Origin of the sequence: Bacillus atrophaeus, assembly GCF_039519175.1 — a bacterium.
GTDB classification, from domain to species: Bacteria; Bacillota; Bacilli; order Bacillales; family Bacillaceae; genus Bacillus; species Bacillus atrophaeus.
Window position 1 is genome coordinate 2,990,969 of sequence record NZ_CP154443.1, and the last position, 461,373, is coordinate 3,452,341.

Below are 461,373 nucleotides of genomic sequence, written 5' to 3' on the forward strand. Positions count from 1 at the left end.
CGACTGAGTTCTTCGCCTTTTGATACTTTGTAAAGTACGCCTGCGCGTTTTCGGAAGGCGTTTTGTTCGGATTCAGAGGAATGGTGATGAGCGGGCTTTCCTCTTCATAATAATTTGTGACATCGGCCTCTTTATCGCCTTTTTTCAGCCTGAACAAATTGGCTGTCAGCAGTTCTCCATAGAGCTGATATTCTTTTGCGTTCTCGGAATGCTGAAGTGTTCTTTCCAGTTTCTTGATTTTATTTGCGTTCTTTTTCCGTTCGTTCGCCACAAAACGTTCAAGATCCTGAGCCTGCTGTTTCACCCGGTCACGCTCTGCTTTTCCAAAATAAAAACGGTCTAACAGTTCACTGAGCGAATCGAAACGGCGTCCGTCCCCTTTGAGGTGGGTCAGCTTAAGAAGATAGAAATATTCCTTCCCGTTTGCCGTTGTAAGTTCTGGCGCGAACTTACACTCTTTCATTGTGCCAAAGAGATCCAAAAGCGCTTTGGGCAATGTAACTTTGTTTGCGAGTCCGGCCCTGAAAACAGCTTCTTTTGCAAAAAGCGGGGAGACGCCGGAAAACGTATCAACGATCTGTTTGTCAAGCTTGCCTTCCTGAAAGCTGAGATGCCGCAGAATATCATCCTCAGTTGCCTCCAAAGGAGACATCTTATTTTGCGCGGGCGGCACTTTATAATCATAACCCGGCAGCACGGTCCGGTAGCTGTTAACAGACGGTGATAAATGTTTAAGCCCGTCTATGATGGTATTTTCAAGCCCGTCCGTAAGAATAATATTGCTGTGGCGGCCCATAATTTCAACATAAAGCTTACGGACGGTTTCATCCCCGATTTCATTCCGGCTTTTAATATGGAATATCATAATTCTGTCCATACCTGATTGTTCAATGCTTTCAATAAAGCCTCCCTCGATGTGCTTTCTCAGCAACATACAAAACATAGGCGGCTCGCTCGGATTTTCATACGTCTGATTTGTCAGGTGCACCCGTGAATAGCTTGGGTGGGCTGATAATAATAATTTTTGGTTTTTTCCGTTAGCCCGGATATGAAAAATTACATCATGTTTAAAAGGCTGATGGATTTTTGTAATCCGTCCTCCTGTAATCCGTTCATTTAATTCGTGTGTCATTCCGTATGTAAACATGCCATCAAACGACATATGCAAAACACCCTCTTCTTATTAAATCCTGCATTCGATAATTATAGCATGAAATGGGACGAGTCAGAATAAGCTTGCTTATAGAGTGATATCTCTAAAGAAAGCAGGGGAGTGGACGAGTCGAATGAAGTTTCATGAAATGGAACAAACCGATTTGGTAGAAGCAACAAACACGTCCATGAAACAGGGTTTAACAGAGAAAGAGGTGAAAAAGCGCCTCGAAACGCACGGGCCGAACGAGCTGCAAGAAGGCAAAAAAACATCAGCGCTTGTTTTGTTTTTCTCACAGTTTAAGGATTTTATGGTGCTTGTGCTGCTTGCGGCGACTCTCATTTCCGGTTTTCTGGGCGAATATGTAGACGCAATCGCCATTATTGCGATTGTATTTGTCAATGGTATACTTGGATTTTTTCAAGAAAGGCGCGCTGAACAATCGCTGCAAGCTTTAAAAGAGTTATCGACACCGCATGTCATGGCGCTCAGAGAGGGAAGCTGGGCGAAAATCCCTTCAAAAGAGCTTGTGCCCGGTGATATTGTGAAATTTGCAAGCGGCGACCGAATTGGCGCAGATGTCCGGATTGTCGAGGCGAAGAGCCTTGAAATTGAAGAGTCCGCACTAACCGGAGAATCCCTGCCGGTTGTCAAACATGCGGATAAGTTGAAAAAGCCCGATGTCTCGCTGGGTGATATTACAAATATGGCCTTTATGGGGACGATTGTCACGCGAGGAAGCGGTGTCGGCATTGTTGTTGGCACAGGAATGAAGACGGCTATGGGAAAAATCGCTGACATGCTTGAATCAGCGGGAACTTTTTCTACACCGCTGCAAAGAAGGCTGGAGCAGCTGGGGAAAATCTTAATTGTCGTTGCTTTGCTGCTGACCGTTCTTGTCGTAGCTGTCGGCGTCATTCAAGGACATGACCTGTACAGTATGTTTTTAGCCGGTGTGTCATTGGCAGTAGCCGCCATTCCGGAGGGGCTGCCGGCAATCGTCACAGTGGCTTTGTCACTCGGCGTACAGCGGATGATTAAACAAAAATCGATTGTCAGAAAACTGCCTGCCGTTGAAACGCTCGGGTGCGCGTCTATTATTTGTTCAGACAAAACGGGCACCATGACCCAAAACAAAATGACAGTCACACACGTTTGGTCAGGCGGGAAGACATGGAACGTATCAGGAGTCGGTTACGAGCCGAAAGGGGCTTTTACACTTAACGGAAAAGAAACAAGCGCAGACCATCATAAACCGCTTCAGCAGATGCTATTATATGGCGCGCTGTGTAACACATCGATTATTGAGAAAAAAGACGGCGAATATATTCTTGACGGCGATCCGACAGAAGGGGCACTTCTGACGGCAGCAAGAAAAGCTGGATTTTCTAATGACTTTGTACAATCTCATTACCGGGTGATAGAAGAGTTTCCGTTCGATTCCGACCGCAAGATGATGACTGTCATCGTGGAGGACAGGGACAAAAAACAATACGTGATCACCAAAGGCGCACCCGATGTACTGATGCAGCGTTCCGCCAACATTTTTTACGACGGATCGGCTGAGCTTTTTACTAAAGGGAGAAAGTCAGAAGCGGATGCCGTATTGAAACATTTGGCTTCGCAGGCGCTCAGAACAATCGCTGTTGCCTTTAAACCTCTGAAAGCCGGGGGAAAACCGACGATGGAGCAGGCTGAAAAAGACCTGACCTTGCTTGGGCTTTCCGGCATCATTGATCCGCCGCGGCCGGAAGTCAGACAGGCAATTAAAGAATGCCGGGAAGCGGGAATTAAAACGGTCATGATAACAGGAGATCATGTTGAAACCGCCAAAGCAATCGCGAAAGATTTGCGCCTGCTTCCGAAACGCGGAAAAATCATGGACGGACAGATGCTCAATGAGCTTTCATCCGAAGAGCTTGCAGGTGTTGTCGATGACGTGTATGTATTTGCCCGTGTATCGCCTGAACATAAGTTGAAAATTGTAAAAGCGTATCAAGAAAACGGCCACATCGTCGCCATGACAGGTGACGGAGTAAATGACGCCCCTGCCATCAAACAGGCTGACATCGGCGTGGCCATGGGTATTACAGGAACAGATGTAGCGAAAGAAGCCTCATCGCTCGTTCTCGTCGATGATAATTTCGCAACCATCAAATCAGCGATTAAAGAAGGCCGGAATATCTATGAAAATATTAGAAAGTTTGTCCGGTACCTGCTGGCATCAAATGTCGGAGAAATTTTAGTCATGCTCTTTGCCATGCTCTTGGCACTGCCGCTGCCGCTGGTGCCGATTCAAATTTTGTGGGTGAACCTGGTGACGGACGGACTGCCGGCCATGGCGCTCGGGATGGACCAGCCGGAAGGCGACGTGATGAAACGGAAGCCTCGGCAGCCGAAAGAAGGGGTTTTTGCCAGGAAGCTTGGATGGAAGGTTATATCAAGAGGGTTCTTAATAGGTATCGCAACACTGCTGGCTTTCATTATCGTGTATCACCGCAATCCTGAAAATTTGGCATATGCCCAGACGGTTGCGTTTGCGACATTGGTGCTTGCCCAGCTGATTCATGTTTTTGACTGTAGAAGCGAAACGTCCATTTTTGATAGAAATCCGTTTGAAAATCTATATTTAATAGGAGCGGTTCTGTCATCCATTTTGCTCATGGTTATCGTCATCTACTATCCTGCGCTCCAGCCGATTTTCCACACCGTTCCGATAAAACCGGGAGACTGGCTTTTAGTGATCGGTATGTCGGCCATTCCTACTTTTTTGCTGGCTGGGTCACTTTTGACAAGAAAAAAATAAATTCGTATGATATAATCTTAGGGGTAATAGCATGTCTATTGCCTTTTTATTTTGAGAACAGGGAAGAATTGGGTGTTTGATATGATACGAAGTATGACAGGCTTCGGCACAGCAAGCAAAACACAAGATGATCTCTCTGTAACCGTTGAGTTGAAATCTGTGAACTATCGGTTCAAAGAAGTCAATGCTCGTTTGCCCAGGCCTTTGCTATATTTAGAAGATAAACTGAAACAGATTATTTTACAGAATATACAGCGCGGCAGAATTGAGCTTTTTGTATCCGTTGACAGCGAGTCGCTCGTACAGAGAAGCGTAAAGGTTGATTGGGCGCTGCTGGATGAGTTTGTCACCGCTGCCGGTGAAATGAAAAAACGCTACAGCTTAACCGCTGAACCTGGTGTTATGGAATTGTTACAGTTAGAGCAAGCGGTGCAAATCCGTGAAAAACAAACACAGCACGACAAGCTTGAGGAATTTTTAACGGAGGCCGTTGAGGAAGCGGTGAAAGGCCTTTGTGAGATGCGGACTAAAGAAGGGCTGCTTCTAAAGGAAGACTGCCTCGCACATCTCGACCGGCTTGAAACGCTTGCCGCACAGGTGAAAGCGCATGCTCCCGCGGTTGTGAAACAATATCAAGAGCGGCTGTACTCCAGGATGAAGGAATGGACGGAAGATGCGCTGGACGAGAGCAGGCTGATAACGGAATGCGCCATCTTTGCGGATCGGTCTGACATTACGGAGGAGATTACCAGGCTGAAGAGCCATTTCGCACAATTCCGTGATATATTGGCTGAAGGAGGAATTGTCGGACGAAAACTCGACTTCCTCGTACAGGAGCTTAACCGCGAAGTAAACACCATCGGCTCAAAAGCAAATGATCATCAGATCACAAAGCTTGTCGTCGAAATGAAAAGTTCTATTGAAAAAATAAAAGAACAAGTGCAAAATATAGAATAGCGACTGTGCGTATTGTTTACAGACGGTCTCTCTAGGCTAGACTAGAGACGTCTATTTTACAGGGGGAACGTAGAAGATGACGATTAAACTGATTAATATCGGATTTGGGAATATCATCTCCGCCAATCGGATGATTTCGATTGTCAGCCCGGAGTCTGCGCCAATAAAACGGATGATTCAGGATGCAAGAGACCGCGGAATGCTAATTGACGCTACATACGGACGAAGAACCCGTGCAGTTGTCGTCATGGATAGTGATCACATTATCTTATCTGCCGTCCAGCCTGAGACAGTTGCACACAGACTTTCAGTTAAAGAAGAAATTATGGATGAAGGGCAGGGATAATTGCCGCATGAAAGAAAGAGGGTTATTAATCGTTCTCTCAGGTCCCTCAGGAGTTGGTAAAGGAACGGTAAGGCAAGCAATATTTTCACAAGAGGATACAAAATTTGAATATTCGATTTCAGTGACGACGAGAAGCCCGAGAGCGGGAGAGACAGACGGAGTCGATTATTTCTTCAAAACAAGGGATGAGTTCGAGCAGATGATTGCAAACAACAAGCTGCTTGAATGGGCTGAGTATGTCGGAAATTATTACGGCACGCCCGTCGATTATGTCGAACAAACGCTCCAAGAGGGAAAAGACGTCTTTTTGGAGATCGAAGTCCAGGGTGCGCTTCAAGTAAGAAACGCTTTCCCGGAAGGTCTGTTTATTTTCCTGGCGCCTCCGAGCCTTTCTGAACTGAAAAACAGAATTGTCACAAGAGGAACCGAGACAGACGCCCTGATTGAAAATCGGATGAAAGCTGCTAAGGCTGAGATCGAAATGATGGACGCTTACGATTATGTCGTTGAAAATGACAACATTGAGACAGCTTGCGAGAAAATTAAAGCAATTGTCCTCGCCGAGCATTTAAAGCGTGAACGCATTGCTCCGAGATATAAGAAAATGCTGGAGGTAGAATAACTTATGTTAGATCCGTCAATCGATTCATTAATGAATAAATTAGATTCAAAATACACGCTGGTGACTGTTTCTGCAAGACGCGCGCGTGAAATGCAAATCAAAAAGGACCAGCAGATTGAGCATACCATTTCACACAAATATGTAGGCAAAGCATTGGAAGAAATTGATGCCGGCCTGCTTTTGATTGAAAAGGAAGACCGCGAATAGCAGCACACAAGTAGCAACCTATGACAAGTATAGGTTGTTATTTTTTTCCGTAGGTTTTGTGTAAACGATGTAAAAAAGGGGGAGAAATTATTGCTTAATAATCGAAATATATTACTTTGTGTGAGCGGAGGAATTGCCGTTTATAAAGCGTGTGCGTTAACGAGCAAGCTCGTGCAGGCCGGAGCAAACGTAAAAGTCATTATGACGGAATCGGCATGTCAATTCGTCTCTCCGCTGACTTTTCAGGCGTTAAGTCGCCATGAAGTATATACAGACACATTTAAAGAACAAAATCCAAGCGTCATATCCCATATTGATGCGGCTGACTGGGCAGATCTTATCATCGTTGCCCCTGCAACAGCCAATGTTATTGGCAAATTAGCCAACGGGCTGGCAGATGACATGCTGACGACAACGCTTTTAGCGTCGGAGGCACCCGTTTGGATTGCGCCGGCCATGAATGTGCATATGTATGACCACCCGGCGGTCAAGCGCAATATTTCAGTCCTATACCAAGACGGCTTTCGTTTTATTGAGCCAAGTGAAGGTTATTTAGCATGCGGGTACGTCGGAAAAGGAAGATTGGAAGAACCAGAGAATATCGTGAAGCTCGCTGAAAGCCATTTTTCAGAAGAGACAAACGCTCCGCTCGAGGGAAAGCATGTTGTCATCACAGCCGGTCCGACACGTGAACCTGTTGATCCGGTTCGATTCTTTACAAACAAATCGACCGGGAAAATGGGCTATGCCGCAGCAGAGGCCGCAATTAGCCTCGGAGCGCGCGTGACCCTGATCTCAGGCCCGGTATCCATTGATCCGCCAAAAGGGCTGCATAAATTAATCAGCGTTCAGACTGCCGCGGATATGCGTGAGGCCGTGCTCTCTGTGTTCGACTCAAGCGACATCGTCATTAAAACGGCTGCGGTTGCCGATTTTACGCCAACATCAGTATCAGACCATAAAATGAAAAAGAAAGACGGCTCGCTTGTTATTGAACTGAAACGGACCGGGGATATTTTAAAAGAGCTTGGCGGGAAAAAACAGCGGCAAATATTAGTCGGGTTCGCAGCAGAAACACAAGACGTCGAGCATTATGCACGAAAAAAACTCGACACGAAAAATCTTGATATGATCGTAGCCAATAATGTGAAAACAGCAGGTGCCGGCTTTGGCGCAGATACAAACCTTGTCACGTTCTTTTTCAAAGACGGGCGCAGACGCGAGCTGCCGATACTTTCTAAGTTTGACGTCTCTCTGGAAATTTTCAGAGAAATTGTTGCGTTCTCAGAACAGAGCGTGGAGCGGTCATGAATTTTGCAGAAGTCATCGTGGATGTCAGCACAAAAAACATCGACAGGCCCTTTGATTACAAAATTCCGGAAAATCTAAAAGGGATGATCAAAACAGGCATGCGTGTTATTGTCCCGTTTGGTCCCCGTAAAATTCAAGGCTTTGTGACTGCCGTCAAAGAAACTTCTGATCTCGCAGGAAAGTCTGTCAAGGAAGTAGAGGATTTATTAGACCTGACGCCCGTTCTGACAAAAGAGCTTATGGATCTGTCCTCGTGGCTGTCAGACAAAACACTCTCATTTAAAATAACAGCGCTTCAGGCTATGCTGCCGGCGGCACTAAAGGCAAAATATGAAAAGGAATTGAAAATATCGGGTGATGACCCCCTTCCGCCGCAAATTGAGCGGCTGTTTTCCGAGCGTAAGAGCCTGTTATATTCGGATATTCCCGACCGCGAGACGCTAAAGCTCATCCAAAAATGTGTTCAAAAGGGCAATATAGATGTCACATATCAAGTAAAGCAAAAAACGAATAAAAAGATGATCAGAATGATACAGGCAAAAGTGCCGAAAGAGGAGCTTGCCAAGCAGGCTGCCCGGCTGAGTCAAAACGCCTCCAAACAGCAGGCGGTTCTTCATTTTTTCATCTCCGGCCAGGAAGGATTAAAGCTTTCTGCGGCGGATCTTTGCAAAAAGACAAATACAAGCGCGGCCACACTGAAAACGCTCATCCAAAAGGGATTGCTTCAGGAAAGCCATGAAGAGGTTTACAGAGATCCATATCAGGACAGAATGTTCAAAAAAACGAAGCCCCTTGCGCTGACTGATGAGCAAAGTGCAGCATACGAGTCGATACGGGAAACGCTTGATCAAGACGAGCATAAAGTATTTCTGCTTCATGGCGTTACAGGAAGCGGTAAAACAGAGATTTATTTGCAATCGATTGAAAAAGTGCTTGCGAAAGGAAAAGAGGCGATCGTGCTCGTCCCGGAAATTTCGCTGACGCCGCAAATGGTCAACCGGTTTAAAGGCCGTTTCGGTTCTCAGGTCGCCGTTATGCACAGCGGGCTGTCCACCGGGGAAAAATATGATGAATGGCGAAAAATCCACCGAAACGAAGTCCGTCTTGTAGTAGGCGCCAGGTCAGCGATTTTCGCTCCGTTTGAAAATCTCGGCATGATCATTATCGATGAAGAACATGAATCATCCTATAAGCAGGAAGAAATGCCGCGTTATCATGCGAAAGAGGTGGCCATCAAACGGGCTGAGCACCATAGCTGTCCGGTCGTTTTGGGAAGCGCCACACCGACACTGGAATCATTTGCCCGTGCGAAAAAAGGAGTTTATGAGCTTTTGTCATTAAAGAGCCGTGTCAATCAGCAGGTGATGCCTGAAGTTTCTCTTGTTGACATGAGGGAAGAGCTCAGAGGCGGCAACCGCTCTATGTTTTCCTTAGAACTGATGGAACTGCTTGAGGAAACGATCGCAAAGGGTGAGCAGGCGGTGCTGTTTTTAAATAAACGCGGCTATTCTTCATTTGTCATGTGCCGGGACTGCGGTTATGTTCCGCAATGTCCGCACTGTGATATTTCCATGACCTATCATCGTTACGGCCAGAGACTCAAATGCCATTATTGCGGTCATGAAGAACCGGTTCCGAATACTTGTCCGGAATGCGGGAGCGAGCATATCCGTTTTTTTGGAACGGGAACGCAGAGAGTGGAAGAAGAGCTGACAAAGGTGCTGCCGAATGCGAGAGTGATACGGATGGACGTGGACACGACGTCGAGGAAAGGATCTCATGAAAAGCTATTATCAGCTTTCGGGGAAGGAAAAGCGGACATTCTTCTCGGTACGCAGATGATTGCAAAGGGGCTTGATTTTCCCAATGTGACCCTTGTCGGCGTTCTCAGCGCTGACACAACACTTCATATCCCTGATTTCAGATCAGCCGAAAAAACCTTCCAGCTATTAACGCAAGTAAGCGGGAGGGCCGGCCGGCATGAAAAACTGGGCCGGGTGATCATTCAGACATATACCCCGTCCCATTACAGCATTCAGCTGACAAAAACACATGACTATGAATCTTTCTTTCAGCAGGAAATGGGGCACAGGAGAGAACAGTCCTACCCGCCGTATTATTATTTGGCCCTTGTGACTGTTTCCCATGAGGAAGTGGCAAAAACGGCAATCATAGCCGATAAAATCGCCCATTATTTAAAAGCGAACTGCGGCGCTGACGCGAAAATCCTCGGACCCGCCGCGTCGCCGATTGCCAGGATCAAAGATAGATATCGCTATCAATGCGTGATAAAATACAAACAGGAAAACCAGTTGTCAGAAGTATTAAAGAAGATACTGGAACATTATAAACGCGATATTGAACAAAAGCATGTAACGATTTCAATTGATATGAATCCTTATATGATGATGTAACATCTGCGTGTTGGAGGGCTTTATTTTGGCGGTAAAACCAATTGTCACACATCCTGCGGAGGTTCTTGAAACACCGGCGGAGGCTGTGACTGTTTTTGATAAAAAATTAAAAAAGCTGCTTGACGATATGTACGATACGATGCTTGAAATGGACGGTGTCGGATTGGCAGCGCCGCAAATTGGCATTTTGAAAAGAGCTGCTGTTGTGGATATCGGCGAAGAAAGCGGCAGAATCGACTTGATTAACCCGGAAATTCTTGAAAGCGGCGGCAAACAAACGGGAATTGAAGGCTGCTTGAGTTTCCCTGATTTATATGGAGAGGTTACCCGTCCCGATTATGTGAAAGTACAGGCCTATAATCGGCAGGGTAAACCGTTTGTTTTTGAAGCGACAGGCTTTTTAGCAAGAGCTGTACAGCATGAAATGGATCACTTGGACGGTGTGCTGTTCACTTCAAAAGTAAGCAAGTATTATACAGAAGACGAACTAGCGGATATGGAAGGATGATTGGATGACGAGAATCGTTTTTATGGGAACGCCTGATTTTTCTGTTCCTGTTTTAAGAACGCTTATAGATGAAGGATATGAAGTTGTGGGGGTCGTCACTCAGCCTGACCGGCCGAAAGGAAGGAAAAAGGTTATGACGCCTCCGCCTGTTAAGGAAGAGGCCCTGCGCCATGGAATAACGGTGCTTCAGCCTGAAAAAGTGAGACAGGATGAAGAAATTGAAAAAGTGCTCGCATTGAAACCCGATTTGATTGTAACAGCGGCATTCGGACAAATCTTGCCTAAAAAGCTGCTCGACAGCCCGAAATATGGCTGTATTAACGTGCACGCGTCACTTTTGCCGGAATTAAGGGGCGGGGCTCCGATTCATTATTCGATTTTGCAAGGCAAGAAAAAAACCGGGGTTACCATCATGTACATGGTGGAGAAACTGGATGCAGGCGACATGCTTTCTAAAATTGAAGTGGACATAGAAGAGAAAGATAACGTCGGAACGCTTCATGACAAATTAAGCAAAGCCGGAGCAGAACTTTTATCTCAAACCGTTCCTGACGTCATTAAAGGGAACGTAACACCGATTCAGCAAGACGAAGGGAAAGCGACCTACGCCCCGAACATTAAACGGGAGCAGGAGCTGATCGACTGGTCGAGAAGCGGCGAAGATCTATATAACCAAGTGCGCGGACTGAATCCTTGGCCTGTCGCCTATACGACGCTTAACGGCCAAAACCTGAAGATATGGTCGGCGAAAAAAACACCCGCTCAAAAGAAAGCTGAACCGGGAACCGTTATTGCTGTTGAGGAGAATGGAATCGTAGTCGCGACAGGCAATGAAACAGCGTTGTTAGTAACCGAACTGCAGCCGGCAGGTAAAAAGCGCATGGAAGGCGAGGATTTCGTCAGAGGCGCAAATGTGCAAACTGGAGAAGTATTAGGAGTAAAGCATGAAGAATAATAATGTTCGCGACATTGCGCTTGAAGCGCTGATGAAACTGGATCAAAATCAGGCTTACAGTAATCTGCTGCTCAAGTCTGTCATTAAATCGAATGAGCTCAGCGATCAGGATAGAGGTCTGTTGACTGAGCTGGTATACGGGACACTGCAAAACAAAACAGCCCTGGATTATATGCTTAAGCCGTTCATCAACAAACCGGCTAAGGTGAAGCCATGGGTCATTCAGCTCCTTCGGCTTTCCCTGTATCAAATGGAATATTTAGAAAAGATTCCGCACAGGGCAGCCATTCATGAAGCGGTAGAAATCGCCAAAAAAAGGGGCCATAAAGGAATTGCTTCTTTTGTCAACGGCGTTCTTCGCTCTGTACAGCGTGAAGGCGTTCCGTCATTTGCAGCCATTAATGACCCTGTCACCCGGCTTGCGACAGAGACAAGCCATCCGGAATGGCTTGTCAAAGAATGGGCGGAAACATATGGGTTTGACGCAGCTGAAAAAATCTGCCGTATTCACCTTGTACCGCCTAAGCAAACCCTTCGTGTCAATCAAATGAAAAAAGACAGAGATGAGTTGCTCGAATCTCTGGCAGCCGAAGGAATAGAAGCTGAAAAAGGCGACCTGTCCCCTGATGCAGTAAAGCTTCTAAAAGGAAGCATAGCGGGAAGCCGTTTCTTTAAAAATGGTGACGTGTCCATTCAGGATGAAAGCTCGATGCTTGTCGCACGAGCGCTTGGCCCCGAAGCAGGAGAAACCATTTTGGATGCCTGCGCGGCTCCGGGAGGGAAATCAACACATATCGCTGAACGAATGGGAAATGAAGGGTCGGTCTTGTCACTAGACCTTCACGAGCATAAAGTGAAGCTGATTAAAGAAGCGGCAAATAGACTCGGACTGACGATCATCAAGCCTGAGGCAATGGATGCCCGCAAAGCATCGGAAGCCTTTCAAGCTGAAGAGTTTGACCGCATTCTCGTCGATGCTCCGTGCTCAGGTTTCGGGGTTATCCGCAGAAAGCCCGACATGAAATACAGCAAAACCCCTGAAGACAGCGCACGCCTTGCCAAGATTCAGCTGTCAATTTTAAGGGAAATCGCTCCATTAGTAAAAAAAGGTGGCACACTCGTGTACAGTACGTGTACAATGGACCGGACAGAAAATGAAGAAGTAATCCATGCGTTTATACAAGAACATCCTGAATTTGAACCCGATTTGTCTCTTGAAAAGCGGCTGCCTGAAAAGGCGAGACCTTTTGTTCGGGGTGGAAGCCTTCAAATCCTTCCTCACTATTTCGGAACAGATGGTTTCTTTATTTGCAGCATGAGAAAGAAGGGATAAGCAATGACACAATCAAAACAAACAAAAGTCAGAAAAGAATTGCGGACAGAAAACCCGTCCATTTATTCTTTTGAATTAGATGAACTTCAAACATGGCTCACTGAAAACGGAGAGAAACCGTTTCGCGCCGCACAAATTTTTGAATGGCTTTATGAAAAACGAGTGTCTTCTTTTGAAGACATGACAAACCTTTCAAAAAGCCTGCGTGAGAAATTAAGCAGCCATTTCGTGCTCACAACGCTGAAAACTGCGGTGAAGCAAACATCTCAGGATGGAACGATGAAATTTTTATTCGAACTCCATGACGGTTACACAATCGAAACCGTTTTAATGAGACACGAATATGGCAATTCTGTATGTGTAACGACACAAGTCGGCTGCCGCATCGGCTGTACGTTTTGCGCATCGACACTCGGCGGACTGAAACGTAATCTTGAAGCAGGCGAAATCGTTGCTCAAGTAGTGAAAGTCCAAAAAGCGCTTGATGAAACAGATGAGCGCGTCAGTTCTGTGGTTATTATGGGAATCGGCGAGCCATTTGATAATTTTAATGAAATGCTTGCTTTCTTAAAAATCATTAATCATGATAAAGGATTAAATATCGGTGCCCGCCACATTACGGTGTCAACAAGCGGAATCATCCCGAAAATTTACGATTTCGCAGACCAGCAAATGCAAATTAACTTCGCGATTTCTCTGCACGCGCCAAATACGGAGATCAGAAGCCGGCTGATGCCGATTAACAAGGCGTATAAGCTGCCTGACTTAATGGAGGCAGTCAAATACTATATTGAAAAAACCGGCAGACGCATCAGCTTTGAGTACGGCCTGTTCGGCGGTGTAAATGACCAGGTCGAACATGCTGAAGAGCTTGCAGAGTTATTAAAAGGCGTGAAATGCCACGTCAACTTAATACCTGTCAACTATGTGCCTGAACGTGATTATGTCCGCACGCCGAAGGACCAGATCTTTGCTTTTGAAAAAACGTTGAAATCCCACGGAGTAAATGTCACGATCAGAAGAGAGCAAGGCCATGACATTGACGCGGCCTGCGGTCAGCTTCGCGCGAAGGAGCGTCAAGACGAGACGAGGTGATGAGGTTGTTAACAGCCTTAAAAACAGATACAGGGAAAATCCGCCAGCACAATGAAGACGATGCGGGCATATTTAAGGGGAAAGACGAATTTATATTAGCGGTTGTCGCTGATGGCATGGGCGGCCATCTTGCCGGAGATGTTGCGAGCAAGATGGCTGTAAAAGCCATTGGAGAGAAGTGGAATCAGGCGGAAACCATTCCTTCTGCACCTTCGGAATGCGAGACGTGGATAAAGGAACAAATACACGCTGTAAACAGCCAGATTTACGGTCACGCACAAGCCCATGAAGAATGCCAAGGCATGGGAACAACGATTGTGTGCGCCCTTTTTACTGGGAAATCGGTTACGGTAGCCCACATAGGCGACAGCAGATGCTATTTGCTTCAAGAAGACGATTTCATTCAATTGACCGAAGATCATTCTCTTGTGAATGAGCTTGTGAAGACTGGAGAAATTTCTAAAGAAGACGCCGAGCATCACCCGAGAAAAAATGTACTCACAAAAGCTCTTGGAACAGACAGGTCGATCAGCATTGACGCCCGATCATTTGAATTAGAGCCAGGCGATAAGCTGCTTCTATGCTCAGACGGACTGACGAATAAGGTGGAAGACCGGGAATTAAAAGAAATTTTGCAAGATACATCAGCTCCTCAGGAAAAAGTAAATCTGCTCGTAGACAAAGCCAATGAAAACGGCGGAGAAGACAATATAACTGCGGTATTGCTTGAGCTTGCTTTACATGTTGAAGAGGGTGAAGAAAAGTGCTAATCGGCAAGCGGATCAGCGGGCGCTACCAAATTCTCCGGGTTATTGGCGGAGGAGGCATGGCAAACGTTTATTTAGCTGAGGACATCATTCTTGAACGTGAAGTCGCAATCAAAGTACTGCGGTTTGACTTTGCGAATGACAATGAGTTTATCAGACGTTTCCGAAGAGAAGCTCAGTCGGCATCGAGCCTTGACCACCCGAATATTGTCAGCATTTACGATGTGGGCGAAGAAGAAGATATCTATTATATTGTGATGGAATATGTGGAAGGCATGACGCTGAAGGAATACATAACCGCAAACGGGCCTCTTCACCCTAAAGAAGCGCTCCGCATCATGGAGCAGATTGTCTCAGCCATAGCACATGCCCATCACAATCACATTGTGCACAGGGATATTAAGCCTCACAATATTTTGATCGACCATATGGGGAATATAAAGGTCACTGATTTTGGCATTGCCACTGCCCTTAGTTCCACAACGATCACACATACAAATTCTGTTCTCGGCTCGGTTCATTACCTGTCTCCCGAGCAGGCGCGGGGCGGCTTGGCCACGAAGAAATCAGACATCTATGCGCTCGGCATCGTACTGTTTGAGCTTGTAACCGGGCGTATCCCGTTTGAAGGAGAATCAGCAGTCAGCATTGCTTTAAAGCATCTCCAAACGGAGACTCCTTCTGCAAAAAGATGGAATCCCGCGGTCCCCCAAAGCGTTGAAAACGTTATTTTAAAGGCCACAGCTAAAGATCCGTTTCACCGATATGAGTCCGCTGAGGACATGGGAGAAGACATCAAAACAGCTTTTGATGCCCGTCGGCTCAACGAAAAGAAGTTTTCCGTACTGGAAGATGAAGAAATGACTAAAGCGATTCCCATTATAAAGGATGCCGATCAAGCCTCTCCCTCTGACAAAGAGAATGCTGATGAAGCTCCTCACGGAAAGAAGACGAAAAAGGGCAAGAAGAAAAAATGGCCATGGGTTTTATTGGCCGTATGCTTTATTTTAATTACGGCCGGCGTACTCGCCGTAACCGTATTTCCATCTCTTTTTATGCCGAAAGATGTCAAGATCCCCGATGTTCAGGGGATGGAATATGAAGAAGCGGCTGATCTGCTTGAAAAAGACGGCTTACAGGTCGACTCGGATGTCTTGGAAATTTCAGACGAAAAAATTGAAGAAGGCTTAATGGTGAAGACAGATCCTAAAGCGGATTCAACCGTAAAAGAAGGGGCATCCGTTAAACTGTATAAAAGCACGGGAAAAGCAAAAACACAGCTGAATGATGTGACGGGTCAAACCGTTGAACGGGCAAAAGAAGCTTTGAAGAAAAAGGGCTTTGAAAACATAACAGTCAATGAGGTTCACGATGAAGAAGAGTCCGGCACGGTCATTGACCAGGAGCCTTCAGCAGGGACCGATCTTGTGCCAAGTGACGATCAAGTAAAGCTGACGGTCAGCATAGGCCCTGAAGACATCACGCTCAGAGACTTAACGACATACAGCAAACAGGCGGCCTCTGGTTATCTTGAGGATAACGGGCTGACATTGGTCGAAAAAGAAGTTCACTCAGACGATATTCCTGAAGGGCAGGTAGTCAAACAAAACCCGAAAGCCGGCACGGCATTAAAGCCCGGAAACGAAGTCGAAGTCACCTTTTCACTCGGACCTGAAAAAAAACCTGTGAAGACCGTGAAAGAAAAAATTCAAATCCCTTATGAACCGGAAAATGAAGGGGACGAGCTAGAGGTCCAAATTTCAATTGATGACGCAGACCACAGCATTTCTGACTCTTATGAAAACTTCAAAATAAAAGAGCCGACCGAACGTGCGATTGAATTGAAGATTGAACCGGGACAAAAAGGGTATTATCAAGTGACAGTAGATAACAAAGTCGTCAGCTACAAAACAATTGAGTATCCCAAAGATGAATAACAAGGAGGGACAATATGCCTGAAGGCAAGATTATTAAAGCGTTAAGCGGGTTTTATTACGTACTGGACGAATCAGACGATACAAAAGAAGGAAAAGTGATCCAATGCAGGGGAAGAGGCATTTTCAGAAAAAATAAAATAACGCCTCTCGTCGGTGACTATGTTGTGTATCAAGCTGAGCATGAAAAGGAAGGCTACCTTTTAGAAATAAAAGATAGAACCAATGAGCTAGTCAGGCCGCCGATCTCAAACGTTGATCAGGCAGTGCTCGTTTTTTCTGCGGTTCAGCCCACTTTCAGCACATCTTTATTAGACCGTTTTTTAGTTCTTGTTGAAGCAAACGATATTCTTCCCATCATCTGTATCACCAAAATGGATCTTGTCAAAGACCAAAAAACAAAAGAAGCCATTCAGGCTTATGCAAAAGACTACCGTAAAATCGGTTATGAGGTTTATCTCACCTCATCCAAGGAACAAAACGGGTTACCGGACATCATTCCTCATTTTCGGAATAAAACGACTGTCTTTGCAGGCCAGTCCGGTGTCGGGAAATCTTCACTTTTAAATGCGATAAGTCCTGAGCTTGAACTGAGAACGGATGAAATTTCGGAGCACTTAGGCCGCGGGAAACATACCACCCGGCATGTCGAACTCATCCACACATCAGGCGGATTAGTTGCGGACACGCCAGGATTCAGTTCACTGGAATTTACCGGCATTGAGGCGGAAGAGCTGGGATATACATTTCCCGAAATCAGAGAAAAAAGCGCTGAATGCAAATTCAGAGGCTGCCTTCATCTGAAAGAGCCGAAATGTGCCGTAAAACAAGCCGCGGAGAATGAAGAAATAACAAAATACCGTTATGACCATTATGTTGAATTTATGATGGAGATTAAAGACAGAAAGCCGAGGTATTAACATGATTAAGGTTGCACCATCTATCCTTTCCGCAGATTTTGCCTCTTTGGGAAAGGAAATAAAAGACGTGGAGCAGGGCGGAGCCGATTATATTCATATTGATGTGATGGACGGCCATTTTGTCCCAAATATTACGATCGGTCCGCTTATTGTGGAAGCCGTTCGTCCGGTGACAGAACTTCCGCTTGATGTTCATTTAATGATAGAAGAGCCGGACCGTTACATACCGGCATTCGCAAAGGCGGGAGCGGATGTGATATCCGTCCATGCCGAAGCATGTCCGCACCTTCACCGAACCATTCAATTAATAAAAGAACATGGCGTAAAGGCGGGAGTTGTGCTTAATCCCCACACCACCGTTGATATGATTAAGCATGTGATAGACGAGCTTGATCTCGTTCTCTTAATGACTGTGAACCCGGGCTTTGGAGGGCAGAAGTTTATTCATTCCGTCCTGCCGAAAATAAGCGAAGTCCGCCGGCTTGCAGACGTAAAAGGGAAAAATGAGATACTGATTGAAGTAGACGGCGGCGTCAACAAAGAGACAGCCCCGCTATGCATTGAAGCAGGCGCCAACTTACTTGTCGCGGGGTCTGCGATTTATGGCCAAAATGACCGCAAGAAAGCCATTTCTGACATTAGAGGCAATTTATAAATAAGCACTCCGAAAGAGCCAAGCGCTGATTGACCAGCTTGAGCTCTTTTTCCTGTATGCAGATAAAGAGAGGAAACAATATGAGCCAGATAAATATAGTCGCCGGCGGACCGATTGACTTAATACCGGAACTTTCCCAGTATGCCGCTGATCAAATGCTGTGGGTCGGTGTTGATAAAGGCACGGTCACATTGTTAGACGCCGGCATCATTCCGGATGAAGCGTTCGGGGATTTTGACAGTATCACAGACCGAGAGCGCCGGAAAATTGAAAAGGCGGCGCCGGGTTTGCATGTGTACCAGGCTGAAAAAGACCAAACAGACTTAGAGCTTGCACTCGTCTGGGCTTTAGAGCAAAAGCCGGATATGATCCAAGTATTCGGTATCACGGGCGGGAGAGCTGATCATTTTTTAGGGAATATCCAGCTTTTGCACAAAGGCATTGAATCAAACACAGCGATTCAGCTGATCGACAAACAGAACATCATTCAAATGTTTACACCGGGAACACATACAATTGAGAAGGACTTCGGCAAAAGATATATTTCATTCATCCCGTTTTCTGAAGAGGTAGAAGAACTTACCCTCACCGGTTTTAAATATCCGCTAAAAAACTGTCATATTACATTCGGTTCAACACTATGTATTAGTAACGAACTCATTTATTCACGAGGTACTTTTTCGTTTGCTGAAGGCATAGTAATAATGGTAAGGAGCACTGATTAGCTACGTGCTTTCACTCAAATGCAGAAACAATAAACCTTTAGAACGATGAACAGGCGGTTACCGGACTTATAGGAGGGGGACAAAAATGAAATTTTACACCATTAAATTGCCGAAGTTTTTAGGAGGAATTGTCCGGGCAATGCTGGGCTCATTTAAAAAAGATTAAGCCTGACAGCGAAGCCCTCTTACACCACATAAAAACGCCTGCCACACATATCGGGGCAGGCGTTCATTTTGTTATACACGCTCAACTTTACCGGATTTCAAAGCTCGAGCAGATACATATACTTTTTTAGGTTTGCCGTTCACAAGGATACGAACCTTTTGAAGATTCGCGCCCCAAGTGCGCTTAGAAGCGTTCATTGCGTGAGAACGGTTATTCCCAGCTGTTGTTTTTTTACCTGTGATAACGCATTTACGTGCCATTTGTTTCCCTCCTAACTGCGCAAAACATCTACTTTTCAACATGCATTTTTCTTAGATGCTTTTGATACTTTAATAATTTACCACAGCTAAAAACCGTTTGCAACTATTGTTTCCCCTCCTTTCAAGAAAAATCACTTGACAACTTGAAAAAAATTGAACGCTGTAGTATAAGTAGGGTTGGACAGTCAGTGTTGCTGACTTTTCTTTTCATAACGGAGTACATATAGTAGAATAGCTGTAACTCTATGCACTCGAAGGAGGAACTTGCGTGTCCATTGAATTAAGAACAAAATACGGACAGATTGATATATCGAATGAAGTCATCGCGATGGTTGCCGGAGGCGCGGCCATTGACTGTTACGGGATTGTAGGCATGGCATCTAAAAGCCAAATTAAAGACGGACTGACTGAGATCCTCCGCAAAGAGAATTTCAGCCGAGGGGTTCTTGTCCGCCAGGAAGCAGACCGGATACATATTGACATGTACATTATTGTGAGCTATGGCACCAAAATATCCGAAGTCGCACACAATGTTCAAACAAAAGTAAAATACACAGTAGACCAAACAGTCGGACTTGCAGTGGATTCTGTAAATATTTATGTCCAAGGCGTACGAGTGACGAACCCGTAGTTAGGAGGAAAAGTATTGTCTAAACGAAAATTGGATGGGAGAGCCTTTGCGGAAATGATTCTTTCAGGGGCTCAAAACCTGTCTCAGAACGCAGGAGTTGTTGATGCGTTAAATGTGTTTCCGGTCCCGGACGGCGATACAGGAACAAATATGAACCTGTCGATGACCTCCGGAGCGAGAGAAGTGGAACATCTTGAGACATCTGATATCGGCAAGGTGGGAATTGCGCTGTCTAAGGGATTGCTTATGGGAGCGAGAGGGAACTCAGGTGTCATATTGTCGCAATTATTCCGGGGTTTCAGCAAAAGCATTGAGCAAAAAAAAGAAATAAACGCCAATGAGTTTGCCGCAGCGCTTCAAGCCGGTGTAGACATGGCTTATAAGGCAGTGATGAAGCCTGTTGAGGGGACGATTTTAACAGTAGCAAAAGATGCGGCGAAAGAAGCAGTCGCTGCGGCCCAAAAAGAAACCGATATCATAAAGCTGATGGAGGCTGTCACTGAAGAAGCAGAGGCATCGCTGAACAGAACGCCCGATTTGCTTCCTGTACTGAAGGAAGTCGGCGTGGTGGACAGCGGCGGAAAAGGGCTGCTTTGCGTATATGAAGGATTTCTGGCTTCATTAAAAGGAGAAACCGTTTCAGCAAAAACAGCTCTTCCTTCACTTGACGACATGGTCAGCGCTGAGCATCATAAGAGCGCACAAAGCATGATGAGCACGGAAGATATAGAATATGGTTTCTGCACCGAGGTTATGGTAAGGCTGGATCAGGACAAAAGAGCGTTTAATGAAGAAACATTCAGAAACGATCTGAGCCGATTCGGCGATTCGCTTCTAGTGATTGCAGATGATACACTGGCGAAGGTCCATGTCCATGCCGAAGAGCCCGGAAACGTATTAAACTACGCGCAAAACTACGGCGAATTGATTAAAATCAAAATCGAAAATATGAGAGAGCAGCACACGTCTATCATCAGTCAGGATCTGATGCCTGCGGACAGCGGGGCGCCTGTCGCGCAATCAACTAAAAAGCAACCGTACGGTATTGTCACGGTCGCGATGGGAGAAGGCATTTCAGAGCTGTTTAAAAGCATCGGCGCTTCTTCCGTTATTGAAGGCGGACAAACAATGAATCCGAGCACTGAAGATATCGCAGAAGCCGTCAAGTCAGTGAATGCTGAAGTTGTATTCATTTTGCCGAACAACTCTAACATTATAATGGCTGCCAATCAAGCGGCAAGCGTTTTAGAACAGCAGGTCTTTGTCATTCCTGCAAAAACCGTGCCTCAAGGGATGTCTGCTCTATTAGCGTTTAATCCGCAGCAAGAACCAGAGGTCAATGAAGCGAATATGCTTGACGCCATTCAGCAAGTGAAAAGCGGACAGGTGACCTATTCAGTCAGAGATACTCATATAGACGGCCATGACATTAAAAAAGGCGATTTTATGGGAATTCTGAACGGAACGATTATCGGCAGCGCTGAAAATCAGCTTGCAGCCGCAAAAATGCTGCTTTCCGAAATGATTGGGGAAGAAGATGAAATTGTGACGGTTCTGTATGGAGAGAATGCTTCTTCGGAGGAAGCGGCACAGCTTGAAGAGTTTCTAGGCGATAAGTTTGAAGATGTGGAAGTTGAAATCCATAACGGAAAACAGCCGCTGTATTCTTATATATTTGCGGTAGAGTAGAAGGGCTTACGGCCCTTCTATTCTTATGCCTTCTTTTAAGTGCGGCAGCGCGGTAATACGTCCGCTTGCCATTTCATATCTGATCAATTAGTCTAGAAGAAAAGCGCTAAAAAGGTTTGTTGATTGATAGATAAGAGGGGGAAAAACATGAAATACAGGAGCGTTTTTGATATCATCGGACCGGTTATGATTGGTCCGTCCAGCTCACATACTGCGGGCGCGGCGCGAATCGGAAGAGTGGCCAGAAGTCTATTTGGCAGAGAGCCAGAGCGCATCATAGTTTCTTTTTATGGCTCTTTTGCGGAAACTTATAAAGGCCATGGCACCGATGTCGCCATTATCGGAGGCCTGCTCGATTTTGATACATTTGACGAACGGATAAAAACGGCGATCCAAATTGCTGAAGATAAAGGAATAACGATAGAGTTTAGGGTGGAAGACGCTGTCCCTGTTCATCCGAACACAGCGAAGATCAGGATATCGGATGATCAAGGAGAGCTCGAATTGACCGGGATTTCAATAGGGGGAGGTAAAATCGAAATAACCGAATTAAACGGGTTCGAACTCCGCCTTTCAGGGAACCATCCTGCCATTTTAGTGGTCCATAATGATAAGTTCGGCACCATTGCGGGAGTGGCGAATGTCCTTGCGAAATTCTCCATTAATGTAGGACATATGGAGGTAGCGCGGAAGGACATCGGCCAGCTTGCGCTGATGACGATAGAAGTGGATCAAAATATTGATGATGACGTGCTCGATGAGCTTAAGAAATTGCCAAATATTATTCAAGTCACTAAAATTGCTGACTAGTGAAGTCAGGAGGACATAAGCTATGTTTCGTAATGTAAAGGAATTAATTGCGATTACAAAAGAAAAACAAATTCCCATTTCAGAGGTGATGATCGCTCAGGAAATGGAAGTATCGGAAAAGACGAGAGCCGAAATTTTCGAACAGATGGAGCACAACCTGACCGTGATGGAAGCGGCAGTTGAAAGAGGCATTAAAGGCGTAACAAGCCAAACAGGCTTGACTGGGGGAGACGCGGTTAAGCTGCAAGCCTATATTGAATCAGGCAAAAGCCTGTCGGGCTCTCTCATTTTAGATGCGGTATCAAAAGCAGTCGCGACGAATGAAGTCAACGCCGCGATGGGCACGATCTGCGCTACGCCCACCGCCGGATCAGCGGGTGTCGTTCCGGGAACTTTATTTGCGGTAAAGGGAAAACTGAATCCGACAAAAGAACAGATGGTGCGCTTTTTGTTTACATCAGGAGCGTTCGGCTTTGTCGTTGCCAATAATGCGAGTATATCAGGCGCAGCCGGCGGGTGTCAGGCTGAGGTCGGATCAGCTTCAGGGATGGCCGCAGCGGCAATTGTGGAAATGGCCGGAGGAACACCGGAACAATGTGCGGAAGCCATGGCCATTACGCTGAAGAACATGCTTGGGCTAGTGTGTGATCCGGTGGCGGGCCTTGTGGAAGTGCCATGTGTGAAGCGGAATGCAATGGGCGCCTCAAATGCAATGATTGCTGCTGATATGGCGCTTGCCGGTATCACGAGCCGCATCCCGTGTGACGAGGTCATTGACGCCATGTACAAAATTGGCCAAACGATGCCGACTTCGCTAAGAGAAACTGGGCAGGGCGGATTAGCGGCAACACCGACCGGAAGAGAATTAGAGAAAAAAATATTCGGAGGAGCGCTCAGTTCAAGTGAAACGTCTGCAAACTAGTATTTCTCATATCAAAGGTATCGGATCAGAAACAGAAAAAACACTTCATGAACTTGGTATCTATGATGTGTCTGATCTGCTGAACTATTTTCCCTACCGTTATGATGACTACGAGCTGAGAGATTTAGAAGACGTCAAGCATGATGAAAGAGTCACCGTCGAAGGGAAGGTTCACTCAGAGCCTTCTCTCACTTATTACGGCAAAAAGCGAAACAGGCTGACATTCCGGCTTTTGGTCGGCCATTATTTAATTACGGCCGTTTGCTTTAACCGCCCTTATTTGAAAAAAAAGCTCTCGCTCGGTTCAGTGGTCACCATATCTGGAAAATGGGACAAGCACCGCCAGACTATCATGGTGCAGGAACTGAAAAACGGCCCGCATCAAGAGGATAAAAGTATAGAGCCGGTTTACTCAGTAAAAGAAAATGTCACCGTGAAAATGATGAGAAGATTCATTCAGCAGGCACTTTCCCAATATCTTGACACAATGTCTGATCCGTTGCCTGAAAAACTCAGGCTCCATTATAAACTGCCGGATTATCATCAAGCATTAAAAACGATGCATCAGCCAGAAACGAGAGAATCTTTAAAGCAGGCTAGGCGCCGTTTCGTCTATGAAGAATTCCTGCTGTTTCAGCTGAAAATGCAGGCGTTCCGGAAAGCTGAGCGAGAACAATCACAAGGCATCAAGCATCATTTTTCCAACGAAGAACTGATGAGCTTTGTAGAAAGCCTTCCGTTTCCCCTTACGAATGCACAGTCCCGCGTGCTACGCGACATTACGGCGGATATGTCTTCGCCGTACAGAATGAACCGGCTGCTTCAAGGGGACGTAGGGTCTGGGAAAACGGCCGTGGCAGCTATCGCGCTGTACGCAGCCATTCTATCAGGCTACCAAGGTGCGCTTATGGTGCCGACAGAAATACTTGCCGAGCAGCACGCGGATTCTCTCGTTGCCCTATTTGAGAATTGGAATGTGAATATCGCTCTGCTCACAAGCTCAGTCAAAGGCAAACGGCGCAGGGAACTGCTTGAAAGACTGCAAGCGGGAGATATCGATATACTCGTAGGAACCCACGCCCTGATACAGGACGAGGTCGAGTTTAAAGCTTTGGGCCTTGTAATTACAGATGAACAGCATAGGTTTGGAGTGGAGCAGCGCAAAAAGCTCAGGAACAAGGGGCAGGATCCTGATGTGTTATTTATGACCGCTACCCCGATTCCCCGGACACTCGCAATTACCGTTTTTGGAGAAATGGATGTATCGGTTATTGATGAAATGCCGGCAGGGCGTAAACAAATCGAAACCTATTGGGTGAAGCACGACATGCTTGACCGCATTTTGTCATTCATTGAAAAAGAAGTAAGACAGGGCAGGCAGGCGTATATCATTTGTCCGCTGATTGAAGAGTCTGACAAACTGGATGTGCAAAATGCCATTGATGTATACAACATGCTTTCAGAAGTTTATCGGGGCAAATGGAATGTGGGACTGATGCATGGAAAGCTGCACTCTGATGAAAAAGATCAGGTGATGAGGGAATTCAGCGCAAATGAGTGTCAGATATTAGTTTCAACAACAGTAGTTGAAGTAGGCGTGAATGTCCCGAATGCCACGATTATGGTTATATATGATGCTGACCGTTTCGGCTTATCCCAGCTTCATCAGCTCCGGGGACGGGTCGGACGCGGAGAATATCAATCCTTCTGTATTTTGATGGCTGATCCGAAATCCGAAACCGGGAAAGAGCGGATGAGAATAATGTCTGAGACCAATGACGGTTTTGAATTGTCTGAGAAGGATTTGGAATTGCGCGGTCCTGGTGACTTTTTCGGAAAAAAACAAAGCGGTATGCCTGAGTTCAAGGTGGCAGACATGGTCCATGATTACAGAGCCCTGGAAACGGCAAGGCAGGATGCGGCTGATCTGGTATCTTCAGAGGCTTTCTGGAACGAGCCGGAATACCAGGCGCTGAGAGAGCAGCTGTTGAAAAGCGGGGTAATGGACGGCGAAAAATTAAGCTGAGTTCAGAAATTTTTGGTTTTCTCTATAAACAATCGTTGCATTCCAATCTATGAGATTATATACTACTATTAGTACCTAGTCTTAATTGTCCGGATGGTGTTTATATATGAGGAGAAATAAGAAAGAACGCCAGGAATTGCTACAGCAGACGATAATAGCGACCCCTTTTATCACCGATGAAGAACTAGCGGGAAAATTCGGGGTGAGCATTCAGACTATCCGTCTGGATCGCTTAGAGCTCTCTATACCGGAGCTTCGAGAAAGAATAAAAAACGTTGCAGAGAAAACACTTGAAGATGAAGTGAAATCGCTGTCGTTAGATGAGGTCATTGGGGAGGTTATTGATCTCGAGCTTGATGAACAGGCGATTTCTATATTGGAAATTAAAAATGAGCATGTCTTCAGCCGTAATCAGATTGCGAGAGGGCATCATTTGTTTGCGCAGGCGAACTCACTTGCCGTTGCGGTCATTGATGATGAGCTGGCATTAACAGCGAGTGCAAATATCCGCTTTACAAGACAGGTGAAGCAGGGTGAGCGTGTCGTTGCTAAAGCAAAGGTGACTGCGGTCGAAAAAGATAAAGGCAGAACGGTTGTTGAGGTCAACAGCTATGTTGCGGAAGAGATTGTTTTTTCTGGAGACTTTGACATGTACCGTTCAAAACATTCATAAAGGTGGAGCATGCATGAGAATAGCTGTAGATGCTATGGGAGGAGACCACGCTCCCAAAGCTGTTATTGACGGAGTTATGAAGGCGATTGAAGCGTTTGATGATCTTCAAATTACGCTAGTCGGTGACAAAACAACAATAGAATCACACTTACCAACAACTTCAGAACGCATCACGGTGCTGCACGCCGATGAAGTGATTGAAGCGACAGATGAACCTGTACGCGCCGTACGCAGAAAAAAGAATTCTTCTATGGTGCTGATGGCTCAGGAAGTGGCAGAACAACGTGCTGATGCCTGCATTTCAGCAGGAAATACAGGCGCTTTAATGACAGCGGGGCTGTTTATCGTCGGAAGAATAAAAGGGATTGAACGCCCTGCGCTTGCGCCGACGTTGCCGACTGTTTCAGGTGAAGGCTTTCTCCTTCTCGATGTCGGAGCCAATGTGGATGCTAAACCAGAACACCTTGTTCAATACGCCATCATGGGTTCGGTTTATGCCAAACAAGTGCTTGGCATATCTGCTCCGAGAATCGGCCTTTTAAATGTCGGAACCGAGGATAAAAAAGGAAACGATCTGACAAAGCAGACATTTCAGCTGTTAAAGGAAACAAACGTCCAATTTATCGGAAACGTTGAAGCGAGAGATATTTTAGAGGGCGTTGCCGATGTAGTCGTAACAGACGGCTTCACGGGAAATGTTACGCTTAAAACCCTGGAAGGCTCTGCGATGTCTATTTTTAAAATGATGAAAGAAGCAATGACATCCAATTTCACTTCAAAGCTTGCAGCAGCAGTGCTTAAGCCGAAATTAAAAGAAATGAAATTGAAAATGGACTATTCCGAGTATGGAGGGGCCAGCCTTTTCGGATTGAAGGCGCCGGTGATTAAAGCGCACGGTTCTTCAGACGCCCGTGCGGTCTACCATGCCATTCGCCAGGCCAGAGACATGGTCAGCCAAAATGTCGCTGCTTTTATCGAAGAAGAAATAAAAGAAGAAAAAACGGATGCTTAATCTGGAGGTTTTATCATCATGAGCAAGGTTGCATTTTTATTCCCTGGACAGGGATCACAATTTATTGGAATGGGAAAAGAACTATATGAACGGGAATCCGTTTCAAAACGAATATTTGATGAAGCGGATGAAGCCTTGGAAACAAAGCTCAGCTCCCTCATTTTTGAAGGCGATGCCGAAGAATTAACTCTTACATATAATGCGCAGCCAGCACTGCTGACGACAAGCATCGCGATTCTTGAAAAATTTAAAGAGGCAGGCATTACACCGGATTTTACCGCCGGACACAGCCTCGGCGAATACTCAGCGCTTGTCGCAGCAGGAGCGATCTCTTTTAAAGATGCTGTTTATGCTGTCAGAAAACGCGGCGAATTTATGAATGAAGCGGTGCCTGCCGGAGAAGGTGCGATGGCGGCTATTCTAGGCATGGATGCCGAAGCTTTACAGCAGGTGACCGACAAAGTCACTGAAGAAGGAAATCTTGTCCAGCTTGCAAACTTGAACTGCCCGGGACAAATTGTCATCTCGGGAACCGCTAAAGGTGTTGAGCTTGCTTCAGAGCAAGCAAAAGAAAACGGTGCAAAACGGGCCATTCCGCTGGAGGTAAGCGGTCCTTTCCATTCGGAATTGATGAAACCGGCTGCAGAAAAGCTGGCAGAAGTACTGGACGCTTGTGAACTGAAAGATACGAATGTTCCTGTCATTTCAAATGTTTCTGCTGATGTAATGACAGAGAAAGAAGACATCAAAGCCAAGCTGATTGAGCAGCTTTACTCACCGGTCCGTTTTGAGGAAACAATTAACAAGCTGATTGACGAAGGTGTCACCGTTTTTATCGAAATCGGCCCCGGGAAAGTGCTGTCCGGACTTGTCAAAAAAGTAAACCGCCGTTTGAAAACCATTGCAGTTTCTGATCCGGAAACTATCGAGCTTGCAATTCAAACGTTAAAGGAGGAGTACGGAAATGCTGAATGATAAAACGGCTATCGTAACTGGAGCGTCACGCGGAATCGGCCGTGCGATTGCATTGGATTTGGCCAAAAACGGAGCTGACGTTGTCGTTAACTATTCGGGCAATGAAGCGAAAGCAAATGAAGTGGTTGATGAAATTAAATCACTCGGTCGAAAAGCAATTGCTGTAAAATGCGATGTATCAAATGCCGAAGATGTACAAAACATGATAAAAGAGACAATCGCGACTTTCTCTTCTATTGACATCCTGGTGAACAACGCCGGCATTACAAAAGACAACCTGCTGATGAGAATGAAAGAAAATGAGTGGGATGATGTTATCAACATTAACTTAAAAGGTGTCTTCAATTGCACCAAAGCTGTGACAAGACAAATGATGAAACAGCGTTCGGGCCGGATTATTAACGTGTCATCTATTGTAGGTGTCAGCGGAAACCCGGGACAAGCCAACTATGTCGCGGCAAAAGCCGGAGTCATCGGTTTAACTAAATCGTCAGCGAAAGAACTTGCAAGCCGCAATATTACCGTCAATGCAATTGCACCGGGATTTATTTCTACGGATATGACGGATAAACTGACCAAAGAAGTACAAGATGAAATGCTGAAACAAATTCCGCTCGCGCGTTTTGGCGATCCTCGTGACGTCAGCAGCGTTGTCACGTTCCTTGCTTCCGAAGGAGCACGTTACATGACAGGCCAGACGCTTCATATTGACGGCGGAATGGTGATGTAATATATTTTCTCGAAAATTTCATCATAGTTACTCTAGTTTTTTAAAAACGAATCAACTATAATACTTGAGGGGAGGTGAATTGCTATGGCAGATGCATTAGAGCGTGTAACAAAAATCATCGTAGACCGCCTTGGCGTAGATGAAGCAGACGTCAAACTTGAAGCTTCTTTCAAGGAAGACTTAGGTGCTGATTCCCTAGATGTAGTTGAACTTGTTATGGAACTTGAAGACGAGTTTGACATGGAGATTTCTGACGAAGATGCTGAAAAGATTGCAACAGTCGGCGACGCTGTGAACTACATACAAAACCAGCAATAAGCTAAAGCTAAAAGTCCCGTCTGAAAGCGGGGCTTTAGCCCTTTATTCGTGCAGTTATTACAGCATGCCGCTTTTACGTGCGCTGTATCCGGTTTAGTCAGAGAAGCGCGGTGAACCTGATGTGCCTATGGAGGTTACTATGTCAAAACACTCACATTATAAAGATAGAAAAACGTTCTATAAAAAAATTGAGCAATTTAAAGAGTTCCAAGAACGGATTTCAGTTCATTTTCAAAACGAAAAACTTTTGTATCAAGCATTTACACATTCATCGTATGTGAATGAGCATCGGAAAAAGCCATATGAAGATAATGAAAGGCTTGAATTTTTAGGTGACGCTGTTTTGGAATTGACGATCTCCCAATTCTTATTTGCCAAATATCCGGCTATGAGTGAAGGAGATTTGACGAAGCTGAGAGCCGCAATTGTATGCGAGCCGTCTCTCGTTTCTCTGGCTCATGAATTGTCATTCGGCGATCTTGTCCTACTAGGAAAAGGTGAAGAAATGACAGGCGGAAGGAAGCGTCCTGCACTTTTGGCTGATGTCTTCGAGGCGTTTATCGGAGCCTTATACCTTGACCAAGGATTAGAGCCGGTCGAAAGTTTCTTAAAAGTCTATGTGTTCCCTAAAATAAACGATGGTGCTTTTTCTCATGTGATGGATTTCAAAAGCCAGCTGCAAGAATTTGTACAGCGGGATGGTAAAGGCACGCTTGAGTATAAAATACAGAATGAAAAAGGGCCCGCGCACAATCGGGAATTCGAAGCGCTCGTATCCCTTAAAGGTGAAGCGCTCGGAATCGGAAACGGCCGTTCGAAGAAAGAAGCCGAACAGCACGCGGCGCAGGAAGCTCTTGCTAAATTGCAAAAACACCATACGAAACAATAAAATCCCCCTGCATCTCCAAGGGGGATTTCAGTATGTTCCGGACAAGTTTATGATAAAATTGAAATACTTAATTCATACATAAGGAGGATCGCTATGTTCCTCAAACGTTTAGACGTTATAGGATTTAAATCATTTGCAGAACGGATCTCCGTTGATTTTGTAAAAGGCGTCACCGCCGTTGTCGGTCCGAACGGCAGCGGAAAAAGCAATATAACAGACGCCATTCGCTGGGTTCTTGGAGAACAATCAGCGCGGTCTCTTCGCGGGGGAAAAATGGAAGATATTATTTTCGCCGGAAGCGATTCGCGAAAGAGATTAAATCTTGCTGAGGTCACATTGACACTCGACAATGACGATCATTTTTTGCCGATTGATTTCCACGAAGTCAGCGTGACAAGAAGAGTTTACAGATCAGGCGAGAGTGAATTTCTTATCAATAATCAGCCATGCCGTTTAAAGGATATCATTGATTTATTTATGGACTCCGGGCTTGGAAAAGAAGCATTTTCCATCATCAGCCAAGGGAAAGTCGAAGAAATCCTGAGCAGCAAGGCGGAAGAGCGGCGAAGCATCTTTGAAGAAGCTGCCGGGGTGCTCAAATATAAAACAAGAAAGAAAAAAGCGGAAAACAAACTGTTTGAAACACAGGATAATTTAAACAGAGTGGAAGATATATTACATGAGCTTGAAGGTCAGGTAGAACCGCTGAAAATCCAGGCATCCATAGCAAAAGACTATCTGGATAAAAAGAAAGAGCTGGAACATGTGGAGATCGCTCTGACCGCTTATGATATTGAAGAGCTGCACGGCAAGTGGACGAGCCTTCAGAAAAAAGTTCAAATCGCAAAAGAGGAAGAGGTCGCTGAATCTTCTGCTATTTCTGCAAAGGAAGCAAAAATCGAAGACACACGCGATAAAATCCAAGCGCTTGACGAATCGGTTGATGAGCTTCAACAGGTCCTTTTAGTCACAAGTGAAGAGCTTGAAAAACTGGAAGGGCGCAAAGAAGTACTGAAAGAGCGTAAGAAAAACGCCACTCAAAACCGAGAACAACTTGAAGAAGCAATTATTCTCTATCAGCAAAAAGAAACCGAGCTGAAAGAGAATATCACAAAGCAGACGGCGGTATTTGAAAAGCTGAGGGCAGAAGTGAAGCAACTTCAGGCCCAGGCCAAAGAAAAGCAGCAGGCACTGAATCTGCACAGTGAAAATGTTGAAGAGAAAATCGAACAGCTGAAAAGCGATTACTTTGAGTTATTAAACAGCCAGGCCTCCTTCCGCAATGAGCTGCAGCTTTTAGATGACCAAATGTCCCAGTCTGCTGTGCAGCAGCAAAGAATGACAGCCAATAACGAAAAATACATTCAAGAACGAAAAGAAATTTCTGAAAAAAAGGCCGCGTGTGAAACCGAATTTGCGCGCATTGAGCATGACATGCACCGCCAAGTGGCACAGTACCGTGAAGCCCAGTCGAAATATGAACAGAAAAAACGCCAATATGAAAAAAATGAATCTGCGCTTTATCAGGCGTATCAATTCGTACAGCAGGCAAAGTCAAAAAAAGACATGCTGGAAACGATGCAGGGAGATTTCTCCGGATTTTATCAAGGCGTAAAGGAAGTGCTGAAAGCAAAAAACAAGCTTGACGGCATTCATGGGGCGGTACTTGAACTCATCACAACGGAACAAACGTATGAAACGGCAATTGAAATCGCTCTTGGCGCTTCTGCCCAGCACGTCATAACAGAAAACGAGCAATCTGCCCGCCAGGCCATTCAATATTTAAAGCAGCATTCATTCGGCCGGGCGACATTTCTGCCTCTTTCTGTTGTGAAAGATCGTCAGCTCCAAAGCCGTGATGCAGAAACAGCGGAAAAACATCCGGCATTTATCGGTGTGGCAAGCGATCTCGTCACATTTGAGCCGGCATACCGCCGCGTCATTCAAAACCTGCTTGGAACAGTCCTGATAACCGAGCACTTAAAGGGAGCAAACGAGCTCGCCAAGCAGCTGGGACACAGATACCGCATCGTCACGCTTGAAGGAGATGTGGTGAATCCGGGCGGCTCCATGACCGGGGGAGCAGTCAAGAAGAAAAACAATTCGCTTCTCGGAAGAAGCCGGGAGCTTGAAACCATCACTAAACGGCTTGTGGAAATGGAAGAAAAAACAGCTCTCTTGGAAAGTGAAGTCAAATCCGTCAAGCAATCCATTCAGGAATCTGAGAACAAGCTTGCTGAATTGAGGGAAGCCGGAGAAAATTTAAGGCTGAAGCAGCAGGACATCAAAGGCCAGCTATACGAGCTGCAAATTGCCGAGAAGAATATCAATACTCATTTAGAGCTCTACGATCAGGAAAAATCGGCTCTTCTGGAAAACGATCAAGAAAAGAATGCACGCAAGCGTCAGCTTGAAAAAGAGCTTGCAGAAGTGTCTGATCAAATAAAAGAGCTTGAAGAGGAAATGGAAAGGCTCACACAGCAAAAGCAAATGCAAACTTCAACGAAAGAATCATTATCAAATGAGCTGACAGAACACAAAATCGCCGCGGCGAAAAAGGAACAAGTCTGTACGAATGAAGAGGAAAATCTCAACAGACTGAAGAAAGAGCTGGAAGAAACGCAGCTCGCCTTAAAAGAAACCGCCGAGGATTTAAGCTTCTTAACGACAGAGATGTCATCCAGCACAAGCGGGGAAGTGAAGCTTGAAGAAGCTGCAAAAGCCAAATTAAATGATAAAACTAGAACGGCTGAACTGATTTCTGTAAGACGGAACCAGCGCATGAAACTCCAGCAGGGCCTAGATACATACGAACTCGAACTGAAAGAAATGAAGCGGCTGTATAAACAAAAGACAACGCTCTTAAAAGACGAGGAAGTAAAACTCGGCCGGATGGAAGTCGAGCTGGATAATTTATTGCAGTACTTACGTGAAGAGTACAGTCTGTCCTTTGAAGGGGCGAAAGAAAAGTACCAGCTTGAAACAGACCCGGAAGAAGCCAGAAAAAGAGTCAAATTGATTAAGCTGGCAATAGAGGAGCTTGGCACCGTCAACCTCGGAAGCATAGATGAATTCGAGCGGGTCAATGAACGGTACGAATTTTTGAGTGAGCAGAAAAATGACCTGACAGAAGCGAAGAATACGCTGTTCCAAGTCATTGAGGAAATGGATGAGGAAATGACGAAGCGTTTCAATGATACGTTCGTACAGATCCGTTCTCACTTCGATCACGTCTTTCGTTCCTTGTTCGGAGGCGGCCGTGCGGAGCTAAAGCTTACTGATCCGAACGATCTGCTTCATTCGGGAGTTGATATCATCGCGCAGCCTCCGGGGAAAAAATTGCAGAATCTGAGCCTTTTATCAGGCGGGGAACGAGCCCTTACGGCTATAGCCCTTCTCTTCTCGATTCTAAAGGTAAGGCCTGTGCCGTTTTGTGTATTGGATGAGGTAGAGGCGGCACTTGACGAGGCAAATGTTTTCCGTTTTGCGCAATACTTGAAAAAATACAGCGGCGAAACACAGTTTATCGTGATCACCCACAGAAAAGGGACAATGGAAGAAGCAGACGTGCTCTACGGCGTTACAATGCAGGAATCTGGGGTTTCAAAGCTGGTCTCGGTCAAGCTGGAGGAAACAAAAGAATTAGTTCAGTAACGAGGAAAGAGGTTGAAAGATGAGCTTTTTTAAAAAATTAAAAGAGAAAATCACAAAACAGACAGACTCCGTATCTGAAAAATTTAAAGAGGGATTGGAGAAAACTAGGAGTTCCTTTCAAGATAAAGTAAATGATCTTGTGTCACGCTACCGCAAAGTGGATGAAGATTTCTTTGAAGAGCTTGAAGAAGTGCTGATCGGAGCGGATGTAGGCTTTACGACAGTCATGGAACTGATTGATGAGCTGAAAAAAGAAGTCAAACTGAGAAATATCCAAGATCCTCAGGAAGTACAATCTGTTATTTCGGAGAAATTGGTTGAGATTTATAACAGCGGAGATGAGCAGGTTTCTGACTTGAATATTCAAGCAGGACGTTTGAATGTCATTCTTTTAGTTGGTGTAAACGGAGTGGGAAAAACGACAACGATCGGCAAGCTTGCGCATAAGCTGAAAGAGGAAGGCAAATCTGTCGTTCTTGCAGCTGGAGATACGTTCAGAGCTGGGGCTATCGAACAGCTGGAAGTATGGGGAGAACGGACAGGAGTGCCTGTTATTAAGCAGGCTGCCGGGAGCGACCCTGCGGCTGTTATATATGACGCTGTTCACGCTGCGAAAGCGCGGGAAGCCGATGTGCTCATTTGTGATACAGCCGGCCGTCTTCAAAATAAAGTGAACTTGATGAAGGAGCTTGAAAAGGTAAAACGCGTGATTGAAAGGGAGGTACCCCAAGCGCCTCACGAGGTGCTGCTGGCCCTTGACGCAACAACCGGACAAAATGCGATGGCTCAGGCGAAAGAATTCTCAAAAGCAACCAATGTAACAGGAATTGCCTTAACCAAACTCGACGGAACGGCAAAAGGCGGAATTGTTCTTGCGATCCGCAACGAGCTTCATATCCCTGTAAAACTGGTGGGCCTTGGAGAAAAAGTTGATGATCTCCAGCAATTCGATCCGGAATCATACGTATACGGACTCTTTTCAGACTTAGTTGAAAATGCAGATGAATAATCGGAAAAACCGGGGGCTTCCCCGGTTTTTTTATTTTTCACTATAAACTTTAAAGGGAACCATCTCGCAGGAGTAAAAGGATTTCCCGCAGTCTGATTGTGTGATTTTACTCATGTTAACCTCTATAATTTTGCCTTCCTTTACATATATCAGCATCAAGTTCTTTTTTTTGAATATGATCAAATCAATTTGTGAAAATAGGCATTTTTCTTTGACAAGATAAAAACTTGACAGTTGATATAAAACCATGTAAACTAAGTTTTCGTAAAGGGATTTGACTTAACAAAGGGGAGAGCTCATGATGTCGCTCGAAAAAACAACGAGAATGAACTATCTGTTTGATTTTTATCAGTCGTTGTTAACGTCCAAACAGAAGAGCTATATGTCGCTTTATTACTTGGACGATTTCTCCCTTGGCGAAATAGCCGAAGAATATGACGTGTCCAGACAAGCCGTTTATGACAATATTAAACGTACAGAAGCAATGCTTGAACAATATGAAGAAAAGCTGCTCCTGCTGAAAAAGTTTCAGGAGCGTAAAGAGATCTTTCATAAGCTGAAGGAGCTCACGTCCGACGTTAAAGAGAAGGAAGACGTTGAAGCTCTTATCGAAGCGCTTGAGAAATTAGATTAGGAGGCGGCAAACAATGGCATTTGAAGGATTAGCCGACCGACTGCAGCAGACGATTTCCAAAATCCGCGGAAAAGGTAAAGTCACCGAACAAGATGTAAAAGAAATGATGCGTGAAGTTCGGCTTGCGCTTCTTGAGGCCGACGTAAACTTTAAAGTGGTTAAGGACTTTGTGAAAAAAGTGAGTGAAAGAGCCGTCGGCCAAGACGTCATGCAAAGCCTGACGCCCGGCCAGCAGGTTATTAAGGTTGTAAAAGAGGAATTAACCGAGCTGATGGGCGGAGAAGAAAGCAAAATCGCCGTAGCGAAGCGGCCGCCTACCGTCATTATGATGGTGGGTCTTCAAGGGGCGGGTAAAACGACAACCACCGGGAAGCTTGCGAATCTGCTCCGTAAAAAGCATAACCGTAAACCGCTTCTGGTTGCCGCTGATATTTACCGTCCCGCTGCGATCAAGCAGCTGGAGACACTCGGTAAACAGCTTGATATGCCTGTTTTTTCTCTTGGCGACCAGGTAAGCCCGGTTGAAATTGCCAAGCAGGCCATTGAAAAAGCCAAGGAAGAACATCATGATTATGTCATTTTGGATACCGCCGGCCGTTTGCACATTGACCATGAACTCATGGATGAATTGGCAAATGTAAAAGAAATCGCGAACCCGGAGGAAATCTTCCTTGTCGTCGACTCAATGACTGGTCAAGACGCCGTAAATGTGGCCAAAAGCTTTAACGAACAGCTCGGTTTAACGGGTGTTGTTTTAACGAAACTTGACGGTGACACGCGCGGAGGGGCAGCCCTTTCCATTCGGGCGGTTACGAATACGCCGATTAAATTTGCCGGCTTAGGAGAAAAGCTTGACGCGCTTGAAGCTTTCCACCCTGAGCGAATGGCATCCCGAATTCTCGGAATGGGCGACGTTCTGACATTAATTGAAAAAGCTCAGGCAAGTGTCGATGAAGACAAAGCAAAAGAGCTGGAACAAAAAATGAGGACGATGAGTTTCACACTTGATGATTTTCTGGAGCAGCTCGGACAGGTTCGCAACATGGGGCCTCTTGATGAGCTTCTGCAAATGATGCCCGGCGCGGGGAAAATGAAGGGCTTAAAGAACATTCAGGTGGATGAAAAGCAGCTGAATCACGTTGAAGCCATCATTAAATCAATGACTGTTCTTGAAAAAGAACAGCCGGATCTCATCAATGCAAGCCGGCGTAAGCGGATTGCAAAAGGAAGCGGGACATCCGTACAGGAAGTCAATCGTCTGCTGAAGCAGTTTGAAGAAATGAAAAAAATGATGAAGCAGATGACCAACATGTCAAAAGGAAAGAAAAAGGGATTTAAATTACCTTTTATGTAATCGGTTATACATGATAAAACCATTGTTAAGAAAAAACACTTTACAAACACTTTTATCATTGTTAATATACTATCTTGTTGAAATATTTTCGGAGGTGCTAGTAAAATGGCAGTAAAAATTCGTTTAAAACGTATGGGATCAAAAAGATCTCCTTTCTATCGTATTGTTGTAGCAGATTCTCGTTCACCACGTGACGGCCGTTTCATCGAAACAGTCGGAACTTACAACCCGGTTGTAAAACCAGCAGAAGTGAAAATTGATGAAGAGCTTGCTCTTAAATGGCTTCAAACTGGAGCTAAACCTTCTGACACAGTTCGTAACTTGTTCTCTAACCAAGGAATCATGGAAAAATTCCACAACGCTAAACAAGGCAAGTAATGACTGATCAACACTTGGAAGATTTGATTGTGACGATTGTGGCTCCGCTTGTTGACCATCCGGAAGACATTCGGGTCATAAGAGAAGAAACTGATCAAAAGATTGCGCTTCGCTTATCTGTTAATAAATCAGATACCGGTAAAATTATCGGAAAGCAAGGCCGGACTGCAAAAGCGATTCGAACAGTTGTGTTTGCGGCTGGCGCTCGGTCTTCTAAGAAAGTTCAACTTGAGATATTTGACTAAAGGGAGAGGGCCGGCACCTCCCCTTTTTTTACACGAAAAAATGGGTAAACAGTTAAAAGAGAGACATGATAAATAGGTCAAACCGCTTTTCGTCAGGAAAAATGTTTTGAAAGTAGGGAGCCTGGTGCCATGCAGATTATTCACCGTGTAACCGTCATGCAAGTCTTAACCGAGCACAGTAAAGAGAAGCTTGTGGCCTCTTTTGAAGAAAAAAAACAATCGCTTGAGCGAGAATGCAACCAGCTCTATTTCCAGCTTAGAAAACATGAAAAAGATCATCTTAACCCTGATGTCACAGAACAATTTAAAAAAGCGATAGAAAAAAGACAAGACAAAATCAAAATGATCGATTTCCAAATCAACCAAGCGCACACATTGCCGCTTGGAAGCGAAGTGAAAGAAAAGGAAATCGACGCGCTGTTATCCATTGATGTCGGCGATAACTGGCACGAGAAAACAGCAGCAAATACCATCGTCATTAAAGACGGAGTGGTAATCGAAATTCGCCCGAGGTGATGATATGGCAAAGCGATGGTTTAACGTGGGCAAGATAGTAAATACTCACGGAATTAAAGGCGAAGTGCGGGTCATTTCCAAAACCGATTTTGCCGAAGAGCGGTACAAGCCCGGCAAGACCCTCTATTTGTTTATAAGCGGCAGCAAAGAGCCTGTGCAAGTCACAGTTCAAACGCACCGGCTTCATAAACAATTTCACCTTCTTCAGTTTAAAGAAAGACCTTCCCTGAATGATGTGGAAGAATTAAAGAACGCGGTCATCAAAGTTCCGGAAGAAGACTTAGGGGAGCTTGATGCAGGTGAATATTACTTCCATGAAATTATCGGCTGTGAAGTGTACACAGAAGACGGCGAGAGAATCGGAGTCATCAGGGAGATATTAACTCCCGGAGCAAATGATGTGTGGGTTGTCGAGCGAAAAGGCCAAAAAGATGCACTGATTCCTTACATTGAATCAATTGTAAAGGATATTGACGTGACGGAAAAGAAAATTCAGATTCATTTGATGGAAGGATTAATAGACGAATGAAAATTGATTTTTTAACCCTTTTCCCCGACATGTTTGAAGGAGTGCTGGGTTCCTCTATTTTGCAAAAAGCACAGGAGAAAAACGCCGTTGAATTTGATGTCGTCAATTTCCGCGCCTTTTCTGATAACAAGCATAAAACAGTGGATGACTATCCTTACGGCGGAGGGGCGGGCATGGTTCTGAAGCCTCAGCCCGTGTTTGACGCAGTAGAGGAGCTTACCGCGAAATCAAAAGCTTCTCCCCGCATTATCCTCGTCTGCCCTCAAGGCGAACGCTTTAATCAGAAAAAAGCAGAGGAGCTGGCGGAAGAAGAACATCTGATGTTCATTTGCGGCCATTATGAAGGCTATGATGAGAGAATCAGAGAACATCTTGTGACAGACGAAATATCAATCGGCGATTTCGTGCTGACAGGCGGAGAGCTGCCGGCCATGATGATTGCAGACAGTGTCGTGAGACTGCTGCCGGGAGTGCTTGGGAAAGAAGAATCCCATCTTGAGGATTCCTTCAGCACGGGACTCTTAGAGCACCCTCATTACACAAGGCCCGCAGACTATAATGGCCTTAAGGTCCCTGAGACGCTTCTGTCAGGAAACCATGCGAAGATTAAAGAATGGCGAAAAAAAGAATCGGTGAAAAGAACCTTTTTGCGGCGTCCTGATCTGCTCGAACACTATCCGCTCACAGAGCAAGAAAGAAAATGGATTTCTGAGTGGGAAAAAGAATAGATAGTATTGCACAGAAAGTTGAGTTGTGGTAAGATACTACTTGTGGCTTAAGCGGACTTATCTGCCTAAGCTTGAAAACGATGTTCCGCTGTGCCGGTTTTATGGTCAAGAGCATCTGTTGGAAGGAGTTGAAAACGATGCAACAATTAATTCAAGATATCACAAAAGAACAATTGCGCACAGATCTTCCTGCGTTCCGTCCTGGTGACACTTTACGTGTACACGTAAAAGTTGTTGAGGGTAACCGTGAGCGTATCCAGATCTTCGAAGGTGTTGTGATTAAGCGTCGTGGTGGTGGAATCAGCGAAACTTTCACAGTTCGTAAGATTTCTTACGGTGTTGGCGTTGAACGTACATTCCCTGTACACACCCCAAAAATCGCTAAAATCGAAGTTGTACGCTACGGTAAAGTACGTCGTGCTAAGCTTTATTACCTACGTGAACTTCGCGGAAAAGCGGCTCGTATTAAAGAAATCAGACGATAATGATAACGAACGAAAAGAGCTTGTTACTGCTAACAAGCTCTTTTTTTATGACTGCATTTGAAAAAGCCGTACAGGCATCGTAAAATACATAAGAGACAGCCAGAAATGACCCAGAAGAAGAGAGTGTCTTCTTACTAGATAAGGCAGGTGTTAGTGTCACATGACCATTCAGTGGTTTCCAGGCCATATGGCAAAAGCAAGACGGGAAGTAACCGAAAAATTAAAACTGATTGATATTGTATATGAGCTGGTGGACGCCAGAATCCCGATGTCATCAAGAAATCCGATGATTGAAGAAATCTTAAAAAATAAACCGCGCATTATGCTGTTAAATAAAGCCGATAAAGCCGATGCAGCCGTCACAAAGCAATGGAAAGAGCATTTTGAAAAGCAAGGCATTCCGTCACTGTCAATTAATTCAGTGAATGGACAAGGCTTAAACCAAATCGTGCCTTCCTCGAAGGAATTATTGCAGGAGAAAATCGATAAGAGAAAAGCGAAAGGCGTTAAGCCGAGAGCCATCCGGGCTTTAATTATCGGCATCCCAAACGTTGGGAAATCAACGCTCATTAACAGGCTGGCGAAGAAAAATATTGCAAAAACAGGAGATAGGCCGGGTATCACGACATCCCAGCAATGGGTAAAGGTCGGCAAAGAACTGGAGCTGTTAGATACACCGGGGATTTTGTGGCCAAAATTCGAAGACGAACTTGTAGGTCTCAGACTGGCTATAACCGGGGCGATTAAGGACTCTATCATCAACCTGCAGGACGTCGCCGTATTTGGACTGCGTTTCTTGGAAGAACATTATCCGGACCGTCTGAAAGAGCGTTACGGGCTTGAAGAGATACCCGAGGATATTGCGGAGCTGTTTGACGCAATCGGAGAAAAACGCGGCTGCCTGATGAGCGGCGGGCTTATTAACTATGATAAAACCACAGAAGTCATCATCCGGGACATTCGTACAGAGAAGTTCGGCAGGCTGTCTTTCGAACAGCCATCATAAAGGCGCGCAGAGATGCGGGTCTTTATTTTTTCATTGCCGCACCGATACATATAGTAAGGGAGAAGAGAAAGTGAATACATTGACAGTAAAGGACATTAAAGACCGGCTGCAAGAGGTGAAAGACGAACGGGACCCATTTCTTGCCGAGTGTGAAAAAGACCAGAGGAAGAGCGTACAAACGCTCGTAGAACAATGGCTGAAAAAGAATGCGAAGGAAAAAGCATTAAAAGAACAATGGGAGAGTATGACTTACTGTGAACGCCTGGCAAGAAACAAAGGCTTCCGTATAATTGCCGGAATTGACGAAGTAGGCAGAGGGCCGCTGGCGGGGCCGGTTGTGGCAAGCGCCGTTATCCTGCCTGCGGAAAGTGAAATACTTGGATTGACAGATTCGAAAAAGCTTTCAGAAAAAAAACGCGAAGAATATTATGAACGTATTATGAACGAAGCGCTTGGCGTCGGAATAGGCATTATCGAAGCTTCTGTCATAGATGAAATGAATATATACGAAGCGTCAAAGCTGGCAATGGTCAAAGCAGTACGTGAACTGTCCGAAGCACCCGATTATCTGCTTGTGGACGCGATGACGCTGCCCCTTGACATACCTCAGTCTTCCATTATAAAAGGGGACGCAAAAAGCGTTTCCATCGCAGCCGGGGCTTGTGTAGCTAAAGTAACCAGAGACAGAATGATGAGCGAGTATGCCAAAACCTACCCGATGTACGGGTTTGAAAAGCACAAAGGCTACGGGACAAAAGAGCATCTGGAAGCACTCGCTGCATATGGGCCGACGGATATTCACCGAAGAACTTTCGCTCCTGTTCAAACTTACTGTTAAGCAAGGGGGGCGCTTTTTAAATGAACATGCGCAACGATATACATACAGCGCTGAGAAGCCTGTTTGCGGGCACAGCCGTTTCGCTGCAGGAGTCAAATCCAACTGAAGAGTCAAGCGGCATTCAGAGGCTTCTTTTAGGGAAGGTGCTCCGTCTCACGGGGGATGAGCATGCGCTGATCCAGGTAGGGGACCAAACCATACAGGGAAAGCTAGAGACAAAGCTTCGCCCTCAAGCGTATTATTGGTTTTCTTATGAAAAAAAACCAGCAGAACAAATGGGCCGGCTCCAAGTCGTCCAACGTTTTGAACAAAATCCGGCAACAGTTCAGGAAGCGGCAGGAAAGCTCTTAAGCGCCATTTCAATTAAACCGTCCAATACATCTCTGTTAATGACCAGCGCTATGCTGAAAAGCAATCAGCCGATAACAGAAAACGATATCAAAACAGCTGTTCAATGGATGGAAACTCTGTCGCCCGCAGATACAAAAAAAGCGATTGAAACCATTTTATTTACCCTCAAGCGTGATCTCCCTGTCCATGAGGGCGTGCTGAACGCCCTTCATGCAGTCAAATCACCAGTTTCAATGAATCAGCAGCTGTCACGGTTACTTCACGCAATCAATCAAGATTCTCAGCCGACAGAAGCGCTGATGAAGTTAAAACAGGCTGTCACGGCGCTTTTTGACGCGGAAAGCGACATACATGCAGAACGTCTGATCCGAATGCTCGGCTCACAAGCGGAAAATGAGGGATTCGGCGGTAAGAAAGCGATGACATCCGTTAATGATACTGAAGGGCATATCAGCGGCCGGCGGTCAGCGCCGGAACAAATACAAGGCACGATAAAGCCCAATACCGTTTCTGAAAGCATGCCGCAGCAAAAGGGCATGCAAAGTGCCGGGGGAAAAGAGGATATACCTGAAATCCCGCGGCTGCTCCTTGAAAAAATGTCTGTTCAAGCTGAAAAAAACGGCAGCCATGTGCTAAAAGAAGCGGCGGCTTGGATTAAGGCGGTGCTTTCACAGGAAAATACGAAAACAGGAACCGTGCCGTCTGTTATGCAAGCGGCGCAAGTCACAGATCAAGAAGCCGACGTTTTCGTTGAGGCGGTGAAACAAGCGGAACCAAGCTTGTCCAGCAAAACAGATGTTCTTTCCTTCTTGTTAAAAATCAGACAGGGACTGGGCGCGCGTGACGAATTGGCTTTTATTAAAGCATTTGAACAAGGGGCAGACATCCAGCGTGATGAACTCCAATCTTTAAAACTGACGCTCCATGCCGCACGAACGTCCAATGAGCTTTCTGATCCTGTCAAGAGGGAGGCTGATCAGCTTTTTCATAAATTAAACGGACAGCTCTTCATCCAGCAGGATCACCCGTCCTACAGCCAGGTTGTCATGTCATTTCCAATGTTTTCAAAAAACAGTGTTCAGGATATGACCGTTCTTTTTAAAGGACAGAAAGAACCCGACGGAAAGCTAGATCCTTCTCATTGCCGGCTTCTTTTTTTACTGAATCTTGAATCATTAAAAGAGACTGTTGTTGATTGCTTTGTTCAGCAAAATGTTATGACAATTTCGATAGAAACCGAATTTGATCTGCAGTCTGCGATTGATCCGATGGTGCCAGCTTTGAAACAATCCCTGAAAGAAATGGGATACAGCCTGTCAGGTGTTGTGGCGAAAAAAAGGGTTCATTCAGCAGCAGACATTCACATCGAACGATATATAACGAACAGCAGCGAACAAGAACTGGATGTGAGAATATGAAAGAACAGACGCCGTTAAGAAAAGCCGTAGCTCTGCATTATGACGAGCGGAAGGATAAAGCGCCGAAGGTCATAGCGACAGGCAGAGGACACATTGCGGAAAACATTATAGCAGAAGCGAAAAAAGCAGGGGTACCGATTCAGGAAGATCGGACCCTTGTCGAATTAATGCGACATTTGACAGTGGATGATCAGATTCCGGAAGCGCTTTATGAAACTGTAGCCGAAATATTTTCTTTTGTTTACAAGCTGGATGAAAGTGTAAAAAATAAAAAGTAACCAGAAATATTCCCCATACTCCATTTAAATTTATATTTTCAGTAAAATAAAAGTTTGAATGTTTAGAAGGATTTTACGATTTTTCATCGAACTCTAGACAATCCTTCCAGTATTATATAGAATGAAAGCGCAGTCTATTTTTAGTTTTGTTACATAAGTTAGGAGGATGGGAAATGAATATCCATGAATACCAGGGAAAAGAAGTCCTCAGAAAATACGGAGTGTCTGTTCCTGAAGGTAAAGTGGCTTTTACAGCAGAAGAAGCAGTTGAAAGAGCGGAGGGCTTATCAAGCTCGGTTTATGTCGTAAAGGCGCAAATTCATGCTGGCGGTCGAGGCAAAGCTGGCGGGGTAAAGATTGCGAAATCAAAAGAAGAAGTAAAAGCGTATGCCGAGGAGCTGTTAGGGAAGACGCTCGTTACGCATCAAACAGGTCCGGACGGCCAAGTAATAAAACGCTTACTTATTGAAGAAGGATGCGACATTAAGAAGGAATACTATGTCGGTCTCGTGCTTGACCGCGCTACTTCAAGAATCGTACTGATGGCGTCTGAAGAAGGCGGAACGGAGATTGAAGAAGTAGCAGAGAAAACACCGGAAAAAATCAAGAAAGTCGTTATTGATCCGGCTGTGGGACTGCAAGGCTATCAAGCGAGAGAAATCGCATTTTCTATTAATATACCAAAGGAGCTTGTCGGACAAGCTGCTAAATTTATGCTGGGATTATATAAAGCATTTGTAGAGAAAGACTGTTCAATTGCTGAAATTAATCCGCTTGTTGTGACAGGCGACGGAAAAGTAATGGCGCTTGATGCGAAATTAAACTTTGACAGCAATGCACTATACAGACAAAAAGATATTATGGAATATAGAGATTTGGACGAAGAGGATCCAAAGGAAATTGAAGCTTCTAAATACGATTTAAGCTACATTTCTCTGGATGGAAATATCGGCTGCATGGTAAACGGAGCCGGCCTTGCGATGTCCACAATGGATATCATTAAACATTACGGCGGAGATCCTGCCAACTTCCTTGACGTGGGAGGCGGCGCAACTGCTGAAAAAGTAACGGAGGCATTCAAAATTATTCTTTCCGACCAAAATGTAAAAGGAATTTTTGTCAACATTTTCGGAGGCATTATGAAATGTGACGTCATTGCGGAAGGGGTAGTTGAAGCGACGAAACAAGTCGGTTTAACATTGCCGCTTGTCGTCCGTCTTGAAGGCACAAACGTAGATCTAGGGAAGAAAATCCTTAGTGAATCAGGTTTGAATATTACATCTGCGGAGTCTATGGCTGACGGGGCGCAGAAAATCGTATCTTTAGTATAGGAAAGCATGAAAGGCAGGGGACCAAATAATGAGTGTATTTGTAAATAAAGATACAAGAGTTATTGTACAAGGGATTACAGGTTCTACCGCTTTGTTTCATACGAAGCAAATGCTTGAATACGGAACAAACATTGTAGGCGGCGTAACACCTGGAAAAGGCGGAACTGAAGCAGAAGGCGTGCCTGTGTTCAATACAGTGGCTGATGCTGTCCACACGACCGGTGCCAACGCATCTGTTATTTATGTGCCTGCGGCGTTCGCTGCTGATGCAATCATGGAAGCCGTTGATGCTGAGCTTGATCTTGTCATTTGTATTACCGAGCATATTCCGGTATTAGATATGGTGAAAGTGAAACGCTTTATGGAAGGAAAGAAAACAAGATTAATAGGACCAAACTGTCCGGGCGTCATTACACCTGAAGAATGTAAAATCGGCATCATGCCTGGATATATCCATAAAAAAGGCCATGTAGGCGTTGTCTCTCGCTCTGGAACATTAACATATGAAGCGGTTCATCAGCTTTCAGAAGCGGGTGTAGGACAGTCTACAGCTGTCGGAATCGGGGGCGACCCGGTTAATGGAACGAATTTCATTGATGTCTTAAAAGCGTTTAACGAAGACCCTGAGACCCACGCTGTGATTATGATCGGCGAAATCGGCGGAACAGCTGAAGAGGAAGCGGCAGAATGGGTAAAAGCTAATATGACTAAACCTGTTGTCGGATTTATCGGCGGAAAAACCGCACCTCCGGGAAAACGCATGGGACATGCCGGCGCGATCATTTCCGGCGGAAAAGGAACAGCGGATGAAAAGATTAAAACGCTGAATGCCTGCGGAATCGAAGTTGCGGAAACACCTTCCGTGATGGGAGAAACGCTCATCAAAGTTCTAAAAGAAAAAGGTTTATTTGAAACTTGTAAAACTCACTAATAACAAAAGGGACAGCTGTTAAGGCTGTTCCTGCTTTTTATGCCAAAAGGAGGTTGTTGGTTTGGATCAGGCGTCTGCCTGTTTACTCATTTGCAGCATTAACCGTTTATTATCCCCGTCTCTTCTATTAAAATGGTGGAAGGCTGATCCGTCTCTTTCTTTTAAGACTGAACCGCACCCAATACACACCATCACTTCCGGTAAAATAAAAGCCGCCGCGCTTAAAACTCAAATAGAGAAAGAATATGATAAGCTTCAAGAACAGCTGTCTGACTATCAACGGCGAGGTATCAAAGTCATTCCGATCACTTCACATCAATATCCGACATGGCTGAAAACGATCTATGATCCGCCTCCCGTTTTGTTTGCCAAAGGGAATGAGAACCTGCTTATAAAAGGCCGGAAAATTGGAGTGGTAGGTACGCGAAATCCTACCGCATATGGCAAAAAAGCAGTTTTTCATCTTACAAAAGAACTTGCAGGCAACCAGTGGATCATTGTAAGCGGACTCGCGGCCGGAATAGACGGTTTGTCCCATAGAGCCTGCATCAAGGCAAAAGGGTATACAATCGGTGTCATAGCAGGCGGTTTTCATCATATATATCCCCGAGAAAATCAGCAGTTAGCAGAATACATGGCGAAGTATCATCTGCTGCTGTCAGAACATCCACCGGAAACAAAACCCCAAAAATGGCATTTCCCCATGAGAAACCGTTTAATAAGCGGGTTGTCCGAAGGCATAGTGGTAGTGCAAGGCAAAGAAAAAAGCGGTTCGTTAATCACTGCCTATCAAGCGCTTGACCAGGGCAGGGAGGTGTTTGCCGTGCCTGGTTCTATATTTGATCCATACTCCGGAGGACCTATAAAACTCATTCAAGAAGGGGCAAAATCTGTACAGTCCGCTGAGGATATTTACAGTGAGTTATCGGAGGAAAACGTTCAATATACGGAACCCTTTTAGAAATATCGTTTGACAAACCGTATTGTAATATTTAATAATAGTGAGGATTTAAAGTTGCATATTGTTTTTCATGTTTAAAATGACGTTCACGATAAAGAATTAAATATTGAAAGCCATATAAAGGCAGCTTCAAAAATGAAATGAAATATACTTGAAAAGAGAGAGAACACCTCTTGAGGGGGATGAAAATGTCTGATTATCTAGTCATCGTAGAATCGCCCGCTAAGGCGAAAACGATTGAACGTTATTTAGGTAAGAAATACAAAGTCAAAGCTTCAATGGGACATGTCCGGGATCTGCCTAAAAGCCAAATGGGCGTTGACATAGAACAAAACTTTGAACCCAAATATATAACGATACGAGGAAAAGGGCCTGTTTTAAAAGAATTAAAAACGGCTGCCAAAAAAGCTAAGAAAGTCTATCTCGCGGCTGACCCCGACAGAGAAGGGGAAGCGATTGCATGGCATCTCGCCCACAGTCTTGATCTGGACCTCAACTCCGACTGCCGGGTAGTTTTTAACGAGATCACCAAGGACGCGATTAAGGAGTCATTTAAGCATCCCCGGATGATTAATATGGACCTTGTTGATGCTCAGCAGGCGAGAAGAATTCTAGACAGGCTGGTCGGATACAAAATCAGCCCGATTTTATGGAAAAAAGTCAAAAAAGGACTCAGTGCGGGCCGGGTGCAATCCGTTGCACTTCGTTTAATCATTGACCGTGAAAAAGAAATCAATGAATTTAAGCCGGAAGAGTATTGGACGATTGACGGCTCTTTCTTAAAGGGGCAAGAAACATTTGAAGCAAGCTTCTTCGGTAAAGGCGGCAAAAAGCATCCTCTGAAAAGCGAAGCCGACGTGAAAGAAATTCTTTCTCAGCTTAAAGGCAACAAATATACAGTTGAGAAAGTGACCAAAAAGGAACGGAAGCGCAATCCTGCCCTGCCTTTTACTACTTCCACCCTACAGCAGGAAGCAGCGCGCAAACTCAATTTCAGAGCTAAGAAAACGATGATGATTGCACAGCAATTATATGAAGGAATTGATCTTGGCAAAGAAGGAACGGTCGGGCTGATTACGTATATGAGAACGGATTCAACCCGTATCTCTAACACAGCCGTGGAAGAAGCGGCAGCCTTTATTGACCAGACGTACGGAAAAGAGTTTTTAGGCGGAAAGCGCAAACCGGCGAAAAAGAATGAAAATGCGCAGGATGCCCACGAAGCAATCCGGCCCACTTCTATTCTCCGTAAGCCGAATGAATTAAAAACGGTTCTCGGCAGAGATCAGCTCAGACTGTATAAATTAATCTGGGAACGATTTGTCGCCAGTCAAATGGCATCTGCTGTATTAGATACAATGAGCGTTGATCTTGAAAACAACGGATTGACATTTCGGGCAACCGGAAGTAAAGTCAAGTTTTCCGGGTTTATGAAGGTCTATGTAGAAGGAAAAGACGACCAGCTTGAAGAAAAAGACCGCATGCTGCCTGACTTACAGGAAGGGGACACGGTCTTATCTAAAGATATCGAACCCGAACAGCATTTTACTCAGCCGCCTCCTCGGTACACTGAGGCCCGCTTAGTCAAAACGCTTGAAGAATTAGGCATCGGCCGGCCGTCTACCTACGCTCCGACGCTTGACACAATCCAGCGGCGCGGTTATGTCGGATTGGATAACAAACGGTTTGTGCCGACTGAACTTGGGCAGATTGTTCTTGAGCTCATCATGGAATTTTTCCCTGAAATCATAAACGTAGAGTTTACGGCGAGAATGGAACAAGACCTCGATAATGTTGAAGACGGCAACACCGAGTGGGTGCAAATCATTGACCGCTTCTATACCGACTTTGAAAAACGGGTTAAAAAAGCAGAAGCTGAAATGAAAGAAGTTGAGATTGAGCCCGAATATGCCGGCGAAGATTGTGAACTATGCTCTTCACCTATGGTATATAAAATGGGTCGCTACGGTAAATTTTTAGCCTGCTCAAACTTCCCAGACTGCCGAAACACAAAACCGATTGTTAAACAAATCGGAGTGAAGTGTCCTAAGTGCGAAGAAGGAAATATTGTTGAACGAAAATCGAAAAAGAAACGGGTTTTTTACGGCTGTGACCGTTATCCACAATGCGACTTTGTATCATGGGATAAACCAATTGAACGAAAATGTCCGAAATGCGGAAAAATGCTTGTTGAGAAAAAACTCAAAAAGGGCATACAAGTTCAATGCGTGGAATGCGATTATAAGGAAGAACCACAAAAGTAGCGGTGAGCAGGTCTTGCTCACCTTCTTTGTGTGTTAAAAGAAGAACTTGAATAATAAACTAGGAGATGTGATAAGATGAACCAACATACAGTAAACGTCATAGGGGCGGGGCTTGCCGGAAGTGAAGCGGCATGGCAGCTGGCTAAGCGCGGCATCCAGGTGAAACTATATGAAATGCGTCCGGTGAAACAAACGGCTGCACACCATACAGATAAATTTGCAGAGCTGGTGTGCAGCAACTCTTTACGCTCCAATACGCTGGCTAATGCTGTCGGTGTGTTAAAAGAAGAAATGCGGGCGCTCGATTCAGCGATTATCGCTGCGGCCGATGAGTGTTCTGTACCAGCCGGCGGCGCTCTAGCAGTGGACCGTCATGAATTCGCGGCAAGCGTAACAAATCGGGTGAAAAACCATCCGAACGTGACGGTAATGAATGAAGAAGTGACTGAAATACCTGCAGGACCTACTATTATTGCCACAGGGCCGTTAACTTCTGAAGCACTGTCCGCACAATTGAAAGAGCTTACGGGCGAGGAGTATTTATACTTTTACGATGCGGCTGCGCCTATTCTTGAAAAAGACAGCCTTGATATGGATAAGGTATATCTTAAATCCCGTTATGACAAAGGGGAAGCGGCCTATTTAAACTGCCCGATGACAGAGGAAGAGTTTGACCGTTTCTATGAAGCATTGACGACGGCAGAGACCGTTCCATTGAAAGAGTTTGAAAAAGAGATTTTCTTTGAAGGATGTATGCCGATAGAAGTAATGGCCAAAAGAGGCAAAAAAACGATGCTGTTCGGACCGATGAAACCGGTCGGGCTGGAGCACCCGGAAACAGGAAAACGCCCTTACGCAGTCGTTCAGCTCAGACAGGATGATGCAGCAGGCACTCTTTACAATATTGTAGGATTTCAGACACATTTAAAATGGGGCGACCAAAAGGAAGTGCTGAAATTAATCCCGGGACTTGAAAATGTGGAAATCGTCAGATACGGCGTGATGCACAGAAATACATTCATTAACTCACCGAGCCTCCTAGAGCCTACCTATCAGTTTAAGAACCGCAGCGATTTATTCTTCGCGGGCCAGATGACTGGTGTAGAAGGCTATGTCGAATCAGCGGCATCAGGTCTTGTGGCCGGCATTAATGCTGCAAAACTCGTTTTGGAACAGGAACTTGTCACATTCCCGCAGGAAACAGCGATCGGCAGTATGGCACACTATATTACAACGACCAACCAGAAGAACTTCCAGCCGATGAATGCAAATTTTGGGCTTTTAAAAGAATTGCCTGTTAGAATTAAAAATAAGAAAGAACGCAATGAAGAGTATGCAAAACGGGCAATCGAGACTATTCAAACTATTTCGAAAACGATATAGGTATTCGTTGCAACTTGAACGCGTTATGTGATACCATTTAAAAGCCCTTCCTGGGGAGGTATTATCATGGAAAATGTTAAGAATTTTTTAAAGTTATTCGTTGAATATTTACAAATCGAAAAAAATTATTCACAATATACTATTGTGAATTATGTTGATTCAATTGAAGAATTTGAGACATTCTTGCGTGTTCAAAGAATAAATGGATTTGAAGAAGCTGCTTATCATGATACAAGGATTTTTTTGACAGAAGCCTATGAAAAAGGATTATCAAGAAGAACGATCAGCAAAAAAATCTCGGCTCTGAGAAGCTTTTACAAATTTTTAATGAGAGAAAAGCTTGTTGAGGAAAATCCGTTTCAGCTTGTCCATCTGCCGAAACAAGAGAAACGGATACCGAAATTTCTTTATCAAAAAGAGCTTGAAGAGCTATTTGCGGTTTCAGACACAAGCCTGCCGACCGGCCAGCGGGACCAGGCATTATTAGAGCTCCTCTATGCAACTGGTATGAGGGTCAGTGAATGCAGCTCCTTAACTGTGGACGGGGTTGATTTATTTATGGACACAGTTCTCGTTCACGGAAAAGGGAAAAAGCAGCGTTATATTCCCTTTGGGTCTTATGCCCATGAAGCGCTGGAGCTATATGTAAACAGCGGAAGGCAGCGCTTGCTTGAAAAGGCGAAGGAATCTCATGATGTTTTATTTGTGAATCAAAGAGGCGGGCCGCTTACAGTCCGCGGTGTCAGATATATTTTAAGCGGGCTTGTGAAAAAGGCGTCCGGCACTTTACATATACATCCGCATATGCTTCGTCATACATTTGCCACTCATCTGTTAAATGAAGGCGCAGATTTAAGAAGCGTCCAAGAGTTACTCGGGCACTCCAACCTGTCGTCAACACAGATATATACGCATGTATCGAAGGAAATGTTGAGAAACACATATATGTCTCACCACCCAAGAGCTTTTAAGGAAAAATAAAGGAGGCCCTCTAATGTCATCTTTTCATGCGACTACGATATTTGCCGTACAGCACAATGGAAAAAGCGCAATGTCCGGTGACGGACAGGTTACATTTGGTCAGGCCGTTGTCATGAAACATACGGCGAGAAAAGTAAGGAAGCTGTTCAACGGCAAGGTTCTTGCAGGTTTTGCGGGATCTGTTGCAGACGCTTTCACCCTCTTTGAAATGTTTGAGGCAAAGCTTGAGGAATACAATGGGAATCTGAAACGCGCTTCCGTGGAGCTTGCAAAAGAATGGCGCAGTGATAAAGTTCTTCGCAAACTGGAGGCCATGCTGATTGTGATGAATCAAGATACCCTGCTTCTTGTATCTGGAACGGGTGAAGTGATTGAGCCGGATGACGGTATTTTGGCGATCGGTTCCGGCGGTAATTACGCTCTTGCCGCGGGAAGAGCATTGAAAAAGCATGCGGGCGAAAGCCTGTCTGCAAGAGAGATTGCTCAGGCAGCATTAGAAACTGCGGGCGAGATTTGTGTGTATACGAACGATCAAATCATACTGGAAGAACTTGAATAGAAAGGACTTGAAGCGCATGGAAAAAAAACCGTTAACACCAAGACAAATTGTAGATCGGTTAGATCAGTACATTGTCGGACAGCATGATGCAAAAAAAGCTGTCGCCGTGGCATTAAGAAACCGCTATAGACGAAGTCTTCTGGATGAAAAGCTGAAAGATGAGATCGTACCCAAGAACATTTTAATGATGGGGCCTACCGGAGTGGGGAAAACAGAGATCGCCAGACGAATCGCAAAGCTCGTTGGTGCGCCATTTATAAAAATTGAAGCAACAAAATTTACTGAAGTCGGCTATGTAGGCAGAGATGTAGAGTCAATGGTCAGAGACCTTGTTGAAACGTCCGTCCGGCTTATAAAAGAAGAAAAAATCAACGACGTGAAAGACCAGGCTGAAGAAAATGCCAATAAGCGCATCGTCAGTCTGCTGGTTCCCGGAAAGAAAAAGCAATCCGGCGTGAAAAATCCGTTTGAGATGCTCTTTGGCGGCAATCAGCCAAATGGGGACGAGGAGAGCGACAGCCAGGAAGAAGCAAGCATTGAAGAAAAGAGAAAACGTATGGCGCATCAGCTGGCAATGGGAGAGCTTGAAGACCACTACATCACTGTAGAAGTCGAAGAGCAGCAGCCATCCATGTTTGATATGCTGCAAGGCTCGGGTATGGAGCAAATGGGCATGAATATGCAGGATGCCCTTAGCAGCATGATGCCGAAGAAAAAGAAACGCCGCAAAATGACAGTCAGAGAAGCAAGAAAAGTCCTGACAAATGAAGAAGCAAGCAAACTGATTGATATGGATGAGGTAGGCCAGGAAGCAGTGCTGAGAGCTGAACAGGGCGGAATCATCTTTATTGATGAAATTGATAAAATTGCGAAAAACGGAGGAGCTTCATCTTCTGCTGATGTATCAAGAGAAGGCGTTCAGCGGGATATCCTTCCAATTGTCGAAGGCTCTACAGTTGTCACAAAGTACGGTTCAGTGAAAACCGATCATGTCTTGTTTATTGCAGCGGGGGCGTTCCATATGGCGAAACCGTCTGACTTGATCCCTGAGCTGCAGGGGCGTTTTCCGATTCGTGTAGAATTGAGCAAGCTTACTGTAGACGATTTTGTGAAAATTTTGGTTGAACCTGATAACGCCCTTCTGAAACAATATCAAGCTTTATTGCAAACAGAAGGTATATCTCTTGAATTTTCTGACGAAGCTATTCGTAAGATTGCCGAGGTAGCTTATCATGTTAACCAGGACACGGATAATATCGGTGCAAGGAGGCTTCACACGATACTTGAGCGTCTTTTGGAAGAGCTCTCGTTTGAAGCGCCTGATGTAACGATGGAAAAGATTACAATCACCCCGCAATATGTTGAAGATAAGCTCGGCACCATTGCAAATAACAAAGACTTAAGTCAATTTATATTGTGAAAATTTAATAAGAGGAATTTTAGGAGGATCATTTATTATGGCTTTATTACAAAAAACAAGAATTATTAATTCCATGCTTCAAGCTGCGGCAGGGAAACCGGTAAACTTTAAAGAAATGGCGGAAACACTTCGGGATGTTATTGATTCAAATATTTTCGTCGTCAGCCGCAGAGGAAAGCTGTTAGGCTATTCTATTAATCAGCAAATCGAGAACGACCGTATGAAAAAAATGCTTGAAGACCGTCAGTTCCCGGAAGAATACACAAAAAACCTATTTAATATTCCGGAGACTTCTTCTAATCTGGATATTAACAGTGAGTACACAGCGTTTCCGGTCGAAAACAGAGATCTGTTCCAAGCTGGTTTAACAACAATTGTACCTATTATCGGAGGCGGAGAAAGACTTGGAACGCTTATTCTTTCACGCTTGCAGGATCAATTTGAGGACGATGATCTAATTCTTGCTGAATACGGGGCGACCGTTGTAGGAATGGAAATCCTCAGAGAAAAAGCAGAAGAAATTGAAGAAGAAGCACGCAGCAAAGCTGTAGTTCAAATGGCGATCAGTTCTCTTTCTTACAGTGAGCTTGAAGCGATTGAGCACATCTTTGAAGAACTTGACGGAAACGAAGGCCTGCTTGTGGCGAGTAAAATTGCAGACCGCGTCGGCATTACCCGTTCCGTGATTGTCAATGCACTCAGAAAGCTTGAAAGTGCCGGTGTCATCGAATCGAGATCACTCGGAATGAAGGGCACTTATATTAAAGTCCTTAACAACAAGTTCTTGATCGAATTAGAAAACCTAAAATCTCATTAATTTTTTTAAAAAAAGAGGCAGAATCCTATGAAAAAGGGTTCTGCTTCTTTTTTTGCAGGCAGTAAATCTTTAAGCTGAATGTCCTGGGCGAAAAGTCATTCTGCCAAAAGTTGCAGTTTGAAGTTGATTTTTCCTTTTTTATCTGAGATAATCCATCTCGGTTTGAATTTTGTGAAAAAGCCCGAAAACATAAGGAGAGATCACTGAAAAGCATCTATTTTCTGGCTTATATCAGAGGAAAAAACCTAGTTCGAATATTCTAGGACTAAATACCTAGTTATAAAATAGATATATATGAGGACTTTTTTTTACCCTAACTTCATAGACTTTAAGCCTGTTATTTCTTACAATAAGCATATGGTTTTACAAATCTCGACAAGAATATTTAGTGAAAAAACAACTGAATTGGAGGTAAGTGGATTTGGACTTATTTTCTGGAACTATACAAAATCTTGAAAATGCCTTGGGGAGAGCGAATATTAAGCAAAAAGTCATAACTAACAATATCGCTAATATAGATACACCGAACTATAAGGCAAAAAAAGTCTCTTTCCAAAATTTGTTGAATCAAGAATCTTCTCGTCTCGAATCGGTAAAAACAGACTATCGACATGTTGACTTTTCAGACGCGGGGTCGAAGGGTTCAATTGTTACAAACTCGAACACTGCTTATCAGCAAAACGGAAACAATGTAGACGTTGATAAAGAGATGACTGATTTAGCAGAAAATCAAATTAACTATCAAGCATTGGTTGAAAGAATGAGCGGAAAGTTCAATTCTCTGAAAACGGTGTTAACAGGAGGAAAATAATGACTGCATTTCAAAGTTTAAATGTTTCTGGCTCTGCTTTAACCGCTCAGCGTGTCCGTATGGATGTCGTATCATCCAACTTGGCAAATATGGATACAACAAGAGCCGAACAGGTTGATGGTGAATGGGTGCCTTACAGGCGGAAGCTGGTTTCTCTTCAGTCAAACGGTGAGTCGTTTTCATCTATACTACATTCTAGAATGAGCAGCGGGGATGCGGGAAACGGCGTCAAGGTAACCAAGATTACAGAAGACGACTCAGACTTTAATCTGGTATATGATCCGACAAACCCAGATGCAAATGAGGAAGGTTACGTGCAAAAGCCAAATGTCGACCCTTTAAAGGAAATGGTTGACCTCGTAAGCAGTACAAGATCGTATGAAGCAAACGTTACTGCAATGAATGCATCAAAGGGCATGCTGCTAAAAGCTTTAGAAATCGGAAAGTAAGGTGATAAATGTGGTTAATACAATTTCTCCGTTCCAAGTTCAAAATACACAAAGCACTCAACCTGTAACTAGTCAAATAAATAATAGCCAAAAAACAGACTCTTCAAACCAAACAAGCTTCTCGGAGCTTTTAAAAAACTCTATTAGTTCGTTAAATGAGTCCCAAGTACAATCTGACAATTTCACAAACGCACTGGCCGCGGGAAAGGATGTTAATCTTGACGAGGTCATGATCGCTGCTCAAAAAGCAAGCATCTCCCTGACTGCCGCGACAGAATTCCGCAATAAAGCGGTGGAAGCCTACCAGGAGATCATGAGAATGCAAATGTAGGGGGTCTGATTGAATAGAATGAGTGGAATGACCGGGGGTTAACATGAATCGTACTCTAATGCAATTAAAAAACAAAACGAATGAGTTTTGGAACAATAGATCAAAAACACAGAAAGTATTAATGATCAGCAGTTTTGCCGCAATTATCATTCTTATAACTGTCATCAGCATATTTTCTTCTTCAGAGAAGATGGTGCCTCTTTACAAGGATTTGTCAGCAGAAGAAGCCGGCCAAATTAAAGAAGAACTGGATGCGAAAAAAGTTCCATCAGAGCTGTCGGATGGAGGAACAGTAATTAAGGTTCCCGAAGAGCAGGTGGACACGCTGAAAGTGCAGCTTGCTGCAGAGGGACTTCCTAAAACCGGTTCAATAGATTATTCTTTTTTCGGACAGAATGCCGGGTTTGGATTAACTGACAACGAGTTTGATATGTTAAAAGTTGAAGCGACACAAACGGAATTATCAAACCTGATCAACGAAATGAAAGGCATCAAAAACTCAAAAGTAATGATAAATCTGCCAAAAGACGCTGTCTTTGTAGGAGAGGAGCAATCAACAGCTTCCGCTTCAATTGTCTTGCAGATGAATCCTGGCTATACGCTTGACCAAAGCCAAGTCAACGGCTTGTATCATTTGGTTTCAAAGAGTGTACCGAACTTAAAAGAGGATAACATCGTCATCATGGACCAGAATTCTACATACTACGACAAAAGCAACGGCGATGCCGGGTCCTATGCCGATAGCTATTCTTCACAGCAGGGAATTAAAACACAAGTTGAAAAAGATATCCAAAAGCATGTTCAAACGCTTTTAGGAACAATGATGGGACAGGATAAAGTCGTTGTGTCTGTTACAACGGATATCGACTTTACAAAAGAAAACCGCACAGAGGATTTGGTAGAGCCTGTCGATAAGGAAAACATGGAAGGTATAGCGGTCAGCGCGGAAAAAGTAGCTGAAACCTATCAGGGTGACAACGCGGCTAACGGAGGAACAGCCGGAACGGGTGATGAAGATACGACCGGTTATGCTCAAACTGATGAAAATTCCGAAAACGGAAATTATGACAAAAGCAGTAATAAAATCAATTACGAAGTCAATCGGATTCACAAAGAGATTGCAGAAAGCCCGTACAAAGTCAGAGATTTAGGGATTCAGGTCATGGTAGAACCGCCTGATGCAAAAAATACAGCATCCCTTTCAGCTGAAAGACAGGATGATATTCAAAAGATACTTGCAACGGTAGTGAGAACTTCTATTGACAAAGATTCACAAGATCAAGAGCTTACCGATGAAGAAATCAATAATAAAATCGTGCTGTCCGTTCAGCCGTTTGATGGAAAAATGAACTTGGATACGGCTTCTGAAAAATCGTCAGGTCTGCCGATTTGGGTATACATCGCAGGAGGCGTTCTGCTTGCGGCGATTATTGTCCTTATCATTATGCTTGTGAGGAAGAAACGGTCAAATGAGGATGAATATGAAGAATGGACGTATGAAACGCCTCAGGAGCCAATCAATTTACCTGATATCAATGAAGAGGAAAGTGAAACAGAAGAAACAGTCAGACGGAAACAGCTTGAAAAAATGGCGAAGGATAAGCCGGAAGATTTTGCGAAACTGCTGCGCAGCTGGCTGACAGAGGATTAGGAGGGATTAGAAATGGCGAGACGTGATCAAGACAGGCTTACAGGAAAACAAAAAGCGGCCATTCTTATGATTTCCTTAGGATTAGATGTGTCAGCTTCGGTGTACAAGCATTTATCTGAAGAAGAAATAGAGAGACTGACTTTGGAAATTTCAGGGGTCAGAAGTGTGGATCATTCAAAAAAAGATGAGATTATTGAAGAATTTCATAATATCGCAATCGCTCAGGATTACATTTCTCAGGGCGGTTTAAGCTATGCAAGGCAAGTTCTTGAAAAAGCGCTTGGAGAAGATAAAGCGGAAAATATCTTAAACAGACTGACATCTTCTTTGCAAGTTAAACCGTTTGATTTTGCCAGAAAAGCAGAGCCGGAGCAAATTTTGAATTTTATTCAGCAAGAGCATCCGCAAACCATGGCGCTGATTTTATCCTATCTGGACCCTGTGCAGGCCGGACAAATTTTATCCGAGCTTAATCCGGAGGTGCAGGCGGAAGTAGCGAGAAGGATTGCGGTGATGGACAGAACTTCACCTGAAATCATTAATGAGGTAGAACGTGTGCTCGAACAAAAATTATCCTCTGCCTTTACGCAAGATTATACACAAACCGGCGGAATTGAAGCCGTAGTCGAAGTGCTTAACGGAGTGGACCGTGGAACAGAGAAGACGATCTTGGATTCGTTAGAGATACAGGATCCGGATCTGGCAGACGAGATCAAAAAACGGATGTTTGTGTTCGAGGATATTGTTACGCTTGATAACCGTGCAATTCAGCGAGTCATTCGCGATGTGGAAAATGACGATCTTCTGCTTTCCTTGAAAGTTGCAAGCGAAGAAGTCAAGGATATTGTATTCAGCAATATGTCACAGCGTATGGTTGAAACGTTTAAAGAAGAAATGGAATTTATGGGTCCTGTACGTTTACGCGATGTCGAAGAAGCTCAATCAAGAATTGTAGGCATCGTCAGGAAGCTTGAAGAAGCAGGTGAAATTGTAATAGCGAGAGGCGGAGGGGACGATATTATTGTCTAATGTCATTAAACAAGAATCATCTATTTCCCCAGAAAAGGAAAGAAGAAAACTCTCTTTGCAAGAAGTTCGTCTGAAAAAAATCGATCTTGAACCGCATGCAGAGGTAAAGCCGGAAGCCCTTATAGCGCGGGCCAAAGCAGAAGCTGACCGAATGTCAGAACAGGCAGCCAGCCAAGTGGAAAATATCCGCCGCCAAATTGAACAGGAAAAAAACAATTGGGCAAACGAAAGGCAGCTTCTGGTTGAGGAAGCGAAACAAGACGGCTTCGAACAAGGCGTGGAGCTTGGGAAAGAAGAAGCTTTACAGCAATACGCAGGGCTGATTAATCAGGCGAATGATATTGCCAAAATGTCTAGAAAAGATCTGGAGGATAAGCTGGAAAGTGCATCTGAAGAGATTGTAGAGCTCGCTGTTGCTCTGGCTAAAAAAGTCTGGCAGCAAAAAGCTGATGACAAAGAGGCGTTCGTTGTGCTTGTCAAACAAGTTATCAATGAAGTGAAGGATTATGATGACATTTCGATATATGTTGACCCTCATTATTACGAGACAGTGTATCAGCATAAAGACGAAATTCAGCAGCTTCTTCATAAAGAGTGCAGATTGGGCTTATATGCAGATGATAAAGCGGCTGAGGGCTCCTGTTATATAGAAACGCCATTTGGCCGGGTGGACGCAAGCGTTGATACCCAGCTGATGCAATTAAAGCATAAACTTTTGACGGCGCTGGAAGCGGGTGCAGATGAATGAAGACACAGCATCTGATAGATTGTGTCGAAATGTCAGATTCATATAAGCGATACGGAAAGGTCAAACGGGTCATCGGGCTGATGATTGAATCAAAAGGACCTGAGAGTTCGATAGGTGACGTGTGCCTCATTCATCCGAAGGGCTCGTCAGGTAAAGTGATCAAAGCCGAGGTCGTCGGCTTTCAGGATGAGAATATTCTCTTAATGCCTTATCTGGAGGCAGCAAGCATTTCGCCCGGCAGCATTGTCGAAGCTACCGGAGAATCGCTCAGGATAAAAGTAGGTGCAGGTCTCATCGGACAGGTTATTGACGCATTTGGCGAACCGCTGGACGGGAAGCTGCTGCCGAAAGGGCTTTCGCCGGTATCGACGGATCAGGCGCCGCCCAATCCGATGAAGCGGCCGCCGATTCGGGAGAAAATGGCTGTCGGAGTCAGGTCGATTGACAGTTTATTGACGGTAGGCAAAGGCCAAAGGATCGGCATTTTTGCAGGAAGCGGCGTCGGAAAAAGCACGCTGATGGGAATGATCGCAAAGCAAACGGAAGCTGACCTGAACGTCATCGCCCTTGTCGGTGAACGCGGGAGAGAAGTCCGTGAATTTATTGAGAAGGACCTTGGCCCAGAAGGACTGAAACGTTCAATTGTTGTGGTTGCTACCTCAGATCAGCCTGCGTTAATGAGGCTCAAGGCCGCTTATACAGCAACGGCGATAGCTGAATATTTCCGCGATAAAGGACAAAATGTCATGTTCATGATGGATTCAGTCACGAGGGTGGCAATGGCGCAGCGGGAGATTGGGCTGGCGGCAGGAGAGCCGCCGACGACAAAAGGATATACACCTTCCGTGTTCGCTATTTTACCCCGTCTTCTAGAGAGAACCGGCGCAAATGAACAAGGAACGATCACAGCTTTTTATACCGTTTTAGTTGATGGTGACGATATGAATGAACCTATAGCTGACACAGTCCGCGGGATTTTAGACGGACATATCGTATTAGACAGGGCTCTTGCAAATAAAGGGCAGTTTCCGGCGGTAAACGTACTAAAAAGCATCAGCCGCGTCATGTCGAATATATCAGCACCGCACCATTTAGACGCAGCCAACAAATTCCGAGAGCTTCTGTCAACCTATCAAAACTCAGAGGATCTGATAAACATCGGAGCATATAAAAGAGGATCTTCCAGAGAAATTGATGAAGCCATACAGTTTTACCCGCAGCTCATCCAATTTCTAAAACAAGGAACAGAAGAATCCTCAACTTTAGAAGAAAGTGTTGCTGAATTAACCAGCCTGACAGGAAAAGGGGAATAACCGTGGCTTATCAATTTAGGTTCCAAAAGCTGCTGGAATTAAAAGAAAATGAAAAAGATCAATCATTGTCAGAGTATCAAAAATCGGTTTCTGAATTTGAAACAGTTGCAGAGAAGCTATATGAGAATATGAGCAAAAAAGAGCAGCTGGAGAAAAATAAAGAAACCAAGCTGAAAAGCGGTATGAGTGTCCAAGAAATGAGACATTACCAGCAATTCGTCACTAATCTAGAGAACACCATATATCATTATCAAAAACTTGTGATGATTAAAAGAAACCAAATGAATGAGAAACAAAACGTTCTGACAGAAAAAAATATAGAAGTAAAGAAATTCGAAAAAATGCGTGAAAAACAGTTTAAAATGTTTGCTCTTGAAGACAAAGCTGCCGAGATGAAAGAAATGGACGATATCTCGATTAAGCAGTTTATGATTCAAGGCCATTAGGAGCGAATGTCATGTCGGACAAACAAAAAGAATCCGGTAAGTTTCGGTCGATTCTGTTTATTGTCATCATTCCGCTGATATTTTTGATTATAGCGGGGGCGGTTGTGCTGTGGGCAGCTGGCGTGGATATGATAAAGCCGATTCAGGAGGCAGCCGCCAAAACACCGATTCTCAAAGAATTGGTTCCCGAAACAGAAAACAGTAAAGAAACAGCTGCAAAGCAAGAAGAAAGTAAAACAGCTGCTCTTGAAAAGACCATCAAAGATCAAAAAAGCGAAATCAGTATATTAAACAAGGATTTAGACACAAGTAAAGCTGAAATAGACAGGCTTAACCAGAAAATTCGCTCCCTCGAAAAAACAGCGGAAAGCCAAAGTAAGGATGAGAAAAAAACATCCACAGCTGCTTCTGCAGAGAGTGATAAGGTCATCAGCATTTACAAGAGCATGGACAGCGGAAAGGCTGCGAAAATCATTGCACAATTAAAAGAGCAGGAAGCGCTGAAAATCTTGAATGGTTTAAGCAAAAAGCAGCTTGCAGATATTTTGACAAAAATGACTCCTGAGCAAGCGGCAAATTATACAGAAAAAATTGCCGCCGGTAAAGAGTAGGGGGAATAAAGGTGAAGCTGCTTGAATTAGCCGGAACACGTATGCAGACTCCAACAGGTGCTGCAGCGAAGAATAACAAAAGTGAAGCGGGGTTTTTCCAAAACTGGCTTTTGTCTGAAATCGGTTCAGTGAAACAGACAGGCCAAGTCAAGGATACTTCGACAAGCGATCAACAGCTCTTAGAAAATGCCTTGAAAAAGATCGGTGACTGGCTGAAAGCAAGTCCGGAAGATCAGGAAAAACAAACAGCAGAGCTTTTACAAACGTTGAATACATTAAAAGGAAAACAGGCGGAGGAAGCAATTGTGCCGATGCTGGAAAATCTGGTGAAGATGATTAAAGCCATCCTGCCTGAGCAGACGGAAATGCAGGTTGACTCTCAAAATCCTGTATCAGCTGAGTATGCCGCTGTAACAGAAGCCGATGAGATGACTGCCGATGGATCATCTGATGAAAAGGAAAATGAGACAGAGCAGTCCACTGACGGCGTGCTTATTTTCATCCAAACAGCCCTTTACCAGTTATTGAAGGAAAGCGACCTATCAGAAAATAAACAGCAAGCTCAGGCCATTTACAAAAACGGCGATAGCTTTCTGGCAGCTCTAAAAGAAAAGGGTGCGTCAGATCAGCTTATCGAGGAACTCAAACAGCAGGTGTTCACCAAACAGGAATCAGCCTCTAAGCTTTATACGATGTCCAATGCGGAGCTGAAGAGTTTTCGAAGCTTAATGGAACAACTAACGGCACTGCCGCAAAAAGGGACTAAAGATTGGAACATGGCTGAAAGTGAATTGAAAGCCTTCCTGTTGTCAAAATCATCTGACTCGTCCCAAGAGGGTAAACGTGTATCACTATCAACTCAGTCCTCAGCGATTGAGAGAGAAAACCGCTCACCAAAAAGCATTCAGGCAGCTGACAGCAAGCAAGGAATACATATGCTGTTTTCAGGACATCGGAGCAGCGGGATTCAGAGTATGGCGGCGCAGCTGTCTTCGGAGCCACTGGCAACGGAAAGCAAACCTCTTACAGATCAAGTGATCAGCGCGTGGAAACAGATGAAATATACGCCTTTCGGGAGATCAACCGGCAGTTTTACGATTCGGCTGAATCCTGAACATTTGGGCTTTGTCACGATTAAACTGACAAATGAAAACGGAATGTTTCAAAGTAAAATTATCGCATCCAGCCAATCGGCCAAAGAACTGCTGGAACAGCACCTTCCGCAGCTCAAGCAATCTTTGCCGAATATGGCAGTGCAGGTTGACCGTTTCACTCTTCCGATTCAATCAGGAGATCAGCCAGTTTACGGCCAGCTTTCCGATGAGCAAAGACAGCAGCATGACGGACAGAAGCAGCAGAAACAAAAGCAGCAAACAAATGAATTCGGCGACCTTTTGGATGAGATTTCCCATGTTGAATTGGAGGAAGAGGAATGACGACAATTGATTCAGATTACTTACTGTCAAACATCAATAAAAAGAGCTCGTCCAGTACAAATAACACCAGTTTGGGGAAAGATGAATTTTTGAAAATCTTAATGAAACAAGTCCAAAACCAGGATCCGCTCAATCCGGTTGATGATAAAGAATTCATCAGCCAGATGGCCACCTTCTCAAGCTTGGAACAAATGATGAATCTTAACACGACGATGACAAAGTTTGTAGATTACCAAGATCCGTTTACAACCTATGTGAACTGGATCGGCAAAGATGTGTCATGGAGTGAAGGTCAAGACGGCAAGGAACAGACAGGTAAGGTCAGTTCTGTCAAGCACTCAAAAGGTGAATACTTTCTTGTTCTTGAAGATGGTAAAGAGATCAGTCCGTGGAATGTTACATCTGTCGGACAAACATCCAAATAAAAATAGAAAAAATCAGGGGGAATTGACATGTTACGTTCACTATATTCTGGAATCAGCGGCATGAAAAACTTTCAAACAAAGCTTGATGTTATCGGGAATAACATCGCTAACGTAAATACAGTAGGATTTAAAAAAAGCCGGGTTACATTTAAAGACATGGTCAGCCAGACGATTGCAGGCGGTTCAGCAGCCGGCGCGCAGGTCGGCGGTACAAATTCGAAACAGATCGGTTTAGGATCATCAACAGGCACGATTGACACCATTCATTCTACAAGTGCAACTCAAAGTACCGGAAGAACACTTGATTTAGCGATAGATGGTGATGGATATTTTCAAATTGATAACGGTGAGGGAACAGTTTATACAAGAGCTGGTAACTTCTATTTGGATAATGAAGGTAAATTGGTAACTGGCGACGGATACTACGTGCAAAAACTCGGCGGAGGCGAAATTACAATTCCTAAGGATGCCCAAAACTTTACCATTGGGCCTGATGGAAGTGTGTCAATTGTAGGGGCAGGAGGAGAAAAGCTAGATGGCGGTCAAATCGGTATTGTCACATTCGCAAACAGTGATGGTTTAGATAAAATCGGAAACAGCTTGTATCGTGAATCCTCAAATTCAGGAACTCCAAGCGCTGCTAATATACCGGGCGATGGAGGAACAGGAGAGCTTAAATCAGGTTTCCTTGAAATGTCCAACGTTGATTTGACAGATGAATTCACCGAAATGATTGTCGCGCAGCGCGGTTTCCAATCTAACTCGAAAATTATTACAACGTCTGATGAAATCCTTCAAGAGCTGGTTAACCTTAAACGGTAAGGAGGGAGGAGAGGCGAAGGTTATCGCTTCTCCGCTGTTTTATGATTAAAGTAACCCGTCTGAACGGCCAGCCATTTACGCTTAACGCTCTTTTTATTGAACAAATAGAATGCTTTCCGGACACCACTATCACACTGTCAAACGGAAAAAAATTTGTAGTAAAAGAGAATGAAGAAGCCGTTTTGAAAAAGATCTTATCTTTCTATCAAAAAATACAAGTATTTTCAATGGATCAGGGAGTAGAGGAAACAGAATGAACAAAAAATTAATCATTATTATGCTGATTATTCTTATCGCAATCAGCGCTTTAGGGACGGCTGCTTATTTTATGGTAAGCGGGAAGCTCGGTAAAAGTGATAAGGAACCGACCATTGACGAAATTGTCGAGTCTTCAGTAGACATAGAAGAAATAACAACGAATTTAAAATCTGATCACATCATCAGGATTGCAATAAAACTTGAGACCGATTCAAAAAAAGCCAAGGAAGAACTGGAAAAACGGGACTTTCAGGTGAAGGATGCCATTATTACACTGCTGGCCGATACGAACGCCGATGAGATTGAGGGAGACAAGGGAAAAGAAGCCTTTAAAAGGGAATTAAAAGATAAAGTGAACAGCTATCTCCAAGAAGGAAAAGTAGAGAAAGTATATATTACCTCCTTTAATCTGCAATAAAAACGATTTTGACAGAATACGGAGGTGAGGAAAATGTCAGGAGAAGTTCTTTCCCAAAACGAAATAGATGCATTGCTTTCTGCAATCTCAACAGGTGAAATGGACGCAGAAGAACTGAAAAAGGAAGACAGCGAGAAAAAAGTGAAGGTCTATGATTTCAAACGTGCTTTGCGGTTTTCTAAAGATCAGATCCGCAGTTTAACGAGAATTCATGATAATTTTGCAAGGCTTCTTACCACTCACTTTTCTGCGCAGCTCAGAACCTATATTCATATTTCTGTCAGTTCAGTCGATCAGGTTCCATATGAAGAATTTATTCGCTCTATACCGAACATGACCATATTAAACTTGTTTGATGTTCATCCGATGGAAGGCAGAATTATGATGGAAGTCAACCCGACTGTGGCCTACGCGATGATGGACAGGGTGATGGGCGGCATTGGAATCAGTCATAATAAGGTTGACAGTCTGACTGAAATTGAAACGAAAATTATTTCTAATTTATTTGAAAATGCACTGGGCAATTACAAAGAGGCTTGGCAATCTATTGCTGATATTGAACCCGAAATGACGGAATTTGAAGTGAATCCTCAATTTGTTCAAATGGTCTCGCCTAATGAAACAGTCGTGGTTATTTCACTAAACACGCAAATCGGCGAAATCAGCGGCGTCATTAATCTTTGTATTCCGCATGTCGTACTCGAGCCGATTATACCTAAGCTTTCCGTCCATTATTGGATGCAATCCGAAAGAAATGAACCGAAGCCGGAAGAAACCAAGTCGCTTGAAAAACGTATCATGACAGCACAGATTCCTGTCGTGGCAGAGCTCGGCACATCTGAACTGACGATAGAAGAGTTTTTAAGTTTGGAAGTCGGGGACTGTATCACTTTGGACAAATCAGTAACTGACCCTCTTACTGTATTGGTCGGAGACAAACCGAAATTTTTAGGACAGGCCGGCCGGGTGAATCGAAAACAGGCAGTGCAAATTTTAGATCACGACATAAGAGGTGAAAAAGATGGAGAATAATAGATTATCCCAAGATGAAATCGACGCGCTTCTTAATGGCAGCGGCAGCACTTCGGAGGAGCCGGCACCGGCGAAGCCTGAACTGGATTTATCAGAGATGGAGCGAGATGCGATCGGGGAAATTGGGAATATTTCATTTGGCAGTTCGGCAACAGCTCTTTCCACGCTTTTAAATCAAAAAGTGGACATTACGACGCCGAGTGTAACCGTTATATCAAAAAGTAAAATCAGCGATGAATTTCCGCATCCGTATGTCGCTATTGAAGTGAATTATACTGAAGGCTTCAGCGGGAGCAATCTTCTTGTCGTAGAACAAAGTGACGCGGCTATTATTGCTGATCTGATGATCGGAGGAGACGGAAAGGGAGCAGATCCTTCGCTTGGTGAAATTCACTTGAGCGCCGTTCAGGAAGCAATGAACCAAATGATGGGTTCGGCTGCAACCTCAATGTCAACTGTATTCAGTAAAAAGATCGACATTTCGCCGCCTCGTGTGGAATTGCTCGATGTCAATGAAGAAAAGGGAACAGATCGTATCCCTGCTGACGAAATGCTTGTCAAAGTTTCTTTCCGCTTAAAAGTCGGGGAGTTAATTGACTCAAATATTATGCAGCTTTATCCCATTACATTTGCAAAAGATCTTATTTCAGATTTGATGAATACAGGAAGTTCAAATGAGGATATTCAGCAAGAGGAGCCGAAAGAAACCTACGAGGGCCCAGAAGAGGCCGTCATGCCGGAGCCGCGGGTGGAATCACAGCCGCAGCAAACGCCTAAGAGACAGGGGAAACCAAAAAAAGCAGCACCTGTACAAGTAGCGCCGGTGGAATTTTCGGCATTTGATCCGAATGAGGCGCCTCAAGCCCATTTGAATAATCTTGATATGCTGATGGATATTCCGCTTTCCATTACTGTGGAACTCGGAAGAACAAAAAGAAGCGTAAAGGAAATTCTTGAGCTTTCAGCCGGAAGCATTATTGAGCTTGATAAATTGGCCGGAGAGCCTGTTGATATTTTAGTCAACCAGCGCATCGTCGCGAAGGGCGAGGTCGTGGTCATTGAGGAAAACTTCGGTGTAAGAGTCACTGACATTTTGAGTCAGGCAGAACGAATTAACAACTTAAAATAACCAACCACAAGGAGAGAGACAAACTTATGGCACACAGAATTTTGATTGTAGACGATGCAGCATTTATGAGAATGATGATTAAAGATATTTTGGTGAAAAACGGTTTTGATGTAGTAGCTGAAGCCCAGGACGGAGCGCAGGCGGTAGAAAAATTTAAAGAGCATTCGCCTGATCTAGTTACAATGGATATTACGATGCCTGAAATGGACGGGATTACAGCTTTAAAAGAAATTAAGCAAATTGATCCTCAAGCGAAAATTATTATGTGTTCTGCAATGGGGCAGCAATCGATGGTCATTGATGCCATTCAAGCAGGCGCAAAAGATTTTATCGTTAAACCTTTCCAAGCAGACCGTGTACTTGAAGCGATTAATAAAACATTAAGTTAAAGGGTGTACGACTGTTGAATAAAAAGCACTATGTAATAGCTTTCATAAGTTTTTTCATTTTGTTCAGTATGCATCCGCTTTCTGCATTTGCGGCAGATTCCGGTGATTCAACCGTAAACGAATGGTTTCAAAATAAAGATGGGAAAACAACCGGCAAATCAGAGCAAAAGGCTGAAAAAACGAAACAAACTGCTGATGATGGGATAGAAGAGGCTTCAGCTTCTTCTGTCTCAGCTTTTGATTTTGTAAAGTTGATTTTCGCTTTGCTGTTTGTCATCCTGCTGATTTATGGATTGGTTAAGCTTATGAACAAAAGGAATCGCCTGTTAAAGCCATTTCAATATGTTGAAAACATCGGCGGCACATCTGTCGGACAAAACCGTTCAGTACAACTGATCAAAGTAGGGAAAAGAGTTTTGGTTGTCGGTGTGGGAGATACGATCCAGCTGCTGAAAGAAATCGACAATGAAGAAGAACGAGAGGCGATTCTCGCCCAGCACGAAGAGGCAATGAGCAGCAAAGTGGAGTGGCCGAAACTAATGAATCCATTAAAGGGTTCTGAGAAGAAGCCGCAGCAGATGCTTCCGTCATTCTCAAAAGCATTAAAAGAGCAGCTTGAAGAGCTGAAACAAAACCGTTCTGAAGGAAAGAAGAAAGGCCCACATCACCATGAATGAGTTCATTAATATTTTCAATTCAAGCGATCCGGATAACGTCAGTTCAACTGTGAAATTATTGTTATTGTTAACTGTATTTTCAGTTGCGCCTGGAATATTAATTCTGATGACATGCTTTACACGCATTGTCATTGTCCTGTCCTTTGTCAGAACCTCGCTGGCTACTCAGTCTATGCCGCCCAACCAGGTTCTCATCGGGCTTGCACTGTTTTTGACTTTTTTTATCATGGCTCCGACGTTTTCAGACATTAATAAGGAAGCGCTGACGCCATTGATGGATAACAAAATCAGCCTTGATGAAGCTTATACAAAAGCAGAGGAACCGATTAAAGAATTTATGAGTAAGCATACACGGCAAAAGGATTTGGCATTGTTTATGAATTACGCCAAAATGGATAAACCCGAATCGCTAAAAGACATTCCTCTTACGACAATGGTTCCGGCGTTTGCCATATCGGAACTGAAAACAGCGTTTCAAATCGGTTTTATGATTTTTATTCCTTTTTTAATTATTGATATGGTAGTGGCGAGCGTCTTAATGTCTATGGGAATGATGATGCTTCCGCCGGTTATGATTTCTCTGCCCTTTAAAATTTTACTGTTTGTTTTAGTGGACGGCTGGTATTTAATTGTGAAATCTTTGCTGCAGAGCTTTTAGGGTAGGTGTTAAACGTGAGTTCAGAATTTGTAATTTCCATGGCGGAAAAAGCCGTGTATGTAACGCTGCTGATCAGCGGACCTCTGCTTGCGATCGCTTTATTGGTCGGTTTGGTCGTCAGTATCTTTCAAGCAACAACACAAATCCAGGAGCAGACTCTTGCGTTCATTCCGAAAATTGTGGCGGTTCTCTTAGGACTGATCTTTTTCGGTCCGTGGATGCTGTCGACCATTCTTTCGTTTACAACAGAGCTGTTTTCTAATTTAAACCGATTTGCAGGGTAATGGATCCATGAATTCAATAATTGATTTATTTCCCGCTTTTTTATTGGTTTTTATTCGGATTTCCGCTTTCTTTGTGACGATTCCGCTCTTCGGCCATCGAAATGTGCCTGCTGTGCATCGGATCGGGTTTGCTTTTTTTCTCGCTGTGATTTGCTTCAGCACGCTCGATCAAGCACCTTCAATCGAAATAGACGAACATTACATGCTTCTTGCGGTTAAAGAGACTGTAGTCGGACTTAGTCTTGGTTTGATTGCCTTTATAATGATCGCCGCTGTTCAGATTGCCGGCTCATTTATTGATTTTCAGATGGGATTTGCAATTGCAAACGTTATTGATCCTCAAACGGGCGCACAGAGTCCGTTAATCGGACAATTTATATATACAATGGCGCTTTTGTTCATGCTGAGTGTCAATGCCCATCATCTGCTGCTAGACGGCATTTATTACAGCTTTCAATATATTTCCATAGACCAGGCGTTCCCTGCCTTTGGAAATGAAGAGTTTGCTTATTTCATAGCAAAAAGCTTCAATGCTATGTTTATTATCGCCTTTCAAATGTCGGCGCCGGTCGTTGCCAGTCTTTTTTTGGTTGATCTTGCTTTAGGTATTGTGGCCCGGACGGTTCCTCAGCTGAATGTGTTTGTTGTGGGGCTGCCTTTAAAAATCGCCGTCAGTTTCATCATGCTGATTGTTTGTATGTCCGTTATCTTCGGTGTCATTCAAAACATCTTCAGCCTGACAATAGAAACGATGCGGAATCTATTAGCATTGGTCGGTGTTTCATAATGAAGCTAAGATTGGACCTGCAATTTTTTGCCGGAGAAAAGACGGAGAAAGCAACACCGAAAAAAAGACAGGACACGAGAAAGAAAGGCCAGGTTGCCAAAAGTGCCGATGTAAATACCGCGGTTTCACTGCTGGTGGTATTTCTTTCTTTCATTGCTATCGGACCGTACATGCGAGACAGGCTGCTGTCATTCCTTGAAACGTTTTATACAGAATCGCTGACGATGAAACTCTCGATGTCGAATGTCCACACGCTGTTTATTGATTTATTAAAGGATACAGGTATCATTCTCGCTCCTATCATGCTTGTCGCGCTTATAGCAGGCGTCATAAGCAATTACATGCAGGTTGGAATCTTATTTTCTGCAGAAGTGATCAAGCCTGATCTGAAAAAACTAAGCCCTTTAAAAGGGTTTAAACGAATATACAGCATGAGAGCGATTGTAGAACTGCTGAAGTCTATTTTAAAAATTGCGGTTGTAGGTTTTGCCGCCTTTCTTGTGCTTTGGACGCACTACGGAGAAATCCTCCGTCTGCCGCTCTTGACGCCGGAAGAGGTCCTCTCCTTTGTTTCTAAACTAACTCTGTGGATGGGGCTGAGCGGCGCCGGGGCTTTAATGGTTCTGGCCGGGCTCGACTATTTATATCAAAAATTTGATTATGAGAAAAACATCCGAATGTCAAAACAGGATATAAAAGACGAGTATAAGAAATCAGAGGGAGATCCGATTATTAAATCAAAGATTAAGCAAAGGCAGCGTGAAATGGCAATGAGGCGCATGATGCAGGAAGTGCCGAAAGCTGATGTCATTATTACAAACCCGACCCACTATGCGATCGCATTAAAATATGACGAGCACAAGATGGATGCCCCATATATCATTGCAAAAGGCGTTGACCATCTTGCATTAAAAATAAAACAGATTGCAAAAGAGCATGATGTGATGACGGTGGAAAACAGACCGCTTGCCCGTGCGTTATATGATCAGGTTGAGATTGATCAGGCAGTGCCGGAAGAGTTTTTTAAAGTCATTGCAGAAATTTTAGCTTATGTCTATAAAACGAAACAAAAAGTACATTGAATTTTCAGATTCAGAAGGAGAGAAAAAACAGCATGTCAACAAGAGATTTATCCGTTTTAATTAGTGTTGTCCTCATTGTGGCAATGCTGGTCATCCCATTTCCTCCATGGTTGTTAAGTATTTTGATCATTATTAATATCTCTCTTGCTTTGATCGTGCTTCTCACCACAATGAATATGCAAGAACCGCTGCAATTTTCAATTTTCCCGTCATTGCTGCTGCTATTGACGCTATTTCGGCTCGGGCTGAATGTATCGACAACCCGTTCGATTCTGTCAAAGGGCGAAGGGGGAAAAGTCGTTGAGACATTCGGCAATTTCGTTGTCGGCGGAAATGTTTTAGTCGGACTTGTTGTATTTATTATTTTGATTATCATTCAGTTTATCGTGATTACAAAAGGTGCAGAGCGTGTTTCCGAAGTGGCTGCAAGATTTACCCTTGACGCGATGCCCGGAAAGCAGATGAGTATTGACGCTGATCTGAACGCGGGCATGGTCACGGAGCAGGAAGCGAAACACCGTCGTGAAAAGGTAGCCAGAGAGGCTGACTTTTACGGAGCGATGGACGGAGCAAGCAAATTCGTAAAAGGGGACGCAATTGCCGGAATTATCATCGTGATGATTAATATTATTTTCGGCATTATCATCGGAATGCTTCAGCAAGGCATGAGCATTCAAGAGTCGGCCTCCCACTTTACGATGCTGACGGTAGGCGACGGGATCGTTTCGCAAATTCCGGCGCTTTTAATCTCAACGGCCACGGGAATCGTGGTGACGCGGGCAGCTTCGGAAGGAAATCTCGGACATGACATTACAGGCCAGCTTTTCGCATACCCGAAGCTTCTCTATGTCACGGCGGTAACGATTTTATTACTTGGTTTATTTACACCAATCGGGATTCTGCTTACAGGCCCTCTTGCTGGCATGCTGGCTTTTGGAGCCTATTCGCTTTCTAAGGCCGGAAAGCAAAAAGAAGAAGTGGATGAAGTTCTTGAGGAAGAAGCAGAAGTGGATGAGCTGAAGAGCCCTGAAAGCGTTGTACATCTGCTGCATATCGATCCAATAGAATTTGAGTTCGGATATGGTCTTATCCCGCTTGCGGATGCTAATCAGGGCGGCGATCTTTTAGACCGCATCGTGATGATCAGACGGCAGCTCGCAATTGAACTGGGCCTTGTGATTCCCGTAGTTCGCATTCGGGATAATATTGCACTGCAGCCGAATGAGTACCGCTTAAAAATTAAAGGGAATGAAGTGGCAAAAGGTGAGCTTTTGCTTGATCACTATTTAGCAATGTCCCCGTCATCTGAAGATGATCTGATTGAAGGAATAGAAACGATAGAGCCTTCATTCGGGCTCCCAGCCAAATGGATCGGGGAAGCCGCAAAAGACGAAGCGGATATGCTCGGCTATACGGTTGTTGATCCGGCTTCGGTCGTCTCCACCCATATTACGGAAAAGATAAAACAATATGCACACGAACTGATCGGAAGGCAGGAGACGAAACAGCTGATCGACCACTTGAAGGAAACGTATCCTGTTCTTGTGGACGAAGTGACGCCTAATCCCTTGTCTGTCGGTGAAATCCAAAAGGTTCTCTCTAAGCTTTTAAAAGAAAAAGTGTCCATCAGGAATTTAGTTACGATATTTGAAACGCTTGCGGATTACGGAAAACTAACCACAGACTCTGACCTTTTGACAGAATATACGAGACAGGCGCTGGCTAAACAAATTACAGCACAATTTGCTAAAGAAGATGAGACGTTAAAGGTGATTACTTGTTCAGGCCGGGTAGAAAAAGCAATTGCTGATGGTGTGCAGCAGACAGAGCACGGCAATTATTTGTCGCTTGAGCCTGATGTGTCCGAAAGTATTGTGCGCTCTGTCGCCAAAGAGGCAGAACAACTGTCCATCAGGCAAGAGTCAGCGATCCTGCTGTGTTCACCGCCTGTCAGAATGTATGTGAAGCAGCTGCTTGAACGATATTTCCCGGAACTGCCTGTGCTCTCATATAACGAGCTTGAGGCAAATGTTGAAGTACAAAGCATTGGAGTGGTGGATATTTAATGAAAATAAAAAAATTTAAAGCCGCTTCAATGCAGGAAGCAGCGATTCAAATAAAAAAAGAGCTGGGCAAAGATGCAGTGATATTAAATTCAAAGCAAATCCAAAAGCGGAAATGGTTTGGACTTTCAAAAAAATCAGCTGTTGAGGTTATAGCTGTAATGGACCAGGATTTTTCGGAGCAGCGAAAACCTGATCCGAAAATTGATACTGTGCCGAAAAAGTCTCTTGAAGCGTCCTCCAGTGCTCCGCGTGTTCAAGAGCAGGAACAGCGGGTACATGAGACAGTTCAGGTCGTTCTCAATGAAATGTCTGATTATCAGTCAATGCTGCCTGAACCGCTTCGAAAGGCCGAACAGCTTCTGCAGGATGCGGGAATCAAAGATTCCATTAAAACCAGTGTGATGAGCCGCTTACTTCATGACTCAATTTCAGCAGGCGATCTGACTGAAGAGAACGTGGTTCGTAAATTACAGGATGTTTTATGCGAGGCGCTTCCGCCGAAAGATAGGTGGCAGGAAGCGATCTCTTCCCAATATATCGTGTTATTTGGCTCTACAGGCGCCGGAAAGACGACAACGCTGGCAAAGCTCGCAGCGTCTTCTATGCTGGACAAACATAAAAAAATCGCATTTATCACAACAGACACATACCGGATAGCGGCAGTAGAGCAGCTGAAAACTTATGCGGAGCTGCTGCAGGCGCCTATGGAAGTCTGTTATACAAAAGAAGAGTTTTTGCAGGCGAAAGAAACATTCTCTGAATATGATCATGTATTTATTGATACGGCCGGCAGAAATTTTAAAGAACAACAATACATTGAAGAGTTAAAAGAAACGATTCCATTTGAAAACAGCATACAGTCATTTCTTGTATTGTCGGCAACTTCTAAGTACGAAGACATGAAAGACATCGTCAAACGATTTTCAAGCGTGCCGGTCAATCAATTCATTTTTACGAAGGCTGATGAGACAGCTTCATTAGGCTCTGTATTTCATATTTTGGCAGAATCCAAAATCGGAGCAGGGTTTATCACAAACGGCCAAAATGTGCCGGAGGATATACAATCAGTTTCTCCTCAGGATTTTGTAAGGATGCTTATGAAATGACCAGACCGGATCAAGCCGAAACATTAAGAAAAAAAATGGAGTCACGAATGAGAAATGTGCCCGTACTTTATCCGGGAAAAGCGAAAACGCTGGCTGTAATGAGCGGCAAAGGCGGCGTCGGAAAATCGAATATCACTTTGAATCTGGCCCTCGCGCTACAGGAAAAAGGCAAAAAGGTGCTGCTGATTGATCTGGATATCGGGATGGGCAATATTGATGTGTTAATCGGTACTTCATCTTCCCGAACGATTATTGACGTATTAACAGATCGAAAACCTTTAACCCATTCGTTATCCGCGGGGCCAATGGGTCTTCGGTATATATCTGGAGGGACCGGCCTTGATGCGATGTTTGAGCTGGATCAGGAGAGATGGTCATTTTTTATGAATGAGCTTGCCGGTTCCTTAACTGAGTTTGATTACGTACTGTTCGATATGGGAGCGGGATTATCAAAAGACCAGCTGCCGTTTATCTTGGCGGCAGATGATATTTTGATCGTTACCACTCCTGAACCCACTGCCATTATGGATGCATACAGCGCAGTTAAACACTTGGTGCAGACAGGAAACAAACTGTCAATGAAGGTCGCGGTTAATCGTTCCCGTGATCAAAAGGATGGGCTGTACACGTTTTCCCGCCTTTCTCATACGGTTAAAACATTTTTGGATGAAGCTGTTCAATTTGCCGGCACCATTCCGGACGATCCGTTAGTGAGTAAGGCTGTTATTGAACAGGTGCCTTTTATGATAAAAAGTCCTCAATCAAGAGTAAGCAGGTCTGTCCGGCTCTTGGCGGATGTCCTGTTTCAAATAGAAGAAAACCAACCGGCAGAAGAGAAACAGACATTTATTGAGAAATTATCTTCTTTTTTAATGAGGAGGACATAATGTGATTCGTGTTCTTGTAGTTGATGATTCAGCATTTATGAGAAAACTTATAAGCGATTTTCTAACCGCCGAAAGTCAGATAGAAGTAATCGGAACAGCGAGAAACGGAGAAGAGGCGCTGCAAAAAATTAATGCGCTTCAGCCAGACGTTGTGACGCTTGATATTGAGATGCCTGTAATGAATGGAACAGATACGCTGCAAAAAATTCTCGATACCTATCAATTGCCGGTCATTATGGTATCTAGCCAAACGCAGCAAGGAAAAGAAGTTACAATTGACTGTTTGGAGATGGGGGCGTTTGATTTTATCACAAAGCCCTCCGGCTCTATTTCTCTGGATTTATATAAAATAAAAGAACAATTGGTGGAAAGAGTAATTGCAGCAGGGCTCTCAACGGAACAAAAGACTGAAGCTGCACCAATTACTCCCCCTCCGCCAAGGCGCGCCGCCAAAATTGAGTTAGTAAAACCGATATCTGCCGCCGCAAAGCACATTGTTTGTCTCGGCACGTCAACGGGCGGCCCCCGGGCATTGCAGAAGGTAATTCCGAAACTGCCGAAGGAACTGAAAGCGCCGGTTCTCATAGTCCAGCATATGCCTGAAGGATTTACGGCATCTTTAGCCGACAGATTAAATCATTTGTCAGATATACAAGTAAAAGAAGCAAAAGATGGCGAAATGGCGTCAGAAGGCTGTGTTTACATTGCGCCGGGCGGTAAAAACATGTCGGTTGTAAAAACGGGCGCCGGACTTCAGATTAGTCTTGACAGCAAAGTGACGCCAAGCCGCCATAAACCGTCAGTCGATTATTTGTTTCAATCTGTTAGCCGGCTTTCTGACTATGCAAAGGTTGCGGTGATTATGACCGGCATGGGAAGCGACGGCACAGAAGGCATCAAAGAAATTCTTTCGGCGGGAAATGTGAAAACAATAGCTGAATCTGAAGAATCCTGTGTTGTATTTGGAATGCCGAAATCGGCAATTAAAGCAGGCCTCATACATGAAACCAAGCATGTAGAAGATATCGCAGCAGCCATCACAAGCAGTGTGAAAAAAGAGAGGGTGTGAGTCAATTGGATATGAATCAATATTTAGATGTCTTTATTGATGAAAGTAAAGAACATTTACAAACATGTAATGAAAAGCTTCTGCTTTTAGAAAAAGACCCGTCAGACCTTCAGATTGTTCATGATATTTTCAGAGCTGCCCATACGTTAAAAGGAATGAGCGCAACGATGGGTTACACGGATCTGGCCCATCTAACCCATCAGCTTGAAAATGTGTTGGATGCTATTCGGAATGGAGATATAGCAATCACTTCAAGCAGGCTTGACGTAATGTTTGAAGCGCTGGACCATCTTGAAGCGATGGTTCAGTCCATTATAGACGGCGGAGACGGGAAACGGGATATTACTGAAGTGAGCGCAAGGCTTGATGTAAACGGCGCTCACGCCGAAACAGCGGCTGCTGCAGAAATAGCTGAGACGGAGAGTTCAAAAGAAGACTGGGAATACGATGAGTTTGAGCGGACGGTTATAGAAGAAGCTGAGGAACAGGGATTTGAGCGATACGAAATAACCGTTTCTCTTAACGAAAATTGTATGTTAAAAGCAGTCAGAGTGTATATGATTTTTGAAAAACTTAATGAAATAGGCGAAGTCGCTAAAACAATGCCGAGTGCGGAAGTGCTTGAAACAGAGGACTTCGGATCTTCGTTTCAGGTTTGCCTGTTAACCAAGCAGTCGGCCGAAGACGTTGAGCAAATCATCAACGGCATTTCAGAAGTTGAGAATGTGGAAATCAAACACGGGACTCCGTTAAAAACGGTTGAAAAACAGCCTGAACCAAAGGCTGACATTCAACCAGCCCTCCCTGAAAAGAAGCAGCAGGAAAAACAAAAACAGCCCGTGAAAAACGAAGAACAGGCGAAACATCATTCAGGAGGATCAAAAACGATCCGGGTCAATATTGACAGGCTGGACTCTTTGATGAATCTATTTGAAGAGCTTGTGATCGACCGTGGCCGACTTGAGCAGATTGCCAAGGAGCTTGAGCATAACGAATTGACCGAAACGGTAGAACGAATGACAAGAATATCCGGAGACTTACAATCCATTATTCTTAACATGAGAATGGTTCCGGTAGAAACTGTATTTAACCGTTTCCCGAGAATGATTCGTCAGCTTCAAAAAGAACTGAACAAAAAAATTGAGCTGTCAATAATCGGAGCGGAAACCGAATTAGACCGAACTGTTATTGATGAAATCGGCGATCCGCTCGTTCACTTGATCAGAAACAGTATTGACCATGGTGTTGAATCACCAGAAGTTCGTTTGAAAAAAGGAAAACCTGAATCCGGCAAAGTCGTTCTTAAAGCGTATCACAGCGGTAATCACGTCTTTATTGAAGTGGAGGATGACGGGGCCGGTCTGAACCGCAAAAAAATTCTTGAAAAGGCGCTCGAGCGCAACGTAATAACAGATCGGGAAGCTGAGAGTCTCGAAGACAACGAGATTTATGAATTAATATTTGCGCCCGGCTTCTCTACCGCCGATCAAATCTCTGATATTTCAGGCCGCGGCGTCGGGCTGGATGTAGTCAAGAATAAACTGGAATCTCTCGGCGGATCAGTCAGTGTAAGATCTGTTGAAGGCGAAGGTTCGCTCTTCAGTATTCAGCTTCCGCTGACTTTGTCGATTATCTCAGTTCTTCTTATTAAACTGGAAGAAGAAACGTTTGCCATACCGATTTCTTCTATTATTGAAACGGCTGTTATTGATAAAAACGATATTTTGCAGACGCATGATCGCGAAGTCATTGATTTCAGAGGACACATTGTGCCTGTCGTCTATTTAAAAGAAGAGTTTAAGATAAACGATACCAAGCAAGATGCACAACAGCTTCATATCATTATTGTCAAAAAAGGCGACAAGCCTACTGCGTTTGTCGTAGACTCCTTTATCGGCCAGCAGGAGGTCGTCCTGAAATCACTCGGAGACTACTTAACGAACGTCTTTGCGATTTCCGGGGCCACCATTTTAGGAGACGGACAGGTAGCGCTGATTATTGATTGTAACGCACTGATTATTTAACGATACGAGGAGGTGTCTCACGTGACTGCAGAAATTAAAACAGGCGAAAAAATGATTGTGTTTATGGTGAACGGCAAGGAATACGCCATTTCCGTCACTCAAGTGAAGTCAATTGAAAAGTGGCAAAAGCCAACGAGAGTCCCCGGCGTGGAGCCTTACATTTGCGGAGTTATCAATTTGCGAGGTGTCGTCACACCGGTGCTGGATTTAAGGATGCGGCTGAACTTGCCCGAGCATACGATTACTGACGAAACGCGCATTATTATCATTGCTTATCGTGACATTGAGGTCGGCTGGATTGTCGATGAAGCGAATGACGTCATTACTGTGCATGAAAATGAGATTGAATCTGCGCCTGAAAGTCTTCAAAAAGACGCTGATGTATGGATCAAACAGATCGTGAAGCAAGAGAACAGACTGTTGAATATCATTGATGCAAATGCGGTTTTAGATAAAGAAACGCCCCAGTCTGCCGTGCCCGATCAACCTTATTCTTAAAGGGGTTATGACATGAGTATTTTTAACGGAATCAAAGAAGAGCAGATGGACATTTTGCGGGAAGTCGGAAATATTGGTGCAGGTCACTCAGCTTCTGCAATGGCACAGCTGTTAAACAGAAAGATTGATATGGAAGTGCCATTTGCGAAACTGTTGTCATTTGATGAGCTCGCTGATTTTTTTGGCGGGGCCGATATGCCCGTTGCCAGTATCTTTTTAAGAATGGAAGGCGACCTGACCGGCTCAATGTTCTTTATTATGCCTTTTCACCAGGCTGAACAGTTTATCAGAGAGCTGATCGGGAATCCAGAATTTGATATTGACAACCTGAGTGAGGATGATTTGAGTTCATCCGCTTTGCATGAGCTGGGCAATATTTTAGCAGGATCATATTTAACAGCGCTGGCTGACTTGACCAAGCTTGAACTTTATCCGAGCGTGCCTGAAGTCTCGCTCGATATGTTCGGTGCAGTCATAAGTGAAGGGCTGATGGAGTTCAGCCAAATTGGAGAGCAGGCGATCGTCGTCGATACTTCTATTTTTGACCAAAGCCATCAGCAGGAGCTTAAAGCTCATATGTTTTTGCTTCCGGATTATGATTCATTTGAAAAGCTCTTTGTTTCCTTGGGTGCATCGCGATGAGCACTAGAGAAGCCGTTATTGTAAAGGTGGGGATTGCCGACGTTCAGATTGTTCGTTTTCCGGATAAAATCCGAACGTCTGGCCTCGGATCGTGTGTCGGTCTGGTTCTTTATGATAAAGAAGCACAAACGGCCGGTCTGGTTCATGTCATGCTGCCGGATTCATCTTTATCAAAAACAGCGGAGCTCAACCGGGCAAAATATGCCGATACAGCGGTGAAGGCTACGATTGATATGCTGGTGGAAGCGGGCTGCCGAAAATTCGCCTTAAAAGCAAAGCTTGCCGGCGGCTCGGAAATGTTTAAATTTAAAATGACGAATGATTTGATGAAAATCGGACCGAGAAATGTGTCAGCGATAAAAAAACAGCTGTCCTTATATAAAATACCGGTCATCAGTGAAGATACGGGCGGCTCCAGCGGCCGGACGATAGAGTTTGAACCGAAGTCCTGTGAGCTGCACATTCGAACTGTTAAACAAGGTGAAAAAACGATTTAATAAGGTATTAGGGGGATAAAGATGCAATCCTTAAACTATGAAGATCAGGTGCTTTGGTCGCGCTGGAAAGAGTGGAAAGATCCAAAAGCCGGTGATGATTTAATGCGCCGCTACATGCCGCTTGTTACATATCATGTAGGCAGAATTTCTGTCGGGCTGCCTAAATCGGTGCATAAAGACGATCTTATGAGCCTTGGTATGCTTGGTTTATATGATGCCCTTGAAAAATTTGATCCCAGCAGGGACTTGAAATTTGATACCTACGCCTCGTTTAGGATTCGCGGTGCGATTATTGACGGGCTTCGGAAAGAAGACTGGCTGCCCAGAACATCACGGGAAAAAACGAAGAAGGTAGAAGCTGCGATTGAAAAGCTTGAACAGCGTTATCTTCGAAATGTATCGCCTGCAGAAATTGCAGAGGAGCTTGGAATGACAGAACAGGATGTTGTATCAACGATGAACGAAGGCTTTTTTGCCAATCTGCTGTCAATTGATGAAAAGCTCCATGATCAGGACGACGGGGAAAATATCCAGGTGATGATCAGAGATGACAAAAATGTGCCCCCGGAAGAAAAAATCATGAAAGACGAACTGATTGCCCAGCTCGCCGAGAAAATTCATGAACTTTCTGAGAAGGAGCAGCTTGTGGTCAGTTTATTTTATAAGGAAGAATTGACCTTGACGGAAATCGGACAAGTACTGAGTCTGTCAACATCACGAATTTCACAAATTCATTCAAAGGCTCTTTTTAAATTAAAACATCTGCTTGATAAAGTAATTCAATAAGGAATTTCATGGTTAGCGAGTGAAAAACATGTCAACACTATTATGGCTTTTAAGCTTTATGCTTCACGGCGTTCTCCTGTATGCCGTCATTATTCTGTATACGAAGCTGGCAGCTCTCAAAGAAACGGAGAGGCAGCAAAAGAAAATTCTTGAAGAGACCGAGAACACCCTGGTTGCATTTCTGCTTGAACTAAAAGAAGAAAATGAGAAATTGATAGAACATCCTGTAGACCTCAACGCCGGCAAAGACCGAGCGGGGCAGGAAAAAAAGACTCCGCAGTCATCCGGCGAAAAAGCGGAGACGGCGCCTGAGCCGGAGGAAACGCCGATTCCCGCACATATTCAAGGTCTCATCAGTGAAGTGGAACAGGCGGAAGACAGCATGAACAGCGGAGGACGATCATTTGAAGATCAAGTGATTGAATTATACGATCAAGGCTTTTCAGCCGGAGAAATTGCGAGGAAATTAAAGAGCGGAAAGACAGAAATTGAGCTGTTTTTAAAATTTCGCGCTAAAGCTGTAAAGGATTCTTGATTGTCGCCTAAAGCTGTGTTATATTATTTTGTGGTGTTAAATACACACGCTTAACGATTTATGCAGAGGGTGCTGCACGGCAGTTCTGCACAAAAATGACCTAAGCGGAGGAAAAAAACCATTATATTAGGAGGAAATAACATGTCAGTCATTTCTATGAAGCAATTGCTTGAAGCTGGTGTTCACTTCGGTCACCAAACACGCCGCTGGAACCCAAAAATGAAGCGTTATATCTTTACGGAGCGTAACGGAATCTACATCATCGATCTTCAAAAAACGGTGAAAAAAGTAGAGGAAGCTTATAACTTCACGAAAAATCTTGCAGCAGACGGAGGAAAAATCCTTTTTGTCGGCACGAAAAAACAAGCTCAAGATTCTGTTAAAGAAGAAGCAGGCCGTTCTGGCATGTACTATGTCAACCAACGCTGGTTGGGCGGTACACTAACAAACTTCGAAACAATCCAAAAACGTATTAAACGTCTTAAAGACATCGAAAAAATGCAAGAAAACGGTACGTTTGAAGTACTTCCTAAAAAAGAAGTTGTTCAATTGAAAAAAGAATTAGAACGTCTTGAAAAATTCCTAGGCGGAATTAAAGACATGAAGGGTCTTCCTGATGCATTGTTCATCATCGATCCTCGCAAAGAGCGTATCGCTGTTGCGGAAGCTCGCAAATTGAACATCCCTATCATCGGAATCGTTGATACAAACTGTGATCCTGATGAGATTGATGTTGTAATCCCTGCAAACGATGACGCAATCCGCGCTGTAAAACTCCTTACTTCAAAAATGGCAGATGCGATTTTAGAAGCTAAGCAAGGTGAAGAAGAAGCGGAAGAAGCTGCACCGGAAACAGAAACTACAACTGCGTAACCTATTCAAAAAGGTGATAAGAGGGACTGCCTTTTATCACCTTTTTTTCAAGAAAACTGTATCTATACATATCTTGTTAACATATAAGGAGGAAATATAAATGGCTATTACTGCACAGCAAGTAAAAGAATTGCGTCAAAAAACAGGCGCAGGCATGATGGATTGTAAAAAAGCATTAACTGAAACTGATGGTGATATGGACAAAGCAATCGACCTTCTTAGAGAAAAAGGAATTGCAAAAGCAGCGAAAAAAGCTGACCGTATCGCAGCTGAAGGTTCAACTCTTATTAAAACTGACGGCAACAAAGCTGTTATTTTAGAAGTAAACTCTGAAACAGATTTCGTTGCGAAAAACGAAGGTTTCAAAGAGCTTCTTGACACATTGGCTGACCACCTTCTTGCTAACGCTCCTGAAAGCGTTGAAGAAGCACTTGGACAAAAAATGGACAATGGCTCTACTGTAGAAGAGTACATTACAACTGCAGTTGCTAAAATCGGTGAAAAAATCACGCTTCGCCGTTTCACAGTGCTTACAAAAGACGACAGTGCTGCATTTGGTGCTTACCTGCACATGGGCGGCCGCATCGGTGTGTTAACGGTTCTTACCGGCACTACTGAAGAAGAAATTGCAAGAGATATCGCAATGCACGTTGCTGCGGTAAATCCTCGTTACATTTCTCGCGACCAAGTGTCTGAAGAAGAAACAAATCACGAGCGTCAAATTTTGACTCAGCAAGCTCTTCAAGAAGGTAAACCAGAAAATATCGTAGCAAAAATGGTTGAAGGCCGTTTGAACAAATTCTTCGAAGAAATCTGCCTTTTAGATCAGCCGTTTGTTAAAAACCCTGACGAAAGAGTAAAACAGGTTATCGCTGCTAAAAACGCAACTGTTCAAACTTACGTCCGCTATGAAGTTGGAGAAGGCATTGAAAAACGCCAAGAAAACTTTGCTGAAGAAGTTATGAACCAAGTGAAAAAATAATGGTGAAAAGCTTCTGCGAGTCATTCGCGGCTTTTCAGGCAGTATAGGGGACACAACTTGTGTTCCCTATTTTTAAAACAATATTTACAAACCTTTTTTTCTCTTGCATAATAGTAAACGGCAATGTTTACACTTGGAGGTTATCATGGAAAAACCAAAATACAATCGTATCGTACTAAAGCTTAGCGGAGAAGCATTGGCGGGAGAACAGGGAAACGGAATTAATCCGACTGTCATTCAATCCATAGCGAAGCAAGTGAAAGAAATCGCTGAGCTTGAAGTCGAAGTAGCAGTTGTCGTAGGCGGAGGCAACTTATGGCGCGGCAAAACAGGCAGTGATTTAGGTATGGACCGCGCAACTGCGGACTATATGGGAATGCTTGCAACTGTTATGAACTCACTTGCGCTTCAAGACAGCTTAGAAACTCTCGGAATCCAATCCAGAGTGCAGACATCTATTGAAATGCGGCAAGTTGCAGAACCGTATATTAGAAGAAAAGCCATTCGCCATTTGGAGAAAAAACGTGTCGTTATTTTTGCTGCGGGTACTGGAAATCCGTATTTCTCTACAGATACGACAGCCGCACTGCGGGCCGCTGAAATTGAAGCGGATGTTATTTTAATGGCTAAAAATAATGTAGACGGTGTGTATAATGCTGATCCTAGGAAAGATGAGTCTGCTGTGAAGTATGAATCACTCTCTTATCTTGACGTCTTAAAAGACGGACTGGAAGTCATGGATTCCACAGCTTCTTCTTTATGTATGGATAATGACATTCCGCTTATCGTCTTTTCTATTATGGAAGAAGGAAATATAAAGCGTGCCGTCACAGGCGAATCTATCGGAACGATCGTGAGGGGGAAATAACGTGTCAAACGAAGTATTAACAGAAACAAAAGAGCGGATGGAAAAGGCAGTTGCCGCTTACCAGCGTGAATTGGCGACTGTTCGTGCGGGCCGCGCAAATCCATCTTTATTAGACAAAGTAACAGTTGAATATTACGGAGCACAGACACCTTTAAACCAGCTGTCTTCTATTAATGTACCGGAAGCGCGTATGCTTGTTATCACACCATACGACAAGACGGCGATCGGTGATATCGAGAAAGCCATTCTTAAAGCGGATTTAGGCGTAACGCCGACAAGCGACGGGAATATTATCCGAATCGCCATCCCTGCGTTAACAGAAGAAAGACGTAAAGAATTGGTCAAGCTCGTCAAAAAATATGCTGAAGAAGCTAAGGTCGCTGTCCGAAACGTTCGCCGAGATGCAAATGATGATCTGAAAAAGCTTGAGAAAAATGGTGACATTACTGAGGATGAATTGCGGACTTCTAATGAAGATGTTCAAAAATTGACAGATGAATATGTGTCAAAAATTGACAGTGTCACAAAAGACAAAGAAAAAGAAATCATGGAAGTTTAATGAAAAACTATGTACAATAGATAATAGTGAAAAGACCCTCTCATGTTTACAGGGGGTTTTTTTGTTAATACTGTTGATTATCATTGGTCATCAGCAGGAATGCAACCTTTTTGGGTGACGGAGGAATCTCATGCTCAACATACTCAAAAATTGGAAGAATCAGCAAACAGCTGCTTCCAACTTAGAACGGTATACAAAAGAAGACATACTGAAGGGAGAAATCCCCGCGCATATTGCCATTATTATGGACGGAAACGGCCGTTGGGCTAAAAAGCGCGCACTTCCCCGGATTGCCGGCCACCACGAAGGGATGAAAGTGGTTAAAAGAACGACGAAGCTTGCAAATGAGCTGGGTGTTAAAGTACTGTCTTTATATGCTTTTTCAACGGAAAACTGGAAACGTCCCAAGCCGGAAGTCGATTTCTTAATGAAGCTCCCGGAAGAATTTTTGAATACGTATCTTCCAGAGCTTGTAGAAGAGAATGTGCGGGTCCAAATTATAGGCGATCAGTCTACTCTGCCTGACCACACGTTTCGGGCAATGGAGAAGGCTGTGCGGGATACTGAGCAGAATGACGGGCTCATCCTTAATTTTGCGCTGAATTACGGCGGCCGTACAGAAATAGTGTGTGCAGCAAAATCACTCGCAGAAAAAGTGAAGGACGGGTCTTTGAATGTTGAAGACATTGATGAATCTCTTTTTTCGGACTATTTAATGACTGAATCTTTACAGGATCCTGAACTTTTGATTCGAACAAGCGGAGAAATCAGACTGAGTAACTTTATGCTTTGGCAGGTAGCTTACAGTGAATTTGTCTTTACGGACGTTCTTTGGCCTGATTTTAAAGAAAATGATTTCTTAAAAGCGTTAGGAGAATTTCAGCAGCGCGGCCGGAGGTTTGGCGGAATTTAGAGGATGGTGGAAATGAAACAAAGAATCTTGACAGGTGTTCTGGCAGCCGTTTTATTTTTGGCTTTTGTTATTTACGGAGAACTGCCGTTCGCCATATTAGTTTATGCGATGGGCAGTGTGGCGCTGTTTGAGCTTTTACGGATGAAAAAGCTCAAGCTTTTTTCACTTCCCGGATTGATCAGTCTGATCTTATTATGGCTGTTATTATTGCCAAGCCGGTATCATTTATTTGAAGACATCGGCATCTCGAAAATGGAGACGGCGCTTTTTGCGGTGCTGCTTTTGCTGATCTACACAGTGCTGGTGAAAAACAATTTTACCTTTGATGACGCAGGATTTATCACACTTGCGACAATCTATATCGGAATGTGCTTTTATTATTTTATAGAAATCAGAAATATTGACCAAGGCGGACTCAGGTATATTTTTTATGCTTGCGTTGTCATTTGGTCAACGGATTCAGGCGCGTACTTTGTCGGAAAATCGCTAGGGAAGCGGAAGCTGTGGCCGGAAATCAGTCCGAATAAAACAGTTGAAGGTTTTGTCGGCGGCATCGTGATCGCCCTTATAGGCGCGACGATCTTTCAATTTTTCGCTGAAGTTCCGATACCTTATATTTCACTGCTTTTCATTACGCTGTTTTTGTCTGTATTCGGCCAGATGGGGGATTTAGTAGAATCTGCACTGAAAAGACATTACGATGTGAAAGATTCGGGGAAGATTCTGCCTGGGCATGGCGGTATTTTAGACCGTTTTGACAGCTTTTTGTTTGTCATGCCGTTCTTGTACTTCCTGCTTGCCCTTTTTTCATAAAAAAGGCTAATATGAAGATGCAGAATGATCTGATAGCAAAAAGGATAGGAGTGGCATTTTGAAGAATATTTGTCTTTTAGGAGCAACAGGATCGATTGGGGAACAGACGATTGATGTATTGCGGGCGCACCCAGACCAATTTCAGCTTGTGTCTATGACATTCGGCCGCAATGCGGAAAAGGCTGTCCCTATGATAGAAGCCTTTAAACCGAAATTTGTCGCAGTCGGTGATCAGGATACATATAACAAATTAAAACAAGTCTCTTTCTCTTATAATGTTCATATCGGCATCGGTGAAGAAGGCCTGATTGAAGCGGCGGTAATGGAAGAAGTCGATATCGTCGTGAATGCGCTGCTTGGCAGCGTAGGCTTAATTCCCACTTTAAAGGCGATTGAACAGAAAAAAACAATTGCGCTTGCAAATAAGGAAACTCTTGTCACGGCCGGGCATATAGTAAAAGAACACGCTAAAATCTACGGTGTCCCTCTATTGCCTGTTGACAGTGAGCATTCAGCAATTTTCCAAGCGTTGCAGGGAGAACAAAGTAAAAACATAGAACGCCTTATTATCACAGCTTCTGGGGGGAGTTTCAGAGACCGCACCCGAAAAGAGCTGGAATCGGTTACGATAGAGGATGCATTAAAGCACCCGAATTGGTCAATGGGTGCAAAAATCACCATTGATTCGGCTACAATGATGAATAAGGGGCTAGAGGTGATCGAAGCACATTGGCTTTTCGATATTCCGTATGAACAGATTGATGTCGTGTTACATAAGGAAAGCATTATCCATTCAATGGTAGAATTTCACGACAGAAGCGTGATCGCGCAGCTTGGCACTCCGGATATGAGAGTTCCGATTCAATACGCGCTCACCTATCCGGACCGGCTGCCGCTGCCGGAAGCAAAAAGGCTTGAGCTATGGGAAATAGGCAGCCTCCATTTTGAAAAAGCGGATTTCGAAAGGTTCCGCTGCTTACAATTTGCTTTTGATTCAGGTAAAATAGGGGGAACGATGCCTACGGTGCTAAACGCAGCGAACGAAACGGCAGTCGCCGCTTTTTTAGCCGGAGAGATTTCGTTTCTGTCTATTGAAGACCGCATTGAAAGGGCATTAAGCCGACATCAAGTCATTCATCAGCCAAGCTTGTCGGACATTCAAGAAGTGGACAAAGATACACGGGGATACGTCAATTCAATACTCACATAAGGTGGTATGTTCGTGAATACAGTAATAGCGTTTATTATTATTTTCGGAACGCTCGTTTTCTTCCATGAACTGGGCCATTTATTGCTTGCCCAAAGAGCGGGAATCCTCTGCCGTGAATTTGCGATCGGCTTTGGTCCTAAAATTTTTTCTTTTAAGAAAAATGAAACGGTGTATACAATCAGGCTGCTTCCGGTCGGCGGGTTTGTCCGCATGGCCGGTGAAGATCCTGAGATGATTGAAGTTAAGCCGGGGTACACGGTCGGCCTTCTTTTTAATAAAGAGGACCAGGTTGAGAAGGTTATTATCAATCAGAAAGAAAAATACCCTGACGCTTTGGTCATCGAAGTGGAAACCGCTGACTTAGAACATGACATGAAAATCACCGGTTACGAACAGGGGAAAGAAGAGGAACTGTCAAGCTTCACTGTCAGCCAAACCTCTTTCTTTATCGTAGACGGAGAAGAGGTGCAGATTGCGCCATATAACCGTCAGTTCGGTTCAAAACCCGTATGGCAGCGGATCAAGGCCATTGCCGCGGGTCCGATCATGAACTTTATATTGGCCTATGTCATCCTTGTTATGCTCGGTCTGATGCAAGGAGTGCCGTCAAATGAGCCGGTTCTCGGAAAACTGACTGACGATGGACGGGCTGCTGTCTCCGGATTAAAAGAAGGAGACTATATTCAAAGCATTAACGGAGAAAAAATGCGTTCTTGGACTGATATCGTCTCGGCCGTTAAAAAAAATCCGGATAAAGAAATGGACGTCGCTGTAAAGCGGGATAACAAAACGCTCCATATTTCTGTTACACCGGAAGCTGTAAAAGATGAGAACAAAAAAACGGTCGGCCGTTTTGGCTCATATTCACCGACGGAAAAAGGGGTGCTTGCCTCTATCGTGTACGGTGCTACATCAACTGTCGATGTTACAAAAGCGATTTTAACCAATCTGGGTAAATTAGTGACTGGCCAATTTAAAATTGATATGCTTGCTGGCCCGGTTGGCATTTATGATATGACAGATCAAGTGGCAAAAACCGGTTTAATTAATTTATTTCGATTTGCCGCATTTTTAAGCATTAACCTTGGTATTGTCAATTTGCTTCCGATTCCTGCGCTTGACGGGGGAAGACTGTTGTTCCTGTTTGTCGAAGCCGTTCGCGGGAAACCGATTAATCGTGATAAAGAGGCATTTGTTGTATTTATCGGGGTTGCTTTTCTAATGCTTCTCATGCTTGTTGTGACATGGAATGATATCCAGCGATTATTTTTATAAATTGAATAGTAAATGAATCAGAGGTGCGAAGAAATGAGACAAAGTTTGACGCTTATTCCTACCCTCCGCGAAGTTCCAGCTGATGCCGACGCGAAAAGTCATCAGCTTCTTCTGAGAGCGGGATTTATCAGACAGAATACAAGCGGGGTATACAGCTATATGCCTCTTGCGTATAAAGTCATTAAAAATATTCAAACCATAGTGCGTGAAGAATTGGAAAAAATCAATGCCGTCGAAATGCTGATGCCTGCGCTTCAGCAGGCTGAGACATGGCAGGAATCAGGCAGGTGGTACACTTACGGGCCTGAACTGATGAGGCTGAAAGACCGCCATGGCCGTGAATTTGCTTTGGGGGCTACGCATGAAGAAGTGGTCACGTCACTTGTTCGTGATGAGGTTAAATCATATAAGCGCCTGCCTTTGACTCTTTATCAAATTCAATCTAAATTCAGAGATGAAAAACGTCCTCGTTTTGGCTTATTAAGGGGCCGTGAATTTATTATGAAGGATGCTTATTCATTTCATGCTTCCGAGGAAAGTTTGGATGAAACATACCAAAACATGTACGGCGCATACACAAATATTTTTGCACGCTGTGAATTGAATGTCAGACCCGTTATTGCTGATTCAGGCGCAATGGGCGGAAAAGACACGCATGAATTCATGGCGCTTTCCGAAATAGGGGAGGATACCATCGCATATTCAGATGAATCGACTTATGCGGCGAATATTGAAATGGCTGAAGTCATCAACAGGGACGCTTCCTCTTCAGAAGAGCCTAAAGCTTTAGAAAAGGTTCACACACCTGATGTGAAAACGATCGAGGAGCTTTCTGGGTTTTTGGATATTTCCCCTGAGGCTTGCATTAAATCTGTGTTATGTAAAGCGGATGACCGCTTTGTCCTTGTATTGGTAAGAGGAGATCATGAGGTTAATGATATAAAAGTTAAAAATCTTCTTCAAGCAGAAGTTGTCGAGCTTGCATCACGTGAAGATGTCGTGCAGCAGCTCGGGACTGAACCTGGCTTCGTCGGACCTGTTGAGGTCAGCAAAGAAGTTGAGGTTTATGCTGATTTAGCTGTAAAAGCAATGGTAAACGCTGTTGCCGGAGCAAATGAACAAGATTATCATTATAATAATGTTAATGTTGGCCGGGACGCTGCGATTAAGGAATACGCTGACCTTCGCTTTATTCAAGAAGGCGACCCGTCACCGGACGGCAAAGGAACAATCCGTTTTGCAGAAGGAATTGAAGTCGGACAAGTCTTTAAGCTTGGAACCCGTTATTCTGAAGCAATGAATGCGACATATCTTGATGAAAATGGGCGCTCCCAGCCGATGCTCATGGGCTGCTACGGAATTGGCATTTCCAGAACGCTTTCCGCGATTGCCGAGCAGCATCATGATGAAAAAGGGCTGATCTGGCCGAAAAGCGTCGCACCATACGATCTTCACATTTTGGCGCTGAATATGAAAAATGATGCCCAGAAGGAACTGGCTGAAAAGCTGTATGAAACATTCAAGACGGAAGGTTATGATGTCTTGTTTGATGACCGCGCTGAGCGTGCGGGCGTTAAATTCGCTGATTCCGATCTGATTGGCCTTCCAATCAGAATTACAGTCGGCAAGCGGGCTGATGAAGGAATCGTTGAAGTGAAAATCCGTAAAACAGGTGAATCTTCAGAAGTATCAATTGAGGAATTATCTGACTTTATCAATAAGCAATAAACGTACTGATTTTAAGAAAAAACATGTTAAAATAGATAGAAAAGAAGGTACCTCATTGACAGAGGTACCTTCACTTATGAAGTTTTCTAGGGAGGGATACTGTCTTAATGGAACAGTTACCAGTAAACAGAAGACAGTTTCATATTCTTCTGCAGCAAATTAATATGACAGACGACACCTTCATGGCCTACTTTGAAGATGGCGAAATTGATAAGCTGACAATCCATAAAGCAGCTAAATCCTGGCATTTTCATTTTAAATTTAAAGCCCTGCTGCCATATAAAGTGTACGACGCGTTTATCATGAGATTAACTCAGGCATTTTCCCATATTGCGAAAGTAACGTGTTCAATTGAAGCGAGCGACACAGCAATTGATGAAGGGCTGATTCAGGATTACTGGACGCGCTGCATAGAGGAACTGCAAGGGATTTCACCGCCTATATTAACGTTATTAAATCAGCAAAAACCAAAGCTGAAGGGCAATAAACTGATCGTTAAGACAAAAACGGACACAGAAGCTTCCGCCCTTAAAAACAAATACAGCTCCTTAATTCAGACGAGCTATCGACAGTTCGGCTTTCCGGATCTTCAGCTTGATGCTGAGATATTTGTATCTGATCAGGAAGTTCAAAAATTCCGGGAACAAAAACTTGCGGAAGACCAAGAACGGGCGATGCAGGCGCTTATTGAAATGGAGAAGAAAGAGAAAGAAAGTGATGACGACCAAGTGCCGTCAGGGCCGCTTGTGATCGGCTATCAAATTAAAGACAGCGAAGAAATACGAACACTCGACAGCATTATGGACGAAGAACGGAGAATTACGGTCCAAGGCTATGTGTTTGATGCGGAGACCAGAGAACTTAAGAGCGGGCGCACTCTGTGCATCTTCAAAATCACAGACTATACAAACAGCATTTTAATCAAAATGTTTGCCAGAGAAAAAGAAGATGCCGCCGTGATGAAATCATTGAAAAAAGGAATGTGGGTCAAAGCGAGAGGCAGCATTCAAAACGATACCTTTGTCAGAGATTTGGTAATGATCGCAAATGATGTCAACGAAATTAAAGCAAAAACACGAGAAGACACGGCACCAGAAGGAGAAAAAAGGGTCGAACTGCATTTGCATTCTCCAATGAGCCAGATGGACGCGGTTACGGGAGTCGGAAAGCTTGTTGAACAAGCGAAAAAATGGGGGCATGAAGCCATTGCCCTTACAGACCATGCTGTTGTCCAGTCGTTCCCTGACGCTTATGCGGCTGCTAAAAAGAACGGGATCAAAATGATTTACGGTATGGAAGCGAATATTGTCGATGACGGAGTTCCGATTGCATACAACCCGGCTCATCGTTTGCTTGAGGAAGACACATACATTGTGTTTGACGTAGAGACAACGGGCCTTTCAGCGGTATACGATACGATTATCGAGCTTGCGGCTGTCAAAATAAGAGGCGGGGAAATTATCGACAAATTTGAACGCTTTGCAAACCCGCACCATCCGCTGTCAGCAACAACAATTGAACTGACCGGAATTACCGATGATATGGTCAGGGATGCCCCTGATGTTATTGATGTGGTCAGGGATTTTAGGGAATGGATTGACGATGATATTCTTGTTGCCCATAACGCAAGCTTTGACATGGGATTCCTGAATGTGGCCTATAAACGCTTATTAAAAGTGGAGAAAGCGCAAAACCCGGTAATTGATACATTGGAGCTTGGCCGTTTTCTTTATCCTGAATTTAAAAATCACCGTCTTAATACGCTTTGTAAAAAGTTTGATATTGAGCTGACACAGCATCACCGTGCGATTTACGATGCCGAGGCAACGGGATATCTGCTTTTGAAAATGCTAAAAGACGCAGCCGAAAAAGACATTCAGTATCATGATCAGCTCAATGAAAATATGGGCCAGTCGAACGCTTACCAGAGATCAAGACCTTATCATGCGACACTGCTCGCCGTAAATGATACCGGCCTGAAAAATCTCTTTAAGCTTGTGTCGATGTCACATATTCATTATTTTTACAGAGTTCCGCGGATTCCAAGATCCCAGCTGGAAAAGTATCGTGAAGGTCTTTTAATCGGTTCAGCCTGCGACAGGGGCGAGGTGTTTGAAGGAATGATGCAAAAATCCCCTGAAGAAGTTGAAGATATTGCATCTTTCTACGATTATCTCGAAGTCCAGCCTCCTGAGGTATATCGGCACCTTCTGCAGCTCGAGCTTGTCCGTGATGAAAAAGCGTTAAAAGAAATCATTACTAATATCACGAAACTCGGAGAAAAACTGGATAAACCTGTCGTTGCTACAGGGAATGTCCACTATTTAAATGACGAGGACAAAATTTACCGGAAAATCTTAATTTCCTCCCAAGGCGGAGCCAACCCGCTTAACAGACATGAATTGCCGAAGGTTCATTTCAGAACGACAGATGAAATGCTCGAAGCTTTTTCATTTTTAGGCGCGGAAAAAGCGAAGGAAATCGTTGTGGCCAATACGCAAAAGGTGGCATCTATGATAGAGGAAATCAAGCCGATTAAGGATGATTTATACACGCCGAAAATTGAAGGTGCCGACCAGGAAATCCGGGATATGAGCTACCAGCGTGCAAGAAGTATTTACGGTGAGGAACTTCCTGAAATCGTAGAAGCGCGAATAGAAAAAGAACTAAAAAGTATTATTGGCCATGGGTTTGCGGTTATTTATCTGATTTCTCATAAACTGGTTAAGCGATCGCTTGATGACGGCTATCTTGTCGGTTCCCGGGGATCAGTAGGTTCATCGCTTGTCGCAACCCTGACAGAAATCACAGAGGTGAATCCTCTTGCGCCGCACTATGTATGTCCAGAGTGCCGGCATTCCGAATTTTTTAATGACGGTTCTGTCGGCTCGGGTTTTGACCTGCCAGACAAAATGTGTCCGAATTGCAATACGCCTTTGAAAAAAGATGGACATGATATCCCGTTTGAAACATTTTTGGGATTTAAAGGAGATAAAGTTCCTGATATCGATTTGAACTTCTCTGGGGAATATCAGCCGCATGCCCACAACTATACAAAGGTTTTGTTTGGAGAAGATAATGTGTATCGTGCGGGTACAATCGGTACAGTTGCTGAAAAAACCGCCTATGGCTATGTAAAAGGCTATGCTGGAGACCATAACCTTCATATGAGGGGTGCGGAAATAGACCGCCTTGTGCAAGGCTGTACTGGTGTCAAAAGAACAACAGGGCAGCATCCGGGGGGGATCATCGTTGTTCCCGATTATATGGATATTTATGACTTTTCACCGATCCAGTTCCCGGCAGATGCGACAGGTTCTGAATGGAAAACGACTCATTTTGACTTTCACTCCATCCATGATAACTTGCTGAAGCTGGATATACTGGGGCACGATGACCCGACGGTGATACGGATGCTGCAGGATTTGAGCGGGATTGATCCAAAAACCATTCCGACTGATGATCCTGAAGTGATGAAAATTTTTCAGGGTACAGAATCTCTCGGAGTTACAGAAGAACAGATTGGCTGTAAAACCGGAACACTCGGTATTCCGGAGTTCGGAACCCGATTTGTCCGTCAAATGCTTGAAGATACAAAACCGACAACATTTTCTGAGCTTGTTCAAATATCCGGCCTATCACATGGGACCGATGTTTGGCTTGGCAATGCGCAAGAGCTGATTCACAATAATATTTGTGAGCTGAGTGAAGTTATCGGATGTCGTGATGACATTATGGTCTATTTAATCTATCAGGGGCTTGAACCGTCACTGGCTTTTAAAATTATGGAATTTGTCCGTAAGGGTAAAGGCCTGACTCCTGAATGGGAAGAGGAAATGAAAAATAATAAAGTGCCTGATTGGTATATTGATTCCTGTAAAAAGATTAAATATATGTTCCCGAAAGCCCACGCCGCGGCTTATGTCTTAATGGCAGTCCGGATTGCTTACTTTAAAGTCCATCATGCATTGCTTTATTACGCTGCCTATTTTACAGTTCGGGCAGATGACTTTGACATAGACACGATGATCAAAGGATCTACAGCAATCAAAGCCGTCATGGATGACATTAACTCGAAAGGGCTCGATGCTTCGCCGAAAGAAAAAAACCTTCTGACTGTGCTGGAATTGGCGCGTGAAATGTGTGAAAGAGGCTATTCGTTCCAAAAAGTCGATTTATACCGTTCAAGCGCTTCTGAATTTATTATTGACGGCAACAGTCTCATCCCGCCGTTTAATTCCATTCCGGGATTAGGGACAAACGCCGCGCTTAACATTGTTAAGGCACGCGGAGAAGGCGAATTCCTTTCTAAAGAAGACTTGCAAAAAAGAGGGAAAGTCTCCAAAACGATATTAGAGTACTTGGATCGCCATGGCTGTTTAGAAGCTTTGCCGGATCAAAACCAGCTGTCGTTATTTTAATCACCGGACGCTGCTTTTTGTACTCTGTAAAAGAAGGGGCTTCTAGAGCTGAAAAACGGGAATGATTTCCTTCATTACCGATACGCAAGCCCGAGTATAAGTGCATATTCATTTGCATAAAAAATATGGTTATGGTATAGTTTTATTGGAAATGCTAACGATTACCGAGGCAAAGAGTGGGGAAACCCGCTCTTTTGTATTGAACAGGCAATTTTGTCTCGACATGTTCATCGTTTTTTTCTTAGCCCCTGCTCTCTTGAAGCAGGGTTTTTATGCAGAGAAGATGAGATGAACGTGATATCGCAAGCACAAGGAGGAAAAGAATGAGCAAAAAAGTGATTGATACCGCTCGAGAAATGGCTCAGCCAATAGCAGACAATCTTCAGCTTGAACTCGTTGACATCGAATTTGTCAAAGAGGGTCAAAACTGGTTCCTTCGCGTGTTTATTGATTCCGATAACGGGGTTGATATTGAGGAATGTGCCAAAGTAAGCGAATTATTGAGCGAAAAGCTTGATGAGGCCGATCCAATCAGCCAAAATTACTTTCTTGAAGTATCTTCTCCTGGAGCCGAGCGTCCGTTAAAGAAAAAAGCTGACTTCGACAGATCACTTGGAAAAAATGTTTATATTAAAACGTATGAGCCGATTGACGGCGTAAAAGTGTTTGAAGGCGAACTGGCCGAATTTGATGGACAAACTGTGACAGTAGAAATGACAATCAAAACAAGAAAGAAACGGATCAATATTCCGTACGAGAAAATAGCTAATGCAAGATTAGCTGTTTCATTCCAATAATATAGGTGTTTTAAGGGGGGAGACCGTTAACATGAGCAGTGAATTATTAGATGCCCTCACCATTCTTGAAAAAGAAAAAGGCATCAGTAAAGACATTATCATTGAAGCAATTGAAGCTGCGTTAATTTCTGCTTATAAGCGGAATTTTAACCAGGCGCAAAACGTACGGGTGGACTTGAACCGTGAAACTGGAACCATCCGTGTATTTGCAAGAAAAGACGTCGTCGACGAAGTATATGATCCAAGATTGGAAATCTCGATTGACGATGCGCACGCGATTGACCCGAACTATGTTGTCGGCGATGTCGTTGAGATTGAAGTAACGCCTAAAGACTTTGGCCGAATCGCTGCTCAAACGGCGAAACAAGTCGTGACACAGCGTGTTCGCGAAGCTGAGCGCGGCGTGATTTATACTGAATTTATCGACCGTGAAGAAGACATTATGACAGGGATCGTACAGCGCCTTGACAACAAGTTTATCTACGTATCTTTAGGCAAGATTGAAGCACTTCTGCCGGTTAATGAGCAAATGCCGAATGAAAGCTACAAACCGCATGACCGCATTAAGGTATTCATCACAAAAGTAGAAAAAACGACGAAAGGGCCGCAAATTTATGTGTCAAGAACACATCCCGGGCTTTTGAAGCGTCTTTTTGAAATTGAAGTGCCTGAGATTTATGATGGAACTGTCGAACTGAAATCTGTTGCCAGAGAAGCCGGCGACCGTTCGAAAATTTCCGTGCGCACAGATGATCCTGATGTCGATCCGGTCGGTTCTTGCGTCGGTCCCAAAGGCCAGCGCGTCCAGGCGATTGTCAACGAGCTGAAAGGCGAGAAAATTGACATTGTCAACTGGTCAAATGATCCTGTAGAATTTGTGGCGAACGCGCTCAGCCCGTCAAAAGTGCTGGATGTAATCGTTAATGAAGAGGAAAAAGCGACTACTGTCATTGTTCCTGATTATCAGCTTTCACTGGCGATCGGCAAAAGAGGGCAGAACGCCCGCTTAGCTGCTAAACTGACAAGCTGGAAGATTGATATTAAAAGCGAAACAGACGCAAGAGAGCTTGGGATTTATCCAAGAGAACTTGAAGAAGACTTAGACGAACCGCTCTTTACGGAGCCTGAATCTGCAGAATCGGATGAATAAGAGGTGACTTTAGGTGAATAACCGCAAAAAGATCCCGTTGCGTAAATGTGTAGTGACTGGTGAAATGAAGCCTAAAAAGGAACTGATCCGAGTCGTACGTTCGAAAGAAGGGGAGATCGCAGTAGATCCGACCGGAAAAAAGAACGGGCGGGGTGCTTATTTAACTTTGGAAAAAGAATGCATCTTAGCTGCAAAAAAGAAAAACACTCTGCAAAACCAATTTCAATCACAAATCGATGACCAGATTTTCGAAGAATTGCTGGAACTGGCGGAAAAGGTGAAAAAATAACATGTCTGGAATGGAATGGTTTCCCTTGCTGGGTCTGGCCAATCGAGCTCGTAAGGTCGTGTCAGGCGAGGACTTGGTTATTAAAGAAATCAGGAATGCGCGTGCAAAGCTTGTCCTGCTGACAGAGGATGCATCTTTTAACACAGCAAAAAAAGTATCCGACAAGTGCAATTATTATAAAGTCCCTTATAAAAAAGTAGCGGATCGCGCGGTTCTAGGACGCTCTATCGGTAAAGAATCCCGTGTCGTTGTCGCCGTCACTGACCAAGGTTTTGCGAATAAGCTGATCAGCTTGCTCGATTAATATTTTTGGGGGTGAACGAATGGCTAAAATGAGAGTATATGAATATGCAAAAGCCATAAATGTTTCAAGTAAGGAAATTTTAACCGCGCTTAAAAACATGAACATGGAAGTCAATAATCACATGGCGATGATTGAAGAAAATGCCATTAAACAGCTTGATGCTAAATTTAAAAAAGGCGGCGCTCCCGCTAAATCTCAAAAGCCTGCGGAAACGAACAAAGAGAAACAGCCGCAAGGAGGAAACCAGCAGCAATCTGCTGGGAATCAGCCAAACAAAATTCGAGACGGAAAGAAGAATGACGTGCAGAATAATCAATTTAACAAAAACAAGAAGAACAACAACAACAAAAAAAATAAACGCAATAACAACAACAAAAATCAAAATCATAACCAGCAAAAACCGATGAAGCCGAAAAAAGAGCTTCCTGAGAAAATTACATTCTCAGGCACTTTAACAGTCGGTGCTTTGGCGGAAGAGCTTGGCAAAGAACCGTCTGAACTCATCAAAAAGCTGATGCTGCTTGGTGTTATGGCTACCATTAACCAAGAGCTTGATAAAGACACGATTGAACTGATTGCCTCAGAATACGGTGTGGAAACTGAAGAAGTCATCGTGCTTGAAGAAACAGAACTTGAAAAGTACGAAGAGGCCGATAAAGAAGAAGATCTTCAAATCCGCCCTCCCGTTGTAACAATCATGGGTCACGTTGACCACGGGAAAACAACGCTTCTTGACAGCATCCGTAAAACAAAGGTTGTTGAAGGGGAAGCAGGCGGTATCACACAGCATATCGGCGCTTATCAAATCGAAGAAAACGGCAAAAAAATTACGTTCTTGGATACACCAGGTCACGCAGCGTTTACGACAATGCGTGCCCGTGGAGCGGAAGTAACCGATATTACGATTTTAGTCGTTGCAGCGGATGACGGTGTTATGCCTCAAACGGTTGAAGCGATTAACCATGCGAAAGCGGCTGAGGTTCCGATTATTGTCGCGGTGAATAAAATTGATAAAGAAAGTGCCAATCCTGACCGTGTGATGCAGGAGCTTACAGAATACGGACTTGTTCCTGAAGCATGGGGCGGAGAAACGATTTTCGTACCTCTTTCTGCACTTTCAGGAAAAGGCATTGATGAATTGGTTGAAATGATTTTGCTTGTCAGTGAAGTAGAAGAACTGAAAGCAAACCCGAACCGCCAGGCGAAAGGAACTGTTATTGAAGCAGAGCTTGATAAAGGCAGAGGTTCTGTTGCAACATTGCTCGTTCAGACAGGAACTCTTCATGTCGGCGATCCGATCGTTGTCGGCAACACGTTTGGCCGCGTGCGTGCGATGGTGAATGATCTGGGAAGACGTGTGAAAACGGCAGGTCCGTCAACACCTGTAGAAATCACAGGCCTAAACGAAGTGCCGCACGCCGGAGATCAATTCCTTGTCTTTAAAGACGAAAAAACAGCCCGCTCTGTTGGTGAAGCACGTGCGTCTAAACAGGTTGAAGAACAGCGCAGCGACAAAGCTAAGCTAAGTCTTGATGATCTGTTTGAGCAAATCAAACAAGGTGATGTGAAAGATATTAACTTGATTGTAAAAGCTGACGTTCAAGGTTCTGCTGAAGCATTAACAGCCGCTCTTCAAAAAATTGAAGTAGAAGGCGTTAAGGTCAAAATCATTCATACCGGAGTCGGCGCAATTACAGAATCCGATATTATTTTAGCTTCCGCTTCTAATGCAATAGTTATTGGGTTTAATGTGAGACCTGACGGAAATGCTAAGAGTACGGCTGAAGCTGAAAACGTTGATATTCGTCTTCACCGTATTATTTACAAAGTCATCGACGAGATTGAAGCGGCGATGAAAGGCATGTTAGATCCTGAATACGAAGAAAAAGTAATCGGTCAGGTTGAAGTCCGTCAAACCTTTAAAGTGTCTAAGATCGGTACGATCGCAGGCGGTTACGTGACTGAAGGAACCATTACCCGTGACAGCGGCCTTCGTTTAATCCGTGACGGCATTGTTATCTTTGAAGGTGAAGTAGATGTACTAAAACGCTTTAAAGACGACGTGAAAGAAGTTTCACAAGGATACGAATGTGGTATTACTATTAAGAAATACAATGACATTCGCGAAGGTGACATTATGGAAGCTTATGTCATGCAGGAAATTGAAAGAAAGTGATCGGATTTGCGGAATGTGAATGTATCATTTATGATGCAGGATCACTAAAAGAAAAGCGCGCTGTTCTGAAGCGGATTATCACTAGGGTCCGGAATAAGTTCAATGTATCTGTTTCAGAGATTGACTATCAGGACACCTGGCAAAGAACCAGCTTTGGGATCGCCGCTGTTTCTTCCTCTCGCGTTCAGGCAGAAAAGGAATTGCAGCGCGTACTCGCGTTTATTGATTCCTTTCCTGAAATTGAACGGACGATCACTAGAACAGAGTGGTTTTAACTTTTGAGGTGATTGAATTGAGTATGAGAGCAAACCGTGTCGGTGAGCAGATGAAAAAAGAGCTTGGTGACATTATCAGCCGGAAACTGAAAGATCCGAGAATCGGTTTTTTGACGGTAACGGACGTGCGTGTCACAGGTGATTTGCAAATCGCAAAGGTGTATATCTCCGTTTTGGGAGATGAGAAAAAGCGTGAAGAAGCGCTGAAAGGGCTGGAAAAAGCAAAAGGCTTTATCCGTTCTGAAATCGGCAGCCGAATCAGACTTCGAAAAACGCCTGAGATTGAGTTCGAGTTCGATGAATCGATTGATTACGGCAATCGCATCGAAACTTTAATTCATCAATTGCATTCAGATAAAGACTCTGAATAAACAATAGGAAGAGGATAGGCGGATGCCCCGTCTGTCCTCTTTTCTGCGTCTGAAGTCAGACGAGAAATGAAAAGAAGGAGCGGAGGCATATGGTCAACGGAGTTCTGCTTTTACATAAGCCTGTCGGAATGACGTCTCACGATTGTGTGATGAAAATCCGCAAGCTGTTAAGAACAAAAAAGGTCGGACATACGGGAACACTTGATCCGGAAGTATCGGGCGTGCTTCCTATCTGTGTCGGACGAGCCACTAAAATTGTCGAATATTTAACGGAGAAATCAAAGACATACGATGCGGAAGTTACTCTCGGCGTCTCCACAACAACAGAGGATCAAACAGGAGAAACAGTGGCGGCTAAAGCGGTGGACAAAAGCATAACTGAAGCTGAGGTTGCGCGGGTGTTAGACAGCTTAAAGGGCCGGCAAGAGCAAGTCCCTCCTATGTATTCTGCAGTAAAAATAAATGGCAAAAAATTATACGAGTACGCAAGAGCCGGAATCGAAGTGGAAAGGCCGAAGCGAAGCATCACGATTGAAAATATCGCGCTTACATCAGCTGTTAAGCATGAAGGAGAAACAGCGCGCTTCCGATTCACCGTCACATGCTCAAAAGGGACGTATGTCCGCACATTGGCGGTGGCGATAGGTGAAAAGCTTGGCTTCCCGGCTCATATGTCCCACCTGATCCGCACGGCATCCGGTGCTTTTTCGCTTGATGAGTGCTTTACATTTGAAGAGCTTGAAGTACAAGCGGAAGCCGGCACCATAGCCGAGCACACGGTTCCGATTGAACGGGCGCTTAATCATTTGCCGAAATGGGTCATAAGTGATACATTAGCTAAGAAAGTAGAAAATGGGGCTTTACTTGATATACCAGAGCAATTCTCTCAATTGACCTGTGAGGACCGAATAGCTGTCTTTACTGAATCCGGGAATTGTTTGGCCATTTATTTTCCTCATCCTACAAAACAAGGGCTGTTAAAGCCGGCAAAAGTATTAGTGCAAAAAAGCGAACAATAAGAAAAAAGGTGACCGTTCTGTGAAGACGATACATATTACTCATCCCCACAATTTAAAAAAGGAAGAGCAGGCAAAGTCTGTAATGGCATTAGGCTATTTCGACGGCGTGCATCTCGGGCATCAAAAGGTGATAGGTACAGCAAAGGCTATAGCCGATGAAAAAGGTCTTGCATTAGCTGTCATGACATTTCACCCGCACCCTTCCCACGTATTGGGCAGGGAGAGGGAGCCAAAGGATCTGATTACGCCTTTGGAAGACAAAATCAGCCAGATTGAACAATTAGGCACTGATGTTTTGTATGTCGTCAAGTTTAACGAAGCCTTTGCGTCTCTGACTCCTGAACAATTTGCGGACCAATACATTGTAGGTCTTAATGTGCAGCATGCGGTAGCGGGTTTTGACTTTACCTACGGAAAATACGGTAAAGGCACGATGGCGAGCATGCCGCTTGATCTGAACGGTCAGGCTGATTGTACGACGGTGGAAAAATTAACGGAGCAGGATAAAAAAATAAGCTCCAGCTTCATCCGGACGGCTCTTCAAAATGGAGACGTCGAACTAGCGGGCGTGCTGCTCGGACAGCCTTATTTTATTAAAGGCATCATTATTCACGGTGACAAAAGAGGCCGGACCATCGGCTTTCCGACAGCAAATGTCGGGCTGAACAACACCTATATTGTTCCGCCTACAGGGGTATACGCCGTTCAGGCTGAAATAAACGGAAATGTATATCAGGGCGTCTGCAATATCGGGTATAAACCGACATTTTATGAAAAGCGCCCGGAACAGCCCTCCATCGAAGTTCATTTATTTGATTTTGATCAAGAGGTGTACGGCGAGTCCATCAAAATCAAATGGTATAAGCGAATCAGAAGCGAACGCAAGTTCAGCGGCATAGCAGAATTAACGGAGCAAATTGAAAAAGATAAGCAAGACGCAATCCGTTTTTTCAGCAAATGCGGAAATAAAATGTAAAACGCGCAAATTTTTATTCTAAAAAATTTGCATCTGAGCGTAATTTTTAGTATGATATGTTTCGTAGTCTTATAACCATTGCTTGGCAATCCGAAGTCACCGACGGTTGCTAGGTAACTGGGGCTAAAAATGATTTGGAGGTGAAACAGGATGGCAATTACTCAAGAACGTAAAAATCAACTCATCAGCGAGTTTAAAACGCACGAATCTGATACTGGATCTCCAGAAGTTCAGATCGCTATCCTAACTGATTCAATTAACAACTTGAACGAGCATTTGCGTACTCACAAGAAAGACCACCACTCACGTCGCGGTCTTCTTAAAATGGTAGGTAAGCGTCGTAATCTTCTTACGTATCTACGTAATAAAGACGTAACTCGTTACCGTGAGTTAATTAACAAACTAGGCTTACGTCGATAATCGTAAAAAGCGGGAGGATTCCCGCTTTTTTATCGTATAAAAGCGAAAAATTCTTGATAAAAATCATTGAAATCCTTTTACATACTACTTTGACATTGATATGTTCAATTCATTTCGTTCATAATAGGAGTAATTGATTATTTCACACACAAAGAGAGGAGTTCGTAATCGAATGGGACAAGAGAAACATGTCTTTACCATAGATTGGGCCGGCAGAAAACTGACTGTCGAAACCGGCCAGCTTGCAAAACAGGCAAACGGAGCTGTCATGATCCGCTACGGCGATACCGCAGTTCTCAGCTCAGCAACCGCTTCTAAAGAACCGAAACCGCTTGATTTTTTCCCGCTTACAGTGAACTACGAAGAAAGATTATATGCTGTAGGTAAAATTCCGGGCGGATTTATTAAAAGAGAAGGACGTCCAAGCGAAAAAGCGATTTTGGCAAGCCGCTTGATTGATCGTCCGATCCGACCTCTGTTTGCTGATGGATTCCGTAACGAAGTTCAGGTCATCAGCATTGTCATGAGCGTTGATCAAGACTGTTCATCAGAAATGGCGGCTATGTTTGGTTCATCCCTTGCGCTTTGTGTATCGGATATCCCGTTTGAAGGGCCGATTGCGGGTGTAACAGTAGGACGCGTCGATAATCAGTTTATCATTAATCCGACTGTTGATCAGCTTGAAAAAAGTGACATTCATCTTGTAGTAGCCGGAACAAAGGACGCCATCAACATGGTGGAAGCGGGAGCGGATGAAGTTCCTGAAGAAACAATGCTTGAAGCGATCATGTTCGGCCATGAGGAAATCAAACGCTTAATTGCTTTCCAAGAAGAGATTGTTGCAGCTGTCGGCAAAGAAAAATCAGAAATTAAGCTTTATGAAATTGATGCGGAGCTAAGTGATAAGGTCAAAGCTTTAGCGGAGGAAGATCTTCTAAAAGCAATCCAGGTTCACGAAAAACATGCCCGTGAAGATGCCATTAACGAAGTGAAAAATACAGTCGTGGCAAAATTTGAAGAAGAAGAGCACGATGACGATATCATCAAGCAGGTTAAGCAGACATTGTCTAAGCTTGTGAAAAATGAAGTGCGCCGCCTGATCACAGAAGAAAAAGTGCGTCCGGACGGCCGCGGAGTGGATCAAATCCGCCCGTTATCTTCAGAAGTCGGCATTCTGTCCAGAACGCATGGCTCCGGCTTGTTTACAAGAGGGCAGACGCAGGCTCTCAGCATTTGTACGTTAGGAGCACTTGGAGACGTTCAAATTCTTGACGGCTTAGGCGTTGAAGAATCAAAACGCTTCATGCACCACTACAACTTCCCGCAATTCAGCGTAGGAGAAACAGGACCTATGCGCGGTCCGGGCCGACGCGAAATCGGACACGGAGCTCTTGGAGAGCGCGCGCTTGAGCCGGTTATCCCTTCTGAAAAGGATTTCCCGTATACGATCCGCCTTGTATCAGAAGTGCTTGAATCAAACGGTTCTACTTCTCAGGCAAGTATTTGCGCAAGCACGCTTGCAATGATGGATGCCGGGGTTCCGATCAAAGCGCCTGTTGCAGGAATCGCTATGGGTCTGGTCAAATCAGGCGAGTATTACACTGTGCTGACTGATATTCAAGGCATGGAAGACGCGCTTGGAGACATGGACTTCAAGGTGGCGGGAACAGCAAAAGGTGTTACCGCATTGCAAATGGATATTAAAATTGACGGCCTTTCCAGAGAGATTCTCGAAGAAGCGCTTCAGCAAGCGAAAAAGGGAAGAATGGAAATTCTCAGCAGCATGCTGAACACATTGGGTGAAGCAAGAAAAGAACTTTCCCAATATGCGCCTAAGATCCTTACAATGGCAATCAATCCTGATAAAATCCGTGACGTCATTGGACCGAGCGGAAAACAAATCAATAAAATCATCGAAGATACCGGTGTGAAAATTGATATTGAACAAGACGGCACAATCTTTATTTCTTCAACAGATGAAAGCAACAACCAAAAAGCTAAAAAAATCATCGAAGACCTTGTCAGAGAGGTTGAAGTCGGCCAGCTTTACTTAGGTAAAGTAAAACGAATTGAAAAATTCGGGGCTTTCGTAGAAATCTTCAGCGGAAAAGACGGTTTGGTGCACATTTCAGAGCTTGCGCTTGAACGTGTAGGCAAAGTTGAAGATGTCGTGAAAATCGGCGACGAGCTCCTTGTGAAAGTCACTGAAATCGATAAACAAGGACGAGTCAATTTGTCCCGCAAAGCAGTGCTTCGCGAGGAAAAAGAAAAAGAAGAACAGAAATCTTAAATGAAAACATAAAAAGGAGCCTGGGAGACCCGGCTTCTTTATTTTGAAGCTGAAAAAAAGCTGCGGGTTCTACCTTGTCCTTCTCCCACATAATGTGAGGTGAGGGGGGATAGAACATGTACAAAAAGTTCGTGCCGTTTGCTGTTTTTCTATTTCTTTTTTTTGTTTCATTTCAAATGATGGAAAATCCGTACACACTTGATTATATAGGAGCCATGAAAAAGGACGCAGTAACCGTCACAGCTTCTAGAGACCCATTATATGAAGAATTGCTGCAAAAAGCGCCGCAATATGAAGTGAAAGCCCAGAACGCCAGAATCGATAAGATATGGAAAAGTATTCCCGGGTACAATGGCTTGAAGGTTGATATAAAAAAATCATATGAACAAATGAAAAAGAATGGAGAATTTCGGGAAAATGACCTTGTGTATGAGCAGGTAAAGCCTAAAATTCATCTTGATTCTCTTCAGCCAGAGCCGATTTATAAAGGGCATCCAGATAAACCGATGGTGGCATTTCTGATAAATGTAGCGTGGGGAAATGAATATCTGGAGAAAATGCTTCCGGTTCTTCAGCAGCATCATGTGAAGGCTACGTTCTTTTTAGAAGGCAATTGGGTGAAAAATAATCCTGAGCTTGCCAAAAAAATAGCGAATGAAGGACACGAAATCGGAAATCATTCATACAATCATCCGGATATGAGCAAACTGACTACAGGAAGAATATCTGAGCAGCTCGACAAGACGAATGAGCAGATTGAAAAAACGCTCGACATCAAGCCGAAATGGTTTGCCCCGCCAAGCGGAAGCTTCAGAAAAGCAGTTGTAGACATTGCAGCAGAAAAAGGAATGGGAACAGTGATGTGGACGGTGGATACCATCGACTGGCAAAAACCGGAGCCGTCAGTTTTACAGACAAGAGTCATCAGCAAGATACATAATGGAGCCATGGTATTAATGCATCCGACAGACCCGACATCGCAAAGCCTTGAAGCATTAATCACAAAGATCAAAGAGAAGGGCTATTCGCTCGGAACAGTCACTGAACTAATGGACGAAACGAGGCTGGTGAAGTAACAGCGTCTCAGATAAGTTTGTCTTGGAATAGGAGGAACAAAATTTGATTAAACGTTATACGTGTCAAAATGGTGTAAGAGTAGTGCTTGAAAATAACCCGACAGTACGCTCGGTTGCGATCGGTGTATGGATCGGAACGGGGTCGAGGCATGAAACGCCGGAGATTAACGGGATATCCCACTTTTTAGAGCACATGTTCTTTAAAGGAACGAGCACGAGGTCTGCACGTGATATAGCTGAATCCTTTGATCGCATCGGCGGTCAGGTCAATGCATTTACATCAAAGGAATATACATGCTATTACGCGAAAGTCCTTGATGAGCATGCGAATTATGCTTTGGACGTCTTGGCTGATATGTTCTTCCATTCCTCATTTGATGAAAATGAGCTGAAAAAAGAAAAAAACGTTGTGTATGAAGAAATTAAAATGTATGAAGATGCGCCCGACGACATCGTTCATGATCTGTTAAGCAAAGCAACCTACGGAAACCATTCTTTAGGGTACCCGATTCTAGGGACGGAAGAAACGCTTGACTCGTTCAACGGAGACTCACTCAGACAATACATGGATGACTTTTATACGCCTGACCGCGTGGTGATTTCAATCGCCGGAAACGTGACAGACAGCTTCATTAAGGACGTGGAAAAGTGGTTCGGGACTTATGAGGCTAAAGGTGCCGCATCCGGCATGAAACAGCCTGAGTTCCATTACGAAAAGCTTACCAGAAAAAAAGAAACAGAACAGGCTCATCTCTGTCTCGGTTTTAACGGGCTTGAAGTCGGACACTCGGATATTTATAATCTGATCGTGCTGAACAATGTGCTCGGAGGCAGCATGAGCAGCCGTCTCTTTCAGGATGTGCGGGAGGATAAGGGGCTCGCTTATTCAGTATTCAGCTATCACAGCTCTTATGAAGACAGCGGAATGCTGACGATCTATGGCGGAACAGGCGCAAAACAGCTGCAGCTGCTCTCAGAAACCATCCAAGAAACACTTGGAACGCTAAAACGTGATGGTATTACACCGAAGGAACTGGAAAACAGCAAAGAGCAAATGAAGGGAAATCTCATGCTCAGCTTGGAAAGCACAAACAGCAAAATGAGCCGGAACGGGAAAAACGAACTTCTGCTCGGCAAACATAAAACGTTAGATGAAATCATTAATGAATTGAATGAAGTCAATTTAGAAAGCGTCAACGGCCTTGCCCGAAGAATTTTTACTGATGACTATGCGTTAGCGCTCATCAGTCCTTCCGGTGACATGCCAACATCATAATCCGCGCTGAAGACCTGCCTCTAATAGGAGGCAGGTCTTTTTTATATCTTTTACACATACATAGTACAAGGGGGTGACAGTGATGCGGCTAAGTGAACTTTCCGGAAAGGAAATCGTTGACATCAAAAGAGCTGAACGTCTCGGAGTGCTAGGGCAGACCGATTTAGAGATCAATGAACAGGACGGACAAATTACAGCGCTTCTTATTCCGACAGTCAAGTGGTTTGGCTTAAGAAAACATGGAAATGATATTCGTGTCCCCTGGAACCACATCCAAAAAATCGGGGCAGATATGATCATTTTAGATGTCCCTGAGGAGATGTCTCCGTCCCAAGAGTAGCATCGGCTTCCAAGCCGGTGTTTTTTTATTTTCAAAATCAGTTTTTATATTAAAAAAGCTCATCTTTTAATTCACCGCTATTTCCTTTTGATCATAAGATGGAGGGGAGCTTAACAACAAGAGACCCAGTATATATAAAGAAGGTGAACGTTTAGTATGTTAACCGGATTAACGATTGCGATTATTGGCGGTGACGCAAGACAGCTTGAAATTATAAGAAAGCTGACAGAACAGCAAGCCAACATATATCTCGTCGGATTTGACCAGTTAGATCATGGTTTTACGGGAGCCGTAAAATGTAAAATTGATGAAATTGCATTTCAGCAAATAGACAGCATCATCCTGCCCGTTTCTGCTACAACAGGGGAAGGGGTGGTGGCAACGGTATTTTCAAATGAAGAAGTGGTATTGAAGCAGGAGCATTTAGAGCAAACGCCGGCACACTGTGTCATTTATTCAGGTATCTCCAACACCTATTTAGAAAAAATTGCAACAGAAGCGAACCGTAAGCTTGTCAAGCTGTTTGAGCGGGATGATATCGCGATATTCAACTCTATTCCAACAGTTGAAGGCACCATCATGATGGCCATTCAGCACACTGATTACACAATACACGGTTCAAGGGTTGCAGTTCTAGGACTTGGCCGCACCGGTATGACGATCGCCCGAACGTTTGCGGCGCTTGGAGCTAAAGTGAAAGTGGGAGCAAGAAGCTCGGCGCATCTGGCCCGCATCTCAGAAATGGGGCTGGCTCCTTTTCAAATAGATGAGCTGACAGAGAATGTGAAAGATATCGACATCTGTATTAATACTGTGCCGAGTATGATTCTTAATCAGGCTGTGCTCTCCCGTATGACACCAAAAACATTGATTCTTGATTTAGCGTCGCGTCCTGGCGGAACAGATTTTAAATATGCCGAAAAACAGGGGATTAAAGCATTGCTTGCTCCCGGGCTTCCCGGAATCGTGGCGCCCAAAACAGCCGGACAGATCCTCGCGAATGTCCTGAGTAAGCTTCTATCATTACAAGTGGGGGAGGAGAAATAGCCATGTCTCTTAAAGGGAAACGGATCGGTTTTGGATTAACTGGGTCTCATTGCACATATGAAGCGGTATTTCCGCAAATTGAGGCGCTTGTCAAGGAAGGCGCTGAAGTCCGGCCGGTCGTTACTTTTACAGTGAAATCGACGGATACCCGATTTGGCGAAGGCGCTGAGTGGATCAAAAAGATTGAAGAGCTGACAGGATATGAGGCGATTGATTCAATCGTAAAAGCAGAACCACTCGGACCGAAGCTGCCGCTTGACTGCATGATCATTGCCCCTTTAACGGGAAATTCAATGAGCAAACTGGCAAACGCAATGACCGACAGTCCCGTTTTAATGGCGGCCAAAGCAACGATCAGAAACAACAGGCCGGTGGTTCTGGGCATCTCAACAAATGATGCTCTGGGGCTGAACGGCACAAATTTAATGAGACTGATGTCCACTAAAAATATCTTCTTTATCCCCTTTGGCCAAGATGATCCTTACAAAAAACCGAATTCAATGGTCGCTAAAATGGAGCTGCTTCCGCAAACCGTAGAAAAGGCTCTTTCACATCAGCAGCTTCAGCCAATTCTTGTCGAGAATTATCAGGGAAATGACTAAATTTACAGAAAATCTTGCCGAAACTAAAAAATTAGGTCATTCCGTGACTATTCTATGGTAAAATAAAACGTAAAATGCAAAGTCAAATCAATTGTTGATGCTGATTGGCGGAAGGAGTTTTACAGATGGGAAGAGGATTGCACGTAGCTGTTGTCGGAGCGACCGGAGCCGTAGGACAACAAATGCTGAAAACATTAGAAGACAGAAACTTTGAAATGGACACACTTACACTATTATCCTCAAAACGCTCTGCGGGTACAAAAGTAACGTTTAAAGGCGAAGAATATACCGTACAGGAAGCGGTTCCAGAGAGCTTTGAAGGAGTCAATATCGCTTTGTTCAGCGCCGGCGGCAGCGTATCACAGGCATTGGCGCCAGAAGCTGTAAAACGCGGCGCGATTGTGATTGATAACACGAGTGCGTTCCGTATGGATGAAAATACACCGCTTGTCGTGCCGGAAGTAAACGAGGCGGACTTGCATGAACACAATGGAATTATTGCCAACCCTAACTGTTCGACTATCCAAATGGTGGCTGCCTTAGAACCGATCCGCAAAGTATACGGGCTAAATAAAGTCATTGTGTCAACTTATCAGGCGGTTTCAGGAGCAGGCAATGAAGCGGCGAAAGAATTATACAGCCAAACACAGGCGATTTTGAACAAAGAAGAGATTGAACCTGCAATCATGCCTGTCAAAGGCGATCAAAAACATTACCAAATCGCATTTAATGCTATTCCTCAAATAGATAAATTCCAGGATAACGGGTATACATTTGAGGAAATGAAAATGATAAATGAAACAAAAAAAATCATGCACATGCCAAAGCTTGAAGTGGCGGCTACCTGCGTGAGGCTTCCGATAGAAACCGGCCATTCCGAATCAGTTTATATTGAAGTGGATCGTGACGATGCAACGGTTGAAGAGATTAAAAATCTTCTAAAAGAAGCACCGGGAATTACCCTTCAAGATGATCCTAATGAACAGCTTTATCCGATGCCTGCTGAGGCCGTGGGCAAACGTGATGTGTTCGTCGGGCGCATCCGTAAAGATTTGGACAGAGCAAACGGTTTTCATTTTTGGGTTGTTTCTGATAACCTATTAAAAGGTGCCGCATGGAATTCTGTTCAAATTGCGGAAAGCCTTAAAAAACTAAACCTTGTATAAATATAAGAAAGTATTACCTAAAGACGAATAGAAGAGAGTAAGGCACTAACAGCCTGCTCTCTTCTGTTACGTCCGAATAATTTGGAGTGAAAATAGTGAAAATCATTGTTCAAAAGTTCGGCGGAACATCTGTAAAGGATGACAAAGGCCGTAAATTAGCTTTAGGGCATATAAAACAAGCAATTAGTGAAGGATATAAAGTCGTCGTTGTCGTGTCCGCGATGGGCAGAAAAGGAGATCCGTATGCAACGGATTCTTTACTCGGTCTTCTTTACGGAGACCAGTCAGCGATTTCTCCAAGAGAGCAGGATTTATTGCTGTCTTGCGGAGAAACGATTTCTTCGGTCGTTTTTACCAGCATGCTGCTTGAAAACGGTGTAAAAGCTGCTGCGTTAACAGGTGCTCAGGCGGGTTTCTTAACGAATGGCCAGCACACCGATGCGAAAATTCTTGAAATGAAACCAGAGCGGTTATTCAGCGTACTGGCAAATCATGAGGCAGTGGTAGTCGCTGGTTTCCAAGGAGCTACGGAAAAAGGAGATACCACCACGATCGGCAGAGGAGGCAGCGATACATCGGCGGCCGCACTCGGTGCCGCGGCAGATGCGGAATACATTGATATCTTTACAGATGTCGAAGGCGTGATGACGGCTGATCCGAGAATTGTGGAGAATGCAAAGCCGCTTCCGGTTATAACGTATACCGAAATCTGCAATCTCGCATACCAAGGCGCTAAAGTTATTCATCCGAGGGCTGTCGAGATTGCGATGCAGGCCAAAGTTCCGATGCGGGTCCGTTCCACATATTCTAAAGATAAGGGGACGCTGGTCACATCCCATCACTCTGCCAATATCGGAAGTGACAGGTTTGAGCGTCTGATTACGGGCATCGCCCATGTCAAAGATGTGACACAGTTTAAAGTGCCGGCCAAGGCGGGCCAATATAATGTCCAGACCGAAGTATTTAAAGCCATGGCTAACGCGGGCATCAGTGTAGACTTCTTTAACATTACGCCTAGTGAGATCGTGTATACGGTGTCTGGAAACAAGACCGAGACGGCGCGCGGCATTCTGCAGGAATTGGGCTATGAACCGACGGTTACCCGGAACTGTGCGAAGGTGTCAGCCGTCGGAGCGGGCATTATGGGTGTGCCGGGCGTCACGTCAAAAATTGTTTCAGCCCTTTCTGACAAAGGAATTCCTATCCTGCAATCGGCTGACAGTCACACTACGATATGGGTGCTTGTCCACGAAAAGGATATGGTGACTGCTGTAAACGCACTGCATGAAGTGTTTGAACTTTCCAAGTAAATGTGATTGAATCATGATGAGGTGAAAAAAATGAATTTCGGAAACATTGCTACAGCTATGATTACACCCTTTGACAATAAAGGGAATGTGGACTTCCAAAAGCTGTCTACACTAATTGATTATCTATTGAAAAATGGCACAGATTCATTGGTGGTAGCGGGTACGACAGGAGAGTCGCCTACACTATCAACAGAAGAAAAAATTGCGCTTTTTGAATATACGGTAAAAGAAGTTAACGGCCGGGTTCCTGTTATTGCGGGAACGGGAAGTAACAACACGAAAGACTCCATTAAACTGACGAAAAAAGCGGAGGAAACGGGCGTAGATGCCATAATGCTCGTTGCTCCTTATTATAATAAACCTTCCCAAGAAGGCATGTATGAGCATTTTAAAGCCATTGCTGAAGAAACATCTCTTCCGGTCATGCTGTACAATGTGCCGGGCCGGACAGTTGCTTCAATTTCTCCTGAAACAACAATTCGTTTAGCGGAAATTCCGAATGTTGTCGCCATTAAAGAAGCGAGCGGAGATCTTGACGCGATTACGAAAATCGTTGCGGAAACACCTGAAGATTTTTCGGTTTATTCAGGTGACGACGGCTTGACTCTTCCGGTTCTGTCAGTCGGCGGAAGAGGGATCGTTTCAGTAGCCAGCCATATTATCGGCTCTGATATGCAGCAGATGATCAAAAATTATACAAACGGGCAAACAGCAAACGCGGCGCTTATACACCAGAAATTGCTGCCAATCATGAAAGAGCTGTTTAAAGCGCCTAATCCGGCTCCTGTCAAAACAGCTCTTCAGCTAAAGGGCCTTGATGTCGGGTCTGTGCGTCTTCCTCTTATCCCGCTGAATGAAGATGAGCGCCTCAGTTTAAGCAGCGCCATCAGCGAACTGTAAGAAAAATTTCATACAGTGAACTTATGCGGTCATTCTCATAATTACTTGAGTTTGACCGTTTCTTATACATATTGGTTTTCCCTAAACCTTCTGCTTCATCTTGTTTTCTAAATTTAAATTCAGGTATAATAGGAACAAGTGATGATGGACGGGTATGAGACTAGGAGGATATAGATTTTGAAAAAGAAAAATACAGAAAACGTTAGAATTATCGCCCTTGGAGGCGTCGGAGAAATTGGGAAGAACCTTTATGTCATTGAAATAGACTCAGACATATTTGTCGTAGATGCGGGGCTTATGCATCCTGAAAATGAAATGCTCGGGATCGATGTCGTGATTCCTGACATTTCTTATTTGATTGAGCGCGCAGACCGCGTTAAGGCTATCTTTTTAACTCACGGCCATGATGAGAACATCGGAGGCGTCTTTTATTTACTAAACAAGTTATCGGTTCCTGTTTACGGAACGAAACTGACTCTTGCACTGCTGCGTGAAAAATTAAAGCAGTACGGACACAACCGCAAGTCGGATTTAAGAGAAATTCACTCAAAATCTGTCATTACATTTGAATCAACAAAAGTTTCGTTCTTTAAAACAAATCACAGCATTCCTGATTCTGTCGGAGTCAGCTTAAAAACATCACTTGGATCTATTGTATGCACTGGCGACTTTAAATTTGACCAAACACCCGCACTTAATCAATCTTGTGACATCGGCGAAATCGCCAAAATCGGAAACAACGGCGTGCTAGCTTTGCTTTCTGACAGCGCAAATGCTGAACGCCCCGGTTATACACCATCCGAGGCTTCTGTCAGCGGAGAGATTTCCGATGCAATGTATAATTCGGAAAACCGCGTCATTATCGCCGTATTCGCATCCAATATCAACCGAATCCAGCAGGTGATTCAAGCCGCAGCGCAAAATGGCAGAAAGCTTGCCGTAGCCGGAAAAAATCTTCAATCTGTTCTTCAACTGGCCAGAAAACTCGGTTATGTTGAAGCAGATGATGAACTATTTATTCCTGTGCAGGATGTAAAAAAATATTCAAAGCGCGAAGTGGCGATTGTAACAGCAGGCAGCCACGGTGAACCGCTAGCCGCCCTTACAAGAATGGCAAAGCAGGCGCACAAGCAGCTGAATATTGAAGAGGGAGACACAGTTGTTATAGCCTCTACTCCGATTCCGGGGCACGAATTAATTTATTCAAAAACCGTTGACCTTCTTGCCAGATCAGGAGCACAGGTTATCTTTGCCCAAAAGCGCGTGCATGTATCAGGACACGGGTCACAGGAAGAATTAAAGCTTATGATTAACCTGTTAAAGCCGAAGTATTTAATTCCTGTAAACGGTGAATTCAGAATGCAAAAGGCACATTCAAAAATCGCGGAAGAAATCGGTATGAAGCGAAGTGATATTTTCTTGATTGAAAAAGGAGATGTCGTTGAGTTCCGCGGTCAAAATGTTAAAATAGGGGACAAGGTTCCTTACGGGAATATTTTAATCGACGGACTTGGCGTCGGTGATATCGGCAATATCGTCTTAAGAGACCGCCGCTTGCTTTCTCAAGACGGAATCTTAATCGTGGTGATTACGCTGGATAAACAAAAGAAACATCTTGTATCCGGTCCGGAAATCATCACAAGAGGTTTTGTCTATGTAAGAGAGTCTGAAGGGCTGATTATACAGGCGACTGAACTTGTGCGCTCAATTGTAACAGAGGCGACTGAAACATCCGTCGTTGAATGGTCGACGCTTAAGCAAGCCATGCGTGACGCATTGAATCAATTCCTTTATGAAAAAACAAAACGTAAACCGATGATTATTCCTATTATTATGGAAGTGTAAGATCATACGGTAAAAGGCTGGAGCTCTCCAAAAGAGCTTCAGCCTTTTCTTTATGTGAAGGAGTTTTCATCAGAAAAGCCGGGATTGAAATAAGACTCTTTGTTCATAATACAAAGAGAAACTCGGAAAGGGTGAAAGCGAAATGGACGAACGTATGGAAAAAAATGAAGAACAGCAGCCCGAAAAAACAGACGGGAAAGACAGTATCATGAGTAAGATTCAGCAGCTGGGGGAAACCGCTCTCCCTCAAATGCCGCAAGATACAAATATTCATTGTCTGACGATTATCGGACAAATAGAAGGCCACGTTCAGCTGCCTCCGCAAAACAAAACAACAAAATACGAGCATGTCATCCCGCAAATCGTTGCAATCGAGCAAAACCCAAAGATAGAAGGATTGCTGATTATCTTAAATACAGTCGGCGGTGATGTGGAAGCGGGGCTTGCGATAGCTGAAATGCTGGCATCCTTGTCAAAACCGACTGTTTCCATCGTACTTGGCGGCGGCCATTCCATCGGTGTGCCGATTGCAGTTTCATGCGATTACAGTTATATTGCGGAAACAGCGACGATGACGATCCATCCGGTGCGGTTGACAGGGCTTGTAATCGGCGTGCCGCAAACCTTTGAATACTTGGATAAGATGCAGGATAGAGTCGTCAAATTTGTCACGAGCCATTCCAATGTGACAGAAGAGAAGTTTAAAGAGCTAATGTTCTCAAAAGGTAATCTGACAAGGGATATCGGAACCAATGTGGTCGGAAAAGATGCAGCTGATTACGGATTGATTGATGATGTCGGCGGAGTCGGCCAAGCCATCAGGAAACTAAACCAGCTCATTGAAGAAGCGAAAGGCGAGGAAGGAAGGATTATTCAATGATTCTTTACACAGTCATGCCGCAGGAAATTGTCTATGCGGATCAAAACCAGCAAGCAGGGGCCCATGAACAGGTCGAATATGCAGGCGTGCCGATCCTTGTTGAGATGAAAGGCCAGGAAGCGGAAGTCGTACAAATTTTAAGCACCAACCCGATGCATTTTTTAAATCAGGATATTGCCCCGGGCCAAAAGCTTAAGTTGAACTTAAACGGCAATCCTCCCGTTTCTTAAGGGCAAAATATGCTATAATAGGGGAATCCTACAGAAAAGACGCAGCCAGCAAAAGGCTGCTTTCTTCATTATGTATGGTCTTACATTTTTTAACGCAGTAAGGTGATGAGTGTGGCAAAGAAAAAACGAAAATCGAGAAAAAAACAGGCAAAGCAGTTCAATCTAAAATACGAACTCAACGGCTTACTATGTATAGCGATTTCCATCATCGCCATTTTACAGCTTGGCGTTGTCGGTCAGACATTTATCTATCTATTTCGCTTTTTTGCAGGCGAATGGTTTATATTATGCTTGCTGGCCTTATTTACGTTAGGAGTCTCATTATTTTGGAAGAAAAAAACGCCGAGCCTTTTAACACGCAGAAAAGCCGGATTATACTGCATTATTGCGAGTATTTTGCTGCTTTCCCACGTTCAGCTGTTTAAAAACCTCTCTCACAAGGGGTCTATCCAATCAGCAAGCGTCATTCGGAATACATGGGAATTATTTTTAATGGACATGAACGGAAACTCAGCCTCCCCGGATTTAGGCGGGGGAATGATAGGCGCACTGCTGTTTGCGGCATCGCACTTTTTGTTTGCTTCAACAGGCTCGCAGATCATGGCGATCGTGATCATTTTGATGGGAATGATTTTGATTACAGGACGCTCGCTGCAAGAAACACTGAAAAAGTGGATCGGCCCAATCGGGCGATTTATCAGAGAACAGTGGGCAGCGTTTATTGACGATATGAAATCAGTGAAAACGAATATGAAATCATCAAAGGCAAAAACAAAATCGGGCAAAAAGCAAAAGCCGGTCCAAAAGAAACGCCGGGAAGAGCCTGAGATTGACGAAGAGGAAGACGATGAGGTGATATCGCCGCTCATACACTCCGAGCCAATTATCTCAAGTTTTTCTGATCGCGATGAAAACGACAATCCTTCCGTGATGCAGAAGAAACAAAGTGAAACGGTTCAGGAGCCGGCTGAAGAGCAAACCGGAACGGAAGCCGGCGAAACGGTATCTGCTCCGCCGATGACGTTTACAGAGCTTGAAAATAAAGACTACCAAATGCCGTCACTAGACTTATTGGCTGATCCGATGCATACCGGCCAGCAGACGGACAAGAAAAACATTTACGAAAATGCGAGAAAACTGGAGCGCACGTTCCAAAGCTTCGGCGTCAAAGCAAAAGTAACGCAGGTGCATCTCGGACCTGCCGTGACAAAATATGAAGTGTACCCTGATGTGGGCGTTAAGGTAAGTAAAATTGTCAATCTCAGTGATGATTTAGCACTGGCGCTCGCCGCGAAAGATATTCGGATCGAAGCGCCGATTCCGGGCAAATCAGCAATTGGCATTGAAGTTCCTAACGCGGAAGTCGCCATGGTTTCGTTAAAAGAAGTGCTTGAATCCAAACTGAATGACAGACCGGATGCCAAGCTGTTGATTGGATTAGGCCGCAACATTTCAGGTGAAGCTGTGCTTGCGGAATTGAACAAAATGCCCCATTTGCTTGTAGCGGGAGCAACCGGAAGCGGTAAAAGTGTTTGTGTAAACGGAATTATCACAAGCATCCTTATGAGGGCAAAGCCGCATGAAGTGAAGATGATGATGATTGATCCGAAGATGGTCGAACTGAATGTATATAACGGCATTCCTCATTTGCTCGCGCCGGTCGTGACTGATCCGAAAAAAGCGTCCCAAGCTTTAAAGAAAGTTGTGAACGAAATGGAACGGCGGTATGAGCTCTTTTCTCATACAGGCACAAGGAATATTGAAGGTTATAACGATCATATTAAACGATCCAACGCAGAAGAAGAGGTTAAACAGCCGGAATTGCCTTATATCGTGGTCATTGTGGACGAGCTTGCAGACTTAATGATGGTTGCTTCTTCTGACGTTGAGGATTCGATTACGAGACTGTCACAAATGGCGCGGGCTGCAGGGATTCACTTGATTATCGCCACCCAGCGCCCGTCCGTTGATGTCATCACAGGTGTTATTAAAGCAAATATTCCGTCGCGTATTGCTTTCAGCGTGTCCTCTCAAACAGATTCAAGGACAATTCTTGACATGGGAGGAGCGGAAAAATTGCTGGGTCGCGGAGACATGCTGTTTTTGCCTGTCGGCGCCAATAAACCTGTCCGGGTGCAGGGAGCGTTTTTATCAGATGATGAAGTAGAACATATTGTCGATCACGTCATCACTCAACAAAAAGCCCAATATCAAGAAGAAATGATTCCTGAGGAAACAACGGAAACACATAGTGAAGTATCAGATGATCTGTATGATGAAGCCGTTGAATTAATTGTCGGTATGCAGACTGCTTCTGTGTCAATGCTGCAAAGACGGTTCAGAATCGGCTATACGAGAGCGGCAAGGCTGATTGACGCAATGGAAGACCGCGGCGTAGTCGGGCCTTATGAAGGCAGTAAGCCGAGAGTAGTCCTTTTGTCAAAAGAAAAACATGACGAGCTCTCTTCTTAACGGGAGAGGCTCTGGTTTTTAGTAATGTTATTATGTAAACTAATTGCAAATGTTTATTTTTTCGGCAAAACATGATATAGTTGTCCCAATTGTTCAATAATTTTAGCGAAAGTGGTTTAACGGAGGGGAAACATGTCTACAAAAGCTGACAATCGGCACTTATATTTAAGAGTGATTGAGCGAATAAAAGAAGATATTAGAAATGGAATTTACACCGAAAAAGAAAAGCTCCCTTCTGAATTCGAGCTTTCAAAGATCCTGGGTGTCAGCCGGGCAACTCTGCGTGAAGCTTTACGCATATTAGAAGAAGAACATGTGATTATCAGAAGACACGGGGTAGGGACTTTTGTCCATACCAAGCCGCTCTTTCTTACGGGAATAGAACAGCTGAACAGTGTAACCAAAATGATTAAACAGGCTAATATGATTCCGGGCACGATTTTTCTCTCTTCCCAGGTGATTATGCCTTCTGAAGAAGATATAAATCGGTTTCGACTTGAACATGACCAAGAACTTTTTTACCTCGAAAGAGTCAGAACTGCAAGCGGTCAGCCTATTGTCTACTGTTTGGATAAAATACCTATGGACATTTTGCCGGATTCCTTTTCACATCAGCAAGAATCTTTGTTTGATTTACTTGAAAAGCATACCGGCTCCGTTATCAGCTACGCGGCGACCGATATTGAGCCGATCGGCTATCACGATACCATATCACCTGTGCTGGAATGTGAACCGGAAACGGCACTCCTCTTATTAAAGCAAACGCACTATGATCAAAATGACAAACCGGTGCTGCATTCATTAAATTACTTCAGAGCGGATAAGTTCAGCTTTCATGTGTTAAGAAAACGATTTTAAAAACAGACGCCTTACTAAAAAGCGTCTGTTTTTTTATTTTCGTTTACCCAGTTTTCTGTGTACATACTTTCACCGTCATTAAGGCAACATATAAAGGATGACAAGAAAGATTAGTGAATGGGTGAAAAACGTTGAAAGAAAAAAATGGAATGAAGAATATCATTGCTTTATCGTCCGTGCCGCTGGTCATGACGCTTGGGAACTCAATGCTGATTCCAGTGCTTCCCATGATTGAGAAAAAGCTGTCTATCACGTCTTTTCAAGTGTCACTGATTATCACTGTTTATTCTATAGTAGCCATTATTTGTATCCCGTTTGCAGGATATTTGTCAGATCGGTTTGGCAGGAAGAAAGTTTTGCTGCCGTGCCTGCTCATAGCGGGAGCGGGAGGGGCGGTAGCCGCCTTTGCCTCTACAAGCTTTAAGGACCCTTATCTCATGATATTAGCGGGCCGTGTGCTCCAAGGAATAGGGTCGGCCGGCGCTGCTCCTGTAGTCATGCCGTTTATTGGAGATTTATTTAAGGGCGATGATGAAAAGGTCAGTGCCGGTCTCGGGGACATTGAAACATCAAACACGGCGGGCAAGGTGCTGAGTCCGATCCTTGGTGCTCTGCTGGCGTCATGGTATTGGTTTATGCCGTTTTGGTTCATTCCGTTTTTTTGTTTAATCAGCTTTTTTCTTGTGTTGTTTCTGGTTGATAAACCAAAAGACGATGAAGAAGATGCACCTACAATTTCTGAATTTGTAAAAAACGTAAAAAAAATCTTTAAAGAAGACGGACGCTGGCTTTATACTGTTTTTGTGATTGGCTGTGTCATTATGTTTTTATTGTTTGGTGTTCTTTTTTACCTATCTGAAACACTCGAAAGCAAATATTCGATTGACGGCGTGATGAAAGGTTTATTATTGGCCATACCACTTTTATTTCTTTCTCTTAGTTCCTTTGTCGCAGGTAAAAAAATAGGCAAACACCAAAATAGAATGAAATTTTGTGTGGTGGCAGGCATGGGCTTGATGACCCTTTCGTTTATCGGCTTGTGGTGGAACCACAGTTTTTATTTACTGTTTATTTTTCTGAGCGTAGGGGGAATTGGAACGGGAATGTCGCTTCCTGCCCTTGATGCACTGATTACAGAAGGCATAGAGAACGAAGAGTGCGGGACAATCAGCTCATTTTACAATAGTATGCGTTTTATCGGCGTGGCGCTTGGACCGCCTATATTCGCTGCTCTCATGTCAAACGCAGCCTGGCTCATCTTTATTCTATCTGCTTTCTTCAGCCTTGTTTCCCTGTTTCTTGTGGTGTTTAATATTGATTCTAAAGAAAGCGAAGAGGAAGATTCTCTGCGGACGGTGTAACACACCGCCGCTTTTTTTGCGTGCTGATTTTTAAATATTTACACTTTTTTATTGATAGTTATGCTGTTTAATAGTCCGGTGTTATTCAGATGTGTTATGAAAAATATAGGCTCTGTGATTATGTCAGCAGCCATTATATGAGCGGGAACTTTTGCTGTAATGCTTTCATCAGGTGTGCTTTCGTTCTTGCCAGATCGCAACACTTGTATTAACAGGCCTTCTTCTGTACGCGCTCGTTGTCTTTCCGCTGTTTGTGCCGGTTATGAAACGGATTTTCGGCAGGGCGGACTGCACACAAAATAAGATGACAATCAGCCTCTGCTGTCGCAGGCAGAGGTTATTGTTTCCTTATAAATCCTACAGTTGATATAATTACAATCAAACAGCGTTTCTGAGGATGCTGAAATTTGGTCATAATACATAATAATAAGAAGGAACGAAGGAGGTTTCACATGACATATGTAAATGAAGTAACATCGAAGCACGCCGGTTTAACGGCTCACATCGTTAAGACTGAAAAATTCAAAACCGTCTCGCTTGTTTTCAAAATGCTGGCGCCTTTATCAAAAGAACTTGTCACAAAAAGGGCACTGTTTCCGCATGTGCTTCTTCGGGGCACCCAAAGACATCCGAAAACGGCGGATTTACGCGCTTATTTGGATGAACTGTACGGCACGTCTGTTTCATGCGATCTTTCTAAAAAAGGTGAACAGCATGTCATCACATTCAGACTAGAGATTCCTAATGAAAAATATTTAAAGGATCAAACGCCGCTGCTTGAAAAGGGTCTTCAGCTCTTGGCTGAACTTGTTTTTTCGCCGGCTCTTGAAGGGGATGCTTTTCAATCGCAGTATGTCAATCAAGAAAAACGCACGCTGAAACAAAGAATTCAAGCCGTGTATGATGATAAAATGCGCTATTCTAACTTAAGGCTCGTTCAGGAAATGTGCAAAAACGAACCATACGCACTTCATGTCAATGGAGAGATTGATGCTGTGGATGCGATTACAGCGGAAAGCTTATATGAAACATACAAGGCAGCTCTAAAACAGGACCAGCTTGATCTGTATGTCATCGGCGATGTTGACCATAAACAAGTGCAAAAGGGCATAGAAACGTATTTTAAAACTGAAGACCGGCCCCTTAGAACCACTGAAAAAGCAGCAGGCGGGCAAAAACCGGAGCCGAAAGAAGTCATTGATGAAGAGGACGTAAAACAAGGCAAGCTGAACATCGGATTTCGGACGAATATCATTTATACCGATCCGGACTATCCGGCTTTACAAGTTTTCAACGGCTTGTTCGGAGGGTTTTCCCACTCCAAGCTGTTTATCAACGTTCGTGAAAAAGCAAGCCTTGCCTACTATGCCGCCTCGCGGGTGGAAAGCTTTAAAGGGCTTTTAATGGTTATGTCGGGCATTGAAGTGAAAAATTATAAACAGGCCGTGACTATTATTGAAGAGCAATTCCAAGCAATGAAAAACGGGGAATTCAGTGAAGAAGATATTGAACAGACAAAAGCCGTTATTAAAAATCAGGTGCTTGAGACAATTGATACAGCATACGGTTTATCAGAATTTCTTTATCAGCAGGCTGCGGTCCAAGTTCAGATTCCGGTTGAGGACTTCCTCTCTAATATTGAGCGGGTGACAAAAGAGGATATCATCAACGCCGGCAAAAAAATCGAACTGGATACCACTTATTTCTTAACAGGGACGGAGGGAGCATCTTGACAAAACCAATTGAATTCGAACAGCTTCAAGAAACACTGTACCATGAAAAAATGTCAAACGGCCTTGAAGTGTATGTTCTGCCGAAGAAAGGCTTTAACAAAACATATGCTGTATTTACGACTAAGTACGGCTCGATTGACAACCAGTTTGTCCCTCTGGGAAAAGAAGAGATGGTTCATGTGCCCGACGGTATCGCTCATTTTCTTGAGCACAAGCTGTTTGAAAAAGAAGACGGAGATGTGTTCCAAGGCTTTAGTAAACAAGGGGCTTCCGCCAACGCATTTACATCATTTACAAGGACGGCTTACCTTTTTTCAAGCACATCGAATGTCGAGAAAAATCTCGAAACGCTCGTTGATTTTGTCCAAGATCCCTATTTTACGGAGAAAACTGTAGAAAAGGAAAAAGGCATTATCGGGCAAGAAATCAATATGTATGATGATAATCCTGACTGGCGCTTGTTTTTCGGCCTCATTGAAAATATGTACAAAGATCATCCGGTCAGAATAGACATTGCCGGCACAGTAGAAAGCATTTCTCATATTACAAAAGATCTTCTGTATGAATGCTATGAGACCTTTTATCATCCGAGCAATATGCTTCTGTTTGTCGTCGGTCCCGTTGATCCGGAGGCAATCATCACCCAGGTTAGAGAAAATCAGGAGAAAAAACCTTATACAGACCAGCCTGACATTAAACGGAATGAAGTGAAGGAGCAAGAAGCGGTCTTCCAAAAAGAACGAGAAATTAAAATGAACGTTCAAGGACCGAAATGTCTCGTCGGCTTAAAGGAGAAAAATCCGTACAGATCAGGGAAAGAATTGCTAAAGCATGAGCTTGTTATGAATCTGATGCTCGAAACTCTCTTTGGCAAAAGCTCAGCCAATTATGGGTCTTTATACGAAAAGGGATACATTGATGAAACTTTCAGCTTTGATTATACGGCGGAACATGGTTTCGGGTTTGCTTCAATTGGCGGAGACACGAAAGAGCCGGATAAACTGGCGGAAGAAATCTCCGGCATCCTTCTGCATGCGGCTGATTCGGTAACCGCCGAAAAAATTGAGCTGGCGAGAAAGAAAAAAATCGGTTCATTTTTAAAAGCGATGAATTCGCCTGAATACATCGCCAACCAATTTACACGTTATGCATTTTTAGATATGAGTTTATTTGATGTCGTGACTGTCCTTGAGCAAATTACGCTTGAGGATGTGAAACAGGTGATTCAAGAGGAGATAGACGCAGACCGAATCACGGTTTGCAAGGTTGTACCTAAATCATAAAAACAAACATCCCTCCGAGTGTGAGGGGTGTTTTTTGCGGGAAAGAAGGAAGACATATGAATCAAACCGCGCTTGTAACAGGTGCGAGCGGAGGCATCGGGGAAAAAATAAGCGAAACGCTTGCAGCCAAGGGGTACGATCTCTTGCTGCATTATAACCGCAATGAACAAGCGGCCGGACGCCTTGCCAATAGACTTACAGAAACATACGGAATTCATGCCGAGGTTTTGCAAAGTGATTTATCAGAACCAAGCGGCGCGGCAGCTTTGACCGATTCTATCCAACAGCCAATTGACGCGATCGTGCTGAACAGCGGAAAAAGCCATTTTGGACTTATTACAGACGTGGATAACAGCACAGTTCAGGACATGGTGCAGCTGCATATAGCGAGCCCGTTCATCCTGACAAGAAACCTTCTGCCCGGCATGATCAAAAAGAAAACCGGTGCCATTGTGGCTGTCAGTTCTATCTGGGGGGAAACAGGTGCTTCTTGCGAAGTGCTGTACAGCATGGCGAAGGGCGCGCAAAATTCTTTTGTCAAAGGGCTTGCAAAGGAACTGGCGCCTAGCGGGATCCGCGTAAATGCAGTGGCGCCGGGCGCGGTGGATACGGGCATGATGAACCAATTCAGCCCGGAAGAAAAAGAAGCAATAGCTGAAGATATTCCGATGGGCCGGCTTGCAGGCGCCCAAGAAATTGCCGATGCGGTTGCTTTTCTTCTCTCTGACAAAGCTTCCTATATCACCGGTCAAATTTTGTCCGTCAATGGCGGCTGGCACTGCTGAGCGAAAATAAAATATGTATAGTTTACGGCGGGAAGGACACAATAATTTTGTAACTTCAAGAAGAAATGGAGGAAGCCTAAATGTCAGTACTAGATAACTGGGATAACTGGAAGAATTTCTTAGGTGACCGTCTGAACTATGCGCAGGATAAAGGGATGAGTGAAGAAACCATCACAGATCTTGCTTATGAGATCGGCGGCTACTTGGCTAACGAAGTTGATTCTAAGAACCATCAGGAAAAAGTGCTTGCGGATCTTTGGAGCGTTGCATCGAAAGATGAACAGCACGCCATTGCGAATGTAATGGTTAAGCTTGTCGAAAATAACAGCACTCACTAGTGAGAGAGAGGATTTTTCCTCTCTTTTTTATGTTTTCCTGTTCAGAGCAACATTCTTCTTTCTAAATAGGGAAAAATGCTTTATGATAAAGGAAGGTAAAAATTTGCCACAATGAAGGGGGTATATCATTTGGCAAAGCTCGAATGGTATTTTGAATATGAAATTCAAGTCAACCGCCCCGGACTGCTCGGGGATATTTCATCTCTGCTCGGGATGCTTTCAATTAACATTGTCACGATTAACGGCGTCGATCTTTCCAGAAGGGGAATGCTGCTCAGGTGCCGCCATATAGATCAAATTAAACGTTTAGAATCAATATTAAAAACGATGGAAACAATTAAGGTGACGAAGCTTAGAGAACCGAGGCTTCGCGACCGTCTAGCTGTTCGCCACGGGCGATATATCCAAAGAGATGCTGATGATAAAAAAACATTCCGTTTTGAAAGGGACGAGCTGGGCCTTCTCGTCGATTTTATGGCTGAACTGTTCAAAAAAGAAGGTCATAAGCTAGTAGGAATCCGGGGTATGCCGCGCGTGGGAAAAACCGAATCAATCGTGGCGTCCAGCGTGTGCGCGAGCAAAAGGTGGCTGTTTGTGTCATCCACACTTCTGAAACAGACGATCAGAAGCCAGCTGATTGCCGACGAGTACAGCACTGAAAATGTGTTTATCATAGATGGCATCGTGTCAACGAGAAGAGGATCTGAGCGCCATCTTCAGCTTGTCAGTGAAATCATGAGGCTGCCTGCGACAAAGGTAGTGGAACATCCGGATATATTCGTCCAAAATACTGAATACACACTTGATGACTTTGATTACATCATTGAACTCAGGAATGAACCTGACGAGGTTATTACATATGAACATGCAGAAGAACCCCAAATGTTTGATCAATCCGGGTTTTCAAGCTTTGATTTTTAATATTGGAAGGTGTTTGTTGTGACTGAACTAGGAATCCGGCTGAAAGAAGCCAGAGAGGAAAAAGCAATGTCATTGGATGATCTCCAAGCGGCGACTAAAATTCAGAAAAGATATTTAACCGCTCTGGAGGAAGGAAACTATGACATTATTCCGGGAAGTTTTTATGTAAGAGCTTTTATCAAGCAATATGCCGAAGCCGTCGGGCTCGATTCAGATCAATTGTTTGAAGAGTTTAAAAAAGACATTCCGAACACGTATCATGATGATGTTTCTGAAAAGCTTTCCGGCATGAAATCGCAGAGAGAGCTGCCAAAGCCCGCCTCTAAAGCGCTGGAAGTCTTGCCGACAATCCTTGTAATCGCAGGAGTCCTTGTTGTTATTGCGATTATTTATGTGGTTGTCCAGCTTACGATGAACAAAAGTAATGACCAAAGTGATGCTGCATCTAAAAAAGCGGTCACGCAAAGCGAAAGCAAATATGAAATTCCAAAGGATTCAACGCTGAAAGATAACAAAAAAAGCAGCAGTGAAACAGACAGTAAAAAAGATACGAAAACATCAAGCGCTAAAAAAGACGACGAAAAGAAAAGTGACAGCGGCAAGCTCAGCATAAAAGCCACCGGCACTGAAGGTTCAGCAACAACATACGAAGTCTCCGGCGCAGATAAGATCGAGCTTGAGCTGGATGCTTCAGACAGCGCATGGATCCGTGTGCGTGATGAAAACAGCAGTTCTCTGAAAGAGGGAACATTGAAAAAAGGCGAGACCTATAAAAAAGACATAACTGATCAAAAACAAGTGGATATTCGTACCGGGTATGCACCTAACCTGAAAATCAAAATCAACGGAGAGGTTCTTTCATATGAACTTGATCCTAAAGACGTGATGGCGCAAACGATTACGATTGTAAATAAAAAGGAAGAAAAGTCATCTTAATCAGCAGATGACTTTTCTTCGCGTCCGAGTATATAAATTGGAGGGGCAATATGTTTAACTTACCGAATAAAATTACACTTTCAAGAATCGCTTTAATCCCCATTTTCATGATTATCATGCTGGCGCCGTTTGAGTGGGGGCATCTTGATCTCGGAGATGAGTCGATTCCGGTCGCACATCTGGTCGGAGCTATTTTATTTATTATTGCATCTACGACAGACTGGGTGGACGGATATTACGCCCGTAAATTAAACCTTGTAACGAACTTTGGAAAATTTCTTGATCCGCTGGCTGATAAGCTGCTCGTATCGGCTGCTTTAATTATTCTCGTTCAGCTTGAGCTTGCTCCTGCGTGGATGGTAATCGTCATTATCAGCCGGGAGTTTGCCGTGACGGGTTTACGGCTCGTCTTGGCGGGAACAGGGGAAGTTGTAGCCGCCAACATGCTGGGGAAGGTCAAAACATGGGCTCAGATCATTGCTGTTTCTGCACTGCTTCTTCATAATCTGCCGTTTGAGCTTGTGTCATTTCCGTTTGGCGACCTTGCGTTATGGGTAGCTGTATTCTTTACGGTCGTATCCGGATGGGAATATTTCGCGAAAAACTGGGAAGCGTTAAAAACATCTAACTAAGAAAGAAGGACAAACATGATGGAGTTAGGAAAAAAAGCAGAAATTATTGCAGTCGGTTCAGAGCTTTTACTCGGCCAGATCACCAATACAAATGCTCAATTTATCAGTAAAGGACTTGCCGAGATCGGCATTAATGTGTTTTATCATACAGCTGTCGGAGACAACCCTGAGCGGCTGAAGCAAGTCATCCGCATTGCTGAAGAACGTTCTGATTTTATCATTTTTTCAGGGGGGCTCGGACCGACGAAGGATGATTTAACAAAAGAAACAATCGCAAATGTGCTGGGCCGGCCGCTCGTTCTTGATGATGAGGCTTTTCAATCAATTGAAGATTATTTCAAGAAAACAAAGCGTACGATGTCACCGAATAACCGTAAACAGGCGCTTGTGATTGAAGGCTCAGACGTATTGGCCAATAAATTCGGCATGGCGCCGGGGATGCTGACAGAGCACGAAGCCCGTCTTTATATGCTGCTTCCCGGGCCGCCGAGCGAACTGCACCCTATGTTTGAAAACGAGGCCAAGCCGCTTCTTCTAGAAAAACTCGGATCAAATGAAAAAATCGTTTCAACCGTTCTCCGTTTTTTTGGAATCGGCGAGTCCCAGCTGGAAGCTGATTTAGAAGATATTATTGATGCACAGACCAATCCGACAATTGCTCCTTTGGCTGCGGACGGAGAAGTGACGCTGCGCCTCACTGCAAAGCATGCGGATGAATCGGAAACCGAGCGGCTGCTAAAAGAGACTGAAGCCGTGATTTTAGACCGTGTCGGAGAGTTTTTCTACGGCTATGATGATACATCTCTTGTTAAAGAGCTTTCAAAAGCGTGCAAGGAAAAAGGAATGACTCTTTCTTCAGCAGAGAGCTTTACAGGCGGTCTGTTCGCTGAATGGCTGACTGATTTAAGCGGTGCTTCGCAATTGTTTGCCGGCGGCGTTGTTTGCTATTCAAATGAGATGAAGCAGCACACCTTGGGGGTAAAGCCTGACACCCTGCAGCAGTTCGGAGCAGTCAGCAAAGAATGCGCGGGAGAGCTTGCCTCGGGGATTAAACGGCTGACGGGCAGTGACATTGGAATCAGTTTTACCGGCGTGGCCGGTCCTGAAGGGCAAGAGGGCCATGCCCCGGGACATGTCTTTATCGGCATTTTCGCGGACGGAAAAGAAGAGGTTCATGAATTTAACTTTGCAGGCTCCAGAACAGGCGTCAGAAAGCGTGCTGCCAAATACGGATGTCATTTAATCCTGAAACTCTTAGAACAAAAATAATGTTTTAGCACATTATCCTCCATGAAAAACCTGTTTTCTTCCGGCCATTATGATATTTTTATAGACAACAGGTTAAGAAAAAATCCGAATATGCGTTCGCTTTTTTCTTGGCAAATGTCTGCAAACAAGGTATAGTATATGTAGTGGCAAGTTAAAGGAGGAAAAAATAGAATGAGTGATCGTCAGGCAGCCTTAGATATGGCTCTTAAACAAATAGAAAAACAGTTTGGCAAAGGTTCTATTATGAAATTGGGGGAAAAGACAGATACAAGAATTTCAACCGTACCAAGCGGCTCTCTTGCGCTTGATACAGCGCTTGGAATAGGCGGGTATCCGCGCGGACGGATTATCGAAGTATACGGACCGGAAAGCTCCGGTAAAACAACTGTTGCGCTTCATGCCATTGCAGAAGTTCAGCAGCAGGGCGGACAAGCAGCGTTTATTGATGCTGAGCATGCATTGGACCCTGTATACGCGCAAAAGCTTGGCGTTAATATTGAAGAGCTTTTACTTTCTCAGCCTGATACGGGCGAGCAGGCGCTTGAAATTGCTGAAGCGCTTGTCAGAAGCGGCGCTGTTGACATTGTTGTCATTGACTCGGTGGCAGCTCTCGTTCCGAAAGCTGAAATTGAAGGAGACATGGGGGACTCACACGTAGGACTTCAGGCCCGCTTGATGTCTCAGGCGCTTCGTAAGCTTTCCGGAGCAATCAATAAGTCTAAAACGATTGCTATTTTCATTAACCAGATTCGTGAAAAGGTCGGCGTCATGTTCGGAAATCCGGAGACAACTCCCGGAGGCCGTGCGCTGAAATTTTATTCCTCTGTACGGTTAGAAGTGCGCCGTGCCGAACAGCTGAAGCAAGGCAACGACGTAATGGGGAACAAAACACGAATCAAAGTTGTGAAGAACAAGGTGGCTCCGCCGTTCCGTACGGCTGAGGTTGATATTATGTACGGAGAAGGGATCTCAAAAGAAGGAGAGATCATTGATCTTGGAACTGAGCTCGATATTGTGCAAAAAAGCGGCTCTTGGTACTCTTACGAAGAAGAGCGCCTTGGTCAAGGCCGTGAAAATGCAAAGCAGTTCTTAAAAGAAAACAAAGATATCATGCTGATGATTCAAGAGCAAATTCGCGAACATTACGGCTTGGATAACAATGGAGTTGCACAAAAGCCTGAGGAAACCCAAGAAGAGCTAGAATTTGAAGGATAAAAACCAATGTAAAAAAGGGCGGAGCGGCGAACTCCTGCCCTTTTTTTGTTTGTCAAATGTAAGCATACAGACGGAAGGCTGGCTGTTCAAATGATGCGAACAAGATGAACTATTTATTGGTGTGGCGTTTGATTAAACAAAGGGTTTATAAACCAATCCTGTCGCCTAAAATATCAAATGATAAAAGAGCATATTTATTTTTAGTTTTTACAACCTTTTTGAAGCTTACTTCGTCTAAAAATATGGTGCCTGCAAATTGAATTTATATTAGGGGGAAAAAACGAATGACGAGCTCGAGAAGCCGCACCAGAGATTCGAAACGAAGACGGAGAAAGCTGAACAAAAGGGGTAAGCTGGCTCTTTTTATATTGCTGATCGCTGTCTGCTGTATCATAATCTGGATAGGAAAAAATCACCAAAACGAGGAACCGGCAAAATCAGCTCCAGCGGCCGAGGACGGTTCTGATAAAAATAAAAAAAATCAGGTTCAAAAGAAAAAAGAAATGAAGAAGAAAAACCAAGATCAGCTTGCAACAGCCGATGATAATAAAAATATCAGCAACTATTTGCAAAGCATTGGATTCAGCGGAACAGCAATGATTGTAAAAGATGGAAAAATCGTGACGAATAAAGGCTTCGGCTATGCAGACCGTGAACACAAAATAACAAACAACCCTGAAACCACTTATTTTGTCGGATCGTCGCAAAAAGCATTAATTGCGACCGCCGTTTTGCAGCTTGAGGAAAAAGGCTTGCTTCGAACGAGCGATCCTGTCGCAGCTTATATAGAGGGTTTTCCGAATGGAAAGCAGATTACTTTAAAAAATCTGTTAACACATACTTCAGGAATCAGGGGGCATATCGAAGCGGAAGGCGCGATTACCCCGGACGACTTGATAAAAGATATTGAAAATCAAGGAATTAAACGGCAGCCAGGCATATGGGATTATCAGGACTCAAATTATTCAGTGCTCGCCTATATTGTTGCCAAGGTGAGCGGGGAGTCGTATGAACATTACATAACAAACCATATTTTCAAACCGGCGGGCATGACGTACGCAGGCTTTTACAAAACGTTTCAAAAACAGCCTTATCCTGCCGTCGGCTACAAATTGGATAAAGGCGGAAATTTAGTGACGCCGCACATACTTGATTTATCCCAGCTGTACGGCGCGGGCGATATATATATGAGTGCATACGATATGTATAAATTTGATCAGGCTCTTGTGGATGGCACTCTTTACTCAAAAGCCAGTTTTGAAAAAATGTTCACCTCCGGAAGCAGTTCGACCTACGGCATGGGGTTTTATGTTGATCCGGGAAGCTACTCCAATCATGGTGTAATGCCCGGCTACAACATTTTAAACAGTTTCAGCCGCTCAGGAAACAAATTTGTTATTTTATTTTCAAATATCCAAAATAATATGAAATTGGGACAGGTAAACAATAAAATGTATCAATTTCTCAATCAAGAAGAGGCTCCTGATTCCCAAGCGGCAAAAACAAATGGATAGTGCGATGCACTTTTATATAGACGGAATAGATATGCCGTTCAATCGTTAAGATGGCAAGCTTGACAAGTATTTCCGACACAATTACAATGAAGTTGTAGTATTTGTTTTTTTAACATGATTGTTAAACCATTTAAACTTGACAAGGGCAGTGAGAAACTCATTCCCTGTGAAGGTTCTGTATGTTGAGAAAACTAGACAATGTACATGCCGACACTTATTTTAGCAACAACCAAGTTCATAGCAAGAGGAGGTGAAAGTATGACCCCAATTATGATGGTTCTCATCTCCATTTTGCTGATTCTACTCGGTTTAGTTGTTGGCTACTATGTTCGTAAAACCATTGCCGAAGCGAAAATTGCGGGCGCACGAGGTGCTGCCGAGCAAATTCTTGAAGATGCAAAGCGCGATGCTGAAGCACTGAAAAAAGAAGCTCTGCTTGAAGCAAAGGATGAAATCCACACACTTCGAATAGATGCTGAACAGGAAGTTCGTGAAAGACGAAATGAGCTTCAAAAACAAGAAAACCGTTTACTCCAAAAGGAGGAAAACCTTGATCGGAAACATGAGGGGATTGATAAACGGGAAGCGATGTTGGAGAAGAAAGATCATTCTCTGAATGAACGACAACAACATATTGAAGAGATGGAAAGCAAAGTGGATGAGATGATTCGTATGCAACAGTCAGAGTTGGAGCGGATTTCAAGCCTCACTCGTGACGAAGCGAAGCAAATCATTCTTGACCGGGTTGAAAACGAGCTTTCACATGACATCGCCATCATGACAAAAGAAACTGAAAACCGTGCAAAAGAAGAGGCTGATAAGAAAGCGAAAAACATTCTTTCGCTCGCCTTACAGCGCTGCGCAGCAGATCACGTTGCCGAAACGACGGTTTCAGTTGTCAATCTTCCAAATGATGAGATGAAAGGGCGTATTATCGGACGTGAAGGGCGTAACATCCGTACCCTTGAAACGCTGACAGGAATTGACCTGATCATTGATGATACCCCAGAAGCTGTCATTCTTTCCGGATTTGATCCGATCAGACGTGAGACAGCGAGGATCGCTCTAGATAAACTCGTTCAGGATGGCCGTATTCATCCGGCACGGATTGAAGAAATGGTTGAAAAATCTCGCCGCGAGGTCGATGACTACATTCGTGAAATGGGTGAACAAACCACATTTGAGGTTGGCGTTCACGGTCTTCACCCAGATCTGATCAAGATTCTCGGCCGCTTAAAGTTCCGTACAAGCTACGGTCAGAATGTGCTGAAGCATTCCATGGAGGTTGCATTCTTAGCCGGTTTAATGGCTTCGGAGCTTGGAGAAGACGCAAAGCTTGCCAAACGGGCCGGACTGCTTCATGACATCGGGAAAGCAATTGATCATGAAGTCGAAGGAAGCCACGTTGAAATCGGCGTGGAGCTTGCGACCAAATATAAAGAGCATCCAGTCGTCATTAACAGTATTGCGTCACACCACGGGGACGAAGAGCCGACTTCTATCATCGCAGTTCTAGTAGCCGCAGCGGATGCACTTTCAGCTGCAAGACCTGGCGCGAGAAGTGAAACGCTTGAGAATTATATTCGCAGACTTGAAAAGCTCGAAGAAATTTCTGAGTCCTACGAGGGTGTTGAAAAATCGTTCGCAATTCAGGCTGGACGTGAAGTGCGCATTATGGTGAAGCCGGATTCGATTAACGATCTTGAAGCCCATCGCCTGGCACGGGATATCCGTAAACGAATTGAGGACGAGCTTGACTATCCTGGCCACATTAAAGTGACAGTGATAAGAGAAACACGAGCCGTAGAGTATGCAAAATAAAGTGATGCGCTAAGCATCACTTTATTTTTTTGACCGGCAAGGAAATGAAAAACAGAAAGGGTTCGAAGAATGAGAATTTTATTTATTGGAGATGTTGTCGGCTCACCGGGCCGCGACATGGTAAAAGAGTATGTCCCGAAACTAAAAACGAAGTATAAGCCAAATTTCACGATTATTAACGGGGAAAATGCCGCTCACGGCAAGGGCCTGACAGAAAAAATTTATCACAGCTTAATGCAGGCAGGCGCAGACGCTATTACTATGGGTAACCATACATGGGACAAAAAAGAAATATTTGACTTTATAGATGACGTACCGCACCTTGTCCGTCCGGCCAATTTTCCGGAGGGTACGCCGGGAAAAGGAATCACGTATGTAAAAGCGAACGGTAAAGAGCTTGCCGTCATTAATTTGCAGGGACGCACATTTTTGCCGCCGCTCGATGATCCGTTTCAAAAGGCGGATGAATTAATCGCAGAGGCGGCTAAACGAACGCCTTATATCTTCATTGATTTTCATGCCGAGGCAACAAGTGAAAAGCTGGCGATCGGCTGGTACACAGATGGCAGAGCGTCTGCAGTAGTGGGTACGCACACACATGTGCAAACAGCAGATAACCGCATTTTGCCTAAGGGGACGGCATATATTACTGATGTAGGAATGACCGGCCCATATGACGGCATTCTCGGCATGGACCGAGAGACCATCATTAAACGCTTTAAAACAAACCTCCCTGTCCGTTTCTCTGTCGCAGAAGGCAAAACCACATTAAGCGGAGTCGTTATTGATATTGACGACCAAACGAAAAAAGCGGTTAAAATTGAGCGTATTTTGATAAATGATGATCACATGTTCTTTGAATAACTGAGCATATGTTTATTTTATAAAAATATTAAAAAGAAAAGCAGGAATATAGCAACTTCTTAGTGAATATAGTAAAAATGGAAGGTAGCCAGCTATTTTTGAAAAGCATTGTGGGGATGGCTTTTTGGATAGCAACATCTAATAATGATTGTTCTAATGAACACTCACTTATCCATTGTAAAACTAAGGGGGAGCAGAAATGGAAATCTTAAAAGTTTCAGCAAAATCAAGTCCGAACTCAGTAGCAGGTGCGCTGGCAGGCGTGTTAAGAGAGCGCGGCGCAGCGGAGATTCAAGCGATAGGAGCGGGCGCTTTAAACCAAGCCGTCAAAGCTGTAGCGATCGCCAGGGGATTTGTGGCGCCGAGCGGAGTCGACTTGATTTGTATTCCGGCATTTACCGATATTTTGATTGATGGCGAAGAAAGAACAGCGATCAAATTGATCGTTGAGCCCCGTTAAAACAACTAAAAATGATGTCTCAACCTGCTTGCTTATTTGCGAGCAGGTTGTTTTTAGGTTGTGATATTTTCTCCCAATACTATATTAATAATATAAATAAATCATGTAATTGTTGTCATATAACAATTGAATAGATACACGCTTTCAGTATGAATGAAAATCAGCGTACCTGATTGAAAAATAAAAAATATTGAGCCCATTTTTTAAGGGGGATGCATTTGTCCACTGTGTAAGGACAGTGGTGTTTACGTCTATTATTCATCATGATACAATCCAGATATAATAAGATTTCAAAAGGGGGATTGTACATGGTGAGTGGAAAAATGAAAGCTGTCGTTAAAAATGACAGCGCTTTCGGTGCGGTTTTGGCTGAGGTGCCCATTCCTCACATAGAAAAACATGAAGTTCTCGTGAAAGTAAAGGCAGCCTCGATATGCGGTACAGACGTGCATATCTATAATTGGGATCAGTGGGCCCGGCAAAGGATCAAGCCGCCTTATGTGTTTGGACATGAATTTAGCGGCATTGTAAAGGCGGTGGGTGAGCATGTCAGCAATGTGAAAGTCGGTGATTATGTATCGGCAGAAACACATATTGTGTGCGGCAAATGTATCCCTTGTGTCACCGGCAAACAACATGTCTGCACCCAAACTGCCATCATTGGCGTTGATACAGCAGGATGCTTTGCTGAATATGTAAAGGTGCCGTCGCAAAATATTTGGCAAAACCCGGCCGACATGGAGCCGGCAATAGCTTCAATCCAAGAGCCGCTGGGAAATGCGGTGCATACCGTGCTGGATAGTCAGCCCGCCGGCGCATCCGCTGCCGTCATCGGATGCGGGCCGATCGGACTTATGGCTGTAGCGGTGGCAAAAGCAGCCGGAGCAGCCCACATCGTTGCCATAGATAAAAACGAGTACAGACTCAGCCTTGCTAAACAAATGGGGGCCACGCTTACGATATCAATCGAAAAAGAAGATCCGCTACAAATTGTAAGCGCTTTAACAAAGGGGGAGGGCATAGATCTTGTCTGTGAAATGTCAGGCCATCCGTCTGCTATTGAACAAGGCTTAAAGATGGCAGCCAATGGAGGAAGATTTCACATCCTCAGTCTGCCGGAACACCCGGTGACAATCGATCTAACAAATGAAGTGGTGTTTAAAGGCCTCACCGTCCAAGGAATCACAGGAAGAAAAATGTTCAGCACATGGAGACAGGTGTCCAATTTACTGCAATCAAAGCTTTTAGACATTTCACCTGTTATTACGCATCAGTTTCCATTGGAAGAGTTTGAGAAAGGCTTTGAGCTGATGAGAGAAGGACAGTGCGGAAAGGTTATTCTGATACCATAAAAGGGGGATAAACATGAAGGAGTTTGAATTTTTGAAAAGTGAGCTTGAAGATATGAAAGAAAACCATACGTGGCAGGAAATAAAACAGGTTGAATCCAAGCAGGGGGCTTACGTCACTGTAAACGGCAAACAAGTGATTCAGCTTTCGTCAAATAATTACCTCGGATTGACGTCACATCCAAGATTGATCAAAGCCGCCCAGGCTGCCGCTGAACAGTTCGGAGCCGGTACTGGGTCAGTTCGGACGATCGCCGGTACATTTACGATGCATCACGAGCTTGAGAAAACATTAGCCGCCTTTAAAAAAACAGAGGCCGCTCTAGTATTTCAGTCCGGTTTCACAACAAACCAAGGGGTTCTTTCAAGCATTCTCACAAAAGAGGATATTGTCATTTCCGATGAACTGAACCACGCCTCTATTATTGACGGAATCAGGCTGACAAAAGCGGATAAAAAGGTATATCGCCATGTTGATATGGATGATTTAGAGAGAGTGCTGAAAAAATCAATGAATTACAGGATGCGCCTCATTGTCACTGACGGGGTGTTTTCAATGGATGGCAATATTGCGCCTTTGCCGGAGATTGTTAAGCTGGCTGAGGCTTATGACGCTTTTGTCATGGTGGATGACGCGCATGCATCCGGAGTGCTTGGAGAAAACGGAAGAGGAACCGTTAATCACTTTGGACTGGACGGCAGAGTGCATATTCAGGTCGGCACGTTAAGCAAGGCAATTGGGGTGTTGGGCGGATACGTTGCCGGTTCACATGTTTTAATTGATTACTTGCGGCATAAGGGCCGTCCGTTTTTATTCAGCACCTCGCACCCGCCTGCCGTAACCGCAGCCTGTATAGAAGCGATTAACGTGCTTTTGGAAGAACCTGAACATATGGAGCAACTTTGGGATAATACGAATTACTTTAAGTCTATGCTCGTAAAGATGGGACTTACCCTTACAAAAAGTGAAACTCCGATTCTTCCTATTATAGTTGGTGAAGAAGCCTTAGCCCAGCAATTCTCCGAACGGTTGCTTTCCGAGGGAATATTTGCCCAAAGTATTGTTTTCCCGACGGTTGCTAAAGGGAAGGCGAGAATTCGTACGATGATTACTGCGGAGCATACAAAGAAGGAACTCGATCAAGCGCTCGCCGTCATACAATCTGCAGCAAAAGAGCTTCATTTGCTATAGAGGGAGAAATCCCTCTTTTTCATTGATGGACCCTTCAGCATAGTTGAATAAGGAAATAGTTAACGTTACACTGAAGTAAATGAAATAAAGGGGCACACGGGGTGAGGATTGTGGTGAAATCAGTGAAATTAACCTCCTAAAATAAAAAGTTAAATATTTTAGGAGGTTATATAATATGAATTTTCATCAAATTGATATAGATCGCTGGAATAGAAAACCTTATTTCGAACATTATATAAAAGAAGGTAAATGTTCTTATAGCGTTACGGCAAACCTGAATGTGACCGCATTGCTGAATGGGCTGAGAAAAAAGAATATGAAACTTTACCCTGCTTTTATTTACATGATTTCTAGAGTTGTTAATTCACATATTGAGTTTCGAACGGCTTTTAACGATAAAGGGCAATTAGGGTATTGGGAACAGATGGCGCCAGCGTATACCATCTTTCATAAAGAGGATAAAACCTTTTCTGCAATGTGGACAGAATACTCGAGCGATTTTTCACTTTTTTATAAGAACTATCTACAAGATATTGACCGATATGGTGATAAAAAGGGACTATGGGTAAAAGAAAACGTACCTGCCCATACGTTTTCAATTTCTGCTCTTCCTTGGGTCAGTTTTACCGGTTTTCAACTCAATCTTTATAATGGAGAATATCTGCGTCCTATTATTACGCTTGGGAAGTACTTTTCAGATGGGGAAGCGGTATGTTTACCTATTTCATTGCAAGTTCACCACGCTGTATGTGACGGTTATCATGTAAGCATGTTTATAAATGAGTTACAGAAACTAGCCGATTCTTTCGAAGAGTGGTTATGAGTATTTGTTTTTCTTTCGGACGAATATAGTCTATACTGTAGGGTGGAAGTTTGGGTTGAAAGGAGAAATCATTTAATGAATGAAAAACAAAAACAAGAGAGCGGACAAGTCAATCCACCGGACAAAAAATCCGAGAAGGATTACAGCAAGTACTTTGAAGCTGTGTATATTCCGCCTTCTTTAAAAGATGCGAAAAAACGCGGGAAAGAAAGCGTCAGCTATCATCATGATTTTAAAATCTCAGAACAGTTTAAAGGTATGGGTGAGGGCAGAAAATTTTATATTCGCACATACGGCTGTCAAATGAACGAACATGACACTGAAGTAATGGCCGGAATTTTTATGGCTTTAGGATATGAAGCGACAAACTCTGTTGACGATGCCAATGTCATCCTGTTGAATACATGCGCGATCCGCGAAAATGCCGAAAACAAGGTTTTTGGCGAGCTTGGGCATTTAAAAACGCTTAAAAAAGAAAATCCGGACCTGATTTTAGGCGTTTGCGGCTGTATGTCACAAGAGGAATCAGTGGTCAATCGTATTTTGAAAAAGCATCCCTTCGTCGATATGATCTTCGGAACGCACAATATTCACCGTTTGCCTGAACTGCTGTCAGAAGCTTATCTGTCAAAAGAAATGGTAATTGAAGTTTGGTCGAAGGAAGGCGATGTCATTGAAAACCTTCCGAAAGTGCGCCGCGGGAAAATTAAAGGATGGGTCAATATTATGTACGGCTGCGATAAATTCTGTACGTACTGCATTGTGCCTTACACACGCGGCAAAGAAAGAAGCCGGCGCCCCGAGGAAATCATTCAGGAAGTCAGAAGGCTTGCGAGCGAAGGGTATAAAGAAATTACTCTTCTAGGGCAAAACGTAAATGCGTACGGAAAAGATTTCGACGACCTCACGTACGGCCTCGGAGATTTAATGGATGAACTGCGCAAAATTGATATTCCAAGAATCCGTTTTACAACAAGCCATCCTCGTGATTTCGACGACCATCTTGTTGAAGTGCTCGGTAAAGGCGGCAACCTGCTTGACCATATTCATTTGCCTGTTCAATCAGGAAGTTCGGAAGTATTGAAGCTGATGGCGCGCAAATATGACAGAGCGCGCTACATGGAGCTCGTCGGCAAAATTAAAGCGGCGATGCCAAATGCTTCACTAACAACAGACATTATCGTCGGTTTCCCGAACGAGACGGACGAACAGTTTGAAGAAACCCTTTCATTATACAGGGAAGTTGAATTTGACAGCGCCTATACGTTCATTTATTCTCCGCGTGAGGGTACACCGGCAGCGAAAATGAAGGATAATGTCCCGATGAGGGTGAAAAAAGAACGTCTTCAGCGGCTGAACGATCTCGTGAAAGAAATTTCTGCAAAAAAAATGAAGGAATATGAGGGTGAAGTCGTCGAAGTATTAGTCGAGGGAGAAAGCAAAAACAACCCTGAAATTCTTGCCGGATATACACGGAAAAGCAAGCTTGTGAATTTCAAAGGCCCTAAAGAAGCCATCGGCAAGCTGGTGCACGTGAAAATCCATCAAGCGAAAACATGGTCGCTTGACGGAGAAATGGTAGGAGAAGCAATCGAGGTGAAATAAGATGACGCTTTACACAAAAAAAGATATTGTGCAGCAAGCCCGTGACCTTGCGAAAATGATCTCAGAGACAGAAGAAGTGGATCTTTTCAAACGGGCAGAAGCGCAAATCAATGAAAATGCTAAAGTATCTGGGATTATCAATCAGATCAAAGCCCTGCAAAAGCAAGCCGTCAACTTGAAGCATTATGAGAAGCATGAAGCGTTAAAGCAGACAGAAGCTAAAATTGACGCCTTGCAGGAAGAGCTTGAGGCAATTCCTGTCATTCAGGAGTTCAGGGACTCCCAGATTGAGGTCAACGATCTTTTGCAGCTCGTTGCACACACCATATCCAATCAAGTCACAAATGAAATCATTTCATCAACCGGCGGCGACCTGCTGACAGGAGAAACCGGTTCAAAGGTGAAACATTCAAATAACAGCTGTTCACTCTGACACGGATGCCTTTTTAAAGGCTCCGTGTTTTTTTGTCCAGCTTTAAAGTGAACTAAAGAAACTGCGAACTAAATATTCATCATATGTTCTTTCTCCCTGTCCGTATAAACTTTATAAAACATAAAAGTAAAGTTTCTAGGCGGTCCTGCATACAATGAAACAGAAACTTTGTATTTTTATATTTTATTTATAAAAATGCACACTAGACGAATGCCCAGCATAACATAACACGAAGAAGAACAAGGAGGCATGCCGGAATGTCTGAATACAGGGAAATTATTACGAAGGCAGTTGTAGCGAAAGGCAGAAAATTTACCCAATGCACCAATACCATCTCTCCTTCGCAAAAACCGACCAGCATATTGGGCGGTTGGATCATTAACCACAAGTATGATGCTGAAAAGATCGGAAAAACAGTAGAAATTGAAGGGTATTATGATATAAATGTCTGGTACTCTTACGCGGACAATACGAAAACAGAGGTTGTGACAGAACGGGTTAAATATGTTGATGTCATTAAGCTGAGATACAGAGATAATAACTACTTAGATGATGAGCATGAAGTAATCGCAAAAGTCCTTCAGCAGCCTAATTGTCTTGAGGTGACCATTTCGCCAAATGGAAATAAAATCGTGGTTCAGGCCGAGAGAGAATTTTTGGCAGAGGTCGTCGGGGAGACGAAAGTAGTTGTTGAAGTGAACCCGGATTGGGAAGAGGATGACGAGGAAGATTGGGAAGATGAGCTTGATGAAGAGTTAGAGGATATTAATCCGGAGTTTTTAGTCGGAGATCCGGAAGAATAAAAAAGAGACTAGGGGAGGCAACACCCCAAGTCTCTTTTTTTATATGAGGATATCATTCTTTTTGGCTTTTTGTTTATGTTATAATGAAGTTTGGACAAAATAGAAACGTTGATACATAGTGAGGGATAAATGATGGCAAGTTACACGCCTATGATACAGCAATATTTAAAAATTAAGGCAGAGCACAAGGATGCCTTTTTATTTTTTCGCCTTGGCGATTTTTATGAAATGTTTTTTGATGACGCAAAAAAAGCTTCACAAGAGCTTGAAATTACATTAACAAGCAGGGACGGAGGAGCAGCCGATAAGATACCAATGTGCGGCGTACCTTATCATTCAGCTGCTGCTTACATCGAACAGCTGATCAAAAAAGGATATAAAGTAGCGATTTGTGAACAAACGGAAGATCCAAAAGCAGCAAAGGGAGTCGTAAAACGAGAGGTTGTCCAGCTGATTACGCCGGGAACCGTAATGGACGGCAAAGGCATTCATGAAACTGAAAATAACTTTATCGCCTCTGTTACAGCATTTCCACACGGCTACGGCCTTGCGCTGTCTGATTTAACGACAGGGGAAAATTTAACCGTATTCATCAAACGGATTGAAGATGTGATCTCGGAGATTTATTCAGTCGGAGCAAGAGAAGTAGTCGTCAGCAGCAGCTTGGAGGAGCAGACGGTTGTCCAGCTGAAAGAACGATGCGGCGCGACGATTTCAATCGAAGACGGAGAAACAGATGAGCGCATTGAAATTGCAGAGCAGCTGAAAAGCCAAGAATTGATGAAAACGTTTATGCGTTTGTATACGTATCTCAAGAGAACCCAAAAACGGAGCCTTGATCATCTTCAGTCTGTCCAGGTATATGAGCTTGAAGAAGCAATGAAAATTGATTTGTATTCTAAACGCAATCTGGAACTGACGGAAACCATTCGTTCGAAAAACAAGAAAGGCTCGCTGCTTTGGCTGTTAGATGAGACAAAAACAGCAATGGGCGGAAGGCTGTTAAAGCAGTGGATCGACCGTCCTCTGATCAGAGCCGGCCAGATCGAAGAGCGCCAAGAAATGGTGGAAACACTTATTGCCCATTTATTCGAGCGGGAAGATCTGCGCGAAAGATTAAAGGAAGTGTACGATTTGGAGCGCCTTGCCGGCCGTGTCGCATTTGGCAATGTGAACGCTCGGGACCTAATTCAGCTGAAGGAATCATTAAAACAAGTACCGGCCATCAAAGATCTCGTTGCTTCACTCAACCATAAAATGGCGAAAGAGCGGGCTGAGCGGATTGATCCGTGCGAAGATGTCTTACAGCTGCTTGAAGAAGCGCTGCATGAAAAACCGCCTTTATCGTTAAAAGAAGGCAACCTGATGAAGGACGGCTATAACCAAAAGCTTGATGAATACCGGGATGCCAGCAAAAACGGGAAAGATTGGATCGCCCGGCTGGAACGGCAAGAACGTGAATACACGGGGATTCGTTCTCTGAAGGTCGGTTTCAATAAAGTATTCGGCTATTATATAGAAGTGACAAAAGCGAATTTGCATTTGCTGGAGGACGGGCGCTACGAACGGAAGCAGACATTGACAAACGCCGAGCGCTATATTACGCCGGAGTTAAAAGAAAAAGAAGCACTCATTTTAGAAGCGGAAAACAATATATGCGAGCTTGAGTACGAACTGTTTGCTGAACTTCGTGAAAAAATAAAGATGTACATTCCGCGTTTACAAAAGCTTGCCAAACAGATGAGTGAGCTTGATGCCCTGCAATGCTTTGCCACAATCAGTGAAAACCGCCATTACATAAAACCGGTTTTTTCTGAGGATCATGTGGAAGTCATTGACGGAAGGCATCCGGTCGTTGAAAAAGTAATGGACAGCCAGGAATACGTTCCTAATAACTGCGAGATGGGCGAAAGCAGCCAAATGCTTCTGATTACAGGGCCAAACATGTCCGGGAAAAGCACCTACATGAGACAAATAGCGCTTATCTCTATTTTGGCGCAAATCGGCTGCTTTGTACCTGCGAAAAAAGCGGTCCTTCCGATTTTTGACCAGATTTTCACCCGTATTGGCGCAGCGGATGATTTAATCTCCGGACAAAGCACATTTATGGTGGAAATGCTCGAAGCGAAAAACGCCATTGTTAATGCTACTAAAAATAGCTTGATCCTGTTTGATGAAATCGGCCGGGGCACGTCAACTTATGACGGAATGGCCCTTGCTCAAGCGATTATTGAGTATGTTCATGACCATATCGGCGCAAAAACGCTCTTCAGTACACATTACCATGAGCTGACCGTCCTTGAAGAGAAGCTGTCTCAGCTGAAAAACGTCCATGTCCGTGCAGAGGAATATAATGGAACGGTTGTGTTTCTCCATCAAATTAAAGAGGGCGCCGCTGACAAAAGCTACGGCATTCATGTAGCGCAGCTAGCTGAACTTCCTGATGATTTAATCGCGCGAGCTCAAGATATACTGAAGGAACTCGAAAATACGGGAACCAAACCAGAGCTTCCGGCACAGGAGCCAAAGTCTGCCGTGAAGGAAAAACCTGCACAGCTGTCCTTTTTTGACGAAGGAGAAAAGCCGGCTGAAAAAACAAAGCTGTCCAAAAAAGAAAAACAGGTACTGGATACCTTTAAATCTATAAATTTGCTTGATATGACACCGCTTGAAGCGATGAACGAAATGTACAAGCTGCAAAAGAAATTACAATAGAAAGAGGTGATGTAACTTGGCAAAAGTCATCCAGCTTTCAGATGAGCTCTCAAATAAAATAGCGGCCGGTGAAGTAGTCGAACGGCCTGCTTCAGTCGTGAAGGAGCTTGTAGAAAACGCGATCGACGCTAACAGCACGGTCATTGAAATAGATATAGAGGAAGCGGGCCTTGCTTCCATTCGGGTCCTCGATAACGGAGAAGGAATGGAAAATGAAGATTGCAAGCGGGCCTTCCGCCGCCACGCAACTAGTAAAATCAAAGATGAAAATGACCTGTTCCGCGTGAGAACGCTTGGCTTTCGCGGAGAAGCTTTGCCAAGTATCGCGTCAGTCTCACACCTTGAGATAAAAACGAGCACCGGAGAAGGAGCGGGAACCCAACTTATGCTCCAAGGGGGAAACATCATATCCGAAACCCGGTCCTCAGGTCGAAAAGGAACGGAAATCACGGTTACGAATCTGTTTTTTAACACACCCGCCCGCCTGAAGTATATGAAAACCGTCCATACCGAGCTTGGCAACATAACAGATGTGGTCAACCGAATCGCTTTGGCACATCCGGAGGTCTCCATCCGGCTCCGGCACCAAGGGAAAAACCTGCTGCAAACGAATGGCAACGGTGATGTCCGTCATGTTTTGGCCGCTATTTACGGTATGGCGACAGCTAAAAAAATGGTTCCTCTCCATGTCAGTTCACTGGATTTTGACGTGAAGGGGTATATTGCTCTTCCGGAAATTACCCGGGCATCAAGGAACTACATGTCTTCTGTCGTAAACGGTCGTTACATTAAAAATTTTCCGCTTGTTAAAGCGGTGCATGAAGGTTATCACACTCTCCTGCCGATCGGACGCCATCCGATTACGTTTATCGAGATCACGATGGATCCGATTTTGGTGGATGTGAACGTACATCCATCCAAGCTTGAGGTGCGGCTGAGCAAGGAGACGGAGCTGCATGAACTGATTCGTGATGGAATCAAAGACGTATTTAAACAGCAGCAGCTGATTCCTAGCGCGCAGCTGCCCAAAAAATCAGCACCGGTTATTAAAAACGAGCAGCAATTCATGAATTTTGACACAAGACCTGCCGAGCAGAAGCCGGAAAAAACGTCTGAGCCGTCATACTCACCTATGAAGTTGAGTTCAGTTGTAAAGGAACCTGCAGAAACGGAAGAGGAAATACGCACGGACATTCTGGTGCCTGATCCCCTTATAGAAACAGACCAGGGCGATCACACTGCTTTTGTAGAGCACCAGCCTGAAGCCGCCGAATCCGAACCAGAACTTGTTCAGGAACATTCGCAGTCAGAGCGGGTGCCGATCATGTATCCGATCGGACAAATGCACGGAACGTATATTTTAGCGCAAAACGAAAACGGCTTGTACATCATTGATCAGCATGCGGCGCAAGAGCGCATTAAGTATGAATATTTTCGTGAAAAAGTGGGCGAGGTCGAGCCGGAAGTCCAAGATATGATCGTCCCGCTGACCTTTCACTACTCAACAAACGAAGCACTCATCATTGAACAGCATCAATATGAGCTCGAAAACGTAGGCGTCTTTTTAGAACCATTTGGCTCAAACAGCTATATCGTACGCTGTCATCCGGCCTGGTTTCCCAAGGGAGAGGAAGCCTTGCTGATAGAAGAAATCATCCAGCAGGTGCTTGACTCCAAAAACATCGACATCAAAAAACTGCGGGAAGAAGCGGCCATCATGATGAGCTGTAAAGGCTCTATCAAAGCAAACCGCCACCTGCGCAATGATGAAATCAAAGCTCTGCTGGACGAGCTGCGCGGCACCTCAGACCCATTTACATGCCCGCACGGCCGCCCGATTATCATTCACCATAGCACATATGAGATGGAGAAGATGTTTAAGCGGGTGATGTAGCCGGGGTCTGAGGGGGAGCGGCAAGCCCATTTGGCCACTAAATTTACAACACGCATAAAAAATGCCCACCAGATTTGCGGTGGGCATTTTGTTTTTTAAATTGAGATTTTTGAAGAGTGTCTTCATTCTCTTTCAACCATTCTCTATGGAGTTTTATTCATCCAAGCAGATCTTTAGTTGGTATGTTACTAAAGGCGGGTTTTTGGTAAATCTGTCCTCGCATCAAGCAGGCATTTATTCATGGTTCTTTACATGTTAGTCCGGAGGGATAATAGAATGTAGTCGCCCGTTTTTAATTCCTTTTTCATATTGTATTTTTAAGTTAAAGTGGTTTTAAGTAAGTTATTTCCTGTTTTTTACATATACATATTAACTATTTACTATTGAGCAATTGCTGCAGCCTGTTTAAAATGAGAGCCTTTCTGAAGCTCACATTCATCAACAATTCCGCCTATCGCATGATATTTCTTCGCTTTATCTCCCTTGCTATTTCTATAATTTCCTAAATTCTAAATCGACATTTATGTCGTGCCTTCTCATGATCATAATCTAATCCCAGAACTATATGCTCTCCAAAGATTCGCCCGGTACCTTACGCATTTATAAAGGCTTTATGACATATCAATATTATTGAAAGTTGATGGTTTTCTCGACGGTAAAATCAGTATAGGTAATTTTTGGATTAAATGATAATGCTTTTTAAATAGATACAAAGGAGGCACAAATTTGTCTAGTGATTTGACTGCTGGTGTTTGGATTTATCGAAGCTTTTTAAATCTTACTCAAGAGGTTGATGATTTTAATGAACTTAAGTTCGGGCAAGGGGAGTTGATTTTCGAATATGTCAGTGAACCTGGAACATTGCGGGGACAGTTAGCTTTTCGTTCCTTTCCTCCTAAAGCAGATGATCCTCGACTTGTTTTGTCAGGTTTCAAATATGATGGAAATCCTTATAGTTTAAGGTTTCAAGGTACTGGAGTTAAGGAAACATCAGCTGAAGGATGGGTTTATCAGTATGTTGGTTATTTTATACCTAAATGGCCCGATGGGAAAAGACAAAGGTCAGTTATAGTTGGATCAGTTATTCGTTCAGTTCCACACGATGGCTGTTCGGATGGAATTGTAGGTTCATTTATTGCAGTTCAAAAAGACTTTATTGAACCCAGAAATGTTATACCGCTTCCGAACAACGTTAGGTATCTGCTTGCTTCACGCCATCATAGACTCCACCACGCAGTTTGGCACAGTGTTCGTAACAGATGGTTATCTCTAACTGAAAGCCAAAGACAACAAATTCGCGCCCTTGAATGGCAGCCTGGAGGAATGGAATTTGAACGGCCGTCATTAAGTGAAAAAGGTGATCCTATATTAAACAATAGTTCGGGAGAGGATTTCCTATTTATGCATCGTGAAATGATAAGAGAGGTTCATTCGATGATGACTCACCCCATTAAAGGATGGACTGCTATTCCTGCCCCAGGTTCTTTTATCATTGAGCAGGAGTTTGCTTCATCTCATCCAACTTTTCATCATTCTGGCAACCCAGATGGATTTGCTGTTCCAAAGGCATGGATAAACAATTTAGATGAGGAAACTAATAGGCGGATTAAATATATTAAGACCGATGGATTCTATTGGTCACGCATGAGATGGTGGGATAGAGAATTCAAAAATTCACAATATCTGAGCACCCTTACTCTCGGTGAACTGGGGGCCCTTATTGAATGGTCTGTTCATAATGATATGCATATGCGATGGGCATCAGTTCCGCGTGATCCTTCTACAGGAGAAACGTTGCCTGAGGGGCGTAAAGATAATGATATAGATAAGGTATGGGATACTCCTGACTATGATTTTCTGGGTGATTTTTATTCCTCGCACGTTAATCCGATATTTTGGAGATTACATGGTTGGATTGATGATCGAATAGGAGATTGGTTTCAAGCCCACGAAAAAGCTCATCCTGGAGAAGTCAAACAATCACGTATTAAAGGAGTGCCTTGGTTTAAAAAGGGGAAGTGGGTGCACTCAGAACACCCATGGTCAGGTCCTGCTATGTCAAAACGCGGGCATCATGATATTGAAAAGATGGAAAAAGTCATCTATATTTTATTTGGTGAGCCGACTTATATGCAAGAAGTTCCAAATGGGAAAGTGCGTTTTACATGGTTTTAATTTTTTTGATTCTGGATTCACTAAACATTCAGAACAAGTGCAAGACCAAAATATTTCAATACAAACTTAACATCTGTAAAATCTTTTATGCGTTGTTGAAGGCAATATAATAATACTTAGTAGCAAGTCATTCCTAGCTCAAATATTAAAGATAGGGCAGAAAGGAGAAAGTTGTTACATTCAAACAAAATTATTGAGAAAAATAAGAAATAACTTGTGTGTTTTATATCTTATTTGATTGTGAACTAAGAAACCTAAAAGACATCGGCCGAGGCTTTTGTCAAAAAAACAATCGGACTGACGACAGGTCTCAGGCTTTTCCTTTTTTCGGCCAAATAAAATAGCTGATTGTAATAATGGCATCAATGCCTAAAACAATTGTCCACAACTTTAAGATTCCGCTTAATGCCTCAGTTCGAGAAGGGTCATTTATAAAATAAATCATTCCGACTAACAGCCCGGCGCCAATCAGATAAGCGAGTGCGTGTCTTACGAGGCTTTTGGCATAATGTTTTGCAAAATCCATTCCGAACCGCTTAACCGGTTTTGTGCCTTGTTTGTTCACGTAATACTGAAAACGTTCATCAGCCCATTGGATCATACTTTTTCCGAACGCAACCGATATGCCGATGTACACCGCTGCTATGGCATGCGCTTGAGTTGCTGCAGCCCCGCGATATAAATCAACACTTGTCGTTACTAACAAAATGAGATCTATTACCGGGGTTAAAGCTAAAAGAAGAAACCCCAGCTTATCTCGCTTGAACACATATCGTGTCACTAACCCTAATGCAATGACAACCCAAAATGCAATTTCACAGCCGATAATCATCCATACTACAATATTCAACGTGTTTTCTCCCTCATTTCAATACTTCTGTATGATGTAAAAATATTTTAGCATTCGCATTTAAATAATACAACTGTATTATAAAATTGCGTTGTGATTTTTCTTTTGATAAAATGGAATCATGCCAAAACGAATTGATCACGAGAAAAGAAGAAAACAAATTGCAGAGGCGGCTTGGCGAGTTATTTTAGAACGGGGTATGGAAGGAGCGACAGTGAGAAATATTGCGGAGGAAGCAGAACTTTCATTAGGTGCATTGCGCCATTATTTTTCAACACAAGATGAACTGCTCGTTTATGCGATGAAACTCGTTAAAGAAAAAGCGGCAGCCAGAATAAATGAAATCGCTCTGCAAGACTTGCCTCCGAAAGAAAAAATATTAAACATATTGCTTGAAATTGTGCCGACGGATGATGAAACGAGGGCAGAAATGGAAGTCTGGTTTGCCTTTACAGCCTATTTCAGGCATAAGGAAACGGTGTATGACGCCCAGCATGACGGAATTTTTATCGCCATGCGAAAGCTCATTGACTATTTAGATCAGTTTCATCTGCTGCAGAACCATCTTGATAAAGAAATCGAAACAGAAAAGCTGTACGCTTTAATTGATGGGTTGGCATTACATGCGATGCTTGAGCCTGAGCGTGTTAATAAAAAACGAATCGAACGCGTATTAATTCAGCATCTGCATTCTATTTGTGCTGATGAATGAAACGGGCGGTTTTGAAATCCCGTTCGGCGTCGATAAAAGTGAAAAGAAAAGCTATTCTTTCTGAACATGCTGCTGAAAGGATAGCTTTTTTTATTTGTTTTTTGATCTTTGTATTGGAATTATGTCTATGAATGCTTCTGATACGATATGAGAATAAATGATTGAAAAATGGAAAAACAACATTTCATTTGGTAAAGTGGGGATGGAAAGCATCCAGCGTCAGACGGAGATCTGCTCTGGTCCATAAGAGAGAATCGCCATCTGAAACGAAAACATAATATTGATAGGAATGATGACAATGAAGCTTACTTATGAAGTACACCAAATCAAAACATCTCATCACATGTGGACCAACTATTGTTACATTATTGCAGATCATGTCAGCGGATCTGCAATAGTTGTTGACCCTTCATGGGAACTGAGTAAAATAACAAATAAATTGGATGAATTGGAAGTAGATTTGTCAGCTATCCTGTTAACTCACTCCCATTATGACCACGTAAACTTGGTGGAACCGTTATTGAAGCTGTTTAATCCCGATGTTTATATGTCAAAAAAAGAGATAGACTTCTATCAATTCAATTGCAGAAATTTAATTGCGCTGAATGATAATCAAACCATCAGCATAGGGAATACAGAAGGGCGGTGCTTGCTTACGCCAGGCCATACAGCGGGAGGGATGTGTTATCTGTTTCCGGAAAGTATATTTACCGGGGATACGGTGTTTACAGAAGGCTGCGGTATATGTGAGGATCATGGCAGTTCTGCCTCAGATATGTTCGAAAGCATTCAAAGGATCAAATCTGAAGTATCACCTGATGTACACGTTTACCCGGGTCACTCATTTGGTAAAGAACCGGGTCACATCATAAAAGAACTTTTTAAGCATAATATCTATTTTCAAATTGACAAAAAAGAATACTTTGTGAAATTTCGTACCAGAAAAAATCAAAAAGGCATATTTGATTTCAAATAAGCGGCTCTTCATGACTGATTATAAATGAAACAAATAGCCTATTTTTCTTCTTTCGGTCAAATGATAGTTGGATTCAAAAAATGATTACATAGCCGTATAGGGTTTGCGGGTCCGTTCACCGTGATAAGATGAAGCGCTTTGTGATGATATTTTGCTGTAAAAACAAAATGGGTCATTTCGCCTGCATTCACTATGTTTCATGAGCCATTATACCGTCCTGGGAAAATGTAGGGGTTAAGTTGTGTAAGCTGTAGGAAAAATTAACTTGACGGAGAATATTTACAGGGTTACCATCAACTTGGACATGCTTCTTTTTATTCGGGTAATATACAAATTTTAATATCGTAAGCCAGTATTTAAATCATCGGTAAGTGGAAAGGGTGGCTTTAGAAGATGATCACATATGTTTTTCCTGGACAGGGTTCACAGCAGCAGGGAATGGGCAGTGAGCTGTTTGATGAATTTAAAGAACTGACGGCACAGGCAGATGAGATGTTAGGATATTCGATTAAACGGCTTTGCGTAGAAAACCCTTATTCTAATTTGAACAAGACCCAATTCACACAGCCTGCATTATATGTTGTGAACGCATTAAGCTACCTGAAAAAAACTCAACATTCAGATAAAAAACCCGATTTTGTTGCAGGCCACAGTTTAGGAGAATACAATGCTCTGTTTGCAGCGGAAGTATTTGATTTTGAGACCGGTTTAAAGCTTGTCAGAAAAAGAGGCGAGTTGATGAGCATGGTGAGCAACGGCGGCATGGCAGCTATTATGGGACTGAATGAAGAACAGGTATCACAAGCTTTAAAAGAAAATCATTTACATACGATTGACATTGCTAATGTAAACGCCCCTTATCAGATTGTGATTTCAGGGAAAAAAGAAGATATAGAAAAAGCCGCACCCGTTTTTGAAGCAATCAAAGATGTGACAAGGTTTCTCCCTTTAAACGTCAGTGGTGCGTTTCATTCCAGGTACATGAGTAAAGCGAAACAAGAGTTTGAACAGTTTCTAGATACATTTCATTTTTCTTCATTGTCCATTCCGGTCATTTCCAATGTTTTTGCCCGGCCTTACAAACAAGAACAGATCAAACTTACATTGGCAGACCAAATAGACCATTCAGTTAAATGGACGGAAAGTGTACATTATTTAATTGGAAAAGGCCAAATGGAGTTTGAGGAAATAGGACCGGGACATGTATTAACCGGATTAATCCACCGCATTAAGAAAGACGGGGAACCTTTGTCACGTTAATAGGGATTTTAGCTGAGGGATTTAGTCATTTTTTTATTCGTAAACAGGAAAAAAAGGTCCTTTCTTTACATTTGGAGTCAAAAGTATGATGAATTCATGGTTCGATTGACACTATTAAAAAAGGACAATCTTATATAATGTTACACATAATGAGGCTGATAAAACGGCCCGTTCTTTAATGGACATTTGCACTACATTCGATGAGGCTATTATATTTGCTCAAAAGCAAACCATCGTTACCATCCAAACACACTCCCATTCATTTAACCGACCTACTTACACTATCGAAACGATGTCTTTGCTTATGCCATTGACAATGTACAACAATTTTGAGATTTCATTCATTTTTACACTTCATGATCACTTCATAATACGCTGCAAAGAATAATAAGGATACATCCTGATGAAGACAATTATGGGATTTTTAAGTTCTTCTTTCATTTTATATTCAAATTTTTTAATCAGCTGGGCCAATAAAATAAACAAGTATGACGCAGGAACTTCTGCGTACATCATAAAAAAGAAGGTTAGGCCAATGAGTGAACCAATTGTTTTTATGTTTTCTGGACAAGGCTCACAGTATTATCATATGGGGCAGAAATTGTTCAGTGAAAACACTGCATTTCGAAATTGCTTGCTTAACATGGATGCAATCGTTACCCGGCGAATCGGCAAGTCAATCTTAAGTGAAATGTACAATCCGGCTAAACGGATGTCAGATCCTTTTGATCGCACCCTCTATACACATCCCGCTATCTTTATGGTTGAGTATGCCTTATATCAGGTTTTATTCGAAAAAGGAATCCAGCCTGATTATGTATTGGGGACAAGCTTAGGAGAATTCACTTCTGCTGCTGTTTCCGGCGTCTTAGATGCAGAAGATGCAATGGAATGCATACTGGAACAGGCGATAATAATGGAAGAGCATTGCCGTGAAGGGAGTATGTTGGCTATACTCGATCATCCGCAATTATATAATGAATTTCCGCAGATTTTTGATCAGAGTGAACTCACTTCCGTTAATTATCATTCACACTTTGTCGTTTCAGGAGAAAATGAAAAGATAAAGATGATCATCAATTTTCTAAAGGAGAAACATATCACCCACCAGCTGCTGCCGGTATCATATGGATTTCATTCTTCACTTATGGATCCGGCAGAAAGAACATATAAAGAATTTCTAAGATCGAAATCTTTTAAGAGCCCTTCAATACCCTACATATCTAGCTTATCAGGAGACAGAGTTACTGAAATTGATCACTATTTTTTCTGGGATACGGTAAGAAAACCTATCCAATTTCCTCAAGCCATTCATTATTTGGAAAGTCGGCATACATGCCGGTTCATAGATTTAGGACCTTCCGGGACGCTGGCTGCGTTTGCAAAACAGCTGATTTCTGAAGATTCAGGGAGCCGCTGCAGCTCTATCATCACACCATTTCAACAGGAGCTGAAAAATCTGGAGACGGTTGAGAATTTACTGAAACTAGAAAGGAAGTAAAACTGGATGACTACATATGTTTTTCCTGGTCAGGGCTCCCAGCAAAAAGGCATGGGTCAGGGGCTCTTTGAGCATTATCAGCATTTGACGGACCAAGCTGATCACATATTGGGGTATTCAATAAAAAAACTTTGCACGGAAAAAGGCTATTTAGATATAAACCAGACTCAATTCACTCAACCTGCTTTATACGTTGTAAATGCGTTCAGCTACCTTCAAAGAGTCGAAGAAACCGGCAAGAAACCGGATTTTGCGGCCGGGCATAGCTTAGGGGAGTACAATGCGTTATTCGCCGCGGGAGCATTTGATTTTGGCACTGGATTAAAGCTGGTTAAAAAAAGAGGAGATCTGATGGGCCGAATTACCGGAGGCGGAATGGCAGCGGTGATCGGTCTGCATAAGGAACAAGTAGCAGAAGTTTTGCGTGAACACCATTTACATACGATTGATGTGGCAAACATGAATACTTCTCATCAAATCGTTATTTCAGGACAAAAACAAGATATCGAAAAAGCGGGTTCTGTTTTTGAATCAATCAAAGACGTTAAGCTGTTTCACCCCTTAAACGTAAGCGGAGCTTTTCATTCCAGATATATGGATGAAGCCAAGCGTGAATTTGACCAATTTGTTGATACATTCCATTTCAATCCTTTGTCTTTCCCTGTAATTTCCAACGTCTATGCACAGCCCTATATAGAGGAAAAGTTAAAAGAGACATTATCCCAGCAAATGAACAGCACGGTTAAATGGAATGAAAGTATTCGTTTTTTAATGGGACGGGGAGAAACGGAATTCGAAGAAATCGGGCCTGGAAAGGTATTAACCGGTTTAATTCAGCGTATTCAAAAGGAAGAGGCGCCGATAACAGATAGGAACGAAAATGTCCGCTCGGCAGAACATAAAGGTCATCCGGATACATTGAAGGGGAACGCGCCAGGCCGCTCGCCGTCCGACCGGCAGCACGGGTTATTGAACAATCAAAGTGAGGCTGATTTACATTCGTCAAGTACAACAGAGAAGATTACCGCATTTTCCCTCGGAAGTGCAGAGTTTAAAGAAGATTATAACCTGACATACGCTTACCTGGCTGGCGGAATGTACCGCGGAATCGCTTCAGAAAAAATGGTAGTGAATTTGGCAAGAGCGGGAATGATGGGCTTCTTTGGTACAGGCGGTTTGAAACTGAGTCAGATTGAGGAAGCCATTGTGTCTATCCAAAGTGAATTAACGCAAGAACAAGCTTACGGCATAAATGTGGTGCACAATATGAAACATCCTGAAACAGAAGATAAAATAATTGACCTGTTAATAAAGCGTGGCGTCAGAAATTTGGAAGCTTCTGCATTTTTAAGTGTCACTCCCGCTTTAGTGAGGTTTCGTGCAAAAGGACTGATGCGCGGTCCAAACGGCAAAGTGATATCGGTGAATCGTATCATAGCAAAATTATCAAGGCCTGAGGTTGCGGAATCCTTTCTAAGTCCTGCACCGGAGAGTATTCTTCAAAAACTTTTGGCAGAAAACAAAATTACGCCTGAGGAAGCTGTCCTATTGAAAGAAATCCCTGCGGCAAACGACATTTGTGTGGAAGCAGACTCCGGCGGCCATACCGATGGCGGCGTTGCTTACAGTTTAATGCCCGCGATGACATTATTAAGGAAAGAAATGATGGAAAAGTACCGCTATCATAAGAAAATACGAGTTGGAGCGGCAGGGGGGATCGGAACGCCTGAAGCGGCGATGGCTGCTTTTATGCTGGGTGCTGACTTTATTTTGACCGGCTCGATTAATCAATGTACGGCGGAGGCTTCAACAAGTGACAGGGTGAAAGATTTATTGCAGCAAATCAATGTGCAGGATACGGTATATGCACCGGCAGGGGATATGTTCGAATCGGGCAGCAAAGTGCAAGTGTTGAAGAAAGGTGTGTTTTTTCCGGCACGAGCCAACAAATTACATGACTTATATCAGCGATATGACTCATTAAGCGATATTGACCAAAAGACCTTAACTCAAATTGAGGAAAAATATTTTAAACGCAGTATAGATCAAGTCTATGAAGATATTAAATCATACCAGCCGCTGAAAGAGATTGAGAAGGCTGAACGGAACCCAAAACATAAGATGGCTTTGGTATTCAGATGGTATTTTAGGTACAGCTCTGACCTTGCTATCAGAGGAAGCAGAGAGTCTAAGGTAGATTATCAGATTCACTGCGGCCCGGCATTAGGAGCCTTTAATCAATGGGTAAAAGGAACAGAACTAGAAAACTGGCGAAACCGCCATGCCGGTGAAATAGGGGAAAAGTTGATGACGGAGACGGCACAATTACTTAATGCCAAAATTCAATCGCTTTTTCAATCGGCACTTTAAATGGCCTGATGTTTCCAAGAATAAAAGTTTGAATTTTTGTAAAAATACTCTTGACAAACTGTCTGATTATGTATGTTCCGCAATAAAATAGCAGAATTTGCATGTAGATCACATGCAAGGAGAAAGGACAAATACGTGATGAATAAACAGAGAATTTTTGAAGTGCTGGTAACGAATATTTGCGAGGTTCTTCCTGAGTTAGACGGGCATCGTTTTGAGCCTGATGATCGTTTAGTTGAGTTAGGAGCAGATTCAGTTGACCGGGCTGAAATCATAACCATGGTGTTGGAAGAATTATCATTAAAAATACCTCGTGTAGAGCTGTCGGGTGTGAAAAACATCGGCGAATTAACTGAGGTGCTTTATGAAAAACTACAATCCGTCTGAGGTGGTTGTGACAGGTGTCGGTATAACCGCATCGATCGGCCAGGGAAAAGAGGCATTTTCCTCTTCTTTAATGTCCGCCAGGCATGCCTTTGGTGTCATGAAGCGCCCCGGCAGACAAAAAGACAGCCAATTTATAGGAGCTGAAATACCTTTATTATCTTACCCGGAGCGCCTTTCGAAAAAGCTGCTCAGAAAAGCATCCTTTTCTAGCCAGGCGGCCTTGGTTACTCTCTCAGAAGCTTGGGAGGAGGCAAAATTGGATGATGCCGATCCTGCGCGTATTGGATTGGTAGCAGGAGGATCAAACTTTCAGCAGAGAGAGATTTTGCAAGTTTATGAGAAGTATAAAGACCGTGTCGGTTTTATTCCGCCGACCTATGGGTTGTCTTTCATGGATAGTGACCTCTGCGGATTATGTACAGATCAGTTCGGGATAGAAGGGTTAGCATATACGGCAGGGGGAGCTTCTGCGAGCGGTCAGTTAGCGGTTATTCAAGCCATTCAACAAGTCCTGTCTGGTCAGGTTGATGTTTGTATTGCGCTGGGGGCATTAATGGATATTTCTTATATGGAATGTCAGGCATTCAGGGCTTTGGGCGCTATGGGAACGGATCGCTATGCTGATGAGCCGGAAAAGGCGTGCCGTCCTTTTGATCAAAACAGAGATGGATTTATTTATGGAGAATCCTGCGGCGCATTGGTGATCGAACGCAAGGATACGGCTGTCCGCCGTGGTGCAAAACCCTATGCCGCATTGTCAGGCTGGTCCATCAAAATAGACGGAAACCGGAATCCGAATCCTTCATTAGAAGGAGAGGTGCATGTCATTCAGGAAGCATTGGAGCAGGCGAAGCTGTCACCGGAAGAAATTGATTATATTAATCCCCATGGCACGGGGTCTTTAATTGGAGATGAGATTGAACTGAAGGCGCTCCATGCTTGTCAGCTCACTCATGCCTACATAAATGCAACCAAATCGATCATTGGGCATGGGCTCAGTGCGGCAGGCATTGTTGAAATCATTTCTGTTTTGCTGCAAATGAAAGAATCCTGTCTTCACCCAAGCCGAAATTTAGATCATCCTATAGATCAATCCTTACATTGGGTAAAAGATAAATCAATTTCACATGACATAAGAAATGCTTTGAGCTTAAGCATGGGCTTTGGGGGAATAAACACAGCTGTTTGTATCCAAAACAATGAGAAATGTGGAGGCGAATCATAATGGTTTCAGCCGGAATAGAAGCGATGAATGTCTTTGGCGGAACGGCATACTTAGATGTGATGCAATTAGCCAAATACCGAGATTTAGATACTGCCAGATTTGAAAACTTATTAATGAAGGAAAAAGCTGTAGCGCTGCCTTATGAGGACCCTGTTACTTTTGGTGTGAATGCGGCGAAACCGATTATTGATTCATTGACGGAAGCAGAGAAAGATCGGATTGAATTGCTGATCACCTGTTCAGAATCCGGCATCGACTTTGGCAAATCGTTAAGCACCTATATGCATCAATATTTAGGGCTGAATCGCAATTGCCGTTTGTTTGAAATTAAACAAGCCTGTTATTCAGGGACTGCCGGTTTTCAGATGGCGGTTAATTTTATTTTATCCCAGACCTCCCCGGGAGCAAAAGCGCTGGTCATTGCCAGTGATATTTCCCGTTTTTTAATCGCTGAAGGCGGAGACGCATTAAGTGAAGATTGGTCGTACGCTGAACCGAGTGCAGGAGCGGGAGCGGTGGCTGTTTTAGTAGGAGAGAACCCCGCCGTATTTCAAGCAGATGCAGGGGCAAACGGATATTATGGCTATGAAGTAATGGATACGTGCCGTCCCATTCCTGACAGTGAGGCGGGGGATGCCGATTTGTCATTAATGTCGTATTTGGATTGCTGTGAACAAACATTCTTAGAATATCAAAACCGTGTGCCCGGTGCCGATTATCAAAACACTTTCCAATATCTCGCCTATCACACTCCTTTTGGCGGAATGGTTAAAGGAGCGCATCGCACCATGATGCGTAAAATGGCAAAAGCAAAGAGTGCGGAGATTGAATCAGATTTTCTGCAACGGGTAAAGCCTGGCTTGGACTACTGTCAAAGGGTCGGGAACATCATGGGGGCTGCCGTGCTTCTGGCATTGGCGAGCACCATTGATCAAGGGCAATTTGATTCGCCAAAACGAATTGGCTGTTTTTCCTACGGATCCGGCTGCTGTTCTGAATTTTTCAGCGGAATTATAACGCCGCAAGGCCAAGAACGCCAGCGGCTGTTTGAAATCGAAAAGCATTTAAACAGTCGGTATCAGTTATCTATGGAGGAATATGAGGTGTTATTTAAGGGAAGCGGACTGGTCCGATTCGGGACGCGTAATGTAAAGCTGGATTTTGAGATGATTCCCGGAGTGCTAGATTCTAATAAAGGGACACCGCGATTGTATTTGGAGGAGATTTCTGAATTTCATCGCAAATACAGGTGGATTTCGTGACATATCAAACGATAAAGGTCCGGTTTCATGAGTCAATTTGTTACATAACATTTTATCGTCCGGAAGCAAATAACACGATAAATGACAGGTTAATAGAAGAATGTTTACATGCGCTTGAGCAATGTGAAACGACGGTTACAGTTGTCGTATTAGAAGGACTTCCAGAGGTATTCTGTTTCGGGGCGGATTTTCAAGAGATTTACCAGGAGATAAAACGCGGCAGAAAAGATGCACATTCACCAGAGCCTCTATACGATTTGTGGCTGAAACTGCAGACGGGTCCCTTTATCACAGTTTCTCATGTTCGAGGAAAAGTGAATGCCGGAGGTCTCGGGTTTGTGGCTGCCAGTGATATTGTCATAGCGGATGAAACAGCGACATTCAGCTTGTCAGAACTGTTATTTGGGCTCTTTCCCGCTTGTGTTTTACCGTTTCTGATTCGCCGGGTCGGCTGCCAAAAAGCACATTATATGACATTGATGACAAAGCCGATTCTTGTTCACCAGGCCCGTGAATGGGGATTGGTAGATGACTGTGACCAGCAAAGCGAAATTTTGCTGAGAAAGCATTTATTGCGTCTGCGGCGGTTGAATAAAGCGGGAATCACCCGTTATAAACATTATATGAACTCACTGAATGACCTTGTTTATCGTTCAAAATCGCTGGCATTGGCGGAGAATCAAGACATGTTTTCAAATCCTCAAAACCAAATGGGGATTTTAAGGTACGCAGAAACGGGACAATTTCCATGGGAGGGCCAATAGTCTGCTTGATACGTGATGTGAAAACCAGAAACAGTCAGGAGGAAACAATGCTGCATTCTGTAGTAGAGTTACTTGAAATCGAGCCAAATATTATTCAGGTGAAGATGCAGGACCGTGTTCATAAAAACGCGTTTTCACAAGAGCTGACAGACGGATTGATAAAGGCGTTTGATATTATAGGTCAATCGACCTGCAAAGCAGTCATTTTAACCGGCTATGACAATTATTTTGCATCAGGCGGAACGCAAGAAGGGCTGTTGAGAATCCAGCAGGGAATCACCAAGTTCACTGATGATAATCTTTATTCTCTCGCACTTGATTGTAAGGTTCCTGTCATCGCGGCGATGCAGGGCCATGGAATTGGCGGCGGCTTTGTCATGGGGCTGTTTGCTGACTTTATTGTTCTAAGCAGGGAGAGTGTCTATACAACGAATTTTATGAAATATGGTTTTACTCCGGGAATGGGTGCGACCTTCATCGTTCCTCAAAAATTGGGGTTCAGTTTGTCGCAGGAATTATTGATGAACGCCGGTAATTACCGCGGCGCAGACCTTGAAAAAAGAGGAGTTCCCTTTAAAGTTCTTCCTCGCCAAGAAGTGTTGCACCATGCATTGGAATTGGCGCGCGAGCTGGCGGAAAAGCCGAGAAACTCGTTGATAACATTAAAAGATCATTTGGTTGCGCCGCTTCGTGCACAGCTTCCCCGTGTAATTGAACAGGAGCTCGTGATGCATGAGAAAACATTCCATCAGGAAGAAGTAAAAGCGAGAATCACCGGGTTGTATGGATATTAACTGAGATTAAACGATAGGTGCGTGTTTTATATAAAAATTGCAGGTAAAATGGAGGTAGCTCTATGAATAATGATGTGAATACCAGCGGCTTAGTCAATCCATCTATCAGCTATGGGGAGCCGTTACAAATATCCGAAGATCAGCCGGCTGCTATTCCCGAAGTCTTACACAAAACGGCTGCGGAACTTGGGGAAACGAAAGGAATCATTTATTTGCAGCCGGACGGTTCAGAGGTTCATCAATCATATGGCCGTTTATGGAAGGATGCACTTCGTATCGTAAGAGGGCTCCGTCAATCAGGACTGAAAGCGAAAGATCAAGTAATCTTGCAGCTTGGCGACAATTCGCAATTTATCCCCGCCTTCTGGGGATGTGTTTCTGCTGGGATTGTCCCCGCTCCTCTTGCTGTTGCTCCGACATATACAGAGGCGAATAGCGGCACGCAAAAGCTGAAAGACGCATGGACGCTTCTTGACAAGCCGCCGGTTATTACGAATCGAGACATGCTGCCGGAACTGGCCGCTTGGGCAAAAGACCAAGGATTTGATGAATTTCGCGCTCTGGCAATCGAAGATCTTCTTAGCGCTGAGATGGAAACTGATTGGCATCGGGCCCGTTCTGAAGATTTGGCGCTTTTACTTTTGACCTCAGGGAGCACCGGCACCCCAAAAGCAGTGATGCTCAATCATGAAAACATTTTGAGTATGGTTAAAGGAATTATTCAGATGCAGGGCTTTACAAGTGAGGATATCACATTTAACTGGATGCCGTTTGATCATGTCGGAGGTATCGGAATGCTGCATTTGCGTGATGTATATCTCGGCTGTCAGGAAATCAACGTCGCAAGTGAGACAATCTTGATGGATCCTCTGAAATGGCTCGATTGGATTGATCATTACCGTGCTTCTGTGACATGGGCGCCGAATTTCGCCTTCGGTCTGATCACTGATTTTAGTGATGAAATCGAAAATCGAAATTGGGATCTGTCTTCAATGCGTTACATGCTCAATGGCGGTGAAGCGATGGTGGCCAAGGTTGGGCGCAGGATGTTGGAGCTCTTAGAGCCTCATGGATTGCCCGCTGATGCGATTCGCCCTGCCTGGGGAATGTCCGAAACTTCCTCCGGTGTGATTTTCTCACAAGATTTCACACGTGCGTCGACAAATGATGAGGATGGTTTTGTGGAGATCGGTTCTCCGATTCCCGGATTTTCGATGAGAATTGTTGATGATCATAATGAATTGGTCGAGGAAGGCGAAATCGGCCGTTTTCAGGTTTCTGGGCTTTCTGTTACCCACGGTTATTATCAGCGGCCGGAATTAAACCAAAGTGTCTTTACAGAGGATGGCTGGTTTGAAACCGGAGATCTCGGTTTTCTGCGCAAGGGGCGCCTTACCATTACCGGCCGTACGAAGGATGCCATTATTATTAACGGCGTCAATTATTACAGCCATGCGATCGAATCCGCTGTCGAAGAATTGCCGGAAATCGAAACTTCCTATACTGCTGCTTGTGCTGTCCGTGTGAATCACAATACAACGGATCAACTGGCTATCTTCTTTGTTGCTTCTATCCAGCTTGATGATTCTCAAACCGCCCAACTTCTAAGAAACATACACTATCATGTCACAAAGACGATCGGTGTTACGCCTGAATATTTGCTGCCGGTCCGTAAAGAAGACATCCCGAAAACAGCCATAGGGAAGATCCAGCGCGCCCAGCTGAAGAGCTCATTTGAAAATGGAGAATTTGACCACATACATAACAAACTGAATTTGATGAGCAGTGAAGCTCAGGGCAGTCATACGCAAAAAACAGATTCCGCTCAATTAGAAGATATAAAGAAACATTTGACCAAATTCTTCACAGAGGATTTAAATATTGACCGTGATTGGATTAAACCTGACACAAATATCCAAAGTCTCGGCGTTAATTCAATTAAGATGATGAAACTTATTCGATCCGTAGAGAAAGAATACCGCGTAAGACTCACAGCGAGAGAGCTGTATAAATATTCTGCCATTCAATTACTGGCTGCTTATATAGCTGAAAAAGAAGAAATGAACAAAAGCCGCTCTGCTGATAGGAATATCAGTATAGATGCAAGAGACAAACAAGTTTCCTTGCATTCTCTTTCTGAGGTTCAAAAAGGACTATGGACATTGCAAAAAATGTCGCCTGAGAAGAGTGCTTATCATGTTCCTCTCTGTTTTCGATTCTCGTCAAAGCTTGATAAAGAGAAAGTAAAACAAGCCTTTCACCTTGTATTAGACCAGCACCCGATTTTAAAGCATGTCATCCAAGAAAAAGACGGAGTGCCTTATATCAAACATGAATCTGGACTCCCCATCACGATAAAAGCCGAAGATATTTCAGGCTTAAAAGAGGCTGACATAACTCCTTATTTCAGAAAAAAAGTAAAGGAACCGTTTGTGAAAGAATCCAGCCCTTTATTGCGCGCCCACTTATTTTCAAGGTCTGAAGAGGAGCATTTTTTACTTGTCGTGATTCACCATATCATTTTTGACGGTGTTTCTTCCGTTACTTTTATTCACAGTCTTTTAGATAACTATAAGCATCTCTTAGAAGGGCAACATCCAAATGTGCCCGCTGCTCCGGCGGCTTACAATGATTTTGTCACATGGGAACAGCAGTTTCTTGCCGGTGAGGAGGGCGAGAAGCATCGTTCGTACTGGCAGCAGCAGTTAGCGGGAAGCTTGCCGAATCTTCAGCTGCCGTCCATGCGCATCAGCCCGTCTATTTCCGAATTTGAGGAGGACACATATACCCGGCGGATTTCAGACGGTTTAATAAACAGCATCAAATCTTTTGCAAAAGATCATTCTACGAATGTGTCAACGGTATTGCTGAGCTGTTATATGGTGCTGTTAAGCCGTTACTCTGATCAAGAGGATATGATTGTCGGCATGCCTGCGATGGTGCGGCCGGAAGAACGATTTGATTCATTAATCGGACATTTTCTCAATATGCTTCCCATACGGAGTGAGGTGAAGGGAACAAAAACATTTTCGGAGTTCGTTCATACATTACAGTTGACGCTTCTTGATGGACTGGATCACGCATCTTATCCTTTTCCGAAAATGGTTCGGGATTTGAATATTCCTCGTCATCAAGCGGGTTCACCAGTTTTCCAAACGGCATTTTTCTATCAGAATTTCCAATCTGCAAGCTATCAGAACATGTACCGTCAATATGAAGAGTCCTTTTCTGTCGATGCAGTTGAGGGGATTCATCAAGAAGGTGAATACGAGTTAGTATTTGAACTATGGGAAGAAGAAGAAAAGATGGAATTGAACATCAAATACAATACCGGGTTGTTTGATGATACGTCTATTTCGACTATGTTTGATCATTTTATTTATTTAGCAGAACAGATGGTTCATAACCCTTCTCAACCTTTACAACAGTATTCTTTATTACCGAAAGAAGAGGAACATACCATTCTTCGTACGTGGAATGCTACTGAAAAGGATTATCCGGATGCATGTTTTCATGAGTTGTTTGAACAGCAGGCTAAAAAGACGCCTGATGCAATAGCTGTCAGCTATGAGAAGAAATCCCTGACGTATCAGGAGCTTGATGAGAAAAGCACACTGCTGGCCCTTTATTTGCAGAAGAACGGTGTGAGCCCGGACCGATTGGTAGGAATCTATGTCGAGCGATCGCTGGAAATGGCTGTAGGCTTGCTCGCAATCCTTAAAGCAGGAGGAGCATACGTGCCGCTAGACCCGTCCTACCCGGCTGAACGGTTGGAATATATGCTGGAGGACAGTGAGGTTTCCATTACGCTGACAACCTCTGAACTCATAGATACCTTGAACTGGAACCATGTAAAAGTGATTGCTTTAGATCAAGACTGGGACGAAATCGCTCAAAACCCTTCAGGAGGCACAAGCCTTATGCGCACCGTGAAAACGGAGAATTTGGCTTATGTGATTTATACCTCCGGCAGCACAGGCAAGCCAAAGGGTGTCATGATTTCGCATAAAGCACTGGCAAACTTTCTTGTTTCCATGGGAGAAAAGCCTGGTCTTTCATCAGAGGATATCATGCTTGCAGTGACAACCTACTGCTTTGATATAGCAGCTTTAGAGCTGTATCTGCCTTTAATGAAGGGCGCCCAATGCCATATTTGCAATACTGAGCATACAAAAGATGTGGAAAAGCTGAAACGAGACATTCAAGATATCAAACCGACGATTATGCAAGCCACGCCTGCTACATGGAAAATGCTATTTTATTCAGGCTGGAAAAATGAAGAGGGAATTAAAATTCTATGCGGCGGAGAAGCGTTACCCGAGAAATTAAAGCAGCACTTTTTAAGTACAGGCAGTGAAGCTTGGAATATGTTCGGACCTACAGAAACAACGGTCTGGTCAGCGATTCAGCGCATTAATGAAGAGACCGCTGCGTCCGTGATCGGCCAGCCTATTGCGAATACACGCGTTTATATTGTTGACTCGCACCTTCTGCCTGTCCCTGCCGGCATTCCCGGAGAGCTTTGTATTGCAGGGGACGGATTGGCAAAGGGTTATTACAACCAGCCTGAGCTGACGGATGAAAGATTCATAGATTGTCCGTTTGAACCGACATCCAAGCTTTACAAAACAGGCGACATGGCACGGTGGCTTCCAGAGGGCAAGATTGAATATATCGGGCGTATCGATAATCAGGTGAAAATCCGCGGATTCCGTATCGAGCTGGGGGATATTGAGATTCGCCTTGGAGAACATCCGGATGTTCAGGAAAGCGTCGTCGTTGTGAACGAACAGAACGGAAATGAAAAATTGGCCGCTTATTATATAGCAAAAAACGCACATTCACCTGTTACGCCGAGAGAGTTGCGGAATGAGTTGAAAAAGAGTTTACCGGCTTATATGGTTCCTTCTTATTTTATTCAGCTTGATCAAATGCCGCTCACACCGAACGGAAAAGTAGACCGAAAGATACTAAAGAATCGAAAAGTAACAGCGGAGCAGCCTCAACATGGAAATATGTCTCCTTCAAAGATTCAAGAAACGATACGATCCATTTGGCAGGATGTGCTTCAAACTGCTGACATTTACCTGGAAGACGGATTTTTCGATGTAGGCGGGGATTCGCTTCTTGCGGTTACTGTTGCTGAACGAATCAAAAATGATCTAGCCTGCGAGTTTAGTGTTACTGAACTGTTTGAATACTCAACTGTGAAAGACATCAGTAAATACATTGCCGAACAGAAAGCAGCAGATCCATTTGTCTCTTTGCCGGCAGACGTAAAAGACAAGCCTGGCAAGCCGAACCGTACACAGCATGTTCCGGAGGATCTTCCTGATTATTATGAGGACAGTGTAGCGATTATCGGGATATCGTGCGAATTTCCAGGGGCAAAAAATCATGTCGAATTTTGGAATAACATCAGAGACGGAAAGGAAAGCATCAAGTTTTTCACTAAAGAAGAACTTCGCAGCTTAGGCGTTCCGGACACACTCGCGGAGAATCCTGGCTATGTGCCTGCTAAGTCTGCGATTGAAGGGAAAGATCGTTTCGACCCAAGTTTCTTTAACATATCTCGAAAAGATGCCGAGTTCATGGATCCCCAGATGCGGATGTTGATGACTCATTCCTGGAAAGCGATTGAGGATGCGGGATATGTCGCCAAACAGATTCCTGAAACCAGTGTGTATATGTCGGCAAGCAACAATTCTTACCGTGCGTTATTGCCCGAGGAAACAACAGAAAGCTTAGAAACGCCGGATGGTTATGTGTCATGGGTGCTTGCGCAGAGCGGGACGATTCCGACGATGATTTCTCATAAGCTGGGGCTGAAAGGGCCAAGCTATTTCGTCCATGCAAATTGTTCGTCTTCTTTGGTTGGGTTACATTCCGCCTTTAAAAGCCTGCAATCAGGTGAATCTGCATATGCGCTGGTCGGCGGAGCGACGCTGCACACCGAGACAAATATCGGATATGTGCATCAGCCGGGTTTGAATTTTTCAGGTGACGGGCATATCAAGGCTTTTGACGCTTCAGCCGACGGAATGGCAGGCGGTGAAGGTGTTGCGGTTGTCTTACTGAAAAAAGCGGCGGATGCCGTAAAAGACGGAGATCATATTTATGCTCTGATGAGAGGCATCGGTGTAAATAACGATGGGGCTGATAAGGTCGGTTTTTATGCCCCGAGTGTGAAAGGGCAGGCTGATGTGGTCCAAAAGGTGATCGGCCAGACGGGTATTCATCCCGAATCGATCAGCTATATTGAAGCGCACGGAACAGGGACAAAGCTGGGTGACCCAATCGAACTGTCGGCTTTAAATACAGTGTACAAGCAATATACAAACAAAAAACAGTTTTGCGGCATCGGATCGGTGAAAAGCAATATTGGACATTTGGATACAGCTGCCGGCCTGGCTGGCTGCATCAAGGTTGCGATGAGCTTATACCATAACGAGCTTGCTCCAACCATCAACTATAAAGAACCGAATCCGAATATGGATTTAGCCGACTCTCCTTTTTACGTGGTGGATCAAAAGAAAGTACTGGATCATGATATCAACACACATAGGGCGGCGCTAAGTTCATTCGGCCTCGGCGGAACAAACACCCATGCGATATTTGAACAATATGCGATCGCTTCTGAAACGAGGAAGGAGAGCGGGACCTGCATCATACCGATATCGGCGAAAAACAAAGAGCGGCTCGACGAATATGCGCAGGAACTCCTGTCCCATTTGGAAACGAGAGGACTTGAGAATGGTGATTTGGCTGATTTCGCTTATACATTGCAGGTCGGGCGAGAAGCGATGGAGCATCGCGTTGTCTTTATTGCGGATGAAGTGAATCAGCTGAAACGGCAGCTGGAGGATTTCATCAATGGAAAAACACCAATCAAAGGATGTTTTCAAGGAGAAAAGCAGCACGCCAAGGAAGCTGCATGGCTGACTGAAGATGAAGATAGCGCAGAACTGATACGTAAGTGGGCAACTAAAGGGAAAGTGAACAAGCTTGCGGAGATATGGAGCAAAGGAGTGTATGTCGATTGGTCGCAGCTTTATATGGATGTGCAGCCTCGACGAATGAGTTTGCCTACGTATCCATTTGCAAAAGAACGGTATTGGGCATCACAGGACGTTCCGCAAGATTCCGGGCAGACACCTTCAATTCAGGCTGCGGCGGCTACATTGCACCCGCTGCTCCATCAAAATACGTCTGATTTGTCTGAGCAGCGATTCAGTTCAGTCTTTACGGGCGAGGAATTTTTCCTGGCAGATCATGTCGTTAGAGGGAAGCCGGTGCTCCCTGGGGTGGCCTATCTCGAAATGGCCCGAACAGCTGTAAGCCGGGCAACCGGAAGCGGGAAGGATCAGGATATCAGAATCAGATTACATCATACAGTCTGGGTTCAGCCAATCGTTTTGAATGATCATCCGGTTCATGTGCATGTCGGTCTCTTTCCGAAAGAAGACGGAAAAATCGCATATGAAATCTATAGTGTTGGTGAAGATGACTCTGATTCACTTATTCACAGCCAAGGCAGTGCGGAATTGATTTCTGCAATCGAAAAGCCGGTCCTGAATATTGCAGAAGTACAAGATCGCTGTAATCAGAGAAATCTTACGCCTGACCAGTTCTATGAGGAAGGCAGAAGCAGAGGGATGTTCCATGGTCCGGCATTCCAAGGGATTGAAAAAGCCTGTATAGGCAAAAGAGAGGTCTTGGCCAAATTGCAGCTTCCTGTTTCTGTATCTGAGACGAAGGAAAGCTATGTGCTTCATCCGAGTATGATGGATTCGGCTGTTCAGACGGCTACAATCTGCATCATGCAGGAATTTGCCGAGCAAAAACTGATTCTGCCTTTTGCGCTTGAAGAGCTTGAGGTCATCGGTAAATGTACATCCGTGATGTGGGCCTATGCCCGTTTAAGTGAGAGCTATAGGGACGGGGATACTGTGCTGAAAGCGGATATTGACCTGTGCGATGAGGCTGGAGCGGTTTGCGTCAGGATAAAAGGATTCTCCACGAGAGTGTTGGACGGAGAAGTGCAATCGTCGAAGCCCGCAGTCCATTCTGAACGCTTAATGCTTGAACCGGTTTGGAATATACAGGAATCTGTTTTAGGGAAGCAAGTGCCGACATATGCAGAACATCTTGTTGTGTTCTGTGAAGCTGCCCGTCATGTCAGTGACAGCATCGTCTCCCATATGAAGGATGTTCGCGTCATCACATTAAATGAAGCTGAAGGAACCATTGCTGAGCGTTTTCAAATCTATGCACAGCAGGTTTTCGAACTGATTCAAGGAAAGATCCGCACGAAACCTGTAGGCAAAATCATGATTCAGGTCATCGTTTGCGGGAAAGGCGAGCAGCAATTGTTTGCCGGTTTGTCCGGGCTGTTGAAAACAGCTGAATTGGAGCATGGCAAACTTATCGGCCAGCTGATTGAGATTCCAAGTACTGAGGAATTACATGATTTGCATGAAAAGCTGAAAAACGACAGTCTGAGACCTGAAGATAAACAGATCCGCTACGAGGCGGGAACCCGATATGTCAAAGGGTGGCGTGAAATGACACCTTCGCCTGTTGATGAACTTAGTATGCCGTGGAAAGACGACGGTGTTTATCTCATCACCGGAGGAGCAGGCAGCTTAGGCCTGCTGTTTGCAAAGGAAATTGCACAACGAACCGACCGCGCCACATTGATCCTCACCGGACGTTCAGTTTTGGAAGAGAGCAAGGAGCGAGAGTTAGAGGCGCTTCGCGATTTAGGGGCAGAGGTTAGCTATAAACAGACAGATGTGGCTGATCAAGAGGCGATTTCTCAGCTCATGAAGGAAATCAAAGAAAGGTACGGCCGTCTTAATGGAATCATTCACGGCGCAGGAGTTATTAAAGATCATTTCATCGTCCAAAAAACGAGTGAAGAGTTTCAAGAAGTGATACATCCAAAGGTAAACGGCTTAGTGCAGTTAGATGAGGCCGCCAAGGAATGGAAAATGGACTTTTTTATCCTGTTTTCTTCCGTTTCCGGAAGCTTAGGAAACGCCGGCCAATCAGACTATGCAACTGCCAATACGTTCATGGATGCATACGCTGTATACCGAAATTCGCTGGTTGCATCCCAAAAACGGCACGGCACAACCATTTCCTTCAATTGGCCGTTGTGGAAAGAGGGCGGAATGCATGTCGACGCCGAGATTGAAAAGATGATGATGAAAACCTATGGAATGGCCCCGCTGCAAAGTGAAAGCGGCATAGAAGCATTTTATCAGGGAGCGGTCTCAGGTAAGCCGCAAGTATTTGTGATCGAAGGGAACCTTGCAAGAATGAAGCAAAAACTGCTTCCTTCCGCCGGTTCTGCAGTTGAGCGGCCAGTTGTAAATAGGAACCGGGCTGAAGCGGATGGCTTATTCAGCAAGGTGGAGCAATCGTTGAGTCAAATGGTAAGCGCCATTTTGAAAGTGGACATGGAAGAGATTGATATCAATACAGAGCTGAGTGAGTACGGCTTTGATTCAGTTTCATTCACTGTATTTACAAATCGAATCAATGAAGCGCATCAATTGGAATTGACGCCGACTATTTTCTTTGAATATGGAACCATACAAAGTCTGGCTGAGCATTTAGTTGAAGAGTATCAGGATGAATGGCTGACTCAATTCCCATTAGCGGATGCTTCCAGACAAACTGAGAACAAAAAAACAAACCCTCTTCCAGATGCGAATAGCTTGATTGTCAAAGCGCAGGAATCGTTGAGTCAAATGGTAAGCGGCATTTTGAAAGTGAACGTACAAGAGATTGAAATGGATACAGAGCTGAGTGAGTACGGCTTTGATTCAGTTTCATTCACTGTATTTACAAATCGAATCAATGAAGCGCATCAATTGGAATTGGCGCCGACAATTTTCTTTGAACATGGAACCATACAAAGTCTGGCTGAATGTCTAGTTGAAGAATACCCGGATGCATTTATTAAGGAATCTTCTGTACCGGAGAAGTCTGTCGTTTCTAAAGTTTCCGCTCCTGTTGTGCCAAGCATAACGAAAAGGAAAAGAAACCGCTTTGCGCCTGTATCAATCACAAAAGAGGAAAAAAGCAATAACAAGGCAGCCGATTTTGAACCGATCGCAATCGTCGGGATCAGCGGCCAATTCCCTGGGGCACAAGATATTGATGAATTCTGGAGAAACCTGAAAGAAGGAAAAGACAGTATAACGGAAGTCCCCGAAGACCGTTGGGATTGGCGGGAACATTATGGGGATCCTGAGACACAAGAAAATAAGACCGACATCAAATGGGGCGGATTTATTGATGGGGTGGCTGAGTTTGATCCGTTATTTTTTGGTATTTCGCCAAGAGAAGCTCAGTATTTAGATCCTCAGCAGCGGCTGTTAATGACCCATGCATGGAAGGCGATAGAAGATGCCGGATGCTCGCCTCAGAACCTTTCAGGAACTATGACGGGTGTTTTTATCGGTACAGGCAATACAGGGTATAAAGATTTATTTTATAAAGCAAATGTACCGCTTGAAGGCCATGCGGCAACAGGAAATATGATTCCTTCCGTCGGTCCGAATAGGCTGAGCTACTTTTTAAATCTCCACGGGCCGAGCGAACCTATAGAAACAGCCTGTTCAAGCTCTCTTGTAGCCATTCACCGCGCGGTTTCCGCTATCCAGGATGGAAATTGCGATATGGCGATCGCAGGAGGTGTCAACACGATATTGACCGAAGAGGCACATATCAGCTACAGCAAAGCCGGCATGCTCAGCAAAGACGGAAGGTGCAAAACCTTCTCTGCTAATGCGAATGGTTATGTCAGAGGTGAAGGTGTCGGGATGGTCTTGCTGAAAAAGCTGACAGATGCCGAACGGGATATGAATCACATCTACGGCGTCATTCGGGGAACGGCAGAAAACCATGGAGGAAGAGCCAATACCTTGACATCGCCTAATCCGAAAGCGCAAGCCGATTTATTGGTGCGCGCATATCGGAAAGCAGGCGTTGATCCGCGCACGGTAACCTATATCGAAGCTCACGGTACCGGCACTGAATTGGGAGATCCTATTGAAATGAACGGATTGAAGGCTGCGTTTAAGGAACTGTCTGAATTGGGAGAACACAATGGGACAGAGGTGCTTGATCATCAATGCGGAATCGGTTCAGTCAAGAGCAATATCGGTCACTTAGAGCTTGCGGCCGGTATTTCGGGTCTCATTAAAGTGCTTTTGCAAATGAAACATAAAACCTTAGTCAAAAGCCTGCATTGCGATACGCTTAATCCTTACATTCAGCTGAAAGACAGTCCGTTTTATATTGTTCAAGAAGAAGATGAATGGAAGGCTGTACGAGATCGTAACGGAAATGAACTGCCGCGCCGCGCTGGTATCAGTTCGTTCGGAATTGGCGGGGTAAACGCTCATGTGGTGCTTGAAGAATATATACCGAAAGAAGATTTCAATTCTCAACAACAAATAGCTTCCGGCCAACCTAGCATCATCCTGCTGTCTGCCAAAAATAAAAAAAGGCTTCAGGACCGGGCAGTTCAATTGCTTTCTGCCATCCGCGAGAAAAAGTACACCAATAACGACCTGCACCGCATTGCCTATACGCTTCAAGTCGGGCGAGAGGGAATGGACGAACGTCTGGCATTCACCGCGGGTAAAATAACAGAGCTTGAAGAAAAACTGCAGGCGTTTGTGGAAGGCAAGGAAGGTACTGAGGGACTCGCACGTGGCCAGTCAAATCGAAACAAAGATACTTTCGCAATTTTTGCGGCAGATGAAGACATGGCAATGGCTATGGATGCTTGGATCAGAAAAAGAAAATACGACAAGCTGGCAGATTTATGGGTGAAAGGCGTGAATATCGACTGGACCAAATTGTATGGTGATGCCAAACCGCGCCTTATCAGTCTTCCTTCATATCCATTTGCAAAGGATCACTGCTGGCTTCCCGAAAAAATGGATCAAGTGAAGGTGAATGATCTTGAAACGGGCCATATTCAACCTCTAGACAATAGTAAAAAGCGAACGGCCTGTTTTTTGACAAAGCAATGGATGTTAAGCCCGGTTATCCCAAAAGAGCCGGGGACCCGAGCCGTTGCGATTCTGACCAGTGCAGAGACGGCAGACTTGGCTGCTGAAGTGTCTAAGTATTTTCCGAATCACTACTTATTAGATGTGAGTCGGGTTGAAAGTCAATCATTAAAGGATGATTGGAAAACCTTTGACGGTTTTGTGGATCTGATTGGATGCGGAGAGTACGACAAGGAGACGTTGAGTTGGATTGAATGGATTCAAAAGCTGATTGAGCATGGACATAAAGAAGGGCTGATGCTGCTTTGCGTTACGAAAGGGCTGGAATCTTATCAAAATGATTCCGTTCAGCTGGCAGGAGCCTCCCGCGCCGGTCTGTACCGCATGCTTCAAAACGAGTACAGCCATCTCAAATCAAGGCATATGGATGCGGAGGCATCCGCAGATCATCTGACTCTTGCGAAGCAGATAGCAGATGAGTTTTATTCCGATAGCGAGGATGCTGAGGTTTGCTATAGAGACGGTTTGCGTTATCATGCTTTTCTACAACCGGAACATAGAAAAGACGCCGATCAAAAACGAAGGGCTTTCCCAAAAGATCATGTGCTTTTAATTACAGGCGGCACACGAGGGATCGGACTATTATGCGCCCGGCATTTTGCAGAGCATTACGGAGTGAAAAAACTGGTGTTGACAGGGCGTGAGTCACTGCCTCCGCGAGAAGAGTGGGCACGTTTTAAGAGCTTAAACACATCCGCCGCACAGAAAATACAAGCGGTGCAGGAACTGGAAGCACAAGGCGTACAAGTACAAGTGCTGTCGCTCCCTTTATCTGATGAGTCTCTCGTGCAGCAAAACTTACAGAATATGAAACAGACTTTGGGACCGATCGGGGGAGTCATTCATTGCGCTGGCATGACGGATATGAATACCTTGGCATTTATCCGGAAAACGGCCGATAATATTCAACAAGTTCTCGAGCCGAAGGTGGATGGGCTTACAACGCTGTATCGCCATGTATGTGATGAACCGTTGCAGTTTTTTGTATTGTTTTCATCAGTTTCAGCCATCATTCCGGCCCTTTCTGCGGGACAAGGCGATTACGCCATGGCTAATAGCTATATGGATTATTTTGCGGAGGCAAATAAGGAAAAAGCTCCGATCATCAGCATTCAGTGGCCGAATTGGAAAGAGACCGGGATGGGTGAAGTGACAAATAGCACTTATAGAGAAAGCGGCTTGCTTAGCATCACGAATTCAGAAGGCCTCAGCTTTCTGGATCAAATGTTATCCGAAACATTCCGCGCAGTTGTGCTGCCTGCGGTGACGGACCCAGCGGAATGGAAACCGGAGGAATTGATGAAGAGACGCGCCCGGCATGAGTCGGGTTCTGATGAATTGGCTTCGCAGCCATCACGAAAAACAGAAATGGACGGGCCGGCAAAAAATGAGCTTCTTTTAAATGAAACAGAAGCATGGCTTGTTGGTTTGTTCTCCGAAGAACTGAGAATTGATCAAGAGGACTTGGAGATTGATGAATTATTCCAGGAGTATGGAGTGGATTCTATCATTCTAGCTCAGCTGTTACAGCGCATTAACCGAAAGATCGGAGCGGCACTCGACCCTTCTATTCTTTATGAATATCCAACGATCCAGCGTTTTGCAGCTTGGCTCATCGGTTCTTACTCTGGATCGCTGTCTGATATGTTCATAGACAACATATCGGCAGCTGCTTCGGAAGGCAGAAAAGCATCAGCTTATCAAAAGCCGATTCAGCCGGCGACTCGTGCGGCTGCTCTGGAAGTACAAGAAGAAGAGTCCCTTGCATCTGGCTCCCATACAGAAGATATCGCGGTTGTCGGATTGTCCTGCCGCTTTCCGGGAGCGGAGACACTGGATAAATATTGGACACTATTATCTGAGGGGCGGTCGTCAATTCGCCCGGTTCCGCCAGAACGCTGGGGCTATCCGGCACCTTATTATGCCGGAGTCATTGATCATGTCAATCATTTCGATCCTGCGTTCTTCCTGCTTCCAGAAGAAGATGTAAGCGCAATGGACCCGCAAGCATTAGCTGTTTTAGAAGAGAGTCTTAAGCTCTGGTATCACGCCGGCTATACACCTGAAGAAATAAAGGGAGAAGCAATCGGTATTTATCTCGGCGGACGCAGCCGTCATAATCCGGGTCAAGACAGCCTTCTTCATGCAAAGAATCCTATCGTGGCAGTCGGCCAGAATTATTTAGCGGCCAATATTTCACAATTTTTTGATGTGCGCGGCCCGAGTGTTGTATTAGATACGGCATGTTCTTCGGCTTTGGTCGGCATGAATATGGCGATTCAGGCTCTGCACAGCGGTGATATTAAAGCTGCCGTTGTGGGAGGAGTCAGCTTGTTTGACTCAGATGCCACCCACCGGCTGTTCGAGCAGCGTGGTATTTTAAGCGCAGAGTCATCCTTCCATGTGTTTGATGAACGTGCTGATGGAGTTGTTTTAGGAGAAGGCGTTGGAATGGTCTTGTTAAAGACAGTAAAACAGGCTCTGAAAGACGGCGATTCCATTTACGCTGTGGTCAAGGCCGCTTCTGTTAATAACGACGGAAGAACGGCCGGACCTGCAACACCGAATCTGGAAGCGCAGAAGGAAGTCATGAAGGCGGCGCTTGCTAAAAGCGGCAAAAAACCAGAAGACATCAGCTATCTCGAAGCGAACGGCTCAGGCTCAATGGTAACTGATCTGCTTGAGCTTAAAGCGATTCAATCTATCTATCGTCCTGACAATTCAATTCCGCTGGGTCTTGGATCAATCAAACCAAATATCGGACATCCGCTTTGTGCTGAAGGGATTGCAAGCTTTATCAAGGTTGTGATGATGCTGAAGCATCGCAGTTTTGTTCCATTTTTGTCAGGTGAAAAGGAAATGACGCATTTTGATAGGAAGAAAGCGAACATCACTTTCAGCCGAACGCTGGCAGAATGGACGGCATCCCTTCCTGCTGCGGCAATTAACTGCTTTGCCGACGGAGGCACAAATGCCCATGTCATTATAGAAGCGTGGGATAAAGACGAAAACCGTGAAATAAGGCGGCGCCCTTTATCCCCGCCGGAATTAAAGAAACGGCCGTTCCCGTCTGATGATTCAAAGCCGGAAACGGAGACCTTAAAAATGGATAAGACAAACATATGGGATACTTATGAAGTGGAGGTCTAACGTGAAAACCATAACGAAGCAAATCACCTTATCGCTGAAAAATCCGTTTATTCGTCACCATGTGGTATACGGACAAGAAGTGCTTCCAGGATTGGCTTATATTGATATGATCTATCAAATATTCAGAGAACGGGATTATTCCTTTACCGACCTTCAATTGCGTAATTTATCTATCTATCAGCCGTTAGCTGCTGGACAGGATACAGTGATTATGCTCAATCTCGAATGTAAGGAGAAAAAGGAAGGGCTTTGGCAGATAACGATAAAAGGTTATGAAAAACGTAACGGCAAAACGGACTCTGAAGAGAAACTCTATATCAAAGCAGAAATGCACATCGGTGCTATACCGGCTTTTGAAGAGACACTTGATCTTATTGACATCAAAGAATCTGCCAAAGCCATCGTTCCGCTGCATGATGTTTATGCACAATGCAGACGCCAGGAATTGGTGCACAGCGGATATATGAAGGCGGAAGGTCAAATTTACGAAGGGGAAGACGGCGTTCTCATTGATTTGTCTCTTGGCTCACAAGCCATGCTTCATGCCGAGGGGTTCATGTTCCACCCCACTCTCATTGACGGGAGCGGGGTAGGCTCAAACCACATGCTGTCGTCTTTACTGAAAGGGGAACAGAGGCTGTACTTGCCTCTGTTCTATGAATCTTTTTCCGCTTCAGAACTTTTGCAAACACAATGCACGACGAGAATTAAGCGCTCTTCGATCCGTCGGGAAAAAGAACTCATTTATTTAACGATGGAATTTTTCAACGCTTCCGGAGAAAAAGTGGCTGAATTAAAAAACTTTACAAGTAAACTTGTGCGCGAAGCCGAGCTTATCAATGGGGAACGCAAGACTATACAGCCGAATCAAGAAACAAAGGCAGATATACCTGCTGAATCTGTTACTGCCGGAATGGAAGAAGTGTCTGCGTCAGTCGATCATGCGGGACCATACGGCGAAGCGGAACAATTTGTCAGCCGGTTAATAGCAGACAAAATAAATATCCCGATAGAACAGATCGAAAAGCAGGTCGGTTATTATCAAATGGGTCTGAATTCCTCCGGTTTGCTGGATGTGGTAGAAACCATTAGTGACAAAATCGGCGAGAGTCTTTCCCCGACGCTGCTGTTTGAATATACGACTATCGCGGAACTATCTGCGTTTCTTGCCAAGGAGCACGCCGAACATTTTGCTGCCTCTCATTCCTCTCATCAGATTGATCGGAAAGCTAGCGCAACTGGTCAAGGGGCTTCCGAGAAAGGGGAGGAAAATGTCAGTTCTGCCTCCTCTCACGCTCCTGCACGCATGCCGGCTGTGGAAGGAGACATTGCGATTATCGGCATGGCCGGCCGGTATCCGAAGGCAAACAATATTCATGAATTTTGGAACAATTTGAAAGAGGGGAAAGATTGTATCAGTGAAATCCCTGAATCGCGTTGGGATTGGCATCGCTTTGAAGGCTTAACCTCTCCTTCAGGAAAGAAAATTTCTAAATGGGGAGGTTTTATAGAAGATCCGGATTGTTTCGATCCCCAATTTTTCCGAATAACACCAAGGGAAGCAGAAACAATGGATCCCCAGGAGCGTCTGTTTTTGGAAACATGCTGGGAAACAATTGAGGATGCGGGCTATACGCCGAAGACACTGGCAAAACCCCGAGGCCGGAATAACAGACAGCATGTAGGTGTTTTTGCGGGTGTCATGCATAAGGATTATACGTTAGTCGGAGCTGAGGCTGCATCAAAAGAAAATGTGTTTCCTCTCTCTTTGAACTATGCGCAAATCGCCAACAGGGTTTCGTATTTTTGCAATTTTCACGGCCCAAGTATGGCGGTCGACACGGTATGTTCTTCCTCTCTGACTGCCGTACATCTGGCGCTGGAAAGCATCCGCCACGGCGAGTGCGAAGTCGCATTGGCAGGAGGAGTTAACTTATCACTGCATCCGAATAAATATATGACATACGGGGTTTGGGATATGTTTTCCAGCGATGGCTATTGCCGCACTTTCGGTAAAGACGGGGATGGTTATGTGCCGGCTGAAGGAATCGGTGCGGTCTTATTAAAACCTTTACGCCAGGCGGTGGAAGACGGAGACCGAATTTATGCTGTGATTAAAGGAAGTGCTGTTAACCACGTGGGAACAGTAAGCGGGATTTCTGTGCCGAGTCCTGTTTCGCAGGCTGATCTCATTGAGACATGCCTGGACAAAACAGGGATTGACCCGCGGACCGTCAGTTATGTGGAAGCACACGGAACCGGCACGTCCCTAGGAGACCCGATTGAGGTACAGGGACTGGTGAAAGCCTTCCGGCAATATACACAAGATCAGCAGTTTTGTTCAATCGGTTCAGTGAAATCGAATATCGGGCATGCGGAATCTGCCGCAGGTATCAGCGGATTGAGCAAGGTTGCCCTGCAGCTTCATCATCAGACGCTTGTGCCTTCTCTACATTCAGAGGAACTGAATCCGTATGTAGATTTCAGGAAATCGCCATTTTATGTGCAGCATGAAACAGAAACATGGAAACAGCCTGTTATCAAGGAGAATGGCGAGGAAATCAGCTGCCCGCGCCGGGCGGGGATCAGCTCGTTTGGCGCAACAGGCTCAAATGCGCATATTCTCTTGGAAGAATATATTCCTGAAATAGCGGAGCAGCACGTTTCTTTGCCTGACGTCAAGCCCGTGATCATTCCGCTGTCTGCCCGCAATAAGGAACGGCTTCATGAGTATGCGGAACGGCTGTTGGACTTCCTTCATGATGGCATTCACATTTCAGATTTGGCCTACACATTGCAGGTGGGCCGCGAACCGATGGAAGAACGGGTTGCTTTTGTAGCAAGCGGCATTCCGGAGTTGATCGGACAATTGGAAGCCTTCTGTCAAGGGAAAGAATCGATCCGCAATTGTTGGAACGGCCGCATGAACAGAGGGAACGGCGATCATTCGGACTCTCCCGCAATGGTACATAAATGGTTGGAAGAAGGCAGTTTCGAGATTATCGCCAAACGGTGGGTTGATGGAGTTACTGTAGATTGGAAGCTCTTGTACGGAGAAAACAAACCAAAACGCATCAGCTTACCGACATATCCTTTCGAAAAGGTTCGTTATTGGGTGCCGGAAGCAGAAATCGGAACTGATATGGCGGCAACGAATTCGATAGAAGATCATGTCATTCACCCTCTGCTTCATCAAAACGTATCCGATATGTCGGGCGTGCGTTTTCGGTCGGAGTTTACGGGAAGTGAATTTTTCCTTAAAGATCATGTTATTAAAGGCCAGCGCATTTTGCCTGGAGCCGCTTTTTTAGAAATGGTTCGGGCGGCAGTGGAACAAGCGGTCAGGGAGCAATCGCAAGCCAGCATCCGGCTTCAAAATATTGTCTGGATACGCCCTTTTGCTGTAACAGATCTGCAATCAGACATACACATTCGCCTATATCCGGAAGACAATGGAGAAATCGCGTATGAACTGTATAAGGAGCCTGACAGTTTAGAAAAGGAGCCTATCATTTACGGACAAGGAAGCGCAGTGCTTTATCAGGCTGAAGAACCTCCTGTATTGGACATTCAACAGTTGAAAAACAATTGCAGCCAGCGTATTCTTTCACCCGATGAATGCTACGAAGCTTATAAAAATATGGGGATTGAGTACGGTGCCGGCCACAGGGCGATTGACAAGATTTATGTAGGGGAAAACGAAGCTCTCGCTAAGCTGTCCATGCCGTCTGCCGTTTCCTTTACACAAGACCGTTATATTCTGCATCCAAGCATGCTGGATTCGGCATTCCAGGCATCTATAGGCTTGAAGCTTGGGAACAGAGATTCAAGCCCGACAGAAAGTAAAGCAATGCTGCCTTTCGCATTACAGGATATTCAAATATTCAGAGGCTGCGCGTCCGCGATGTGGGTGCACGTTAGATACAGCCAGGGAAGTACGGCGCAGGACCGTGTCCAGAAGCTTGACATTGATTTGTGTAATGAAGAGGGACTGGTATGCGTGAGAATGAAAGGCTATTCTTCCAGAGTTTTAGAAAACGAAACAGATGGGGCAGACACCGCGCCGGCAATCGGAACGCTATTGTTCGAGCATGTCTGGGAAGAAAAAGCCATTTCAGAAAAGGATAGATCAATTGAATATAAAGAACATAAAGTGATTGTTTGTGATATAGAAGAAAAACTAAGCGAAAGAATTCAAGCACAACTTGACTGTGTGATACTGCATTCTAATCGTCAAGCGATACATGAACGGTTTGAAACGTATGCCGTACAGGCATTTGAAGAAATACAACAGACGCTAAACGCAAAATCGGGCGGAAAGATGTTAATCCAGATCGCCGTCCCTGCACAGAGCAACCCGCAGCTTCTCAGCGGCCTGACAGGACTGCTTAAAACGGCACAGCTGGAGAATCCAAAACTGACAGGCCAGCTGATTGAAATCGATTCCGGTATGAATGCAGACGATATGGCCGGAACAATAAAAGAAAACAGGCTATGCCCGAGTGACAAACACATCCGTTATTGGAACGAAAAACGTTATGTCGGCGAATGGAGAGAAACAGACGCAGAACAACTGGGCGTAAAAGTGCCGTGGAGAGATCAAGGGGTTTATCTTATCACAGGCGGAGCTGGCGGTCTTGGTTTGATATTTGCCAACGAAATTGCACATCAAACAAAAGAGGCTGTATTGATTCTTACAGGACGATCTCCGCTAGATGACAGGAAGATGTCCCAGCTCCAGGAATTACAACATTCGGGAGCGCGCGTGGTCTATAAGCAAGCCGATATCACAGAAAAAGAAACTGTTCATGCTTTAACCGAAGAGATTCAAAAGGAGTATGGCAGTCTGAACGGGATCATTCATAGCGCAGGCATCATCAGAGACAATTTCATCATTAAGAAAAAGAAAGAAGAAATCCAAGAAGTGCTGGCTCCAAAGGTAACCGGTCTGGTCAACCTTGACGAGGCAACGAAAGATATACCGCTCGACTTCTTCATTCTGTTTTCTTCAGGAGCCGGAACAGTGGGAAGCGCAGGACAGGCGGATTATGCAATGGCAAATGCATTTATGAATACATTCAGCGAATACCGGAATAGCCAAGCGGCGTTACACAATCGTTATGGAAAAACACTCTCCATAAGCTGGCCGTTGTGGAAAGACGGGGGCATGCATGTTGATGCTGAAACCGAACAGATGCTGACACGGGATACCGGCATGGTAGCCATGGAAACTGAAAGCGGCATTCAGGCATTATATCGCGGATGGGCTTCAGGAAAAGCGCAGCTGATGGTGGCACAAGGCGTAGTGAAGAAAATCCATTCGTTTTTACAGCAAACGGCAAACAATTCTGCTCAAAATACAAGCGGCAGCAGCGGGCAGCCGTCGTATGCAGAGAACGAAAATGCCGTGCTGAAAGTCCAAGAGGAGTTGCTGAGAGAAAAAGGGGAGAATTATTTCAAAAAAGTGCTTTCTGCTGTTATCAAACTCCCGGTAAACCGTATAGATGCCGCGGCTCCTATGGAAGATTACGGAATAGATTCTATTATGATCATGCACTTGACGGGTCAGTTAGAAAAGGTATTCGGTTCATTGTCCAAAACATTGTTCTTTGAATATCAGAACATTACATCCTTAACAGAATATTTTATTGAATCACACAAGGAAACGATGTTAGACATTTTGGGAATTGAAACAGAAGAAGCGCCTCCTTCTGAAAAGGTTGACATCTCAGTTGCAGAGACCAAGCATGTAAAACCGGTCACTTATGGCCGAAAGAAACCCGGGTTTGCTCCTTTACGAATGAAAGTGCAAGAGCAGCCAAGTAAAAATGATAGTGAAGATATTGCGATTATCGGTATTTCCGGACGCTATCCTCAAGCGGACAACATCCACGAATTTTGGAAAAACTTGAAGGAGGGCCATGACTGCATTACTGAGGTTCCGGAAGACCGCTGGGATCACAGCCTTTATTATGATGAAGATAAGGACAAAGCGGGAAAAACCTACAGCAAATGGGGAGGCTTCATCAATGATGTAGATAAGTTTGATCCGCAATTTTTCCACATCTCTCCTCGTGAAGCAAAAATGATGGACCCGCAGGAACGTTTATTTTTACAGTGTGTTTATGAAACGATGGAAGACGCGGGATATACAAGAGAGCATCTTGGCCGTGAAAAAGATGCTGAACTGGGCGGGAACGTCGGAGTTTACGTCGGGGCCATGTACGAAGAATACCAATTATACGGAGCGCAAGAACAGGTGCGGGGCAGACCGCTGGCTCTGACTGGAAACCCATCCTCCATAGCGAATCGGGTATCCTATTTCTTCAATTTCCATGGACCGAGCATCGCGTTGGATACAATGTGCTCTTCTTCATTAACTGCGATTCATCTGGCTTGCCAAAGTTTACAGCGCGGAGAATGTGAGGCGGCATTTGCGGGCGGGGTCAATGTTTCGATCCATCCAAATAAATATTTGATGCTGGGTCAGAACAAATTTATGTCAAGCAAAGGCCGATGTGAAAGCTTTGGACAGGGAGGCGACGGCTATGTGCCGGGTGAAGGCGTCGGAGCCGCGCTTCTAAAGCCATTGTCTAAAGCTATTAAAGATGGTGACCACATTTATGGAACCATTAAGGGAACAGCCATTAATCACGGAGGAAAAACAAACGGATACTCAGTCCCTAATCCGAATGCTCAGGCAGCTGTAATTAAAAAGGCGCTTACGGAAGCGAAAGTTGATCCGCGGGCAATCAGCTATATCGAAGCGCACGGCACCGGGACATCCCTCGGAGATCCGATTGAAATAACCGGACTGGCAAAAGTGTTTAGAGAACAAACAAAAGACAAACAGTTTTGCGCCATCGGATCAGCCAAATCCAATATCGGCCATTGTGAGAGTGCAGCAGGTATCGCCGGGCTGACAAAGGTATTGCTGCAAATGAAGCACAGGCAGCTGGCACCTTCACTGCACTCAAAAGTACTGAATCCGAATATCGATTTTCTCAATTCTCCATTCAAAGTGCAGCAAGAGCTTGAAGAATGGGAGCAGCCGGTCATTCAAGTGAATGGACAACAAATTGAATATCCAAGAATCGCAGGCATCTCTTCGTTTGGCGCTGGAGGAGTAAATGCTCATGTGCTGATAGAAGAGTATATTCCGAAATCTGAGCCGACGATGTCAGCTCCGAATCAACAGCCGGCCATCATCGTACTGTCAGCAAAGAATGAAGAGAGGCTTCAAAAGCGTGCTGAAAGTCTGCTGGGTGCCATTCGTGACAAAAGGTATTCTGAAAAGGATCTGATCCGTATGGCATACACGCTTCAAGTCGGACGTGAAGCGATGGACGAGCGTTTGGCGCTTGTGGCTGAAAATATGCAAGGACTCGAAGAAAAGCTGAATGAATTTATTGCCGGGAAGGAAAATACCGAACACCTATACCGCGGACAAGTCAAACGCAACAAAGAAACCATGGCCGTGTTTGCGGCTGATGAAGACATGGCAAAGACAATCGAAGCTTGGATACGCAAAGGAAAATATACGAAGTTTTTAGACCTTTGGGTAAAAGGTTTGAACATCGATTGGGACATGCTCTATCAAGATGACAAACCGCAGCGCATCAGCTTGCCTAGTTATCCTTTTGCAAGAGACCGCTATTGGATAGAAGAAAATGAGCGGCAGACCGTCGAAAAAAAATCAGTCAGACCGGTTGAACCGATTAAACCAATTAAACCAATCAAACCAATTAAACCAATTAAACCAGTTGAAACGGTCAAACCTGTCGTTACAGCACAGCCTGTCAGTCAAGAGCCATTGATTTCTCGCAGAGTCAGCGGCAAGCCTGCCAATATCTCTTTGCAGCCCTTAGCAGATCAGGCGATAACACCAAGTAATGGAACTGAAAACTTGCAAAATGTCGCTTCGGAGCCACCACGATCCCTTTCTGTCGAAGTGCTGTGTGATGAACTGACGGCAAGCTTAGCAGAAGTGTTATACATGGACCAGCATGAAGTCGATCCGGATGAAACATTCATTGATATCGGGATGGACTCTATTACAGGGCTTGAATGGATTAAAGCGATTAACAAGCAATATGGTACGTCACTCGTTGTTACAAAGGTGTATGATTATCCGACGATCAGTGATTTTGCGGAATTTTTAAAAAGTGAATTAAGTAAACAAGCTGAAGGTGAAAAAACGGCAGGAGTTTTCGCGGTGAAAGCGCCAGATACACATATGCCGAAAAACCGGACAGAAACAGTCTCAGCTAAACCGGTCAATATTTCTTTACAGCCATTAAGCAATCAGCAGCTCGCTCATAATGAACCCATAGAAGACATTCAGTATGCAGCCGCGGAGATATCGGCGACAAGCCAGTATCCTGAAACAGTTGAAACGCTCCATGAAGAATTGAAGGAAAGTATAGCCGATGTTCTTTACATGGATCAGCACGAGGTGGATATCGACGACACATTCATTGATATCGGAATGGACTCTATTACGGGGCTTGAATGGGTAAAGGCGGTTAATAAGCAGTACAACACGTCATTGACCGTAACCAAAGTTTATGATTATCCGACGATTCGTGATTTTGCGGAATTTCTAAAAACTGAGCTGGTCAAACGAGGCAAAGGAAAAAAGGAAGTCAAGACAAAGAATCTCAATTCGCCTTCAGAAGTGTCTGTAAAGCCTATAGCATCACTTGAGGCGAAGCCGGCAGACATACCGATTCAGCCTGTTCAATTAAAGCCGGTAAAGGAACCCGAAAAGAAAACAGCCCGATTTGAACAAGATTACCCAGCCAATGCGATAGCCATTGTCGGGATGTCAGGAAGATACCCCGGCGCAAGTGACGTAAGCACGTATTGGGATAACTTGGTCCATGCCAGAAATTCAATCAAGGACATTCCGAAGTCTCGGTGGGATGTGAACCAATATTATGACCCGGCTCTGAATCAAAAAGGGAAAATATACTGTAAATCACTAGGAATGTTAGATGATATCGAGCATTTTGACCCGTTATTTTTTAATATACCGCCGTCAGAAGCTGAACTGATGGATCCGCAGCATCGAATATTTTTACAGGAGGGCTATAAAGCATTTGAGGATGCCGGATATAACGCCCAAACATTAAATGATAAAAAGTGCGGAGTCTATCTGGGTATCATGAGCAATGAATACGGGATGATGCTGAATAAGCATCAGGCAAGAGCAAGCGCCACGGGGAACAGTTTTGCTATAGCGGCAGCACGTATTCCGTATTATCTTAATTTAAAAGGCCCTGCCATTCCTATCGATACGGCTTGTTCTTCCTCATTAGTCGGGACCCATTTGGCCCGCCAAGCTCTATTAAATAAAGAAATTGATATGGCGTTGGTTGGCGGCGTGAGCTTATATCTCACTCCGGAATCATACATCAGCATGTGTGAAGCCGGGATGTTATCGCCGGATGGACAATGCAAAGCGTTTGATAATAGCGCAAATGGTTTCGTACCCGGCGAAGGTGCAGGAGCGTTAGTCTTAAAGCGACTCAAAGACGCAGAAGCAGCTAATGATCATATATATGGAGTCATTATCGGTTCCGGAATTAATCAGGACGGAAAAACGAATGGAATTACAGCGCCGAGTGCAAAAAGCCAAATGGACTTAGAACGTGACATATATGAAAAATATGATATACACCCTGAGAGCATCAGTTATGTAGAAATGCACGGCACGGGAACAAAACAAGGGGATCCGATTGAATTAGAAGCCCTATCGACCGTATTTAAAGAGAAAACAGACCGAAAGAAATATTGTGCGATCGGTTCAGTGAAAAGCAACATCGGTCATACATCGGCGGCGGCAGGGGTAGCAAGCGTCCAAAAAGTGTTAATGTGCATGAAACACAAAACACTGGTGCCTACTTTACATTTCACAACGCCTAATGAGCATTTTCAATTTGAGGATTCGCCTTTATATGTAAATACCGAGCTTAAGCACTGGGAAACGAGTAAAGGACAGCCGCGGCGGGCCTGTGTGAGTTCCTTTGGATACAGCGGGACGAACGCCCACCTTGTGATTGAAGAATATCAGCCTAAAAGGCGCAATGACAGGCCATCAGACCAGGATAGCCAAAAGTTATTTGTGTTATCTGCGAAAAAGACAGAGCAATTAAAAGGTTATGCCCGATTGATGAAAGACTTTGCGGAATCCCATGAAGATATAAATCTGGCTGATATGGCATACACCCTTCAGGTTGGCCGGGAGCCGATGGATTATCGGATGGCGTTTTTGGCAGATTCAAGAGAATCGCTTATCAAAACATTAGAGGATTATATCGCCGATGTTCAGCATGCTGAGATTTATTCTGCCCATGTGAAAACGAAAAAAAGTGACATTAAAGCTTTTGAAACAGATGGTGATGCCAAAACATTGCTGCAAACATGGATAGAGAAGAGAAAGATTAAAGAAATAGCAGATTTATGGGTGAAAGGGCTTCGTATAGATTGGAACGAGCTTTATGAAGATCAAAAACCTTATCGAATCAGTCTCCCCGCTTATCCATTTGCAAAAGAGTATTATTGGCTGCCCAAAGAAACAGCTGCAGCAAGCAGCAGTTCTGCAAGTCCTGAAACTGGGGGACAGCATTGCTTTTTACAAAAACAATGGGAGCTTTGCCCGATTGCTGCGAAGGAAAAAGGTAACCGGACGGTGGCCATATTGGCCAGTCCGAAGACAATGACGTTGGCTGAAGAGCTTTCTAAGTATTTCTCAAAATATTATATTTTTGATATTGAAGGACACACCGATTTCTCAGATGCGGACTGGGAGAGTTTCGATGGCGCAGTGGATTTGGCCGGGTGTGAAATGAGCGATAACCAATCCATGAAATGGATCAGCCCGCTGCAAAAGCTGATTGAGCATGGACGTAAACACAAACAAGGTTTAACCGTCATGTGTGTTACAAAAGGGCTGGAATCGTTTCAAAATAGAAATGTCAATTTATTAGGTGCCTCTCGAAGCGGTTTATATCGTATGCTTCAAAGCGAATACAGTTATCTCAAATCGAGACACATGGATGCAGATGAAGCGGCAAAAGAGAGAGATTTGGTGAGGCTGATCGCAGATGAGTTTAGTGCTGACAGTACAGAGACCGAAGTTTGTTATCGGGACGGACAGCGCTATCGAGCATTTTTGGAAGAAAGATCTGCCCATGAGGATAGCGAGCATCAAGCAATATCGTTTCCGGCAGACAAGGTGCTGCTGATTACAGGCGGGACAAGAGGTCTCGGATTACTATGCGCTCGGCATTTTGTGCAAACATACGGGGTTAAACGATTAGTGCTGACTGGCCGTGAGCCGCTGCCACCTCGTGCACAGTGGGAATCATTCAGTCGGCAAAACACGCCGCTTGCACAAAAAATTCAAGCGGTCCAAGAGTTGGAAGCTTTGGGCGCACACGTGCAAGTGCTGTCTCTTTCCCTGTCCGATCCGCATGCTGTGAAAGAGAGCCTTGAAGCAATCCAGCACACCATGGGGGGAATTGGCGGAGTCATTCATTGTGCCGGTATGGTGAATACGAAAAATCCGGCATTTATAAGAAAGTCCGCAGAAGACATTCAACAGGTGTTGGAGCCTAAAGTCGAAGGCCTTCAAACATTATTTGACATTCTCAAAGAAGAGCCGCTGCAATTTTTCGTTCTGTTTTCATCAGTATCAGGGATTATTCCGGTTCTTGCATCAGGCCAAGCTGATTATGCCATGGCGAATGCTTACATGGACTATTTTGCAGAGGCACATTCTGATGATTGTCCGATTGTCAGCATCCAGTGGCCCAACTGGAAGGAAACCGGTTTAGGTGAGGTTCGAAGCAAAGCTTTGGAACAGACCGGGCTGTTAAGCTTGAAAAATGAAGAAGGATTGCACCTTTTAGATCAGATTCTGTCTGAAAAACGACATGCCGTGATCCTACCGGCAGTGCCCGATCTAGATGTATGGCAGCCGCATCAGCTGATGCAGCAGTCGATTCAGCGAGATTCTGTGATAAGTACGCCGTTTCCGAGTTCTGAGGCAAGCGGCGATCAAGCTGTTCAAAACCTGCTGCATGAAACGACAGCCTGGCTTGTAAAGATCTTTTCTGATGAGTTAAAGATAGACCCCAAGGATCTTGAAACCGATGAACCATTTCAAGAGTATGGCGTGGATTCGATCATTTTGGCTCAGTTATTACAGCAGATCAATCAGAAGATAGAAGGGGACATTGATCCGTCCATTTTATTTGAATATTCAACGATAGAGTCTTTTGCAAAGTGGCTGGTGTCTGCTTATGAATCTTCCCTATCAAATGCAGTATGCCGCTCCACCTCAAAAGAGCATGAGTCTGCCATATCTCCGCCTTCACTGAATGCGGTATCTCTTGGCGAAGCGGAACCGGAAAAGAGCCGTGAGATGAAACCGGTGAATCATACAGAAGACATCGCGATTATCGGTCTTACTTGCCGGTTTCCCGGAGCTGACACTCTTGAGTCATATTGGGATTTAATAGCTGAAGGACGATTAGCCATCAGACCTGTTCCGCCTGAACGCTGGGGTTATTCCAGTCCGTATTATGCCGGCGTAATTGATGACCTGGAGCGATTTGATTCTGAATTCTTCCTTATGTCGGAAGACGATGTCAGGGCAATGGATCCTCAGGCTTTAGCTGTATTGGAAGAAAGCTTGAAATTGTGGCATCATGCCGGGTATACACAAAAGGAAATTAAAGGAATGCAGGCGGGTGTTTATATAGGAGGGCGCAGTCAGCACAAGCCTGATCCATCCAGTCTTTCAAAAGCACGTAACCCGATTGTGGCCGGAGGGCAAAACTATTTAGCGGCTAATATTTCTCAATTTTTCGATTTGCGCGGTCCGAGTATCGTGATGGACACAGCTTGTTCCTCTGCTTTGGTCGGTTTAAATATGGCCATTCAAGCTTTACGGAGCGGTGATATTGACGCTGCAGTAGTCGGCGGTGTCAGTTTGCTTGATACAGATGCTGCGCATCACATGTTCCAAGAGCGGGGCCTTTTATGTGAAAAGCCGTCTTTCCATGTATTTGACAAGCGTGCAGACGGTGTGGTGTTGGGAGAAGGCGTAGGCATGGTGTTAGTCAAAACGGTGAGGCAAGCGCTCAAAGACGGAGATTCTATCTACGCCGTCATTAAAGCCGCGGCTGTTAATAATGACGGAAGGACCGCGGGACCCTCTACTCCGAATCTGCAGGCACAGAAGGACGTGATGCAGACGGCGCTCGAAAAAAGCGGCAAAAAACCTGAAGACATCAGCTATATCGAAGCGAACGGTTCTGGCTCGGTGGTGACGGATTTACTTGAGCTTAAGGCGGTCCAGTCCGTTTACCGTTCCAGCGGCAGGGCTCCTTTAGGATTAGGATCGGTTAAGCCTAATATCGGACACCCTTTATGTGCAGAAGGAATCGCCAGTCTCATAAAGGTCGCATTGATGCTGCAGCATCGCCGATTGGTCCCGTTTATGTCGGGTGACCAAAAAATGCCGCATTTTGATATAGAAGAAACTGATTTGTATTTTTGTAAAACACAAGTTGAATGGGCGGCGGCAGAAGTGCCGACTGCAGCGATTAATTGTTTTGCGGATGGAGGAACGAATGCCCATCTGATTGTAGAAGCTTGGCAGGAATCGGTTCAGCGTCCGATTCGAAGAAAGCCTCTGCCGCTTCCGGCATTAAATCGGCAGCCTATTTTAAAACAGAAAGCCGCCGCATCAGCTCGTACCGTGCAAAAGCAAGAGCTTCCGGCCAAGGGTGCTCCTAAAGAAATGTTTTGGAAAACATTCAAATAAGAGAGGAGTGGGGAAGAAATGATAACTGAACAATTAAGCCTATCGTTACAGCATCCTATTATGCAAAATCACAAGGTATATGGACAAGCGTTATTACCCGGCCTTGCTTATATAGATCTCATTTATCAAGTATTTCAAGAACACGGTTACGCTTATCAAGAACTTGAACTTAAACATGTAACCATTTTTCACCCGCTGATCGCGGAAGAGACATATGACATCATTCTTTCTATTCATGTGTCTGAAAGCAACGAAGGAAAATGGGTTATTCAAATTGACGGACAAAAACAGCAAGGAGACTTGTTAACAGACAAAAAACAATATGTAACTGCAGAAATGCATCAAAGAGAATCTGTTGTTTTCAGCGAGACCATTGATATGACTCATTGGGAAAAGACGGCTGACAGAGTTGTGGATTTGCACGATATCTATGACCAGTGCCGCCGCCATGAATTGGTGCATACAGGGATGATGAAGGCAAAAGGACAGATATATGAAACGGGTGAAGGCGCTCTTATTGATATTTCTGTCGGCCAAGAAGCTCTGGTTCATTCCGAGTCGTTTATGTTCCACCCGACTCTCATAGACGGCAGCGGATTAGGGTCAAGCGTCCTGCTCTCGAATACGAATCAAGACAGACAGACTCTTTATCTGCCTTTGTTTTATGAGTCCTTTTCCGCTTCGGATTTATTACAGAAAGAATGTGCGGCTCGCATTCAATCTTCTTCAGTGCGTCAGGAGAAAGAACTTACTTATATGACGATTGAATATTTCAATCAACAAGGAAAAAAGGTAGCCGAGCTTAAAAACTTTGCAAGTAAATCTGTGCGCGAAGCGGAAGCCATCCATCCGGAAAGAAAGGAAACGAATAGGTCTCAAGCAATGATGCAGCGGAACGAATCTGTTCAGACGGCAAGTGCAGACAACAGCCGGGAATATGCTGCAATTGAAGAGTTTTTACGTCAGCTTCTGGCTGAACAGCTTGGAAAACCGGCAGAACTGATTGAAACACATGCCGGGTACTATGAGCTTGGTTTGGATTCGCCTTCCTTGCTTGAAACCGTTCAGGCGATTGGTTCCAAGATGGGGGCGGATCTCTCTCCGACCCTGCTGTTTGAATACACAACCATTGCAGAATTGTCAGCTTATCTTGCTGAAAACTTTTCATTTGGAGATGCGGACAACGTTGTCCGCCAGTCTCCTTTACCTATGCCGGAAGATCCGGAGCCGGAATCATTAAAGGCTGATGAAGCTGTATCGAAAGCCTGCGGAGACATTGCGATCATTGGGATGGCAGGCCGTTATCCCAAGGCTGAAAATATACAAGCATTTTGGAAGAATCTAAAGGCGGGCATGGATTGCATCACTGAAATTCCGCCATCGCGCTGGGACTGGCAGGAATTCAGCCATTTGAAATCGCCTGCCGGGAAGCCTGTGTCCAAATGGGGCGGCTTTATCGAGGATGCAGATTGCTTTGATCCTCAATTTTTCAGAATATCTCCCAGAGAAGCAGAAAACATGGATCCCCAAGAACGTTTGTTTTTAGAGGCTTGCTGGGAAGCGATTGAAGATGCGGGATATACACCAAACACGCTTGCAGCACCGCAAGGCAGACATAAAAGACAGCATGTCGGCGTATTTGCCGGCGTTATGCATAAAGATTACTCCCTGATTGGAGCGGAGGCTTTATCTGAAGACAACCCATTTCCTTTGTCACTGAATTATGCTCAAATCGCCAATCGGGTTTCTTACTACTGTAACTTCCACGGACCGAGTATGGCGGTGGATACTGTATGCTCTTCTTCTTTGACCGCCGTTCATTTGGCAATAGAGAGCATCCGAAATGGAGAATGCGAGGCGGCACTTGCGGGCGGAGTTAATTTGTCGCTGCATCCGGCTAAATATATAAGCTATGGCAGTGTGGGGATGCATTCCAGCGACGGATATTGCCATACGTTCGGTCTGGACGGCGACGGCTATGTATCGGGAGAAGGCGTCGGAACGGTTCTGCTGAAGCCTCTGAAAAAAGCAGAGCAGGATGGGGACCGGATCTATGCCGTCATTAAAGGAAGTGCCATTAATCATGTAGGAAAGGTAAGCGGAATTACCGTTCCAAGTCCTGTGGCGCAAGCTGACGTCATCGAAGCCTGCTTAGAGAAAACAGGAATCAATCCTAGGACCGTCAGCTATGTAGAAGCTCATGGCACAGGCACCTCCTTAGGAGACCCGATTGAAATTCAAGGGCTGATGAAAGCTTTCAGCCGGGATACGCAGGATAAGCAGTTCTGTTCCATCGGTTCCGTGAAATCAAATATTGGGCATGCCGAGTCTGCAGCCGGAATCAGCGGCTTGTGCAAGGTCGCCCTTCAGCTGCACTATAAAACGCTGGTGCCGTCTTTGCATTCACAAGAGCTGAATCCATATCTTAAACTGGATCAATCTCCTTTTTATGTCCAGCATGAAACAAAGGAATGGGAGCCGCCGACATTGACAGAAAACGGGGCTAGCATCACCTATCCCCGCCGTGCCGGATTAAGTTCATTCGGAGCTTCGGGGTCAAATGCGCACCTAATTCTGGAAGAATACATCCCGGCAGCTTCTGTGTCTCCTGCAGCGGAAGCCTCACCGGCTATCATTCCGCTGTCTGCCAGAAACAAAGACAGACTGCAAGCCTATGTGAAGAAACTGCTCGATTATCTTCATGAGGACATCAATCTTTCTGAGCTTGCTTTTACATTACAGTCAGGACGCGTAGCAATGGAAGAGCGGGCAGCTTTTCTGGTGACAGACATAAAGGATTTAATCGTTAAATTAAAAGCATTTGCGGCAGGCAATGAGAAGATCAATGATTGCTGGATCGGACAGGTCAAAGATGTGAATGAGCTTTTTATGTCCAGCGTGAATCAAGCCGCAATGGAATCGGTGCAGAAGCCGATTACTGAAGGCGGTTTGAAGAAATTGGCGGAAGCATGGGTTCAAGGAAAGCAGGCGAATTGGGAAGAATTGTACGGGAATAAGAAGCCGCTCAAAATCAGTGTTCCGACCTATCCGTTTGCAAAAGAACGTTATTGGATCCCGGCACCTGAAACGAAAAACAGCAGCAACGATGCCCAATTACATCCGCTGCTGCACCGAAACACATCAGACTTCACTGAGCAGCGTTTTAGTTCTACCTTTACAGGCGAGGAGTTTTTTCTCTCAGATCATGTAGTTAATGGTCAGAAAATTTTGCCGGGCGTAGCCTATTTGGAAATGGCCCGTGAGGCAGCGGAAAAAGCAGCCGGTGTTCAGGAAGATGAACAAAGAGTGGTGTCACTCAAAGATATCGTGTGGATACGGCCTATCGTGATTGAGAGCGAACCGAAAGAGATACATATCGGCCTTTATCCGGAAGATAGCGGAGAGATTGCCTATGAGATTTATAGTGAACCGGAAGATATGGATGAAAATCCGATCATACACAGTCAGGGCAGTGCAAGGATAGGCGACGTAACGGACATCCCGGCTTTAGACATTAAAACATTGCAGGCGCAATGCAGCCTGGAGACCGTAGCGTCAGACCAATGCTATGAGGCGTTCCGGAAGATAGGGCTTGACTATGGCGAGGGCTATCAAGGAATTGAAAAGGTGCTCGTGGGACAAGACCAATTGCTTGCAAAAATCTCCTTACCCGCTTTCTTGAAAGGCGGCCAGCAGCAATTCATGCTTCATCCTAGTGTAATGGATTCCGCTTTTCATGCTTCGATCGGTTTAATTGTAAGTTCAGTCAACGCAGATACTCACACACACAAACTGTCACTGCCGTTTGCAATGCAGGAACTTGACATCCTTCGCCCTTGCCCTTCTGACATATGGTCCTTTATTCGATACAGTCAGGACAGCAAAGCGGATGACAAAGTGAGGAAGTATGATATTGATTTATGCGATGAGAACGGCAATATTTGTGTGCGGATGAAAGGGGCTTCCATCAGAGCATTGGAAGGAGAACATTCATCTGCATCGAAAACGAATGCGGCAGAAAATGCGGCGCATCTGCCAGTCGGGCATACGATGATGATTCCCGTCTGGGAACCTATTTCTGCAGATGCAGAGGATGATCTTCCAGCTTTTGAAGAGCGGGCAGTTTTAATTGGAGGGTCTGAGGATGACCGGAGATTAATCAAACAACATGATTCGAAGATTACAGTTTTAGATGTTCAGTCAACAGATGATATCTCAGCGATATCGAACAAGCTGCAAGCATGCGGCAGCATTGATCACGTGATATGGATCGCTCCGTCCCGCCAGCTGAACATAATGTCAGAGGATATGTTTATTGAAGATCAGGAAAAAAACGTTCTTCACGTTTTTAAGATTGTCAAAGCACTTCTTCAATCAGGATACGGTGACAAAGCTGTAACATGGAGCCTTGTTACTGTCCAAGCGCAGCCGGTTGTTCAACATGAATCAATAAACCCTTCTCATGCCAGTATTCACGGGCTTGCCGGCACAATGGCTAAGGAATACCCGAACTGGAAAATCCGGCTTCTTGATCTTGAGGAAGACTGCGCTTGGCCAATCAAGCAGATGTTTACACTTCCAGCTGACCGTCATGGGCATGCTTGGGCTTATCGTAATCAGCAGTGGCATCAGCAGGAATTGATCCCGTTTCAACACTCACCGTCAAACAGCACTCTGTATAAAACAGGGGGAGTGTATGTGGTTATCGGCGGTGCGGGATACATTGGTGAAGCGTGGAGTGAATATATGATCCGCAGCTATCAGGCGCAGATTATTTGGATTGGGCGCAGTCCATTAAATGACGCCATCCAGGCTAAATTAGACCGTCTTGCAAACGTCGGACCTATGCCTCACTACATTGCTGCCGATGCAGCTGATGTAAACTCCTTGCAGCAAGCTTACGAAAAAGTGAAAGAGCGTTATGCCCACATTCACGGCGTCGTTCATTCAGCGATGAACTTATCTGAGCAAAGTCTGGAAAATATGAGACTTGAAGAATTCAGATCGGGGCTGGCGGCCAAGGTAGATGTGAGTGTGTGTATGGCTCAAGTATTTGAGCGGGAAGATTTGGATTTTGTCCTATTTTTCTCCTCGCTTGTGGCTTATATCAAAAATGTGAAGCAAAGCCATTATGCTTCCGGCTGCGCTTTTGCAGATGCTTTTGCTTACCGGCTTTCCCAAAACTGGACGTGTCCGGTAAAAGTAATGAATTGGGGATATTGGGGAAACAGCGAAGCGGCTGGTGATGAGAATTTTGTCCAGCTCATGGATCAAATAGGCCTAGGCTTGATTGAACCGGAGGCAGGCATGAACGCATTACAAGCACTGCTTTCGGGGCCTGTCAGCCAAGCGGCTTTCATTCATACAACCAAACCGGTTGCTGTAGAAGGCATGAATCAGAAGGAGGCCATAACCGTTTACCCGCACCAGCCTCAGGTTGACGTCAAAAGCTTGAAAGGGCGTTTGTCAGAAAAAGGGTCAAATGCAGACCATATAAAAGGAGTAAAGCATGAGGAACTGGATGATTTCCTTTACAGGCTTCTTTTAGGTCAATTGCAAACGGCCGGGTTGTTTAAAGGTGACAGATTATCTGCGGAACATTTTAAACGAAACAATAAAACCCGTGATTTTTATGAAAAATGGCTTCAGCAAAGCATAGCGTTCCTTCTGGAGCATCACGATCTTAAGCAAGATGGAGAGTCATTGGTGACAAAAGACAGAGCAAACCAAAATATAGATGAGCTTTGGAAAGAATGGGGCGAGAAAAAGGCAGAGTGGCTGAAAGACAGCAATACGAAAGCAATGGTTGTGTTGGCAGAGTCCATGCTTAAAGCATTGCCGGATATTCTGACCGGAAAAGTGCCAGCGACGGATGTTATGTTCCCTCATTCCTCTATGGAATTGGTGGAAGGAATCTATAAACACAATCAAGTTGCAGACTACTTCAATCAAGTGCTTTCTGATACATTAATGGCTTACTTAGAAGAGCGGCTGAAAGAAGACCCGCAAGCATCCATTCGGATCTTGGAAATAGGCGCGGGCACCGGCGGTACAAGTGCGGGCATTTTTCAAAAGCTGAAGAGCTATCAACAAAACATTGAAGAATATTGCTATACAGATCTATCCAAAGCATTTTTGATGCATGCGGAAAAAGAGTATGGCCCAGAAAATCCTTATCTGACATATAAAATCTTTAACGTGGAAGCACCAATTGTAAATCAGGAAATTGATGCAGGCGGCTATGACATTGTGATTGCGGCTAATGTCCTGCACGCTACGAAAAATATCCGCCAAACCTTGCGTCATGCGAAAGCGGTTCTAAAACATAACGGATTACTCTTATTAAATGAAATGGCCGGTAACAGCCTGTTCCCTCATATTACATTCGGACTTTTGGAAGGCTGGTGGCTGTATGAAGACCCTGAGCTTCGTATACCTGGCTGTCCCGGTTTATATCCTGATGCGTGGGAAAAGGCTTTAGAAAGTGAAGGCTATCAATCGGTGTTCTTCCCGGCGGAAAAAGCTCATGACTTAAGCCACCAAATCATTGCGGCACAAAGCAACGGGGTCATTCGCAATGTGACCGTGCCGAAGGAAAACGCGCTTCCGGCAGTAAGGGATTTCCGTTCAAGCCCGTTGAAAGACCCGGCGACTGAACAAATGAACGTGGCGGAGGAAGCCGGACAAACAAAAGATTCCGCACTCCAAGAGAAAAGCACGGAGTATATGAAAAAATTAATCGGAGAAACGCTGAAAATCCCAGCCGGCAAGATTGACTCTTCTGAACCGCTGGAAAAGTACGGTATCGATTCTATTGTCGTCGTCCAGCTGACCAATACGTTACGTAAGGTATTAGATCATGTCAGCAGCACGTTATTTTTTGAGTACCAAACCATTGATGCATTAGTAGCGCACTTAATCAAAACAAAAAAAGAAGCGCTCATAAAGCTGACGGGGTTAGATCATCAAATGCAGAATGACAAGCGAGTGGCAAAGCCGCTTCAGGATGGGCCATCGCAAGAATCGCCGCAGACCTTCAGAAAATCCCGGCGCTATCGCAAGCTTGGAAGCCAAAAGGAGCAAGAAAAGCCATCCCAAGCCATGACCAGCCGAGATGTAGCCATTATCGGCATTTCCGGACGTTACCCTCAGGCGGAAACGGTTGCTGATTTTTGGAACAATCTAAAAGAAGGAAAAAACTGCATTGAAGAAATACCTAAAGAACGCTGGGATTGGAAAACATATTACGATGAAGAAAAAGGAAAAGAAGGGTCGATTTATACGAAATGGGGCGGCTTCATAAAGGATATGGATAAGTTTGATCCTTTGTTCTTTCAAATTTCTCCGTTAGAAGCAGAAAGAATGGACCCTCAAGAGCGATTATTTTTACAAACCGCATATGCAAGTATTGAGGATGCCGGATACACGCCGGAAACGCTGTGTTCAAGCAGAAAGATCGGCGTATTTGCAGGAGTGATGAACAAAAATTACCCTACTGGCTACGGCTACTGGTCCATTGCCAACAGGGTGTCCTATCTTTTGAATTTTCAAGGGCCGAGCATAGCTGTTGATACGGCCTGTTCTTCTTCCCTGACAGCCATTCATTTAGCGCTGGAAAGCATATACAGCGGGTCAAGTGAATGCGCCATCGCCGGAGGAGTCAATTTGATTGTCGACCCGATCCATTACCAGAACTTATCTGTCATGAATATGCTCTCGTCAGGTGATAAATGCAAATCGTTCGGGGACGATGCGGATGGATTTGTTGATGGAGAAGGTGTAGGGGCCGTCATCTTAAAGCCTCTAAAAAAAGCGATTGAAGACGGTGACCATATTTACGGTGTCGTTAAGGGCAGCATGGTGAATAGCGGAGGAAAAACCAACGGCTATACTGTGCCAAACCCGAACGCGCAATGCCAGTTAATGAAGGAAGCCTTTCAAAATGCGAATATTTCGGCTCGGACCATCAGTTATCTGGAGGCTCACGGCACGGGCACGGCATTAGGTGATCCCATTGAAATCGCAGGATTAACAAGAGCTTTTGAGGAAGACACAACAGACAGGCAGTTCTGTGCGATCGGTTCTGCCAAATCCAATATCGGACATTGTGAAAGCGCGGCAGGCATCGCAGGGCTGACAAAAATACTGCTTCAGCTTAAATACGGCCAAATCGCCCCTTCATTGCACTCTGAACGGTTAAATCCAAATATTGAATTCGGCCATACTCCTTTTATCGTCCAGCAAGAGCTCGGAGAATGGAAACGACCGATCATCGACGGGCAGGAGGTGCCGAGACGCGCAGGATTAAGCAGTTTTGGTGCGGGAGGGTCAAATGCTCATATTGTCATAGAAGAATATATTCCGAAAACGGAGACGCCAACGCTATATGCTCAACCGCCGGCTTTAATCGTGCTGTCAGCAAAAAATAGCGAACGGCTTCGGGATAGAGCAGAACAGCTGCTTGCGGCCATCAGTGAAAAGAGATATAGCGAAACAGATCTTGTCAGGGTGGCCTATACCCTTCAAACAGGTCGTGAAGCGATGGAGGAAAGGCTCGGCTTTATAGCAGATTCTATTGAAGACCTTGAGACCAAGCTGAACGATTATATAGAAGGTAAAGAAGATACAGATACTCTGTACCGGGACCGTACTGATCATAACAAAAGAGCATTGGCTGTCTTTTCAGCTGATGAAGATATGGAAAAGATCATAGATGCCTGGATAAGCAAAGGAAAATATACAAAATTACTGGATCTTTGGGTGAAGGGCTTGTCCTTTGATTGGCACAAGCTTTATGGAACCAAGGCGCCGATCCGGATCAGCCTGCCGACATATCCTTTTGCAAAGGAACGTTACTGGGCCTCAGTGAATGAAGAGAAACCAGCTGTAAGGAGAGCGGCATCAGAGGACCATATGGAACAGCAGCAGGAGACGGCAGAAGACTTTCAGATGATGACGTTTAAAGAGGTTTGGAAAGAGATGCGCGCACCTGAAGCAGCCCGTAAGAATATAAAAACGTTGGTTTGTTTTCTCTCTGACCCTGAAAAACAACAAGCATTTGTTTCAGCTGTCCAAACCTTTGACAAAGAGACGCGGATCATTTTTATTTCACAAGGAGCGGCATTTGAAAAACAATCTCAATATCACTATTGTATTTTACGACATGAGCCCGGCACATATAAGGAAGCCTTCCGGCGCATTCAAGAAGAACACGGTGAATTAGATGCGATTCTCTATTTATGGGCGTTAGAGGATCAAAGTTGTATTCAAGATTACTCATGCATTGTATATCTGATACAAGCCATGGCATCTGCAAAGCTTCAGCCTTCCCGGCTGTTATTGGCGGGAGGTTTTGAAAATGGCCTGGACCGCTGCTATGTAGAATCATGGATCGGTTTTGAACGTTCGCTCGGACTGGTCCTTCCGAATACAAAAGTCACAGGCGTTTTTCAAACAACTGACAGCCAGAATCGGATATCAATGGAGGATTGGGCGCGTAAGATCTGGACGGAATTACAGGCTGCAAGCGAACAAACCGTCCTGTATCAGGATGAACAACGTTATGTATCTATCATTGAACCGACAGCCATACAAGCAGGAAACAGCTTATTGAAGCATGGAGGGACTTACCTGATTACAGGAGGATTAGGAGGGCTAGGTTATTTATTCGCCAAGCATTTGGCTGCAAAATATGCGGCAAACATCATTCTTACCGGCCGTTCGCCTGTCAATGAGGAAAAACAAAACCAAATACAAAAATTAAAGAATTTAGGAAGCAGCGTCATCTACGCAGAGGCGGATGTTTGTGATCCGATTGCGATGGGAGACTGCGTGAAACGCGGCATCGAACAGTTCGGAGCTATCAATGGCGTCATTCATGCTGCAGGTTTAGAAAGCGAGTCTGCTATTTTTGAAAAAGAGATGGAAAGTTTCCGTCACATTATTGAACCGAAAATCAATGGAACCATAGCGCTTGATGAATGGCTTAAAAAAGAAACGCTTGATTTTATCTGTTATTTTTCATCATCATCCGCTATTTTAGGAGACTTTGGTTTTTGCGATTATGCGATAGGGAATCGATTTCAAATGGCTTACGCACATTATAGAAATGATCATCTCAATCAAGGCAAAACATTTGTCATCAACTGGCCTGTGTGGAAAGACGGAGGTATGGCAATCGGTGATGCCGAGACAACCGATATGTATCTGAAATCAAGCGGCCAGCGTCTATTAGAGGCAGATGAAGGTATCGGCATATTTGAACGAATCTTATCTCAACAAGATACGCAGCATCTCATTATAGCAGGTCAGCCTAGCCGCGCCCGGCGCTTTTTGGGACTCAATGAACATATACAGCCTGAACCGGCCCTTTCAACTCATCCCGTAATAGAAAGACAAGATGAGAACAAGTCATTAAGTGTGGAAAAACGTCTTGAAATGGATTTGAAAGAGCATATCCATACTTTGCTCAAAATCTCAAAGGACAAGTTAGAGATGAATAAAAATTGGGCCGACTTCGGATTCGATTCGATCTATTTGGCCAAATTCTCAAACCTATTGTCCGACCATTACAAAATTGAAGTAACACCGGCTTTATTTTTCGGCTATTCCACTCTAAAAGAACTGATCCGATACTTTTTAACGGATCATAAAGAGATGATTGAAGAATTTTACCGGGAAGACGTTCGGAAACAGCCTGTCTTGCTAAAGTCTCCAGCTGCAACGGGTGATGCGCCAGCAGCTAAAGGCGAAGAATCCCGAAAAAGTGTTCAGCAAAATCATGCAGAGCCGATCGCCATTATCGGAATGAGCGGCAGATTTCCTCAGGCAGATACGGTTCAGGAATTTTGGGACAATCTGAAGAACGGAAAAAATTGCATTTCGGAAATTCCAAAAGAACGATGGGATTGGCGTGATGGTAACGGGGATTCAGAAAAAGCAGTGCCAAGATGGGGTGCATTTTTGAATGACATAGACCGATTTGATCCGCTGTTTTTTCAAATATCACCTAAAGAAGCGGAAAGCATGGACCCGCGCCAGCGCATTTTCTTAGAGGAAGCATGGCATACATTTGAAGACGCAGGATATATGGGAAAACGGATTAAAGGAAAGTCTTGCGGCGTTTATGTGGGTGTGGAAGAAGGGGAATATGCGCATTTAACCGGTGATACGGATTACATTAATGGCACCCAAAACGCCACATTATCTGCCCGAATCGCATACGCTTTGGATTTGAAAGGGCCTAATATGTCGTTAACAGCGGCGTGTTCCTCAGGGCTCGTCGCCATTCATCAGGCATGTTCGGCATTACGCCAGGGAGACTGTGAAATGGCTTTAGCCGGCGGTGTCAGCCTGAATATGACTCAGATGTCATATGCGGCGCTGACTAGGGCTGAAATGCTTTCTCCAAACGGGCAATGTAAAGTATTTGATCAGGATGCAAATGGGCTCGTGCCTGGCGAAGCGGCAGCAGCTGTGCTGTTGAAACCATTATCAAAGGCGATTGAAGACAAAGATCACATTTATGGATGTATAAAGGCAAGCGGGGTCAATTATGACGGGAAAACAAACGGTATCACAGCCCCTAACCCTTTCAGCCAGACGGAATTGATAGAAAGCATTTATGATAAATTTCAAATCAATCCGTTGGATATCCAATATGTGATGGCGCACAGCACCGGATCAAATATAGGAGATCCGCTCGAAGTCCAAGCGTTAACGAGGGCATTCAATAAATATACAAAACAGAAGCAATTCTGTGCAATCGGTTCTATTAAATCGTTAATCGGACACACATTTGCCGCTTCAGGTGTCGTTAGTTTAATCAGCATGCTGATGGCTATGAATGACCAAACCATTCCGGCGACACATCATTGTGAAACAAGCAATTCATATATTCAGTTTAATGAAAGTCCCTTTGTGCTCCATAAAGAAAATCAGGCATGGAAAAAGAAAAACGGCATGCCGAGGGTGGGAACGATCAGCACGACGGGCATAAGCGGAACCAATGCACATGCAGTAGTGGAGGAATATGACATAACGCGTTCACACTCAACTGAGTGCCCGCAAGTCATCGTACTTTCTGCTCAAAACGAGGAACGGCTGCAAGCTGTTGCCCGAAAAATGCTTGAGTATGCCGAGCATAATGAATTTTCTTTACCTGACTTTGCCTATACGCTGCAGGTCGGAAGAGAAGCAATGGAAGCCCGTTTGGCAATGGTTGTGAACAATAAAGAAGAACTGGTGCGAAAATTGAAGGAATATGACGAAGCGGTGAAGAATGGTGAATCATTCGAAACTTTTGCATCTCTATTTACGGGGAATGCGGAAGAGAATCAAGAACTCCAAGACGAAGCGGTTTTACAAGTTTTCGTCAAAGAAAACAATTTGCAAAAAATCGCACAGTATTGGACCAAAGGAAACGACATGTCATGGGAATTACTCCATAACGGCAATGAAGTTCGCACTATCCCTTTACCCGGCTATCCATTTGAAAGGGAACGCTATTGGGTGTCAACAGGCAAAAAGGAACAAAACGGGCCAAAAGCCATAAAGCAGTCTATAGAAGAAAATGAAACGGTTCAAGTCTTAGAAGACCAATCAATCCAGGAAAAAATGCAGGAATGCATTGTGCAATTTTTATCGCGGGAGCTCAACCTAACGCGGCATCAAATCAGCTTCAAAAGAAAATTTCTAGATTACGGACTGGATTCCATTCTTGGCCGAAAACTGATGCGTCATATAGAAAAAAATGTTCATATCAGAATCACCGGACGCGACATTCTCGAGTTTCAGACGGTCCAGTCATTAGCAGCTCATTTGGCGTTAAAAGCTGACGGACAAAATCAGCCTATAAAAGTCCCGTCAGCAAAGAAAACGAGTTCATACACTGATGAGCAAATCATCGGCATGATGAAAGAGGTGGCGCAAGGGAAATTGGATTTTAAGAGTGTGCAAACCATCATAGAAGGGAGTAAATAGCATGAATCATAAAGACATTCTTGACGCCTACAGATCGGGAGAATTAACCATCACTGAGGTAGAAGAACAGCTTCAAAGCATAAAGCGGCAATCGTCTAAAGGTCCGCTTTCAGAAGGTCAAAAAGGGTTATGGATGCTTCAAAAAATGTCTCCTGATATGGGCGCTTATAATATTCCTTTATGCTTTCGTATCAGTAAGAAATTAGATATAGAGAAATTCAAGAAAGCCCTTCTGTTTGTGCAGAAACAATATCCTGTTTTAACCAGTGTGATCAAAGAGGAGAATGGGGTTCCTTTTCAAACGGCTGAGTCATCAAAGACTCTTCATTTTGAGGAAGCGGATATGTCAGATATGAATCCATCTGACATTCTGCCTTTTATCAGAGAGAAAGCAAAAGAACCTTTTGAGCTGGATAAAGGCCCGTTAATGCGCACTCATCTTTTTCATCTATCAAAGGATGAATGCATGGCGCTTATTACGATTCACCACGTGATTTTTGACGGTGTTTCGATGTTGACGTTTATTTCAACGCTTTTAGATGCGTATTCAGAATTTATTCAAGACAGAGAGCCGGCTTTACAGGTTTTATCAGCAAGCTATCATGATTTTGTTGATTGGGAGAAAAACATGCTGGATACAAGAGAAGGGGCAGAGCATCTTGCTTACTGGAAAGAACAGCTTTCCGGGACACTGCCTGTTCTTGAGCTTCCGGCCGACCGTCCCCGGTCTTCAGCTCAGAAAGGGAAGGGGCAGGCTTATAAAAGCTTGCTCCCTCATGAACTTGGCAAACAAATCAAATCATTCGCACGTTCCCATCACGTGAATGAATCTGTTGTGTTTCTCGCGTTTTATAAAGTGTTGCTGCATCACTATACGAATCAAAAGGACATCATTGTCGGAATGCCGACGATGGGGCGGCCTGAAGACAGTTTTGAATCTATCATCGGCTATTTTATCAATATGATTGCGGTGCGGAGTAAGGAAATAGGCACACAGACATTCACAGACTTCATTCGTGATTTGCAGCTCACAGTAGCTGATGGCTTGGACCATGCTGCATATCCGTTTCCCGCGCTGGTAAGAGAATTACATGTAGACCGCGCGGCAGCGGAGTCTCCTGTTTTTCAAGCGGCCTTTCTCTACCAGAATTTCTTTCAAACAGCAGGTTTAAACAACATGCTGGAACAATATCAAACTCTCGGCATCGAATTTGTTGAAGAACTTCGCCAAGAGGGGGAGTTTGAACTGGCATTGGAAGTTTACGAACAGGGCGATGAAACAGCGCTTAATCTGCTGTATAATCCTGATTTATTTGAATTATCCTCCATTGAGAGGATGATGGGACACTATATAAAGCTTGCGGAAGAGATCATACACGATCCGTCTGCGTCACTTGAGACGTACTCTAACCTATTACATCAAGAGCAAACCAATTTGCTGAACCAGTGGAATGCGACAGAGACAGGTGATCCAAAAGACAAATGCATCCATGAAATTTTCGAAGAAAAAGCGAAAAAAACCCCTGATGCGATTGCCGTTATTTTTGAAGAAGAAACTCTTACATATCAGGAATTAGAGGAACAAAGCACATCGGTGGCAGTGTACCTTCAAGAACAAGGAGCAGGCCCGGAAAGTGCGGTCGGAATTTGTACGGAACGTTCGTTGGATATGCTCGTCGGAATTTTGGGTATTCTCAAAGCCGGCGGTGCGTATGTGCCGTTCGATCCGAATTTCCCGAAAGAGCGATTAGAATTCATGCTCAAGGATAGTGAAGTATCAATTGTCCTCACGCAATCAAAAGTATATGACAAAATAGAGCAAGTGAATGTGAAAAACATAAACATCATAACTATTGACTCTGCCTGCGAGAACACTAACCTGACTCAACAAAACAGAATCCTGAAACGGGAGGTAAAACCGCATCATCTCGCTTATATCCTTTATACCTCCGGCAGTACGGGGAAACCTAAAGGGGTCATGGTCGAACACAGAAGCATTATGAATACCCTGAATTTTCTTGAAGCTCATTATCCCGTCACCGCTGAAGATGCGTATTTATTGAAAACAAACTATGTTTTTGATGTATCAATATCGGAATTATTCGGGTGGTTTATAGGAAATGGCCGCCTCATTATTCTTCCGCCTGGCGGGGAAAAATCACCCCAGCTATGCATGGACTATACTGAGAAATACCAAGTGACCCACATCAATTTCGCCCCCGCCATGCTGAGTGTTTTTTTAGAAATGGCGGCAGAGCATAAGGGTTTTACAGAGAATGGCCCGATCAAATATATGATGGTTGCGGGAGAGGCATTCCCTAAAGAATTGGTGAAAAAGGCGGTCGCTATTTTTAAAAACAGCAGTATTGAAAACATTTACGGACCTACGGAAGCCTCTATTTACGCTGCGTATTTCGGATGCACGAAAGAGGAGATTTCCAGTCATCATACGCCGATCGGAAAGCCAGTTTCCAATACGCGGATTTATATTGTGGATCAGCACCTACAACCTGTTCCGATCGGAAAGCCCGGTGAGCTCTGTATCACAGGAGACGGATTGGCAAGAGGATACTACAACCAGCCTGAGCTGACAGCGGAAACATTCGTAGACAATCCGTTTGAGCCGGGAACAAAGCTCTACAAAACAGGTGATTCAGCCAGGTGGCTGTCTGACGGTAATATCGAATATTTGGGACGCATTGACAGCCAAGTGAAGATCCGCGGCTTCCGCATTGAGTTAGGCGCAATTGAATCGAAACTCAGTGAATATCCGGGAATTCTGGATCAAGCGGTAGTCGTCAATCAACTGGAGGGCCATAAAAGGCTGGCAGCCTTTTATACCGAGCAAAAGTCGGCTGTTGATCCGAAAGAGCTGCGCCGCCATTTGAAATCCAGCCTGCCTGAATATATGATTCCTTCGCACTTTATCCGCTTGGATGAGATGCCGTTAACGCCGAGCGGGAAAGTGAACCGGAAAGATCTGGAGCATCGGAAGATAGTTTTGGAGAGAAAGAAAACAAATCTTCTGCCGTTATCGGAAGTAGAGGATAAAGTGCACCGTATCTGGGAGGACATTCTCAAGGTCAGCGGGTTTGGAGCAGAAGACGGATTTTTCGATGTGGGAGGCGATTCTCTTCTTGCCGTGACTGCGGCTGAACGGATCAAAAAAGAATTGGATTGCGAGTTTAGTGTAACGGAACTATTTGAGTACTCCAACATCAGAGCAATCAGTCAATACATTATTGAATCCAAAAAGACGGATGCGGTCCATTCCTCATTTGACAAACAGCAGGAGATGAAGAGGGATGAAAAACAGCCGGAACAGCAAACGCTCCCGCCATATGCTGAAGACAGCGTGGCGATTGTGGGTATTTCATGTCAATTTCCGGGTGCGAAAAACCATCATGATTTTTGGACGAACCTAAAAGAGGGCAAGGAAAGCATTCAGTTCTTCTCAAAAGAGGAGCTGCGCACTTGCGGCGTGCCGGAAGAACTGATTCAACATCCTGACTATGTTCCTGCGCAATCCGCAATAGAAGGAAAAGACTTGTTCGACCCTGGTTTCTTTCAAATGTCTCCTAAAGATGCTGAATTTATGGACCCGCAGCTTCGGCTCTTATTGCAGCATTCTTGGAAAGCCATAGAGGATGCAGGCTATGTGTCTAAAGAGATTCCGGGTACAAGTGTGTATATGTCGGCAAGCAATAACTCGTACAGATCGTTATTGCCAGCGGAGTCAACAGAAGGGCACGAATCTCCTGACGGCTATGTGTCATGGGTGCTGGCCCAAAGCGGAACCATTCCAACGATGATTTCACATAAGCTCGGGTTAAAGGGACCCAGCTACTTTGTCCATGCCAACTGCTCTTCATCGTTAGTGGGGCTGTATCAAGCGTACAAAAGTATAACTTCAGGTGAAGCGAAATATGCTTTAGTCGGAGGAGCGACATTGCACGCGCAGTCAGGCATCGGTTATGTCCATCAAACCGGATTGAACTTTTCAAGTGACGGACATGTAAAGGCATTTGATGCGTCTGCCGACGGAATGGCCGGAGGCGAAGGAGTGGCGGTCGTCCTGCTTAAAAAAGCCGCGGATGCTGTGAAAGACGGAGACCATATTTATGCCCTCATGAGGGGAATTGGTCTGAATAATGACGGAGCAGATAAAGTCGGTTTTTATGCACCGAGCGTAAAGGGGCAAACAGAAGTCATTCAGAACGTATTGGATGCAGCAAATATTCATCCCGAAACGGTCAGCTATATTGAAGCACACGGGACAGGAACCAAATTAGGAGACCCGATAGAATTTTCCGCTTTGAATCAGGTTTATAAACAGTACACAGACAAAAAACAATTTTGCGGAATCGGTTCGGTGAAAACCAATATTGGACATTTGGACACAGCCGCAGGTCTAGCCGGCTGCATCAAGGTCGCCATGAGCCTATACCACAATGAGCTTGCGCCATCCATCAACTACCGCGAGCCGAATCCGAACATCAATTTGGACGACTCTCCCTTTTATGTGGTCAAGGAAGGGAAGTCATTAGAAAAAAAGGAGACGGTACATCGTGCGGCTCTAAGTTCGTTTGGGCTGGGGGGAACTAACGCCCATGCCATTTTCGAACAATATGCCTCTTTCTCAGATGTCAGGGAGGAAAGTAAGGGAAATTCACCGTACCTCATTCCTGTATCGGCCAAAAACAAAGAGCGCCTGCAAGCATACGCAAGAGAACTGCTGGCATTTATCAATCGGAAAGATCAAGTGCACATTTGTTTAGCAGATGTGGCGCACACATTCCAGATCGGCCGGGAGGCAATGGACAGCAGAGTCGTCTTTATGGCGAGTGATGTTGAAGAATGGAAACGGCAGCTGGAGAAGTTTATCGATGGAAAGCCGCTGACAAAAGGCTGTTTTCAAGGAGAGAAGTCACGAATCAAAGATGCTGCGCCATGGCTGGATGACGATGAAACACAAGAATTGATTTCATCATGGCTTTCCAAAGGCAAGCAGAAAAAGCTGGCCGAGATGTGGGCAAAGGGCCTTCATGTTGAATGGCGGAAGCTTTACCCGCATGCGAAGCCGCAGCGCATGAGTTTACCGACATATCCTTTTGCTGAAGAACGCTATTGGCCTGAAATCAGCGCCGCAGATGATAAACGATCGGCAGGATCATCTCTTTTGCATCCATTGGTGCACCATAATACTTCTGTTTTATCAGAGCAGCGGTTCAGTTCCATCTTTACCGGGCAAGAGTATTTTATTGCCGAGCATATCATTAAGGGAATGGCGATCGTGCCGGCGGCCGTCACGCTTGAAATGGCCAGAGCCGCTGTCGAACAAGGGCTGGATGATGTAAAAGAACAGCGGACCATCCGTCTTAAAAATGTGGTATGGGTTCGTCCGGTTGTAGCGGGGCATCAGCCGGTCAAAGTCAATATTGGACTTTATGATGAGGATGACGGGCAGATTCTCTATAGAATGTACGGCGAACCGGAAAATTTTGACGCAGATCCTATATTATACAGCCAGGGCATTGCGGAATTATGCCAGACAGATCATGTGACTGCGTTAGATCTTGCCGCTATAAAAAATCAATGTGATCAAGGCAGCATGGATACCGCGTTATTCTATGCGGGAATGATCGGAGCTGATTACGGGCCGGGATACAAAGCTGTAGAGACTGTTTATATGGGAGATGGCCAATTACTCGCCAAGTTATCTCTTCCGGACTCCGTCTCTCATACGCAAGACCAATATGTCCTTCATCCGAGTGTAATAGATGGAGCGTTACAGGCCGCTGAATATTTGCAAAATATCACCAGAGCCGGGCTTTCTGGCAGTGAGGAGGACTTCAAAGCAGCATTGCCTTTTGCGTTAGAGGAACTTGAAGTCATTCATCATTGCGTTCCTGATATGTGGGTTTATGTTCAATTCAATGAGAAAAATAAACCGGGGGACTTGATACAGAAAGTGGATATTCATCTATGTGATGAGCATGGAACAGTTTGCGTACGTATAAAAGGATTTTCGACAAGAGTTATGGATGGGGATGCACCATCTGAAGACGGTTCAGAAACCTTAATGCTTGAACCTGTTTGGAAAGAGCAAAACGCAGCCCCCGGCGCACAGGCTCATGAATATGCGGAGCATCTTGTGTTCTTCTGCGAATATGACCAAGAAATCCGGGATCGCGTTGAAGCGGAAATGGGGCATGTACGTGTTTTCAATTTAGATGGAAGACCTGGTTCACTGGAGGAACGCTTCCATTCTTATACCGAACAAGTTTTTAAGAAGGTACAAGCTATTTTTCACAGTAAACCGCCAGGCAGCATTCTGGTTCAAATTGTCACCTCCTCAGAAGGCGAACAGCAATTGTTCTCCGGGATGACAGGACTGCTGAAAACAGCCGAGCTGGAACATGCCAGACTGACAGGCCAAATGATTGAAATCAGCGATAAAGAAGGCTGGGAAAGCATTTCTGACAAACTGAAAGAAAATCAAACAAACCGCGGCGCACATATCAGATACAAAAACGGTAAGCGATATATCGCCGATTGGAATGAATTAGAACCTGCAAATCATGAAGCCGGACATCCGTGGAAGGACGATGGTGTTTATCTCATCACAGGCGGTGCGGGAGGCCTGGGTCTTATTTTCGCAAGAGAAATTGCCGAAAAGACGCAACATGCGTCATTCATTCTTACAGGCCGTTCACCGCTTGGAGAGTACAAAAAGAGAAAGCTTGAAGAGATTCGCAATATGGGAGCAAACATTTCCTATAAACAAACGGATGTTACCGATAAAATCGGAGTCTATCAATTAATTAACGACATTCAGCAAGAGTACGGCCGTCTTAATGGCATTCTTCATAGCGCTGGAATCATTAAAGACAACTATATGATCAAGAAATCAGCAGAGGAACTGCATGCAGTGCTGTCACCTAAGGTAAAAGGACTTGTTTACTTAGATGAGACGAGTAAGGATATGGCTTTAGATGTCTTCATTCTCTTTTCATCTCTTTCTGGAAGCATAGGCAGCATCGGGCAGTCGGATTATGCGGCGGCTAATGTATTTATGGATGCGTATGCCGGATATCGCAGGACGCTGGCTGATCTTGGGCAGCGGCACGGAAAGACCATAGCTGTGAACTGGCCATTATGGAAAGAGGGCGGCATGAAGGTCGATAGAGAAACAGAAGAAAGACTTGTGCAAATGGCCGGAGTCGTTCCTTTGGAAGCAGAAAAAGGCATAGGGGCGTTATATCAAGCGCTGAATTCCGAGATGAACCGGGTCATGGTCATTCAAGGCGATTTGCAGAAAATCAAGCAAAAACTTCTGCAAAAACAGGCTCCGGCTTCTGCTGAACAGAAGGTAACGGAAACTGTAACTGAACCAATAAGAAGAATTGATACCGGCAGCTTGCTGGATAAAGTGAAAGCTGTTTTAAAACAAGAGGTAGCCAAATTACTAAAGGTGAAGATTGGAGATATTGAAGACTATGCCGAGATGACGAAATATGGCTTCGATTCCATATCCATGACGGAATTCACCAATCACTTAAACCGGAATTTTAAACTTGAACTGACGCCTACCATCTTCTTTGACCATCCGACGATTCATGAGTTTGGCAAACATTTGGCACAAGAATATGAAGCTGTATTTGCGGAAAAATTTACGGTGCGCGCCAAAACACAGTCTCGTATTCCGGCTGCAGATAAAAAAGAAGAACACATTCAAGTTACAGCCAAAAAGCGACGTACACGGCAAGTGATCCTGCCGGAAACAATGCAGAGGGAATCTGCTCCTGAGCCAATCGCCATAGTAGGGATAAGCGGCATTTTCCCAATGGCGAAAGATGTTGATGCGTACTGGCATAACCTGAAAGAAGGCAAGGACTGCATGACGGAAATACCGAAAGACCGCTGGGATTGGCGCGAGTACCAAGGAGATCCCGCCAAAGAGGCGAATAAAACGAACGTCAAATGGGGCGGTTTTATTGATGGAATCGGGGAATTTGATCCTTTATTCTTCGGTATTTCCCCGCGCGAAGCCGAGCAAATGGAGCCTCAGCAACGTCTGTTATTGACGTATGCATGGAAGGCGATTGAAGATGCGGGGTATTCGGCGAAAAGTCTGTCAGGCACAAAAACAGGCGTATTCATCGGGACGGGCAATACAGGCTATGGTTCGCTTCTTTCAAAAGCAAACTCGGCAATAGACGGTTCTGCAGCGGCAAACACGAGTCCGTCAGTCGGTCCGAACCGGGTCAGCTATTTCTTTAATCTGCATGGTCCGAGTGAACCTATAGACACAGCGTGTTCGAGCTCATTAGTCGCCATTCACCATGCGATCTCTTCTATCGAAGAGGGCACCTGTGACATGGCGTTAGCCGGCGGCGTAAATACCATTATCCTGCCGGAGGTTTATATCAGCTTTGATAAAGCGGGAGCATTAAGCAAAGAAGGCAGATGCAAAACATTCTCAGATCAAGCTGATGGTTTTGCACACGGTGAAGGGGCCGGCATCCTGTTTCTGAAAAAATTAAAAGCAGCTGAAAAAGCGGGAGATCATATTTACGGAGTCATCAAAGGAAGCGCAGTGAATCACGGCGGCCGTGCTGCTTCTTTGACAACGCCTAATCCGAAGGCACAGGCAGAAGTCATTCAGGCAGCATACAAAAAGGCGGGAATTGATCCGAAAACGGTAACTTACATTGAAGCGCACGGAACCGGAACGGAACTGGGTGATCCGGTTGAAATTAACGGATTAAAGGCCGCTTTTAAAGCATTGGATATAAACAAAGGAGATTCGGCTGCCAATAGCAATTATTGCGGATTGGGTTCGGCGAAGACCAACATCGGGCACTTATCGCTTGCAGCCGGCGCAGCGGGCATTATCAAAATTTTGTTGCAGCTTAAGCACAAAACACTAGTGAAAAGTCTGCACTGCGAGTCTATCAATCCATACATTCAGTTGCAGGACAGCCCGTTTTATATCGTGCAGGAAACACGAGAGTGGAAAACGATACAAAACGAACAAGGTCAAGAGCAGCCGCGGCGTGCAGGCGTAAGCTCATTTGGCATCGGCGGTGTCAATGCCCATGTGGTCATCGAAGAATATGTTCCGAATTTCGCAAGATCATCTGTTGAAACGCCGTACATCACTTCTCAAAATCCGGGAATCTTTGTGTTATCCGCGAAAAATGAAGTGCGGCTGAAAGAACATGCGAGGCAATTGGCAGATGCGATCGGTAAATCATATAAAGACGAAGATCTCATCAATATCGCTTACACTCTGCAAGCCGGGCGCGATGCAATGGAAGAACGGTTAGGAATTATTGCCGGATCGGTTCAAGAATTGCAAGAAAAATTAAAAGAGTTTGCAGAAGGTCAAAGCAATGTAGAAGATTTGTATAGAGGCAAGATTGATAAAGGTACATTACAAACGCTGACAGCGGATGAAGAAATTCAAGAGGCCATTGAAAAATGGATGGAGCGCAGCAAGTTTGCCAAGCTGCTTGAGTTATGGGTGAAGGGACTGGATGTCGACTGGACCAAGCTGTATGCCGATGATCAGCCGCAACGCATCAGTTTGCCGACCTATCCGTTTGCAAAAGATCGCTACTGGATTTCTGACAATAGTGAAAAGAATAGAACCCTTGACTCAAACAAAAGAGCTTCTCATTCAGTCACTTCTGCTGTGTTACATCCATTAATGCATCAGAATACGTCGAATCTTATGGAACAGCGGTTTAGTTCCATCTATACGGGAGAAGAATTTTTCCTTGCGGATCATGTGGTAAAAGGGCAGCGGATTTTACCGGGAGTGGCGCATCTTGAAATGGCGCGGGCTGGCATCGAACAGGCGGCAGAATTACAAGAAGGCCAGAACAGCATCAAGCTGAAAAATGCGGTTTGGGTGCGGCCGATCGTTGTAGAAGATCAGCCGCTCAAGGTTCACATTGGGCTTAGTCCTGAAGATCATGGTGAGATCGCGTATGAAATTTACAGCAATCCAGAAGCCCCCGATGAAAAACCAGTCGTTTACAGTCAGGGCAGTGCTGTCTTGAACTCTGGTGCAGATGTGCCTGTCATTGATTTGCGTTCTCTGCAGGCGCAGTGCAATCAAAGTCAATTCACTGTCAGCGAAGTATATGACACTTATAGAATGATAGGGTTTGACTATGGCCCGGCTTTTCGAGGGGTAGAGAGGGTTTACACAGGAGAAAATCTGGTATTGGCAAGACTATCGTTACACCCGGCTGTTTTGGATACGGTGAATCAATACGCAATGCATCCGGGTCTGATGGACTCCGCATTGCAGGCATCAAGCATTCTGACAGGAGCCGGCGATAATCGGCTGATGCTGCCTTTTGCAGTCCAAGAACTTGAAGTCTTTGGGGCATGTTCTTCTGTTATGTGGGCATACGCCAGATACAGCAAAGACAGCAAAGCAACTGATAAGGTGCAGAAGCGGGATATCGATATTTGCGATGAAAACGGCAATGTTTGCGTGCGGATGAAAGGATTGTCTTTCAGAGCAGCAGAAGGAGAAGCCGATGCAGCGGGGAATACGCAAACGATGGAAACATTAATGCTGGAGCCCGGGTGGACACATCAGGATGCAGGAAAAGATGGCGACCCTGAATATGATCGGCATATCGTGATGGTTTGTGAAATGAACGGTATCTCAAAAGAAAGCATCGAAATGAGAATCAAAGGAGCGGAATGCATCGTACTGGAGTCCATTCACGAGGGATTGGCAGAGCGCTTCCAAGAATATGCGGAGCAGGCATTTGAAACCATACAGAGCATTCTCAAAAGTAAGCCGAAAGGACATGTATTGATTCAAACGCTTGCCGCTGCGCAAAGCAAACAGCAATTGTTCTCAGGCTTGACGGGACTGCTTAAAACCGCCGGTCTGGAAAACTCAAAACTGAAAGGCCAAATGATCGAAATAGAGCCAAATGAAGAGATTGAAAGTATTGCAGAGAAAGTAAAAGAGAATAAAAGAAACGTAGAAGACCGGCATATCAAGTATGAAAAGGGCAAGCGTTATATTGCTGATTTAAGCGAAGTTAACGAAACCGATCGTGAAATAACAATGCCGTGGAAGGACAATGGCGTGTATCTCATCACGGGCGGCGCAGGAGGACTTGGATTTATTTTTGCTAAAGAAATTGTGAGCCAAGTCAACCAGCCCGTGCTTATTCTCACAGGGCGGTCTGAGCTGAGTGCGGATAAGCACTCCCAGCTTAAAGAACTTCAACGCTTGGGTGCCCGGGCAGAGTACAGACAGATAGATGTGACGCAAAAGCTTGCTGTGGCAGATTTAATCACAAGCATAACAGCGGATTATGGCGACCTGAATGGCATTATTCATAGCGCGGGTCTCATTAAAGATAATTATCTGATCACGAAAAACAAGGAAGAACTGCAGCAAGTACTGGCACCAAAGGTAAAAGGGCTTGTCAACGTGGATGAGGCAAGCGAGCATTTGGCGTTAGATTTCTTTATCCTCTTTTCCTCTATATCAGGTGTCGTCGGCAGCGCGGGCCAGGCGGATTATGCGATGGCTAATGCTTTTATGGACAGCTACGCCGCTTATCGCAACGCGCTTGTGACGTCCATGTACCGGCACGGAAAAACCTTGTCGATCAATTGGCCGTTATGGAAAGAGGGCGGCATGCATGTAGATGAAGAAACAGAAAAGATGACATTGAAAAACACGGGTGTCACTGCCATGCGGACTGAAACCGGTATTCAGGCGCTATATAAAGGCTTGGCCTATGGCACAAATAACGTCATTGTCATGGAAGGTATCAGAGACATCATGAAGGATAAGTTGTTTCAAAAGACGCCTTCTGCGGCCGCGCCGAAGGAAACAGTGCAGGAACCAGTGAATCCGGCAGCAGCAATCGAGGATGGAGCCTTGTCGAATCAGATTGAGGAAGTTTTAAAGCAAGAGATATCTCAATTGCTTAAAATCAAACCTGAAGAAATTGATGCGGATGTTGAGTTTAATCAATATGGGTTTGATTCCATCACGCTGACTGAATTTGCCAACAAGCTTAATGATGAGTACAAGCTGGATCTGACGCCTACGATTTTCTTTGAATATGCAACAGTCAATACCTTTGCAGCGTATTTGTCAGAAGAGTATCTGGATAAGTTTACAGCACAATTTGCAGCGGATGTGAAAGTTGAAAAACCTGTACAGTCTGTTGAAAAAAACATAGAAGGCAACAGATTCTCACACAAACAGCGGTTTGCAAAACAAACAGTTCCTCCTGTGCAAACAGTGGCTGACCAGGCACCTGAGCCTATTGCCATTGTAGGGATGAGCGGGGTTTTTCCGAAAGCAGAGGACGTTAAGGAATACTGGGCCAACCTGAAAGAAGGCGTAGATTGTATTACCGAGGTCCCGAAAGACCGCTGGGATTGGCGGGAGTTTTACGGAGATCCTTTAAAAGAAGCAAATAAAACGAATGTCAAATGGGGCGGATTTATTGACGGAGTCGCCGATTTTGATCCATTGTTCTTTGGCATTTCTCCATTGGAGGCTGAGCAGATGGAGCCTCAGCAGCGTCTATTACTGACCTATGCATGGAAAGCGATCGAAGAAGCGGGATATTCAGCTCAAAGCATCTCAGGATCAAAAACGGGCATTTTCATCGGTACAGGAAATACGGGATACAGCTCACTGCTGTCCAATGTAGAAATAGAAGGCTCATCTGCCGCTAACATGAGTCCTTCAGCAGGCCCGAACCGGGTCAGTTATTTATTAAATATTCATGGGCCGAGCGAACCCATTGATACGGCATGTTCAAGTTCCTTAGTCGCTATCCATCACGCAGTATGTGCGATTGAAGCCGGAAACTGCGAAATGGCGATCGCAGGGGGCGTCAATACAGTTGTAACGCCTCAAGGCCATATCGCCTATGATAAAGCCGGAGCGCTTAGCAAAGAAGGAAGATGCAAAACATTCTCAGATAAAGCAGATGGTTTTGCAGTCAGCGAAGGAGCAGGAATCCTATTTTTGAAAAAACTGAAAGCGGCTGAGCAGGCGGGGGACCATATTTACGGAGTCATTAAGGGAAGTGCGGTAAATCACGGCGGCCGCGCCAATTCTCTGACAACTCCTAATCCGAAGGCACAGGCAGAAGTCGTAAAAACCGCATATACGAAGGCTGGCATTGACCCGAGAACCGTCACGTATATTGAAGCGCACGGAACAGGCACAGAGCTCGGGGATCCGGTGGAAATTAACGGATTGAAGGCCGCCTTTAAAGCGCTGTATGAGAAAACGGGAGACCCTTCTGTTCAAACGAGCCATTGCGGACTGGGGTCAGCAAAGACAAACATCGGGCATTTGTCGCTTGCGGCCGGTGTAGCGGGCGTCATCAAAATCTTGTTGCAGCTAAAGCACAAAACGCTTGTGAAGAGTCTCTACAGCGAGTCGGTCAATCCATATATTAAGCTTGAAGACAGTCCGTTTTATATCGTACAGGAATCAAGGGAATGGAAGGCGCTCAAAGATGCAGCAGGCCGGGAATTGCCTCGCCGAGCAGGAGTAAGTTCATTTGGCATCGGAGGCGTAAATGCCCATGTGGTCATCGAGGAATATATTCCAAAAGACTCCTCTTCGGCTGCTGAAGCGCCAGCTGTGTCATCTCAAAATCCAGGCATCTTTGTCTTGTCGGCAAAGGAAGAAGAACGTCTGAAAGAACAAGCGCAGCAATTATCAGAAGCTATCAGCAAGCAATCCTTTACAAACAGTGATCTCATTGATGTTGCGTACACGCTTCAAGCGGGACGTGATGAAATGGAGGAAAGGTTGGGGATCATCGCCGTCTCGGTTCAAGACTTGCAGGAAAAACTGAAAAAATTTATAACAGGCCAAACAAATGCGGAGGGCTTGTACAGAGGCAGAGTTGACAAAAGAGCATTACAGACGCTGATGGCGGACGAAGAAACGCAGAAAGCCATGAAAAATGGATGGGAGCACAGGACTTACGCAAAGCTGCTTGAATTATGGGTGAAAGGAATGAAGATGGATTGGAACAGCCTGTATGGAGAGGATCAGCCGAAACGTCTCAGTCTCCCGACCTATCCATTTGCGAAAGAACGTTACTGGGTAACGGATATGAAAGAAAAAGCTCAAACACATCAAATATCAGTAAAAAGCGCCGGTGCAGCAGTCATCCACCCATTATTACAGGAGAACATATCCGACTTGTCAGAGCAGCGCTTCAGCTCAGTCTTTACCGGTCAGGAATATTTCTTAAAGGATCATATGGTGCAGGGCAGTCCGGTAATGCCGGGCGTGGCTTATCTGGAAATGGTGCACGCTGCCGTCACGCAGGCGGTCAGAGGGCTGAAAGATAAACAGTCTGTCATCCAGATAAAAAATGTCGTATGGGTTCAGCCGATTGTATCAGACGGCCAGCCCGTTCAAGTCGACATCAGTCTCAACCCTCATCAGGACGGTGAGATCGCATTTGAAATCTATACTGATGGTGAAAAGAACGAACGACATATTCACAGCCAAGGCAGCGCAGTTATCTGCAGCGCTCAAGAAATGCCAAAGCTTGATATCGGCACTTTGCAGGCACAATGCAATCAAAACACGATTTCAGCGGAACAGTGCTATGAGTTATTTAAGGCGATCGGCATAGATTATGGCCCGGGCCTTCAAGGAATCAAAAACTTATATATCGGCCGCAATCAAGCATTGGCGGAGCTTTCCTTGCCTTCTTCGGTCTCTGGCACAACAGATCAATTCGTTCTTCATCCGAGCATGGCGGATTCTGCTTTACAAGCGTCGATCGGATTAAAGCTGAATTCAGGTGACGATCAGCTTTCCTTGCCTTTCGCACTGCAAGAACTTGAAGTCTTTAGTAAATGTACGGACCGAATGTGGGCGTCTGTCACATCTCGTACAAACGAGGAGAGAATCCAAAGGCTGGATATAGACTTGTGTGATGAACAAGGGCAGGTATGCGTGAGAATCAAGGGCATCTCATCTCGGGTGCTTGAAGAAGACGGCCAAAGCCCCCGTGACCGGAAGACGCCCGAAGTGACGGAATCACTTAATGGAGCACTTCTGATGGCGCCGTTATGGGATCAAGTTCTTGTGGAAAAGAGCAGAGTCGTTCCATCAGCTTCTGAGCGTGTGGTCATTATCGGAGGAGATGAGAAGAGCAGCAAGGCTGTTCAAAGTCAGTACCCGCACGTGCAATCTCTGACTATAGATCAGCATGATCGTATTGATGAAATTGAATACAAGCTGAAAGCATGCGGTGCGTTTGACCATATTGTCTGGATTGCTTCGGCCCATTCTGCCGGGAAGAAAGCGGACAATGAAATGATTGAAGCTCAGAACCAAGGAGTTATCAAGATGTACAAAGTCATAAAGGCTATGCTCGCTTTAGGCTGCGGAGACAGGGATATAAAGTGGACGGTGGTGACTGAGAACACCCAATTTGTCGATCAGCATGACATTGTAAATCCTGTACACGCAGGGATTCACGGTCTGATCGGTTCCATGGCAAAAGAATACACCAATTGGCAGACAACACTGATTGATTTAGGCGCTGCTGATGATTGGTCGCCAGAGATATGGTCCTTACCGGGCGATCGGGATGGGAATACATGGGCCTGCCGGAATAAGATTTGGCACAAACAGCGCCTTGTCCCCGTGCACAAGACCCAATCTGTTCAGTCCAAGTATAAGCATGGAGGCGTATATGTTGTGATAGGAGGCGCGGGCGGTATAGGAGAAGCCTGGAGCGAATACGTCATTAAAACATACCAAGCCCATGTGGTGTGGATTGGCAGAAGGAAAAAGGATGAAGCCATCCAAGCCAAGCTGGACAAGCTTGCGGACTTGGGGCCGGCCCCGTTTTATATCGAAGCTGATGCGGCAAACCAAGTAGATTTAGAAAACGCATATGAAAAAATCAAACTAATGCATCAAGAGATTAATGGAATCGTTCATTCTGCCATCGTTTTACAGGACCAGAGCCTTGCAAATATGACCGAGGAACGCTTCAGAAATGTTCTTTCGGCAAAAGTGGATGTAAGTGTGCGAATGGCCCAAGTCTTCCTTAATGAGCCTTTGGACTTCGCGTTGTTTTTCTCGTCAGTACAATCATTTGCGAGGGCTTCGGGACAAAGTAATTACGCAGCAGGCTGCAGTTTCAAAGATGCTTTTGCTCATTGGCTTTCGCAAGTATGGCCTTGTGCAGTGGCCGTGATGAATTGGAGTTATTGGGGCAGCGTCGGCGTTGTTTCCTCACCCGATTATCAGCAGAGAATGGCTCAGGCGGGCATAGGCTCAATTGAAGCCCCGGAAGCCATGGAAGCATTGGAATTACTGCTTGGCGGACCGTTACATCAGCTTGTGCTGATGAAAATGGCAAACGAAGCTGCCAGTGAAGCGGAACAGTTAAAAGAAACCATTGAAGTGTATCCGGAAGAACATAGCTCTACCATTCAAAAACTGCGAAGCTATCATCCGGGAGACAGCACAAAGATCCAACAACTGATATAAGGAGGGGCTTCGCCAATGCGGAATACAGAAGACATTCTTTGCAAAATGCTATTAGCGCAATTACAGTCCATAGGATTTTTCTCAGAAACAAAATCCCAGCCGATCTTGCGGGATTTCTATGGCAGATGGTTTGAGGAGAGCTTATCAATTTTGGTGCGAAACCATCTTCTTCAGCAAACTGGTGATGCATATGTACCAACGCAATCAATAGAGAATTTGAATGAACTGTGGAAGGAATGGGATGAAAATAAAGCCGCTTTGCTTCAAGACAGCAATATGAAAGCCATGGTGGTGTTAGTGGAGACTGCGCTCAGAGCTTTGCCGGATATTCTTACCGGCAAAGTATCTGCCACCGACATACTGTTTCCCGATTCCTCCATGGATTTGGTCGAAGGAGTGTATAAAAACAATCAAGTCGCAGACTATTTTAATGATGTGCTTGCGGACACCGTTATAGCCTTTATGCAAGAGCGGCTGAAACAAGAGCCCGGCGCAAAGGTTCGAATGTTAGAAATCGGGGCGGGAACAGGCGGTACAAGCGCTTCTGTGTTTGAAAAATTAAAAGTGTATCAGAGCCATGTAAAAGAGTATTGCTATACGGATCTCTCTAAAGCATTTTTAATGCATGCGGAAAAAGAGTACGGGCCGGAGAATCCTTATTTGACATATAAAGTATTTAATGTGGAAGAGAATGTTGCTGAACAAGGCATAGAAGCGGGCAAATATGACGTGGTCATAGCGGCGAATGTCCTGCATGCGACGAAAAATATCCGCCAAACCTTGCGAAATGCTAAAGCGGTTTTGAAAAAGAACGGGCTGCTTTTGCTGAATGAAATAAACAGCCATAATTTATACTCGCACTTAACGTTTGGTCTTTTGGAGGGCTGGTGGCTGTATGAAGATCCCGAACTGCGTATCCCGGGCTGCCCTGGTTTATATCCAGAGATGTGGCAAAAAGTATTAGAGGGTGAGGGCTTCCGTTATGTCTCGTTTATGGCTGAAGAATCGCACCAGTTGGGCCAGCAGATCGTTGCGGCCGAAAGTGACGGAGTGGTCCGGCAAAAGCAGCCAATAGAACATGAAAAACAAGAGGTGCAACAACAAAAAGCAGACCATCCGCAAGAAAAAACGGAAGACCGCGAAGAAGAGTCTATCACGGCACAAACGATACAATTTGTAAAGGAAACGTTAGCGAAATCGATTAAGCTGTCTCCGGAACGAATAACGACAGATACAACGTTCGAGAAGTATGGAATCGATTCAATTCTGCAAGTGAACTTTATTCGAGAGTTAGAAAAACTGACAGGTGATCTTCCTAAAACGATTTTATTTGAGCACACGAACATCCAAGAACTAGTCGATTATCTTTTAACGCAGCATGCTGAGAAGCTTAAAAAGTCATTGACGATAGAAAAGAAAGAACCTGCAAGGAAGGAGGCTCCGATTCAAACGGAGTCTTCAAATCCTGCACCGCCGTTTGCTCATAAAACGCGCCGTTTCGCAAATGAGCGGGAGATCATTCGCACCCCTCAAGCAGCCAAGACAAATACTGCTCCTTTCGAAACAGCGGGTAAGGACCAGGCCGGCGGTTCAAAAGAGGAGATGTCTGCGCATTCTAGCTCAGAGGATATTGCGATTATCGGCATAAGCGGCCGTTATCCTATGTCCGATAATCTGGAAGAGCTTTGGGAGCATTTAAAAGCCGGTGACAATTGTATTACAGAATCTCCTGAATCAAGGTGGCGGACATCACTCATTAAGACTTTATCGAAAGACCCGTTACGAAAAAGTGATAAAAAGCTTTATGGCGGATTTTTAAAAGACATCGACAAATTCGACCATCATCTATTTGAAGTAAATGAGAAGCAAGTGATGGAAATGACGCCGGAACTTCGGTTATTCCTGGAAACCGTTTGGGAAACATTTGAAAGCGGAGGCTATTCTCAATCCAAAGTAAGTGAGCTGTACGACACAGAAACCGGAGTAGGCGTCTTTATTGGAAACATGTACAATCAGTATTTTTGGAATATCCCGTCGTTAGAACAAGCGGTGCTGAGTTCTAATGGAGGAGACTGGCATATCGCAAATCGTGTGTCTCACTTTTTCAACCTGACCGGGCCGAGTATGGCCATTAGTTCTGCTTGCTCCAGTTCGTTAAGCGCTATTCATCTTGCCTGTGAAAGTCTGAAACAGAAAAGCTGCTCAATGGCCATAGCAGGAGGGGTTAATTTAACGCTGGATCTCTCCAAGTACGATTCATTGGAGCGTGCGAATCTTTTAGAAAACGGAAATCAAAGTAAGAGTTTTGGCGCAGGAACCGGCTTAATACCGGGAGAAGGCGCCGGCGCCGTGCTGTTAAAACCTCTTTCCAAGGCGATTGAAGATCAGGACCATATTTACGGGGTCATCAAAAGCAGCTTTGCCAACCATAGCGGCGGCCGACAGATGTATACGGCTCCCGATCCGAAGCAGCAGGCCAAATTAATTACGAAGTCCATTCAGCAATCCGGAATTGACCCGGAGACGATCGGGTATATTGAATCAGCGGCAAACGGATCAGCGTTAGGAGATCCGATTGAAGTCATCGCGCTTACCAACGCTTTTAGTCAATATACAGATAAGAAACAGTTTTGCGCAATGGGTTCCGTTAAATCCAACCTGGGACATTTGGAAGCGGCTTCCGGCGTTTCCCAACTGACGAAAGTTCTTTTACAGATGAAGAAAGAAACGCTGGTGCCGACGATAAACGCAAGTCCAGTAAATCCGAATATTCATTTGGAAAAGACAGCATTTTATCTTCAGAAAGAAGCGGAGCCGTGGCATCGGTTGAAGGATCCCGAAACAGGAAAAACACTGCCTCGAAGAAGCATGATTAATTCCTTCGGCGCGGGCGGGGCCTATGCGAATCTCATTGTGGAAGAATATATCGGCGCTGTTCCTGAGAAGAAAGCAACTTCTCACCAGCAGGAATATCTCGCCGTTTTTTCAGCGAAAACGAAATGGAGTTTGCTCAGCTATCTAGAAAAAATGCGCGTATATTTAGAAAAAAATGTTTCAGCTGATATTGGACCGGTTGTAAGGTCATTACACAGGATCAATCATCATTTAGAACATAGAACTGCATTTACGGTTTCATCGGTGCAAGAACTTATCGAAAAACTAAAGATCTTCCAAAAATCAAAAGAGAGTTCAATTTATGAGGGGATTTATACATCTTTCGATTTACAGCCTGGTGCTGTTCTGCCAGATGTTGAAACAAAAGATACAAGAAAGCTGGCACAAGAATGGGCAGCAGGGGCGGCGATTCAATTTGATCAAATGAATCAAGGCAGCGGTTCAGACTGGATCGACCTGCCGCATTATGCGTTCGACCATCAGGCAGCATTTTATTTTGATGAACCGATACAATACGGGCGGAATCCGGATGTTGCATGTAAGGAAAAATATCACGCGGTTCATGATTCGTACGTATATGATGAGCCTTACGTGAAAGGGCATGTGTTTAATAAAGAACACGTACTCATAGGAGCAACGTATGGAAGTCTTGCCATTGATGCTTTTTTTGAAATGTTCCCTGAAGCAAACAGCGGCCGCATCAGTAAATTAAATTATGTAACTCCTGTAGCAGTGAAAGAAGGTCAAACAATTGATCTCAAAGCGGAGGCGTTCCAAAAAGAAAACGCAACAGATGTACAAATGTTGTTTCGTGACCAAACATCTGATTCCTGGAAGCTTGCCGCATCAGGGCAATGTCAAAAAGGCCTTTTTCAAACAAAGAAAATTAACATTGAGAGCATCAAACACTCGTTTACCGAACTTCATCACATCGATCAGATGTATTCAAGCGGCAAGGGAGTTGTGGAATGGGGAGAGGTATTCAAGACCATTACCCGCCTGTATAAAGGAAATGACGCCATACTTGCAAAAGTGCGTTTAGATCAAAACGCAGAAAAAATACATCGTTATGCTGTAAGCCCGTTGATCACCAACAGCGCTTACTTGGCAATGCTCAGTTTATTAGAACAATTAGATATAGAAGGCAGTTTTTTACCATTCGGAATCAATGAAATTGAATTTAACAGAAATACTAGAATGGAAGAATGCTGGCTGCTGATTACCTTAGTTAAAAATTCCGGCGAAATGCTGATGTTTGATGTTGATGTGATCAATGAAGCATCTGAGACGGTCCTGCACTACTCAGGTTACTCTTTAAAGCGATTCCGTTTGACTGATCAAGAAAGCAAGAAGAAAGAACATGCCGTCTCATATGAAAAGTCGGCAGATAATCCGAATCATCTGACGGACCGCATATGTAACTACGTAACAGATAAACTGGCTGTGATCATAGACGATCCTTCGAAACTGTCTCTTGCAAAGGTAAATGTAATGGATTTAGGAATAACTTCTTCCCAATTGATTGCGTTGACAAGAGAGATCGAATCCGAGACAAAGATCGAATTACAACCCACGCTGTTTTTTGAGCATCCGACTGTTCAAGAGCTTACCGTTTTTTTTGCGAAAGAACATGAAAGGTCCTTTATTCAATTGTTTGGCGATACCAAACAGCAGAAAAAATCCTTTGATATGAACGAAAATAAAGTGAAACATATTCAAGCACATGACAGACAGACGAAAGAAACAACCGCACCTGCGGCTGAGGGCATAGCCATCATCGGCATGTCGGGGCAATTCCCGAAAGCAAACAATGTGACGGAGTTTTGGGATAACTTGGCCCGCGGAAGACATTGTGTTTCGGAAATACCGGAAGAACGCTGGGATTGGCGCGAATACGGCGGAAATTCTAAAGAAGAACAGACAAGTCTTCAATGGGGCGGATTTATAGAAGGTATTGGTGAATTTGACCCGCTGTTCTTTGGCATTTCACCCAAAGAGGCAGCGAGTATGGATCCCCAGGAGTTTCTGTTACTGACACATACATGGAAGGCGATGGAAGACGCCGGCATTACAGGTCAAACATTATCTGACCGGCCGACAGGCGTTTTTATTGCAGCCGGCAGCGATAATACAAATGCAGCCATGATTCCTTCGTTAATACCAAATCGTATTTCTTATGCACTGAATTTGAGAGGCCCAAGTGAATATTATGAAGCTGCCTGTTCATCAGCACTTGTTGCCTTACACAGAGCCATTCAATCTATTCGGAATGACGAATGTGAGCAAGCCATTGTGGGTGCCGTGAATTTGCTGCTTTCCCCAAAAGGCTTTATTGGTTTTGATTCAATGGGATACTTGAGTGAGGACGGGAAAGCCAAGTCTTTTCAAGCAGAAGCAAATGGTTTTGTCAGAAGTGAAGGAGCAGGGGTGCTCTTGATCAAACCTTTACGAAAAGCCATTGAAGATTCCGACCATATATATACGGTCATTAAAGGGACGGGTGTATCGCATGGCGGCAGAGGGATGTCGCTGCATGCGCCAAATCCGAACGGAATGAAGGATGCTATGCTGAAGGCTTATCAAGGATCAAAAGTAGATCCCAAAACAGTGACTTATATAGAAGCGCACGGGATTGCCTCGCCTTTAGCGGACGCCATTGAAATCAATGCGCTGAAATCAGGCTACAAACAGCTGGAAACAGAGCATATACAGGAAATACAAGAGGAAACACCATGTTATATCAGCAGCTTAAAGCCTTGTATTGGACACGGTGAACTTGTCTCAGGCATGGCTGCTCTCATGAAGGTCAGCATGGCGATGCAGCATGCAACCATACCGGGAATTCCCGGATTTACCTCTCCAAACGATCAGGTATCAACTGATGGGAGCAGATTCCTGCTGACAGAGGAGAACCATAAATGGGAAGAACGAAAGGATCATGCAGGCAGAATAATCCCGCGCAGAGCGAGTATTAACAGCTACGGATTCGGAGGTGTAAATGCGCATGTGGTCTTAGAAGAATATATCCCGTCTCATAAAGAATCACCAGCAGATGAGACCGTAAATGCACCTCAAATCGTGGTCCTTTCTGCTAAGAATCAAGACCGGCTTCAAGCGGTTGTTCAACAAATGCTTGGCTACGTAAAACAGCAAAATGAGCTTTCATTAAAGAATTACGCCTATACACTGCAAGTCGGGCGTGAGGCGATGAATGATCGGCTGGCATTGGTGATCAGCAGTAGAGATGAATTGATTGCAGGATTACAAGATTGCTTGAAGGCTATGAAAGAAGAACGAAAGCCGCAGAGCGCTATCCCTGTTTTTACGGGGAATTCCAAAGAGGGCTTCTCAGATATCGGCACCTTGCTTGAAGGGACATTGGGAGAAGTTGTGATGCAGACTCTTTTGGCAGAAAATAATCTTGAAAAAATCGCTTTCTGCTGGACAAAAGGAGCGGAAATCCCATGGGAAAAACTCCAGCAAGGAAAAGATGCACACAGAATTTCCTTGCCCGCTTACCCTTTTGAAAAACGAAAATGCTGGAACGGATTTAATAAAAAAGAGGAAAGTGCACGTGCTTTTTCAGATGAGGATGTACATGATCGTCAAGAAGGCAGCTTCATCCAAATTTTATCCGATCTATTAGGAATGACACCGGGGGAAATAAGCCCTCATACGCCTTTACAAGAATACGGGTTTGATTCTATCCTTTGCATTCAATTATTACAGCAATTGCAAACGGATATTGATCCTTCAGTCACTCTGGCTGAGCTGCAAGCATGTGAAACCGTCCAGGATATGATGAATCTGATATCGGAAAAACAGGATCAATCATCGTCGGACCATCCGGACAAGACTATCCGCCGACAGTTTCCGGAATTGATCCAATTAAATGATAGTCAGCAGGGGCGTCCTGTATTTTGGTTTCACGGAGGAGTAGGCGGAGTCGAGATTTATCAACAATTTGCGGGGAAAAGCCAGCGTCCTTTTTACGGAATTCAAGCCAGGGGGTTTATGACAAACCGTGATCCTTTACATGGAATCGAAGACATGGCTTCCTATTATATAGAGATCATCCGAGCCGTACAGCCGGAGGGCCCTTATGACGTAGGCGGTTATTCCTTAGGCGGAGTGCTGGCTTATGAAATCACACGCCAGCTGCAAAAAACAGGACAAACGGTGAAAAGCATTGTCATGGTCGATTCTCCATACAGCACAGAATATAAAGAAGATAAACCGGCTTTGAAAACATCAATGCTTCAAACAATAAATACGATGCTGGCATCGGTTGCTCAGCCGGAAAAGCTAACTCGCGTTCTCATCAGCCGTGAAGAAGTAAATGTAAACGCAGAAGATGAAGACTTTTTAAAAGAACTGATTGGTTTGGCAAGACAACGGGGATTGAACAAATCGGAAAAACAAATACGCACGCAGATTAAGCAAATTGTTAAAACTCAGCTCGCTTATGAAGTCGAGGAGTACACAGTGAAGCCGCTGCCTGATCCTGAAGCGTTAAAATGTTATTATTTTCGTAACAAAAGCAGGTCATTTCTTGGTGAATTAGACGTTTATTTCACCCTCTCTAATGAAGAAATACCATTAGACCATACAGGGTACTGGGAGGAGTGGGAGCGGCAGATTGCCCAATTCCATCTATTAGACGTCAATTCCTCCAATCATTTAATGATGTTATCTGAACCCAAACCATCTAAAGCTATTCTAGAGTTTTGTGAAAAGCTATACTCAAACAGAGGTGTAGTAAACGCGAATTTTCTTAAGGCCTTCAGAAAAAAACTCGAAAACGCCAATAAAGAAAAAGCAGATGAACTGGTGAAGCGTTGAGGAAGGAATGACTATATAAAAAACCCCCTTTTAAAGGGGGTTTTTTCAATGGCTTATCCCATGAAAAATGGACAAGACGGATGTTTGCAATCCGCCATGTTCATCTTGCAATAATTAGCTGTGGCGGGAAAGCGAGTTTTTCTTTGCAAGTGAAACCGGCAAACTTTCTAGCCCTCTTAAAAAGGCATTTTTTCTCCATTTCATTTCATCAGATGCAACTGCAAGCTCGATATACGGAAACCGTTTAAGAAGCGCATTAAAGGCAATTTGGCCTTCTAATCTGGCAAGCGGGGCCCCTAAACAGAAATGAATGCCAAAGCCGAAAGAGATATGCCGATTCGGAGACCTTGAAATATCGAATTTTTCTGGATTTTCAAAACGCTCAGGATCGCGATTGGCAGAGCCAATGCCTATAAAAATCATATCTCCTCTTTTTATAGAATGGCCTTGGTATGTGAAGTCCTCGAGTGCCCACCGATTCGCCATCATGACTACCGGAGCGGTATATCGCAGCAGCTCTTCTACCGCCGTGTCTATCATGTCGGGATGCTGTTTTAACTTCTCCAATTCCTCTCTGTGCTGGAGCAAGGCGAGGGTGCCCGATCCAAGCAGGTTGACGGTCGTTTCAAGGCCGGCCACAATCAACAAGAACAGCATCGAGTAAAGCTCTTTTTCGCTTAACTTGTGCCCATCCTCTTCAGCATGCACCAGTTTGCTGATCATATCGTCTTTCGGGTGTATCCTTCTTTCTTGTATCAGCTTGCCGATATAGTCCTTAAATTCTCTGAGTGATTGGTTAGTCTTCTCCTGGTTACCCTCTGAAGTGTCTACCATGGCGTTGGTCCATACCTGAAATTGCGAACGATCCTCTTCCGGTATTCCCATCATTTCAGAAATCACGATAAAAGGTAATGGAGACGCAAATGATTTCATAATATCCGGTTCATTCTCTTTTTCCATGTCATCTAATAAACGTTCAGTTATTTGTTCGATGCTGGTACGTAAATTTTCGATGATGCGGGGGGTAAAAGCTTGGTGAACCAATGACCTTAAACGAGTATGATCAGGCGTATCCTTTGCCAGCATATGATCTGATACAAAGTCGATATCATCGCTTACATTAAGCTTCTTAATCTGTTCTTTGCTCATCACATTTTTTACGTCTCTGGTAATTCGATTGTCCTTTAGAAATGCCATACAATCATCGTAACGAGTAATTAACCACGCCCGATATGTAACGCCGAAACGGTGTAATTCGAAGTGATGAATAGGATCGTGCTCTCTAAAATGGCCCAAAACTGTAAAAGGATTTTCGTGAAACTCTGAAGAATGCGCATTAAAAACCAATTTTTCCATCTGAATTCTCCTCGCCTTTCATTTTAAAAGAAACTCTAAACAAAATGATATCATTCGGCATCAGACCAAATATCCCATGTGAGCCTTACGCATGTCCCGCATCGACACGGACAGGTATAGGCATATGACCCCCTTACTAAAGTCACATATCGTTCAGGCTGTTGAAAACCTTGGACAGCCCGTTATGTTTAAAACTATATATCTATTTAAGAGGGCATTCAATAGTTTGTTTCAAAAAAATGACTGCACATCCATTTTAATATAACACCATAAAAAGAAGCGCCTTTGAAAGTAATCAAAGGCGCCAATAAGGCAGGGGAAAGATGTCAGTTCTGTTGAATATCAATGGTATAGACTGCGCGATCTGTCAAAACCTTCAGTCCTCCGTTTTCCTGATGAATGTGAATACTACCCGATAAAGGGATCTCATAAGCATTTTCTGGGAGCGGCACATTGCCTTCTTCAGTAAAAGTAGTTCCTTTTCCTTCGAGGACCAGTTCATCATTTGCTACGTAGTCATCAGGATGCTTAGTGCTGCGTATGGCCACTTCATTAAGGTGAAGAACAATCTGATCCAAATCTGAAATCTCGTCTTGGTTATTGGTCAGCTCGCCTTTTCTAATATCAAGCGTCTGTCCAATCTGCGCTTTCAGCCATTCGGAAAGCTCAGTGCTAGTGAGTGTCATCAGCGATTCCTCCTTTTTATCTATACGATACTATTCCCATTTATTTTGCGTTTTACACGAAATAGATGCTTGATGAGGCTCAGAATAACCGCTCTAATAGAACCTAAATATGTAATGTTTACGGACAGCTCCTTTGAAAAAATAAAAAACACTGCTAAATCTGTCTTTTTAGATTCAGCAGTGTGTAATTATGATGAAAGGTTATTCGCCGGGAACGGAATTCTCCGCATTTACAGCACCGGCACCGTAAATATTCGGATCATTGTCCGACCATTTATCTGCGCCGTTTTTGAGAAGTTCTTTTACTTCATTAGGGGTAAGTTCGGGATTGTGTTCGAGGATTAAAGCGGCAATTCCCGCGCAAATCGGTGTTGCCATAGAAGTCCCTGACATTGTAAAATACTGCGTCCCCACACGGCTCGACTTTTGCAGCTTATCGATATATGACCGCGGGGAGCGGAGGGAGACAATATTGACACCGGGCGCCAAAATATCGGGCTTTTCTTTTCCATAGACCGTCGGTCCGCGGCTTGAGAAGGAAGCGACAATATCATCTTCACGGCTCACCGTATCATTATCGTCCAATGCGCCGACTGTAATGACTTTTTCGCTTACACCCGGACTTGAAATGGTCTGTGGATCAGGTCCTGAGTTTCCGGCGGCGACACAGACAACAATGCCTGCGTTCCATGCTTCTTCCACTGCTTTGACTAAAGGATCATCAAGCTCATTATCGTAGCGGAGCGCTTCACCGCCAAGGGACATACTGATGATACGAATCGGTTCATCAGGGTTGTCTTCATTATATTGGATACACCATTCCACACCCTCAATGATTGCCGCTAACGTACCTGACCCTTGCTTATTTAACACTTTAACGCCAATAAGGTTGGCCTCAGGAGCCGGGCCGCGGTACTGACCTGAAGAAGATGCGCCGCTGCTTGCAACATCACCCGCGCAATGGGTGCCGTGGCCATTATCATCATATGGCTCGGTCTTTTGATTGACAAAATCGGCAAATCCTTTTATTCTGCCCTCTAAATCAGGATGCTCATAAATTCCGGTATCCACTATAGCAACGGTGACGCCTTTTCCGGTCAATGCTTGATTGTTTCTGATGACTTCTTTCGCATGGCTGGCTTCAGTTGCTGTGTCAAGAAGCGCTTTAACCTCACGATTTAAATAAACTTTGCGGATATCATTGCATTGAGAGAGAAGAGCATGTAGAGCTGAAGGCGTTACCTCTGCACTGCAGCAATTGATCTTGTGAAAGCGATGCTTTAATGTACAGCGTTTTTCATTTTGTAAAATGTCTCCTGTCGCTTGATAACCCGTTTCATGACAGCCTTCCTCAAATTCTATGATCACTGACATCTTTTTTCGATTTCTCAATTTCGTCTCAAAAAATTGATGTAAAAAACACGGCGTCCATTTAAAAGGTTTGTATAGCTGCAAAACGTTCTCACGCAACGGCCAATCTAGCTTATGGGCGTTTGCCCTCACCATTTGTACCATAGAGTAACCAAACATCATATGATTCCTCCTAATATGAGTTTCTCTGTATACTCTATGAATGGAGGGTCTCTTTTGTAAGTTTGTTTGTCCTTCTTGTAAGCGGACAAGAGCGGTTTTTAATGGCTGATTTTCATGTCACAAGGAAAGAGTAAGCTGCCTGGCCGGAAGATAATGGTTCTAGTTTGAGGGTTGAATAAGAACGTTTGTTCCTGTATGGTAAGAGAAAAAAGAAGGAGCTAAAAAGCGCATGAACATCCTGATAAAACGCTCTTTAGAAGAGCAGGTTCCGATTGATATAATATATATGAAAAAAGACGGTTCAATTTGTAAAAGAACCATTATTGTGAAACATCGAAACAGCCATGATATAAAAGCCTTCTGTTGCATCAAAAAACAGATGAGAACGTTTCTTTTAGATTCCATCCTTTCTTGCGCACCTGTTCAAAAAAAGAAGCAATTTCTTCGTTTTGCCAATTAATATAGGCTGTCGGTTATAAATAGACAGCCTATTTATAAAAATAGTTCCCATATATTTTTTAAAAACAGCCTGCTTTTCACCAAGAACCTAGGGAGTGTGGGTATTTATTCCTTTTCTTCATTTTTTATCCCAACTTTTTTCACTGTTATAAGCTGATAGACACCCCCAACTGTGACAATCAATTGATTTTTAGAAACCGGGAAATTTTTCACTGATGATAACGGGTATACAATGGTAAGATAAAACCTATTGACTAAACCTCATATAATGAACCGTGCCATTCTTTTAGGAAGGAGACGAACATGAGAAGAATCTTACTTAATGTCATAATCATTGTAGCAATGGTCCTGTTAATAAGATGTGTTCATTATGCATCAGAACCGGAACCCTCGAATCAGCCCGATAAATATGCGGACTTTAGCAGCTTAGAGGCCAATGAAAGCCCTGAGGACTATAACATCGAATATAACGGGAAAAAAGGAAGCCGTGTATTAATTATGTCACCGCATGGAGGCAGAATTGAAGGCGGGGTAAGCGAGCTTGTCCGTTTTTTTGATATGGAATATTCTACATATCTTTTTGAAGGTTTAAAGTCACACGATAACCAGACGCTGCACATTACCAGCACTAACTTTGATGAGCCGACAGCCGAGGAGAAAATCAAACAGCACCAATACATTATCGCCTTTCACGGATATAAAGGAGAAGATAAGAACACACTTGTAGGCGGTAGTGACCGCAAGCGCGCGAAAATGATTGTAAAAGCCCTTGAAAAAAGCGGTTTTTCTGCAGAATTGGCCTCCTCAAAGAGCGGTCTGGCAGGACTGGATGCAAACAATATTAACAATCAAGGTAAAACGGGGCTGAGCATCCAGCTGGAGATCAGCAGGGAACAGAGAGAAGCATTTTTTGATGATTTTAACTATAAGGAAAGAAAATATACCAAAACGACGGAATTTTATCGTTATGCCAGAGCGATCAGAAGAGTGATTGACGAGGAATATTCTTAAGTATCGTCATTTTAGATGAAATAAATGGAACTTGTCCTCGGTGCGTACCTTATCAAGCAAAACAGAGGACAAATTTCAAAATCATCAGTAGACTGAAAAAAGAAACAAAAAGGAGGATACAGCATGGCAGATCATCATTTTTATTTAAAAGCACAATGGCCGGGGAAGCGTAATGATGTCGGCACGATAGAAAGCGGAAATCTCATGACATCTATTTCGATTCCAAAGGAAATGGACGGACCGGGGCAGGGTACCAATCCTGATGAAATGCTTCTTGGCGCAGCCGCTACCTGCTATATTATTACGCTCGCAGCCATGATGGAAAGAAGCGGACTTGAAAAAGAAGATCTGCATATGGAGTCAGAGGGTATTGTTGAAGTCAAAAACGGAATTTTTACGTATAAAACAATTATTCACCGCCCTGTTATTTTGTTGAAGCCTGATGCTTCGCAAGCTGATTTGGCGCTCGCGCATAAACTGGCGGAAAAGGCGGAGTCTTCTTGTATGATTTCGCGTGCAGTTCAGGGGAACGTGGAATTGAAGCTTGAAGCTTCAGTAAGAGCTTCGGGGGAATAATGGGTTCAAACGGTCAGTGTAAGACCGTTTGTTCTTTTTTTGCCGATTTTGACTTGTTAAGCAGAACAACCCCGGCTATCACAAGGGTAAGGCCAAATATCCCTTTCATGCTGATGGTTTCGCCAAAAAGCAAATAACCGATGATAGCGGTCAGCGCTGTACCGATGCCTGACCATGTGGCGTATGCCGAAGATAAGTCAATCGTTTTAAGTGACATGCTTAAAAAAGTGAAGGCGGATGCAAATCCTGCTATTACTCCGATGCTGGGTCCGATTTGCGTAAAGCCTTCAGACAGTTTCAGCATTGTGCTGCCAAATACCTCTGTGATAATTGCCGCAGCTAAAAAAATCATTCCTTTCATAAAAACACCGCCTTTTTTACCAATTTAATAACACAACTCCCGATATTAATAACAGAATCCCGGCAATTCCTTGTTTATTCAGCTTCTCTTCAAACCACTTTGCTCCGATAACCGCTGTCAGCACCGTGCCTGCTCCGCTCCAAGTGGCATATGATAAGCCGAGAGGTATATGGTTTAATGTCAGTGACAGCATATAAAAGGCAAGTGAATAACCGATGATGACGAACATGATCGGCTTCCAGCGGGTGAAGCCATGAGAGACTTTCAGCATGGCAGCGCCCATTGATTCTGATAATATAGCAATTGCGAGGAAGGTGTAACCTAATATCATATAAAATCCTCCTCTATTACATTCATTAAGCGTTTGAGCAAAAGCGCTTTTTCTTTTTGTTGCAACGGTTCCAGCTGAAACATTTCTGAAAACCAGATTCCGTCACAGACAAGCCGGATCAGGTGTGACGTCGCAGGATCAGAAATTTCTTCATCTGCCCTTTTTTTAAATTCTGTATAAAATGTTCTCCATGGCTTCAGCAGCTCTTCGTTGAAAGACATGGTCGCAAGCATACTTGTGCACAGTTGAACTGTATTTTGGAGTTCAAGATCGTCAAGCGTCGCCAAAACAAACGATTTGACGAAAACGGCTTTATCAGACTGCAAATTTTCTTGATGATGATCCAGTAAGTTCTGAAAGTTTGATATGGCGTATTCATTCATTTCGTTAATAAGCTCTTCTTTACTTGAAAAATGATAAAGGAGCCCGGCTTTTGTCATGTTTGCTTCTTTCGCCACACGGCTCAAGGTTAAATGCTTTAATCCTTTTTCAGTAATTGTCTTAGCGGCTGCTTCAAAAATTTCTTCTTTTTTTGACATAAAAAAAACACCTACTTTACTTACCGGTTAGTAAAGTACATGATATATGATGTTATTTTATGAGTCAAGAGATTCATCTTACCTCAAATTCGGACGTTAAAAAAGACCCCTTTTTAAGGAGTCTGCTTTTTTTTAATAGTAATATGGATATGGGGGATACGGATAATAAGGATATCCTCCGTAACCATACGGATTAAGCAAAGCGCTTCCCACTAGGCCGCCAACAAGCCCTCCGATAAACGGGCCGCCATAAAACCCAAAACCGGGACGTCCGAAGCCATAACCGAAACCAGGTCTGCCAAACCCAAATCCAGGTCTTCCGAAACCAAAACCTGGTCTTCCAAAAGGCCTCATATCACTTTCAGGTGAATAATGGTGTACTTCATTCATAATTAAGGCACCTCCGATAATAAAATAAACTTTAGCTGATACCAGAGTATTCAGCCTATACCGATTTGATTGGGCGTTTTCACCAAAAGGGAAATTAAAGAAAGGAGTGAGCCGCTTTGGGGCTGTACCAATCTGACTGGTCAAAAGCTACCCCGCACGTTCATGCTTATCAAGCAAAAACGAACGTGGTGGAAGGGCACTATCACCTGATTGAAGGATTCTCACAGCCGGAGAACGGAAGCAATACGGATAGGCATACGCATTATTATACGGGGATTACGTCTTTTGAAAACGGTCATTTTCACCGCTACTATGGCATTTCCGGACCCGCTATCCCGAGATCGGACGGGACGCATTATCATGAAATAAAAGAAACCACTTATCTCGCCTACAATGAACCGATAGAAATACAGTACGGCGGTGTTGTGTATGATCCGAGAAACAACGGGAGAAAGACGCATAGACATGACATGAAGGGGCGAACGCGGGAAATAGTAGGCAATGAGCCGCTCGGCTGGTAAAAGACGTTTACCGCGTCAGAAAAAGGGCAAAATGAATAGGTGGTTGAATATATGAGTAGTGTTATAATAGGGGGAGATTTGTAAAAGAGAGTGATGTGCAGTGAAAAAGACAAAACAGCCCGTTGTCATTCTGGTCGGACCGACGGCAGTGGGAAAAACAAATATAAGTATCCAGCTTGCTAAAGCGTTAAATGCCGAAATTATCAGCGGAGATTCAATGCAGATATATAGAGGCATGGATATCGGCACGGCAAAGATTTCTGAGCGGGAGATGGAGGGCATACCTCACCATTTGATTGATATTCTTGACCCATCTGAGCCTTTTTCAACCGCTGATTACCAAAGATTGGTGAGATCTAAGATCAAAGAGATCAGCGAAAGAGGAAAGCTTCCCATGATTGTCGGAGGGACGGGTCTGTATATTCAATCTGTTCTGTATGATTATACATTTACAGAAGAAGCGAACGATCCCGCTTTCCGCAAAAAAATGGAGGAAGCGGCTGTTCAGGAGGGCGCCGAAGCCCTTCACGCCAGATTGGCCGCGGCCGATTCTGAAGCTGCAGCTTCGATTCATCCGAACAATATCAGAAGAGTGATCCGCGCCTTAGAAATTTTACATACGTCAGGCAAAACGATGTCACAGCATTTAAAAGAGCAGAAACGCGAACAGCTGTATCATTCAGTTATGATCGGCCTTACAATGGACAGAGAAGCGCTTTACGAGAGAATTAATGAGCGGGTGGATATGATGATGGCAGAGGGTCTCGCTGATGAAGTCAAACGGCTTTACAATCAAAATCTGAGAGACTGCCAATCCATTCAGGCAATCGGCTATAAGGAACTGTACGCATATTTTGACGGAATTGTGACACTTCCGGAAGCTGTCGAGCAATTAAAACAAAACTCCAGACGGTATGCTAAACGCCAACTGACATGGTTTCGCAACAAAATGCACGTCTCTTGGTTTGATATGACGCCGCCTGTCGATGCCGTGCTGAAGGAAAAGGAAATTTTCACACATATAGCAGGAAAACTTGAACTTTGATCGAAACAGTATGATATAGAGAATCAAGGAGGACAAAACATGAAACCGATTAATATTCAGGATCAGTTTTTGAATCAAATCCGAAAAGAAAATACGTTTGTTACTGTTTTTTTACTAAACGGCTTTCAGTTGCGCGGCCAAGTGAAAGGCTTTGATAACTTTACGGTATTGCTTGAAACCGAAGGAAAGCAGCAGCTTATATATAAACATGCCATCTCTACCTTCGCCCCGCAAAAAAACGTCCAGCTTGAACTCGAATAGAATCATGAAAAAGGCCATTTTTCAGGGCCTTTTTTTTATGCCCGGCGGAACATTTTTTATATTCATACGTATAGGTATGCCATAATGGAAAATCGTAAAGACAGGGGATGGGAGAATGTTGACGGAAAGTGAAACAGAACTGAGAAGAATCAGAATTGCGCTTGTGTTTATTGCTGTATTTTTATTTTTCGGAAGCTGCGGAAATCAAGAAACTGTGGTCGATACCGACCATAGTGATTATGAAATCCCGCAGACAAGCTCATTTCCGCTGGACCATAATCATTTTGGCGTTTACGAGGACGGAACGGTCAAAATATATAAGTATGATGAATCAAAGAACGAGGTAACACTAAAAAAAGAATGGCTATCCGATGAGCTTGAATAATTTTCACAAGCATTCGAATTTACAAAGCGGACCGATGCCGCTAAACTAAGTACTGACATAGATCATGCAGAGGGTGAGAATATGAAACACAAGGTTATTATCAATCATTGGGAAGAAACCTGTGAGGATGATTCCTGTTATGAATATGGCACAAGCATCATTGTAAACGGCAAAGAACTGATCAGAGAAGCATCCATTGCGAGCGCCCTGAAAGCAGTCTTAGAAGAAATCGGCGCTGATGCAGAAATTGAAGAAACCGTTGAAAGCGAATGTTGTGATTCTTACAAAAAATAAGAAAAAAAATCTAGACTACTAAGCAGTTTTTTTTCGTGTTATGATATACATCGGCTTAAAAATGACCCTTTCGAGTAGGACGAGAGACGATTCTCGTTCTGCTCTCTTTTTTGGGCGCATAAGGAGCCGGGCAAAGGTCCTGAATAGAGAAAATATGAACTTTTTATAAAAGCGAATCTATATATTGTGTTTTTCGGATGTGATAGTATACTATATATAGTGTTAGGAGATAAGAGATTCATAATTTGTAATAGGTCGTGATAAAGCATGGTTCAAATCATATTCGATTCGAAAACAGGGAATGTTCAGCGTTTTGTGAATAAGACAGGGTTTCAGCTGATACGTAAAGTGAATGAAGCTGACTATCTGGACACTCCGTTTGTTTTAGTAACCTACACGACAGACTTTGGACAAGTGCCGGCTTCGACACAGTCATTTCTCGAAAAAAATGCCCATCTCCTATTAGGAGTCGCAGCAAGCGGCAATAAAGTGTGGGGCGATAACTTTGCAAAAAGTGCCGACACCATTTCAAAACAATATCAGGTGCCGATTTTGCACAAATTTGAACTCAGCGGCACATCGAAAGACGTTGAATTGTTTACTCAGGAGGTAGAAAGAGTTGTCACAAAACCAAGTGCCAAAATGGATTCAGTTAAATAATGAAATCATGATCCAAAAGGACGGAAAATTTCAGTTCGATAAGGATAAAGAGGCTGTACATAGTTATTTTGTGGATTATATCAACCAAAATACAGTGTTCTTTCACGATTTAAAAGAGAAGCTAGATTATCTGGTTGAAAACCAATACTACGAAGAAGAGTTCCTAAGCCTCTATTCATTTGCAGATATTAAAGAAGTGTTTAAGACAGCTTACGCGAAGAAGTTCCGTTTTCCTTCCTTCATGAGTGCGTTTAAATTTTATAATGACTATGCGTTGAAAACGAACGACAAGAAAAAAATCCTTGAACGCTATGAGGACAGAATATCAATCGTTGCGCTGTTCTTCGCCAACGGTGACACAGAAAAAGCGAAAGATTATGTGCGTTTAATGATTAACCAAGAATATCAGCCGAGCACACCGACATTTTTAAATGCCGGAAGAAAGCGCCGCGGAGAACTTGTGAGCTGCTTCCTATTAGAAGTCAATGACTCACTAAATGATATCTCGAGAGCGATTGACATTTCCATGCAGCTTTCTAAACTGGGCGGAGGCGTGTCTCTCAATCTGTCGAAGCTGCGTGCCAAAGGCGAAGCGATTAAAGATGTTGAGAACGCGACAAAAGGTGTTGTCGGCGTCATGAAGCTCCTCGATAACGCGTTCCGTTATGCAGATCAAATGGGACAAAGACAAGGATCTGGAGCCGCATACCTAAACATTTTCCACCGGGATATCAATGACTTCCTTGATACGAAAAAAATCTCGGCTGATGAAGATGTGCGTGTAAAAACACTCTCTATCGGCGTTGTCATCCCAGATAAGTTCGTTGAGCTTGCGAGAGAAGATAAAGCGGCCTATGTGTTCTATCCGCATACGATCTACAAAGAATACGGACAGCACATGGATGAAATGGACATGAATGAAATGTACGACAAGTTTGTCGACAATCCGCGTGTGAAAAAAGAAAAAATCAACGCGCGCAAATTGCTCGAAAAACTTGCGGTGCTGCGCTCAGAATCAGGCTACCCGTACATTATGTTCCAGGATAACGTCAACAAGGAGCATGCGTTGAACCACGTATCCAAGGTGAAGTTTTCCAATCTGTGTTCTGAAGTTCTTCAAGCGTCACAGGTTTCATCTTACACAGATTACGATGAAGAAGATGAAATCGGTTTGGATATTTCCTGCAACCTGGGATCGCTTAATATTTTGAATGTAATGGAACACAAATCAATTGAGCATACGGTGAAGCTTGCAACTGATTCTTTAACCCATGTGTCTGAAACGACAGACATCCGCAACGCGCCTGCTGTAAGACGCGCAAACAAAGCCATGAAATCAATCGGGCTCGGCGCCATGAACCTCCACGGCTATCTCGCTCAAAACGGCATTGCTTATGAAAGCCCTGAGGCCAGAGATTTTGCGAACACGTTCTTTATGATGGTCAATTTCTATTCCATCCAGCGTTCTGCGGAGCTTGCGAAAGAAAAAGGCGCAACGTTTGAGCAATATGAAGGTTCATCCTATGCAACGGGGGAATACTTCGACAAATATGTCTCAAACGATTTCTCACCGGCGTATGAAAAAATTGCAGCCCTGTTTGAAGGCATGCATATTCCTACAATTGAAGATTGGAAGCAGCTGAAAGCGTTCGTCGCTGAGCATGGCATGTATCACAGCTACAGATTGTGCATAGCGCCGACCGGTTCAATTTCTTACGTGCAGTCAAGCACAGCGTCCGTGATGCCTATCATGGAACGGATAGAAGAAAGAACATACGGAAATTCGAAAACGTACTATCCAATGCCGGGCCTTGCATCAAACAACTGGTTCTTCTATAAAGAAGCGTATGACATGGACATGTTCAAAGTGGTGGATATGATTGCGACGATCCAGCAGCATATTGACCAGGGAATCAGCTTTACACTGTTCTTGAAAGATACGATGACAACCCGTGATCTAAACCGGATTGATCTGTATGCCCACCATAGAGGCATTAAAACCATTTACTATGCAAGAACGAAAGATACTGGGCAAGACAGCTGCCTTTCTTGTGTTGTTTGATTAAAGGAGAGTTTATAGTGACGAAAATTTATGACGCAGCAAACTGGTCAAAGCATGAAGATGATTTTACCCAAATGTTCTATAATCAAAATGTAAAGCAGTTCTGGCTTCCGGAAGAGATTGCTTTAAACGGCGATCTACTCACTTGGAAGTACCTTGGGAAAAACGAACAAGATACTTATATGAAGGTGCTCGCCGGGCTTACTCTTCTTGATACCGAGCAGGGAAATACGGGAATGCCGATCGTGGCTGACCACGTAGAGGGCCATCAGCGCAAAGCGGTGCTGAACTTTATGGCCATGATGGAGAATGCGGTGCACGCAAAATCGTATTCCAATATTTTTATGACACTTGCACCTACTGAAACCATCAACGAAGTGTTCGAATGGGTTAAACAAAATAAATTTTTGCAGAAAAAAGCTCAAATCATTGTCGGCCTTTATCAAAGCATTAAAAAAGATGATGAGATTTCATTATTCAAAGCCATGGTAGCGTCGGTTTATCTGGAAAGCTTTTTGTTCTACAGCGGGTTCTATTATCCGCTATACTTCTACGGACAAGGAAAACTGATGCAGAGCGGAGAAATCATCAACCTGATTCTGCGCGATGAAGCCATTCACGGCGTATACATCGGGCTCCTTGCACAAGAAATATACAATAAGCAGCCCGAAGAGAAAAAAGCTGAGCTGCGCGAGTTCTCAATTGAACTATTGGAACAGCTTTATGAAAATGAACTTGAATATACAGAGGATCTGTATGACCAAGTCGGGCTGTCACACGATGTGAAGAAGTTTATCCGCTATAACGCGAATAAAGCACTTATGAACCTCGGCTTTGATTCTTACTTTGAAGAAGAAGAAATTAATCCGATCGTCTTAAACGGATTAAACACAAAAACAAAATCACATGACTTCTTCTCGATGAAGGGGAATGGCTATAAGAAAGCTACGGTGGAGCCGATTAAAGACGACGACTTTTATTTTGATGAAAAAGAGCAGATATAATATCTGCTCTTTTCGGCTTGATGATGTGAACAGGAGGAAAACGAAAAATGGGAAAAATGGATGAAGTTATTTTAGTTGCTCCGCGGGATGAAGTGTTTAAGAAAGAAAGCTTAACCTTCCAAGGCGTAAACAGTGAAGACGAACGTATCACTGAAATCATGGCGCAGATTGAGGCGCATTATCGTGAAATGAGAAGGGGAGATGCTGAAGAAGATCCGCTCTTCAAGCAGCCGATTCCTTACGTAGTCATTACACGCGAAGATGAAGTGTTTGTTTATGAACGGCTTGTAGGCGGAGGAGAGGCGCGTCTGCACAATAAACTTTCGCTTGGCTTTGGCGGCCATATGAATCACATTGAAGGGGCAGCAGCATTTTCGGAAGTGTTAAAACTAAACACTGACCGCGAGCTGGATGAGGAACTTCAAATCAATGAGGAAGATAAACTGAAGATCGTCACACTCGGTTTAATCAATGATGACGAAAACAGTGTCGGTAAAGTGCATATCGGCATCCTTTCAGCGCTTCAATTGAAATCAGGAGCACATGTGGAAGTCAAAGAAAAGGAACAAATTGCAGGCAAGTGGATGAGCATTTCTGAGTTAAAACAAGAAAGTGTTTACAGCCGGCTGGAAACGTGGTCGCAGTTTGTCGTGGATATTTTAGAATAGAAAAACCCGGTTCCTCCATTAGAGAGAGGGACCGGGTTTTTTGCTTATTCTTGTACGATAAACGCATCGAAGCCGGCATTTTTTGCTTTAGTGACAAGAGCATCAGCGTTGTTTTGTGAAGAAAAAGCGCCAATTTGCACCTTGAATAGGCTGTCCTTTAAAAGCACGATCGCATTGAAACCTTTAGCCTTTGCGCTGGAAGCGAGCGAATCTGCATTTGCTTTTACTTTGAAGGCTCCGATTTGGACTTTGTATAAACTGTCGCTAGGCTTTTTTTTTAGATTAAAGGCTTGTGCCAACCCATTGGCATGTCCCCTTGCCAGGCTTTGAATAAAACTGGCTGTTTTTAATTTGTTGGCATCTGCCGCTGTGTCAATAAAACCGTTTTCTGTAAGCAATGCAGGCATCGCAGTCTCTCTTAACACAAGGAAATTTGCTGATTTTTTCCCTCTGTCGGCAAAGTCCGCCGCTTTCAAAACCTCTCCATGGATATGTGACTGGTAAGTTGTCGTCGGCGATCCGACTCCCGGATAAACATAGCTCTCAAAGCCAGTCCCGCCTCCGGCATTAATATGAATGGATAAGAAATAATCTGCTCCCCAGCTATTAGCCGCATCCGCCCGGTCATCTAAGCTGACAAATTGGTCGCTTGTCCTGCTCATTCGCAAAGAAACATCCTCATACTCGTTGGTTAAAATCGTGCGTAACGCTAAAGCGATTTGCAAAGTCAGCGCCTTTTCTTGCAAACCATTGCCTGTTGCACCAGGATCAGTTCCCCCGTGGCCCGGATCAATAAAAATTTTAACCATTCCCATCACCTCATTACAGCATATGAACAAAACCGATTGGTGCTTGTACTGATGTCTTTACCGAAAAAAATAAGAAAAGCGCCTCCTATTTCCCGGAAAATAAAAAAATATATGGTTTGTCCCCGCTCCCGTCATGAATACAATAAGAAATAAAGTATTTCTCGGGAAAGCGCAGGATTCAACATCGTTCCCGAAAAGAACTGTTGTTTTGACAGGCGGATGTCAAAAACATGCCCCCTCATGATAGGCGCGTGTCACAAACGCTTCATTCATGAATAACATAAAGAGAAAACAGAGAGGTGAAAATGTTGGAGCGCGCTGTAACCTATAAAAATAACGGACAGATCAACATTATTCTTAACGGACAAAAGCAGGTGCTGACAAATGCTGAAGCAGAGGCGGAATATCAGACCGCTGTCCAAAAAAATGAAGCCAAGCACGGCATTCTGAAAGAAATAGAAAAAGAAATGAATACATTGGTCGGCATGGAGGAAATGAAACGGAATATCAAAGAAATTTACGCTTGGATCTTTGTGAACCAAAAACGGGCGGAACAAGGTTTAAAAGCGGGAAAACAAGCATTGCATATGATGTTTAAAGGCAATCCCGGCACAGGAAAAACAACTGTCGCCAGGCTTATCGGAAGACTTTTTTTTGAAATGAATGTTCTTTCGAAAGGTCACCTCATTGAGGCTGAACGAGCGGATCTTGTCGGGGAATACATCGGCCACACGGCACAAAAAACAAGAGATTTAATCAAAAAGTCACTGGGCGGAATTTTATTTATTGATGAAGCCTATTCTCTGGCAAGAGGCGGAGAAAAAGACTTTGGAAAAGAAGCAATAGACACGCTCGTAAAGCATATGGAAGACAAACAGCATGAATTTATTTTAATTCTTGCCGGATATTCAAGAGAAATGGACCATTTTTTATCATTAAATCCCGGGCTTCAATCACGATTTCCCATTAGTATTGATTTTCCGGATTACTCCGTATCCCAGCTGATGGATATTGCGAAACGAATGATCGCAGATAGGGAATATCAATTCAGTCAGGAAGCGGAATGGAAATTAAAAGATTACTTAATGACGGTCAAAAGCACAACAAGCCCCGTCAAATTCAGCAACGGGCGATTTGTGAGAAATGTCATTGAAAAATCAATACGCACCCAAGCTATGAGGCTCTTAATGGGAGATCAATACTTAAAAAGCGACTTGATGACAATAAAAAGCCAGGATCTCACAATAAAAGAAGAGGTACCGGGCACAGGATAGACCTCTCGCCACAGGGAGGTCTGTTTGTTTGCTCTTTTTTAGCTGCCTATGTGTCATATAAAGCCGAAATATCAAGGGATTTGTGGTATACGCCTGATCGGTTTGGTATGATAATACTACTGCCCATTACGTAAAGAAAGGAACATCCATTTGAATGAACAAGAACTGATACAAGAAAAGGCAATATTGGTTGGATGCCAGCTGCCTCATATCTCAGACGAGCATTTTGACAATTCTCTTGCGGAGCTTGCTTCCCTTACGAAAACAGCAGACGGGACGGTATTGACCACTGTGACGCAAAAAAGAAACAGGGCTGACGCAGCCACTTATATAGGAAAGGGGAAAGTAGAAGAACTCAAAGCGTTGTGCGAAGAGCTCTCAGCAGATCTTTTGATTTTTAATGACGAGCTATCGCCAAGCCAGTTAAAATCGCTGGCTACCGCCATTGAAGTGAAAATCATTGACCGCACCCAATTAATATTGGATATTTTCGCAAAAAGGGCCAAAACAAGAGAAGGAAAACTTCAAATAGAATTAGCCCAGCTGCAATACGCGCTTCCAAGACTGAGCGGACAAGGTATTAATCTCTCCAGACAAGGTGGAGGCATCGGGGCAAGAGGGCCGGGTGAAACAAAGCTAGAAACAGACCGCCGCCATATTAGAAATCGCATTCACGAAATAAACACCCAATTAACTGCGGTTACCCGACACAGAAGCCGATACCGGGATAGAAGAAAGAAAAACGGAGTCCTTCAGCTTGCTTTAGTCGGATATACCAACGCCGGAAAATCCACTTGGTTCAATCGTCTGACCAGCGCTGACAGCTATGAAGAGGATCTTTTGTTTGCGACGCTTGATCCGATGACGAGAAAACTGGTGCTGCCGAGCGGCTACAGTGTGCTGTTGTCGGATACGGTAGGGTTTATACAAGATCTGCCGACGACATTAATTGCTGCATTCAGATCGACGCTTGAGGAAGTGAAGGAAGCAGATGTCATTCTGCATGTCATTGATTCCTCAAACGAGGATTACACAGGCCATGAAAAAACCGTTATTCGGCTATTGGAGGAGCTCAAAGCAGACGATATTCCGATTCTGACAGCTTACAACAAACGAGACCAAAAACTGCCCGACTTCATCCCGTCAACCGGAAAACATCATATTATGCTCAGTGCCAGAATCGAAGATGATGCTGCGAGATTTAAAGAAAACATAGAAAAATATTTACGGGAAGAGCTTTTAACGCCGTATACGGCTAGAGTTCCGGCGGATGAAGGAAAGCTGATTGCCAGAATTAAATCAGAAACAATGGTTGAACGCATTTATTTTAATGAAGAAAATGAATGGTATGACATCTCAGGATATGTACAAGCCCAACAAAATATATCAGGCGAACTGAAGAAGTACATGTAAGAAAGGAATACAGAAAATGTTTGAAACACTAACGCACGGCGAATTATTAAAAAAGACCGCTCAAGAAGTAGAAGCAGAGATTTCTGACGTTCATAAAAGAATTGAGGAGATCAGTGAGCGCAATGAATGGAGAGTGCTTCAAAGCTATAGAAAACATAAAGTGAGCGATACCCACTTTACGCCGTCTACCGGCTATGGCTACGATGACATGGGAAGAGACACGCTGGAAAACATATACGCAGATGTTTTCGGCGGAGAAGCGGGGTTGGTAAGACCGCAGATCATCTCAGGCACCCATGCCATTTCAATTGCGTTATTCGGAGTGCTGAGACCCGGAGATGAATTGCTTTATATCACAGGCAAGCCTTATGACACGCTTGAAGAAATCGTCGGTGTCAGAGGGGGAGAAAATTCCGGCTCACTGAAGGATTTTCATATAGGATACAATGCAGTTGATCTGACCCAGGAGGGAAAAGTCGACTACGAAGGGGTAGCCGCAGCAATTAATGAAAATACGAAAGTGATTGGCATTCAGCGTTCAAAAGGCTATGCGAACCGGCCGTCTTTCCTCATTAAAGAGATTCAGGAAATGATCCGCTTTGTCAAAGAGATAAACGAAAATCTCATTGTGTTTGTGGACAACTGCTACGGCGAATTTGCAGAGGAGCTTGAGCCTTGCCATGTGGGAGCCGATCTCATGGCAGGCTCGCTTATCAAAAATCCAGGCGGTGGACTTGCCAAGACCGGAGGATACCTTGTCGGTAAAGCCAAATGGATAGAGGCCTGTTCGTATCGGATGACATCTCCGGGCATCGGCAGGGAAGCGGGCGCATCACTTTATTCACTGCAGGAAATGTATCAGGGCTTTTTTCTTGCTCCGCATGTTGTCTCTCAAAGCTTAAAAGGCGCCGTATTTACCGCCCGTTTTCTTGAAAAGCTCGGTTTTACATCTAATCCGCGCTGGGATGCGGGAAGAACGGACCTGATTCAATCCGTTGAATTTTCGGATCGGGATAAAATGATTGCTTTTTGTCAGGCGATCCAATACGCGTCACCTATCAATGCCCACGTCACCCCGTACCCGAGCTATATGCCGGGGTACGAAGATGATGTCATCATGGCTGCCGGCACTTTTGTGCAAGGAGCGAGTATTGAATTATCAGCTGATGGACCCATCAGGCCGCCATATGTCGCATACGTCCAGGGAGGATTAACCTACTCCCACGTGAAAAACGCCATTTGCAGCGCGGTGAATGCATTGATGGAAAAGCAATTAATTTAAATAGTTTAAAATTTTCAATGAATTCGATGTTAAGAATCCTTACATCGTGTTGACACATTATATTACATGACCTATAATAAAACTAAGTTAAGAAAAGGAGGAAATTGAGATGAGTGATAACATTCGCCGCTCAATGCCTTTATTTCCAATAGGAATTGTCATGCAGTTAACAGAGTTATCTGCACGCCAAATTCGATATTATGAGGAAAATGGACTGATATTTCCGGCACGAAGCGAAGGGAATAGACGATTATTTTCTTTCCATGATGTAGATAAACTGTTAGAGATTAAGCACCTGATTGAACAAGGTGTGAATATGGCAGGGATCAAACAAATTCTGGCAAAGGCATCGGCTGAACCAGAAGAGAAGCAAGATGAGAAAACGAAAAAACCGATGAAGCACGATCTGTCTGACGACGAGTTGAGAAAGCTTCTGAAAAATGAGCTCTTACAGGCAGGGCGTTTCCAGCGGGGGAATACATTCCGTCAGGGTGATATGTCCCGATTCTTTCATTAATCCGTTAGCAACTGTTTTGCTATATACATTTACCTTTTAGAGGAGGAGTTTTACGAAATGGCAAAGTACACAAGAGAAGATATCGTAAAATTAGTAAATGAGGAAAACGTTAAGTATATCCGTCTTCAATTTACAGACATTCTTGGAACAATCAAAAACGTTGAAATTCCTGTGAGCCAGCTTGAAAAAGCACTGGATAATAAATGCATGTTTGACGGTTCTTCAATTGAAGGTTTTGTTCGTATCGAAGAATCTGACATGTATTTGTATCCTGATCTAAATACATTTGTTATCTTCCCATGGACAGCTGAAAAAGGTAAAGTAGCACGTTTCATCTGTGACATTTACAATCCGGATGGAACGCCATTCGACGGTGATCCTCGAAACAATTTAAAACGGATTTTGAAAGAAATGAAAGATCTTGGATTCAGTGATTTCAATCTCGGACCAGAGCCTGAATTTTTCTTATTTAAATTAGATGAAAAAGGCGAACCTACTTTGGAATTAAACGATAAAGGCGGATACTTCGACTTGGCGCCGACAGACCTTGGCGAAAACTGCCGCCGCGATATCGTTCTTGAACTTGAAGAAATGGGCTTTGAAATCGAAGCATCCCACCACGAAGTTGCTCCGGGGCAGCACGAAATTGATTTCAAATATGCTGGAGCGATCCGTTCTTGCGACGACATTCAGACTTTTAAACTAGTTGTAAAAACAATCGCCCGTAAGCACGGTCTGCATGCGACATTCATGCCGAAACCACTGTTCGGCGTAAACGGTTCTGGTATGCACTGTAATCTATCACTCTTCAAAGATGGTGTTAACTCATTCTATGACAAAAATGCTGACCTTGAATTGAGCGAAACAGCGAAACACTTTATTGCAGGAATTGTGAAGCACGCAACAAGTTTCACTGCGGTCACAAACCCGACAGTAAACTCTTACAAACGTCTTGTGCCTGGTTATGAAGCCCCTTGCTACGTTGCATGGAGCGCACAAAACAGAAGCCCGTTAATCCGCATCCCGGCTTCCCGCGGCATCAGCACACGTGTTGAAGTGCGAAGCGTTGATCCGGCTGCGAACCCATACCTTGCACTAAGCGTATTGCTTGCTGCAGGTCTTGACGGAATCAAAAACAAACTTGAAGCACCAGAGCCGATTGACCGCAACATCTATGTCATGAGTAAAGAAGAACGCCTGGAAAACGGAATCGTAGACCTTCCGGCAACTCTTGCAGAAGCTCTAGATGAATTCAAATCAAACGAAGTCATGGTAAAAGCTCTCGGAGAGCATTTATTCGAACACTTCATCGAAGCAAAAGAAATCGAGTGGGATATGTTCCGCACGCAAGTTCACCCTTGGGAGCGCGAACAGTATATGTCTCAGTATTAATCTTTCAATCCCTTGGCACTATTGGTGTCAGGGGATTTTTGATTTTGGTCAATAGAATGGGCTTGAACAAACCATTTCAGGAACAAACCTGGAACATATTACATTATTTTACAATGACAATGAAAGCGTACGAAGTTTTCGGAGGACAAAACTTCCAAATATGAAATCACTTAAATTTGTAATTTTGGGTGCTCTCTTTAGAAATGGTTTACTAGAAAACGAAAAAGAGGAAGCGTTTGATTTCTATATAAAGAATATAAATGCAAAGCGAATCACGCTTTAAAAAACTTGTGTTTACAGATAGACGCATTAATAGATTTGAATGAGGAAATGATGAAGGGCGTTATACTATAGCTGAATATTTAAATATTATAGGTCTCGACTAAGAAATAGTTAGTTCATTAAATAACACTTTTAATTCTTCACCTTATCTATTCAACATGCGGGATGAATTAAGAAGTAAATTTTGCTGATCCAATAAAAAATTAAGAATATCAAATTGTTTCGCTTAAAATTCGTTAATATGATATTAGTTCAAAATCATAAGCGACTTCCACTATTGGTGGTCGTTTTTATATTCTCTGTAAACTGCTTTCGGTAAATCTCAGGATAGACAATTGGCGGTTAATGCTGCTTGAGTGCGATGCCAGTTTAGAAAGAATATGTGATTTAATTGGAATCGTTCGACAAATTTTGCGAATTGTTTCATTTCTAGACCTCTTGTCTGATAATAAAGCAAGAGGTGAAAGTTTATGAAAATTGTAGTTGATTTTTGGTTTGACAATGAAAATGTAAGAACAGCTAAAGTAATTGCAGAATCTGAGAAAGCACTTATAAAAGAATTGCAAGAATGTGAACATTGGTATGAGTTTGAAGATGGTAAGCGTATAGCAAATGTTAATATGCGACTTGTAACGCAATTTGATGTGAAAAGAAAATAAAATTCATAAAAAAGCATCCGGGACTGGTCCCATAAGATGAAACAAATTAAAAACACCTTCAAGTTTGAAAACGGATGGTTGTTATCCGAAATTAGACTTGGAGGTGTTTTTCTATGGGGACAAGAGAAGTTATCCGATGGAAGTCAAACAGAAGGCTGTAGACATGATCATGTAGGAACTGAATATCAAGAATAAGACGCAGGTTCAGACATGGATCAGCTGGTATAAGGCTGGGGATACACACCGACAGCCAGTTGGAAAGCAATACACTTACGGAAAAGGTCCGGAGTATTCTTCCGAATTAGAGAAACAGCAGGCAGAGAATCGTTATATGAGAAAACAAAATAAAGTTTTAAAAAAGTACAAACGAATTGGAAAGGAAGTTGATAGGGAAACGTCAATCAAACTGGTAGAAGAATTGAGGGAAACAATGACGGTACAGGCCATCTGTGTCCATTTAGGTATCTCACGCGCTTCATATTATAGATGGAAAAAGGAACTGACTAAGAGTAATTCTAAGTAACGACTAGAGAAACAAATCGGTGCGTTGTGCCGAGAGCATAAGTATCGATATGGATATCGAAAATCACAACCATAGAGAATGCGTATTAACCATAAAGCTGTTTCAACGTATGATGCAAAAAAATCAGTGGCAGTGCCAGGTTAAGGTGAAGAAGCGTAAGAAGAATGGGCAGCCACATGCCGTGGTCGATAATATATTGGATCGGAACTTTCAGTCTGATCGTCCTATTGCCTTATGGACAGAAGCAATTGTATCTTTCCAGTATATTGGATGTATACAATGGAGAAGTGATTACTTTTACGATTGGAGATAAACAGGACACAGACTTTGTCTTACACACACTTGATCAGCTGCCAACACTGCCTGAGAACTGCGTGTTACATAGTGACCAAGGTTCTGTATATAATCTTATGAGTACCAGAAAGCAGTTAAGACAAAAGGCATTACCATGAGTATGTACCGCAAAGGGACGCCCGCTGATAATGCCTCCATCGAATCGTTTCATTCCTCACTAAAGTCTGAAACGTTCTATCTTAACTGCATTGATCGAACTACGACCGCCATCGTAGAACGCACTGTCAAAGAATACATTTATTATTATAACAACATTCGTATTCAAACGAAACTAAACAACCAATCACCGGTAAACTATCGGCAATTGGCTGTATAAAGGTGTTTTGATCCCTGTCTCAAAAACAGGGGTCAGTCCCAGAGGCACTCTTTTCGATTTTTACGAAACAATTCAACCTTAAATTCACTTTATAAATAAAATTCCATCTTGAACAAACATTGTAAAATATGATACATTATTTAATAGAATTAACAAAAAATACTTTTTTATAAAAGGAGCATTTATGGATAACAAACACAACTTTATTACTCTCATACATCATTTCATATTTTCTCCTAAGGACTTTCTTTTAATCAAGTATTCTAGTGATAAGAATTATCGTCATTCTTGGTTTGTCTTCCTAGCTGTATTGAGTCTGTTTTTAGGCTTTTATTTAGCTATCTTCCCAACACTCTCTACCTTGATTAATAATTCATTTCGAGTCAATGGAATTGATTATACAACTGATATGAATACACTCATTATGATTATTACATTAGTATTAGGTATTATTCAATTTACCTCGATGGTTCTTGTAAGCTTTTTTATTATACATATTATTGGGATATTAATTGGCGGGACCGCTACAGCCAAAGAATTTTTCCCGAGTTTTATTTATTCAATCATACCCATAGGCATCAAATTTACAATACTCATTATTTTTTCTTTCTTTTTAGGTAGTGATTTCGCCTTTTCAGTTATTTACCCAAATTCTCAACAGCCACTAGGTATTATCTTGAATATTATTATCGACCCTTTCTTTTGGTGGTCTACCATTTTAGGGTGTATTGCCTTAAAAATAATACATCAAATCTCTTATAAAAAAACCATTATTATCATTAGTATTACAATGTCTTTAGGTATTATTTCTCTTTTTTCAACCAGTTTATTTTTATAAACTGAAAGGAGGTGAAATTTCAAGATGAAAAATAGCAATCTTTTTAAAATTGTAAGTGTTACAAGTGTAGTTTCTTTCTTTGCCATTGCTACTTTCCTTATGGGCTCTTCAGAAGGTATTGCAGGTTTAGCTTCTATTGACTTTAGTTCAGGTAATCAGTTCGCTTTAGACCTTTCAACAAACCTAGGAATTAGTAGAAAAACAGCCTATGTAGCAATCGGTGTTATTATGACAACAGGTGATATATTAACAATTCTCAGCCTATTGGCTGTTGTTTTGGGCGGAACTGGTCTAATTACAGCTGCAATGGTAGCTACAGCGAAAAAGCTAGCTAAAAAATACGGCAAGAAATATGCTGCTGAATGGTAAAATGATCAAATGGAAAATAAGGAGGAGTATAATTTACTCCTCCTTATTTTCGTTCTAGGAGGAATATACACATGCTCAACAAAAGGGTTCTCATTGCAAACTTTAAACTAACCTATAGACGAACTTTAAATCGCTTGATTTATTTTTTTCCATCAAGCGAAAATTTACTTAAATCAAATAAAATTCTATTTGTCTTTGCGCCCTTTTTCTTAGTGTATCTATTTATTCTCTATAAAGCCTCACAGACTCTTTTAACTGGAGTTCCAGAGCATATTCTAACTCTAGGTACTAACTTTATCATTCTCTTTTTTGTTTTGAATATATTAAAATCATCGACTGATATCATACATCGATATGTATATCCTGAAGATTTTCTTCTTCTCCATACTTTAAAAACGGATCCAAAAAAAATTTTATTATCAAGGTTCTTCACAACAATTTTTCTAAACATCCTGTTTAAATTAACAGTAGTGTTATTCCCTATACTCTTTTTTATAAATTTTTCTACACATGATCGTATATATCTTTTGTTATCATTTCCATCATTGCTAATATTTATTGTTGGACTAACAAGTCTTTATTCATCGCTTACATACATCGTTTATTCTAAATTTCTACATAACATTTTAAATTCACGATCAAAAAGCTTGTTATCCCTTTTAGGAATTGCCTGTTTATCTGCCATTTCAACTACTTTTCTTGGTTGGATTGGACTTAATTATTTTTATCAAAATGATCTCCTTGAAGCTATTGGCAATTTCATACATCTATTTAAATTAGATACGATACTGACCACCAATTGGCTTCCTACAAATTGGTTTTTACTTTCAACAAGTGATGTACATTTATTTTTTATATGTTCTATAGGTTATATTGCTTTAGGTTGCCTTTTCGTCTTTATTACCTTTAATTTAATTTTGAAAGTATTGATTATAAAAGAAGCAGTACCTAATAATCTTTTGCCAAAATTAAAACCAATCAAGTTGCCTTTTTTAAGTTTCTTACAAAAGGCCTTACCACGGCAAAATATTGCTATTCTAAAGAAAGACCTTACTGCATTATTAAGAGCTAATTTTACAATAAAAAAACGACTGGTACTTTCCATTAATATGATTGCAATAGAACTAGGTGTATTGATAGGTCTTAGTTTAAATCAAATGTGGTTTGATTTCTCAGATATCTTTGTTATCTACCCAATTTTATTTGCTGTGACTTATAACACATCTTTATTAGGAGAGGGATTACTTGGCGTAACTTCAGCAGATGCAGAGCGTGAGAACCTTTATGTTTATAAGAGTTCGGGTGCTTCTATTTTTAAATTGATCGCAGGAAAATCTTTATTGCACTTATCTGTGATTCTTATTTTAATGAATACGTTATATCTATTTATCTTATTGTTATTCAACTTAGATATTATGACGCAATTTATATTATTCATCATGATTAACTCCATCAGTCTTATCATAGGTGCTGGGCAAATTATTGGAACATTTCTCTATCCTCGTTTAGATTGGGAGAACTTTGAAGACATTGGTTCATCTGTTAAAGCATCATTTTTTGAACATACTATTCTTGGAGTGTTACTGGCATTTTACCTTCAGTTGTATGGTATCACAGGCGTTCTCGTTACATTTGATATTATTAATAGGGGAATATTCTTTTCAATCATTGTGACAGGTACCATTTTATTTGTTATAGGTATTGGATTCTTTTATTACTTTTGGATTAAAAGAATAGGAACGAAAAATTGGGAGATGAAAACATGAACATTGAAAATGTGTCTTTCAAATATAAAGATAAACTGATCCTTGAATCTATTAATTTAAAGATAGAGAAAGGCAAAGTGTACGGCTTACTTGGACCAAATGGAGCTGGTAAATCAACTCTTTTAAAATGTATCCTTGGTATAGTGAAACCTTACGAAGGTAAAATCACTATCAAAGGAGAAACCTTAGAATCTGAAAGATCCTCTTACCTTAAATATATAGGATACGTTCCAGACGCACCTTTTATCTATCATTATTTAACACCTAGAGAGTACCTTGAGTTTGTTGCTGATTTACAAGATGTCCCTTATGAGATTAAAAATGATAGAATAGATCTTTTGTTAAGTCAATTTAACTTGAAAGATAATGAAAATGACATGATATCTACATTTTCTTTTGGTATGAAACATAAGTTATCTGTTGCAGGAGCCATACTTCATGAACCAGAAATATTAATATTAGATGAACCATTAGGTGCATTTGATCCTCCCACTACAAAGATGATGAAAAGTTTTCTCAAACGTTATGCTGAACAGGGGAATACTGTCATCATGTCTACACACCTTGTAAACATAGCACAACAATTATGTGATAAGGTTGGAATACTGATTAATGGTACTTTAGTTAAAGAATATAATCACCTTACAGACATAAAGGATTTTGAAGATTTGATTATAAGGGATATGGATACGATACTAAAATGAAGGAATTAATAAAAAGAAATAAGCGTATACTCTATATAGCAAGCTCCTTTTACATAGTGGGTTTAGTTCTTGGTGTGATTTTTAACAATATTATACCTAGCCTTAGTCAAGATAATGTTCAAAATATCACAGTATTAGGTTATTTTACACATAATTTTGCAGCGAATTTATTTCTCATTTTTTCAATGTTTACATTTGGAATTTTAACATCTATCTTATTACTATTGAATGGCTTCTTAGTCGGTCTATCTTCTTTACATAGTATCACCGACCATGGAAACGATGTCTTATTTATATTAACTGCTGTGGTTCCTCACGGTATTTTTGAGATTCCTGCAATGATTTTGTCGGGAGCACTTGGTTTCAAATTGTTAGATTTCGTATATATGAAGATAAGGGGTATTTATTTTTCAAAAAAACAGTTTTTACTAGATTTTTTGTACTTTGTTATTATACTATTTTTATTGACATTACTTGCTGCTGTTACAGAAGCATTAATAACGCCTTATTTACTTAACAAATTAACATTAGGAGGCTCTTATGTTTATTAATAAAAAGCAGATAGATAAATTACTGGATGATCATACAGAAGAAGAACAAAAAGAAACGAAAAGTAAAGTTAATACTTCATTTATAATAGTATTTTATTTTTCAATACTACTATCAATCTGTACTTTCTTTTTTAATTATAGGTACTTTTTGATTACTTTGTTTGGCCCGACCATTTTAGTAACTTTTATATCCCCGCCTTTACAATTCAAAAAAGGTATTTATAGAATTTTTTCGGCACTATATTTAATACTTTTAATTACAGTTACTTTCTTTTGGTTAAAGTAAGTGATTAATTCTCAATCAAAAAACGTCCTTAATTGATGTTTTTTCATTTTATATCGTTTTAAATAAATAATTTGAATTATTTTTTGACATGTTCCATCCCGCACTATGAATGGGTTCTCCATCCTTTTTTATCATTGTATAGGTATGTAAACGGTTTATTGTAGGGGGAGGGGCTTATGTTAACGCTTATTGGTTTGCTGATTATTTTAACGATTGTCGTATTGCTGATTTTGGAAAAAACAAGTCCGATTGTTGCCATGGTCATGGTGCCTTTGATAGGGGCGCTCATTGACGGATTTGGTATCAATGATATTCAAACCTTTTTTGAAGAAGGGATTATCAAAGTACTGCCAGTGGCGACCATGTTTATCTTCGCTATTTTATTTTTTGGCATTTTACAAGATACAGGGTTCTTTGAACCTGTAATCATAGCATTAATCAAGCTGACAAAGGGGAATGTTGTCACCGTTTCCATGGGTACAGCTGCAATTGGGATGATCTCACACTTAGACGGTGCAGGAGCTACAACCTTTTTATTAACTGTACCCGCACTGCTTCCGCACATATGAGTCCTTACTTACTGTTGTTGTTAATTGGGACTAGTGCCGGCTTAACCAATATGGTTCCGTGGGGTGGACCAACTGGACGGGCAGTAAGTGTACTAAATGTGAGTCCGTCAGAATTATGGTACCGCTCATACCGATTCAGCTCATTGCTGTAGTGTTTGTGTTAGGGATGGCCTTTATTTTAGGAAAAAGAGAACAAAAGCGAATACAAGTGAAAATAGCTGCAAAAAAGGTCACAGCCGTTCAACTTGAAGGTGCGGATTGGGATTGCGCCTTCAACTCCACCAGTGAAACAGGAACTTCATTTTATTTGCCGCTGTGGTGTCCATTCTTGTATTAAATATCATCCCTGCGAGTTATACATTTATGATTGGGCTATCACTCGCACTTTTAATTAACTACCCTAATGTGAAAATGCAAATGGAGCGTATCAAGGTACATGCACCCAGTGCCCTTGTAATGGCAACTGTTATTTTTTCTGCAGGATCATTTTTAGGAATCCTTGAAGGACTGGTATGCTGAAAGCAATTGCGGTGGATAGTGTTTATATTCTGCCAGCATTTCTTCTGCCATTTCTACATATCATTGTTGGTTTTCTTGGAGTGCCTCTTGATATGTTAACAAGCACAGATGCTTATTATTATGCACTTTTGCCTATTGTGAAATCAGCTTTCTTGTTTGAATTATTCCAGAAGTATTGGGCCGGTTCGGTTTCGCCGATGGGAACAGTGAATTTTTAGGTTCTGCCATTACAAGCTTGTTTTACATGTGCGGGTTAATACCGGCTATTTATTTAGTCGAAAAAATTGGAAGGAGACATGTATTAATTTGGCCATTTTTAGTGTCTGCGATTATTTTAGCCATCCTCGGATTTACTTCAAGTTTGCAAATGTCCTTCGCTTTCACAATAACTTTATTTGTTATTTACGGAATTTTCAATACAGGTATGACGATCCATCAATGGATTTATCCAAATGAATTATTTCCGACAAAAATCAGGGGAACGGCATTGGGTTTTTGGTACAGGAGTAAGCAGAATAGGTTCATCTATCAGTACATTTTTATTTCCTATATTTCTTAGCAAATACGGATTGGGAGTAACTCAGGATTTATCGTTTCTTTAATTATGGCACCTGAAACGAAGAATATGAGTTTAGCTGAAACAAGCAGCTTGAACAAGAAAAATAATAGGCTAAACAGTAAAGCAACATCTGAACAAAAAACAACTTATTAAAATTGAATTATATGGAGGATTTTACATGTGGGTTATTACTGTTTACTAGGAGACACGATATTCCCATTTGTCTCCTCTTTTTTCTGAATGTAGCCATTAGTTCACCTAACCTCAGATTTTAAAATGGAATTTCATCGATTAGTTGTTGAGTATTATTCTCTTCCCAATTTTCTAATATATCATTTAAGTATTATGTAGATGCTAAACCACAATTATGACAAAAACGAGCATTTCCTTCCAGAAGAGTTTCACAACCTTCCGATTTGTGCCGCGAGGTTTGTGGATCATATTCATCCTCAACTGAAATCCCAGTGCATTTGTTAATTCAATATGTACCACAAATATGACAAGTTGGACAATTTAGTGCTCTACTGTTATCGTCTAAAAGAAAACTAGCATATTCCATCTGTTTTTTCTCTCCTTGAATTTAATTAATACTTCCCCATACTTTACAGTGGTTGATCGAGTCCGCAAGCATCAAGATTGGAATGACAAGTATTGTCCGCACCGAATCTTATCAGAGGGACGATGGAATAAGGTTAAGGCTTCCATTGAAAAAGAATTAAAGGCATTGGGCGGAAAGACTCCTAGTTCTTCAGGGGATTCGTCAGGTTCAACTTATACAGTCAAAAAAGGGAGATACTCTTTCAGGAATTGCTAAGGCTAAAGGAGTAAGCGTGGCAAACCTTCAGAGCTGGAATAACATTAAGGATCCGAATAAAATCAAAGTTGGCCAAAAGTTGAAACTTAAAGGCCCCAGTTCTTCCAGCACTAAATCAAATAGAAAAAAAATCAGCCTTCTCCTTGACTTCGGGTGTCTTTAAAGTAACAAGCCGATGACAAAAGGGGATAAAGTAAAACAAATTCAGAAAGCGCTGGCGATGCTATACTTCTGCCCGGATAAAGGTACAAAGAATAATTACGGTATTGACGGAGTATATGGGCCGAAAACAGCAAAGGCAGTCGAACGGTTCCAGTCAGTAAATAGTTGAAAGCTGACGGTATTTATGGACCTAAGACGAAAGCGAAAATTGAATCTCTCTTGAAATAATTAAGAGGAAGAATAGAGCGGCACCTCATTATATACCTGTCTCTTTTTTCTTTATATGTCACTAAAGTAGGTGATTGTTTTTGTTTATATCTCCAATGCTATTACACTCCATAAAAGCACCTTTTGACAATGAGAACTACATTACCTAAACCTAGGTATCTCTGTAAACTTGTGTGTATATTAATAATAAAATAATCCTCATCCTTATGTACGGATGAGTTATTATATAAAAATCATTTGTACATAAATATCCTAATGTATTAAATTGCCTAAGTGAGCAGTTATTTTGTACAGTTTTCTTAAAATAAGAATCCAATCTTATTAGACCCAAGTCACACGAACTACGAGTTACAGCTTTGTTTGCTGCCGTAGACTCTTTTGTTGTTCAACTAACAGAGCATGTTTATGCAAGAAGCTTAGGATGGAAAAGATCGCACAAATAGTACATAATCTGGCCTGCTTTCTACTCTGAAACCTCACTCCAGATAATAGCTAACAAAACTAATAAAATGCGTATTAAATGATCTTTTGTAACCGTATTTAAAAGGACAACAAGTACAGTTTTTAAAATTTGATTGTCTTTACTTTGGATGATCACTAGAATGTCTAACAACGAAATAACAGTACCAATAATATAATCCTTATATTGATTATCGTTCATGATTTTTCCTCCATTTTTTTATAAAGTATTACTTTACTATAAAAATGGTGTGTGGATTTGAACAAAAAAATCTTTTTGCACAGTTTGAAACAAAAGCATTTAGGTGAAATGATTGTTGATTAAACGGCATACAGGAGACGGCACAAATGGCACCGGGAACCGTAAGTCATTCATCGTTAAAATCTGCACACAGATTCAGAAAGCGCTGGCGGCTCTTTATTTCTACCTGAATAAAAGCGCTAAAAACTTTAGAATTGATGGCTATTGCGGAGCAAAGACAGCAAATGCAGTCAAACGGTTCCAGTCAATGTACGGGCTGACGGCTGATGGGGTTTACGGACAGAAAACAAAAGTAAAATTAGAATCGTTACTGAAATAATAAAATGCCCTATCTTTTTCCAGGGAGAAGGCTTTTCAAAATTGGTTGTAATAAAAAATAAAAAAAAGAAAATGTTAAAATGAAAGGAGATGATTACTGTGAAAAAAATAATTGTAATGGTGGTCTTATGTTTTTCGTTAAGTTCTATTACAGTAGAAGCTGTCAAACAAGAACAACACCAAAACGCAGAAGTTTCACAGGAACTATTTGGTGTTTTTATGCATGAACTTTTCTGTAAAGATATATTAGACAGTGTCAGGGAATTCTATAAAGATGACTCAATCTCTGTTACCATTAAAGGAGGCGTTGAATTATCGAAAGACAAAGAAGGAAGGTATATAATGAAGTTTATTGTGCTGCCTCATTCAAAGCTTCAAGGGAAAAAGGACAAGAATTCAGGAACCGATACTTTGACTTTTAGAGTAAACCCGTTCCTTTTGGGCCCTGATTCTTTAGATAGAAAATCAGCAGTCACATTTCTAAATCTAGAACATAAAGATCCAACAAAACAAAATTGATAAAACAGGGCACTCTACATAGTTTGTCCTCTTTTCGAAAAAAGATTCCAGTCTATCGCAGGATAAACAGCTGACGGCATTTACGGACCGAAAACGAAAGCGAAACTGGAAGCATTATTGAAATAAAAAAGGTCCTCCAACATGGGGGGCATTTTTAACCTTTTAAGATCTGTGATCAAATCTATAACAGTAACAGTCAAAGGATCAAAAATGCACAAGTGAAATCCGGTCTGTATATTACGGCTGCTGATAAGTAAGTGCAGGTTAAAACCAAGTAAACACAAAAAGGCCTTCTCATAACGAGAGGGCTTTTTTTCGTTATGAATTTTCATTGTTTCTTTTTTTAGTAATGTATTCATTGATTTTCAGGACAAGGCAAACAGCAATAAACATGATTATAACAAGCAGCAGAAAACTTAAGGATTTTCCAAAATAGAAGATGATTCCGGCAGTTAAAGCTATTAGAAAAGTAATGATCACTGTGTTTTTTCTTCATTAATAGGTTTTAAGAAAAGTGTTATCGATAATCCCGATAAGCAAATTAAAAGATAACCAATGAGGGCTGTGTAAATCATTACACTATTGAGAAGGTATAATGATGAGATATAGGAAATGATCAACAGAGAGACAGCAAGTCCAATTAATAAACAAAGTGTTTTTAATTTAGATAGCCTTAAATGTTTTGACTCTGTCATTTTTTTAAATACGAAAGGGATGCCTATGTAGAAACCTACAAAAAAGGCGAATATTAAAGACCATATCAATCCTAATATCGAAATGTTACCTTCTTGAAAAATTCCGTCAAATGACCACCTGCTAAGTATAATGAATCCAAAAATATAAACAAAGGACAATATAATCTTGATCAAGTGATCTTCCTCCTTTAATAATAATATACACTATGAGAAGATTGATTTGGGAAATGGTTTTACAGTGGAGATGGGTGTAAGCACAGATTTTGGAATTGATAAAATTAAGACTCAAGCAACACAGTCTAAAACTGCCACTGGGTACTATGCAATAAAAGATGCAGGCATTAAGCTTTATGATATCCGGGTAAGTAACAACTACACTTACCAATATGGGAAAGCTATTTTCAAATAGCAAAATCCACCTAGTGCTTCAGCTTCTGGATTTGCTGGTTGGTCAGGCGAAATAACTTATAAAAAAACAGTTAATTTAGATCCAGCAGCAAAAGACTCAATATAATTGGAAAAAGACGAAGAGAAAATAACGATATAATACAAGCTGTATACATATAATTTCGTTTGGAAGGAGATTGATATGATAATTAAAATGACTCAATTTAATATGAAGGATTTTAATAAACCAAACGAATGTTTCATTGTGTCGGGAAGAATTATCCCAACATTTGAAAACAATGTGTGGAAATATACAGAGGAGGTATTTTCTAAACCTTATATCAAGAAATATGAAGATGATGAAATTGATAACAGTTATATTCAAGAAGAGGGGAAAGTTGTATTTTTTTATTACGTTGAAAACAACTGCGTTGGTCGGATTAAGATTCGTTCTAATTGGAATGGATATGCACTAATTGAAGACATTGCTGTTGCAAAAGATTATAGAAAAAATGGTGTTGGGACAGCATTATTAAATAAAGCTATTGAGTGGGCAAAGGAGAATCACTTTAGTGGTCTTATGCTTGAAACACAAGATATTAATGTTTCAGCTTGTCATTTTTATGCCAAAAATAACTTTGTAATAGGTGCAGTCGATACTATGCTTTATTCAAACTTTTCAACATCAAATGAGTATGCGATTTTTTGGTACTATAAATTTTAATAAATTAAATTCCCTGATGAACAAGTCTATCTATATATTTAGGGGTAGAGAATAGCCGAATTTTCTTCTTGACGGCAACTGGATACTAAAGCACTTTAAAATTCTTTGGGAACAAATAAACAGCAGCGATTTATGGATTATTGGCCATCAATTGAAATACGGTGTTCTAGTGTCTCGTTATGGGGGATATTTAGATCATGCTCCTAACCTTAATGCAGTTACAAAGTGGGGGATTTAAGTTTGACTCAAACAAAAAGAAAGCCACAAAGGCCCTTCTATTATCGTTCACAAGCATAGTTGACATGTTCCCTGTCCTTTTAGATAGGTAAGCAGGTGTGAGCTGGGTACTCCATTCGGATACTTCTTTCTTAACTCAGTACAATTTGCAAACGTTTCTGTTCCGCCAGGTTGAGCTGAAGAGGAAGAAGCTTCGTTTTCTTTTGTAGTGGAAATGTCACTTGATGCCTTTGGTGTTGTAGGCTGTGAAATTGCTGGTTTAGATGTTGTTCCTTTTTTAACCAACCGCAGTGTTTTTCTGTTTAACACAACCATTAAATCCTCCACCTTTATCAAACTCCAGTTGCAGCTTGCCATTGCTAGCCAATTTTTTATTCCGTTTAGATGCATCCTCGCCATATGGCTGAACACAAGCAAAGTGAATGCAGCAAAGCATAATATTACTTTCTTTAATTTCATTTCCCCCTTTTAAAATGTTTGTTCTCTATCTATATCGGTAGACTACCAACAATTATAATCCTGTATCCAACTATTGTGAATTTAATTTTTCCTTAACATGTTATTATTTCAGTCTAATATTTTCTAGTATATGTTAAAATATTACTGAAGACATTGCCAAAAGGGGAATATGATCATGCTTGGCATAAAAGTTGATAAATCTCAATGAAAGTCTTAAAATCAGTTGGCAACTATCCCAAATTGAAATTCCAACCAAAGAAATAAAAGATGTCTCTCTATCTGACTTATGGGGGAGAGGAGAAAAATGAATAAAGAATAGGAACTCCTTATGGCACTACAGATAGAGTAGTGATTAAAACAACAAATAACACTTATATTTTTTTCACCATAAGATTGTTACTGATTAACCAACTGATACTCGTACTACTTATATTCATGAATCATTGTGACGATAATTATTCTGATAAATATAGGGGTGATGTATTTGACTAACTTTGTTCATAAGACTGTAAATGGTTTGAAAAGTCTCTTAGATGAAAAAGGAGCCATTACATTGTTTTGTTCTGAAGGATATATCATGGAGTGCCTTGTTACATTTTCACAGGACAAAGCAACCCTTGATGACCTTCAAAGCTTTGAGGCTAAACACCAGCTTACCCTTCCAGATGATTATCAGAAGTTTATTACATTACATAATGGTGCGAAAATTTTTCAGATACTTGCTGATGGGGAGAATATAGGTGGAGGACTTTATTTATTTAGCCTTGAAGAGATTGAAGAAGAATTAAAATATGAGGAATTGTTTGAAGGCATCAATGGCATCCCAATTGGTCACTTATTAGAAGGTTGCCATTTGATGATCGACAAAGATAAATTGGATAAAGGTGATCCCAACTATCTCTTTATATTTCAAATGGGTGAGTATACACCATTAAATTTAAACTTTGAGATATTTCTAGACCGGTATATACTCTCCAACGGGGAACCTTTTTGGGAATGGCGCTACTATACCGCAGAAAATTATTATAGAACAAGATAGCACTATGTATAAGGCAGTCAACTTTTGGCTGTCTTTTTCTGTTATTGAAATAGATAATTGTGGTAAAATTTACATAGAATGAGCTAGGAAGGAGAATGATATGAAGGTATTTGAGGCCGATTCATTGCTCTCTGAAGCGGATAAAAGAACCAAAGAGTATAGGGAACTAAGGTCACAAATGGTTAAGCTCAGAAAATCATTTAAAGCTGTAGTTGACCTAGATGACAGCGAGTTTTCCGGTATGGGTGCTGACAACATTAAAGCATTTTATCATGATCATGTCGGTGTCACAGATCAATGGATTGATCTGATTGACATGAAAATTGCTTTTTTAAGCAGCGTATCTGCAAAACTTGAAGAGGCAAAGTTGTCAGGTGCTTACATAGAAGAATCTTTTTTAGAACATGAACTTGTAAATGCATACACAAAATCAAAATCCATTATGTCTGAACAGAAGAAAGCGATTAAGGACATATTAAACGACATCAATGACATCCTTCCCCTTGAAATATTCTCAACAGAAGACTTTAAAGACGAACTTTCTTCTTCAGATGACAAACGTGAAAAAACTGTTGATAAGTTTAACAAGCTTGATGGGGTATTAAAAACAGAATACGCCGAGACTGAGCCAAACGAACAATTCATTCAGCAAGACTTTAAAAAGCTGCAGGGATCAACAGGCAAAGGGAAAAATGCTACTCCGATTTACTATAACGCCAAAGCGTACAGAGAAAGTGACATACATAAGAAAAAAGGCGATATCAAGAAGCATTCTGAAGCTTACTTAAGCGTGAAAAAAGAAGAAGCTAAAGAACGTGAAATTAAAGAATTGAAAAAGAAACTTAATGACGGTGTGTCTGACCCTGATGAGTATTTAGAGATTGCTAAGAAAGTAGGCTACGAGAATCTTGAGCCGGCTCAAGTTCAGCTTGCTGTGCAAATTGAACAAGCAAAGCAGCTAGAAGGAGCAGGAGAAATCACTTGGGATATCGTAAAAGGTGTAGGAGTAGGTATATATGATGTTGGAAAAGACACTGTAACCGGTATATGGGATTTCATCACTAACCCAGGAGAAACATTGTCAGCAATGGGGAATGCAGTTATTCATCCAGTTAAAACATATGATGCCATTTCAGCAGCAATAGAAGAATCGTATCAGAAAGATATGGTGAATGGAGATGCCTATTCTAGATCCAGATGGGTGACGTATGCAATTGGTTCAGTGGCTGCAGCTGTTGTTGGAACCAAAGGTGCAGGAGCCATTAACAAAGCAGATGCAGCTGGAAAGGTAATAAACAAAGCGAGTCAAGCAGGGAAGAAAATGAAGGATGTTAAAATTCCAGATTTGTTGCCTTACAACCCTAAGTATAAGCTTGCTCTAGCTGATAACGTACCATACAATGTGGTTGATAGCCAAAACCTTAAGAATGAACTTTTGACTAATGCGAAGAAATTACCAGATGGAACAAGAAAGCCGTTTACTGGACAAAAGATTAATCCCCCATGGTTAAATAAAGAAAAGTATGAAGCGTATGAAATAAAGGGGAAGGTAAAGGCGAAGGGGAAAGTTAAAGATGTAAGCCGAAGAGTGTATACTATGAAAGATATAGATATTAATCAAAAAACAGAATTCGGCGTTACAAATCTTCAGCTAATGAAAAACGGGAATGCCCCTTATGCAAAAGATGGCACACAGATTAATTTACATCACTTGATTCAAGAAGAACCTGGACCAATGCTTGAAATCCCAAACAGTTTACATACAAAATATAGTGATATCATTCATAAGCTTAAGTCTGATGGTGAAAGTTTTAGAAATGATAAGGTTTTAAAAGCACAATACGAAAGCTTTAGAAAGAGATATTGGAAGTGGAGAGCGAAACAATTTGAGAATGGGAATTGAGGTGTTTAAATGATTTATTCGAAGGTTGAAAATTTTATTAATGAAAATAAACAAAATGCAATATTTACAGGTGGCGCAAGTCACGAAAACATTGATCGCATTGAAGAAATCCTCCAATGCGATCTGCCCAATAGTTATAAATGGTTTTTAGAAAAATACGGTGCTGGTGGTTTATTCGGTGTTTTAGTTTTAGGCTACAACTTTGATCATGCATCAGTTGTAAATAGAACTAAGGAATATAGAGAACACTACGGCCTTCCTGATGGACTTGTGATTATTGAAGATGTTGATTACTTTGCTTACTGTCTAGATACGAATGAAATGAAAGACGGAGAATGCCCTGTAGTTGAATGGGATAGGGTAATTGGTTATCAAGATACTGCTGCAAAAAGCTTTATTGAATTTTTTTATAATAAGATTCAGGAAGCGAAAGATGACTGGGAAGAGGATGAAGACTGGGACGATTAAAACTGTAAAGAAGGTCTTTAACTCGTTTTCCATACAAATGGGGGAGTATAATGAGAGCTTCAATAATATCAAACAAAAGTTGAAAGAGTTTTCAATTGATGTAAAAACAGATCCCAGCATTAATACAAACGAAAAACTCAAAGAAATTGAAATGACTATAGGAAAACAATTACCTTCTGATTATAAGGACTTTTTGAAGGAATTTGGCGGCTGTTATCTAGATAGTAAAAAAACAACAGATGAAATTGAGTATGACGTTGTTATAAACCCTTAGAGAAAGACCCTTGGATGGGCAAGGACAATGACACACAATTGCTAGAGGGTTTTTATGGTTTAGCAAACGATCATAACAGTCTTTAGATAGCGATTGATACCTATTCTGATCGATTTTCTAAAAAAATTATTCCTATCGCAAGCTCTGCAGGCGGTTAATGAAAAGATATTGTTTTGGGATCATGAATTAAGTCATCTCGGCCAATTCGTTTGAGGAGTTTATCTTAAGTTTAGTTGATGAACCCATTGAAACTGATAAAGAAGATATGGACTCGCTCCATTTTCCTCGTTCAGCTAATAAAATGAGAGAATGGATAGAAGAACAATTGGAAAAAGATGATTTCCGTTTTATTGCAGTTGATAGAGATAATAATATCGTTGGTATGATTGAAACCTTTGATTGTGACAGGAAAAATGGTACCTTCGATTATTATTTGGCTGTATTTGAGCCATATAGGGATAAAGGATATGCCAAAGAAGGTTCTTCGCTTCTTCTTTTTAGAGCTCGCCTATCAAAAAGTAAATACACTGTATATTCTTTTAATAATCCATCCATGCGTTTGCATGAAAAATTAGGTTTCAAGAAAGAGGGACAACTAAGAAATATCATTTTCACTAAAGGAGCCTATTATGATTGTATTTGCTTTGGGATGACAAGAGAAGAATTTGAACTGAATCATGGATAATATCACTTGGTCATCGATAAAGTCATGTGAGCAATAGTAGAAGTTGGCGCGCACCTCGACTCTGGTTACAGTAGCATACCAGAAGGTTGACACCTGTTTAAATCAAAACGGACTAATTACCGGAATGATATATGTTAAAATTAGAGAAAATCGAATCATAAATTAAGGAGGCATTAAATATGTCTACAGATATTATGTCCATAGTATCTATAGTTATATGGAGTGCGGTATCTCGAGAGCTTGTAAAATCTTCAAAAGAGAATGGTAAAGTGAAAAACGGACGAAAAATAATAACTTTAATGTCTGCAGGTACCCTATCAACACTACTTCTGACCATCTCACTTTTTCAAAATATACAGTTTTAAAAAATACGGTTTAGAGCAGACAATGATAAATAAATTCAAAAAAGAAATGACAGCAAGTGATACATAAAAAACAGCTGCACCAATTAGGTGCAGCTGTTTTAATCTATATCGATTTCATCTAATAACTGTTGATTTTATTGTTTTCTGTCGTCCTCGGTCAGTTCTCTTTTTTTCTATAAGTATGTATTCCTTTTTGAACCCAGTATACATCATAGACGTATTTCAGTCGGATCAATTACCTTTCATAATTCTTGTCCAATTCACAAATAGTTTCATAGATTCCTTAAACAGGACAAAATAAACAATTAGTTGCTTTTCTTTAAACGACTTGTAAAATGCTTCAAACACTTGTTCATTCATCAAGTAAATCATTGTGTCTTTGGCCGAGTATTACTCAATCTCTGAAACTTTTTTTGTAGTCGTGAACTTTACGAACATCAACTTGCGTAATGGTAGGGTCTTCGGTTGCTTGTTGTCGTAGCTCAAGCCAACGGTTACGATTTATGTATTTCTTGTTATCGGTAAAATAGCTTCTGTTCACTGCCATGAAATTGAGGATGGTCATCCCGAAAACCTGCCCATCAAAGGGCTTGCTCGGTGTTTAATCTAAGTAGACCTAACCTATTTTTATATGGAACTTTCCAAATAATCTGTTTGATGAGGTGTTTTTTCCTCTCCTTGAAAAATCCTTCTATCTTTTCTGTTATTAATTTAATAATTACTATACTATTTTTCCGCTTGACTTTTTTACTGTAGCCTTTTAAAGTATGGAATGTTGCTTAGACTATGTTTAACGACTTGGATACTGAAAATAGAGGTGGCTACTTAGATGAAACAAAATGGAAATCCTTGGGCGCTATTGCCGCTAGTTTTATTTGTAGGGCTTTTTGTCGGCTCTGGTGTATTGACTGGAGATTTCTACAAATTGCCAATATTAATTGCGGCAATTATAGCATCAGCTTTCGCGCTTTCAGTTAACCAGAAGCAATCGCTCAATCAGAAAATAGAATGGTTTGCTTCCGGTGCGGGACATCCTGATATTATTATTATGGTTATCATTTTTATATTAGCAGGTGCTTTTGCTTCTGCAGCTGAGGCGATGGGAGCGGTACACTCAACCGTCAACCTTGCATTGAGCATTATTCCGCAGCAGTTTATACTGCCAGGGCTTTTTATCATTGCTTGTTTTATTTCTGTTTCGATGGGAACATCAATGGGGACGATTGCAGCAGTTACTCCAATTAGCGCCGGTTTGAGCGGTGAACTTGGCTTGTCCACTGCAATCGCTATTGCAGCTGTTGTCGGGGGAGCTATGTTTGGAGATAATCTTTCTTTTATTTCGGACACAACCATCGCGGCAGTACGGTCACAAAAAACACAAATGATGGATAAATTTAAAACGAATTTTTTGATCGTTTTGCCTGCTGCTATCATAACTGTCATTTTATTATTTTTTATACCGACAGGACATGTAGGACATATCGGAGCTGAATCTTACAGCTGGTTTAAAGTACTTCCTTATGTTGCCGTGTTAGTCTTTGCGTTAATTGGTTTTAATGTGGTGGCTGTCATTTTTGGCGGATTGATCTTAACAGGAATTATAGGGTTTGCAAGCGGCAGCTTGACGCTTGAATCTTATTTTAAAGCAATTACGGATGGAATTGCCGGAATGTCTGATCTTATCATCCTTTCAATGTTAATTGGCGGAATGGTCGGCGTCATGAAACAAAACGGAGGGATTGACTTTTTACTGGGATTCATTTCTAAAAGAATCCATTCGAAAAAAGGTGCTGAAGCCGGTATTGCCGGATTGGTCAGCGTTACGAACCTAGCTACTGCCAATAATACGATTGCTATTATTGCAGCCGGGCCGATTGCCAAAAATATATCAGATGAATTTAAAATCGACAATAGAAAGTCGGCAAGTATCTTAGATATCTTTTCCTGCGTGATACAAGGCTTAATTCCTTATGGCGCGCAGATGTTATCGGCCGGGAAGTTTGGAAATATTTCACCTGTCAGCATCTTGCCTTACTCTTTCTACCCTGTTTTAATCGGGATCTGCGGTATTATAGCCATTATATTCGGACTACCAAAATTCACAAGAAATACGAAATAAAGATAAAAAAAGGTACCAAACGGTTCCTTTTTCTTTTTTTACTGGGTGATGGCCTATCTTAAAAAACATACCAAACAATGTTGGTATGTTTTTTATTTCAGTTTGTTTTTTTCATTTCTCAAGAGTTCCACTGAAGTTAATCTGACATAAAGTAAAGTTTTCTTAAGAGACGCATTTTCCTATCCGAATTCCAGAAAGATGTTCAGATGATGGAAAGGTTTAAACAGAAAATGTGAATAGTCCGCTCCCTTCAAAACTTTATGCATAACTCCCTAACCATGCTTTAAAGATTATCTCGCCTAATTTTCTTGCGGAAATAACATGTAACCACTTCTCTCCATTTATTGAGACTATAACAAATTCAAGTGCATCGGTCCACCCTAAGGCATTGTATCGAACTTTATGATCAAAGCTTCCGAGAAGATCTCCTGGTTCTCCATTGTTGTTAGACCAAACAGTTATACAATAGTTTGCTTGATTACCAAATTTCACTTTTGATGACTCTGCAAAGGGAGTTTCCCCATGATTTACTTGTGTAGGTCCCCAATTTGCATCACATTTAGCTTCAATATGAATATCTATTCCAGTATGGTTGGAAAATGTAAGTTGTGTTTTCTTTTTTGGAATTTCAGGAGGCCATTCGTAGTTATAGCCTGTGTAGGAGTTATGTGAATTAATATAAGGATCAATGATCTCGACTTGTCGGGTAACCATATTTACTATGGCAACAAATGACGGTTTAATGAAACAAAAGATATTAGGTGGACAGTCGAAGTCAAAGTAAACATATACCTTTTTCCAACTAGTTCGTTTTAAACATTTTTGCCCCCTATATATATACCCATTCCTGATTTTTTCCAGCAACAATGATTTAACATCTGAATCCGATAACGCTATTAGTGTTGCTTTAATACATGGATCTGTTGAGTTTTTGGCTACCCTTACATAAGTTTTAATTTGATCGTCTAAATAGTTGTCAATATTCATTAAAAAATCACACCTTTTTGATATTAGGTCCAACTAATGAAGCCTAAGGATAATGTATGTGCTGCGATTTATAATGAATAGGCAAGGGCCTAGTTAACAAGTTTAATTTCCAAAATATTCAATAATACCCTGGGGAAAACTCGGAAAAGTGATGATTAAAGGTCGAAATGGGTAATCTATGCAGGTAGCTTAACACGTTTAATCAATGACAAATTTGTTTAGAGCTATCCATCCAACAGTGTAAAAAGAGTGATTGTTTTAATAAGGAAAGCACTCCGCATCAAGACCAGGGGAGAAGCAAAGTTAATATTTAAAATTTCTCCCCCAATTCATCCTAATTCTGCAGATTTTTTTATTCCTGACATAATCAACATAGGAGCTAAACCAAAAATCAATTAATCACTTTTTCATTCAACATCACCCTTTTCAATTAATGTGTTCCTCACTTAGTTAATACTACGAAGATCTATGTTGACCTCCATAAAATTGCAGTAAAAGACACCATTTCATACTTTATTATCGACATTTACATCGAACGATTGTTCTGATTTATATTGAATGAGGAACTTTTGTTCCGTTAATATTAGATCATAAAGGAGTGAATCAAATTGCTTAGAGATCGAGGGACAATCAAATGGACACCAATGATGCTCCCAGACCACTTACCACAGCTTAAACAAGACTTACTTGATGTATCAAAAATTGAAAAGCCATCACTAGATAATCAACAAATTGAGGAGATGGATATTCTCGTCTCTGAAGCAATGTCACTGAACAAAGAGCTAAAATTTCAACTGTATGAAGATGGGTATGTTAAGGAATTAATCGGAAGAGTTCAGTACCTAAACTACGAACAATAAAAGCTGCATGTGAAAGATCAGAACGACCTTAAAATTTACATTACCATGAATGACATCATAGGAGTTGCGTACAATGATTGATTACTCACAATTTCCACGTGAAAATATACTTTGTGTTGATATGAAATCCTTTTATGCTTCGGTTTCAGCAGTCACTATGGGATTGAATCCAATGACTTGTTATCTGGCTGTGGTCGGAAACACGGATAGACAGGGAAGTGTAGTTTTAGCTGCATCTCCTGCGCTTAAAAAAGATTTGGAATAAAAACTGGATCTAGATTGTTCGAGATCCCAGATGATCCAAGAATACATGTAGTAAATCCACAAACGAAACTTTTCATCAGAGTTTCATCTGAAATTACTAAGCTGTAGCTGTTTACAGGTTTGTTCCTGAGAAGTGCGTACATACCTACAGTGTAGATGAATCTTTTTTAGACGCAGGAAAACAAAATCCAGAGGAAATGGCGAAAGCAATTCAAGGTAGTATGATGAGAGAATTTGGCTTATTTTGCACAGTGGGCATTGGAGACAAATGTTGCTAAGTAAGTTAGCTCTTGATCTAGAGAGTAAGAAAGCAAAGAATGGGATTGCACGATGGAGATATGAAGACGTTCCAAATAAGCTGTGGAAGGTTCATCCGGTATCTGAAATGTGGGGAATAGGAGGGAGGATGGAGAGGAATCTAAATCGAATGGGAATATCTACTGTTGGCCAATTGGCTAAATTCCCTTTAGAGCTACTTGAAAAGAAATTCGGAATTATAGGAAATCAGCTTTTTTATCATGCTCATGGAATTGATCTTTCTGAAATTGGAGCTCCTTCGATGCAAGGACAAATAAGCTATGGGAAAAGTCAAATCTTACTTCTGGATTATACGAAAAAAGAGGATATAAAGGCGGTTCTCTTGGAGATATGTGAAGAGGTTGCACGAAGAACGCGAACGCATAATAAAGTAGGGCGTACCATCAGCTTAGGAATCGGTTACAGTAAGGATGAGTTCGGTGGTGGATTCCACAGAACTAAAACGATTGATCTGCTTATAAATATCACTATGGATATTTATCGATATTGCTTGATGCTGTTTGATAAGTTCTATACAGGCAAAACAGTGAGAAGCATTTCAGTTACTTTATCCGATATTGAGGAGGATGTTAATCAGCAGTTAAGCCTGTTTGAAAAAGACAATGAAAAAAAGAGAAAGCTTGGATTTGTAATGGACGAGGTAAGAAATAAGTACGGTTCAAAGGCGATATTAAGGGCTGTTTCTTATACGCCTGCAGGGACGGCATTGTATAGAGCTGGCCTTACTGGCGGGCATAAGTCATAATCGCTTTTTGTTATCATTATAGTTAAGAAACTAATTCATATAAATTTAAAAAGTATAGAATTGTGTCTTCAATTTGCTCTTCAGTTCACTATAGGGAATGCCAACAACTTCTCATTACAATCATAAGAGCCTGGCTATATCGGGGCAGCAGGCTCTTATCACATTTGGCATTATTTTTTTGTATAACGCACCCAGTCGTAATGAGCGTATAGAGGTGTTACACCATTGTAGGAACCGAGCCATTCATCTACACCCGTACCATTCCACAAGTTCATCATAATCTTTCCTGGTGTTGTCGGAATTTGGCTTGTTGCAGTATGTTTTAATTGCCCATCGACATACCATTTAATAGAGTTTGGCTGCCAATCGAACGCATACGTATGATAGTCATTGGCTGCATCAAATCCGAGATCCACAATCTTCTCATGGTTTCCTACACTATTTGTATAATAGTTAAATTGAACCTTTGTTGTGTCTTTTCCTAAAAATTCGATATCAATCTCATCCCAGGAGTTCCATCCGTTGGACCTGTGTAAGTGAAGAACGATGAAACGATCCCTACGTTTTTAGCTGGTTTCATTCTGACTTCGTAAAGTCCATAGCCATATGTTTGAACAGAGCGGTTTTCCCCGCAGTCAAACTTGTTATAAGATGGACTTGTTAGCGCCAAACGCATTTCACCTAATGACGTCATTGATACGTTATTTGCACGCCAAGTGCAGTTGAACATATTTCCATTCGAATAACCATTTGCTTTTTGCCATAATCCAGAGTTATAACTGTTAAAAGGGTCAAAAAACGATCCACCTGTTTGAGCCGAGGCAGTAGAAGTGACTGCAGACAAACTCATAAACAATCCAGTGACAAGAAGCAACAACACTCGTTTCATACGATAAGACATGTTGTCATCCCTCTTTCTTTGAGAGCGTTTTCTTTATCGATCATACATGATTCTTTTAAAAGGGAACATCGGTCAAAATAATGATAATAACGAATCTTCTTACTAGAATCCTGTAAGTACGAAGTATCTCAGTTACTCTGTCTAATATTGAAAGATGACTCTAATCAGTAAATAAGCCTATTTGAAAGAAGAAAGCTCGGGTTTGTGATGGATGGGATTAGAACCAAATACGAATCGAAAGCGATTCTTAGAGCAATTTCTTATACACCGGCTGGAACAGCACTTCATCGAGCTGGACTTACTGGTGGACATAAATCATAAAATAAAAAGCCCACTCATCATGAGTAGGGCTAAATTAATTAATCTTTCATTAACCTCCGACTGGCCTTTCAGCTACTTGGATGTTAGATGGTGAACTGTACTCAATTGCGTTAAAGCTACTCCACTTAAAATTACAGCTAAAATAGACACGCAAAGCACAAATTTTTTCATAAGATTCCCTTCACCTGATTCCTGTTCAGCCCAAATTTTTTCATTGAAAAAGCTTGTTGCTTCTTCAAAAGCACCTATTGATTCAAACCTTTTTGCAGCTATGTAAGCCAATTCATCTACACTTTCAAGATCATTTTGCTGTTTTAAAGGGGGTTAGGAGCGGTTTAAACACATTTGAGACTCTATTCTTAAAGCCGCTCTAATTGCAATAAAATTTAAATAGGAATAGTGTAGATGAACAAGGGGGTATGCTGAAATGAGTAAACCAGAATTATTTATCAGTTTAGTCACTGGACCAGATTGTGATATGGATTCATTTGCATTACGTTCAACACTGGAGTACTTTGGGGCAAGAGTAACAATGCATTGGATAGGAAGACCGAATGATCTCGTTGATGTTCTATCTGGTGAAGATCTTGATAAAAAAGTTGATTATTTAATATTAAACTTCCACGGAGATGAAGGAAGGTTTTGTATGCCTGAACTTGGTGAGGAAGTCTATGAAGATAATGAGCCAAGAGGAGAGTTTTTCGATGATCAGGATGTTATTCGCTATACCAATTTGAATAACTTAAAAGTTATAGCTTCAGGCTGCACTTTAGGAACTGAGTCGTTAGCAAAAGCATTTCTTAAATGTGGTTGTCATTCCTACATAGCTCCTAATGATTACTTAGATGGCAACTCAAATTTAATGTTTTTGATTAAATTTATGTATGAAATTATAAATAATAAAAGAAGCCAGAAAGAAGCGTTTGAAATCGCAAAATCAATTGATCAAGAAACTTCAATGTATAGATTTTTTTATAATAGACATAGTTCCAAATAAGGAAATCACTCCTTAGTAGAGAATAAATTCCCCTTAATAAGATGAGTTTTTTGAATCTTGAAGTAATGCATTTCATGGAAATATGTTATAATCGGTTTTAATATATGCTGTACATAGTGTACAGCATATAAAGTGATTACACCTATGTATTTCTCTAAAAGGAAATGCATAAAATAAAAAGATCTGGGGTGCGCTAACACCCACAGGCCACTGTTTGTACAAAAAGCTGCCCATCAAAGGGCTTGCTCGATGCTCAATCTGCGTAGACCTAACCCTTTAAGGTTTCCAGGCTCAAGGGAGGTCTATTTTTTATTTATATACGTCAACAGGGCGAATATAAACGACCCAAAAGCAAGCATCAGCATTACTGCTTGAAATGTTGACATAAGCCTCCCCTCATAGGGATGAGCAAGACTCTCTTGAGTGAGCAAACTTTATGTACAGGAATAATTATACAACAGACAAATGAACATGTCGTTACATATTTCCAAAGTGAAAAGAACTTGCTTAATGCAGGGTCTTTTTTATTTCAAATATTAAACAATTCCATTTGGTTGTCGATATTTAATATGTAAACTTATTCCAAGGATTATTTAGGAAAATGAAAAAAGAATAACTTATGTGCTGTTTGCTTTTCTAACAGTTGTAGCTTTTACTTTCACTGATTCATCAAAAGTAAAAGAGCAGAACCATTACCACTTTACTTTCTGCAAATAACGGGCATACATCAGATGGAAATAATTTAGTCTGGGATGACGTTTCATTTAGTCAAAACAAAGCAACAAATGTTTTAAAAGGAGACACATTATACGTTAAAGCACGTTTTATGGGCTACACAAAGTTTAGTGTGATAACTGGGAAAAACGGAAAAAACCTTTTATACGATGGTACAGCTAAGATGTTCAAATCTGATGCCATCCTTGGCCAAAATAAGGTGGTAATAGGTTGGGATAAATATTTTGAGATTCCAATGGACGCACTTCAAGATAACTCTATACAGATTAAAGTATTGAGCTCAGGCACTACTTTTCTTTACAGCCAAAAAATTGATCTTGAAAGAGAGTGAACAAGGTGATTAGCATATCTAATTACAATGTGATTAAAGATCCAAAATTCTTAGCATTTTGCAGCTTAGCAACTGAAGGGTACGGTGGAAATAGTGCTCATCAATCATCGATTAGTTTTGATGAATTCTGTGAAAAACTAGAGAAAAATGAGGTAGTTAAACCTGAGAATAAAAAAAGCACGCTTGATTTGAATAAGTCTTTAGATGACTGGAAATCAAGATTTACTGCAGGAGGCAATGTGTCAGCATTGGATTCTCAGGTATTAGATATTATCAAAAAAGCTTACAACTTAGGCATGGTTAACAAAAATAATATGCTGTTGCGAAACGAAGCTATTAATGCTTATAAAAATTCAATTTAAAATATTAAAACCCCTTATCCATAAACGGAAAGGGGTTTTATTTGAGCTGACCTATGATCAGTGGTTAATCTAAAACCATAAAGTCTTGCACTTTTGTTGTTTCTTCAGGTAAATTAAATTCATTAAGTTTCTTTTTAGTACGGATATCAAAAATCCCCATGTAGCCCCCAATACCTTTTTTGTTTTCCTCTTGCGAAACAATATAAAGTTTTTGATCTTTAAATTTTGCACTCATATACGGGAATTTTAAATCGAATTTTTCAAAAGAAAAATCTTTATTAATCTCCAGTAAACCTGCGTTACTAGATTTATTTATATATGTAACGTAAAATTTTTCACTTTTTTCGTCATAATGTACAGCGTCTGCTTGATCAAGATCATCAGGATATTTAAGGAATTTTGATTTCCATGATCCTTTTTCAATTATAGTTAGTTCATGGTCTGAGCTGGCTACAATATAATTGTCAGAGTGATCAAATAAATCTGCATAGGAGGCTAATCCAAGTGTTTTAATAATCTCTTCTGTTTTTCTATCAATGACGTAAATAGACATTCCTTGAATGACGTAAATATATTTATCGTCGCTTGCTCCCGTGGTTACTAGGGAGGGTAAAGTTAAGCTGTATTTTTTATTAAACTTTTTATCCTTTACTTTCAACTCATTCCCATTAGTGTCGACATTATAGGCTTTTACAGAAACATTCTCTCCTTGATACCAAAAAGCGAATGGATTGGATAATTTATGTTGCTTAATTGTGTTGTTATTTAATGTGTAATAATACGGTTCATGTTCAGCTAGTAAGACAATATTGTCTGAAGAATGGAATTTTTTCTGTATGTATGGTATATCTGGTACTTTAAAATATCGCTTGTTGAATTTTTCTCCTTGTGACGTGGATATTAGTGCACTTTTCTTGATAAAAGGATTTGAATAGATAAAGAAGATTTTATCCTCGGCTGGGTCAATTTTAGAAGCGCTTACAGAGTGTTCATCTTTATTAATAAAGAAAATATTAATGAACAATATTGCTACTACGACACCAATTAGAACTCCTGAAATCCCATATAAAACATAAGACTTTTTCATACAACGCTCCTATCTTTTAAATAAAAAGACACTTGAAAAAAATCCAGTAAAATTATCAGTAGCTAACAGTTTTTAATGAACGATCAATATCTGCAGGTGTGACTATTGCACCTCCGTTACTGTCTAAGTCAGTTCCTTTTGTGTTTTTGTATGATTGCCACACAAGTTTAGAACAATAAGGTTGTAGCAACTGAATAAGGCTTCCCTGTTTTACTGCCAGCTAATTGGGACAGGTTTTCCCTTGGAGATTTGATAAGAGCACAACAACATCATTGTTTAAGTTGATATTTCTGCTCTTATATTGCAATGCAATAACAGCATTATTTTTGTAATCGTACTGCCAAAATAAAATTAGATTCTGCTTTATCTTATAACTTTTGGGATATGAAACTTGCCTATAAGCTAAGCACTTTTTTATTTAAAAAAAGAACAAATAGTAATGTGTGTTAAATTTTCAATCTGTTAATTATTTTTCCAATAATAAAAAAACCCTCATTGGGCTTCATAGATGTGCCTACTGGTTTTTCTGCCAACAGCATATAAGTTCCAACGGGTTTTTCTGTTACTTGAACACCGGACGAGGCTGTATAGCTATTACTGACTGCAACTAATCCACTTAAGCCCGCTGCTGTAATTGCTGCACAAAGGATCAAACTTTTTCATTAAATTCCCTCCAACTGCTTCAATTTCTTCTCGGCTAAAATAGCGTGATTAGAAAAATCAAGAGCCTCCATTTAGTAGTACTCTTGCTCTGAAAAGTAATCAGATATAAGTAAAGCCAGATCATGGACACTATCCAAGTCATTTTTTTCAATTAAACAATGGATATGACTTCGACAACGATCAATGATTTTGCTTGGATTTTTTTGAAGGAACTCATAAATATTGTTTATTTTAGCCTCATACACTTTATTCTCTTTTTGATTCAGATTATCCTGTCCTTTTTTGTAATAATATAATGCCTTATCTTTATATCCCATTTTAAAAGCTCCTTGGTAATCATGTATATAGAATTTATATAATATACTGACCACATCATTCATCATTTCTAAGGGTTCTTTTAAGAGGATTCAAACAATCTTGTGATCTATTTGCTGCCGAGTAGGTGATACTTAAATTATGATGAATCATTGCATCAAAGAACAGATCATCCAGTTCTTTCGATATTCTAAAAGTATGATTCATATGAAGTTGATGGCAAAGTAAAAGCTGCAGGAAAAACTAAAGATGTAAGTCGAAGAGTATACACATTAAAGGATATTGATATAAACAGAGTTGACTCTGAAAGTGGAAAAACAAATTTGTAAATTATGAAAAAAGGGGATGCTCCATTTGCTAATGATGCACAAAGATCAACTTACATCATTTAATTCAAGAAGAGCTAGGTTCAATGGTTGAAATACCGGCTTCTGTTCATAAAAATAATAGTAAAGTACCTCCATGGATTAAAAAAGGGTGGAGAAAGTTTTAGAAATGACAGGGAGTTACGTCTTCTGTATAAAAGTTTCCAACGAAAATATTGGAAATGGAGAGCGAGTCAATTTGAGAAAGGAGTAGATTAACTATGAATTATCGTGAAATTGAAGAAATTATTAAGCAAAACGCTGAAGATGATGACTTTATAAGTAAGTCTTTTTAGTAGATGAGTTAACGTTTTTTGTCTTTCATGGCAGAACGTTAACATTAAACTACTATAAGAGTTGGTGCAGTGTAAGAAAAATAATCCACTCCTTTAATAATATGAGTGGATTATTTCAATGTTCTTATTTTTCATGGATTGCCGTTCTGGCCGAAATAAAGTTCACCACATGCTGTTTACCCGGGGCTGCGTGAATCGCTCCTTTTACAGAAGCTGTGAGGGCTCCGCTTGCATTTGCAAACGTCAGCAAGCGCCGGTGATGTTTACTTACTTGTTCGCACAGCGTCTGCTTTGCAATGCCGATCGACATTAATTCAGATAAAAAGCCGCCGATAAAGGCATCGCCCGCACCGGTTGTGTCGGAAACAGCGACTTTAAACCCTTTATCTTCGTATGACTCGCCATTTTTTAAATAAATCGCCGCACCGTCGCATCCCTTTGTCAGGACAGCGACTTTAACACGGTCGGTAAAAAGTGATGCAACGGCTTCTTGCTCATCGTCAAAATTTGTGATAAATTGCAATCCTCATCAGACACTTTCACGATATCCGCATAAGGCAAAAAACTCAGAATCGTCTCGCGGCAGTTTGTCTCATCAGTCCATAAAGGGAGCCTGATATTGGGATCAAAACTAATGATTCCACCGATTCTTTGAAAGTCTTCGATGACTTTGATATGTGTTTGTTTCATCGGACTATCAACTAAGTCTATCGAACAAAAGTTTAGCAGATCTCCTTGCTGAAACCATTCCGTCTTTACCTCACCCGGTGAAAGCAGCAAATCGGCGGCATTCTTCCGATAAAAATGAAAGCATCTTTTCCCAGACTTGTCTACGGATACAAATGCCAGTCCGGTTTCACCTTCATCGCTTTGAATAATATAAGAAGTATCTACTCCATTTTCTTCAAGTACGCCAACTATATAATCCCCGAAATGATCATTGGCAATTTTCGTGCATGACGGCATGCGCGCCGTATTTTGCAGCTGCGATTGCCGCATTCATTGGCGCACCGCCGGCAACGCGCTCAAAGGATGTAACATCTTGTAAAGCCCTTTCTTTTTGGACTGGAATGAAATCAATTAGTGTTTCACCGATGCAAAATATTTTTTTCAAGCGATTCATCTTCCTTCCAGATGTCTTTTAAAGTCCAATAGGTGAATTCCTCAACCCTTATAGCGCCTTTCTCAGAAAACAGCTCAATTCCTAATCGATCTTTTTTCGGATAAATGCGGCTAGTCATCGTTATTTCTCCATGGTTGGCGAATACTTCAATCGAGGATCTGTCAATAAACATGCGTAGCGTCAGCTTTTCATTTGCTTCTAGTCGTGCATTTCTCACACCGTCCTGGGATTTCCCCATCTTGGAGCAATCGAGTGTCAGCTTTTGATCCGTTAAGCTGTACTTGATGACTGTCTCTTCTTCTTCAAGGCCGCGAATTTTCAAACCTACCGTTTGGGCACTGCAATCCGTTAAATCATACACGACTAGTACTTCCAGAAGCTCTACGGTTGTTATCGCCAAATAGCTCCCTGAAATTAACTGATTCGTACATTCCCGATGTTCCGATTCCCGCAACAACTTAGTTTCTTCCACAGGATTCATCAAAATTTTATGATCATCCCGCAATGTTAATTCTCTCGGTAATGTCAAAGCACCGCACCATCCATCAGCTTTTGTCGGCATCTCAGATTCCCACATATCCATCCAACCTATGGCAATTCTGCGTCCTTTATCATCTAATAACGTTTGTACAGCATAAAAGTCATGGCCGTGATCCAGCTCTGTAAAAGCGCCATACACAAACTCGTTGGTTTCATCGTTATATTCTCCAATTAAGTAGCCAGTTTGATGCAAATTCTTATATAAGTCACCGTCTGCTTCAATGCCCTGAGGAGAAATCAGCAAGACATGTTTGTCGCCCAATTTGAAGAAGTCAGGACATTCCCACATATAGCCTAGATCTCCATCACTTTGGGCAAGAACACCTTTGTATTCCCAATCTCGCAAATTGGGCGAGTTGTATAAAATAACTCGTCCGACGTTTTCTTTCGTTGAGTTCCCGACTACCATATACCAGCTATTACGATGCTTCCATACTTTAGGATCTCGGAAATGGCGGGAGCTGTCTTCTGGCGGTTTCGCAATAACAGGGTTTTCCTGAAGCTTTTCAAACACGATCCCATCTTGGCTGACAGCGATATTTTGATTTTGATAGAAAATGTCTTTCTCTTGATCTATCACAATATGCCCTGTATAAATTAAAGCAAGTTTTCCATTATAATCTACTGCGCTTCCTGAGAAACAGCCGCTTTTATCAAAAGAGTCACCGGGGGCTAAAGCGACCGGAAGATGTTCCCAATGTATGAGATCTTTACTTTTTACATGGCCCCAATGCATTTGGGCCCAATTCTCATCATATGGATGATGCTGATAAAAGACATGGTATTCTCCTTTATAGTGAATAAGCCCATTCGGGTCATTTATCCAGTTTGCTCGGGGCATAATATGGTACCCTAATCGATAACGAGTGTTCATCTTTTCCTCCGCTTTTTTCAAAGCTTCCTCTGCCTGTTGGATTCTATCCATTCGTGACATCCTCTCTATATCTGTTTTTTCGAAAAGGTTGAGTATACGCAACGCCTTTCTTTGAATCTAATAAAGTAAAAATTGAAATGATTGTGAAACATAAAGCCAAGGCTCCCATGAATAGATATGTTTGACGGAAACCTATACTGTCGTATAAACCACCCGCAATCGGGGAGAAAATCGATGTACCTACTTGAGATGCAAATTGAAAGCCGACAAGGTAAAGAACTGATGAAAGACGTGTATCAAAATTCGCGGCTAAATACTTGAAAATCGCAATCAGCATGATTGGCAATTCTAAAGCATGAATTAGTTTCATCGATGAAATTCCGAACGGCCCGATGACAATTCCAGACCCAATAATACGGAAAGACATCAAAAGTCCCGCGAGAATCAAGCTTTTTTTAGGACCGAGTCTGTTAACAATAAAGGGGGCCAAAAACAACATGCCCGCTTCAAGAAATACTTGAAATGAGTTTAAATATCCAAATATTTGATTCCCCATAGCTGAAGTGGGAAATAAAGAAGCGTAGTAAATCGGGAATTGCTGATCATAGACGCCGTACACGCATGTCACCCCGATTACGTACAACATTAAAAACCAAAAGTCTTTTAATAGAAAAAGTCCTCCTACGTCTTTTAACCGGATAGAATCCGCTCTTTCCTTATCATAATCCGTCATCTCAATTTTTATGGACATAATAATGGCCACCAATATAACTGCTGAAAGGGACGCAATCCAGAAATTGATATTCGGATTGATATTGAACAGCTGTCCTGCAAAAAATGTTGCTGCCGCCCAGCCAAGTGAACCCCACATCCTTGTCTTGCCGTATTCGAACTGATATTTTCGGCTGACCTTTTCAATATAGGTTTCAATAGCGCCAACTCCCGCAAGAAAAGCAGTTCCTAGATAAATACCACCGACAATGGCACCGAGGAAGACATTATATTGTAAAAGCGGCCCGTAGATAAAGATATAAAACGGCCCGGTAAAAACGATAAGTACACTAATCATAAATAATATGTTTTTCTTCAGCCCAAGTTTATCAGAGATAAAGCCATATAAAGGCTGCATGCATAAAGTAAAGATAGCGTTTACAGAAAAGATAATCCCAGTCGCCGATCCATTCAATTTGACTTCCTGTCCCAACCAAATCGCAAACAAAGAGTAGCTGGAAGACCATGTGAAAAAGAAAAAGAAAAGATAAGCGCTCAGTTTCCAATACAGACTTTTTGAGCCTTTCATTTCTACAGCTCCTTTAACCCAACATTGATATCTACTTAATACCTGTTCCTGAACCGCTAAGACCTTCCAAAATGTAGCGCTGAGCCACAATATAAATCAAGATCAATGGAATGGTGGAAATCGTCAATACAGCCATAACTTGATTTGTGTAGACAGGCTCTGAGCTGTTGATAGCTGTAATCGCAACTTGAACCGGAAATTTCGACTTATCCGTCAAAACCATTAGCGGCCAAATATAATCATTCCAGCTGCCGATAAAGGCTAAGGTTCCGACAGTGGCGACAGCTGGTTTAGACATCGGTATCATAATCCGCCAAAAGATTTGCCATGTATTTGCTCCGTCAAGCTTGGCCGATTCAATCATTTCCTCCGGAATTGCCATGAAAAAGTTTCTGAACAAATAAATATTGAATGCCCCCGCTAATGCCGGCAAAATAACGGCAAGGCGTGTATCGACCAAACCGATTTTGTGAATAATTGTAAACTGTGAGATTAAAATTGTTTCAAACGGTACAATTAAAAGCGCCAACAAAATGCCAAAGAGCATCTTTTTCCCTGAAAATTTCAGTTTGGCGAATGCAAACCCTGCCATTCCGTTAATCACAACGGATCCAGCTGCTACGCACAAACCATAAAAAAGACTGTTACCAATATACATAAGCAAATCAAACCGAGTCAGCACTTCCCTATAGGACGAAAACCATTCTGCCAGATGAAGAGAAGGGAGAAACGCTTTGAAGCTGTTCATATTGTTATAAATTTCCGCTTCCGGTTTCATTGAAGATGCAATCATCCAAATTAGCGGAAAGATAAATAGAACGGCCAGCAAAACAAGACACGTATACTCCAGAATTGTCAAAGGCCCGAACTTGCGTCTCAATGATCTTCATCCTCCTTAACCAGCTTGCGTTGTGTGAGTGTCACCAATCCAATAATCGTTCCAAACAAGAGCGCGATCGAGCTTGCATATCCGACCATCCGATCGGTAAATCCAGTTTGATAAATATAATAGACAACCGTCATCGTTGAATTCACTGGTCCGCCCTGGGTCATAACCATGGGCTGAACAAGGAGTTTAAACGCGCTGATCAGCGTTGTGATAAAGATAAAAACAGATGTCGGTTTTAACAATGGTAATGTAATGTAAATAAAACGCTGCCATTTGTTCATACCATCTAATTCCGCCGCCTCGTAGACATCCTCGGGAATGTTTTGCAAACCAGCTAAAAAAATGAGCATCTGAAAACCTGCTCCCTGCCAAGCGGAAACGACAACGATCGTAAAGATTGCTTGCTTAGGGCTCGTCAAGAAAGGCTGGGGTGATAGACCGAAGTGCGCCAATACATTATTTATCATACCTTCATTCGGATTCAGCAAGTACATCCACAAAACGGAGATGACAACCAGTGACATGACGACAGGACTAAAGTATGCGATTTTGAAAAAAACGTTGGCTTTGCGCTTTTTATTCAATAGTAGGGCAAGCCCGAGTGCTGTCCCGATCTGTAGCGGTATCAAAAAGCCGACAAATGTAATGGTGTTGCCCAGACTTTTTAAGAATATTGGATCCTGAAAAAGTTTGATGAAATTATCAAAGCCGATAAACTTACGCAAATCAGGCGTCAGCAAATAGTAATCTGTAAATGCGTAGTACACAGCCATGATGGAAGGAATCACAAGAAACATTAATAAAATAAGCAACGCCGGTCCTAAGAACATATATGCGACTGCGTTTTCCCGCCAGCGTATTTTATTCACTGTCTTTCTTTCTAATGGAAAGGCCGGCCTAGTATCTTTCAATATGGTTTTATTCATGGCGTCCACCTGTTAGTTTGCCTTATCGATGGCAGATTGCATTTCTTTTACACGTGTATCTAGCACTTTTTGAATATCCTGGTTTTGATCATAAAAGCTAATGTCATCGATTGTTTGTTGAAATGCTCGAGTTACCTGCGGATATGCCGGTGTCACCGGACGTGCATGACCCGTTTCTTTCAGCTGTTGCATAAAGACATTCATTTCATCAGAAAATTCTTTTGTCAGCACTTTCTCTGATGAATAACGTACAGGCAGGGCGGCGATTGATCGGCTCAATTCGATATTGGAATCCTTATTAGTCATCCAATCTACTAATTTTGCTGCCCACTCTTTATTTTCAGACGCTTGTGTCATTGCGAACTGCCAGCTTCCTGAAGGAGAGACAAGCTTTTTGGTTTTTGGCGATACAGGATATGGCATCACTCCATAATCGATGTTGGAAAAGTTTGTTTTTAGATCGGTTATTGTCCACACGCCGCTCATCTTCATCGGGTATTTCTCAGTTTCAAACGCTTGTTTGACAGGGGTACGTGTTGTATAGCCCTCTTTAAGCATCGTTTGGATAAACGTCATCGCTTCAACGGTTGGTTTTTTATTAAAGATGCCATCCGCTTTCTTCCCATTTTCTGAAAGAATATCCCCACCAGCTGACCAAACAAATGGTAAGAGCGCATAAGTCAATATTTCGTCTTTTGACTGTAATTGCATATCGATAGCTGGTTTATCGTATTTATTTTTCAGCTTTTTGCAAAGCTCAAGAAAATCTTTCCATGTCCAAGGATCTTTTACTGTTGGTAGCGTTTTCAAATCAATCCCGGCATCCTTAAGCATTTTTTTGTTATAGTAGATGCCGACCGACGATTCACTGACGCCGAGGGCATATAGTTTACCTTGGTAGGTGCCTTGCTGCTTAATACTTGGCAATAAATCATCTTGGTCTTTAATATACTCATCTAAAGGTGCAATAACGCCAGATTTCGCATAAGCCGCAGTATTTGGTCCGTCCAAAGTGATGACATCAGGCAGGGTGTTCGTTGTTAGTGCCGCATTCACTTTGTCTTCATAACCTCCACCGTTTCCGCTACGGGGAATGAATTCGATTTTTGCCTCGACATTTTCTGAAGCGTACTTTTTATTAAAAGCATCCACCCTTTTTTTATAAATCTTTCCTTCTTCGTTATCATCAGATACATGCACCCACATCGAAATCATTTTCTTCCCGCCGCTATTTGCACTTTCACTTTTGTTACAACCCCAGACTGCAAACATGAGCAACAGTGACAAACTTCCTAACATCAACCTTTTCATATTCATTAATTTCCCTCCTTTTGCACAAAAATGTAAAAGCGCTTTCAAAAAGAATTGTATGTCAACCGGTTTCGTGTGTCAACCGGTTGACATACAATTTATGAATAATTCTAAATTTATAGAACAAATCTGTGCATTGCAATATGATCTATGGAAAATCCTTGCACATGTTAGTCTGATTCTCTAAAATAAGTGCGTGATGAGTATTGTAAGCCATTTCAGTAAAGCAGGGGGAAAGGGAATGAAGCCTAGCATTCATGATGTTGCAAAAATAGCGGGAGTTTCATCTACAACCGTTTCGAGGGTATTAAATAATCGCGGCTATATTAGCGAAAAAACAAAAGATAAAGTTTACAAGGCAATGGAAGAAATCAATTACTTTCCAAATGATTTGGCCCGTTCTTTATTTCGAAAGCGTACCAATTTAATAGGGCTTATCATTCCAAACTCCAGCAATCCGTTTTTCGGCGAACTTGCCTTTTATATTGAAAGCATCTGCACGTCTAGGGGCTATAAACTGCTGCTTTGCAACAGTTTAAATCGAATAGATAAAGAAGAAAAATATCTTGAAATGCTGATTAGAAATCAAGTGGATGGCGTCATCGCCGTCACTTACAACCGGGGAATACTCAATTATCACCAGCAAAATCTTCCGATTGTCGCAATTGACCATTACTTATCGGAAAAAGTTCCTGTTGTCGGCTCAGATAACTTTGACGGAGGAAAAAAGGCAGCAGAACTACTTATACAAAAGGACTGTCAGCACATCATTCACATCAATGGGCCGATTGAACTTGAAACACCTGCAAATCTCAGGAGAAAAGCATATGAAGATGTTATGCGTGAACACGGAAGACAGCCTATTACATATGAAGTGTCGTTTCATGAAAACTACCGGAACATCATTTCAAAACTATTTGATGAACAGCCTGCAGTTGACGGAATTTTTGCCAGTGATGATATCATAGCTGCAGGAGTCATTACGGAAGCCAAAAAACGTGGAAAAGACATTCCAGGTCAATTAAAAGTGATTGGTTATGACGGAACAGAAACCATTCAGGCTATTCTGCCAGAATTGACTACGATCCAACAGCCGATCGAATTAATTTCCAAAACGGCTATTGAGATTTTAGAAAAACAAATTGAAGGCAAATTTGATGATTTGCCACTTGAAACGTATTTGCCCGTACAGCTTTTCGAAGGTAGGACAACTTAAAAATTGCTGGAGTAGGTACTCTATTGTGTAATCGAGTAATATTATTTCTCAAAAATCAGGGAAGGGTGTCTGTTTCGAGCTCATTCAGAATCGTACACGATATGAAACGGGTAGGAATAGAATTTCTGCCGTTTATTATTTACATGGTGCTAGGGCAGGGGAGCCGTTAAAACTGCTTCTATTTGTTCTGCTTTTATAATTTAAGGTATTTCTTAACTGTTCATTACATGAAAGTAATGTTCTGATGACTATACTAGATGATGGAAATATGAACTATTTCTAAATTACTTGGCAAAACGTAATGGAATCATATAATATAGAAACTAAACTTTGCGATTAAGGTGTGAGAAATTTGTCTAAAAAACATGAAATAATATCAGCTGCAAGAGAGATTATTTATTCTAAAGGATATCAAGCAACCTCGATAAATGATATTCTTATGGCTGCAGAGATTGGAAAAGGCCAATTTTATCATTACTTCTCATCTAAATATGATTTAGGTTTAGCAGTAGTGGAATCTATAGTCCATGAATGGCAAACAGAGTTAATATCAGATATTCTTCAGTCGGATAATACTCCAGTAAATAAGTTAAATATGATGCTGGACAGAACACTTACTTTTCATACTGAAGTGAAGAATAAATCAGGTTGTCCTATAGGAAACTTAGCCATTGAAATGAGTGAGCATGATGAAACGTTTCGTGTAAAAATTCAACATTTATTTGAATGTTGGATAGGAGCTATAGAGATTACATTAAATGAAATGGTTGAACAAGGTCTGTTAGATTCCTTTGATACTAAAAAAGATGCTCAAGCAATTGTAGCTATGATTGAAGGAGGAATTTTGCTAATGAAAAACCAACAAAACGTCAACTTTTTAAGTGACATTATAGAAGTAATCCGAAAACAATTTAATCTAGAATAGTCAACTGTTTTTTTTCTTGCAATATTATTATCCTTATGTTAAGCTCTTTTTGTACCGACTGGTAGGTACAATCCTGTACTGAAGGAGAGATAAACAATGGCAAAATTAAATGGTGTTGATATGAGTATTATTGAAGGTTTAGTGGAGCAATACAAAAAAAATCCTGCTGAAGGTACTGGAAGTTGGTCATCTTCTGTAAAATGGGATAATGGATTCCATGTTGAGGCAAAAGTAGGTGATCATGCTCCTATTCATGTTGATGAGCCAAAATGGTTAGCAGGTTCCAATAAGGGAGCAAACCCAGTGGAATATTTATTAAGCGCTCTAGGTTCTTGCTTGTCAGTGGGGTTTATTGCAAATGCTAGTGGAATGGGAATCAAGATAAACTCGTTAGAAGTAGAGGTTTCAGGACAACTAGATTTGAATGTCTTTTTAGGATTAAAAGAAGGAAATCCTGGTTTTGATGAAATCAATGCGCATTTTAATGTCGATAGTGATGCGGATGAACATCAGATTGAAGAACTTGTTGCACAGGCCATGAAACTTTCACCTGTCAAAAATACAATCCAAAGAAATGTTCATGTTCAGGCATCTTTAAGTCACAATAAGAAAAAAAAGTAATTATAAGAGTATTTTTCAAAAGTTACTGTACCAAATGGTAGGTACAGTAACTTGCTTATAACTGACTGAAGGAGTACAACGGATATGTATTATTCTAAAGAACATTTATGGGTAAAGGTTGACAACAATATTGTTACCTTAGGAATTACTGATTATGCTCAATCAACGCTTGGAGAAATTGTGTTTCTAGAACTCCCAGAAGTGGGATCGTCAATAGTACAAGATGCTAGCTTGGGGAGTATTGAATCAGTTAAAACTACATCTGAGCTTTTTTCTCCGATTAACGGACAGATTATAGAGGTGAATACAGAATTAGAAGATAGTCCAGAATTTGTGAATGAATCACCGTACGATAAAGGGTGGTTACTGAAAGTAAAAGCTTCTAACACAGAGGAGATAAAAGAACTTCTAAATGCGGAGGAATACGATAATTACGTAAGCCAAATTTAAATAATTTAATTAAAGGAGTGTTCATATGAAAATTGAAGTTTGGTCTGATGTAGCATGTCCCTTTTGTTATATAGGTAAACAAAATTTAGAAAAAGCTTTGAAACAATTCCCTTTTAAAGATGAAGTTAAAGTTGAATATAAAAGTTTTGAATTAGATCCTAGTGCGCCAGTATATAACCGGCAAAGTTATTATGAAAAATTACTCCCTAAATTTGGGGATTCCGAACAAACAAAACAGTTCCTTGAAAACTTAACTCAAAGTGCAAAAAAGGTTGGATTAACATTTAATTTAGAAGGTTTGAAACCAACTAATACGTTTGATTCCCATCGCTTAACAAAATGGGCAAAAACAAAAGGAAAAGAAGCTGATATCTCGGAAACTCTGCTCTATGCACACTTTACTGATTCTAAGGATGTAGGTGATCATGAAACTCTTGCAGATTTAGCAGAAGCTTCTGGTTTAGATAGACAAGAGGCTCTGAAGGTCCTAAATGACAAGTCTCTTTATGCAGATGAGGTAAGATCAGATCAAATAGAAGCTAAGCGTTATGGTATCTCTGGAGTTCCCTTTTTAATTATAAATCAGAAATACGCCGTTTCTGGGGCACAACCAGCAGAGGCTTTCTTAGAGGCACTCAACAAGGTATGGGAAGAAGAAAATCCGTTACTGAAACTTAAGAATCTATCAGTGAATAGTGAGGATGACACACTTTGTACTGATGGAAGCTGTGGAATTCCTACAAGTAAAAAATAAGTGGGAGCAACAAATTTCTCTTAGATGAGTTTGTTTTTAAACTCTAACTTCTCTTCTAAAACTGATCTGATCTCTTTAGCAATGGCAATTTTAAGTTTAATCCTATTAAAGACTAGTATTAGGAGGAAGAGATCTAATGGTAGAAGCAGTTGAATTAACATCTTTGGATTCAATAGATAACTTTATCCATCATAATAAATTTAGTTTTTTGTATATTTCAAGGCCGGATTGTGGAGTATGCCATGCAGTCTTGCCTCAACTCAGAGATTTATTGGATAAATTTCCACATATCAAATTAGGGTATATCAATGCTTACAACGTAGAGGAGATAGCCTCAAGGTTTTCAATTCTTACGGTTCCTGCACTCCTTTTATTCATTGAAGGAACTGAATATTTGAGAGAAGCACGCTTTGTTCATTTTGAACAATTAGAAAAAAGACTAGAAAGAGTAAGTAAAATATATACAACATGATGTTTTAACAATGTTAAAAAAGTATGGCAGCCAAAAACTAAAGGAGTGTTTAATATGTCTAATTTGAATGTAAAGCTGAATGCTGTTTGGAAAGGTGGAGTAAAAGGAAACGGCACCATCAAATCTCAATATATTGATACACCCATTGCTATAGGAACAGAGTATGGAGGTAATGGGGAAGGAGCATCACCTAAAGAAATCCTTGTGTCATCAGTACAAGCTTGTTATGTAGCAACATTAGTTTCTATGGTTGAATCAAGAAAACTGCCAGTAGTGAGTATTGAGGTTGATTCTGAGATGGTTGCTTCTGACAGTAGTTATGATATTATCCATTATCCTCGTGTTGTTTTATCTGCTGATGCAACAGAAAAAGAAGTACAGTCAATGCAAAGAGTGAATGAAGCAGCTGATAGAGCATGTATAGTAGGTAACATGATCAAAAAAGCAGGCGTAGAAATAGAAGTCAAAGGTAGAGTGTCTACTCTTTAATCGATTCAATTAATTATTAAAAAAGCTTTTTACAACTCAGGAGGAAAAACAAAATGACTATAATCAAAGTAACAGATGGTAATTTAGAAAAGAACTTAAATACAGATAAAGTGGTTTTACTAAACTTTTCAGCATCTTGGTGTGGACCATGCCGGGTTTTTGCTGAGACACTAGAGGAGTTTGACAAAGAGTTTGGTGATAAAGTACAAGTTGTTAAAGTTGATGTGGATGAGAATCCGGAGCTTGCTGCAGAATTTGGTGTAATGAGTATCCCTAATACACGCTTGTATTCTAATAATAAATTCGAAAAACCTTTTGCTGGTATTGTTGGTATTGCGCAATTAAAAGAAGAAGTTTCAAAAATTAAGTCCCTTTAATCAAATGTGCATTAATGAATTCTTTTAAAGGAGGGAGAACATATTGGAGAAAATGAAAATTTATGATGTTATCATAGTTGGGGCAGGTCCCGCTGGAATGACAGCAGCAGTTTACACTTCACGTGCTAATTTGAACACATTGCTTATTGAACGTGGAATACCTGGTGGACAAATGGCTAATACGCAGGATGTAGAGAATTATCCTGGTTTTGATCATATTTTAGGTCCAGACCTCTCTAATAAAATGTTTGAGCACGCCAAAAAGTTTGGTGCTGTGTATGAATATGGAGATATAAAAGAAATTATAGATGAAGGCCGTTTAAAAAAAGTAGTAACTACAAAGAAAGAATACTATGCAAAATCTGTTATTATCGCTACTGGGGCAGACCATAAAAAGCTTGGAGTTCCAGGGGAGAATGAGCTTGGTGGTCTAGGAGTTTCATATTGTGCCGTGTGTGATGGAGCATTCTTTAAAGGACGTGAACTTGTTGTTGTAGGTGGAGGAGACTCAGCTGTAGAAGAAGCTGTGTATCTTACACGTTTCGCTTCAAAAGTCACCATTATTCACCGTCGAGATCAGTTGCGTGCGCAAAAAATACTCCAAGAAAGAGCATTTAGCAATGAAAAGATTGGATTCATTTGGAATAAAGAAGTTACAAGTATAAATGCAGGAAATGGAACAGTGAATACAGTAACGTTAAAAGATACAAAAACAGAGGAACAATCTCAATTCCCTGCAAATGGTGTATTTATTTACGTGGGTACACTTCCGTTAAATGGTGCATTCAAAAACTTAGATATAACCAATGAAGAAGGATATGTAGTGACGGATGAAGCAATGGCTACAAAGATTCCTGGTATTTATGCAGCTGGAGATATCCGTGATAAAACCCTGCGCCAAATTGTCACAGCTACGGGTGATGGATCAATAGCAGCTCAAAGCGTCCAACATTATATTGAAAACCTTGAGAATTCATAAGAAACAGCACTGATCTATTTTGGTAATATATCATCACACCTAATTGTACCGAATAGTAGGTACAGTTAGGTGTGAAATAAAAAAGTTAGAGGGGAAAATTATGAATCAGAACGATAGTTTATACAAAAAATCACATTTTAACCGTTTAGGTGAATTTAGTACACTTTCACCTGAAAGCTTTAAAACATTTGTAGCTTTTGACAGAAAAGCGTTATCTGAAGGAAAGTTAACAGCTAAATTAAAGGAATTAATTGCAGTTGCTGTTGCTCATACGACTGGATGTCCCCATTGTATTGATTTTCATGTTAAACAAATTAAAAAACATAGAGCTTCCAGGGAGGAAATGGCTGAATCAATTATGATAGCAACTGCCTTGAAAGCAGGGTCTGCTCTTGCTCATGGTGTCAATGCTTTAAACGCTTTTGATGGAACAGCTGATGATGAATTATTTAGAGCTCCTTATATCAACCGACTAAAAGAGTTTTCTCACTTAGATGGAGATGCCTTTAAAGCGTTTATGACATTTGACCAACAAGCGATGAAGGCGGGATTACTTAGTGTGAAGGAAAAAGAGTTGATTGCTATAGCAGTGGCGCATACAACAGGGTGCCCTTACTGTATTGATATCCACACTAAAGCAGCCAAAAAAGCGAAAGCAACGAGAGAAGAAGTTGCTGAATCAATTATGGTAGCAACTGCCTTGAAAGCCGGATCTGCTCTTTCTCATGGAGTTAATGCATTAGTTGCTTATGATGAATAAGTCTTATGGAGGGGGATGTACTGATGGCAGCTGTGTCATTCCCGCTAAAAACTTTTATTAGATAACGAAAGTGGAAAGAGATAATCCTTATAAAAAAACAAAATGAAGGAGATATAAAAATGACAAAAATTAATGGAGTCGATACAAAAGTTATTGAAAACTTAGTAGAAAATTATAAGAAAAATCCTGAGGAAGGAATGGCAGGATGGTCTTCTTCGGTAAAATGGAAAGATGGATTTTACGCTGAAGCGCAAGTAGGTGATCACAAACCCGTTCTGATTGATGAGCCAAATTGGTTATCAGGATCTAATAAGGGTCCAAATCCAGTTGAACTTTTATTAAGTGGATTGGGTGGTTGTTTATCAATTGGATTTATTGCAACAGCTAGTTTAATGGGGATTAAGGTAAATTCATTAGAAGTTAACGCTTCAGGACAATTAGATTTAAATGTATTTTTGGGCTTAAAAGAAGGGAATCCAGGTTTTAACGAAATTGATGTTCAATTCACAATAGATAGTGATGCAGACGATAAACAACTTGAAGAATTAGTTTCAAAAGCAATGGAAATTTCGCCTGTGAAAAATTCATTAGAAAGAAATGTTCAAGTAAATTCAACTTTTAAACGAAATAAGTAAAAAGCTTTATGACAGGGTCGATCTTACTTTACTTTGTATAACCAATTTTAAAAAGAACGTAGATATACGCGACATATTCCATGCGTAATGTCTACGTTCTCATACGTTGCAGGTAGAATTGGAAACGCGAGAGGAGGAAAAAACCCCATTATGTCTGAAGTGAACAGTATTAATAGATGGAGAGCTCTATTTTTGATTGCATTGGCTGAACTATTTGCCCTCAGTTTATGGTTTAGCGCTTCAGCCGTTCTTCCCCAATTAGAACGTCAATGGGGAATGAGTGCAACAGAAGGGTCATGGATGACCACATCCGTACAGGTTGGGTTCATTATTGGAGCCATTTGTTTTGCTATTCTAGGTTTGGCAGACCGTTATAACCCAAGAAAAATATTTGCTATTGCCTGTATATTCGGAGCTGTCATCAATAGTTTATTTACTTTAAGCACTGGAATGGTAGTGGGATTAAGTTTACGTTTTCTAACAGGAATTACTATGGCAGGTGTTTATCCTACTGCCGTGAAACTACTCTCTACTTGGTTTCAAGATAGACGAGGATTTGGTATTGGAATCCTAATTGCAGCTCTGACATTAGGTTCTTCATTGCCACATCTTTTTAATTTATTTATTCCGAATGTCAGCTGGAAGATATTAATGCTGGTCAGCTCTTTATTAGCATTGGTCGCAGCTGGTATTATGCATTGGGGTCTTCCGGATGCTCCGGAGTCTAAAGAAGAAGTGGCTACTGTGTCGATGCATACACTCAAATATATCTTAAAAGATCGACCTGTAATGTTAGCTAACTATGGCTATTTCGGTCATATGTGGGAATTGTATGCTATGTGGACATGGCTTCCCTATTTCTTAACAGCCAGCTTTAAAGCATCCTTAGAGGGGACAGCTTCACAAGAGGCCAGTACACTGTTCGCATTTTTAACAATTGGAATTTCGGGGGCTATAGGTTCAATAATAGGTGGATTATATGCTGATAAAATTGGAAAAGCACGACTTTCTATGATTGCCATGATTGTTAGTGCTGTATCTTCTATATGTATCGGACTTACCTTTGGTCTTTCTATTTGGATTACCGTTATTGTAGCAATCATTTGGGGGATATCAGTTGTTGCAGATTCGGCACAATTTTCAGCAATGGTTGCAGATTTCACAAAATCAGAATGTGTAGGAACTGCCTTGACATTTCAAATGGCTATAGGTTTTCTTATGACAGTCTTTTCTATTTATTTGATTCCAGTCTTTGAAGATATTGTAGGGTGGAAATGGGCATTCTCCATCCTTGCGATCGGTCCTGTTATAGGAGTTTTGGCAATGATTTCTCTTATCCGTTATAAACATTAAACCGATGTACTCATTTTGTTTTTTAACACCATTCTTGTTATTATTCCACTGCATAAGTGCGGAAGTTCCATGGGAATTATGAAGCTTGTAATTAAGGTCAAACCAGCTGTTGGACTAACAGTATCAGGCTTAATCTTAAAAACTTTAACATGGCAATGGATTTTCCGGATTTCACTACCGTTACTGATTATCGCATTAGTGTTTGGTGCATTCTTTATGCAAAATGTAACAGAACCAACAAAGCCGAGAAAAGTAGTTTGGGTAAAGGAGGGTGAATGATTGGTGGACAAGAAGTTACTTACGGAAGCTGGTTATAATGAGTTGAAGAAAGAATTACTTTATTTAAAGAAAAAAAGATGGAAAGAAGTTAGTGAAAAAGTTCAAGAGAGCAGAAATTTTTGTGATTTTAATAAAGATCCTGAGTATCAAATTTCAGTAGATGAATTTGCTACACTTAAAAAGAAAATAAATGATTTGGAATACATTATAAAGCAAGCAAAAATAATTAAAAATGCAAATATACGAGAAGTAGGGATCGGATCCATTGTCACTGTTAAAGAAATGACAGGAAAATATGAAATGCATCTTAAACTTGTTAGTCCCGCAGAATCACATTTATCTGAAAAGTATATATCCGATGAGTCTCCAATCGGAAAAAGTCTAATTGGTCACAAATTAAATGATGATGTAATAGTCATGACCCCTTCTGGAATGATGCATTTATTAATCACTGAAATACAGTGATTTTTTTCTTAAGCTACTCTGTTGTACTCTATTTTAAATAAGGTAGATAATTGATGATGGTTGGTAGTAACAATGAATCTGTACATCTATTGTGTTTTGTGAATGAAAATGGTGAATATTAGTCTTTTTATTTTAAAGATACAGGGTTGCAAAAACCTAAAAAAGCATGCTAATATAATATTGTACCGACTGGTAGGTACAAAAAGTTTAGTTGTTGATAGAAGGAGGTTACAGTGATTACACCAACAGAACTGTATTATTCCAAGGACCCTATTTGGGCAAAAGTTGAAGATCGAGTACGTTTGGGGATTACAGATTATGCTCAAACAACGATTTGATGAAATTGTATTCTTAGATCCCCCGAGGAAGGGAATTGATTAACGATAAACAATAGCTGTGGTGATGTGGAGTCCATTAAAACTACTCCGAACTTAGCTCATCCTTTAAATTCTAAAAGTAAACACAGAATTAGAGGATAGTCCTGAATATGTAAATGAATCCCCTTATGATTAAGGATGGATGCGAGAAGTTCAAATGGATAATATAGATGATATCCAACATCTTATACGTGCTAAAGAATACAAAGATTATGTATATGAAAAAACTGGAGGGAATCTTGATGGAAAAATTACAATCAATGGATCAATTTGAGAAGTTAAAAAAAACAGAGCGCGTTGTCTTTATGTTTTCAGCGGACTGGTGCCCAGACTGTCGGGCGATAGAGCCAATTTTGCCGGACATTGAAGCAAATTATTCGGAATATCAGTTTATTTATGTAGACCGGGATGACTTTATTGATTTGTGCATCGAACTGAATGTATTTGGTATTCCAAGTTTTATCGCTTATCATAACGGAGAAGAAGCAGGGCGGTTTGTTAGCAAGGCTCGGAAAACACAAGAAGAAATCGAAACATTTCTTAACAGCTTGTCCGCTTAATCTGCTAACATAAAATTGTACCAAACGGTAGGTACGGATAAAAGGAATTAGAGGAAAAAAATTATTAATCAAGTCGATGTTAAACAAGTTAAAAAACATAGAGGTTCCAAAGAAGAAGTTGAATCAATTATGGTAGCAACTCCCTTGAAAGTCGGATCTGCTCTTGATCATGGAGTTAATGCATAATGAATAAGTCTTAAAGTATAAAACTTGGAGGTTTTTATGAATAATTTTCAGTCAGTTGAAGCTCTTTTTAAACCATTCGAAATGGGAAATCTGAAACTATCTAATCGTATTTTGATGGCACCTATGACGCGAAACTCTTCTCCAAATGGAGTACCAGGGGAGGATGTCGCTGCGTATTATCGTCGTAGAGCTGAAAATGGTGTTGGACTTATTGTGACAGAGGGTACGTTTATCAACCATCCTGATGTTGCATCCGAGGTGCCAGCATGGCAGGAGGACGTACCGTACTTATACGGAGAAGAGGCGCTAAATGGTTGGTCAAAAGTAGTTGATGGGGTACACGAGGCTGGTGGGAAAATTTTCTCTCAATTGTGGCACATGGGTGCACGAGGCAACGCTAATGATTACTCAAAACAAGAAATTTTGGAATTGGTTGAAGCTTTTGCACAGGCAGCAGCCAATGCTAAAAAGGTTGGTTTTGATGGCATTGAGATTATGGCAGCCCATGGATTTTTAATCGATCAGTTCTTTTGGGAAAAAACAAACACACGTACCGATGAATACGGTGGCGACATAGTTAAGCGCACACGCTTTGCGAGTGAGGTCATCGCAGCTTGCCGACGTGTTGTTGGACCAGATTTTCCAATCTCGTTGCGAATCTCACAGTGGAAATATGATTTCTATACAGCAAAATTAGTAGAAACTCCAGAAGAACTAAAACGTTTCTTAACGCCATTAGTTGATGCAGGCGTTGACATCTTTCATGCATCTATTCGTCGCTTTTGGGAACCTGCATTTGAAGGATCTGAACTGAATCTATCAGGATGGATTAAAAAACTGACAGGAAAACCAACAATTACAGTTGGATCTGTCGGTCTTGATGGCGCTGATTTCGTGGATTTCTTCGCTACTGGAGAAGAGGCCAATGGCAAAGCCAACAAAATGGACAATTTGATCGAGAGATTAGAACGTGAAGAATTCGATTTGATAGCTGTGGGTCGCGCATTATTGGCTGACCCTGACTGGGTAAACAAGATCCGAGATGGACGAACAGAGGAATTAATTCCGTTTACGCGTGAGGCAATTGAAACATTATATTAAACCGAGCTTAAAAAATAATAAAGAACCCATTTTGATTGATTTTTTTCAAAAAAGGTGATTTTATGAGTTTATTAAAAGGAAAATAGATTTTGATAACAAGTGGAGGGACACTTGAAAAATGGGATAATGTTAGAGGGTATACTAATTTAGCAAAAGGTACAATTGGGTGTTATTTAGTTTACACGGCTAAAACTTCCTGAAAAAATGCGTTTAACTCAATTTGAGACCGTCAGCTTAGGAATAGGGTACAGCAAAGACGAGTTTGGATGGAGGATTCCACAGATCAAAAACCATTGATAGCTCTACAAATATCACCATGGATATTTATAAATATTATTTAATACTCTTTAATAAGTTTTATGAAGGGAAAACGGTGAGGAGTATCTCAGTTACTATATCTAATATTGAAGATGATGTGAATCAGCAGTTGAGCCTTTTTGAGGTGGATAACGAGAAAAGAAGGAAATTAGGCTTTGTGATGTATGGAATAAGAAGCAAATATGGATCTAAAGCAATTCTCAGAGCAGTGTCCTGCACACCGGGCGGGCACTGCATTACATCGAGCAGGATTTACAGGCAGTCACAAAACATAAAACCCCTTCTTTAAAAGAAGGGGAAACCACTTGATCCTTATTCAATGATTAATGGGCAAAGGAAGTATCTTGAAAACAAATTGATACATGTTTGAAAGGTAAAAACACTCACAGATGTGTACTATTTGTGAGTGTCTCTTTTGTAAAGAGATTAAGCCTTTACCTTAGCTGCTCTTTCGAAACCAGTCTTTACTGCTTGTATCATTTCTTTCACAGCGTGAATAGATACGTCGGCATTTGGATTTAATCCTTCGAACCAGTGATAGGCCCCAGGATATAAATGAAATTCGACATCAACACCAGCTTCCGCAAGTTTGGCTACATAGGTTAATGTTTCACTGCGGAATGGATCTAATTGACCAACAAATGTGTAGGTGTATGGCAAATTACGATAATCTTCTGCTCGAGCAGGGGCTGCATAGGCAGGAATATTATCCGTTCCATATATTTCTCCTAAATACATTTCCCAGCCAGCTTCATTTGTCTTTTGATTCCAAACAAATCCTTCTTTAATTTCATTCGTAGAAGGTGTATTATTTCGGTCATCAATCATTGGATAGAGTGGCATTTGGAAACAAATAGAAGGATATTGTCGATCGCGGGCTAATAATGTCAATGCTGCTGTTAGTCCACCGCCAGCGCTCGCTCCTGCAACACCAATTCGATTCGAATCAATGTTTAATGGCTCTGCATTATCAGCAATCCATTTTAATGCTGCATAACAATCCTCAATTGGTGCTGGATAAGGATGTTCAGGAGCTAAACGGTAGTCTACAGAAACGACCACACAGTTGGCTTCTTTTACAAATCTCATACAAGTATCATCATTATCATCTATAGACCCTAAGATGTAACCGCCACCATGTATCCATAACAGGACTGGTAAGGATTCATTATTTGATTTTGGACGATAAATTCTTAATGGTAATGGATTAGCATCAGGTCCTACAATGACTTCATCTGTTAATGAAAGGGATTCATCAACAACGGTAGCTGGTCTCATTTGCGATATTTCTTCTCTGATTGCTTGCAAGTTCTCTGGGCGTAAATCGAGGTCTTGAAACATTTCTAATCCTTGTAATAACTCTGGATTTACTCGGTTCTGCATTTTAACACCCCTCTTTGTAATTGTTAGTGAAGTGTATTCTAAGTAGTTTAATTGTGATAAAACACCACAATCAAATTGTAAAGTGGATATGTTATAATCGTCAACAGAATATTCGAAAAATAAATCTTCTTTTTAGGAGGATGTTTCATGCAACTAATGATACAAGCAGGTGATTTAGGACAAAGTGGTTTCATGCCGCATTAAGAACTCCCGTCTTACTTGCTTCCTCAGAGAGTATGTTAAAAAGTCATTATATAGCTGAAAGATACTATCAAGCTAGCTATATTCGTTATTCCACAAAAGGGCGATATTGTTGAATAAAACTTAGATTTTTAAACAACTTTATTGTTATATTTTTAAGTACAGTTAAGTATTTGACATCAAAGATTAAACAACTATTTTTTAACCCTTTCCTAAATTTAGAACGGCGTTATGCTTGTTTGAGGTTTTAAAATTAAATAACTTTATTGTCACTTTACAAGTGGGGGATAATATTGCTAATTGGTTGCTTTTAATGAAGCAAGCCATTCATCTAATGTTCCTGTGAATCCTTGTTGCACAGCTAATTCATATGAGGATAGACCGCCCTACCAGCTGCACCTGTACGCCTTTAGCTCCCGTTGCACCGGTAGCTCCAGGATCTCCTTTAGAGAAGATGTTGTATATAAGGATAAGAATAGACATAGGGAGGACTTATTTAAACCAAAGAATGTTGAGAGCAAGGATAATCCTATATGGACGCATTGAAGACACTAAGACGATGAAATTTATTATGGAGTTGCCTGTTGGCGACTCTTTTTATTATTGCAGGGAAGATAAACAATGTAACTTTCATAATATTAAACCGTTTTAATATAAGAAGGTGGGATTCAAATGAAAAATTTCAAAAAGAGTAATTAAGGACTAGTGGTACCGAAAACGTCGGTAATTATAAATCTCGGAACACTTACCCACCTTGTGAATATGGGCACGCTTAGCGTTTGCGATTATTCTAATCTCTGCATTCCATAAATTGTGCTATACTTGGACCCGAATACAGAAGGGAGACAGACCTTTGAAACACTATCGCACTTTATTATTTGACGTAGATGATACACTATTGGATTTTGGCGAAGCAGAAAAATTAGCATTGCGCTTGCTTTTTGAGGATATGAAGATACCCTTAACTAGTGAAATCGAATCTCGCTATAAAATAATCAATCAAAGTCTTTGGAAATCCTTTGAAGAAGGGAAAATCAATCGTGATGAAGTGGTGAACACCCGCTTTTCCGTTTTGCTTAACGAATACGGACATGATGCCAATGGAGCCATGCTTGAGATGAAATATCGTAGCTATCTGGAAGAAGGGCATCAGCTTGTTGATGGTGCCTTTGAATTAATAACAAACTTGCATCGTCAGTTTGATTTGTATATTGTGACCAACGGCGTTTCTCAGACTCAGTATAAGCGTCTCCGTGACTCAGGATTATTTCCGTTTTTTAAAGAAGTTTTTGTTTCTGAAGACACGGGCTTTCAAAAGCCGATGAAGGAATACTTTGATTATGTTTTTGAACGGATTCCACATTTTTCAGAAGAGGACACATTAATAATCGGCGACTCTTTAACAGCGGATATAAAAGGTGGACAGTTGGCCGGAATCGACACATGCTGGTTTAATTCTGAAATGAAGTTGAATGTGACAACTGTTGATCCAACCTATCACATCCGTCAGCTTGATGAGCTTTATTCCATTTTGAATGTAGAAAAACCAATCATCAGCTGTTAATACGCTTTTCAAATTTAAACAGCTTGGTATAAGTAAGCTGACTAAACTCTTAAGGGTGACTAATACGGTTACTCTTTTTTATATGGGTTTAAAATACACTCCCTATACCGTTATACAGTGAATGATATTATGTAGACCTTTATATCATCCACCGTTGGGATTATAACACGTTCATCGAAGAGACAATGGAAGCATTACATTCTGTTGTAAAAGCCGGTAAAGCGAGATACATAGTTGCTTCTGCCATGTATGCATATGCATGGCAGTTTCTAAAAGCGTTGAATGTGGCAGAGAAAAATGGATGGACGCGTTTTATATAGAAGGGAAATGATGAAAATGGAATTTGTTAAAACAAATAAAAGCACTTATGAAGCAATGAAAATTATTGGAGCAACATTTAACTGCGTAGGAACATATGAATACATTTTAGATAATGAGGTTATTGAAGGTTATGAATATAAGGAAGTAAACGAAAATAACAAAGATGAATTTACACCAATTGTAAAAGTTGAATGTACCGATGGATATTTCTACGCAACAAACTATAAAAATGATGTTGAAAATCGACTGTAAGATTGTTTAAAACAACAATTTTAAACAGAAAAGAGACGTGAAAAATTGGATGAAATAAAGCGTGGTCAAATAAAGTGCAAACATTGTGAAAAACGGAATAAGTCATATATAGTCACTTTATCAATGAGTCTCTTTATAATCCTGAATACGCACGGCAATGTATAGGTTTTGAATAAAAATTAATCAAATTGATCTTAAGAACATTGATAAAAGAACAAAAGGAAAGAACATGTTTTGAAAAAAGATTGATCAAAACATGCTCTTATATATTGCAATGGTTTAACTTCTTTATAAAAAAGTTTGATTACATTTGTGGGGGTTCCAAACCAAATTTTGTCCATTCCTCTTTTGCTGGACCATAAATACCTGGAACAGTTAATCCTGCTTGTCTCATAAGAACAGTCATTTGTCCTCGATGGTGATTTTGATGTTGAATCAAAAACATCAAAAGTGAACCATTTGTTAATTGTTGACCAATAAAGTTGATACGTTCTTGAAGTGTGTGGTCAGTCCATTGGGTTTTTAATGCTTGTACAAATGCATTACTGGTTTGATGATAGCTGTCTGCTATAAACTGAGCCGAAGTAGGTACAGGATAATCTTCAGTTGGGGCATGAAACGTTAAGTCAGTGTTTGAGGTAATTATGCGAATGGCAGCAACAGTATGCCAGGCGATGCGTCCTAAAGTCCAATTTTGTGAGGTTATTTCTTGTTTAAGTGATTCATCAGTTAGGCTATTTAGTAGTTTCTGTGTAGCATCGGATTCGAATTCCCAAGATTTTAAAAAATGGTCTAAGTTTTGAAACACAAGAATCCTCCTTATTATTTTTTTGTTTTCTTTAAGAACCTAGTTTAATTATACCTCCCCGTTTAGTTAAAAAGAACAACACTTTAAACAAGAATTATCTAAGGAAAAAAGGCATCGCAATATCTTATAAATATCACGGCTTATTTCATAAGGATTCTGAATAAAACAGCAGTTTTAATGGAATTAAAAACATAACAGGAGTTAGGATATTAGGCCTCGAAGATAATCATCAAATCTTATTTTAGTCATGGGGGTGAGAGGTTTGAGGGAATTAGAGGAAATTTTACTCAAAAAAGGTGTTTCAGACTCGCATATAAAGGATATAAAGAGTACTCTTAATTTTAATGAAGACCCATTTTTATTTTATTATAAAGAATTTGAAAATGAGAAACCGGTTTTTAAACATATACCTCTTTCTAAAATAAAGAGTCTAGGCTGTAGAGGCTCAAGCGGCTTATCATGGTTTGACCATGCTTGCTGTAGAAAGGGATCAAATATTGATATTAGAAGATCTAACAGAGCTTATCAATATTTAGAAAAACAAACTCTAGAAGAATTTCAAAGCTTTTATAAAGAATCTCCAGTAAGGTTAATTTACTTTCAAGATGATGACTTTTATGCTGTGAACGGTGATGGAACTCATCGTACACTTTGGGCAAAGGTAACAGGCGCTCCAACAATATTAGCTGAAATTACAATTGCTAAGAAAAACCCTTTAGCATATATGGAATTTAAAAAGGATTTTGTAGCAGCTTTTATATTTAAAACTTTTCTCAAGATCATAATGAAATTTACACCTCAGGTGGTTGAATCAATTTATTTATCAGGCTTAAGGAAAATTATCGAAAGTGAGAAAATAAGTTTGGAGGAGAATCATTTTATTCGAATAGGGGTTGATTTGTATTGTATTGTATTGTATAGATAAAACACTTATTAATTCTAAAACATGGATTTTAAAGTGATTTTAAGGAGGGGTCTAGACAATGTTGAAGAAGCTTTTAACATGAAAGGGGTTATAAACATGCAAGTTTTAAGGATCTTTATTGTTCATGTCTTGTCTGCGTTATCAGCTGCTGTTGTCTATGTTTTGGGCATTGATTATGATGGCTACATTCCATACTTCTTAATAAGTGTTATTCTCTTTATCTTCTATTTAATCTTTGCTGTACCTGTTCAATATTTCTTGAATCGCAATCCAAAAAGGTTTAGCCTGAAATATTTACTCATATACATATTCTTTTCCTTCTTAGTATGGTTAATCTTTGCGGTAACCACTGACCCAAAGACCACCATAGACTTTCTAATGGGATACGAAATTTATTTATTTGGCATTTCATTTGCTTTAATCTTTTGGGTCTGGGACTCAGTTTTCCTGCAAAACAAGGCAAAAATAGCAGCTAAGTAACTTAAGTTCATAATTCAATCTTAAGGGAGGAAAGAATCCTTATATATCACCTATAATTTGACCATGAGAGCCAGATGACTATCCTTTAATATTCCACTGGGTCAAGGGGAGTGAATAGCTTTGACCTTAATTGTAAGTTCAATGATCATTTTAAGTAATCGGAATAATCAGAGGTGAGGACGATTGATTAAATCAAACTTAAAGCCCTTATTAGACGAAAGAAAGATCAGCTTCAGGCAGATATCCAGAGATATTGATCATGAGTATCCGACCGTCAGAAAGCTTTATAATGACGAAATGGAATGGTATTAATGCTGACAATATGATTGTTTTGCATGCAAAAAGCCATTTGAAGAAAAATCTTGGCATTGATATTTTTGAGGTTATGAATGCAGAGCATTACGAAGATATAGAACATCTCGTGACTATTGACAAATCAGGCTATACTTAAGGTGTTTAAATAAAATCATTAATTTATGGAGAGTTAATAAATATAGAATGCGTACATGTAACCAAGTTAATAAACTATTTAAAAAGGGGCATAATATGAAGTTTACCTTGTTGCAGAATGCAATCGATTCTCTAAAATCAACTTATAATTCTTTAGAGAAATATAAGGAAATTGTATTAGGTGGTGAACATTTAGTTAAAGATGCAGTTCTTTCTTTAAATCATGCAAATGAATTACTTTTTAAACATGTACTGAAGGAAGAAAATGAGTTTTTGATATTCTCTGATATTCATAAATATATGTCTGCGAAAGAAAAAATGATTGAGAAACAGAAGAAAAATGTGTTTGAGGTAAATCCAAACTTAAGCACTGTAGGTTTTTATGAAGCAATACGCAGGTTGGAGTTATTGTGTGAAAAGAAAGTGCCTGACAATTTCAAGAGTGCATTGTTATACATAAACAAAAAAAGAAATGAAATCACTCATTATGAAATTGATATGGATAAAGATGAGTTTAAGTTGTTTATCGAGAATTTAGAAGCTGCGTATGAGATGACCATTTCTTTCTTTTCTGAATATGAGAAAGAAATAATTTTATTGTTATCTGAAGCGAGATTTGAAGTTTCCCTTGAAATTATCGATCCTGATGTTGAAGCAATGACGCATGATTCTTACATGGATTATATGGAGGAAATGATGTCTTAATTTGTTGTTTGCATACTAATTAAAACTACGATTTTAAAGAAAGAGAGAGGTATTACTGAGAATATGAAAGAACCGTTCATAAAAAATGAACGGTGGGGGTTAAAAAGTAATGTCTTTTCCTTTGCGAGAAAAGGCTAAACAAGATAGCGCAATATCGTGTTTCAAATTCTTTATTTGAGGTCATTAAGGGCGACTTTTGCAGCCTCAGCGATAAGAGCATTATCATAATTAGCATCTTTCGTAAATCGGTTTGATAGGATTGCCAAAACAATAGGAGCTCTATTAGGCGGCCAAACGATAGCAATGTCGTTTCGTGTCCCGTAACTTCCGGCTCCAGATTTATCGCCGACTTCCCATCCTATAGGAGCGCCTGCCCGAATCAGTTCATCTCCAGTAGCGTTGCCTCGCATCCAATCAGTTAAGATCGTGCGCTTATCAGTCGTGAGAGTGTTATCTAAAGTGAAAGCTTTAAGGTCGGTTGCCAGTGCTTTTGCGGTGCTTGTGTCACGAATATCCCCAGGAATCGCAGAGTTTAGATCCGTCTCGAATCGATTAGATTTAGTTACATGATCCCCAATCTGTTTCAGTGACTTTTCGAAACCGTTAGGGCCGCCAAGTTGTTGCAACAATATGTTCCCAGCGGTATTATCGCTGTAACGTATAGCGGCTTCTGAGATTTCTTTTAGGCTCATGCCTGTATCTAGGTGTTTTTCTGTGATTGGAGAATATGTAACAAGATCGTCTTTACTGTAGTGGATGACTTCATTAAGTTTTTCAATTGAGTTATTCTTCAGGACAGCAGCTGCGGCTAGAATTTTATAGGTTGATGCGTAAGCAAATCGTTCATTTGACCGATAAGCGATTGTCTTGTTTGAACCTGTATCAATTGCATAAACCCCAAGCTTAGCATGAAATTTTTTCTCCAGTTGAACAAATTTTTTATTAGTTATACAGCTTGTCATTTTTGTGTCTTCTATGGATTTTGCTTCAGCATGCATTGAGCCGTATAAAGGTTTGAAACCAGTAAAGCTTAAACATAAAAGTCCAATACATATTCCAAATTTGATTGTCGCTTTATTTTTCAAATTAATCAGGCCTCCTAATTCAAATGATTTTGTATACACCTTCTAATTAACATCACAAACAGGATAAAAATCAATATACTTCCTATGAAATGTTTCCCATGACAGTTAGTTTAACACAAACTCTTTGAAACTGGTAAACATATTAGAGTTTTATAGGAGGGGAGTATACAAATGATCAATGTTAACACTATAGGTCATGAAATACCAGAAAAGATTAAGTCCTGCATCTCTGAATGGATCTTGAAATTGAGCCTAAAAACAATAAAAATAAAAGAAGAAGAGTGTTTTAGATACTCTTCTTCATACCACACCTACGACACTCACGTAACCACTCTTTACTGAACTTTTGAATAACGCATAATCACAATTGTCACAGAGTCCAAACTTTACATCTGGATACTCCTTATAATCATAAATTACTGAGATATCATAACCGTTTGTCTCATAATTTTCTTCCACATGATCACCCACATAGTTTATTTTCTTATTAAGAATACCAATTGAATAAACTGATACAGAATTAATTTCTATTCTTTTGTTACAATTTCAATAACAAAGTCGTAAAAACAGAAGACAACATCGAATTTTCTTGGATTCCGAATTTTTAATATTTAGATTAAAATAATTGTTTTATCGGTGGGTGGTCTTATATGGATGAGTTTTCTCATTTTTTATAGATAGATGTGAATAATTGTACAATGTACGATTATGATCAGTATAGGAAAAGCTTAAGAGAGACATCTTCTTGTAATAAAAGGGGAAATAAGAAGAGAATTAGCATCTGTAAGTCTTTTAGGAAGGAAACACAAAATAAAGTTCGCCATTCTAGGTGATATATCATCCCAGCCAATTCATTGCGCGAAGAATTGCACAAACGGATTATGGCGTACATGACAAAAGAAATGACATTCACCAATCGAAAACATCCGGTTTATCCAGTTTAAAAGGAACTACCAGGAGCGTGAATAGGCGCTTTTTTTTCAGTTTCTGATAATTACATTATGTTGTTTAATAACTGTGCCTTAAACCCTCTGTTTTTTACAAAAGTAAATAAAGGCTGCCGCACACTATGCATTAATCTCTAGTATGATAAAAAGGGGCCTTTATTTTTTCACATAACGCCGGTTGGCAGGAACAAACGGTTAACCACGTTCTCAGTGTTTATCAAGCATTCCATAGGCTTTCCTTCACCTTTACCAAATACCTTATGACTCATTATACAGGACTGACCTTCAGGAATAGGGTAGTCTAAGATCTCTGTATGGAGCTGTATGAGTTCCGCTCTCCGGCCACCAACATTAAAGGCAGCAGCAAGCCTTGCGGGAGAATATTTAACAATTGATTTAAACGAAGAGCGCAAAGGAAGATGCTATGACAGCCTTTTTGATCGACATGGAATTGTTGGTGAAACACAGGTGATAGCAACTTCGTTTACTGATTTCATTCAACGATTGCTTGACAACATTGGTATTGGTTAAGGCATGATTTCTTAACACTAGGTGAAGCATATGATGAAGTAGACATTGACTAATCTCTTAAGCAAAAGTATGGCAATAACGATTGTTAAAGCTCTCTTAACGAGGGCTCTTATTGTTTGCATTGACTTTTGTGTTTTTTAACAAAGACCAGGCCCTTAAGAACGATATGATAAGACGAAATACATCAAAGGATAAGCTCCTGTTCATACTAATTGTCGGGAGGTATGCCGACTTATGATACAAATTTGGATCACTGGCCTTTTACTATTGGCTCAACCCAGCGAGCCATCTGACAGTTTAACCATCACACAACAAGGACGGACGATTGCCACTGTTAACCGCGAAGATTTTACAATGCCTCTTCCCGGTACCCCAATGATTGATCATGAAAAATATCGTAAGTTCATCAAACGGCTTGATCAACAAATTTACCGGGAGCCCATAAACGCCAAGCTTAACGATCAGGGAATCATTATCCCAGGAAAAGTTGGTTACAGACTTTATCAACAGACACTCAAGGAGAAGTTTTATGCCTATTTCTTTGGCCATGGCCCCTCCAAGATAGAAGTGCCGGAATTGAACATTTATCCGAAAGTCGACAGCGAGTTACTTGCTCACATCCGTACCCAGCAGCTGGGACAATACGTAACTTATTTTAATTCAAGCAATCAAAGCCGTTCACACAATATTTCCCTTTCCGCAAAAGCAATTGACAATCATGTTGTTTTTCCAAATGAGACGTTTTCATTTAACCAAGTTGTTGGGATGAGAACACATGACAAAGGATACATGCGTGCACCCATTATCGTTAAAGGTGAGTTGTCTGAAGGTGTAGGTGGGGGAATTTGTCAGGTGTCATCAACATTATTTAATGCTGTCGATCGTGCAGGGCTGCGAATTGTTCAGCGCTATTCTCATACAAGAAGCGTACCATATGTTCCGTCCGGACGTGATGCAACAGTAAGCTGGGGAGGTCCGGACTTTCGCTTTCAAAACCAATATAACCAACCGGTATTAATTCGAGCTAAACAATATGGGGAAAGTATGATTGTTACGCTTTACTCCTCAGATGTGATCAATAACAAAATGCGAAAAGTTCCCAAAGCACCATCTCAGATACCAAAAGAAATAAATGCCGAGTGAGAAATTACATAAACTATTAGATATCATTAGCAAACTGGTCTCTTCTTTACCATTGGAGGTTTAAAACGATATATAAGACACTTAACCGAAGGCGATTATTGAATGCTTACGCACCGGAGGTCCCGTAAGCATATTCTGGCTGATCGGTAACAAGCACAACAAGACCTTCTAAAGAAATAGAAGGTCTTGTTTTAATTACATTTCAACCCGTCTTGCCAATAGCTCACGTAGGAACTGCGTTTTTTATGAAATATAAGGGATCACAACAATAATTATTCCGCTTTCCGAATCTCAATCACCTTGTCCTGTTCCATGAGCATTAATAAAGATTCTCTCTTGGCCAAAATGCACGGTATGAGACTGCATTCCATTGCAAATGGTGACATTCATCTTCAATTACGTACGGCAGCTCCAATTGACTTGCCAGTTGTTCATTGAAACGGGATCAAGATCAACCACACCAACGTTACCCCAAGACAATCTATTCAAACATTACCCCTTTGACCGCACAATTTTTTTGTAATCCATAGGCGTTTGCCGCCACCCAATTGTATATAGGTAAATACCATGAACTAATCAAGGAAATACCAATACTTGTCAACTTATAATGGCCCAGGAGGAAAAAAACTTATGGAACTACATGAGTGTATTCATGAAATTTTTAGCGGGTTGAAGAATCCATTGGTTAAAGATTTGGCAACTTCTTTAAAACAAATTCCGAACGCATCAAAATTGAGTCAACCTTATATTAAGGAACCAGACCAATACGCTTACGGCCGAAATGTAATCTACAGAAACGATGAATTGGAAATTATCGTTATAAACATTCCGCCAAACAAGGAGACAACAGTCCACGATCATGGTCAATCCATTGGTTGTGCAATGGTGTTAGAAGGAAAACTTCTCAATTCCATTTATCGCTCAAACGACGATCATGTAGAACTCTCCTCTTCTTACTTTGTTCGCGAGGGAGAGTGCCTTGTTTCAAGTAAAGGTTTAATTCACAAAATGTCCAATCCTACCTCCGAAAGAATGGTGTCTCTTCATGTCTACTCACCCCCTTTGGAAGACATGACTGTCTTTGAGGAACAAAGTGGTGTATTGCGAAACTGTACATGAGATACAGGTAAACTACTATATCCCGAAAGGAGTAAATCTGAATGTGAAGGTTGTAGTTTTCCGTGAAATTAAAGGGAAAATCCAAACTCACGCCCTTAAATCGTGGTTGTCATTAGTAAATCTTCTAGGATTCATGCTCGATGAACATGAAACAAAAAATACAAAAACCATTACAGCTTATAGAAGTGGAGATAAAGTAACGTTTACAATTTTCCATTCTAAATCAGAACCTTTTCTGTATTTAGATTATATCCGACTAGAACCAGCAGACCCCGAGTTGGTAAATATTATAGATATTCTGATTGATAAGCTATGTTTATCGGGAGAAAAGCATATTATAGATGATTCAGTTCACTTATCTGTTTTGTTCAATGAAGGTAAAGTTATCAACAATGATAACAATGAATTCGATAATTTCGAAAGTTTATTATTAAGAGAAACCATTTATGGATTAGTTCATTTGTGTTTAGATCGAATCATTGAATACAAACATGCAGGTAGCCTTGAAAAGGTTGAAGAAATGAAGGAAACCCTCTCCAAATGTCAAAAGTGTTTAATTTTAATAAATAAAAGAATCACAGATGAGTAGATGGTTTAATCAATATAAAAATTTTAAAACCATTAGAATAATATTCATAAGAATGCAGTATATTTAATCGTGGCAAACCGGAAGCATAAGCCAACTCTACAAAGAGAGGCGTTAATTTTCACGAAAAATGTTAACGATCGCTCTTTTTTTGTGTGCTTTGCTTTCGGAAAATACTTATTTTGGAGGTTATTTTATGACAAACGAAGTGAGTAGTTATACGATCGGAAGCCAATTGGACACTTGTTTGCAAGCATGTATTGATGCATGTAATAGAACTATTCAGGCATGTAATGAGTGTTATGATGTTTGCTCTTCAAATACACATGTAGAGGGATGTAGTGACTGTGTTAAAATCCTCCGTGATTGCACGGACGTGTGCGCCTTAGTATCTCAAATGATAGCTCGTAATAGTGTAAATGCAAGGCTAATATGTAGTTTGTGCGCTAACATATGTGAGGCTTGTGCCAATGCATGCTCGAAATGCCAAAATGATTGTTGCCATAGGTGTGCAGAAATCTGTAGAGATTGTGCTGATGCTTGTCGTGAAGCTTGCTGCTGCTAAAATCCTCTATAAGAATTATTATTCTGGGATACAGAAGATTTAATAAAAAATGCAAAAAAGTGCTGGAACACCATTCAGGAAAAGTTTTTTGATTCAAGATTTCCGAAAAAAAAAGTCGAATAAAATGGAAGTTTCCTTCTAAATAGAAAAAATTCTTGCTTAAGTGGCTTATGGAACAACCTTCAGATTAATACAATTTTTATTTAACCTCTCTGATAAAACAGGGAGGTTTTTGTGGAAGCTCCTTAAAAATCAGACGAACTATTTGACCGCCAACTTTAGCTGATCTTCATCAAATGGCCACTTTGGTTTGAAAAAAGGTGAAATCAAATGAAATTTAAATATGAAAAAGCTTCAAAAATGTTGATGAATCAAGGATCCTTAAACTTGAATACAGAAAAGGATATGTTCCGCACACAAGTTTATTCTTGGGAGCGCGAACAGTATATGTCTCAGTTTTAATCTTTCAATCCCTTGGCACTATTGGTGTCAGAGGATTTTTTAATTTGTTTGCTATTTCAATAAGGCGGGCACTATAAACCATTCATTTTAACCCTATAAATAGCTTATCATTGTAAATCCGCATTTTTTCAAAGGCCTCCGACTCCCAAAATGACAACCTTCTTACCTGAGCCTACGTACTGGATTGAAAATAATTACAAAAAAATATTTTTTTAACAAAGGCAAAACGTCTTATTGTATACTAAACCAGTAGTTATATTATTGAAAGGGGTAATAGAATGAAGGCAAAAATAGATTCATGGAAGAAGACTGCTGTTTCAATACTTATTTTCACCATGTTTTTCACCCTGATGATGAACGATACGGTTTTTGCAGCGGGACTGAACAAGGATCAGAAGCGTCGAGCGGAGCAGCTAACCAGTATCTTTGAAAACGGCATGACTGAAATTCAATATGGATATGTGGAACATTTGCCTGATGGAAGAGGTTATACTTGCGGCCGGGCCGGCTTTACAACCGCTACCGGGGATGCATTGGAAGTAGTGGAAGTGTACACAAAGGCAGTACCGAATAACAAACTGAAAAAGTACCTGCCTGAATTGCGTCGCCTGGCAAAAGAAGAAAGCGATGATATAAGCAATCTCAAGGGATTTGATTCTGCCTGGCGCTCGCTTGGAAAAGATAAGGACTTCCGCGCTGCTCAAGACACTGTAAACGACCGCTTGTATTATCAACCTGCCATGAAACAGTCAGATAATATCGGATTAAAAACGGCACTTGCAAAAGCTGTGATGTACGATACAATTATCCAACATGGCGGTGGTGACGACCCAGACTCCTTGAATTCCTTGATCAAACGCACAAACAAAAAAGCAGGTGGTTCACCTAAAAATGGAGTAGATGAAAAGAAATGGTTAAATAAATTTCTGGACGTGCGCTATGATGACCTGATGAATCCATCAGATCCTGATACCCGTGATGAATGGAGAGAGTCAGTTGCCCGTGTGGATGTGCTTCGCTCTATCGCCAACAAGGCGAACAACTACAATCTAAACGGACCGATTAATGTTTATTCAGAAGAGTATGGTGATTTCGTAATCAAGTAAGCAGCGATTGAGTTGTGTCGGAGGGGGTGATTAACCCCCTCGCATTGGCTAACTGATAGAGTAGAGAACCGAAACATTTGGGTGACCGTTTGGTCGCCTTTTGTCATTGCGAAGCACTTTTCATAATAGACCAGTCCCATTTCATGAATGAGTCTACTAGATTTTACAGCTGGCATCTATGCTTAAGCAGAGAGAACAGTTCAATATGAGTTTTAAACACTATATACATTGGATATCATCATTATGTAATGTTATTTCCTATTGTAAAAACTGATTATGTCAAAAGGGCAAGAGTTCGCGGAATACAAAGAGTCATTCAATGCATTGATCATTTGATGTATCTGAATGCAGAAGAAAAAGCAATTGAAGCATTAGAAAACAATAATTTTAATATGCTGTATAATTCAGTTTCTAATCCAGCAAGAGAGTTAATTACAGTTGCTCTTCAACATAACATGACGGTAATTCAACAATCGAAATACACACATGAAACATCAGATGTAATTAAAACATTGTTCCCAGAGGCAACAAAAATCATAGCTAATTAAAAATTTATTAGAGACTATCTTATTGGGTAGTCTCTATTCTTGAACCGGAGGCATGCTTTGAAAAACTTGTGGGTATTCAAAGGTGATTTCTTCAAATTGTGGTCGGGTACTTTTCTTTCCATATTAAGTTCTACGCTTTTCTATTATTCGTTGATTTGGTGGTCATTAAATGAAACAGAAAGCGCTCTGAGCGGCGGGTTAATTATTGGGCTTGGGATGAGTATATCAATTGTATTGTCTCCATTTACGGGTTGGTTAGCAGACAGGTTTCACAGGGGGAGATTGATTGCTTATTCTGATGTCACCATTTCGATTTTATTTTTCACGATAGGACTCTTAGCTATTTTTAATTTTACATCGATACTGTTATTGATTATTACACGTGCTTTTATTTCTATTTGTTTGACTGCAATTGAACCGGCATCACGATCACTTATCTCTGATACAGTGGAAAAAGATTTAATTGAAAAAGGAATTGCATTTCAAGAAATCCTGAATCAAATCACGCAAGTGGCAGTTCCAATACTTACTGGTGTTTTATTTACCTTCCTGCCCTTTGGTTATGTATGGTTAATATGCGGCGGTTTAACGTTTGTTTCTATATTCTTAGAATTTTTGATAAAGGATAAGCGTGGAAATCAAAAACAAGTATCCTTTAATAAGAAACAACTTTTCAGTGGTTTTACTAATCTTTTTAAGAACAGACCTTTAAGAAACCTTTTATACGGTACAAGTATACAACAGCTATTATTCAGCGGTTTTCCAATTTATATAGCAATTTGGACTTCGATATTGATTAAAGACAAGGAATGGATAGGCGGCATTTTTCAATCTATCTGGGGAATAGGGACGCTTGTAGCGGCAATTACTCTTTCCTTTTTAGCAAAACAAGATCACCTAAAGATTGTCGCTCCAGTATTGATGATTATTTTTGGATTATTGTTATCTCCTCTAGGGTGGATTAGCAATGTGTACTTAGGTTTAACACTACTTGTCTTAACTGGAGCAATCAGTGGTATTGTGAATATTTACCTTGAAGGGTATTTACAAAGGGTAACTGAGGGACGTGATAGGGGAAGGTCTCTTGGTGCATTTTTTGCTGTGAATAGTTCGTTAATGCCGTTAGGGTATGCTCTAGCTGGGATAATTTCAGAAATGGTAGATGTAAAGCTCTTATTTTTAATTGTAGCACTCCCTACACCTTTAGTTTCCTTTTTCATATTTAGATCTGTTCAAATGTGGGAAGGAAAGATTAAAAAACCATATGGGACAGAAAAAGCAACTCCTATGTAATTACACCTGCTGATTACACACACCATACAATACATGTTGTCAGCAGAATCTGTTTAAAACAATCATTTTATTTATAATTCGAAAAAAATTTTAAGCGTTCCCCTTCATATGTATCATGAACCAGCAGGGGGAGATTAGCATTAACTAAGACCTGAAAAACAATATGTATTGATATTCTCAGTTTGTGCTGCTATTGCATTAATTGGAAGGCAAATACTGCTATCAGGTTTTAAAAAGTTTGAGCAGATAGATGCATATTCTAAGAAAGAAGAAAATCTTGTTTCTAATATAGCTTCTCTAGGAGCAACTCCAGAAGGCAGAGTTAATGAAGTCCGTACAACCTGGCATGATGTTATCTTTTGTCCATGTATTAACAGAGAAAGCGTGCCGGAATCTAAAGCCAGGTACGCTTTTTTGTGTCCAAAAGATTCAGGAATGGCGGTTATCAGCAGGTTAAGGAGGTTGAAGGATGACAGAAGTAACTCTAAACAGTGGTATCAGCAGTAGATTTTTTATGAGGAAGGCATGTTATAGAAATATCTAAGTGTGATTGGCAGCCTGCAGGCGAAACGGAATGGCGGGTATGGAAATCTGGAATCGAAAAAACTAAGAAAGTCATAGCGGCAGTCATGGCAGTCGCAGATACGGTTTTTACTAGTTTGATGGCCTCTATTTTACAAAAAACATACCAAACGATGTTGGTATGTTTTTTGTTTTATAAATATTTCATGTCCCTAGAGTACCCATGACGAGGAACCAAGTGTATGTTGCAAAAAATGTTTAATTTTTTAAACAAAAAAGCAGACAACAAATGAATGTTTGCTTTCCTCTTTTACGTTCACATAAGGACCTAAAGCTCTTTTAACATTACTTTTTCACCATTAAAATCCAGTTCTCCATTATATTTAAAACCAAATTTATGATAGAGGCGCAAAGCATGGGTATTGTTCTCAAAAATGCTTAAGTAAATCCTTTTACATTTATATAATTCAGCAAGGTGCTGAATGAGAGCTTGAAGCATTATGCTTCCCAGCCCTTGCCCTTGAAAGCGTTCATCGATGAAAAATCGATCAAGCCACACTCTTCCTTCTTTATTCTCTTCATCATACTCAGGAAACCAGCCGTACATTGCAAAGCCAACTAAGTTTTCTTCATAATAAAGTCCGACTGGCTGATAGTAATGACATTCATCAGCTTCCTTTAAGCACTGCTCTGTTGATTCAATATATGATGTCTGACTTTCGTTAACATGAAGAGCCAGCATTGCAGCACGATTATCTTTTGTAACTGCTTTTATCTCGATACTCATACAAAATACTCCTTTTTTTCTTATTTATATAAGAAAGAAATAATCTGAGTGGTTTAGAATCTTTCATCTTAACCGATATTGAAACCATGTTTATCTATCCTTTTCATTGTTAATCAACCTTCTTTCAGGTACTATGAACATCATAAAGTATATGGTTACCGTATAGTCAAGGAGGTTTTTATGAGCGAAGATATCAAAAAATATTTCACCACAGGTGAGTTTGCGAAGCTCTGCCACGTAAAAAAACAAACCCTGTTTCATTATGACGAGATTGGCCTGCTTTCTCCCGAAATAAAAAAAGAGAACGGATACAGGTATTATTCCTATAATCAATTTGAGCTTTTTCAAGTCATTGGTTTGTTTAAAGAGGTGGGTGTTCCGTTAAAAAGAATAAAACAGCTTTTAAAGGGCAAAACACCAGAGGATATCGTTGCACTCCTAAAAGAAAAGTCTTTCGAAATTGAGAACAAAATCAAAAAGTTTAAACATTTGCAAACGATTATACAGACGAAAGTGAAGTTAACGGAACAAGCACTGGAAACAGATTTTTCCTCAGTTTCTTTTCAGTATTTAGAAGAAGAAAAATTCATGATAAGCCGAAATACATTAAACTTACCGGAACGAAAATACATTGCGGCAATTTCAGAACTTATCCGCTATGTTCAATTACATGAATTAGATGAGGGGTATCCGGTGGGCGGAATATTTGCGCGTGAACAAATTCTTAAAAATGATTTCTATAATTACAGTCACTTTTATATAAAAGTACAAGAAGGAATAGAGAAGATAAACTATCATGTAAGGCCAAAAGGTCTGTACGCTGTCGGATACCAAAAAGGTGATGAAGCCGAAGATGCCTACCGCAGAATCATTCAATTTATTGAAAAAAATAGAATGCGGATGGGTGAATATGCATATGAGGAATACATGCTTGATGAGGTGGTGGTCGATGGATTAGAAAATCAAATCACAAAAATTCTCCTTCAAGTGAAAGAGGGCAGCGGATAACAGAATGAAAGTAGGAGTTATGTACTCACAACAGGTGATTGTGTTTTTTGGGTGGAGTTAAACGAACGTGGCACCAATGACATGTTCGTTAAGCTATCCATACCTAATAGATAAGAGAACAGATTTATTTTCGCGTTTCGCTTTTTAAATAATTCTTTTTCCCAACTGAAAATTGGACCTGAAAGCTTTACAGATTACTAAAAAAGCTCATAATATAAAGAAGATATATAGGTTGATTTACTTAAATTATGATAAAGCATTTATTTGTGCTTTAGATATGTAAGAATATTTTGATAAGGGGTGTACATATGAAGTTAGACGAGTTTGCGATTGGGCAGGTATTTCATACAAAATCTTTTAAATTAACCAAAGAGAATATAATGGGATTTGCGGAAGAGTTTGACCCTCAATACATGCATTTGGATGAAGAGAAAGCGAAGGAGGGTAGATTTAATGGAATTATCGCTTCTGGAATACATACTATAGCAATCTCTTTTAAGCTCTGGATTGAAGAAGGTTTTTATGGTGACGATATTATTGCTGGAACAAAAATGAATAATTTTAAATTCATAAAACCCGTGTATCCAGACGATGAACTGCATACAATTGTTGAGGTTCTTGATAAACAGCCACGGAAAATTGACACAGGGATACTCACTGTATTGTTATCTACTTATAATCATAAAGAAGAACAAGTATTTGAAGGTGAGTTATCAGTATTGATTAAGCAATGAAGATAATGATGTAACACTAAAGGATACTTTACTTATAGAGCTAGCTGCCAATTTGGCAGCTAGTCTTTATTTAGTTATAAAAGGTAATGCCAGTTTGAATTTTAAAGAAGGCACCCCAGCTCAATTTTTTCAGTGGGGATACCTATAGATTCCCCTCTAACAATATTTCGATTTGTTCTTCCATAATATGAGGAGGATAAGGCATTTCATTCTTAAACCACCATTCCACTACTTGTACGTAAGCCGCTTCAAAAAAACTGAAGAATAACACCTTCAATTTTCCTTCTGTTGTTATATTGCATTCATTCTTAATATTTTCGATGACAAACTCAAGGAACCGTCTAAGAAAGAAAAGGGCTTCTTTTGTGATTGAAGATATGGCGAAGACAAGGAGGGGAAGTTATACTGAATCATATTTGAAGATATTAAAGATGAATTAGCCAGATACAAATTCCTCATATAACAGCAGGAGGATGATAAATGAAATACGGTGATGTTTACTATTTTAAATGAAAGGATTTCGGACTTGCTCTTATTAACGAACGAGGATGTTTATAAAAAAGAACACTATCGAGTAGATAGTGCTCTTTTAATTCTTGCCAATCATTGAATAAAAGTGATGTGTTTTCTTATTTCCAGGCGGATAAATATTTCTTTTGATATTTGCTGTCTTCTTCGGACTCAATCAATTCCATTGCTATTTTCTTAATGTGCTCATCCTTGAGTTCATCGTATAATTTTCTCAAACCTACGATCAAATCGTAGCGAATCAAGGTATAATGTTTTTCGTTCATTCCATTTTTGAAGCGATCAATAATATGAGTGAGCACCATTTCTCTTTGTTCTGGTCCAGCTAAGCCTACCTTCCAAATTGATTGTAAACTATGCCGAGCAGTTACAAATTTCGAATCGTTGGTTACTTCCCATAACGCTGGATAGTCGCGAAGCATCCGTTTATCGGGATCACTGATTGCTAAACCAGCAAGAAACTGTGCAGCTCTCGCTCTCCTATGAGTATCGGGATCGGTTAACCATTCTAATAATTGATCCCAAACTTCATAAGCCCAGTCTACTTTTCCTTTAGTGGCATTAATAATATTCTGAAAGGCTTCTATTTGCAGGTTTTTATCCTTTGCTTCTAGATTTTTAAAATAAGTTTTAATTATACTGTCCATTGGACCACCTTAAAATGATTAGTTGTTTTGATTATACCCTTTTCATTAGGGATCTTCCAAGAAATATTATTCCTCCATAATGGTAAATGAATGATTCGGTCTCAACTTTTTTTCAGAGTTATACATAATGGATATGTTCAATATGTTGTATGTGTTGCCATTGTACTTAATGGGATTCGATTAGCTCAGGCGAATTGTTCTTAGGTGAGTTAACCAGTGAAGACACCTGATATGCTTCCATGTCATCAGCATCATAGGGAAGAAGCAAGCTTCGAAGATAAGCAGCATCAGTATTCTGAGGATTCAACCATGCTTTCTGATTGTCGTGAGGGAGAATAACCGGCATCCGATCATGAATGTCTTCCATTAATTCGTTAGGCTTAGTTGTTATGATTGTGCAGCTGTATATAGGATTGCCTTGTGGTGAATTCCACTTTTCATACAAACCGGCGAAGGCAAAAAGATTGGTTGATTTAAGCTTAATGCGCATGGGGATTTTAGTCTTTGGGTCAAGACGCTTCCATTCGTAAAAGCTGTCGGCCGGTATGATGCAACGGTTGCTAATGAGCGGTTTTCTAAAGCTCGATTTATCAGCGAGCGTTTCAGCACGAGCATTAATCATCTTATATCCGATTTTCTCATCTTTAGCCCAAGGAGGAATTAGACCCCAACGAAGCTTTCCAAGACGATTACTGGAACCGTCATTGATAATTGTAAGTATGTTTTGTGAAGGAGCGACATTGTAACTTGGATCATACTCATCTTCAGGCAAGAATTGATCTATATCAAATTGTTCGAGTATATCATCAAACTCAGAGAATAACGTAAACCTGCCGCACATGTTCATCATCCTTTAGTGTTTTTGAATATTGTACAGGCTAGAAACATGAAAATCAAAAGAGGAGGAATGTGATGCAGCAAGCAGCGATTCAACTTAAAGAAATCGAGGTGTTGATAAGCGGAAGACGCATAAACATTGACACCGAAAGAGTACCTATTTTAGATAAAAAATCTCCTTCTAAGTTTGTGTTAAGAAGGAGATCTCCGTATTACTCATCGAGAGGATCTTTAATATCTCTAGCTATTTAGGAACAAATGAAACACCAATTTCTTTTAAAACATAAGTTAAGATAGTTTCGTTTAGCTTTTATTTTGGGTATGTTGTTTGATCAGATCAATTGTGTGGAAGAGTAAGCTCTCATCTCCCCAGTTTCCATGTCCGGGTACAACTGTTTTTACATCTGGATATTTTTCGATTACCTTTTTAACGGACTCATCCCACTGTTCTACATTTGCATCAGAAAGATTTCCAAGGTCTTTTGCATCTAATGATTTGATGAAGCATCCGCCGAATAATAAATTATATTGGGGAAGCCAAACAGTGATATTATCACTCGAATGACCTTCTCCAGGATAAAAGGCCTCAATTACTGTGTTGCCTACTTTCATCACTGGCTTTACATCGAGTGTCGGGTTGGGTGAAGGATATCCATATTCTTTAGCTAGTTTTGCTGTCAAAAGTGTACTGCGTACATCAATTCCCTGATCCAGTAACGCCCGAATACCTGAAATGCTGTCATCATGCGCATGAGTAATCAACGCGAGAACAACTTTTTTCTTAAAATGTTTTTTGATCATCTTTAATAACTCTTCAGATTTTTGGTCGTTCCCCCAAGCCGTATCAATCAGGACTATTCCTTTGGAAGTAGCAACGATTAACCCATTATGGTCATAGGTAGTACCATTCCAATCATTATATGACGTATGTGCCCATACTTTGTCATCCAATTTCGTTAAAACAATCGTCTTATCTGGATTGGTAATCTGAGTGGGAGGTGATTTTTTAGATTGAGCAATCATTTGATCATTAAACGATGTCATAAAAACGGATAATGTTAGTAACAAACTAAACACAACTTTTCCTATCCATCCTTTGCTAATTTTCAAATGAATCTCACCTTTCTAAATTGGATTTCAACAAAAAAGGTTCGTTATATGTATAAAACATATTAGACATTACAGAATTAAATCCTTCTTTACACGCTAACCAATACAAAATGTGTTTTGTCAGGAAGGAATATCTTTATTCTGGTGATATTGGAGAAGCAATCTATAGTTTAACTTGTAAGGTAACTGCAAAATCTTGAGGACTTTAATCAAGAAAATTGTCAGCTTTTTGTGAAGAGAGGTGGGATTTTGACTAAAAGCTTGCTAAACGCAACTAGATGAATATTGTAAAGAATATAAAATGCATGAGGATGAAAACTCTAAAGAGTTTTATGAAGGATTGGTTCAGCCATTCAAGAAGCATTATCATTAGAAAACTACCATTTTTAGATTAATAAAATCTTAGCATTGGAAGTTTCTTGCAATATAAACCAACAAGATAAATCGTGGGTTTTACTAATTAACAAATCTGATTTAAAAGTGAAGAAAGAAATTATTATTGAGGACATAAAAGCTAAATAAAATAGCCCATCTAGTTGGAGAAGGGCTCCTAACAATTGAATATGAAAAATGTTTAACCTCCGACTGGCCTTTCAGCTACCTGGATGTTAGATGGTGAATTTGTACTTTGTTGCAATAGTGCTACTCCACTTATTGCAACTGCTAAAATAGATACACAAAGAACAAATTTTTTCATAAAATTCCCTCCACCTGTTTCATTTTCTGTTCAGCCCATATTTTCTCATTGAAGAATGCTGTAGCTTCTTCATAAGCACCCAAAGACTCAAATCGTTTTGCGGCTATGTAAGATAACTCATCAACACTTTCTAAATCATTTTGTTGTTTAAGATAATGTAGATTCACCCTACATTTGCTAAAGTTATCTTTTGGATTTCCGCAGTATAGATTGTAAAGGATGCTTATTTTGGCTTCATATATTTTATTCTCCATGGAGGCTAGTCTTTCCTGTGCCTGAATGTGAAAATTCAGTGCACTTTCTTTTTCGCCAATTTTAAATAGTTCTTTAATCATCATAAACATTGAATTAATGAAATAAGATGATTTTCTCCAGTCATCATTCTCCAACGCTTTTTGAAGTGAGTCGATACACTTTTGAGATTGTCCCCAATCTGAATAAAGAATGCTTAGATTATGGTGTAGCTGAGCTACAAAGAAGTCGTCATTCAATTCTTTAGCAAGTTCAATTGCTTCGATATAATGCTCTTCAGACTCCTCGTATCTTTCCATATCAGCGTAGTTCGTTGCCACAATCATGGTTGATACAGCAAGCTTACTCTTATAATCTGGTCGCCTTTTATAAATCGTCATAGCATTTTTTATGTAGTGTTGAGAAACAACGCTTTGTTTTATAAGAGTATAGAGGTAAGAAATTTTGGAGTAAAATTCAGCTGCTTCAATTTCATCTGGAATATCTGCAAGCTTTCGCTCTGCAAGGACATAAAGGTTGATGGCTCTGTCGTAGTTCTTGTTATAAGCTTCATACATCGCTTCGAATAAATAAAAGTTGTACTCTAACTTGTCATTTGTTTTCCTAATGAATTCTTGGTTATCTTCGGTGAAGTAAGAGTGACGTTGGAGTGGCTCACCTCTTGACGAATGTAATAACATTTTATGTCTCTCTTCAAGTAAACTATAGTATGCAAGCACTTCCTGATCTTCTTCCATGTCATCAAACAGCTTTTTAACTTTGGAGTAATACTCCTTTGATTCTTCGACTTCCTGCTTTTTTATTGCTATATACCAATCGTTCAAAGTATTAGCCACGATTTCAGAAGCAACCTTGCTCATTGAGAACCCCTCTTTCTGGAAAATTCGAAATAATCTATAAGAAACAATAACTTTATGATAGCAATTTCTGTAAATCATTAAAAGGATTTTCGGTATAATAGTATAATTTTTGCGTTATGTCGCAATTATTTGCGGCCATTTTTAGACAATAAAAAACGAAAAAACTCCTCGATTCAATTAAGAGAAGGGGATAAGGTTGTTAATTGGTTGCTAATGATGCAAGCCATTCATCTAGTGTTCCTGTGAATCATTGACTAATAGCTAATTCGTAAGCAGATAATCCATTATCGACTGCAATGACATTTGACCATTGGATTGAAAAGGCTCCTATCAATACATTCCCATCTTAAGAAATCTTAAGGCTGATGATCAGATGGTTTTTAAAGTAGAAAAGAATGAACAATGAATTGGTTCAAGGTAAGTCCTATCATGGCAGCTAATGAGCGTTGCTTAAATTATTTGCGAGGAGAGCTGAAACTCGCGTTCCGGAAAAAGTGGATATGCGGCTTGGTTGGACTGCGGTTATGATGTTTTCGAATCTGAAAAACTGAGAGTATATCTTTATCGACAATTGCCTTTTGACCAGTTATCGTGTAAAAATGACCGATTATCGAAAATCCATTTACAATATGTTTCATAATTTATATATTTAGGTCGAGTGAAGGAGATGTGATGATGTGAAAGTTGAAGTGTCGATTGATCCATCTTATAAAGAGCCGAAAATCATCATTCAAACTGACAGAATGACAGATGAGATATCTGATATTTTGAAGCGGCTTTCGGAAACCTATATGGATTCATTAGCTGTTTTTTCAGATAGAGGTGTTGAAATTGTCGATTGTAAAGATATCGTCCGAATCTATGCGGCCAAACAGAAGGTATTTGTCCAAACTGGAGCTGATATCTATACCGTTCGCTCCAGGTTATATGAACTGGAAGAGAAATTAGACCGTCAATTTTTCGTTCGTATTTCAAATTCAGAGATCGTGAACATGAAAATGATTAAGAATATGGATATTAGTATGACGGGAACAATCGGCGTGTTATTAAAAGGGGATATCAAAACGTATGCTTCCCGGCGTTACGTTTCAAAAATTAAGAAACAGTTGGGAATATGAGGTGAAAACAACGTGAAAAGCTTAATTAGCCGAATTGTTGGTGGTTTTATCATCGGTGTGATGATCGGACAAATCGTACAAATCATTATTTCATTCAAATTAGAACAAAGAGAATATATGCCGGTTGTGGATCATTTTCGCTCTTTCTTTGTTAGTGAGACGGCAGCTGTCATCGTGCAAATACTTTTAACAGGCATTATTGGTGTTACATTCGCTACAAGTTCGCTCGTGTTTGAGAAAGCGAAGTGGAGTCTGCTGAAACAGTACATCGTTCACTTTTGTATAACAGCACTAGTATGGATACCGATTGCGACGCTGCTTTGGATGCCAAAAACGTCCATGAGTACACTGATTTTCTTCATTAGTTTTTTAAGTACGTATGTTGTCACATGGGTTATTCAATATATGATTTCAAAAAATGATATTAAGAAAATTAATGCTGCGATTCGTTCAAAACAATTAGAAGAGAGAGATGATGAATAAATGGCCATCGAAATTAAAAATCTAACGAAAAAATTTAAAGAACGCACAGCTGTCGACAATCTTTCTCTGACGATTGAGAAGGGAGAGTTTTTTGCACTTTTAGGACAAAATGCCGCCGGGAAAACCACAACGATCAAAATGCTTAGTTGTTTGAGTACACCGACAAGCGGAGATGCATTGATGTTAAATGATAGTATTGTCAAAAATCCAGAGGCAGTTAAACAAAAAATAAACATTTCACCGCAAGAAACCGCGGTCGCTCCAAATCTTTCTGTGAAGGAAAACTTAGAATTTATTGCGAGTATTTATGGCAGCAAAAAGCAAGAGGCTGAACAAAAAGCTGTGGAGATGATGACAAAGTTTGGACTGTTGGAGCGAGCAAAAAATAAAACAAAAACATTATCAGGCGGGTTGCAGCGCCGGCTTAGTATTGCGATGGCACTCATTTCAAATCCCCAAATCATCTTTTTAGATGAGCCGACTCTAGGACTTGATGTTCGGGCCAGACGTGATTTATGGAAGGTTTTACTTGAATTAAAGGGTAAAATCACGATTGTTTTAACGACCCATTATTTAGAAGAAGTAGAAGCGCTTGCTGATCGCGTCGGCATTATACATGGCGGTAAATTGCATGCACTTGGAACGATTGATGAGTTAAAAGAAAAAACGGGACACTCTTCTTTAGAAGATATCTTCCTTACACTAACTGAAGAGGAGGTAACCTAATGAGATATTTAGCATTTGCTTCACGTAATTGTAAGGAGATGTTTCGAGATCCTCTGACACTCCTATTTGGGATTGCTCTCCCGATTATTGTTATGTATCTTTTTTCAATCATGCAAAAAAATATGCCTTTTGATCTTTATAGTATAGAAAACTTAACGCCAGGCGTAATCGTTTTCAGTTTTTCTTTCATTACGTTATTTTCAGGGATGCTGATTGGAAAAGATAAAAGCAGTTCGTTTTTAATGCGGATTTTTGCTTCACCAATGTCTGCGTCTGATTATATTATTGGATATACTCTCCCGCTATTGGCGGTTGCGATTCTTCAAATTGTCATTTGTTTTATCTCTGCATTTTTCTTAGACTTAACTTTTAATATGAACGTGCTCGGTGCCATGATTTTGCTCATTATCATTGCAATGCTTTATATTGGATTCGGTCTACTGCTTGGCACGTACTTTACGGATAAGCAGGTTGGTGGGATTTTTGCGATCTTCGTCAACCTTACAACATGGCTAAGCGGCACTTGGTTTGAGCTGGATATGGTTGGCGGTGCATTTAAAACGATCGGTTATGTATTGCCATTTGCTCATGCGGTTGATGCTGCACGATTTGCTTTATCTGGTGAGTATGCTGATCTCGTCGTGCCTTTATTATGGGTAGTTGGCTATACGGTCATTATCTTTGTTATTGCAGTATTGGGTTTTAAGAAGAAAATGAAAAGCTAGATAAATTGTATTTGAAATAGCTTATTATTTTAAGTAATGAAAACAAGATACAACTTTATTATTCTTGTTACTTTTAAACATACTGCTCAATTTAAAAGGAGGGAAGTAGTGCATTGTATGCACCTTGTTCAAAGGAAGAGTATTAAAAAATAAACGGCTTTCATTATTTAAGTGCCAGTAAACCTAAAGACATGAGGAGAAAACAGGGCTGTTTTATCACTTTACTTTATTGTCATTGCTTTCTAGTCATGATCTTTATATTCATAGAAAAAAAGCATGGTTATTGGAGGAACACTGTACATATTGGTTTTATCGTAAATAATATAAACTAAAATATGCGAAACCCCCTGCCTATTTATCGTAAGGATTAGGGGGTTTTTCTAGTGATTGTCTAAATAAAGTAAGGGGCAATAAAAGCTCCTTACTTTATATTGGTGTCGATAAAGAAGAAAGTGCGTTAGCTTGGTCTGCACATGAAAGTTTCTTCAAAGGAGTTAAAAGGAAGGCAGCTGAGTCCTTACCTGCAAATACTCAAACTGCTTTTAAACGATTGTAAAGCAATTTAATGCACACAGTACCGGATATTAAAGGGACTGCAAACAATATAATGACTGCTATGGTTTCCCAGCCGTCAAAGAAGGCGTGGTTTTTAATGAAAACTTGTCCTTCTAAAATTATAAAAGTTAGAATTCCTATCAAGAAAAGAAAGCCTACAAACAGAATAATCAGGGCTTTAAGTGTTAATTCTTTAAACTTATCTTTAAAGTAAATTAAAATGAAAACTAAAGAGCCAACGGTTGCTGCTGTACTTATTACTTGATGATTTTTCAATAAGCTTGCTACGATGATGCAAATGAGAAAAAGGTAAAATACTAAGTTTTTAGACAAAAAATCTCTCCTTCTTGTAAACTAAGAAAAAGTTTACAAGTTTTTCTTAATAGAATCAATTAAATTTACAAATAAAATGGTTACTTTATTGAAAAATGAACTAAATAATCTATGTACTAAATATTCATTATTGAAAATTGCTTTGTCATTAAGGAGTTATGTAACGGAGAGGGTTGAGTCTCTAAGATTTAAATGATGGTTACAGAGATAACTTACTATAGAATTTAGTTTATTCTAGTCATTCAATCAAATTAAACGCAGATTGTTTTACTGAGACCATTACAATGCCTGTAGAGTTATTTAAGGCGTTGCACAAAGACCTTATTGTAGAGAAAATTTAAATAACATTAGAATATTAAAGACAATCGCCATCTATTCATGTTCATTTAGGAGGTTTTAAAATTGAGAAGTGAAAGCGAAATGATGAGATTAATTCTTGATTTAGGAAATAGGGACAAAAGAATCCGTTTGGTAACCCTAGAGGGTTCCAGGACAAACAAAAATGTACCCAGAGACAGATTTCAAGACTATGACATTTCTTATTTTGTAACTGATATAGACTCTTTTAAATCTAATGATGAATGGCTGAAGCACTTTGGTGAAATGATCATGATGCAAAAACCTGAGGATATGGAGCTTTTCCCTCCGGAACTGGGAGGTTGGTTTTCTTATTTAATGCTCTTCAAAGATGACTCGAAGATTGACTTAACTCTAATCCCAATCGATCAAATGGAGCAGTACTTTTCAGACAGTGATGGTTTAGTGGAAGTATTATTGGACAAGGATTTACGAGTCAAGAACACGATTACTGCTACTGATGAGAGGTATCACATTAAGAAGCCTACAGCACGGGAATTTGATGATTGTTGTAATGAATTTTGGATGGTCTCAACCTATGTTGTCAAAGGGTTAATGAGGAAAGAAATACTTTTTGCATGGGATCATTTAAATGAGATTCTTAGACCCAATCTTTTACGTATGATTTCTTGGAATATTGGGATACAACACAATTTTTCTTTAAGTGTCGGCAAGAATTACAAATATATTCAAAGATACATGGATGAAAAAGACTGGGGGCACTTGCTCAATACTTGTGTGGGTGATACATATGAAAACATGTGGAAGTCATTATTCGGTTGCTACGAACTTTTTAGAAAATACTCGCGCACAGTGGCTGCCAAATTTAATTATGATTATCCTCACTATGACGAACAACTCTCAGCTTATTCAATGAAATTTTATAACGCCTTTTCTGAAATGGACCAAAAATGACGAGTGGGTTTTGAATATCCATGCAAATATGTAACAGTTAAACAAGAAGTAACGGGTGTTCCTGTCACTATCCTTAAAACTCCAAATGAAGTTGGGCGGAGCCTAATCTCTGAAGAGAAAAATAAACCTGTAATTGAAACGATTTTCAGACCAAGTTTAAAGACGTGGATACAAAAAAACCCGGCGGGTTGAACCGGGTAAAGAAAAGTGTATTTTGAGGAGATATTTAAAGGGATTCTAGTAGTATTTTTTATGGTTTTTATATTCAACAACATAATCATAATCTTTATCATGATCATAATGCTTTTTATAACGCTTTTTGTCTTGATAGTAATCTTTTTCATCATGGTCATAATATTTTTTGTCATAATCGTAGTACTTCTTGTAGTAAGTCTTTTTACAAGAATAAAACTCTTCTTTATACTTTTTGTAATAACCCATATATACTCCTCCTTTATATATTTATCGCTTTTATTATATGAAAGTTGGAGTATGTGGCTTGGACAAATAAATCATGAGAACAAAAAAGGGCTGTCCAATATTCAAGATCAACAGATCAGATGGCAGACATAGCAATGGAGCTGTTTATGAGAGGACTCCGGAAGAGCTCAATGGTTTTGCTATATTACATGAGGATCAGAAGGAAAGGGGATATGGGGTGCTTTCCAAATGATGAGAGAATGCTATAAGCACAAATACAAATCACCTAGACTATTTAAAGTAGGAGAAAATGATTTTCATGAATCGCCTAAATGCCTGATCATTCATTTCTCAATAAAATAAGTATTTCTTACAAATGCCCATTTTGGTATGGACGGCTAACGCGAATGTCATCTTTCAAATACAATATCACTGTAGGTTTAATGACTGGGGGTTTGATTTTGTATAGACAATATCCAATGGTGTACTCCCCTTATCCATACAACACAAATTACTATTCGCCATATTATCAAGTGTACTCAACTTATGGAGGAGACCGTTGCTTTCAACGCTGCATGTATCAAACTGGTGGAAATTATCAGATGTGCGACACTCTTTGTTACGAAGAGTTTCCAGTGTAAAGGAATAACACACGAGAGAGGAGGGCGTTCCTCCCAAGTTTTTGGATGGCCAAAGATTTTATCTGCGAAAATATTTGCTAATTCAAAAGAATTTTACGATGACATAAGTTCTCTTGGCATATCTCGTGTTAAGGCAAAGTGTTTCTCCGCGGGCAGTCAAAATCTATGCTATTCTTAATTAGACCAGGTAAAATCATTTATGTTATTTCACTTATTCATCGATTATAAGACTGGAGGGACAAGTTTGCGATTTAATGTTGAATTTGAGTTCAGTAATGGAAATTATAGGGATGCGATTATTGAAGCAAAATCGGAAGAAATGCTTATAAAAGAAATAAAAGAGTGTACAGATTGGTATGAATACATTAAGAATAAGGCTACATATAATATTAATATACGAAGTGTAACAAGTTTTTCGGTTAAAGCAAAATAAGCATCCTTCTGGGTGCTTTTTTCATATACTGAAAGCGGAGGTGTTTGAATGATTGGCCGAATAAAAGCGGCAATTGATAACAGCCCGGGAAAGCCGGAGAAAATTCTAGTCAGCGAAACCGTTCTTTATCAATTGGCAGCTGAAACAATTTTTATTAACATCCCGAAGCCTAAAACGATCATGGGAATACCTGTTGAAGTATCTGATGAAGTAGAAGATTTTGAGTTGAAGTATTAGGGGAGATATCCTAATGGGGTGTCTCTTTTATCTCTAGAAATTGATATTAATTTTGTTTTTGTCTTTTCGCGATTGATCATCTGAAGGTTAGAAAAAAAGCATTTGGTTGACTCGTTCTGCAAATGCTTTTTTTGCTGAATTGTCATATATAATTGTTATCTAACCTGCTAGGCGGCAGCCGATCCAAGTTAACTCCAGCTCCCCAGATTATCAGTTTTGATGTATAACAGTCCGAATATGAATAATGTGCACAAACACGCAAATGACTATAATCCGATATTCAATACCAGTCAACTATAGTGTTCTAAAATCGGCATAGTTTTCTAGCGGTAGCTTATAACTTGTATTTTACCTTTCATCCCCTGCCGGCTGAAACCTTTATATATTGTTATCCGTAGAAGAGGTACAGAGTAAAGGAGGGGAAACGGTGTTGGGCAAATGACTCTTGATTTCTATTATATTGTTTTTATATTTCACTTATAGATTTGTCCAAGCTTATCAAGTCAAAGGAGTCCCCCAGGTCAATAAATAAAAAATGGCCAGTATATCGTATAGGTTTGTAATAGCAGGACTATCAGCGGCACAATTCAATTAAACTTTGTCAATTGTACGATTTCAGGAAGAGAGGAAGATAAAATTGAGAAAATTTTTATCCATTTTTACGATGTTAATGTGTATATGTCTATTTTCTAGACATGTCGGTGTTGAATTTGTAAACCAGTACTATTGGTGGTTTGCCTTTCTATTTCTGATTGGGCTCTTCAGTCAAATTATTTTCTTTATCATTCATAAAAGAAATAAACCAACCGAACAATAAGCCATGAAACTAGTAAAAATGAATCCACAATGAAGTTTAACGCTTGAGTAGGCAGACAAGGAGCGAGTAATGGAAACAAGAAATACTTTGATGATCCTTCGCGGTTATTCAGTCACACCATTCAGAAATTTTAGTTTTTGAGGGGGGCGTATGGTTAATAAAGAGAAAATCATTCACATCGTTTTCGGCATGTCGATTGCCGGTTCTTTAAAGTTTGCTCTCAAAAAGTTGGGAAAAGAAGATAAGGAGAAGGTGATCTGTTTTTCTGACATTTTTTCTGTAGGTCCCATAAAGCGTTTGCATGAAAAGGAAGGTCTTGAAGAAAGGAAAAATTGGTTGCGAACACATTTTAGTTCTTATGATGATTATTTTAATCGCGTTTATATACACGACTTTACGGAAGCTTTGATTGCCCTCACTCAGGCGCCAGAATACATTCCTTTAATGATTTGGACAGGGGAGAATTCCCACGAACAAACAGGACTAAGGTTGGCTCTGTTTTTATTAAAAGACAAGAAAAATGACATTGTGTTAATCAATACGAATCAAGCTTATCAAGAACAATTTCAAAGACCCGACCGTGATTATACTCCTCTCTGCTCGGGTGAAATTTCTCCAGAGAAATTCGGAATCCTTTACAAGAAGTATAAACTAACCAAGCCAATTACACTTGAAATGAAAAAAAGTTTAGCGAAAGAATGGGAAACACTATCAGAATCACAAGACAAGCTGCGTTTATGGACAGATAAAATACATAGTGTTACAGAAGATCATTATGACTCTTTCATTATAAAAATGGCGCAAAAATTACACGATAAGCTGGGAGGAAAAGAATTTATAAAATCTGTAAGGTTAGTTGGAGAGGTGCTAGGACATTTAGAACAATATCTAGGCGACCAATTTATTGAATACCGAGTGAGACATTTAATAAAAAACGGTACGTTTGAAATGAAAGGCTCATCGAGAGCGATGAGATACTATAGCATAAAACTTGCAAGGCAGAATAGATGAAATGTAGTAAATTCTAGAAGTATTCATATTCTCTTGGTTCTAAATATAGTATTATATGGAAAAAGGAGGAATGTGGATGAAGAGGTTGATTATTTTTGTAGCATTGACCTTGTTATTAGTCTGGAATTTGAGTGTGCAGCAAGCATATGCAAAGATCACACGTGATGAAGAAAAAGTGAGTTTTACTATGTCTGAAGATGTAAAAGGTTTCTTCATGGCAGACGATACTAACTCAAATTATTATCCGACCAGGCTCGGCTACAGATTCACGATATTCGATGCAGTAGGATGTACTCTCAATATCAAGCTGCAGAGAATTACGCTTGACGGTTACAGAGTTACATTAAGTGAGAAAGAATTCAAAGGAAATCACTTTGATTTCAGTGCAAGAGACATGGTAAGCGGTACACCGAATAGAAACCACTACTTAGAAATCACCAAAAAACCTGGGTGCGGAGATGTAAAGATTAAGGGAGTATACGGGTTTGAGCATGACGAACCAGACGATTATTCTTTTGATTAAAACGAAGGTCAAGGCGATCACGAGCCTTGACCGTTTTTTCGGATGTTATAAGGGAAAGAAAACCGCGAAAAGAGGGTAACAGATGTACAAAAATGAAGAATTGCTCATTCGCCCGATGAATGAATCTGAATTACCCAGACATAAGCTCGGCATGCAAATGGAGGCTCGAATAAGAAAAGTAAGATACTATAGCTGTGTTCTGAATATCAAAGCTTAAAGAACGAGTGGAAAAAAGACTCAAGGAAATAAAAACAAAATTTAAAACATACAAGGTCAGAAAGGGTGATTTCCTCACGTTTTCTTTTTATATTGGTTCATTCCGTTAGGCAGACCTGCCTTTATCAATTTTTGTTGCTTTTGCAGTATGGATAAATGAAAAGTTTGAACTAAAATAATTGATAACAATTAAAAAAGGAGAGAGAGTCAGTTTATGTCTAACAAGGAAATGATCAACACGAGAAGTACAATAAAACTTTTTTGTTTCTTGTTTGGGCTGCTTGTGTATCTCACTGGTTTTTTTCCAACAATGGTATATGCTTTTTCCACGGATATGTATTGCAACTTTGAAGATCTGAAGGCACATGAAAGTCCTGATCATTATAATATTTATACAAGATCTGCAGACTCCAATATTTTAATTTTGGCTCCTCACGGTGGCGGAATAGAAGGGGGCACTAGTGAGTTGGCGAGGGAATTAAGCAAAAAATATTCTGTCTTTCTATTTGAAGGCCTAAAAAATGATTGCAACGAGAATCTCCATGTTACAAGTGAAAACTTTGATGAACCTGCAGCTGTAAAAATGGCAGAAAAACATGACAATGTTATTTCCTTACATGGATATGCGGATGCCAAACAGCACATTTTGATTGGCGGAACAGATGAAAAAAGAGCCGTAAAACTGGCTGAACTTTTTAACAAAAGTGGGTTTTCTGCAGAAGCAATTTCTCGCAATCATCGTTTTGGAGGTCGTGAAGAGGATAGTATCGCAAACCGCAATAAATCAGGCAAGAGTATTCAGATTGAAATCAGTTTGGCGCTTCGTGAAGCTATGTTTGATCATTTTACTCTTGATGGCCGAGAGCATTCTAAGAACAAGACATTTTATCAGTTCACTGAGTCATTATCAGATTTTATTGCGGAGAATTACTAAAAAGCAGCGGAACTGGACACGCTTGAAATGAAATTGTAGACTTACGAGTTAGAATATGCCGGAAAGGATTGAATCGTATTTGACAGATGCTATTTATCGAAACATCATGATTTTACTTCTTTGTCTGACAGCAGGCATAGTGGATGTGATTGGTTATCTAAGTTTGGATCACGTATTTACCGCTAACATGACGGGGAATATCATTCTTTTAGGCTTAGCTATCGGCAACTCTTTTCAAACGGCAATACTGAATTCGCTTACGGCCTTGACCGGTTTTATTATTGGAGTAATCCTTGCGTCGGCTATTGTCACAAACAAAGAAAAAACGTTTTGGCCTCCTGCTGTTACAACAGTACTTGCAGTGGAAGGAGCCGTTTTGCTGCTATTTGCACTCCTTTCTTATTTTGCAGTATCTTCCAGTTTCCCGTACCTTCTTATTATCCTGCTGAGCATTGCAATGGGGCTTCAGACAACTGCTGCAAGAAAACTGGGTATAGCAGGCATTTCAACAACTGTGTTAACCGGAACGCTCGCTACCTTTTTTGAAGATTTCACTGCGCGCTTTTTCGGCGGAGGCAAAAAGAAAGGCTTCACAACAGATGCTTTGTTACGAGCCGCAGCACTTGTTTTATATTGCTCTGGTGCCGTCATCGCAGCCCTTGCCGAACCCTCTTATCAATTTGCAATCATTTGGCTTCCAATTGCCATTATCATAGGAATTATTATCCTTGCTGTGACTAGGTTTCACAATGCTTTGGAAAAAGATTGAAGAAAGCTGGCGGCTTGAACGTCAGCTTTCTTAATAACTCTGCCAGGCCTTTGTGGACACCTGCAAAGAAGAGGATAAAACTATCCTTGAATTCGGAGTGGAAAACAAAGGAGCAATTCTTCTGCACAAGCCCTCTTTGGTAAGAGTTCATTGGGATTAATGTTTTTGGCGATTTCGTTTTCTGAAAACAGTAGATATCGCGACAGCTAGTACGATAAGTAATGAACTTCCTATTATAATGATGGCTTCCAATTCAACGACCTCCGTTCATTGAGCATTCCTGACATCTATTCCTATAGTATAAGAATTTGACATGTATCGTGATAATCCTTTGACATATTGTCATGTTCGGATGTGAAAAGAAAAGAAAAAATCCATTTTTTACAATCTGGAAAAATGGTATTCTAAATATGCGGGCAAATTACTAGAGAGGGGGCGTGACGAATGAAGCAAGCTCCCATTTATGTTGAAATACAAATTGAATCAGACGTTGAACGGCTTTGGGAGTACACGCAAAATCCATCGCTTCATAAAGAATGGGATCTTCGTTTTTCAGATATTACTTATCTTCATAAAAAAGGAAACGAACCGCAGGCATTTTTATATGAAACTAGGATTGGATTCGGTTTGAAAATAACAGGTACCGGAGAATCCGCAGGAAGCATTCATAAAAATTCTTCCGAAAGAGCATCATCCTTAGCGTTTTATTCCGGCCACCCGTTATCTCTTATAAAGAAGGGAAGAGGGTACTGGAAGTACAAACAAATAGATAATCGTCATGTCACGTTTATCACTGAGTACCAATATGAAACGTCTTACGGTTCATTCGGGCGATGCATAGACCGGTTTATGTTCAGGCCGCTCCTTGGCTGGGCAACCGCTTGGAGCTTTGATGCTTTAAGACTATGGCTTGAAAAAAAGAAGCATCCAAAACAATTGATCCGCAGAACAATGGTATATAGTATCATCAGTTTGTTTTTCTCTTTTGGCTGGATATTCCACGGAATAAACGGTCCCTTTCCTGAAACAATCAATTTGTTAAAGAGTATTCAGGCTGAATGGCTTGCGGGCTGGCTTGAAGCAGGAATTGGCGTCTTATTTCTGCTTCCTTTACGCAGGAAAAGAATCCTGTATAGTGTGCAAATGCTTATTCTGGCGTTATTGTGCTTTTACCGATCGGGAGAATTGTTTTCTTTCTTTTGTTACATATTCTTTTTTGCGCTGTCCTCAGCCGGCTATGCTTGCTCCCTTCAACTTCCAAGCGCCTTTCATACAAAACGAAAAAGAAAGAAGTGAAATTGTGGTCTCCATTTATGAACATCATATTGTGAATAGTCATTTGCTGCACCCCAAGCTTCGAAAACGATATCAGTTAGATCTTACACACACGTTCCGGGCAAAAGGGGTTATGTCTGAAATAAGCGGCGGTTCCTTTATTGCCAGGGGGCTTTTAAGGTTTGGGGTTCTCTTTCGCTGTTTTTTTTCGGAAAGAGGAAAGGATGTTCCTTTTATCATTGAGAATAAAACATTCAGCACAGAGCAGCATGAGATAGCTGTGCAGTGGAATCGTACTTTTTTCTTTAGCGGGAAAAAACGATTTTTTGACGCTGTCATGATCCATGATGAAAAAGAAAAAAGAATTCTTGATTATTTCGGAAAACCCCATCTCCTGCTTTCTGTTTTATCCTTTGAAGCGGAACAAAACGGAGCGCTTAAAATAACGTCAGGACAGCAATGGTTTTTAATTTTCGGCAAGAAAATCCCTATCCCTAAGTGGCTTCGCGGAAAGTCAACTGTTTATGAATCCTATCATGATGAAAACGCCTGTTTCACTATAGAAGTACACGTGGAAAATGATATTCTCGGAACTCTTTTCTATTATAAAGGATCATTTCAGGAAGCCGGGACAGTTGAATGATGAAATTAAATATGTCTGTAAGCATTTTTTGTTTTCTCGTGTTTTTCTTTATTGAAACGCCGGATGTGCCTGTCGCGGAAGCCCTTGTTTTACTTTCTGTTCTTTTTTTCGTTCCAAACATTTTTCCATTTGTGTTTTATCAAACGGCTGATCGTCTAGTTATTATTTTGGAAAAGACACTTATGCGGTGTTACCCGATTGCTGCCGTTTCGGCTTCTTTAGCGTTTTTAACTGATGCTGTATTGTTTGCGCTGATATGGTGGACCTATACGTCTTTACTGGCAGCATACGGAGTGATTCGGCTTCGGAAAACAAAAATACATAGAATTGAAGAGACATCCATTTATCTGGGTCTTATTTATTTGTTTATGGGCGGTTTTTGGTTTTTTGCTTATACGTCAAATATGAATATCATGAATTTTAGCCGTCTCATTATTTTGCTGACAGCGGTGCATTTTCATTATTCAGCTTTTCTGATCCCTATCTTTAACGGCTTACTAGGGAGAAAGATAAGAGTAAAACGGAGACTTTATCTTTGGGTCACATGGACGATTTTACTATCGCCTATGCTTATAGCAGCCGGCATTTCTTTCTCGAAAACCCTTGATTTCATTGCGGTCTCATTATATATGATCGCTTTGTATGTGAATGGTTACTTGGTGTTTCATACGCCCTTTCATCGTAAACTTGCAAAAATACTTGTTGCGATTTCCGCCATTGTATTAATGATTACGATTCTTTTCTCTCTCATCTATTCTTTTGGAGTATTTCAGGAGAAAGTGACCCTTTCCATCAGCCAAATGATTTGGATTCATGGTTTTTCCAATGCTGTTGGTGTGATCATCCCGGGGTTGTTTGGGTGGAGGCTTGAAAATCCGCAGCCGACAGATAATAGCTGCGAAAAACTATTCAGCCGTATTTATGGAAAATGGAAGATAGGAAAAGGCTTTTTGAAAAGAAATGATTTGGAAACGTCAGACTCGTATTCAGGGCTTGTTGAGAATATGAAAAACTTGGAATCAAAAGATTTTTTAACTGAAAATCTGCCGCCATTGATCAAGGATTTTTATGAACAGACAAACGATTTTCGGTTAAAAGCAAAAGTGACATGGGCTACTTGGTTTAAACCGTTTGCTTTCATTTACAACGGTATCAGCAAAAGGACCGGCCAGATTCATCTTTCAATGAATCCTGACTGGTATTTTAAAGCCTTATCCTCATAGTGGCGGAATGACTCTGACAAGTAAACGAAGAAGAAGCGGAGCAGGAGATGAGGGGATCTATCTCCATACTGCATGCGGAACGATCCCATTGCCTTTATCGGAAACCTTCTATATAGAAGCAAAAGGTCTAAACCGCTTGACGGCTACTCACCATATGTGGATATTTGGCGTTAAATTTTTGTTTGTCCAATACGAAATTGAAAAAAAGTGATAAAAATCAAAAAACAGATGTACCTGACCGTTTTACCGGACAGGCATCTGTTTTTTTCTGTGCAGGAAAAAAGGACTAAATCATAAGTGGAATTCTGTTTGAAGTAACAACGGGGCGGAGTAAAGACCATTAAAATATTACAAATGTAAGAACGATGTTCGGGATAAAAGTATATAATATTGTGAATTTAACAAAAATTTAACAAAGGAGAAGAGATTGATTCATGATAAACTCTCGGCGAATCATTCATAATGTTCATTCGGGATTAGAGGCGGAGTAGATGAAACCGGCCAAAGTAACCCTACTCCACCGTATGCTCCATTGCTTGAAGCATGTTGATTGTAACATAGTAAAGTATTTCACTTCAACTTATCTTCTGGTAAATATTTCATTGTTTGCGATAATCTTATTTCCGTTTTCTGTCATAGCGGCAGCTGAGGATGAATATGCAAACTTTGAAGAATTAAAAAACAATACAAATCCATCTGATTATGGCATATCAACACAGGAAAGAAACACCAGCGTCTTAGTGTTAGCCATACACGGAGGCGGGATTGAAGGAGGTACAAGTGAATTAGCAAGAGAACTTAGCAAACATCATTCCATGTATTTGTTTGAAGGGTTGATGCCCTCCGGCAATTCCGTTTTGCATATCACAAGCACTCACTTTGATGAACCTGCCTCGCTTACTATGGCCAGAGGACACATGAGTGTTATATCTTTACACGGTTACTCTGCTGATGAAAAAAATATTAAAGTAGGCGGCACTGATCGAAACAGAGCCGCATTGCTGGTGCAAACGCTTCATAAAGCAGGATTTCCGGCGGAATTGCTGAGTGCGCAAGATAAGTACGCGGGAGTCAGCCCAGACAATATAGCGAATAAATCAATATCAGGGTTGAGTATTCAGCTGGAATTGAGCATGGGGTTTAGGAAATCTATGTTTGAAACGTTCTCATTAAAAAGCAGATCCAGCACGCAAAATCAAACGTTTTATAAGTTCACCGAAACTATTTCAGATTTTATTAACGCTCAATATTAAGCCAGCCTCAATTGTATAAAAATAAAACCCAAGCGACTCGACGATTTCTATTTTTTTCGAGTTCACTTGGGTTTTGATACATATAAATGATAAAAATATAAAGTTATGATTTAATTTATGAAACTTTAAGGTCATACGATCGTATATTAAACAGAGTAAGTTATTTTGCTGTCAAATGATAAAGCTGCAAGAGAGGTGAAATATATGAAGGTCATAATTGGTTCCATTATTCTTCTGGTCATTATTGGATTCGGTTTATGGCTTATGTTAAGCCCATTCTTTAAAAAGGTGGGAAGCGGAGCAAGCAAGTTTAAAAAATCATGGGAGGAAGATCGTAATGAATGAAAATAAAAAAAACAGCACAAAAAAGATTATAGGGGGAATTATTGTAGGCGCAGCGTTGATCCTTGGAGGGATTACAGCCTCATTATTTATTGAAAAGATTCCAAACGGCTATGTCGGCGTTGTTTACTCACCGAATGGCGGGGTGAAATCAGAAACGCTTGATCAGGGCTGGCATTTAGTCGGGCTGTTTAATAAAGTTACTGAATATCCGGTGCGTATGCAAACAGTAGACAATGAAGATATTAAAGTAGCAACCTCTGACGGTAAAAACATTTCTATGGATATTGCCTACAACTATGTTGTGCAGCCTGATAAGGTGGTGGAACTGTTCAACAAGTTTGGAGCGGTTGACATTGAGACAATTGAAAATACATACCTCAAAACAAGACTTTGGGATGCCGCTAGAAAATCCATTTCTAAATACTCAGTAATTGATACATACGGTCAGAAATCATCCGAGGCCGCTTCAGAAGTTCAAAAAACATTTGCTGATGATATGAAGGACCTAGGCTTCCTTATCGATGATTTGACGTTAGGTGTTCCTAAACCTGATAAAGCAACACAAGAAGCTATCGACGCGCGTGTGAAATCTTCACAAGAGCTGGAAAGAACACAAACGGAAATCAAAATTGCTGAAGCAGAAGCCAAAAAGAAAAAGATCGAAGCTGAAGGAATCGCCGATTATAACCAAATTATCAAGAAATCGATGTCAGATGAAATGATTAAATACAAATGGATTGAAAAATGGGATGGTAAAACACCAAAAGCGACAGGCACTGATTCATTGCTTCAGCTGCCATTGGATGACGAAGAAGAAAGTAAATAAAAAAAGGAGGCGATTTCGGCCTCCTTTTTGTGTTTTAAGAATTTTCCCAAACAAAAAGATCTTCAATATGGCAGCCGATTGTTTTTGCAACCGTCATAGCAACATTCATTGTCATGGTTGTCTTGATTCCATCTACATAATCGTTCAGCCGTCTTTCACTGAGGTTGGTATTTTCAGCGATGTCAGAAATGGTCATATCGTATTCCTTCAGAACATCTCCTAATCTGCATTTGAGCACTCTATAAACAGGCATTTGTGAACCCCTTTTTTAGACATATTGTAGCATACATGCCGCAGATAAAACATAAGGCTCACGTGATAGAGATTTACTCCTTATGTTTATTAGGAAGGTCTGGAGATAACTCGTCTGACACTTCGGTTTGATATTGCAACCGGCTGTCTCTTGAAGCAAGTTGGTTACGGTAATCTTCATTCAACACATTAGCCAGCAAATATCGATGAAAAAAGTATTCAAATATACCTACACCAAGTGAGGCGATAAGAGCCGCAAAAAATGGAGAAAAATCACCGCCTGTGCGATTGATGAGAAATACCCAGAGGATAATTAACGACAACCCAAAATCAGCGGCTGTAGCAATAAAATTGCTAGTCCTTGGCAATATAAGCATATCCCCTGTTAGATAAGAGATCAGCCCTAAAACAAATGTGATGAATAATACACTTAAAAAAGATACATGATAGATTCTGTCCAAAATGACATATAAAAGGGAAAGGGTCAAAGTGATTTTTGATACGAGTGCAATTATATGTTTCATTTTACCACCTTACTGATTATTTAATGAAAGCACAAACTTATTTTTTCACTTTTTTTATATCCAAATGAATAGAAAAACTGTCGAGAAAGTCTCAGCAGCTTGAATGAAGAGAGCATCCGAATTTAAATTTGAGGCAAGTCTTTAGCTGTTTCAGCGGCCTGAATATCAACGTTTATCTGTTCGGATAAATTTCTGGGGTGATAAAAGCCCTTTGCAACCATGTAATTGAAAATTTGTTCATGAGTATCAATAGCATCGTGCAAATACTCATGTAATGTATCTCTCACTTCCGGAGAAGCCGTCTCGGTAATGGCTATGGCTATATCTTTAATACCAGTTTTTGCTGAAATTAAAAAATCAGTGGCAATGACCTGTTCTGTCATACTGCCCATTCCGGCAAGCTTTTGAAAAAATTCATTCATATTTGTTCACCTCGCTCAGCCAGTAAGCTTTGCAAACGCTCAACCTGCCGTCTTGTTTTTAACGCATCCTGTTCTAAAATGTCTCTTAATTCTTGATCCTGCACTAAACCGGTCATCGTTGAAGACTTAGTCAAACAAAGGTTTTTAAATACAAGCAATTCATGAAGATCTAAAGTCTCATGAAACCCATTCATATAAGTCATTCCTTTCTAAGAAAAGTTAGACAATCAATATTATTTTGAGCAATGGGGGTGCTGCTTAAAACAGGAACTTTGTGGAATGCATTATTTCTGAAGAGAGAAGGATTATTATCAGAAGAAGCAGCTATTTGTGAGATGTATCAGGTTTAACCGAAACTGAGTGCACGTAGTTCATTAGGCAGATGGGGAAAGGGTGGGAGGAGACAACGAATATCAAAGAAGATCATTCACTGTTTACTTTCAGTAGTGCAAATGCCGAAACAATTATCGTAAAGCTGAAGCAGGCTAATTTGGGGAGATATCGGGGGTTTAATTTTACGCTCACAAGTTCTATGATAGGTGAGTTTATTACATTGAATAAACACTAAAAGAACTAATTAAACTATGTACTAAATTTTCAATTTATTTATTATCATCTCGCCCCAAAATATCATAAAACTTGTCACTTCTCACGAACGAAAAGATGAAACAAATTAGAAATAAATTCGACTACTTATAAACAAGGCTGATGATGAACCCTTGACCAAACGTATTTACTAAGTGGTCTTTCTTACACTTAGGATGGGGCTTGTTCTCAAGTGCCAGGATTTATTTCTCGGCAGAGAGACACCAGAAACTCAGAAAAAGTTTCCTTGAGGAAAAATAATTTGTTGACTTCAACTTAAAAATGTAGGATAATAATGGGTGTAAACATGATGTAATTTTTTCCTCCTTTTCAGGTTCGTTTCTAAGCCAGGGCGAACCTGCTTTTTTTATTTTGCTATGAATAAAACCCCCTTTATATAAAAGAAGGGGGTTTTATCTATGAAAAAAACTGCCGAAATGAAGTTCGGCAGTTTAAAAGTTTCTAATGAACGGTTCTGAATACACCGATCACTTTTCCTAGTATACTGACATTCTGTAAAATAATCGGCTCCATTGTTGGATTTTCCGGCTGCAGCCGCACATGAGTATCTTCTTTATAGAAGCGTTTGACTGTAGCTTCATCGTCCTCCGTCATGGCGACCACGATCTCTCCGTTGTTGGCAGTGCTTTGCTGCTTTACAATGACGTAATCTTTATCGAGAATTCCGGCATCAATCATACTTTCACCCATAATCTCAAGCATAAACACGTGCTCGTCCGGCGGAACCATCCGATCAGGCAGCGGGAAATACTCCTCAATATTCTCTACTGCTGTAATGGGGCTTCCTGCCGTTACTTTTCCGATAACAGGCACATTAACAACTTGGCTTTTCGGAATTTGCACTTCTTCTTCATCTAGTATTTCTATCGCTCTTGGTTTTGTCGGATCACGCCTGATCAGCCCCTTCGTCTCTAAACGAGCCAAATGCCCGTGGACAGTCGAACTGGACGCAAGGCCTACAGCCTCCCCAATCTCCCTTACAGAAGGCGGATATCCTTTTGTTTTTACCTCTGCTTTTATAAAACGGAGGATATCAAGTTGCCTTTTTGATAGCTTCGTCATTTTTCGCACCTCTAACGTCGATTTTAAGTAGATTATAGCATGATTTTCCTTACAGTACAAACATAGGTTCGAAAAAAACAATTGACAGAAACATTTGTTCGTATATACTTGAGTTATAAAAAGCGAACAAACATTCTTATCGGAGGTTGTTTTTATGATTAAAGAATTTATTATTTTTGTCGGCCTGTTCACGGGAGTTTTAAGTGCTGTTATTCTTCTTTTATCATTTACAAACAATGATCAAGAGCAAAATCAATATGTTAAAATAGAAGTCCAATCGGGAGATACGCTTTGGTCGTTGGCTGATCAGGTGTCTGATACGAAAAAGATAAACAAAAAGGATTTTATTGAATGGGTAACGGAGGAAAATAATCTTCAGACTTCTGATATACAGGCGGGAGATGTATTAATGCTTCCCTTAAAAAAGGAACATCCTGCTGCATATCAATTGGCAACTGTTAAATAGAGAGGAAAGATAGCAAGAAATGAAGGCGCTCATTTATGCCCGCGTTAGTACAAACAAAGAACAGCAGCAAACCTCATTAAAGCGGCAGGAGGAGGAGCTTGCAGCGATTGCATCCGAAAATGGCATGGAGGTCGTTAAGGTCATATCCGAAAAAGCCAGCGGGTATGAAATGGACCGGGACGGTGTGTTTGAGATGCTTGATGAATTGAAGAAGTCCCATATTGATGCGATTCTCGTTCAAGATGAGACTAGGCTTGGCAGAGGAAATGCAAAAATCGCCCTTCTCCATTGCATTTATCGGGAAAATGTAAAAATATACACGACAGCGCACAGAGGAGAACTTGAGCTGTCCGAAGCCGATTCTATGGTGCTTGAGATCGTCAGCATTGTGGAAGAATATCAGCGGAAGATACATAATATGAAAATCAAAAGAGGAATGAAACGCGCGGTGAAAAATGGGTTTAAACCGCAAAAAAACCTTAAAAACCAACATGAAAACAGCGGGAAAGACAAAATTGAGGTTCCTATTTCAGAAATTGTACGACTGAGAGCCAATAAGCTGACCTTCGCTGAAATAGCCGCTACATTAAGAGGCTTTGGTTATGAGGTATCAAAAGCAACCGTTCACCGGCGCTTTCAGGAATATATGGAGGACGAAACAGACAAATAATGAGTGAATCGTTTGTAAAACCTCTGCTGATTTAGTAGTATAAAGGCAAAATGGAATAAAGGAGTTTAACATGATTTCAAACGAAAAAATTGCCAGAATCAATGAACTTGCTGCAAAAGCGAAATCAGGCGTTATTACTGATGATGAAAAAGCTGAGCAGAAGAAGCTTCGTGAAGAATACCTCAAAGGATTTCGCTCCTCTATGAAAAACACACTGAAAAGTGTTAAAATCATTGATCCTGAAGGCAACGATGTAACACCAGAAAAACTAAAAAGAGAAAAAAGAAATAACAAGCTGCACTAATATAAAAGGAATACGTCAATATCGTATTCCTTTTTGGTATATACTAACAACGTCAGCGTGTGTAAGCGACATTTTTCAACAAGTTTCTCTCAAATTTAAGCTGAAACAGTTGAGAAAAACGCTTCAGAGATTTATGATGAAGAGGTACAACACATATGGAAGGGGATTTTTATGGATACAATTGAAAAGAAATCAGTTGCTACCATACGCACACTATCTATAGACGCAATTGAAAAAGCAAACTCCGGTCATCCGGGAATGCCTATGGGCGCTGCTCCTATGGCATATACGCTATGGACAAAACTTATGAATGTAAGCCCGAAGAACCCTGGCTGGTTTAATCGTGACCGTTTTGTTTTATCTGCGGGACACGGCTCAATGCTTTTATACAGTATGCTTCATTTAAGCGGGTACGATCTCAGTATTGATGATCTAAAGGGATTCCGCCAATGGGGCAGCAAAACACCTGGACATCCTGAATACGGGCATACAGCAGGTGTTGACGCGACAACAGGGCCGCTCGGACAGGGAATCGGAATGGCAGTTGGGATGGCTATTGCAGAACGCCACTTAGCAGAAACATATAACCGCGATTCATTCAACGTAGTAGATCATTATACATACAGCATTTGCGGTGATGGTGACTTGATGGAGGGTATCTCTTCAGAAGCGGCTTCACTGGCAGGCCATCTTCAGCTGGGGCGTCTGGTCGTACTTTACGATTCTAATGACATCTCGTTAGACGGAGACTTAGACCGCTCATTCTCAGAAAATGTAAAGCAGCGTTTTGAGGCAATGAATTGGGAAGTTCTCTATGTCGAAGACGGTAACAATATCGAAGAATTAACTGCCGCTCTTGAAAAAGCGCGCCAAAATGAAAAAAAACCTACATTAATTGAAGTAAAAACAACCATTGGATTCGGTTCACCTAACCGCGCAGGTACATCAGGTGTTCACGGTGCGCCGCTTGGTTCAGAGGAAAGTAAATTAACTAAAGAAGCTTATGCATGGACATATGAAGAGGACTTCTATGTACCGTCAGAAGTATACGACCATTTTAAACAAACGGTAAAAGAAGCAGGAGAGAAGAAAGAGCAGGAATGGAACGAGCTCTTCGACAAATATAAAGAAATCTACCCTGAACTTGCTGAACAATTAGAGCTTGGCATCAAAGGAGAACTTCCAAAAGATTGGGATAAAGAGGTTCCTGTTTATGAAAAAGGAAGCAGCTTAGCTTCACGCGCATCTTCTGGAGAAGTTTTAAATGGCATTGCAAAACAGATCCCTTATTTTGTAGGAGGATCGGCTGACCTTGCAGGGTCAAATAAAACCAATATTAAAAACGCCGCAGATTATACGGCAGCCGATTATTCAGGCCGTAATTTCTGGTTCGGTGTTCGTGAATTTGCAATGGGTGCCGCATTAAACGGGATGGCGCTTCACGGCGGCCTTCGGGTTTTCGGCGGAACATTCTTTGTGTTCTCTGATTATTTAAGACCGGCAATCCGTCTCGCTTCATTAATGGGGCTTCCGGTAACCTATGTATTCACTCATGACAGCATCGCTGTAGGAGAAGACGGACCGACGCATGAGCCGGTGGAACAGCTTGCTTCTTTACGTGCTCTGCCTAATCTGTCAGTCATCAGACCGGCTGACGGCAATGAAACGGCAGCAGCTTGGAGGCTCGCATTACAAAGCAAGGATCATCCGACGGCCTTGGTGCTCACCCGTCAAAACCTTCCTACTATCGATCAAACTGCTGATGAAGCTTTAGCAGGTGTTGAGAAAGGTGCTTATGTCGTATCTAAAGCACAAAATGATTCACCTGATGCCCTTCTTTTAGCTACAGGTTCTGAAGTAGGACTTGCGATTGAAGCACAGGCTGAATTGGCAAAAGAAAATATCCACGTGTCAGTCGTAAGTATGCCGGCATGGGATCGTTTTGAAAAGCAATCAGACGAATATAAAAATTCCGTACTTCCAGCAGATGTGAAAAAACGTCTTGCTATTGAAATGGGAGCTTCCTTTGGATGGGGTAAATATACAGGACTTGAGGGTGACGTGCTTGGTATTGATCAATTCGGTGCCTCCGCTCCTGGTGAAACCATTATGAAAGAATACGGTTTCTCTGTATCAAACGTAGTTGATCGTGTGAAGAAATTAATAAGCAAATAAGTGTTTGTAAGGGGATGAGTCAAATCATCCTCTTTTTCATGTTTATACGACAAAAATAGTATAATGATTTTAACAGTAATAGACATTTCTTTCTTTTCTTCTTTTGTATAATAGAGAGCATATTAAGGCGCTGAATAAGGGGGATGAGAGAATGGAACGTCATTACTATACCTATTTAATTAAAGATGAGTTTGCCAATCACTATTTTGGACGGGAATCAGTCATGTTTAAGCTTTTTCAAGACTATCATTGGACGAATCTGACACCTCAGCAATATCAAATGACTGAAAGACAAATTCAATATATTACGAAGCCGATCCCGATGTTACATATGCACCAGCGTTTAAAAATGAATTTAAGCAATGTAGATTATACGCAGTTGGATCATATTTATAGATTATCTCTCCCGAAAGCAAAGGGCTATGCAACGTTTATGATGAAAGAACAGATGATTGAGATTGTAGCATCCGGAGATTACGAGTCAGAAACGATTTTCTTTGAAGTCCTTCGAAAAGTGAGCCCTTGTTTTCTCGCAATGGATTTTGGAGCGCAGCGGTATGGGTGGCTAAATCCGGTGAAAGAAAGAAATTTTGTCTAAAACCGAAGAAAAAGAGATGTAAATGTTGTATAATAGCCTTTGGTTTAGTACACTTTAAACTAGACAACATGAAGGAGGAAGTAAAATGGATTTATGGGTTGTCATCCTAGTGGGCGTTCTGGCATTGCTCGCGGGTGTTGCACTCGGATTTTTTATCGCTCGTAAGTATATGATGAGCTACTTGAAAAAGAATCCGCCTATTAATGAACAAATGTTACGCATGATGATGATGCAAATGGGAATGAAACCTTCTCAAAAGAAAATTAATCAAATGATGAAAGCCATGAATAATCAAACGAAATAATACGTAAAGATTATGACATAGAAGAAACATGGTTATGAAATAAAAAACCCGCTTAAAGGGTTTTTTATTTTGGAATCATTATTAACCGGTGCCTCCGGAATGCTGTTGTTTTTGATATTGTATGAGAAGGTGGTCAAGCTCCTGACTGAGTTCTATCGTAATGTGGGACGTCATTCCATTGGCCATGACAATTTGCAAAAGCTCGGCTCTCTTTTTTTCAATTTCATTTAATAGATGCTCTTTAATCACAGGGATGTATCCTTTCATACATAGATCTTTCATTTTGAATGCCATTATTATATCCCATATTTATACTGATTTTCAAATGAGAAGGAGTATAATATCTCAATGTCAAATTAAATTATATAAGGTTTTTCTGAAAATAGAAATCCTTCAGGCTGAAGTGTTAAAAAAATGAAATGATTTTGTCATAACTTGAAAGGTTTGCTAACTTGAAAGGAGTTTATGTGCATGGATATTAATTATTTTTTGGCATTCGGAGCCGGCTTCTTATCGTTTATTTCACCTTGCTGCCTTCCGTTGTACCCTGCTTTTCTGTCATATATCACTGGTGTCAGTATGGATGAAGTCAATTCGGAAAAGCTTCTTTTGCAAAAAAGGAGCCTGATTCATACACTGTTTTTTTTGCTGGGTTTTTCAGTGATTTTTATCGCACTTGGTTACGGAACTTCGTTAATCGGCGGCTTTTTTAGAGATTATCATGATGCCATCCGTCAAATAGGAGCTCTATTCATCATCCTGTTTGGCTTCATCACACTTGGTGTGTTCCGTCCGGATATACTGATGAAAGAGCGCAGAGTTCATTTCAAACACAGGCCCGCCGGGTTTGTAGGTTCTATTTTAACGGGAATGGCTTTTTCAGCAGGGTGGACGCCGTGCACAGGACCGATTTTGGCTGCCCTCCTTGCGCTTGCTAACACAAATCCTGCCTCAGCTGTTCCGTACATGATTTTATATGTTCTTGGTTTTGCAGTTCCTTTTCTATTATTGTCTTTCTTCATTACGAGATTGAAATGGATAAGAAAGAATCAGCTTCTAATCATGAAAATTGGCGGGGTCCTGATGGTATTGATAGGTGTGCTGTTATTTTTTGATTGGATGACCTTAATCATCATTATGTTATCATCGCTATTCGGAGAATTTACAGGTTTCTGACACATAAACAACTTTTGAACTACTATTTACCCCTTTGTTTTTGGTACAATAATACTATTGATAAAGGATATCGTTTTATTTGGAGGGGAATATGACAAGAGTTTTAGTTGTAGACGACGCCAAGTTCATGAGGGTGAAGATTAGAGAGATCTTAGAAGCCGCAAATTACATAGTAGCAGGTGAAGCGGCGGACGGTGAGGAAGCAGCTGATTTGTACCAGAGGCTCCGTCCTGATCTTGTGACAATGGACGTTACAATGCCGCTCAAAAACGGCATACAGGCGCTTCAGGAAATCATGTCGTTTGACCCGAAAGCAAATGTCATCATGTGCACCGCAATGCGGCAGCAGCGGATAGTAGTGGAAGCAATTGAACTGGGTGCAAAGGATTTTATTATGAAACCATTTGAGGAATCAAAAGTTTTGGAAGCTGTTAATCGCGTGATGGGAAAATGAAGGATTAATCTTTTCGAAATGGTTTTTTTTATTGTTTTGGAGTATAGTATATAGTATCAATACTCAGAGCAAACAAAGGAATGATATGTATGATGATTATAATTTCATCAATTATTGCCGTCTTAATGGCTGCAGTAGTGATGGTTGTCAGAATTAAATCTTCCGATAAGCCAGTTTCACCGAAAAAAATTATTCTTCCGCCGATTTTTATGAGTACGGGTGCATTAATGTTTTTGTTTCCGGTTTTCTGGGTGACGGGTGAAGAGTTTTTAGAAGCGATCACGCTAGGCGTCATTTTCTCTATTTTTCTTATAAAAACGTCTAAATTCGAAATTAAAAATAATGAAATTTACATGAAGCGGTCCAAAGCATTCGTTTTTATACTGGTCGGCCTTTTGGTGATCAGGATAGTGATGAAATCTATTTTGAGCACATCAGTAGATTATGGAGCTTTGAGCGGTATGTTTTGGATCTTAGCCTTCGGAATGATAGTGCCTTGGCGAATCGCAATGTATTTATCTTATCGCAAGCTTCATAACGAGATGCAAGCAGCTGATATTCAAATGAATTAAACCTTTCCTATTAGGGGAAAGGTTTTTTACTTGAGGAGAGATTTGTAAGGGTTGATATCTATATCTTTTTCTCGAAGGTGTTTCTTTAAAAAGGTTTGGTCTCTTTTCGGGGTTGCCATAATATAGCCTCTGATGATAAGGTCCTGATTGATAGCGGATGCCTGTTCCTTGATGGAAAGCTCTCCGATTTTTCCGGCAATTTTTGCTTTTGCAATGTCCCGGAACAGCTCTGGCACAGGCTTAACCAACTCTTCAAGAAACTCTTTGTCTTGTTTGCTCCATAAATGCCTGCTTTTTTCAATATAGTAATCCTGCCAGTCCAGTTCTGATCGGCCATCTTCTTTCGGTAAGCGCTTTAGAAATTTGCGGAACATAAAAAAGCCGCCAATAGATAATAAAACAACCATCACAATGACCCAAAACAAAATAAACCACATAAACAAGCCCTCTAGCATCTATGTTCACCCCCTTATTCTATCCATATTGTACATGAAGAAAGTTTAGAAGAACATCATAAAAAATAATAGAAAGAAATGATAGATGTCTAGTCAAACGAGATGATAGAGCATACTCTATTGTATAGTGATTCTGCTATTTGGCCATGGGAGATTCACTATGAAGGGTATTTGACGACAAACGGACGGAAGAAAAGTCACTTTCACGGCAATGAAAGTGACTTTTTATGTTAGGAGATAGGAAATTGAAGAGAAAAGGAAGTCTGTTCTTCACTCTCTTCCTTATTCATAGCGACTGTCAGAATGCTGTTGGTATAATCGGTCTGAATTGTTTTGTTACTCAGGTAAAAGGGAAGCAAGAGGCTTTTTTCTAGAGACTGTTCCGCCGTCTTGACTATCAGAATGAACTCGCACCCGCACAGGGTAATGGTCAGCTGAACCGGCTGTAATGACGTCAAGTCTGCTTCAATGATATATTGCTGACTTGTTTCATATAAATCAATAGGCAGTGTTTCATCATACCAAGCATAAGGATCCTCGTAAAATTGGCGCAGCCAATCCTCCATACCGTCGAAGTCATTGGAGCCAGAACGTTTTGAATGAGTCATGGAAGCATTCCTCCATATATAAATCCTTGCGTTATGTTATGCGGAAAATAATAAATGGGTGAAGATATAAAAAAACAGACGCTAAGGTCTGTTTTTTTATTTACATATCGTGGCTTGAGTTATGCTTTTGCCTTGTGTGGTTGCGGTTCTTTACTTTTTTGCTCCCGCTTAAAGGTTCCGGCTGTCCTGGATTATGTCCTTTAGGCGCATTTTTATGCATATCTTTACTTGTATTTTTATTCGTCACGTAAAGAGCCTCCTGCCGATTTTATTATTGGTTTGTTTTTCTTTTTTTATTGTTCTGCCGTTCTTCTTCGGTCAGGACAAGCTGATCATTTTCAATATAGCCAGCACCTTTGCCTTGGCTTTTAGCGTCATTCATTCCATTTATGACATGATTGGCTTTTCTTTTCACCATGATAATCACCTCATGTATAATATGGCTTTCTCTTTTGATTTGTATGAGGACGAAAAAAAACAAAAATTTTCCGAAAAAACACTCCGATAAGGTGATCTTATTATATTTAATAAAAACATTGATATTTACTTATGTATGATTTTGTTTTAAGATGAAATTGTGAGAAAATTGTGGTGAAAAATAGCGTTTCATCGAAGAATGATCTTGATCTTTGAAGGGGGATTTTGGAGAATGGCAAATCAGAAAGTCGCAACTCAAGATGTTTTCCAAGCAAAAAAGACGTTTTCAACTAATGGAAAAACATATCATTACTATTCCTTAAAAGCATTGGAGGACCTGGGTGTCGGGAATGTTTCAAAACTTCCTTACTCCATTAAGGTTCTTTTAGAATCTGTTTTACGCCAGGTTGACGGGCGAGTGATTACGAAAGAGCACGTGGAAAATTTAGCAAAGTGGGGAACTGCTGGATTAAAGGATATTGATGTACCATTTAAGCCTTCACGTGTTATTTTGCAAGATTTCACAGGTGTTCCTGCTGTAGTTGATCTTGCTTCATTGAGAAAAGCGATGGATTCTGTCGGCGGGGACCCTGACAAAATCAATCCTGAAATTCCTGTGGATCTGGTTATTGACCACTCAGTACAGGTTGATAAAGCAGGCACAGAAGATGCTTTAGCTATTAATATGGACTTAGAATTCGAAAGAAATGCAGAGCGTTACAAATTTTTAAGCTGGGCAAAGAAAGCGTTTAATAATTATCAGGCAGTGCCGCCTGCTACAGGTATCGTGCATCAGGTCAACCTTGAGTTCTTGGCAAGCGTTGTACATGCGAAAGAAGTGGACGGTGAGCTTGTCACTTATCCTGATACACTTGTCGGTACGGATTCCCATACCACTATGATTAATGGTATCGGTGTTCTCGGCTGGGGCGTAGGAGGAATTGAAGCGGAAGCGGGCATGCTTGGCCAGCCTTCTTATTTCCCGGTTCCAGAAGTCATCGGCGCAAAACTTGTCGGAGAGCTTCCAAACGGAACTACTGCCACTGATTTGGCATTAAAGGTTACGCAAGTGCTGCGTGAAAAAGGCGTTGTAAACAAATTTGTTGAGTTCTTCGGCCCGGGAGTGGCAGAATTGCCGCTTGCAGACCGCGCAACCATTGCAAATATGGCTCCGGAATACGGCGCAACATGCGGATTCTTCCCGGTTGATGAAGAAGCGCTGAATTATTTACGTCTGACAGGCCGGGACGCAGAGCAAATTGACATTGTAGAAGCGTATTGCCGAAATAATGGATTGTTTTATACTCCGGATGCAGATGAGCCAAACTTTACAGATATTGTGGAAATTGACTTGTCTCAGATTGAAGCCAATCTTTCAGGTCCAAAACGTCCGCAGGATCTGATTCCGCTTTCTGTCATGCAGGAAACCTTCCAAAAGCACTTAGTCAGTCCTGCGGGTAACCAAGGATTTGGTCTGGAAGCTGCTGAAGCGAACAAAGAAATTAAGTTTAAACTGCTTAATGGCGAAGAAACAGTCATGAAAACAGGCGCAATCGCCATCGCTGCCATTACAAGCTGTACAAACACGTCAAACCCTTACGTCTTAATCGGTGCAGGCCTAGTCGCTAAAAAAGCGGTTGAATTAGGACTGAAAGTGCCAAACTACGTAAAAACATCTCTGGCGCCGGGATCCAAAGTCGTTACAGGATATTTGGTGAATTCAGGTTTGCTGCCTTATATGAAAGAGCTTGGGTTTAACCTTGTCGGTTATGGCTGTACAACTTGTATCGGAAACTCAGGCCCGCTGTCTCCGGAAATTGAAGAAGCCGTTGCGGAAAATGATCTTTTGATTACGTCAGTCCTTTCCGGAAACCGTAACTTTGAAGGCCGGATTCACCCGCTTGTGAAAGGAAACTATCTTGCTTCTCCGCCGCTTGTCGTTGCATACGCATTAGCGGGAACGGTTGACATCAATTTGAAAACTGACCCAATCGGTGTAGGCAAAGATGGTCAGAACGTATATTTCAGCGATATTTGGCCGGAAATGGACGAGATTAATTCAATCGTGAAACAAACGGTAACTCCTGAGCTGTTCCGTAAAGAATATGAAACCGTGTTTGATGACAATAAACGCTGGAATCAAATCGAAACGACGGATCAAGCATTGTATAAATGGGATAATGATTCAACCTATATCCAAAACCCGCCGTTCTTCGAAGAAATGTCAGTTGAGCCGGGCAAAGTAGAACCGTTAAGAGGGCTGCGCGTTGTCGGTAAATTCGGTGACTCAGTCACAACTGACCATATTTCACCGGCCGGCGCAATCGGCAAGGATACTCCTGCCGGAAAATACTTGCAGGAAAAAGGCGTTTCACCTCGTGATTTCAACTCTTATGGATCACGACGCGGAAACCATGAAGTCATGATGAGAGGAACGTTCGCTAACATTCGGATTAAAAACCAGATCGCTCCGGGGACTGAGGGCGGATATACAACATACTGGCCTACCGGTGAAGTGACGTCCATTTATGACGCTTGTATGAAATATAAAGAAGATAAAACGGGCCTTGTTGTGATTGCGGGCAAAGATTATGGTATGGGATCTTCCCGTGACTGGGCAGCAAAAGGAACCAATCTTCTCGGAATCAGAACGGTTATTGCCGAAAGCTTTGAAAGAATTCACAGAAGCAACCTTGTATTTATGGGCGTGCTTCCGCTTCAATTCAAAGCAGGTGACAACGCAGAAACACTAGGGTTAAGCGGAAAAGAAGTGATTGAAGTAGATGTTGACGAAACAGTTCGTCCGCGCGATCTTGTAAAAGTAAGAGCAATTGATGAAGATGGTAATGTAAAATCGTTTGAAGTTTTAGTGCGCTTTGACAGTGATGTTGAGGTTGATTACTATCGCCATGGCGGTATTCTGCAAATGGTGCTTCGCGATAAAATGAAAAAGTAAGCTTGTAATTGGGAAGAGAGGGCAGAGGTGCTTTCTCTTCTTTTTATGAAATATTGGCCGCGGGGGTGGCATATGCTGAAAAAATGGCTTGCGGGAATTTGTCTCAGTGGACTTGCCGTGTATATGTGCTGGACTTTCTATGAGAACTATACGAAAAAAGAAGAAGTCGGCATTGAAGAAGGGCAGAAAGCACCCGATTTTAGTTTGAAAACGCTTTCTGGTGAAGAAACCTCTTTATCGGATTATAAAGGAAAAAAAGTTCTTCTTAATTTTTGGGCCACTTGGTGTCATCCATGCCGTAAAGAAATGCCCGCAATGGAAGAGCTTCAAAAAGAGCACTCTGAGATTGCTGTGGTTGCCGTTAACTTTACCTCTGCTGAAAAGGGGGAGAAAACGGTCAAACAATTCGCTGACTCGCTCCATTTAACTTTCCCGATCCTTATTGATAAAAGTGGAATCAATGCGGATTATAGTGTTCTAACATATCCGACGACTTATATTTTGGATGAAAAAGGTGTCATTCAGCAAATTTATGCCGGCACGATGACAAAAAAACAAATGAAACAAAAACTGGGTCTCGATTAGGACCCAGTTTTTTAATTATTGAAATGCAACAATGCTTATAATTTTCAAAATTGGTAAAAATAAAAGAATACCCGGAGGTGAGAAGTGTGAAAAAAATCAGAAAACGTTCTTTTCATGAACTGGTCATGGAAAATAAAAAAGAGCTGATGACCAATACTGAGTATTTACATCAGCTTGAAGAAAAGCTTGAACAGCGTTTTAAGCAAAAATAACCTTTAATTTGTATTCATGTTTACTCCTCCTTTTGAGAATCCTATTTGTTAAGGAGGGATAAACATGGGTACCAACAAGAAAAATGGTCAGCCTCAATATGCTCCGAGCCACTTGGGCACGAAACCTGTTAAATATAAGCGTAATAAAGGGGAAAAAATGCACGACACATCTAATGAGCAGCCAATTATTATGCAAACAAAGGGCGAATAGTGCCCCGTAATCATCATAAGGAGGGCTAACAAGTGACAAAACAATATCAACCAAACCCTGATGACCGTTCGGATAATGTAGAGAAATTGCAAGACATGGTTCAAAATACAATTGAGAACATTGAAGAAGCTGAAGAATCCATGAAAAACGCTTCAGGTGAAGACAAACAGCGCATCAAAGAAAAAAATGCCAGACGAAATGAAAGTCTTGAAGCCTTCCGCAGTGAAATTCAAGATGAATCTCAAGCAAGAGAAAACGGTTATCAATCGTAAAAAACCAGGGAAACCTGGTTTTTTCTCTTTCATCATTTGATGTGATAGAATAGGGCTAAATCGTGAAAAAGGGAGCAGAGAATCTTGCATGTTTCAAAAAAAGAAATAGAAGTGCGTTATTCAGAAACAGATCAAATGGGGATTGTATATCATGCCAACTATCTTGTCTGGATGGAAGTGGGCAGAACCGCTTTAATTAAAGATCTTGGTTTTTTATATAGCGATATGGAAAAGAAAGGTGTACTGTCACCTGTCGTAGACATCAATATTTCTTATAAAAAACCGCTTCATTACGGAGAAACGGCTGTTGTGCATACCTGGATAGAAGAATACAACGGATTTAAAACGGTATATGGCTATCATATATTAAATCCTGAGGGAGATATCTCGATTACAGCAAAGTCCGCACACATTTGTGTTGATAAAGAAAGCTTTAAACCGATTCAGTTTCGCAAAGCCTTCCCTGATTGGCACAAAGCTTATGAAAAGGCCAAAAAATAGGGAAGTGAAATATGATGGCGTTTGGAATTCATCGCGGTGAACTGAATCGCTGGAAAGAAGCTGTTAAGAGCGGAGAAATCGCGTTTTTAACCCATTACTGGCTGGATGACCGCTTTCCGGAAGCGAAAACAGTGACAAAAGTCGGTTGCAGTGACTTAGAAAAGCTGAGTTCGTGGGGTGAAAAATACGGATTAAAAAAAGAATGGATACATAAAAGAGATGAATTTCCACATTATGACCTTCTTGGTGAAACCCAAAAAATGATTTTGGAAAGGGAGAGGCTGACCGATCATCTCTCACGTTTTAAATTATAAAAAAAAGAACGCACATCACATGCGTTCTTTTTTCTTATTGATATTCGAATACCGGCTCTTCAGATGCTTCAGAATAACTGACGAGTAGATCATGATTATCGAAGTACCAAATATCACTTTCTTCAATAAAGAAGGTAATGCCTTCTACTTCAGTGCTGATTCCGATATCCTGGGGTTCATCTTTTGAGACACCGAGGGAAAAGCCTTTTTGAACGCTGCTGCAGCCTCCGTAACGGACAAAGAACCGAACTTGATCGCCGTTCTCTAGCTCTAGCTCATCTTTATACCAATTCAACGCATCTTTCTGAATTTCCATATTCATACACGGCCACTCTCCTTTTGTTATCAAAATGAATTTTCTCTATTATAACCGCACACGGTTTTACTGTGTCAAAAAAAAGCTCTTACCCCTAAGTTAAAGCCACTTCACCTTAGGCTCGGTTTTATTGATAATCCGTTTGATGTTTGTTCTGTGTCTGTAAACGACAAAGGCAGTCAGCAACGTGACCACAATCAATAAATATGTATCCTGTTCAAAGAGGCTGTATATAATGGTATAAACCCCTGTTAACATTGAAGACAGAGAAACATATTTCGTAATGAATAAAAATATGAAAAATACCGCCAGCATTGTAACAAATAAAAGCGGAGCATAAAACAGCAAAACGCCTCCGGAAGTCGCCACGGCTTTACCGCCCTTAAATTTTGCAAACAAAGGAAACACATGGCCTATAACAGCTATAACTCCGGCAAGCAGAGGATGAAAATCAATATGCATGAGGTACGGGAGAGCAGCGGCAAGCGTCCCTTTTAAAATATCCCCGGCAATCACTACAGATCCGGCTTTCACACCCAGTGTCCGAAACGCGTTGGTGGCTCCTAAATTCCCGCTGCCGTGTTCCCTTATATCAATCCCTTTGGCAAGCTTGCCGACAATTAAGCCTGATGGAATGCTGCCTAGTAAATAAGCTAAAATAATCAATAAAGCAATTAACATCTACATTTCTCCTTTTTCCAATGTTCCTGATCTTTATTTTAACATGAGATGTCATGATCTGATGATAAGTTTTTTGTGAAGTTTGCTAACAATAACATAATGGGAGGCCATATACAATCACATCAGGCTTTGATTTCACGGCTATCCTTCCTGTAGAATAGATAAAAAGGAGATGATGAAAGGTGCAAAATCCAACAAAAGCTGAGATCAAAGCGATTCTGGAAAAAAGCAAGCGAATAGCGGTCGTCGGTCTTTCTGATCGGCCGGATAGAACGTCTTATATGGTTTCAAAAGCTATGCAGGATGCAGGATATGACATTATCCCTGTGAATCCGACAATTGACGAAGCGCTTGGCGTAAAAGCCGTGTCGTCTTTAAAAGAGGTTGAAGGGCATATTGATATTGTAAATGTATTCAGACGGTCAGAACAGCTCCCAGGCGTTGCTGAGGAGTTTTTAGAAACAGATGCTGACGTCTTTTGGGCGCAGCAAGGACTAGTAAACGATGAAGCTTATGAAATGTTGAAAGAAAAAGGCCGCACGGTGATTATGGATCTGTGTATAAAAGTTGCACATGCTGTAACAAAATAGATGAAACCAGTCAAAAATCCTTGTGAATTCAAGGATTTTTGCTTTTTTATTTCAAGATTATATTTGCGTATTATTGTGAAACAGATACAATAAAGCTTGAACAGCTTTTTTGCATACTTTGCCAAGTAAGGCTTTTACCCGCTCCATTTGCTAAGGTTCGCTGAATTATATATAATGAAAACAAACGTATGTTCGATTTTCAAAAAACGGCACCAAAAAGCCGAAAAGCGAATCGAATGTATGTCTTGCGGCGTTTATCAAAATGGATTATTAGCTAAAATGTTGCTAAATCAAGCACATTGGTTATAATGATGAGTCCGAGGAGCAGAAGGACAGAATCAAAAGCCTGCTTTGATACTTATGACAATGACATGTAAGATGAAAAAAGAGAAAGACAATGTTAGTTTTTTGAAAGGGGTTTGTACGTTTGGCTAGAAAACAGCAACAATTTGATTACAACGAAGATGCCATACAGGTGCTGGAAGGCCTTGAAGCTGTCAGGAAAAGGCCGGGGATGTACATTGGTTCAACCGATTCCCGGGGTCTGCATCACTTGGTATATGAAATTGTAGACAACTCTGTCGATGAGGTTCTCGCCGGTCACGGAGATCATATTATCGTAAAAATACATAAAGACAATAGTATTTCAGTACAAGACAGAGGCCGGGGCATGCCTACAGGGATGCATAAACTCGGTAAACCGACCCCAGAAGTGATTTTTACAGTGCTTCACGCCGGCGGTAAATTCGGACAGGGCGGCTATAAAACAAGCGGAGGTCTCCACGGAGTCGGAGCGTCCGTCGTAAATGCCTTATCCGAATGGCTTACAGTTACGATTGAGCGGGATGGCTATGTATATAAGCAGCGGTTTGAAAATGGCGGGAAACCCGTTACATCTCTCGATAAAATTGGCACAACCAAAAAGACCGGGACCCTGACACATTTTAAACCTGATCCTGCGATGTTCAGTGTGACGACCTACAATTTTGAAACGCTTTCGGAACGATTAAGAGAATCAGCATTTTTATTAAAAGGATTAAAGATTGAGCTGATAGATGAACGTCATCAAGTGCAAGAGGTTTTCTATTATGAAAACGGAATTGAAGCATTTGTTGCCTACTTAAACGAGGAAAAAGACTCCTTGTCTGAAGTGGTTTCCTTTGAAGGGGAGCATAATCAGATTGAAGTGGACTTTGCATTCCAATTCAATGACGGTTACTCCGAAAACATCCTCTCTTTTGTAAACAACGTCAGAACAAAAGACGGCGGAACCCATGAATCAGGCGCCAAGACAGCTATGACAAGAGCTTTTAATGAATATGCGAGAAAAGTGTCTCTTTTAAAAGAGAAGGATAAAAACTTGGAAGGAACCGATATCCGTGAAGGGCTTTCAGCCATTATTTCGGTGCGGATTCCTGAGGAGCTTCTTCAGTTTGAAGGACAAACGAAAGGGAAGCTTGGCACAAGTGAAGCAAGGTCGGCAGTTGACGCAGTAATATCAGAACAGCTTGCTTACTTCTTAGAAGAAAACCGTGAGACTGCCACACTTCTTGTGAAAAAAGCAATTAAAGCGAGCCAGGCGCGGGAAGCTGCGCGGAAAGCGCGGGAAGAGGCAAGAAGCGGGAAGAAACGCAAAAAATCAGAGGCAACGCTAAGCGGAAAGCTGACACCGGCGGGCTCCAGAAATCCTGCGAAAAATGAACTGTATTTGGTTGAAGGAGATTCAGCAGGCGGATCAGCGAAGCAGGGCAGAGACCGGAGATTCCAAGCCGTCCTGCCGCTCCGCGGAAAAGTTATTAATACAGAAAAAGCAAAGCTTGCTGATATTTTCAAAAACGAAGAAATCAACACGATTATCCATGCAATTGGCGGAGGTGTCGGAGCGGATTTTGAAGTAGAGGACATTAACTATGACAAAATCGTGATTATGACGGATGCCGATACTGACGGCGCCCATATTCAAGTGCTGCTTCTCACTTTTTTCTATCGCTATATGAAGCCGCTTATTGAGCACGGAAAAGTGTTTATCGCTTTACCGCCTTTATATAAAGTCAGCAAAGGCAGCGGCAAAAAAGAAATTATTGAATACGCCTGGTCTGACGAAGAGATGGATGATGTATTGAAAAAAGTCGGCAAGGGCTATACGATACAGCGTTACAAAGGTCTTGGAGAGATGAACGCGGACCAGCTCTGGGAAACGACAATGAATCCTGAATCACGTACGCTGGTAAGAGTGAAAATTGATGACGCGGCGCGTGTAGAGAGACGTGTGACAACGTTAATGGGCGACAAAGTAGAACCGCGCAGAAAATGGATCGAAAAGAATGTTGCATTTGGTTTAGATGAAGAAAGCAATATTTTAGAAAATGAAAACTTATCGGTCGCTGAGGAGGTTTAATGATTGCAACAGCCAGAAATTTTTCATGATTTACCATTAGAAGAGGTGATCGGCGACCGTTTTGGACGCTACAGTAAATATATTATTCAGGACCGTGCACTTCCTGATGCAAGAGACGGATTAAAGCCCGTGCAGCGCAGAATTCTTTATGCGATGCACGCTGAGGGTAACACATCTGATAAAAACTTTAGAAAAGCGGCCAAGACGGTCGGGAATGTCATCGGGAATTATCATCCGCATGGAGACAGCTCTGTATATGAAGCTATGGTGCGGATGAGCCAAGATTGGAAGGTACGGAATGTCCTGATTGAGATGCATGGAAATAACGGAAGCATAGATGGCGATCCGCCGGCGGCTATGCGTTATACGGAAGCAAGGTTATCTCCGATTGCGTCAGAGCTTTTGCGTGATATTGATAAAAACACGGTTGAATTTGTTTCAAACTTTGATGATACGAGTAAGGAGCCGGTCGTTTTGCCGGCGATGTTCCCTAATTTGCTGGTCAATGGTTCCACGGGGATATCTGCGGGCTATGCGACAGACATACCTCCACATCACTTAGGAGAAGTCATTGACGCCGTCATCAAACGGATTGATTCACCTGACTGTACTGTAACTGAACTCATGGAAGTGATCAAAGGCCCTGATTTCCCGACAGGCGGGATTATTCAAGGCGTTGACGGCATCAGAAAAGCTTATGAAACAGGTAAAGGGAAAGTCATTATTCGCGGAAAGGCAGAAGTTGAAACCATCAGAGGCGGCCGTGAACAAATTGTAATTACGGAAATTCCGTTTGAGGTCAACAAAGCCAACCTTGTGAAAAAAATGGACGAATACCGAATTGATAAAAAGGTGGAAGGCATTTCCGAGGTCCGCGATGAAACGGATCGTACAGGCTTGCGTGTTGTCATTGAGCTGAAAAAAGAAGCGGATGCAAAAGGCATACTTAATTTCTTATATAAAAATACGGATTTGCAGATCACTTATAACTTTAATATGGTGGCCATTCATAATCGCCGCCCAATGCTGATGAGCCTGACTGCCATTTTGGACGCTTATATCGCTCATCAAAAGGAAGTTGTGACAAACCGGTCCATTTATGAGCTGCAAAAAGCAAAAGACAGACACCACATCGTCGAAGGGCTGATGAAGGCACTGTCTATATTGGATGAAGTGATCGCGACCATCAGGTCTTCAAATGACAAGCGGGATGCTAAGAACAATTTAATCTCGAAGTTTGAATTTACTGAGCCTCAGGCGGAAGCGATTGTATCCTTGCAGCTTTATCGTTTAACAAACACCGACATCACCGCTTTGAAGGAAGAGGCGGAAGAGCTCAGCAAAAATATACAAGAGCTTGAATCTATTTTGAACAATGACAAAAAGCTGTTAAAAGTCATCACAAGCAGTTTGAAAAAGCTGAAAAAGACTTATGCGGACGGCAGACGATCTGTCATTGAAGAAAAAATTGAAGAAATTAAGATTAATCTTGAAGTAATGGTTGCTTCAGAGGATGTCTATGTGACTGTAACGAAGGACGGATATCTGAAACGCACGAGTCAGCGGTCATTTGCCGCTTCAAACGGACAAGATTTCGGGATGAAGGATACAGACAGGCTGCTTCATCAATTTGAGATGAATACAACAGACGTGTTGCTGATGTTCACCAATAAGGGGAGCTACATCTATTATCCTGTCCATCAGCTTCCTGATATCAGGTGGAAGGACATGGGGCAGCATTTCACAAATATGGTCTCCATCGACCGAGATGAAACGATTGTCAAAGCCGTCCCGATCAAAGAATTTGATCCGTCCGCTTATCTTTTATTTTTTACAAAGAACGGTATGGTGAAAAAGACAGAACTCACGCACTATAAAGCGCAGCGTTACTCAAAAGCGCTTGTTGCCCTTAACGTAAAGGGAGACGATGAACTGACAGATGTGCATGTAACAAATGGTGAAAGTCAATTGTTTATTGCGACTCATCTCGGATATGGCTTATGGTTTGGGGAAGATGAAGTGAATGTTGTCGGAGCTCGCGCAGCCGGCGTAAAAGGAATAAACCTGAAAGAAGGGGACTTTGTCGTATCAGGCCAAATTCTTCACGAAGCAGACTCGCTTGTTCTTGCTACTCAGCGGGGAGCGGTGAAAAGAATGAGCCTTTCTGAATTCGACAAGACTTCCCGCGCCAAACGCGGTGTCATCATGCTGCGTGAATTGAAAAAGAATCCCCATCGCGCAGTTGCGGTATTTGCTTGCAGGCTTACTGACCGATTGATGTTTGAAACGGAAAAAGGGGAAACGAAGGAATTACTAGTGAAAGAACTAAGAACAAATGACAGGTACAGTAACGGCTCTTTCCTTATCGATGAGGAAGAAGCAGGCAAAGTTATTGCCGCATGGCGCCTGGAGAAAGAAGAATAAACATAAAAACCCGCTCGGCAGTATACCTGAGCGGGTTTACTTATATGCTGATCAGCTTTCGTGAGAGCTGAAAAGTTCGGTAACGGCGTGAATGACTTCAATTCCCTGCCAAACAAATAGGTTTAATGCAGTGAATGAAAACAATCCTAAAATCACCATTCTTAAGATAAACAACATGTTTAACGACCTCCTCATATTATGTTACATAAGCGGGCGATGTTGAACATGAAGTTGATCGAAATAATTCGACTGATAAAATTTAGCCAGTAAAAAGCTTTTTTTGCGCCGCGGCCGCCGGGAGAAAAATGATTCCCTGTCTGCCATGGCGACAAGCAAAACGCCCATCGTCAAAATAGCTGTAAGAGCAGCTGCTCCCGCTATTGCTTTTTTTTCATCATCTGCATTCTGTCCGGCCTTCAGATCATGGATTTCCTGCTGATCGGCCATAGCTTTGTAATGATGTCCTATATCAAAAGTATGGGGAATGGAGAGCAAATGAAAACTGGCGATAGCCAAGAATAAGATAGACGCTTTTAATATCATTACTTTTTTCATATGATCTATCTCCCCCTTTCGATATACTGAATATTTTTATAATTATATCCTGCTTCATTTGAAAAGTAAACCTAATTAAATAAATTAAAAAACGTTTTCCGTATTTTTCTTAAGTATATACTGATTGATTACTCATTTCACCCATAAAGTACTGTCGTTTTTTAGGGAGATAGGATTAAAGGTGCATTGTAGTGTTACAACGTAAAAGATTGATAATATGGTTTATGAACAATAATGCTATTTCGTGACTATGCCGTGGTCTTTTTAGATTGTATGCTCGATCTGCCGCTTTTATATTGATTTCTCGTTTTAAGAGGTTTTGAAACATGCTGTGTGTTTGTTGAGACACATTTGGATGTAATTGAGCATGGGGGAGACGTACTGCGATAAACGTTTGCTCTGGCTGCAAAAGATAGGGAGGAGAAGGCATGAAAAGCCATTGTTTCGCTGAAATTTCTTATAAAAACTTCTCAATTCACCATATTGTGATATAATAATACTCATCGTGTCAAAAAATCTAACATGAACTGTATTTACAGTAAATGATGAAAAAACGGGAGGTTACACATGGAGGCTTTTTTAAATGATGTCATTAATATACCAAATAACTTCATTTGGAAATACCTAGTTTATATTTTGGTAGGGACGGGCTTGTTTTTTACATTCCGCTTTCGATTTCTTCAATTTCACTATTTTATTGAGATGTTTAGAATTGTGGGAGAGAAGCCAGAAGGGAATAAAGGCGTTTCCTCTATGCAGGCTTTCTTCATATCAGCGGCTTCCCGTGTCGGAACGGGGAACTTGACCGGTGTTGCCTTGGCAATATCAACGGGCGGACCTGGAGCAGTTTTTTGGATGTGGGTCGTTGCAGCCGTAGGAATGGCTTCCAGTTTTGTTGAGAGTACTTTAGCTCAGTTGTATAAAGTGAAAGACGGAAGTGAATTCCGCGGCGGCCCAGCTTATTATATGCAAAAAGGACTCGGTTCCCGGTGGCTGGGCATTGTGTTTGCCGTCTTAATTACAGTCTCGTTCGGGCTAATTTTTAATGCTGTACAATCAAATACGATAGCAGTCGCTTTTGATGGAGCATTTCATGTGAATAAAACGATAATTGCTATTATTCTTGCTGTATTAACAGCTTTTATTATTTTCGGAGGATTACAACGGGTCGTATCGGTCTCACAGCTTATTGTACCGGTAATGGCAGGCTTATACATTATCATTGCTTTGTTTGTTGTTGTTGTAAACATTAACACAGTACCAGGAATGCTGATGACTATTGTGAAAAATGCTTTTGGTATTGAGCAAATTGTCGGCGGCGGTTTAGGCGGCATCATCATAATTGGTGCCCAGCGGGGACTTTTTTCCAACGAAGCGGGAATGGGGAGCGCTCCGAACGCGGCCGCAACCGCTCATGTATCGCATCCTGCAAAACAAGGTTTAATTCAAACGCTAGGTGTATTTTTTGATACTTTTATCGTCTGTACGTCAACAGCGTTTATTATTTTATTGTATAGTGTAACGCCAAAAGGCGACGGCATCCAAGTGACACAGGCGGCTTTACAGCACCATCTCGGAAGCTGGGCGCCGACATTTATAGCAATCGCAATGTTTTTATTTGCTTTTAGTTCGGTTGTCGGCAACTATTATTATGGACAAACGAACATTGAATTCATTAAAAAGAGTAAAGTATGGCTAAATTTATATCGAATCCTTGTTGTCGCAATGGTCGTATACGGATGTGTGGCGAATTTTCAGATTGTTTGGGACATGGCCAACTTATTTATGGGATTATTAGCGTTGTTTAACCTAATATCGATATTGCTACTGTCAACAATTGCGTACAAAGTATATAAGGATTATGCGAAACAGCGCAAGCAAGGACTTGATCCGGTGTTTAAAGCCAAAAATATTCCTGAACTGAAAAACATTGAAACCTGGGAAGATGAGCATCTTATGCAGGAAGAAAATAAAGCAGCTAACTAAAAACATTTTTCTGCACTCAACAAATATTGAGTGCAGTTTTTTTGTCTTTTGTCTCAATATCTTAAGTATACTTATTTAATGAGACAGAATTTATGTCTTTATGTATAACTTCCTAGAATATATATTATGTAAACTAAGTATTTTTGGCATCATTCTGTCATTACAAATTAAATGACTTTGATGTACAAGGAACTAAAAGTGGATCCATTGTTGTTCAGCCTCTCTTATGCTCTGTATAAGAAAAAACCTTTATGTATGGCCAAGACATAGTCGAATTCGGTCCTTTAAAGTAGCTCACGAAAACAATAATTGTTTAGGTGCAATGAAATTTGACAAATCATTGCACCCTTGAGCTTGTAATAATAATCTATTTATCTAAATTAAAATCAATATTTAGAAACCAGCTTCATACTGTTTTAGAACCAATTCGTCAGTTGATTTTTTTAATTGTTTTGCTGCTTCCAATGCCCAATATGGATTACGGAGCATCCCTCTCCCTACAGCAATTAGATCTGCATCTTCCGTCCCACAAGTGTGTTTTTCAACGGTGAAAACACCGCTTATCATCTCAATCGGTTATGTCACTTGTTGCTGGTCTTCTTGATCAAGTCCACGCCATCGTATGCCAGACTCTCCACACTTGCAGCCTTCTGCAGTATGTAATGATCAAAAAAGTTCTTCGTATAGTCTGTAACAAGATTTCGCATCTCCATAGCATCCCGTACGCCTCTGAGTTCCTCATTAACACTGGTAAACAAGATGTCGCAGTAATCTAAATGCGCAACACGATCAACAGAGAAATAATAGGTTTCCATGCTATTGTTAGCGCCAATTATCGCATTCATGTTATAGTTAGGTTCACAAAACAGTAGCAAAAAGGGTTTCTTAAGGTCGCTGTTGAGAAGGCCGAACGCACCGCTATCCAAGCCAATCCCGCAGGCGAACCGGTCGTCGTCCCGGCAAACAATCGCCGTCGTAGGCCCTCCATAAGAATGTCCGACTATGCCCATGCCGATGTCAAGCAACAATCTGCCCTTAAAGATGGAATTCAGCTCTCCAGAGTCCAGTTTGTAAAGATAATCGGCTACATACCTTACATCTTCTGCCTGTAATTCACTATACTCTGTTAACTTGGCAAGTATCGGCAGTGTAAGCACGTTATGGCACATCTCAATGGCAGTTTCATCGTCAGGCCGCATCTCCATCTTGCCAGCCAACGCCAGCATCTCCGGATCTTCAGAAAACGCCATAATGACATCCGAAAAATCCTTTGATACATTAAACAGGCTCCCATCTTTACGCTTATACATCGTGCTATTCTGATGGCCGATGCTTACCACAACATATCCCATGCTTGCCAAGTCTGTACAGATCACTGTACCCCATTCTGGAGAACCGCCCCCGCCGCAAACATAGAATAACACCGGATAGCGCTTTTCCTTCCCGGAGAGAGCAAGGTCGTCGTAACACTGGGTCTTGATATCTATAGAGAAAACATCCTTCCCTTTAAGATACGCAGTGACAAGTGGCTGCTCATTAAACATCTCGTAGACTTTAGGAAACATGTACGTTGATGTAGTCTTACCTTCGCTACTGTCGGACGGATAGTACACAAACGCCGTCAGTTCTCTTTTTGAGTGATCTGATGCCGTGTACTCAAAATCCATCTGGGTTCGACCGACAGTATAGCCGCCAATTGGTTCTGGAAATGCGTCATAAGTTTTCATTCTCTTGTTCCCCCTTAATTAATAAAAGTGGCGAATGTGAAATACATACATTGCGCTATAAGCGCTTTTCAAAACTGTGAAACTATTACGTCCTATCTTCAGTGAATCATATCTACTCCTTGGCTTTCTTGAGATCGCTAACAATTTCAGAATATTTATGATCTTCAAGCAGCCCATGACCCATAAAGTCAGCAAAGTACTTGCTAATCTTATGTTGCAGCTTAGAGTCCTTAATATCGAATTCCCTAAAAAACATGACTAAATTAAACTGCATTGACTCAAACATAAAAGAAATCAGGTCGTCGTCAATATCAGGTCGGAGATATCCATCAACCCTCATTCGGCGTAAAATGTCCTTGATTAAGGGGAATGACTCGCCCTTTAGCACATTCAGATATATTTTAAGCAAAATGTTCTCAGGAATGTATAAAAATGTTTCAGTGAGTTTGATTTCCAACTCATTCAGTGGCTCGGTCACAATGCCATTAACGTTGCTGCTTCTTTTAATGTTAATGGGCGAATACATCCCTCTTTTAACAAGATTTTTCTATAAAATTTCGACAAGGTTCTACAATTCCCTTCTATAAATATTCATAATATCTCAGTAATAGTGCATCAGTTGTTCAGAATGGATCCACTTTTACTTTCTGTAAAGAGAACATAAAAGTGGATCCATTAAATGATAAAATACTTATTTGACTAGTGTTTACAACGCATAAAATGGATCTATGTTTACTTCCTTGTACATTTGAAGCCTCCTCCATCGGTCTCTTCCGCAAGTCTCCATATTGATGTGATTAATAATGCCCTTATTTTGCAGTACTTGGTGACTCAATCGCTTTTGTCTCTACTTAGCAAATCCTCTAATTGTTCATACGGTCCGCATACTGAGGTGTATAAAAGATAATTCCCTCAAGTTCGAAACAAGCAGCGGTTGAAGTCATTCATATTCCGAATTTGTCTTGATATTCGGTGAAGTCATTATTACATTTTTAATCGAATGGAAAATATAAATATGGATTACTGTTTATACAAAACGAATCCTCCTTAACAATCTGACTCATTGTTTCTGCAAAATTGGGTCTCAATTAACTGCTATTATTGAATTTCTTAGCCCACTCCCCTTCTTTTAATGATTTGTTCATATTTTAGTAATCGTTTATTCAACTCTTTTCTTTAAAGTAATTTGTATCGTAAGAACAAGATGAGACGGTGAACGCTCAGATGATTGATTGTATCCCCGGTCATTCGGTTTCTTTTATGTCCCGCATACAATTCTTGGTGATTGGAGGAAAAATGGTATGCCGTTATGCTGAAGAAACAGATGACAACACTCATTCGCTTTTGCACTGTCGGTATTGGAAATACGCTTATTGATTTTTGTGTATTTTTCCTTCTTACTTCTTTGGGTGTTCCTTATCTTTTTGCTCAGGTTTGTTCTTATACTGCGGGCATCGCAAACAGTTATATTTGGAATCGGATTTGGACATTTGAAGTAAAGAAAAAAGCTGACAGGAAAGAAATGGTTGGGTTCATTATCGTGAACATTGCGGCTTCAGGAATTACGTTTCTGCTGCTGTATGCCCTGCAAAAAGCGGGCTTATCCCTCTTGATAAGTAAACTGATTGCAACCATCGGGGGAATGGTGATTAATTTTATCGGGAATCGTCTTTGGGTCTTCCGGGAACCTGGAAAAATGCACTGTCAATGCCATAATAAGAACATATTGAAATAAGGAGTGAAGGAAAATGAAGAAAATCAGAAAAGCCGTTATCCCTGCAGCAGGATTAGGAACACGATTTTTGCCGGCAACAAAAGCTCAGCCGAAAGAGATCCTGCCGATTGTCGATAAACCAGCTATTCAATATATTGTGGAGGAAGCTGTTCATCCGGTATTGAGGATATCTTAATTATTACTGGAAGAAACAAACGCTCCATTGAAGATCATTTTGATCGCTCCGCCGAACTTGAACACAATTTGATCGAAAAAGGAAAAACAGAAACCTTGCGGAAAATGCAGGACATTGCAAATCTGGCCAATATTCATTATATTCGTCAAAAAGAGCCGCTTGGCTTGGGACATGCGGTATGCGCCTAGCATTTTATTGGTGATGAGCCGTTCGCAGTCCTCTTAGGCGATGATATCATGGTGTCTGAAAAGCCGGCTCTTCGGCAATTAATGGATGTATATGACACTTGCGGCACAGAGGTTGTAGGCGTACAGTCTGTTGCATCGGAAGATGTGAGCAAATACGGAATTATTCAAACAGCAGGCAATGAAGGACATGTGTACGAAGTTGAAGATTTGGTTGAAAAGCCGTCTCCGGAAGAGGCTCCTTCTGAAATCGCCGTGATGGGACGATATGTGCTGAACCCTTCAATCTTTTCTGTCCTGAAATTAATCGGGAGAGGCACGGGTAACGAAATTCAATTAACTGATGCGCTTCGGGAAGCTTGCCGTACACAGCCTATTCATGCCCGTCTGTTAGAAGGAAACCGGTACGATATCGGGGATAAACTGGGCTGCTTCAAGGCGAACACTGAAATCGGCCTGATGCGTCCCGAAATGAGATCTCAGCTTTTATCCTATTTAGAAGATGTGCTCAAAAAAGAATCAAAAGAAATGTTGCGATAAAAAAATTTGTAACCATCTTGCTCGTCAATCAGTCATATAATAGTGATAAAAGATAAGGACAGGTTGTGAAGAATGTGGGCAGTTTTATAAGTGAGATTTTAACATGGCTGACGAATATGGGATATGCGGGCATTGCAATTGGTTTAATGATTGAAATCATCCCGAGTGAAATCGTATTGGCTTATGGAGGCTATATGGTGTCTGAAGGCACGATCGGATTTGCCGGTGCGATTATCGCGGGCGTCATCGGAGGTACGATTGCCCAATGTTTTATTTATTGGATCGGGCGCTATGGAGGAAGGCCGTTTTTAGATAAGTACGGCAAATACTTATTGATTAAAAAGCATCATATTGATATGTCGGAAAACTGGTTTCAAAAGTACGGATCAGGTGTGGTATTTTCGGCCCGTTTTATACCGGTCGTGCGCCATGCGATTTCCATTCCTGCCGGTATTGCCAAAATGCCGTTTTTCAAATTTGTGTCATTGACTGTGCTTGCTACCATTCCGTGGTCGATTTTATTTATCTATTTAGGCACACAGCTCGGAAGTCAGTGGGATGACGTTGAAAACATTGCAGGCACGTATACGACTCCGATTATGATACTGGCTGTGGTCATCATTGCGCTCTATTTTGTGATAAAGAAACGTTTAGTCATTTTTAAACGATAGCTTATGTATATGCATAGGGTGATCATCCCCTATGCATATTTTTTTGTTATCTTCGGCTTCTGTTTGTCAGCTTCATATGCTCCGCTAAAAATGTGACATACACCTCATCCCGTACAAGTGATGCGGCGTAATTTCTTTTAATAAACCATTCCGCTTCCTCAAAAGCCGAAAATGTTTCGTCCTGTGTTTCGCCGTTTATTTGTATGTTCCACTTATTATCCGAAGGAAAAAGAAAAAATGTCACGTGTTCGCGATTTTCATATAATGAGCCGTTTTCAGACCCCTTCAGATTATATATGTTTCGGAAGGCGTCAGGCCTCATCGGTTCAATCCGGAAAGCTTCATCCACATACAATTGATATACCTCATCCGTTAATGAACAGCCAGATGCCTTCGCATGTCCCCCGCCTCCGTAACGGCCCGCTACTTCTGATAAATCGATGTGATCATGAATCGTGCGTAAACTGACTCGTTTTGCGCCCATGATTAAAATGGCGATGTAATCCAGATGCGGATTGTCTTTTCCTAGTCTGTTCCCCAGCTCTGAATGGTAAGACTCTGCGTGAACGATTCCGACACAGTGTTCATGAATAAAGGTTTGCACCATCTCTCTTTTTTTTCTGCGGAGATACCTTTCAATTTTTTGATCTTCCAGATCCAATAACTTTTCTTCAAACTCATCAAAGAAAAAATGGTCATTTTCAGAAAGGCGCCGAATCATTTTTTCTTCAAATTCATCAATTGACAGCAAAAAGAAGAGATCATTAAGCCGCTTTGCCTGCTTTTGATCATGCTTCTCCCATTCCCATGTATCATATTGGCGCACAAGCTCTGTGAATTGATCTAAGGCATTTGTCGGGATGATCAAATCGTGTTGAATAAAATACTCATATAAAAGCGATGTTGCTGATGCAAGACGTCCGTCATCGTATTCCACTTGAACCAGTCCCCAGTCGTGTTGATTCAAATGAAGCGCGGTCTTATGATGGTCTATCAGCTTTACTTTTCCGCCTGCCTCCGCATACTTGTTTAACCTCTCTTCATTATCTTGGTTGACGGAAAGATCTGTAATGAATAATTCGTCTTGTCTCATGCTATCTTTCGTTTTTTCTAAAAAATGCTGAACTTGAATATCTAATCCTGAGACAGAGTTGTACCGAACCTCTACTTGGTCTCCAAATGCCAGTTTTGCAACTATGCCGCACCCTACTCCGTCCAAGTCATTATGTGAATATAAGTGATACATTTATCAAGACTCCTTTTTGTGTTGAAAATATGAACGGAAGGCCGCTCGTGGCAACCTATATTTACTATTCTAATGAATAGAATGTTTTATGCAAAAGAATCACACAATTAGCCAGGCGGAATGATGTTAATATTAGTTTACATAATTCAGTTATGGTCAATTAATGTGGTATGCCGGTCTGCCCCCGGCGTTTTAGTGCAGATAACTGATGATATTTTATAATTAGAAAAAGAGCGCTTTACCAGCCCTCTTTTTAAAACTTCAATATTGGCGGTACATTAGCCTATATGCCGAAACAGCTTGTTTTGTTAATAGGCTCCTCCCTCCTTACGTAATCAAACTGGGTAAACCGGATGTTTTCTGTGTGTAAATGTCAAATCTTTTGTCATGTAGGCTGTAAGGCGTTTATTGAGTTCGTCGCGTAACGAATTGGCTGGGATAATTCCGTCAATGATCATTTCTGAGGCGAGACGGTATATATTAATGTCCTGCTTGTATTCCTCCCGCTTATCATTGATGAAGCGCGCCCGCTCCTCTTCAGGGAGTTCGGCGATTTTTTTCGCATACACAGCATTTACGGCAGCCTCAGGCCCCATAACGGCGATCTGGGCCGTCGGCAGCGCTAAACAGCAATCCGGTTCAAAAGCGGGCCCGGCCATGGCGTACAAACCGGCTCCATAGGCTTTTCTGACAATGACGGAGAGCTTGGGGACGGTGGCTTCTGACATGGCGGAAATCATCTTTGCACCATGGCGGATGATGCCCGCCTGCTCGACCTTTGTCCCTATCATAAAGCCCGGTATGTCGGCTAAGAAAAGCAACGGGATATGAAAAGCGTCACATAAGGTGATAAATTTGGCCGCTTTATCCGCTGAATCATGAAATAAAACTCCGCCTTTTACTTTCGGCTGATTCGCGATGATGCCGACCGGCTGTCCGTCTATCCGTGAGAGTCCTGTAATCAGTTCTGGCGCAAATAAGCCCTTGATTTCAAAAAATGAATCTTCGTCAATCACCCGCTCGATCAAATCCATCATATTAAATGGAGCGTTTTGATTTTTAGGGATCACATCGGATAGCGGTTTCTCAAAATGTTTCGGCGGCCGAGTTTGGCTTGTAGGGGCTTTTTCCATATAGCTTGCCGGGATATAGGACAAATACGTGCGTGTCAATTCAATTGCTTCCTGTTCATTCCGAGCGAGAATATCTCCGCATCCTGAGACGGAACAATGCATGCGCGCCCCGCCCATTTCTTCAAGTGAAACCTTTTCGCCGATCACCATTTCGGCCATGCGGGGAGAACCTAAATACATGGATGCATTGCCTTCAACCATGACGACAATGTCGCAAAATGCCGGGATATAAGCTCCTCCTGCGGCAGATGGTCCAAACAGAAGGCAAATTTGCGGAATCCGACCTGATAATTTGACTTGATTGTAAAAAATTCGGCCGGCCCCCCTTCTTCCCGGAAACATTTCGACTTGATCTGTAATTCTCGCACCGGCTGAATCGACTAAATAAATCAGCGGACAGTTTAATTTTTCCGCTGTTTCTTGAATTCGAATCATTTTTTCGACAGTTTTTGTTCCCCAAGAGCCAGCTTTTACGGTTGAATCATTCGCCATGACACAAACTGTTTTGCCGCCTATTTTTCCGATCCCTGTCACCACTCCGTCAGCTGGGAGCCCGTCGGACATACACTCCGCAAAAAAAGCATCCTCCAGTTCAATCCCGTCATCAAACAAAAGCTTGAGCCGCTCTCTTACAAATAACTTCCCTTTCTTTTCATTGCTTTCGTGATACTTTTGCGCTCCGCCTTTTTGAATGGCATCTGCGCGTTCCTGTCTTTCTATTTCATCATTCATCAGCGATTCCCTCCGTTTATTATTTTCCTTCATAGTTCGCCCGTCTTTTTTCTTGAAACGCCTGTAAGCCTTCTGTTCTGTCTTTTGTGGGAATGGTGATTTCGTATGCTTTTTGCTCGATTGAAAGACCGGTGTTCAAATCTGTTTCTAACCCTTTATTTATAGCGAATTTAGCCTGTCTGACGGCGATCGGGCCATTGGCGGCTATGAATCCGGCAAGCTGCTCGGCTTTTGGGAGAAGGTCGGAAGAAGCTGTTACATATTCGATCAGGCCTATCTCTTTTGCTTCTTGTGCAGATATACGGCGGCCGGTATAAATGAGTTCCTTTGCTTTTCCTTGTCCGATCAGGCGAGGCAGTCTTTGCGTGCCGCCCGCTCCGGGGATAATGGCAAGACTTGTTTCCGGGAGGCCTAATCGCACATCGTTTGTGGCGATTCTGATGTCACATGCCAGTGCCAGTTCAAGTCCTCCTCCTAAGGCGGTTCCGTTTAAAGCTGCGATGACCGGCTGAGGCAGAGCTTCAATCCTCGAAACAACGCTTTGAATGAGGCTGACACTCCGGCGGACTTGGCTGTGATCCATTCCTCTTCTTTCTTTTAAATCTGCCCCTGCACAGAACGCTTTTTCTCCGGAACCGGTTAGAATGACACAGCGAATGTTCGGATCAGACTCGATTTTTTGCGCTGTGTCCTGCAGTTCATAAAGCATGTCTGCTGATAGTGAATTTGCAGCATGAGACCGGTTTAACGTGACGACAGCAATTGTTTCTTTTCGTAGTGAAAAAAGTACGTTGTTTCCCATTGAGTCTCCTTTCTAGTCAACAAAGCCCTGATGATTTAAAAACTTGCAGGTTACGGCTTGGCAGCGCTTTTCCGATCTTATTTTCGATCCATTGGATGGCAGGAAGAAGCATTTGTTGCTCCACACCCGTTTTGATCCCCATTTGTTCAAACATATAAATGGCGTCTTCAGTTGCGGCGTTTCCCGCTGACCCCGGTGCATACGGGCACCCGCCGAGCCCCCCTGAAGATGTGTCAAAGGCGGTGATCCCCATATTAAGGGCTGCGACCATATTAGCAAGTGCGGTGCCTCTCGTATCATGAAAATGCATGGCGATGTTTTTGGCGGGAAATCGTTTTAAAAGGGCTTCAAGTACGCTTATCACTTGGACCGGATTCGCCGCGCCTATCGTATCTCCCAGTGACAGTTCATCTATACCGAATTCAAAAAGGGTTTCGGAAAGGCGAATCACTTGTTCTATAGGCACGTCTTTTTCATAAGGACAGCCAAACACTGTAGATAGGTAGGCTCTTACGGTGAGCTTTTCCTGCTTAGCTTCACGGGTTACTTGACTTAACAAGTGAGTAGTATGATCAATGGATTTGTTCAGATTCTTTTGATTATGTGTCTCACTTGCTGACATAAAGATACAGGCTTCATTGATCCTGCCTTCTAACCCTTTCTCTAATCCAAGCTGATTCGGAACAAGGGCCGCATACGTGACACCCTCTGCACGATTGATTCCTTTTGCTACTTCCAGCGCATCGCTAAGCGCGGGTATCCATTTCGGATGGACAAAAGAAGTGATTTCAATATAAGAAAGCCCAGTCTGTGACAGCATGTTAATCCAAGCAATTTTATCCTCTGTTTCTATCCAATGCGGCTCATTTTGCAAGCCGTCACGCGGGCCGACTTCTTTAACGCGGACATTTTTCGGGAATTTCATGCCGCACCTCCTGTTTAAGGTTAAAGGTCCAATTCGATCAGCACTTCCCCCTCATCAACAAAATCTCCCTCGTTTTTTTTCACTTCTCTCACTTTTCCGGCTGTGTCAGCTACAATCGGAATCTCCATTTTCATAGATTCTAAAATAGCGACCTCCTGCCCTTTTTCAATTTGATCGCCAGCCTTGACGTGGATTTTCCAAAGGTTACCTGCCATCTGAATTGATATAGCACCCATTAAATACGCCTCCTCTTTCTCCTTATTTCTTTAAGAAATCGGTCGTCACTTCTCCCTTTTGAAATGGTTCAGAATGGACGATTTTCTCCAGGAATGGAATATTGGTTTTAATTCCTTCTACATGATATTCACGGAGAGCCGTTTTTAATTGTTCAATGGCTTGGTTTCTGCTTGTTCCTTTTACAATCATTTTCGCAATCATCGGGTCGTAAAAAGGGGATACGGTGCTGCCTGCTGCTACGGCGCATTCATGTCTGACCGCCGGATGCTTCAGCAGGGAGAAAGAAATGATTTTTCCCGGAGACGGATAAAACGTATTCGGGTCTTCCGCATAAATTCTCACCTCTATCGCATGGCCGCTGCACTTGATGTCCCGTTGAGAGAAGGCCAATTTATCTCCCGCAGCGACCTTTAGCTGCTGTTCAACGAGGTCCATGCCTGTGATTTCTTCTGTGACGGGGTGTTCAACTTGGAGTCTGGTATTCATTTCGAGAAAATAAAAGTTTTTATCCTGATCTACTAAAAACTCAATAGTGCCTGCATTGGTATAGCCGATCGACCGGGCTGCTTTGACGGCTGTTTCTCCGATCCTCGTTCTCAAGTCATCATCAACAAACGGAGAAGGGGCTTCCTCAATGACTTTTTGGTGCCGCCTTTGAACGGAGCAGTCCCGTTCAAACAGATGCACCGCATTCCCGAAGTGGTCGGCCAGTATTTGAATTTCAATATGGCGTGCGTTTTCGATGACTTTTTCTATATACATGGAGCCGTCGCCAAAAAAGTCAGCCGCTCGCTTTTTATTCCCTTCATATGCCTTTATCAGTTCCTCTTCCGAGTGAACGAGCTGCATGCCGATCCCGCCTCCCCCGGCTGAAGCTTTCAGCATAACCGGAAAGCCGATCCTCCGTGCGGCAAGACAGGCTGAATGAACATCCGACTGTGACTCGGAGACGCCTGGGACTACGGGAATATGTGCTTTTTCCATTGCCTTTCTCGCTTCAATTTTGCTCCCCATTTTTGCGATAACAGAAGGCGGCGGGCCGATGAACGTCAGGTTTTCTTTCCGGCATCGCTCTGCGAAAATACTATTTTCTGAAAGTAAACCATACCCGGGGTGAATCGCATCTGCTTTCGACTCTTTTGCCGCTTCTATGATTTTGTCTATATTTAAATAGCTTTCATTCACTCTCGATTTGCCGACCAGATAGGCTTCTGTCGCCGCTTTCGTATGAGGTGCTTCTTTGTCTGCTTCGGAATAGATTGCTGCTGTCTCGATTCCGAGACGTTTACACGTCCGGATGATTCTTAACGCTATTTCCCCGCGGTTGGCAATCAGCACTTTTTTAAACAACATGCATACCCTCCTTAGAATGATGATAGATGAAACTGTTGTATGGCCTTTTCTCTTAATTTGAATTTTTGAATTTTCCCTGAAGCCGTCATGGGATATTCATTTGTGAACACGATATAACGCGGAATTTTATGACGGGCTATTTTCCCTTTGCAATAGGCTTGCAGTTCTTCAGGCGATGCGGTCTGTCCTTCTTTCAGTTTGATCCAGGCAGCAGCCTCTTCCCCGAATTTCGCATCAGGAACGCCTACTACTTGAACATCTAAAACTTTTGGATGCTGATATAATAATTCTTCAATTTCACGCGGATAGATGTTTTCTCCGCCTCTGATCAGCATGTCTTTTAACCTGCCGGTGATTCGGCAGTACCCCTGCTCATCCATTACAGCCAGATCACCAGTGTGCAGCCAGCCGTCAGCATCTATTGCGCTCGCGGTGGCTTCCGGATCTTTATAATAGCCTTTCATGACATGGTAGCCGCGTGTGCAAAGTTCACCCTGCACCCCTCTTGCAACATCTCTGGACGTCCCAGGCTGTACAATTTTGACTTCAATATGCGGCAAAGCGCGCCCGACTGTTTCGACTCTTCTTTGAAGGGAATCATCGGCCCGGGTTTGCGTAATGACCGGAGAGGCTTCTGTTTGGCCGTAGGCGATTGTGATTTCTTTCATGCCCATTCTTTCAATGACTGCTTTCATCACTTCAATCGGACAGGCTGAGCCTGCCATGATGCCTGTTCTTAAATGAGACAGGTCGTAAGAAGGAAAATGTTTATGATGGAGCTCGGCGATAAACATGGTCGGGACGCCGTGCAATGCGGTGCATTTTTCTTGTTCGACCGCTGTAAGCACGGCGGCGGGGTCAAACTCTTGTACCGGAATCATGGCCGCTCCCGCAGAAACACAAGCTAAGACGCCGAGCACGCATCCGAAGCAGTGAAAAAACGGGACGGGTATACACATGCGGTCGGTTGAAGATAACTTCATACATTCCGCTATATTGGCCGCGTTGTTAATAATGTTAAAGTGTGAGAGCATTACACCTTTCGGAAATCCTGTCGTCCCTGAAGTATATTGCATGTTAATGACATCAACACTCATCAGGCTGTTCATTCTGTGATCAAGCTCGGTGTCGGACACTGTCTTAGATAATGTCGCTATATCATCCCAATGGTACATTCCCGGAGGGCTTTTATCTCCAATAAAAAGAATGGTTTTTAAAAACGGAAAACGGTCGGATTGTAATTGGCCCGGTTCTGATTCTTTTAACTCAGGAATCAAACCGTTCAGAATATCTGTATAGGAGGTCCCCCTGTAAGAATCCATTAAAATCAGAGCGCTGGCATCGGAGTGTTTAAGCAAATAGTCAAGTTCTGCCGATTGGAAATTTGTATTGACCGTTACAAGGACGGCGCCGATCTGTGCCGCAGCAAATTGAGCCGTTAGCCATTCGGGTACGTTGGACGCCCAAACGGCAACGTGGTCTCCTTTTTTGATGCCGAGTTTCATTAAGCCTTTTGCCGTTCGGCGGCATAAACGGTCAAACTGGGCGTACGTATACCGGAGGTTCCTGTCAGGATAAACAACGGCTTCACGATCTGGGTGCCGTTTTGCTGTCTGCTCTAAGAGCCTGCCGATCGTCAAGTCAATCAACTCAGCCACTATGATGTCCCCTCCTCATGATGGAAAGCGTTTACATTTCATTTTAGCAGCTGCCTTGCGATTACAATTCTCTGAATTTCTGATGTTCCTTCGCCGATTTCCATCAGCTTGGCATCGCGAAGCATGCGTTCTACTCCGTATTCTCTCATGTATCCGGAGCCGCCGTGAATTTGGATTGCCTGATTGCATGCTCTTGTTGCCATTTCAGATGCGAACAGCTTGGCAAACGCTGATTCTTTTGTAAATGGGCGCTGTCTATCCTTTAACCAAGCGGCTTTTATAACCATTTGTCTGGCAAGGTCAATTTCCATCGCCATATCCGCGAGTTTAAACTGAATCGCCTGAAAGGAGGAAATAGACTGTCCAAACTGCTTCCGCTCTTTTGCATAGGATAAGGAAGCATCCAGCGCGCCTTGCGCGATTCCCACAGCAAGTGCCGCAATCGAAATCCGGCCGCCGTCTAATGTATGCAAAAACTGTTTAAATCCCTTTGAAGAATCGCCAAGCAAATTTTCCGCCGGAACACGGACATTTTCTAAAAGGATCTCCGCAGTGTCCGATCCGCGCACACCCATTTTGTCATAGGGATTTGTAATCGTCAGTCCGGCCGTGTCTGTCGGTACAATCAGTGCAGAGATGATATTTTTTCCGAGTTCGTTTTTGCCTGTGACTGCTGTCACAATGACGGTGCGGGCATAGTTTGCATTGGTGATCCAGCATTTCTCTCCGTTTATGACATACTCATCGCCCTTTCGTTCCGCTTTTGTTTGTGTGCCTCCGGCGTCTGATCCTGCATTCGGTTCAGTAAGACCAAATGAACCAAGTGCTTTGCCGGAAGCGAGCGGGACGAGGTGTTCTTGCTTTTGCTTTTCTGTTCCGAAATAATAAAGCGGACTGGCGCCAAGGGACACCGCTGCCGCATAGCTTAATCCCGTGCTGCCGCATACTTTTCCAATTTCTTCGACGGCTAATGCATAGGAAATCGTGTCTCCTCCTGATCCACCGTATTCTTCTGGAAAAGGAATGCCCAATAATCCGAGTTCTCCCATTTTGTTAAATGTTTGTACTGGAAATTCACCCGTTCGGTCAACGTATTCAGCTTGCGGGGCGATTTCCTTTTTCGCAAAGTCCCTTACCATTTCACGAATCATATGTTGTTCTTTTGTCAGGTCAAAATTCATAGCTTTGCCTCCTTTTCGGCTTTCTATCATATTATTAGAAGAATTCTTTATTCATTCCAAACAAAATGAAGTCTGAAAATTCAACTAATGGAGTTTGTCCAACATGCAAAAAAAGGTTAAAAAGAGATTCTCTTTTTAACCTTTGAGGAGGATTAGCGGATGGTGACTTTTTTGGAAGGTGTACTTTCATTGTGGAGCCGGTCTGCGGCTGTTACAAAATACGTATATACCTGGCTTGTTTCCGCGCTTTCATCTAAAAACGTTTGGTGATCACCTGTTTTCCGCATTGTTGTCAGTAAATATGGTTCTTTTTGATTGCCATTTACTCGATAAATGGCATAGTAAGCGGTTTCTTTTGTTTTGTTATTTGACTTGTGATCTTCTATGTGCAGTGTGTTACCCTCAGCTGAGCTCACAATACGTTTGACTTTCGGTTTTTTTGGCGCCTTCTGATCTAACCATGGCATGTCAGGAACTAAGGCAGGTTTGTTGTAGAGTTCATTGATGAACCGATCCTTAAGCCCGAGCGGATTTTTGTTGAGATCTTTAAGGCTGAAATGGATACTGCCTCTGACAAGCTCTGATTGGCGGTTTAATGTGATTTGTCTCGCATACTCATCGGGATCAGACCAGGCGGGGTCACTATTGTTATTGATTTTATAGGCTGCCTGCCCAATGTATAAATGAACAGGTCTGTTCCTTACTTCATTGCTCCACCACTGGGTTAACACGTCATAAGCAGCCGCCTTAAAACCGATGCTCCAGTATATTTGCGGCGTAATGTAATCTATATCGCCCTTTTGTATCCATTCTCTTGTATCAGCATAAAGATCGTCATAGTTGGTTACCCCGGCTGTTGTGTCTGAGCCGCTCGGGTCATCCGCCGCATTTCTCCACACGCCGAATGGGCTGATGCCGAATTTCACATATGATTTTTCTTTTTTAATCGTGGTATTGATATGGTTCACGAGCTGGTTGACGTTGTCTCTTCGCCAATCGTCAATTTCATCAAAGCGGTTTTTTCCGTATTGTTCGTACGTTTCCGTGTCGGGAAATTCTTTGCCTTGAATTTTATACGGATAAAAATAGTCGTCCATATGAACGGCATCAATATCGTACTTTTTCACGACCTCTTCAATTCCTTTCACAATAAAATCCTGCGCTTTCGGGATACCCGGGTTATAGTAAAGCTGGTTTCCGTATGCAACAACCCAATCCGGATGCTTTCTTGCAGGATGGTCTTGAGACAGCTTATTAATATCCGTGTGGTTCATTGTGATACGGTAAGGATTAAACCAAGCATGGAATTCGAGGTTTCTTTTGTGCGTTTCTTCAATCATAAAAGCCAGCGGATCATAGCCGGGAGCTTTTCCTTGTGTGCCTGTCAAATATTCCGACCATGGTCCGTATTCCGATGGATAAAAAGCATCCGCCGTCGGCTTAATTTGTACGATGACCGCGTTCATGTTCATGTCTTCGGCATCATCCAGCAGCTTGATATATTCTTCTTTTTGTTTTTCAGCTGTTAACCCCTTTTTTGAAGGCCAATCAATATTTACGACAGAGGCGATCCATACGGCCCGCAACTCTCTATTTGCATAATGGCCCGCCTCTGCTTTGCTCATGCGCGGAACGGTGATTAAGCAAGTTCCCAATATCAATAAGCTGATCAGGAAATAAGCTATCCCCTTCTGGCAGCCTCTCATGTTGTTCCTCCTCCGATGAAAATGTACTTCAGAATACGTTATTACGATATTCTTGCGTGACGGAAGAGTGATTGAAAGATTGAAACATCATGACAGGTGCCTATGTGAGATAAAAAGACCCAAAGCTGAATGTCGCTTTGGGTCTTCTTATGTATGATTTTCTTTTGCGGCGCTTTTCAAGAACGCAATAAGCTTCGTGCCGACTCCCACTATTGTTTCCAGAATGGCCTGAGCCCCGGCGATGGACAAAATAAAGATCACGGGAACTGCAATGCCCGGCAGAAAAAGATAGCCCAAACCAACGCATATGGCGCACCAAATGCCTGCACACCAATAGCAGTTCAGCATGTAGCCAAAATTAGATTTGGGAACGCTTTTTTGGTCAACATGGCCTTTATCATCAACTATTCTTTTTTGTTTCATAAAAGGCTTTCTGATGAATTCTGTAATTTTGTCAAATACAATCAAATGTGTGAGCCTGTAGCTCGCGAGGATAAGCATGATATAGGTGAGCCCAGAGAGTTTTTCCATGACAAGCCTCCAATCAGCGTTTTCCCTATCCTTCCCATGCTTGCTTCTATCAATTCCTATGACATAAGGAATTACTCAAAACATAAAAAAACAGACAGGAGGTAAAGCCCCCTGTCTGGTTTATAGGAATCTCAGCGATTGTGTGCCGCTGTCTTTTCACCTGTACCTACGCTTTTTAAAATATCGTGAATGATTTCGCCGTTCTGTGATAAATATGCCGCTTCGAGCATGTCTTTGTGCGCGCCGGCACCCGTGTATTCGCGGCAATCTCCTTTAGAGGCCCCATTCCATTTTTGCAGATCGAAAGCCGAAGTGTCCTTTGGCTGGATGCCTGCTTCGATGAAATGGATGTTTGCATTGATTTGGCCGTCATTTGATAACTGTGCCCAGTATTCTTGGTAGTTTTTCTTCTTTTTGATGACAGCTTCTCTGACTGATTTAGGCAAGCGCTGAGCCGCTTCGTCGCTGTCATTGCTGTTGTCGATAGAAGTCACACCTTTTCGATAGGCGTCCACTATGATGTAATCGCTGACCTCCAGCCCTCGCTGTTCCATTGCTTGAACTACCTCGAATGCCAAGTTTCCGCCTGCGGAGTATCCCAAAAGGACATATGGACCTTCAGGCTGTATATCCATTATTGTGTTCACGTATTGTTCAATGCGCTGATCTTCCTCAATAAAATTAAAGCCGTACACAACAGCTTTATGATCCAAGTGTGACGCAAGATCTTTGAAGAAAATGCCGAATCCTGAAATAGGCGGAAAACAGAAAAGGTTTTGCCTGCCGTTTGGATTCAGTTTGCTTACCTGTTGATCTTCAGCCGCTGACATCTGTTGGGAGTAAAGTTTTTCAGCTAGCTGTTCAATTGTCGGATTCTCAAACAAGAGTTCAATCGGTACGTCAATCTGCTGGCTGCTCTTCAATTGATGAATGACTTGAAGAGCTTTGAGAGAATGTCCGCCAAGTTCAAAAAAATCATCCCGAATGCCAATATGACGTACGTTAAGTATTGATTGCCACATGTTGACCAGTTCTTGTTCAACCCAGTTTCGCGGCGGTATAATTTCTTTCTGATTAACAGACACACGGTCCGGAACCGGAAGCGCGCTGCGATTGATTTTTCCATTTCCAGTAAGCGGCATGCGGTCAAGCCGCACCCAGTGCTGTGGAAGCATATAGTTTGGAAGCGCTGATGATAAAGCAGAGCGGATGTCCGCTTCATCTATACCATCATCCCCGACATAATAAGCAAACAGCTGTGTTTCTTCTCCTGTATCTGCGATGGTGACCGCCGCTTCTTTTACTCCCTCGATTTCCATTAAGCGCGCTTCAATTTCGGCCGGTTCAATTCGCTTTCCGCGTATTTTGATTTGCCGGTCGATCCGGCTGATATATTCCAAATTACCGTCTGGAAGCCATCTGGCTAAATCACCTGTACGGTACATTCTCTCTCCCGGTATGTAAGGGTGCTGTTGGAAAGAGGCTGCCGTCAAATCAGGCTTGTTCAAATATCCTTTTGCCACGCCGTCCCCGCCGACACATAGCTCACCGGGAACACCGATCGGCTGCAGGCGCCCTTTAGAATCCAGAATGCAGGCTGAGGAATTACTGATCGGCTTTCCGATCGGGATGGGATTCGCATAATCACGTTTGATTTCAAAATATGTTGAGAATGTTGTATTTTCTGTCGGCCCGTAAATGTTATACAACGCAAGTTTCGGGCACGCATGTCTGACCGAATTAATGAGAGCTGGCGACAATGCTTCTCCTCCGACATATAACGTGTGCAAATGGCAGAACATGCCCGGCTGAACCTGTGCCAACTGATTAAAGAGGGCCGTCGTTAAAAATAGCACTGTTATTTTGTTGTCATGCAAATAGGCACTGAAAACAGCAGGCGTTAACATTGTTGATTTATCAACAACATGCAGGCATGCACCCTTTAACAGGGCCCCGAAGATCTCAAAAGTAACAGCATCGAAGCCGATTGAACCGGTCAAAATAAATCGGTCGTTTGTTGAGGCTGCTGTGTAATTGCTGTCGCATACAAGCGAAACGACATTACGATGAGTGATCATTACCCCTTTAGGCCGCCCTGTTGAACCGGAAGTATACATGATATAGGCCAAATCATCAGGGGTGTGCCTCACATTTACGGGTTCACTGTTTTCGTTAAGAGACGCCTCTGCATCGGCAATGATAACTTTTCTTGGGAAGTCAATGTCTGTCTGCATTCCTTTTTGCATAATGAGCATGGCTACTTCGCTTTCTTCAAGCATATAGACAAGCCGCTCCGGAGGGAGTTCCGCATCCAGCGGCAGATAGGTTCCGCCGGCCTTTAAAACAGCTAGAATACTGATGATGAGTTCGGGAGAATGCTTTGCCAAGATTCCCGCTATTCCGCTTTTTCCAAGGCCATTTTCAAGAAGCTGACGGGATAATGCATCTGATCTTTCGTCAAGTTCTCGATATGTCATTGAGGCGTTTCCTGAGACGAGTGCCGTAAGCTTCGGTGTCTTTTCTGCTTGCTCCCGAAACAGCTCGATGATGGTCTTGTCCTTTGGATAATCGGTCTTTGTATGATTGAACTGCTCGATCATACGGGCCTTCTCTTTAGCATCAAGTACAGAAATGTTAGCAGCAGGAATATCTGTATTCTCCGCAACACAGCGTAAAGCTTGTGTAAGATGATCGCGAACGCAGGCTATCCATGCAGGATCAAATACGTGCGAATTATAGCTGAACTTGATGATGAGTTCGTCACCGGGAGCGATAACGAGATTAAAGTTGTATCCCGATTGCTCTGACACTTTTACATTTTCTATTTCGAAAGGCGCATCAGAATGTCCCGCTGAGTCTGCCACTTTTTGTTGTAAGGGATAATTTTCAAAGACGATAATATGGTCAATTAATTCTTGCTTCAAAGCAGTTTTTGACTGGATATCATATAAAGGTTGAAAACTGAAGTGCTCAGCGTCCAGCATATTTTGCTGGCAGCGTCTAAGCAGCTCGGAAAATGTATCTCCTTCCTCTGTCTTGATACGCACCGGCACTGTATTAATAAACAGGCCGATCATGGTTTCAACTCCCGCGATCTCTGAAGGCCTCCCTGATACCACAGCGCCGAAGACAACATCGTCCGTTCGATTATAGCGCTGCAGCAGCACTCCCCATACGGTCTGCATGAGTGTAGCAAGTGTAGATTCATGTTGTTTGGCGATTGATTTTAGTTTACCCGTCAGCTCTTGATCCAGTGCGAATGTCAGCTCTTCGCGTCGGTATCCTTCTTGAATCTCACGGTCAGTCACCCGGGGCAGCGGTGAAGGAGTGCCGTAGTTTTCTAAATATGTTTTCCAATAAGCCGCTGCTTCCTCCTTGTCTTGATCTGCCAGCCAAGAAATATAAGTGCTGTAGGGCTGGACCGGCTCCAATGATATGGTGTTGCCGGAATGGATAGATTGATAGAAATGCATAAATTCCTGCAAGACGATTCCGAGACACCAGCCGTCCATTAAAATATGGTGGTGGCTCCAAACGCAGATATGCTTCTTGTCATCTAGTTTTAATAGAGAGATTCGCATAAGTGTATCTTTTTGCAAATCAAACCCTTTCGCCTTGTCTTTTTCCTTGAACCGCTCAATAAAGCTGTGCTGCTCTGTTTTTGACAGGTGCGAAATATCCTCATTGCAGACAACCAATTGCCGATCCTCCAGAACAACCTGCCGGGGCCCCGTCAAATTCGGGACATGCGGCAGGAAGACCGATCTGAATATGTCATGCCGGCTGACGACTTTTTGTATGCTGCGCTGAAACCAATCATAATTGAGGCTTCCTTTTATCGTGAAGAGCGACTGTTCGATATAAGCTTCCTCTTTTTCATGCAAGAAGGAATGAAAAAGCATTCCTTCCTGCATGTGAGACAGAGGATAAATATTTTTGATTTTTTTGGTTTTATCCATAGAGTCTGCACCTTTCTTCCCGTATTGATTAAAGGAGGCTCAGCATATCATTGATATCTTTAAGCGCATCCTCGGTTAGTTCACGATCATCAAAGTCGCTGACGGTTTTCTCAGCTTCTGTTTTGTTTAGACAGTGTCTGATCAGCTGCAGTAAATAACGATGACAATTCTCGCAGAGCTTTTCGATTGTTTCTTTATGAAAACGCGCTGTTTCGTATGTCATGTTGAATGTCAATTTTCCTTCTGCAACCAGAGCGCTGATGTCCAGGGATTGTTCCCGATTCCATGAAGGACTGATGTCTTCTCCGTTTCCTACAGGAGAAAACGTAAATGTATCTGGCTCAGATTCTTGCTGCTTCGTATCATTGCCGATTTCAAATTGACCAAGGTAATTGAAGCTGATGTCCGGTGCATGGCTGAACTTGATGTCTGCTTTTTCAGGCGGCGTTACATATTTGAGAATGCCGTACCCGAAACCTTTATCCGGTACGCGTCTTAAGGTGTCTTTTGTTGTCTTCAGCATGCGGCTGATGAATTCTTCGCTTTTTTCAGCTGGTGTTTTGGAGTCCAATTTGAGTAATACCGGATAAATAGCCGTAAACCATCCTACAGTGCGGCTGATATCAAGGCCGTCTAACACATCTTCACGGCCGTGGCTTTCCAGTAACACTTTGACGGCAGGACGCTCGGCCCAGTCCTGTAAAGCAAGGACGGCAGAAGCCAGCAGAAGATCTTGAGTATCTGTATTGTAAGCCTTGTTGACACGGGTTAGCAGCGCCTCAGTGTCCTCTTCCTTCAATGTGAACGAAACAGTCTCCCGTTTTTCCTTAGCTGATGTCTGATCCGTTGTCTCTTTTGAGGGCAAGGCTTCAATCTGATATTCTTCCGTTTCTCTCCAATACTCTTTTTGCCGAAGCAGCTGTCTGTTTTCTGCATATTCGGCGACTTTATCCGTGTATGCTTTGAATGAATCTGTCTTAGGAGGCAGTTTAATGTCCTCTCCATTTAAAGCCTGAGTATACCCGGACGCCAGATCTTCTAAAATCACACGCCATGAAACACCGTCCACTGTCAGGTGATGAGCTGCAAGAAACAGGAAGTCACCGCCTGCAGTGCGGAATAACCCAGCTTGGAACAACGGCCCTTTCTCTAGGTCCATCCCGTGCTGAATTTTCGCCACATGATTTTTAATAGCCGCTTCGTGCCATGCGGGTTCAGTCGGCGATCCGTCTACCGGTGCCTTTAATTCAATGATCTGAAGTCCGTACAATGCTTCCTCAGACGCACCGATAGGCAAATTGAACTGACTCCAGTTTTCACGTCCGTTTTTCGGGAAAATTAACCGTAATGCATCATGATGTTCGACAATGGCTTTCAAGGTTTTACGGAGCGTTTCTTCATCCACTGGAGTCTCCCGGTACAGCATGACTGACTGGTTGAAATGGTGTTTTTCCTCAAGGTCTTGAGACAGAAACCACTTCTGAACAGGAGACCACTGGACCTCTCCCTCCACGGGGCCTTGGCTGGCATTTTCCTTGGATGCCCGGATATAGCATGCCAGTTCTTTAATTGTCGGATAACGGAACAAATCTTTAATGGACATTTGTTTTCCGTACCGATGAAGCCGCGCCGACACCTGTAATGCTTTGATTGAATCTCCTCCGAGCTCGAAAAACGATTCATCCGTTCCGATTCTTTCTGCACCCAGCACTTCTGTCCAGATGTTAGCCAATTCTTTTTCCATAGCTGTTTCTGGAGCTTGGAAGCTGCGCTGGGTTTGTCCTTCATGTACAGGCTGCGGAAGTGCCCTCCGATCCAGTTTTCCATTTGGCGACAAGGGAAGAGCGTCCAGTTTTAACAGGAAGGCAGGGATCATATAAGCCGGCATGCTGCTTGCCAATGCGGCACGCACGCTTTCAACACTTGTTTCCGGCTCTGTAACGATATATGCGCACAGTTCCATCTGGCCGAGAGACGTTTCACGTGCTAAGACTGCCGCTTCTTTTACTCCGTCTGTGCGGCGCAGGACGCTTTCAACTTCTTCTATTTCCACTCTGTGGCCTCTGATTTTAATCTGGTCATCCATCCGTCCGATATATTCAAGCGTGCCGTCTGCCTGCCACTTCGCCATATCCCCTGTTCGATACATTCGTTTTCCAGAATGAAAAGGATGCGGAACAAAAGTTTGTTCGGTCAGTTCGGGAAGGTTGACATATCCTCTGGCAAGTCCGGTTCCTGCAATGCACAATTCCCCGGCGACACCGATCGGCTGCAGATTGTTTCCATCTAAAATATAGACTTGTGTATTGTTTATCGGCTTTCCGATACTTATCGTTTTCTGCCGTTCTAAATGTCTCATCGCCGTTGTAGCTACACTGTTTTCTGTCGGCCCATATTCATTGGCAAGCTCTGTATTTGGTGAAATGGCTAAACTTCGATCGGCTAATTCCCTGTCTGCGGCTTCGCCTGCCAATGTTACGATTCTAAGCGTCTGAACATCTTCAGGCTTCAATACATCCAAAAGCGACCTATACAGAACCGGAACGATAATCATATGGGTGATGCGATAATACGCAAGATTATGCTTAATGACGAGTATATCTTTGGCTTCTTCCTCATCGGGCAGCACGACTTTCGCTCCTGATAAAAGCGGTGTGAACATGCTGGTCACAAAACCGTCAAATGCAAAGGAAAAGAGCTGAAGCACTGTATCTTCTTCATGTAAAGCGTAAGCATTTCTGCGCCATTCGAGTGTATTGGCTATTCCTCTGTGTTCGACCATTACCCCTTTAGGCTGTCCTGTTGTTCCTGATGTGTAAATGATATATGCCAGGTTGTGAGAATATGAATAGGCAGGCAGACGGGAAGCATCATTTTCACACACGTCTTCAAGCAGCAGAACTTCACCTTCATAATCTGCTGGTGCTTTATGGGCCGCAGCACTGACTGTGACTAGCAGTTTTGCGCGGCTGTCACTCAAGATATAATTCTTACGCTCCGCAGGATACTCCGGATCAAGAGGAACATAAGCGCCGCCAGCTTTCCAGATTCCCAGAATAGCCGCTGTCATGCTGAATGAACGCGGCGCCAATACACCTACCGCTGTGTCCGGGCCTACACCCTTAGTGCGTAAAGTACGGGCGATTTTGTTGGACCACTGATCCAGCTCTTGATAAGTAAGTGTTTTTTCACCGCTGACAAGAGCTGTTGCTTCTGGTGTTTTTGCGGCTTGTGTTTGAAAAAGCTCTTGAAGCGTTTGGTCTTGAACGTGCGTTTCAGTTACGTCATTAAATCCATTCAGCAGCAGGTCTTTCTCCTTCTGGGTAAGGATGCTGATGTCCCTCAAAACTGTCTGCGAGCTGTGAGCGATCTCGTGCAGCATGTTCGATAAATGAGATGCCCAGCGCTCTATCGTTTTCTTTTGAAATAGTGCTGTCGCATATTCAAATTGCAAATGAATTTCTTTGTTTCCTTCAGAAGCTTGCAGCGTTAAATCGAACTTAGATACAGGGTGGGAAGCACCAGCCGGTTTCAGCTGAAGTCCATCCATTGTCAGCTGCTCATGCTCGATATTCTGCACGACGAGCATTGCATCAAACAGCGGATTGCGGCTTGTGTCCCGATAAACGTCGAGCTTTTCGACCAGTTCTTCAAATGGATAATCCTGATGTTCATAAGCTTCCAACGCTGTCTGACGGACTTCCTTCAAATAGTCTGTGAAACCCTTTCCGCCCTCCGGGCGTGTCCGAAGCGCCAACGTGTTCACGAACATGCCGAGCACAGGTTCAAGGTCTTCATGCGGACGGCCGGCGATCGGCGATCCGATCACAATCTCCTCTTGTCCACTGAGACGGGCCAATAGAGCTGAGTAGGTCGCAAGAAGCACCATATACAGGGTGCTGCCGTTTTCCCGCGCGAGGCGGTTCAGGCCGGACGTGACCTCTTCGTCCAGAGTAAATGAGATCTTGTCACCGGCGAAGCTTCGCACCGCCGGGCGGGGCTTGTCCGCCGGCAGTTCAAGCACAGGCAGCTCGCCGCCGAGCTGCTTCAGCCAATAAGATTCCTGCTTCTCATATGTGTCGCCTTTTTTGAAGTCCTGCTGCCATACGGCGTAATCTTTGTATTGGATGCGCAGCGGCTCAAGCTTTCGCCCGGCGTACAATGCCCCGAATTCCCGAATGAGCATATTGACTGAGACGCCGTCAGAAATGATGTGATGCATGTCGACCAAAAGGACATGACGCTCGTTTGTAACTCTTACGAGTCCCGCTCTGAAAAGCGGAGCCTGGCTGAGATCAAAAGGGCGTATAAACGCATCCGCCGAGTTCTCTTCGGTCACCGTAAATGGCACCTCATGGTGGATGCGCTGGACCGGCTCCCCTCCGTTTCCGGTTTCAAAGGACGTCCGGAGCGACTCATGGCGGCTGATCAGTGCTTTGAAAGCCGCCTCCAGCCGTTTGCGGTCAAGCTTGCCTTCCAGCTCCAGCACCGCTGGCATATTGTAGCCAGTGCCTCCGTCTTCCAGCTGCTGAAGGACATACATCCGTTTTTGCGCCGAGGAGACCGGATAGGTGTCCCGCTTTTCGGCCGGTTCGATCGCCGCATACGGGCTTTCCTCCAACTCGCGGATGACAGAAGCCAGCCCTTCTATGGTCGGGCGGGCGAATACGTCTTTAAGCGGTACTTGGACGCCGAATGCCTTGGCGATCCGAGAAATCAGTGCCGTTGCTTTTAACGAGTGGCCGCCTCGGTCAAAAAAGTCGTCTGTGATACCGACAGGACCGTTTTTCAGCACGTCTTCCCAAAGCTGGGCAAGCTTCATCTCGGTAAGATTTCTTGGTGCCTTGTATGATTCTTGACCAGCTGCCCCATCAGGAGCGGGCAAAGCCTTCCGGTCAAGCTTCCCGCTTGGTGTGATCGGCCATGTGTCGATCTGTACAAAATGAGCGGGGATCATATAGCCGGGCAGCACGAGCGCAAGCTGGGCCCGCACGTCGTTTTTATCACGCCCCTGGATATAAGCGCATAGCTCTGCCTCCCCGCGGTCTGCGCGGGTGATGACGGCTGCTTCCTGCACGCCTTCCAAGTTTCGGAGAGCTGATTCAATTTCGCCGGGTTCGATCCGGTAGCCGCGGATTTTGACTTGATCGTCCAAACGGCCGAGGAACTCAACCTGTCCGTCCGGCAGCCAGCGCGCTGAATCCCCCGTTTTGTACATCCGGTCCCCCGGATAAAACGGATCAGTGAGAAAGCGTTCCGTCGTTAACTCGGGGCGATTCAGATAGCCTCTGGCCACACCATTCCCGGCGATATACAGTTCGCCTGTACAACCGGTCGGCAGAATCTGCTTTTTCTTGTTTAAAATATACAGCCGGAGATTGTGAATAGGTTTACCGATTGGAATTCGCTTCAGGTCTTTACCTAACGGACAATCAAAGTATGCTGCTTCTACTGTCGTTTCTGTCGGCCCATAAGAATTGGTCAATTCTACACCGGGCAGCAGTTCATAAAAACGGGAAACAAGATGTGCGCCCAGTTGCTCACCGCCGGCAAATACTCGCTTCAGGCCGTTAGGTACGATCGGTACAGCGCGATTTTTGACATATGCTAAAAACGCATGCAGCATAGAGGGAACAAAATGAGCTGCCGTTATTCGTTTTTCTTCTATCACCTTTATCATCATTTCGGGATCCTTTTCGCCTCCTTGAGGAAGCAGAAAGACGGAAGCACCAGCGTACGGCCACCAGAACAACTCCCATATGGAAGCGTCAAACGAATAAGATGTCTTATGCAAAATCATATCCGATTCGTTAAGCGGATAGCGGATTTGCAGGGATTGCAAAAAATTCACTGCCGACTGATGCTCGATCTGCACACCTTTTGGCGTTCCGGTTGAGCCTGATGTATAGATGATATAGGCTAGCGAATTCGACCGTACTGACACATCGGGATTGATAAGATGATTCTTTTCTCGGCTGACATTTATGTTGAGATCTAGTACGTCACCTTCAAAAGACGGGATCTCGAAACTGCCGGATTCAGCTAAAAGAAGCTTAGCACCGCTGTCCTTCAGTAAAAAGCGGATACGTTCTTCCGGGTACTCCGGATCGATAGGAACATAAGCGCCGCCCGCTTTCAAAATGGCATATATGCCGATCAGCATTTCCGGAGACCGCCTGCCTGTGATCGCAATGACAGTTTCTGATGTAACTCCCCTTTCAATAAGCTCCCAAGCGACTCGGTTGGCCCGTTCGTTCAGTTCTTTGTAGGAGATGACCTCCTCTCCGTAAAAAACAGCCGGCCGTTCTGGTGTTTTTGCCGCTTGTTTTTCAAGCTGGTGATGCAGTGTCTGAGCCAGCGGAAAGCTTGTGGTCGGAAGCGGACTGCATGATTGAATAAAGGTCTTCTCTTCTTCTTTTGTAAGCACCGGGATGTCGTCTAATTCTGTGTCAGGGCTGCTAACAGTATTTTCTACCAGTCTCAAGAAAAATCGCGACCAGCGTTGAATCGTTTCCTTTTCAAACAATGAAGTGCTGTATTCAAATTGACAATAAAGCTCTTCATCGTTCTCCGTTATATAAAGAGATATATCAAATTTAGATATTGGGTGGTCAACATCTGCGGTTTTAAGTTGCAAACCGTCTAATTGCAGTTTTTGCTGTTCCATGTTTTGGAGCGTAAGCGTCGTGTCAAATAACGGGTTGCGGCTCATATCCCGCTGGACACCGAGCATGTCAACCAGCTCTTCGAACGGATAATCCTGATGCTCATAGGCTTCCAATGCTGTCTGTCGCACTTCCTGCAAGTATTCTGAAAAACGCTTACCGCCTTCAGGGTGTGTCCGAAGCGCCAGTGTGTTGACGAACATGCCGAGTATAGATTCAAGATCGGCATACGGCCGTCCGGCAATAGGCGATCCGACTACTATTTCTTCCTGTCCGCTCAGCCGCGCCAAGAATGCTGTATATGCAGCAAGGAGTGTCATGTACAGAGTACATTCGTTTTTGCGTGCAAGTTGTTTCAGACCGGATGTGATCTCTTTGCTGATGATGAATGAAACTTTGTCTCCAGCGAAGGTTCGCACTCCCGGCCGAAGCTTGTCTACCGGCAGTTCAAGCACAGGCAGCTCACCGCTAAGCTGATTCAGCCAGTAAGCTTCCTGTTTCTGATACGTGCCGCCACTTTTGAATTCCTGCTGCCACACAGCATAGTCTTTATATTGAATACGTAAGGTTTCAAGCGTTCGGTGTGCATACAAATCGCCGAATTCTCGAATCAACGTATGAACGGACACACCGTCTGAAATGATGTGATGCATATCGACCAAGAGCAGATGGCGTTCGTCTGTTTCCTTGATTAGGCCTGCCCGTAAAAGCGGGGCTTTGCTGAGATCAAAAGGACGGATAAAAGCCGCTGTCTTTTCTTGTTCACATAAAGCAAATGTTACTTTTGAATGAATGCGCTGGACCGGCTCGCCGTCTGTCCCTTCTTCAAAGGAGGTTCGAAGCGGCTCGTGGCGGCTGATCAGTTTTTTGAATACAGTTTCCAAACGCCCTCGGTCTAGCTTTCCTTCCAGTTCCAGTACCGCCGGCATGTTGTAGCCGACGCCGCCGTCTTCCATCTGCTGAAGCACATACATTCTCTTTTGCGCTGATGAGACAGGATAAACTTCTTGTTCTGGAGCCGGCTCAATTGCCGCATACGGGTTTTCCTCAGCTTCCCGGACGACAGCAGCCAGACCCTCCACCGTTGGATGGGCAAACACTTCTTGAAGCGGCACCTTAACGCCGATCTCCTTAGCAATACGGGAGACAAGCGCTGTTGCTTTCAATGAGTGGCCTCCCCGGTCGAAAAAGTTATCCCGGATTCCCACCGGGCCGTCTTTCAGCACGTCTTCCCAAAGTTGTGCCAGCTTCAGCTCCGTAAGATTTCTCGGTGCGGCATATTGCTTATCATCTGCGGCAGCTTCCGGTTCTGGAAGAGATCTTTTGTCGACTTTTCCATTCGGAGTCAGCGGTATGCTTTCCACCCATCCCCACTTTAACGGAATCATATATTCAGGCATTTCTTCTGCAAGATAGCGGCGCAAAGCTAGAGAATCCAAACGGTTAGGTGCACTGTAGTAAGCACACAATTCATTTTCTCCGTCATGATCTTGCCTAATGATAACCGCTGCTTCCTTAATTTTCGGGTGATTCTGTAATGTCATCTCAATTTCTCCAGGTTCGACCCGGTAACCCCGGATTTTCACCTGATCATCGGTCCGGCCGATATATTCAATATTGCCGTCCTCTGACAGTCTTGCCATGTCGCCTGTGCGAAACATCGTGGCTCCGGGTCTGAAAGGATCAGGCAAAAACTTTTCGCGAGTCAGCTCTTCATTGCGGAAGTACCCCCTTGCCACGCTTGAACCGGAAATATACAATTCACCCGTGATGCCCTTCGGTTGAAGCTGCTTTTGTCCGTTTAAAATATACATATACGTATGATCAATCGGTTTGCCGATTGGCGGACTTTCAGGGATATGCTCCCCCGGATGAATGCTATAAGCAGACACGACATGGGTTTCAGAAGGTCCGTAATGATTGTGTAACACCATGTTGTGACGACGCAGTACTTGTTGGAAGAGATGGGAGACCGTTAGTTGTTCCCCGGCCGTAATCAGATGCTTCACGCCATCAGGAAATGTGTTCGCGTATTCTTCCTCGCTGAACATCATTTTAATGAACGCAGTTGGAAAAAATACGATTTCTGCATTATGATCGGCGATAAACGCAAACAGCTGAGAAACGTCTCTTTTGATAGGTTCAGGCACGATGTGGACTGTGCCGCCTCCAGCCAGCGTTGAAAATATTTCTTGATAACAGACATCAAAGGCAGGTGTAGCATATTGGAGCACGTTAGTCCGAAAATTAATTCCGGAGTTTGTAAATTGATAGTGCAGCAAATTTGCCATGCTCCTATGTTCAAGCTGAACGCCCTTTGGTTTCCCGGTTGTGCCCGACGTATAAATGGTATACAGCAAGTCATCCGCTGTATTGACGGGCTTCACATTGCTTCCGTCCTCTTCCTGCGCACTTTCTTCCGTATATGTAACAGTCCTTAAAGCTTCCTCATTGACCGATTCCAATAAAGAGGCCAGGCTTCGGTGTGATACCAAATGTGAACAGCAGCTATCCTGAAGAATAAACCGGATCCTTTCAGGCGGATAATTTGGGTCAATCGGAACCAAAGAGCCGCCTGCTTTCAAGATTCCGAGGATACCGGCCGTTAATTCAGGTGAGCGTTCGGCCATGATGGCGACCGGTTCTTGTCTTCTTACGCCTCGCTTTCGCAAGATCCGAGCCAGTTTATTGGCGTTTTCATTAAGCTCTCTGTATGTTATTGACCGGTCTTGATAGGTGACGGCCTGCATATTCGGCGTCAGTTCCGCTTGTTTCTCAAACATAGAATGAATCGTTTGAAAAGCAGGTGCTTCAGCTTCCTTTTTTCCGAGCAGCAGATGTTTCTCGCTTCTCGTTGTGATGTCAATTCCGGCGGGAGAGATATCCGGGTTGTCTAGAATTTGCGAAACCATATGAGTCAGATGTCCTTTGACCCCTAATATAAACGATCGGTCGTATACACCGGGATCATAGCTCATTTTGATATGGATTTCGTCACCCGGCGCCACCATCAGATAAAAGCTGTAATTGGTTTCATCCGCCACTGAAAAATGATGAATCTGAAAGAGTTCTTGGGCATCATCGTGACTGTTCAGCATATCGATTTCATTCTGGACAGGATAGTTTTCAAAAACAAGAATATGATCAATCAGACCTTGCTTTACGGCAGAGTGTGCCTGTATCTCGTATAGCGGATGGTAACTGTGCGCTTCAGCAGCCAGAGCTTCTTTTTGCATCCTTTTCATCAGCTCGGAAACCGGCGTATCAGCTCCTTGCACACGTACTGGAATTGTATTGATAAAAAGGCCGACCATATTTTCAATCCCTTCAATAGAAGAAGGTCTTCCCGAGGTGACTGATCCAAATACCGCGTCACCGGTGTTATTATATTTTTGCAGCAGAATGCCCCACAGCGTATGAAACAATGTACTGAGTGTTACCTCTTCCTTTACAGCCATTTCTGAAAGTCTGCTGCTGTCTTTTTTTGAGAAGGAAAACGTGACATGCGCTTGGCCGCTTTTTTGCTTGTCCTTTGTTTTATTCTGTTTTGGCAGTGCAGTTTGCTGCTCATATCCGGCAAGATAACTTTTCCAGTAGGTTATCGCCTGCTCCTTGTCTTGCTCCATCAGCCAATTGATGTAGCTTCCGTATGGCCGCACGGGCTCCAGTGTTAAAGGTGAAGCGTTGATATGGGCAGCGTAAATTTGGAAAAATTCTTTCAGCACAATGCTGAAGCACCAGCCATCCATCACAATGTGGTGAAAACTCCAGAGGCAGGTATATTGCTGTTTCCCAGTTTTCAGGAGAGAGATGCGCATAAGCACGTCTTTTTGCAGGTTGAATCCCTTCTCCCTGTCCTTTTCTTTATAGTTCTCGATGAATTCAGATTGACGGGATTCGTCTAAGTGAGAAATGTCCTCTTCTTGGACGGTTACAGTCCGCTCTCTGAGTACCACTTGCTGCGGTGCGGAAACATTTTGGTTAATGAAAATGGTTCTGAAAATGTCATGGCGTGCCACTAGGGCATTGATGCTGTCCTGAAAAAAGCGTGAATGCACTTCTCCTGCGATTGAAAATACGGCTTGCTCAAAATATGCCCGTGAGTCTTCATGCAGAAGGGAATGGAAAAGCATCCCTTCCTGCATGTAAGACAGCGGATAAATATCTTGAATGGAATTCGCTTTTGTCATGTTCATGTCTCCCTGTCACGATTTTCTACAGTTCTTGAACTAAGTCGGAAATGCTGTCCAAATCCTCCATTGTCAACGATTTACTGCTGAAATCGCTCAATGTCTTTTCTGTCTCCTGTTTGCCTGCGCAATGTTTCATAATGCTTTGCAAATAGTTTTGAATCCCGTTCAAAAGATGTTCCATCGTTTTTCTGTAAAATCGGTTTGGCGGAAAGCTGAGATTAAAGTGCAGTTTGTTTTCCGCCGCCAATGCACTGATCTCTATTATTTGCTCACGCTGCCATGAGCGTGTGATGTCCTCTCCGCTTGCAAGCCCCGATAGGTTGAAGGTTTCTTGCCGCTCTGTATCGTTGAATTGCCCTAAGTAGTTAAATCCGATCTCGGGAGCTCCCCCAAACTGTATGCTTTTGTTCTCCGGCTTTGTTATATATTTCAAAATGCCGTATCCGGTCCCTTTCTGAGGTATTCGCCCAAGCGTATCTTTCACTGTTTTCACCGCAGTTCCCAACTCGCCTGGCTCTTTTTGAATCTCAAGAAGCACTGGATACATCGAGGTGAACCACCCGACTGTGCGGCTGATATCCACATTCGGGAGTATGTTTTCCCTTCCGTGTCCCTCCATCGCAATCCGAAGTTTGCTTTCCCCGGTCCAGTCCCGAATCGCTAATGCTGCTGCTGTAAGCAGAATATCTTGTGTATCTGTGCCATAAGCGTGATTTACTTTTTGAAGCAGGACGGTCGTGTCTTCTTCAGAAAGTGTAAAGCGCACTGTGTTTTGGCTGCTGTCATTTGTATCATTGGGCTGCGGCTTTTCATATGGGAGTGCCGCTATTGTTTCCTCTTCTACAGAACGCCAATAAGCTTCTTCTTGAATCAGCTTGCTGCTTTGCGCGTAATCTTGGAGGCGTTCTGCGTACTCCTTATATGAATCTGTCTTGGGCGGAAGCTGAATGGATTGCCCCGCTGCCGCTTGATGATAGCCGGCAGACAAATCTTCAAGCAAAGTCCGCCACGATACCCCGTCAACGACTAGATGGTGAATTGTCAGGAACAAATAGTCTCCCGAAGGCGTTTTAAACCAGCCTGCTCTTAACAACGGCCCTTCTTCTATATTCATCCCTCTTTGAAGACCTGCGACTTCTTTCTCAATTTCATTTTCCCAAGCTTCTGTATCTGAAAAATCTGAGGCATTCAAAGTGTACAATTCTGTTTCATGAATATCTTGATTGATTTGTATTACATGTCCGCTCTCTTTGCGGTATATCATACGAAGTGCGTCATGGTGTTCCGCAAGCTTTTGTAAAGTCTCCCGCAACGGTTTCTCTATCAATCTGCCGGAGTTAAAGAGCATCACAGACTGATTGAAATGGTGTCTGTCTGTTATACGTTGAGTAAGGAACCAGTGCTGGACAGGTGTCAATGGAACTTCGCCCTTCACCGGCCCTTGGTCAATCACTCTTTCTGTTTTGCGAATTACAGCAGATACATCTTTGATTCTCGGGTGCCGGAATAAATCGCTTGCCGTCATACTCCAGCCGTAACGGCCAAGACGTGCAGATACTTGAAGAGCTTTGATTGAATCTCCGCCCAGTTCAAAAAACGAATCCTCGATTCCGATTTTCTCAAGGCCAAGCACTTCCTGCCATATCAGCGCAAGCTGTTCTTCAAGCTCACTTCGAGGCTGTACGTACTTTGATTTTGATGAGAGTTCCGGTTCAGGGAGCGCTTTTCTGTCCAGTTTCCCGTTTGCGGTCAGTGGAAGAGCGTCCATTTCAATCATATATACAGGTATCATATATCCCGGTAATGTGCTGGAAAGCTGTGAACGTACTTTTTCAGCATCCATGTCTGCTTGCAAACTCATGTATGCGACTAACTCTTTGCTTCCAGACTGTCCCGGGCGCGCCAATACAGCAGCTTCCTTGACTCCGTCTATATGCCGAATCGCTGTTTCTATTTCACCAAGCTCGACCCGGTAGCCGCGGATTTTCACCTGCTCGTCCATACGCCCGGCATATTCAATGGTTCCATCCGGCAGCCAGCAGGCTAAATCGCCGGTTCGGTACATTCGTTCGCCAGTTGCAAAAGGGTTAGGCACAAATTTTTCTTTTGTTAACTCAGGACGGCCAAGATAGCCTCTTGCTACTCCATCACCGCCAACACATAATTCTCCGACTGCTCCAATCGGCTGAAGCATTCCCCAGTTGTTTAAAATATAAGCTGTTGAATTTCCAATCGGACGGCCAATCGGTATTGAATGCTCGTAGTATCTCTCAATCTCAAAGCAGGTTGAGAACGTCGTATTTTCAGTCGGCCCATATCCATTCCATATTGCCAGTGACGGACAGGCTTTCCGAATCCGATTGACGTGGCTGGCAGATAAAGCCTCACCGCCTATGATCAATGTGGACAGACCGGCAAACGTATTCTCATTCTGTTCGGTCAAATGATTAAAAAGAGGTGAAGTCAGCCATAATGTTGTGATTCCGTTTTGGTGTATGTATGTCTCAAGCTGATGGGAATCAAGGAACGTTTCTTTGTCGGCCATATATAGAGCTGCGCCATTAAGCAGCGGCCCGAATATTTCAAAAGTGGTTACATCGAAACCAAATGAAGAAGTCATCAGAAGCCGGTCTGAAGGTGTAACCTCAATATAATTGCTGTTTGTCACAAGACGAATGACACTTCGCTGCTCAATCATTACTCCTTTTGGTTTTCCAGTTGATCCGGATGTATAGATGATATAGGCAAGTGAATCCGGTCCGGCAAGTGATTCAAGGTTTTCCGTATCATTTCCTTGCTCTTGAATCGCTTCGATGAAAATTTGTTCATATTCTCCTTCTATATTTAAGAAATCTTTCCCGAGTTTTTCTGATTGAAGGAGAATTCCAGCCCCGCTATCTGACAGCATCCATTCTATTCGTTCTGACGGCGTGTCTTCTCCGATAGGAAGATAAGCCCCTCCTGCTTTCAAAATTCCTAATATTCCGGCTGCAAGCTCTGGTGTGCGCTTAGTCAATAAAGCTACGACACTTTCAGGACCGACCCCTTTTGCCCGGAGCACCGCCGCGATCCTGTTCGCCCGATTGTTCAGTTCATGATAAGTCAATGTTTGTCCATGGCTGACAACGGCTGCGGCATCAGGCGTTTTTGCCGCTTGTCTTTCAAAAAGGCGGCTGACTGTTTCATGCCTTGGATATTCCATTTTTGTACGGTTGAATTCGTGAATGATTAATCTTGTCTCATCTTCATCAACTATATTGATTTTCCCTAGAGTCACTGTATGATCTTCGGTGATTTTCCGGAAGATATGAATCAAGTATTTCAGCCATTGTTCTATTGTTTTTTTCTTGTATAAATCAGTATTATATTCCAGATGAAAACGGAGCTCCCCTTTGGGTTCTTCCGATGCATAAAGTGCCAAATCGAATTTGGACACTTTATGCTCAATATCAGCAGACCGGAGACGCAAATCTTCCAGCATCAGATTTTCATGATCTATGTTTTGAAGAGCGAACATGACGTCAAACAACGGATTGCGGCTTGTGTCTCGATAAACGTCGAGCTTTTCGACCAGTTCTTCAAATGGATAATCCTGATGTTCATAAGCTTCCAGCGCTGTCTGACGGACTTCCTGCAAATAGTCTGTGAAACCCTTTCCGCTCTCCGGGCGTATCCGAAGCGCCAACGTGTTCACAAACATGCCGAGCACAGGTTCAAGGTCTTCATGCGGACGGCCGGCGATCGGCGATCCGACCACAATCTCCTCTTGCCCGCTGAGACGGGCCAATAGAGCTGAGTAGGCCGCAAGAAGCACCATATATAAGGTGCTGCCGTTTTCCCGCGCGAGGCGGTTCAGGCCGGACGTGACTTCTTGGTCCAGAGTAAATGAGATCTTGTCACCGGCGAAGCTTCGCACCGCCGGGCGGGGCTTGTCCGCCGGCAGTTCAAGCACAGGCAGCTCCCCTCCGAGCTGCTTCAGCCAATAAGATTCCTGCTTCTGATATGTGTCGCTTTTTTTGAATTCCTGCTGCCACGCGGCGTAATCTTTGTATTGGATGCGCAGCGGCTCAAGCTTCCGCCCGGCGTACAATGCCCCGAATTCCCGAATGAGCGTATTGACTGAGACGCCGTCAGAAATGATGTGATGCATGTCGACCAAAAGGACATGCCGCTCGTTTGTTTCTCTTACGAGTCCCGCTCTGAAAAGCGGAGCCTGGCTGAGATCAAAGGGACGTACAAACGCATCAGCCGAGTTCTCTTCGGTCACCGTAAACGGCACCTCATGATGGATGCGCTGTACCGGCTCCCCTCCGTTTCCGGTTTCAAAGGACGTCCGGAGCGACTCATGGCGGCTGATCAGCGCTTGGAAAGCTGCCTCCATTCGTTTACGGTCAAGCTTGCCTTCCAGCTCAAGCACCGCAGGCATGTTGTAGCCGACGCCTCCGTCTTCCAGCTGCTGAAGGACATACATCCGTTTTTGCGCCGAGGAGACCGGATAGGTGTCCCGTTTTTCGGCCGGTTCAATCGCCGCATACGGGCTTTCCTCCAACTCGCGGATGACAGAAGCCAGCCCTTCTATGGTCGGTCGGGCAAATACGTCTTTAAGCGGTACTTGGACGCCGAATGTCTTGGCGATCCGTGAAATCAGTGCCGTTGCTTTTAACGAGTGGCCTCCCCGGTCAAAAAAGTCGTCCGTGATACCGACAGGACCGTTTTTCAGCACGTCTTCCCAAAGCTGGGCCAGCTTCATTTCGGTAAGATTTCTTGGTGCCTTGTATGATTCTTGACCAGCTGCTCCATCAGGAGCGGGCAAAGCCTTCCGGTCAAGCTTCCCGCTTGGTGTGATCGGCCATGTGTTGATTTGCACAAAATGAGCGGGGATCATATAGCCGGGCAGCACGTGCGCAAGCTGTGCCCGCACGTCGTTTTTATCACGCCCCTGGATATAAGCGCATAGCTCTGCCTCCCCGCTGTCTGTGCGGGTGATGACGGCTGCTTCCTGTACGCCTTCCAGGCTCCGGAGAGCTGATTCAATTTCGCCGGGTTCGATCCGGTAGCCTCGGATTTTGACTTGATCGTCCAAACGGCCGAGGAACTCAACCTGTCCGTCCGGCAGCCAGCGCGCTGAATCCCCCGTTTTGTACATTCGGTCCCCCGGATAAAACGGATCAGTGAGAAAGCGTTCCGTCGTTAACTCGGGGCGATTCAGATAGCCTCTGGCCACCCCATTCCCGGCGATATACAGTTCGCCTATGACACCCGCAGGCTGAACAGCCATCTGAGGGTCCAAGATATAAAGACGCGCGCCCGGCACGGGCTTTCCGATCGGAAGACGCAGCCGTTCACTGTCTTTTTCTCTGTCACACACGTAAAATGCCGCATCCACCGTGGCTTCTGTCGGCCCGTAGCCGTGGATCAGAGACGTCTCCGGCAAAAGATCAGCAAATCGGGCCGCTGCTTGGGGCGTGAGCGGTTCGCCTCCGGCGAATACCCGCTTAAGACCTGTCGTGAGCCCGTCCCTTCGCTCAGGCGTTTCCATCTCCAGCTGATCTAAGAAGCTGTTCAGCATCGCAGGAATGAAGTGAGCCGTTGTCACCCGTTCCTGCGTGAATGCCTCTGCCATGAGCGCCGGATCTTTTTCCCAGCCGGACGGAAGCAGATAGGCCGAAGCGCCTGAGAGTGTCCACCAGAACAGCTGCCAGACAGAGGCGTCAAATGAAAATGACGTTTTCAGCACAATGACATCCTCTTGATGTAACGGAAACTGCCGTTGCATGCCGGTCAGAAAAGAAACCGCCTGGCGATGCTCCACCGCCACGCCCTTTGGCTGTCCCGTAGAGCCGGAGGTATAAATGAGATACGCCAGAGAGCCGCCATCGGCTGTGCCTGCAGGCACTTCTGAAGTATCGCCATCCACAAGCGCCTCCATATCCACTTCAAGCGTCTCACCTGAAAAATCGGGAACCGTTAAACCAGACTGTGTCAGCATAAGAGAAGCCCCGCTGTCTTTCAGCATGTAGCTCAGGCGCCCGTCAGGATACGCCGGATCAAGCGGCAGATAAGCGCCGCCCGCTTTCAAAACGGCCAGTACGGCAATCATCATTTCCGGCGAGCGCTCGGCAAGGATGCCGACAATGCTTTCTTTCGTCACGCCTTTCGCCGCAAGGCGTACGGCCAGCCTGTTTGAATACGCATCAAGCTCCCCGTATGTCAGGCTCCCATTAGCGAAGTGAATCGCCGGCCGATCCGGCGTAAGCGCCGCCTGGTGTGTAAACAGGCCGTGGAGAGTCGGAGCTATAGGTGAAACAGCTTCTGTTTTGTTGAATTCAGAAACAATTTGCCGTGTTTTGCTTTCATTTAGCAATGGAATCTGTGAAGCACGTATCTCAGGGTCAGCGATAACAGATGCAATCATTTGCTGCATATACCCTTCGATCTCTTGCATCATGCTGGTGTCATACAAATCTGTATGAAAATTGATCCGTACATATAAAGAGGATCCTGGAATGACTTTTATACTGCACCCGTAGTTGGTTTCCTCAGCCATCGAAAAGTCCTCCACCGAAAAATCAAACGCCCCGGTCTGGTTCAATCCCTCAATTTCCTGCTGTGTCGGCACATTTTCAAATACGATAATATGATCGATCAGTTCCTGCTTGAGTGCGCTTTGCGCTTGAATATCATACAAAGGAAAATAACTATAAGCTTCTGCTTTCAGTAACTCCTTTTGCATATGCCTGACCAGATCCGAGAAGGAAAGCGCTCCGCTTTGGACGCGAACGGGAACTGTATTGATAAAAAGCCCGACCATGCCCTCCACGTCTGCAAGCTCCGTTGGTCTGCCGGAAATTACAGAACCGAACACAGAATCGTCACTGTTATTGAATCGTTGCAGCATCAGTCCCCACAACGCTTGAAAAACCGTGCTCAGCGTCGCCCCGGAAGCTGCTGCAATTTGCTGTAATCCGGCGGTTTGCTGTTCCGAGATTGTAAATACAGCCTGCTGTAATTTCCCTTCTGATGTTTGAACACTTTTTCTTGGCAAGGATGATGTCTTTTCAATATCTTGAAGCCGCTCTTTCCAATACTTTGCCGCCTCTTCGCGGTCTTGCCGCATCAGCCACTTGATATATTTTCCGTACGGCTGAACCGGAGGAAGGTAAGGATGACGCCCTTCGCCCAGGGCCTGATACATGTGGAGAAAATCTTTAATGACAATGCCGAGGCACCATCCGTCCATCAAAATATGGTGATGGCTCCAAATACAGACATAGCGCTCAGGTGCCAATTTCAAAATGGATACCCTCATAAGGACATCTGTTTGCAGATCAAAGCCTTTGGACTTATCTTGTTGCCGGAAGGTTTCGATATATTTCTCTTCATCTGACTTATCAAGACGGGAAATATCCTCAAACTGAACGTTGCATGGACGGCTTTTGAGCACGACTTGCCTAGGCTTGGCTACATTTTTGTGAATGAAAGTTGTACGAAAGATGTCATATCGGCCAACAATGGCATCCATACTTTTTTGGAAGCGTTCCAAGTCTAGCCTTCCGTTGATGGTAAAGGATGCCTGTTCAAAATAGGCTCTTGATTGTTCATCAAACAGCGAATGAAAAAGCATGCCCTCCTGCATAAATGACAGGGGATAAATATCCTGAATTTCGGATTGTTGCGACATGTAGCGCCTCTCCTTTTTCTATAGTTTGTTGACGGCTCCCATAATTTCACTGAGGTCTTCTAGCGTTAACTCCTCATCACTGAAATCAGCGGCACTCCATTCGCGGTTTTCTTTAGCCGCACAGTGCCGTATGATGTCTTCGAGAATACGTTTAAAATATCCGGCGAATGTTTGGATCGTCTGCGCCTCATATTGATAGCGGTTATAGACAATGTGCATTTTCAGACATCCTGACGAAACGGCGCCGCTAATATCAAGAATATAAGGGCGCTCCCAATCCGGGCTTATCTCGTCTCCTGTTTGAACCGGAGAAACTTCAAACGAATTCATTTGTATATCTTGATCAAACTGGCCTAAATAGTTAAAACTGATTTCAGGGCTGTTTGAAATATTCCCTGCCTCATTCCAAATACCGCTTACGTATTTTAGAACTCCGTAGCCGACGCCTTTATGAGGGATGCGGCGCATCATGTCTTTCGTACGTTTAATATGGTAGCCAAGCCGCTCTTTTTCATCGGTATGTTCAGAAACAGCCATGTCAAGCAAAACCGGATAAATCGAAGTGAACCACCCGACTGTTCGGCTTAGATCAATGTTCTCAAGGTATGATTCCCTGCCGTGTCCTTCCATGCTGATTTTCAGATGATCATAGCCTGTCCATTCCTGTAAGGAAAGCCCTAAAGCGGCAAGCAGGATATCATTGGTGTCAGTGGTGTAAGCCTTGTTGACGGATGTTAACAGCTGCTCTGTGTCCTGTCTGGAAAGCTCGAAATCAATTACATTGGTATCTTTGAGCTTATTAGATGACACGGCGTAATCTCTAGGAAGGCGTTCAACATGCTGTTTTTCACGCTCTGTCCAGTAATCTATTTCACGGAAAAGCCCGCGTGTGTCAGAGTAGGCAGCCAATTGATGGGCATAATCATGAAAAGAATCCGTTTTTTGCGGGAATACGATTGGTTTTCCTGCCAGTGCTTGTTCATAGCCAATCTCGAAATCTTCAAACAAAATTCGCCAAGATACACCGTCGATAACGAGATGATGAATAGCGAGCAGCAAATGGTCTCCGTCTGAAGCACGGAACAAACCGGCATGAAGCAGAGGACCTGTTTCCAATTGAATGTTTTGCTGGATACGATCTGCCGTCTCTGCAATCCGTCTCTTTTCCTCACTTGACAGACCGGCCGGATGATCAGTTGCTTTTGCATGATCATCTTTTATATCAAACTGTTGAAAGAAATATAATTCTTCATCAGTGAGATCAATGCCTCGGTTAACCTGCACCGGCTTGCTCTCTATATTCCGGCAGACGATTCGTAATGCGTCATGGTGCTTTACCAAACTTTTCAGAACTTCTCTGAGAGCGCTGCTGTTAAATCGGTCAGCTCGATACAGCATGACGGACTGATTAAAATGGTGAACTGACGTCATTGACTGGGAAAAAAGCCAATGCTGTACAGGTGTCCAAGGCATTTCACCGCTAACAGGCGCTTGGTCGATCACACGTTCAATTTTACGGACACGTGCGGACAGCTCACCCAATGTCTGATGCTCAAACAGTTCCCGCACTGTCGTTTCAAACCCGTGCTGCTTCAGTCTTGCACAGACTTGCAGCGCCTTAATTGAATCTCCGCCAAGTTCAAAGAAATTCGCGCTGACACCAAGCTGCTCAAGCCCCAGCAGTTCCTCCCAAATCTCAGCCATCACCTTTTCAGTGTCATTTCTCGGCAAAATATCATCAGATATATGGGTGCCCGCATCTGGTTCAGGGAGCGCCTTTTGATCAAGCTTTCCGTTACTTGTAAGCGGCATGCTGTCAAGCTGCATGAATCGGGCCGGTATCATATAATCTGGCAAAACGGCTTTCAGGGAGGCGCGGATTTTTGATTGATTCAGTTTGCGATCTGTCTCTGAGATCAGATAAGCATAAATGGTATGCTGTCCTTGTTCATCAAGCCTTGTAATTACAGCCGCTTCTTTAATCAGTGAATGTTTGAGAAGAGCCGCTTTGATTTCACCGAGTTCTATACGGTGCCCTCTGACTTTCACCTGGTTATCTATCCGGCCATCATATTCAAGCTCGCCATTCGGCAGCCGCTTGGCGATGTCTCCCGTGCGGTACAGCCTGTCGCCAGGCACATAGGGATTCGGAATAAATCTTGCTGCAGTCAGCTCTTCCCTGTTTACATATCCCTTCGCTACTCCAGCGCCGCCAACATACAGCTCGCCGGGGACCCCTATAGGCTGAAAATTCATATAATCGTCCAATACATATGCTGTAAGGGTTGCGAGCGGTTTCCCGATATTGCTTTTATTCGCTGCGATATCTGTATCGGTCAGCTTTTTATACGTCACATGGACAGTCGTTTCGGTAATGCCGTACATATTAATCAGGTCTGTCTCAGGATATTTGCCTTTCCAGCTGTGCAGCATCCCGGGCTGTAATGCCTCCCCCCCGAAAATGACGTAACGGACGCTTAATGCATCGGCATGAGATTGTTCTTCATGCATGAGACTGTAAAAAGCCGTCGGCGTCTGATTCAGTACGGTTACCCCTTCTTCTTTCAGCAGCAGCCGATAAGCATTCGGGTCCCGGGCTGTTTCTTTTGAAACCACAACTAATGTGCCGCCGTTTAAGAGTGCGCCAAACATTTCCCACACAGAAAAATCAAAGCAATATGAATGGAACAATGTCCACACATCCTGAGGACCAAAATCAAAAGGCAGTTCTTTATGTTTCAATAAGCTGACTACATTGCGATGCTCGACTGCAACTCCCTTTGGCTGGCCGGTCGTACCTGATGTGTAGATGATATATGCAGGCTGTTCTGCGCGGACAGGCGGTTTTTGCTCATCACTCGCTGGTTCGTTCTCGGCATCTTCTATATACAAAATTTCCCCTTGATAACCGTCAGGTCTCTTTTTCGCAGCATGGGTCAGCAACATCTCTGCTCCGCTGTCATTAAGCATGAAACTGATACGTTCCTGAGGATAATCGGGATCAATCGGCAGGTAGGCTCCGCCCGCTTTCAGAATGGCAAGAATTCCGATCAGCATATCGGGTGAGCGTTCTGTCATCAAGCCGACAATTTGTTCAGAGCGTACTCCCTTTTTCATCAGCATAGCTGCTGCCCGTTCTGCTTGATCATTCAGCTCGCGGTAAGTCAGCCGGTGATCGTCCATCACCACTGCTATATGCTCCGGTGTTTCTTTTGCCCAATTTTCAAATAAATCCGGAAGACTTTTATTGCTCGGATAGTCAGATAAATGATGCATATTGTCCAGCAACATACGTTGCTCTGAGCCTCCAAGCATCTGCATATCAGCCAGCTTCACGTCTGTATCGGCCGTTATACTTCTCAGCAGTTCCTTGAAATGATTGGCCCAGCGCGCAACGGTTTCGTGCTCAAATAATGCGGTGCTGTACTCAAAGCAGCAGCGAATTCCTTCCTTGTTTTCCTCAGCGTGCAAGGTCAGATCGAATTTAGACGCCTCATGCGGCAGCTTGCGAGAAGATATTGCCAGCCCGGGCAATTCAAGCTGAAAATCTTCACTGCTTTGAAGCACAAGCATCGCATCGAAAAGCGGATTGCGGTTCAATTCTCTTTGAGTTCCGAGCTTGTTTGTGAGCTCCTCAAAAGGATAATCCTGATGTTCAGATGCGGTAAGGGCCACTTCTTTAATTTCTTGCAAATAAGATCTGAAAGACTTTTCTCCTTCTGGCTGGCTCCGCATCGCAAGGGTATTCACAAACAGTCCGATGACCGGCTCCAAATCGGCATGCCGTCTTCCGGCAGCAGGTGAACCGACTACAATATCCTTCTGTCCGCTTAGCTTAGATAGCAGAATCGAATAGGCAGCAAGAAGCACCATATACAACGTACAGCCCGTTTCAGACATGATGCGATGAAGCCCTTCTGCGGTCTCGCGATCAATTTCTGCTTCAAATGTCCCGCCGCTGAAATCAGGCAGAAGCGGACGGTTTTTATCAAGCGGCAGTTCTAATACAGGCAGGCCGCTGAGCTGTTTCAGCCAGTAATCTTCCTGTTTGCTGAATAACTGCCGCGCAAACTGCTCTTTTTGCCAGACTGCAAAATCCTTGTACTGCAGCTTTAATGGATGAAGCGTCTTGCCGCAGTACAGGTCTGTGAATTCTTGGATAAGTGTGCTCATAGAGACACCGTCAGCAGCAATGTGATGCATATCCAGCAACAGATAATGATGATCATTTTCTAAAACGATTAAGCATGCTCTAAGCAGCGGTGCGTTTGTCAAAACAAACGGCTGTATAAATGACTGCATCGTCTGTTTTAGCTGGCTTTTTGATTCAATCTGAAGCTCGGTAAACTCCGGTGTCAGGCTTACATGGACTTGCTGCATCGGTTCACCATTGTGTATGACAAACGAAGTGCGGAGTGATTCATGCCGGTTCACGAGTTCCGTGACAGCCTGTTTCAGCCGCTGGCGATCGAGCTTTCCGTGCAGTTCCAGCGCTGCCGGCATATTGTATCCTGTACCGTTCTCCTCCAGTTGATGAAGGGTATACATCCTTTTCTGTGAAAAAGACAGCGGGTACAGTTCTCTTGATTGCGCTGGAACAATTGTTGTAAATGTTTGTTCTTTTAAGCTTTCGATTTTAGCTGCCATGCTTTCTACTGTCGGATATATAAACACTTCGCTGAGCGGCAGCTGGATATTCAGCTTTTTATGTATTCTTGATACAAGTGTGGCGGCTTTTAATGACTGCCCGCCTAAGTGGAAGAAATCATCGCGTATGCCGATCTGCTTCTTATTCAGCACGTTTTTCCAAATCGCGGTTAATTCAGATTCAATAATCGTGCGAGGCGGTTCATACGTATGAACTGAGTCCGCCATGTTCATCGGTTCCGGCAAAGCTGAGCGGTCCAGTTTTCCGCTTGAAGTTAACGGCATCTTGTTTATTTTTGTAATACTCGCCGGAATCATATAAGCCGGTAATTTCCCAGCAAGATGAAGATGTACGTCTGGAAGCCCGTCTCCCTTTTGCGGAACGATATAAGCGAAAAGTTCCCGTTCGTCTGAAGGGGTTTCACGTGCTACGACCGCCGCTTCTTTTACTCCCGGTATGTTTCGGAGAACTGCTTCTACTTCCCCCAATTCAATCCGGTAGCCTCTAATTTTCACTTGGTCATCAAAACGCCCGATATATTCTAACGTTCCGTCCTGCAGCCAGCGCGCCGCATCTCCCGTCCGGTATAGGCGTTCTCCTTCTCGAAACGGATGTGATGTAAATGCTTTTTGCGACAATTCAGTCTGTTTAAAGTAGCCTTGCGCCAAACCTGCGCCTCCGATACAAAGTTCACCCGATGCGCCTATCGGCTGCAATTGGTTACCGATTAAAATACACACTTCGGTATTGGCAATCGGACGCCCGATCGTAATACATGATTCCTGATTCAGATGACGAAGCACGGTCGTTGCAACACTGTTTTCTGTCGGCCCGTATTCGTTTGCTAATTCTGTGTGCGGACAAATTTCCCGGCTGGCTTCAAGTAAATCTGCGGTGACCGGCTCCCCCGCAAATGTCACAACGCGCAGGGTCTTGGCTTCTTCTTTTTCTAAAACTTCCAGCAAAACCCGATGCAGTGAAGGCACAATCAGCAGATGAGTGACCCGATGTTTGGCTATGGTTCTCTTAATTGCGAGTACATCTTTCGCATCATCGTCATTTGTCAAAATCACACAGGCACCTGATAAAAGCGGAGTGAACAAGCTCGTCACGCAGCCGTCAAAGACATATGAAAACAGGTGCAGCGCGGTATCTTGACCGCTCATGCCGTACTCTTCCCGTCTCCATTGCAATGTATTTGCAATTCCACGGTGGTCCACAAGAACTCCTTTAGGCCGTCCGGTCGTTCCTGAAGTGTAGATGAGATAGGCCAGCTTTCCGGCTCGTATTGTCGTTGGAAGCGGATCGGTATTATGTGACAAGGTTTCCTCTGTTGTCACAGTGTCTCCGGCATAATCCGAAGGCACAGTCGAAATGAGTTCATCCTCTGTCAGCAGCAAAGATGTTTCGCTGTCATCTAACAGAAAAGACAGCCGTTCAGACGGATAGCCGGGATCAAGAGGCATATATGCACTGCCCGCTTTCCAAATCCCGAGCAGAGCCGCTGCCATTTCCTTTGACCGTCGCATCATGACGGCCACGATGCTGCCAGGTTTTGCTCCCTTTTCCTTAAGCACACGCGCCATCTGGTTCGCCCTTTCGTCTAATTGGCGATATGTCCAGTGCGTATCGTCCAGCACAAGAGCTGTCGCTTCAGGAGTCTCGGCGGCCTGGTCTTCAAATAATTCGTAAACCGTTTTTTTCGGATAAGATCTGTCCGTCTTGTTAAATGTATGAATGAGCATTTGTTCCTCGACAGGTACAATATCAATGTTCTCGACTGCAATATCCGGATCAGACAGGATGCAATCCAGCGCTTTTTTCAGGTGGCCCTGAATTCGAAGCATATCCTCCTGCTTATACATGGAAGCATTGTAGCTGAATTTTATATAAAAGTTATCTCCAGGCACAATCACGACATTAAGGTCATAATTGGTTTCTTCTGACATTGAAAAATCCCCAAGCTTCAATGCGTTTTCTTCTTGGTCCTGCCAAGCGCCGACTGCCTTTTGTATCTGGACAGGGTAATTTTCAAACACAAGAATGTGATTGAGTAAGCCCTGCTTTAGAGGGCTTCGATTCTGAATCTCATAGAGAGGATAATAACCATGATTTTCAGATGCTAATGTGTCCTTTTGCACTTCTTTGACAAGAGAAGAAAATGACATCCCTCCGTGCGCGCGCACCCGAACGGGAATGGTGTTAATAAACAGACCGACCATTGATTCTATTCCGTCAATCGTTGAAGGGCGGCCGGAAATGACAGAGCCGAACACGGCATCATTCGTTGCGTTGTATCTATGCAGCATGACTCCCCATATACTCATAAATAGGGTATTTAAAGTCACTCCTAAGCTCCGGGATAAGGCTGTGAGTTTTTCAACGGCAGATGGGTCAAGAGAGAAATGAATCTGTTCCGATACGTACACACCGTCCTTACGCCTGTTGTTCGTAAGCGGAATGGAAGCTGTCTGGCCGTAATCACTCAGGTAGCCGTCCCAATACACACCCGTTTCTTCCTTGTTCTGTTCGCCGAGCCATCCAATATATCTGCTGTAGGGAACCGTACTGCCAAGCTGCAGCGGGTCGCTGTTTTTCAGAGAATAATAGATATGAAAGAATTCCTTCAGAACAATGCCCAGACACCAGCCGTCCATGATGATATGGTGATGTGTCCATACACAAGTATGTCGGTTTTCACCCATATCAAAAAGAGTAAGCCGCATGAGCGGGTCTTTTTGCAAATCAAATCCTTTTTCTCTGTCCTTCTTTTTATATTCTTCAATGAAAATGTGCTGTTCTTTTATCTTCATGCCAGAAATGTCTTCTTTTTTCACAGTCAGTTCACGACTTGTCAGAACAACTTGCTGCGGGCCGGAGAGATCAGGAACCTCCTTAATAAAAATCGTTCTGAAAATATCATACCGAGAAACCAGCAGATTCAAGCTTTTTTGAAATGAGTCTATACATAGATTTCCGTTAATGGTGAACGATGTCTGCTCTACATAAGCTTTCGAGTCACCATGAAGCAATGAATGAAACAGCATACCTTCCTGCATATACGATAAAGGGTAAATGTCTTGAATCCCTGTAGCTTGCGTCATCTCACACACACCTTTTTTCAAAGTTAAAGATCTTTTACAAGATTTGCGATGCTTGATAGTGCTGCTGATGTCATTTCTTTGTTGCTGAAATCGCTCAGCGTTTTTTCACGTTCCTTTTTTCCCGAACAATGTTCAATGGCACTGATGATATGCTTTCGAAAGCTCTCCATGAAGAGTTCGATGGTTCTATGATAAAACACCTGAGTGTACACTGCTTTTACTTGTAGCTGACCGCTGATTATCATGGCATTGATGTCCAACGCATACTCTCTGTACCGCTCGCCGGCTATTTCATAACGCGGCTGGTAAGAGGACATTCGAAGCGTCTTTGAATCCTCTATATCGTTAAACTGTCCGAGATAATTGAAACTGACCTCTGGTTCTCTGTTCCAGTCTTCATTTTCTGTCATGTATTCTAATAGCCCATAGCCGGTTCCTTGATTCGGCACTCTTCTCAGCATGTCCTTTGTCGCTTTGATTCGGCTGGCGAGCTTATCGTCTGAATGATTTGCGTCCATGTTAAGAAGGACAGGATAGACAGAAGTAAACCAGCCCACCGTTCGTGAAATATCAATATCGGAAACGTGTCCTTCCCTGCCGTGTCCTTCAGTGCTGATTACAATTTGTTCGTTTCCTGTCCACTCGGCCAACGCCATGCCCAATCCAGTCAGTAACAGTTCATTTACATCTGTGCCATAGGCTTGCTGAGTTTCAAATAGCAGCTTACTGGTCCAATCGCCTGAAAGTATTAATGATGCTGTGCCGGCATTTTTTTGCAGTCCTTCTGAAGCATAAGGCTGGTCTTTGGGCAAAACAGCCGTTTGTGCATTTATAACACTTTCCCAATAAGGTTTTTCCTGCAATAATTTTCTGCTTTCCGCTGATTGCACAAGAGCGTTTGCGTAAGAGAGATACGAATCACTTTTAGGAGGCAATTTGATCTCTCTTCCTTCGAGCGCATGCTGATAAGCTGCTGAAAGGTCCTCCAGCAAAATCCGCCAAGAAACGCCATCTACAACAAGATGATGGATAGCGATAAGAAGGTAATCACCATCCGCCGTTTTGAACAATCCCGCTTGGAGCAAAGGCCCTTGTTCAAGCCGCATCGCTTTTTGAATAAGGACTTCTTCTTTTGCAATTTGTTCTTCTGCATGAATAACAGATTGCGGCTCTTTAGTCCAATCTGTGATATGAAGATGATACAGTTCCTCATCCTGAAGGCCAGTCCCGCGGTTATGCTGAATGATACGCCCTGCCTGATCTTTTGTAAAAACCATGCGAAGCGCATCGTGATGCACTGCCAAGCGGCAAAGCGCTTGACGGAGAGCGTCGTCTCTAAATCCTATCTCATTGAATAACATGACTGACTGATTATAATGGTACCGAAAAGCATCCGGCTGACTGAAAAATCTCCGCTGTATTGGCGTGAGAACAGCTTTTCCTTCAACAGGCCCCTGATCGGCTGCAGAAACGGCCGGTGTAATATGTTCTGTCAGCTTCTGAATGGTTGGAAATTGAAATAAGTCTCTAATCGTCATCTTCCAGCCTTCTGCAGCAAGCCTGGCTGATACTTGCAGCGCCTTAATGGAATCTCCGCCAAGATCGAAAAAGGAATCATGGATGCCGACGCACGAAATACTAAGCACGTCCTCCCAAATGCCGGCCATCATTGTTTGCTTGTCGGTGCAGGGAGCGGTATAAGTCTGTCGCAAGCCTTCGTTCGGAACAGGCAATGCCTTTCTGTCCACTTTGCCGTTAGGCGTCAGCGGTATTTTATCCAGAGCCATGAAATGAGACGGAACCATATATGCAGGTAATTCCTTCACCAGAGCGTCACGGAGAGCTGACGTATCAACATCCGAAGGCACTATATATGCCGCTAGATAAGACTGCCCCTGGGTATCCTTTTGGACTACCGCTGCAGCCTCTTTGACCATGCCCGTCTGAAGCAGTACACTTTCAATTTCTCCCGCTTCAATTCTGTAGCCCTTGATTTTCACCTGGTTGTCCATACGGCCGAGGAAACGAACAGTGCCATCAGGAAGCCAGCATGCTTGATCTCCTGTTCTGTATATCTTTTCATCAGGTATAAATGGATGTTCAGTGAATTTGGCTTCCGTCAATTCAGGTTTACCGTGATACCCTTTCGCCACGCCGGCTCCGCCGATACAAAGTTCTCCGGCAACACCGATCGGCTGTATTTGATCGTAATTGCTGAGTACGTACATGTGGACATTTGGCAGCGGTACGCCGATTGGTACATATTCCTCGTTCACAGCGGCACCCATATTAGCTTCATAGTAACTGGAATCAATGGTGGCTTCTGTCACGCCATAGCTATTGATCAAACGCATCTGTTTGCCAAAACGCTGTGAGAGCGTTTTGAAGTCTTGAGCTTTGATAGTATCTGAACCAAGAACAAGCAAGCGTAAATCTGGCAGCGAAAGATTGCTGCGATATATATAATCCATAAAAGGAACCATGAGAGCCGGTGTTGACTCCATTAATGTAATACGCTGCTGAATCAATAATGCGTACAGCTCAGCAGGCTCCAGCCGGACTTCATCCGGACAAATCACCAGAGTGCCCCCGTTTAATAAAGTCCGTGCCAAGTCACCCGAGAAGACATCAAATGAAAAGCTCGCCATTTGAAGCAGCCTGACAGGGAAACGCTCCAATTGGTAGATCTCACGCCAAGCAAGAGCGGCATGAGTAAAACTTCGATTCTTTATGACAACTCCTTTTGGGGTTCCTGTTGTCCCGGACGTGTATATGATATATGCTGCGTCTTCCGGCCCAGCCACTGGAATCAGATTGGACGCATCCGAATCGTACAGATACTCATCGTCTAGATAAAAAATTTGTGAAACGCCAATACCGGTCAAATCTGCAATCAGGTGTTTGAGGTCCTGCTGAACGAGCAGCGTGACTGCCCCGCTATCCTGAAGAAGTTGCCTGATTCTTCCTTCGGGATAATGCGTATCAATCGGAATATAGGTGCCGCCGGATTTCAGAATCGCCAGAATACTGACCACTGCATCAATTGATCGATTTGCCAAAACAGCAACCGTGGAATTTTGGCCCGTTCCCTTTCTTCTCAGCGTCCTGGCCAGACGATTTGCCCGTTCATTAAGCTGATGATAGGTTATTTGTTTTTCTCCCTCGATAATAGCGATGTGATACGGTGTTTCCTCTGTCTTAGTTTCGAATATATGATGAAACAAATCTGCACTTTGGGAAAATTCAATTTGTGTGTCATTGAATCCCTCTGCAATCATCCGTTTTTCTTGTTCTTCCAATATCTCAAGCCGTGCGAGGACTGTATCGGGACGGGCCGTCACAGACCTCAGAAGTTCAATCAAATGAGAGCTCCACCGTTCCACCGTGTCTTTTAAGAAAACATCTGTGCTGAATTCCATTTCACATTCTATTTGCCCGCCTGATTCTACAGCCGACAAAGTCAGATCAAACACGGAGATCGAATGAATCAAGCTGTTGCGTCTGACTTCTATTTCTGGCAGATGTATGTCGTGTTGTTCCATGTTTTGAAGAATAAACATCGCATCAAACAGCGGATTGCGGCTCATGTCTCTCTGAACGCCTAGCTTTTCGACAAGTTCTTCAAACGGATAATCCTGATGTTCATAAGCTTCCAGCGCTGTCTGACGGACTTCCTTCAAATAGTCTGTGAAACCCTTTCCGCCCTCCGGGCGTGTCCGAAGCGCCAACGTGTTCACGAACATGCCAAGCACAGGTTCAAGGTCTTCATGCGGACGGCCGGCGATCGGCGATCCGATCACAATCTCCTCTTGTCCACTGAGACGGGCCAATAGAGCTGAGTAGGCCGCAAGAAGCACCATATACAGGGTGCTGCCGTTTTCCCGCGCGAGGCGGTTCAGGCCGGACGTGACCTCTTCGTCCAGAGTAAATGAGATCTTGTCACCGGCGAAGCTTCGCACCGCCGGGCGGGGCTTGTCTGCCGGCAGTTCAAGCACAGGCAGCTCGCCTCCGAGCTGCTTCACCCAATAAGATTCCTGCTTCTGATATGTGTCGCCTTTTTTGAAGTCCTGCTGCCATACGGCGTAATCTTTGTATTGGATGCGCAACGGCTCAAGTTTCCGCCCGGCGTACAATGCCCCGAATTCCCGAATGAGCGTATTGACTGAGACGCCGTCAGAAATGATATGATGCATGTCGACCAAAAGGACATGCCGCTCGTTTGTTTCTCTTACGAGTCCCGCTCTGAAAAGCGGAGCCTGGCTGAGATCAAAGGGACGTACAAACGCATCAGCCGAGTTCTCTTCGGTCACCGTAAACGGCACCTCATGATGGATGCGCTGTACCGGCTCCCCTCCGTTTCCGGTTTCAAAGGACGTCCGGAGCGACTCATGGCGGCTGATCAGCGCTTGGAAAGCTGCCTCCATTCGTTTACGGTCAAGCTTGCCTTCCAGCTCCAGCACCGCAGGCATATTGTAGCCAGTGCCTCCATCTTCCAGCTGCTGAAGGACATACATCCGTTTTTGCGCCGAGGAGACCGGATAGGTGTCCCGTTTTTCGGCCGGTTCGATCGCCGCATACGGGCTTTCCTCCAACTCGCGGATGACAGAAGCCAGCCCTTCTATGGTCGGACGGGCAAATACGTCTTTAAGCGGTACTTGGACGCCGAATGCCTTGGCGATCCGAGAAATCAGTGCCGTTGCTTTTAACGAGTGGCCGCCCCGGTCAAAAAAGTCGTCCGTGATACCGACAGGACCGTTTCTCAGCACGTCTTCCCAAAGCTGGGCAAGCTTCATTTCGGTAAGATTTCTTGGTGCCTTGTATGATTCTTGACCAGCCGCTCCATCAGGAGCGGGCAAAGCCTTCCGGTCAAGCTTCCCGCTTGGTGTGATCGGCCATGTGTTGATTTGCACAAAATGAGCGGGGATCATATAGCCGGGCAGCACGTGCGCAAGCTGTGCCCGCACGTCGTTTTTATCAAGCCCCTGGATATAAGCGCATAGCTCTGCCTCCCCGCTGTCTGTGCGGGTGATGACGGCTGCTTCCTGTACGCCTTCCAGGCTCCGGAGAGCTGATTCAATTTCGCCGGGTTCGATCCGGTAGCCGCGGATTTTGACTTGATCGTCCAAACGGCCGAGGAACTCAACCTGCCCTTCCGGCAGCCAGCGCGCCAGATCTCCCGTTTTGTACATCCGTTCCCCAGGATAAAACGGATCAGCGAGAAAGCGTTCCGTCGTTAACTCGGGGCGATTCAGATAGCCTCTGGCCACCCCATTCCCGGCGATATACAGTTCGCCTATGACACCCACAGGCTGAACAGCCATCTGAGGGTCCAAGATATAAAGACGCGCGCCCGGCACGGCCTTTCCGATCGGAAGACGCAGCCGTTCACTGTCTTTTTCTCTGTCACACACGTAAAATGCCGCATCCACCGTGGCTTCTGTCGGCCCGTAGCCGTGGATCAGAGACGTCTCCGGCAAAAGATCAGCAAATCGGGCCGCTGCTTGGGGCGTGAGCGGTTCGCCTCCGGCGAATACCCGCTTAAGACCTGTCGTGAGCCCGTCCCTTCGCTCAGGCGTTTCCATCTCCAGCTGATCTAAGAAGCTGTTCAGCATCGCAGGAATGAAGTGAGCCGTTGTCACCCGTTCCTGCGTGAATGCCTCTGCCATGAGCGCCGGATCTTTTTCCCAGCCGGACGGAAGCAGATAGGCCGAAGCGCCTGAGAGTGTCCACCAGAACAGCTGCCAGACAGAGGCGTCAAATGAAAATGACGTTTTCAGCACAATGACATCCTCTTGATGTAACGGAAACTGCCGTTGCATGCCGGTCAGAAAAGAAACCGCCTGGCGATGCTCCACCGCCACGCCCTTTGGCTGTCCCGTAGAGCCGGAGGTATAAATGAGATACGCCAGAGAGCCGCCATCGGCTGTGCCTGCAGGCACTTCTGAAGTATCGCCATCCACAAGCGCCTCCATATCCACTTCAAGCGTCTCACCTGAAAAATCGGGAACCGTTAAACCAGACTGTGTCAGCATAAGAGAAGCCCCGCTGTCTTTCAGCATGTAGCTCAGGCGCCCGTCAGGATACGCCGGATCAAGCGGCAGATAAGCGCCGCCCGCTTTCAAAACGGCCAGTACGGCAATCATCATTTCCGGCGAGCGCTCGGCAAGGATGCCGACAATGCTTTCTTTCGTCACGCCTTTCGCCGCAAGGCGTACGGCCAGCCTGTTTGAATACGCATCAAGCTCCCCGTATGTCAGACTCCCATTAGCAAAGTGAATCGCCGGCCGATCCGGCGTAAGCGCCGCCTGGCGTGTAAACAGACCGTGGAGAGTCGGAGCTATAGGTGAAACAGCTTCTGTTTTGTTAAATTCGTACAAGATATTCTGTTTTTCGTTTTCTTCGACGAAATCCATATCTTTTATCAGCTGGCTCGGATCGTTCAGGGCGTTTTTCAGCACGGTAAGCAGATGGTGTTGAATCCGTTTGATTTCGTCCGGTGTAAACAGACTTGTTTGATAGTCGAAATTAAGTTGGATGGTTCCGGTATCTATACGTTCTTTAATTAAGATAGACAGCTCGTTTGCGGTATGGCCGCTGAAATACATAGCCGTTTCATAATTCAAACAATCAGCCTGCTGCCATTGAAGAGGCTGATATTGCATCGAGATGCCCACAAGATTATGCAGGTCCTTGTATTCTTTTCTTAACTCATTAACGAGCAAATTATAAGGAAACCTCTGGTGACGCATGACAGAGAGCTGCTCCCTGCCGACACTGCGGACAAAAGAAAGAAAATCTTTGTCGGGATCGACTGTCATTCTAATTGGCAAAGTGCTGACAAACATCCCCAGCATTTCTTTTTCGGCCTTGGAGCCCCGGTTACCATAGTAGGTTCCAATCGCAAGGTCGTTTTTAGATGTAAGGCGGCTGATACATATGTATAGAGAAGCCATAAACAAGGAAATGATGCTGATTTGCTGTTCTTGGCAAAAGTCTCTGATATTTCGTTCTACGTCATGTGAAAGAGTGAGTGTATCTCTGGAAGCGGTTGTGCCGTGCGTTTGAACGGAAGCCTGGTCTGTTAATGAGTGATATTCCGGCGGTTTGCGATAGGCTTGCGTCCAAAATAAACGGTCTTTTTCAAAACGGGAAGAATGTAAGTATTGGTTCTCTTTTTCTATGTAGCTAAGATATGAAGGTTCGTGGTGTGTAGGTACAGGATCTTTTCGGATGAGTGTCAGATAGAGATCGATTATTTGATTTCCCATCAGGTTCAAAGAAATGCCATCCATAATGATATGGTGAAATTTAGCATATAGCCAAACTTCTTCAGTGTTAATTCTTAGGAAGTAAAATTGGTAAAGAGGCGAATGAAACAGCTTGAATGGAATGGAGGTCTGAACATGAATCCATTTTTCGACTTCTTCCAAGCTTTTATTTGCAAAATCAATAATCTCAATGGGCATAGGTTCATGTTCAGTGAGGTAAAGATGAGGTTCTGTGTCTGTTCCTTCTGTCAGCCTAAATCTTATTGCGTCATTTCGGGAGATTGAAAGGTTCAATGCCTGTTGAAGAACTTTTAAGTCTATCGTACCTCTGAATTTCACGCAGGCGGCGAGATTGCAGATGCTTGTGCCGGGCTCCAGCAGTTCTGTAAACCATACTCTTCTTTGAGCATGAGTTAAAAAGTAAGTGTTTCTTTTCAACGTATTCCCTCCAGTTCTAATTTTAAGAGGATAAGAAAGAGAAATAATGACAAAAACAAAAGAGTATATTACTTAATAATCCATATAAGCACTATTTTAAAACATATTTCATAAAGTACAATATAAAAATTTTAAAAAAGTTTAAATTTTTATAACATTTTTTTGAATTTACATCATTTTTCTTCTTATCCTCTTATTTTTTAACACTTATTTTTAAACTGGAAAAAATAGAAACCCTATGTTCTGCTCATTCATATTTAGTTGTAAGCCTTCATGCTGAGCTGAGGACCGAAGCGTTCCACATGAATAGAATCTGCCGGCGCGCCAAGCTCTGTGGTAATCAGATGCTGCATATGAGCCATAAACGCCTCGGAGCCGCATACATAATAATCTGCTTGCGGATTTACAACCAGCCGATTAATCAAGCTCTTATCAATGCGCCCTTCACAAAAAGCAATACCTTTTTTGTAATCATCATTTGTCGGTTCACTGTATATAAAAACCGGTTGTGCAAAAGAGTCTTTTGCGACCTCTTCCGTTTCTTGGCGAAAAGCATGGTGTTCGCTGTTTTTAGCTGCATGAATAAATAGAATGTGACGTTCCGGCTGCTGTTTAACTGCTGTGTGAAGCATACTCATCATCGGAGTAATCCCGACTCCCGCGCTAATCAGTACTAAAGGCTTTTCAGAGGAGTCATTTAAAACAAAGTCTCCGGCAGGCGCACTGACTTCTATTGAATCTCCCTCCTCTAATTGATCGTGCAAGTAGGTTGAAACAACACCGTCTTTTTTGACTGAAATACGATACACATTTCCATGAAAAGCGTCTGACAGGCTGTATTGGCGAATATGTGTGTATGCAGATCCAGGAATACGAACTCTGACACTGATATACTGTCCTGCTTCAAATGGTGGTAAAGACTGTCCGTCGGCCGGCTGCAGGTAAAAAGATGTAATCTCCTTGCTCTCTTCCGTCTTTTTCAAAATAAGAAAACGTTTATAATCGATCCATCCGCCCTTTTGTTCACCCGCATGCTGGTACATGTCTTTTTCAATTCCTATGAACGCATCTGCGATTACGCCATAAGCTGTTTCCCAGGCTTGCATAATGTCCGGTGTGGCTTTGTCTCCTAACACATCTTTGATCGCTTTTAATAAGTATGTTCCTACAATCGGATAGTGTTCAGGTTTTACTCCGATACTGCGGTGTTTATGGCTGATCATTTTTACTACAGGAATAATGTTTTCCAGCTGATCAATATTGGCTGCTGCTGCATAAACCGCGGCAGCTAAAGCTGTTCGTTGTGTTTTTTTCTTTTGATTGGTTTGGTTAAACATATTTAGCAACTCAGGGTGAGCTTGAAACATGAGATCATAAAAGCGTCCTGTTATTTTTTCTCCGTGCGTTTCTAATACCGGCACTGTACTTTTGATTATGTTTATTGTTTGTTTACTCAACATGATTCATCACAACCCTTTTTATAAGATGTATTACTAATACATGTTTATAATAAGGGTTATTTTGTATTAAAGATATATTTAAAATGAATGTTTAATAAAGTTGACACATTATTGTTAAATTAATGGGATTTCTGGGGTTTTAAAAGATATCATATAGTAAAAAAGAAACGCATAAAAAAGACCAGTTTTCATTAAAACTGGCCTTAAAGTCATAACTTGCTCGGTGACAATTCACTGATTTGCCAAAACCACGGCGATTTTATCTTCAACGTCTTTGCCTTTAGAGTCATCTATCAGATGATCTAAGAGAATAGAAAAAACAAGCGTTTCTCCGCTTTTTGTATCGACATAGCCTGAAAGGGTGCTGACAGTGGTTAAAGAGCCGGTTTTCGCTTTCACTTTTCCTTCTGCGGACGTGTTTTTCATGCGGTCACGCAGTGTGCCTCCCGTTAATCTGTCACTTGCGCCAGCGACAGGCAAGGCGTTTATATAAGAGGAAAACCACTTTTCATCTTGAACGGAATATAAAAGAGCAGACACTTGATTAGCGGAGACCAGATTGATGTGGGAAACACCCGATCCGTCTCTTATTACTAATTTGCTTGTATCTACATCAAATGTAGGCAGTTCTTTTTCTAGCACCTCAAGCCCTTTTTCCCAGCTTCCCTCCCCTTTTTGCACCTTCCCCATTTCTTTTACAAGGATTTCAGCGTGCCCGTTGTTGCTTAATTTCATAAAGGGGATCATCAGCTCTGATAATGGTATGGAATGGTGAGTTGTTAAGAGACGGGAATGTTTGGGGACAGCGCCTGTTTTTACTTTTCCACGCAATGTTATGCCATGTTCCGCCAGCGATTGCTTAAATAAGTCCAGCGCGTATCCGGTTGGCTCCCACACAGAGATCCATTCCCTTGTCCTTGAGGCGCCGACAGGTATCGTGCCTTCAATGGTAATCGTATTGGTTCCGTGCTTCCGCTCAATGGATATGTCTTTTTTTTCATCTGCTGATACGGTTTTAGCATGATTCTCTATATTCACATAGTCGGTTTTCGGTGATAAGGCCACCAATGGCTTTTTTCCTGATTTGCTGTCGGGATTTACCTCTACGATAACAGTGCCTGCATCGTAATCCTCGTTTGGTGATGCTGTCAGCGCGGATACTTGAGCTCCGTAATACGTATGCTCATCACTCCACGGCAGGTCGGGCGAGTAACGGATATCATCGTACCAAGTATCATCACCGATGAGGTGTCCGCGGATGACTTTTATCCCCTGTTGCTTGATTTTTTCCGCAAGCTTATCAAAATCGGATTTTAAAAGGGTGGGATCTCCCTTTCCCTTCAAATATAGATTTCCATTCAGATTTTTTCCTTTTATCGATCCGTCTGTTTGGACTTCTGTTGCGAAGCTATAATCTTCTCCTAATACAGAAAGAGCTGCAGCAGCGGTAAAAAGCTTCATATTCGAAGCGGGTCTTAAGCGGGTATCGCCAAGATGATCATAAAGAATATCGCCTGTATCAGCTGATCGGATACTGATACCTGCCAGCGCTCCATCTAAGATCGGATCATGATTCAATAAGTCATCCAGTTGTTCGGCCAGATCTCCCTTATTTTCAGCGGCAAGAGCAGCATTGCCGGTATCATGGATGTAAGGAACCAACGCAAAAATGAAGATCAACAAAATACAGACACTCAATTTAAGATTTTTTCTCGTCATTTTTCCTTCCCGCCTTTCGAATGGTTCCTTCCCACTACATAATATGGATGACAGCCATTCATTATATGATAACGGATATCTCAGTTTTCACAGTTGCTTGTTCTCCCGGCTTCAATTCTCTGATACCTGTAAGGGATGGCGGCAATTTGAGATTGGGCGCGTTGGTTACCCAAGTATACGGCTCCACACTTACAAAGCCTTGTGTGCCGTCTGCGTTGTACACAACCCAATGTTTAATATGTTCATCTCCTCGATAAACGACTTTTACGCTGGGATTTTGGTGGTAAATGACTGCTTGATTTTCTCTGCTAGAGTCAGAAGAAAGAAACACATCATCCAGCGCCTTATTTTTAAGGCTGATTCCTGCGTGTAACTGCTCTTTATCTGCAATATCCTCTACTTGTCCTGTCGGCAGAAAACGTTCATCTAATTCCCATTTTTGATCTGCCGTTAAAGAAAAGGCGGAGCTGTCTTCCGGGAAGATAAATGAGGTGTGATAGCCGAGACCCCACGGAAACGCTTCTTCCCCTTTATTGGTAATCACTGCATGCTGACGGAGTGTCGCTTCTTCAAGGATATAAGACATTCGGATGACCGCGTGGCGGGGAAATTGCTTATAAATATGAGGATGCTGAGAAATATCAATTTCAGTTTCAAGAATCACTTGATTTCCCGCTATTTTTGACGTTGTAACCTCCCATTTTTCTTTGTAAAGAAAACCATGGATATGATTATGTTTATCTTTTTCGTTTATTTCAAAATGATAGGTTTGTCCCTTGTAATCAAAAGTACCGTCACTAATCCGATTGGGCGGAAACAAAATCGGCGTTCCATATAAGATGGGATTGTCATGGAATTGTTTCTCTGATTCGGGTTCTCTTAATAAATGCATGTCTGTTTCCTTATGCACAATAGAAATGACATTGCTTCCCCATTCTGGAACGAGGATAAACTCCATGTGCTGATTCCCGGCTCTTATCGCCGGTGCGCCAAGGTATGTGGTTTCTTCAATAAAGTTTGTCATCGCCATTCAACCTCTCCCTTTTATACTGACCGTTTGTATAGAAATTCAATGTCATCAGCTATTCTCCTTTTAAAATCGCACAAATGGTTAAGAAATTTGTCATTTTCGACACTTTAATCTTGGCTATGAATAGAGTAAAGCAATCTATCATATATATAAAAGGCGTGAAATGTAAGTGCGGAAAATTTTTCTTGAAAAACTATTGTAATCTATCCGTAATTATTGTAACATTTGTAACATAAGAGTAAGACAATTTTTCTTAAGGAGAGAGAGACATTGAAAAAACTAATCCTATTTCTAATAACGGCATCATTATTTCTATCAGTCGGCACGGCATCTGCCGCAAAAAATACATCTAATGATTTAACACAAAAACAGGCATTGCAATTGGCGCTTCAGGCGCGTGAGCATTTTTGGAATACAATGAGCGGACATAACCCGAAGGCGAAAAACTCAACTTGCACGAACAAAACGTTTGAATATCAAAACCTTCAATATATTTATATGTGCAGTGAGTTCGATACAAAAGCAAAAGTCGTACATTACTTAACGCCAGTCTTTACAAAAGAAGCTGTCACAAATGGTTTAAAAGATTATCACTTTACGGTTTACAAAGGAAAATTTGCAGTTCCGATCGGTGATGGCGACAACCTTCTGAATTGGGAAAAAGCATCATCCAAGCTAGTATCTAAAAAAGGCAGCGTTCGAACATACGAATTCACAGTGCCGCTCTTGGATGGTTCCCCTGCAGTGAAACGGAAAGTGACGTATGTGAAAGAGAATAACAAATGGAAGATCAATCAGTTTGATGCAGTGATTTAGAGAAAAGCCCGCCATTTGGCGGGCTTTTTCTTTTTACTTGTCTCCTGCCTCGCTATAATAAAAATAAAATACTGTTCAGGCGAAGCACTAAATGACCGGATTTGATTCCTGTCAGCTAATACCATAAATGACAGAAAGGGGCGGCGGGAGCATGCTTGAGGAGCTGAGTAACAGCCTTGATTATATCGAAGAGAATTTACAGGAAGATATAACGATTGAAGAGATTGCGAAAGCAGCGTACACATCAAAATTCCATTACCAGCGAATGTTTTTTATGCTGACAGGATCGACCGTATTTGAATATATCAGGAGGTGCAGGCTGACATTTGCGGCCCAAGAGTTAGCCGCTTTCAAAGCAAACGTGATTGATGTCGCCTTAAAATATGGATATGATTCGCCTGGATCTTTTTCGAAAGCTTCATGGCATCAGCCCTTCCCAAGCGAGAAAAGAAGGCACTCCGCTGCCGGGGTCTGTCCAGCAAACGTGGGACAGAATTTTTTCAGAATGGTTTCCGTCTACGGGGTACGAACATGCAGAAGCACCGGAATTAGAAGCATATCCTGCGAGCGGGGACATTCATGCCTCTGTTCACCGGACAGAAATTTGGATTCCGTTGCCCGTCCCATTTCGCCTGTACATCAGATGCGTTTTTCAAGACATTGCTTGAGTCATGTAAATTTAAACCGGCAGTATGGTAAACCATCAAATTTTCAATACTTGCATTCGGGTCTAAAGATCCGGAAGCAACAACATTTGGGGCCTATTATCCTCTTTCTTTTCAGCAGCAAATGCCGAAGTAATTCCACTAAACACCAGTGACAACGAAAGAATATCGGCCATCAAAGACCTATAGATTTTCATAAAAAAATCCCTCCATTTGGTGTTTTTTCTCACAAATACCAGTTTGAAGGATTGTTTTTGTAAGCGCTACCTTTTTTTATGCTATTATTTGAAAAAGGAGTGTGAAAAATGAGAGAATTGATTATGACATTACTAATCGCTCTAATTTCTGGTGTTATTGTTTATTATGGTAGTTCCTTGAGTTTTCCACTGCTAGTCATTTGTTTGTGTATCCCAATTTATATTATTATGAAAATTAATGAGTCTATAAAAAAGAGAAACAATGAAAATTCATTACAATTTTAAAAAAGATGTAGCCCTAATAAGGCCGCATTTTTTTTGATTTAATAAAAAAACCCTTCAAATTAGAAGGGTCATTCAAAATCATGTTTGCAGTCGCGCTGCTAGTTGTATTACCTCGTTATCAGTTTTGGCTGCATCCTGATGTAGCTGAGTTGTGTTTCCTACAAAAGCAATTACACCGATTGTGATAGCGAAAGCAGAAACAGAGAAACAAATTGCTTTTTTAATATTCATACAAACAATCCCCCCGCTGTATTTGAAGTTGAGACTCCACCATTTTATCATAAAAAAATGTAGCAATTTCAAAGTCCTTCATTTGTTTGAAAAAATTTGCTGTTAAAAGTGTCAACTCTTCGACATACGAATACATATGAATATTTTCAAGCTTACTTAAAATTTCCACAAGGCTGTCTTGATTAATCGGTTCAGCATATAAAACGTATAAAAACTCGGTTAATAAGCAAAACAAATTGTCATCGTATTTTACTGCTGTTACTAAACCTTCTTTTAAAGCTTGGCCTGCCTCGGCTGTTTTCTTTTGTTTAAATAATACTATGGATAGTGAATAATATGAATGGGGCAGAGTCCTTAATTTCATTTCTTTACCTATCTCAATTGCTTGTTTCAAATACGTTTCAGCCTTTTCTTCTTGTCCCATGTAGTGATAACTTTCACCCAAATTATAAAGAGCTGAGGAAACCAGCCTTTTATGGCCGGATTCTTTCGAAAGCTTTAAGGCTTCCTCAAGATGTTCTAATCCTTTTTCGTAATGTTTAAAATCAAGGTAATTACCCACTATTACAAATAAGCTTTGAATTTTGCGGACAGTATAAAGCGGGTTTCGATCATAAATTTCTAACGCTTTTAGAATGTGATGCATAGATACGTGTGTCTGTTTCATATTATAATAAGCCTCTGCCAATTTAAAATGAAATTCAGCTTGTTCTATTTCATCAGTGACAAAATGAATCTCCATTTCTGCTTTACGATAGAAATTAATTGCTTCCACATACTGTTTCTGATCAAATTCGTACATTCCGCGAAAAAACTGTGAGTAATATTTTAAGAGACCGGTAAGTGTTTTCTGTGGTTTTTCAATCTTATCAAGTAGTTCTATGATGGTTGGCCTGTCAGTCCTGTACTTTACTTCCGGATCTAAATAATCCAACATAAGTTGATGACGAAAAGTCATGAGAGAGTAATAAATAAGTAAATATTCATCTTCTTCCATTTCTTTTATTTCATGTTCCACTTCGGCTTTTAAAATTTCCGCGTCTGGCACACTAAATTGACGAATCATCCTGTACCATTCGTTAATTTTAACGCCTACATGTGAAGACGGTAAGACTTGATCCATGCATTCCCCTCCTTCTCTTTTGTTTTTATTTTCCACTATATTCTCATTTTATGTAAACGAAAAAATACCGCAATTTTCCTAATTACCCGAAAATAACAAAAAAACCCTCCCTGACGGAAAGGCTTTATATTATAACAAGGACAAGATTTTCGCCTTTGTTTTAGGTCCATAAATACCATCTGCAGAAAGCCCGTGCATCAGCTGGTACCGTTTGACCGCGTTTGCTGTTTTCGGTCCATAAATGCCGTCTGCTGTTTATCCCGTTATAGACTGGAACCTTTTGCCCAAAAGAGGACACACTATGTAGAGCGCCCTGTTTTATCAATTTTGTTTAGTTGGATCGTTATGTTTTAGATTTAGAAACGTGATAGCTGATTTTCTGCCATTAGATTCAGTACCCAGAAGGTATGGGTCCACTCTGAAAGTTATAGTATCGGTTCCTGTAGTCTTGCCCTTTTCCCCTGGAAGCTTTGAATGGGGTAGTACAATAAACTTCATTATGAACCTTCCTTCCTTGTCAGCGGATAATTCAACACCGTCTTGAATAGAAACAGACATTGTATCATCTTTGTAAAAATCTTCAATACTGTCTAATATGTCTTTAGCAAAAAGGTCGTGCATAAAACCGTCAAATAGGTTCTGGGGAACTTTTGTGTTCTGGAGTTGTTCTTTTTTAGCAGCCTCTACTGTAATAGAGCTTAACGAAAAACATAAGATCACCATTACAATAATTTTTTTCATAGTAATCATCTCCCTTCACTTTAACATTTGCATTCCTTTATTTTTTATTACATCTGAAATATCTAACAACTTCGAAAAGGCTTCTCCCTTCATAAAAAAGAGAGCCTATTATTACTTCAGCAAAGACTCTAATTTTGCTTTTGTCTTCGGTCCGTATATGCCATCAGCAGTCAATCCGTACATAGACTGGAAACGTTTGACCGCATTTGCTGTCTTTGCTCCGTAATAGCCATCAATTCCATTGTTCTCGGCTCCTTTATCCGGGTAGAAATAAAGAGCCGCCAGCGCTTTCTGAATCTTCGTGACAGCCGCCCCTTTCATCAATGGGCTTTTCACTTTAAAGATGCCTGAAGGCAGCGTATATGATGACTTTTTGCTACTCGATGATGAACCAGAAGATCCGGAAGAACCTTTCAGTTTTAATACCTGTCCGACTTTAATCTTATTCGGATCCTTTATGCCGTTCCAACTCTGCAGGTTTGCCACGCTTACCCCTTGAGCCTTTGCAATTCCGGAAAGAGTGTCTCCTTTCTTGACTGTGTAAGTTGATCCTGACGAATTTCCTGAAGAACTAGAAGTCTTTCCGCCCAGCGCTTTCAATTCTTTTTCAATGGCAGCCTTAACATCGTCCCATCTACCCTCTGATAAAATACGGTGCGGGCAATACTTGCCATTCCAGTCCTGGTGCTTACGTACCCGATCAACACCCCAGCCTCGTTCTTTAAGTAACTGCGCCACAAACTTAATTGCTAAAGCCTCCGCCGCCTTGTATTTGGCGCCTCCTGACTTACTGTAGCAGATTTCAACGCCGATAGACTTACGGTTTCCTGGGCCGTTTGTGCCGTCTCCTGTGTGCCATGCGTTGCGATTTAACGGCAGCCCTTGGATCACTTCTTTGTCATCAACTGCAAAATGAAAACTTGTCGAACTTGTATTATTCTTCATGTAACTGATCTCATTGGCAGCTGGCGCGTCATTGGCTGTATTGTGGATGGTGATGTATTCCGCAGTCATTGCATTTGGACATTTCAGTTTGTATTTGTATTCTGAAACTAAATTTTTTCTCACTGCAATTGTCATAAAAAATCTCTCCTATTCTGTTTTTAGATTTTAAAAAAGCCGCTGTATTATTCAGCAGCTTGTTCCTCTTTTTCTGTTTTCTGATCGTTTTCACTTTCTATAACGTGCAGCCGGTCTGTGATGACGGCCGGAATTTTAACGCCAATCTGTGCAAGGTTCTCGGTAATTAACAAGCCTTCATTAGCGATATAAAAAAGAACGGTTCCAAAGGTCAGGACGCCGTTCAGATTCGTAATTGTATCGACTACGTTTGCCACAATAACGACAAGAAAGCTGAGCATTTTACGGACGTATCCGAACCACGCGCTGCGGCTGCGGAGCCTCTTGAGCTTCCATGCTTTGATAATGCCTGTGATGACATCTAAGATGCTGAGGATTAAAAGCAAGTCAAGGTATTTCGCCTCCCCGAAAAGATACGTTCTTGCAATTTCTAAGCTCTCAAAATTCATCCACACATGTATTTATTCCCTCCATTTTGTAATCACCTCCTTCGAGGCAAAATAAAAACACCTCTATGGGTGTTGGTTAGTTTTTGTGGCCAATCAAAAAGAAGCATTAGCAATGCAAAAAGCAGTAACAGATCAGCAAGGAACTCAATGGGGATTATGATCAAAACCGAAGAGTTTCTATCGGATATTATTTATTAATACTGGCCCTTACTTCGGGAATGCGATTTGCTGAAATGATGGGGTTAACACCCGAGGATTTCAACTTTGATTTAAATGAGATTTCAATCAACAAAACCTGGGATTATAAAAAAGGAACGGGTTTTGCTAAGACAAAAAATGCGTATTCAAATAGGATCATTAAAATGGACTCCAATACAATGGATTTATTCAAAAAGTTGTTTGCTGAAATGCCTGACAACATACATAATCTTGTATTTTATAGTCCGCGCAGCTCTAAAAAAGTCATTACCAACGAATTTGTCAACAAAATATTGAAAAAAACATTAACAGACTTGAAAATAGAATCAATTTCGATACATGGGTTGAGACATACACATGCTAGCGTATTGCTCTATAAGAAGATTTCAATTTATTATGTCTCAGAACGTTTAGGACATGCGAAGATAGATACCACGCTTAATTATTATTCACATGTAATTAAAGAACTCCGTGAAGAAGATACACGAAGTTTTCCAGCGGGTTCTTACACAAATAAAAAACTCACGAAAACGACAAAAACCCTTGTTACACAAGGGTTTTTCTGTTTTACAGACATTATTAACCTGCACCTATCTTATGTAAAAAACGCTCTAGGAGAGATTCGAACTCCCGACCTACAGTTTAGGAAACTGTTGCACTATCCGCTGTGCTACTAGAGCCTGAACCACTTATCTATCTTAGCGCGTAAAATGATAATTTTCAAGAACTTTGTCTTTACAACCCACCGAATACTTTATAAGCCGCTCTTGTCGTATCCTCGTCAATCCCGATATACCTCATGGTAATCGACGGAGAAGAATGGTTTAAGATCCGCTGCAGTTCAGCAATGTCTTTTGTCCGCTGATAAAAATGGTAGCCGAACGTCTTTCTGAGTGTATGTGTGCCGATTTCTTCAAGTCCGCATGCCGCTGCTGCTTCTTTTAATATTCGATAAGCCTGAATTCTCGAGATCGGCTTGTTTGTTCTGATGGATTTAAATAAATATTCATGCTCCTTCATGTCTCTTGTATAAGCATAAATCTCAGCTTTCAATGATTCTAATATGAGGATTTTCCGCTTCTTTTTTGTTTTGCTTTCCGTTGCCCATAGATGGTCTTTGTTTCTCACATCCTTTACTTTAAGCGGCAAAATGTCAGAAATCCTGAGCGCGCTGTTGATGCCGAAAATAAACAAAAAATGATCACGTTTGTTTTTTCGAATTAAATAGTTTTTTATTTCTTGGATTTTTTCTAAATTTCGTATGGGTTGAACGATATGCATCTTGCTTCTCCTTTAAAATTGCAGTCATTATGATTTCTCGGACAAATTGCCCTCAAAATCCTCCTTTTTGGCTTATGTAACGTTTTGAGTCTATTGTTACTAGTATAATAGAAAACCCTTGATTAATAAAGCTTAAACCTCTTTATGTAACATAATATACATAGTGTTACATAAAGGGTAAAAAACCTTAAAATGATCATCAATCTCATAAAAAGCATTTAACGGCTCGATATGCTGTTTTTCCTCTAGCGAGACTTATAGTATTCAAATGAACGAAAAAATTGATTACAGGTCATTCTGAGGTCTCGTCAACTTTGATATTTTTATAAAAATATGTAAAAAAAGACACAATATGAAATTGTGTCTTTTTAATCTTCATCCTTTACATCAATATCTTCTGGAATCGGTTCATTTAATATTTCCTGTATCAGTTCTTTGTATGTTTCCAGCTGTTCCAAATGGGTGTTAAATTGTTCTTTGTTAATTAAGTACTGCTGCCCGTCATGGACGGCGCGAATTTTATTCGCCATCACTAGATTCTCGATATACGCTTCAGGAAGATTAGTAAACTCTGCTGTTTCTTTAATCGTTAAATACATGACCCAACTTCCTTTCAGACTCATATTCTCCGGCCATTCTGAGCCTTTAAAAGAATGGCTTGCTTTTTACTTGCTGACTGCTCCGTATCCTCAGATTTTATAATGCATGATGAAATAAATCAATAGAATGAATTTAATGGCTTTCTTAAATATAACAGTCTTGTTTCATTGAGCTATCCGTCTTGAGACAAATGACTAGTCTCATCTAATCAAATATACACATAAATACTCTCTATAAATATTCAGAATATTTCGTTTGTCACTTGTAAAACCATCATAATTTCCTTACGCTATAGATGTAAGATATTAACTTTAGGAGGGAGAATATGAAAAAAACGTGGAACCTCTGTTTAACCGTCCTGCTAAGTGTCATGTTGGCCGCCGGAATTGCGCCTTTTCAGGCAGAGGCGAAAAAGCCGCCAAAAAACTATGATGAGTATACTCAGGTAGATGTCGGGAAAGACGGCATGGTCGCAACCGCCCATCCCCTTGCGTCCGAAATCGGGGCTGAAGTCTTGAAAAAAGGCGGAAACGCCATTGACGCCTCAGTTGCCATTCAATTTGCATTGAATGTGGTTGAACCTATGATGTCCGGCATTGGCGGAGGCGGATTCATGATGGTCTATGACGGCAAGACAAAAGACACTACGATCATTAATAGCCGTGAACGTGCTCCAGCCGGCGCCACTCCTGATATGTTTCTTGATGAAAACGGAAAAGCGATCCCATTTTCTGAAAGAGTAACAAAAGGAACAGCCGTTGGTGTACCTGGGACATTGAAAAGTCTTGAGAAGGCTCTCGATATGTGGGGAACGCGTTCGATGAGGCAATTAATCGCTCCTTCTATTAAACTCGCAGCAAAAGGATTTCCTATTGATTCTGTCTTAGCAGAAGCTATTTCAGACTATCAAGACAAATTATCCCGCACCGCAGCCAAAGATGTTTTCCTTCCGAATGGCGAGCCGTTAAAAGAAGGTGACAAACTAGTTCAGAAAGATCTTGCGAAAACCTTTAAATTAATTTGGCTTAAAGGCACAGATGCCTTTTATGACGGAAAATTCGCCAGAACCCTGTCAAACACGGTGCAAGATTTTGGCGGATCAATGACTGAAGAAGATTTAGAAAACTATGATGTGACGATCGATAAGCCAATGTGGGGAGAATACCAAGGCTATCAAATCGCCACTACGCCTCCTCCGAGTTCAGGCGGTGTATTCTTACTGCAAATGCTGAACATTTTGGATGATTTTAACCTTTCACAATACGATATCCGCTCATGGGAAAAATATCAACTGCTGGCAGAAACGATGCATCTGTCTTACGCAGATCGTGCGGCTTATGCAGGTGATCCCGAATTCGTAAATGTTCCTCTCAAAGGTTTGCTCCACCCCGACTACATTAAAGAACGCCAAAACTTAATCAGTTTAGATAAAGTGAATAAAAAGCCTGTAGCCGGTGATCCTTGGGTTTACGAAGAAGGTTCAGCAAATTATAAGCAGGTTGAACAGCCGAAAGATAAAATAGAAGGCGAAACCACCCATTTTACCGTGGCGGATCGCTGGGGCAATGTCGTTTCCTATACGACAACAATTGAACAGCTATTCGGAAGCGGTATCATGGTTCCGGGATATGGTGTCGTTTTAAACAATGAATTAACCGATTTTGACGCAGTCCCAGGCGGGGCGAATGAAGTTCAGCCGAATAAACGGCCGTTGAGCAGCATGACCCCAACCATTTTATTTAAGGATGATAAGCCTGTGTTAACTGTAGGTTCACCAGGCGGCGCAACCATTATTTCCTCCGTTCTCCAAACCATCCTTTACAACATCGAGTACGGGATGGAACTGAAGGCAGCCGTTGAGGAGCCGAGAATCTATACCAACAATATCAACTCTTATCGGTATGAAGATGATGTTCCTGAAGACGTGATCAGCAAGTTAAATGGCATGGGGCATAAATTCGGCAAAAGCCCTGTGAAAATCGGAAACGTACAAAGCATCTTTATCGACCATGAAAACGGAACTTTTAAAGGAGTCGCCGATTCAAGCAGAAATGGAGCGGCGATTGGTGTTAATTTAAAGCACAAGCGATGATCTGATAACCGAACAACATCAACAAGCCGTTTTTTATCACAAAATCGGCTTGTTTTCTATTATTATTTTATTGATTGATCAAATTCTCCGATTCAAAAATTCATTCTTCTTTACTCCAATCAAAGCGGACTATGCGGCATTTTTTTCAAATCGTCAATTAATTTTCGAAAAGCGCAAGTCGCAAAAAGGTCCTTCCTGTAAATAAATGATACATTCATTTCACGGTATGGCTCAGGCAATGTATGAACGTATAAATTCTCTTTATTTCTTAAATGGCTAAGGGTTGATTTCGGCAGTAATGATATCCCTAATCCGGCGGAGACGCCGCCTAAAATTGCCTCTAATGTTCCGAATTCCATCATTTTATGTTGAAAAATACCTTCTTCGTTTAGCAATCTCTCCACTCTTGCCCGGTGAGAGCAGCCGGCCCCAAAAAACAGCAAGGGCCTTTGCAGTAATTCATTCAACGTGCTTTCTTCTGTTTCTGAAATTAATATTAACTCCTCATCAAAAGCAGCAATTTGCTTAAGATCCGGATGTTCAACGGGTCCGTATACAAAGGCGCCGTCCAGTTCATAATGGAGAACTTTTTGCACCAGGGTGTGAGTATCCCCTGTGATCAGTGACAAATCAACCTCAGGAAACCGGCTATGATAGGCCGCCAAAAGCTTTGGAAGATGAATCGCGGCTGTGGTTTCCAGTGAGCCGAGCCGCAGAGGCCCTTTTGGATACTCTGTCAGCTGTGCCGATTTTTCAGCTTCCTTTAATAAGTGCAGTATGTTGTTTGCATAAGCCAATACATTTTCTCCTGATGCTGTTAAGATCATTCCCCGATTCGTTCTATAAAAGAGTTTGGTGTTTAGGTGAGATTCCAGCTTATGAATTCGATTTGTTACGTTGGACTGTACATAGTTTAAGGCATCCGCCGCCTTGGTGATGCTTTTTTCCCTGGCAACAGCCTGAAAAATTTTCAAATCTCCGCTTTCCACTTAAATCAGCCTTCCTGATATTATTTATATTGATCGCGTCTATCACTTTTGTTCATTTTACTTGATGTAAACAGGTGTGTAAAATATGTAAATACAAAAGAGATCTCATCATTTAGGGGGAGAATGAAATGAAAGCGATTATTCATGATGGAAAAAGCGGCATTGAGGGACTGAAATATAAGGACGTGCCTAGTAAAACACCGGCGTACGGCGAAGTATTGGTGAAAATAAAAACAGCAGGATTAAACCACCGTGACTTATTTTTAATGAAAGACAGAACTGAAAATGATCCAGCTTTCATTCTTGGTTCTGATGGTGCAGGCATAATTGAAGCAGCAGGAGAAGGTGTAAAGGGCCTTTCTGCCAATACAGAAGTCATTATCAATCCAACGATGAATTGGAAATCAGCTGATAACCTCCCGGAGGTTCCAGATATTTTAGGAGGACCTTCTGACGGCACATTTTCTGAATATGTAATCATACCTGCAGAAAATGCAGTGAAAAAACCAGCCTATCTGTCATGGGAAGAAGCGGGCGTTCTGCCATTATCAGCTTTGACAGCCTATAGGGCACTTTTTACAAAAGGCAAGTTAAAAAAAGGTGAACACATCATTATACCGGGAATCGGAGGCGGTGTGGCGACTTTCGCTTTATTAATGGCAAAAGCTGCGGGAGCGAAAGTAAGCGTCACCTCCCGCAGTGAAGATAAAAGGAAAACAGCTTTAACAATCGGAGCCGACTTCGCCTTTGACAGTTACGGCGATTGGAAGAAAAGCCTGAATAGCGAAAAGGCTGATATCGTTCTGGACAGTATAGGTCCCGCGGTATTCTCTAACTATTTTGAAGTCCTGAAGCCTAACGGCCGGATTGTAAGCTTTGGGGCAAGTTCAGGAGATACAATTGACATCCCGCTGCGGTCCCTTTTCTTTCCGCAGATCAGCATACTGGGTACTTCAATGGGCAGCAGTGAAGAATTTACTCGCATGGTTCATTTTATGGAGCAGCATTCGCTTCGGCCTATTATTGATCAAATGTATCCTTTGCAGGAAGCTGCTGCTGCATTCAGCCGAATGAAACACGGGGGCCAATTTGGGAACATCGGACTTTCCGTGATTTGAAAAATTTATTTTCTTACGACACGGCGTTTTAATAAATTTAGACACCAAGCCTTCCTTGGCATTTTTTCTTACTGGGGTACCGTCACGAAAATGCGGATTTACAACGCTAAGCCCATTTTCAAGACGATTCCCTCTGTCTTTAACAACGTTAAGAAAGTTTTAGTGGTCTTAAAAAATGTAATGATACCAATTTCTCCGAATTAAAATGGTATTCTCCTAGTAAATTAATATGTTCCCAGCCTAAAGGTGACATATGATGCTATGCAACTGCTTTTGTTAGATGTAGAGTATTCCAAATAAATCATCCGCTTTCACTAAAGCATCTTCATATAAACGCCGTTAAAGCTTAGACGGATCTAGTAACTTCCACGGAGCGAATTGATAAATCCTTATTTATATTAGATTCTATTTCTAGCGAAACATTACATCGAAGAATTTGGGATTGCAATAAATAAAGATTAAAAATCTATACATAAGCCAAATTCCTTAACATACAGGGATTTGGCTATATTTATGTTGAAATTCACTTCCGAAAAGTTGGCGGTATCCCATTTTAGAATTTCTTTAACATTGTAAATCCGCACTTTCCTGACGCTCCCCCTTACTCACAGATTTGAAATGTATGAAACCTGAATAATTTAACACAAATAAAAAAATTCAGGAACCGGCTAAATCAAAACCGGTTCCTGAATCATATATAAAAACCCCTTTATTTACGGTAATACTGAACTCCCCATCAAATAACGGTCAACTTCGCGCGCCACTTCACGGCCTTCGTTAATTGCCCATACAATTAAACTTTGGCCCCTTCTGGCATCCCCTGCAGCGAAAACGCCGTCAATATTTGTTTTATAATCCCCATATGCTGCGTTAATTTTATGATTTGTTGAATCTACGCCAAACTGTTTTAACAGCGGCTGTTCTGTGCCTTCAAAACCGATGGCGATAAAGACAAGCTGAGCGGGCCATACTTTTTCCGTTCCAGGCAGTTCGTGGAATTCGTATTTTCCGTGCTCATTTTTTACTTTTTCCATTTGAATGGTATGAAGCTCTTTTAAACGTCCGTTTTTATCAGCGACGATTTTTTTGGTTTGAATCGAGTATTCTCTCGGATCTCTTCCAAATTTGGCTTCTGCTTCTTCATACGCATATTCAAGTGTAAAGACGTGGGGCTGTTCAGGCCACATGTTGTCGCTCGTGCGTGCTGCCGGAAGCTTAGGGTGTTTACCGAATTGATACACACTCCGCGCTTTTTGGCGCAATGCCGTTGCCACACAGTCAGAACCTGTATCTCCCCCGCCGATGACAATAACATCTTTCCCTTTTGCGTCAATGAACCGTTTGTCTTTAAAATTAGAATCTAAATAACTTTTTGTAGCAAGCGTTAAGTAATCCATCGCTAAGTGGACACCTTTAGATTCCCTGCCTTCCATTAATAGATCACGCTGTTTTTGAGCCCCCGTACAAAGAATGACAGCGTCAAATTGCTCTTTCAATTCATCAGCCGTGATATCCACGCCGATTTCGGTATTTGTGATAAAGTCGATTCCCTCTTGTGTCAGCAGTTTGATGCGGCGTTCTACAATTCCTTTTTCAAGTTTCATATTCGGAATCCCGTATGTTAAGAGGCCGCCTGCCCTGTCTGCGCGTTCAAAGACAGTGACGGAATGCCCGGCTTGGTTCAGCTGGTCGGCGCTGGCAAGACCGGCCGGACCCGAACCTACAACAGCAATTTTCTTGCCTGTGCGTTTTTTTGGTATTCTCGGTGTAATCCAGCCGTTTTCAAACCCTTTGTCAATAATGGTCCGTTCAATATTTTTAATTGAAACGGCCGGGTCAGAAATCGCTACTGTACAAGATCCTTCACAAGGAGCGGGGCAAACCCGCCCTGTGAATTCCGGAAAGTTATTCGTTTTAACGAGACGTTCCAAAGCTTCCTTCCATCTGCCCCGATAAACAAGGTCATTCCATTCGGGAATCAAATTGTATATCGGGCACCCTGATGTAAATCCGTTAATGTCCGCACCGATTTGGCAAAACGGTGTACCGCAATCCATACACCGCGCCCCCTGCCGTTTCGATGCTTCCTCTGAAAAAGGAGCCGAATATTCTTTCCAATCTTTTAAGCGAGTGAGAGGGTCCCGCTCAGCTGGTTTTTCTCGTTTGATTTCCATAAATCCAGTTGGTTTCCCCATGTTCCTCTCCCCTTTCTTACTGTGCTACTGCTTGTTTTTGATCTGCAGATGCTTTCGCTTTTGCCGCCGGCTTCGTGTTGGCTTCAAAAGCATACATAATAGCCTCTTCTTCTGATAAGCCCGCCGCTTTTTGTTCTTCGATGCTGAGGAGCATTTGTCTATAATTTTTCGGAATGACCTTCACAAACTTCTTAACGGTTTCTTCCCATTGAATAAGGAGATTTGCCGCTTTTGGACTGTCTGTGTATGCCGCGTGTTTTTCAATCATTGCCTTGACGTCTTGAATTTCTTGCTCATCCTCTAATGCTTCGAATGAGATCATTTCAAGATTACATTTGCGTTTAAACGCTTTTGGATCATCCGTTAAGACGTAGGCGATACCGCCGGACATCCCGGCCGCAAAGTTTTTGCCTACATCTCCAATTACGACAACCCGGCCTCCGGTCATGTATTCACACCCGTGATCCCCGATCCCTTCAACAACAACGTTCACTCCGCTGTTCCGAACGGCAAAGCGTTCTCCGGCACGCCCGCTGATATACGCTTCTCCGCTTGTCGCGCCGTAAAATGCCACGTTGCCGATAATGACATGATCGTGTGAGGAGCAATTGAACGTCTCAGGCGCTTTGACGATAATTTTCCCGCCAGAAAGCCCTTTTCCGACATAGTCATTTGAATCTCCAGTCAAATAAAGTGACATGCCTTTCGGAACAAACGCGCCGAAGCTTTGGCCGGCCGATCCTGTGAAACGGAGCTTAATGGTGTCATCCGGAAGGCCTTCTGCACCATAGCGTTTTGATATTTCGCTTCCCGTTACGGTTCCTGCCACACGATTTGTATTATTAATCTCTACATCGACATCTGCTTCTTTTCCTGATTCAATTGCTTCTTTTACAGCTGGAAGAATCGTCGTGATATCAAGGGATTGATCAATTTTATGGTTTTGCGGTGTTCGGAATGTGCGCACACCCTCTGGCTGATACAGAAGTGTGGACAGATCAAGCTGGCTTGCTTTCCAATGAGCCTTCGCCCGTTCGCTGATTTGCAGCACATCCGTCCGGCCGATCATTTCATCAAATGTTTTGAAGCCTAAAGCTGCCATAAATTCACGGACTTCTTCAGCAATAAACAGCATGTAGTTCACAATATGGTCAGGGTCGCCCATGAATTTTTTACGCAGCTCCGGATTTTGGGTCGCCACGCCGACCGGACATGTATCTAAATGGCAAGCGCGCATCATGACGCAGCCGAGAACAACTAGCGGAGCTGTCGCAAATCCGAATTCTTCCGCTCCGAGTAATGCTGCCATTACCACATCACGGCCCGTCATCAGTTTCCCGTCTGTCTCTAATACGACGCGTTCGCGCAAACCGTTTAACATCAATGTTTGGTGTGCTTCGGCAAGCCCGAGCTCCCATGGAAGACCAGTATGCTTAATGCTTGTTTTCGGTGAAGCGCCAGTGCCTCCGTCGTAACCGCTGACCACGATAACATCCGCGGTTCCTTTTGCAACGCCGGCAGCAATCGTTCCGACTCCCGCTTTTGAAACCAATTTGACACTGATTCTGGCTGCACGATTCGCATTTTTCAAATCATGAATCAGTTGTGCCAAATCCTCAATCGAATAAATATCATGGTGAGGCGGTGGTGAAATTAGTCCGACTCCCGGCGTTGATCCGCGAACGTCCGCAACCCAAGGGTATACTTTGTTGCCCGGAAGCTGTCCGCCTTCTCCCGGTTTCGCGCCTTGCGCCATTTTTATTTGCAGCTCATCTGCATTAACAAGATAATGGCTCTTCACACCAAAACGGCCGGATGCAATTTGTTTTATTGCACTTCTTCTGTCATCACCGTTTTCATCAGGGGTGAACCGTCTTGGATCTTCTCCGCCTTCTCCGCTGTTGCTCTTTCCGCCAAGGCGGTTCATCGCAATCGCCAATGCCTCGTGTGCTTCCTTACTTAATGAGCCAAATGACATCGCTCCGGTTTTAAAACGTTTTACAATAGATTCAGCCGATTCTACCTCTTCAACTCTGAGAGGTTTCCGGCCATCATGGAAGGAGAACAAGTTGCGTAAAAATCCGATTCGTTCTTCATCAGCCGCTTTAGAGTACTGCTTAAATAAATTGTAATCATTATTGCGGCAAGCCCATTGCAAGGTATGAATGGTTTTCGGATTGAATGCGTGATGCTCTCCGCCGTTTCTCCATTGGAAATCACTTCCGGAATCAAGCGTTTGGGTGTAATCATCATGGTAGGCGTCTTGATGGCGGCGTTTGGCTTCTTCCGCAATCGTATTCAGGTCAATTCCGCCAAGCTGTGATGCCGTACCGGTGAAGAAACGGTCGATGACATCGCTGCTGATTCCTACAGCTTCAAAGATTTGGGCGCCTCTGTAACTTTGCACAGTGGAAATACCCATTTTAGACATCACCTTTACGACGCCTTCTGTAATGCTTTTTCCATACTTGCTGACAGCCTCTTCATATCCGATATTCAGCCGGCCTTCATCAATTTCTTGTTTATAGGTTGCATAAGCTAGGTATGGGTTGATGGCGTCTGCTCCATATCCGATTAATGATGCGAAATGGTGAACTTCACGCGCTTCACCGGATTCAACGATGATACTGACTTTTGTGCGTTTTCCTTGCCGGATTAAGTGTTGATGCAATGCACTTACTGCAAGAAGCGGCGGTATTGGAGTCAGGTTTTGATTCATCGCTTTATCGGACAAAATCAATAGGCTCACACCTTGGTTAATGGCTTTCTCAGCTTGTGCAAACATATCCTCAAGGCCGCGCTCCAAATCTTCATCGAACAAGACATTGATTTTTTGGCTTTTAAAATCAGGATGAACGATTGTTTTCAGCGCATAAAATTGCTCATTTGATAAAACTGGTGTGTATAGCTTAATACGGCGCGCGTTTCTTTCATTTGGGTGAAGCAGGTCTCCTTCCGCCCCGAGCCAAGTCATCGTGGATGTCACAAGCTGCTCGCGAATTGCATCAATCGGCGGATTCGTTACCTGGGCAAACAGCTGTTTAAAGTATTGGAACAATGATTGCGCGCGGTCAGATAAGACGGCAAGCGGCACGTCATTCCCCATGGAGCCTAGCGGGTCTTTGCCTTCCGTAATCACCGGAATTAAATATTTTTGAATATCCTCATACGTATAACCGAAGGCTTTTTGACGGATTAAAAGGTCTTTAAACTGCTCTTCTTCCCTTGTCTCAGGGTCCGGGTTCACTTGGACAAGCTCTTCCTCAAGCCATTTCTGGTATGGGTATTCATTTGCAATTTCAGATTTTACTTCTTCATCTGAAATGATGCGCCCTTCTTCAAGGTCAATCAAAAGCATTTTTCCAGGTTCCAGACGATCTTTAAACAGCACATTTTCCTGCTCTACCTCAATGACGCCGACTTCAGATGAGAAAATGATATGATCATCCTTTGTCACGTAATAGCGTGCCGGACGAAGACCATTACGGTCCAAAATGGCGCCGATCTGTCTGCCGTCAGTAAACGAAATGGCAGTCGGCCCGTCCCATGGTTCCATCAGTGAACTGTGATATTCATAAAATGCTCTTTTTTCTTTAGACATGTGTGTGTTTTCTGTCCATGGCTCAGGAATCAGCATCATCGCTGTGTGCGCCGGCTTTCTTCCTGCCATGACAAAGAATTCAAACGCATTATCGAGAATAGATGAGTCACTGCCGTCTGCATTCAAGATTGGTAGGATCTTTTCGAGATCGTCGCCAAAACTTTCAGATACAAATTGCTGTTCACGCGCTCTCATCCAGTTGATATTGCCGCGCAGTGTGTTAATTTCTCCGTTGTGGATCAAATATCGGTTTGGATGCGCTCTTTCCCAAGTCGGAAATGTATTGGTGCTGAATCGAGAATGGACAAGTGAAAAAGCTGAAACAAAGGATTCATCCTGCAAATCAATATAAAAAGCGTCAACCTGCTCAGGTGTTAACAGCCCTTTGTAAACAATGGTTTGGCTAGACAAGCTTGCAAAATAGAAATCGAGTTCCTCTTTGACTCCCCAATTTTCAGCCTGTTTGCGAATGACATACAATTTACGTTCGAAGGCAAGATTGTCTTTCACCTCTGAACCTGCCCCGATAAATACTTGCCGGATGAACGGACAGGTACTTTGTGCCACTGTTCCGATTTTTCCGACATTTACAGGTACAGTTCTCCAGCCAAGAACGGTTTGCCCTTCCTGTTTAATATATTGATTGATTTGTTTTTCGATTTTTTCTCTTTCTTCTGCTTTATTTGAGAAAAAGACCATTCCTACCCCGTAACGTCCTTTTTCCGGCAGCTCCATCTCTCCGCACTCTTTTTTAAAAAAAGCATCAGGGATTTGAACCATTAAGCCTGCACCGTCTCCGGTATCCGGATCGCTGCCTTGACCTCCTCTATGGTCTAGCTGGCAAAGCATCTTAAGCCCTTGTTTGACGATGTCATGTGTCGGATGGCCTTTCAAGTGTGCATATAGGCCGATTCCGCACGCATCATGTTCAAATTCTGGACGGTAGAGACCTTGAGCTTTCGGCATGTGATTGTAAGTCATAATTCCTCTCCCCCGATCAATTTCCGTTAATTACCGGTCATAAAATCTAACAACTCTATCTTCATTGTAGGTTTTCAAAACAATATAAACAATATATAATTTAGATCAAAAGCATCTCAAAATGAGATAGATGGGTGTGAGACTAGAATGGAACTGCGCCAGCTGCGTTATTTTATGGAGGTCGCTGACAGAGAACATGTGTCAGAAGCCGCTGATCATCTGCATGTCGCCCAATCGGCCATCAGCAGACAAATCGCAAATCTCGAAGAGGAACTGAATGTTACTTTATTTGAACGGGAAGGCAGAAATATTAAGCTGACACCAATAGGAAAACAGTTTTTAGATCATGTAAAGACGGCCATGAAAGCAATTGACTACGCGAAGGAGCAAATTGATGAATATCTTGATCCGAATCGCGGAACGGTAAAAATCGGCTTTCCGACAAGTCTTGCCAGTCAGCTCTTGCCGACTGTAGTCTCAGCATTTAAGGAAGAATATCCGAATGTAGCATTTTTGCTGCGCCAAGGCTCTTACAAATTTTTGATAGAAGCAGTGAAAAACAGAGATATTGATATCGCTTTATTAGGACCCGTTCCGACCCATTTCCCAGACATAGAAGGAAATATTTTATTCACAGAGAAAATTTACGCGCTTGTTCCATTAAATCACCCGCTTGCAAAACAAAAAAATGTTCACTTGGTCGATTTGCGAAATGATCAGTTTGTGTTGTTTCCGGAAGGTTTTATTCTTAGAAATATGGCGATCGACGCTTGTAAACAGGCTGGCTTTGCCCCTATTGTCTCAACAGAGGGCGAGGATTTAGATGCAATAAAAGGGTTAGTTTCTGCCGGGATGGGTGTGACTCTTCTGCCTGAAAGCACGTTTGCCGAGACCATTCCGCGCTTTACTGTGAAGATTCCGATTGAATTTCCTGAAGTGAAACGAACTGTCGGCATCATTAAGCCGAAAAACAGGGATCTTGCTCCGTCGGCGAAGGATTTTTATGAATTTGTTATTCGTTTTTTCTCCAGACTGGAGCAATATAAATAAATGAAAAAACCCGAGCTTAAACATGAAGCATCGGGTTTTTCTGTGCCCGTATATCTTATTTCTTCTATTAAAGAGGCAGAGACAATTCAACATGACAAACAAACGCTTCTTGGTCAATCACTGCTTTGTTTAACATGTCTTTATGCTTTAGAGGGTCTTTCTGCCAGGTTTGAAGCTGGGCTGAAGAAAAGTTTACAATGCCGAGCCCGAGTTCCTCGTCATTTTGATCCAGCAGCCGGACGACTGATCCGCTGTTGAACCTTCCTTTAATTTCATTTACCCCTTCCGGATATAAGCACAATTGTCCGCCCGCGATTTGATCAGTGCATTCATCAACAAGCACAATTTCGCCTTCCGGACCGGAATTAAATGCGATCCACTGTTCTTTATGATTTAAAGGAAGTGTTCCTTCCGCTTCAAAATAAGTGCCCTCGGCTAATTCAGTAACCGCATGCCGCAGAATATCCGGGGAATCCGCCTGACCGAGAAATCCTTTAATGCCAGAGGCCATAACAATTTTAAAGGCATCAAGCTTAGAGCGCATTCCGCCAGTTCCGACCTCGCTGCCCGCGTCACCCGCGCATGCTTCTATGTCCGGTGTGATGTCACTGACTTTCTTTAATCTTTTTGCGTTAGGATTCCTTCTCGGATTATCATTGTATAAGCCGTCGATATCAGACAAAATGGCAAGCATATCGGCGTCGATTAATCCGGCGACCTTCGCAGCAAGCGTGTCATTATCCCCGAATTTAAGACGATTGACCGTTACGGTGTCATTTTCGTTAATAATCGGGATAATCCCGCGCTCCAGCAGCACATTCATTGTATTACGAACATTGTTATACCGATATTCATCCGAAAAATCACTTCTCGTAATTAGAATTTGAGATGCAATATAACCGTGTGATAAAAACAATTTCGAATAAGCTTCCATAAGAAGCCCCTGCCCAATTGAAGCTGAGGCTTGCTTTTCGGGCAGACTCTCAGGCCTTTGGATTAATCCGAGCTTGCGGTATCCCGCCGCAACAGCACCGGATGAAACCAAAATTACTTCATATCCGCTATCTTTCAGTTTAACAATTTGATCGACTAATGTTTCTAACTTGCGTCTGCTGATCTCCCCTTGAAGACTCGTCAGTGAACTGCTTCCGATTTTCACAACGACCCTTTTAATCTCTGTATCAGACGTCACTGTATCACTCCTGTTATCCGCTTTTATAGTGTTGCTGTCGCTTTTTCGATATTTTCACTAATTTCAATGGAACGGTCAGTGGCGTTTTTAATTGCTTGAGAAATCGCTTCTCCGCCGCCGCCTTTTTTCAAAGCTTCCAGTCCGGCTGCTGTCGTCCCGTTCGGCGAAGTGATATTTTTTCTAAGAACATTCGGCTGTTCTCCTGTTTCCATTAACATTTTGGCGGCGCCTAACAGCGTTTGTGCGCCGATGCTTCGTGATAATTTTTTATCAAGTCCGGCTTCTTCCCCCGCTTTTTCGATGAATTCCATTAAATAATAAAAATAAGCAGGTCCGCTTCCGGCAATTCCGGTGAAAATATCCATTTGGCTTTCCTCAATGATATACACTTCACCCATGCATTTAAGCAATAATGCCGCCAGCTTTTTCGAATCGCCTGACACATAATTGCCGAGCGCCATGGCTGTAGCGGAAGCACCGATCATGCTTGACGTGTTTGGCATCGCTCTGATGACCGGCTGTTGGTTATGCAATGATTGTTCTATAAATGAGGTTGTAATGCCGGCTAGCACCGACAGTATTAGTTGATGGGGTTGGATGCGCGTTTTTAAGGATGACAGAGCGCTTTCTGCGTCTTTTGGCTTCATGGCCAAAATAAACACATCAATATCTTCACAAGGCATATTGTCCAGCGTAACGCTTTGTATCCCGTATTTGCGTTGAAGTTCAGTTAAACGCTCTGTATTGCTGCGGTTTGTAACGCAGATGTTTTGTTTCGGAATTTTGTTGGCCCGAACGATACCTGATATCATTCCCTCTGCCATGGATCCAGCTCCAATAAAAGCTACTCTTTTTTGATCAAAGATCGGTAACATCTCCTTTATTGCTCAAATTTTCACACGTTTAAAATGTTACCACGTGAGGATACGATGTCAAGTTTGAAGGTCTTATTGATTCTTATTGTTTCTTTTCGACAAATATGTATAATGGAAAACAGAAACACCCGCTCATATACTGGATTTCGGGTGTTTTGGCTTTTATTAAAAATTATCTGACAGTGCTTTTTCAATCAGGTTTTTGCAGCGGTCGAGTTCGATTTTCAGCTGCTTTTTATATAGTTTCGCTGCTTCATAATCTTTGAACTGATAGAGAACAACCTCCTGCAGCTTGGCCCCTTCTTTTTTGACTTTTATTTGTTTTAAGATCCCGTCATCGAGCAGTTCATGGAGCGACCGGTAGACTTCCGTATGATTCGGTTTAAAGCCGATCTGTTTAAACTCAGATCGCAGCACTTCGAGCAACTTCAGGCCATACAGCCTTTCTTGTTCTGTCATTGTAATCATGTAGAGTTTTAAAAACGCGCGTTGTTTCACTAAAAATCCGGTAGAACTTCTTTTTTCTTCTTTCATGCGTATACACTCCTTCTATTAACTGAAAACACTATGTACTAAATATTCAATTTTCTCCTCTTTTTTCCTGCTTTTTTCTTAGATTATTATTTTGTGTATTTGTATGTGCTGTTTATATGGCTAGTGAGCGAAAAAAATCTATAATGAACATTTGGTACATAGTTTATTTAGTTCATTTTATCGTATTTTTCGTTTAAGTTCTCATATCAGTGCTCTTTTTTAAAAAGAAATTCATATTTTGTTAGATTTACTTTTTCTTCAAAATGTGTCCATTGAAATAGAAAAGAATTCAATGGTAACGTAATCGTTGAGGAGGTAAGATGATAAAATGACAAACCAAGCTCCATCCTCCGCTAAACACAAATCTAATAGTAAATGCTATAAGATATTTAACAGAACATACAGCGATTCAAGATCAATCATTGGGTGAAGCCTTTGCCCAGGTCGATACCGTGAAAATGGTTTTTCATCAACGATTAGAATCTGTAAACCACTGGTAGCTGCAGCTGCTCCGGCAGGTCCCTTATCAATAACAACAACATCTTGATTAAATGTTGACATTCTTTATAACATCCCATTTATCATCTGTTTTGTCATTTTTAATATTTTTATGTCCCCTTATGAGAAGAGAAAATGGGTCCATCAATTTATAATGTTGAGGAATACAACAGAATCCATATTGGACCTTTTTTAGAAGTTTCCTTTGAGAGTAGTGTGACACTTTATGGCACTTAAAACATCAGTGTCTTTCACTTCAAAAAATCTCTCGGCCATTACCGAGAGATTTTTTGATATATATGATCATTTGGAAACGCTCTTCCTCAGGTAATATGGGGATTTTGAGAGCGTTAACTGCTTTCCCACGTTAAATAGGGATTGTCCCCAAATCTTAGTGCTAGTTGATTTGCTTCTATCCAACACGGATCGAAGGGATCGCTAGGGCAACTAACAGCCGTTCTCCCCTAGATTATAGCAGAATGGGAGACTATCAATAATGTCAGATGAAACCATCGAACTACCCATTATCTTCTATTAAATTTTGCATCTCTCACAAACGGTTCCGATGATAGTTGTTCATGAAGTACTAGTTCACCATGATGTCGCTCATCAATACTTTTCACAATAGACCGAATCGTATTCACGTTCTCTTCAATATGTTGAAGATCAAAGATCGTAACATGGTCTCCCTTTAATTCATATTCCAGGTAATTGTGTGCAGTTGATTGCGCCCATCCTCTTTCGATCAAATCGTCGCATAACAAATGATGAATGTCTGCGTTGACGGCACCGGAATTGATCAGCTGATTATGGTACGCGAGATAGCCTCTGATTTTATCCTTAATCGAAGGAATGGTTAATAATTCTCTGTAATAATCCGGAATGATATCCAGATTCAGATGGACGATTTCTTCGATTTCCTCTTCCGATAAATGAGTCATCGAAGTGGTTATTTGAGAGTCCAGCATAATAACATCGGATACGGCGCATCCCCGCTGCTCCATGGCTTGGGCAACCTCAAAAGCCAAATTCGATCCTGAAGAATAACCAAGCAAAACATAAGGCCCTTTTTCTTGAATGCCTATTATGCTTTCTACATACCGGTCGATCATCGGTTTCTCATAAGACGGCTCTTCTAAAAAATCAGCGGCATAGACGACGCAGTCGCCATCAAGTCTTTTCGCCATTTCATTATAAACCAGCCCATACCCAATTAAAGGCGGGAAACAGAACACAGGGATCGAACCATTCTGATTCATCTTAACGAATACGCTGTCCGTCTTGTACTCTGAAGCCTCGGCTTGAATGACGCGTGCCATTGTTTCGATGGTAGGACAATCGTAAACGACGTGATAATGCATTTTGATGCCCAAGACCGCGTTAATTTGATGAATTAATTGCAATACTTTGAGCGAATGGCCGCCAACGTCAAAGAAGTTATCTTTAATCCCCAGGTCAGAATGAGCCAAAACGTCCTTCCATATCTCGGACAACTGCTTTTCAATCAACGTTCCGGGCGCCACGTATTCGGTTCCGGTCGGCATATTTCCATCAGGAGCAGGCAAAGCTTTTCTATCAATTTTACCATTATCTGTTAATGGTATTTCCTCTATCCGTACAAAATAGGCTGGAATCATATACGCCGGCAGTTTGTCCAGCAATTGCTGCTTGAGCTGCAGCGTGTTTAATGATTTGTCTCCTACCAAGTAAGCACACAACTGCTTGGAGCCCTCTTCTCCGAGCGCGAATACGACCGCTTCTTTGACGGATTCAACTTGCAATAAAGCCGCTTCGATCTCGCCAATTTCAATGCGGTAGCCTCGAATTTTCACCTGATGATCGATTCGTCCCAAATACTCCATATGTCCATCCGGCAACCATCGGGCGACATCTCCCGTTTTGTACATTTTCTCGCCTGCGGTAAACGGATGTTCGACAAATTTCTCAGCCGTTAAATCGGGACGGTTCAAATATCCTCTGGCTATGCCGGCCCCGCTAATATACATTTCTCCGGGGACGCCGATCGGCACCGGCTTCATATCCGCATTCAGCACATAAATGTTCATATTAGCCGCGGCCGTACCGATTGGCACCGACTCTCGTCTGTCTTTCTGCCGATCGAAGGAATAAATCATACATCCGACGACGGTTTCCGTTGGCCCGTATTCGTTAAAGATTTCAATTTGATCTTGAAATTGCTCGCTGATGTTCCGGGCCAGCCGCGCGCTTAAATTGTCGCCGCCTACAATCATTTTCCGGATCGTGCACTCATGGGGAATGTTCATTTCATTTAATAACTGCAAATGAGCCGGAGTCAGCTTGATAATATCCACCCTGGAATCCTGTACAACGGATGAAAGCAAGGTAGACCTGTCTTCTCCTCCGAAGACAATGATGGCATTTCCGCTGATGAGCGGCGTAAAAATAGACGTTACCGTTAAGTCGAAAGCGATGGACGAATATAGTGGAAAGTTGGTTTTCTCCCCCTTCACATATACCCTGTCAGCCCACCAAATATAATTGGTTAAGCCTTGATGCTCAATTAATACGCCTTTGGGCTTGCCTGTGGAGCCCGATGTATAGATCACATACGCCAAATCCTTCACACTGCTGATCCGCTCCATATTAGAGTGCTCTTCGTGATAAGAGCTTTCCTCATCCAATAGAACAATTGTGCCTGCATGTGCCAATCGCTGCTGAAGATGGTGCTGCGTCAAGATGATCTCCGCTTTGGAGTCGTCTAATATATACTGTATGCGGTGCTCCGGATAATCCGGATCAATAGGCACATAGGCGCCGCCGGCTTTTAATACGGCCAGTATTCCCACAACCAACTCGATGTTGTGTTCGCTGACGATGGCTGCGAGCCGATCCGCACGCATGCCTTTGGCCCTTAACGTTCGAGCCAATTGATTGGCCCGTTCATTGAGCTGCCGATACGTTAGTTTCTCATCCTCAAAAACAATCGCCACCTGCTCCGGCGTTCGTTCCGCTTGTTCTTCAAACAATTGATGAATTGTCTTTTCCTTTGGATACTCGGCCGCCGTATCGTTAAACTTGTCTACAAGGAACGATCGTTCATCCGCTGTTAATATATTTAGTTCTTGGACGCGAGTCGCCGTATCGTCCGCCATTTGCTTGATGATTTGCATAAAATGCGCCTGCATCCGCTCTACACTAGCTTGGTCATAAACATTGGCATTGTACACAAAACGAATTTCAATTTCCCCAGCCGGCATGACAATGAAAGTAAAATCATAATGCGTATGTTCTTCCATATGAAAATTGATAATGTCTAATGCGGTTTCACCCTTCTTCATATGTTCCATTTGTTTCTCGACCGGGTAATTCTCAAATACCATAATATGATTGATCAACTGCTGCTTTTGCTCGGTTTGAGCCTGAATTTCATACAAGGGATAAGTATCGTATGATTGAGAAGCCAGCGCCAGCTCCTGATTCAATTTCAATACTTGTGAAACCGTCATCTCAGATGGACCATGAATTCGTACGGGAATGGTATTTATAAATAAACCGACCATGGATTCAATACCCGAAATTTCTGCAGGCCGACCGGATACGACCGTGCCGAAAACGACATCCTGACTGCCGTTATATCTTTGCAGCAATAAGCCCCATGCGGTTTGTATCCATGTGTTGACGGTGACTTGATGGCGACTGGCGGTCCGTTTGATCTCCTCTGTGAGCTGCTTTCCTAAACGAAACACATGCTCTTCTTTTTCGTATCCTTTGGTCTGATTGGAAAGTTGTTCTTTCAACAAAACGGTTTGCCCTTCATAGCCGTCCAAATAATCCTGCCAATAGGCTGCAGCTTGCTCGTGATCTTGTTCATCCAGCCATTCGATATATCGGCTGTACGGAGTAACGGCCCCCCGCTTCGGCTGCCTCTGCTCAAGAATCGCATAATAGGTCTCAAACACTTCTTTCATAATAAGCGGCAAACACCAGCCATCCATTAAAATATGATGAAAGCTCCATATCAATCGCGCTTGATCTTCCTCTGTTCGCAGGATCGATACGCGCATTAAAGCATCTCGGGTGAGATCGAATCCTCGCGCCTTATCTTTTCTCGCAAAAGCGGCAATGAATTCGCTGCGTTGATGAACGTTCATGCTGCGAATATCTTCAACGACCGTTTCTATAGGCTTTTGCCGGAATACGATCTGCAAAGGCTGATCTTTCCATTCCGTATAAAAATGAGTTCGAAGAATGTCATATCTTTCGGCCAAATGCGCCAAACTCATCCTAAATGCCTCGATATCCAAGACACCTTTCAGATCAAAAGCGGCTTGTTCAAAGTAAGCTTCGGAAGCCGAATCGATCAAGCTATGGAAGAGCATCCCCTTCTGCATAGGGGTTAATGGGTATATATTTTCAATGTCGCCAAGATGCTGCGTTTGCTGCACAAATTGATCTAATTCGTCGATTGTTATTTCTTTTAACGAAATATCGCTGGGTGTCAGCTGAATTTGATCTTGAGCTGCACAATGTTCAATGACTTTTTGCAAACTGCTTTTTAAGAGATCGGCACATGTTTCCATTGTTTCTCTTTGATATTGTTTACCGCAGTAACTGATGGCCAGTGACAATTGGCCGTCTGAAATCATACCGTTGATATCAAGCGCATAGGTTATGGGACGCTTGTCGCTGGCTAATTTCCCGCTGGAGTAAGGAGATACCTCGAGCCTCCCGTTTCGGAAATCTTGATCGAATTGGCCCAAATAATTGAAACTGATTTCCGGATGTCCGGTAAATTCGGACGCTATCGGGTGATCTGATAAATACTTGATCAGGCCATAACCTATTCCTTTTTGGGGGATCTTACGCAAATTTTCTTTCACTGTTTTAATCTGCTGCGAGATATCCTGATCAGCCTTGATTTGGAGCGAAACCGGGTATAGGCTTGTAAACCAGCCCACTGTACGTGAAATATCGAGATCTGGAATAATAGACTCTCTGCCATGTCCTTCAAGATGAATAAGAATGTCTTCATATCCAGTCCAGCGATGAATAGCGATTCCCAGCCCAGTCAGCAATAAATCGTTCATTTCAGTCGAATAAGCCCGGTGAGCGTATTTTAATAAAAGTTCGGTTTCCTCTGCCGTCCATTGGACGATGATCGTTTCCTGGTCTTTGGCCTGACCGATTACCTGTTCGTTATCCTTTGGCAATACATTTGCTCGAATATGTTCATGCCCGAACCAGTATTGATTTTTCATTTCAAATTCCGGACTTCCTGCATAACGTTTCAACTGTTCGGCCCATAATAGGTAGGAGTCCGTTTTCTTCGGAAGCCGGATCGCTTCCCCGTTTTGAAGCTGCTCATAAGCAGCCGCTATATCCTCGATTAAAATTCTCCATGAAACGCCATCGATGACCAAATGATGGATTGCAATCAGCAAATGATCCCCCTCTTGACACTGAAACAATCCCAGTTTCATGAGCGGTCCTTCAGTTAGATGAATGGATTGCTGAATCTCATTGGATACCGTTTCTATCGCTTGGGCAACATTGTTTTCTTCGAGTAATGAGATCACTTCAAGACTGAACAGATCACCTTCACCGATCCCCCGATTTCGAGCTTCGTATCCATATTCTGTCGGAACATAGACCATGCGCAAAGCATCGTGATGCTCCGTAATCTTCTTCATGACTTCCCAAAGCTTCGATTCATCTAGCCCCTCTTTCCAATAAAGCATAACCGCTTGATTATAATGGTGTAATTCCGGGTATTCCTGGGCAAAAAACCAATGCTGAATCGGGGTCAGCAGCGCCTGGCCTTTGATTTCTCCTTGTTCTGCGATTCGGGTTACCGGCTCTACGTAAGGAACAAGCTCGGAGATCGTCGGGTATTTAAACAAGTGTTTGATTTCAAACTTATACCCGGCTTGATATAATCTTGAGGACACTTGAATCGACTTAATGGAATCGCCCCCCAATTCGAAGAAATGATCCGAGATTCCGACCCGCTCTGCGCCTAATACCGACTCCCACACCCCGGCCAGTATTTTTTCCAGTTCTGTACGTGGAGGTTCATAGTTCATACCTGTAAGATTCTCTCTTGGAGAAGGCAGCGCCTGACGATCGATTTTCCCATTGAAAGTAAGCGGCATTTCTTTTAACTGAACGAAATAAGCAGGTATCATATAGGATGGAAGCTGCCGGGACAGCTGTTCACGGAGCTCGCCTGCTGTTAATGCACGGTTTGCGGTGTAATAGGCGCACAAGGATGTTTCCCCGTTGATTTCTTGTGCAATAACAATGGCTTCTTGAATCGGCGGTATACGAAAAAAGGCGGCTTCGACTTCGCCAATTTCAATGCGATACCCGCGGATTTTCACCTGGTGATCGATGCGGCCCAAATACTCGATATTGCCGTCCGGCAGCCACCTTGCTAAGTCTCCCGTTCGGTACATCCTCTCTCCTGGTGCAAACGGGTGATCTGCAAACTTCTCCGCCGTCAGCTCCGGACGGTTCAAGTAACCCCGTGCAAGCCCGTCTCCCGCTATGCACAGTTCTCCTGCCACGCCGGTCGGCTGCATATGTTCTAAACCGGCATGTAATATATACAATTGAATGTTGGTAATCGGTTTGCCTATGGGAATCGATGCATACTTTTCATCCGCCTGGCATTCAAAGTATGACACATCGATTGTTGCCTCAGTCGGTCCGTACAAGTTGATGATTTGAGCCTGGCTCACCGACGTGATTATGCGTTGGAATCCTGCCACATGCACAGGCTTCAAAGCTTCGCCGCTTGCAAACACATGTCTTAATGAGGCTAACTTTCGCTTCAACGTCTCGCTCGGTTTCTGCTCCATGGATTCCAGAAAGGCATGCAGCATCGCCGGTACAAAATGCATTGTGCTAACACCTTTTTGTGCAATCGTATCCAAAATCAACTCGGGGTTCTTTTCTCCTCCGCTTGGCAACAGCACCAGTTTAGAACCTGCCATCGACCACCAGAACAGTTCCCACACCGATACATCAAAGGTGATCGCAGTTTTTTGCAGAATCGCATCCCGCTCATCCAGAGGGTACTTTTCCTGCATCCACACCAGTCGATTGATCACTGATCGATGTTCTACCATTACACCTTTCGGCTTGCCCGTTGACCCTGATGTATAGATAACATAGGCCAAATGATTCGGACCAGCCGCCGGCTCCAAGTTCGAACCGTCATTGCAAAAGGTATGCGGATCTTCCAGTTCAAGCACTTTCCCCATAAAAGGTACTCTCTCCCGCAAATGATTCTGTACTAATAACAACTTCGTATCCGAATCCTCCAATATGTATTGAATCCGTTCCTCCGGAAAGCTCGGGTCAATCGGCACATACGCGCCTCCGGCTTTCAAGATCCCGAAAATCCCCACGATCATATCCAGGGAGCGTTCGGCCATAATCCCAACCGGCTCATCAGGCTGCACGCCTTCGGATTGCAACGTCCGAGCAAGTCGATTCGCCCTTTCATTCAGTTCCCGGTACGTCAGTTGGCTATCTTCGTATACAACAGCCACTTGATCCGGCGTACGTTCCGCTTGTTCCTCAAACAATTGATGAATCATTTTTTCCCTTGGATACTCGGCCGCCGTTTGATTAGAGGCGAGAAATTTATTTGTTTCCGAATCTGACAGAATATTAAGCTGGCGGATCGTGAGGTCAGGTTGAAATAACATGATCGAAAAAATACGATTTAAATGTTCAATCACTTGCACCATATACTGACGATCATAAGCTTGCTCATTATAAGTTACCTTTACATGAATGGAGTCATCCCTCATGTCAAATTGAAATAAAGTATCCGAAGCAACTGTTTCTCTGAAATGAGTGGGGTGAATTTGATCTAATGATACGATCGTAGGAATCATTGGCAAATGATTCGAATCGTAATTCAGACTCAATGGACCGGCCATTTTATCAAAGGGCACGTGCTGATTTAAGATGGCTTCGTTCAGCGTATGTTTGAATTCATTAAATATAGACTTAAATGTGCTGCTCGCCATTATGTTTTGTTTGATTAACATGATTTGATCCAAACGAAGATCCTCATCGGTTTCGTCTTCAAAGGTTGGAACACCTACAATAATGCCCTCTTCTCCTGTATATTTGTACAAAAGACACTCGATTCCAACCAAGAGAACCATATAAACGGCCATTGGCGATTTATTCGTCATTGTCATGATGCGCAGGGATACATCGGATCTCAATGAACTGTAAATACAGGTAGGGGCACTCGACGCATCGTGCTCTATTGTTGAGTCCGACATTTGAAACGAAGGGACTGCACTGGGACGATCTTCCGCATTGAACATGCTGCTCCAGAACAACTCCTGTTGTTTAAATTCTGACATTAATATCCCTCCAGTAAATTTAAGCCGGCTGGCGGCTGTCCCCGCATAAACATGCCGCGGACAGCCTTACCGGCCGTTTTTAGAAATTCAATTCGATTTCGCTTGCGTAGTGTTCTATTTTGTTTACTTTCTCACTTAATTGAATTTCTTTTAAAGGAATCGATGGGTCTTTTATAATCGCCGACAGGATCATGGCATAATCCTTGGCCAGCGTAGCGATGGTTTTCTGTTTAAATAGCTTCGTACAGTAATCAAAGCTGCCTTGAATCTCGTGCGGGTTCATCACGAAAGTCAACTGCAAATCAAATTTGGCCGCCGTATTCGTTTGTTCATAAGGTCTGACAGTAAGAGAATCCACTTCAATATCCGTTTGTTCCGTATTTTGCACAACAAACATCGTATCGAATAACGGATTACGGCTTAAATCTCGTTTCACTCCCAGCTTCTCAACTAATTCTTCAAAAGGATACTCTTGATTTTCATAAGCTTTCAGCATCGTTTCTTTGGTTTCCGTTACATAGTCCATAAAGGTCTTTTCTCCAGCCGGAGCCGTACGAATAGCTAACGTATTCACAAACATCCCGATGATATGTTGTAAATCTTCATGCACTCTTCCCGCAATAGGCGTACCGACGACAATATCTTCTTGAGCGCTGTATTTGGCCAGCAATATAGTATAGGATGCCAACAAGATCATATAAGCGGTCGCTCCGGTCAATTCTTCCATCTGTTTTAGACCTTGGACCACAGTCTCATCAAGAACAAAATTGTATCGCTTTCCATCAAAGCTTCGAACGCGCGGTCTGGCAAAATCTTTCGGCAGCTCAAATGACGGAAGCTCCTCATGAAATACATCCAACCAATAGTTCTCCTGCCTCTTGATGCGTTCCCTCTGCTTTGCCTGCTGCTGCCATGCAGTGAAGTCTTTGTATTGAATCCGGAGCGGAGCTAATTCTTTGCCGTCATATAGTTGAATCAGTTCTTCGACAAATATATTCATGGAAGCGCCGTCCGTAACGATATGGTGCATGTCAAACATGAAAATATGCTTGTCCTGTTTCAACTCAATGAGTCCGGCTCGAAGCAATGGAGCCTGGCTAAGATCGAACGTTCGTACGAAGGTACGGAACAGCTCCTCGACCTCCTCAGCCGCTGCCTTGTACCTTTCTATAGAGAATTCCACCTGCTGCTTGATCACCTGCATCGGTTCTCCGCGGATCATTTCAAATCCGGTGCGCAGCGATTCATGGCGCTGAATCAGTCTATGGAACGCGGTTTGTAAACGATCCATGTCGATCCTTCCCTCCAACGTCAAAATTCCCGGCATGTTGTAACTTAGTTCTCCGCCTTCAATTTGTGTAGACAGGTAAACCATCTTTTGTACCGAAGATACAGGATAAACATCTTTGACCTCTGCAGCAGGGATATCATCAGGTCCGCACGTTTCCGCGCCTGCAATGACCTTCGCCATTTCTTCAATCGTCGGGCATTGAAACACTTCTCTCAACGAAATGCTTTTGTGGAATTGTTTATGGATTTTGGCAACGAGCGTCATCCCCCGTAACGAATGCCCGCCGATATCGAAAAAGTTATCTTTCACGCCTACTTGTTCTAACTTCAATACTTCTTTCCAGACGTGAACTAACTGCTCTTCCATTCTCGTCTTTGGAGCAACATAGTCAATCCCGGTTTGCAAGCCTGCTTCGGGCAGCGGCAATGCTTCGCGATTCACTTTTCCATTGGAGGTTAACGGCATTTGCTCCAGCTGCATCAGATATGCGGGAATCATGTAGCCTGGTATTTGATTAGCAAGCTTTTCTTTAAGCTGACTGCTCGGCAGTGATTGCTCCGCTGCAAAATAGGCATACAAATCGCTTTGCCCCTCTGCATTTTCTCTGGCCAGGACAACCGCTTCTTGTACATACTCGATGTTGAGAAGGGCGGCTTCAACCTCGCCAAGTTCGATCCGGTATCCGCGAATTTTGACTTGATGGTCCATTCTTCCGGCATATTCAATATTTCCATCGGGCAGGTAACGGGCAAGATCGCCTGTTTTATACATCCGTTGATTCGTATCATAGGGATGCGGAACAAATTTTTCGAGCGTCAAAGATTCCCGGTTATGATAACCTCTGGCTAAGCTGACCCCGGAAATACAAAGTTCACCGACGATACCGACAGGCTGAAGCGTCCCGGCTTCATTCAGAATTAAAATTTCCGTATTCGAAATCGGTTTTCCTATAGGCTGAAGCTCCTGATGAATATCCGGATCAACGGTATACATGGTCACGACATGCGTTTCCGATGGACCGTAATGATTATGCAGCGTGACATGGTGACGCGCCAGCATTTCTCGCAGCATACTCGACACGATGAGCTGTTCTCCCGCGGCGATCATATGATCCACGCATTCGGCAAACGGTTCGAAAAATTGTTTCTCCGATGCAAGGAGCTTAAGGAACGCGGTAGGAAGAAATGCCGTTTGTATCCTGTGTGTCTTGACAAAATCGTTGAGATGACGAATTTCGCGTTTTGCCTCATTGTCAATGATATAAAGTGTCCCGCCGCTTAAGATCGTGGAGAAAATCTCTTGATAGCAGACATCGAAGCTCATCGCGGCAAATTGCAGCACCCTGTCAAAACGCAACTGCGTATGTTCCCGCTCATAAGCGAGCAGATTCAACATGGTTTTATGCTCTAATTGAACCCCTTTAGGCTTTCCTGTTGTACCTGATGTGTAAATGACGTACAATAAATGATTTTCCGCATAAGAAAGGTTAAGATTGCTTTCCTCGCCCTGATATACCAACGGATCGTCAAGCAGAACCACCACACCTTCAAAGGAAGGCGGAACGGTATGATCGGCACAAGTCAAAAGCACACTGGCGCCGCTGTCTTTCATTAAAAAAGCACGTCGTTCTTCAGGAAGCTCCGGATCTATTGGAAGAAACGCCCCACCGGCCTTTAATATTGCTAAAATCCCGATAATCAGATTTGCCGAGCGTTCCGTGAGAATGGCAGCCACCTGATCGGCGCCTACGCCTTGATTCCGAAGCGCACGTGCCAGTTGGTTGGAGCGTTCATTCAACTGACGATAGGTCCAGGTTTGATTTTCAAACAAAACGGCGACATGGTCAGGAGTGCGCTCAGCCTGTTGCTCGAATTGTTGATGAATCGTTGATGAGATATGTTCATCGTTTACTGCAGTATCGTTAAACAGTTCCCAAATTTCACTTTTCTCTTGCGGCGACATCATATCTAAAGAAGCCAGCTTGGCCTCAGGATGTTCGATGATCGCATCGATTAGCTGCACAAAATGCCGCATCATGCGTTCGATCGTTTCCGGCTTGAACAGTGTCGTCAGGTATTCCATTGTGAAATGAATGCGCTTCTCTTCTTCCACAGCTGTTAAGGTTAAGTCGAATTTAGCCATCGTATGTTCGCTCGGGTAAGGGTTAAATGTCAAGCCATCCATCACTAATTGTTCTTGCTCCGTGTTCTGCAGCACAAACATGGTGTCGAACAACGGATTGCGGCTTAAGTCTCTGGCGATGTTCAATTGGTCAACCAGAGCTTCAAACGGATAATCTTGATGCTCATAAGCTTTTAATGCATTCTCCTTCACTTCGGCAAGATACTGAGAGAACGTCTTCTCTTTGGCAGGGAAATTACGCATCGCCAGTGTATTGACGAACATACCGATGATCGAATCCAAATCCGCATGCGGTCTCCCCGCTATGGGGCTGCCCACAATAATGTCTTCCTGGCCGCTGTATTTAGACAGCAATAAGGTATAGGACGCAAGAAGCACCATATATAAAGTGGATTCGTTTTTAAATGCCAGTTGCTTTAACCCCGCGCTTCTTTGCTCATCAACCGTAAAGTGCAGCGTAGCTCCCGTAAAATCCCTTGCGGAAGGCCGTATATAATCGGTTGGCAGATGAAGGATGGGAATATCGCCGCTGTACAGCTCCAGCCAATAGGCTTCTTGCTTTTGTACTTGCTTTAATCGCGCTGCCCCGGTTTGCCACACTGCGTAGTCTTTGTACTGGATCCGCAGGGGTGGTAATGCCTCTCCTTCATACATTCGGACAAATTCTTTGATCAGTACGCTCATGGATGTTCCGTCCGAGATAATATGATGCATATCAAACAGCAGGATTCCGTGATTAGGTTGAAGCTCAATCAGCCCGACACGAAGCAGCGGAGGCTCCTCCAGTTGAAATGTACGAACAAATTGACGGATACAAAGGTCCGCTTCATCTCCCCTGGCCTGATACGATTCTACTGCAAATTCAACGTGATCCAAGACATACTGAACAGGTTCTCCGTCCACCATTTTAAAGCCGGTGCGCAAAGATTCATGGCGCTGAATCAGTTGAGCAAAGGACTCCTGTAACTTGCCCCGATCCAGCTCCCCTTCGACATCCATCATGCCCAGCATGTTGTAACTGAGCTCTCCGCCTTCCAAATGGTTGAGAATGTACAATCTTTTTTGTGCAGAGGATACCGGATAATAGGGCCTTTTTTCGATTGCAGGAATACAAGCATATCCGGTTTGCTCCATCATCGTAATCGCCTGCGCAAGCTGTTCAATGGTTGGGAACTGGAACACGTTTCGCAAAGGGATTTGAACATGCAATTGCTTTTGAATCTTTGCAATTAGCGTCGTCGCACGCAGGGAGTGTCCCCCGACATCAAAAAAGTTATCTCGAATCCCCACCTGCTCTAATCCGAGAACATCCTGCCAAATCTTCGCCAGCTGAATTTCTGTCGAAGTTCGCGGCGACACGTATTCCGCGGCACCGTATCGCTTTCCGTCCGGCGCCGGTAATAATTGACGATTCAACTTTCCGTTCGGCGTTAACGGCATCTGGTCCAGTTGTACAAGATAAGCCGGTATCATATATCCTGGTAAATGTCGGGCCAGAACATCCCTAAGTTCGCTAATCGGGAATGGCTCGTCCGCCAAATAGTACCCGCATAAATATTGCTCGCCCTCTGCATCTTCAAAGGCAGAAACGACGGCTTGTTGAATCTCCGGAACGTTCAACATCAGCGATTCGATTTCACCAAGTTCAATCCTAAAACCATGAATTTTCACCTGATGATCGATTCGCCCAATAAATTCTATATTTCCATCCGGCAGAAGCCGAGCCAGATCGCCGGTTCTATACATTCGGCTCGATGAGACAAACGGATCGTCAACGAATTTTTCATTCGTCAATTCCGGCAAGTTCAAGTATCCGCGGCCAACGCCGTCCCCTGCAATGTATAACTCGCCCTGGACGCCCACTGGCTGTAATCGCTGCTGCGAATCGAGAATGTACATGCGATTGCTGCCTAGCGGCTTGCCTATTGGGACGTGAATTTGACTGCGAGTCCAAGCATCGGCAGAAACTTCGATGTTGAACAGGGACGCATCCACGCAAGTTTCGGTAGGGCCATATACATTGGTAATGGCAGGTACTGCGCCATGAGCGGCAAATAACTGCATGAACTTGGTTACCGTCGTTTTGGGAAGCGCCTCTCCTCCGATTAAGAGATGACGAAGCGGTGCTCCTTGCCTATCATCTGCAGCTACCAGCAGCTTTAAGTGGGCAGGCGTTCCGTCGGTTACGTCAATACGATGCTCTCGATAGTAATGCCATAAGGCTGCACCATCGGACACCGTCTCTTTGGGAACGATAAACAAGGTATGTCCTAACAACAAGGAAGCGTACAATTGCTGGACCGAAGCATCGAAATAATATGGAGCGAGCATGGCCACATGCAAAACCGCATCATAGGCGGAGTAAACCTGAAGACGCAGCCCTTCGATGAGGTGAATCACCTGGCGATGTTCAATCAGCGTGCCTTTTGGCCTTCCCGTCGTGCCAGAAGTATAAATGGCATAGGCCAGTTGATTGGACTGACATGGCAGCGCCAGATTGACATCTGTTTCCTGATAGGCTTGTTTCTCTTGCATATCGATACATGTTCCGGAAAAGACGGCGTTGTCTGGAATTTTCCCGCTCATAAGTAATACGTTAATGCCCGAATCCCTTACGATATAATGGATGCGTTCCAGAGGAGAATACGGATCTATTGGCAAATACGCTCCGCCCGCTTTTAAAACTGCTAAGATCCCTGTAATCATCTCCAAGGAACGATCAACCATAATGCCGACAAGTTGACCCGCTCGCACTCCTTCATCTTGCAAGGTTCGCGCAAGCTGATTGGCTCGCTGGTTCAGTTCCCCATACGTTAACTGTTCTCCCTCGAATACAACCGCTGCACGGTCCGGCGTACGGCGCGCTTGTTCCTCGAACCGCTGATGAATCGTTTGTTCACGAGAGTAATGCAATTCGCTAGACTGAAAACGGTTGAGCAGATGTTCTTTTTCTCGCTTGGTCAAAAGTTCCAATTCTTCTATTTTGATGTGCGGATGCTGCAATACTTGATGCATGAGCTGTTCAAAATGTCCTCGAACCCGCTCCACTTCTGATTGTTCATATTCGTTTTGGTTAAAACCAAAATGAACGGCCAGTTGTTCGCCAGGGATGACAGCCACATTAAAATCGTAATGGGAATGCTCTTCCATATGAAAATTCACGATGTTTAATTCCGCAGCATCATGGCCTGCTTGCTCGACTTGTTGTCCTATCGGATAGTTTTCAAAGATCATAATATGATCAATTAAGTCTTGCTTCTGTTCCGTTTGTGCCTGAATTTCGTATAAAGGATAGGTATCGTACGATTGGGAAGCCAATGCCTTTTGTTGAACCATTTGCATCGCTTCGACGAAAGAGCGATCCTCATCGCAACGGATTCGAACCGGAATGGTATTTATGAACAGACCGATCATCTGTTCCACACCGGGGATATCCGCCGGCCTTCCCGACACGACACTGCCAAAGACAACGTCGCCGGTCCCGCTATATTTCTGTAATAAAATTCCCCACACCGTTTGGATCAACGTATTTAACGTGACTTGATGCTGATTTGCGATCTGCTGTAATTGTTTTGTCTGTTCTTGATCTAATTGGCAGATCACATTGGCATAAGCATATGCTTTTCGTTCATGCTGGGGTCTTTTTTGAAGAATCCGGGTTTCACCTTTATAGCCTTCAAGATACTCACTCCAGTACTGTTTGGCCGCCTTATGATCTTGACGATCAAGCCATTCCATATAGTCGCTGTAAGGAGCTGTATAAACGGATTCTATTTCTCTGCCCTCTTGCAGGGCGATATAATGTTCAAACACTTCTTTCGTGATAAGAGGCAGGCACCAGCCATCCATGACAATATGATGGAAGCTCCAAATGATATGATATTTGTAATCTTCCATACGGAAAATCGCCATGCGCATCAGCCGATCTTGAGCCAGGTCAAATCCGTGCGCTTTATCCTCCCGTTGATAGGATCGGATTTCATCCTCACGCCGGTTCTTATCCATGTCACGCAGATCTGCAAAATGAACTTTCGGTCTTTGCGTTTTATAGACAATTTGTAAAGGGACATCGTTCCAGCCGCTATAAAAACGGGTTCTGAGCACGGCATATTTTTCAAATAAACGCTCCAAGCTTGCTGCAAACCTATCAATCTCTAACTCTCCCTGCAAATCAAACGATGCTTGTTCGAAATAAGAACTTGAGTCCTCATCCAGCATGCTGTGAAACAGCATCCCCTTCTGCATCGGAGTGAGCGGATACACATTTTCGATCTCACTTGCATGCGGCAGTTGAATAAGGAGCTGGTCCAATTCGTCAACGGTCATGCCTTTTAACAGAATATCGCTTGGCGTCAGTTCCGATTGTTCTTTATGAACACAGTGATCAATGATTGTCCGAAGGCCGCTTTGAATAAATGCCGATAACCGCTTGATCGTTTCTCTTACGTACTGTTTGTTGCTATAGCTAATCGTCAGCATCAACCGGCCCTTGGAAATCATTCCATTTATATTCAATACATACGGTCTGACTTGATTTTCGCTCGAGTCTGCACCGCAGGAGTAAGGAGATAATTGAATCGCATGATGCTGCAAATCTTGATCAAACTGCCCCAGGTAATTAAAACTAATCTCCGGACTCATTTTCGCTGGCATTGAACTGCTTAAATACCTTGCTATTCCATATCCGATCCCTTTATGCGGAATTTGGCGCAGCCCTTCTTTGGTCGTCTTGATATAATAAGATATTTCTTTGCCTTGCTGCGTGTGAAGCACAACCGGATACAGACTTGTAAACCACCCCACCGTGCGAGAGATATCCATATCAGGGATAATCTGTTCTCTTCCGTGTCCCTCTAAATGAACCACAATCTGTTCAAGTCCTGACCAATGCGATATGGAAAGCCCCAGTGAGGTTAACAGCAGGTCGTTTATTTCAGTGTTATAAGCGCGATTCGCTTGTTTTAATAACAGCTCCGTCTCTTCTTTGGTCCATTCCACGGTTACCGTTTCACTGTCTTTTGAGAACGTACGCGTTTCATGAAAATCTTTAGGCAGCGGTTTCACATCAGTTTGTTCGATCTGTGTCCAATATTCCTGTTCTTGTTTGATGGCCGCACTTTGCGCATACTCCGACAGTCTCTCGGCCCATAGCCGGAAAGAGTCTGTTTTTTGCGGCAATTGAATCACTTGCCCATTCTCGGCTTGCCTGTAACCACTAGCGATATCCTCCAGTAAAATGCGCCATGAAACCCCGTCTACAATTAAATGATGGATGGCAATGAGCAAATGATCCCCATCTGTACATTGAAACAATCCGGCTTTCATTAACGGGCCGCCGCTTAAACGCATACTGCCCTGTATCTCGTTAGCCTTGGCTTCAATAGTCGGACCCGGGTCGGCTTCTGCTTTCAGATTCGTGACTTCAAGATGGTACAACTCGCTTTGGGCGATCTCTGCATTCCAAGCCTCGTATCCGTTACCCGCTGTCCGGAACATCATGCGAAGCGCATCGTGATGCTCTCCAAGCTTTTGCAGTGTTTGGCGAAGCGGCGATTCCTGAAAGCCTTGCGGTGCATACAGCATGACAGCTTGATTATAATAATGCGGATCTATCGTTGTTTGGTCAAAGAACCAATGCTGAATAGGAGTCAGGCTGACCTTTCCTTTGACTTCACCTTGATCGGGTACACGCAGATTCTGCTCGATATGCGGACTCAATTCGGCAATGGTCGCATATTGAAACAAGTGTTTGATTTCCATTTTGTATCCTTGCTGATTTAATCTGGAAGATACTTGAATCGATTTGATGGAATCTCCGCCAAGATCAAAGAAATTATCGAGAATACCTACGTTTTCAGCGCCTAATACCGCTTCCCAAGTAGAAACTAATATTTCTTCCACTTTTGTTCGGGGGGCCTTATACTCTGCTCTATTCTGCAGCCGTAAATCTGGGGCCGGCAGCCCTTTCCGGTTTATTTTTCCATTGGAGGTTAAAGGCATTTTTTCCAGCTCGATAAAATAGGCCGGAACCATATAGCCAGGCAGGACATGAGACAATTGTTCCCGGAGGTGGGATACCGTTAAAGGCTGGCTGCTTACGTAATACGCACACAATTGTTTAAACCCATGGACATCTTCTCTGGCTGTGACGACCGCTTCCTTGATCGCTTCTGCTTGATGCAGCGCTGCCTCGATCTCGCCTAATTCGATGCGATAGCCTCTGATTTTGACTTGTTCATCCATTCTGCCTGCATATTCGATGTTCCCGTCAGGCAGCCACTTTGCCAAATCCCCGGTCTTATACATTTTGGCTCCGGGTACAAACGGGTCATCGACAAATTTCTCTGCCGTCAATTCCGGACGGTTCAAATATCCTCTTGCTACACCGGCGCCGCTAATATATATTTCTCCTGGGACACCGATCGGCACCGGTTTCAAGTTCTCATCCAGCACATAAATGCTCATGTTTGCTGCTGCTGTACCAATTGGTACCGATTCTCGTCTGTCTCTCACGGAGTCGTAACGGTAAATCATGCATCCGACAACGGTTTCTGTCGGCCCGTATTCGTTGCATATTTCAATTCGGCCTTCAAATTGCTCATGAATGCTTTGGGCTAACCGGGTGCTCAGATTCTCGCCGCCCA

The 461,373-nt window shown here is 42.7% G+C and carries 348 protein-coding genes, 1 tRNA gene and 34 pseudogenes (2 of these 383 only partly in view); 289 read left to right on the top strand and 94 right to left on the bottom strand.

The window, feature by feature from the left end; genetic code table 11:
• Positions 1-1,162 carry the 5' portion of an Rqc2 family fibronectin-binding protein gene (locus tag AAHT65_RS15250; protein WP_326084104.1) on the bottom strand. It extends 551 nt beyond the left edge of the window, so the window shows 1,162 of its 1,713 coding nt (coding positions 1-1,162); its start codon is at positions 1,160-1,162; its stop codon lies beyond the left edge, outside the window.
• A 124-nt stretch (positions 1,163-1,286) separates the two neighbouring features.
• Between AAHT65_RS15250 and AAHT65_RS15255 the strand changes: the two genes are divergently transcribed.
• The 17 genes from AAHT65_RS15255 to spoVM all read left to right on the top strand — a co-directional run bounded on the left by AAHT65_RS15255 (position 1,287) and on the right by spoVM (position 18,874).
• A complete protein-coding gene (locus AAHT65_RS15255) occupies positions 1,287-3,959 on the top strand; it encodes a calcium-translocating P-type ATPase, SERCA-type (protein ID WP_315916888.1) in 2,673 nt (890 codons plus the stop codon).
• An 81-nt stretch (positions 3,960-4,040) separates the two neighbouring features.
• Positions 4,041-4,916 carry a YicC/YloC family endoribonuclease gene (locus AAHT65_RS15260; RefSeq protein WP_343310460.1) on the top strand — a complete coding sequence of 292 codons (876 nt, stop codon included), beginning with the start codon at positions 4,041-4,043 and terminating at the stop codon, positions 4,914-4,916.
• A 76-nt stretch (positions 4,917-4,992) separates the two neighbouring features.
• Entirely contained in the window at positions 4,993-5,262 is a 270-nt protein-coding gene (gene remA, locus AAHT65_RS15265; RefSeq protein WP_003154355.1) for an extracellular matrix/biofilm regulator RemA, read from the top strand.
• Between the two features lie 7 nt (positions 5,263-5,269).
• Positions 5,270-5,884 (top strand): guanylate kinase, encoded by a 615-nt coding sequence (gene gmk, locus AAHT65_RS15270; protein ID WP_003329002.1) that lies wholly within the window; start codon positions 5,270-5,272, stop codon positions 5,882-5,884.
• 3 nt (positions 5,885-5,887) lie between these two features.
• Positions 5,888-6,091, top strand: coding sequence for a DNA-directed RNA polymerase subunit omega (rpoZ, locus tag AAHT65_RS15275; RefSeq protein WP_003329001.1), 204 nt, complete (start codon positions 5,888-5,890; stop codon positions 6,089-6,091).
• 90 nt (positions 6,092-6,181) lie between these two features.
• The gene (coaBC, locus tag AAHT65_RS15280; protein WP_268516624.1) at positions 6,182-7,402 is read left to right on the top strand and encodes a bifunctional phosphopantothenoylcysteine decarboxylase/phosphopantothenate--cysteine ligase CoaBC; all 1,221 of its coding nucleotides are present in this window, start codon (positions 6,182-6,184) and stop codon (positions 7,400-7,402) included.
• The gene (gene priA, locus AAHT65_RS15285) at positions 7,399-9,816 is read left to right on the top strand and encodes a primosomal protein N' (protein ID WP_343310461.1); all 2,418 of its coding nucleotides are present in this window, start codon (positions 7,399-7,401) and stop codon (positions 9,814-9,816) included. The genes coaBC and priA overlap by 4 nt, the downstream gene beginning before the upstream one ends.
• Positions 9,817-9,841: 25 nt before the next feature.
• On the top strand, positions 9,842-10,324 hold the full coding sequence (gene def / locus AAHT65_RS15290; RefSeq protein WP_003328997.1) for a peptide deformylase: 483 nt from the start codon (positions 9,842-9,844) through the stop codon (positions 10,322-10,324).
• Between the two features lie 4 nt (positions 10,325-10,328).
• Positions 10,329-11,279 (top strand): methionyl-tRNA formyltransferase, encoded by a 951-nt coding sequence (fmt, locus tag AAHT65_RS15295; protein ID WP_343310462.1) that lies wholly within the window; start codon positions 10,329-10,331, stop codon positions 11,277-11,279.
• Entirely contained in the window at positions 11,269-12,612 is a 1,344-nt protein-coding gene (gene rsmB, locus AAHT65_RS15300; RefSeq protein ID WP_106271583.1) for a 16S rRNA (cytosine(967)-C(5))-methyltransferase RsmB, read from the top strand. Before fmt ends, rsmB begins: the two co-directional genes overlap by 11 nt.
• A 3-nt stretch (positions 12,613-12,615) precedes the next feature.
• On the top strand, positions 12,616-13,707 hold the full coding sequence (gene rlmN / locus AAHT65_RS15305) for a 23S rRNA (adenine(2503)-C(2))-methyltransferase RlmN (protein ID WP_010788574.1): 1,092 nt from the start codon (positions 12,616-12,618) through the stop codon (positions 13,705-13,707).
• 5 nt (positions 13,708-13,712) lie between these two features.
• Entirely contained in the window at positions 13,713-14,477 is a 765-nt protein-coding gene (locus AAHT65_RS15310; protein ID WP_003328993.1) for a Stp1/IreP family PP2C-type Ser/Thr phosphatase, read from the top strand.
• On the top strand, positions 14,471-16,411 hold the full coding sequence (gene pknB, locus AAHT65_RS15315; protein ID WP_343310463.1) for a Stk1 family PASTA domain-containing Ser/Thr kinase: 1,941 nt from the start codon (positions 14,471-14,473) through the stop codon (positions 16,409-16,411). Before AAHT65_RS15310 ends, pknB begins: the two co-directional genes overlap by 7 nt.
• 14 nt (positions 16,412-16,425) lie before the next feature.
• Positions 16,426-17,328: a ribosome small subunit-dependent GTPase A gene (gene rsgA, locus AAHT65_RS15320; protein ID WP_088117143.1), complete on the top strand. Its 903-nt coding sequence runs from the start codon at positions 16,426-16,428 to the stop codon at positions 17,326-17,328.
• A gap of 1 nt (position 17,329) precedes the next feature.
• On the top strand, positions 17,330-17,983 hold the full coding sequence (gene rpe / locus AAHT65_RS15325; RefSeq protein ID WP_343310464.1) for a ribulose-phosphate 3-epimerase: 654 nt from the start codon (positions 17,330-17,332) through the stop codon (positions 17,981-17,983).
• 80 nt (positions 17,984-18,063) lie between these two features.
• Positions 18,064-18,708: a thiamine diphosphokinase gene (locus tag AAHT65_RS15330; protein ID WP_003328988.1), complete on the top strand. Its 645-nt coding sequence runs from the start codon at positions 18,064-18,066 to the stop codon at positions 18,706-18,708.
• An 85-nt stretch (positions 18,709-18,793) separates the two neighbouring features.
• Positions 18,794-18,874 (top strand): stage V sporulation protein SpoVM, encoded by an 81-nt coding sequence (spoVM, locus tag AAHT65_RS15335; protein WP_003328987.1) that lies wholly within the window; start codon positions 18,794-18,796, stop codon positions 18,872-18,874.
• 71 nt (positions 18,875-18,945) lie between these two features.
• Here the strand turns inward: spoVM and rpmB are convergent, their stop codons facing one another.
• On the bottom strand, positions 18,946-19,134 hold the full coding sequence (rpmB, locus tag AAHT65_RS15340; protein ID WP_003221548.1) for a 50S ribosomal protein L28: 189 nt from the start codon (positions 19,132-19,134) through the stop codon (positions 18,946-18,948).
• A gap of 268 nt (positions 19,135-19,402) precedes the next feature.
• On the opposite strand from rpmB, the gene AAHT65_RS15345 reads away from it, so the two are divergent.
• The 124 genes and pseudogenes from AAHT65_RS15345 (at position 19,403) to AAHT65_RS15960 (ending at position 146,607) form a co-directional block, all read left to right on the top strand.
• On the top strand, positions 19,403-19,765 hold the full coding sequence (locus tag AAHT65_RS15345; protein ID WP_003328986.1) for an Asp23/Gls24 family envelope stress response protein: 363 nt from the start codon (positions 19,403-19,405) through the stop codon (positions 19,763-19,765).
• A gap of 15 nt (positions 19,766-19,780) precedes the next feature.
• On the top strand, positions 19,781-21,454 hold the full coding sequence (locus tag AAHT65_RS15350; RefSeq protein ID WP_343310465.1) for a DAK2 domain-containing protein: 1,674 nt from the start codon (positions 19,781-19,783) through the stop codon (positions 21,452-21,454).
• A 147-nt stretch (positions 21,455-21,601) separates the two neighbouring features.
• The gene (gene sdaAB / locus AAHT65_RS15355; protein ID WP_003328984.1) at positions 21,602-22,264 is read left to right on the top strand and encodes an L-serine ammonia-lyase, iron-sulfur-dependent subunit beta; all 663 of its coding nucleotides are present in this window, start codon (positions 21,602-21,604) and stop codon (positions 22,262-22,264) included.
• A gap of 22 nt (positions 22,265-22,286) precedes the next feature.
• The gene (gene sdaAA, locus AAHT65_RS15360; RefSeq protein WP_061571541.1) at positions 22,287-23,186 is read left to right on the top strand and encodes an L-serine ammonia-lyase, iron-sulfur-dependent, subunit alpha; all 900 of its coding nucleotides are present in this window, start codon (positions 22,287-22,289) and stop codon (positions 23,184-23,186) included.
• Positions 23,167-25,212: an ATP-dependent DNA helicase RecG gene (recG, locus tag AAHT65_RS15365; protein WP_003328982.1), complete on the top strand. Its 2,046-nt coding sequence runs from the start codon at positions 23,167-23,169 to the stop codon at positions 25,210-25,212. Before sdaAA ends, recG begins: the two co-directional genes overlap by 20 nt.
• 106 nt (positions 25,213-25,318) lie before the next feature.
• The gene (gene fapR, locus AAHT65_RS15370; RefSeq protein ID WP_010788582.1) at positions 25,319-25,885 is read left to right on the top strand and encodes a transcription factor FapR; all 567 of its coding nucleotides are present in this window, start codon (positions 25,319-25,321) and stop codon (positions 25,883-25,885) included.
• A gap of 13 nt (positions 25,886-25,898) precedes the next feature.
• The gene (gene plsX / locus AAHT65_RS15375; protein ID WP_010788583.1) at positions 25,899-26,897 is read left to right on the top strand and encodes a phosphate acyltransferase PlsX; all 999 of its coding nucleotides are present in this window, start codon (positions 25,899-25,901) and stop codon (positions 26,895-26,897) included.
• 18 nt (positions 26,898-26,915) lie between these two features.
• Positions 26,916-27,872, top strand: coding sequence for an ACP S-malonyltransferase (gene fabD, locus AAHT65_RS15380; RefSeq protein ID WP_106271576.1), 957 nt, complete (start codon positions 26,916-26,918; stop codon positions 27,870-27,872).
• Entirely contained in the window at positions 27,862-28,602 is a 741-nt protein-coding gene (gene fabG, locus AAHT65_RS15385; protein WP_003328977.1) for a 3-oxoacyl-[acyl-carrier-protein] reductase, read from the top strand. Before fabD (AAHT65_RS15380) ends, fabG begins: the two co-directional genes overlap by 11 nt.
• 84 nt (positions 28,603-28,686) lie before the next feature.
• Positions 28,687-28,920: an acyl carrier protein gene (gene acpP / locus AAHT65_RS15390; RefSeq protein ID WP_003328976.1), complete on the top strand. Its 234-nt coding sequence runs from the start codon at positions 28,687-28,689 to the stop codon at positions 28,918-28,920.
• A 139-nt stretch (positions 28,921-29,059) separates the two neighbouring features.
• Complete coding sequence (rncS, locus tag AAHT65_RS15395) at positions 29,060-29,809, top strand: ribonuclease III (RefSeq protein WP_010788584.1); 750 nt, start codon at positions 29,060-29,062, stop codon at positions 29,807-29,809.
• 93 nt (positions 29,810-29,902) lie between these two features.
• Positions 29,903-33,463, top strand: coding sequence for a chromosome segregation protein SMC (gene smc, locus AAHT65_RS15400; protein WP_343310466.1), 3,561 nt, complete (start codon positions 29,903-29,905; stop codon positions 33,461-33,463).
• Positions 33,464-33,482: 19 nt separating this feature from the next.
• On the top strand, positions 33,483-34,472 hold the full coding sequence (ftsY, locus tag AAHT65_RS15405; RefSeq protein WP_268477839.1) for a signal recognition particle-docking protein FtsY: 990 nt from the start codon (positions 33,483-33,485) through the stop codon (positions 34,470-34,472).
• A gap of 301 nt (positions 34,473-34,773) precedes the next feature.
• Positions 34,774-35,106, top strand: coding sequence for a putative DNA-binding protein (locus AAHT65_RS15410; RefSeq protein WP_003328972.1), 333 nt, complete (start codon positions 34,774-34,776; stop codon positions 35,104-35,106).
• Between the two features lie 13 nt (positions 35,107-35,119).
• Positions 35,120-36,460 (top strand): signal recognition particle protein, encoded by a 1,341-nt coding sequence (gene ffh / locus AAHT65_RS15415; RefSeq protein WP_010788589.1) that lies wholly within the window; start codon positions 35,120-35,122, stop codon positions 36,458-36,460.
• Positions 36,461-36,565: 105 nt separating this feature from the next.
• Complete coding sequence (gene rpsP, locus AAHT65_RS15420; RefSeq protein WP_010788590.1) at positions 36,566-36,838, top strand: 30S ribosomal protein S16; 273 nt, start codon at positions 36,566-36,568, stop codon at positions 36,836-36,838.
• Positions 36,838-37,083 (top strand): KH domain-containing protein, encoded by a 246-nt coding sequence (locus AAHT65_RS15425; protein ID WP_010788591.1) that lies wholly within the window; start codon positions 36,838-36,840, stop codon positions 37,081-37,083. Before rpsP ends, AAHT65_RS15425 begins: the two co-directional genes overlap by 1 nt.
• 129 nt (positions 37,084-37,212) lie before the next feature.
• Positions 37,213-37,599 (top strand): YlqD family protein, encoded by a 387-nt coding sequence (locus tag AAHT65_RS15430; protein ID WP_003328968.1) that lies wholly within the window; start codon positions 37,213-37,215, stop codon positions 37,597-37,599.
• 4 nt (positions 37,600-37,603) lie between these two features.
• Entirely contained in the window at positions 37,604-38,128 is a 525-nt protein-coding gene (rimM, locus tag AAHT65_RS15435; RefSeq protein ID WP_343310467.1) for a ribosome maturation factor RimM, read from the top strand.
• Positions 38,125-38,856, top strand: coding sequence for a tRNA (guanosine(37)-N1)-methyltransferase TrmD (gene trmD, locus AAHT65_RS15440; protein ID WP_003328966.1), 732 nt, complete (start codon positions 38,125-38,127; stop codon positions 38,854-38,856). Before rimM ends, trmD begins: the two co-directional genes overlap by 4 nt.
• A gap of 137 nt (positions 38,857-38,993) precedes the next feature.
• Positions 38,994-39,341 carry a 50S ribosomal protein L19 gene (gene rplS, locus AAHT65_RS15445; protein WP_003328964.1) on the top strand — a complete coding sequence of 116 codons (348 nt, stop codon included), beginning with the start codon at positions 38,994-38,996 and terminating at the stop codon, positions 39,339-39,341.
• Between the two features lie 160 nt (positions 39,342-39,501).
• Entirely contained in the window at positions 39,502-40,347 is an 846-nt protein-coding gene (gene ylqF / locus AAHT65_RS15450) for a ribosome biogenesis GTPase YlqF (protein ID WP_010788594.1), read from the top strand.
• Positions 40,348-40,417: 70 nt separating this feature from the next.
• On the top strand, positions 40,418-41,185 hold the full coding sequence (locus tag AAHT65_RS15455; RefSeq protein ID WP_343310468.1) for a ribonuclease HII: 768 nt from the start codon (positions 40,418-40,420) through the stop codon (positions 41,183-41,185).
• 20 nt (positions 41,186-41,205) lie between these two features.
• Positions 41,206-42,954 carry a hypothetical protein gene (locus AAHT65_RS15460; RefSeq protein WP_343310469.1) on the top strand — a complete coding sequence of 583 codons (1,749 nt, stop codon included), beginning with the start codon at positions 41,206-41,208 and terminating at the stop codon, positions 42,952-42,954.
• Complete coding sequence (locus tag AAHT65_RS15465; RefSeq protein WP_010788597.1) at positions 42,951-43,232, top strand: FlhB-like flagellar biosynthesis protein; 282 nt, start codon at positions 42,951-42,953, stop codon at positions 43,230-43,232. Before AAHT65_RS15460 ends, AAHT65_RS15465 begins: the two co-directional genes overlap by 4 nt.
• Positions 43,233-43,405: 173 nt before the next feature.
• Positions 43,406-44,563: an ADP-forming succinate--CoA ligase subunit beta gene (sucC, locus tag AAHT65_RS15470; RefSeq protein WP_010788598.1), complete on the top strand. Its 1,158-nt coding sequence runs from the start codon at positions 43,406-43,408 to the stop codon at positions 44,561-44,563.
• Between the two features lie 28 nt (positions 44,564-44,591).
• Positions 44,592-45,494 carry a succinate--CoA ligase subunit alpha gene (gene sucD, locus AAHT65_RS15475; protein ID WP_003328958.1) on the top strand — a complete coding sequence of 301 codons (903 nt, stop codon included), beginning with the start codon at positions 44,592-44,594 and terminating at the stop codon, positions 45,492-45,494.
• Between the two features lie 61 nt (positions 45,495-45,555).
• The gene (gene dprA, locus AAHT65_RS15480; RefSeq protein WP_343310470.1) at positions 45,556-46,455 is read left to right on the top strand and encodes a DNA-processing protein DprA; all 900 of its coding nucleotides are present in this window, start codon (positions 45,556-45,558) and stop codon (positions 46,453-46,455) included.
• A gap of 188 nt (positions 46,456-46,643) precedes the next feature.
• Complete coding sequence (gene topA / locus AAHT65_RS15485) at positions 46,644-48,719, top strand: type I DNA topoisomerase (protein ID WP_010788600.1); 2,076 nt, start codon at positions 46,644-46,646, stop codon at positions 48,717-48,719.
• Positions 48,720-48,794: 75 nt separating this feature from the next.
• Positions 48,795-50,102 carry an FADH(2)-oxidizing methylenetetrahydrofolate--tRNA-(uracil(54)-C(5))-methyltransferase TrmFO gene (gene trmFO, locus AAHT65_RS15490; protein WP_061571556.1) on the top strand — a complete coding sequence of 436 codons (1,308 nt, stop codon included), beginning with the start codon at positions 48,795-48,797 and terminating at the stop codon, positions 50,100-50,102.
• Between the two features lie 66 nt (positions 50,103-50,168).
• Positions 50,169-51,083, top strand: a complete 915-nt coding sequence (xerC, locus tag AAHT65_RS15495) for a tyrosine recombinase XerC (protein WP_010788602.1) — start codon at positions 50,169-50,171, stop codon at positions 51,081-51,083.
• A gap of 13 nt (positions 51,084-51,096) precedes the next feature.
• Positions 51,097-51,642, top strand: a complete 546-nt coding sequence (gene clpQ, locus AAHT65_RS15500; RefSeq protein WP_003328953.1) for an ATP-dependent protease subunit ClpQ — start codon at positions 51,097-51,099, stop codon at positions 51,640-51,642.
• Positions 51,643-51,649: 7 nt separating this feature from the next.
• Positions 51,650-53,062, top strand: coding sequence for an HslU--HslV peptidase ATPase subunit (gene hslU, locus AAHT65_RS15505; protein ID WP_255265367.1), 1,413 nt, complete (start codon positions 51,650-51,652; stop codon positions 53,060-53,062).
• Between the two features lie 37 nt (positions 53,063-53,099).
• On the top strand, positions 53,100-53,879 hold the full coding sequence (gene codY / locus AAHT65_RS15510; protein ID WP_003328951.1) for a GTP-sensing pleiotropic transcriptional regulator CodY: 780 nt from the start codon (positions 53,100-53,102) through the stop codon (positions 53,877-53,879).
• Positions 53,880-54,300: 421 nt separating this feature from the next.
• Positions 54,301-54,690, top strand: a complete 390-nt coding sequence (gene flgB, locus AAHT65_RS15515) for a flagellar basal body rod protein FlgB (RefSeq protein ID WP_088117154.1) — start codon at positions 54,301-54,303, stop codon at positions 54,688-54,690.
• On the top strand, positions 54,690-55,139 hold the full coding sequence (flgC, locus tag AAHT65_RS15520) for a flagellar basal body rod protein FlgC (RefSeq protein ID WP_343310471.1): 450 nt from the start codon (positions 54,690-54,692) through the stop codon (positions 55,137-55,139). Before flgB ends, flgC begins: the two co-directional genes overlap by 1 nt.
• A gap of 10 nt (positions 55,140-55,149) precedes the next feature.
• On the top strand, positions 55,150-55,470 hold the full coding sequence (gene fliE, locus AAHT65_RS15525) for a flagellar hook-basal body complex protein FliE (protein ID WP_003328948.1): 321 nt from the start codon (positions 55,150-55,152) through the stop codon (positions 55,468-55,470).
• A gap of 43 nt (positions 55,471-55,513) precedes the next feature.
• Positions 55,514-57,121, top strand: a complete 1,608-nt coding sequence (gene fliF / locus AAHT65_RS15530; protein ID WP_088117155.1) for a flagellar basal-body MS-ring/collar protein FliF — start codon at positions 55,514-55,516, stop codon at positions 57,119-57,121.
• A 12-nt stretch (positions 57,122-57,133) separates the two neighbouring features.
• Entirely contained in the window at positions 57,134-58,150 is a 1,017-nt protein-coding gene (gene fliG, locus AAHT65_RS15535) for a flagellar motor switch protein FliG (protein ID WP_003328945.1), read from the top strand.
• Positions 58,143-58,898: a flagellar assembly protein FliH gene (fliH, locus tag AAHT65_RS15540; RefSeq protein ID WP_088117156.1), complete on the top strand. Its 756-nt coding sequence runs from the start codon at positions 58,143-58,145 to the stop codon at positions 58,896-58,898. The genes fliG and fliH overlap by 8 nt, the downstream gene beginning before the upstream one ends.
• The gene (gene fliI, locus AAHT65_RS15545; protein ID WP_343310472.1) at positions 58,895-60,211 is read left to right on the top strand and encodes a flagellar protein export ATPase FliI; all 1,317 of its coding nucleotides are present in this window, start codon (positions 58,895-58,897) and stop codon (positions 60,209-60,211) included. The genes fliH and fliI overlap by 4 nt, the downstream gene beginning before the upstream one ends.
• A 2-nt stretch (positions 60,212-60,213) precedes the next feature.
• The gene (gene fliJ / locus AAHT65_RS15550; RefSeq protein WP_003328942.1) at positions 60,214-60,657 is read left to right on the top strand and encodes a flagellar export protein FliJ; all 444 of its coding nucleotides are present in this window, start codon (positions 60,214-60,216) and stop codon (positions 60,655-60,657) included.
• A gap of 11 nt (positions 60,658-60,668) precedes the next feature.
• Positions 60,669-61,268, top strand: a complete 600-nt coding sequence (locus tag AAHT65_RS15555) for a MotE family protein (protein WP_088117158.1) — start codon at positions 60,669-60,671, stop codon at positions 61,266-61,268.
• Positions 61,269-61,279: 11 nt separating this feature from the next.
• A complete protein-coding gene (locus AAHT65_RS15560; RefSeq protein ID WP_088117159.1) occupies positions 61,280-62,704 on the top strand; it encodes a flagellar hook-length control protein FliK in 1,425 nt (474 codons plus the stop codon).
• Positions 62,701-63,129 carry a flagellar hook assembly protein FlgD gene (flgD, locus tag AAHT65_RS15565; protein ID WP_003328939.1) on the top strand — a complete coding sequence of 143 codons (429 nt, stop codon included), beginning with the start codon at positions 62,701-62,703 and terminating at the stop codon, positions 63,127-63,129. The genes AAHT65_RS15560 and flgD overlap by 4 nt, the downstream gene beginning before the upstream one ends.
• A gap of 27 nt (positions 63,130-63,156) precedes the next feature.
• Entirely contained in the window at positions 63,157-63,951 is a 795-nt protein-coding gene (gene flgG, locus AAHT65_RS15570; protein ID WP_088117160.1) for a flagellar basal body rod protein FlgG, read from the top strand.
• 41 nt (positions 63,952-63,992) lie between these two features.
• On the top strand, positions 63,993-64,208 hold the full coding sequence (locus tag AAHT65_RS15575) for a flagellar FlbD family protein (RefSeq protein ID WP_003328937.1): 216 nt from the start codon (positions 63,993-63,995) through the stop codon (positions 64,206-64,208).
• A complete protein-coding gene (gene fliL / locus AAHT65_RS15580; RefSeq protein ID WP_088117161.1) occupies positions 64,205-64,627 on the top strand; it encodes a flagellar basal body-associated protein FliL in 423 nt (140 codons plus the stop codon). The genes AAHT65_RS15575 and fliL overlap by 4 nt, the downstream gene beginning before the upstream one ends.
• A gap of 33 nt (positions 64,628-64,660) precedes the next feature.
• The gene (gene fliM, locus AAHT65_RS15585; RefSeq protein ID WP_003328935.1) at positions 64,661-65,659 is read left to right on the top strand and encodes a flagellar motor switch protein FliM; all 999 of its coding nucleotides are present in this window, start codon (positions 64,661-64,663) and stop codon (positions 65,657-65,659) included.
• A complete protein-coding gene (gene fliY, locus AAHT65_RS15590) occupies positions 65,649-66,788 on the top strand; it encodes a flagellar motor switch phosphatase FliY (RefSeq protein WP_106271560.1) in 1,140 nt (379 codons plus the stop codon). Before fliM ends, fliY begins: the two co-directional genes overlap by 11 nt.
• 26 nt (positions 66,789-66,814) lie before the next feature.
• On the top strand, positions 66,815-67,177 hold the full coding sequence (cheY, locus tag AAHT65_RS15595) for a chemotaxis protein CheY (RefSeq protein ID WP_003328933.1): 363 nt from the start codon (positions 66,815-66,817) through the stop codon (positions 67,175-67,177).
• 68 nt (positions 67,178-67,245) lie between these two features.
• Positions 67,246-67,854: a flagella biosynthesis regulatory protein FliZ gene (gene fliZ, locus AAHT65_RS15600; protein ID WP_370499831.1), complete on the top strand. Its 609-nt coding sequence runs from the start codon at positions 67,246-67,248 to the stop codon at positions 67,852-67,854.
• Positions 67,847-68,512, top strand: coding sequence for a flagellar type III secretion system pore protein FliP (gene fliP, locus AAHT65_RS15605; RefSeq protein ID WP_003328931.1), 666 nt, complete (start codon positions 67,847-67,849; stop codon positions 68,510-68,512). The genes fliZ and fliP overlap by 8 nt, the downstream gene beginning before the upstream one ends.
• Positions 68,513-68,526: 14 nt before the next feature.
• Positions 68,527-68,796, top strand: a complete 270-nt coding sequence (gene fliQ / locus AAHT65_RS15610; protein WP_003328930.1) for a flagellar biosynthesis protein FliQ — start codon at positions 68,527-68,529, stop codon at positions 68,794-68,796.
• Between the two features lie 7 nt (positions 68,797-68,803).
• Positions 68,804-69,583, top strand: coding sequence for a flagellar biosynthetic protein FliR (gene fliR / locus AAHT65_RS15615; RefSeq protein ID WP_003328929.1), 780 nt, complete (start codon positions 68,804-68,806; stop codon positions 69,581-69,583).
• A complete protein-coding gene (gene flhB / locus AAHT65_RS15620) occupies positions 69,583-70,665 on the top strand; it encodes a flagellar biosynthesis protein FlhB (RefSeq protein ID WP_003328928.1) in 1,083 nt (360 codons plus the stop codon). Before fliR ends, flhB begins: the two co-directional genes overlap by 1 nt.
• A gap of 32 nt (positions 70,666-70,697) precedes the next feature.
• Complete coding sequence (flhA, locus tag AAHT65_RS15625) at positions 70,698-72,731, top strand: flagellar biosynthesis protein FlhA (protein ID WP_151290832.1); 2,034 nt, start codon at positions 70,698-70,700, stop codon at positions 72,729-72,731.
• A complete protein-coding gene (gene flhF / locus AAHT65_RS15630; RefSeq protein ID WP_343310473.1) occupies positions 72,731-73,837 on the top strand; it encodes a flagellar biosynthesis protein FlhF in 1,107 nt (368 codons plus the stop codon). Before flhA ends, flhF begins: the two co-directional genes overlap by 1 nt.
• On the top strand, positions 73,834-74,724 hold the full coding sequence (locus tag AAHT65_RS15635; protein WP_268496007.1) for a MinD/ParA family protein: 891 nt from the start codon (positions 73,834-73,836) through the stop codon (positions 74,722-74,724). Before flhF ends, AAHT65_RS15635 begins: the two co-directional genes overlap by 4 nt.
• A gap of 1 nt (position 74,725) precedes the next feature.
• The gene (locus AAHT65_RS15640) at positions 74,726-75,793 is read left to right on the top strand and encodes a chemotaxis response regulator protein-glutamate methylesterase (protein WP_343310474.1); all 1,068 of its coding nucleotides are present in this window, start codon (positions 74,726-74,728) and stop codon (positions 75,791-75,793) included.
• A 5-nt stretch (positions 75,794-75,798) separates the two neighbouring features.
• A complete protein-coding gene (gene cheA / locus AAHT65_RS15645; protein ID WP_343310475.1) occupies positions 75,799-77,817 on the top strand; it encodes a chemotaxis protein CheA in 2,019 nt (672 codons plus the stop codon).
• 21 nt (positions 77,818-77,838) lie between these two features.
• Positions 77,839-78,315, top strand: a complete 477-nt coding sequence (gene cheW / locus AAHT65_RS15650; protein ID WP_010788621.1) for a chemotaxis protein CheW — start codon at positions 77,839-77,841, stop codon at positions 78,313-78,315.
• 12 nt (positions 78,316-78,327) lie between these two features.
• Complete coding sequence (gene cheC, locus AAHT65_RS15655) at positions 78,328-78,957, top strand: CheY-P phosphatase CheC (RefSeq protein ID WP_003328920.1); 630 nt, start codon at positions 78,328-78,330, stop codon at positions 78,955-78,957.
• Complete coding sequence (gene cheD / locus AAHT65_RS15660) at positions 78,954-79,454, top strand: chemoreceptor glutamine deamidase CheD (RefSeq protein WP_003328919.1); 501 nt, start codon at positions 78,954-78,956, stop codon at positions 79,452-79,454. The genes cheC and cheD overlap by 4 nt, the downstream gene beginning before the upstream one ends.
• 21 nt (positions 79,455-79,475) lie before the next feature.
• Positions 79,476-80,240 carry an RNA polymerase sigma-28 factor SigD gene (sigD, locus tag AAHT65_RS15665; RefSeq protein ID WP_003328918.1) on the top strand — a complete coding sequence of 255 codons (765 nt, stop codon included), beginning with the start codon at positions 79,476-79,478 and terminating at the stop codon, positions 80,238-80,240.
• A gap of 28 nt (positions 80,241-80,268) precedes the next feature.
• Positions 80,269-80,775, top strand: a complete 507-nt coding sequence (locus AAHT65_RS15670; protein ID WP_343310476.1) for a DUF6115 domain-containing protein — start codon at positions 80,269-80,271, stop codon at positions 80,773-80,775.
• Positions 80,776-80,916: 141 nt separating this feature from the next.
• A complete protein-coding gene (rpsB, locus tag AAHT65_RS15675) occupies positions 80,917-81,648 on the top strand; it encodes a 30S ribosomal protein S2 (RefSeq protein ID WP_003328914.1) in 732 nt (243 codons plus the stop codon).
• A gap of 100 nt (positions 81,649-81,748) precedes the next feature.
• Positions 81,749-82,630: a translation elongation factor Ts gene (tsf, locus tag AAHT65_RS15680; protein ID WP_003328913.1), complete on the top strand. Its 882-nt coding sequence runs from the start codon at positions 81,749-81,751 to the stop codon at positions 82,628-82,630.
• 145 nt (positions 82,631-82,775) lie between these two features.
• Positions 82,776-83,498, top strand: a complete 723-nt coding sequence (gene pyrH, locus AAHT65_RS15685) for a UMP kinase (RefSeq protein WP_003328912.1) — start codon at positions 82,776-82,778, stop codon at positions 83,496-83,498.
• 1 nt (position 83,499) lies between these two features.
• Entirely contained in the window at positions 83,500-84,057 is a 558-nt protein-coding gene (frr, locus tag AAHT65_RS15690; protein ID WP_003328911.1) for a ribosome recycling factor, read from the top strand.
• Between the two features lie 130 nt (positions 84,058-84,187).
• Entirely contained in the window at positions 84,188-84,970 is a 783-nt protein-coding gene (locus tag AAHT65_RS15695) for an isoprenyl transferase (RefSeq protein WP_088117168.1), read from the top strand.
• 3 nt (positions 84,971-84,973) lie between these two features.
• Positions 84,974-85,783, top strand: a complete 810-nt coding sequence (gene cdsA, locus AAHT65_RS15700; protein WP_343310477.1) for a phosphatidate cytidylyltransferase — start codon at positions 84,974-84,976, stop codon at positions 85,781-85,783.
• A 58-nt stretch (positions 85,784-85,841) separates the two neighbouring features.
• Positions 85,842-86,993: a 1-deoxy-D-xylulose-5-phosphate reductoisomerase gene (dxr, locus tag AAHT65_RS15705; protein ID WP_106271547.1), complete on the top strand. Its 1,152-nt coding sequence runs from the start codon at positions 85,842-85,844 to the stop codon at positions 86,991-86,993.
• A 6-nt stretch (positions 86,994-86,999) separates the two neighbouring features.
• Positions 87,000-88,268, top strand: coding sequence for an RIP metalloprotease RseP (gene rseP / locus AAHT65_RS15710; protein WP_106271545.1), 1,269 nt, complete (start codon positions 87,000-87,002; stop codon positions 88,266-88,268).
• A 33-nt stretch (positions 88,269-88,301) separates the two neighbouring features.
• A complete protein-coding gene (proS, locus tag AAHT65_RS15715; protein WP_315916911.1) occupies positions 88,302-89,996 on the top strand; it encodes a proline--tRNA ligase in 1,695 nt (564 codons plus the stop codon).
• A 107-nt stretch (positions 89,997-90,103) separates the two neighbouring features.
• Positions 90,104-94,417 (top strand): PolC-type DNA polymerase III, encoded by a 4,314-nt coding sequence (locus AAHT65_RS15720; protein WP_003328904.1) that lies wholly within the window; start codon positions 90,104-90,106, stop codon positions 94,415-94,417.
• Positions 94,418-94,740: 323 nt separating this feature from the next.
• Positions 94,741-95,214: a ribosome maturation factor RimP gene (gene rimP, locus AAHT65_RS15725; protein ID WP_003328902.1), complete on the top strand. Its 474-nt coding sequence runs from the start codon at positions 94,741-94,743 to the stop codon at positions 95,212-95,214.
• Between the two features lie 31 nt (positions 95,215-95,245).
• Positions 95,246-96,364, top strand: coding sequence for a transcription termination factor NusA (gene nusA, locus AAHT65_RS15730; protein ID WP_003328901.1), 1,119 nt, complete (start codon positions 95,246-95,248; stop codon positions 96,362-96,364).
• 13 nt (positions 96,365-96,377) lie between these two features.
• On the top strand, positions 96,378-96,653 hold the full coding sequence (gene rulR, locus AAHT65_RS15735; protein ID WP_003328900.1) for a glucose-induced regulator RulR: 276 nt from the start codon (positions 96,378-96,380) through the stop codon (positions 96,651-96,653).
• A gap of 1 nt (position 96,654) precedes the next feature.
• Positions 96,655-96,957, top strand: a complete 303-nt coding sequence (locus AAHT65_RS15740) for a YlxQ family RNA-binding protein (protein ID WP_003328899.1) — start codon at positions 96,655-96,657, stop codon at positions 96,955-96,957.
• A 19-nt stretch (positions 96,958-96,976) separates the two neighbouring features.
• A complete protein-coding gene (gene infB / locus AAHT65_RS15745) occupies positions 96,977-99,133 on the top strand; it encodes a translation initiation factor IF-2 (RefSeq protein WP_063637683.1) in 2,157 nt (718 codons plus the stop codon).
• Complete coding sequence (locus AAHT65_RS15750; protein ID WP_003328897.1) at positions 99,130-99,408, top strand: DUF503 domain-containing protein; 279 nt, start codon at positions 99,130-99,132, stop codon at positions 99,406-99,408. The genes infB and AAHT65_RS15750 overlap by 4 nt, the downstream gene beginning before the upstream one ends.
• A 17-nt stretch (positions 99,409-99,425) precedes the next feature.
• The gene (gene rbfA, locus AAHT65_RS15755) at positions 99,426-99,779 is read left to right on the top strand and encodes a 30S ribosome-binding factor RbfA (RefSeq protein WP_003328895.1); all 354 of its coding nucleotides are present in this window, start codon (positions 99,426-99,428) and stop codon (positions 99,777-99,779) included.
• An 89-nt stretch (positions 99,780-99,868) separates the two neighbouring features.
• Positions 99,869-100,798, top strand: coding sequence for a tRNA pseudouridine(55) synthase TruB (gene truB, locus AAHT65_RS15760; RefSeq protein ID WP_088117171.1), 930 nt, complete (start codon positions 99,869-99,871; stop codon positions 100,796-100,798).
• 19 nt (positions 100,799-100,817) lie between these two features.
• A complete protein-coding gene (gene ribF, locus AAHT65_RS15765; protein WP_343310478.1) occupies positions 100,818-101,774 on the top strand; it encodes a bifunctional riboflavin kinase/FAD synthetase in 957 nt (318 codons plus the stop codon).
• Positions 101,775-101,924: 150 nt separating this feature from the next.
• Complete coding sequence (gene rpsO / locus AAHT65_RS15770; protein ID WP_003154182.1) at positions 101,925-102,194, top strand: 30S ribosomal protein S15; 270 nt, start codon at positions 101,925-101,927, stop codon at positions 102,192-102,194.
• 172 nt (positions 102,195-102,366) lie between these two features.
• Positions 102,367-104,484: a polyribonucleotide nucleotidyltransferase gene (gene pnp / locus AAHT65_RS15775; protein ID WP_003328892.1), complete on the top strand. Its 2,118-nt coding sequence runs from the start codon at positions 102,367-102,369 to the stop codon at positions 104,482-104,484.
• Positions 104,485-104,600: 116 nt separating this feature from the next.
• Entirely contained in the window at positions 104,601-105,560 is a 960-nt protein-coding gene (locus AAHT65_RS15780) for a polysaccharide deacetylase family protein (protein WP_063637686.1), read from the top strand.
• 43 nt (positions 105,561-105,603) lie between these two features.
• Complete coding sequence (locus AAHT65_RS15785; protein WP_088117174.1) at positions 105,604-106,836, top strand: M16 family metallopeptidase; 1,233 nt, start codon at positions 105,604-105,606, stop codon at positions 106,834-106,836.
• Between the two features lie 82 nt (positions 106,837-106,918).
• Positions 106,919-107,176 carry a YlmC/YmxH family sporulation protein gene (locus AAHT65_RS15790; RefSeq protein WP_010788637.1) on the top strand — a complete coding sequence of 86 codons (258 nt, stop codon included), beginning with the start codon at positions 106,919-106,921 and terminating at the stop codon, positions 107,174-107,176.
• Between the two features lie 156 nt (positions 107,177-107,332).
• Positions 107,333-108,223, top strand: a complete 891-nt coding sequence (gene dpaA, locus AAHT65_RS15795; protein WP_343310479.1) for a dipicolinic acid synthetase subunit A — start codon at positions 107,333-107,335, stop codon at positions 108,221-108,223.
• Between the two features lie 2 nt (positions 108,224-108,225).
• A complete protein-coding gene (dpaB, locus tag AAHT65_RS15800) occupies positions 108,226-108,825 on the top strand; it encodes a dipicolinate synthase subunit B (protein WP_061670794.1) in 600 nt (199 codons plus the stop codon).
• A 125-nt stretch (positions 108,826-108,950) separates the two neighbouring features.
• Entirely contained in the window at positions 108,951-109,991 is a 1,041-nt protein-coding gene (gene asd, locus AAHT65_RS15805) for an aspartate-semialdehyde dehydrogenase (protein WP_343310480.1), read from the top strand.
• A 95-nt stretch (positions 109,992-110,086) separates the two neighbouring features.
• Positions 110,087-111,301, top strand: coding sequence for an aspartate kinase (dapG, locus tag AAHT65_RS15810; RefSeq protein WP_061670796.1), 1,215 nt, complete (start codon positions 110,087-110,089; stop codon positions 111,299-111,301).
• A 30-nt stretch (positions 111,302-111,331) separates the two neighbouring features.
• Complete coding sequence (dapA, locus tag AAHT65_RS15815) at positions 111,332-112,201, top strand: 4-hydroxy-tetrahydrodipicolinate synthase (RefSeq protein WP_343310481.1); 870 nt, start codon at positions 111,332-111,334, stop codon at positions 112,199-112,201.
• Between the two features lie 177 nt (positions 112,202-112,378).
• The gene (gene rnjB / locus AAHT65_RS15820; RefSeq protein WP_003328883.1) at positions 112,379-114,046 is read left to right on the top strand and encodes a ribonuclease J2; all 1,668 of its coding nucleotides are present in this window, start codon (positions 112,379-112,381) and stop codon (positions 114,044-114,046) included.
• A gap of 142 nt (positions 114,047-114,188) precedes the next feature.
• A complete protein-coding gene (locus AAHT65_RS15825) occupies positions 114,189-114,926 on the top strand; it encodes a ClpP family protease (protein WP_010788642.1) in 738 nt (245 codons plus the stop codon).
• Entirely contained in the window at positions 114,923-115,156 is a 234-nt protein-coding gene (locus AAHT65_RS15830; protein ID WP_003328881.1) for a YlzJ-like family protein, read from the top strand. The genes AAHT65_RS15825 and AAHT65_RS15830 overlap by 4 nt, the downstream gene beginning before the upstream one ends.
• A 111-nt stretch (positions 115,157-115,267) precedes the next feature.
• Positions 115,268-117,628 (top strand): DNA translocase FtsK, encoded by a 2,361-nt coding sequence (locus AAHT65_RS15835; RefSeq protein WP_343310482.1) that lies wholly within the window; start codon positions 115,268-115,270, stop codon positions 117,626-117,628.
• 132 nt (positions 117,629-117,760) lie between these two features.
• Positions 117,761-118,486 (top strand): GntR family transcriptional regulator, encoded by a 726-nt coding sequence (locus AAHT65_RS15840; RefSeq protein ID WP_010788644.1) that lies wholly within the window; start codon positions 117,761-117,763, stop codon positions 118,484-118,486.
• A gap of 149 nt (positions 118,487-118,635) precedes the next feature.
• Positions 118,636-119,847, top strand: a complete 1,212-nt coding sequence (locus AAHT65_RS15845; RefSeq protein ID WP_034718333.1) for an MFS transporter — start codon at positions 118,636-118,638, stop codon at positions 119,845-119,847.
• 96 nt (positions 119,848-119,943) lie between these two features.
• Positions 119,944-120,214, top strand: a pseudogene (locus AAHT65_RS15850) (MMPL family transporter); the annotation flags it as partial.
• Between the two features lie 85 nt (positions 120,215-120,299).
• Positions 120,300-121,580, top strand: coding sequence for an EF-P 5-aminopentanol modification-associated protein YfmF (gene yfmF, locus AAHT65_RS15855; protein ID WP_343310483.1), 1,281 nt, complete (start codon positions 120,300-120,302; stop codon positions 121,578-121,580).
• On the top strand, positions 121,577-122,863 hold the full coding sequence (gene yfmH, locus AAHT65_RS15860; RefSeq protein WP_199680253.1) for an EF-P 5-aminopentanol modification-associated protein YfmH: 1,287 nt from the start codon (positions 121,577-121,579) through the stop codon (positions 122,861-122,863). The genes yfmF and yfmH overlap by 4 nt, the downstream gene beginning before the upstream one ends.
• 56 nt (positions 122,864-122,919) lie before the next feature.
• Positions 122,920-123,648, top strand: coding sequence for an elongation factor P 5-aminopentanone reductase (ymfI, locus tag AAHT65_RS15865; protein ID WP_010788647.1), 729 nt, complete (start codon positions 122,920-122,922; stop codon positions 123,646-123,648).
• A gap of 80 nt (positions 123,649-123,728) precedes the next feature.
• Positions 123,729-123,986 (top strand): DUF3243 domain-containing protein, encoded by a 258-nt coding sequence (locus tag AAHT65_RS15870; protein WP_003328873.1) that lies wholly within the window; start codon positions 123,729-123,731, stop codon positions 123,984-123,986.
• A 129-nt stretch (positions 123,987-124,115) separates the two neighbouring features.
• A complete protein-coding gene (locus tag AAHT65_RS15875; protein ID WP_003328872.1) occupies positions 124,116-124,907 on the top strand; it encodes a DUF3388 domain-containing protein in 792 nt (263 codons plus the stop codon).
• Between the two features lie 18 nt (positions 124,908-124,925).
• Positions 124,926-125,843, top strand: coding sequence for a cell shape determination protein RodZ (gene rodZ / locus AAHT65_RS15880; protein WP_061670802.1), 918 nt, complete (start codon positions 124,926-124,928; stop codon positions 125,841-125,843).
• A 50-nt stretch (positions 125,844-125,893) separates the two neighbouring features.
• The gene (pgsA, locus tag AAHT65_RS15885) at positions 125,894-126,475 is read left to right on the top strand and encodes a CDP-diacylglycerol--glycerol-3-phosphate 3-phosphatidyltransferase (RefSeq protein WP_003328870.1); all 582 of its coding nucleotides are present in this window, start codon (positions 125,894-125,896) and stop codon (positions 126,473-126,475) included.
• Positions 126,476-126,493: 18 nt separating this feature from the next.
• Positions 126,494-127,744 (top strand): competence/damage-inducible protein A, encoded by a 1,251-nt coding sequence (locus tag AAHT65_RS15890; RefSeq protein WP_010788650.1) that lies wholly within the window; start codon positions 126,494-126,496, stop codon positions 127,742-127,744.
• A 171-nt stretch (positions 127,745-127,915) separates the two neighbouring features.
• On the top strand, positions 127,916-128,959 hold the full coding sequence (gene recA, locus AAHT65_RS15895) for a recombinase RecA (protein WP_003328867.1): 1,044 nt from the start codon (positions 127,916-127,918) through the stop codon (positions 128,957-128,959).
• 284 nt (positions 128,960-129,243) lie between these two features.
• A complete protein-coding gene (locus tag AAHT65_RS15900; RefSeq protein ID WP_343310484.1) occupies positions 129,244-130,473 on the top strand; it encodes a serine hydrolase domain-containing protein in 1,230 nt (409 codons plus the stop codon).
• Between the two features lie 258 nt (positions 130,474-130,731).
• The gene (rny, locus tag AAHT65_RS15905; protein ID WP_003328865.1) at positions 130,732-132,294 is read left to right on the top strand and encodes a ribonuclease Y; all 1,563 of its coding nucleotides are present in this window, start codon (positions 130,732-130,734) and stop codon (positions 132,292-132,294) included.
• 69 nt (positions 132,295-132,363) lie between these two features.
• On the top strand, positions 132,364-133,158 hold the full coding sequence (gene ymdB, locus AAHT65_RS15910; protein WP_343310485.1) for a 2',3'-cyclic-nucleotide 2'-phosphodiesterase: 795 nt from the start codon (positions 132,364-132,366) through the stop codon (positions 133,156-133,158).
• Between the two features lie 199 nt (positions 133,159-133,357).
• Positions 133,358-133,618: a stage V sporulation protein SpoVS gene (gene spoVS, locus AAHT65_RS15915; RefSeq protein WP_003328863.1), complete on the top strand. Its 261-nt coding sequence runs from the start codon at positions 133,358-133,360 to the stop codon at positions 133,616-133,618.
• A 308-nt stretch (positions 133,619-133,926) separates the two neighbouring features.
• The gene (gene tdh / locus AAHT65_RS15920; RefSeq protein WP_088117185.1) at positions 133,927-134,970 is read left to right on the top strand and encodes an L-threonine 3-dehydrogenase; all 1,044 of its coding nucleotides are present in this window, start codon (positions 133,927-133,929) and stop codon (positions 134,968-134,970) included.
• Between the two features lie 13 nt (positions 134,971-134,983).
• Positions 134,984-136,159, top strand: coding sequence for a glycine C-acetyltransferase (locus tag AAHT65_RS15925; protein WP_010788655.1), 1,176 nt, complete (start codon positions 134,984-134,986; stop codon positions 136,157-136,159).
• A gap of 175 nt (positions 136,160-136,334) precedes the next feature.
• Positions 136,335-136,982: a type A chloramphenicol O-acetyltransferase gene (gene catA / locus AAHT65_RS15930; protein WP_343310486.1), complete on the top strand. Its 648-nt coding sequence runs from the start codon at positions 136,335-136,337 to the stop codon at positions 136,980-136,982.
• Between the two features lie 75 nt (positions 136,983-137,057).
• The gene (miaB, locus tag AAHT65_RS15935; RefSeq protein ID WP_106271522.1) at positions 137,058-138,587 is read left to right on the top strand and encodes a tRNA (N6-isopentenyl adenosine(37)-C2)-methylthiotransferase MiaB; all 1,530 of its coding nucleotides are present in this window, start codon (positions 137,058-137,060) and stop codon (positions 138,585-138,587) included.
• A 1-nt stretch (position 138,588) separates the two neighbouring features.
• The gene (locus AAHT65_RS15940; protein WP_003328857.1) at positions 138,589-139,020 is read left to right on the top strand and encodes a RicAFT regulatory complex protein RicA family protein; all 432 of its coding nucleotides are present in this window, start codon (positions 138,589-138,591) and stop codon (positions 139,018-139,020) included.
• A 257-nt stretch (positions 139,021-139,277) separates the two neighbouring features.
• Entirely contained in the window at positions 139,278-139,823 is a 546-nt protein-coding gene (cotE, locus tag AAHT65_RS15945) for an outer spore coat protein CotE (protein ID WP_003328856.1), read from the top strand.
• A 132-nt stretch (positions 139,824-139,955) separates the two neighbouring features.
• On the top strand, positions 139,956-142,538 hold the full coding sequence (mutS, locus tag AAHT65_RS15950; protein WP_343311547.1) for a DNA mismatch repair protein MutS: 2,583 nt from the start codon (positions 139,956-139,958) through the stop codon (positions 142,536-142,538).
• Between the two features lie 16 nt (positions 142,539-142,554).
• Positions 142,555-144,432 carry a DNA mismatch repair endonuclease MutL gene (gene mutL, locus AAHT65_RS15955; RefSeq protein ID WP_343310488.1) on the top strand — a complete coding sequence of 626 codons (1,878 nt, stop codon included), beginning with the start codon at positions 142,555-142,557 and terminating at the stop codon, positions 144,430-144,432.
• 726 nt (positions 144,433-145,158) lie between these two features.
• Entirely contained in the window at positions 145,159-146,607 is a 1,449-nt protein-coding gene (locus tag AAHT65_RS15960; protein ID WP_343310489.1) for a hypothetical protein, read from the top strand.
• A gap of 310 nt (positions 146,608-146,917) precedes the next feature.
• On the opposite strand, the gene AAHT65_RS15965 is transcribed toward AAHT65_RS15960, so the two are convergent.
• Positions 146,918-147,457, bottom strand: a complete 540-nt coding sequence (locus AAHT65_RS15965; RefSeq protein WP_343310490.1) for a hypothetical protein — start codon at positions 147,455-147,457, stop codon at positions 146,918-146,920.
• A 121-nt stretch (positions 147,458-147,578) separates the two neighbouring features.
• On the opposite strand from AAHT65_RS15965, the gene AAHT65_RS15970 reads away from it, so the two are divergent.
• The 15 genes from AAHT65_RS15970 to AAHT65_RS16040 all read left to right on the top strand — a co-directional run bounded on the left by AAHT65_RS15970 (position 147,579) and on the right by AAHT65_RS16040 (position 225,063).
• Complete coding sequence (locus tag AAHT65_RS15970; RefSeq protein ID WP_003328851.1) at positions 147,579-148,169, top strand: TetR/AcrR family transcriptional regulator; 591 nt, start codon at positions 147,579-147,581, stop codon at positions 148,167-148,169.
• A gap of 298 nt (positions 148,170-148,467) precedes the next feature.
• Positions 148,468-149,145 (top strand): MBL fold metallo-hydrolase, encoded by a 678-nt coding sequence (locus tag AAHT65_RS15975; protein ID WP_063637702.1) that lies wholly within the window; start codon positions 148,468-148,470, stop codon positions 149,143-149,145.
• Between the two features lie 393 nt (positions 149,146-149,538).
• On the top strand, positions 149,539-150,405 hold the full coding sequence (gene fabD, locus AAHT65_RS15980) for an ACP S-malonyltransferase (protein WP_151290816.1): 867 nt from the start codon (positions 149,539-149,541) through the stop codon (positions 150,403-150,405).
• A 535-nt stretch (positions 150,406-150,940) separates the two neighbouring features.
• Positions 150,941-151,906 carry an acyltransferase domain-containing protein gene (locus tag AAHT65_RS15985; RefSeq protein ID WP_010788663.1) on the top strand — a complete coding sequence of 322 codons (966 nt, stop codon included), beginning with the start codon at positions 150,941-150,943 and terminating at the stop codon, positions 151,904-151,906.
• Positions 151,907-151,912: 6 nt separating this feature from the next.
• Positions 151,913-154,276, top strand: a complete 2,364-nt coding sequence (fabD, locus tag AAHT65_RS15990; RefSeq protein ID WP_343310491.1) for an ACP S-malonyltransferase — start codon at positions 151,913-151,915, stop codon at positions 154,274-154,276.
• Positions 154,277-154,414: 138 nt separating this feature from the next.
• The gene (locus tag AAHT65_RS15995) at positions 154,415-154,663 is read left to right on the top strand and encodes an acyl carrier protein (protein ID WP_088118478.1); all 249 of its coding nucleotides are present in this window, start codon (positions 154,415-154,417) and stop codon (positions 154,661-154,663) included.
• Positions 154,641-155,888 carry a beta-ketoacyl synthase N-terminal-like domain-containing protein gene (locus AAHT65_RS16000; RefSeq protein WP_343310492.1) on the top strand — a complete coding sequence of 416 codons (1,248 nt, stop codon included), beginning with the start codon at positions 154,641-154,643 and terminating at the stop codon, positions 155,886-155,888. Before AAHT65_RS15995 ends, AAHT65_RS16000 begins: the two co-directional genes overlap by 23 nt.
• Positions 155,888-157,150, top strand: a complete 1,263-nt coding sequence (locus tag AAHT65_RS16005) for a hydroxymethylglutaryl-CoA synthase family protein (protein ID WP_010788667.1) — start codon at positions 155,888-155,890, stop codon at positions 157,148-157,150. Before AAHT65_RS16000 ends, AAHT65_RS16005 begins: the two co-directional genes overlap by 1 nt.
• The gene (locus tag AAHT65_RS16010) at positions 157,138-157,914 is read left to right on the top strand and encodes an enoyl-CoA hydratase/isomerase (protein ID WP_094232054.1); all 777 of its coding nucleotides are present in this window, start codon (positions 157,138-157,140) and stop codon (positions 157,912-157,914) included. The genes AAHT65_RS16005 and AAHT65_RS16010 overlap by 13 nt, the downstream gene beginning before the upstream one ends.
• A gap of 47 nt (positions 157,915-157,961) precedes the next feature.
• The gene (locus AAHT65_RS16015) at positions 157,962-158,708 is read left to right on the top strand and encodes a polyketide synthase (RefSeq protein WP_010788669.1); all 747 of its coding nucleotides are present in this window, start codon (positions 157,962-157,964) and stop codon (positions 158,706-158,708) included.
• A gap of 62 nt (positions 158,709-158,770) precedes the next feature.
• Positions 158,771-173,953, top strand: coding sequence for an amino acid adenylation domain-containing protein (locus AAHT65_RS16020; protein ID WP_343310493.1), 15,183 nt, complete (start codon positions 158,771-158,773; stop codon positions 173,951-173,953).
• Between the two features lies 1 nt (position 173,954).
• Positions 173,955-187,790, top strand: a complete 13,836-nt coding sequence (locus AAHT65_RS16025; RefSeq protein ID WP_343310494.1) for a type I polyketide synthase — start codon at positions 173,955-173,957, stop codon at positions 187,788-187,790.
• Between the two features lie 18 nt (positions 187,791-187,808).
• On the top strand, positions 187,809-200,771 hold the full coding sequence (locus AAHT65_RS16030) for an SDR family NAD(P)-dependent oxidoreductase (protein WP_343310495.1): 12,963 nt from the start codon (positions 187,809-187,811) through the stop codon (positions 200,769-200,771).
• Positions 200,772-200,850: 79 nt separating this feature from the next.
• A complete protein-coding gene (locus AAHT65_RS16035; RefSeq protein WP_343311548.1) occupies positions 200,851-217,326 on the top strand; it encodes an amino acid adenylation domain-containing protein in 16,476 nt (5,491 codons plus the stop codon).
• 15 nt (positions 217,327-217,341) lie between these two features.
• Positions 217,342-225,063, top strand: a complete 7,722-nt coding sequence (locus AAHT65_RS16040; RefSeq protein ID WP_343310496.1) for a beta-ketoacyl synthase N-terminal-like domain-containing protein — start codon at positions 217,342-217,344, stop codon at positions 225,061-225,063.
• Between the two features lie 114 nt (positions 225,064-225,177).
• Here the strand turns inward: AAHT65_RS16040 and AAHT65_RS16045 are convergent, their stop codons facing one another.
• The 3 genes from AAHT65_RS16045 to AAHT65_RS16055 all read right to left on the bottom strand — a co-directional run bounded on the left by AAHT65_RS16045 (position 225,178) and on the right by AAHT65_RS16055 (position 228,635).
• Positions 225,178-226,419, bottom strand: coding sequence for a cytochrome P450 family protein (locus AAHT65_RS16045; RefSeq protein ID WP_258729249.1), 1,242 nt, complete (start codon positions 226,417-226,419; stop codon positions 225,178-225,180).
• A gap of 326 nt (positions 226,420-226,745) precedes the next feature.
• On the bottom strand, positions 226,746-227,105 hold the full coding sequence (locus AAHT65_RS16050) for a hypothetical protein (protein WP_061670824.1): 360 nt from the start codon (positions 227,103-227,105) through the stop codon (positions 226,746-226,748).
• Positions 227,106-227,306: 201 nt separating this feature from the next.
• On the bottom strand, positions 227,307-228,635 hold the full coding sequence (locus AAHT65_RS16055; protein ID WP_088118480.1) for a S8 family peptidase: 1,329 nt from the start codon (positions 228,633-228,635) through the stop codon (positions 227,307-227,309).
• 232 nt (positions 228,636-228,867) lie between these two features.
• Between AAHT65_RS16055 and AAHT65_RS16060 the strand changes: the two genes are divergently transcribed.
• The 3 genes from AAHT65_RS16060 to AAHT65_RS16070 all read left to right on the top strand — a co-directional run bounded on the left by AAHT65_RS16060 (position 228,868) and on the right by AAHT65_RS16070 (position 230,684).
• Positions 228,868-229,098 (top strand): hypothetical protein, encoded by a 231-nt coding sequence (locus tag AAHT65_RS16060; protein ID WP_343310497.1) that lies wholly within the window; start codon positions 228,868-228,870, stop codon positions 229,096-229,098.
• A 302-nt stretch (positions 229,099-229,400) separates the two neighbouring features.
• Positions 229,401-230,108 carry a poly-gamma-glutamate hydrolase family protein gene (locus AAHT65_RS16065; RefSeq protein WP_106034079.1) on the top strand — a complete coding sequence of 236 codons (708 nt, stop codon included), beginning with the start codon at positions 229,401-229,403 and terminating at the stop codon, positions 230,106-230,108.
• A gap of 123 nt (positions 230,109-230,231) precedes the next feature.
• Positions 230,232-230,684: an OsmC family protein gene (locus AAHT65_RS16070; protein ID WP_010788680.1), complete on the top strand. Its 453-nt coding sequence runs from the start codon at positions 230,232-230,234 to the stop codon at positions 230,682-230,684.
• A 13-nt stretch (positions 230,685-230,697) separates the two neighbouring features.
• Here the strand turns inward: AAHT65_RS16070 and AAHT65_RS16075 are convergent, their stop codons facing one another.
• The 4 genes from AAHT65_RS16075 to AAHT65_RS16090 all read right to left on the bottom strand — a co-directional run bounded on the left by AAHT65_RS16075 (position 230,698) and on the right by AAHT65_RS16090 (position 232,305).
• Entirely contained in the window at positions 230,698-231,045 is a 348-nt protein-coding gene (locus AAHT65_RS16075; protein WP_003328823.1) for a DMT family transporter, read from the bottom strand.
• 16 nt (positions 231,046-231,061) lie between these two features.
• Complete coding sequence (locus tag AAHT65_RS16080; protein WP_003328822.1) at positions 231,062-231,376, bottom strand: DMT family transporter; 315 nt, start codon at positions 231,374-231,376, stop codon at positions 231,062-231,064.
• Complete coding sequence (locus tag AAHT65_RS16085; protein WP_003328821.1) at positions 231,373-231,915, bottom strand: TetR/AcrR family transcriptional regulator; 543 nt, start codon at positions 231,913-231,915, stop codon at positions 231,373-231,375. The genes AAHT65_RS16080 and AAHT65_RS16085 overlap by 4 nt, the downstream gene beginning before the upstream one ends.
• Before the next feature lie 132 nt (positions 231,916-232,047).
• Positions 232,048-232,305: a hypothetical protein gene (locus AAHT65_RS16090; protein WP_035175129.1), complete on the bottom strand. Its 258-nt coding sequence runs from the start codon at positions 232,303-232,305 to the stop codon at positions 232,048-232,050.
• Positions 232,306-232,421: 116 nt separating this feature from the next.
• Between AAHT65_RS16090 and AAHT65_RS16095 the strand changes: the two genes are divergently transcribed.
• The 9 genes from AAHT65_RS16095 to AAHT65_RS16135 all read left to right on the top strand — a co-directional run bounded on the left by AAHT65_RS16095 (position 232,422) and on the right by AAHT65_RS16135 (position 239,205).
• Positions 232,422-232,826: a YmaF family protein gene (locus AAHT65_RS16095; protein WP_343310498.1), complete on the top strand. Its 405-nt coding sequence runs from the start codon at positions 232,422-232,424 to the stop codon at positions 232,824-232,826.
• 100 nt (positions 232,827-232,926) lie between these two features.
• The gene (miaA, locus tag AAHT65_RS16100) at positions 232,927-233,871 is read left to right on the top strand and encodes a tRNA (adenosine(37)-N6)-dimethylallyltransferase MiaA (protein WP_343310499.1); all 945 of its coding nucleotides are present in this window, start codon (positions 232,927-232,929) and stop codon (positions 233,869-233,871) included.
• Positions 233,872-233,910: 39 nt separating this feature from the next.
• Entirely contained in the window at positions 233,911-234,132 is a 222-nt protein-coding gene (gene hfq / locus AAHT65_RS16105) for an RNA chaperone Hfq (protein ID WP_010788684.1), read from the top strand.
• A gap of 118 nt (positions 234,133-234,250) precedes the next feature.
• Positions 234,251-234,517: a YmzC family protein gene (locus AAHT65_RS16110; RefSeq protein WP_035175466.1), complete on the top strand. Its 267-nt coding sequence runs from the start codon at positions 234,251-234,253 to the stop codon at positions 234,515-234,517.
• An 81-nt stretch (positions 234,518-234,598) separates the two neighbouring features.
• Positions 234,599-234,811, top strand: coding sequence for a hypothetical protein (locus tag AAHT65_RS16115; RefSeq protein WP_003328814.1), 213 nt, complete (start codon positions 234,599-234,601; stop codon positions 234,809-234,811).
• A gap of 267 nt (positions 234,812-235,078) precedes the next feature.
• The gene (gene nrdI / locus AAHT65_RS16120; RefSeq protein ID WP_003328813.1) at positions 235,079-235,471 is read left to right on the top strand and encodes a class Ib ribonucleoside-diphosphate reductase assembly flavoprotein NrdI; all 393 of its coding nucleotides are present in this window, start codon (positions 235,079-235,081) and stop codon (positions 235,469-235,471) included.
• Positions 235,431-237,533, top strand: coding sequence for a class 1b ribonucleoside-diphosphate reductase subunit alpha (gene nrdE / locus AAHT65_RS16125; RefSeq protein WP_003328812.1), 2,103 nt, complete (start codon positions 235,431-235,433; stop codon positions 237,531-237,533). The genes nrdI and nrdE overlap by 41 nt, the downstream gene beginning before the upstream one ends.
• A gap of 17 nt (positions 237,534-237,550) precedes the next feature.
• Positions 237,551-238,537, top strand: a complete 987-nt coding sequence (nrdF, locus tag AAHT65_RS16130) for a class 1b ribonucleoside-diphosphate reductase subunit beta (RefSeq protein ID WP_003328811.1) — start codon at positions 237,551-237,553, stop codon at positions 238,535-238,537.
• A 47-nt stretch (positions 238,538-238,584) separates the two neighbouring features.
• Positions 238,585-239,205 carry a hypothetical protein gene (locus tag AAHT65_RS16135; protein WP_106271487.1) on the top strand — a complete coding sequence of 207 codons (621 nt, stop codon included), beginning with the start codon at positions 238,585-238,587 and terminating at the stop codon, positions 239,203-239,205.
• A gap of 44 nt (positions 239,206-239,249) precedes the next feature.
• Here AAHT65_RS16135 and AAHT65_RS16140 read toward each other — a convergent pair whose 3' ends face one another.
• Positions 239,250-240,014: an N-acetylmuramoyl-L-alanine amidase gene (locus AAHT65_RS16140; protein WP_094232066.1), complete on the bottom strand. Its 765-nt coding sequence runs from the start codon at positions 240,012-240,014 to the stop codon at positions 239,250-239,252.
• A gap of 305 nt (positions 240,015-240,319) precedes the next feature.
• On the opposite strand from AAHT65_RS16140, the gene spoVK reads away from it, so the two are divergent.
• From spoVK to AAHT65_RS21680, 15 genes and pseudogenes are all read left to right on the top strand, one after another.
• A complete protein-coding gene (spoVK, locus tag AAHT65_RS16145; protein ID WP_034717966.1) occupies positions 240,320-241,288 on the top strand; it encodes a stage V sporulation protein K in 969 nt (322 codons plus the stop codon).
• 150 nt (positions 241,289-241,438) lie between these two features.
• Positions 241,439-242,701 carry a GTPase HflX gene (gene hflX, locus AAHT65_RS16150; protein WP_094232067.1) on the top strand — a complete coding sequence of 421 codons (1,263 nt, stop codon included), beginning with the start codon at positions 241,439-241,441 and terminating at the stop codon, positions 242,699-242,701.
• Between the two features lie 16 nt (positions 242,702-242,717).
• Positions 242,718-243,983, top strand: coding sequence for an aminotransferase class I/II-fold pyridoxal phosphate-dependent enzyme (locus AAHT65_RS16155; RefSeq protein ID WP_003328806.1), 1,266 nt, complete (start codon positions 242,718-242,720; stop codon positions 243,981-243,983).
• A 109-nt stretch (positions 243,984-244,092) separates the two neighbouring features.
• Positions 244,093-244,500 carry a transcriptional repressor GlnR gene (gene glnR / locus AAHT65_RS16160; protein WP_010788693.1) on the top strand — a complete coding sequence of 136 codons (408 nt, stop codon included), beginning with the start codon at positions 244,093-244,095 and terminating at the stop codon, positions 244,498-244,500.
• Between the two features lie 57 nt (positions 244,501-244,557).
• The gene (gene glnA, locus AAHT65_RS16165) at positions 244,558-245,892 is read left to right on the top strand and encodes a type I glutamate--ammonia ligase (protein ID WP_094232068.1); all 1,335 of its coding nucleotides are present in this window, start codon (positions 244,558-244,560) and stop codon (positions 245,890-245,892) included.
• A 752-nt stretch (positions 245,893-246,644) separates the two neighbouring features.
• Positions 246,645-246,833, top strand: a complete 189-nt coding sequence (locus AAHT65_RS16170; protein ID WP_088117215.1) for a hypothetical protein — start codon at positions 246,645-246,647, stop codon at positions 246,831-246,833.
• A 136-nt stretch (positions 246,834-246,969) separates the two neighbouring features.
• Positions 246,970-248,026 (top strand): annotated as a pseudogene (locus AAHT65_RS16175) (IS3 family transposase).
• Between the two features lie 184 nt (positions 248,027-248,210).
• On the top strand, positions 248,211-248,864 hold the full coding sequence (locus tag AAHT65_RS16180; protein ID WP_094232069.1) for a YIP1 family protein: 654 nt from the start codon (positions 248,211-248,213) through the stop codon (positions 248,862-248,864).
• A gap of 24 nt (positions 248,865-248,888) precedes the next feature.
• The gene (locus AAHT65_RS16185; protein WP_094232070.1) at positions 248,889-249,233 is read left to right on the top strand and encodes an uberolysin/carnocyclin family circular bacteriocin; all 345 of its coding nucleotides are present in this window, start codon (positions 248,889-248,891) and stop codon (positions 249,231-249,233) included.
• Between the two features lie 71 nt (positions 249,234-249,304).
• Positions 249,305-250,999 (top strand): hypothetical protein, encoded by a 1,695-nt coding sequence (locus tag AAHT65_RS16190; RefSeq protein WP_094232071.1) that lies wholly within the window; start codon positions 249,305-249,307, stop codon positions 250,997-250,999.
• Positions 250,996-251,703, top strand: coding sequence for an ABC transporter ATP-binding protein (locus tag AAHT65_RS16195; protein ID WP_088117219.1), 708 nt, complete (start codon positions 250,996-250,998; stop codon positions 251,701-251,703). Before AAHT65_RS16190 ends, AAHT65_RS16195 begins: the two co-directional genes overlap by 4 nt.
• Positions 251,700-252,254, top strand: coding sequence for a stage II sporulation protein M (locus AAHT65_RS16200; protein WP_088117220.1), 555 nt, complete (start codon positions 251,700-251,702; stop codon positions 252,252-252,254). The genes AAHT65_RS16195 and AAHT65_RS16200 overlap by 4 nt, the downstream gene beginning before the upstream one ends.
• Positions 252,255-252,716: 462 nt before the next feature.
• Positions 252,717-253,774: pseudogene (locus AAHT65_RS21670) on the top strand (citrate:proton symporter); the annotation flags it as partial.
• A 29-nt stretch (positions 253,775-253,803) separates the two neighbouring features.
• Positions 253,804-254,187, top strand: coding sequence for an MFS transporter (locus AAHT65_RS21675; RefSeq protein ID WP_425524829.1), 384 nt, complete (start codon positions 253,804-253,806; stop codon positions 254,185-254,187).
• A 610-nt stretch (positions 254,188-254,797) separates the two neighbouring features.
• Positions 254,798-255,391, top strand: a pseudogene (locus AAHT65_RS21680) (LysM peptidoglycan-binding domain-containing protein); the annotation flags it as partial.
• A 463-nt stretch (positions 255,392-255,854) separates the two neighbouring features.
• Here AAHT65_RS21680 and AAHT65_RS16230 read toward each other — a convergent pair.
• Positions 255,855-256,052: a hypothetical protein gene (locus AAHT65_RS16230; RefSeq protein ID WP_061571806.1), complete on the bottom strand. Its 198-nt coding sequence runs from the start codon at positions 256,050-256,052 to the stop codon at positions 255,855-255,857.
• Between the two features lie 190 nt (positions 256,053-256,242).
• On the opposite strand from AAHT65_RS16230, the pseudogene AAHT65_RS16235 reads away from it, so the two are divergent.
• The 5 genes and pseudogenes from AAHT65_RS16235 to satA form a co-directional block, all read left to right on the top strand.
• Positions 256,243-256,431 (top strand): annotated as a pseudogene (locus tag AAHT65_RS16235) (peptidoglycan-binding domain-containing protein); the annotation flags it as partial.
• Positions 256,432-256,520: 89 nt separating this feature from the next.
• A complete protein-coding gene (locus tag AAHT65_RS16240) occupies positions 256,521-256,949 on the top strand; it encodes a hypothetical protein (RefSeq protein ID WP_343310502.1) in 429 nt (142 codons plus the stop codon).
• A gap of 39 nt (positions 256,950-256,988) precedes the next feature.
• A pseudogene (locus tag AAHT65_RS16245) lies at positions 256,989-257,075 on the top strand (peptidoglycan-binding domain-containing protein); the annotation flags it as partial.
• A gap of 789 nt (positions 257,076-257,864) precedes the next feature.
• Entirely contained in the window at positions 257,865-258,053 is a 189-nt protein-coding gene (locus AAHT65_RS16250; RefSeq protein WP_151290674.1) for a hypothetical protein, read from the top strand.
• A 180-nt stretch (positions 258,054-258,233) separates the two neighbouring features.
• Complete coding sequence (gene satA, locus AAHT65_RS16255) at positions 258,234-258,755, top strand: streptothricin N-acetyltransferase SatA (RefSeq protein WP_063637716.1); 522 nt, start codon at positions 258,234-258,236, stop codon at positions 258,753-258,755.
• Positions 258,756-259,033: 278 nt separating this feature from the next.
• On the opposite strand, the pseudogene AAHT65_RS16260 reads toward satA, so the two are convergent.
• Positions 259,034-259,407: pseudogene (locus tag AAHT65_RS16260) on the bottom strand (endonuclease); the annotation flags it as partial.
• Positions 259,408-259,626: 219 nt separating this feature from the next.
• Between AAHT65_RS16260 and AAHT65_RS16265 the strand changes: the two are divergent.
• The 7 genes and pseudogenes from AAHT65_RS16265 to AAHT65_RS16295 all read left to right on the top strand — a co-directional run bounded on the left by AAHT65_RS16265 (position 259,627) and on the right by AAHT65_RS16295 (position 264,185).
• Positions 259,627-259,943 (top strand): annotated as a pseudogene (locus AAHT65_RS16265) (hypothetical protein).
• Positions 259,936-260,490 carry an SMI1/KNR4 family protein gene (locus tag AAHT65_RS16270; RefSeq protein WP_106359553.1) on the top strand — a complete coding sequence of 185 codons (555 nt, stop codon included), beginning with the start codon at positions 259,936-259,938 and terminating at the stop codon, positions 260,488-260,490. The pseudogene AAHT65_RS16265 and the gene AAHT65_RS16270 overlap by 8 nt, the downstream one beginning before the upstream one ends.
• A 100-nt stretch (positions 260,491-260,590) precedes the next feature.
• Positions 260,591-262,393: a ribonuclease YeeF family protein gene (locus tag AAHT65_RS16275; protein ID WP_343310503.1), complete on the top strand. Its 1,803-nt coding sequence runs from the start codon at positions 260,591-260,593 to the stop codon at positions 262,391-262,393.
• 9 nt (positions 262,394-262,402) lie between these two features.
• Positions 262,403-262,861, top strand: a complete 459-nt coding sequence (locus tag AAHT65_RS16280; RefSeq protein WP_088117227.1) for an SMI1/KNR4 family protein — start codon at positions 262,403-262,405, stop codon at positions 262,859-262,861.
• Between the two features lie 37 nt (positions 262,862-262,898).
• Positions 262,899-263,400: pseudogene (locus AAHT65_RS16285) on the top strand (SMI1/KNR4 family protein); the annotation flags it as partial.
• Positions 263,401-263,820, top strand: coding sequence for a GNAT family N-acetyltransferase (locus AAHT65_RS16290; protein ID WP_425524858.1), 420 nt, complete (start codon positions 263,401-263,403; stop codon positions 263,818-263,820).
• 179 nt (positions 263,821-263,999) lie between these two features.
• Complete coding sequence (locus tag AAHT65_RS16295; protein ID WP_088117228.1) at positions 264,000-264,185, top strand: hypothetical protein; 186 nt, start codon at positions 264,000-264,002, stop codon at positions 264,183-264,185.
• A gap of 394 nt (positions 264,186-264,579) precedes the next feature.
• Here the strand turns inward: AAHT65_RS16295 and AAHT65_RS21685 are convergent, their stop codons facing one another.
• Positions 264,580-264,750: a protein rep gene (locus AAHT65_RS21685; RefSeq protein ID WP_167375099.1), complete on the bottom strand. Its 171-nt coding sequence runs from the start codon at positions 264,748-264,750 to the stop codon at positions 264,580-264,582.
• A 264-nt stretch (positions 264,751-265,014) separates the two neighbouring features.
• On the opposite strand from AAHT65_RS21685, the gene AAHT65_RS16300 reads away from it, so the two are divergent.
• Entirely contained in the window at positions 265,015-266,304 is a 1,290-nt protein-coding gene (locus AAHT65_RS16300; protein WP_088117229.1) for a Na+/H+ antiporter NhaC family protein, read from the top strand.
• Positions 266,305-266,562: 258 nt separating this feature from the next.
• Here AAHT65_RS16300 and AAHT65_RS16305 read toward each other — a convergent pair whose 3' ends face one another.
• The gene (locus AAHT65_RS16305; protein ID WP_088117230.1) at positions 266,563-267,291 is read right to left on the bottom strand and encodes a hypothetical protein; all 729 of its coding nucleotides are present in this window, start codon (positions 267,289-267,291) and stop codon (positions 266,563-266,565) included.
• 608 nt (positions 267,292-267,899) lie between these two features.
• Between AAHT65_RS16305 and AAHT65_RS16310 the strand changes: the two are divergent.
• Both AAHT65_RS16310 and AAHT65_RS16315 read left to right on the top strand, forming a co-directional pair.
• A pseudogene (locus AAHT65_RS16310) lies at positions 267,900-268,232 on the top strand (YolD-like family protein).
• A pseudogene (locus tag AAHT65_RS16315) lies at positions 268,225-269,478 on the top strand (DNA polymerase thumb domain-containing protein). The pseudogenes AAHT65_RS16310 and AAHT65_RS16315 overlap by 8 nt, the downstream one beginning before the upstream one ends.
• A gap of 170 nt (positions 269,479-269,648) precedes the next feature.
• On the opposite strand, the pseudogene bglS reads toward AAHT65_RS16315, so the two are convergent.
• Positions 269,649-270,379, bottom strand: a pseudogene (gene bglS, locus AAHT65_RS16320) (beta-glucanase).
• A gap of 116 nt (positions 270,380-270,495) precedes the next feature.
• On the opposite strand from bglS, the pseudogene AAHT65_RS16325 reads away from it, so the two are divergent.
• Positions 270,496-270,700: pseudogene (locus tag AAHT65_RS16325) on the top strand (DNA polymerase); the annotation flags it as partial.
• Positions 270,701-270,749: 49 nt separating this feature from the next.
• Here AAHT65_RS16325 and phrK read toward each other — a convergent pair.
• Both phrK and AAHT65_RS16335 read right to left on the bottom strand, forming a co-directional pair.
• Positions 270,750-270,871, bottom strand: a pseudogene (gene phrK, locus AAHT65_RS16330) (phosphatase RapK inhibitor PhrK).
• A 9-nt stretch (positions 270,872-270,880) separates the two neighbouring features.
• Positions 270,881-271,018: pseudogene (locus tag AAHT65_RS16335) on the bottom strand (aspartate phosphatase); the annotation flags it as partial.
• Positions 271,019-271,127: 109 nt separating this feature from the next.
• On the opposite strand from AAHT65_RS16335, the gene AAHT65_RS16340 reads away from it, so the two are divergent.
• On the top strand, positions 271,128-271,697 hold the full coding sequence (locus AAHT65_RS16340; protein ID WP_343310504.1) for a delta-aminolevulinic acid dehydratase: 570 nt from the start codon (positions 271,128-271,130) through the stop codon (positions 271,695-271,697).
• 302 nt (positions 271,698-271,999) lie between these two features.
• On the opposite strand, the gene AAHT65_RS16345 is transcribed toward AAHT65_RS16340, so the two are convergent.
• Complete coding sequence (locus AAHT65_RS16345) at positions 272,000-272,083, bottom strand: putative holin-like toxin (protein ID WP_157729177.1); 84 nt, start codon at positions 272,081-272,083, stop codon at positions 272,000-272,002.
• Between the two features lie 226 nt (positions 272,084-272,309).
• Between AAHT65_RS16345 and AAHT65_RS16350 the strand changes: the two are divergent.
• Positions 272,310-272,763 (top strand): annotated as a pseudogene (locus tag AAHT65_RS16350) (DUF4879 domain-containing protein).
• A 5-nt stretch (positions 272,764-272,768) separates the two neighbouring features.
• A complete protein-coding gene (locus tag AAHT65_RS16355) occupies positions 272,769-273,125 on the top strand; it encodes a hypothetical protein (protein WP_343311551.1) in 357 nt (118 codons plus the stop codon).
• 64 nt (positions 273,126-273,189) lie between these two features.
• Here AAHT65_RS16355 and AAHT65_RS16360 read toward each other — a convergent pair whose 3' ends face one another.
• The 3 genes from AAHT65_RS16360 to AAHT65_RS16370 form a co-directional block, all read right to left on the bottom strand.
• Positions 273,190-274,212 (bottom strand): hypothetical protein, encoded by a 1,023-nt coding sequence (locus AAHT65_RS16360; protein ID WP_343310505.1) that lies wholly within the window; start codon positions 274,210-274,212, stop codon positions 273,190-273,192.
• Between the two features lie 446 nt (positions 274,213-274,658).
• On the bottom strand, positions 274,659-274,865 hold the full coding sequence (locus AAHT65_RS16365; protein ID WP_343310506.1) for a hypothetical protein: 207 nt from the start codon (positions 274,863-274,865) through the stop codon (positions 274,659-274,661).
• An 81-nt stretch (positions 274,866-274,946) separates the two neighbouring features.
• Positions 274,947-275,192: a hypothetical protein gene (locus AAHT65_RS16370; protein WP_063637729.1), complete on the bottom strand. Its 246-nt coding sequence runs from the start codon at positions 275,190-275,192 to the stop codon at positions 274,947-274,949.
• Positions 275,193-275,384: 192 nt separating this feature from the next.
• Between AAHT65_RS16370 and AAHT65_RS16375 the strand changes: the two are divergent.
• Positions 275,385-275,774 (top strand): annotated as a pseudogene (locus tag AAHT65_RS16375) (HNH/ENDO VII family nuclease); the annotation flags it as partial.
• A 201-nt stretch (positions 275,775-275,975) separates the two neighbouring features.
• Here AAHT65_RS16375 and AAHT65_RS16380 read toward each other — a convergent pair.
• From AAHT65_RS16380 to AAHT65_RS16405, 6 genes and pseudogenes are all read right to left on the bottom strand, one after another.
• Positions 275,976-276,965: pseudogene (locus AAHT65_RS16380) on the bottom strand (carbohydrate kinase family protein).
• Complete coding sequence (locus tag AAHT65_RS16385; RefSeq protein WP_343310507.1) at positions 276,940-278,439, bottom strand: glycoside hydrolase family 32 protein; 1,500 nt, start codon at positions 278,437-278,439, stop codon at positions 276,940-276,942. The pseudogene AAHT65_RS16380 and the gene AAHT65_RS16385 overlap by 26 nt, the downstream one beginning before the upstream one ends.
• Positions 278,432-279,688, bottom strand: a complete 1,257-nt coding sequence (locus tag AAHT65_RS16390; RefSeq protein ID WP_233529704.1) for an MFS transporter — start codon at positions 279,686-279,688, stop codon at positions 278,432-278,434. The genes AAHT65_RS16385 and AAHT65_RS16390 overlap by 8 nt, the downstream gene beginning before the upstream one ends.
• 31 nt (positions 279,689-279,719) lie before the next feature.
• On the bottom strand, positions 279,720-280,568 hold the full coding sequence (locus tag AAHT65_RS16395; RefSeq protein ID WP_088117238.1) for a carbohydrate ABC transporter permease: 849 nt from the start codon (positions 280,566-280,568) through the stop codon (positions 279,720-279,722).
• On the bottom strand, positions 280,565-281,503 hold the full coding sequence (locus AAHT65_RS16400; RefSeq protein WP_343310508.1) for a sugar ABC transporter permease: 939 nt from the start codon (positions 281,501-281,503) through the stop codon (positions 280,565-280,567). The genes AAHT65_RS16395 and AAHT65_RS16400 overlap by 4 nt, the downstream gene beginning before the upstream one ends.
• A 12-nt stretch (positions 281,504-281,515) precedes the next feature.
• Positions 281,516-282,820 (bottom strand): ABC transporter substrate-binding protein, encoded by a 1,305-nt coding sequence (locus AAHT65_RS16405; protein ID WP_240515966.1) that lies wholly within the window; start codon positions 282,818-282,820, stop codon positions 281,516-281,518.
• Positions 282,821-283,055: 235 nt separating this feature from the next.
• On the opposite strand from AAHT65_RS16405, the gene AAHT65_RS16410 reads away from it, so the two are divergent.
• From AAHT65_RS16410 to AAHT65_RS16495, 19 genes and pseudogenes are all read left to right on the top strand, one after another.
• The gene (locus tag AAHT65_RS16410) at positions 283,056-284,030 is read left to right on the top strand and encodes a LacI family DNA-binding transcriptional regulator (RefSeq protein WP_088117240.1); all 975 of its coding nucleotides are present in this window, start codon (positions 283,056-283,058) and stop codon (positions 284,028-284,030) included.
• Between the two features lie 352 nt (positions 284,031-284,382).
• Positions 284,383-284,955 (top strand): TetR/AcrR family transcriptional regulator, encoded by a 573-nt coding sequence (locus AAHT65_RS16415; RefSeq protein WP_010788730.1) that lies wholly within the window; start codon positions 284,383-284,385, stop codon positions 284,953-284,955.
• 96 nt (positions 284,956-285,051) lie between these two features.
• Positions 285,052-285,576, top strand: a complete 525-nt coding sequence (locus tag AAHT65_RS16420) for an OsmC family protein (protein ID WP_106359543.1) — start codon at positions 285,052-285,054, stop codon at positions 285,574-285,576.
• Between the two features lie 84 nt (positions 285,577-285,660).
• Entirely contained in the window at positions 285,661-286,026 is a 366-nt protein-coding gene (gcvH, locus tag AAHT65_RS16425; protein ID WP_106359542.1) for a glycine cleavage system protein GcvH, read from the top strand.
• 25 nt (positions 286,027-286,051) lie between these two features.
• Positions 286,052-286,780, top strand: coding sequence for a DsbA family oxidoreductase (locus AAHT65_RS16430; protein ID WP_343310510.1), 729 nt, complete (start codon positions 286,052-286,054; stop codon positions 286,778-286,780).
• 136 nt (positions 286,781-286,916) lie between these two features.
• Positions 286,917-287,252: a thioredoxin family protein gene (locus AAHT65_RS16435; RefSeq protein WP_088117244.1), complete on the top strand. Its 336-nt coding sequence runs from the start codon at positions 286,917-286,919 to the stop codon at positions 287,250-287,252.
• 54 nt (positions 287,253-287,306) lie between these two features.
• On the top strand, positions 287,307-287,741 hold the full coding sequence (locus tag AAHT65_RS16440; RefSeq protein WP_343310511.1) for an OsmC family protein: 435 nt from the start codon (positions 287,307-287,309) through the stop codon (positions 287,739-287,741).
• 35 nt (positions 287,742-287,776) lie between these two features.
• Positions 287,777-288,118: pseudogene (locus tag AAHT65_RS16445) on the top strand (thioredoxin family protein); the annotation flags it as partial.
• Positions 288,119-288,161: 43 nt separating this feature from the next.
• Positions 288,162-289,097: a thioredoxin-disulfide reductase gene (trxB, locus tag AAHT65_RS16450; RefSeq protein WP_088117247.1), complete on the top strand. Its 936-nt coding sequence runs from the start codon at positions 288,162-288,164 to the stop codon at positions 289,095-289,097.
• A gap of 100 nt (positions 289,098-289,197) precedes the next feature.
• Entirely contained in the window at positions 289,198-289,857 is a 660-nt protein-coding gene (locus AAHT65_RS16455) for a carboxymuconolactone decarboxylase family protein (protein ID WP_343310512.1), read from the top strand.
• 119 nt (positions 289,858-289,976) lie between these two features.
• Positions 289,977-290,492, top strand: coding sequence for an OsmC family protein (locus tag AAHT65_RS16460; protein WP_343310513.1), 516 nt, complete (start codon positions 289,977-289,979; stop codon positions 290,490-290,492).
• 150 nt (positions 290,493-290,642) lie between these two features.
• Positions 290,643-291,845 carry an MFS transporter gene (locus tag AAHT65_RS16465; RefSeq protein ID WP_088117250.1) on the top strand — a complete coding sequence of 401 codons (1,203 nt, stop codon included), beginning with the start codon at positions 290,643-290,645 and terminating at the stop codon, positions 291,843-291,845.
• Between the two features lie 6 nt (positions 291,846-291,851).
• Positions 291,852-292,094: pseudogene (locus tag AAHT65_RS16470) on the top strand (MFS transporter); the annotation flags it as partial.
• A gap of 33 nt (positions 292,095-292,127) precedes the next feature.
• On the top strand, positions 292,128-292,589 hold the full coding sequence (locus tag AAHT65_RS16475) for a GreA/GreB family elongation factor (RefSeq protein WP_343310516.1): 462 nt from the start codon (positions 292,128-292,130) through the stop codon (positions 292,587-292,589).
• A 447-nt stretch (positions 292,590-293,036) separates the two neighbouring features.
• The gene (locus tag AAHT65_RS21690) at positions 293,037-293,102 is read left to right on the top strand and encodes a hypothetical protein (protein ID WP_368073955.1); all 66 of its coding nucleotides are present in this window, start codon (positions 293,037-293,039) and stop codon (positions 293,100-293,102) included.
• Positions 293,103-293,208: 106 nt separating this feature from the next.
• On the top strand, positions 293,209-293,526 hold the full coding sequence (locus tag AAHT65_RS16480; protein ID WP_088117252.1) for a thioredoxin family protein: 318 nt from the start codon (positions 293,209-293,211) through the stop codon (positions 293,524-293,526).
• A gap of 222 nt (positions 293,527-293,748) precedes the next feature.
• A complete protein-coding gene (locus tag AAHT65_RS16485; RefSeq protein ID WP_343310517.1) occupies positions 293,749-294,813 on the top strand; it encodes an NADH:flavin oxidoreductase in 1,065 nt (354 codons plus the stop codon).
• 86 nt (positions 294,814-294,899) lie between these two features.
• Positions 294,900-295,001 (top strand): annotated as a pseudogene (locus tag AAHT65_RS16490) (phosphopantothenoylcysteine decarboxylase); the annotation flags it as partial.
• A 37-nt stretch (positions 295,002-295,038) separates the two neighbouring features.
• Positions 295,039-295,406: pseudogene (locus tag AAHT65_RS16495) on the top strand (DNA polymerase); the annotation flags it as partial.
• A gap of 151 nt (positions 295,407-295,557) precedes the next feature.
• Here AAHT65_RS16495 and AAHT65_RS16500 read toward each other — a convergent pair.
• A complete protein-coding gene (locus tag AAHT65_RS16500) occupies positions 295,558-296,514 on the bottom strand; it encodes an alpha/beta hydrolase (RefSeq protein WP_343310518.1) in 957 nt (318 codons plus the stop codon).
• 1,054 nt (positions 296,515-297,568) lie between these two features.
• On the opposite strand from AAHT65_RS16500, the gene AAHT65_RS16505 reads away from it, so the two are divergent.
• From AAHT65_RS16505 to AAHT65_RS16515, 3 genes and pseudogenes are all read left to right on the top strand, one after another.
• Entirely contained in the window at positions 297,569-298,279 is a 711-nt protein-coding gene (locus tag AAHT65_RS16505) for a YjjG family noncanonical pyrimidine nucleotidase (RefSeq protein ID WP_343310519.1), read from the top strand.
• A gap of 128 nt (positions 298,280-298,407) precedes the next feature.
• Positions 298,408-298,596 (top strand): annotated as a pseudogene (locus tag AAHT65_RS16510) (aldo/keto reductase); the annotation flags it as partial.
• Positions 298,577-298,852, top strand: coding sequence for a hypothetical protein (locus AAHT65_RS16515; protein WP_343310520.1), 276 nt, complete (start codon positions 298,577-298,579; stop codon positions 298,850-298,852). The pseudogene AAHT65_RS16510 and the gene AAHT65_RS16515, both read left to right, overlap by 20 nt.
• 304 nt (positions 298,853-299,156) lie before the next feature.
• Here AAHT65_RS16515 and AAHT65_RS16520 read toward each other — a convergent pair whose 3' ends face one another.
• Positions 299,157-299,660: a DinB family protein gene (locus AAHT65_RS16520; protein WP_003328666.1), complete on the bottom strand. Its 504-nt coding sequence runs from the start codon at positions 299,658-299,660 to the stop codon at positions 299,157-299,159.
• A 262-nt stretch (positions 299,661-299,922) separates the two neighbouring features.
• Between AAHT65_RS16520 and AAHT65_RS16525 the strand changes: the two genes are divergently transcribed.
• From AAHT65_RS16525 to AAHT65_RS16545, 5 genes and pseudogenes are all read left to right on the top strand, one after another.
• Complete coding sequence (locus AAHT65_RS16525) at positions 299,923-300,585, top strand: hypothetical protein (protein ID WP_343310521.1); 663 nt, start codon at positions 299,923-299,925, stop codon at positions 300,583-300,585.
• Between the two features lie 96 nt (positions 300,586-300,681).
• Positions 300,682-301,065, top strand: a complete 384-nt coding sequence (locus AAHT65_RS16530) for a UPF0715 family protein (protein WP_268500276.1) — start codon at positions 300,682-300,684, stop codon at positions 301,063-301,065.
• Positions 301,066-301,248: 183 nt separating this feature from the next.
• Positions 301,249-301,374: pseudogene (locus AAHT65_RS16535) on the top strand (helix-turn-helix domain-containing protein); the annotation flags it as partial.
• The gene (locus AAHT65_RS16540) at positions 301,355-301,516 is read left to right on the top strand and encodes a hypothetical protein (protein WP_343310522.1); all 162 of its coding nucleotides are present in this window, start codon (positions 301,355-301,357) and stop codon (positions 301,514-301,516) included. The pseudogene AAHT65_RS16535 and the gene AAHT65_RS16540, both read left to right, overlap by 20 nt.
• 95 nt (positions 301,517-301,611) lie before the next feature.
• The gene (locus AAHT65_RS16545; protein ID WP_268500277.1) at positions 301,612-302,220 is read left to right on the top strand and encodes a hypothetical protein; all 609 of its coding nucleotides are present in this window, start codon (positions 301,612-301,614) and stop codon (positions 302,218-302,220) included.
• A gap of 170 nt (positions 302,221-302,390) precedes the next feature.
• Here AAHT65_RS16545 and bla (AAHT65_RS16550) read toward each other — a convergent pair whose 3' ends face one another.
• Together bla (AAHT65_RS16550) and AAHT65_RS16555 are read right to left on the bottom strand one after the other, a co-directional pair.
• A complete protein-coding gene (bla, locus tag AAHT65_RS16550) occupies positions 302,391-303,311 on the bottom strand; it encodes a class A beta-lactamase (protein WP_141292136.1) in 921 nt (306 codons plus the stop codon).
• 280 nt (positions 303,312-303,591) lie between these two features.
• Positions 303,592-303,764 (bottom strand): annotated as a pseudogene (locus AAHT65_RS16555) (hypothetical protein).
• A gap of 377 nt (positions 303,765-304,141) precedes the next feature.
• Here AAHT65_RS16555 and AAHT65_RS16560 point away from each other — a divergent pair.
• Positions 304,142-304,249: pseudogene (locus AAHT65_RS16560) on the top strand (hypothetical protein); the annotation flags it as partial.
• 209 nt (positions 304,250-304,458) lie between these two features.
• Here the strand turns inward: AAHT65_RS16560 and AAHT65_RS16565 are convergent.
• Positions 304,459-304,626: pseudogene (locus AAHT65_RS16565) on the bottom strand (tyrosine-type recombinase/integrase); the annotation flags it as partial.
• Between the two features lies 1 nt (position 304,627).
• Between AAHT65_RS16565 and AAHT65_RS16570 the strand changes: the two are divergent.
• The 8 genes and pseudogenes from AAHT65_RS16570 to AAHT65_RS16605 all read left to right on the top strand — a co-directional run.
• A pseudogene (locus tag AAHT65_RS16570) lies at positions 304,628-304,836 on the top strand (SMI1/KNR4 family protein); the annotation flags it as partial.
• A gap of 181 nt (positions 304,837-305,017) precedes the next feature.
• The gene (locus tag AAHT65_RS16575) at positions 305,018-305,926 is read left to right on the top strand and encodes a VanW family protein (RefSeq protein ID WP_106359532.1); all 909 of its coding nucleotides are present in this window, start codon (positions 305,018-305,020) and stop codon (positions 305,924-305,926) included.
• A 630-nt stretch (positions 305,927-306,556) separates the two neighbouring features.
• The gene (locus tag AAHT65_RS16580; protein WP_106046566.1) at positions 306,557-307,045 is read left to right on the top strand and encodes a cysteine dioxygenase; all 489 of its coding nucleotides are present in this window, start codon (positions 306,557-306,559) and stop codon (positions 307,043-307,045) included.
• Between the two features lie 43 nt (positions 307,046-307,088).
• Positions 307,089-307,634 (top strand): hypothetical protein, encoded by a 546-nt coding sequence (locus AAHT65_RS16585; protein WP_199681470.1) that lies wholly within the window; start codon positions 307,089-307,091, stop codon positions 307,632-307,634.
• 467 nt (positions 307,635-308,101) lie between these two features.
• A complete protein-coding gene (locus AAHT65_RS16590; RefSeq protein WP_277714754.1) occupies positions 308,102-308,239 on the top strand; it encodes a hypothetical protein in 138 nt (45 codons plus the stop codon).
• A gap of 697 nt (positions 308,240-308,936) precedes the next feature.
• A complete protein-coding gene (gene csn, locus AAHT65_RS16595; RefSeq protein ID WP_343310523.1) occupies positions 308,937-309,764 on the top strand; it encodes a chitosanase in 828 nt (275 codons plus the stop codon).
• Between the two features lie 248 nt (positions 309,765-310,012).
• Positions 310,013-310,312 (top strand): hypothetical protein, encoded by a 300-nt coding sequence (locus AAHT65_RS16600; protein ID WP_327854889.1) that lies wholly within the window; start codon positions 310,013-310,015, stop codon positions 310,310-310,312.
• A 57-nt stretch (positions 310,313-310,369) separates the two neighbouring features.
• The gene (locus AAHT65_RS16605) at positions 310,370-311,605 is read left to right on the top strand and encodes an MFS transporter (protein WP_258729269.1); all 1,236 of its coding nucleotides are present in this window, start codon (positions 310,370-310,372) and stop codon (positions 311,603-311,605) included.
• Positions 311,606-312,455: 850 nt separating this feature from the next.
• Here AAHT65_RS16605 and AAHT65_RS16610 read toward each other — a convergent pair.
• Positions 312,456-312,914 (bottom strand): GNAT family N-acetyltransferase, encoded by a 459-nt coding sequence (locus AAHT65_RS16610; protein WP_094232107.1) that lies wholly within the window; start codon positions 312,912-312,914, stop codon positions 312,456-312,458.
• Between the two features lie 180 nt (positions 312,915-313,094).
• On the opposite strand from AAHT65_RS16610, the gene AAHT65_RS16615 reads away from it, so the two are divergent.
• Entirely contained in the window at positions 313,095-313,922 is an 828-nt protein-coding gene (locus AAHT65_RS16615) for a MerR family transcriptional regulator (RefSeq protein WP_343310524.1), read from the top strand.
• A 308-nt stretch (positions 313,923-314,230) separates the two neighbouring features.
• Entirely contained in the window at positions 314,231-314,656 is a 426-nt protein-coding gene (locus tag AAHT65_RS16620) for a MaoC family dehydratase (RefSeq protein WP_088117261.1), read from the top strand.
• A 142-nt stretch (positions 314,657-314,798) separates the two neighbouring features.
• Here the strand turns inward: AAHT65_RS16620 and AAHT65_RS16625 are convergent, their stop codons facing one another.
• The 3 genes from AAHT65_RS16625 to AAHT65_RS16635 form a co-directional block, all read right to left on the bottom strand.
• Positions 314,799-315,035 (bottom strand): TetR-like C-terminal domain-containing protein, encoded by a 237-nt coding sequence (locus AAHT65_RS16625; protein WP_343311552.1) that lies wholly within the window; start codon positions 315,033-315,035, stop codon positions 314,799-314,801.
• A gap of 250 nt (positions 315,036-315,285) precedes the next feature.
• Complete coding sequence (locus tag AAHT65_RS16630) at positions 315,286-315,831, bottom strand: hypothetical protein (protein WP_343310525.1); 546 nt, start codon at positions 315,829-315,831, stop codon at positions 315,286-315,288.
• A gap of 166 nt (positions 315,832-315,997) precedes the next feature.
• Entirely contained in the window at positions 315,998-316,672 is a 675-nt protein-coding gene (locus AAHT65_RS16635; RefSeq protein ID WP_010788781.1) for an SOS response-associated peptidase, read from the bottom strand.
• 71 nt (positions 316,673-316,743) lie between these two features.
• Between AAHT65_RS16635 and AAHT65_RS16640 the strand changes: the two genes are divergently transcribed.
• Positions 316,744-316,920 carry a hypothetical protein gene (locus tag AAHT65_RS16640; protein ID WP_343310527.1) on the top strand — a complete coding sequence of 59 codons (177 nt, stop codon included), beginning with the start codon at positions 316,744-316,746 and terminating at the stop codon, positions 316,918-316,920.
• A gap of 51 nt (positions 316,921-316,971) precedes the next feature.
• Here AAHT65_RS16640 and bla (AAHT65_RS16645) read toward each other — a convergent pair whose 3' ends face one another.
• The 3 genes from bla (AAHT65_RS16645) to AAHT65_RS16655 form a co-directional block, all read right to left on the bottom strand.
• Complete coding sequence (bla, locus tag AAHT65_RS16645; RefSeq protein WP_343310528.1) at positions 316,972-317,778, bottom strand: subclass B1 metallo-beta-lactamase; 807 nt, start codon at positions 317,776-317,778, stop codon at positions 316,972-316,974.
• Positions 317,779-318,352: 574 nt separating this feature from the next.
• Positions 318,353-318,475, bottom strand: coding sequence for a PhrK family phosphatase-inhibitory pheromone (locus tag AAHT65_RS16650; protein WP_010788785.1), 123 nt, complete (start codon positions 318,473-318,475; stop codon positions 318,353-318,355).
• A complete protein-coding gene (locus AAHT65_RS16655; protein WP_343310529.1) occupies positions 318,472-319,587 on the bottom strand; it encodes a Rap family tetratricopeptide repeat protein in 1,116 nt (371 codons plus the stop codon). Before AAHT65_RS16655 ends, AAHT65_RS16650 begins: the two co-directional genes overlap by 4 nt.
• 677 nt (positions 319,588-320,264) lie before the next feature.
• Between AAHT65_RS16655 and AAHT65_RS16660 the strand changes: the two genes are divergently transcribed.
• The 4 genes from AAHT65_RS16660 to AAHT65_RS16675 are packed head-to-tail and all read left to right on the top strand — an operon-like array spanning position 320,265 to position 322,639.
• Entirely contained in the window at positions 320,265-320,705 is a 441-nt protein-coding gene (locus tag AAHT65_RS16660; protein ID WP_343310530.1) for a LytTR family DNA-binding domain-containing protein, read from the top strand.
• A 12-nt stretch (positions 320,706-320,717) separates the two neighbouring features.
• Positions 320,718-321,188 carry a DUF3021 domain-containing protein gene (locus tag AAHT65_RS16665; RefSeq protein WP_106271419.1) on the top strand — a complete coding sequence of 157 codons (471 nt, stop codon included), beginning with the start codon at positions 320,718-320,720 and terminating at the stop codon, positions 321,186-321,188.
• Positions 321,189-321,914, top strand: coding sequence for an ABC transporter ATP-binding protein (locus tag AAHT65_RS16670; protein WP_088117267.1), 726 nt, complete (start codon positions 321,189-321,191; stop codon positions 321,912-321,914).
• Entirely contained in the window at positions 321,914-322,639 is a 726-nt protein-coding gene (locus AAHT65_RS16675) for an ABC transporter permease (RefSeq protein WP_343310531.1), read from the top strand. The genes AAHT65_RS16670 and AAHT65_RS16675 overlap by 1 nt, the downstream gene beginning before the upstream one ends.
• Before the next feature lie 531 nt (positions 322,640-323,170).
• Here AAHT65_RS16675 and AAHT65_RS16680 read toward each other — a convergent pair.
• Positions 323,171-323,527, bottom strand: coding sequence for a YoqO family protein (locus tag AAHT65_RS16680; RefSeq protein WP_343310532.1), 357 nt, complete (start codon positions 323,525-323,527; stop codon positions 323,171-323,173).
• Between the two features lie 402 nt (positions 323,528-323,929).
• Here AAHT65_RS16680 and ant(6) point away from each other — a divergent pair, with 402 nt between their 5' ends.
• Positions 323,930-324,799, top strand: a complete 870-nt coding sequence (gene ant(6), locus AAHT65_RS16685; protein WP_343310533.1) for an aminoglycoside 6-adenylyltransferase — start codon at positions 323,930-323,932, stop codon at positions 324,797-324,799.
• A gap of 237 nt (positions 324,800-325,036) precedes the next feature.
• Here the strand turns inward: ant(6) and AAHT65_RS16690 are convergent, their stop codons facing one another.
• Complete coding sequence (locus AAHT65_RS16690; protein ID WP_003328704.1) at positions 325,037-325,240, bottom strand: hypothetical protein; 204 nt, start codon at positions 325,238-325,240, stop codon at positions 325,037-325,039.
• 864 nt (positions 325,241-326,104) lie between these two features.
• On the opposite strand from AAHT65_RS16690, the gene AAHT65_RS16695 reads away from it, so the two are divergent.
• The 12 genes and pseudogenes from AAHT65_RS16695 to AAHT65_RS16750 all read left to right on the top strand — a co-directional run bounded on the left by AAHT65_RS16695 (position 326,105) and on the right by AAHT65_RS16750 (position 336,365).
• Complete coding sequence (locus AAHT65_RS16695) at positions 326,105-326,293, top strand: hypothetical protein (RefSeq protein ID WP_343310534.1); 189 nt, start codon at positions 326,105-326,107, stop codon at positions 326,291-326,293.
• A 48-nt stretch (positions 326,294-326,341) separates the two neighbouring features.
• Positions 326,342-326,530: a hypothetical protein gene (locus AAHT65_RS16700; protein WP_063637756.1), complete on the top strand. Its 189-nt coding sequence runs from the start codon at positions 326,342-326,344 to the stop codon at positions 326,528-326,530.
• A 967-nt stretch (positions 326,531-327,497) separates the two neighbouring features.
• Positions 327,498-328,358 (top strand): DUF1835 domain-containing protein, encoded by an 861-nt coding sequence (locus AAHT65_RS16705; RefSeq protein WP_343310535.1) that lies wholly within the window; start codon positions 327,498-327,500, stop codon positions 328,356-328,358.
• A 76-nt stretch (positions 328,359-328,434) separates the two neighbouring features.
• The gene (locus tag AAHT65_RS16710; protein ID WP_088117272.1) at positions 328,435-328,881 is read left to right on the top strand and encodes a hypothetical protein; all 447 of its coding nucleotides are present in this window, start codon (positions 328,435-328,437) and stop codon (positions 328,879-328,881) included.
• A gap of 430 nt (positions 328,882-329,311) precedes the next feature.
• A complete protein-coding gene (locus AAHT65_RS16715) occupies positions 329,312-330,031 on the top strand; it encodes a poly-gamma-glutamate hydrolase family protein (RefSeq protein ID WP_094232122.1) in 720 nt (239 codons plus the stop codon).
• 55 nt (positions 330,032-330,086) lie between these two features.
• On the top strand, positions 330,087-330,800 hold the full coding sequence (locus AAHT65_RS16720; RefSeq protein WP_343310537.1) for a YoaK family protein: 714 nt from the start codon (positions 330,087-330,089) through the stop codon (positions 330,798-330,800).
• 444 nt (positions 330,801-331,244) lie between these two features.
• Positions 331,245-332,096, top strand: coding sequence for a hypothetical protein (locus AAHT65_RS16725; protein ID WP_343310538.1), 852 nt, complete (start codon positions 331,245-331,247; stop codon positions 332,094-332,096).
• Positions 332,097-332,100: 4 nt separating this feature from the next.
• The gene (locus AAHT65_RS16730) at positions 332,101-332,718 is read left to right on the top strand and encodes a DUF4166 domain-containing protein (RefSeq protein ID WP_343310539.1); all 618 of its coding nucleotides are present in this window, start codon (positions 332,101-332,103) and stop codon (positions 332,716-332,718) included.
• A pseudogene (locus AAHT65_RS16735) lies at positions 332,718-334,152 on the top strand (YndJ family protein). Before AAHT65_RS16730 ends, AAHT65_RS16735 begins: the two are co-directional and overlap by 1 nt.
• 280 nt (positions 334,153-334,432) lie before the next feature.
• Positions 334,433-335,194 carry a poly-gamma-glutamate hydrolase family protein gene (locus AAHT65_RS16740; RefSeq protein WP_088117278.1) on the top strand — a complete coding sequence of 254 codons (762 nt, stop codon included), beginning with the start codon at positions 334,433-334,435 and terminating at the stop codon, positions 335,192-335,194.
• Positions 335,195-335,398: 204 nt separating this feature from the next.
• Positions 335,399-335,539: a hypothetical protein gene (locus AAHT65_RS16745; RefSeq protein WP_167375101.1), complete on the top strand. Its 141-nt coding sequence runs from the start codon at positions 335,399-335,401 to the stop codon at positions 335,537-335,539.
• On the top strand, positions 335,532-336,365 hold the full coding sequence (locus tag AAHT65_RS16750) for a prohibitin family protein (RefSeq protein WP_003328719.1): 834 nt from the start codon (positions 335,532-335,534) through the stop codon (positions 336,363-336,365). The genes AAHT65_RS16745 and AAHT65_RS16750 overlap by 8 nt, the downstream gene beginning before the upstream one ends.
• A gap of 34 nt (positions 336,366-336,399) precedes the next feature.
• Here the strand turns inward: AAHT65_RS16750 and AAHT65_RS16755 are convergent, their stop codons facing one another.
• The 5 genes from AAHT65_RS16755 to lexA form a co-directional block, all read right to left on the bottom strand.
• Positions 336,400-336,618, bottom strand: coding sequence for a helix-turn-helix domain-containing protein (locus tag AAHT65_RS16755; protein WP_088117279.1), 219 nt, complete (start codon positions 336,616-336,618; stop codon positions 336,400-336,402).
• A 73-nt stretch (positions 336,619-336,691) separates the two neighbouring features.
• Positions 336,692-337,141 carry a YndM family protein gene (locus AAHT65_RS16760; RefSeq protein ID WP_088117280.1) on the bottom strand — a complete coding sequence of 150 codons (450 nt, stop codon included), beginning with the start codon at positions 337,139-337,141 and terminating at the stop codon, positions 336,692-336,694.
• 122 nt (positions 337,142-337,263) lie between these two features.
• A complete protein-coding gene (locus AAHT65_RS16765) occupies positions 337,264-337,563 on the bottom strand; it encodes a spore coat protein (RefSeq protein ID WP_003328722.1) in 300 nt (99 codons plus the stop codon).
• Positions 337,560-337,757: a hypothetical protein gene (locus AAHT65_RS16770; RefSeq protein ID WP_061570428.1), complete on the bottom strand. Its 198-nt coding sequence runs from the start codon at positions 337,755-337,757 to the stop codon at positions 337,560-337,562. Before AAHT65_RS16770 ends, AAHT65_RS16765 begins: the two co-directional genes overlap by 4 nt.
• A gap of 853 nt (positions 337,758-338,610) precedes the next feature.
• Complete coding sequence (gene lexA, locus AAHT65_RS16775; RefSeq protein WP_003328724.1) at positions 338,611-339,231, bottom strand: transcriptional repressor LexA; 621 nt, start codon at positions 339,229-339,231, stop codon at positions 338,611-338,613.
• Positions 339,232-339,385: 154 nt separating this feature from the next.
• Here lexA and yneA point away from each other — a divergent pair, with 154 nt between their 5' ends.
• From yneA to AAHT65_RS16805, 6 genes are all read left to right on the top strand, one after another.
• Entirely contained in the window at positions 339,386-339,697 is a 312-nt protein-coding gene (yneA, locus tag AAHT65_RS16780) for a cell division suppressor protein YneA (protein ID WP_088117281.1), read from the top strand.
• A 19-nt stretch (positions 339,698-339,716) separates the two neighbouring features.
• Complete coding sequence (locus AAHT65_RS16785) at positions 339,717-340,367, top strand: YneB family resolvase-like protein (protein ID WP_010788813.1); 651 nt, start codon at positions 339,717-339,719, stop codon at positions 340,365-340,367.
• 70 nt (positions 340,368-340,437) lie between these two features.
• Positions 340,438-340,671 carry a DUF896 domain-containing protein gene (locus tag AAHT65_RS16790; RefSeq protein WP_003328727.1) on the top strand — a complete coding sequence of 78 codons (234 nt, stop codon included), beginning with the start codon at positions 340,438-340,440 and terminating at the stop codon, positions 340,669-340,671.
• A gap of 171 nt (positions 340,672-340,842) precedes the next feature.
• Positions 340,843-342,846, top strand: coding sequence for a transketolase (tkt, locus tag AAHT65_RS16795; RefSeq protein WP_088117282.1), 2,004 nt, complete (start codon positions 340,843-340,845; stop codon positions 342,844-342,846).
• Between the two features lie 151 nt (positions 342,847-342,997).
• Positions 342,998-343,444 (top strand): sporulation inhibitor of replication protein SirA, encoded by a 447-nt coding sequence (gene sirA, locus AAHT65_RS16800; RefSeq protein WP_061570424.1) that lies wholly within the window; start codon positions 342,998-343,000, stop codon positions 343,442-343,444.
• A gap of 85 nt (positions 343,445-343,529) precedes the next feature.
• Positions 343,530-343,748, top strand: a complete 219-nt coding sequence (locus AAHT65_RS16805; RefSeq protein ID WP_003328731.1) for a YneF family protein — start codon at positions 343,530-343,532, stop codon at positions 343,746-343,748.
• Between the two features lie 81 nt (positions 343,749-343,829).
• Here the strand turns inward: AAHT65_RS16805 and AAHT65_RS16810 are convergent, their stop codons facing one another.
• A complete protein-coding gene (locus tag AAHT65_RS16810; RefSeq protein WP_088118484.1) occupies positions 343,830-343,997 on the bottom strand; it encodes an aspartyl-phosphate phosphatase Spo0E family protein in 168 nt (55 codons plus the stop codon).
• A gap of 222 nt (positions 343,998-344,219) precedes the next feature.
• Between AAHT65_RS16810 and AAHT65_RS16815 the strand changes: the two genes are divergently transcribed.
• The 3 genes from AAHT65_RS16815 (at position 344,220) to AAHT65_RS16825 (ending at position 345,950) form a co-directional block, all read left to right on the top strand.
• Complete coding sequence (locus AAHT65_RS16815) at positions 344,220-344,924, top strand: cytochrome c biogenesis protein CcdA (protein ID WP_088117283.1); 705 nt, start codon at positions 344,220-344,222, stop codon at positions 344,922-344,924.
• A 91-nt stretch (positions 344,925-345,015) separates the two neighbouring features.
• Positions 345,016-345,378 carry a response regulator gene (locus tag AAHT65_RS16820; protein ID WP_003328734.1) on the top strand — a complete coding sequence of 121 codons (363 nt, stop codon included), beginning with the start codon at positions 345,016-345,018 and terminating at the stop codon, positions 345,376-345,378.
• Positions 345,379-345,458: 80 nt separating this feature from the next.
• Positions 345,459-345,950: a CcdC family protein gene (locus AAHT65_RS16825; RefSeq protein ID WP_343310541.1), complete on the top strand. Its 492-nt coding sequence runs from the start codon at positions 345,459-345,461 to the stop codon at positions 345,948-345,950.
• Between the two features lie 26 nt (positions 345,951-345,976).
• Here the strand turns inward: AAHT65_RS16825 and AAHT65_RS16830 are convergent, their stop codons facing one another.
• The 4 genes from AAHT65_RS16830 to sspO form a co-directional block, all read right to left on the bottom strand.
• The gene (locus AAHT65_RS16830) at positions 345,977-346,405 is read right to left on the bottom strand and encodes a DUF2621 domain-containing protein (RefSeq protein WP_063637767.1); all 429 of its coding nucleotides are present in this window, start codon (positions 346,403-346,405) and stop codon (positions 345,977-345,979) included.
• 230 nt (positions 346,406-346,635) lie between these two features.
• Positions 346,636-347,013 carry an Hsp20/alpha crystallin family protein gene (locus AAHT65_RS16835; RefSeq protein WP_061670884.1) on the bottom strand — a complete coding sequence of 126 codons (378 nt, stop codon included), beginning with the start codon at positions 347,011-347,013 and terminating at the stop codon, positions 346,636-346,638.
• Positions 347,014-347,113: 100 nt separating this feature from the next.
• Positions 347,114-347,260 carry a small acid-soluble spore protein P gene (locus AAHT65_RS16840; RefSeq protein ID WP_003221237.1) on the bottom strand — a complete coding sequence of 49 codons (147 nt, stop codon included), beginning with the start codon at positions 347,258-347,260 and terminating at the stop codon, positions 347,114-347,116.
• Between the two features lie 24 nt (positions 347,261-347,284).
• Complete coding sequence (gene sspO / locus AAHT65_RS16845) at positions 347,285-347,431, bottom strand: acid-soluble spore protein SspO (RefSeq protein WP_003153982.1); 147 nt, start codon at positions 347,429-347,431, stop codon at positions 347,285-347,287.
• A gap of 231 nt (positions 347,432-347,662) precedes the next feature.
• Here sspO and acnA point away from each other — a divergent pair, with 231 nt between their 5' ends.
• From acnA to AAHT65_RS16880, 7 genes are all read left to right on the top strand, one after another.
• Positions 347,663-350,386, top strand: a complete 2,724-nt coding sequence (gene acnA, locus AAHT65_RS16850) for an aconitate hydratase AcnA (RefSeq protein ID WP_094232131.1) — start codon at positions 347,663-347,665, stop codon at positions 350,384-350,386.
• A gap of 72 nt (positions 350,387-350,458) precedes the next feature.
• A complete protein-coding gene (locus AAHT65_RS16855) occupies positions 350,459-350,971 on the top strand; it encodes a redoxin domain-containing protein (protein ID WP_343310542.1) in 513 nt (170 codons plus the stop codon).
• An 86-nt stretch (positions 350,972-351,057) separates the two neighbouring features.
• Positions 351,058-351,183: an FbpB family small basic protein gene (locus AAHT65_RS16860; RefSeq protein WP_064505197.1), complete on the top strand. Its 126-nt coding sequence runs from the start codon at positions 351,058-351,060 to the stop codon at positions 351,181-351,183.
• 64 nt (positions 351,184-351,247) lie between these two features.
• Entirely contained in the window at positions 351,248-351,394 is a 147-nt protein-coding gene (locus AAHT65_RS16865; protein WP_003328743.1) for an acid-soluble spore protein N, read from the top strand.
• Positions 351,395-351,426: 32 nt separating this feature from the next.
• Positions 351,427-351,666, top strand: coding sequence for a small acid-soluble spore protein Tlp (tlp, locus tag AAHT65_RS16870; protein WP_003328745.1), 240 nt, complete (start codon positions 351,427-351,429; stop codon positions 351,664-351,666).
• A gap of 84 nt (positions 351,667-351,750) precedes the next feature.
• On the top strand, positions 351,751-352,167 hold the full coding sequence (locus AAHT65_RS16875) for a YbgC/FadM family acyl-CoA thioesterase (RefSeq protein ID WP_106271394.1): 417 nt from the start codon (positions 351,751-351,753) through the stop codon (positions 352,165-352,167).
• 14 nt (positions 352,168-352,181) lie between these two features.
• A complete protein-coding gene (locus AAHT65_RS16880) occupies positions 352,182-352,481 on the top strand; it encodes a hypothetical protein (RefSeq protein ID WP_003328747.1) in 300 nt (99 codons plus the stop codon).
• 34 nt (positions 352,482-352,515) lie between these two features.
• Here the strand turns inward: AAHT65_RS16880 and AAHT65_RS16885 are convergent, their stop codons facing one another.
• Entirely contained in the window at positions 352,516-352,803 is a 288-nt protein-coding gene (locus tag AAHT65_RS16885; protein ID WP_003328748.1) for a HesB/YadR/YfhF family protein, read from the bottom strand.
• 93 nt (positions 352,804-352,896) lie between these two features.
• The gene (plsY, locus tag AAHT65_RS16890) at positions 352,897-353,478 is read right to left on the bottom strand and encodes a glycerol-3-phosphate 1-O-acyltransferase PlsY (RefSeq protein ID WP_010788825.1); all 582 of its coding nucleotides are present in this window, start codon (positions 353,476-353,478) and stop codon (positions 352,897-352,899) included.
• Positions 353,479-353,660: 182 nt separating this feature from the next.
• Here plsY and AAHT65_RS16895 point away from each other — a divergent pair, with 182 nt between their 5' ends.
• From AAHT65_RS16895 to parC, 3 genes are all read left to right on the top strand, one after another.
• Positions 353,661-354,068, top strand: coding sequence for a CoA-binding protein (locus tag AAHT65_RS16895; RefSeq protein ID WP_003328752.1), 408 nt, complete (start codon positions 353,661-353,663; stop codon positions 354,066-354,068).
• Between the two features lie 427 nt (positions 354,069-354,495).
• A complete protein-coding gene (gene parE, locus AAHT65_RS16900; protein WP_010788827.1) occupies positions 354,496-356,466 on the top strand; it encodes a DNA topoisomerase IV subunit B in 1,971 nt (656 codons plus the stop codon).
• Between the two features lie 3 nt (positions 356,467-356,469).
• The gene (gene parC / locus AAHT65_RS16905; protein WP_063637770.1) at positions 356,470-358,890 is read left to right on the top strand and encodes a DNA topoisomerase IV subunit A; all 2,421 of its coding nucleotides are present in this window, start codon (positions 356,470-356,472) and stop codon (positions 358,888-358,890) included.
• A 51-nt stretch (positions 358,891-358,941) separates the two neighbouring features.
• Here the strand turns inward: parC and AAHT65_RS16910 are convergent, their stop codons facing one another.
• Together AAHT65_RS16910 and AAHT65_RS16915 are read right to left on the bottom strand one after the other, a co-directional pair.
• Positions 358,942-359,067 carry a hypothetical protein gene (locus tag AAHT65_RS16910; protein ID WP_003328755.1) on the bottom strand — a complete coding sequence of 42 codons (126 nt, stop codon included), beginning with the start codon at positions 359,065-359,067 and terminating at the stop codon, positions 358,942-358,944.
• Between the two features lie 24 nt (positions 359,068-359,091).
• Complete coding sequence (locus AAHT65_RS16915) at positions 359,092-359,445, bottom strand: hypothetical protein (protein WP_003328756.1); 354 nt, start codon at positions 359,443-359,445, stop codon at positions 359,092-359,094.
• A 567-nt stretch (positions 359,446-360,012) separates the two neighbouring features.
• Here AAHT65_RS16915 and AAHT65_RS16920 point away from each other — a divergent pair.
• On the top strand, positions 360,013-361,431 hold the full coding sequence (locus tag AAHT65_RS16920) for an alanine/glycine:cation symporter family protein (RefSeq protein ID WP_088117288.1): 1,419 nt from the start codon (positions 360,013-360,015) through the stop codon (positions 361,429-361,431).
• Between the two features lie 393 nt (positions 361,432-361,824).
• Here AAHT65_RS16920 and AAHT65_RS16925 read toward each other — a convergent pair.
• Together AAHT65_RS16925 and AAHT65_RS16930 are read right to left on the bottom strand one after the other, a co-directional pair.
• Positions 361,825-361,959 (bottom strand): annotated as a pseudogene (locus AAHT65_RS16925) (NADPH dehydrogenase); the annotation flags it as partial.
• A 53-nt stretch (positions 361,960-362,012) separates the two neighbouring features.
• Positions 362,013-363,158, bottom strand: a complete 1,146-nt coding sequence (locus AAHT65_RS16930) for a choline esterase (RefSeq protein ID WP_088117289.1) — start codon at positions 363,156-363,158, stop codon at positions 362,013-362,015.
• Positions 363,159-364,467: 1,309 nt separating this feature from the next.
• On the opposite strand from AAHT65_RS16930, the gene AAHT65_RS16935 reads away from it, so the two are divergent.
• The 3 genes and pseudogenes from AAHT65_RS16935 to AAHT65_RS16945 all read left to right on the top strand — a co-directional run bounded on the left by AAHT65_RS16935 (position 364,468) and on the right by AAHT65_RS16945 (position 366,464).
• Positions 364,468-364,893 carry a GtrA family protein gene (locus AAHT65_RS16935; protein ID WP_343311553.1) on the top strand — a complete coding sequence of 142 codons (426 nt, stop codon included), beginning with the start codon at positions 364,468-364,470 and terminating at the stop codon, positions 364,891-364,893.
• A gap of 13 nt (positions 364,894-364,906) precedes the next feature.
• Positions 364,907-365,793: pseudogene (gene galU, locus AAHT65_RS16940) on the top strand (UTP--glucose-1-phosphate uridylyltransferase GalU).
• A gap of 74 nt (positions 365,794-365,867) precedes the next feature.
• Positions 365,868-366,464, top strand: coding sequence for a DedA family protein (locus AAHT65_RS16945; protein WP_003328764.1), 597 nt, complete (start codon positions 365,868-365,870; stop codon positions 366,462-366,464).
• 46 nt (positions 366,465-366,510) lie between these two features.
• On the opposite strand, the gene AAHT65_RS16950 is transcribed toward AAHT65_RS16945, so the two are convergent.
• The 18 genes from AAHT65_RS16950 to AAHT65_RS17035 form a co-directional block, all read right to left on the bottom strand.
• Positions 366,511-367,710, bottom strand: coding sequence for a DHH family phosphoesterase (locus tag AAHT65_RS16950; RefSeq protein ID WP_010788836.1), 1,200 nt, complete (start codon positions 367,708-367,710; stop codon positions 366,511-366,513).
• Between the two features lie 335 nt (positions 367,711-368,045).
• A complete protein-coding gene (locus tag AAHT65_RS16955) occupies positions 368,046-369,575 on the bottom strand; it encodes an acyl-CoA carboxylase subunit beta (RefSeq protein WP_343310543.1) in 1,530 nt (509 codons plus the stop codon).
• Positions 369,576-369,594: 19 nt separating this feature from the next.
• Entirely contained in the window at positions 369,595-370,377 is a 783-nt protein-coding gene (locus AAHT65_RS16960; protein ID WP_106271380.1) for an enoyl-CoA hydratase, read from the bottom strand.
• A gap of 16 nt (positions 370,378-370,393) precedes the next feature.
• Positions 370,394-371,302 carry a hydroxymethylglutaryl-CoA lyase gene (locus AAHT65_RS16965; protein ID WP_343310544.1) on the bottom strand — a complete coding sequence of 303 codons (909 nt, stop codon included), beginning with the start codon at positions 371,300-371,302 and terminating at the stop codon, positions 370,394-370,396.
• 20 nt (positions 371,303-371,322) lie between these two features.
• Positions 371,323-371,538 carry an acetyl-CoA carboxylase biotin carboxyl carrier protein subunit gene (locus AAHT65_RS16970; RefSeq protein WP_003328769.1) on the bottom strand — a complete coding sequence of 72 codons (216 nt, stop codon included), beginning with the start codon at positions 371,536-371,538 and terminating at the stop codon, positions 371,323-371,325.
• A 22-nt stretch (positions 371,539-371,560) separates the two neighbouring features.
• Positions 371,561-372,889 (bottom strand): acetyl-CoA carboxylase biotin carboxylase subunit, encoded by a 1,329-nt coding sequence (locus AAHT65_RS16975; RefSeq protein ID WP_343311554.1) that lies wholly within the window; start codon positions 372,887-372,889, stop codon positions 371,561-371,563.
• Positions 372,890-372,903: 14 nt separating this feature from the next.
• Entirely contained in the window at positions 372,904-374,550 is a 1,647-nt protein-coding gene (locus AAHT65_RS16980; protein ID WP_343310545.1) for an AMP-binding protein, read from the bottom strand.
• A 38-nt stretch (positions 374,551-374,588) separates the two neighbouring features.
• Positions 374,589-375,731, bottom strand: coding sequence for an acyl-CoA dehydrogenase family protein (locus tag AAHT65_RS16985; RefSeq protein WP_010788842.1), 1,143 nt, complete (start codon positions 375,729-375,731; stop codon positions 374,589-374,591).
• A 152-nt stretch (positions 375,732-375,883) separates the two neighbouring features.
• Positions 375,884-377,437, bottom strand: coding sequence for a glycoside hydrolase family 10 protein (locus AAHT65_RS16990; protein WP_088117297.1), 1,554 nt, complete (start codon positions 377,435-377,437; stop codon positions 375,884-375,886).
• Between the two features lie 147 nt (positions 377,438-377,584).
• Entirely contained in the window at positions 377,585-377,968 is a 384-nt protein-coding gene (locus AAHT65_RS16995) for a DUF1360 domain-containing protein (protein ID WP_010788844.1), read from the bottom strand.
• Between the two features lie 131 nt (positions 377,969-378,099).
• Positions 378,100-381,927 carry an amino acid adenylation domain-containing protein gene (locus tag AAHT65_RS17000; protein ID WP_343310546.1) on the bottom strand — a complete coding sequence of 1,276 codons (3,828 nt, stop codon included), beginning with the start codon at positions 381,925-381,927 and terminating at the stop codon, positions 378,100-378,102.
• 28 nt (positions 381,928-381,955) lie between these two features.
• Complete coding sequence (locus AAHT65_RS17005) at positions 381,956-392,782, bottom strand: amino acid adenylation domain-containing protein (protein ID WP_343310547.1); 10,827 nt, start codon at positions 392,780-392,782, stop codon at positions 381,956-381,958.
• 25 nt (positions 392,783-392,807) lie between these two features.
• Positions 392,808-400,466, bottom strand: a complete 7,659-nt coding sequence (locus AAHT65_RS17010) for an amino acid adenylation domain-containing protein (protein ID WP_343310549.1) — start codon at positions 400,464-400,466, stop codon at positions 392,808-392,810.
• Positions 400,467-400,484: 18 nt separating this feature from the next.
• On the bottom strand, positions 400,485-408,218 hold the full coding sequence (locus AAHT65_RS17015; RefSeq protein ID WP_343310550.1) for an amino acid adenylation domain-containing protein: 7,734 nt from the start codon (positions 408,216-408,218) through the stop codon (positions 400,485-400,487).
• 23 nt (positions 408,219-408,241) lie between these two features.
• Complete coding sequence (locus AAHT65_RS17020; protein ID WP_343310551.1) at positions 408,242-415,924, bottom strand: amino acid adenylation domain-containing protein; 7,683 nt, start codon at positions 415,922-415,924, stop codon at positions 408,242-408,244.
• A 257-nt stretch (positions 415,925-416,181) separates the two neighbouring features.
• Positions 416,182-417,384, bottom strand: a complete 1,203-nt coding sequence (gene hmpA / locus AAHT65_RS17025; RefSeq protein ID WP_343310552.1) for an NO-inducible flavohemoprotein — start codon at positions 417,382-417,384, stop codon at positions 416,182-416,184.
• A gap of 231 nt (positions 417,385-417,615) precedes the next feature.
• Entirely contained in the window at positions 417,616-419,103 is a 1,488-nt protein-coding gene (dacB, locus tag AAHT65_RS17030; protein ID WP_343310553.1) for a D-alanyl-D-alanine carboxypeptidase/D-alanyl-D-alanine endopeptidase, read from the bottom strand.
• A gap of 61 nt (positions 419,104-419,164) precedes the next feature.
• Complete coding sequence (locus AAHT65_RS17035; protein ID WP_343311555.1) at positions 419,165-420,127, bottom strand: aldose 1-epimerase; 963 nt, start codon at positions 420,125-420,127, stop codon at positions 419,165-419,167.
• 276 nt (positions 420,128-420,403) lie between these two features.
• On the opposite strand from AAHT65_RS17035, the gene AAHT65_RS17040 reads away from it, so the two are divergent.
• The 3 genes and pseudogenes from AAHT65_RS17040 (at position 420,404) to AAHT65_RS21700 (ending at position 421,617) form a co-directional block, all read left to right on the top strand.
• A complete protein-coding gene (locus AAHT65_RS17040; RefSeq protein ID WP_010788852.1) occupies positions 420,404-420,949 on the top strand; it encodes an IseA DL-endopeptidase inhibitor family protein in 546 nt (181 codons plus the stop codon).
• 274 nt (positions 420,950-421,223) lie between these two features.
• A pseudogene (locus AAHT65_RS21695) lies at positions 421,224-421,307 on the top strand (helix-turn-helix domain-containing protein); the annotation flags it as partial.
• Between the two features lie 25 nt (positions 421,308-421,332).
• Positions 421,333-421,617, top strand: coding sequence for a GyrI-like domain-containing protein (locus tag AAHT65_RS21700; protein WP_425524830.1), 285 nt, complete (start codon positions 421,333-421,335; stop codon positions 421,615-421,617).
• Positions 421,618-422,174: 557 nt separating this feature from the next.
• Here AAHT65_RS21700 and AAHT65_RS17050 read toward each other — a convergent pair.
• From AAHT65_RS17050 to AAHT65_RS17075, 6 genes and pseudogenes are all read right to left on the bottom strand, one after another.
• The gene (locus AAHT65_RS17050) at positions 422,175-422,327 is read right to left on the bottom strand and encodes a hypothetical protein (RefSeq protein ID WP_181279812.1); all 153 of its coding nucleotides are present in this window, start codon (positions 422,325-422,327) and stop codon (positions 422,175-422,177) included.
• On the bottom strand, positions 422,317-423,450 hold the full coding sequence (locus AAHT65_RS17055; RefSeq protein WP_343310554.1) for a Rap family tetratricopeptide repeat protein: 1,134 nt from the start codon (positions 423,448-423,450) through the stop codon (positions 422,317-422,319). Before AAHT65_RS17055 ends, AAHT65_RS17050 begins: the two co-directional genes overlap by 11 nt.
• A 129-nt stretch (positions 423,451-423,579) precedes the next feature.
• Positions 423,580-423,699, bottom strand: a pseudogene (locus tag AAHT65_RS17060) (peptidoglycan-binding domain-containing protein); the annotation flags it as partial.
• A gap of 72 nt (positions 423,700-423,771) precedes the next feature.
• Complete coding sequence (locus AAHT65_RS17065; RefSeq protein ID WP_343310555.1) at positions 423,772-424,191, bottom strand: hypothetical protein; 420 nt, start codon at positions 424,189-424,191, stop codon at positions 423,772-423,774.
• A gap of 111 nt (positions 424,192-424,302) precedes the next feature.
• Positions 424,303-425,271, bottom strand: coding sequence for an N-acetylmuramoyl-L-alanine amidase (locus AAHT65_RS17070; RefSeq protein ID WP_343310556.1), 969 nt, complete (start codon positions 425,269-425,271; stop codon positions 424,303-424,305).
• A 47-nt stretch (positions 425,272-425,318) separates the two neighbouring features.
• Positions 425,319-425,720 carry a phage holin family protein gene (locus tag AAHT65_RS17075; RefSeq protein WP_343311556.1) on the bottom strand — a complete coding sequence of 134 codons (402 nt, stop codon included), beginning with the start codon at positions 425,718-425,720 and terminating at the stop codon, positions 425,319-425,321.
• A 200-nt stretch (positions 425,721-425,920) separates the two neighbouring features.
• Here AAHT65_RS17075 and AAHT65_RS17080 point away from each other — a divergent pair.
• Positions 425,921-426,367: pseudogene (locus tag AAHT65_RS17080) on the top strand (site-specific integrase); the annotation flags it as partial.
• 158 nt (positions 426,368-426,525) lie between these two features.
• On the opposite strand, the gene AAHT65_RS17085 reads toward AAHT65_RS17080, so the two are convergent.
• From AAHT65_RS17085 to AAHT65_RS17095, 3 genes are all read right to left on the bottom strand, one after another.
• A tRNA-Arg gene (locus AAHT65_RS17085) sits at positions 426,526-426,598 on the bottom strand.
• 55 nt (positions 426,599-426,653) lie between these two features.
• The gene (locus AAHT65_RS17090) at positions 426,654-427,199 is read right to left on the bottom strand and encodes a site-specific integrase (protein WP_003326013.1); all 546 of its coding nucleotides are present in this window, start codon (positions 427,197-427,199) and stop codon (positions 426,654-426,656) included.
• Between the two features lie 368 nt (positions 427,200-427,567).
• The gene (locus AAHT65_RS17095) at positions 427,568-427,798 is read right to left on the bottom strand and encodes an excisionase family DNA-binding protein (RefSeq protein WP_003326012.1); all 231 of its coding nucleotides are present in this window, start codon (positions 427,796-427,798) and stop codon (positions 427,568-427,570) included.
• Positions 427,799-428,124: 326 nt separating this feature from the next.
• Here AAHT65_RS17095 and ggt point away from each other — a divergent pair, with 326 nt between their 5' ends.
• Positions 428,125-429,891: a gamma-glutamyltransferase gene (gene ggt / locus AAHT65_RS17100; RefSeq protein ID WP_343310557.1), complete on the top strand. Its 1,767-nt coding sequence runs from the start codon at positions 428,125-428,127 to the stop codon at positions 429,889-429,891.
• Between the two features lie 119 nt (positions 429,892-430,010).
• Here ggt and AAHT65_RS17105 read toward each other — a convergent pair whose 3' ends face one another.
• Entirely contained in the window at positions 430,011-430,880 is an 870-nt protein-coding gene (locus tag AAHT65_RS17105) for a LysR family transcriptional regulator (protein WP_343310558.1), read from the bottom strand.
• A gap of 128 nt (positions 430,881-431,008) precedes the next feature.
• Here AAHT65_RS17105 and AAHT65_RS17110 point away from each other — a divergent pair, with 128 nt between their 5' ends.
• On the top strand, positions 431,009-431,998 hold the full coding sequence (locus tag AAHT65_RS17110) for a zinc-binding dehydrogenase (protein ID WP_094232152.1): 990 nt from the start codon (positions 431,009-431,011) through the stop codon (positions 431,996-431,998).
• A 713-nt stretch (positions 431,999-432,711) separates the two neighbouring features.
• On the opposite strand, the gene gltD is transcribed toward AAHT65_RS17110, so the two are convergent.
• The gene (gene gltD / locus AAHT65_RS17115; protein ID WP_343310559.1) at positions 432,712-434,193 is read right to left on the bottom strand and encodes a glutamate synthase small subunit; all 1,482 of its coding nucleotides are present in this window, start codon (positions 434,191-434,193) and stop codon (positions 432,712-432,714) included.
• A 16-nt stretch (positions 434,194-434,209) separates the two neighbouring features.
• Entirely contained in the window at positions 434,210-438,775 is a 4,566-nt protein-coding gene (gene gltB / locus AAHT65_RS17120; RefSeq protein WP_343310560.1) for a glutamate synthase large subunit, read from the bottom strand.
• A gap of 147 nt (positions 438,776-438,922) precedes the next feature.
• On the opposite strand from gltB, the gene AAHT65_RS17125 reads away from it, so the two are divergent.
• Positions 438,923-439,825 carry a LysR family transcriptional regulator gene (locus AAHT65_RS17125; RefSeq protein ID WP_003326003.1) on the top strand — a complete coding sequence of 301 codons (903 nt, stop codon included), beginning with the start codon at positions 438,923-438,925 and terminating at the stop codon, positions 439,823-439,825.
• A gap of 67 nt (positions 439,826-439,892) precedes the next feature.
• Here AAHT65_RS17125 and proB read toward each other — a convergent pair whose 3' ends face one another.
• From proB to AAHT65_RS17155, 6 genes are all read right to left on the bottom strand, one after another.
• A complete protein-coding gene (proB, locus tag AAHT65_RS17130) occupies positions 439,893-441,017 on the bottom strand; it encodes a glutamate 5-kinase (RefSeq protein ID WP_094232155.1) in 1,125 nt (374 codons plus the stop codon).
• A 23-nt stretch (positions 441,018-441,040) separates the two neighbouring features.
• Positions 441,041-441,892, bottom strand: a complete 852-nt coding sequence (gene proC / locus AAHT65_RS17135; RefSeq protein ID WP_088117314.1) for a pyrroline-5-carboxylate reductase — start codon at positions 441,890-441,892, stop codon at positions 441,041-441,043.
• A 165-nt stretch (positions 441,893-442,057) separates the two neighbouring features.
• Positions 442,058-442,426, bottom strand: coding sequence for a replication termination protein (rtp, locus tag AAHT65_RS17140; RefSeq protein ID WP_003326000.1), 369 nt, complete (start codon positions 442,424-442,426; stop codon positions 442,058-442,060).
• A gap of 378 nt (positions 442,427-442,804) precedes the next feature.
• Positions 442,805-442,987 (bottom strand): hypothetical protein, encoded by a 183-nt coding sequence (locus tag AAHT65_RS17145; RefSeq protein WP_343310561.1) that lies wholly within the window; start codon positions 442,985-442,987, stop codon positions 442,805-442,807.
• A 461-nt stretch (positions 442,988-443,448) separates the two neighbouring features.
• Positions 443,449-451,296 carry an amino acid adenylation domain-containing protein gene (locus AAHT65_RS17150; RefSeq protein WP_343310562.1) on the bottom strand — a complete coding sequence of 2,616 codons (7,848 nt, stop codon included), beginning with the start codon at positions 451,294-451,296 and terminating at the stop codon, positions 443,449-443,451.
• A 79-nt stretch (positions 451,297-451,375) separates the two neighbouring features.
• Positions 451,376-461,373, bottom strand: partial view of a non-ribosomal peptide synthase/polyketide synthase gene (locus AAHT65_RS17155; protein ID WP_343310563.1) — the 3' portion only. 6,094 nt of this gene lie beyond the right edge of the window; 9,998 of the gene's 16,092 nt are visible here — the last part of the coding sequence; its start codon lies beyond the right edge, outside the window; it ends in the stop codon at positions 451,376-451,378.

Excerpts from the sequence above, each read along its gene's own strand:
- AAHT65_RS15255 (WP_315916888.1), top strand. The coding sequence starts at position 1,287 with ATGAAGTTTCATGAAATGGAACAAACCGATTTGGTAGAAGCAACAAAC.
- AAHT65_RS15260 (WP_343310460.1), top strand. The coding sequence starts at position 4,041 with ATGATACGAAGTATGACAGGCTTCGGCACAGCAAGCAAAACACAAGAT.
- remA (WP_003154355.1), top strand. The coding sequence starts at position 4,993 with ATGACGATTAAACTGATTAATATCGGATTTGGGAATATCATCTCCGCC.
- gmk (WP_003329002.1), top strand. The coding sequence starts at position 5,270 with ATGAAAGAAAGAGGGTTATTAATCGTTCTCTCAGGTCCCTCAGGAGTT.
- rpoZ (WP_003329001.1), top strand. The coding sequence starts at position 5,888 with ATGTTAGATCCGTCAATCGATTCATTAATGAATAAATTAGATTCAAAA.
- priA (WP_343310461.1), top strand. The coding sequence starts at position 7,399 with ATGAATTTTGCAGAAGTCATCGTGGATGTCAGCACAAAAAACATCGAC.
- fmt (WP_343310462.1), top strand. The coding sequence starts at position 10,329 with ATGACGAGAATCGTTTTTATGGGAACGCCTGATTTTTCTGTTCCTGTT.
- rsmB (WP_106271583.1), top strand. The coding sequence starts at position 11,269 with ATGAAGAATAATAATGTTCGCGACATTGCGCTTGAAGCGCTGATGAAA.
- rlmN (WP_010788574.1), top strand. The coding sequence starts at position 12,616 with ATGACACAATCAAAACAAACAAAAGTCAGAAAAGAATTGCGGACAGAA.
- rsgA (WP_088117143.1), top strand. The coding sequence starts at position 16,426 with ATGCCTGAAGGCAAGATTATTAAAGCGTTAAGCGGGTTTTATTACGTA.
- rpe (WP_343310464.1), top strand. The coding sequence starts at position 17,330 with ATGATTAAGGTTGCACCATCTATCCTTTCCGCAGATTTTGCCTCTTTG.
- AAHT65_RS15330 (WP_003328988.1), top strand. The coding sequence starts at position 18,064 with ATGAGCCAGATAAATATAGTCGCCGGCGGACCGATTGACTTAATACCG.
- spoVM (WP_003328987.1), top strand. The coding sequence starts at position 18,794 with ATGAAATTTTACACCATTAAATTGCCGAAGTTTTTAGGAGGAATTGTC.
- rpmB (WP_003221548.1), bottom strand. The coding sequence starts at position 19,134 with ATGGCACGTAAATGCGTTATCACAGGTAAAAAAACAACAGCTGGGAAT.
- sdaAB (WP_003328984.1), top strand. The coding sequence starts at position 21,602 with ATGAAATACAGGAGCGTTTTTGATATCATCGGACCGGTTATGATTGGT.
- sdaAA (WP_061571541.1), top strand. The coding sequence starts at position 22,287 with ATGTTTCGTAATGTAAAGGAATTAATTGCGATTACAAAAGAAAAACAA.
- fapR (WP_010788582.1), top strand. The coding sequence starts at position 25,319 with ATGAGGAGAAATAAGAAAGAACGCCAGGAATTGCTACAGCAGACGATA.
- plsX (WP_010788583.1), top strand. The coding sequence starts at position 25,899 with ATGAGAATAGCTGTAGATGCTATGGGAGGAGACCACGCTCCCAAAGCT.
- fabD (WP_106271576.1), top strand. The coding sequence starts at position 26,916 with ATGAGCAAGGTTGCATTTTTATTCCCTGGACAGGGATCACAATTTATT.
- fabG (WP_003328977.1), top strand. The coding sequence starts at position 27,862 with ATGCTGAATGATAAAACGGCTATCGTAACTGGAGCGTCACGCGGAATC.
- acpP (WP_003328976.1), top strand. The coding sequence starts at position 28,687 with ATGGCAGATGCATTAGAGCGTGTAACAAAAATCATCGTAGACCGCCTT.
- rncS (WP_010788584.1), top strand. The coding sequence starts at position 29,060 with ATGTCAAAACACTCACATTATAAAGATAGAAAAACGTTCTATAAAAAA.
- smc (WP_343310466.1), top strand. The coding sequence starts at position 29,903 with ATGTTCCTCAAACGTTTAGACGTTATAGGATTTAAATCATTTGCAGAA.
- ftsY (WP_268477839.1), top strand. The coding sequence starts at position 33,483 with ATGAGCTTTTTTAAAAAATTAAAAGAGAAAATCACAAAACAGACAGAC.
- AAHT65_RS15410 (WP_003328972.1), top strand. The coding sequence starts at position 34,774 with ATGTCGCTCGAAAAAACAACGAGAATGAACTATCTGTTTGATTTTTAT.
- ffh (WP_010788589.1), top strand. The coding sequence starts at position 35,120 with ATGGCATTTGAAGGATTAGCCGACCGACTGCAGCAGACGATTTCCAAA.
- rpsP (WP_010788590.1), top strand. The coding sequence starts at position 36,566 with ATGGCAGTAAAAATTCGTTTAAAACGTATGGGATCAAAAAGATCTCCT.
- AAHT65_RS15425 (WP_010788591.1), top strand. The coding sequence starts at position 36,838 with ATGACTGATCAACACTTGGAAGATTTGATTGTGACGATTGTGGCTCCG.
- AAHT65_RS15430 (WP_003328968.1), top strand. The coding sequence starts at position 37,213 with ATGCAGATTATTCACCGTGTAACCGTCATGCAAGTCTTAACCGAGCAC.
- rimM (WP_343310467.1), top strand. The coding sequence starts at position 37,604 with ATGGCAAAGCGATGGTTTAACGTGGGCAAGATAGTAAATACTCACGGA.
- trmD (WP_003328966.1), top strand. The coding sequence starts at position 38,125 with ATGAAAATTGATTTTTTAACCCTTTTCCCCGACATGTTTGAAGGAGTG.
- rplS (WP_003328964.1), top strand. The coding sequence starts at position 38,994 with ATGCAACAATTAATTCAAGATATCACAAAAGAACAATTGCGCACAGAT.
- ylqF (WP_010788594.1), top strand. The coding sequence starts at position 39,502 with ATGACCATTCAGTGGTTTCCAGGCCATATGGCAAAAGCAAGACGGGAA.
- AAHT65_RS15460 (WP_343310469.1), top strand. The coding sequence starts at position 41,206 with ATGAACATGCGCAACGATATACATACAGCGCTGAGAAGCCTGTTTGCG.
- AAHT65_RS15465 (WP_010788597.1), top strand. The coding sequence starts at position 42,951 with ATGAAAGAACAGACGCCGTTAAGAAAAGCCGTAGCTCTGCATTATGAC.
- sucC (WP_010788598.1), top strand. The coding sequence starts at position 43,406 with ATGAATATCCATGAATACCAGGGAAAAGAAGTCCTCAGAAAATACGGA.
- sucD (WP_003328958.1), top strand. The coding sequence starts at position 44,592 with ATGAGTGTATTTGTAAATAAAGATACAAGAGTTATTGTACAAGGGATT.
- topA (WP_010788600.1), top strand. The coding sequence starts at position 46,644 with ATGTCTGATTATCTAGTCATCGTAGAATCGCCCGCTAAGGCGAAAACG.
- trmFO (WP_061571556.1), top strand. The coding sequence starts at position 48,795 with ATGAACCAACATACAGTAAACGTCATAGGGGCGGGGCTTGCCGGAAGT.
- xerC (WP_010788602.1), top strand. The coding sequence starts at position 50,169 with ATGGAAAATGTTAAGAATTTTTTAAAGTTATTCGTTGAATATTTACAA.
- clpQ (WP_003328953.1), top strand. The coding sequence starts at position 51,097 with ATGTCATCTTTTCATGCGACTACGATATTTGCCGTACAGCACAATGGA.
- codY (WP_003328951.1), top strand. The coding sequence starts at position 53,100 with ATGGCTTTATTACAAAAAACAAGAATTATTAATTCCATGCTTCAAGCT.
- flgC (WP_343310471.1), top strand. The coding sequence starts at position 54,690 with ATGACTGCATTTCAAAGTTTAAATGTTTCTGGCTCTGCTTTAACCGCT.
- fliF (WP_088117155.1), top strand. The coding sequence starts at position 55,514 with ATGAATCGTACTCTAATGCAATTAAAAAACAAAACGAATGAGTTTTGG.
- fliG (WP_003328945.1), top strand. The coding sequence starts at position 57,134 with ATGGCGAGACGTGATCAAGACAGGCTTACAGGAAAACAAAAAGCGGCC.
- fliI (WP_343310472.1), top strand. The coding sequence starts at position 58,895 with ATGAAGACACAGCATCTGATAGATTGTGTCGAAATGTCAGATTCATAT.
- AAHT65_RS15555 (WP_088117158.1), top strand. The coding sequence starts at position 60,669 with ATGTCGGACAAACAAAAAGAATCCGGTAAGTTTCGGTCGATTCTGTTT.
- flgD (WP_003328939.1), top strand. The coding sequence starts at position 62,701 with ATGACGACAATTGATTCAGATTACTTACTGTCAAACATCAATAAAAAG.
- flgG (WP_088117160.1), top strand. The coding sequence starts at position 63,157 with ATGTTACGTTCACTATATTCTGGAATCAGCGGCATGAAAAACTTTCAA.
- AAHT65_RS15575 (WP_003328937.1), top strand. The coding sequence starts at position 63,993 with ATGATTAAAGTAACCCGTCTGAACGGCCAGCCATTTACGCTTAACGCT.
- fliL (WP_088117161.1), top strand. The coding sequence starts at position 64,205 with ATGAACAAAAAATTAATCATTATTATGCTGATTATTCTTATCGCAATC.
- fliM (WP_003328935.1), top strand. The coding sequence starts at position 64,661 with ATGTCAGGAGAAGTTCTTTCCCAAAACGAAATAGATGCATTGCTTTCT.
- fliY (WP_106271560.1), top strand. The coding sequence starts at position 65,649 with ATGGAGAATAATAGATTATCCCAAGATGAAATCGACGCGCTTCTTAAT.
- cheY (WP_003328933.1), top strand. The coding sequence starts at position 66,815 with ATGGCACACAGAATTTTGATTGTAGACGATGCAGCATTTATGAGAATG.
- fliZ (WP_370499831.1), top strand. The coding sequence starts at position 67,246 with ATGCATCCGCTTTCTGCATTTGCGGCAGATTCCGGTGATTCAACCGTA.
- fliP (WP_003328931.1), top strand. The coding sequence starts at position 67,847 with ATGAATGAGTTCATTAATATTTTCAATTCAAGCGATCCGGATAACGTC.
- fliR (WP_003328929.1), top strand. The coding sequence starts at position 68,804 with ATGAATTCAATAATTGATTTATTTCCCGCTTTTTTATTGGTTTTTATT.
- flhB (WP_003328928.1), top strand. The coding sequence starts at position 69,583 with ATGAAGCTAAGATTGGACCTGCAATTTTTTGCCGGAGAAAAGACGGAG.
- flhA (WP_151290832.1), top strand. The coding sequence starts at position 70,698 with ATGTCAACAAGAGATTTATCCGTTTTAATTAGTGTTGTCCTCATTGTG.
- flhF (WP_343310473.1), top strand. The coding sequence starts at position 72,731 with ATGAAAATAAAAAAATTTAAAGCCGCTTCAATGCAGGAAGCAGCGATT.
- AAHT65_RS15635 (WP_268496007.1), top strand. The coding sequence starts at position 73,834 with ATGACCAGACCGGATCAAGCCGAAACATTAAGAAAAAAAATGGAGTCA.
- cheC (WP_003328920.1), top strand. The coding sequence starts at position 78,328 with ATGAGTATTTTTAACGGAATCAAAGAAGAGCAGATGGACATTTTGCGG.
- cheD (WP_003328919.1), top strand. The coding sequence starts at position 78,954 with ATGAGCACTAGAGAAGCCGTTATTGTAAAGGTGGGGATTGCCGACGTT.
- sigD (WP_003328918.1), top strand. The coding sequence starts at position 79,476 with ATGCAATCCTTAAACTATGAAGATCAGGTGCTTTGGTCGCGCTGGAAA.
- AAHT65_RS15670 (WP_343310476.1), top strand. The coding sequence starts at position 80,269 with ATGTCAACACTATTATGGCTTTTAAGCTTTATGCTTCACGGCGTTCTC.
- rpsB (WP_003328914.1), top strand. The coding sequence starts at position 80,917 with ATGTCAGTCATTTCTATGAAGCAATTGCTTGAAGCTGGTGTTCACTTC.
- tsf (WP_003328913.1), top strand. The coding sequence starts at position 81,749 with ATGGCTATTACTGCACAGCAAGTAAAAGAATTGCGTCAAAAAACAGGC.
- pyrH (WP_003328912.1), top strand. The coding sequence starts at position 82,776 with ATGGAAAAACCAAAATACAATCGTATCGTACTAAAGCTTAGCGGAGAA.
- AAHT65_RS15695 (WP_088117168.1), top strand. The coding sequence starts at position 84,188 with ATGCTCAACATACTCAAAAATTGGAAGAATCAGCAAACAGCTGCTTCC.
- cdsA (WP_343310477.1), top strand. The coding sequence starts at position 84,974 with ATGGTGGAAATGAAACAAAGAATCTTGACAGGTGTTCTGGCAGCCGTT.
- rseP (WP_106271545.1), top strand. The coding sequence starts at position 87,000 with ATGTTCGTGAATACAGTAATAGCGTTTATTATTATTTTCGGAACGCTC.
- proS (WP_315916911.1), top strand. The coding sequence starts at position 88,302 with ATGAGACAAAGTTTGACGCTTATTCCTACCCTCCGCGAAGTTCCAGCT.
- AAHT65_RS15720 (WP_003328904.1), top strand. The coding sequence starts at position 90,104 with ATGGAACAGTTACCAGTAAACAGAAGACAGTTTCATATTCTTCTGCAG.
- rimP (WP_003328902.1), top strand. The coding sequence starts at position 94,741 with ATGAGCAAAAAAGTGATTGATACCGCTCGAGAAATGGCTCAGCCAATA.
- nusA (WP_003328901.1), top strand. The coding sequence starts at position 95,246 with ATGAGCAGTGAATTATTAGATGCCCTCACCATTCTTGAAAAAGAAAAA.
- AAHT65_RS15740 (WP_003328899.1), top strand. The coding sequence starts at position 96,655 with ATGTCTGGAATGGAATGGTTTCCCTTGCTGGGTCTGGCCAATCGAGCT.
- infB (WP_063637683.1), top strand. The coding sequence starts at position 96,977 with ATGGCTAAAATGAGAGTATATGAATATGCAAAAGCCATAAATGTTTCA.
- truB (WP_088117171.1), top strand. The coding sequence starts at position 99,869 with ATGGTCAACGGAGTTCTGCTTTTACATAAGCCTGTCGGAATGACGTCT.
- rpsO (WP_003154182.1), top strand. The coding sequence starts at position 101,925 with ATGGCAATTACTCAAGAACGTAAAAATCAACTCATCAGCGAGTTTAAA.
- pnp (WP_003328892.1), top strand. The coding sequence starts at position 102,367 with ATGGGACAAGAGAAACATGTCTTTACCATAGATTGGGCCGGCAGAAAA.
- AAHT65_RS15780 (WP_063637686.1), top strand. The coding sequence starts at position 104,601 with ATGTACAAAAAGTTCGTGCCGTTTGCTGTTTTTCTATTTCTTTTTTTT.
- AAHT65_RS15790 (WP_010788637.1), top strand. The coding sequence starts at position 106,919 with ATGCGGCTAAGTGAACTTTCCGGAAAGGAAATCGTTGACATCAAAAGA.
- dpaA (WP_343310479.1), top strand. The coding sequence starts at position 107,333 with ATGTTAACCGGATTAACGATTGCGATTATTGGCGGTGACGCAAGACAG.
- dpaB (WP_061670794.1), top strand. The coding sequence starts at position 108,226 with ATGTCTCTTAAAGGGAAACGGATCGGTTTTGGATTAACTGGGTCTCAT.
- asd (WP_343310480.1), top strand. The coding sequence starts at position 108,951 with ATGGGAAGAGGATTGCACGTAGCTGTTGTCGGAGCGACCGGAGCCGTA.
- dapA (WP_343310481.1), top strand. The coding sequence starts at position 111,332 with ATGAATTTCGGAAACATTGCTACAGCTATGATTACACCCTTTGACAAT.
- AAHT65_RS15825 (WP_010788642.1), top strand. The coding sequence starts at position 114,189 with ATGGACGAACGTATGGAAAAAAATGAAGAACAGCAGCCCGAAAAAACA.
- AAHT65_RS15830 (WP_003328881.1), top strand. The coding sequence starts at position 114,923 with ATGATTCTTTACACAGTCATGCCGCAGGAAATTGTCTATGCGGATCAA.
- AAHT65_RS15840 (WP_010788644.1), top strand. The coding sequence starts at position 117,761 with ATGTCTACAAAAGCTGACAATCGGCACTTATATTTAAGAGTGATTGAG.
- AAHT65_RS15845 (WP_034718333.1), top strand. The coding sequence starts at position 118,636 with ATGAAGAATATCATTGCTTTATCGTCCGTGCCGCTGGTCATGACGCTT.
- yfmF (WP_343310483.1), top strand. The coding sequence starts at position 120,300 with ATGACATATGTAAATGAAGTAACATCGAAGCACGCCGGTTTAACGGCT.
- ymfI (WP_010788647.1), top strand. The coding sequence starts at position 122,920 with ATGAATCAAACCGCGCTTGTAACAGGTGCGAGCGGAGGCATCGGGGAA.
- AAHT65_RS15870 (WP_003328873.1), top strand. The coding sequence starts at position 123,729 with ATGTCAGTACTAGATAACTGGGATAACTGGAAGAATTTCTTAGGTGAC.
- pgsA (WP_003328870.1), top strand. The coding sequence starts at position 125,894 with ATGTTTAACTTACCGAATAAAATTACACTTTCAAGAATCGCTTTAATC.
- AAHT65_RS15890 (WP_010788650.1), top strand. The coding sequence starts at position 126,494 with ATGGAGTTAGGAAAAAAAGCAGAAATTATTGCAGTCGGTTCAGAGCTT.
- recA (WP_003328867.1), top strand. The coding sequence starts at position 127,916 with ATGAGTGATCGTCAGGCAGCCTTAGATATGGCTCTTAAACAAATAGAA.
- AAHT65_RS15900 (WP_343310484.1), top strand. The coding sequence starts at position 129,244 with ATGACGAGCTCGAGAAGCCGCACCAGAGATTCGAAACGAAGACGGAGA.
- rny (WP_003328865.1), top strand. The coding sequence starts at position 130,732 with ATGACCCCAATTATGATGGTTCTCATCTCCATTTTGCTGATTCTACTC.
- ymdB (WP_343310485.1), top strand. The coding sequence starts at position 132,364 with ATGAGAATTTTATTTATTGGAGATGTTGTCGGCTCACCGGGCCGCGAC.
- spoVS (WP_003328863.1), top strand. The coding sequence starts at position 133,358 with ATGGAAATCTTAAAAGTTTCAGCAAAATCAAGTCCGAACTCAGTAGCA.
- tdh (WP_088117185.1), top strand. The coding sequence starts at position 133,927 with ATGGTGAGTGGAAAAATGAAAGCTGTCGTTAAAAATGACAGCGCTTTC.
- AAHT65_RS15925 (WP_010788655.1), top strand. The coding sequence starts at position 134,984 with ATGAAGGAGTTTGAATTTTTGAAAAGTGAGCTTGAAGATATGAAAGAA.
- catA (WP_343310486.1), top strand. The coding sequence starts at position 136,335 with ATGAATTTTCATCAAATTGATATAGATCGCTGGAATAGAAAACCTTAT.
- miaB (WP_106271522.1), top strand. The coding sequence starts at position 137,058 with ATGAATGAAAAACAAAAACAAGAGAGCGGACAAGTCAATCCACCGGAC.
- AAHT65_RS15940 (WP_003328857.1), top strand. The coding sequence starts at position 138,589 with ATGACGCTTTACACAAAAAAAGATATTGTGCAGCAAGCCCGTGACCTT.
- cotE (WP_003328856.1), top strand. The coding sequence starts at position 139,278 with ATGTCTGAATACAGGGAAATTATTACGAAGGCAGTTGTAGCGAAAGGC.
- mutS (WP_343311547.1), top strand. The coding sequence starts at position 139,956 with ATGGCAAGTTACACGCCTATGATACAGCAATATTTAAAAATTAAGGCA.
- AAHT65_RS15970 (WP_003328851.1), top strand. The coding sequence starts at position 147,579 with ATGCCAAAACGAATTGATCACGAGAAAAGAAGAAAACAAATTGCAGAG.
- AAHT65_RS15975 (WP_063637702.1), top strand. The coding sequence starts at position 148,468 with ATGAAGCTTACTTATGAAGTACACCAAATCAAAACATCTCATCACATG.
- fabD (WP_151290816.1), top strand. The coding sequence starts at position 149,539 with ATGATCACATATGTTTTTCCTGGACAGGGTTCACAGCAGCAGGGAATG.
- AAHT65_RS15985 (WP_010788663.1), top strand. The coding sequence starts at position 150,941 with ATGAGTGAACCAATTGTTTTTATGTTTTCTGGACAAGGCTCACAGTAT.
- fabD (WP_343310491.1), top strand. The coding sequence starts at position 151,913 with ATGACTACATATGTTTTTCCTGGTCAGGGCTCCCAGCAAAAAGGCATG.
- AAHT65_RS15995 (WP_088118478.1), top strand. The coding sequence starts at position 154,415 with ATGAATAAACAGAGAATTTTTGAAGTGCTGGTAACGAATATTTGCGAG.
- AAHT65_RS16000 (WP_343310492.1), top strand. The coding sequence starts at position 154,641 with ATGAAAAACTACAATCCGTCTGAGGTGGTTGTGACAGGTGTCGGTATA.
- AAHT65_RS16005 (WP_010788667.1), top strand. The coding sequence starts at position 155,888 with ATGGTTTCAGCCGGAATAGAAGCGATGAATGTCTTTGGCGGAACGGCA.
- AAHT65_RS16015 (WP_010788669.1), top strand. The coding sequence starts at position 157,962 with ATGCTGCATTCTGTAGTAGAGTTACTTGAAATCGAGCCAAATATTATT.
- AAHT65_RS16020 (WP_343310493.1), top strand. The coding sequence starts at position 158,771 with ATGAATAATGATGTGAATACCAGCGGCTTAGTCAATCCATCTATCAGC.
- AAHT65_RS16030 (WP_343310495.1), top strand. The coding sequence starts at position 187,809 with ATGATAACTGAACAATTAAGCCTATCGTTACAGCATCCTATTATGCAA.
- AAHT65_RS16040 (WP_343310496.1), top strand. The coding sequence starts at position 217,342 with ATGCGGAATACAGAAGACATTCTTTGCAAAATGCTATTAGCGCAATTA.
- AAHT65_RS16045 (WP_258729249.1), bottom strand. The coding sequence starts at position 226,419 with ATGGAAAAATTGGTTTTTAATGCGCATTCTTCAGAGTTTCACGAAAAT.
- AAHT65_RS16050 (WP_061670824.1), bottom strand. The coding sequence starts at position 227,105 with ATGACACTCACTAGCACTGAGCTTTCCGAATGGCTGAAAGCGCAGATT.
- AAHT65_RS16055 (WP_088118480.1), bottom strand. The coding sequence starts at position 228,635 with ATGTTTGGTTACTCTATGGTACAAATGGTGAGGGCAAACGCCCATAAG.
- AAHT65_RS16060 (WP_343310497.1), top strand. The coding sequence starts at position 228,868 with ATGAACATCCTGATAAAACGCTCTTTAGAAGAGCAGGTTCCGATTGAT.
- AAHT65_RS16065 (WP_106034079.1), top strand. The coding sequence starts at position 229,401 with ATGAGAAGAATCTTACTTAATGTCATAATCATTGTAGCAATGGTCCTG.
- AAHT65_RS16070 (WP_010788680.1), top strand. The coding sequence starts at position 230,232 with ATGGCAGATCATCATTTTTATTTAAAAGCACAATGGCCGGGGAAGCGT.
- AAHT65_RS16075 (WP_003328823.1), bottom strand. The coding sequence starts at position 231,045 with ATGAAAGGAATGATTTTTTTAGCTGCGGCAATTATCACAGAGGTATTT.
- AAHT65_RS16080 (WP_003328822.1), bottom strand. The coding sequence starts at position 231,376 with ATGATATTAGGTTACACCTTCCTCGCAATTGCTATATTATCAGAATCA.
- AAHT65_RS16085 (WP_003328821.1), bottom strand. The coding sequence starts at position 231,915 with ATGTCAAAAAAAGAAGAAATTTTTGAAGCAGCCGCTAAGACAATTACT.
- AAHT65_RS16090 (WP_035175129.1), bottom strand. The coding sequence starts at position 232,305 with ATGAATGAAGTACACCATTATTCACCTGAAAGTGATATGAGGCCTTTT.
- hfq (WP_010788684.1), top strand. The coding sequence starts at position 233,911 with ATGAAACCGATTAATATTCAGGATCAGTTTTTGAATCAAATCCGAAAA.
- AAHT65_RS16115 (WP_003328814.1), top strand. The coding sequence starts at position 234,599 with ATGAAACACAAGGTTATTATCAATCATTGGGAAGAAACCTGTGAGGAT.
- nrdI (WP_003328813.1), top strand. The coding sequence starts at position 235,079 with ATGGTTCAAATCATATTCGATTCGAAAACAGGGAATGTTCAGCGTTTT.
- AAHT65_RS16135 (WP_106271487.1), top strand. The coding sequence starts at position 238,585 with ATGGGAAAAATGGATGAAGTTATTTTAGTTGCTCCGCGGGATGAAGTG.
- AAHT65_RS16140 (WP_094232066.1), bottom strand. The coding sequence starts at position 240,014 with ATGGTTAAAATTTTTATTGATCCGGGCCACGGGGGAACTGATCCTGGT.
- spoVK (WP_034717966.1), top strand. The coding sequence starts at position 240,320 with ATGTTGGAGCGCGCTGTAACCTATAAAAATAACGGACAGATCAACATT.
- AAHT65_RS16155 (WP_003328806.1), top strand. The coding sequence starts at position 242,718 with ATGTTTGAAACACTAACGCACGGCGAATTATTAAAAAAGACCGCTCAA.
- glnR (WP_010788693.1), top strand. The coding sequence starts at position 244,093 with ATGAGTGATAACATTCGCCGCTCAATGCCTTTATTTCCAATAGGAATT.
- glnA (WP_094232068.1), top strand. The coding sequence starts at position 244,558 with ATGGCAAAGTACACAAGAGAAGATATCGTAAAATTAGTAAATGAGGAA.
- AAHT65_RS16170 (WP_088117215.1), top strand. The coding sequence starts at position 246,645 with ATGAAAATTGTAGTTGATTTTTGGTTTGACAATGAAAATGTAAGAACA.
- AAHT65_RS16180 (WP_094232069.1), top strand. The coding sequence starts at position 248,211 with ATGGATAACAAACACAACTTTATTACTCTCATACATCATTTCATATTT.
- AAHT65_RS16185 (WP_094232070.1), top strand. The coding sequence starts at position 248,889 with ATGAAAAATAGCAATCTTTTTAAAATTGTAAGTGTTACAAGTGTAGTT.
- AAHT65_RS16190 (WP_094232071.1), top strand. The coding sequence starts at position 249,305 with ATGCTCAACAAAAGGGTTCTCATTGCAAACTTTAAACTAACCTATAGA.
- AAHT65_RS16195 (WP_088117219.1), top strand. The coding sequence starts at position 250,996 with ATGAACATTGAAAATGTGTCTTTCAAATATAAAGATAAACTGATCCTT.
- AAHT65_RS16200 (WP_088117220.1), top strand. The coding sequence starts at position 251,700 with ATGAAGGAATTAATAAAAAGAAATAAGCGTATACTCTATATAGCAAGC.
- AAHT65_RS16230 (WP_061571806.1), bottom strand. The coding sequence starts at position 256,052 with ATGAACGATAATCAATATAAGGATTATATTATTGGTACTGTTATTTCG.
- AAHT65_RS16240 (WP_343310502.1), top strand. The coding sequence starts at position 256,521 with ATGATTACTGTGAAAAAAATAATTGTAATGGTGGTCTTATGTTTTTCG.
- satA (WP_063637716.1), top strand. The coding sequence starts at position 258,234 with ATGATAATTAAAATGACTCAATTTAATATGAAGGATTTTAATAAACCA.
- AAHT65_RS16275 (WP_343310503.1), top strand. The coding sequence starts at position 260,591 with ATGAAGGTATTTGAGGCCGATTCATTGCTCTCTGAAGCGGATAAAAGA.
- AAHT65_RS16280 (WP_088117227.1), top strand. The coding sequence starts at position 262,403 with ATGATTTATTCGAAGGTTGAAAATTTTATTAATGAAAATAAACAAAAT.
- AAHT65_RS16290 (WP_425524858.1), top strand. The coding sequence starts at position 263,401 with ATGGACTCGCTCCATTTTCCTCGTTCAGCTAATAAAATGAGAGAATGG.
- AAHT65_RS16295 (WP_088117228.1), top strand. The coding sequence starts at position 264,000 with ATGTCTACAGATATTATGTCCATAGTATCTATAGTTATATGGAGTGCG.
- AAHT65_RS21685 (WP_167375099.1), bottom strand. The coding sequence starts at position 264,750 with ATGACCATCCTCAATTTCATGGCAGTGAACAGAAGCTATTTTACCGAT.
- AAHT65_RS16300 (WP_088117229.1), top strand. The coding sequence starts at position 265,015 with ATGAAACAAAATGGAAATCCTTGGGCGCTATTGCCGCTAGTTTTATTT.
- AAHT65_RS16305 (WP_088117230.1), bottom strand. The coding sequence starts at position 267,291 with ATGAATATTGACAACTATTTAGACGATCAAATTAAAACTTATGTAAGG.
- AAHT65_RS16340 (WP_343310504.1), top strand. The coding sequence starts at position 271,128 with ATGAGTAAACCAGAATTATTTATCAGTTTAGTCACTGGACCAGATTGT.
- AAHT65_RS16345 (WP_157729177.1), bottom strand. The coding sequence starts at position 272,083 with ATGTCAACATTTCAAGCAGTAATGCTGATGCTTGCTTTTGGGTCGTTT.
- AAHT65_RS16360 (WP_343310505.1), bottom strand. The coding sequence starts at position 274,212 with ATGAAAAAGTCTTATGTTTTATATGGGATTTCAGGAGTTCTAATTGGT.
- AAHT65_RS16370 (WP_063637729.1), bottom strand. The coding sequence starts at position 275,192 with ATGGGATATAAAGATAAGGCATTATATTATTACAAAAAAGGACAGGAT.
- AAHT65_RS16385 (WP_343310507.1), bottom strand. The coding sequence starts at position 278,439 with ATGGATAGAATCCAACAGGCAGAGGAAGCTTTGAAAAAAGCGGAGGAA.
- AAHT65_RS16390 (WP_233529704.1), bottom strand. The coding sequence starts at position 279,688 with ATGAAAGGCTCAAAAAGTCTGTATTGGAAACTGAGCGCTTATCTTTTC.
- AAHT65_RS16400 (WP_343310508.1), bottom strand. The coding sequence starts at position 281,503 with ATGAATAAAACCATATTGAAAGATACTAGGCCGGCCTTTCCATTAGAA.
- AAHT65_RS16405 (WP_240515966.1), bottom strand. The coding sequence starts at position 282,820 with ATGAATATGAAAAGGTTGATGTTAGGAAGTTTGTCACTGTTGCTCATG.
- AAHT65_RS16410 (WP_088117240.1), top strand. The coding sequence starts at position 283,056 with ATGAAGCCTAGCATTCATGATGTTGCAAAAATAGCGGGAGTTTCATCT.
- AAHT65_RS16420 (WP_106359543.1), top strand. The coding sequence starts at position 285,052 with ATGGCAAAATTAAATGGTGTTGATATGAGTATTATTGAAGGTTTAGTG.
- gcvH (WP_106359542.1), top strand. The coding sequence starts at position 285,661 with ATGTATTATTCTAAAGAACATTTATGGGTAAAGGTTGACAACAATATT.
- AAHT65_RS16430 (WP_343310510.1), top strand. The coding sequence starts at position 286,052 with ATGAAAATTGAAGTTTGGTCTGATGTAGCATGTCCCTTTTGTTATATA.
- AAHT65_RS16435 (WP_088117244.1), top strand. The coding sequence starts at position 286,917 with ATGGTAGAAGCAGTTGAATTAACATCTTTGGATTCAATAGATAACTTT.
- AAHT65_RS16440 (WP_343310511.1), top strand. The coding sequence starts at position 287,307 with ATGTCTAATTTGAATGTAAAGCTGAATGCTGTTTGGAAAGGTGGAGTA.
- AAHT65_RS16455 (WP_343310512.1), top strand. The coding sequence starts at position 289,198 with ATGAATCAGAACGATAGTTTATACAAAAAATCACATTTTAACCGTTTA.
- AAHT65_RS16460 (WP_343310513.1), top strand. The coding sequence starts at position 289,977 with ATGACAAAAATTAATGGAGTCGATACAAAAGTTATTGAAAACTTAGTA.
- AAHT65_RS16465 (WP_088117250.1), top strand. The coding sequence starts at position 290,643 with ATGTCTGAAGTGAACAGTATTAATAGATGGAGAGCTCTATTTTTGATT.
- AAHT65_RS16480 (WP_088117252.1), top strand. The coding sequence starts at position 293,209 with ATGGAAAAATTACAATCAATGGATCAATTTGAGAAGTTAAAAAAAACA.
- AAHT65_RS16485 (WP_343310517.1), top strand. The coding sequence starts at position 293,749 with ATGAATAATTTTCAGTCAGTTGAAGCTCTTTTTAAACCATTCGAAATG.
- AAHT65_RS16500 (WP_343310518.1), bottom strand. The coding sequence starts at position 296,514 with ATGCAGAACCGAGTAAATCCAGAGTTATTACAAGGATTAGAAATGTTT.
- AAHT65_RS16515 (WP_343310520.1), top strand. The coding sequence starts at position 298,577 with ATGGATGGACGCGTTTTATATAGAAGGGAAATGATGAAAATGGAATTT.
- AAHT65_RS16530 (WP_268500276.1), top strand. The coding sequence starts at position 300,682 with ATGCAAGTTTTAAGGATCTTTATTGTTCATGTCTTGTCTGCGTTATCA.
- AAHT65_RS16540 (WP_343310522.1), top strand. The coding sequence starts at position 301,355 with ATGACGAAATGGAATGGTATTAATGCTGACAATATGATTGTTTTGCAT.
- AAHT65_RS16545 (WP_268500277.1), top strand. The coding sequence starts at position 301,612 with ATGAAGTTTACCTTGTTGCAGAATGCAATCGATTCTCTAAAATCAACT.
- AAHT65_RS16575 (WP_106359532.1), top strand. The coding sequence starts at position 305,018 with ATGATACAAATTTGGATCACTGGCCTTTTACTATTGGCTCAACCCAGC.
- AAHT65_RS16580 (WP_106046566.1), top strand. The coding sequence starts at position 306,557 with ATGGAACTACATGAGTGTATTCATGAAATTTTTAGCGGGTTGAAGAAT.
- AAHT65_RS16590 (WP_277714754.1), top strand. The coding sequence starts at position 308,102 with ATGCATGCTCGAAATGCCAAAATGATTGTTGCCATAGGTGTGCAGAAA.
- csn (WP_343310523.1), top strand. The coding sequence starts at position 308,937 with ATGAAGGCAAAAATAGATTCATGGAAGAAGACTGCTGTTTCAATACTT.
- AAHT65_RS16600 (WP_327854889.1), top strand. The coding sequence starts at position 310,013 with ATGTTATTTCCTATTGTAAAAACTGATTATGTCAAAAGGGCAAGAGTT.
- AAHT65_RS16610 (WP_094232107.1), bottom strand. The coding sequence starts at position 312,914 with ATGAGTATCGAGATAAAAGCAGTTACAAAAGATAATCGTGCTGCAATG.
- AAHT65_RS16615 (WP_343310524.1), top strand. The coding sequence starts at position 313,095 with ATGAGCGAAGATATCAAAAAATATTTCACCACAGGTGAGTTTGCGAAG.
- AAHT65_RS16620 (WP_088117261.1), top strand. The coding sequence starts at position 314,231 with ATGAAGTTAGACGAGTTTGCGATTGGGCAGGTATTTCATACAAAATCT.
- AAHT65_RS16630 (WP_343310525.1), bottom strand. The coding sequence starts at position 315,831 with ATGGACAGTATAATTAAAACTTATTTTAAAAATCTAGAAGCAAAGGAT.
- AAHT65_RS16635 (WP_010788781.1), bottom strand. The coding sequence starts at position 316,672 with ATGTGCGGCAGGTTTACGTTATTCTCTGAGTTTGATGATATACTCGAA.
- AAHT65_RS16640 (WP_343310527.1), top strand. The coding sequence starts at position 316,744 with ATGCAGCAAGCAGCGATTCAACTTAAAGAAATCGAGGTGTTGATAAGC.
- AAHT65_RS16650 (WP_010788785.1), bottom strand. The coding sequence starts at position 318,475 with ATGAAAAAATTTGTTCTTTGTGTATCTATTTTAGCAGTTGCAATAAGT.
- AAHT65_RS16655 (WP_343310529.1), bottom strand. The coding sequence starts at position 319,587 with ATGAGCAAGGTTGCTTCTGAAATCGTGGCTAATACTTTGAACGATTGG.
- AAHT65_RS16670 (WP_088117267.1), top strand. The coding sequence starts at position 321,189 with ATGGCCATCGAAATTAAAAATCTAACGAAAAAATTTAAAGAACGCACA.
- AAHT65_RS16675 (WP_343310531.1), top strand. The coding sequence starts at position 321,914 with ATGAGATATTTAGCATTTGCTTCACGTAATTGTAAGGAGATGTTTCGA.
- AAHT65_RS16690 (WP_003328704.1), bottom strand. The coding sequence starts at position 325,240 with ATGGGTTATTACAAAAAGTATAAAGAAGAGTTTTATTCTTGTAAAAAG.
- AAHT65_RS16700 (WP_063637756.1), top strand. The coding sequence starts at position 326,342 with ATGATTGGCCGAATAAAAGCGGCAATTGATAACAGCCCGGGAAAGCCG.
- AAHT65_RS16705 (WP_343310535.1), top strand. The coding sequence starts at position 327,498 with ATGGTTAATAAAGAGAAAATCATTCACATCGTTTTCGGCATGTCGATT.
- AAHT65_RS16710 (WP_088117272.1), top strand. The coding sequence starts at position 328,435 with ATGAAGAGGTTGATTATTTTTGTAGCATTGACCTTGTTATTAGTCTGG.
- AAHT65_RS16715 (WP_094232122.1), top strand. The coding sequence starts at position 329,312 with ATGTCTAACAAGGAAATGATCAACACGAGAAGTACAATAAAACTTTTT.
- AAHT65_RS16720 (WP_343310537.1), top strand. The coding sequence starts at position 330,087 with ATGCCGGAAAGGATTGAATCGTATTTGACAGATGCTATTTATCGAAAC.
- AAHT65_RS16725 (WP_343310538.1), top strand. The coding sequence starts at position 331,245 with ATGAAGCAAGCTCCCATTTATGTTGAAATACAAATTGAATCAGACGTT.
- AAHT65_RS16740 (WP_088117278.1), top strand. The coding sequence starts at position 334,433 with ATGAAACCGGCCAAAGTAACCCTACTCCACCGTATGCTCCATTGCTTG.
- AAHT65_RS16745 (WP_167375101.1), top strand. The coding sequence starts at position 335,399 with ATGAAGGTCATAATTGGTTCCATTATTCTTCTGGTCATTATTGGATTC.
- AAHT65_RS16750 (WP_003328719.1), top strand. The coding sequence starts at position 335,532 with ATGAATGAAAATAAAAAAAACAGCACAAAAAAGATTATAGGGGGAATT.
- AAHT65_RS16755 (WP_088117279.1), bottom strand. The coding sequence starts at position 336,618 with ATGCCTGTTTATAGAGTGCTCAAATGCAGATTAGGAGATGTTCTGAAG.
- AAHT65_RS16760 (WP_088117280.1), bottom strand. The coding sequence starts at position 337,141 with ATGAAACATATAATTGCACTCGTATCAAAAATCACTTTGACCCTTTCC.
- AAHT65_RS16765 (WP_003328722.1), bottom strand. The coding sequence starts at position 337,563 with ATGAATGAATTTTTTCAAAAGCTTGCCGGAATGGGCAGTATGACAGAA.
- AAHT65_RS16770 (WP_061570428.1), bottom strand. The coding sequence starts at position 337,757 with ATGAATGGGTTTCATGAGACTTTAGATCTTCATGAATTGCTTGTATTT.
- lexA (WP_003328724.1), bottom strand. The coding sequence starts at position 339,231 with ATGACGAAGCTATCAAAAAGGCAACTTGATATCCTCCGTTTTATAAAA.
- yneA (WP_088117281.1), top strand. The coding sequence starts at position 339,386 with ATGATTAAAGAATTTATTATTTTTGTCGGCCTGTTCACGGGAGTTTTA.
- AAHT65_RS16785 (WP_010788813.1), top strand. The coding sequence starts at position 339,717 with ATGAAGGCGCTCATTTATGCCCGCGTTAGTACAAACAAAGAACAGCAG.
- AAHT65_RS16790 (WP_003328727.1), top strand. The coding sequence starts at position 340,438 with ATGATTTCAAACGAAAAAATTGCCAGAATCAATGAACTTGCTGCAAAA.
- tkt (WP_088117282.1), top strand. The coding sequence starts at position 340,843 with ATGGATACAATTGAAAAGAAATCAGTTGCTACCATACGCACACTATCT.
- sirA (WP_061570424.1), top strand. The coding sequence starts at position 342,998 with ATGGAACGTCATTACTATACCTATTTAATTAAAGATGAGTTTGCCAAT.
- AAHT65_RS16805 (WP_003328731.1), top strand. The coding sequence starts at position 343,530 with ATGGATTTATGGGTTGTCATCCTAGTGGGCGTTCTGGCATTGCTCGCG.
- AAHT65_RS16815 (WP_088117283.1), top strand. The coding sequence starts at position 344,220 with ATGGATATTAATTATTTTTTGGCATTCGGAGCCGGCTTCTTATCGTTT.
- AAHT65_RS16820 (WP_003328734.1), top strand. The coding sequence starts at position 345,016 with ATGACAAGAGTTTTAGTTGTAGACGACGCCAAGTTCATGAGGGTGAAG.
- AAHT65_RS16825 (WP_343310541.1), top strand. The coding sequence starts at position 345,459 with ATGATATGTATGATGATTATAATTTCATCAATTATTGCCGTCTTAATG.
- AAHT65_RS16830 (WP_063637767.1), bottom strand. The coding sequence starts at position 346,405 with ATGCTAGAGGGCTTGTTTATGTGGTTTATTTTGTTTTGGGTCATTGTG.
- AAHT65_RS16835 (WP_061670884.1), bottom strand. The coding sequence starts at position 347,013 with ATGACTCATTCAAAACGTTCTGGCTCCAATGACTTCGACGGTATGGAG.
- sspO (WP_003153982.1), bottom strand. The coding sequence starts at position 347,431 with ATGGTGAAAAGAAAAGCCAATCATGTCATAAATGGAATGAATGACGCT.
- acnA (WP_094232131.1), top strand. The coding sequence starts at position 347,663 with ATGGCAAATCAGAAAGTCGCAACTCAAGATGTTTTCCAAGCAAAAAAG.
- AAHT65_RS16855 (WP_343310542.1), top strand. The coding sequence starts at position 350,459 with ATGCTGAAAAAATGGCTTGCGGGAATTTGTCTCAGTGGACTTGCCGTG.
- AAHT65_RS16865 (WP_003328743.1), top strand. The coding sequence starts at position 351,248 with ATGGGTACCAACAAGAAAAATGGTCAGCCTCAATATGCTCCGAGCCAC.
- AAHT65_RS16880 (WP_003328747.1), top strand. The coding sequence starts at position 352,182 with ATGGCGTTTGGAATTCATCGCGGTGAACTGAATCGCTGGAAAGAAGCT.
- AAHT65_RS16885 (WP_003328748.1), bottom strand. The coding sequence starts at position 352,803 with ATGAATATGGAAATTCAGAAAGATGCGTTGAATTGGTATAAAGATGAG.
- plsY (WP_010788825.1), bottom strand. The coding sequence starts at position 353,478 with ATGTTAATTGCTTTATTGATTATTTTAGCTTATTTACTAGGCAGCATT.
- AAHT65_RS16910 (WP_003328755.1), bottom strand. The coding sequence starts at position 359,067 with ATGTTGTTTATCTTAAGAATGGTGATTTTAGGATTGTTTTCATTCACT.
- AAHT65_RS16915 (WP_003328756.1), bottom strand. The coding sequence starts at position 359,445 with ATGAAAAAAGTAATGATATTAAAAGCGTCTATCTTATTCTTGGCTATC.
- AAHT65_RS16920 (WP_088117288.1), top strand. The coding sequence starts at position 360,013 with ATGGAGGCTTTTTTAAATGATGTCATTAATATACCAAATAACTTCATT.
- AAHT65_RS16930 (WP_088117289.1), bottom strand. The coding sequence starts at position 363,158 with ATGAAAACTTATGACGCATTTCCAGAACCAATTGGCGGCTATACTGTC.
- AAHT65_RS16935 (WP_343311553.1), top strand. The coding sequence starts at position 364,468 with ATGCTGAAGAAACAGATGACAACACTCATTCGCTTTTGCACTGTCGGT.
- AAHT65_RS16950 (WP_010788836.1), bottom strand. The coding sequence starts at position 367,710 with ATGTATCACTTATATTCACATAATGACTTGGACGGAGTAGGGTGCGGC.
- AAHT65_RS16955 (WP_343310543.1), bottom strand. The coding sequence starts at position 369,575 with ATGAATGATGAAATAGAAAGACAGGAACGCGCAGATGCCATTCAAAAA.
- AAHT65_RS16960 (WP_106271380.1), bottom strand. The coding sequence starts at position 370,377 with ATGGGAAACAACGTACTTTTTTCACTACGAAAAGAAACAATTGCTGTC.
- AAHT65_RS16965 (WP_343310544.1), bottom strand. The coding sequence starts at position 371,302 with ATGAAATTCCCGAAAAATGTCCGCGTTAAAGAAGTCGGCCCGCGTGAC.
- AAHT65_RS16970 (WP_003328769.1), bottom strand. The coding sequence starts at position 371,538 with ATGGGTGCTATATCAATTCAGATGGCAGGTAACCTTTGGAAAATCCAC.
- AAHT65_RS16985 (WP_010788842.1), bottom strand. The coding sequence starts at position 375,731 with ATGAATTTTGACCTGACAAAAGAACAACATATGATTCGTGAAATGGTA.
- AAHT65_RS16990 (WP_088117297.1), bottom strand. The coding sequence starts at position 377,437 with ATGAGAGGCTGCCAGAAGGGGATAGCTTATTTCCTGATCAGCTTATTG.
- AAHT65_RS16995 (WP_010788844.1), bottom strand. The coding sequence starts at position 377,968 with ATGGAAAAACTCTCTGGGCTCACCTATATCATGCTTATCCTCGCGAGC.
- AAHT65_RS17000 (WP_343310546.1), bottom strand. The coding sequence starts at position 381,927 with ATGGATAAAACCAAAAAAATCAAAAATATTTATCCTCTGTCTCACATG.
- AAHT65_RS17005 (WP_343310547.1), bottom strand. The coding sequence starts at position 392,782 with ATGACAAAAGCGAATTCCATTCAAGATATTTATCCGCTGTCTTACATG.
- AAHT65_RS17010 (WP_343310549.1), bottom strand. The coding sequence starts at position 400,466 with ATGTCGCAACAATCCGAAATTCAGGATATTTATCCCCTGTCATTTATG.
- AAHT65_RS17015 (WP_343310550.1), bottom strand. The coding sequence starts at position 408,218 with ATGACGCAAGCTACAGGGATTCAAGACATTTACCCTTTATCGTATATG.
- hmpA (WP_343310552.1), bottom strand. The coding sequence starts at position 417,384 with ATGTTGAGTAAACAAACAATAAACATAATCAAAAGTACAGTGCCGGTA.
- dacB (WP_343310553.1), bottom strand. The coding sequence starts at position 419,103 with ATGACGAGAAAAAATCTTAAATTGAGTGTCTGTATTTTGTTGATCTTC.
- AAHT65_RS17035 (WP_343311555.1), bottom strand. The coding sequence starts at position 420,127 with ATGACAAACTTTATTGAAGAAACCACATACCTTGGCGCACCGGCGATA.
- AAHT65_RS21700 (WP_425524830.1), top strand. The coding sequence starts at position 421,333 with ATGGATATGATTCGCCTGGATCTTTTTCGAAAGCTTCATGGCATCAGC.
- AAHT65_RS17050 (WP_181279812.1), bottom strand. The coding sequence starts at position 422,327 with ATGAATATTAAAAAAGCAATTTGTTTCTCTGTTTCTGCTTTCGCTATC.
- AAHT65_RS17055 (WP_343310554.1), bottom strand. The coding sequence starts at position 423,450 with ATGGATCAAGTCTTACCGTCTTCACATGTAGGCGTTAAAATTAACGAA.
- AAHT65_RS17065 (WP_343310555.1), bottom strand. The coding sequence starts at position 424,191 with ATGAAAAAAATTATTGTAATGGTGATCTTATGTTTTTCGTTAAGCTCT.
- AAHT65_RS17070 (WP_343310556.1), bottom strand. The coding sequence starts at position 425,271 with ATGACAATTGCAGTGAGAAAAAATTTAGTTTCAGAATACAAATACAAA.
- AAHT65_RS17075 (WP_343311556.1), bottom strand. The coding sequence starts at position 425,720 with ATGAATTTTGAGAGCTTAGAAATTGCAAGAACGTATCTTTTCGGGGAG.
- AAHT65_RS17090 (WP_003326013.1), bottom strand. The coding sequence starts at position 427,199 with ATGCATATCGTTCAACCCATACGAAATTTAGAAAAAATCCAAGAAATA.
- AAHT65_RS17095 (WP_003326012.1), bottom strand. The coding sequence starts at position 427,798 with ATGTATTTAACGATTAAAGAAACAGCAGAGTTTACTAATCTTCCTGAA.
- ggt (WP_343310557.1), top strand. The coding sequence starts at position 428,125 with ATGAAAAAAACGTGGAACCTCTGTTTAACCGTCCTGCTAAGTGTCATG.
- AAHT65_RS17110 (WP_094232152.1), top strand. The coding sequence starts at position 431,009 with ATGAAAGCGATTATTCATGATGGAAAAAGCGGCATTGAGGGACTGAAA.
- gltD (WP_343310559.1), bottom strand. The coding sequence starts at position 434,193 with ATGGGGAAACCAACTGGATTTATGGAAATCAAACGAGAAAAACCAGCT.
- gltB (WP_343310560.1), bottom strand. The coding sequence starts at position 438,775 with ATGACTTACAATCACATGCCGAAAGCTCAAGGTCTCTACCGTCCAGAA.
- AAHT65_RS17125 (WP_003326003.1), top strand. The coding sequence starts at position 438,923 with ATGGAACTGCGCCAGCTGCGTTATTTTATGGAGGTCGCTGACAGAGAA.
- proC (WP_088117314.1), bottom strand. The coding sequence starts at position 441,892 with ATGTTACCGATCTTTGATCAAAAAAGAGTAGCTTTTATTGGAGCTGGA.
- rtp (WP_003326000.1), bottom strand. The coding sequence starts at position 442,426 with ATGAAAGAAGAAAAAAGAAGTTCTACCGGATTTTTAGTGAAACAACGC.
- AAHT65_RS17145 (WP_343310561.1), bottom strand. The coding sequence starts at position 442,987 with ATGTCAACATTTAATCAAGATGTTGTTGTTATTGATAAGGGACCTGCC.
- AAHT65_RS17150 (WP_343310562.1), bottom strand. The coding sequence starts at position 451,296 with ATGTCAGAATTTAAACAACAGGAGTTGTTCTGGAGCAGCATGTTCAAT.